The organism is Streptomyces sp. NBC_01176, from assembly GCF_045039825.1.
Lineage (GTDB): Bacteria > Actinomycetota > Actinomycetes > Streptomycetales > Streptomycetaceae > Streptomyces.
In genome coordinates this window covers 6,892,649-7,352,033 of the sequence record NZ_CP108600.1, presented here as the reverse complement: position 1 = coordinate 7,352,033, position 459,385 = coordinate 6,892,649, and the positions used below count along the sequence as shown (strand labels likewise).

General features: G+C 71.4%; 410 protein-coding genes, 1 tRNA gene, 3 pseudogenes and 3 riboswitches (2 of these 417 cut by a window edge). Of the genes and pseudogenes, 165 read left to right on the top strand and 249 right to left on the bottom strand.

The genetic code is table 11. The annotated features are described in order from the left end of the window. On the top strand, positions 1–218 hold the 3' portion of the coding sequence (locus tag OG199_RS31860) for a transglycosylase SLT domain-containing protein (protein WP_356805259.1). It extends 520 nt beyond the left edge of the window; 218 of the gene's 738 nt are visible here — the last part of the coding sequence; its start codon lies off the left edge, out of view; the stop codon is at positions 216–218. A gap of 80 nt (positions 219–298) precedes the next feature. On the opposite strand, the gene OG199_RS31855 is transcribed toward OG199_RS31860, so the two are convergent. Continuing rightward, the gene (locus OG199_RS31855) at positions 299–2,803 is read right to left on the bottom strand and encodes an FHA domain-containing protein (RefSeq protein WP_356805261.1); all 2,505 of its coding nucleotides are present in this window, start codon (positions 2,801–2,803) and stop codon (positions 299–301) included. 242 nt (positions 2,804–3,045) lie between these two features. Here OG199_RS31855 and OG199_RS31850 point away from each other — a divergent pair, with 242 nt between their 5' ends. Together OG199_RS31850 and serB are read left to right on the top strand one after the other, a co-directional pair. Beyond that, positions 3,046–4,851: a streptophobe family protein gene (locus tag OG199_RS31850; RefSeq protein ID WP_405832373.1), complete on the top strand. Its 1,806-nt coding sequence runs from the start codon at positions 3,046–3,048 to the stop codon at positions 4,849–4,851. Between the two features lie 173 nt (positions 4,852–5,024). Then, positions 5,025–6,236 (top strand): phosphoserine phosphatase SerB, encoded by a 1,212-nt coding sequence (gene serB, locus OG199_RS31845; RefSeq protein ID WP_356805264.1) that lies wholly within the window; start codon positions 5,025–5,027, stop codon positions 6,234–6,236. Positions 6,237–6,383: 147 nt separating this feature from the next. Here serB and OG199_RS31840 read toward each other — a convergent pair whose 3' ends face one another. The 4 genes from OG199_RS31840 to OG199_RS31825 form a co-directional block, all read right to left on the bottom strand. Next, a complete protein-coding gene (locus OG199_RS31840) occupies positions 6,384–6,902 on the bottom strand; it encodes a SixA phosphatase family protein (protein WP_405832370.1) in 519 nt (172 codons plus the stop codon). A 120-nt stretch (positions 6,903–7,022) separates the two neighbouring features. Next, the gene (locus OG199_RS31835; RefSeq protein ID WP_402182879.1) at positions 7,023–7,238 is read right to left on the bottom strand and encodes a hypothetical protein; all 216 of its coding nucleotides are present in this window, start codon (positions 7,236–7,238) and stop codon (positions 7,023–7,025) included. 179 nt (positions 7,239–7,417) lie between these two features. Then, positions 7,418–7,534: an SGM_5486 family transporter-associated protein gene (locus OG199_RS31830; protein WP_266698130.1), complete on the bottom strand. Its 117-nt coding sequence runs from the start codon at positions 7,532–7,534 to the stop codon at positions 7,418–7,420. A 428-nt stretch (positions 7,535–7,962) separates the two neighbouring features. Beyond that, positions 7,963–9,282: a CynX/NimT family MFS transporter gene (locus tag OG199_RS31825; RefSeq protein ID WP_356808146.1), complete on the bottom strand. Its 1,320-nt coding sequence runs from the start codon at positions 9,280–9,282 to the stop codon at positions 7,963–7,965. Positions 9,283–9,393: 111 nt separating this feature from the next. Here OG199_RS31825 and OG199_RS31820 point away from each other — a divergent pair, with 111 nt between their 5' ends. Next, positions 9,394–10,086: a FadR/GntR family transcriptional regulator gene (locus tag OG199_RS31820; protein ID WP_351721130.1), complete on the top strand. Its 693-nt coding sequence runs from the start codon at positions 9,394–9,396 to the stop codon at positions 10,084–10,086. Here the strand turns inward: OG199_RS31820 and OG199_RS31815 are convergent. The 3 genes from OG199_RS31815 to fabG form a co-directional block, all read right to left on the bottom strand. Beyond that, entirely contained in the window at positions 10,061–10,414 is a 354-nt protein-coding gene (locus tag OG199_RS31815) for a hypothetical protein (RefSeq protein WP_356808144.1), read from the bottom strand. The genes OG199_RS31820 and OG199_RS31815 overlap by 26 nt on opposite strands. 157 nt (positions 10,415–10,571) lie before the next feature. Beyond that, positions 10,572–11,339: an enoyl-ACP reductase FabI gene (gene fabI, locus OG199_RS31810; RefSeq protein ID WP_266698134.1), complete on the bottom strand. Its 768-nt coding sequence runs from the start codon at positions 11,337–11,339 to the stop codon at positions 10,572–10,574. 5 nt (positions 11,340–11,344) lie between these two features. Then, on the bottom strand, positions 11,345–12,064 hold the full coding sequence (fabG, locus tag OG199_RS31805) for a 3-oxoacyl-[acyl-carrier-protein] reductase (RefSeq protein ID WP_356808140.1): 720 nt from the start codon (positions 12,062–12,064) through the stop codon (positions 11,345–11,347). Between the two features lie 251 nt (positions 12,065–12,315). On the opposite strand from fabG, the gene OG199_RS31800 reads away from it, so the two are divergent. The 3 genes from OG199_RS31800 to tyrS are packed head-to-tail and all read left to right on the top strand — an operon-like array spanning position 12,316 to position 16,552. After that, entirely contained in the window at positions 12,316–13,839 is a 1,524-nt protein-coding gene (locus tag OG199_RS31800) for a TldD/PmbA family protein (protein WP_356808138.1), read from the top strand. Then, a complete protein-coding gene (locus OG199_RS31795; RefSeq protein ID WP_401809725.1) occupies positions 13,836–15,239 on the top strand; it encodes a metallopeptidase TldD-related protein in 1,404 nt (467 codons plus the stop codon). The genes OG199_RS31800 and OG199_RS31795 overlap by 4 nt, the downstream gene beginning before the upstream one ends. A 44-nt stretch (positions 15,240–15,283) precedes the next feature. Further along, positions 15,284–16,552 carry a tyrosine--tRNA ligase gene (gene tyrS, locus OG199_RS31790; RefSeq protein WP_266698137.1) on the top strand — a complete coding sequence of 423 codons (1,269 nt, stop codon included), beginning with the start codon at positions 15,284–15,286 and terminating at the stop codon, positions 16,550–16,552. A gap of 78 nt (positions 16,553–16,630) precedes the next feature. Here the strand turns inward: tyrS and OG199_RS31785 are convergent, their stop codons facing one another. Continuing rightward, positions 16,631–16,906 (bottom strand): GlsB/YeaQ/YmgE family stress response membrane protein, encoded by a 276-nt coding sequence (locus OG199_RS31785; RefSeq protein ID WP_356801263.1) that lies wholly within the window; start codon positions 16,904–16,906, stop codon positions 16,631–16,633. A 240-nt stretch (positions 16,907–17,146) separates the two neighbouring features. On the opposite strand from OG199_RS31785, the gene OG199_RS31780 reads away from it, so the two are divergent. Continuing rightward, the gene (locus OG199_RS31780; RefSeq protein ID WP_356801265.1) at positions 17,147–17,557 is read left to right on the top strand and encodes a DUF3099 domain-containing protein; all 411 of its coding nucleotides are present in this window, start codon (positions 17,147–17,149) and stop codon (positions 17,555–17,557) included. Between the two features lie 313 nt (positions 17,558–17,870). Next, positions 17,871–18,113, top strand: a complete 243-nt coding sequence (locus OG199_RS31775; RefSeq protein ID WP_356801267.1) for a hypothetical protein — start codon at positions 17,871–17,873, stop codon at positions 18,111–18,113. Positions 18,114–18,133: 20 nt separating this feature from the next. Here OG199_RS31775 and moaA read toward each other — a convergent pair whose 3' ends face one another. The 3 genes from moaA to OG199_RS31760 all read right to left on the bottom strand — a co-directional run bounded on the left by moaA (position 18,134) and on the right by OG199_RS31760 (position 21,245). Then, positions 18,134–19,123 carry a GTP 3',8-cyclase MoaA gene (gene moaA / locus OG199_RS31770; protein WP_356801269.1) on the bottom strand — a complete coding sequence of 330 codons (990 nt, stop codon included), beginning with the start codon at positions 19,121–19,123 and terminating at the stop codon, positions 18,134–18,136. 146 nt (positions 19,124–19,269) lie between these two features. Further along, the gene (locus OG199_RS31765) at positions 19,270–20,892 is read right to left on the bottom strand and encodes a cation acetate symporter (RefSeq protein WP_356801271.1); all 1,623 of its coding nucleotides are present in this window, start codon (positions 20,890–20,892) and stop codon (positions 19,270–19,272) included. Further along, positions 20,889–21,245 carry a DUF485 domain-containing protein gene (locus OG199_RS31760; protein ID WP_356801273.1) on the bottom strand — a complete coding sequence of 119 codons (357 nt, stop codon included), beginning with the start codon at positions 21,243–21,245 and terminating at the stop codon, positions 20,889–20,891. The genes OG199_RS31765 and OG199_RS31760 overlap by 4 nt, the downstream gene beginning before the upstream one ends. Before the next feature lie 391 nt (positions 21,246–21,636). Between OG199_RS31760 and OG199_RS31755 the strand changes: the two genes are divergently transcribed. Both OG199_RS31755 and OG199_RS31750 read left to right on the top strand, forming a co-directional pair. Next, positions 21,637–23,163: a S8 family serine peptidase gene (locus OG199_RS31755; protein WP_356801274.1), complete on the top strand. Its 1,527-nt coding sequence runs from the start codon at positions 21,637–21,639 to the stop codon at positions 23,161–23,163. A 242-nt stretch (positions 23,164–23,405) separates the two neighbouring features. Beyond that, the gene (locus OG199_RS31750; RefSeq protein ID WP_405832365.1) at positions 23,406–24,803 is read left to right on the top strand and encodes a CoA transferase; all 1,398 of its coding nucleotides are present in this window, start codon (positions 23,406–23,408) and stop codon (positions 24,801–24,803) included. Positions 24,804–25,157: 354 nt separating this feature from the next. Here OG199_RS31750 and OG199_RS31745 read toward each other — a convergent pair whose 3' ends face one another. The 8 genes and pseudogenes from OG199_RS31745 to OG199_RS31710 form a co-directional block, all read right to left on the bottom strand. After that, entirely contained in the window at positions 25,158–26,207 is a 1,050-nt protein-coding gene (locus tag OG199_RS31745) for a zinc-dependent alcohol dehydrogenase family protein (protein WP_266698145.1), read from the bottom strand. A 42-nt stretch (positions 26,208–26,249) separates the two neighbouring features. Further along, complete coding sequence (locus OG199_RS31740) at positions 26,250–26,936, bottom strand: lysoplasmalogenase (protein ID WP_405832363.1); 687 nt, start codon at positions 26,934–26,936, stop codon at positions 26,250–26,252. Continuing rightward, positions 26,933–27,805, bottom strand: coding sequence for a sterol desaturase family protein (locus OG199_RS31735; RefSeq protein ID WP_356801279.1), 873 nt, complete (start codon positions 27,803–27,805; stop codon positions 26,933–26,935). The genes OG199_RS31740 and OG199_RS31735 overlap by 4 nt, the downstream gene beginning before the upstream one ends. 169 nt (positions 27,806–27,974) lie before the next feature. Next, entirely contained in the window at positions 27,975–28,685 is a 711-nt protein-coding gene (locus OG199_RS31730; RefSeq protein WP_356801281.1) for a VIT family protein, read from the bottom strand. Positions 28,686–28,709: 24 nt separating this feature from the next. After that, on the bottom strand, positions 28,710–29,975 hold the full coding sequence (locus OG199_RS31725; RefSeq protein WP_405832361.1) for an amidohydrolase family protein: 1,266 nt from the start codon (positions 29,973–29,975) through the stop codon (positions 28,710–28,712). Next, a pseudogene (locus OG199_RS31720) lies at positions 29,972–31,253 on the bottom strand (amidohydrolase family protein). The gene OG199_RS31725 and the pseudogene OG199_RS31720 overlap by 4 nt, the downstream one beginning before the upstream one ends. 11 nt (positions 31,254–31,264) lie before the next feature. Then, entirely contained in the window at positions 31,265–32,149 is an 885-nt protein-coding gene (locus OG199_RS31715; RefSeq protein WP_405832359.1) for an SDR family NAD(P)-dependent oxidoreductase, read from the bottom strand. Then, positions 32,149–32,946: an acetoacetate decarboxylase family protein gene (locus tag OG199_RS31710; protein WP_405832357.1), complete on the bottom strand. Its 798-nt coding sequence runs from the start codon at positions 32,944–32,946 to the stop codon at positions 32,149–32,151. Before OG199_RS31710 ends, OG199_RS31715 begins: the two co-directional genes overlap by 1 nt. 99 nt (positions 32,947–33,045) lie before the next feature. Between OG199_RS31710 and OG199_RS31705 the strand changes: the two genes are divergently transcribed. The 6 genes from OG199_RS31705 to OG199_RS31680 all read left to right on the top strand — a co-directional run bounded on the left by OG199_RS31705 (position 33,046) and on the right by OG199_RS31680 (position 38,991). Further along, on the top strand, positions 33,046–33,663 hold the full coding sequence (locus OG199_RS31705) for a TetR family transcriptional regulator (RefSeq protein WP_356801288.1): 618 nt from the start codon (positions 33,046–33,048) through the stop codon (positions 33,661–33,663). Positions 33,664–33,738: 75 nt separating this feature from the next. Next, on the top strand, positions 33,739–34,779 hold the full coding sequence (locus OG199_RS31700; protein ID WP_356801289.1) for a DEDDh family exonuclease: 1,041 nt from the start codon (positions 33,739–33,741) through the stop codon (positions 34,777–34,779). Positions 34,780–35,070: 291 nt separating this feature from the next. Continuing rightward, complete coding sequence (locus OG199_RS31695; protein WP_266698156.1) at positions 35,071–35,304, top strand: hypothetical protein; 234 nt, start codon at positions 35,071–35,073, stop codon at positions 35,302–35,304. 67 nt (positions 35,305–35,371) lie between these two features. Beyond that, entirely contained in the window at positions 35,372–36,163 is a 792-nt protein-coding gene (locus OG199_RS31690) for an SURF1 family protein (protein ID WP_405832354.1), read from the top strand. 234 nt (positions 36,164–36,397) lie between these two features. Continuing rightward, positions 36,398–38,212, top strand: a complete 1,815-nt coding sequence (locus OG199_RS31685; RefSeq protein WP_405832352.1) for a glycoside hydrolase family 15 protein — start codon at positions 36,398–36,400, stop codon at positions 38,210–38,212. 23 nt (positions 38,213–38,235) lie between these two features. Further along, on the top strand, positions 38,236–38,991 hold the full coding sequence (locus tag OG199_RS31680) for an SDR family oxidoreductase (RefSeq protein WP_356801293.1): 756 nt from the start codon (positions 38,236–38,238) through the stop codon (positions 38,989–38,991). Between the two features lie 278 nt (positions 38,992–39,269). Here the strand turns inward: OG199_RS31680 and amaP are convergent, their stop codons facing one another. The 5 genes from amaP to OG199_RS31655 are packed head-to-tail and all read right to left on the bottom strand — an operon-like array spanning position 39,270 to position 41,603. Further along, entirely contained in the window at positions 39,270–39,848 is a 579-nt protein-coding gene (gene amaP, locus OG199_RS31675) for an alkaline shock response membrane anchor protein AmaP (protein ID WP_356801295.1), read from the bottom strand. Between the two features lie 5 nt (positions 39,849–39,853). After that, a complete protein-coding gene (locus tag OG199_RS31670; RefSeq protein ID WP_356801297.1) occupies positions 39,854–40,531 on the bottom strand; it encodes a DUF6286 domain-containing protein in 678 nt (225 codons plus the stop codon). Continuing rightward, positions 40,528–40,911: a hypothetical protein gene (locus tag OG199_RS31665; protein WP_356801298.1), complete on the bottom strand. Its 384-nt coding sequence runs from the start codon at positions 40,909–40,911 to the stop codon at positions 40,528–40,530. Before OG199_RS31665 ends, OG199_RS31670 begins: the two co-directional genes overlap by 4 nt. Next, a complete protein-coding gene (locus OG199_RS31660) occupies positions 40,908–41,093 on the bottom strand; it encodes a hypothetical protein (protein WP_266698166.1) in 186 nt (61 codons plus the stop codon). Before OG199_RS31660 ends, OG199_RS31665 begins: the two co-directional genes overlap by 4 nt. Before the next feature lie 33 nt (positions 41,094–41,126). Continuing rightward, the gene (locus OG199_RS31655; protein ID WP_405832349.1) at positions 41,127–41,603 is read right to left on the bottom strand and encodes an Asp23/Gls24 family envelope stress response protein; all 477 of its coding nucleotides are present in this window, start codon (positions 41,601–41,603) and stop codon (positions 41,127–41,129) included. A gap of 87 nt (positions 41,604–41,690) precedes the next feature. On the opposite strand from OG199_RS31655, the gene OG199_RS31650 reads away from it, so the two are divergent. Further along, positions 41,691–42,680: a hypothetical protein gene (locus OG199_RS31650; RefSeq protein WP_405832347.1), complete on the top strand. Its 990-nt coding sequence runs from the start codon at positions 41,691–41,693 to the stop codon at positions 42,678–42,680. Between the two features lie 72 nt (positions 42,681–42,752). On the opposite strand, the gene OG199_RS31645 is transcribed toward OG199_RS31650, so the two are convergent. From OG199_RS31645 to OG199_RS31630, 4 genes are all read right to left on the bottom strand, one after another. Further along, positions 42,753–43,556 carry an enoyl-CoA hydratase/isomerase family protein gene (locus OG199_RS31645; protein ID WP_401809693.1) on the bottom strand — a complete coding sequence of 268 codons (804 nt, stop codon included), beginning with the start codon at positions 43,554–43,556 and terminating at the stop codon, positions 42,753–42,755. 137 nt (positions 43,557–43,693) lie between these two features. After that, positions 43,694–43,915, bottom strand: a complete 222-nt coding sequence (locus tag OG199_RS31640; RefSeq protein ID WP_006123601.1) for a helix-turn-helix domain-containing protein — start codon at positions 43,913–43,915, stop codon at positions 43,694–43,696. 397 nt (positions 43,916–44,312) lie between these two features. Beyond that, positions 44,313–45,911 (bottom strand): ABC-F family ATP-binding cassette domain-containing protein, encoded by a 1,599-nt coding sequence (locus tag OG199_RS31635; protein WP_356801304.1) that lies wholly within the window; start codon positions 45,909–45,911, stop codon positions 44,313–44,315. A 91-nt stretch (positions 45,912–46,002) separates the two neighbouring features. After that, complete coding sequence (locus OG199_RS31630; RefSeq protein ID WP_405832344.1) at positions 46,003–46,503, bottom strand: hypothetical protein; 501 nt, start codon at positions 46,501–46,503, stop codon at positions 46,003–46,005. A 253-nt stretch (positions 46,504–46,756) separates the two neighbouring features. Between OG199_RS31630 and OG199_RS31625 the strand changes: the two genes are divergently transcribed. Then, complete coding sequence (locus tag OG199_RS31625; RefSeq protein ID WP_356801309.1) at positions 46,757–47,647, top strand: neutral zinc metallopeptidase; 891 nt, start codon at positions 46,757–46,759, stop codon at positions 47,645–47,647. 94 nt (positions 47,648–47,741) lie between these two features. After that, positions 47,742–48,155 (top strand): VOC family protein, encoded by a 414-nt coding sequence (locus tag OG199_RS31620; RefSeq protein WP_356801311.1) that lies wholly within the window; start codon positions 47,742–47,744, stop codon positions 48,153–48,155. Between the two features lie 59 nt (positions 48,156–48,214). Here the strand turns inward: OG199_RS31620 and OG199_RS31615 are convergent, their stop codons facing one another. From OG199_RS31615 to OG199_RS31605, 3 genes are all read right to left on the bottom strand, one after another. Continuing rightward, positions 48,215–49,624: a hypothetical protein gene (locus OG199_RS31615; protein ID WP_356801313.1), complete on the bottom strand. Its 1,410-nt coding sequence runs from the start codon at positions 49,622–49,624 to the stop codon at positions 48,215–48,217. A gap of 268 nt (positions 49,625–49,892) precedes the next feature. Next, the gene (locus OG199_RS31610; protein WP_356801315.1) at positions 49,893–51,020 is read right to left on the bottom strand and encodes an alpha/beta fold hydrolase; all 1,128 of its coding nucleotides are present in this window, start codon (positions 51,018–51,020) and stop codon (positions 49,893–49,895) included. 214 nt (positions 51,021–51,234) lie between these two features. After that, positions 51,235–51,972 (bottom strand): class II aldolase/adducin family protein, encoded by a 738-nt coding sequence (locus OG199_RS31605; RefSeq protein WP_405832342.1) that lies wholly within the window; start codon positions 51,970–51,972, stop codon positions 51,235–51,237. A 196-nt stretch (positions 51,973–52,168) separates the two neighbouring features. On the opposite strand from OG199_RS31605, the gene OG199_RS31600 reads away from it, so the two are divergent. From OG199_RS31600 to cobI, 10 genes are all read left to right on the top strand, one after another. Then, entirely contained in the window at positions 52,169–52,912 is a 744-nt protein-coding gene (locus tag OG199_RS31600) for a lysozyme (RefSeq protein ID WP_405832340.1), read from the top strand. Between the two features lie 179 nt (positions 52,913–53,091). Next, positions 53,092–54,336, top strand: coding sequence for an inorganic phosphate transporter (locus OG199_RS31595; RefSeq protein ID WP_356801319.1), 1,245 nt, complete (start codon positions 53,092–53,094; stop codon positions 54,334–54,336). 12 nt (positions 54,337–54,348) lie between these two features. Beyond that, positions 54,349–54,573: a hypothetical protein gene (locus tag OG199_RS31590; RefSeq protein ID WP_356801321.1), complete on the top strand. Its 225-nt coding sequence runs from the start codon at positions 54,349–54,351 to the stop codon at positions 54,571–54,573. A gap of 187 nt (positions 54,574–54,760) precedes the next feature. Then, a riboswitch (cobalamin riboswitch) is annotated at positions 54,761–54,904 on the top strand. Between the two features lie 105 nt (positions 54,905–55,009). After that, positions 55,010–55,981: a cobalamin biosynthesis protein gene (locus OG199_RS31585; protein WP_405832338.1), complete on the top strand. Its 972-nt coding sequence runs from the start codon at positions 55,010–55,012 to the stop codon at positions 55,979–55,981. After that, the gene (locus OG199_RS31580; RefSeq protein WP_405832336.1) at positions 55,978–57,486 is read left to right on the top strand and encodes a cobyric acid synthase; all 1,509 of its coding nucleotides are present in this window, start codon (positions 55,978–55,980) and stop codon (positions 57,484–57,486) included. Before OG199_RS31585 ends, OG199_RS31580 begins: the two co-directional genes overlap by 4 nt. Continuing rightward, positions 57,483–61,136, top strand: a complete 3,654-nt coding sequence (cobN, locus tag OG199_RS31575; RefSeq protein WP_405832334.1) for a cobaltochelatase subunit CobN — start codon at positions 57,483–57,485, stop codon at positions 61,134–61,136. The genes OG199_RS31580 and cobN overlap by 4 nt, the downstream gene beginning before the upstream one ends. After that, positions 61,133–63,160, top strand: a complete 2,028-nt coding sequence (locus OG199_RS31570) for a putative cobaltochelatase (RefSeq protein ID WP_405832332.1) — start codon at positions 61,133–61,135, stop codon at positions 63,158–63,160. The genes cobN and OG199_RS31570 overlap by 4 nt, the downstream gene beginning before the upstream one ends. Further along, positions 63,160–63,759 (top strand): cob(I)yrinic acid a,c-diamide adenosyltransferase, encoded by a 600-nt coding sequence (gene cobO / locus OG199_RS31565; RefSeq protein ID WP_266698192.1) that lies wholly within the window; start codon positions 63,160–63,162, stop codon positions 63,757–63,759. Before OG199_RS31570 ends, cobO begins: the two co-directional genes overlap by 1 nt. After that, positions 63,753–65,177, top strand: coding sequence for a cobyrinate a,c-diamide synthase (locus tag OG199_RS31560; protein ID WP_405832330.1), 1,425 nt, complete (start codon positions 63,753–63,755; stop codon positions 65,175–65,177). The genes cobO and OG199_RS31560 overlap by 7 nt, the downstream gene beginning before the upstream one ends. After that, the gene (gene cobI, locus OG199_RS31555) at positions 65,174–65,905 is read left to right on the top strand and encodes a precorrin-2 C(20)-methyltransferase (protein ID WP_356803726.1); all 732 of its coding nucleotides are present in this window, start codon (positions 65,174–65,176) and stop codon (positions 65,903–65,905) included. Before OG199_RS31560 ends, cobI begins: the two co-directional genes overlap by 4 nt. An 11-nt stretch (positions 65,906–65,916) precedes the next feature. Here the strand turns inward: cobI and OG199_RS31550 are convergent, their stop codons facing one another. Continuing rightward, positions 65,917–66,651 (bottom strand): ZIP family metal transporter, encoded by a 735-nt coding sequence (locus OG199_RS31550; protein WP_356803727.1) that lies wholly within the window; start codon positions 66,649–66,651, stop codon positions 65,917–65,919. Positions 66,652–66,769: 118 nt separating this feature from the next. Between OG199_RS31550 and cobM the strand changes: the two genes are divergently transcribed. From cobM to cobC, 6 genes are read left to right on the top strand one after another with little or no spacing between them, the layout of a single operon-like run. Then, complete coding sequence (gene cobM / locus OG199_RS31545; protein ID WP_356803728.1) at positions 66,770–67,594, top strand: precorrin-4 C(11)-methyltransferase; 825 nt, start codon at positions 66,770–66,772, stop codon at positions 67,592–67,594. Next, entirely contained in the window at positions 67,591–68,892 is a 1,302-nt protein-coding gene (gene cbiE / locus OG199_RS31540; protein ID WP_405832327.1) for a precorrin-6y C5,15-methyltransferase (decarboxylating) subunit CbiE, read from the top strand. The genes cobM and cbiE overlap by 4 nt, the downstream gene beginning before the upstream one ends. Beyond that, positions 68,889–70,598 carry a precorrin-3B C(17)-methyltransferase gene (gene cobJ, locus OG199_RS31535; protein ID WP_405832326.1) on the top strand — a complete coding sequence of 570 codons (1,710 nt, stop codon included), beginning with the start codon at positions 68,889–68,891 and terminating at the stop codon, positions 70,596–70,598. Before cbiE ends, cobJ begins: the two co-directional genes overlap by 4 nt. Continuing rightward, positions 70,595–71,197: a precorrin-8X methylmutase gene (locus OG199_RS31530; RefSeq protein WP_405832324.1), complete on the top strand. Its 603-nt coding sequence runs from the start codon at positions 70,595–70,597 to the stop codon at positions 71,195–71,197. The genes cobJ and OG199_RS31530 overlap by 4 nt, the downstream gene beginning before the upstream one ends. Beyond that, positions 71,194–72,138, top strand: coding sequence for a sirohydrochlorin chelatase (locus OG199_RS31525; protein ID WP_401809664.1), 945 nt, complete (start codon positions 71,194–71,196; stop codon positions 72,136–72,138). The genes OG199_RS31530 and OG199_RS31525 overlap by 4 nt, the downstream gene beginning before the upstream one ends. Beyond that, positions 72,128–73,234, top strand: a complete 1,107-nt coding sequence (cobC, locus tag OG199_RS31520; protein ID WP_405832322.1) for an Rv2231c family pyridoxal phosphate-dependent protein CobC — start codon at positions 72,128–72,130, stop codon at positions 73,232–73,234. Before OG199_RS31525 ends, cobC begins: the two co-directional genes overlap by 11 nt. 234 nt (positions 73,235–73,468) lie before the next feature. Here the strand turns inward: cobC and OG199_RS31515 are convergent, their stop codons facing one another. The 5 genes from OG199_RS31515 to OG199_RS31495 all read right to left on the bottom strand — a co-directional run bounded on the left by OG199_RS31515 (position 73,469) and on the right by OG199_RS31495 (position 78,180). Continuing rightward, complete coding sequence (locus OG199_RS31515) at positions 73,469–74,413, bottom strand: SCO1860 family LAETG-anchored protein (protein WP_356803738.1); 945 nt, start codon at positions 74,411–74,413, stop codon at positions 73,469–73,471. A gap of 189 nt (positions 74,414–74,602) precedes the next feature. After that, a complete protein-coding gene (locus OG199_RS31510; RefSeq protein WP_356803740.1) occupies positions 74,603–75,694 on the bottom strand; it encodes an amidohydrolase family protein in 1,092 nt (363 codons plus the stop codon). Between the two features lie 10 nt (positions 75,695–75,704). Further along, positions 75,705–76,508, bottom strand: a complete 804-nt coding sequence (locus OG199_RS31505; protein ID WP_356803742.1) for an amino acid ABC transporter ATP-binding protein — start codon at positions 76,506–76,508, stop codon at positions 75,705–75,707. Beyond that, positions 76,505–77,338 (bottom strand): amino acid ABC transporter permease, encoded by an 834-nt coding sequence (locus tag OG199_RS31500; RefSeq protein ID WP_405832319.1) that lies wholly within the window; start codon positions 77,336–77,338, stop codon positions 76,505–76,507. The genes OG199_RS31505 and OG199_RS31500 overlap by 4 nt, the downstream gene beginning before the upstream one ends. Beyond that, positions 77,335–78,180 (bottom strand): transporter substrate-binding domain-containing protein, encoded by an 846-nt coding sequence (locus OG199_RS31495; RefSeq protein ID WP_405832317.1) that lies wholly within the window; start codon positions 78,178–78,180, stop codon positions 77,335–77,337. The genes OG199_RS31500 and OG199_RS31495 overlap by 4 nt, the downstream gene beginning before the upstream one ends. Positions 78,181–78,474: 294 nt before the next feature. On the opposite strand from OG199_RS31495, the gene OG199_RS31490 reads away from it, so the two are divergent. Then, on the top strand, positions 78,475–79,596 hold the full coding sequence (locus OG199_RS31490; RefSeq protein WP_401809657.1) for a pyridoxal-phosphate-dependent aminotransferase family protein: 1,122 nt from the start codon (positions 78,475–78,477) through the stop codon (positions 79,594–79,596). A gap of 58 nt (positions 79,597–79,654) precedes the next feature. On the opposite strand, the gene OG199_RS31485 is transcribed toward OG199_RS31490, so the two are convergent. Further along, a complete protein-coding gene (locus tag OG199_RS31485) occupies positions 79,655–80,470 on the bottom strand; it encodes a helix-turn-helix domain-containing protein (RefSeq protein ID WP_356803746.1) in 816 nt (271 codons plus the stop codon). Positions 80,471–80,715: 245 nt separating this feature from the next. Here OG199_RS31485 and OG199_RS31480 point away from each other — a divergent pair, with 245 nt between their 5' ends. The 5 genes from OG199_RS31480 (at position 80,716) to thpD (ending at position 85,003) form a co-directional block, all read left to right on the top strand. Then, positions 80,716–81,387: a hypothetical protein gene (locus OG199_RS31480; RefSeq protein ID WP_405832316.1), complete on the top strand. Its 672-nt coding sequence runs from the start codon at positions 80,716–80,718 to the stop codon at positions 81,385–81,387. Between the two features lie 411 nt (positions 81,388–81,798). Then, positions 81,799–82,356, top strand: coding sequence for a diaminobutyrate acetyltransferase (gene ectA / locus OG199_RS31475; RefSeq protein ID WP_401809962.1), 558 nt, complete (start codon positions 81,799–81,801; stop codon positions 82,354–82,356). A gap of 29 nt (positions 82,357–82,385) precedes the next feature. Continuing rightward, the gene (gene ectB / locus OG199_RS31470) at positions 82,386–83,657 is read left to right on the top strand and encodes a diaminobutyrate--2-oxoglutarate transaminase (protein WP_356805978.1); all 1,272 of its coding nucleotides are present in this window, start codon (positions 82,386–82,388) and stop codon (positions 83,655–83,657) included. A gap of 52 nt (positions 83,658–83,709) precedes the next feature. Beyond that, a complete protein-coding gene (locus OG199_RS31465) occupies positions 83,710–84,108 on the top strand; it encodes an ectoine synthase (protein WP_356805976.1) in 399 nt (132 codons plus the stop codon). Positions 84,109–84,115: 7 nt separating this feature from the next. Then, positions 84,116–85,003: an ectoine hydroxylase gene (thpD, locus tag OG199_RS31460; RefSeq protein ID WP_356805974.1), complete on the top strand. Its 888-nt coding sequence runs from the start codon at positions 84,116–84,118 to the stop codon at positions 85,001–85,003. Between the two features lie 82 nt (positions 85,004–85,085). On the opposite strand, the gene OG199_RS31455 is transcribed toward thpD, so the two are convergent. From OG199_RS31455 to OG199_RS31435, 5 genes are all read right to left on the bottom strand, one after another. Continuing rightward, the gene (locus OG199_RS31455) at positions 85,086–86,135 is read right to left on the bottom strand and encodes an aminotransferase class V-fold PLP-dependent enzyme (RefSeq protein ID WP_356805973.1); all 1,050 of its coding nucleotides are present in this window, start codon (positions 86,133–86,135) and stop codon (positions 85,086–85,088) included. Between the two features lie 97 nt (positions 86,136–86,232). Further along, positions 86,233–86,952, bottom strand: coding sequence for a DsbA family oxidoreductase (locus OG199_RS31450; RefSeq protein ID WP_356805971.1), 720 nt, complete (start codon positions 86,950–86,952; stop codon positions 86,233–86,235). Between the two features lie 87 nt (positions 86,953–87,039). Then, positions 87,040–87,543: a GNAT family N-acetyltransferase gene (locus OG199_RS31445; RefSeq protein ID WP_356805982.1), complete on the bottom strand. Its 504-nt coding sequence runs from the start codon at positions 87,541–87,543 to the stop codon at positions 87,040–87,042. A gap of 59 nt (positions 87,544–87,602) precedes the next feature. Further along, positions 87,603–88,211 carry a DUF1349 domain-containing protein gene (locus OG199_RS31440; RefSeq protein WP_356805969.1) on the bottom strand — a complete coding sequence of 203 codons (609 nt, stop codon included), beginning with the start codon at positions 88,209–88,211 and terminating at the stop codon, positions 87,603–87,605. Positions 88,212–88,324: 113 nt separating this feature from the next. Next, complete coding sequence (locus OG199_RS31435) at positions 88,325–89,854, bottom strand: aldehyde dehydrogenase (NADP(+)) (protein WP_356805967.1); 1,530 nt, start codon at positions 89,852–89,854, stop codon at positions 88,325–88,327. A gap of 131 nt (positions 89,855–89,985) precedes the next feature. Between OG199_RS31435 and OG199_RS31430 the strand changes: the two genes are divergently transcribed. From OG199_RS31430 to OG199_RS31420, 3 genes are all read left to right on the top strand, one after another. Next, positions 89,986–90,759: an IclR family transcriptional regulator gene (locus tag OG199_RS31430; RefSeq protein ID WP_266698236.1), complete on the top strand. Its 774-nt coding sequence runs from the start codon at positions 89,986–89,988 to the stop codon at positions 90,757–90,759. Between the two features lie 3 nt (positions 90,760–90,762). Next, a complete protein-coding gene (locus OG199_RS31425) occupies positions 90,763–91,236 on the top strand; it encodes a GNAT family N-acetyltransferase (protein ID WP_356805965.1) in 474 nt (157 codons plus the stop codon). Positions 91,237–91,316: 80 nt separating this feature from the next. After that, entirely contained in the window at positions 91,317–92,768 is a 1,452-nt protein-coding gene (locus OG199_RS31420) for a peptidoglycan D,D-transpeptidase FtsI family protein (protein ID WP_405832314.1), read from the top strand. Positions 92,769–92,830: 62 nt separating this feature from the next. On the opposite strand, the gene OG199_RS31415 is transcribed toward OG199_RS31420, so the two are convergent. From OG199_RS31415 to OG199_RS31350, 14 genes are all read right to left on the bottom strand, one after another. Then, the gene (locus OG199_RS31415) at positions 92,831–94,282 is read right to left on the bottom strand and encodes an NCS2 family permease (protein WP_356805961.1); all 1,452 of its coding nucleotides are present in this window, start codon (positions 94,280–94,282) and stop codon (positions 92,831–92,833) included. A 521-nt stretch (positions 94,283–94,803) separates the two neighbouring features. Next, positions 94,804–95,598 carry an HAD family acid phosphatase gene (locus tag OG199_RS31410; RefSeq protein ID WP_356805959.1) on the bottom strand — a complete coding sequence of 265 codons (795 nt, stop codon included), beginning with the start codon at positions 95,596–95,598 and terminating at the stop codon, positions 94,804–94,806. A gap of 347 nt (positions 95,599–95,945) precedes the next feature. Then, on the bottom strand, positions 95,946–97,043 hold the full coding sequence (locus OG199_RS31405) for a pectinesterase family protein (RefSeq protein WP_401809950.1): 1,098 nt from the start codon (positions 97,041–97,043) through the stop codon (positions 95,946–95,948). Between the two features lie 2 nt (positions 97,044–97,045). Continuing rightward, complete coding sequence (locus OG199_RS31400; protein ID WP_356805955.1) at positions 97,046–98,362, bottom strand: pectate lyase; 1,317 nt, start codon at positions 98,360–98,362, stop codon at positions 97,046–97,048. 321 nt (positions 98,363–98,683) lie between these two features. Further along, the gene (locus OG199_RS31395; protein ID WP_356807872.1) at positions 98,684–100,021 is read right to left on the bottom strand and encodes a sugar ABC transporter substrate-binding protein; all 1,338 of its coding nucleotides are present in this window, start codon (positions 100,019–100,021) and stop codon (positions 98,684–98,686) included. Between the two features lie 172 nt (positions 100,022–100,193). Next, positions 100,194–101,801 (bottom strand): family 43 glycosylhydrolase, encoded by a 1,608-nt coding sequence (locus OG199_RS31390; protein ID WP_405832311.1) that lies wholly within the window; start codon positions 101,799–101,801, stop codon positions 100,194–100,196. Then, the gene (locus OG199_RS31385; RefSeq protein WP_405832309.1) at positions 101,801–102,655 is read right to left on the bottom strand and encodes a PmoA family protein; all 855 of its coding nucleotides are present in this window, start codon (positions 102,653–102,655) and stop codon (positions 101,801–101,803) included. The genes OG199_RS31390 and OG199_RS31385 overlap by 1 nt, the downstream gene beginning before the upstream one ends. Beyond that, positions 102,652–103,839 carry a Gfo/Idh/MocA family protein gene (locus OG199_RS31380; protein ID WP_405832307.1) on the bottom strand — a complete coding sequence of 396 codons (1,188 nt, stop codon included), beginning with the start codon at positions 103,837–103,839 and terminating at the stop codon, positions 102,652–102,654. Before OG199_RS31380 ends, OG199_RS31385 begins: the two co-directional genes overlap by 4 nt. Positions 103,840–103,844: 5 nt before the next feature. Continuing rightward, positions 103,845–104,747: a carbohydrate ABC transporter permease gene (locus tag OG199_RS31375; protein ID WP_356807865.1), complete on the bottom strand. Its 903-nt coding sequence runs from the start codon at positions 104,745–104,747 to the stop codon at positions 103,845–103,847. Continuing rightward, positions 104,744–105,679 (bottom strand): sugar ABC transporter permease, encoded by a 936-nt coding sequence (locus OG199_RS31370; protein ID WP_356807863.1) that lies wholly within the window; start codon positions 105,677–105,679, stop codon positions 104,744–104,746. Before OG199_RS31370 ends, OG199_RS31375 begins: the two co-directional genes overlap by 4 nt. Positions 105,680–105,822: 143 nt before the next feature. Next, entirely contained in the window at positions 105,823–107,571 is a 1,749-nt protein-coding gene (gene araD, locus OG199_RS31365) for an L-arabinonate dehydratase (RefSeq protein WP_356807861.1), read from the bottom strand. Then, a complete protein-coding gene (locus OG199_RS31360) occupies positions 107,559–108,467 on the bottom strand; it encodes a dihydrodipicolinate synthase family protein (RefSeq protein WP_405832304.1) in 909 nt (302 codons plus the stop codon). Before OG199_RS31360 ends, araD begins: the two co-directional genes overlap by 13 nt. Next, entirely contained in the window at positions 108,464–109,120 is a 657-nt protein-coding gene (locus tag OG199_RS31355) for a GntR family transcriptional regulator (protein ID WP_356807859.1), read from the bottom strand. The genes OG199_RS31360 and OG199_RS31355 overlap by 4 nt, the downstream gene beginning before the upstream one ends. Positions 109,121–109,355: 235 nt before the next feature. Continuing rightward, entirely contained in the window at positions 109,356–109,943 is a 588-nt protein-coding gene (locus tag OG199_RS31350) for a TIGR03086 family metal-binding protein (RefSeq protein WP_356808990.1), read from the bottom strand. Between the two features lie 162 nt (positions 109,944–110,105). On the opposite strand from OG199_RS31350, the gene OG199_RS31345 reads away from it, so the two are divergent. Continuing rightward, positions 110,106–111,281, top strand: coding sequence for an MFS transporter (locus OG199_RS31345; RefSeq protein WP_356808163.1), 1,176 nt, complete (start codon positions 110,106–110,108; stop codon positions 111,279–111,281). A 253-nt stretch (positions 111,282–111,534) separates the two neighbouring features. Here the strand turns inward: OG199_RS31345 and OG199_RS31340 are convergent, their stop codons facing one another. Both OG199_RS31340 and OG199_RS31335 read right to left on the bottom strand, forming a co-directional pair. Continuing rightward, positions 111,535–112,707 (bottom strand): hypothetical protein, encoded by a 1,173-nt coding sequence (locus OG199_RS31340; protein WP_405832302.1) that lies wholly within the window; start codon positions 112,705–112,707, stop codon positions 111,535–111,537. After that, entirely contained in the window at positions 112,704–113,657 is a 954-nt protein-coding gene (locus tag OG199_RS31335) for a 5-dehydro-4-deoxyglucarate dehydratase (RefSeq protein ID WP_356808159.1), read from the bottom strand. Before OG199_RS31335 ends, OG199_RS31340 begins: the two co-directional genes overlap by 4 nt. A 253-nt stretch (positions 113,658–113,910) precedes the next feature. On the opposite strand from OG199_RS31335, the gene OG199_RS31330 reads away from it, so the two are divergent. The 7 genes from OG199_RS31330 to OG199_RS31300 all read left to right on the top strand — a co-directional run bounded on the left by OG199_RS31330 (position 113,911) and on the right by OG199_RS31300 (position 121,610). After that, on the top strand, positions 113,911–114,735 hold the full coding sequence (locus OG199_RS31330; RefSeq protein WP_266698268.1) for an NAD(P)-dependent oxidoreductase: 825 nt from the start codon (positions 113,911–113,913) through the stop codon (positions 114,733–114,735). Positions 114,736–115,004: 269 nt separating this feature from the next. Continuing rightward, a complete protein-coding gene (locus tag OG199_RS31325) occupies positions 115,005–115,766 on the top strand; it encodes a DeoR/GlpR family DNA-binding transcription regulator (RefSeq protein WP_401809927.1) in 762 nt (253 codons plus the stop codon). A gap of 167 nt (positions 115,767–115,933) precedes the next feature. Beyond that, positions 115,934–117,304, top strand: coding sequence for a sugar ABC transporter substrate-binding protein (locus OG199_RS31320; RefSeq protein ID WP_356808155.1), 1,371 nt, complete (start codon positions 115,934–115,936; stop codon positions 117,302–117,304). Continuing rightward, complete coding sequence (locus OG199_RS31315) at positions 117,301–118,239, top strand: carbohydrate ABC transporter permease (protein ID WP_266698272.1); 939 nt, start codon at positions 117,301–117,303, stop codon at positions 118,237–118,239. The genes OG199_RS31320 and OG199_RS31315 overlap by 4 nt, the downstream gene beginning before the upstream one ends. After that, on the top strand, positions 118,236–119,087 hold the full coding sequence (locus OG199_RS31310; protein ID WP_266698274.1) for a carbohydrate ABC transporter permease: 852 nt from the start codon (positions 118,236–118,238) through the stop codon (positions 119,085–119,087). The genes OG199_RS31315 and OG199_RS31310 overlap by 4 nt, the downstream gene beginning before the upstream one ends. Beyond that, complete coding sequence (locus OG199_RS31305) at positions 119,084–120,073, top strand: zinc-dependent alcohol dehydrogenase family protein (protein WP_356808152.1); 990 nt, start codon at positions 119,084–119,086, stop codon at positions 120,071–120,073. Before OG199_RS31310 ends, OG199_RS31305 begins: the two co-directional genes overlap by 4 nt. 343 nt (positions 120,074–120,416) lie before the next feature. Beyond that, positions 120,417–121,610 (top strand): TerD family protein, encoded by a 1,194-nt coding sequence (locus OG199_RS31300; RefSeq protein ID WP_405832299.1) that lies wholly within the window; start codon positions 120,417–120,419, stop codon positions 121,608–121,610. A 238-nt stretch (positions 121,611–121,848) separates the two neighbouring features. Here OG199_RS31300 and OG199_RS31295 read toward each other — a convergent pair whose 3' ends face one another. Beyond that, positions 121,849–122,415, bottom strand: a complete 567-nt coding sequence (locus OG199_RS31295) for a TetR/AcrR family transcriptional regulator (RefSeq protein WP_405832297.1) — start codon at positions 122,413–122,415, stop codon at positions 121,849–121,851. 136 nt (positions 122,416–122,551) lie between these two features. Between OG199_RS31295 and OG199_RS31290 the strand changes: the two genes are divergently transcribed. Continuing rightward, positions 122,552–124,087: an MFS transporter gene (locus OG199_RS31290; RefSeq protein WP_405832295.1), complete on the top strand. Its 1,536-nt coding sequence runs from the start codon at positions 122,552–122,554 to the stop codon at positions 124,085–124,087. Here OG199_RS31290 and OG199_RS31285 read toward each other — a convergent pair. The 4 genes and pseudogenes from OG199_RS31285 to OG199_RS31270 form a co-directional block, all read right to left on the bottom strand. Beyond that, a pseudogene (locus OG199_RS31285) lies at positions 124,069–124,759 on the bottom strand (pyridoxal-phosphate dependent enzyme). The gene OG199_RS31290 and the pseudogene OG199_RS31285 overlap by 19 nt on opposite strands. 90 nt (positions 124,760–124,849) lie before the next feature. Beyond that, positions 124,850–126,436, bottom strand: a complete 1,587-nt coding sequence (locus tag OG199_RS31280; RefSeq protein ID WP_405832293.1) for a TROVE domain-containing protein — start codon at positions 126,434–126,436, stop codon at positions 124,850–124,852. 561 nt (positions 126,437–126,997) lie between these two features. After that, the gene (locus OG199_RS31275; protein WP_405832291.1) at positions 126,998–128,443 is read right to left on the bottom strand and encodes an alkaline phosphatase PhoX; all 1,446 of its coding nucleotides are present in this window, start codon (positions 128,441–128,443) and stop codon (positions 126,998–127,000) included. A 231-nt stretch (positions 128,444–128,674) separates the two neighbouring features. Next, complete coding sequence (locus OG199_RS31270) at positions 128,675–130,120, bottom strand: hypothetical protein (RefSeq protein ID WP_405832289.1); 1,446 nt, start codon at positions 130,118–130,120, stop codon at positions 128,675–128,677. 437 nt (positions 130,121–130,557) lie between these two features. Here OG199_RS31270 and OG199_RS31265 point away from each other — a divergent pair, with 437 nt between their 5' ends. After that, a complete protein-coding gene (locus OG199_RS31265; RefSeq protein WP_405832287.1) occupies positions 130,558–132,384 on the top strand; it encodes an endonuclease/exonuclease/phosphatase family protein in 1,827 nt (608 codons plus the stop codon). A gap of 61 nt (positions 132,385–132,445) precedes the next feature. Here the strand turns inward: OG199_RS31265 and OG199_RS31260 are convergent, their stop codons facing one another. The 4 genes from OG199_RS31260 to OG199_RS31245 all read right to left on the bottom strand — a co-directional run bounded on the left by OG199_RS31260 (position 132,446) and on the right by OG199_RS31245 (position 135,102). Then, complete coding sequence (locus OG199_RS31260) at positions 132,446–133,180, bottom strand: SRPBCC domain-containing protein (protein WP_356800834.1); 735 nt, start codon at positions 133,178–133,180, stop codon at positions 132,446–132,448. Positions 133,181–133,199: 19 nt separating this feature from the next. Next, on the bottom strand, positions 133,200–133,886 hold the full coding sequence (locus OG199_RS31255) for an ArsR/SmtB family transcription factor (protein WP_405832285.1): 687 nt from the start codon (positions 133,884–133,886) through the stop codon (positions 133,200–133,202). Between the two features lie 407 nt (positions 133,887–134,293). Next, positions 134,294–134,962 (bottom strand): hypothetical protein, encoded by a 669-nt coding sequence (locus tag OG199_RS31250; protein ID WP_405832284.1) that lies wholly within the window; start codon positions 134,960–134,962, stop codon positions 134,294–134,296. After that, complete coding sequence (locus tag OG199_RS31245; protein ID WP_356800831.1) at positions 134,959–135,102, bottom strand: hypothetical protein; 144 nt, start codon at positions 135,100–135,102, stop codon at positions 134,959–134,961. Before OG199_RS31245 ends, OG199_RS31250 begins: the two co-directional genes overlap by 4 nt. 176 nt (positions 135,103–135,278) lie before the next feature. On the opposite strand from OG199_RS31245, the gene dapA reads away from it, so the two are divergent. Beyond that, positions 135,279–136,199 (top strand): 4-hydroxy-tetrahydrodipicolinate synthase, encoded by a 921-nt coding sequence (dapA, locus tag OG199_RS31240; RefSeq protein WP_405832281.1) that lies wholly within the window; start codon positions 135,279–135,281, stop codon positions 136,197–136,199. Here dapA and OG199_RS31235 read toward each other — a convergent pair whose 3' ends face one another. Then, on the bottom strand, positions 136,200–137,414 hold the full coding sequence (locus OG199_RS31235) for a WD40 repeat domain-containing protein (protein WP_405832280.1): 1,215 nt from the start codon (positions 137,412–137,414) through the stop codon (positions 136,200–136,202). It lies immediately after the preceding gene. Further along, on the bottom strand, positions 137,411–137,971 hold the full coding sequence (locus OG199_RS31230) for a SigE family RNA polymerase sigma factor (RefSeq protein ID WP_356800844.1): 561 nt from the start codon (positions 137,969–137,971) through the stop codon (positions 137,411–137,413). Before OG199_RS31230 ends, OG199_RS31235 begins: the two co-directional genes overlap by 4 nt. A 150-nt stretch (positions 137,972–138,121) precedes the next feature. On the opposite strand from OG199_RS31230, the gene OG199_RS31225 reads away from it, so the two are divergent. Beyond that, the gene (locus OG199_RS31225) at positions 138,122–138,625 is read left to right on the top strand and encodes a hypothetical protein (RefSeq protein ID WP_356800828.1); all 504 of its coding nucleotides are present in this window, start codon (positions 138,122–138,124) and stop codon (positions 138,623–138,625) included. Between the two features lie 96 nt (positions 138,626–138,721). Here the strand turns inward: OG199_RS31225 and OG199_RS31220 are convergent, their stop codons facing one another. The 12 genes from OG199_RS31220 to OG199_RS31165 all read right to left on the bottom strand — a co-directional run bounded on the left by OG199_RS31220 (position 138,722) and on the right by OG199_RS31165 (position 148,545). Further along, positions 138,722–139,339, bottom strand: coding sequence for a hypothetical protein (locus tag OG199_RS31220; protein ID WP_405832279.1), 618 nt, complete (start codon positions 139,337–139,339; stop codon positions 138,722–138,724). Positions 139,340–139,574: 235 nt separating this feature from the next. Further along, positions 139,575–140,564 carry a 2,3,4,5-tetrahydropyridine-2,6-dicarboxylate N-succinyltransferase gene (gene dapD / locus OG199_RS31215; RefSeq protein WP_356800826.1) on the bottom strand — a complete coding sequence of 330 codons (990 nt, stop codon included), beginning with the start codon at positions 140,562–140,564 and terminating at the stop codon, positions 139,575–139,577. Between the two features lie 261 nt (positions 140,565–140,825). Next, positions 140,826–141,389: a TetR/AcrR family transcriptional regulator gene (locus OG199_RS31210; protein WP_401809898.1), complete on the bottom strand. Its 564-nt coding sequence runs from the start codon at positions 141,387–141,389 to the stop codon at positions 140,826–140,828. Continuing rightward, positions 141,389–141,709 carry a multidrug efflux SMR transporter gene (locus OG199_RS31205; protein WP_356800824.1) on the bottom strand — a complete coding sequence of 107 codons (321 nt, stop codon included), beginning with the start codon at positions 141,707–141,709 and terminating at the stop codon, positions 141,389–141,391. Before OG199_RS31205 ends, OG199_RS31210 begins: the two co-directional genes overlap by 1 nt. A 184-nt stretch (positions 141,710–141,893) precedes the next feature. Then, positions 141,894–142,232, bottom strand: coding sequence for a metal-sulfur cluster assembly factor (locus OG199_RS31200; protein WP_168527540.1), 339 nt, complete (start codon positions 142,230–142,232; stop codon positions 141,894–141,896). Further along, positions 142,229–142,693, bottom strand: a complete 465-nt coding sequence (gene sufU, locus OG199_RS31195; RefSeq protein ID WP_266698300.1) for a Fe-S cluster assembly sulfur transfer protein SufU — start codon at positions 142,691–142,693, stop codon at positions 142,229–142,231. The genes OG199_RS31200 and sufU overlap by 4 nt, the downstream gene beginning before the upstream one ends. Positions 142,694–142,708: 15 nt before the next feature. Next, positions 142,709–143,965, bottom strand: coding sequence for a cysteine desulfurase (locus OG199_RS31190; RefSeq protein ID WP_266698301.1), 1,257 nt, complete (start codon positions 143,963–143,965; stop codon positions 142,709–142,711). Then, positions 143,962–144,726, bottom strand: a complete 765-nt coding sequence (gene sufC / locus OG199_RS31185) for a Fe-S cluster assembly ATPase SufC (protein ID WP_356800823.1) — start codon at positions 144,724–144,726, stop codon at positions 143,962–143,964. Before sufC ends, OG199_RS31190 begins: the two co-directional genes overlap by 4 nt. A 7-nt stretch (positions 144,727–144,733) precedes the next feature. Continuing rightward, entirely contained in the window at positions 144,734–145,063 is a 330-nt protein-coding gene (locus tag OG199_RS31180; RefSeq protein ID WP_168527544.1) for a bifunctional 3-phenylpropionate/cinnamic acid dioxygenase ferredoxin subunit, read from the bottom strand. After that, positions 145,063–146,280, bottom strand: a complete 1,218-nt coding sequence (sufD, locus tag OG199_RS31175) for a Fe-S cluster assembly protein SufD (protein WP_356800822.1) — start codon at positions 146,278–146,280, stop codon at positions 145,063–145,065. The genes OG199_RS31180 and sufD overlap by 1 nt, the downstream gene beginning before the upstream one ends. Positions 146,281–146,371: 91 nt before the next feature. Then, positions 146,372–147,796, bottom strand: a complete 1,425-nt coding sequence (gene sufB, locus OG199_RS31170) for a Fe-S cluster assembly protein SufB (RefSeq protein WP_266698303.1) — start codon at positions 147,794–147,796, stop codon at positions 146,372–146,374. Further along, positions 147,793–148,545, bottom strand: coding sequence for a metalloregulator ArsR/SmtB family transcription factor (locus OG199_RS31165; RefSeq protein ID WP_168527547.1), 753 nt, complete (start codon positions 148,543–148,545; stop codon positions 147,793–147,795). Before OG199_RS31165 ends, sufB begins: the two co-directional genes overlap by 4 nt. Before the next feature lie 161 nt (positions 148,546–148,706). On the opposite strand from OG199_RS31165, the gene OG199_RS31160 reads away from it, so the two are divergent. From OG199_RS31160 to OG199_RS31145, 4 genes are all read left to right on the top strand, one after another. After that, a complete protein-coding gene (locus OG199_RS31160; protein WP_356800821.1) occupies positions 148,707–149,558 on the top strand; it encodes an AAC(3) family N-acetyltransferase in 852 nt (283 codons plus the stop codon). A gap of 11 nt (positions 149,559–149,569) precedes the next feature. Beyond that, the gene (locus tag OG199_RS31155; RefSeq protein ID WP_405832274.1) at positions 149,570–150,493 is read left to right on the top strand and encodes an ABC transporter ATP-binding protein; all 924 of its coding nucleotides are present in this window, start codon (positions 149,570–149,572) and stop codon (positions 150,491–150,493) included. A 50-nt stretch (positions 150,494–150,543) separates the two neighbouring features. After that, positions 150,544–151,260, top strand: a complete 717-nt coding sequence (locus tag OG199_RS31150; protein ID WP_266705845.1) for an ABC transporter permease — start codon at positions 150,544–150,546, stop codon at positions 151,258–151,260. Between the two features lie 114 nt (positions 151,261–151,374). Continuing rightward, a complete protein-coding gene (locus OG199_RS31145) occupies positions 151,375–152,382 on the top strand; it encodes a COX15/CtaA family protein (protein WP_405832273.1) in 1,008 nt (335 codons plus the stop codon). Positions 152,383–152,599: 217 nt separating this feature from the next. Here the strand turns inward: OG199_RS31145 and OG199_RS31140 are convergent, their stop codons facing one another. The 3 genes from OG199_RS31140 to OG199_RS31130 all read right to left on the bottom strand — a co-directional run bounded on the left by OG199_RS31140 (position 152,600) and on the right by OG199_RS31130 (position 155,430). Then, the gene (locus OG199_RS31140; protein ID WP_356800818.1) at positions 152,600–153,706 is read right to left on the bottom strand and encodes an amidohydrolase family protein; all 1,107 of its coding nucleotides are present in this window, start codon (positions 153,704–153,706) and stop codon (positions 152,600–152,602) included. A 267-nt stretch (positions 153,707–153,973) separates the two neighbouring features. Beyond that, positions 153,974–154,330 (bottom strand): hypothetical protein, encoded by a 357-nt coding sequence (locus OG199_RS31135; protein ID WP_401809888.1) that lies wholly within the window; start codon positions 154,328–154,330, stop codon positions 153,974–153,976. Between the two features lie 146 nt (positions 154,331–154,476). After that, the gene (locus tag OG199_RS31130; RefSeq protein WP_356800842.1) at positions 154,477–155,430 is read right to left on the bottom strand and encodes a heme o synthase; all 954 of its coding nucleotides are present in this window, start codon (positions 155,428–155,430) and stop codon (positions 154,477–154,479) included. Positions 155,431–155,809: 379 nt separating this feature from the next. Between OG199_RS31130 and tkt the strand changes: the two genes are divergently transcribed. From tkt to pgl, 5 genes are read left to right on the top strand one after another with little or no spacing between them, the layout of a single operon-like run. After that, positions 155,810–157,897, top strand: coding sequence for a transketolase (gene tkt, locus OG199_RS31125; RefSeq protein ID WP_356800816.1), 2,088 nt, complete (start codon positions 155,810–155,812; stop codon positions 157,895–157,897). A 34-nt stretch (positions 157,898–157,931) separates the two neighbouring features. Next, the gene (gene tal, locus OG199_RS31120; RefSeq protein ID WP_405832270.1) at positions 157,932–159,050 is read left to right on the top strand and encodes a transaldolase; all 1,119 of its coding nucleotides are present in this window, start codon (positions 157,932–157,934) and stop codon (positions 159,048–159,050) included. A 4-nt stretch (positions 159,051–159,054) separates the two neighbouring features. After that, complete coding sequence (zwf, locus tag OG199_RS31115; RefSeq protein WP_356800814.1) at positions 159,055–160,578, top strand: glucose-6-phosphate dehydrogenase; 1,524 nt, start codon at positions 159,055–159,057, stop codon at positions 160,576–160,578. Continuing rightward, entirely contained in the window at positions 160,575–161,645 is a 1,071-nt protein-coding gene (opcA, locus tag OG199_RS31110; RefSeq protein ID WP_356800813.1) for a glucose-6-phosphate dehydrogenase assembly protein OpcA, read from the top strand. The genes zwf and opcA overlap by 4 nt, the downstream gene beginning before the upstream one ends. After that, positions 161,642–162,424, top strand: a complete 783-nt coding sequence (gene pgl, locus OG199_RS31105) for a 6-phosphogluconolactonase (protein WP_356800812.1) — start codon at positions 161,642–161,644, stop codon at positions 162,422–162,424. Before opcA ends, pgl begins: the two co-directional genes overlap by 4 nt. Positions 162,425–162,627: 203 nt before the next feature. Here pgl and pgi read toward each other — a convergent pair whose 3' ends face one another. The 12 genes from pgi to uvrC all read right to left on the bottom strand — a co-directional run bounded on the left by pgi (position 162,628) and on the right by uvrC (position 178,814). Beyond that, positions 162,628–164,280: a glucose-6-phosphate isomerase gene (pgi, locus tag OG199_RS31100; protein ID WP_405832267.1), complete on the bottom strand. Its 1,653-nt coding sequence runs from the start codon at positions 164,278–164,280 to the stop codon at positions 162,628–162,630. 72 nt (positions 164,281–164,352) lie between these two features. Beyond that, positions 164,353–165,624 (bottom strand): MFS transporter, encoded by a 1,272-nt coding sequence (locus OG199_RS31095; RefSeq protein ID WP_405832265.1) that lies wholly within the window; start codon positions 165,622–165,624, stop codon positions 164,353–164,355. A gap of 760 nt (positions 165,625–166,384) precedes the next feature. Continuing rightward, entirely contained in the window at positions 166,385–166,720 is a 336-nt protein-coding gene (locus tag OG199_RS31090) for an RNA polymerase-binding protein RbpA (RefSeq protein ID WP_003957010.1), read from the bottom strand. A gap of 239 nt (positions 166,721–166,959) precedes the next feature. After that, on the bottom strand, positions 166,960–167,196 hold the full coding sequence (gene secG / locus OG199_RS31085; RefSeq protein WP_094052663.1) for a preprotein translocase subunit SecG: 237 nt from the start codon (positions 167,194–167,196) through the stop codon (positions 166,960–166,962). A 97-nt stretch (positions 167,197–167,293) separates the two neighbouring features. Next, positions 167,294–168,070, bottom strand: coding sequence for a triose-phosphate isomerase (gene tpiA, locus OG199_RS31080; RefSeq protein ID WP_405832263.1), 777 nt, complete (start codon positions 168,068–168,070; stop codon positions 167,294–167,296). 6 nt (positions 168,071–168,076) lie between these two features. After that, positions 168,077–169,288: a phosphoglycerate kinase gene (locus OG199_RS31075; protein WP_405832262.1), complete on the bottom strand. Its 1,212-nt coding sequence runs from the start codon at positions 169,286–169,288 to the stop codon at positions 168,077–168,079. A 129-nt stretch (positions 169,289–169,417) separates the two neighbouring features. Further along, complete coding sequence (gap, locus tag OG199_RS31070; protein ID WP_148013434.1) at positions 169,418–170,428, bottom strand: type I glyceraldehyde-3-phosphate dehydrogenase; 1,011 nt, start codon at positions 170,426–170,428, stop codon at positions 169,418–169,420. 190 nt (positions 170,429–170,618) lie between these two features. Further along, complete coding sequence (locus tag OG199_RS31065; protein ID WP_356800149.1) at positions 170,619–173,576, bottom strand: M14 family zinc carboxypeptidase; 2,958 nt, start codon at positions 173,574–173,576, stop codon at positions 170,619–170,621. Positions 173,577–173,738: 162 nt separating this feature from the next. Further along, complete coding sequence (gene whiA / locus OG199_RS31060) at positions 173,739–174,728, bottom strand: DNA-binding protein WhiA (protein ID WP_010987695.1); 990 nt, start codon at positions 174,726–174,728, stop codon at positions 173,739–173,741. Continuing rightward, a complete protein-coding gene (yvcK, locus tag OG199_RS31055) occupies positions 174,719–175,789 on the bottom strand; it encodes a uridine diphosphate-N-acetylglucosamine-binding protein YvcK (RefSeq protein WP_266698321.1) in 1,071 nt (356 codons plus the stop codon). Before yvcK ends, whiA begins: the two co-directional genes overlap by 10 nt. After that, a complete protein-coding gene (gene rapZ / locus OG199_RS31050; RefSeq protein ID WP_356800148.1) occupies positions 175,786–176,757 on the bottom strand; it encodes an RNase adapter RapZ in 972 nt (323 codons plus the stop codon). Before rapZ ends, yvcK begins: the two co-directional genes overlap by 4 nt. After that, positions 176,754–178,814 carry an excinuclease ABC subunit UvrC gene (uvrC, locus tag OG199_RS31045; protein ID WP_356800146.1) on the bottom strand — a complete coding sequence of 687 codons (2,061 nt, stop codon included), beginning with the start codon at positions 178,812–178,814 and terminating at the stop codon, positions 176,754–176,756. Before uvrC ends, rapZ begins: the two co-directional genes overlap by 4 nt. A 582-nt stretch (positions 178,815–179,396) precedes the next feature. Here uvrC and OG199_RS31040 point away from each other — a divergent pair. Further along, positions 179,397–180,344: a hypothetical protein gene (locus OG199_RS31040; RefSeq protein ID WP_356800144.1), complete on the top strand. Its 948-nt coding sequence runs from the start codon at positions 179,397–179,399 to the stop codon at positions 180,342–180,344. Between the two features lie 23 nt (positions 180,345–180,367). Here the strand turns inward: OG199_RS31040 and OG199_RS31035 are convergent, their stop codons facing one another. Then, on the bottom strand, positions 180,368–180,775 hold the full coding sequence (locus tag OG199_RS31035; protein WP_356800142.1) for a Rieske (2Fe-2S) protein: 408 nt from the start codon (positions 180,773–180,775) through the stop codon (positions 180,368–180,370). Positions 180,776–180,971: 196 nt separating this feature from the next. Here OG199_RS31035 and OG199_RS31030 point away from each other — a divergent pair, with 196 nt between their 5' ends. Together OG199_RS31030 and OG199_RS31025 are read left to right on the top strand one after the other, a co-directional pair. Then, complete coding sequence (locus tag OG199_RS31030) at positions 180,972–182,036, top strand: LacI family DNA-binding transcriptional regulator (RefSeq protein ID WP_405832258.1); 1,065 nt, start codon at positions 180,972–180,974, stop codon at positions 182,034–182,036. Further along, on the top strand, positions 182,033–182,944 hold the full coding sequence (locus tag OG199_RS31025; protein ID WP_356800138.1) for a carbohydrate kinase: 912 nt from the start codon (positions 182,033–182,035) through the stop codon (positions 182,942–182,944). The genes OG199_RS31030 and OG199_RS31025 overlap by 4 nt, the downstream gene beginning before the upstream one ends. Before the next feature lie 162 nt (positions 182,945–183,106). On the opposite strand, the gene uvrA is transcribed toward OG199_RS31025, so the two are convergent. Further along, positions 183,107–186,163, bottom strand: coding sequence for an excinuclease ABC subunit UvrA (gene uvrA / locus OG199_RS31020; protein ID WP_356800136.1), 3,057 nt, complete (start codon positions 186,161–186,163; stop codon positions 183,107–183,109). A gap of 222 nt (positions 186,164–186,385) precedes the next feature. Between uvrA and OG199_RS31015 the strand changes: the two genes are divergently transcribed. From OG199_RS31015 to OG199_RS30995, 5 genes are all read left to right on the top strand, one after another. Continuing rightward, entirely contained in the window at positions 186,386–187,075 is a 690-nt protein-coding gene (locus OG199_RS31015) for a maleylpyruvate isomerase family mycothiol-dependent enzyme (protein ID WP_401798486.1), read from the top strand. A 46-nt stretch (positions 187,076–187,121) separates the two neighbouring features. Beyond that, positions 187,122–187,778: an MBL fold metallo-hydrolase gene (locus tag OG199_RS31010; protein WP_405832255.1), complete on the top strand. Its 657-nt coding sequence runs from the start codon at positions 187,122–187,124 to the stop codon at positions 187,776–187,778. A gap of 340 nt (positions 187,779–188,118) precedes the next feature. Continuing rightward, positions 188,119–189,012 carry an ABC transporter substrate-binding protein gene (locus OG199_RS31005; RefSeq protein ID WP_356800155.1) on the top strand — a complete coding sequence of 298 codons (894 nt, stop codon included), beginning with the start codon at positions 188,119–188,121 and terminating at the stop codon, positions 189,010–189,012. Further along, positions 189,009–189,923 carry an amino acid ABC transporter permease gene (locus tag OG199_RS31000; RefSeq protein WP_401798489.1) on the top strand — a complete coding sequence of 305 codons (915 nt, stop codon included), beginning with the start codon at positions 189,009–189,011 and terminating at the stop codon, positions 189,921–189,923. The genes OG199_RS31005 and OG199_RS31000 overlap by 4 nt, the downstream gene beginning before the upstream one ends. Then, positions 189,920–190,690 carry an amino acid ABC transporter ATP-binding protein gene (locus tag OG199_RS30995; RefSeq protein WP_405832253.1) on the top strand — a complete coding sequence of 257 codons (771 nt, stop codon included), beginning with the start codon at positions 189,920–189,922 and terminating at the stop codon, positions 190,688–190,690. The genes OG199_RS31000 and OG199_RS30995 overlap by 4 nt, the downstream gene beginning before the upstream one ends. Before the next feature lie 16 nt (positions 190,691–190,706). Here OG199_RS30995 and aroQ read toward each other — a convergent pair whose 3' ends face one another. Beyond that, positions 190,707–191,180: a type II 3-dehydroquinate dehydratase gene (gene aroQ, locus OG199_RS30990; RefSeq protein ID WP_405832251.1), complete on the bottom strand. Its 474-nt coding sequence runs from the start codon at positions 191,178–191,180 to the stop codon at positions 190,707–190,709. Between the two features lie 348 nt (positions 191,181–191,528). Here aroQ and OG199_RS30985 point away from each other — a divergent pair, with 348 nt between their 5' ends. Further along, entirely contained in the window at positions 191,529–192,797 is a 1,269-nt protein-coding gene (locus OG199_RS30985; protein ID WP_401798491.1) for an MFS transporter, read from the top strand. 75 nt (positions 192,798–192,872) lie between these two features. On the opposite strand, the gene OG199_RS30980 is transcribed toward OG199_RS30985, so the two are convergent. The 6 genes from OG199_RS30980 to OG199_RS30955 form a co-directional block, all read right to left on the bottom strand. Then, complete coding sequence (locus tag OG199_RS30980) at positions 192,873–193,973, bottom strand: calcium:proton antiporter (RefSeq protein WP_405832248.1); 1,101 nt, start codon at positions 193,971–193,973, stop codon at positions 192,873–192,875. 136 nt (positions 193,974–194,109) lie between these two features. After that, the gene (locus OG199_RS30975) at positions 194,110–195,099 is read right to left on the bottom strand and encodes a TerC/Alx family metal homeostasis membrane protein (protein WP_356800120.1); all 990 of its coding nucleotides are present in this window, start codon (positions 195,097–195,099) and stop codon (positions 194,110–194,112) included. A gap of 285 nt (positions 195,100–195,384) precedes the next feature. Then, the gene (locus OG199_RS30970; protein ID WP_405832246.1) at positions 195,385–197,415 is read right to left on the bottom strand and encodes a TerD family protein; all 2,031 of its coding nucleotides are present in this window, start codon (positions 197,413–197,415) and stop codon (positions 195,385–195,387) included. A gap of 43 nt (positions 197,416–197,458) precedes the next feature. Further along, the gene (locus OG199_RS30965) at positions 197,459–198,037 is read right to left on the bottom strand and encodes a TerD family protein (protein WP_351718665.1); all 579 of its coding nucleotides are present in this window, start codon (positions 198,035–198,037) and stop codon (positions 197,459–197,461) included. A gap of 159 nt (positions 198,038–198,196) precedes the next feature. Next, complete coding sequence (gene uvrB, locus OG199_RS30960) at positions 198,197–200,320, bottom strand: excinuclease ABC subunit UvrB (RefSeq protein ID WP_401798495.1); 2,124 nt, start codon at positions 200,318–200,320, stop codon at positions 198,197–198,199. A gap of 40 nt (positions 200,321–200,360) precedes the next feature. After that, positions 200,361–201,227, bottom strand: a complete 867-nt coding sequence (locus tag OG199_RS30955) for an MHYT domain-containing protein (protein WP_405832243.1) — start codon at positions 201,225–201,227, stop codon at positions 200,361–200,363. A 276-nt stretch (positions 201,228–201,503) separates the two neighbouring features. Between OG199_RS30955 and OG199_RS30950 the strand changes: the two genes are divergently transcribed. The 3 genes from OG199_RS30950 (at position 201,504) to OG199_RS30940 (ending at position 204,707) form a co-directional block, all read left to right on the top strand. Continuing rightward, a complete protein-coding gene (locus tag OG199_RS30950; RefSeq protein ID WP_356803336.1) occupies positions 201,504–202,397 on the top strand; it encodes a glycerophosphodiester phosphodiesterase family protein in 894 nt (297 codons plus the stop codon). A gap of 113 nt (positions 202,398–202,510) precedes the next feature. Further along, complete coding sequence (locus tag OG199_RS30945; protein WP_405832241.1) at positions 202,511–203,065, top strand: methylated-DNA--[protein]-cysteine S-methyltransferase; 555 nt, start codon at positions 202,511–202,513, stop codon at positions 203,063–203,065. 307 nt (positions 203,066–203,372) lie between these two features. Beyond that, entirely contained in the window at positions 203,373–204,707 is a 1,335-nt protein-coding gene (locus OG199_RS30940; protein WP_405832239.1) for an MFS transporter, read from the top strand. Positions 204,708–204,765: 58 nt separating this feature from the next. On the opposite strand, the gene OG199_RS30935 is transcribed toward OG199_RS30940, so the two are convergent. Next, positions 204,766–205,128: a cupin domain-containing protein gene (locus tag OG199_RS30935; RefSeq protein WP_356803339.1), complete on the bottom strand. Its 363-nt coding sequence runs from the start codon at positions 205,126–205,128 to the stop codon at positions 204,766–204,768. Between the two features lie 135 nt (positions 205,129–205,263). Between OG199_RS30935 and fdhA the strand changes: the two genes are divergently transcribed. Continuing rightward, entirely contained in the window at positions 205,264–206,496 is a 1,233-nt protein-coding gene (gene fdhA, locus OG199_RS30930; RefSeq protein WP_401798501.1) for a formaldehyde dehydrogenase, glutathione-independent, read from the top strand. A gap of 97 nt (positions 206,497–206,593) precedes the next feature. Here the strand turns inward: fdhA and OG199_RS30925 are convergent, their stop codons facing one another. Next, positions 206,594–207,022: a VOC family protein gene (locus tag OG199_RS30925; RefSeq protein ID WP_405832236.1), complete on the bottom strand. Its 429-nt coding sequence runs from the start codon at positions 207,020–207,022 to the stop codon at positions 206,594–206,596. 97 nt (positions 207,023–207,119) lie between these two features. Between OG199_RS30925 and OG199_RS30920 the strand changes: the two genes are divergently transcribed. Together OG199_RS30920 and OG199_RS30915 are read left to right on the top strand one after the other, a co-directional pair. Further along, a complete protein-coding gene (locus tag OG199_RS30920; RefSeq protein WP_356803343.1) occupies positions 207,120–208,025 on the top strand; it encodes a pseudouridine-5'-phosphate glycosidase in 906 nt (301 codons plus the stop codon). Positions 208,026–208,189: 164 nt separating this feature from the next. Further along, entirely contained in the window at positions 208,190–209,119 is a 930-nt protein-coding gene (locus tag OG199_RS30915) for a PfkB family carbohydrate kinase (RefSeq protein WP_356803371.1), read from the top strand. A 17-nt stretch (positions 209,120–209,136) separates the two neighbouring features. Here the strand turns inward: OG199_RS30915 and OG199_RS30910 are convergent, their stop codons facing one another. After that, the gene (locus OG199_RS30910) at positions 209,137–209,928 is read right to left on the bottom strand and encodes a methyltransferase domain-containing protein (RefSeq protein WP_356803345.1); all 792 of its coding nucleotides are present in this window, start codon (positions 209,926–209,928) and stop codon (positions 209,137–209,139) included. A gap of 175 nt (positions 209,929–210,103) precedes the next feature. On the opposite strand from OG199_RS30910, the gene corA reads away from it, so the two are divergent. After that, on the top strand, positions 210,104–211,231 hold the full coding sequence (corA, locus tag OG199_RS30905) for a magnesium/cobalt transporter CorA (RefSeq protein WP_356803347.1): 1,128 nt from the start codon (positions 210,104–210,106) through the stop codon (positions 211,229–211,231). Between the two features lie 60 nt (positions 211,232–211,291). Here corA and OG199_RS30900 read toward each other — a convergent pair whose 3' ends face one another. Then, positions 211,292–211,720 (bottom strand): CBS domain-containing protein, encoded by a 429-nt coding sequence (locus OG199_RS30900; RefSeq protein WP_405832234.1) that lies wholly within the window; start codon positions 211,718–211,720, stop codon positions 211,292–211,294. 182 nt (positions 211,721–211,902) lie between these two features. Next, entirely contained in the window at positions 211,903–212,535 is a 633-nt protein-coding gene (locus tag OG199_RS30895) for a uridine kinase (protein ID WP_356803350.1), read from the bottom strand. Positions 212,536–212,766: 231 nt separating this feature from the next. Between OG199_RS30895 and OG199_RS30890 the strand changes: the two genes are divergently transcribed. From OG199_RS30890 to OG199_RS30880, 3 genes are all read left to right on the top strand, one after another. Continuing rightward, entirely contained in the window at positions 212,767–213,462 is a 696-nt protein-coding gene (locus OG199_RS30890) for a DUF2293 domain-containing protein (protein ID WP_405832232.1), read from the top strand. A 346-nt stretch (positions 213,463–213,808) separates the two neighbouring features. Then, positions 213,809–214,288 (top strand): anthrone oxygenase family protein, encoded by a 480-nt coding sequence (locus tag OG199_RS30885; RefSeq protein WP_356803353.1) that lies wholly within the window; start codon positions 213,809–213,811, stop codon positions 214,286–214,288. Positions 214,289–214,478: 190 nt separating this feature from the next. Continuing rightward, positions 214,479–215,966 (top strand): glutamate synthase subunit beta, encoded by a 1,488-nt coding sequence (locus tag OG199_RS30880; protein WP_356803355.1) that lies wholly within the window; start codon positions 214,479–214,481, stop codon positions 215,964–215,966. A gap of 317 nt (positions 215,967–216,283) precedes the next feature. Here OG199_RS30880 and OG199_RS30875 read toward each other — a convergent pair whose 3' ends face one another. Continuing rightward, positions 216,284–216,865 carry a carboxymuconolactone decarboxylase family protein gene (locus OG199_RS30875; RefSeq protein ID WP_405832229.1) on the bottom strand — a complete coding sequence of 194 codons (582 nt, stop codon included), beginning with the start codon at positions 216,863–216,865 and terminating at the stop codon, positions 216,284–216,286. 41 nt (positions 216,866–216,906) lie between these two features. On the opposite strand from OG199_RS30875, the gene OG199_RS30870 reads away from it, so the two are divergent. Further along, complete coding sequence (locus OG199_RS30870; RefSeq protein WP_405832228.1) at positions 216,907–218,334, top strand: PLP-dependent aminotransferase family protein; 1,428 nt, start codon at positions 216,907–216,909, stop codon at positions 218,332–218,334. A gap of 229 nt (positions 218,335–218,563) precedes the next feature. Here OG199_RS30870 and OG199_RS30865 read toward each other — a convergent pair whose 3' ends face one another. Both OG199_RS30865 and OG199_RS30860 read right to left on the bottom strand, forming a co-directional pair. Next, positions 218,564–218,827, bottom strand: coding sequence for a DUF397 domain-containing protein (locus tag OG199_RS30865; RefSeq protein ID WP_148013473.1), 264 nt, complete (start codon positions 218,825–218,827; stop codon positions 218,564–218,566). After that, a complete protein-coding gene (locus tag OG199_RS30860; protein WP_401798517.1) occupies positions 218,828–219,688 on the bottom strand; it encodes a helix-turn-helix transcriptional regulator in 861 nt (286 codons plus the stop codon). Positions 219,689–219,937: 249 nt separating this feature from the next. On the opposite strand from OG199_RS30860, the gene OG199_RS30855 reads away from it, so the two are divergent. The 3 genes from OG199_RS30855 to OG199_RS30845 all read left to right on the top strand — a co-directional run bounded on the left by OG199_RS30855 (position 219,938) and on the right by OG199_RS30845 (position 223,404). After that, the gene (locus OG199_RS30855; protein ID WP_405832226.1) at positions 219,938–220,597 is read left to right on the top strand and encodes an ATP-binding protein; all 660 of its coding nucleotides are present in this window, start codon (positions 219,938–219,940) and stop codon (positions 220,595–220,597) included. Next, entirely contained in the window at positions 220,588–221,040 is a 453-nt protein-coding gene (locus OG199_RS30850; protein WP_401798520.1) for a hypothetical protein, read from the top strand. Before OG199_RS30855 ends, OG199_RS30850 begins: the two co-directional genes overlap by 10 nt. Positions 221,041–221,541: 501 nt before the next feature. Next, positions 221,542–223,404: an ABC transporter ATP-binding protein gene (locus tag OG199_RS30845; RefSeq protein WP_356803373.1), complete on the top strand. Its 1,863-nt coding sequence runs from the start codon at positions 221,542–221,544 to the stop codon at positions 223,402–223,404. Positions 223,405–223,418: 14 nt separating this feature from the next. On the opposite strand, the gene OG199_RS30840 is transcribed toward OG199_RS30845, so the two are convergent. The 6 genes from OG199_RS30840 to OG199_RS30815 all read right to left on the bottom strand — a co-directional run bounded on the left by OG199_RS30840 (position 223,419) and on the right by OG199_RS30815 (position 229,055). After that, entirely contained in the window at positions 223,419–223,592 is a 174-nt protein-coding gene (locus tag OG199_RS30840; protein WP_405832224.1) for a hypothetical protein, read from the bottom strand. A gap of 286 nt (positions 223,593–223,878) precedes the next feature. Further along, a complete protein-coding gene (locus OG199_RS30835; RefSeq protein ID WP_356803365.1) occupies positions 223,879–224,565 on the bottom strand; it encodes a DUF899 domain-containing protein in 687 nt (228 codons plus the stop codon). 56 nt (positions 224,566–224,621) lie between these two features. Further along, a complete protein-coding gene (locus OG199_RS30830) occupies positions 224,622–226,544 on the bottom strand; it encodes an FUSC family protein (protein ID WP_405832222.1) in 1,923 nt (640 codons plus the stop codon). Between the two features lie 680 nt (positions 226,545–227,224). Beyond that, positions 227,225–227,956 (bottom strand): hypothetical protein, encoded by a 732-nt coding sequence (locus OG199_RS30825; RefSeq protein ID WP_153291175.1) that lies wholly within the window; start codon positions 227,954–227,956, stop codon positions 227,225–227,227. 41 nt (positions 227,957–227,997) lie between these two features. Next, positions 227,998–228,222 carry a DUF397 domain-containing protein gene (locus tag OG199_RS30820; RefSeq protein WP_405832220.1) on the bottom strand — a complete coding sequence of 75 codons (225 nt, stop codon included), beginning with the start codon at positions 228,220–228,222 and terminating at the stop codon, positions 227,998–228,000. Continuing rightward, positions 228,219–229,055, bottom strand: a complete 837-nt coding sequence (locus tag OG199_RS30815; RefSeq protein ID WP_405832219.1) for a helix-turn-helix domain-containing protein — start codon at positions 229,053–229,055, stop codon at positions 228,219–228,221. Before OG199_RS30815 ends, OG199_RS30820 begins: the two co-directional genes overlap by 4 nt. A gap of 237 nt (positions 229,056–229,292) precedes the next feature. On the opposite strand from OG199_RS30815, the gene OG199_RS30810 reads away from it, so the two are divergent. Then, positions 229,293–229,694: an ATP-binding protein gene (locus OG199_RS30810; RefSeq protein ID WP_405832217.1), complete on the top strand. Its 402-nt coding sequence runs from the start codon at positions 229,293–229,295 to the stop codon at positions 229,692–229,694. 30 nt (positions 229,695–229,724) lie between these two features. Here OG199_RS30810 and OG199_RS30805 read toward each other — a convergent pair whose 3' ends face one another. The 5 genes from OG199_RS30805 to OG199_RS30785 all read right to left on the bottom strand — a co-directional run bounded on the left by OG199_RS30805 (position 229,725) and on the right by OG199_RS30785 (position 234,835). Then, positions 229,725–229,898, bottom strand: a complete 174-nt coding sequence (locus tag OG199_RS30805; RefSeq protein WP_356808108.1) for a hypothetical protein — start codon at positions 229,896–229,898, stop codon at positions 229,725–229,727. A 189-nt stretch (positions 229,899–230,087) separates the two neighbouring features. Continuing rightward, the gene (locus OG199_RS30800; protein WP_356808106.1) at positions 230,088–230,543 is read right to left on the bottom strand and encodes a hypothetical protein; all 456 of its coding nucleotides are present in this window, start codon (positions 230,541–230,543) and stop codon (positions 230,088–230,090) included. 14 nt (positions 230,544–230,557) lie between these two features. Beyond that, complete coding sequence (locus OG199_RS30795; protein ID WP_405832215.1) at positions 230,558–232,198, bottom strand: restriction endonuclease fold toxin-2 domain-containing protein; 1,641 nt, start codon at positions 232,196–232,198, stop codon at positions 230,558–230,560. A gap of 421 nt (positions 232,199–232,619) precedes the next feature. Further along, complete coding sequence (locus OG199_RS30790; protein ID WP_405832213.1) at positions 232,620–233,354, bottom strand: aspartate/glutamate racemase family protein; 735 nt, start codon at positions 233,352–233,354, stop codon at positions 232,620–232,622. Positions 233,355–233,359: 5 nt separating this feature from the next. After that, positions 233,360–234,835 (bottom strand): NCS1 family nucleobase:cation symporter-1, encoded by a 1,476-nt coding sequence (locus tag OG199_RS30785; protein WP_405832212.1) that lies wholly within the window; start codon positions 234,833–234,835, stop codon positions 233,360–233,362. A gap of 207 nt (positions 234,836–235,042) precedes the next feature. Between OG199_RS30785 and OG199_RS30780 the strand changes: the two genes are divergently transcribed. Beyond that, complete coding sequence (locus OG199_RS30780) at positions 235,043–235,720, top strand: GntR family transcriptional regulator (RefSeq protein WP_356808098.1); 678 nt, start codon at positions 235,043–235,045, stop codon at positions 235,718–235,720. 67 nt (positions 235,721–235,787) lie between these two features. On the opposite strand, the gene pip is transcribed toward OG199_RS30780, so the two are convergent. Beyond that, positions 235,788–236,750 (bottom strand): prolyl aminopeptidase, encoded by a 963-nt coding sequence (gene pip, locus OG199_RS30775; RefSeq protein ID WP_405832210.1) that lies wholly within the window; start codon positions 236,748–236,750, stop codon positions 235,788–235,790. 18 nt (positions 236,751–236,768) lie between these two features. Then, complete coding sequence (locus OG199_RS30770; RefSeq protein ID WP_405832208.1) at positions 236,769–237,593, bottom strand: uracil-DNA glycosylase; 825 nt, start codon at positions 237,591–237,593, stop codon at positions 236,769–236,771. A 100-nt stretch (positions 237,594–237,693) separates the two neighbouring features. Between OG199_RS30770 and OG199_RS30765 the strand changes: the two genes are divergently transcribed. Next, on the top strand, positions 237,694–238,188 hold the full coding sequence (locus OG199_RS30765) for an RNA-binding S4 domain-containing protein (protein ID WP_401798541.1): 495 nt from the start codon (positions 237,694–237,696) through the stop codon (positions 238,186–238,188). A gap of 213 nt (positions 238,189–238,401) precedes the next feature. Here the strand turns inward: OG199_RS30765 and OG199_RS30760 are convergent, their stop codons facing one another. Both OG199_RS30760 and OG199_RS30755 read right to left on the bottom strand, forming a co-directional pair. Further along, the gene (locus OG199_RS30760) at positions 238,402–238,863 is read right to left on the bottom strand and encodes a DoxX family protein (RefSeq protein ID WP_401798543.1); all 462 of its coding nucleotides are present in this window, start codon (positions 238,861–238,863) and stop codon (positions 238,402–238,404) included. A gap of 213 nt (positions 238,864–239,076) precedes the next feature. Then, positions 239,077–240,081 carry an acyltransferase domain-containing protein gene (locus tag OG199_RS30755; protein ID WP_405832205.1) on the bottom strand — a complete coding sequence of 335 codons (1,005 nt, stop codon included), beginning with the start codon at positions 240,079–240,081 and terminating at the stop codon, positions 239,077–239,079. Positions 240,082–240,181: 100 nt separating this feature from the next. Between OG199_RS30755 and OG199_RS30750 the strand changes: the two genes are divergently transcribed. Then, complete coding sequence (locus tag OG199_RS30750; protein WP_356808972.1) at positions 240,182–240,448, top strand: DUF6343 family protein; 267 nt, start codon at positions 240,182–240,184, stop codon at positions 240,446–240,448. A gap of 113 nt (positions 240,449–240,561) precedes the next feature. On the opposite strand, the gene OG199_RS30745 is transcribed toward OG199_RS30750, so the two are convergent. The 4 genes from OG199_RS30745 to OG199_RS30730 all read right to left on the bottom strand — a co-directional run bounded on the left by OG199_RS30745 (position 240,562) and on the right by OG199_RS30730 (position 244,360). After that, positions 240,562–240,942 (bottom strand): tetratricopeptide repeat protein, encoded by a 381-nt coding sequence (locus tag OG199_RS30745; RefSeq protein ID WP_405832203.1) that lies wholly within the window; start codon positions 240,940–240,942, stop codon positions 240,562–240,564. 50 nt (positions 240,943–240,992) lie between these two features. Next, positions 240,993–241,601: a dephospho-CoA kinase gene (gene coaE / locus OG199_RS30740; RefSeq protein WP_356808973.1), complete on the bottom strand. Its 609-nt coding sequence runs from the start codon at positions 241,599–241,601 to the stop codon at positions 240,993–240,995. 97 nt (positions 241,602–241,698) lie between these two features. After that, positions 241,699–242,637, bottom strand: coding sequence for a PAC2 family protein (locus OG199_RS30735; RefSeq protein WP_405832201.1), 939 nt, complete (start codon positions 242,635–242,637; stop codon positions 241,699–241,701). Between the two features lie 196 nt (positions 242,638–242,833). Then, complete coding sequence (locus OG199_RS30730; RefSeq protein WP_405834725.1) at positions 242,834–244,360, bottom strand: flavin monoamine oxidase family protein; 1,527 nt, start codon at positions 244,358–244,360, stop codon at positions 242,834–242,836. A 313-nt stretch (positions 244,361–244,673) separates the two neighbouring features. Between OG199_RS30730 and OG199_RS30725 the strand changes: the two genes are divergently transcribed. Next, positions 244,674–245,636 (top strand): right-handed parallel beta-helix repeat-containing protein, encoded by a 963-nt coding sequence (locus OG199_RS30725; RefSeq protein WP_405832200.1) that lies wholly within the window; start codon positions 244,674–244,676, stop codon positions 245,634–245,636. A gap of 92 nt (positions 245,637–245,728) precedes the next feature. Here the strand turns inward: OG199_RS30725 and rpsA are convergent, their stop codons facing one another. Continuing rightward, a complete protein-coding gene (gene rpsA / locus OG199_RS30720; protein WP_168527616.1) occupies positions 245,729–247,228 on the bottom strand; it encodes a 30S ribosomal protein S1 in 1,500 nt (499 codons plus the stop codon). 303 nt (positions 247,229–247,531) lie between these two features. Here rpsA and OG199_RS30715 point away from each other — a divergent pair, with 303 nt between their 5' ends. Both OG199_RS30715 and hrpB read left to right on the top strand, forming a co-directional pair. Then, the gene (locus tag OG199_RS30715) at positions 247,532–248,434 is read left to right on the top strand and encodes a class I SAM-dependent methyltransferase (RefSeq protein ID WP_401798549.1); all 903 of its coding nucleotides are present in this window, start codon (positions 247,532–247,534) and stop codon (positions 248,432–248,434) included. 133 nt (positions 248,435–248,567) lie between these two features. Then, positions 248,568–251,108: an ATP-dependent helicase HrpB gene (gene hrpB, locus OG199_RS30710; protein ID WP_405832198.1), complete on the top strand. Its 2,541-nt coding sequence runs from the start codon at positions 248,568–248,570 to the stop codon at positions 251,106–251,108. Here hrpB and OG199_RS30705 read toward each other — a convergent pair. The 3 genes from OG199_RS30705 to OG199_RS30695 all read right to left on the bottom strand — a co-directional run bounded on the left by OG199_RS30705 (position 251,098) and on the right by OG199_RS30695 (position 254,232). Continuing rightward, positions 251,098–252,090: a DUF3068 domain-containing protein gene (locus OG199_RS30705; RefSeq protein ID WP_405832196.1), complete on the bottom strand. Its 993-nt coding sequence runs from the start codon at positions 252,088–252,090 to the stop codon at positions 251,098–251,100. The genes hrpB and OG199_RS30705 overlap by 11 nt on opposite strands. 21 nt (positions 252,091–252,111) lie before the next feature. Then, positions 252,112–252,246, bottom strand: coding sequence for an SPW_0924 family protein (locus tag OG199_RS30700; protein ID WP_402170656.1), 135 nt, complete (start codon positions 252,244–252,246; stop codon positions 252,112–252,114). 219 nt (positions 252,247–252,465) lie between these two features. After that, on the bottom strand, positions 252,466–254,232 hold the full coding sequence (locus OG199_RS30695; protein WP_405832194.1) for a lytic transglycosylase domain-containing protein: 1,767 nt from the start codon (positions 254,230–254,232) through the stop codon (positions 252,466–252,468). 255 nt (positions 254,233–254,487) lie between these two features. Here OG199_RS30695 and OG199_RS30690 point away from each other — a divergent pair, with 255 nt between their 5' ends. Beyond that, positions 254,488–255,342, top strand: a complete 855-nt coding sequence (locus OG199_RS30690; RefSeq protein WP_405832192.1) for a DUF4184 family protein — start codon at positions 254,488–254,490, stop codon at positions 255,340–255,342. Here the strand turns inward: OG199_RS30690 and OG199_RS30685 are convergent. Both OG199_RS30685 and polA read right to left on the bottom strand, forming a co-directional pair. Continuing rightward, complete coding sequence (locus OG199_RS30685) at positions 255,263–256,096, bottom strand: hypothetical protein (protein ID WP_405832191.1); 834 nt, start codon at positions 256,094–256,096, stop codon at positions 255,263–255,265. The genes OG199_RS30690 and OG199_RS30685 overlap by 80 nt on opposite strands. Before the next feature lie 584 nt (positions 256,097–256,680). Beyond that, positions 256,681–259,407, bottom strand: a complete 2,727-nt coding sequence (polA, locus tag OG199_RS30680; RefSeq protein ID WP_356809432.1) for a DNA polymerase I — start codon at positions 259,405–259,407, stop codon at positions 256,681–256,683. Positions 259,408–259,530: 123 nt separating this feature from the next. Between polA and OG199_RS30675 the strand changes: the two genes are divergently transcribed. From OG199_RS30675 to OG199_RS30645, 7 genes are all read left to right on the top strand, one after another. Next, positions 259,531–261,810 carry an FdhF/YdeP family oxidoreductase gene (locus tag OG199_RS30675; RefSeq protein ID WP_405832189.1) on the top strand — a complete coding sequence of 760 codons (2,280 nt, stop codon included), beginning with the start codon at positions 259,531–259,533 and terminating at the stop codon, positions 261,808–261,810. Between the two features lie 54 nt (positions 261,811–261,864). Beyond that, complete coding sequence (locus tag OG199_RS30670; RefSeq protein WP_356807218.1) at positions 261,865–262,353, top strand: hotdog fold thioesterase; 489 nt, start codon at positions 261,865–261,867, stop codon at positions 262,351–262,353. Positions 262,354–263,368: 1,015 nt separating this feature from the next. Next, the gene (locus tag OG199_RS30665) at positions 263,369–264,589 is read left to right on the top strand and encodes a branched-chain amino acid ABC transporter substrate-binding protein (RefSeq protein WP_401798565.1); all 1,221 of its coding nucleotides are present in this window, start codon (positions 263,369–263,371) and stop codon (positions 264,587–264,589) included. 130 nt (positions 264,590–264,719) lie between these two features. Then, positions 264,720–265,652 carry a branched-chain amino acid ABC transporter permease gene (locus OG199_RS30660; RefSeq protein ID WP_153291151.1) on the top strand — a complete coding sequence of 311 codons (933 nt, stop codon included), beginning with the start codon at positions 264,720–264,722 and terminating at the stop codon, positions 265,650–265,652. 5 nt (positions 265,653–265,657) lie between these two features. Beyond that, positions 265,658–267,454 carry a branched-chain amino acid ABC transporter permease gene (locus tag OG199_RS30655; protein ID WP_405834723.1) on the top strand — a complete coding sequence of 599 codons (1,797 nt, stop codon included), beginning with the start codon at positions 265,658–265,660 and terminating at the stop codon, positions 267,452–267,454. A gap of 5 nt (positions 267,455–267,459) precedes the next feature. After that, positions 267,460–268,572 carry an ABC transporter ATP-binding protein gene (locus OG199_RS30650; protein ID WP_401798567.1) on the top strand — a complete coding sequence of 371 codons (1,113 nt, stop codon included), beginning with the start codon at positions 267,460–267,462 and terminating at the stop codon, positions 268,570–268,572. Beyond that, positions 268,569–269,285, top strand: coding sequence for an ABC transporter ATP-binding protein (locus OG199_RS30645; protein ID WP_356807212.1), 717 nt, complete (start codon positions 268,569–268,571; stop codon positions 269,283–269,285). The genes OG199_RS30650 and OG199_RS30645 overlap by 4 nt, the downstream gene beginning before the upstream one ends. A gap of 77 nt (positions 269,286–269,362) precedes the next feature. Here the strand turns inward: OG199_RS30645 and OG199_RS30640 are convergent, their stop codons facing one another. Next, positions 269,363–270,013, bottom strand: a complete 651-nt coding sequence (locus OG199_RS30640; RefSeq protein ID WP_356807210.1) for a response regulator — start codon at positions 270,011–270,013, stop codon at positions 269,363–269,365. Positions 270,014–270,112: 99 nt separating this feature from the next. Here OG199_RS30640 and OG199_RS30635 point away from each other — a divergent pair. Both OG199_RS30635 and OG199_RS30630 read left to right on the top strand, forming a co-directional pair. Then, a tRNA-Leu gene (locus tag OG199_RS30635) sits at positions 270,113–270,187 on the top strand. A 106-nt stretch (positions 270,188–270,293) separates the two neighbouring features. Beyond that, on the top strand, positions 270,294–271,070 hold the full coding sequence (locus tag OG199_RS30630) for a helix-turn-helix domain-containing protein (RefSeq protein WP_405832186.1): 777 nt from the start codon (positions 270,294–270,296) through the stop codon (positions 271,068–271,070). Between the two features lie 10 nt (positions 271,071–271,080). On the opposite strand, the gene pyk is transcribed toward OG199_RS30630, so the two are convergent. Both pyk and OG199_RS30620 read right to left on the bottom strand, forming a co-directional pair. Next, on the bottom strand, positions 271,081–272,517 hold the full coding sequence (gene pyk, locus OG199_RS30625; protein ID WP_356807207.1) for a pyruvate kinase: 1,437 nt from the start codon (positions 272,515–272,517) through the stop codon (positions 271,081–271,083). Positions 272,518–272,745: 228 nt separating this feature from the next. Then, positions 272,746–273,459, bottom strand: a complete 714-nt coding sequence (locus OG199_RS30620; RefSeq protein WP_356807205.1) for an SIMPL domain-containing protein — start codon at positions 273,457–273,459, stop codon at positions 272,746–272,748. Positions 273,460–273,608: 149 nt separating this feature from the next. On the opposite strand from OG199_RS30620, the gene OG199_RS30615 reads away from it, so the two are divergent. Further along, positions 273,609–275,423: a bifunctional metallophosphatase/5'-nucleotidase gene (locus OG199_RS30615; RefSeq protein ID WP_401798572.1), complete on the top strand. Its 1,815-nt coding sequence runs from the start codon at positions 273,609–273,611 to the stop codon at positions 275,421–275,423. 149 nt (positions 275,424–275,572) lie between these two features. Here the strand turns inward: OG199_RS30615 and OG199_RS30610 are convergent, their stop codons facing one another. From OG199_RS30610 to OG199_RS30585, 6 genes are all read right to left on the bottom strand, one after another. Next, the gene (locus tag OG199_RS30610) at positions 275,573–276,991 is read right to left on the bottom strand and encodes a SidA/IucD/PvdA family monooxygenase (RefSeq protein WP_356808925.1); all 1,419 of its coding nucleotides are present in this window, start codon (positions 276,989–276,991) and stop codon (positions 275,573–275,575) included. Further along, positions 276,988–278,373 (bottom strand): pyridoxal phosphate-dependent decarboxylase family protein, encoded by a 1,386-nt coding sequence (locus OG199_RS30605; protein ID WP_401798574.1) that lies wholly within the window; start codon positions 278,371–278,373, stop codon positions 276,988–276,990. Before OG199_RS30605 ends, OG199_RS30610 begins: the two co-directional genes overlap by 4 nt. 704 nt (positions 278,374–279,077) lie before the next feature. Continuing rightward, a complete protein-coding gene (gene pepN / locus OG199_RS30600) occupies positions 279,078–281,579 on the bottom strand; it encodes an aminopeptidase N (protein WP_405832183.1) in 2,502 nt (833 codons plus the stop codon). Positions 281,580–281,660: 81 nt separating this feature from the next. Beyond that, positions 281,661–282,131 carry a two-component system response regulator gene (locus OG199_RS30595; protein WP_401798578.1) on the bottom strand — a complete coding sequence of 157 codons (471 nt, stop codon included), beginning with the start codon at positions 282,129–282,131 and terminating at the stop codon, positions 281,661–281,663. Positions 282,132–282,256: 125 nt separating this feature from the next. Next, positions 282,257–282,688 (bottom strand): chorismate mutase, encoded by a 432-nt coding sequence (locus OG199_RS30590; protein ID WP_356803265.1) that lies wholly within the window; start codon positions 282,686–282,688, stop codon positions 282,257–282,259. An 11-nt stretch (positions 282,689–282,699) separates the two neighbouring features. Next, positions 282,700–283,584 (bottom strand): AraC family transcriptional regulator, encoded by an 885-nt coding sequence (locus OG199_RS30585; RefSeq protein ID WP_405832180.1) that lies wholly within the window; start codon positions 283,582–283,584, stop codon positions 282,700–282,702. Between the two features lie 145 nt (positions 283,585–283,729). Here OG199_RS30585 and OG199_RS30580 point away from each other — a divergent pair, with 145 nt between their 5' ends. After that, positions 283,730–285,547, top strand: a complete 1,818-nt coding sequence (locus OG199_RS30580; protein ID WP_405832179.1) for a glycoside hydrolase family 35 protein — start codon at positions 283,730–283,732, stop codon at positions 285,545–285,547. A 184-nt stretch (positions 285,548–285,731) separates the two neighbouring features. Here the strand turns inward: OG199_RS30580 and OG199_RS30575 are convergent, their stop codons facing one another. Then, complete coding sequence (locus OG199_RS30575) at positions 285,732–286,514, bottom strand: trypsin-like serine protease (protein WP_266698448.1); 783 nt, start codon at positions 286,512–286,514, stop codon at positions 285,732–285,734. 312 nt (positions 286,515–286,826) lie between these two features. Between OG199_RS30575 and OG199_RS30570 the strand changes: the two genes are divergently transcribed. Next, positions 286,827–287,723 (top strand): hypothetical protein, encoded by an 897-nt coding sequence (locus OG199_RS30570; protein ID WP_356803304.1) that lies wholly within the window; start codon positions 286,827–286,829, stop codon positions 287,721–287,723. A gap of 100 nt (positions 287,724–287,823) precedes the next feature. Then, positions 287,824–289,053 (top strand): ankyrin repeat domain-containing protein, encoded by a 1,230-nt coding sequence (locus tag OG199_RS30565; protein ID WP_405832177.1) that lies wholly within the window; start codon positions 287,824–287,826, stop codon positions 289,051–289,053. Between the two features lie 194 nt (positions 289,054–289,247). Here OG199_RS30565 and OG199_RS30560 read toward each other — a convergent pair whose 3' ends face one another. From OG199_RS30560 to OG199_RS30550, 3 genes are all read right to left on the bottom strand, one after another. After that, positions 289,248–289,763 carry a hypothetical protein gene (locus tag OG199_RS30560; protein WP_405832176.1) on the bottom strand — a complete coding sequence of 172 codons (516 nt, stop codon included), beginning with the start codon at positions 289,761–289,763 and terminating at the stop codon, positions 289,248–289,250. A gap of 161 nt (positions 289,764–289,924) precedes the next feature. Beyond that, entirely contained in the window at positions 289,925–290,872 is a 948-nt protein-coding gene (locus OG199_RS30555; protein ID WP_405832174.1) for an SDR family oxidoreductase, read from the bottom strand. A 1-nt stretch (position 290,873) separates the two neighbouring features. Beyond that, positions 290,874–291,632 carry an SDR family oxidoreductase gene (locus OG199_RS30550; RefSeq protein WP_405834721.1) on the bottom strand — a complete coding sequence of 253 codons (759 nt, stop codon included), beginning with the start codon at positions 291,630–291,632 and terminating at the stop codon, positions 290,874–290,876. Between the two features lie 161 nt (positions 291,633–291,793). Here OG199_RS30550 and OG199_RS30545 point away from each other — a divergent pair, with 161 nt between their 5' ends. From OG199_RS30545 to OG199_RS30520, 6 genes are all read left to right on the top strand, one after another. Further along, positions 291,794–292,693, top strand: coding sequence for an enoyl-CoA hydratase family protein (locus OG199_RS30545; RefSeq protein ID WP_405832172.1), 900 nt, complete (start codon positions 291,794–291,796; stop codon positions 292,691–292,693). Next, on the top strand, positions 292,690–293,547 hold the full coding sequence (locus OG199_RS30540) for a CoA transferase subunit A (protein WP_405832170.1): 858 nt from the start codon (positions 292,690–292,692) through the stop codon (positions 293,545–293,547). Before OG199_RS30545 ends, OG199_RS30540 begins: the two co-directional genes overlap by 4 nt. Beyond that, entirely contained in the window at positions 293,544–294,317 is a 774-nt protein-coding gene (locus OG199_RS30535; RefSeq protein WP_401798594.1) for a CoA-transferase subunit beta, read from the top strand. Before OG199_RS30540 ends, OG199_RS30535 begins: the two co-directional genes overlap by 4 nt. Continuing rightward, positions 294,317–295,396, top strand: coding sequence for an NAD(P)H-dependent flavin oxidoreductase (locus tag OG199_RS30530; protein ID WP_405832168.1), 1,080 nt, complete (start codon positions 294,317–294,319; stop codon positions 295,394–295,396). Before OG199_RS30535 ends, OG199_RS30530 begins: the two co-directional genes overlap by 1 nt. A gap of 144 nt (positions 295,397–295,540) precedes the next feature. Then, positions 295,541–295,675: a hypothetical protein gene (locus OG199_RS30525; RefSeq protein ID WP_405832166.1), complete on the top strand. Its 135-nt coding sequence runs from the start codon at positions 295,541–295,543 to the stop codon at positions 295,673–295,675. Beyond that, positions 295,672–296,073 (top strand): hypothetical protein, encoded by a 402-nt coding sequence (locus OG199_RS30520; protein WP_405832165.1) that lies wholly within the window; start codon positions 295,672–295,674, stop codon positions 296,071–296,073. Before OG199_RS30525 ends, OG199_RS30520 begins: the two co-directional genes overlap by 4 nt. Before the next feature lie 64 nt (positions 296,074–296,137). Here OG199_RS30520 and OG199_RS30515 read toward each other — a convergent pair whose 3' ends face one another. The 3 genes from OG199_RS30515 to OG199_RS30505 all read right to left on the bottom strand — a co-directional run bounded on the left by OG199_RS30515 (position 296,138) and on the right by OG199_RS30505 (position 298,811). Beyond that, positions 296,138–297,295: an acetyl-CoA C-acetyltransferase gene (locus OG199_RS30515; RefSeq protein ID WP_401798600.1), complete on the bottom strand. Its 1,158-nt coding sequence runs from the start codon at positions 297,293–297,295 to the stop codon at positions 296,138–296,140. 22 nt (positions 297,296–297,317) lie between these two features. Further along, positions 297,318–297,929: a TetR/AcrR family transcriptional regulator gene (locus OG199_RS30510; protein ID WP_405832163.1), complete on the bottom strand. Its 612-nt coding sequence runs from the start codon at positions 297,927–297,929 to the stop codon at positions 297,318–297,320. A gap of 90 nt (positions 297,930–298,019) precedes the next feature. Beyond that, entirely contained in the window at positions 298,020–298,811 is a 792-nt protein-coding gene (locus OG199_RS30505; protein WP_356803289.1) for an SDR family oxidoreductase, read from the bottom strand. A 60-nt stretch (positions 298,812–298,871) separates the two neighbouring features. On the opposite strand from OG199_RS30505, the gene OG199_RS30500 reads away from it, so the two are divergent. Together OG199_RS30500 and OG199_RS30495 are read left to right on the top strand one after the other, a co-directional pair. Further along, positions 298,872–300,011 (top strand): acyl-CoA dehydrogenase family protein, encoded by a 1,140-nt coding sequence (locus OG199_RS30500; RefSeq protein ID WP_356803291.1) that lies wholly within the window; start codon positions 298,872–298,874, stop codon positions 300,009–300,011. Further along, on the top strand, positions 300,011–300,979 hold the full coding sequence (locus tag OG199_RS30495) for an acyl-CoA dehydrogenase family protein (protein WP_405832160.1): 969 nt from the start codon (positions 300,011–300,013) through the stop codon (positions 300,977–300,979). Before OG199_RS30500 ends, OG199_RS30495 begins: the two co-directional genes overlap by 1 nt. Here OG199_RS30495 and OG199_RS30490 read toward each other — a convergent pair. The 3 genes from OG199_RS30490 to OG199_RS30480 are packed head-to-tail and all read right to left on the bottom strand — an operon-like array spanning position 300,954 to position 303,992. Next, positions 300,954–302,633, bottom strand: coding sequence for a cytochrome bc complex cytochrome b subunit (locus OG199_RS30490; protein ID WP_405832158.1), 1,680 nt, complete (start codon positions 302,631–302,633; stop codon positions 300,954–300,956). The two genes, OG199_RS30495 and OG199_RS30490, sit on opposite strands and share 26 nt — an antisense overlap. 58 nt (positions 302,634–302,691) lie before the next feature. Then, on the bottom strand, positions 302,692–303,276 hold the full coding sequence (locus tag OG199_RS30485; protein WP_405832156.1) for a HutD family protein: 585 nt from the start codon (positions 303,274–303,276) through the stop codon (positions 302,692–302,694). Then, positions 303,273–303,992, bottom strand: coding sequence for a vWA domain-containing protein (locus OG199_RS30480; protein WP_405832154.1), 720 nt, complete (start codon positions 303,990–303,992; stop codon positions 303,273–303,275). Before OG199_RS30480 ends, OG199_RS30485 begins: the two co-directional genes overlap by 4 nt. 243 nt (positions 303,993–304,235) lie before the next feature. Here OG199_RS30480 and OG199_RS30475 point away from each other — a divergent pair, with 243 nt between their 5' ends. Together OG199_RS30475 and OG199_RS30470 are read left to right on the top strand one after the other, a co-directional pair. Beyond that, entirely contained in the window at positions 304,236–305,192 is a 957-nt protein-coding gene (locus OG199_RS30475) for a rhomboid family intramembrane serine protease (RefSeq protein WP_405832153.1), read from the top strand. Between the two features lie 32 nt (positions 305,193–305,224). Further along, positions 305,225–306,073, top strand: a complete 849-nt coding sequence (locus OG199_RS30470) for a chitosanase (RefSeq protein ID WP_405832151.1) — start codon at positions 305,225–305,227, stop codon at positions 306,071–306,073. Between the two features lie 111 nt (positions 306,074–306,184). Here the strand turns inward: OG199_RS30470 and OG199_RS30465 are convergent, their stop codons facing one another. The 3 genes from OG199_RS30465 to OG199_RS30455 form a co-directional block, all read right to left on the bottom strand. Further along, complete coding sequence (locus OG199_RS30465) at positions 306,185–307,645, bottom strand: glutamate synthase subunit beta (RefSeq protein ID WP_405832150.1); 1,461 nt, start codon at positions 307,643–307,645, stop codon at positions 306,185–306,187. Further along, on the bottom strand, positions 307,638–312,146 hold the full coding sequence (gene gltB, locus OG199_RS30460; RefSeq protein ID WP_401798615.1) for a glutamate synthase large subunit: 4,509 nt from the start codon (positions 312,144–312,146) through the stop codon (positions 307,638–307,640). The genes OG199_RS30465 and gltB overlap by 8 nt, the downstream gene beginning before the upstream one ends. A gap of 487 nt (positions 312,147–312,633) precedes the next feature. After that, on the bottom strand, positions 312,634–313,365 hold the full coding sequence (locus OG199_RS30455; RefSeq protein ID WP_356805584.1) for a VIT1/CCC1 transporter family protein: 732 nt from the start codon (positions 313,363–313,365) through the stop codon (positions 312,634–312,636). A gap of 248 nt (positions 313,366–313,613) precedes the next feature. On the opposite strand from OG199_RS30455, the pseudogene OG199_RS30450 reads away from it, so the two are divergent. From OG199_RS30450 to OG199_RS30420, 7 genes and pseudogenes are all read left to right on the top strand, one after another. After that, positions 313,614–314,648, top strand: a pseudogene (locus OG199_RS30450) (ADP-ribosylglycohydrolase family protein); the annotation flags it as partial. 683 nt (positions 314,649–315,331) lie between these two features. After that, positions 315,332–316,435, top strand: coding sequence for an ADP-ribosylglycohydrolase family protein (locus tag OG199_RS30445; protein ID WP_323138451.1), 1,104 nt, complete (start codon positions 315,332–315,334; stop codon positions 316,433–316,435). 7 nt (positions 316,436–316,442) lie between these two features. Next, positions 316,443–317,612, top strand: a complete 1,170-nt coding sequence (locus OG199_RS30440) for an ADP-ribosylglycohydrolase family protein (protein WP_405832149.1) — start codon at positions 316,443–316,445, stop codon at positions 317,610–317,612. Continuing rightward, positions 317,600–319,018 (top strand): ADP-ribosylglycohydrolase family protein, encoded by a 1,419-nt coding sequence (locus tag OG199_RS30435; protein ID WP_405832147.1) that lies wholly within the window; start codon positions 317,600–317,602, stop codon positions 319,016–319,018. The genes OG199_RS30440 and OG199_RS30435 overlap by 13 nt, the downstream gene beginning before the upstream one ends. Beyond that, positions 319,015–319,935 carry a ribokinase gene (gene rbsK, locus OG199_RS30430; RefSeq protein ID WP_356805590.1) on the top strand — a complete coding sequence of 307 codons (921 nt, stop codon included), beginning with the start codon at positions 319,015–319,017 and terminating at the stop codon, positions 319,933–319,935. Before OG199_RS30435 ends, rbsK begins: the two co-directional genes overlap by 4 nt. Next, complete coding sequence (locus tag OG199_RS30425; protein ID WP_356805592.1) at positions 319,932–321,134, top strand: CoA transferase; 1,203 nt, start codon at positions 319,932–319,934, stop codon at positions 321,132–321,134. Before rbsK ends, OG199_RS30425 begins: the two co-directional genes overlap by 4 nt. Further along, complete coding sequence (locus tag OG199_RS30420; protein WP_356805594.1) at positions 321,131–321,982, top strand: CoA ester lyase; 852 nt, start codon at positions 321,131–321,133, stop codon at positions 321,980–321,982. The genes OG199_RS30425 and OG199_RS30420 overlap by 4 nt, the downstream gene beginning before the upstream one ends. A gap of 52 nt (positions 321,983–322,034) precedes the next feature. Here OG199_RS30420 and lgt read toward each other — a convergent pair whose 3' ends face one another. The 11 genes from lgt to hisI form a co-directional block, all read right to left on the bottom strand. Next, a complete protein-coding gene (gene lgt / locus OG199_RS30415) occupies positions 322,035–323,240 on the bottom strand; it encodes a prolipoprotein diacylglyceryl transferase (protein ID WP_405832144.1) in 1,206 nt (401 codons plus the stop codon). 133 nt (positions 323,241–323,373) lie between these two features. Next, the gene (locus OG199_RS30410) at positions 323,374–324,150 is read right to left on the bottom strand and encodes a thioredoxin domain-containing protein (protein ID WP_356805598.1); all 777 of its coding nucleotides are present in this window, start codon (positions 324,148–324,150) and stop codon (positions 323,374–323,376) included. Positions 324,151–324,265: 115 nt separating this feature from the next. Further along, the gene (trpA, locus tag OG199_RS30405; RefSeq protein WP_356805599.1) at positions 324,266–325,081 is read right to left on the bottom strand and encodes a tryptophan synthase subunit alpha; all 816 of its coding nucleotides are present in this window, start codon (positions 325,079–325,081) and stop codon (positions 324,266–324,268) included. Beyond that, positions 325,078–326,370, bottom strand: coding sequence for a tryptophan synthase subunit beta (gene trpB / locus OG199_RS30400; protein ID WP_356805600.1), 1,293 nt, complete (start codon positions 326,368–326,370; stop codon positions 325,078–325,080). Before trpB ends, trpA begins: the two co-directional genes overlap by 4 nt. A gap of 403 nt (positions 326,371–326,773) precedes the next feature. After that, a complete protein-coding gene (trpM, locus tag OG199_RS30395; protein WP_323138452.1) occupies positions 326,774–326,992 on the bottom strand; it encodes a tryptophan biosynthesis modulator TrpM in 219 nt (72 codons plus the stop codon). Between the two features lie 142 nt (positions 326,993–327,134). Then, the gene (gene trpC / locus OG199_RS30390) at positions 327,135–327,944 is read right to left on the bottom strand and encodes an indole-3-glycerol phosphate synthase TrpC (protein ID WP_401798627.1); all 810 of its coding nucleotides are present in this window, start codon (positions 327,942–327,944) and stop codon (positions 327,135–327,137) included. A 167-nt stretch (positions 327,945–328,111) separates the two neighbouring features. Further along, complete coding sequence (locus OG199_RS30385; RefSeq protein WP_405832143.1) at positions 328,112–328,558, bottom strand: DUF2752 domain-containing protein; 447 nt, start codon at positions 328,556–328,558, stop codon at positions 328,112–328,114. 89 nt (positions 328,559–328,647) lie between these two features. Continuing rightward, entirely contained in the window at positions 328,648–328,899 is a 252-nt protein-coding gene (locus tag OG199_RS30380) for an HGxxPAAW family protein (RefSeq protein ID WP_356806817.1), read from the bottom strand. Positions 328,900–329,080: 181 nt separating this feature from the next. Then, complete coding sequence (locus tag OG199_RS30375; RefSeq protein WP_356806815.1) at positions 329,081–329,734, bottom strand: TIGR02234 family membrane protein; 654 nt, start codon at positions 329,732–329,734, stop codon at positions 329,081–329,083. A gap of 52 nt (positions 329,735–329,786) precedes the next feature. Next, positions 329,787–331,274 (bottom strand): anthranilate synthase component I, encoded by a 1,488-nt coding sequence (locus OG199_RS30370; RefSeq protein ID WP_356806813.1) that lies wholly within the window; start codon positions 331,272–331,274, stop codon positions 329,787–329,789. Positions 331,275–331,285: 11 nt separating this feature from the next. Further along, the gene (gene hisI / locus OG199_RS30365; RefSeq protein ID WP_356806811.1) at positions 331,286–331,687 is read right to left on the bottom strand and encodes a phosphoribosyl-AMP cyclohydrolase; all 402 of its coding nucleotides are present in this window, start codon (positions 331,685–331,687) and stop codon (positions 331,286–331,288) included. Positions 331,688–331,817: 130 nt separating this feature from the next. Here hisI and OG199_RS30360 point away from each other — a divergent pair, with 130 nt between their 5' ends. Beyond that, the gene (locus OG199_RS30360; protein ID WP_356806809.1) at positions 331,818–332,453 is read left to right on the top strand and encodes a TIGR03085 family metal-binding protein; all 636 of its coding nucleotides are present in this window, start codon (positions 331,818–331,820) and stop codon (positions 332,451–332,453) included. A 76-nt stretch (positions 332,454–332,529) separates the two neighbouring features. Here the strand turns inward: OG199_RS30360 and hisF are convergent, their stop codons facing one another. The 8 genes from hisF to hisD all read right to left on the bottom strand — a co-directional run bounded on the left by hisF (position 332,530) and on the right by hisD (position 338,356). Next, positions 332,530–333,285 (bottom strand): imidazole glycerol phosphate synthase subunit HisF, encoded by a 756-nt coding sequence (gene hisF / locus OG199_RS30355; protein WP_356806808.1) that lies wholly within the window; start codon positions 333,283–333,285, stop codon positions 332,530–332,532. Continuing rightward, positions 333,282–333,680, bottom strand: a complete 399-nt coding sequence (locus OG199_RS30350) for a RidA family protein (protein WP_356806806.1) — start codon at positions 333,678–333,680, stop codon at positions 333,282–333,284. Before OG199_RS30350 ends, hisF begins: the two co-directional genes overlap by 4 nt. Then, positions 333,677–334,402 (bottom strand): bifunctional 1-(5-phosphoribosyl)-5-((5-phosphoribosylamino)methylideneamino)imidazole-4-carboxamide isomerase/phosphoribosylanthranilate isomerase PriA, encoded by a 726-nt coding sequence (priA, locus tag OG199_RS30345; protein ID WP_356806804.1) that lies wholly within the window; start codon positions 334,400–334,402, stop codon positions 333,677–333,679. Before priA ends, OG199_RS30350 begins: the two co-directional genes overlap by 4 nt. Further along, positions 334,399–335,046, bottom strand: coding sequence for an imidazole glycerol phosphate synthase subunit HisH (hisH, locus tag OG199_RS30340; RefSeq protein WP_356806802.1), 648 nt, complete (start codon positions 335,044–335,046; stop codon positions 334,399–334,401). Before hisH ends, priA begins: the two co-directional genes overlap by 4 nt. Then, positions 335,037–335,201, bottom strand: coding sequence for a hypothetical protein (locus OG199_RS30335; protein WP_194280715.1), 165 nt, complete (start codon positions 335,199–335,201; stop codon positions 335,037–335,039). Before OG199_RS30335 ends, hisH begins: the two co-directional genes overlap by 10 nt. Positions 335,202–335,313: 112 nt before the next feature. Continuing rightward, complete coding sequence (gene hisB / locus OG199_RS30330) at positions 335,314–335,907, bottom strand: imidazoleglycerol-phosphate dehydratase HisB (protein WP_266698512.1); 594 nt, start codon at positions 335,905–335,907, stop codon at positions 335,314–335,316. Further along, positions 335,904–337,010 carry a histidinol-phosphate transaminase gene (locus OG199_RS30325; RefSeq protein ID WP_356806799.1) on the bottom strand — a complete coding sequence of 369 codons (1,107 nt, stop codon included), beginning with the start codon at positions 337,008–337,010 and terminating at the stop codon, positions 335,904–335,906. The genes hisB and OG199_RS30325 overlap by 4 nt, the downstream gene beginning before the upstream one ends. Further along, positions 337,007–338,356: a histidinol dehydrogenase gene (hisD, locus tag OG199_RS30320; RefSeq protein ID WP_405832140.1), complete on the bottom strand. Its 1,350-nt coding sequence runs from the start codon at positions 338,354–338,356 to the stop codon at positions 337,007–337,009. The genes OG199_RS30325 and hisD overlap by 4 nt, the downstream gene beginning before the upstream one ends. A 173-nt stretch (positions 338,357–338,529) precedes the next feature. Between hisD and OG199_RS30315 the strand changes: the two genes are divergently transcribed. From OG199_RS30315 to ybaK, 4 genes are all read left to right on the top strand, one after another. Then, positions 338,530–340,110, top strand: coding sequence for an oxidoreductase (locus OG199_RS30315; protein ID WP_405832138.1), 1,581 nt, complete (start codon positions 338,530–338,532; stop codon positions 340,108–340,110). A 234-nt stretch (positions 340,111–340,344) separates the two neighbouring features. Next, on the top strand, positions 340,345–341,364 hold the full coding sequence (locus tag OG199_RS30310; RefSeq protein ID WP_401798637.1) for a hypothetical protein: 1,020 nt from the start codon (positions 340,345–340,347) through the stop codon (positions 341,362–341,364). A gap of 11 nt (positions 341,365–341,375) precedes the next feature. Beyond that, positions 341,376–342,116 carry an LON peptidase substrate-binding domain-containing protein gene (locus OG199_RS30305; RefSeq protein ID WP_393084376.1) on the top strand — a complete coding sequence of 247 codons (741 nt, stop codon included), beginning with the start codon at positions 341,376–341,378 and terminating at the stop codon, positions 342,114–342,116. A 26-nt stretch (positions 342,117–342,142) separates the two neighbouring features. Next, positions 342,143–342,646: a Cys-tRNA(Pro) deacylase gene (gene ybaK / locus OG199_RS30300; RefSeq protein ID WP_401798639.1), complete on the top strand. Its 504-nt coding sequence runs from the start codon at positions 342,143–342,145 to the stop codon at positions 342,644–342,646. Between the two features lie 394 nt (positions 342,647–343,040). Here the strand turns inward: ybaK and OG199_RS30295 are convergent, their stop codons facing one another. The 4 genes from OG199_RS30295 to OG199_RS30280 all read right to left on the bottom strand — a co-directional run bounded on the left by OG199_RS30295 (position 343,041) and on the right by OG199_RS30280 (position 347,164). Continuing rightward, positions 343,041–343,703 carry an AAA family ATPase gene (locus OG199_RS30295; RefSeq protein WP_401798641.1) on the bottom strand — a complete coding sequence of 221 codons (663 nt, stop codon included), beginning with the start codon at positions 343,701–343,703 and terminating at the stop codon, positions 343,041–343,043. Between the two features lie 34 nt (positions 343,704–343,737). Next, complete coding sequence (locus OG199_RS30290; protein WP_266698523.1) at positions 343,738–344,559, bottom strand: ABC transporter permease; 822 nt, start codon at positions 344,557–344,559, stop codon at positions 343,738–343,740. Between the two features lie 109 nt (positions 344,560–344,668). Further along, positions 344,669–345,640 (bottom strand): ABC transporter ATP-binding protein, encoded by a 972-nt coding sequence (locus OG199_RS30285; RefSeq protein WP_356809347.1) that lies wholly within the window; start codon positions 345,638–345,640, stop codon positions 344,669–344,671. 306 nt (positions 345,641–345,946) lie between these two features. After that, on the bottom strand, positions 345,947–347,164 hold the full coding sequence (locus tag OG199_RS30280; RefSeq protein WP_356809344.1) for an NYN domain-containing protein: 1,218 nt from the start codon (positions 347,162–347,164) through the stop codon (positions 345,947–345,949). A gap of 229 nt (positions 347,165–347,393) precedes the next feature. On the opposite strand from OG199_RS30280, the gene OG199_RS30275 reads away from it, so the two are divergent. Beyond that, positions 347,394–347,570 (top strand): hypothetical protein, encoded by a 177-nt coding sequence (locus OG199_RS30275; RefSeq protein ID WP_187285986.1) that lies wholly within the window; start codon positions 347,394–347,396, stop codon positions 347,568–347,570. Between the two features lie 95 nt (positions 347,571–347,665). Here OG199_RS30275 and dnaE read toward each other — a convergent pair whose 3' ends face one another. After that, on the bottom strand, positions 347,666–351,205 hold the full coding sequence (gene dnaE / locus OG199_RS30270) for a DNA polymerase III subunit alpha (protein WP_266698528.1): 3,540 nt from the start codon (positions 351,203–351,205) through the stop codon (positions 347,666–347,668). Between the two features lie 290 nt (positions 351,206–351,495). On the opposite strand from dnaE, the gene OG199_RS30265 reads away from it, so the two are divergent. From OG199_RS30265 to OG199_RS30250, 4 genes are all read left to right on the top strand, one after another. Further along, positions 351,496–352,824: a DUF2252 domain-containing protein gene (locus OG199_RS30265; RefSeq protein WP_356800472.1), complete on the top strand. Its 1,329-nt coding sequence runs from the start codon at positions 351,496–351,498 to the stop codon at positions 352,822–352,824. Between the two features lie 92 nt (positions 352,825–352,916). Further along, positions 352,917–353,597, top strand: coding sequence for a hypothetical protein (locus tag OG199_RS30260; RefSeq protein WP_356800471.1), 681 nt, complete (start codon positions 352,917–352,919; stop codon positions 353,595–353,597). A gap of 79 nt (positions 353,598–353,676) precedes the next feature. Beyond that, positions 353,677–354,489, top strand: a complete 813-nt coding sequence (locus OG199_RS30255) for a DsbA family protein (RefSeq protein WP_356800470.1) — start codon at positions 353,677–353,679, stop codon at positions 354,487–354,489. Positions 354,490–354,619: 130 nt separating this feature from the next. Next, on the top strand, positions 354,620–356,287 hold the full coding sequence (locus OG199_RS30250) for an alkaline phosphatase D family protein (RefSeq protein WP_405832135.1): 1,668 nt from the start codon (positions 354,620–354,622) through the stop codon (positions 356,285–356,287). 86 nt (positions 356,288–356,373) lie between these two features. Here OG199_RS30250 and OG199_RS30245 read toward each other — a convergent pair whose 3' ends face one another. After that, complete coding sequence (locus OG199_RS30245; RefSeq protein ID WP_401798650.1) at positions 356,374–356,949, bottom strand: dienelactone hydrolase family protein; 576 nt, start codon at positions 356,947–356,949, stop codon at positions 356,374–356,376. Between the two features lie 108 nt (positions 356,950–357,057). Here OG199_RS30245 and OG199_RS30240 point away from each other — a divergent pair, with 108 nt between their 5' ends. Next, positions 357,058–358,200, top strand: coding sequence for a mechanosensitive ion channel domain-containing protein (locus tag OG199_RS30240; RefSeq protein WP_356800468.1), 1,143 nt, complete (start codon positions 357,058–357,060; stop codon positions 358,198–358,200). A gap of 179 nt (positions 358,201–358,379) precedes the next feature. Here OG199_RS30240 and OG199_RS30235 read toward each other — a convergent pair whose 3' ends face one another. The 5 genes from OG199_RS30235 to OG199_RS30215 all read right to left on the bottom strand — a co-directional run bounded on the left by OG199_RS30235 (position 358,380) and on the right by OG199_RS30215 (position 363,311). Then, positions 358,380–359,966 (bottom strand): Na+/H+ antiporter, encoded by a 1,587-nt coding sequence (locus OG199_RS30235; RefSeq protein WP_266698539.1) that lies wholly within the window; start codon positions 359,964–359,966, stop codon positions 358,380–358,382. 109 nt (positions 359,967–360,075) lie between these two features. Beyond that, entirely contained in the window at positions 360,076–360,543 is a 468-nt protein-coding gene (locus tag OG199_RS30230; RefSeq protein ID WP_401798654.1) for a GNAT family N-acetyltransferase, read from the bottom strand. Then, a complete protein-coding gene (locus OG199_RS30225; protein ID WP_351718441.1) occupies positions 360,540–361,484 on the bottom strand; it encodes an RluA family pseudouridine synthase in 945 nt (314 codons plus the stop codon). Before OG199_RS30225 ends, OG199_RS30230 begins: the two co-directional genes overlap by 4 nt. Before the next feature lie 148 nt (positions 361,485–361,632). Next, positions 361,633–362,295 (bottom strand): signal peptidase II, encoded by a 663-nt coding sequence (lspA, locus tag OG199_RS30220; protein WP_356800465.1) that lies wholly within the window; start codon positions 362,293–362,295, stop codon positions 361,633–361,635. A gap of 95 nt (positions 362,296–362,390) precedes the next feature. Continuing rightward, complete coding sequence (locus OG199_RS30215) at positions 362,391–363,311, bottom strand: TraR/DksA family transcriptional regulator (protein WP_405832131.1); 921 nt, start codon at positions 363,309–363,311, stop codon at positions 362,391–362,393. Between the two features lie 628 nt (positions 363,312–363,939). Here OG199_RS30215 and ileS point away from each other — a divergent pair. Continuing rightward, positions 363,940–367,077: an isoleucine--tRNA ligase gene (gene ileS / locus OG199_RS30210; protein WP_405832130.1), complete on the top strand. Its 3,138-nt coding sequence runs from the start codon at positions 363,940–363,942 to the stop codon at positions 367,075–367,077. 255 nt (positions 367,078–367,332) lie between these two features. On the opposite strand, the gene OG199_RS30205 is transcribed toward ileS, so the two are convergent. The 16 genes from OG199_RS30205 to rsmH all read right to left on the bottom strand — a co-directional run bounded on the left by OG199_RS30205 (position 367,333) and on the right by rsmH (position 385,417). Continuing rightward, positions 367,333–368,550, bottom strand: coding sequence for a DivIVA domain-containing protein (locus tag OG199_RS30205; protein WP_266698550.1), 1,218 nt, complete (start codon positions 368,548–368,550; stop codon positions 367,333–367,335). Positions 368,551–368,596: 46 nt separating this feature from the next. Continuing rightward, positions 368,597–368,881, bottom strand: a complete 285-nt coding sequence (locus OG199_RS30200; protein WP_028803186.1) for a YggT family protein — start codon at positions 368,879–368,881, stop codon at positions 368,597–368,599. Between the two features lie 51 nt (positions 368,882–368,932). Beyond that, on the bottom strand, positions 368,933–369,574 hold the full coding sequence (locus OG199_RS30195) for a cell division protein SepF (protein WP_148014095.1): 642 nt from the start codon (positions 369,572–369,574) through the stop codon (positions 368,933–368,935). A gap of 129 nt (positions 369,575–369,703) precedes the next feature. After that, the gene (locus OG199_RS30190; RefSeq protein ID WP_405832129.1) at positions 369,704–370,423 is read right to left on the bottom strand and encodes a YggS family pyridoxal phosphate-dependent enzyme; all 720 of its coding nucleotides are present in this window, start codon (positions 370,421–370,423) and stop codon (positions 369,704–369,706) included. A gap of 6 nt (positions 370,424–370,429) precedes the next feature. Then, complete coding sequence (pgeF, locus tag OG199_RS30185) at positions 370,430–371,167, bottom strand: peptidoglycan editing factor PgeF (RefSeq protein WP_405832127.1); 738 nt, start codon at positions 371,165–371,167, stop codon at positions 370,430–370,432. Then, positions 371,164–372,357 (bottom strand): cell division protein FtsZ, encoded by a 1,194-nt coding sequence (gene ftsZ / locus OG199_RS30180; RefSeq protein ID WP_356800460.1) that lies wholly within the window; start codon positions 372,355–372,357, stop codon positions 371,164–371,166. The genes pgeF and ftsZ overlap by 4 nt, the downstream gene beginning before the upstream one ends. A 275-nt stretch (positions 372,358–372,632) precedes the next feature. Continuing rightward, positions 372,633–373,427, bottom strand: a complete 795-nt coding sequence (locus OG199_RS30175) for a cell division protein FtsQ/DivIB (protein WP_401798663.1) — start codon at positions 373,425–373,427, stop codon at positions 372,633–372,635. Between the two features lie 25 nt (positions 373,428–373,452). Continuing rightward, on the bottom strand, positions 373,453–374,544 hold the full coding sequence (gene murG / locus OG199_RS30170) for an undecaprenyldiphospho-muramoylpentapeptide beta-N-acetylglucosaminyltransferase (protein ID WP_266698556.1): 1,092 nt from the start codon (positions 374,542–374,544) through the stop codon (positions 373,453–373,455). A gap of 6 nt (positions 374,545–374,550) precedes the next feature. Next, positions 374,551–375,912, bottom strand: coding sequence for a putative lipid II flippase FtsW (ftsW, locus tag OG199_RS30165; protein ID WP_356800458.1), 1,362 nt, complete (start codon positions 375,910–375,912; stop codon positions 374,551–374,553). A 185-nt stretch (positions 375,913–376,097) separates the two neighbouring features. Beyond that, positions 376,098–377,540 carry a UDP-N-acetylmuramoyl-L-alanine--D-glutamate ligase gene (murD, locus tag OG199_RS30160; RefSeq protein ID WP_405832124.1) on the bottom strand — a complete coding sequence of 481 codons (1,443 nt, stop codon included), beginning with the start codon at positions 377,538–377,540 and terminating at the stop codon, positions 376,098–376,100. Then, complete coding sequence (mraY, locus tag OG199_RS30155; RefSeq protein WP_266698560.1) at positions 377,522–378,595, bottom strand: phospho-N-acetylmuramoyl-pentapeptide-transferase; 1,074 nt, start codon at positions 378,593–378,595, stop codon at positions 377,522–377,524. The genes murD and mraY overlap by 19 nt, the downstream gene beginning before the upstream one ends. Further along, positions 378,592–379,998 carry a UDP-N-acetylmuramoyl-tripeptide--D-alanyl-D-alanine ligase gene (gene murF / locus OG199_RS30150; protein ID WP_356800456.1) on the bottom strand — a complete coding sequence of 469 codons (1,407 nt, stop codon included), beginning with the start codon at positions 379,996–379,998 and terminating at the stop codon, positions 378,592–378,594. The genes mraY and murF overlap by 4 nt, the downstream gene beginning before the upstream one ends. Before the next feature lie 4 nt (positions 379,999–380,002). Beyond that, entirely contained in the window at positions 380,003–381,523 is a 1,521-nt protein-coding gene (locus OG199_RS30145) for a UDP-N-acetylmuramoyl-L-alanyl-D-glutamate--2,6-diaminopimelate ligase (RefSeq protein ID WP_405832122.1), read from the bottom strand. A 205-nt stretch (positions 381,524–381,728) separates the two neighbouring features. Then, the gene (locus OG199_RS30140) at positions 381,729–383,696 is read right to left on the bottom strand and encodes a penicillin-binding transpeptidase domain-containing protein (RefSeq protein WP_405832121.1); all 1,968 of its coding nucleotides are present in this window, start codon (positions 383,694–383,696) and stop codon (positions 381,729–381,731) included. 5 nt (positions 383,697–383,701) lie between these two features. Then, the gene (locus OG199_RS30135; protein ID WP_405832120.1) at positions 383,702–384,343 is read right to left on the bottom strand and encodes a hypothetical protein; all 642 of its coding nucleotides are present in this window, start codon (positions 384,341–384,343) and stop codon (positions 383,702–383,704) included. Between the two features lie 117 nt (positions 384,344–384,460). Beyond that, positions 384,461–385,417: a 16S rRNA (cytosine(1402)-N(4))-methyltransferase RsmH gene (gene rsmH / locus OG199_RS30130; protein ID WP_405832118.1), complete on the bottom strand. Its 957-nt coding sequence runs from the start codon at positions 385,415–385,417 to the stop codon at positions 384,461–384,463. Positions 385,418–385,850: 433 nt separating this feature from the next. Between rsmH and OG199_RS30125 the strand changes: the two genes are divergently transcribed. From OG199_RS30125 to OG199_RS30110, 4 genes are all read left to right on the top strand, one after another. Next, positions 385,851–386,414, top strand: a complete 564-nt coding sequence (locus tag OG199_RS30125) for a carbonic anhydrase (protein WP_356800451.1) — start codon at positions 385,851–385,853, stop codon at positions 386,412–386,414. A gap of 264 nt (positions 386,415–386,678) precedes the next feature. Beyond that, the gene (locus OG199_RS30120) at positions 386,679–387,722 is read left to right on the top strand and encodes a MoxR family ATPase (protein WP_266698568.1); all 1,044 of its coding nucleotides are present in this window, start codon (positions 386,679–386,681) and stop codon (positions 387,720–387,722) included. Beyond that, complete coding sequence (locus OG199_RS30115; protein ID WP_405832116.1) at positions 387,722–389,080, top strand: DUF58 domain-containing protein; 1,359 nt, start codon at positions 387,722–387,724, stop codon at positions 389,078–389,080. Before OG199_RS30120 ends, OG199_RS30115 begins: the two co-directional genes overlap by 1 nt. Continuing rightward, a complete protein-coding gene (locus tag OG199_RS30110) occupies positions 389,077–391,467 on the top strand; it encodes a DUF3488 and DUF4129 domain-containing transglutaminase family protein (protein ID WP_405832114.1) in 2,391 nt (796 codons plus the stop codon). The genes OG199_RS30115 and OG199_RS30110 overlap by 4 nt, the downstream gene beginning before the upstream one ends. A 374-nt stretch (positions 391,468–391,841) precedes the next feature. On the opposite strand, the gene OG199_RS30105 is transcribed toward OG199_RS30110, so the two are convergent. The 3 genes from OG199_RS30105 to OG199_RS30095 form a co-directional block, all read right to left on the bottom strand. After that, positions 391,842–392,237 carry a DUF3040 domain-containing protein gene (locus OG199_RS30105; RefSeq protein WP_153291062.1) on the bottom strand — a complete coding sequence of 132 codons (396 nt, stop codon included), beginning with the start codon at positions 392,235–392,237 and terminating at the stop codon, positions 391,842–391,844. Positions 392,238–392,512: 275 nt separating this feature from the next. Beyond that, the gene (locus OG199_RS30100; RefSeq protein ID WP_356800448.1) at positions 392,513–393,283 is read right to left on the bottom strand and encodes a methyltransferase; all 771 of its coding nucleotides are present in this window, start codon (positions 393,281–393,283) and stop codon (positions 392,513–392,515) included. Between the two features lie 325 nt (positions 393,284–393,608). Beyond that, positions 393,609–394,148, bottom strand: a complete 540-nt coding sequence (locus OG199_RS30095; protein WP_356800447.1) for an SAV_6107 family HEPN domain-containing protein — start codon at positions 394,146–394,148, stop codon at positions 393,609–393,611. 167 nt (positions 394,149–394,315) lie between these two features. On the opposite strand from OG199_RS30095, the gene OG199_RS30090 reads away from it, so the two are divergent. The 5 genes from OG199_RS30090 (at position 394,316) to OG199_RS30070 (ending at position 400,479) form a co-directional block, all read left to right on the top strand. Beyond that, positions 394,316–395,188, top strand: a complete 873-nt coding sequence (locus tag OG199_RS30090; RefSeq protein ID WP_405832112.1) for an ATP-binding cassette domain-containing protein — start codon at positions 394,316–394,318, stop codon at positions 395,186–395,188. After that, positions 395,160–397,244 (top strand): YhgE/Pip family protein, encoded by a 2,085-nt coding sequence (locus OG199_RS30085; protein WP_405832110.1) that lies wholly within the window; start codon positions 395,160–395,162, stop codon positions 397,242–397,244. The genes OG199_RS30090 and OG199_RS30085 overlap by 29 nt, the downstream gene beginning before the upstream one ends. Positions 397,245–397,255: 11 nt before the next feature. Then, a complete protein-coding gene (locus OG199_RS30080; RefSeq protein ID WP_351724453.1) occupies positions 397,256–397,882 on the top strand; it encodes a helix-turn-helix domain-containing protein in 627 nt (208 codons plus the stop codon). 402 nt (positions 397,883–398,284) lie between these two features. Further along, the gene (locus tag OG199_RS30075) at positions 398,285–398,899 is read left to right on the top strand and encodes a DUF4126 domain-containing protein (RefSeq protein WP_401798678.1); all 615 of its coding nucleotides are present in this window, start codon (positions 398,285–398,287) and stop codon (positions 398,897–398,899) included. Positions 398,900–398,955: 56 nt separating this feature from the next. Further along, the gene (locus tag OG199_RS30070) at positions 398,956–400,479 is read left to right on the top strand and encodes a phytoene desaturase family protein (RefSeq protein ID WP_405832108.1); all 1,524 of its coding nucleotides are present in this window, start codon (positions 398,956–398,958) and stop codon (positions 400,477–400,479) included. Between the two features lie 85 nt (positions 400,480–400,564). Here OG199_RS30070 and OG199_RS30065 read toward each other — a convergent pair whose 3' ends face one another. From OG199_RS30065 to OG199_RS30040, 6 genes are all read right to left on the bottom strand, one after another. Continuing rightward, positions 400,565–401,572 carry a hypothetical protein gene (locus OG199_RS30065; protein ID WP_405832106.1) on the bottom strand — a complete coding sequence of 336 codons (1,008 nt, stop codon included), beginning with the start codon at positions 401,570–401,572 and terminating at the stop codon, positions 400,565–400,567. 56 nt (positions 401,573–401,628) lie between these two features. Beyond that, a complete protein-coding gene (gene metF, locus OG199_RS30060; RefSeq protein WP_405832104.1) occupies positions 401,629–402,552 on the bottom strand; it encodes a methylenetetrahydrofolate reductase [NAD(P)H] in 924 nt (307 codons plus the stop codon). Positions 402,553–402,750: 198 nt separating this feature from the next. Further along, a complete protein-coding gene (gene thiE, locus OG199_RS30055) occupies positions 402,751–403,395 on the bottom strand; it encodes a thiamine phosphate synthase (RefSeq protein ID WP_405832102.1) in 645 nt (214 codons plus the stop codon). 94 nt (positions 403,396–403,489) lie between these two features. After that, on the bottom strand, positions 403,490–403,855 hold the full coding sequence (locus OG199_RS30050) for an Rv2175c family DNA-binding protein (RefSeq protein ID WP_266698587.1): 366 nt from the start codon (positions 403,853–403,855) through the stop codon (positions 403,490–403,492). Between the two features lie 604 nt (positions 403,856–404,459). Continuing rightward, the gene (locus OG199_RS30045; RefSeq protein WP_356804387.1) at positions 404,460–405,692 is read right to left on the bottom strand and encodes an FAD-dependent oxidoreductase; all 1,233 of its coding nucleotides are present in this window, start codon (positions 405,690–405,692) and stop codon (positions 404,460–404,462) included. 76 nt (positions 405,693–405,768) lie between these two features. After that, positions 405,769–406,152, bottom strand: a complete 384-nt coding sequence (locus tag OG199_RS30040; RefSeq protein WP_405832099.1) for a hypothetical protein — start codon at positions 406,150–406,152, stop codon at positions 405,769–405,771. Between the two features lie 52 nt (positions 406,153–406,204). After that, positions 406,205–406,316, top strand: a riboswitch (TPP riboswitch). On the opposite strand from OG199_RS30040, the gene thiO reads away from it, so the two are divergent. The 5 genes from thiO (at position 406,314) to OG199_RS30015 (ending at position 411,676) form a co-directional block, all read left to right on the top strand. After that, positions 406,314–407,492, top strand: a complete 1,179-nt coding sequence (gene thiO / locus OG199_RS30035) for a glycine oxidase ThiO (RefSeq protein ID WP_356804384.1) — start codon at positions 406,314–406,316, stop codon at positions 407,490–407,492. Its footprint overlaps the riboswitch before it by 3 nt. After that, positions 407,489–407,689: a sulfur carrier protein ThiS gene (thiS, locus tag OG199_RS30030; RefSeq protein ID WP_356804382.1), complete on the top strand. Its 201-nt coding sequence runs from the start codon at positions 407,489–407,491 to the stop codon at positions 407,687–407,689. The genes thiO and thiS overlap by 4 nt, the downstream gene beginning before the upstream one ends. Before the next feature lie 3 nt (positions 407,690–407,692). Continuing rightward, positions 407,693–408,487, top strand: a complete 795-nt coding sequence (locus OG199_RS30025) for a thiazole synthase (protein ID WP_405832097.1) — start codon at positions 407,693–407,695, stop codon at positions 408,485–408,487. Between the two features lie 263 nt (positions 408,488–408,750). Further along, positions 408,751–410,706: a Stk1 family PASTA domain-containing Ser/Thr kinase gene (pknB, locus tag OG199_RS30020; protein ID WP_405832096.1), complete on the top strand. Its 1,956-nt coding sequence runs from the start codon at positions 408,751–408,753 to the stop codon at positions 410,704–410,706. Between the two features lie 100 nt (positions 410,707–410,806). Continuing rightward, complete coding sequence (locus OG199_RS30015; protein WP_405832094.1) at positions 410,807–411,676, top strand: deoxyribonuclease IV; 870 nt, start codon at positions 410,807–410,809, stop codon at positions 411,674–411,676. A gap of 192 nt (positions 411,677–411,868) precedes the next feature. Here OG199_RS30015 and OG199_RS30010 read toward each other — a convergent pair whose 3' ends face one another. Then, positions 411,869–412,501, bottom strand: a complete 633-nt coding sequence (locus OG199_RS30010; RefSeq protein WP_266698601.1) for a sulfite oxidase-like oxidoreductase — start codon at positions 412,499–412,501, stop codon at positions 411,869–411,871. A 156-nt stretch (positions 412,502–412,657) separates the two neighbouring features. On the opposite strand from OG199_RS30010, the gene bfr reads away from it, so the two are divergent. Continuing rightward, positions 412,658–413,137, top strand: a complete 480-nt coding sequence (gene bfr / locus OG199_RS30005; protein WP_356804376.1) for a bacterioferritin — start codon at positions 412,658–412,660, stop codon at positions 413,135–413,137. A gap of 46 nt (positions 413,138–413,183) precedes the next feature. Here the strand turns inward: bfr and OG199_RS30000 are convergent, their stop codons facing one another. Next, on the bottom strand, positions 413,184–413,444 hold the full coding sequence (locus OG199_RS30000; RefSeq protein ID WP_405832092.1) for a bacterioferritin-associated ferredoxin: 261 nt from the start codon (positions 413,442–413,444) through the stop codon (positions 413,184–413,186). 172 nt (positions 413,445–413,616) lie between these two features. Then, positions 413,617–414,969 (bottom strand): class II 3-deoxy-7-phosphoheptulonate synthase, encoded by a 1,353-nt coding sequence (locus tag OG199_RS29995; protein WP_266698605.1) that lies wholly within the window; start codon positions 414,967–414,969, stop codon positions 413,617–413,619. A 303-nt stretch (positions 414,970–415,272) separates the two neighbouring features. Here OG199_RS29995 and OG199_RS29990 point away from each other — a divergent pair, with 303 nt between their 5' ends. Further along, entirely contained in the window at positions 415,273–415,329 is a 57-nt protein-coding gene (locus OG199_RS29990) for a trp operon leader peptide (RefSeq protein ID WP_148014101.1), read from the top strand. A 95-nt stretch (positions 415,330–415,424) separates the two neighbouring features. After that, entirely contained in the window at positions 415,425–417,332 is a 1,908-nt protein-coding gene (locus OG199_RS29985) for an anthranilate synthase family protein (protein WP_405832091.1), read from the top strand. 159 nt (positions 417,333–417,491) lie between these two features. On the opposite strand, the gene OG199_RS29980 is transcribed toward OG199_RS29985, so the two are convergent. The 4 genes from OG199_RS29980 to OG199_RS29965 form a co-directional block, all read right to left on the bottom strand. Further along, positions 417,492–418,520, bottom strand: coding sequence for a 6-phosphofructokinase (locus tag OG199_RS29980; RefSeq protein WP_356804369.1), 1,029 nt, complete (start codon positions 418,518–418,520; stop codon positions 417,492–417,494). 145 nt (positions 418,521–418,665) lie between these two features. After that, the gene (locus OG199_RS29975) at positions 418,666–419,313 is read right to left on the bottom strand and encodes a response regulator transcription factor (RefSeq protein WP_329294796.1); all 648 of its coding nucleotides are present in this window, start codon (positions 419,311–419,313) and stop codon (positions 418,666–418,668) included. Positions 419,314–419,405: 92 nt separating this feature from the next. Next, entirely contained in the window at positions 419,406–420,611 is a 1,206-nt protein-coding gene (gene macS, locus OG199_RS29970) for a MacS family sensor histidine kinase (RefSeq protein ID WP_405832089.1), read from the bottom strand. A 34-nt stretch (positions 420,612–420,645) separates the two neighbouring features. Beyond that, complete coding sequence (locus OG199_RS29965; RefSeq protein WP_356804365.1) at positions 420,646–421,413, bottom strand: lysophospholipid acyltransferase family protein; 768 nt, start codon at positions 421,411–421,413, stop codon at positions 420,646–420,648. 227 nt (positions 421,414–421,640) lie between these two features. Between OG199_RS29965 and OG199_RS29960 the strand changes: the two genes are divergently transcribed. Further along, entirely contained in the window at positions 421,641–422,450 is an 810-nt protein-coding gene (locus OG199_RS29960; RefSeq protein ID WP_405832087.1) for an alpha/beta hydrolase, read from the top strand. Beyond that, on the top strand, positions 422,443–423,111 hold the full coding sequence (locus OG199_RS29955; protein ID WP_405832085.1) for a hypothetical protein: 669 nt from the start codon (positions 422,443–422,445) through the stop codon (positions 423,109–423,111). Before OG199_RS29960 ends, OG199_RS29955 begins: the two co-directional genes overlap by 8 nt. Positions 423,112–423,199: 88 nt before the next feature. On the opposite strand, the gene OG199_RS29950 is transcribed toward OG199_RS29955, so the two are convergent. From OG199_RS29950 to OG199_RS29925, 6 genes are all read right to left on the bottom strand, one after another. Further along, positions 423,200–423,952, bottom strand: coding sequence for an endonuclease/exonuclease/phosphatase family protein (locus OG199_RS29950; protein ID WP_405832083.1), 753 nt, complete (start codon positions 423,950–423,952; stop codon positions 423,200–423,202). A 481-nt stretch (positions 423,953–424,433) separates the two neighbouring features. After that, positions 424,434–425,387 (bottom strand): ROK family glucokinase, encoded by a 954-nt coding sequence (locus tag OG199_RS29945; RefSeq protein ID WP_266698616.1) that lies wholly within the window; start codon positions 425,385–425,387, stop codon positions 424,434–424,436. 54 nt (positions 425,388–425,441) lie between these two features. Then, positions 425,442–425,912, bottom strand: coding sequence for a DUF5304 domain-containing protein (locus OG199_RS29940; RefSeq protein ID WP_405832080.1), 471 nt, complete (start codon positions 425,910–425,912; stop codon positions 425,442–425,444). Positions 425,913–425,969: 57 nt separating this feature from the next. Next, positions 425,970–427,139, bottom strand: coding sequence for an ArsA family ATPase (locus OG199_RS29935; RefSeq protein WP_405832079.1), 1,170 nt, complete (start codon positions 427,137–427,139; stop codon positions 425,970–425,972). A 129-nt stretch (positions 427,140–427,268) separates the two neighbouring features. Beyond that, positions 427,269–427,715: an SRPBCC family protein gene (locus tag OG199_RS29930; protein WP_351725067.1), complete on the bottom strand. Its 447-nt coding sequence runs from the start codon at positions 427,713–427,715 to the stop codon at positions 427,269–427,271. 107 nt (positions 427,716–427,822) lie between these two features. Beyond that, positions 427,823–428,620, bottom strand: a complete 798-nt coding sequence (locus tag OG199_RS29925; protein ID WP_356808713.1) for a metallophosphoesterase — start codon at positions 428,618–428,620, stop codon at positions 427,823–427,825. Between the two features lie 296 nt (positions 428,621–428,916). On the opposite strand from OG199_RS29925, the gene OG199_RS29920 reads away from it, so the two are divergent. Beyond that, positions 428,917–430,713, top strand: a complete 1,797-nt coding sequence (locus OG199_RS29920; RefSeq protein ID WP_356808711.1) for an AMP-binding protein — start codon at positions 428,917–428,919, stop codon at positions 430,711–430,713. Positions 430,714–430,760: 47 nt separating this feature from the next. Here the strand turns inward: OG199_RS29920 and OG199_RS29915 are convergent, their stop codons facing one another. Together OG199_RS29915 and OG199_RS29910 are read right to left on the bottom strand one after the other, a co-directional pair. Continuing rightward, positions 430,761–432,344, bottom strand: coding sequence for a GMC oxidoreductase (locus OG199_RS29915; protein WP_405832077.1), 1,584 nt, complete (start codon positions 432,342–432,344; stop codon positions 430,761–430,763). A gap of 497 nt (positions 432,345–432,841) precedes the next feature. Next, a complete protein-coding gene (locus OG199_RS29910) occupies positions 432,842–433,984 on the bottom strand; it encodes a glycosyltransferase family 4 protein (RefSeq protein ID WP_405832076.1) in 1,143 nt (380 codons plus the stop codon). Positions 433,985–434,135: 151 nt separating this feature from the next. Between OG199_RS29910 and OG199_RS29905 the strand changes: the two genes are divergently transcribed. Beyond that, on the top strand, positions 434,136–435,368 hold the full coding sequence (locus OG199_RS29905; RefSeq protein ID WP_405832074.1) for a glycosyltransferase family 87 protein: 1,233 nt from the start codon (positions 434,136–434,138) through the stop codon (positions 435,366–435,368). Here the strand turns inward: OG199_RS29905 and OG199_RS29900 are convergent. After that, positions 435,329–436,648 (bottom strand): MATE family efflux transporter, encoded by a 1,320-nt coding sequence (locus OG199_RS29900; protein ID WP_405832072.1) that lies wholly within the window; start codon positions 436,646–436,648, stop codon positions 435,329–435,331. The two genes, OG199_RS29905 and OG199_RS29900, sit on opposite strands and share 40 nt — an antisense overlap. A 94-nt stretch (positions 436,649–436,742) precedes the next feature. On the opposite strand from OG199_RS29900, the gene OG199_RS29895 reads away from it, so the two are divergent. Beyond that, on the top strand, positions 436,743–437,267 hold the full coding sequence (locus OG199_RS29895) for a PadR family transcriptional regulator (protein WP_405832071.1): 525 nt from the start codon (positions 436,743–436,745) through the stop codon (positions 437,265–437,267). Positions 437,268–437,356: 89 nt separating this feature from the next. On the opposite strand, the gene OG199_RS29890 is transcribed toward OG199_RS29895, so the two are convergent. From OG199_RS29890 to OG199_RS29870, 5 genes are all read right to left on the bottom strand, one after another. After that, positions 437,357–438,553 (bottom strand): hypothetical protein, encoded by a 1,197-nt coding sequence (locus OG199_RS29890; RefSeq protein WP_405832070.1) that lies wholly within the window; start codon positions 438,551–438,553, stop codon positions 437,357–437,359. A gap of 32 nt (positions 438,554–438,585) precedes the next feature. Next, entirely contained in the window at positions 438,586–439,617 is a 1,032-nt protein-coding gene (locus tag OG199_RS29885; RefSeq protein ID WP_356808842.1) for an NlpC/P60 family protein, read from the bottom strand. Positions 439,618–439,840: 223 nt separating this feature from the next. Then, on the bottom strand, positions 439,841–440,881 hold the full coding sequence (locus tag OG199_RS29880; RefSeq protein WP_401798717.1) for an NlpC/P60 family protein: 1,041 nt from the start codon (positions 440,879–440,881) through the stop codon (positions 439,841–439,843). Positions 440,882–441,324: 443 nt separating this feature from the next. Further along, on the bottom strand, positions 441,325–442,674 hold the full coding sequence (locus OG199_RS29875; RefSeq protein WP_356807154.1) for an NYN domain-containing protein: 1,350 nt from the start codon (positions 442,672–442,674) through the stop codon (positions 441,325–441,327). A 34-nt stretch (positions 442,675–442,708) separates the two neighbouring features. Next, complete coding sequence (locus OG199_RS29870; RefSeq protein ID WP_266698631.1) at positions 442,709–442,948, bottom strand: hypothetical protein; 240 nt, start codon at positions 442,946–442,948, stop codon at positions 442,709–442,711. Between the two features lie 130 nt (positions 442,949–443,078). Between OG199_RS29870 and OG199_RS29865 the strand changes: the two genes are divergently transcribed. Beyond that, the gene (locus OG199_RS29865; RefSeq protein WP_356807156.1) at positions 443,079–443,810 is read left to right on the top strand and encodes a rhomboid family intramembrane serine protease; all 732 of its coding nucleotides are present in this window, start codon (positions 443,079–443,081) and stop codon (positions 443,808–443,810) included. Next, positions 443,807–444,088: an Lrp/AsnC family transcriptional regulator gene (locus OG199_RS29860; protein WP_148013620.1), complete on the top strand. Its 282-nt coding sequence runs from the start codon at positions 443,807–443,809 to the stop codon at positions 444,086–444,088. Before OG199_RS29865 ends, OG199_RS29860 begins: the two co-directional genes overlap by 4 nt. A gap of 180 nt (positions 444,089–444,268) precedes the next feature. Here OG199_RS29860 and OG199_RS29855 read toward each other — a convergent pair whose 3' ends face one another. The 6 genes from OG199_RS29855 to OG199_RS29830 all read right to left on the bottom strand — a co-directional run bounded on the left by OG199_RS29855 (position 444,269) and on the right by OG199_RS29830 (position 451,584). Further along, positions 444,269–445,630 carry an aminotransferase class V-fold PLP-dependent enzyme gene (locus tag OG199_RS29855; RefSeq protein WP_405832067.1) on the bottom strand — a complete coding sequence of 454 codons (1,362 nt, stop codon included), beginning with the start codon at positions 445,628–445,630 and terminating at the stop codon, positions 444,269–444,271. Between the two features lie 184 nt (positions 445,631–445,814). Then, positions 445,815–445,931, bottom strand: a riboswitch (SAM riboswitch). A gap of 261 nt (positions 445,932–446,192) precedes the next feature. Then, positions 446,193–447,257 carry an anthranilate phosphoribosyltransferase gene (gene trpD, locus OG199_RS29850; protein WP_356807160.1) on the bottom strand — a complete coding sequence of 355 codons (1,065 nt, stop codon included), beginning with the start codon at positions 447,255–447,257 and terminating at the stop codon, positions 446,193–446,195. Positions 447,258–447,394: 137 nt separating this feature from the next. After that, entirely contained in the window at positions 447,395–449,032 is a 1,638-nt protein-coding gene (locus OG199_RS29845; protein ID WP_351726278.1) for a cytochrome bc complex cytochrome b subunit, read from the bottom strand. Next, positions 449,029–450,093: a ubiquinol-cytochrome c reductase iron-sulfur subunit gene (locus OG199_RS29840; RefSeq protein ID WP_266698636.1), complete on the bottom strand. Its 1,065-nt coding sequence runs from the start codon at positions 450,091–450,093 to the stop codon at positions 449,029–449,031. The genes OG199_RS29845 and OG199_RS29840 overlap by 4 nt, the downstream gene beginning before the upstream one ends. Then, complete coding sequence (locus OG199_RS29835) at positions 450,090–450,899, bottom strand: c-type cytochrome (RefSeq protein WP_405832065.1); 810 nt, start codon at positions 450,897–450,899, stop codon at positions 450,090–450,092. Before OG199_RS29835 ends, OG199_RS29840 begins: the two co-directional genes overlap by 4 nt. Positions 450,900–450,963: 64 nt before the next feature. Further along, positions 450,964–451,584 carry a heme-copper oxidase subunit III gene (locus tag OG199_RS29830; protein ID WP_168527748.1) on the bottom strand — a complete coding sequence of 207 codons (621 nt, stop codon included), beginning with the start codon at positions 451,582–451,584 and terminating at the stop codon, positions 450,964–450,966. A 193-nt stretch (positions 451,585–451,777) separates the two neighbouring features. Here OG199_RS29830 and OG199_RS29825 point away from each other — a divergent pair, with 193 nt between their 5' ends. Next, on the top strand, positions 451,778–452,179 hold the full coding sequence (locus OG199_RS29825; RefSeq protein WP_266698638.1) for a hypothetical protein: 402 nt from the start codon (positions 451,778–451,780) through the stop codon (positions 452,177–452,179). 104 nt (positions 452,180–452,283) lie between these two features. Here the strand turns inward: OG199_RS29825 and OG199_RS29820 are convergent, their stop codons facing one another. From OG199_RS29820 to coxB, 4 genes are all read right to left on the bottom strand, one after another. Continuing rightward, a complete protein-coding gene (locus tag OG199_RS29820; RefSeq protein WP_356807165.1) occupies positions 452,284–453,549 on the bottom strand; it encodes an Ig-like domain-containing protein in 1,266 nt (421 codons plus the stop codon). A 157-nt stretch (positions 453,550–453,706) separates the two neighbouring features. Beyond that, complete coding sequence (locus tag OG199_RS29815) at positions 453,707–454,105, bottom strand: cytochrome c oxidase subunit 4 (RefSeq protein ID WP_356807167.1); 399 nt, start codon at positions 454,103–454,105, stop codon at positions 453,707–453,709. Further along, positions 454,102–455,838, bottom strand: a complete 1,737-nt coding sequence (gene ctaD / locus OG199_RS29810) for a cytochrome c oxidase subunit I (RefSeq protein WP_266698641.1) — start codon at positions 455,836–455,838, stop codon at positions 454,102–454,104. Before ctaD ends, OG199_RS29815 begins: the two co-directional genes overlap by 4 nt. Then, the gene (gene coxB / locus OG199_RS29805) at positions 455,835–456,794 is read right to left on the bottom strand and encodes a cytochrome c oxidase subunit II (RefSeq protein ID WP_266698642.1); all 960 of its coding nucleotides are present in this window, start codon (positions 456,792–456,794) and stop codon (positions 455,835–455,837) included. The genes ctaD and coxB overlap by 4 nt, the downstream gene beginning before the upstream one ends. Positions 456,795–457,131: 337 nt before the next feature. Between coxB and OG199_RS29800 the strand changes: the two genes are divergently transcribed. After that, positions 457,132–458,514, top strand: a complete 1,383-nt coding sequence (locus OG199_RS29800; RefSeq protein ID WP_401798726.1) for a cysteine desulfurase/sulfurtransferase TusA family protein — start codon at positions 457,132–457,134, stop codon at positions 458,512–458,514. 19 nt (positions 458,515–458,533) lie between these two features. Here OG199_RS29800 and OG199_RS29795 read toward each other — a convergent pair whose 3' ends face one another. Further along, positions 458,534–459,385, bottom strand: the 3' portion of a protein-coding gene (locus OG199_RS29795) for a carbohydrate kinase family protein (RefSeq protein WP_148013632.1). 123 nt of this gene lie beyond the right edge of the window; 852 of the gene's 975 nt are visible here — the last part of the coding sequence; its start codon lies off the right edge, out of view; the stop codon is at positions 458,534–458,536.

The following is a 459,385-nucleotide window of genomic DNA, read 5'->3' as shown; positions in this document are numbered from 1 at the left end:
CGTCCGGCAACCCCCGTGCCATCAACGGCTGGGACATCAACGCCATCAACGGCATACCCTCGAAGGGCCTGCTGCAGGTCATCCCGCCGACCTTCAAGGCCTACCACGTGCCCGGTACCTCGTGGAACATCTACGACCCGGTCGCCAACATCACCGCCGCCTGCAACTACGCGGCAGACAAGTACGGCTCGATGGACAACGTGAACAGCGCGTACTGAGGCAGGGCGCGGACCTCTCCGCCGTACGCCGAAGGGCGGCACCCCGACCGGGGTGCCGCCCTTCGCGCACATCCGCGTGACTACTTGCGCATGACCTCGGGCTCGTGGCGGCGCAGGAAGCGGGCCACGAAGAACCCGCAGAGCACACCGAGGGCGATCAGGGCGACCATGTCCATGGCCCAGACCCCGGCCGTGTGGTTCCACAGCGGGTCCGTGCTCGTCGGATCGTCCTGGTTCGGGAAGATGTTGTTGAAGTCCAGCGTGGCCCCGGACGCGGCGACGGCCCAGCGGGCCGGCATCAGGTACGAGAACTGGTTGACGCCGATCGTGCCGTTCAGGATGAACAGGCAGCCGGTGAACACCACCTGGACGATCGCGAACATGACCAGCAGCGGCATCGTCTTCTCGGCGGTCTTCACCAGCGAGGAGATGACCAGGCCGAACATCATCGACGCGAAGCCCAGCGCCATGATCGGCAGGGTGAGCTCGACCTTGGGCAGGCTGGTCAGGATCAGGCCCTTGTCCGGGACCGTGCGGCTGCCGAAGCCGATGGCACCGACCAGGGCCCCCTGGAGCAGCGTCACCACGCCGAGGACGATCACCTTGGACATCAGATACGCGGACCGCGACAGACCCGTCGCGCGCTCCCGCTCGTAGATCACCCGTTCCTTGATCAGCTCACGGACGGAGTTGGCCGCGCCCGCGAAGCACGCGCCGACCGCGAGGATCAGGAGCACCGTCGTCGCCGTGCCGTTCGCGACGTGCACGCCGGACTTGGTGACGATCGGGTTGACCAGCAGGGTCTTGTCCGAGTCGATGAGCAGGCTCACCGAGCCGAGCACCGCCGGCAGGATCACCGTCAGCGCCAGGAAGCCCTTGTCGGACGCGATCACCGAGACGTACCGGCGGACCAGGGTCGTCAGCTGGGAGCCCCAGCTCTGCGGCTTCGGCGGCTTCATCGCCTGCTGCGGCGCCACGTTCACCGACTGCGGGGCGACCGCGTCGATGTCCGCGGCGTACATCTGGTAGTGCTGCGAGCCCTTCCAGCGGCCCGCCCAGTCGTAGTCGCGGTAGTTCTCGAACGCGGAGAAGACGTCGGCCCAGGTCTCGTAGCCGAAGAAGTTCAGCGCCTCCTCGGGCGGCCCGAAGTACGCCACCGAGCCGCCGGGGGCCATCACGAGCAGCTTGTCGCAGATGGCCAGTTCGGCCACGGAGTGCGTGACCACGAGGACCGTACGGCCGTCGTCGGCGAGGCCGCGCAGCAGCTGCATGACGTCGCGGTCCATACCCGGGTCGAGGCCGGAGGTCGGCTCGTCCAGGAAGATCAGCGACGGCTTGGTCAGCAGCTCGAGGGCCACCGAGACGCGCTTGCGCTGGCCACCGGAGAGGGAGGTGACCTTCTTCTCCTTGTGGATGTCCAGCTTCAGTTCGCGCAGCACCTCGTTTATCCGCGCCTCGCGCTCCTCGCCCGTGGTGTCGGCCGGGAAGCGCAGCTTGGCCGCGTACTTGAGGGCCTTCTTGACGGTCAGCTCCTTGTGCAGGATGTCGTCCTGCGGGACCAGACCGATGCGCTGACGCAACTCGGCGAACTGCTTGTACAGGTTGCGGTTGTCGTAGAGGACGTCACCCTGGTTGGCGGGGCGGTAGCCCGTGAGCGCCTTCAGGAGCGTCGACTTGCCGGAGCCCGACGGGCCGATGACGGCGATCAGCGACTTCTCGGGCACGCCGAAGGAGACGTCCTTGAGGATCTGCTTGCCGCCGTCGACCGTGACGGTCAGGTGACGGGCGGAGAAGGACACCTCGCCGGTGTCGACGAACTCCTCCAGCCGGTCGCCGACGATGCGGAACGTCGAGTGGCCGACGCCGACGATGTCGTTCGGGCCGAGCAGCGCCGAGCCGCCCTTGGCGATCGGCATACCGTTGACGTACGTGCCGTTGTGCGAGCCCAGGTCACGGATCTCGAAGCGGCCGTCGGGCGTCGCGTGGAACTCGGCGTGGTGGCGCGAGACCTGGAGGTCGGAAACGACCAGCTCGTTCTCCAGCGCACGGCCGATGCGCATCACCCGGCCGAGGGCCAGCTGGTGGAAGGTCGTCGGGCTGCGGTCTCCGTAGACCGGCGGCGCCCCCGCGGCACCGCCGGATCCCTGCTGCTGCGGTACATGCGCCGCGGGCTGCCGCGGCGGCTGGTGGCCCTGCTCGGGCGCCTGCTGCTGCGGCGGTGCCTGCTGGGCCCAGCCGGGCCCCGCGCCCTGCGCGGCGTACGGCTGTTGCTGGGGCTGCGCGGCCGGGGCCGCGGCGCCGGACAGCGTCAGGCGCGGACCGTCGGTCGCGTTGCCGAGGTGCACGGCCGAACCGGGCCCGATCTCCATCTGATGGATCCGCTGCCCCTGCACGAACGTGCCGTTGGTGCTGCCGTGATCCTCGATGACCCAACTGCGGCCGCTCCAGCTGATCGTGGCGTGACGCCAGGACACCCTGGCGTCGTCGAGCACGACGTCCCCCTGCGGATCACGTCCGAGGGTGTATGGCCTGGACGCATCGAGCGTCCAGGTCCGTCCGTTCAATTCCAGTACGAGTTCCGGCACTCCATGCCCCACTGAGTTGTCCCCCGAGTTACCCCCATCACAGGGAGTCTAGGGATGTCGAACATCGGGGGGAACTATTTCAGGAGCAGCCCCCCGACCGAAAGCCGGGCCCGGCGAAGACCGGGTACGGGTGGGTTGCCCGTTTCCGTTGACGGGGTTGATACCGGACCGGAGAGTGGTAATCCCACGCGAGGGGGACATCCATGGTGGTGGTACCGCGGCGCGGATCGGGGGGTCTGACGATGAGCATCGACACCGTGGGGCGCGGCAGGCGCGTGCCGTGGGGGGATGTGCTGCTGTCCGCGATCGCCTCGGTGAGCTGGGCGTTGATCGCGATGGCGGGGACGGCCGCGCTCGGCCTCCATCTGGTGGGCGCGGACCGGGCCGGCTCGCTCGGGCCGATGACCGCGGCCGTGGTGGCACTGGGGGCGAACGGGGCGGTCGAACCGTCCGGCAACGTGTCGGCCTTCGGGTTGAAGGGCGCCGAGGCACACACCGCCATCCAGATCACGCCACTGGGTGTGGGCCTGGTCGGCGCGCTCCTGCTCTCCTACTTCTTCCTACGCTCCTTACGTGGAGCGGGAGTTGTGATCGCGCCGTCCGAACTCCTGGCGCGCGCGGGCGCGGTGGTCGTCCTGTTCGTGGCGACCCTGGGCGGGCTCGCCTGGGCCGGTCACGACGTCGTCACCATCGACGGGAGCGGGCTCGGGCTCGACCGGGTGACGGGCGGCGGGCTCGGGAAGATCACCGACAAGCTCCCGGGCGGGCTCGGTGACCTCGGCGGGCTGCTGCCGGGCAGGATCGACGACCTCGTGGACGCGAAGGCTGCCGTGGGGTTCACCGTGGACACGGTGCCCACACTGCTCGGCGGTGCCGCCTGGGCCGCCGGAATCCTGGTGATCTCCCTGCTGGCCTCCCGGCGCACCCCGCTGCCGCGCGGCTGGGAGGGTGTGCACCGGACGGTGCGGCCGGCCGCGTCCGCGCTGGTCACGGTGGCGCTGGTGGCGATCGTCGCGGGGCTCGCGGCGGCGGCGTACGCGGCGATCGGTGACCCCCACCCCAAGCTGATCGCGGGCGCGGCGCTGCTCGGCGCACCCAACGGGGTGTGGCTCGGTGTGCCGGTCGGTCTGCTCGTCCCCTGGGACGGCAGGGCCTCCGGCGAACTCGCCAAGGTGCTGCCCGACCCCCTGGACAAGCTGCTGAGTGTCGACTCCGACCGGCCCGTGACCCTGGGCCGTCTCGCCGAACTCGACGGTCGGGTGTGGCTGTTGGGGGTCGCGGCCGCGCTCGTGATGCTCTTCGCGGGCGTCCTCGCGGCCACGCGTACGCCTTTTGCACGGCGGCGGGACGCCGCTTCCGGGGGGATCCCGGATGCCCCCGATGTACGAGGCACGGGCGCCCTCGGGTTCGCGGGTCGCTGCGCTCTTCGGCTGGGGGTCGCGACGGCGCTGGCACTGCCGCTGCTGGCCTGGCTGACGGACGTGTCCGTGGACGCCTCGCTGTCCGTGTTCGGCATCGACGCGTTCGGCGCCGGGATCCAGCTGCACGGCCGCCTGGGTGTCGCACTGCTGTTCGGCGCCGGGTGGGGCGCGGGCGCGGGGGCGGCGGGCGCGCTGCTGGCGTACGCGAGCGGGGCCGCGGGACGGCGGACGGCGCCCCTGGCACTGGGTGACGCCGGCGCTCCGGCCGCCCCGGCCCACCCGGACGCGCCGGCCCACCCGGACGCCCCCGCCCACCCGGACGCGCCGGCCCACCCCGGTCGCCCGCCGCGGTCGGGACCGTACGAGCCGAGCGCGCCGTACCGGCCCGCGAACCCCGACACCAATCCGTATCTACGGCTGCCGGACGAGCTGCGGGAACCGCGCGGCGGACACCCGCCCGAGCGGAAGCGGGCTCCCGACGACGTGTACGGCGCGCCGACGGTCGCCCGGCCGCTTCCGGGGCCGCCCGGACCGCGCGGGCGGCCACCGGGGCGGAGCGTGCCTCCTCCCCCGCCGCCCCCGCCCGACCAGGGGCAGCCTCCGCCCGGCCCCCGGCGGAGGGACTGAGCCCCGCCCGGCTGCCCCGACGGCGTGCCCGAACCCCGCCTCCCACCGCGCGGCGGGGCTGGGCGTCGGCTCGGGGAAACGCGCGCGACACCACCCCGACACCCAGAGTTCCCTGTCCGCTGGACGGACCGCGGGGGCGGAAGGCACTGGGTGCCGGATACGGTGGAAGCACCATGAGCGCTACGCAGACCCCCGATATCCCCACCCTCCTTGTCAAGATCTTCGGCAAGGACCGGCCGGGCATCACGGCCGGACTCTTCGACACCCTCGCCGCCTTCTCCGTCGACGTGGTCGACATCGAGCAGGTCGTCACCCGTGGCCGGATCGTGCTGTGCGCGCTCGTGACCGAGCCGCCCTCCGGTCTGGAGGGCGATCTGCGGGCCACCGTGCACAGCTGGGCGGACTCGATGAAGATGCAGGCGGAAATCATCTCCGGCCTCGGTGACAACCGCCCGCGCGGAATGGGGCGTTCGCATGTCACCGTGCTCGGGCATCCGCTCACCGCGGAGTCGACGGCCTCCATCGCCGCGCGGATCACCAAGACCGGCGGGAACATCGACCGTATCTTCCGGCTCGCCAAGTACCCGGTGACGGCGGTGGAGTTCGCGGTGTCCGGTGCGGAGACCGAGGCGCTGCGCACCGCGCTGGTGACGGAGGCCTCGGCGCTCGGGGTCGACATCGCCGTGGTCGCGTCGGGGCTGCACCGGCGGGCCCAGCGGCTCGTCGTGATGGACGTGGACTCGACGCTGATCCAGGACGAGGTGATCGAGCTCTTCGCCGCGCACGCCGGGTGCGAGGACGAGGTCGCCGAGGTGACGGCGGCCGCGATGCGCGGGGAGCTGGACTTCGAACAGTCGCTGCACGCGCGCGTGGCGCTGCTGAAGGGGCTGGACGCCTCGGTGGTGAACAAGGTGCGCGAGGAGGTACGGCTGACGCCCGGCGCGCGCACGCTGATCCGTACGCTGAAGCGGCTCGGCTTCCAAGTCGGTGTCGTGTCCGGCGGGTTCACCCAGGTCACGGACGACCTGAAGGAGCGGCTCGGGCTCGACTTCGCGCAGGCCAACACGCTGGAGATCGCGGACGGGAAGCTGACCGGCCGGGTCACCGGGGAGATCGTGGACCGCGCGGGCAAGGCGCGGCTGCTGCGCCGGTTCGCCGCGGAGGCGGGGGTGCCGCTCATCCAGACCGTGGCGATCGGTGACGGTGCCAACGACCTCGACATGCTCAACGCGGCGGGTCTCGGGGTCGCGTTCAACGCCAAGCCCGTCGTACGGGAGGCCGCGCACACCGCGGTGAACTTCCCCTTCCTGGACACCGTGCTGTATCTGCTGGGGGTCACCCGCGAAGAGGTCGAGGCGGCGGACATGCACCTGGACGACCACTGACCGTGCGTTCCCGCCGCGCGACCATGAGCGCGCACTCCTGACGCCCGCCTGACGCGCACCGGTCACCCACCGGGGTCCTTGCCGGTATGACGGGGGCCCGGCACCGTCGCGACGGTGCCGGGCCCCCGTGTCGTCCGCACGGGTGGGTTACTCGGTCGGCGCCCAGTAGTCGATCAGCGTGGTCACGCCGGGCTCCAGGGATTTCCAGGAACCGTCGAAGGACAGCACGGCAAAGGCGGCGGTGGGGAAGCCGCGCTCGGTCATCCGGGCGCGGGCTTCGCCCTCCGCCTGGCCGTCCAGCACCTCACAGAGACCCTGGATGCCGGGATTGTGCCCGATCAGGAGCACGTCCTGCGCGTCGTCCGGGGTTTCGTTGAGTACGGCGATCAGCTCGCCCGGCGAGGCCTCGTAGAGCCGCTCCTCATAGACCGTTTTCGGCCGGTGCGGGAACTCGTGGACGGCGAGCTTCCAGGTTTCACGGGTCCGGACGGCCGTGGAGCAGAGGGCCAGATCGAAGGGGATGCCGGTGTCGGCCAGCCTGCGTCCGGCGACGGCGGCGTCCGTACGGCCCCGGTCAGCGAGCGGCCGCTCATGGTCGGACACCTGCGGCCAGTCGGCTTTCGCATGCCGGAAGAGGACAATCCTGCGGGGTTCTGCGACGCTCATGAGTCCCAGCTTCGCACGAAACACGCCATGTGGCTCAAGGAGTTGACGGGCTCCCTCACCACGGGACAGCGGCCCTACGGCACGGTGCGCGAGGGGCACTGCACCGTGTGTGAAGGCGGCTCAGGAGGCCTGGTGCTGCACGGTCTGCTGGAGGCGCTCGAAGAGGTGGGTGAGCGCGGGGTCGCCGGCCGCGGCATGCGCGTCCGCGGGGTTCAGCAGCAGGAGCAGCAGGGTGGCGAAGGCGAGGGCCGGCAGGGCGAGGGCCCACCAGGGCAGACGGATCTCGACGCGGCCCGAGGTCGCCGGGTGGGGCCGGGTGTGCGTACGGGCCGACATGCCGCCTCCGTGGGTCTTCGCGTGGTCCGTGTTCCGCGTCCTCGCGGCCACATCTCGAAGTTACGGAATCCGGGTGCGTCAACCCATCCGGTGATCCACCCACTTGACCCTGACACTCACCCCCTAGGGGACAGGGGGGCTAGCCCCACCATCGCCGTCCCCGGGGGGCGTATCCGGGGTCACGGCGAGGCGATGGTCGCGATGACGGCGATGATCACGGTGATGGCGAGGAACGTGCCGAAGACGAGCAGCATCTTCTTCTGGCCGTTCGGGGGGTTCGGATCGAGCACTGGCATACGCCCAGTCTCGCACCCTGCGGCCGGTCTCCGGTGGGTGGGGTCGGCCGTCCGGCCCCGTGTCGCCCCGCCGTCCGGGGTCCGGTCGACGGCTCCCGGGGTTCCGGTGGGCGGCGCGGCCCGGGGTCCGGCCGGGGACGCGCCCCGGCGTCCGGGCCTCGGCACGACCCGGGGTCCGGTCAGGGGCGCCTGGGAGATCCCTGGCCGACGGACGTACCGGGGTCCGGCCCGCGGGCGCCCCGAGAGTGCGGGTCGCCCGCATCCTCGGTGCCTCGCGTCCGCCGACGCCCCGGGGCACCCGCTCCCCAAGGCTCGCGACCGACCATGTCCCTGGACCGCCCGCGTCCCAAGCCTCGCGGCCGCCGTCGTCCCGGGACCGCCCGCATCCTCAGGGCCTCGCGTCCGCCGACGCCCCGGGGCCCGTGTCCTCAGGGGCTGGGTACGGGGGTGGCCTCGTCCTCGACCGTGCGGTCGCGGCCCGCCAGGACGCCCACCGCGATCTGCGGGATCATCAGCGCGGCCATGAGCGCGATCGGCAGCCCCCAGCCGCCACTGTGCTGGTAGAGCACGCCCACGAGCAGGGGTCCCGGAATCGAGAGCAGATAGCCGGTGCTCTGCGCGAAGGCCGAGAGCTGTGCGACGCCCGCCCCGGTCCGGGCCCGCATGCCGACCATGGTGAGGGCGAGCGGGAAGGCGCAGTTGGAGACGCCGAGCAGCAGGGCCCAGGCCCAGGCGCCGCCTGCCGGGGCGGCGTAGAGACCCGCGTATCCGGCGAGTCCGCAGGCGCCGAGCGCGACCACGATGGGGCCCTGGTGGGGCAGCCGGGTGGCCAGACGCGGGATGACGAAGGCCAGCGGCACGCCCATCACCATCGTGACGGCGAGGAGCAGTCCCGCGGTGCCCGCGGAGACGCCCGCGTCGCGGAAGATCTGCGGCATCCAGCCCATCGTGATGTAGGCGGCGGTGGCCTGGAGCCCGAAGAAGACGGCGAGGGCCCAGGCGGTACGGCTGCGGGTGATGCGCAGCCCGTCGGGCTCGTGCGGGGCGGCGTCCGCGGCGGGCGCGCGCTCACCGCCCGGGGAAGCGGCGTCCCGGGTGCGGACGAGCGCGATCCACGGCAGCACGGCGACCCCGGCGAGTCCCGCCCACACGGCGAGCCCCGAGCGCCAACTGCCGCCCAGGGCGTCGGTCATGGGCACGGTCAGGGCGGCGGCCGCCGAGGTGCCCAGGGCGAGCGCCATCGAGTAGAGGCCGGTCATCGAGCCGACCCGGTCCGGGAACCAGCGCTTGACGATCACCGGCATGAGCACGTTGCTGACGGCGATGCCCATGAGCGCGAGGGCACTGGCGGCCAGGAAGCCGGCCGCGCTCCCGGTGTACGGGCGGATCGCGAGCCCCGCCGTGATGGCGACCATCCCGGCGCAGACGACCGCGCCGGGCCCGAAGCGGCGGGCGAGCCGCGGTGCCATGACGCCGAAGACGGCGAAGCAGAGCGGTGGCACGGAGGTGAGCAGTCCGGCGACGCTGCCGCTCATGCCGAGTCCGTCGCGCACCTCTTCGAGGAGGGCGCCGAAGCTGGTGATGGCGGGACGCAGGTTGAGGGCCGCGAGGACGATGCCCACGATCACCAGTCGCGTCGTCCACGCGCGCGGGGAAGCCTGCGGGGATGCCGTCCCGCTCCTGGGCTCCTGACCCGCGGAGCCGCGTATCGGTGGGGACATGGTGGTCCGGGTTTCCTCGATGGCCATGACGCCATCATAGAATCATGGGATGATTGGGTGTCCAATCTCGCTGCGTTAATCTCCGGAACCTCCGGCCCCGCGCGAACGACCACACCCGGGCCCGTACGAAGGACCGCCATGCCGCTGAGCCACCCCCGCCGTTCGGCGCTTTCCGAGCAGGTCATCGCCGAGCTGCGGAACCAGATCACCTCCGGCGAGTGGCCGGTCGGCTCCCGCATCCCGACCGAACCGGAGCTCGTCGAACAGCTGGGCGTCGCCCGCAACACGGTCCGGGAGGCCGTCCGCGCGCTCGCCCACAACGGCCTGCTGGACATCCGCCAGGGCTCGGGCACCTATGTCGTCGCGACCAGCGAACTCGCGGGCGTGATGCACCGGCGCTTCGCCGACGCCGACCCCCGGCACATCGCCGAGCTGCGCTCCACACTGGAGTCGAGCGCCGCGAAGCTGGCCGCCGAACGGCGCACCGAGCGCGATCTCAAGCAGCTCGACGCGCTGCTGGGCCGGCGCGAGGACGCCTGGGAGTCGGGCGACACGGAGGCCTTCGTGACAGCCGACGCGACCTTCCATCTGGCGGTGGTGGCAGCGTCCCACAACGACGTCATGACGGCGATGTACGCGGACCTGGGCGAGGTGCTGCGCGACTGGCTGCGCGACGACGTCGGCGAGGCGCTGACGCCGGAGACGTACATGGACCACACGCGGCTCGTCGACGCGATCCGCGGGGGTGACACGGAGGCGGCGGCCGCGGAGGCCGCGGGCTACCCGTTCCAGTGCCGCCCGTGGCTCAGGCGTCCGCCTTCCGGTGGCTGACCCACACCGAGCGGATCTCCTTCCAGCACCGGCCCTCCATCCGCACCGTCATCGCGGGTCCCGCCTCGACCGCGGTGCTGTCGGTGTCGATGTCCCACCAGCGGTCGCACTCGATGTGCAGACTGACCAGGTCCGGCCCCGGATAGGGGTTGTGGCAGTAGGCGACCGCGTGGGAGCCGGCGACCGTGGTGCGGCACGCGGCGCCGAACGGCTGCGGCACGGCGGTGCTCTCGTGGCGCCCGCTCGCGTTGGGCATCGCGTCGTACGGCAGAGCGATCATCAGCGTGACGGCGGCGAACACCGGGGCAAAACGGCGGGACAGGCGCACAAGGGGACCTCCTCGGCCGTACGGCTGCGGGGCGGTGCGTACTCCAATCGTGCGTGGTGCGGTGCCCCTGCCGCCCGGCCGGCTGGGCCGAACGGGCGACGCCCCGCTCCCCGCGCGAGGCGGGAAACGGGGCGTTCGAGAACCGTGGTCCGCGCGCCTACGCGCCGATCGCGTGCAGACCGCCGTCGACGTGGATGATCTCGCCGGTGGTCTTCGGGAACCAGTCGCTCAGCAGGGCGACGACACCCTTGCCGGCCGGCTCCGGGTCCTTCAGGTCCCACTCCAGCGGGGAGCGGTTGTCCCATACGGCGGCCAGGTCGCTGAAGCCCGGGATGGACTTGGCGGCCATGGAGGCGAGGGGGCCCGCCGAGATGAGGTTGCAGCGGATGTTCTGCTTGCCCAGGTCGCGTGCCATGTAGCGGCTGGTGGCCTCCAGCGCGGCCTTGGCCGGGCCCATCCAGTCGTACTGCGGCCACGCGTACTGCGCGTCGAAGGTGAGGCCGACGACCGAGCCGCCGTTCTGCATCAGCGGCAGGCAGGCCATGGTCAGCGACTTCAGGGAGAACGCCGAGACGTGCATGGCGGTGGCGACCGACTCGAAGGGCGTGTTCAGGAAGTTGCCGCCGAGGGCGTCCTGCGGGGCGAAGCCGATGGAGTGCACGACGCCGTCCAGGCTGCCCAGCTCCTCGCCGACGATGTCGGCCAGCCGCCCGAGGTGCTCGTCGTTGGTGACGTCGAGCTCGATGACCTTGGTCGGCTTCGGGAGCTTCTTGGCGATGCGCTCGGTCAGCGTGGGCCGCGGGAACGCGGTCAGGATGATCTCGGCACCCTGCTCCTGGGCCAGCTTGGCGGTGTGGAACGCGATGGAGGACTCCATCAGCACACCGGTGATCAGGACGCGCTTGCCCTCGAGGATTCCACTCATGGTGATCAGTGACCCATTCCCAGTCCGCCGTCAACCGGAATGACGGCTCCAGTGATGTACGAGGCGTCGTCCGAGGCGAGGAACCGCACCGTCGCGGCGATCTCCTCGGGCTGCGCGTACCGGCCGAGCGGCACCTGGGCGACGATGCCCGCACGCTGCTCGTCGGTGAGCACCTTGGTCATGTCGGTGTCGACGAAACCGGGCGCGACGACGTTGAAGGTGATGTTCCGCGAGCCGAGCTCCCGCGCGAGCGACCGCGCGAAGCCGACCAGGGCGGCCTTGGAGGCGGCGTAGTTCGACTGCCCCGCGGAGCCCAGCAGCCCCACGACCGACGAGATGAGGACGACGCGCCCCTTCTTGGCACGGAGCATGCCGCGGTTGGCGCGCTTGACGACCCTGAAGGTGCCGGTGAGGTTCGTGTCGAGGACGGTGGTGAAGTCCTCCTCGGACATGCGCATCAGGAGCTGGTCCTTGGTGACGCCGGCGTTGGCGACCAGGATCTCGACGGGGCCGTGCTCGGCCTCGATCTCCTTGTAGGCCTGCTCCACCTGCTCGGTGTCGGTGATGTCGCACTTGACGGCGAGGCACCCCAGGGCGGTGAGGGCGGCCGGCGGCTCCCCCGAGCGGTATGTGATCGCGACTTTGTCGCCGGCGTCGGCGAACGCGCGGGCGATGGCGAGGCCGATGCCCCGGTTGCCTCCGGTGACGAGAACCGAGCGGCTCAACGGATCACCCTTTCGATAGCAGTCTGAAACCCCTGCAGGACAGGCGCCTTCCCCGAAAACCTATCGGTCCGGTCCGTCTCCCGGAGAATCGGTCCCCGACAGTGGCGCGGGGGGCTCGCTGTCGGATCCCTACAGAAAGGCGCCTTCGGCCGACGGAAAGATCCGGCCTCGGCCGAGGCAAAGCCGTGGCCCCCGGCCCCGCCCGCGCGACATGATCGGACCCGACAGGCCACGACAGCAGGGAGACCTCCGTGCCTCATTCCATCGACGAAGCCTTCACGGCACTGCCGCTGCGGGCCCTGGCCGACGCCGCGCTAGCGCGCGCCCGTGCCCTGGGCGCCGAGCACGCGGACTTCCGGTTCGAACGGGTGCGCAGCGCGTCCTGGCGGCTGCGCGACGCCAAACCCGCCGGATCGTCGGACACCACCGACCTGGGGTACGCGGTGCGGGTGGTGCACGGCGGGACCTGGGGGTTCGCCTCCGGCGTGGATCTGACGATGGACGCGGCCGCGAAGGTCGCCTCCCAGGCCGTCGCGATGGCGAAGCTGTCGGCCCAGGTGATCAAGGCGGCGGGTTCCGACGAGCGCGTGGAGCTGGCCGGCGAACCGGTGCACGCCGAGAAGACGTGGATCTCGTCGTACGACATCGACCCGTTCTCCGTGCCCGCCGAGGAGAAGGCCGGGTTGCTCTCGGACTGGAGTGCCCGGCTGCTGGCGGCCGACGGCGTCAACCACGTCGACGCCTCGCTGCTGACCGTGCACGAGAACAAGTTCTACGCCGACACGGCGGGGACCGTCACCACCCAGCAGCGCGTCCGGCTGCACCCGCAGCTGACCGCCGTCGCCGTCGACGAGTCGAGCGGCGAGTTCGACTCGATGCGCACCATCGCGCCACCGGCCGGGCGCGGCTGGGAGTACCTGATGGGCACCGGCTGGGACTGGGACTCCGAGCTGGAGCGGATCCCCGAGCTGCTCGCCGAGAAAATGCGGGCACCGAGCGTCGAGTCGGGGCTCTACGACCTCGTGGTCGACCCCTCCAACCTGTGGCTGACCATCCACGAGTCCATCGGCCACGCCACCGAACTGGATCGCGCGCTGGGCTACGAGGCCGCGTACGCGGGCACCTCCTTCGCCACCTTCGACCAGCTCGGCAAGTTGAGGTACGGCTCCGAGCGGATGAACGTCACCGGTGACCGCACCGCCGAGCACGGCCTCGCGACCATCGGGTACGACGACGAGGGCGTCGAGGGCCAGTCCTGGGACCTGGTGAAGGACGGCACGCTCGTCGGCTATCAGCTCGACCGCCGTATCGCCCGGCTGACCGGCTTCGAGCGCTCGAACGGATGCGCCTACGCCGACTCCCCCGGGCACGTGCCCGTGCAGCGGATGGCCAACGTGTCCCTGCAGCCGGACCCCGCGGGCCTCTCCACCGAGGACCTGATCGGGGGTGTGGACCGCGGCATCTACGTCGTCGGCGACCGGTCCTGGTCGATCGACATGCAGCGCTACAACTTCCAGTTCACCGGGCAGCGGTTCTTCAGGATCGAGAACGGCCGGATCACCGGTCAGCTGCGGGATGTCGCGTACCAGGCGACGACGACCGACTTCTGGGGGTCCATGGCCGCGGTGGGCGGTCCGCAGACGTACGTCCTGGGCGGTGCCTTCAACTGCGGCAAGGCCCAGCCGGGCCAGGTCGCGGCGGTCTCGCACGGCTGCCCGTCCGCCCTCTTCAAGGGCGTCAACATTCTGAACACGACGCAGGAGGCCGGTCGATGAGCGCTCGCCCCAACCAGCAGAACAAGCCGCACGAGATCGTCGAGCGTGCCCTCGAACTCTCCCGCGCGGACGGCTGTGTGGTGATCGCCGACGAGCACTCGACCGCGAACCTGCGCTGGGCGGGCAACGCGCTGACCACGAACGGGGTGACGCGCGGGCGCACGCTCACCGTCGTCGCGACCGTCGACGGCCGCGAGGGCACGGCGTCCGGGGTCGTCTCGCGCGCGGCGGTGACCGCGGACGAACTGGAGCCGCTGGTGCGGGCCGCGGAGGCGGCGGCCCGCGGCGCCGGCCCCGCCGAGGACGCCCAGCCGCTGGTCACGGGCGTACCCGAGTCCCCGGACTTCACGGACGCGCCCGCCGAGACCTCCTCCACCGTCTTCGCGGACTTCGCCCCCGCGCTCGGCGAGTCGTTCGCACGCGCGCGTGCGGGCGGCCGTGAGCTGTACGGCTTCGCCAACCACGAGCTGGTCTCCAGCTATCTCGGTACGTCGACGGGGCTGCGTCTGCGGCACGACCAGCCCAACGGGACGCTGGAGCTCAACGCCAAGTCGCCCGACCGTACGCGCTCGGCGTGGGCGGGACGCTCCACCCGTGACTTCAAGGACGTGGATCCGGCGGCGCTGGACGCCGAGCTGGCCGTCCGGCTGGGCTGGGCCGAGCGGCGCGTCGACCTGCCGGCGGGGCGCTACGAGACGCTGCTGCCGCCGACCGCCGTCGCGGACCTGCTGATCTACCAGATGTGGTCGGCGGCGGCCCGGGACGCGGCCGAGGGCCGGACGGTCTTCAGCAAGCCGGGCGGCGGCACCCGCGTCGGCGAGAAGCTCACCGAGCTGCCGCTGACGCTGCGCAGCGACCCGAACGAGCCGGGACTGGAGTCCGCGCCCTTCGTGCTCACGCACTCCTCCGGCGACGACGCGTCCGTGTTCGACAACGGGCTCCCGCTGTCCGCGACGGACTGGGTGAGCCAGGGCACGCTGGCCCGTCTCTCCACCACCCGGCACAGCGCCGGCCTGACCGGGCTGCCCGTCGCGCCGACGATCGGGAACCTGATCCTGGACGGCGGCGACGACCGCTCCCTGGAGGAGATGGTCGCCGCCACCGAGCGCGGGCTGCTGCTGACCTGCCTCTGGTACATCCGCGAGGTCGACCCGGCGACGCTCCTGCTGACGGGCCTGACCCGGGACGGCGTCTACCTCGTGGAGAACGGCCAGGTCGTCGGCGAGGTCAACAACTTCCGGTTCAACGAGTCACCGGTGGATCTGCTGGGGCGCGCGACGGAGGCCGGGCGTACGGAGAAGACCCTGCCGCGCGAATGGAGCGACTGGTTCACACGTGCCGCGATGCCCGCGCTGCGGGTGCCCGACTTCAACATGAGCTCTGTCAGCCGGGGCGTATAACCTCGTACCTGATTCACGAGACCACTCAAGGAGATACGAGAACCGTGACGGACATCGTCGACGAACTGAAGTGGCGGGGGCTGATCGCCCTCTCCACGGACGAGGACGCATTGCGCAAGGCGTTCGCGGACGGTCCCGTCACGTTCTATTGCGGCTTCGACCCGACCGCGCCCAGCCTGCACCTCGGCAACCTCGTGCAGATCCTCACGATGCGCCGGATCCAGCGGGCGGGGCACCGTCCGCTGGGCCTGGTGGGCGGTGCCACCGGTCTGATCGGTGACCCGAAGCCGAACTCCGAGCGCACGCTGAACTCGCCCGAGGTCGTCGCCGAGTGGGTGGAGCGACTGCGCGCGCAGATCGCCCCGCTGCTGGACTTCGAGGGCCCGAACGCCGCGGTGATGGTCAACAACCTGGACTGGACCCAGGGCATGTCGGCCATCGAGTTCCTGCGTGACATGGGCAAGCACTTCCGGGTCAACAAGATGATCGCCAAGGAGGCCGTCTCGCGGCGGCTCAACTCCGACGCGGGCATCAGCTACACGGAGTTCAGCTACCAGATCCTGCAGGGCATGGACTTCCTGGAGCTGTACCGCAGGTTCGGCTGCACCCTGCAGACCGGCGGCAGCGACCAGTGGGGCAATCTCACCTCGGGCACGGACCTGATCCACCGGGTCGAGCCGGAGGCCGTGGTGCACGCGCTCGGCACTCCGCTGATCACCAAGGCGGACGGCACCAAGTTCGGCAAGACGGAGTCCGGCACTGTCTGGCTGGATCCCGAGATGACCACGCCGTACGCGTTCTACCAGTTCTGGCTGAACGCGGACGACCGGGACGTCTCCAAGTTCCTGCGCATCTTCAGCTTCCGGTCCCACGAGGAGATCGAGGAGCTGGAGCGGCAGACCGAGGAGCGCCCGCAGGCCCGCGCGGCGCAGCGCGCGCTCGCCGAGGAGCTGACCACGCTGGTGCACGGCGCCGACCAGACGGCCGCCGTGATCGCCGCGTCCCGGGCCCTGTTCGGCCAGGGCGAGCTGGCGGAGCTCGACGCGAAGACGCTGGCCGCGGCCCTCTCCGAGGTGCCGCACATCCAGGTCGCCGAGCTCGGCCCCGCGGTGGACCTCTTCGCGGAGGTCGGCCTGGTGGCCAGCAAGTCCGCCGCGCGCCGCACGGTCAAGGAGGGCGGCGCCTACGTGAACAACGCGAAGGTCACCGCCGAGGACGCGGTCCCCGCCCAGGAGGACCTGCTGCACGGGCGCTGGCTGGTACTGCGCCGCGGCAAGAAGAACCTGGCCGCGGTGGAGGTCACGGGCGCCTGAGCACGCGCGCGTACGCACGACCGAGGGGGCGGCTCCGTCAGGGCCGCCCCCTCGGTCGTACGCTCAGGACGCCGTACCTCAGGCCCGCTGTCTGTCGCCCCGCAGCGACATGTAGACCATGTCGCCCAGGAAGACGATGACGATGGCGGCCACCAGTTGCAGCGCGTGCCGGCCCCAGTCGATGCCCCTGGTCTCGGCGATGCCGAGCCAGCCCGCGATGGCGTTGCCGACGATCGCGCCGATGATGCCGAAGATCGTGGTCAACCAGAGGGGGCTGTGCTGCTTGCCCGGAAGGATCGCCTTGGCCAGCAGGCCGAGCACGAAGCCCACGATGATCGCCCACAACCAGCCCATGTCTGCCTCCTAGTACGGCTCCGCGTGAGCAGTACGCCCAGTCTCGGTCCGGCCGTCGTACGCCGCATGTCGGGCTCGGCCATACGCGCGACGGCGCATCAGGTCCCCTCGGACCGGACCCGCCCCGGTCTCGAAGGCGACGCAGTCGCGGCGTAACGTAGAACCTGTTCGGGCCCGCTCCCTGACCGGGTCCGCGCGGGTACGGGCCGGGGAGAGTCCGACACAGGCAGGTGGTGGCACATGCTGCGGAAGCAGAGCGGCGGTCAGGTCTTCCGGATCACCGGGGCCAGGCAGGGGCTCGACGAGGATGTCCGCGGCAGACAGCGCCGTTACATCATCTCGATGTCCGTCCGCACCCTCTCCGTGATCCTCGCCGCCACCCTCTGGAACGTCGAGCGGCACGTCGCGCTCGTCGCGCTGGTGCTCGGGATCCTGCTCCCCTACGTCGCCGTGGTGATCGCCAACGCGGGCCGCGAGAACGCTCCGTCGCTCCCCTCCACCTTCGTCACCCTCCCCGGCCCGGCGATGATCTCCCCGCCCCGGCCGGACGCCTTCGCGAAGCCGGTCCCGGAGGATGTCGCCGCCGACGCCGGGGCGGGACCGGGGGCCGCCCGCACGAGCGCGCAGGACTCCGAATCGCCCCACGCCTGACCACGGACGATCCGCCGGAAACGGAATCCGGCCGCGCGCCAAGCTCAAGAAAAGCTCAGATCAATCATGTTGTTCCGGTGCCGGGCAGCGGGTTACCCGTGACATACTTCGTACGCGCTCCGCATCCCCCGTCGGAGCGACAGACCGACGCCGGGCAGCTCCCCCCGTGGCTGCTCGGCGTCGCCTTTTGGGAGCCGTTCCGGGACCGGATCAGGGTCCGCTCGAAGGCCGGACGAAGTCCGGTCGAGAACCGGTTTCCGGCCCTCCCCGGGGCTCGTTCGGAGCGGGTCTCGAAGCCGCCTAGGGTTGAGGCGTGAACTTCCCGCTCTTCGACCCGTCGCCCGCTCCCACCACTCCGCAGTGCTCCGCCAAGGCCTGTCGCGCCGACGCGGTGTGGGTGCTCGCCTGGAACAACCCGAAGCTGCACACCCCGGAGCGCCGCAAGACATGGCTCGCGTGCGACGAGCACCGCGAGCATCTGTCCCAGTTCCTCGGCGTGCGGGGGTTCCTGAAGGACGTGGTCCCGCTGGCCGACTGGGTGGCCCCCGGCGCCTGAACGCTCCCCCGGCGTCTGTCTCAGCCGCCGATCGCCGACATCGGGCGCTCCGGCTGGAGGAACGACGGGTCGTCCAGGCCCGAGCCCGCCTTCTTGCCCCACATCGCCAGCCGCCAGACGCGGGCGATCTCCTCGTCGGGAGCCTCCGAACGCAGCGCGGCGCGCAGGTCGGTCTCCTCGGTGGCGAACAGACACGTGCGTATCTGACCGTCGGCCGTCAGACGCGTACGGTCGCAGGCGGCGCAGAACGGGCGGGTGACGGAGGCGATCACACCCACGCGGTGCGGGCCGCCGTCGACGAGCCAGCGCTCGGCCGGGGCGGAACCGCGCTCGCCGGCCCCCTCCTCGGCGAGCTCGAAGCGCGTACGCAGCGAGTCGAGGATGTCGCCGGCGGTGACCATGCCCTCGCGTTTCCAGCCGTGCTGGGCGTCGAGGGGCATCTGCTCGATGAAACGCAGCTCGTAGTCGTGCGCGACGGCCCAGGCGAGCAGGTCCGGGGCCTCGTCCTCGTTCAGGCCCGGCATCAGGACGGTGTTGACCTTGACCGGGGTCAGGCCCGCGTCGCGGGCGGCTTCGAGGCCCGCGACGACGTCGTGGTGGCGGTCCCGGCGGGTGAGGGTCTTGAAGACCTCGGGGCGCAGCGTGTCCAGTGACACGTTCACCCGGTCCAGTCCCGCCGCCTTCAGGGCGGCGGCGGTTCGCTTGAGGCCGATGCCGTTGGTGGTCAGGGACATCCGCGGGCGGGGCGTCAGGGCGGCGACCCGCTCCACGATGCCGACCAGGCCGGGGCGCAGCAGGGGCTCACCGCCGGTGAAGCGGACCTCGGTGATGCCCAGCCGGGTGACGGCGATCCCGATGAGGCGGACGATCTCGTCGTCCGTGAGCAGGTCCGGCTTGGACAGCCACTGCAGGCCCTCTTCGGGCATGCAGTACGTGCATCTCAGATTGCACTTGTCCGTCAGGGAGACGCGCAGGTCGGTGGCTACCCGGCCGTAGGTGTCGATGAGCATGTGGGCCCCCTCCCTCGATGCGGATGATCCTTACCCGACACGATCGAGCCTACGGGACGGGACGGACATCCAGAGCGGCCGGATCCCACGAGGTACGACGCGGCCGCGTCGTAGGGATCTACGACGCGGCCGTCGGCCAGGGGGCGTCAGTGCGCTCCGGTGCCCGTCAGGGAGCGGACCTCCAGCTCGGCGTACTTGCCGGTGTCGGGCTCCTCCTTGGACAGCAGGGTGCCCAGCCAGCCCAGCAGGAAGCCGACCGGGATCGAGATGATGCCGGGGTTCTCCAGCGGGAACCAGTGGAAGTCGACGTCCGGGAACATCGAGGTGGGCTTGCCGGAGACGACGGGCGAGAACAGCACCAGGCCGACCGCCGTGACCAGACCGCCGTAGATCGACCAGAGGGCGCCCGGGGTGGTGAACCGCTTCCAGAAGAGGCTGAAGAGGATCGTCGGCAGGTTGGCGGACGCGGCGACCGCGAAGGCGAGGGCGACCAGGCCGGCCACGTTGAGGTCGCGGGCGAGGGCGCCCAGGAGGATGGACACGGCGCCGATGCCGACCGTCGCGTACCGGGCCGCCCTGATCTCGTCCTTCTCGTCGGCCTTCCCCTTCTTGATGACGTTCGCGTAGATGTCGTGCGCGAACGACGAGGAGGAGGCCAGCGTCAGGCCCGCGACGACCGCGAGGATCGTGGCGAAGGCGACGGCGGAGATGGAGGCGAGCAGGATGGCGCCCCAGTCGGAGTCGACGCCTCCCAGGTGCAGCGCCAGCAGGGGCGCGGCCGTGTTGCCCGCCTTGTTGGAGGCGATGATCTCGTCGGGTTTGATCAGCGCGGCGGCGCCGAAGCCTAGGGCGAGGGTCATCAGGTAGAAGGCGCCGATGAGGCCGATCGCCCAGTTCACGGACTTCCGCGCAGTCTTGGCCGTGGGCACGGTGTAGAAGCGGATCAGGATGTGCGGAAGGCCGGCGGTGCCCAGGACCAGGGCCAGGCCGAGGGAGAGGAAGTCCAGCTTGGTCGTGGAGGTGGCGCCGTACTTCAGGCCGGGCTCCAGGAAGGGCGCGCCCTTGCCGCTGTTGTCGGCCGCCTTGCCGAGCAGGTCGGAGATGTTGAAGTTGAACTTCAGCAGGACCAGGAAGGTGAGCAGCAGCGCGCCGATGATCAGCAGGACGGCCTTGACCATCTGCACCCAGGTGGTGCCCTTCATGCCGCCGATGGTCACGTACACGATCATCAGGACGCCGACGAGGGCGACGATGGCGACCTTGCCGCCGTCGCTGGTGATCCCGAGGAGCAGGGAGACCAGGACTCCCGCGCCCGCCATCTGGGCCAGCAGGTAGAAGATCGACACGACGATCGTGGAGGTGCCGGCCGCTGTCCGTACCGGGCGCTGGCGCATGCGGTACGCCAGGACGTCGCCCATGGTGTAGCGGCCGGAGTTGCGCAGCGGTTCGGCGACCAGGAGCAGGGCCACCAGCCAGGCGACGAGGAAGCCGATGGAGTAGAGGAAGCCGTCGTAGCCGAAGAGGGCGATCGCGCCGGCGATGCCGAGGAACGAGGCCGCGGACATGTAGTCGCCGGAGACGGCCAGTCCGTTCTGGAATCCGGTGAACTGGCGGCCGCCCGCGTAGAAGTCGGCGGCGTCCTTGGTCTGGCGGCCCGCCCAGACGGTGATGACGAGGGTCGCGGCGACGAACACCGAGAACAGGGTGATGATCAGCGGCCGGTGCTGACTTGCTTCACCGGCTGCGAGCAGGGTCGGTACGGAGCTCATGCGCCGCCCTCCATCCGGGACTTGATCGCCTCTGCCTTGGGGTCGAGCTGCGCGGCGGCGTGCCGCGAGTACCACCAGGCGATGAGGAACGTGGTGAGGAACTGGGCGAGCCCGAGGATCAGGGCGACGTTGATGTTGCCGGCCACCTTGGTGCCCATGAAGTCGCCCGCGTAGTTCGAGAGCAGGACGTACAGCAGGTACCAGGCGATGAAGCCGACGGTCAGGGGGAAGGCGAAGGAGCGGTGCGAGCGGCGGAGTTCGGCGAACTCGGCGCTCTGCTGCACCTCCGCGAACTCCTCGGTCGAGGGCAGCCCGGGATCGGCCTTCGAGGGGGGCGGTGCGTCGGTAGCCACGGAGTCTCCTCGCGTTGCGGGTGCGGATGTGACGGTGGACGGGGGCGAGTTGGGGCTCGCGGACCGGGACGGGACGGGCACGGACGTTGTGCGAACCTCACAGTGGCACGGGTCACGTTGACCGGGTGGAGACGGTGTGCATCGGGCGTGATCCGCCGGGAGCCCGAGCGGGCTCACGCTCCCGTTCAAGGTCACGGCGCCGCGCGGAGCCCGGTTCAACTCCCCCGGGTTCTTTCGGAAGTCGACTCCCGCTTGTTTCGTAAGTCATCTCCGGAAATCGTTGCTGGCCAGCTCGGACCGGGGATAACTTCGGCCTGCACCACTCGTCATGTACCTGCCCGAGCGCCCCGTGTGTTCGGGCGGCTTTCGTCCCGGATGATGTGGAGATCCCATGGCTCATCTGCGATCCAGACGCCGGCTCGCCCTCGCGGTACCGGTCGTCCTGTCGCTCACCGCCTCACTCGGCTTCCTGCCGGGCGCCGCGTCGGCCGCACCACTCACCGCGTCCGCCGCCACCCGCGCGGACGGCCCCAATCTGGCGTACGTGGTCAACACCCGGACGGACCACCGCACGATCGCGTCGGTGAAGAAGGCGATCGCCGCGGCCGGCGGCAGTGTCGTCATCGCCTACGAGCAGATCGGCGTGATCGTCGTCCACTCCGCCGACCCGGACTTCGGCCCACGGATCCGCGCCGTACGCGGGGTGCAGTCGGCCGGCGCGACACGGACGGCGCCGCTGGCGGCCGCGGGGACGACGGACGAGGGCGCGGCGAAGGTGCTGTCGGCCGCGGAGGCCGCCAAGGTCTCCCGGAGCGCCGCGGCGGGCCAGGAGCCCCTGGAGGCCGACCAGTGGGACCTGCGCGCGATAGGCGCCGACAAGGCGGCGAGGACCGACCCGGGCAGCAGGAAGGTGACGGTCGCGGTGATCGACGTGGGTGTCGACGACACCCACCCGGACATCGCCCCGAACTTCTCCGCCTCCCAGTCCGCGAACTGCGTGGGCGGCAAACCGGACACCACGTACGGCGCCTGGCGCCCGGTGGACGCCGACCACTACCACGGCACGCATGTCGCGGGTGAGATCGCCGCGGCCCGCAACGGCGTCGGGGTCGCGGGCGTCGCGCCGGGTGTGAAGGTCTCGGGCATCACGGTGGCCGAGCCGGACTCCACCCAGTTGTTCTACCCGGAGAGCGTCGTCTGCGCCTTCGTGTTCGCCGCCGATCACGGCGTGGAGATCACCAACAACAGCTACTACGTGGACCCGTGGCTCTACAACTGCCTGGACGACCCCGACCAGCGGGCGATCGTCGACGCGGTCAACCGGGCCCAGCTGTACGCCCAGCGGAAGGGCACGCTCAACGTCGCCGCGGCGGGCAACTCCAACGACGACCTCGACGCGGACGCGCTCGCCGACGCGTCCAGCCCAGACGACTCGACGCCCGTCCCCCGCACCGTCGACCCGCACACCTGCTTCGACGTGCCGACCCAGCTGCCGGGTGTCGTCACGGTGAGTTCGACCGGTGTCACCGGAGCCAAGTCGTACTTCTCCAGCTACGGCAAGGGCGTCATCGACGTCGCGGCGCCCGGCGGTGACAGGTTCCAGATCCCGGACACGCCGTCGAAGGACGGCCGCATCCTGTCCACCCTGCCGAACAACCAGTACGGCTTCCTGCAGGGCACCTCGATGGCGACACCGCACGTCGCGGGCGTGGCCGCGCTGCTGAAGTCCAAGTACCCCTGGGCCGGCCCGGCCACCCTCCAGAAGCTCCTGAAGGCCGAGGCGGACAACCCCGGTTGCCCGACCGGCCCGTACGACGGGAACGGCGACGGCGTCGTCGACGCCACCTGCGTCGGCAACAAGCACCTGAACGGTTTCTACGGAGCCGGGATCGTCAACGCGCTGCGAGCGGTCAGGTAGCCCGGATCCGGGACCCGAGGCCTCCGGCACACCCGTCGAGATGACGAACGTGCCGGTGCCACAGGCGTGATGACGACGCCTCACCCGCGCCGCCGGTGCCATGGCCCTCCGCCGAGGACGGCCGTGGCACCGGGTCGGAAGCGGTCGGTGAAAAGGTACTCACCGGAGTCGACGGCGACGGTGACGGTGACGGCGAGGACAGCGGCGCCGGCCGTGCGGAACCCGTCTGGCACAGTGCCCGTATGACGCGACCGGCTGGTGGTACGGAGTTCGTGTGGGCGGCACTGGGCGGGGACCCGGCGCTGTTGTCCCGGCTGTCGACGGTCGTCCGGGCGGGGACGCTCGACGCCCGGTTGCTCGTACGGGAGTTGGCGCGGGCGTGCGTGGGGGCGTGCGCGCTCGCGGGTGCCGAGCTGACCGCGGTCCGCACCGGAGGGAACGTTCCCGGGGTACGGGTCGACGACGGTGCCGTCGCCACCGCGTTCGTCAGCGAGCGGCATCTGCTCGTCGACGGACGGGCGCCCGTGAACTTCGCGCCGCTGTCCCGGTTCTGGCGGACCGCCGACGGCTGGGTGCGCACACACGCCAACTATCCCCACCACCGGGCGCGGCTCCTCGATGCCTTGGGGCTGCGCAGCGACGCGTCCGTGGACACGGTCGCCGCCTGCCTGGCCGAGCGTTCCGCCCCGGAGGTGGAGGACACCGTGTACGCGGCCGGGGGCCTGGCCGTCGCCCTGCGCACGGCCGCGGAGTGGGCGGCGCACGAACAGGGGGCGGCCGTCGCGCGCCACCCCCTGCTGAGCCGGGAGTCCGTCGCCGAGGCGGACCGGTCCGCGCCGCGCACGCCGACCCGGCTCTCCGGTGGTCCGCTGCGGCCCGCGGCCGGCGTGCGCGTGCTGGACCTCACCCGGGTCATCGCGGGCCCGGTCGCCACCCGCACCCTCGCCCTGCTGGGCGCCGACGTCCTGCGCGTGGACACACCACGGCTGCCCGAGGACCCCGACGCGCACGCCGACACGGGCTTCGGGAAACGTTCCACGAAGCTCGACCTGAGCGTGCGCGCGGACCGCCGCACCTTCGAGGACCTGCTCGCCGAGGCCGATGTCGTGGTCACCGGGTACCGGCCCGGCGCCCTCGACCGCTTCGCGCTCACGCCGGAGGCACTGGCCGTGCGGCGGCCCGGACTGGTGGTGGCGCAGTTGTCGGCCTGGGGCGGGTACGGGCCGTGGTCCGGACGGCGGGGCTTCGACAGTCTGGTGCAGGTCGCCACCGGGATCGCGGCGATCGAGGGGTCCGTCGAGCGGCCGGGTGCGCTGCCCGCGCAGGCCCTCGACCACGGCACGGGGTATCTGCTGGCCGCCGCGGTGCTCCGGTCGCTCACCGAGCGGTCCCGGGAGGGCGGGACGCGACTCGTCCGGCTGTCACTCGCCCGGACCGCCGCGTGGCTGGTCGGTGGGCTCGCGCGCCCGGCCGAGGAGCACCCGAAGGCCCCGTACGACCCGGGCCCCTGGCTCGCCGAGACCGACAGCGACCTGGGCCGGCTCAAGTACGCCAGGACGCCGGTGTCCTTCACCGGCGGGCCGGCCGACTGGGAGCGGCCACCGGGGCGTTGGGGGACGGACGCGGCCCGGTGGGCCTGAGCCGCCGGGCCGGTCGGAGCGCCGGCCGCGCCGGGAGAGCGTGAGAGAGGGCCCGTCCAGGCACGTATCCGGCGGCGGAATGCCGAACCACCGCTCGTTTCCTCGCACTTGCCCGGGTCTGTGCCGGCTGGCGAAGATCTCGGGGTGACCTCGACACGACCGACGGCCGAGGCGGCGGGCGCGAGTGGTCCGGCACGGCGCCCCGCAGCCGGACGGGCCGTGACCCTGCTCTCCCTGGTGGCCCTCGCCGCCCTGATCCCCCTGCTCGGCCCGCGCCCCGCGCTGGACGGCACCGGCGAGGCCGCGTTCCCCGGGGTCGGCGGCATCGCCCCGCTGCCGGCAGCCTTCGGACCGTCAGCAGCCGTTGGTGACAAGCACCTTGAGGGCGGTGCGCTCGTCCATCGCCTTGTAGCCCTCGGGCACGCCCTCCAGGTCGACGGTCCGGTCGAAGACCGGCGACGGGTCGATGGTGCCGTCCAGGACGTCGGGCAGCAGCTCCGGGATGTACGCGCGCACCGGTGCGACACCGCCGCGCAGCGCGATGTTCCGGTCGAACATGACGCCCAGGTCCAGGCCCGTGCCACTGCCGTGCGGCACTCCGACGAAGCCGATGGCGCCGCCGTCGCGGGTGATGTTCACGGCCGTCCGCATGGACTGCTCGGTGCCGACCGCCTCCACGACGGCGTGCGCGCCCTGTCCCCGGGTCAGCTCGCGCACGGCCTCGACGGCCGCCTCGCCACGCTCGGCGACGACGTCCGTGGCACCGAAGCGGCGCGCGATGTCCGTACGCACCTCGTGGCGTCCGAGTGCGATGATCCGCTCGGCGCCGAGCCGCTTGGCGGCCAGGACGGCGCACAGGCCCACGGCGCCGTCCCCGACGACCGCGACGGTGGCGCCCTTGCGGGCCCCCGCGCCGAGGGCAGCGTGGTGGCCGGTGCCCATGACGTCGGACAGCGTCAGCAGTGCCGACAGCAGACGGTCGTCGGAGGCCGCCTCCTTGGGCAGCTGGACGAGGGTGCCGTCGGCGAAGGGGACCCGCACGGCCTCGCCCTGCCCGCCGTCGTAGCCCACGGCGCCCCAGAATCCGCCGTGCTCGCACGAGGTGGTGAGCCCCTCGCGGCAGTAGTCGCAGACGCCGTCGGACCACATGAAGGGCGCGACGACCAGGTCACCGCGCCGCACACCGGTCACGTCGGAGCCGGCCTCCTCGACGATGCCGAGGAACTCGTGCCCGATCCGCTGCCCCGGCTTGCGCGCCGCCTCACCGCGGTAGGCCCACAGGTCACTGCCGCAGATGCAGGACCGCAGCACCCGGACGACCGCGTCGGTCGGCAACTGCACCACGGGCTCGGGCACGTCCTCCACGCGCATGTCGTAAGGGGCGTGGATGGTGGTGGCGCGCATGACGAGGATCCTTCTCGGCTGATCGGCTGGGGTGAGATGCGCTCAGGGGGTGGTTGAGCGCATCTCACCGTACGCCGCCCTCGGCGCGGGCCGCGCGCCGAGGGTGTTCGGTACTCCGCTGACCAGCAGGAACTGGGCGGCGGCATAGGTCGACATGATCCAGAAATCCGGTCTCGGCAGCTGCGGCCAGTCGGCGACGCCGGTGGCGATGAGCGTGTCCGAGAGCATGAAGAGCGCCCCGCCGGCGGCCGCGAGGCGTCCGAGTCCGGTGGCGCCGTACGCCATCGCGGTCAGCAGCAGGCTGTAGCCCGCGACGGGGATCCGGAGACCGGCGGGCAGGCCTGCCCAGAGCAGGGCGACCGTGGCGGTCAGGGCGAGGGCGTAGCCGGCGAGCAGCGCTCCCCGCGCGCGCGTGGCCGGGCGGAGCGCGGCGGCTCTGCGGAAGAGGACGAGGTAGCAGACGTGTCCGGCGGCGAAGGAGGCCATCCCCACCAGGAAGGCCTGGTCGGCGTCGGACAGCAGCAGGACGTCGCCGCCCCAGCCGCAGAGCAGGGCGGCGACCAGGAGCCGCGGTCCGCCGCGGGCGACCGTGTGGGCGGCGAGCAGCGGCATCAGGAGGGGCTTGGCGACGAGGTGCCCCGGTGTGAACCCGGCGGCCAGCGAGACCAGGTCCACGAGGGCCGCCACGCCGAAGGAACCGAGCAGCACGCGCGCGTGCCGTGGGCTCACGCGACGGACTCCGTGACCGGCTCGCGCTCGGCGCGGGCCGGGGCCGGCTGCCAGCCGGGGCCGCGGAACACCCGTCCCGCGCGCTCGCGCCAGCTCGCCGCCGCCCTCAGGTCCCTGGCGATGGCGGCGTACTCGTGGGTGGCGACGCGCAGCGGGTTGTAAGTGGCGATGTTCTTGGTGAGCCCGTAGACGGGCCGCTCGGTCTCGGCGACGAAGGACCCGAAGAGCCGGTCCCACACGATGAGGATCCCGCCGAAGTTCCGGTCGAGGTAGCCGCCCTGCGAGGCGTGGTGCACCCGGTGGTGCGACGGCGTGTTGAAGACGAACTCGAACCAGCGGGGCATCCGGTCGATCCGCTCGGTGTGGATCCAGAACTGGTAGACGAGGTTCGCGGACGAGCAGAACGCGAGCGCCGCCGGGTGCACGCCGAGGGCGATCAGCGGCACGTAGAAGGGCCAGACGGTCCAGGTGGTCCAGGGCTGGCGCAGCGCCGTGGTGAGGTTGAACTTCCGGCTGGAGTGGTGGACGACGTGACAGGCCCACAGGATGCGGATGACGTGGTGCCCGCGGTGCGACCAGTAGTAGAAGAAGTCCTGCCCGAGCAGCATCAGCGGGACGGTCCACCACAGTACGGGCACCCGCAGCGGTGTCAGTTCGTAGATCGCCGTGTAGAGCGCGACGATCGGGATCTTCCACAGGAAGTCGAAGACGAGGCTGCCGAGGCCCATGCCGACGCTGGTGGCGGCGTCCTTCGCCTCGTATCCCGCGTCCTCCTCGTCCGGATGGATCCTGACGCTCACGATCTCGATCACGGTGAGCAGCACGAAGGCGGGTATCGACCACAGCACGACATCGGGCAGGTTCGGCATGGATGCACCGTAGGACGGCGGATCGGCCACGGCTAGACGTTGTTACCGACAAGTATTACCGGCGGTACGCGCTTGCTTCTTGGTGATCTCCGCCAATGGACGGACGGCGTCGGCAGTTGTGGGCCGGACGCGGAGGTCGCCTTCACCGGCCGTCCACCGCCACGGCCCCTCATGTCCCGGCCGCCCCCAGCAGCACCCCCGCCAGGTACGTGACCCCCATCGCCAGCGCTCCGCCCGCCACGTTCCGCAGAACGGCGTGGCGCGGCTCCGCGGCGCCCAGGCGGGCGCTCACCCAGCCGGTGACGAACAGGGAGGCGAGGACGGAGACCACGGTGACGGGCAGGCGCCAGCCGCTCGGCGGGAGGACGATCGCCAGCAGCGGCAGCAGGGCGCCCACCGTGAAGGACAGGAAGCTCGCCCAGGCCGCGTGCCACGGGTTGGTGAGATCGTCGGGGTCGATGCCGAGCTCCACGTGCGCGTGGGCCCTGAGCGCGTCCCGTTCGGTGAGCTGCTGTGCCGCCTCGCGGGCCACCTCACGCGACAGGCCGCGCTGCTCCAGGAGGTCGGTCAGCTCCTCGAGTTCGGCCTCGGGCTGTTCCCGGAGTTCGCGTCGCTCCGTCGCCAGCGCGGCCTTCTCGGAGTCCAGCTGGGTGGAGACCGAGACGTACTCGCCCGCCGCCATCGACATCGAGCCGGCCAGCAGGCCCGCGAGTCCCGCCGTCAGCAGTGCGTTGCGGTCGTCCGTGGCGCCCGCGACACCGACGACGAGACCCGCGGTGGAGACGATCCCGTCGTTGGCGCCCAGGACCCCGGCCCGCAGCCAGTTCAGCCGCGATCCGAGGGCTCCTTGGTGGGCCTCGTCGTGCGTCGCTTCGGTCACACGGCGAGGATCGCACCCCGCGCGTCACCACACGCGCACCGACCCTCCCTTCGCGAACGCCGGGCTCGTCGCGTCGGCGGGCGGTTCGCCGAGCGGCTCGGCGAGTTCCGCCACCGTCGGCCCCGCCTTGGCCGCGAGCGGGGCGAGACGCTCCAGGTCGAAGCCGTACACCCGGGCCGCGTTGCCGCCGACCATGGCCGCGACCTCCTCCCGCTCCAGGCCCGCGTAGGCGACCCGCAGCCCCTCGCGCGAGTAGGGGTGGGTGCCCTCGTCGTGCGGGTAGTCGCTGCCCCACATGATCTTGTCGAGGCCGATGCGGTCGCGCAGCGGCACCTCGTGCGGGCGCATGAAGCTCGCGCCGACCCAGCAGTTCTCGCGCCAGACCTGGGAGGGCCGCTTGCCCATCGAGTCCCCGAGGCCCGCCCCGAACTTGGCCTCGGCGGTGGACGCCTTCGTGCCGGCGGCGACCAGTCGCCCGTGGTAGTAGTCCAGCATGTCGAGCACTCCGGGGATCCAGCCCGAACCCTGCTCGGTCAGCACCAGTTTCAGACCGGGGTGCCTGCGGAACGCGCCGCCGAACACCAGGTGCCACAGCGCCCGGTGCGAGAACCATGTCGTCTCCACCATGAAGACCGCCCGTGCGGCCGGCTCGTCGCCCAGTGGCGGCGACGCGGAACCCGCGTGGTGGTTCACGGGGACGCCCAGCTCGGCGCAGGCCGCCCAGATCGGGTCGTACGCCGTCGAGTGCAGCTCGGGCAGGCCCGACCCCGGGGGCGTGCCGGGCAGCAGGACACCGCCCGTGAGCCCCGCGCCGGCCGCGCGGCGGATCTCCCGCACCGCCTCGTCGACGTCGTTCAGGAGGATCTGGAACACACCCGCCCGGCGACCCGGCGCGGCCGCGCAGAAGTCCGCCAGCCAGCGGTTGTGGGCGCGCAGCCCGGCCCACCGCTGGGCGAACTCCCGTGCCGTGGGCGCCGGTGCCGTCAGGGACGCCGACGGGAAGAAGGGCGGGATGGTGTTCGGGAAGACGACCTCCGCGACGATCCCGTCCCGCTCGAGTTCCGCGAGGCGCCGCTCGGAGTTCCAGTTCCTGTCCGCGGTGTCGGCGAGCAGGTCCTGGTAGGGGTTGACGTAGGCGGCCGCCCACGCGTCGAACGCCTCGTGGTGCTCCTTCTCCAGGTAGGGCCTGTAGTCGAGGAGATCCGCGCCCGCGTGGCAGTCGGCCGAGATCACCGTGTACCGGTCGTCGTCCGGGGACGGCGCGGGGGTGCCGGGGGCCGGTGGGGTCACGGGGTGGCCCCCAGTACGGGGAAGTCGTGGTCCGTGAGCCAGTGGCGGCCCACTTCGCGGGAGCGTGCCCAGGACGCCGTCACGGCCGCCTGGTCCTCCGACTGGCCGAGGTCGGCCGGGGTCGGGCCGATGCGCCGGGCGAGCGGGGCCAGTTTCGCGGTGTCGAAGCCGAAGACCTCGGCGGCCGCGAGACCGAGCATGCGGCGGGTCTCCGCCACCGGGATGTCGTGGAACGTTCTCGACAGCCACGCGCGCGTGTCGGGCCAGGTGCCCTCGGGATGCGGGAAGTCGCTGCCCCAGAGGATGTTGTCGACGCCGATCTCGTAGCGCTGGGCGAGTTCGCGCCGCTTGGTGTTGGTGGCGCAGACGAACACCTGGCGGTCCAGGTACTCGTGCGGGGCGCGCTTCAGCTCCGCGAAGGGCGACAGCTTCTTGCCGCCGTGCGCGCCGAGGTAGAGGCGGTCCATGAACCAGAGGAGGTTCGGCAGCCACCAGCAGCCCGACTCCGCGACGCCGAACCTGAGGCCCGGGTGCCGCTCGAAGACTCCCGACCACAGCAGGAACCACAGCGGACGCGCCGGCCACCAGGTCACCTCGCTCACGTAGATGCCGAGGTGGTCGCCGTACTCGTGGCGCGGCGCCGCCCCGGAGTGGGTGACCACCGGGAGCCCGCACTCGGCGGCCGCGGCCCACACGGGGTCGTAACGGCGGTCGTGGTAGGGCTCCTTGTCGACCCACATGGCGGGGATCATCAGGGCGCCGAGCCCCCTCCTTGGCGCGGTACACCTCCGCGACGACCCGCTCGGTCTCCGCCGTGACGGGCAGCAGGGCGACCCCGCGGTGCCGTTCGGGGTTCTCGCCCACGAACTCGGCGAGCCAGCGGTTGTGCGCCTGGGCGCCCGCCATGCCGAGTGCCGGGTCCTGGTCGCCGGAGAGACCGAGGCCCACCCCGAAGGGGGCGGCCGTCCGGCTGTCCACGGCGTCGGCGTCCGGGAAGACCACCTCCCCGGCCACCCCGTCGCCGTCCAGCTCCTTCAGGCGCTGCCCGGTGTCCCAACCACCGCGCAGACCCTCCTCGTTGTCCTGGAACCACTTGTCCGCGAACGCCTCGTTGCGGACGCCGAGCCGTGTCATCTCCTCGCGGCGCCGGTCCCGGCCCGCGAGGAACTCGTCGAAATCCCGGTGGAAACGGGAGTCGAGATAGGGCCGGTACTCCTCGGTGGGGAGCCCCGCATGGCAGTCGGAGGAGATGATCAGATAGGGATCCAGGTCGGGCATCGCCCGCCTCCTCAGTCCAGGATGAAGTGTTCGAGGTACGACGGGTCCGCGCGGTCGAGCATCGACTGCGAGCGCGCGCGGATCTGCCGGTCGCTGTGCTCGCTCTCCGGCAGCAGCCAGAAGCGGTCCGCCCCGATGCCGTCCGCCACCAGGTCGGCGACCTCCTCGACCGGTGTGAACCGCACCTCCCGACCCGCCTCCCTCATCGCGGCCTCCCACTGGTCGAGGCCGCGGTACGGGGTCCTGCGCGGCCGTTGCTTCGCGTACCGCGAGGGCCGGTTGCGGTGCGACTCCCACAGCCCGGTACGGAGCATGTACGGCCCGGGGAAGAGCACGGACGCCCCCACGCGCGCCTGCTCCGCCTTCAGATGCGCGTAGAGGGACTCGGTCATCGTCACGACGGCGGCCTTGGTGACGGCGTAGACGGAGGCCGTGGGCAGCGGGGCGATCCCGCCGTCACCGGACGAGGTGTTGACGACGTGACCCGGCTCTCCCCCGGCGATCATCCTCGGCACGAACGCCTGGATGCCGTGGAAGACACCCCAGACGTTGACGGCGAAGGCCCACTTCCAGTCGTTCGGGTCGTGCTCCCACATCCGGCCCTCGGCGCCGGAGCCGACCCCGGCGTTGTTGCACAGGACGTGTACGGCGCCGTACCTCCCGTAGACGTCCTCGGCGAGCGCGACGACCTCCGCGCGCTCCCCGACGTCGACCACGCGCGCGTGCACGTCGGCCCCGTCCTGGCGCAGCCCGCTCGCGGCCTTCTCCAGGGCGCTCTCCTCGATGTCCGCGAGGACCACCTTCAGACCGTCGGCCGCGAACCGCCGCGCCATGGCCAGCCCGATGCCGCTCGCCGCGCCGGTGACGACCGCGACCTGTCCCGCCCGCAGCCGCATCAGACGCTCCCCTCGGGAGGCCCGTCGAGCAGCTGCCGCGGATCGTCGTAGCGCTGGTGGGCGTAGGGCAGCAGGGCCCGCGCGTCGACGCGCTCGACGACCCTGCCCCGCTGGTCGGTGGTCTTCTCACCGAGGGTGATCCCGACGAGCTCACGGACGGGCAGGTCGGCCACCGGGTCGTACATCGACTCGCGCAGGACGACGTCCCCGGTGACGCGCTCCAGCCGGCGCACTCTCTCCTCACGCACGCAGTGCACCAGGACGGGGTCGGCGTCGAAACCCGAACCATCCACCGCGGGCAGGAACTTGAAGTAGAAGTCGGTCTTCCGGGAGGGCTCGGGCAGCGGCAGGTCCCCGCTCACCGCGCCGCGCACCTCGACGAACGCGATGCCGTGCCGGGCGAGCGCGGCGCGCACCACGAGACCGTCCCGCTCGACCGTCACCTCACCGAGCTTCTTGGGCTCGCCGAAGACCTCGCGGCCGCCGGTCAGGGCGCGTTCGTGGGTCATCGGCATCACGAGCGGATACCAGCCCTCGATCCCGTCGTGCGCCGCGGCGACGGCGAACGAGCCGGCGCCCAACGGGTATCCGGGCAGGTCGACCTTGCTGATGTTCACCCGCACCAGGGGCCGCGCGGTGGGTTTGAGCGGGGGCGGCAGAACGGCCGCGACCGCGTCCGGATCGCTCTCCCAGAGGGCCACCACACCGGTGGACCAGATGTCGGGGAGCCTGGCGCTCGCGGCGCGCGCGGCGGCGATCTCCGCCTCGCTCCGCGCGCCGTACCTCACTCGTGCCATGTCGTACCGCCCTTTCCTGATGGGCCGTCAGCTGTAACACAGTTACAGCAGACCTCGCGAAGGGTAAAGAGACGTGCACGAAACGGACTTGGGGGCGCCATGGCGAGACCGGCAGTCAGCCGCGAGGCGGTTCTCGACGCCGCCGGGGCCCTGGTGAAGCTGCACGGCCCGGACGCCCTGACGATGCGCAGGCTCGCGGCCGAACTGGGCACGGCGGTCACCTCGATCTACTGGCACGTCGGCAACCGCGAATCGCTGCTGGACGCACTGGTCGAGCGGACCATGGCCGACCTCGGCGAGATCCGGCCCACCGGGCGCACCCCGGCGGCACGTGTCGTGTCGGTGGCCCGCGCCCTGCGCCGCCAGCTGCGTGCGCATCCGCACCTCATCGCGATGGTGCACGAACGCGGGCTGACGGAACGGATGTTCCTGCCCGCGCAGCAGGCGCTGGTGCGCGAGGTGCACGCGGCGGGGCTGCGGGGCGCGCGCGCCGCCCGGGTCGTCCGGGCCGTGCAGTTCCAGGTCGTCGGTCACGTCCTGGTCGAGCGCAACCGCGAGCGCGCTCCGGCGCAGCGTCCCGGCGAGGAGGAGCTGTGGGGGGCGCGCACCGCCGAGTGCGACCCGGCGCTCGCGCGGGCGCTGGCGGGACCGGTCGACACCGAGCGGCTGTTCACGGCGTCCGTCAAGGCGCTGGTGGCCGGGCTGTTGACGCCGTAGGAGGCGGGCCGGCCACGGCGGGCGCGCGGAGTCCGGGGGCGAGGCTGTCGGTCGTGGCCCGTATCCTCAATGACCATGCTCGAAGACCTGACGACCGCAGCGTCCCCAGCCTCCTGGCCGGCCGCGTATCCGCAGGGGTACGCGGTCGTCGACGTGGAGACCACCGGCCTGGCCCGGGACGACCGGATCATCTCGGCCGCCGTCTACCGGCTGGACGCGCGCGGCGAGGTCGAGGACCACTGGTACACGACGGTCAACCCGGAGCGGGACCCGGGCCCGGTGTGGATCCACGGTCTGACGAGCGACGTACTCGAAGGAGCCCCGCTCTTCCAGGACATCGCCGAGGAGTTCGCCGCCCGGCTCGACGGCCGCGTCCTCGTCGCGCACAACGCCGTCTTCGACTGGTCGATGATCGCGCGGGAGTACGCGCGCGCCGAGCGCGAGGCGCCGGTGCGTCAGCGGCTGTGCACCATCGCGCTCTCCAAGGAGCTGGGCCTTCCGCTGCCCAACCACAAGCTGGAGTCGCTGGCCGCGCACTTCGGCGTCGTGCAGCAGCGCGCGCACCACGCGCTGGACGACGCGCGGGTGCTGGCCGAGGCGTTCCGGCCGAGCCTGCGGGCGGCCGCACGCGAGGGGATCCGGCTGCCGCTGCTGGAGTGCCGACCGCTCAAGGAGTGGTCGGAAAGTCCCGCGGCGCCCCGCATCGGGCGGCAGTCCGGCGGGTACGGGGGCGGGTCCTCCGCAGGCGGGTACGGGGGCGGCTACGGGTCCGCGGGAGGCTATCCGTCGGGGAGTTGGCGCCCCTCGCGCAAACGCCCCGCATGCCCCTATCCCAACCCAGGACGTTACGAACCGGGTGAACCGCTCAAGCAGGGCATGCGGGTGGCGTTCTCCGGGGACACGTCCGTCGACCGCGAGCTGCTGGAGGACCGTGCCGTCGAGGCCGGTCTGCATGTGGCGACGAGCCTGTCCCGGCTGACCAGCCTGCTCGTCACGAACGATCCGGACTCCGGCACGTCCAAGGTGGTCAAGGCCCGGCAGTTCGGCACACCGGTGATCGACGAGGCGGCGTTCGGCCAGCTGCTGCGGGACGTGGCAGCGGCGCCGGCCAGGTGACCGGGCACCGCCGGCGCACCCTCGGGCGACCGGCGCACACGGTGGTGACCGGGCGCACGCCGCGGTGGCCGGCGCACGCGCGGGTGACCGGCGACGCACCGGCGACCGATCGACCTGCGGGCGGCCGACCGGCGTACGGGCTGCGGGCGGCCGACCGGCGTACGGGTGACAGACCGACGTACGGGTGACGGACCCGACGCAGGGGTGACAGACCCGACGTACGGGTGATTGGCGCGCGACTCGCCCCGCGCCCGCTCGCCGGTGCCGCGTCGGCCCCGCACCCTGTGGCGCATGGCGAGATGCGAAGTATGCGGCAATGACTACGGCATGACGTTCGAGGTGCACGCGCAGGGCGCGGTGCACGTCTTCGACTGCTTCTCCTGCGCGATCCACCGGATGGCCCCGATCTGCGAGCACTGTCGTGTCCAGATCATCGGCCAGGGGGTCGAGGTCGAGGGCCACTGGTTCTGCGGAGCCCACTGCGCCCGCGCGGAGGGGAGGGTGGGGATCATCGACAAGGTGTGAGCCGGAGCCCGGCCCTCGGCGGGACCCTCCCGTCGAGGGCCGAATCGTGCCGAGTACCGTGAATGGGGTGTACCGCTTCCTGTTGTCCCGGCAGTGGGTGATTCTCACCCTCGTGGCCCTCGCCCTCATCCCGACGATGATCAAGCTGGGCTTCTGGCAGCTGCACCGGCATGAGCACAAGGTCGCGCTGAACGCGGTGATCTCCGCCTCGCTGTCCGCGAAGCCGGTACCCGCCGAGTCGCTCACCGCGCCGGGACGCCTCGTCCCGCACGACGACCTGTACCGCCGGGTGACCGCCAAGGGGACCTACGACACCGCGCACGAGGTCGTCGTACGGCGCCGCACCAACGCGGACGGCGAGGTCGGCTTCCACGTCCTGACCCCCTTCGACCTGGACGACGGCCGGGTGCTGATGGTCAACCGGGGCTGGATCCCGGCGAACGGCGCGCAGACCGCGTTCCCGAGGATCCCGGCGCCCGCGCACGGCGAGGTCACCGTCACCGGCCGGCTGATGCCGGACGAGACGACCGGTGCCAGCGGTATCAAGAACGTCGCGGGGCTGCCCGACCGTCAGGTCATGCTGATCAGCAGCGGGCAGCAGGCGAAGAGCCTCGGCAAGCAGGTCCTGGGCGGCTACATCGAGCAGACCGCGCCCGCCCCCAAGGGTGACTCGCCGGAGCTGCTCCCCGACCCCGAGCACAACGACATCGGCCCGCACATGGCGTACGCGATCCAGTGGTGGCTCTTCTCCGCGGGCGTTCCCGTGGGCTGGGTGGTCCTGGTCCGCCGCGAACGCCGTGAGCGCGCGACGGCCGCCTCCGCCGAGACAGCGCCGGAACCGGCCCCGGCCGCCGTCTAGACCCCGCCGGGAACGGCCCCGGCCGCCGTTCGGACCCTGTTCGGACCCCGCCGAGAACGGCCCCGGCCGCCGTTCGGACCCCGCCGGGAACGGCCCCCGTCCGAGCGGCCGACCGCCCGCGGGACCGTTTCTGCCCGCCCTGCCCCGCGGACGGTCCGCGGCGGAACGTCCCCCGTGTCACCCGGTCGGCCCCCGACCCGATTGGCCCCGGCCCCTGCCGGGAACCCGCCCCACGTGCACCCACGTATCGAGGACTACGCGCTCATCGGGGACGAACAGACGGCCGCACTGGTGGGCCGGGACGGATCGATCGACTGGCTATGCGTGCCACGGTTCGACTCGGCCGCCTGTTTCGCCGCGATGCTCGGCGACGAGAACAACGGCAACTGGCGGATCGCACCCAAGGGGGAGGGCCCCTGTACCCGGCGCGAGTACCGGCGGGACTCCCTGGTGCTCGACTCGGAATGGGAGACGGACGACGGCGCGGTCCGGGTGACCGACTTCATGCCGCAGCGCGACAAGGCCCCCGACCTCATCCGCATCGTGGAAGGCCTCAGCGGCCGCGTCACGGTGCAGAGCACCCTGCGGCTGCGCTTCGACTACGGCTCGGTCGTGCCGTGGATGCGCAAGTCGGACGGTCACCGGGTGGCGGTCGCGGGCCCGGACTCGGTGTGGCTGCGCAGCGAGCCCGAGGTGCGGACCTGGGGCAAGGACTTCCGTACGCTCTCGGAATTCACCGTGGAGGCGGGCGAGAAAGTCGCCTTCGTACTGACCTGGCATCCCTCGCACTGGCCGCGCCCCCCGCTGATCGACCCCTTCGAGGCGCTGCGGTCCAGCGTCTCCGACTGGCAGGAGTGGGCGGCGCGCTGCCGCTACCAGGGCCCCTACCGGGACATCGTGGTCCGCTCCCTGATCACCCTCAAGGCCCTCACCTACGCGCCGACGGGCGGCATCGTGGCGGCCCCCACCACCTCGCTCCCGGAGGAGCTGGGCGGCGTCCGCAACTGGGACTACCGCTACTGCTGGCTGCGCGACTCCACACTCACCCTCGGCGCGCTGCTGGCGGCCGGGTACCACGAGGAGGCCGAGGCCTGGCGCGACTGGCTGCTGCGCGCGGTCGCGGGCGACCCGGCCGACCTGCAGATCATGTACGGGCTCTCCGGCGAGCGCCGGCTGCCCGAGTTCGAACTGCCGTGGCTGCGCGGATTCGCCGGTTCGTACCCGGTGCGGATCGGCAACGAGGCGGTGAAGCAGCTGCAGTTGGACGTGTACGGCGAGGTCATCGACTCGCTCGAACTGGCCCGGCGTTCCGGCCTGCCGTCCAAACCGCACATGTGGCGGCTGCAGTGCGCGCTGATGGACTTCCTGCGGACCGCCTGGCGGCAGCCCGACGAGGGGATCTGGGAAGTGCGCGGTCCCCGTCGGCACTTCGTGTACTCGAAGGTGATGGCCTGGGTGGCCGCCGACCGCGCCGTGCGCTCCCTGGAGGCGGACCCGGGGCTCGCCGGCGACCTGGACGGCTGGCGCGAGATGCGCGACGAGGTGCACAAGGAGGTGTGCGAGCGCGGGTTCGACGCCGAGCGGAACACCTTCACGCAGTCCTACGGTTCACGTGAGCTGGACGCGTCGCTGCTGCTCATCCCGCGCACCGGTTTCCTGCCGCCGGACGACCCGAGGGTCGTCGGCACCATCGACGCGGTCCGCGCGGAACTCGAACGCGACGGCTTCCTGCTGCGCCGCTACAGCGAGGAGGGCACGGACGTCGACGGCCTGCCGGGCGGCGAGGGCGCCTTCCTCGTCTGCTCGTTCTGGCTCGCCGACGCGCTGCAGATGACGGGCCGCACGCAGGAGGCCCACGACCTGTTCGAGCGGCTGATCGGGCTCGCCAACGACGTGGGGCTGCTCGCCGAGGAGTACGACCCCGTGGGACGCCGCCAGCTCGGCAACTTCCCACAGGCCTTCAGCCATCTCGGCCTGGTGGGCACCGCGTTCAACCTGTTCGGGGGCGAGAGCACGGAGACGATGGGAGGGGCCGAACAGACGGACTGACGGGATGGGGGAGGATGGATGCCATGGATCTTGGACTGAAGGACCGTGTGTACGTCGTCACGGGAGCCACCCGTGGTCTGGGCAACGCCGCCGCGCGCGAGCTCACCGCCGACGGCGCGAAGGTGATCGTCTCGGGGCGCGACGAGAAGAGCGCCGCCGACGCCGCGTCCGCGCTCGGCCCGAACGCGATCGGGGTGGCCGCGGACAACGCCGACCCACGGACCCCGGCCCGGCTGATCGCGGCGGCGCGCGAGCGCTTCGGCGGATTCGACGGCATCCTCATCAGCGTCGGCGGGCCGCCGCCCGGGTTCGTCGCGGACACCACGGACGAGCAGTGGACGGCCGCGTACGAGTCCGTATTCCTGGGCGCGGTCCGGCTGGCCCGCGCGGCCGCCGCGGAACTGGGTGACGGCGGTGTCGTCGGCTTCGTCCTGTCGGGTTCGGTGCACGAGCCGATCCCGGGCCTGACCATCTCCAACGGTCTGCGTCCGGGGCTCGCCGGCTTCGCCAAGTCCCTGGCCGACGAGCTGGGTCCGCGGGGCATCCGCGTGGTCGGTCTGCTCCCGGCCCGCATCGACACGGACCGCGTCCGCGAGCTCGACGCCCTCTCCGCCGACCCGGAGGCCACCCGGGCGGCCAACGAGGCCCGCATCCCGCTGCGCCGGTACGGCGCCCCGGAGGAGTTCGGCCGCACGGCGGCCTTCCTGCTCTCCCCCGCGGCGTCCTACCTGACGGGCATCATGCTGCCGGTGGACGGCGGCATGCGGCACGGGTTCTAGCGGCGGGGGCGCCGGTTCCGGCGGTACGGATGCCTGCGGCGCCGGCTCTGCCTCTGGCGGTACGGGTGCTGACGCGGCCGGGTTTCACGGTACGGCTACCGGCCGGGCCGGTTCTCGCGGACCGGGTTCCGGCCGTACCGGTGCCGGCGGCTTCCGTCGGTACCTGCGGCACCCGCCGGGATCCCCCTCGGCTCCAGCGGTCGGCGGGGGGCTGTGCCTGCCACCGTCTTCCTTCCGGAGGCAGGGGACCGGGGGTACCCCGGTCCCCTGCCTCCGGCTCAACTCACGCGTTCCGCACGGTGCTTGACCGCGCGGAGGCGCACCTCCGCGGGGAACGCGGCGAGGCCCGCCGAGTCACGGGCGTGCGCGAGCGCTTCCGTCGTGAGCAGGTGCAGCGTGTGTCCGGGGTCCACATGAGGTTCCATCAGGAGCCGCACCCGTGCGCCCGGAGCGCCCCGCCGCCCGGTCAACTGCACCTGGGCGTGCGTGACACCGTCCAGGCGCCCGGCGTCCTCGGCGAGTACGCCCTCCAGGGCCCGGCCGCGCAGCAGCGCGCCCTCACCGTCGCCGACGTCGACCAGCACCTCCGCGAGCCTGCGCCGGCGCAGCACGGCCGCCAGCCACCACAGGGCGAGCAGGACCAGCACCGCGAGCCCGGCGATGACGGCCGGCCACCACCAGCCCTGGTCCCGCCAGCGGGTCCGTCCGGCGTCGCTCAGCAGCACGTCGTGCCGCCCGTCGTGGATCCACCAGGAGGGCGGACGCACGCCCAGTCCGATGGCGAGCACGGAGCCGCCGAGGACGACCAGCGCGAGCCCGACGACTCCCAGTACCACCCGGTTGACGATCCTGAGCACCGTACTCACCCCTTCCGTCCGGGACGCCGCACGTGCACCGAGAGCGCGGGTGGCCGGGAGAGCCCCAGACCCCTGATGCCGTCGGCGAGTGTGGCGTCCAGGTCGGCACGTACCTCGTCGAGTTCGCGGAAGTGCGAGACCGCGTGCACGTCCACCGTGCGCCGCCCCGTACGGACCCTGGCCGACTGCACCCCGGAGACCTCCATGGCCCGGTCGCGCAGGGCCGTGGCGGCGGCGTCCCGGTGCAGCCCGGCCCGTACGTCGTGGTGGGTGCGACGCATCGGCAGGACGCCGCGCAGTCCCGGGGTCACCGCGAGGACGATCAGCCACAGCCCGACGGCGGCGGCGATCCCGGCGCCGACGAGAACCCACGTGTCGTCGAGGGGGCGTTCGGCCAGTTGCCGGGCGAGAGACCTGCGCCAGTGCAGAGCGGGTCGGTGCGCGCGGACGGCCGCGACGTCGTACAGGAAGACGCCCGCGCCGATCAGGAGGACCAGTGCGACGATCCCCGCGGGGACGCGGCGCGGCGACCAGAACCGTCCCTGGGCGCTGTCCTCCTCGCCGAGGGTGCGCGACGGGTCGTGGGCGTCCGCCGCCGCGGACCGGTCGAGTTCGTCCGTGGGCGGCTTCTCCATCACGGGCAAGCGTCGGGTCGTGCTGTCGGAGCCCTGGGGCTCGCTCATTGCGTCCTCCCCTGTGCCACGCCGGGTACCGGTACCAGGTGCAGCCGTTCCACCTGGACGGTCACCTCCGGCACTTCCATCCCCGTCAACGCGCTTACCCGCTCAACGACATGACAACGCACCGCTTTGCAGCGGGCGCCGATGTCGGTGGGGTAGGCGAGTTCGAGGTGGACGTGGACGCGGGCGCTGTCGTGGCGCACGAGGACCGTCGCGTGCGGAGGCGCGGCGTCCGGGGGCAGCGGCCCGACGGCCTCGCGGGCCGCCTGCGCGGCGGTCTTGGCCACGACGCGGTCGGCGATCCGGGTCGCGCCGCGCTCGCCCGCCGCGACGACGGTCACCGTCCGCCGGGTGTCACCGGCCGCGCCGGTCACGGGTGTCACCGCCGCCGGTCGTCACGCGGACGGAAGAGGGCGCCCAGGTCCAGGTCCCCTTCGAGGAACCGTCCGACGACGAAGCCGACCGCTCCCAGGGCGGCCACGAGCAGGAAGGCCCCGAATCCCCCGAAGTATCCGGCGAAGCCCAGCGCCATTCCGGCGATCATGCCGATCACGGCCATGCTCATGTGCGCTCCTCAGCAGTTCGGTGGCCGGCCCGCTCACTGGAGGCGTGACTCCGGCTCCTCGTCCTCTTCATCGGGAAGCTTCACGTCACTCACGGCGATGTTGACCTCGACGACCTCGAGACCCGTCATGCGCTCCACGGCCGTGATGACGTTCTCCCGGACCGCGCGGGCCACGTCCGCGATCGACACCCGGTACTCGACGACGATCTCCAGGTCGAGCGCGGTCTGCACCTCGCCGACCTCGGCCTTGACGCCCCTGGCGACGGACTTCGAGCCGCCCGGCACCCGGTCGCGCACCGCCCCGAAGGTACGGCTCAGCCCGCTGCCCATCGCGTGCACGCCGAGCACGTCCCTCGCCGCGAGTCCGGCGATCTTCTCCACGACGCCGTCCGCGATCGTGGTCCGCCCCCGGGTGGCGGGATCACCGCCGCCGCGCCGGCTGGGTTTACGGGTCTGGGGCGTCTCGCCCTCGGGGTTCTCCGTCCGGTTCCGCTCCGTCATGTCGGTCATCGCCGCACGTCCCTTTCGGTCGTCCTCCTCCGCCCACACTAAGTGCGCCCCCGCGATTGCGCGCCGGGGATACGGCAGGCTGGTGGAATGACGGCGGACCGATGGACGCGGGCGGTAGGACAGCGGCTCGGGCTGGGGCGACTCCTCCCCCTCGGCCACCGCCGCGACGGCGCGTGGATCACCGAGGAGGCGGCCGGCACGGTGCTGCGGCGTGCGGCGGCCGGGGTCCCCGGTGTCCGCCTCGGCGCGCTGCGGGTCTCCCTCGCGGATCCGGAGCGGACGTACGAGCCGGCCGTGCCGCCTCCGCCCGGCGCGCTGCCGCCCGGTCCGCTCCGCGTCACCGGGGAGTTCACCGCCTCGGCGGACCCTTCGGCACCGGGCGGCGGCGTACCTCTCCCGACGGCTGCGGCCCGGCTGCGTTCGGCCCTGGCCACGGCGGCGACGGAACGTCTGGGGCTCATGGTGACGGAGGTGGACCTACGGGTGACGGGACTGCTGGACACCGACGCGCCGCCCACCGCGGTGGACCCCGGCGCCCGGGGCCCGGCCGCCGGCCCGACTCCGATCGCCGGACCGGCTTCGGTCGACGGGCCGGGTTCGGTCGACGGACTGGCTTCGGTCGAGGGGCCGGGTCCGCTCGGGGAGCCGGGTCCGCTCGGGGAGACAACTCCGGGCGGGGAGACGACTCCGGGCGGTGGGGCACGTCCGGTCGACGGTCCGGCTCCCCTCGATGGGCCGGGCCCGCACGACGAGACGGCTCCGGACGGCGGGCCGACCGCGGCCGGTGGTGGGCCGGGTCCGGCCGGCGGGTCGGCTGCGGGCGAGGAGGCGCGTGTGGTGGCCGCCGTCCTGTCCGTCCCGGGTGTGGACCGGCTGAGCGGCGCGCTGGGCCGTCCGGTCCACATCAGCGAGGTCCGCGGTACGGAGCCGGCCCTGCCGCGCCGTCATGTGCGGGTCGAACTGGCGGTCTCGGCCGCCGAACGGACGGCCGACGTGGCTCGGGCGGTCAGGGCCGGCGTCGCCGAGGTCCTGCCGGACGTCCCGTCCGTGGCCGTACTGGTGACCGCCGTGCGTTAGGGCGTGGTGTTCGGTTCAGGGGCGCGAGGGACCGCACGAGCGGCCCCTCGTATGTCCGTCGTCGGAGGCCGGTCAGTCCCCCACGCCGGCGAGGTCCCGCAGTCGCCGGGCCTGGGCGGCGCGCTCGGCTCGGCGCTGCTCCTCGTACGTGCGCTCCCGCGCCCCCCGCAGCAGCGCCTTCGTCTCGACGACGGCGTCGCGCGGCGCCGCGAGCAGGGCAGCGGCGAGGTCCTGTACCGCTTCGTCGAGCTGTCCGGCCGCGACCGCGAGGTTGGCGAGCCCGGTGCGCTCGGCCTCCTCGGCCGCCACGAAGCGACCCGTCGCGCAGATCTCGAGCGCGCGGGCATAGCCCACCAGACCGACCAGCGGGTGCGTCCCCGTGAGGTCGGGCACGAGCCCGAGGCTGGTCTCGCGCATGGCGAACTGCACGTCGTCGGCGACGACGCGCAGGTCACAGGCGAGGGCGAGCTGGAACCCGGCTCCGATGGCATGCCCCTGCACGGCGGCGATGGACACGACGTCGCTGCGCCGCCACCAGGTGAACGCCTCCTGGTACTCGGCGATGGTCGCGTCGAGGTCGGCATCCGTGCCGCGCGCGAGGTCGATGAACGACGGTTCGCCGTCGAAGCCCTCGGGCGTGAACGCCTGGCGGTCGAGCCCTGCCGAGAACGACTTGCCCTCGGCACGCAGCACGACCACCCGGACGGTGCCCGGCAGTGACCGTCCGGCCTCCGTCAACGCCCGCCACAGAGCGGGACTCTGGGCGTTGCGCTTGGCCGCGTTGGTCAGCGTCACCGTGGCGATCGCGTCGTCGACGGTGAGCCGTACGCCGTCCTTGTCGAGTACGGGGTCGAGATCCTTCTCGAGCGAAGCCATGGGCTGCCTCCGATGGGTGCGGTCGGATCAGGCGCGCACCCGCGGGGGGACACACCTAAGTGACTGCACAGTAACCACCCGGTCGATCACCCGACCGACCGGGTGGCCACCACCGAAGCCGATGGGGACGCCCGGCCTCAGGCCGAGGCGGCCTTCTTGCCCCTCGTCGCTCCGCCACGCCCACGGAGCGTGACGCCCGACTCGCTGAGCATCCGGTGCACGAAGCCATACGAACGGCCGGTCTCTTCGGCCAGCGCTCGGATGCTCGCACCGGAGTCGTACTTCTTCTTCAGGTCTGCCGCGAGCTTGTCGCGCGCGGCGCCGGTTACCCGGCTGCCCTTCTTCAGAGTCTCGGCCACCCGTGCCTCCTCATGGGAAGTGCGCTCTGGACTTCTCATGATCACCCCTCAAGGGCTTCATGGCCAGCCATTCGGCAAGGTCCGTGAGACAAGGTTTTGACGACAGGAGCCCGTCCCCACGAGTGGAATTACAGGTTCCGCGCTGGTCCGTCCGTACGGCCGAACGGGTTCTTCGGCAAAGTGCCAGGTCAGCGACGCACAACGGCCGAGCCCTTGTGAACAAAGGACTCGGCCGTGAATTCGATGTAGGACACACTTCGGTACGAGGAGATCTCACACAGATGATGGATCACGGATCGGCCGAATGATCCATACGCAGTGGATCAGCCATTCGATCACGTTGTGCTGACGGCGGCCCCGGGGCTGTCCAAGCGGTCCCCGGGGGCCGTACGACGGCTCAGGCGAGGGCGACGAGGTCCGCGTAGTCGGCGCCCCACAGGTCCTCGACGCCGTCCGGTAGCAGGATGATCCGCTCCGGCTGGAGCGCCTCGACGGCACCCTCGTCGTGGGTGACGAGGACGACGGCGCCCTTGTACGTGCGCAGCGCGCCGAGGATCTCCTCGCGGCTGGCCGGGTCGAGGTTGTTCGTCGGCTCGTCGAGGAGGAGGACGTTCGCGGAGGAGACGACCAGGGTCGCGAGCGCGAGACGGGTCTTCTCGCCGCCGGAGAGGACCCCGGCCGGCTTGTCGACGTCGTCGCCGGAGAACAGGAACGAACCGAGCGTCTTGCGGACCTCGACCAGGTCCAGGTCGGGGGCGGCGGAGCGCATGTTCTCGAGCACCGTGCGCTCGGGGTCGAGGGTCTCGTGCTCCTGCGCGTAGTAGCCGAGCTTGAGGCCGTGGCCCTCGATGACGTCTCCGGTGTCGGGCTTCTCGGCGCCGCCGAGCAGGCGCAGCAGGGTCGTCTTGCCGGCGCCGTTCAGGCCGAGGATGACGACGCGGGAGCCCTTGTCGATGGCCAGGTCGACGTCGGTGAAGATCTCCAGGGAGCCGTACGACTTCGACAGTCCCTCGGCCATGAGCGGGGTCCTGCCGCAGGGCGCGGGCTCCGGGAAGCGCAGCTTGGCGACCTTGTCGGAGACACGGACGGCGTCCAGGCCGGCGAGCAGCCGGTCGGCGCGCTTGGCCATGTTCTGGGCGGCGACGGTCTTGGTGGCCTTGGCGCGCATCTTGTCGGCCTGCGCGTTCAGCGCCGCGGCCTTCTTCTCGGCGTTCTGCCGCTCGCGCTTGCGGCGCTTCTCGTCGGCCTCGCGCTGCTGCTGGTAGAGCTTCCAGCCCATGTTGTAGACGTCGATCTGGGCGCGGTTGGCGTCCAGGTAGAAGACCTTGTTGACGACCGTCTCGACGAGGTCGACGTCGTGGGAGATCACGATGAACCCGCCGCGGTACGTCTTCAGGTAGTCGCGCAGCCAGACGATCGAGTCGGCGTCCAGGTGGTTGGTGGGCTCGTCGAGCAGCAGCGTGTCGGCGTCGGAGAACAGGATCCGGGCCAGTTCGATACGGCGCCGCTGGCCGCCGGAGAGCGTGTGCAGGGGCTGGCCGAGCACACGGTCGGGCAGGTTGAGCGCGGCGGCGATGGTGGCGGCCTCGGCCTCGGCGGAGTACCCGCCCTTGGTGAGGAACTCCGTCTCCTGGCGCTCGTACTGCCGCATGGCCTTGTCGCGGGTGGCCCCCGAGCCGTTGGCGATCCGCTGTTCGTTCTCCCGCATCTTGCGCAGCAGGGTGTCCAGGCCGCGCGCGGAGAGGATGCGGTCGCGGGCGAGCACGTCGAGGTCGCCGGTGCGCGGGTCCTGCGGCAGGTAGCCGACCTCGCCCGAGCGGGCGACGTTGCCGGCGGCGGGCATGCCCTCCCCCGCGAGGACCTTGGTGAGGGTCGTCTTGCCGGCGCCGTTGCGTCCGACCAGGCCGATGCGGTCGCCCTTGGTGATGCGGAAGGTGGCGGACTCGATGAGAATGCGGGCGCCGGCGCGCAGCTCGATACCGGAGGCGGAGATCACGGACAGACTCCTGGGCAGGGTCGTTGGCGGGGTGGGCGGCTGAGGACGTTCCCGCCGTCTAATGCGCGAGGAGAATGGCCATGGGCCAAGTCTAACGGGGCGGTGCAACCACTTTTCCTGGGCGCGGGGGTTCGGCACTGTGACGCTCGCCCCGCCGTCCGTTGCCCAGCGGCGTGCGGTGCGGGGCGACGACGCCCAGGTCGTCCACCGCGACGAGCCCGGCCGTCCAGCGGTCCTCGGCGGGGCAGGGCCGGGCGATCAGGAGCACCGTGCCGTGACGAACGGCACGTGCGGGCGCGAAGCGGCAGCCGGGCCGGGCGGCCAGGATCCAGCGCAGATCGCCGTCGGCGACGCGGTACGCGGCGACGCGCTCGGGGGTGATCACGGCGAGCATGCCCTCGCCCAGGAGTCGCAGCACGCCGGTCGCCTCGTGGTCCGCGAGCCGGCGGGCGGTTCCGGGCAGCGCCCGGTGCCGGCGGGCGGTTCCGGGCAGCGCCCGGTGCCGGCGGACGACGCTCCCGTCGCGCCGCGTGGTGCCGGTGACCAGCCCGTCGTCCCAGAGCGCGATCGCGTCCCCGCGCGCGGGGAGCACGGCGAGCGGGCGGTGGGGCCCTGGCGCGCGTAGGTCCAGCGGGCGCGGCCGGTCGCCGCGTCGTAGGCCTCGACGGTGGCGCCGGCCGTCCGCAGCGGGGGCCTCGACGGCAGCGACGTGCCCTGGGCGTGCTCCCCGCTGCGGTCGGCGGAGGTCGCCCGTTCGGCCCTCCGCCCGGAGCCGGGGGGCCGGGCACGTACGAGGATGGCGGCACCGAGCGACATACGCGGCCGTACGCGGAGGATGGTGCGCCATGCAGTTCGACGACGACGCCGACCTGGACACCTCCGAGGTCCAGGACGAGCGCGGCAGCCGGATCCCCGGCGGCCGGGCTACCGTCGGCGGCGGTATCGCCGGCCTTGTCGCGCTGCTGCTCGGGCTGTTCTTCGGAGTGGGACCCGACCAGCTCGGGCTCTCCTCCGGCGACGACCAGCCCGCGACGACCTCCTCCTCGCTCGACCAGATCAAGGAGACGTGCCGGACGGGGCGGGACGCGAACGCCAAGGAGGACTGCCGCGTCGTGGCGGTGGTCAACAGCGTGCAGGACTTCTGGACACAGGAGTTCGCGCGGCGCGACGGCGTGTACACACGTTCGCCGACCGTCTTCTTCAGCAACCGGGTGGCCACCGCCTGCGGCACCGCGACCTCGGCCGTCGGGCCGTTCTACTGCCCCGCCGACCGCAAGGTCTACGTGGACCTGGGCTTCTTCGACGACCTGCGGACCAAGTTCGGCTCCAGTGGCGGTCCGTTCGCGCAGGCCTACGTGGTGGCGCACGAGTACGGGCACCACGTGCAGGACCTGATGGGGACGCTGGGCCGGGCCCAGGACGGTGTCTCGGGCGCGACCAGCAACTCGGTGAAGGTGGAACTGCAGGCCGACTGTTATGCCGGGGTGTGGGCGCACCACGCGACGACGACGAAGGACCCGTCGACGGGCAGGCCGCTGCTCAGCAGTCTCACCGCGGCCGACATCCGCGACGGGCTGGACGCGGCGGCGGCCGTCGGCGACGACCGGATCCAGCAGAGGTTCCAGGGGCGGGTGACGCCGGAGACGTGGACGCACGGCTCGGCCGCGCAGCGGCAGCAGTGGTTCTACCAGGGCTACCGCACCGGCGACATGGCGCAGTGCAACACCTTCCGCTGACGGCCCCGTCCCGCTCGTGGGGCGTTGTCAGTGGCCGGTGCGAGACTGTGGGGCAGGTCACATTCCGACGGCGGGACGAGAAGGAGTGGTCGGTATGGCGGGGATGGACGGCGGACGTCCGAGCATCTACCCGACACTGCTGTACGCGGACGCGAAGGCGGCGATCAGGCAGCTCACGGAGGCCTTCGGCTTCACCGAGCTGTCGGTGTACGAGAGCGAGGACGGCACGGTGATGCACGCCGAGCTGGTCCAGGGCGGCGGAGCGGTCATGCTCGGCTCCAAGGGCCGCGGCGGCGTCTTCGACACCGCGATGAAGGACGCCGGCCCCACGGGGGTGTACGTGGTGGTGGACGACGTCGACGCACACCACCAGCGCGCCGTGGACCACGGCGCGGAGATCCTGATGCCCCCGACCGACCAGGACTACGGCTCGCGGGACTATCTGGCCCGCGACGCCGAGGGCAACGTCTGGAGCTTCGGCACGTACGCGCCGGAGACGGGCGGCTAGGGCGGGCCTGCCCCCTCCCGGCGGGCGGGCGCCGGGGCGGCCACGGCCCGAGCCGCCGTTCAGCTCCCCCCGGTGTGCACCTGGAAGGCGGCCCGGCGGACGGCCTTGGCGAGCGCCGGGTCCGGGTGCGCGGCCGCGAGCGCGACCAGGACCTGGACGGTGCGGGGGTGCCCTACGGCCCGCACCTCGTCGAGGAGCGCGGGCACGGTCGGCTGCACGGCGGACTCCAGGTGGCGCACCAGGAGCGGCGCCTCGCCGTGGTCGGCGACCGCGGCGGCGGTGTCGACCCACAACCAGGTGGACTCCTCGCGGGTGAGGACCTCGTGGGCGTCCTCGGGGTCGTGGCCGTCGTGCTCGGCGAGCCACAGCAGGGCGTAGGGGCGCAGCCAGCTCTCCTCGGCCACGGAGCGCACGTCGGGCTCGGCCGGGGCGCCGACCACCCGCAGTGCCTCGAAGGCGAGACCGCGGGTGAGGGCGTCCTCGCCGCGGGCGGCCTCCAGGAGTTCGGTGACGGCGCTGCCGACGGGGCGGGCGGCGAGCCAGGCGCGGTACTCGGCGCGGGCCGCGTTGGGGCGCAGTTGGGCACAGCCGCGGAGCATGTCCGCGGCGGGCTGCTCGATGTTCCCGGCGGGGCTCTGGGCGGCGACGCAGATCTGCTCCAGCTTGACCCAGACCGCCCAGCTGCCGAGCGGGGTGAGGGTGGCCTGTCCGTCGGCGCAGGTGAGCGCTCCCACGGCGGCGAGGGCGTGCAGGGCCCAGTCGAGGAGAGGGGCGAGCGGGGCGTCCGGGTCCGGGAGCGCGGCGGTCTCCGGGGCGGGATCCGGCTGGGGGCCGTAGGGGATCTCGCAGCGCTCGGTGCGCAGCTCCGTGACCCGCTGTTCGAGGAGGTCGAGGAGCTGTTCCACGGGGACGGGTCCGGCGGAGAGCTGGAGGAAGGAGAGCACCTGGGGCATCGCGGAGACGACCTCGGCGACGGCGGACGCCTCACGGTCCGCGGGCTCCGGATGGGCGAGCGACCAGGCGTCGAAGAGGGCGACCCAGCCGCGCAGGACCGCGCTGTCGTCGCGGTTCCAGGCGCGCAGACGCCAGCCGGGGCGGGCGATGTCGCCGTGCACCTCGACGAGGCCCGCGAGGCGTGCGGTGTCCCAGTCCGCGCGGACCTGAGCCGGGGTCAGGCCCAACTCCTCGGCGGCCCGTTCGGCGGTTGCCGCGGAGAGGGTGCCCTTGCCGTCGGGGGTCGCGCCGTCGCGCCCCGGGCCGAGCATGGAGTCGGCCCAGCGGGCGACACGGGCCGCGCCGGCGAGGCCGGCACGTGCCATACGGGCGAGTTCCGCCGGCGGCGGGGTGCCCTCGGGGGGCCGGGGTGCGGGTCGGCGCGAGCTGCGCTGGGTCACCGCTCGGGGGGCGGCAGCCAGGGGCCGCGGGCGGACGAGTCGGAGCCTGGAGTCGCGCGGGTTACGGGACGTCACAGGTGCAGTCTTCCGGTTGGCGGTCCGAAAACCCAAACGGAATGTCACAGCAGGCGACAGGGGTGGCCAATGCACGGGGTTTTGCGGGGGCTCGACATGTGTGCGCGGGGCCCCGCTCGAGTTGACCCGATCCGAACCGGAAGCGTGCCGGTGCTTCGCCGGAGCGCCCTGCGAAAGGGGCGGCACGGCGCTCCCGGCCGCCGTGCGGGAGGAGCGGCGCTGTGCGCCGGTGCGGCGGTCGCCGGGCCTCGTGCGTAGGGCCGGTCCCCTACATCAGGGGGGTCAGGAAGCGGCGCAGGACTTCTTCGTACTCGGTGGGGTCGGCGTTCCACAGGGCGCCGTGCGGGGCCTGCGCGACCGTGTGCAGGGTGACCAGGTCCGGGCGGCGCCGGGCGAGACGGCGCGAGGGTCCCCAGGGGGCGAGGACGTCGTCCGGGCCGTGCAGCACCAGCGTCGGCACCTTGAGCCGGTCGGGGTCGGCGGCCTGCCAGGTGCGGTCGCCGTGCAGTCCGGTGCGGCCCTGGGCGGCCCGGACCGCGAGCGGCAGCAGGGCTCTCGGGGTGTGGCGGGCGGTGGCGAGGGCGCGCAGCGTGGCTTCCCAGTCGAGGACGGGGGAGTCCAGGACCAGCCCGGCGATCCGGTCCCGCAGGGCGGAGTGGGTGGCGGTGCGCAGGGCCATGGTGGCGCCGGTGGACCAGCCGTACAGGACGACCTGCGCGGCGCCGTAGCGGATCGCGTAACGCAGCGCGGCGTCCAGGTCGCGCCACTCGGTCTCGCCGAGGTGGCCGAGGCCGTCCGGGGGACGGGGCGCGCCGACGTCTCCCCGGTAGGCGAGGTCGAGGACGGGGAGCCGGCTGCGGTGCAGGAACTCCATCACGTTCATCGGGAGTTCCCGGGTGGCACCCAGGCCGTGCACGGTGATCACCCAGGTGTCGCGGACGCCGGGCACGAACCAGGCGGGCAGCGGGCCGAGCTCTCCGGGCACGTCCACGTCGGCGTGCTCGAGGCCGAGTGCGGTGCTCGGGTTGCCGACGTACAGGTTCGGGGTGAGCCAGACCCGGTCGCCGGGCCGCAGGGTGCCGTGGGTGACGCGTTCGAGGCGGCGTACGACCGTGTCGGCGCTGTGGGGCGCGTTCTCCAGGACCGGGCCGACGACCGCGTGCGAGCCGTCGCCGGCCAGTCCGTACGTTCCCGGTCGCCGGGAGGCCAGGGCGCGGGTGAGCGTGATCCGGCCCGGGGCCGTGGCGTGCACGGTGAGCCGCGGCTCGGTGGGCAGGGGCCTGCCGGGCGGCGCCTTGAGCGCGGCGTCGCTGGCGAACCGTCCCACCGCCACGGAGGCCGCGCTCGCGGCCAGGGCTACGGTGACGGCCGCGGCCGTCGCTTTGGCAGTACGCACGGATTCAGTCTCACGGCGCATCCCGTTGTCGGCCAGTGGGCGCGCGGACCGGCGGCTCCGCCCTCCGGGGGCGGCGAGGGGGGTCTCGCGGGTCGCGGGGCAGGGGATCGGCCGCACGGCGACCGTCGCTGGGACGGACCTGCCGTCCCCGACCGTCGCTGGGACGGACCTGCCGTCCCGGACCGTCACGGGACGGACCTGCCGTCCCGGACCGTCACGGGACCGACACACCGTTCGCGCCGGGGCCGGGCTGGCCGTACCCGCGCAGCCGCTCGCCCGCCTCCTCCAACTGTTCCCGCGACAGCAGCGCGGGCGACAGTCCCGGCACGGACGACGCCAGGAGCCACACGCGGGACATCCACTCCAACTGCGCGGTGCGGTCGTACGCCCGGTCCAGGGAGTCGCCGTGGGCGAGGGTGCCGTGGTTCTGGAGGAGGCAGGCCGTGCGCCGGGTCAGCGCCTGAAGCATGTTCTCGGCCAACTCGGGGGTTCCATATGCGGCATAAGGTGCAACACGGACAGGCCCGCCGAGAGCGCCCGCCATGTAGTGGATCAGGGGGAGTTCGGTCACGAGCGTCGACACCGCCGTCGCGTGCGCGGCGTGGGTGTGGACGACGGCGCGCGCCTCGGTGGCGCGGTAGACCGCCAGATGCATCGGCAGTTCGCTGGTCGGACGGAGAACACCGAGGGTCTGCCGGCCGTCGAGGTCGACCCCGACGGCGTCGTCGGGCGTGAGCCGGTCGTAGGGCACTCCGGTCGGTGTGACCAGGACCGTGTCACCGACCCGCACCGAGACGTTGCCCGAGGTTCCGACGACCAGCCCGTCGGCCACCGTCCGGCGGGCCGTCGCGACGAGTTCGCCCCACGCCTCGGCCACCTCCCGCGTCCGCGCACCGCGTGCGCCCTCCCCCACGTCCCGCCCGACCCGCGCGTCCCGCCGCTGCTCCGCCATGCCCGCGATCCTGTCAGCACGGACGTCAACCGGGTGGCGGCGAGGGCACTTTAGGGCGGAAGACCTACGTCCGTAAGGGTGCATATGAGGACACATCACCCTTTTAAAGCTATTGGCTGGTGATCGACGTGTATTGAATGATCTTCCACTAACCTCTGGGGGATTTACCGTGCACGACGCCATTCCGGGGGGAAACATGGCCCGTGGTCACCAACCGTTCCGCGCCCGCGCCCTCGTGGCCGCGGCCGCCCTGGCGGCGCTCGCCGCCACCGGAAGCGCGCTCGCCGGTACACCGGCCGCCGCGGCCGGTGCGCCCAGAGGCCATGACGTCTCCTCGCACCAGAAGAACGTCGACTGGCAGGGCGCGAAGGCGAAGGGCGCCCGGTTCGTGTACGTGAAGGCCACCGAGTCCCACACCTACCGCAACCCCTATTTCGACCAGCAGTACAACGGGGCGTACGACGCGGGGATCCTCCGCGGCGCCTACCACTTCGCGCGGCCGGACAAGTCGTCCGGCGCCACCCAGGCCGAGTACTTCGTCCACAACGGGGGCGACTGGCAGGCCGACGGCCGGACCCTGCCGCCCGCGCTCGACATCGAGTACAACCCGTACAGCAAGCACAAGTGTTACGGCATGAGCAAGGCCGGACTCGTCGGCTGGATCCAGGACTTCAGCGACGAGCTGGAACGGGAGACGGGCCGCCGTCCGGTGATCTACACGACCGCCCACTGGTGGGACACCTGCACCGGGGACAGCCGCGCCTTCGCCGCGGACCACCCCCTCTGGCTGGCCCGCTACGACACCCCGGACGCGGGCGCCCTGCCGGGCGGCTGGTCGTCCTGGACGTTCTGGCAGTACGACAACAACGGGACCCTGCCGGGTGACCAGAATCTCTTCCACGGATCCATGGCCCGGCTGAAAAGGCTCGCGAAGGGCTAGCGGAGCCCGATATTCCGCCTTCGTTCGAACCACGGGCCACCCCTCCGCCAACCACACCGGCGCAAGCGGAGGGGCGATCCGTGGTTCGATACACCCCTAAGCCCGCCTCAGTTCATCTTCCGTTCACTCAGGTTGCCTACGGTCCACCTGCCACTGACGTCAAACAGAAGCCTGGGTAAATGGAACACATCACGCTCCTCCTCGGAATCGTGATCGTCACCGCTCTCGTGTTCGATTTCACGAACGGTTTCCACGACACTGCCAACGCGATGGCGACGACCATCTCGACCGGCGCTCTGAAGCCCAAGACGGCGGTGGCCATGTCCGCCGTGCTGAATCTCGTCGGTGCGTTCCTCTCCGTGGAGGTCGCCAAGACGATCTCCGGCGGTCTCATCAACGAAGAGGGCATACGCACCGAAGTGATCTTCGCGGCGCTCGTCGGCGCCATCCTCTGGAATCTGCTGACCTGGCTCCTGGGTCTGCCCTCCAGCTCCTCCCACGCACTGTTCGGCGGCCTGATCGGCGCCGCGGTCATGTCGGCCGGCTGGTCGTCGGTGAACGGCTCGACCGTCGTCACCAAGGTGCTGCTCCCCGCGGTCGCCGCGCCCATCGTGGCCGGACTCGCCGCGATGCTCGCCACCCGGCTGACGTACCGGATCGGCGACCGCGCCGACCAGAAGGCGACCGCCAAGGGCTACCGCGCCGGCCAGATCGCCTCGGCCGGCCTGGTCTCGCTGGCGCACGGCACGAACGACGCGCAGAAGACGATGGGCATCATCACCCTCGCCCTGGTCACCGGTGGTGTGATCGCCCCCGGCTCGAACCCTCCCACCTGGGTCATCGTCTCGGCCGGTACCGCCATCGCGCTCGGCACCTACCTGGGCGGCTGGCGCATCATCCGCACGATGGGCAAGGGTCTGACCGACCTCGCGCCGCAGCAGGGCTTCGCCGCCCAGACCAGCGCCGCGACGGCCATCCTGGCCTCCTCGCACATCGGCTTCTCCCTCTCCACCACCCAGGTCTGCTCGGGTGCCGTGATGGGCTCGGGCCTCGGCCGCAAGGGCGGTGTCGTCCGCTGGTCGACCGCGACCCGGATGTTCGTCGCCTGGGGCCTGACCCTGCCGGCCGCCGGTCTGGCCGGTGCCGCCGCCGAGTTCCTGACCAAGCAGGGCACCTGGGGCATCGTGCTCACCGGCGCGCTGCTGGTCGTCGGCGCCGGCGTCATCTGGAGGCTGTCCCGCCGTCAGCCGGTCACCGTCGACAACGTCAACGAGGCCGCCGCCGAGCCGGCCGGCATCGTCACCACCGCGATGGCCGCGGTCACCCCGCCCCCCGCGGGCCCCGTCACCGGAGACCTGTCCGGTGAACTGAAGACCACCATCCCGTCCCCGGACGCGGAGCCCACCCGCCCGGCCACGGTGTAAGGACAGAACAGCATGAACATCGACTGGGCAGCCCTCGGCTCCGTCTTCGGAGTCAGCCTCGTGGTCACCGTGGCCCTCGTCGGCCTCTTCACCCTCGGCATCGTCGGTCTCACCAAGCGCGAGTCCGCGTCCGCCCAGGGCGGTTCGGCCGCTCTCGCGGTCACCGGCGCGTACATCTGCTTCGCCGCGTGCGCGGCGGCGGTGGCGTACGGGATCTTCCTCATCGTCGGCAAGTGACCGCGCACGGGTGACCGTGCCCCGGCAAACAGCCTGAAACGGGCATCACTTCACGTGGGGTGCGGGACGGATCGCCGTCCCGCACCCCACGCGTATGCCGTCCCGCACCCCACGCGCACGTCCACCCCCGCCCCGCGCCATGTGGGCCTTCGCACACTCTCCCCTCGCAGGTCAACGGCAAGTTGACGGGTCCTGCAACCCGTGGTGGACTGCCGGAGCCAAGTACGGCGACAGAAGAGGAAGCCGGTGTGAATCCGGCGCGGTCCCGCCACTGTGACCGGGGAAGGAACTCCCCGGGAGCCAGGAACTCTCACCGCCGGTCTCGTCGAACCAGGGCGCGGACACCCTGAGTGAGGACATATCGCCATGCGCGGCTGCCCGTTGCGGGTCTTGATGAGTACGAGGGTTCCACTTCACCCCACGGCGGGCTGACCCCGTGCGTGCCGATCGCGTCTTCGCGTACGGCGCCGCCACCGGCCTTCTCGGCGACCTGCTGCTCGGCGATCCCCACCGGGGTCATCCGGTCGCCGCGTTCGGGCGGACCGCGGCAGCCGTGGAGCGGATGCTGTGGCGGGACCACCGCGGATGGGGAGCGCTGCACACAGCCGTCTGCGTCGGGGGCGCCGGCGCGCTCGCCGCGCTCGCGAGCCGTTGCGTACGTCGTTCCCGTCCCGCCTCCATCGCCCTGACCGCCGCGGCCACTTGGGCCGTCCTCGGGGGCACCTCCCTCGGGCGCGAGGCGCGGGCCATCGGGGCCGCGCTCGACGCCGGTGACGTCGGGGCCGCCCGCGCGCGGCTGCCGCACCTGTGCGGACGCGACCCCCAGGCACTGGACCGCGACGGCATCGCGCGCGCCGTCGTCGAGTCCGTCGCCGAGAACACCTCCGACGCCGTGGTGGGCGCCCTGGTGTGGGGAGCGGTCGGCGGTGTGCCCGCACTGGTCGCGTTCCGCGCCGTGAACACGCTCGACGCCATGGTCGGGCACAGATCCGCCAGGTACCTGCGCTACGGCTGGGCCTCCGCCCGCCTCGACGACGTCGCGGGCTGGCCGGGAGCACGGCTGACCGCGGCGCTCGCCACCGTCGCCGGCGACGACCCGCGCGGGGCGGCGCGCGCCTGGCGCACCGACGCCCGCCGGCACCCGAGCCCCAACGCCGGGCCCGTGGAGGCCTCGTTCGCCGGATCGCTCGGGGTGCGGCTCGGCGGGACCCTCTCGTACGCCGGCCGCGTCGAGCACCGGCCCGTCCTCAACGACGGTGGGCGTGCCGTGCGCGTCGGCGACATCGAACGGGCCGTACGGCTGTCGCGGCGCGTCGGCTGGCTCGCCCTCGGCGTGAGCGCCGCGGGACGACTGCTGGCCGGACGGCTGCTCACCAAGGGACCTCTCACGAAGGGGCGTACGACATGAGTGGCGGTCTCCTCGTCGCCGGGACCACCTCCGACGCCGGCAAGAGCGTCGTGACCGCCGGGATCTGCCGGTGGCTGGTGCGGCAGGGCGTCAAGGTCGCGCCCTTCAAGGCGCAGAACATGTCCCTGAACTCCTTCGTGACCCGCGAGGGCGCGGAGATCGGGCGCGCGCAGGCCATGCAGGCGCAGGCCGCCCAGGTGGAACCGACCGCGCTCATGAACCCCGTCCTGCTCAAGCCGGGCAGCGACCGGAGCAGTCAGGTCGTGCTCATGGGCAGGCCGGTGGGCGAGATGAGCGCCCGCGGCTACCACGGCGGCCGGCAGCAACAGCTCCTGGGCACCGTGCTGGACTGCCTCGCCGAGTTGCGGGGCACGTATGACGCGGTGATCTGTGAGGGGGCCGGCAGTCCTGCCGAGATCAATCTGCGGCGCACCGACATCGTGAACATGGGGATCGCGCGCAACGCGCGGCTGCCCGTGCTCGTCGTCGGCGACATCGACCGCGGAGGCGTGTTCGCCTCGTTCTTCGGGACGGTCGCGCTGCTGTCCCGCGAGGACCAGGAGTTCGTCGCCGGGTTCCTGGTCAACAAGTTCCGTGGCGACGTGTCCCTGCTGGAACCCGGGCTCGACATGTTGAAGGACCTCACCGGACGCCGTACGTACGGAGTCCTGCCCTTCCGGCACGGCCTCGGGATCGACGAGGAGGACGGCCTGCGTGTGTCGCTGCGCGGTGCCGTGCGGGAGTCGGCGGTCGCCGAACCCGCCGGCGAGGACGTCCTGCGCGTCGCCGTCTGCGCGGTCCCGCTGATGTCCAACTTCACGGACGTGGACGCGCTGGCCGCCGAACCCGGCGTCGTCGTGCGGTTCGTGGACCGGGCCGCGGAACTGGCCGACGCCGACCTGGTCGTCGTGCCCGGGACCCGGGGCACCGTGAAGGCGCTGGCGTGGCTGCGCGAGCGGGGCCTCGCGGACGCGCTCGCCCGGCGGGCCGCCGAGGGCCGCCCGGTGCTGGGGATCTGCGGCGGCTTCCAGCTCCTCGGGGACCACATCGAGGACGAGGTCGAGTCGCGGGCCGGCCAGGTCGACGGGCTCGGACTCCTCCCCGTCCGCGTGCGGTTCGCGCGCGAGAAGACCCTCGGCCGCCCGGCCGGCGAGGCGCTCGGCGAACACGTCGAGGGGTACGAGATCCATCACGGCGTCGCCGAAGTGACCGGTGGCGAGCCCTTCTTGGACGGGTGCCGCGTGGGTGCCGTCTGGGGCACCCACTGGCACGGCTCGCTGGAGTCGGACGGCTTCCGGCGTGCCTTTCTGCGCGAGGTGGCGGCCGCCGCGGGCCGCCGCTTCGTACCGGCCGCCGACACGTCGTTCGGGGCGCTGCGCGAGGAGCAGCTCGACCGGCTCGGCGATCTGATCGAGGAACACGCGGACACGGACGCGCTGTGGCGGCTCATCGAGTCGGGCGCGCCGCAAGGACTGCCTTTCATTCCACCGGGAGCGCCCGCATGAGCACAGTGTTGTTGTTGTCGACCGCCGACACCGATCTGCTGGCGGCCCGGGCCTCCGGCGCCTCGTACCGGATCGGCAACCCGACCCGGGTGGAGGTGGGCGAGGAGCTCCCCCGGCTCGTCGAGGGCGCGGACGTCGCCGTCGTCCGGCTGCTGGGCGGCAAGCGTGCCTGGGAGGACGGGCTCGCCGTCCTCAAGGCGTCCGCTGTCCCGACCGTCCTCCTCGGCGGCGAGACCGTCCCCGACGCCGAGCTGATGGCCGAGTCGTCGGTGCCGGCCGGTGTGGTGGCCGAGGCGCTGCGCTATCTGGTCGAGGGCGGTCCCGAGAACCTCACCGAGCTGGCCCGGTTCCTCTCCGACACCGTGCTGCTCACCGGCGAGGGCTTCGAGGAGCCGCGCAGGATGCCCGAGTACGGCGTCCACGGCGAGCGCCCCTTCGTCGAGGGCCGCCCGACCGTCGGTGTGCTCTTCTACCGCGCCCACCAACTGGCCGGCAACACGGCCTTCGTCGACACGCTGTGCGACGCGGTCGAGGCACGCGGCGCCAACGCCCTTGCCGTGTACTGCGGTTCACTGCGCGGCGCCGACAGCGGCCTGTACGAGATCCTCGGCAGAGCCGACACGCTGGTCGCCACCGTGCTCGCGGCGGGCGGCACGCACGCCTCGGAGGCGTCCGCGGGCGGCGACGACGAGGCCTGGGACATCGGCGCGCTCGCCGACCTCGACGTCCCCGTGCTGCAAGGGCTCTGCCTGACCTCGTCGAAGCGGGCCTGGGAGGAGTCGGACGCCGCCCTCTCCCCCATGGACGCGGCGATGCAGGTCGCCATCCCTGAGTTCGACGGGCGGCTCATCACCGTGCCGTTCTCCTTCAAGGAACAGGGCCCCGACGAGGTCCCGGTGTACGTGGCCGATCCCGAGCGGTCCGCGCGCGTCGCCGGAATCGCCGTACGGCACGCGCGGTTGAGGCACAAGCCGAACGCGGAGAAGAAGCTCGCGCTCGTCTTCACCGCGTACCCGACCAAGCACTCACGGGTCGGCAACGCGGTGGGCCTCGACACACCCGCCTCGGCCGTACGGGTGCTGGACGCGCTGCGGGACGCCGGGTACACCCTCACCGACTACCCCGACAACGGCGACGAGTTGATCCACCGTCTCATCGCCGCCGGTGGCCATGACGTCGAATGGCTCACGGAGGAGCAGCTGGCCGCCGCACCGGCGCGGGTGCCGCTCGCCGACTACCGCGCGTGGTTCGACCGGCTCGACCCCGGGCTTCGGGGCGGCATGCTGGAGGCGTGGGGCGAGCCGCCGGGCAACCTGTACGTGGACGGCGACGACATCGTGCTGGCGTCCCTGCGGTTCGGGAACGTCGTCGTGATGATCCAGCCGCCCCGCGGCTTCGGCGAGAACCCGATCGCGATCTACCACGACCCGGACATGCCGCCGTCGCACCACTACATGGCGGCCTACCGCTGGCTGGAGAACAGTTTCGGCGCGGACGCCGTCGTGCACATGGGCAAGCACGGCACGATGGAGTGGCTGCCCGGCAAGGGACTCGGGCTCAGCGGCGGCTGCGCGCCCGACGCGGTGCTCGGTGAACTCCCGCTCGTCTACCCCTTCATCGTCAACGACCCGGGCGAGGGCACCCAGGCCAAGCGGCGCGGGCACGCCACCGTCGTCGACCACCTGGTGCCGCCGATGGCGCGCGCCGACACCTACGGCGACCTCGCGAAGCTGGAGCAGCTCCTCGACGAGTACGCCCTCGTCTCCGACCTGGACCCGACGAAGGCCCCGGCGGTCCGCGCGCAGATCTGGACCCTCGTCAAGGCGGCCGAGCTCCACCACGACCTGCACGTCGACGACCAGCCGGACGACGGCGACTTCGACGCGTTCGTGATGCACATCGACGGCTATCTCTGCGAGATCAAGGACGTGCAGATCAGGGACGGTCTGCACATCCTGGGCGGCGGCCCGGAGGCCGAGCCGCGCGTCAACCTGGTCCTGGCCGTGCTGCGCGCCTCCCAGGTGTGGGGCGGCGCCGCCAACGCGCTGCCGGGTCTGCGGGCCGCTCTCGCCGAACACTTCGGCCTGTCCGAGAAGGAGTTGCTGGGCGAGCCCGGGGCGCCGGTGAAGGTTCCGGCGGAACTGACGGACCTCGTCGGGGGCCCGGCACGGACGGGCGCCGACGCGATCGACCTGCTGGAGCAGCTGTGCCGCCGCGCGGCCGAGGGCATGGAGGAACGCGGCTGGGACGGCGCGGCCGTGCCCGCCCTGGTGCGCGAGGTGCTGGGCACCGAACTCCCGGACGCCGTCGCGGTGCTGAAGTTCGCCTGTCGCGAGGTCGTGCCGCGTCTGGCCCGGACGACGGACGAGATCACCCACATCCTGCGGGCCCTGGACGGCGGTTACGTCCCGGCCGGTCCGTCGGGCTCGCCGACCCGCGGGCTGGTGAACGTCCTGCCGACCGGCCGCAACTTCTACTCGGTCGACCCCAAGGCGATTCCTTCCAGGCTCAGTTGGGAGGTCGGGCAGTCGCTCGCCGACTCGCTGGTGCAGCGGTATCTGCAGGACACCGGCGCGTACCCGAAGTCCGTCGGTCTGACGGTCTGGGGCACGTCCGCGATGCGCACCCAGGGCGACGACATCGCGGAGATCCTGGCGCTGCTGGGCTGCCGCCCGGTCTGGGACGACGCCTCGCGCCGGGTGACCGGTTTCGAGATCGTCTCCGCCGAGGAGCTGGGCCGCCCGCGGATCGACGTCACGGTGCGCATCTCCGGCTTCTTCCGGGACGCGTTCCCGCACGTGGTCGGCCTCATCGACGACGCGGTGCGGGCGGTGGCGGACCTGGACGAGCCGGCCGACCTCAACTACGTCCGCGCGCACGCCGACGAGGACACCGCCGAGCACGGCGACCGGCGGCGCGCCACCTCGCGCATCTTCGGCTCCAAGCCTGGTGCCTACGGGGCCGGTCTGCTGCCGCTGATCGACGCCCGCAACTGGCGCTCCGACGCGGACCTCGCCGAGGTGTACGCGGTGTGGGGCGGCTACGCCTACGGGCGCGGCCTGGACGGCCGGGCGGCGCGCGGCGACATGGAGACCGCGTTCCGGCGCATCGCCGTGGCGGCGAAGAACGTCGACACCCGCGAGCACGACCTCGTCGACGCCGACGACTACTTCCAGTACCACGGCGGCATGGTGGCCATGGTGCGCCATCTGACGGGCGCGAGCCCGGAGGCGTACGTCGGCGACTCGGCCGTGCCCGACCAGGTGAGGACCCGCACCCTCGGGGAGGAGACGCACCGTGTCTTCCGCGCCCGGGTGGTCAACCCGCGCTGGATGGCGGCGATGCGCCGGCACGGCTACAAGGGGGCCTTCGAGATGGCGGCGACCGTCGACTACCTCTTCGGCTACGACGCCACGGCCGGGGTCGTGGACGACTGGATGTACGAGAAGCTCAGCGCGGAGTACGTCTTCGACGCGGAGAACCAGGACTTCATGAAGAAGTCCAACCCATGGGCGCTGCGCGGGATCACCGAACGGCTCCTGGAGGCCGCCGACCGGGGGCTGTGGGCCGAGCCGGACGCGGACACCCTGGAGCGGCTGCGCGCCACCTATCTGGAGCTCGAAGGCGACTTGGAGGGCGACGACCAGTGAGTACCCCGTTCCCGTTCACGGCCGTGGTCGGCCAGGACGACCTGCGGCTCGCGCTGCTGCTGAACGCCGTCTCACCGGCGGTGGGCGGTGTGCTGGTCCGCGGTGAGAAGGGCACCGCCAAGTCCACGGCCGTGCGCGCGCTCTCCGTGCTCATGCCGGAGGTGGACGTCGTCGCCGGGTGCCGTTTCTCGTGCGATCCGGACGCGCCGGACCCCGCGTGCCCGGACGGGCCGCACGACGGCGGCCCGTACGTGTCGCGTGCGGCCCGTACGGTCGAGCTGCCCGTCGGTGCCTCCGAGGACCGGCTCGTCGGCGCGCTCGACATCGAGCGGGCGCTCGCGGAGGGCGTGAAGGCCTTCGAGCCGGGCCTGCTGGCCGACGCGCACCGCGGGATCCTGTACGTGGACGAGGTCAACCTCCTCCACGACCACCTGGTCGACCTGCTGCTGGACGCGGCGGCGATGGGTGCCTCGTACGTCGAGCGGGAGGGCGTCTCCGTACGGCACGCGGCCCGCTTCCTGCTCGTCGGCACCATGAACCCCGAAGAGGGCGAGCTGCGGCCGCAGTTGCTCGACCGGTTCGGGCTGACCGTCGAGGTCGCGGCCTCCCGGGAGCCCGACCAGCGGGTCGAGGTCGTCCGGCGCAGGCTCGCCTACGACGACGACCCGGACGGTTTCGCCGCGCGGTGGGCCGACGAGGAGTCCGCGGTACGGGCCCGGATCGCGGCGGCGCGCGGGCTGTTGCCGTCGGTGCGGCTCGGCGACGCGGCGCTGCGGCAGATCGCGGCGACCTGTGCCGCGTTCGAGGTGGACGGCATGCGGGCCGACATCGTGATGGCCCGGACCGCGACCGCGCTGGCCGCCTGGGCGGGGCGCACCGAGGTGCTGCCCGAGGACGTGCGGCAGGCGGCGCTGCTCGCGCTGCCGCACCGGCGCCGGCGCAACCCCTTCGACGCTCCGGGGCTCGACGAGGACAAACTCGACGAGACGCTGGAGGAGTTCGGCGGTTCCGACGACGATCCGCGACCCGACCCGGACACGGACCCCGACCCCGACCCGGACGGTCCCGGCGGGGGCGGGCAGCCGCCGCAGGACGGGCCGGAGGGCGACGCGCCCACCGGTGACGTCCCGGCGCAGGGCGAGCCCTCGCAGGACGGACGGGCGCCGGGCGCGCAGGGCGCCGGCGAGCAGTCCCCGGTGCGGGCCGCCGAACCCTTTCGCACGAAGGTGCTGAGCGTGCCCGGTCTCGGCGAGGGCGCCGCGGGCCGGCGTTCCCGGGCGCGGACCGAGCACGGCCGGACGACCGGCTCGCGGCGGCCCCGCGGCACGCTCACCAAGCTGCATCTGGCGGCGACCGTGCGGGCGGCGGCGCCGCACCAGCGGGCGCGCGGACGCTCGGGTCCCGGTCTGGTCGTACGCCGGGACGATCTGCGCCAGGCCACCCGTGAGGGGCGGGAGGGCAACCTCGTGCTGTTCGTGGTGGACGCCTCCGGGTCGATGGCGGCGCGGCAGCGGATGGGCGCCGTGAAGGGTGCGGTGCTGTCGCTGCTGCTCGACGCCTACCAGCGGCGGGACAAGGTGGGCCTGGTGACCTTCCGCGGCTCCGCCGCCGAGGTCGCGCTGCCGCCCACCTCCTCGGTGGACGCGGCCGCCGCGCGGCTGGAGTCACTGCCCACGGGCGGCCGGACGCCGCTCGCGGCCGGGCTGCTGCGCGCGCACGAGGTGCTGCGGATCGAGCGGCTGCGGGACGCGGCGCGCCGGCCCCTGGTCGTCGTGGTGACCGACGGACGGGCCACGGGCGGCCCCGAACCGGTCGCGCTCGCGGGGCGCGCGGCGCGGCTGTTCGCGGCCGGGCAGCTCGCCTCCGTGGTCGTCGACTGCGAGGCGGGGCCGGTACGGCTCGGGCTCGCGGGGCGGCTCGCGGACGAACTGGGCGGGACGGCGGTGACGCTGGACGAGCTGCGCGCCGATTCCATCGCCGGGCTCGTGCGGGACGTGCAGGGAACTTCGAGGAGGGCCGCGTAATGCCGCAGGGGCAGCCGAGTGTCGTACCGGACGACGGACTGACGACTCGTCAGCGGCGCAACCGGCCGCTGCTCGTGGTGCACACGGGCGTGGGCAAGGGGAAGTCCACCGCCGCCTTCGGGCTCGCGCTGCGCGCCTGGAACCAGGGGTGGCCCATCGGGGTGTTCCAGTTCGTCAAGTCGGCGAAGTGGAAGGTCGGCGAGGAGAACGCGCTGCGGGTGCTGGGCGCCAGCGGTGAGGGCGGGTCCGTCGACTGGCACAAGATGGGCGAGGGCTGGTCCTGGGTGCAGCGCGACTCTCAGATGGACAACGAGGAGAAGGCCCGCGAGGGCTGGGAGCAGGTCAAGCGGGACCTCGCGGCCGAGACGTACCGGCTGTACGTCCTCGACGAGTTCGCCTACCCCATGCACTGGGGGTGGGTGGACGTGGACGAGGTGGTCGCCGTGCTGCGCGAGCGGCCCGGGACCCAGCATGTCGTGATCACCGGACGCAACGCCCCCGAGAAGCTGGTCGGGGCCGCCGATCTCGTCACCGACATGTCGAAGGTCAAGCATCCGATGGACGCCGGCCAGAAGGGCCAGAGGGGCATCGAGTGGTGACGTCCGTCCCCCGGCTGGTCATCGCCGCGCCCTCCTCGGGCAGCGGCAAGACCACCGTCGCCACGGGGTTGATGGCGGCCTTCGCCGCGCGGGGGCTCGCCGTGTCCCCGCACAAGGTGGGGCCCGACTACATCGACCCCGGGTACCACGCGCTCGCGACCGGGCGTGCGGGGCGGAACCTCGACGCGTACCTGTGCGGCACCGAGTTGATCGCGCCGCTGTTCGCGCACGGGGCGCGGGGGTGCGATCTCGCCGTCGTCGAGGGCGTGATGGGGCTCTACGACGGGGCGGCCGGCCAGGGGGACCTGGCGTCCACGGCGCAGGTGGCGAAGCTGCTGCGGGCGCCGGTGGTGCTGGTGGTCGACGCCTCGTCGCAGTCGCGGTCCGTGGCGGCGCTGGTGCACGGGTTCGCCTCCTGGGATCCCGAGGTGCGGGTCGCGGGGGTGATCCTCAACAAGGTGGGGTCCGACCGGCACGAGGAGATGCTGCGGGAGGCGCTGGACGCGTCGGGGGTGCCGGTGCTCGGCGCCCTGCGGCGTGCACCGCAGGTGGACACGCCTTCCCGGCACCTGGGGCTGGTGCCCGTCGCGGAGCGGCGCGCGGACGCCGTGGACGCCGTGGCGGCGATGGCCGCGCAGGTGCGGCGCGGGTGCGATCTGGACGCGTTGTTCGCGTTGGCGCGTGGTGCGGGTGAGTCGTCCGGTGCGGCGTGGGACGCGGCCGAGGCCGTCGTGTCCGTGTCCCCTCGGACGCCGGACGGGCCGCAGGAGCGGACGCCGGCCGGGACGGGAGAGCGTGGGACAGGCCCGCGTCCGGCACCGCGCGTCGCTGTCGCCGGAGGACCCGCCTTCACCTTCTCCTACGCCGAGCATGCCGAGCTGCTCGTCGCCGCGGGGGCCGAGGTCGTCGTCTTCGACCCCTTGCGGGACGAGCAACTGCCCGAAGGGACCGGCGGGTTGGTCATCGGCGGCGGGTTTCCGGAGGTGTACGCGCCCGAGTTGTCCGCCAACGAGCCGTTGCGCAAGGCCGTGGCCGAGCTGGCGTTCGGCGGGGCGCCCGTCGCCGCCGAGTGTGCCGGACTGCTGTATCTCTCGCGCGAGCTCGACGGACAGCCGATGTGCGGGGTGCTCGACACCACCGCCCGGATGGACGAACGGCTCACCCTGGGCTACCGGGACGCGGTCGCCGTCTCCGACAGCGCCCTCGCCGCGGCCGGTACCCGGATGCGCGGGCACGAGTTCCACCGGACGGTGGTGGAGCCCGGCGCCGGGGCGGCTCCCGCCTGGGGGGTGCGCGCCCCCCGACCGCGCGTCGAGGGTTTCGTACAACAAGGTGTGCACGCGAGTTATCTGCACACGCACTGGGCGTCCGGACCCGGTGTCGCCCGTCGGTTCGTGGAGAGGTGCCTGACGTCATGAGCAGCAAGCTGATCGGGGTCGGCGTCGGCCCCGGAGACCCGGAGCTGGTGACCGTCAAGGGCGTCAACGCGCTGCGTGCCGCCGAGGTCGTCGTGGTGCCCGTCATGGACACCGGGGAACGCGGCCGCGCCGAGGCGACCGTGCTGCACTACGTGCCCGCGGAGAAGGTCCTGCGGATCGTGTTCGCGCTCAACGAGCGGACCGACCGGACGCGCCGCGAGGCCGCCTGGGACGCCGCGGGCACGCGGGTCGCGGAGCTGCTGGCGCGGCACACGACCGTCGCCTTCGCGACCATCGGCGACCCCAACGTGTACTCGACCTTCACCTACCTCGCGCACACCATCGGCGCGCTCGTACCCGGGACGGAGATCGAGACCGTGCCCGGCATCACCGCCATGCAGGACCTCGCCGCCCGCTCGGGGGCCGTGCTCACGGAGGGGACCGAGCCGCTCACCCTGGTACCGGTGACGGCCGGGGCCGCCGTGCTCAAGGACGCCCTGAGCGGTCCCGGCACGGTCGTCGCCTACAAGTTCGGACGGCAGGCGCACGAGGTCGCCCGGGCGCTGCGGGAGACCGGGCGGATCGACGACGCCGTGTGGGGTTCGGCGCTCGGCCTGGAGGACGAGTCCATCCGGCCCGCGGCCGACCTCGACGGCGAGCCGCTGCCGTACCTCTCCACGCTCATCGCGCCCGCCCGGCGGGACGGCGGACGCGGCGGGAAGCTGTGAGCCACGAGAGATCATCCGGTTCCGGCGAGGCCCACCACCAGCCAGATGAACGCCGCGCCGCCGACCGTGAACAGCAGGGTCGAGCGGGCCGGGTGCTCGTGGTGCGCCTCGGGCAGGATCTCGGCGGCGGCGAGGTACAGCAGCACGCCGCCGAAGAGGCCGAGATAGCCGCCGAGCAGGTCCACCGGGATGGTGAAGAAGAGCGTGGAGGCGGCGCCGACGACCGGGGCCGCCGCATCGGCGACCAGCATCGTGATCGCCTTGCGGCGCGCGTTCCCGTACAGGCTGGTGATCGTGTAGGTGTTGAAGCCGTCCGCGAAGTCGTGCGCGACCACCGCGAGGGCGACCGCCAGGCCCATGCCGCCGCCCACCTGGAAGGCGGCGCCGATCGCGACGCCGTCCATGGCGCTGTGGCCGACCATCGCGGCGGCGGCCGTCAGGCCCACCTCCGGCGCCCGGCCGGTGCACTCCTCGCCGCCGTGCGCGGCCTGCCGGGCCGCCAGCAGCCGTTCCACCAGATGGGCGAGGAGGAACCCGGCGACGAACAGCAGCAGCGCGGCCGGTACGCCGAAGACCTCGTCGCCCGCCGTGCGCAGCGCCTCCGGCAGCAGGTCCAGGCCGACCACGCCCAGCATCAGCCCACCGGCCAGACCGAGCACCAGATGACGGCGGTCGGTCACCCGCTGCGCCGTCCAGCCGCCGGCCAGCGTCATCAGGAACGCGCCGAGCGCGACGAGGACCGCCATAGGCCCTTGCTATCCGATCAGGCCCCGGTCTCGCATGTCCAACGGCCGGGAAGCCACCGATCCGGCTACCGAAATCTTTTCGCAGCACCCGAGTTTTCGTAGGAGAGGACCGATTCCCATGGCCGATGCCCCCACCGGCAAGGTGACCTTCGTCGGGGCCGGGCCCGGCGCCGCCGACCTGCTGACCTTCCGCGCCGCGCGCGCGATCGCCGAGGCCGACGTCGTGATCTGGGCGGCCAGCCTGGTGCAGGCCGAGGTCCTCGAACACGCCCGAGAGGGCGCGGAGATCCTGGACTCGGCGACGATGTCCCTGGAGGACGTCGTCGCCGTGTACGAGCGCGCCGCCCGCGAGGGCCTGAAGGTCGCCCGGATCCACTCCGGCGACCCGGCCCTGTGGGGCGGCACGCAGGAGCAGCTCGACCGGTGCGCGGACCTGGACGTCGAGACCGAGATCGTGCCCGGTGTCTCCTCCTTCTCCGCGGTGGCCGCCCTCGCCCGGCGCGAGCTGACCATTCCCGAGATCGCGCAGTCCGTGATCCTCACCCGGCTCGGCGGCGGCAAGACGCCGATGCCGCCCGGCGAGGAGGTGCGGGAGTTCGCCCGGCACGGGACGACCATGGCGCTGTTCCTGTCGGCGGCCCGCAGCGGACAGTTGGTCCGGGAACTGCTGGAGGGCGGATATCCGACCTCGACGCCGGTCGTGGTCGCGTACCAGGCGACCTGGCCCGAGGAGCTGATCGTCCGGTGCACGATCGGGACCCTGGAGGAGACGGTCAAGGAGCACAAGCTCTGGAAGCACACGCTGTTCCTGGTCGGTCCGGCGCTCGACGCGAGCGGCACCCGCTCGCACCTCTACCACCCCGGTCACTTCCACGGCTTCCGCAGGGCCGACCCGCGGGCCCGCGCGGAGCTGCGTGCGGCGCGGCGCGGCAGTACGTCGTGATCACCGTCGTCGGTACGGGCACGGGGGCGCCGCTGCCACCGGACGCCGAGGCCGCCGTGGCGGGGGCCGACCTGGTCGTGGGGGCCCGGCGCCATCTGGCGGCCGCGCGGCTGCCGGCGGGCGCCGAACAGGTCGTCCTCGGACCGCTCGCCCCCGCCCTCGACGCCGTCGAGCGGTACGTGGCGAAGACGGAGCACGACGACCAGGAAGAAGGCGCGGAGGGCACGGAGGGGGCGCGGGGCGGCCGGGTCGTCGTGCTCGCCTCCGGCGATCCCGGGTTCTTCGGGATCGTGCGGGCACTGGCCGAACGGTTCGGGCCGGAGCGGCTGGACGTCCGGCCCGGTGTCTCGTCGGTCGCGACCGCCTTCGCGCGGCTCGGGCTGCCCTGGGACGACGCGGTGGTGGTGAGCGCCCACGGGCGTGACCTGCGCACCGCCGTACACGTCTGCCGGTCCCACCCGAAGGTGGCCGTGCTGACCGGACCCGGTTCCGGTCCCGCCGAACTCGGCGCCGCCCTCGCCCACCGTTCCGACGGGCGCGTCCTCGTCGTGGCGAGCGCCCTCGGCGATCCCGCGCGCGAACGCGTGGAGCGGGTCACGCCCGCCGAGGCCGCGGCCCGCGACTGGGGTACGGCGGTCAGCGTCGTCCTGTGCCTGGACGGGTCGCGTGTCCTCGCTCCCGTGCGGACGGTCGCCGGGCCGGTCGCCGGGCCCGACCGGTGGGCCCTGGACGAGAGCGAGTTCGCCCACCGCGACTCGATGATCAGCAAGTTCGAGGTACGGGCGCTCGCGCTGGCCCGGATCGGGCCACGCCTCGGTGATCTGGTCTGGGACGTCGGCTCGGGCTCCGGGTCCGTCGCCGTCGAGTGCGCGCGGTTCGGTGCCGCCGTCACCGCGATCGAGAAGACGCGGGACGGCTGCGACCGGATCCGCGCCAACGCCGGGGCGCACGGGGTCGAGGTGCGGGTCGTGCACGGGGCGGCGCCCACCGTGCTGTCCCATCTGGACGATCCGGACGCCGTCTTCATCGGCGGTGGAGGGCGGGAGCTGCCCGCCATCGTGACGGCCTGCGCGCGGCGCGCCCGGCGGGCCGTCGTCGTCGCCATGGCCGCGCTGGACCGGGTGCCGGCGGCCCGGGACGCGCTCGACGCCGCCGGGTTCGCCTGCGACGGCGTGCTCCTGCAGTCCTCCCGGCTCGCGCCGCTGCCGGGGAACGTCACCCGGCTCGCGGCCACCAATCCCGTCTTCCTGCTGTGGGGCGTCCGGCCCCCGGCCCGTACCGAAGGAGTCCCCCAGTGATCGGCCTGATTTCCGCCACGGCGGCGGGCGCGGCTGCCCGTGACCGGCTGGCCGCCGCCTGGCCCGCTCGTACCCGCGTGTACGACGGGTCGGGCGGGGACGCCGGGTCCGTCGGGGACGCCGTGCGGCGCGCCTTCGGGGAGTGCGACCAGTTGGTGTGCTTCCTCGCCACGGGCGCGGTGGTGCGGCTGATCGCACCGCTGCTGGGCGACAAGACGACCGACCCCGGGGTCGTGTGTGTCGACGAGGCCGGGCGGTTCGCCGTGTCCCTCGTCGGCGGGCACGGCGGTGGGGCGAACGACCTGGCGCGCGAGGTCGGCGAGTTGCTCGGCGCCGAGCCCGTGGTGACGACGGCGACGGACGCGGTGGGGGTGCCCGGCCTGGACACGCTGGGCCTCCCCGTGGAGGGAGACGTCGCCGGGGTGACCCGGGCCCTGCTGGACGGCGAACCCGTCGGCCTGGACGCCGCGACGGTCTGGCCGCTGCCCGCGCTTCCGTTCGCGGCGGACGGCGCCTACACGGTCCGGGTCACCGACCGGGTCGTCGCGGCCGCCGAGCGTCTGGTGATCCTCCGCCCGCCGTCCCTCGTCGTCGGCGTGGGGGCCTCGAAGGGCGCCCCCGTGGACGAGGTGCTCGGGCTCGTCGAGGACGCCCTGCGGGACGCCGGGCTGTCCGCGCGGTCCGTCGCCGAGCTCGCCACCGTCGACGCCAAGGCCGAGGAGCCCGGCATCGTCGGGGCCGCCGCGCGGCTCGGGGTGCCCTTGGTCACCTACACCGCCGGGGAGTTGGCGACGGTCGACGTGCCGAACCCGTCCGGCGCGCCGCTCGCCGCCGTGGGCACCCCCTCCGTGGCCGAGGCCGCGGCCCTGGTGCGCGGCGGTGAACTCCTGGTCCCCAAGCGGAAGTCGGCGCGGGCCGACGGGCAGCCCGCCATGGCCACCTGTGCGGTCGTACGCCGGTCGGCGCGCGGCCGGCTGGCGGTGGTCGGGCTCGGCCCCGGCGCCCGTGACCTGCTCACCCCCCGGGCCAGGGAGGAGCTGCGGCGGGCCTCGGTGCTCGTCGGGCTCGACCAGTACGTCGACCAGATCCGCGATCTGCTGCGACCCGGCACCCGGATCCTGGAGTCGGGGCTCGGCGCCGAGGAGGAGCGGGCGCGCACGGCGGTGTCCGAGGCCCGGCGCGGGCAGGCCGTCGCGCTGATCGGCAGCGGGGACGCGGGCGTGTACGCGATGGCCTCCCCCGCGCTGGCCGAGGCGTCCGACGACATCGACGTGGTCGGGGTGCCCGGGGTGACCGCCGCGCTCGCGGCGGCGGCGATCCTCGGCGCACCCCTGGGCCACGACCACGTCTCGATCAGCCTCTCCGACCTCCACACCCCGTGGGAGGTCATCGAGCGGCGGGTACGGGCGGCGGCCGAGGCCGATATCGTCGTGACGTTCTACAACCCCCGCAGCCGGGGCCGCGACTGGCAGCTCCCGAAGGCGCTCGCGATCCTCTCCGGGCACCGGGAGCCGACGACGCCGGTGGGCGTCGTCCGCAACGCCTCGCGCCCCGACGAGAGCAGTCGCCTCACCACCCTCGCGGGACTCGATCCCGCGACGGTGGACATGATGACCGTCGTGACCGTGGGCAACACGGCGACCCGCGAGATCGCCGGGCGCATGGTGACGCCCCGCGGCTACCGCTGGCAGGAGGAGCCCAAGTGAGCCAGACCTTCCCGGAGTCCCGGGTCGTCCACCCCATCGAACAGGAGTCCTTCCGGCGACTGCGCGCCCGTCTGGGCACCTCGCACTTCCCGCCGCTGACACGTGCCGTCGTGGAGCGGGTCGTCCACTCCGCGGCGGACCTCGACTACGCGAGCGACCTCGTCACCGACGAGAGCGCCCTGTCCAAGGCTCACATCGCGCTGCACGCCGGGGCACCGGTCGTGGTGGACGTGGAGATGGTCGCGGCGGGCATCACCCGTCGCGACACCGTCTGCCGCCTCAGGGACGCCAAGTCCGGGCCGGGGCTGACCCGTTCGGCCCACGCGATCCGGCTCGCGTACGAGGACGTCGGGCCCGGCGCGCTCTGGGTGATCGGCTGCGCGCCGACCGCCCTGGAGGAACTCCTCACCCTGCACGCCGATCCGGCGCTCGTCATCGGTCTGCCCGTCGGCTTCGTCGGCGCGGCCGAGTCCAAGGCCGCGCTGCGCGAGAGCGGACTGCCCGCTGTCAGCAACGTGTCCGAGAAGGGCGGTTCGGCGGTCGCCGCCGCCGCGCTCAACGCCCTGCTGTACCACCCCGTACCGAAGGAGAATCCGTGACCACCCCGCCCCCCGCCCTGCTCATCGCCGGACACGGCACCCGGGACGAGGCCGGAGCCGAGGCCTTCCGCTCCTTCGTACGGGAGTTGGGCCGCCGCCACCCCGAACTTCCCGTCGCCGGCGGCTTCATCGAACTGTCGCCGCCCCCGCTCGCCGAAGCGGTGGGCGAGCTGGTGGACCAGGGTGTACGCCGGTTCGCCGCCGTCCCGCTGATGCTGGTGTCCGCCGGACACGCCAAGGGCGACATCCCGGCCGCGCTGGCCCGCGAGAAGGAGCGGCACCCCGGGATCTCCTACACGTACGGGCGCCCGCTGGGTCCGCACCCGTCGCTGCTCGCGGTCCTGGAGCGGCGGCTCGACGAGGTCCTCGGCGGCACCGCCCGTACCCCCGCGGACCGGGCCGACGTCACCGTACTGCTCGTCGGGCGGGGCTCCACGGACCCGGACGCCAACGCCGAGGTGCACAAGGCGGCGCGGCTGCTGTGGGAGGGACGCGGGTACGCCGGGGTGGAGACGGCGTTCGTGTCGCTGGCCGCGCCGGACGTGCCGTCGGGCCTGGACCGCTGTGTGCGGCTGGGTGCCCGCCGGATCGTCGTCCTGCCCTACTTCCTCTTCACGGGCATCCTGCCGGAACGGGTGCGGCAGCAGACCGAGGGCTGGGCGGCGGCGCACCCCGATGTCGAGGTGCGCTCGGCCGACGTCATCGGTCCGGAGCCGGAGCTGCTCGACCTGGTCATGGAGCGGTACCGGGAGGCCGTGCGGGGGGACCTGCGGATGAACTGCGACTCCTGCGTCTACCGCGTCGCGCTGCCCGGCTTCGAGGACAAGGTGGGGCTCCCCCAGCAGCCGCACTTCCATCCGGACGACGACGGCCACCACCACGACGGTCACCACGGGCACCACCACGGTGGTCCCGCGCACTCCCCCTCCCATGCGCACTGACGACGCCGGGAACCCCGGGCGCGACGCGAACGCCACCGGGGCGGACGGGCACGATCTGCGGCACCACGGCGACGCCGAGGTGCGGGACGGCGGTCCGGCGCTCACCGACCTCGCGGTGAACGTCCGCGCCGACACGCCTCCGGTGTGGCTGCGGGAGCGGATCGCCGCCTCACTGGGCGGCCTCGCCGCGTATCCGGACGGACGGGCCGCACGGGCCGCGGTGGCGGCGCGGCACGGGCTGCCGGTGGAGCGGGTGCTGCTGACCGCGGGCGCCGCCGAGGCCTTCGTGCTGATCGCCCGTGGCCTGAAGGTCCGTCAGCCTGTCGTGGTGCACCCGCAGTTCACGGAACCGGAGGCGGCTCTGCGGGACGCGGGGCACGCGGTCGACCGGGTGCTGCTGCGCGAGGAGGACGGCTTCCGGCTGGACCCGCGGACGGTACCGGAGGACGCGGACCTCGTCGTGGTCGGGAACCCGACCAACCCGACGTCGGTACTGCACCCCGCCGCGTCGCTGACGGAACTCGCCCGGCCCGGAAGGACGTTGGTCGTCGACGAGGCGTTCATGGACGCGGTGCCGGGGGAACGCGACTCGCTGGCCGGCCGGACGGACGTGCCCGGACTGGTCGTGCTGCGCAGCCTCACGAAGACGTGGGGGCTGGCCGGGCTGCGGATCGGCTACGTCCTCGCCGATCCCGGGACGATCGCGGAGCTGTATCGGGCGCAGCCGCTGTGGCCGGTGTCCACGCCCGCGCTCGCCGCGGCCGAGGCCTGTGTGTCGCCCAGGGCGCTGGCGGAGGCCGGCCACGCCGCCCGGCGGGTCGCCGCGGACCGGGCCCATCTGGTGGCGGGCCTCCGGGAGTTCGAACCCGACGGGTTGCGGGTCGTGGAGCCCGCGGACGGTCCGTTCGTCCTGGTGCGGCTGCCCCGGGCGGGGGCGGTACGGGACCGGTTGCGCGGGCTGGGGTTCGCGGTGCGACGCGGGGACACGTTCCCGGGGCTCGGGGAGGAGTGGCTCCGCCTGGCCGTACGCGACCGGACCACCGTCAACGGGTTCTTGCAGGCGCTGGACCGGGCGATGGCGGCGGCGGGGAGCTGAGACGGGGGGCGGCAAGGGGTTTCCGCCCCCGCCGCCCCTACCCGTCCCATCCCTGGGGGCTCCGTCCCGAGACCCCATTTCGGCCTGAACGGCCTCGTCCTCAAACGCCGGACGGGCTGGAGATGCGCGCCCGAACACACCGCTGGGGGACAGGGGCGCAGCCCCGTCCCCCAGGGGCGCGGGGAACTGCGCGACCGGCCCCCACTCACCCGCACCCGGCGAGCGAACCCCGCGTCAGGGGCGGGTGCGGCGTCGGCCCAGGGCGACCGCCCCCGCACCCGCGGCCAGCAGCACCACCCCACTCCCCACGATGTACGGCGTGGACGACGACCCCCCGGTCTCGGCCAGCCCCGCCTCCGTCTTCGCGGGCGCCTTCGCCGGCGCCGCCTCCTTCGCGGGCGCCCCCTGCGGCGTCACCTCGGACACGGGCGCGGCACCGCCGCCCGGCCGCGCCGGCGCGGCCGGAGCCTCGCACGAGACGCCCGCGAGGGTCAGCGTCCCCTCCACCTCGGCCACGTTCAGCTTCAACGGGTTGATGGACACCTTGAGGACGAGCGCGGACGCGGCCGCCGTACGCGACGAGGTCTGCGCCTTGGAGAAGTCGATACGGACCTCGCCGACGCCCGGCACCTTCACCTCCGTCGGACCGCCCGCCGTGACGGTGACCTTCTTGCCGAGGACCCTCACCGCGCCCAGCACGTTCGTCGAGGCGGCCGGCTTCCGGCCCGCCTCACAGGTCGCCGTGGAGGTGACCTGGGAGATCTCGACCAGGGAGAGCAGCGGAAGTCCGGGGACATGGATCCTGGCGTGCGCGAGGTTCGTGGACGCCTCCGCCTTCGTCGGTGAGACCGTCGCCTTCGCGGTGGCGGCGTCCGCGCGCAGCACACTGAAAGGCCGGCCGCCGGCGACACCGTCCAACCGGGCTGTCAGCGCGGTGCGTTCGGCGCTCCGCGGCGCCTGCACCTCGTTGAGGGAGACGGCGAGCGGGACGTTCACCGTCTTGTTGAGCAGGGACACGTCGAGCCCGGTACGCAGGACGACGGCGCTCGCCCGGCCCTGCGCGCCGGTGGCGTGCGCGGAGCCCGCACCGGCCAGCACCACCGGACCGGCGGCGAGGACGGTGGCCGCCGCGGTGGCGGTGAACCGGCGTGCGGGCATGCGGAAGTAGTGGGTGTTCAAGGGTGGGACCCCCAGGAGAGAAAGCTTGGGACCCGGAAAGAATTACGTACTAAGAGTGAACGGTCAGCAACCTGACGTGACTTCACTCCAACGTGGCGCATCCGTGCATCCATTCGAATCCCACGGCACGGGAGTTGCCCGGCGTCCCACCACCGAGCGCGCCGCCCCGAACGCCCAGGTCACCGCCCGCTACCCGACGGGTCGCCCGTTCAGCACCACCAGGCGCGGAGCGCCCAGTACCCGCACGTCCGCGCGCGGATCCCCCTCGTACACCACCAGGTCCGCCGGCGCCCCCTCGTCGAGCCCCGGCCTGCCGAGCCACCGCCGGGCACCCCAGGTCGTCGCGGAGAGCGCCTCGACCCGTGGGATGCCCGCGGTCACCAGCTCGGCGACCTCGCCCGCGACCAGTCCGTGCGGGAGCGTGCCGCCCGCGTCCGTACCCACGTAGACCGCGATTCCGGCGTCGTACGCGGCGCGCACGGTGTCGTACCGCCGCTCGTACAGGCGGCGCATGTGCGCGGACCAGCGCGGGAACTTGGCGTCACCCCCGTCGGCGAGCCGCGGGAAGGTGGCGATGTTCACGAGGGTGGGGACGATCGCGACCCCGCGTGAGGCGAACAGCGGGATGGTGTCCTCGGTCAGCCCCGTCGCGTGCTCGATACAGTCGATGCCGGCCTCGACCAGGTCGCGCAGGGAGTCCTCGGCGAAGCAGTGCGCGGTGACCCGGGCGCCCAGCCGGTGGGCCTCGGTGATCGCGGCCTCGACGGCGTCCCGGGGCCAGCAGGCGCTCAGGTCGCCCGTGCCGCGGTCGATCCAGTCGCCGACCAGTTTCACCCAGCCGTCGCCGCGCGCGGCCTCCCGGGCGACGTACGCGACCAGGTCCTCCGGCTCGATCTCGTGCGCGTAGTTGCGGATGTAGCGGCGGGTGCGGGCGATGTGGCGGCCCGCGCGGATGATCTTCGGGAGGTCGGCGCGGTCGTCGATCCAGCGGGTGTCGGAGGGTGAGCCGGCGTCCCGGACGAGCAGGGTGCCCGCGTCCCGGTCGGTCAGCGCCTGCTTCTCCGAGACCTCGTCGGGAACGGGCCCGTGCTGGTCGAGTCCGACATGGCAGTGGGCGTCGACGAGGCCGGGCAGCACCCAGCCCTCGACGGTGCGGACGTCACGGGCGCCGGCGGGGCGCTCGTAGGAGATTCTCCCGCCCACGACCCAGAGTTCGTCCCGGACCTCGTCGGGCCCGACGAGCACCCGCCCCTTCACGTGCAGCACCGCGCGATCACTCATGGGCTGCACCCTAGTTCGGGCCCTGGCCGTCCCGGTCCACCTGGTCGGGGGTCCCCTCCTCCACGTCCGCCATCGCGGGGTCCAGCAGCCGGGAGAGGAAGTGGCGGGTGCGCTCGTTGGCCGGGTTGCCGATGACCTGCTCGGGGGTGCCGTCCTCGACGATCACCCCGCCGTCCATGAAGACGACCCGGTCGGCGACCTCGCGCGCGAACGTCATCTCGTGGGTGACGACCATCATCGTCATGCCCTCGTTCGCCAGCCTGCGCATCACGGCGAGCACGTCGCCGACGAGTTCGGGGTCCAGGGCCGAGGTGGGCTCGTCGAAGAGCATCACCTCGGGGCCCATGGCGAGCGCGCGGGCGATCGCCACCCGCTGCTGCTGGCCGCCGGAGAGCGAGGCGGGGTAGGCCTCGGCCTTCTCCGACAGGCCCACGCGCCTGAGGTTCTCGGCGGCCACCTTCGCCGCCTGTTCCTTGTCCCGCCCGAGCACCCGGCGCTGCGGCAGCGTGAGGTTCTCGGTCACCGACAGGTGCGGGAAGAGGTTGAACTGCTGGAAGACCATGCCGATGCGGCGGCGCACGGCGTCGATGTCGACATCGGGGTCCGTGACCTCCGTCCCGCCGACGAGGACCTGGCCCCTGGTGGGTTCCTCCAGGAGGTTCACGCAGCGCAGCAGCGTCGACTTGCCGGAGCCGGACGGCCCGATGACGCAGACGACCTCGCCCGAGCCGATCTCCAGGTCGATGCCGCGCAGCACCTCGTTGTCACCGAAGGACTTGTGCAGGTCCTTCACTTGGATCTCCGGCCTGCTCACTTGGTGGCCTCCCCGGCCTTCGCCTCAAGACGGCGGACGACGAATCCGAGCGGGATCGTGACCAGCAGATAGCACAGGCCCGCGACCAGGATCGGCGTGGAGTTGGCGGTCTGGCTGGCCAGGTCGCGCCCGAACTTGGTGAGTTCGCGCTCCTCCAGCGTGACGCCGAGGAACAGCACCAGCGAGGAGTCCTTGAAGAGGAGCACCAGTTCGTTGGTGAGCGGCGGGATCACGATGCGGAACGCCTGCGGGATGATGATCGAGACCATGGCCCTCGCGTGCGAGAAGCCCAGCGAACGGGCCGCCTCCATCTGGCCCTTGGGGACCGCCTGGATGCCCGCCCGGATCGTCTCGGCCATGTACGCGGCCGAGACCAGGCCGAGCGCGAGCGCCACCTTGCCGTACGTACCGCCGGGGATCTCCGTCCCCGGGAAGGCCAGCGGGACGGCGACACCCACGAAGACGAAGATCAGCAGGGCGGGCAGGCCCCGGAAGATCTCGATGTAGATGCCGGCGACCCAGCGGTAGGGGCCCACCGGGGACAGCCGCATCAGGGCGATGACCATGCCGAGCACGAGACCGACGACGAATCCGGACATCGTGTAGAGCACGGTGTTCTTCAGCGCCAGCGTGATGACGTCCGGGAACATCTGCCGGACCAGGTCCCACTGGGCGAACTGGTTCTTCAGACGTCCCCAGTCGGCCGTGACGGCGAAGGCGATCACGGCCGCGACGAAGAGGACGTACTGGGCGCCGCGCGAGAGCGTGCGCTTCTGCCGCCGGGTCAGGCCGGACCTGCGGGGCTGTACCTGTGCGTCGCCGCCGCTCATGAGGCGGACGGTGAGGCCGTGGCGGCGCTCTCGTCGTACGGGCCGATCCACTTCTCGTACAGCTTCTTGTACGTGCCGTCCGCCTTCGCGTCCTTGATCGCCGCGTTGATGGCGTCGACGAGCTTGGTGTTGCCCTTCTTCACCGTGAAGCCGTACTGCTCACCGGTGTTGAGGTTGTCCACCACCTTGAAGGCGTCGGCGTTGGCCTTGTCCTTCAGCCAGCCCTGGACGACGGGGTAGTCGATGATGACGGCCTGCACCTGGCCGGTGCGCAGCCCGTTGAGCACCGCGTCGGAGGACTCGAAGGAGACCGGGTCGAAGCCCTGCTTCCGCGCGTAGTCCTCACCGGTGGTCTGCGCCTGGGCGCCGAGCTTCTTCCCCTTGGCCTTGAGGCTCGCGAGGGAGTCGACGCCGCTCTTCTTGTCGACCAGGACGGCCTGGGTGGCTTCGAAGTACGGGTCCGAGAAGTCGACGTTCTTCTTGCGCTCCGGGGTGATCGTCATGCCGGCCGCGGCGAGGTCGCACTGGCCGGAGTTGAGGAACGCGCCCGTCTTGAAGTTCTCGAAGGGTGTGTCCACGATGGCCTGCTTCACGCCGAGGTCCTTGGCGACCAGGTCGATCAGCGAGACGTCGAAGCCCTGCACCTTGCCGCCGATCTCCGACTGGAAGGGCGGGTACGGGAGGTGGGTGCACGTCGTGAGCTGCCCCGCCTTCACCAGGGGAACGCCGTGGGCGGTGGTCTTGCCCCCGCCGCCCGAGGAACACCCGGCCACGAGCAGCAGCCCGGCCGTCGCGGTGGTGGCGGCCAGCATGCGCGTCCGGCGTCCGGGGACCGAGTTCACGGAGACCTCCTGTGGGGGGAATCAAGGCTTCCGATTATAAGGAAAAGTTTGACTTACTCAAACCAATCCGATGGCTGTTGCGCCGTTCGGCCTCGGAAGTCATGCCTCCCGAGGCTTCCTGACCCCTGACTTACGGCCGGTCCGGCCGTGGGTCCGACGGTCGCCGCGGAGTCGGTCCGCACCGTCCCCATCTGCCCCGCCACCGCCCGGCGCACACACGCGTCACCGGCGCCACCGCCCGCGCTCCGGCCGCCCGGGGGTGCCGGATACGCTCGGAGCTGCGCATTGGAACCCGTGAGCGAAGAGAGCTACGCCGTGACCCACCCCTTCCTGGACCTCGCCCCGCTGAGCGCCGCGCACTTCGCGTCGATCGAGGACCGTGTGGCGCGGCTGCTCTCCACCGAGCAGGACGTCCTGATCACCCAGGGCGAGGCGCTGCTGCCGCTGGAGGGCGCGATCCGCGGCACCGCCGGACCCGGCACCACCGCGCTCAACGTGATCACCGGGCCGTACGGACAGACCTTCGGGGACTGGCTGCGGGACTGCGGGGCCACGGTCATCGATCTCGCGGTGCCGTTCCACACCGCGGTGACGGCCGCGCAGGTGCGCGACGCCTTCGCCGAGCACCCGGAGATCGACTTCGTCTCGCTGGTGCACGCGGAGGCCGCGACCGGAAACACGAACCCCGTCGCGGAGATCGGCGAGGTGGTGCGCGAGCACGGCGCGCTGTTCTACCTGGACGCCGTCGCGTCGATCGGCGCCGAACCGGTGCTGCCGGACGCGTGGGGGGTCGACCTGTGCGTGATCGGGGCGCAGAAGGCGATGGGCGGCCCTGCCGGTGTGTCGGCCGTGTCCGTGAGCGAACGGGCGTGGGCGCGGATGGCGGCCAACCCCGGGGCGCCCCGGCACTCCTACCTGTCCTTGCTGGACTGGAAGGAGCGGTGGGTCGACGGCGGGCGAAAGGCGTTGCTGCACGCGCCGGCGCAGCTGGAGATGCTGGCGCTGGAGGCGTGTGTCGAGCGCATCGAGAGCGAGGGGCTCGACGCGGTGATGGACCGGCACGCCTCGGCCGCGGCGGCGACGCGGGCGGGGGCGGTGGCTCTCGGCGGGGGGCTGGAGCCGTACGTGCACCGGGCCGGGGACGCGGCGCCGGTCGCGACGACCCTGCGGGTGCCGGCCGGGGCCGACGCGACGGTGCTCGTCGCCAGGGCGCTGGCGGCGGACCCGGTGCTGCCCTTGGTCGCGGGCGGGGGTGCGCTGGCGAAGGAGATGATCCGCGTCAACCACTACGGCCCCGACGCGACGCGGGGCGTCGTGCACTCCTGTCTCGCCGCCGTCGGCGCCGCGCTGGCCGAGTCCGGACACGCGGTGGACCTGGAGGGGGCCCGGCGTGCGGTGACGGAGGTGTGGGGGTAGGCCGGGGGCGGGGCCCGACCGCCCCGCCGCGCCGGGCTCCTGACTCCGCCGTACCTACCTACCCTTCCCCGTCACCCTCCGAGGGCTCGCCCCCGGACCTCCGTGCCGTCGTCTCGACGGCCTCGCCCTCGGACACCGGACGCGCCGGCTGCTCGGCGGCCGGCTCGGGTTTCGCGTGGAGGATGTCGCGGGCCTGCTCGGCGGCGCGGGCGATGCTCTCGGAGACGAAGTCGAGGAAGCGCGCGATGTTCTCCAGGCGGGTGGCGGCCGGGGTGCCCGGACCGAGGACGAGGACGCCCTGCCGGGTGGTCTCGACGAGCTGGGCGGTGGACCGGGCGCTGGCCATCATCGACTGGTACCAGATGTCGTCGTCGACGATGTAGCGCTCGCGGCGGCGTTCGTCGCGCTCCCGGCGGACGAGACCCTGGCTCTCGAGGAACGCGATCGCTTTGGAGACGGACGCCGGGCTGACCTGGAGGCGCTGGACGAGTTCGGACGCGGTGAGGCTGCCCGCGTCGCTGATGCAGAGACAGGCCAGCACCCGGGACATCATCCTGGACATGCCCGACTGCATGATCACCGTCGTGAACGTCTCCTCGTACTCGCGCACCGCCTCGGCGTCCCGGCCGTGGGGCTGCGGTGGCGCCTCCGCCTCCTGGGGCGTGGTCTGCCTGCGGCGATGGGCGCGGCGTTCGGTGGCGCGATGGGCGAGGTCGGCGCGGTACGCGGCCGGACCGCCGTTGCGCATGACCTCGCGGGTGATGGTCGAGGTCGGACGGTCGAGACGTCTGGCGATCTCCGCGTAGGCGAGGCCGTCGGCCAGTCCCAGCGCGACCTGCTGACGTTCCTGCTGGGTGAGTCTGCCTCCCGGCATCGCGGTCTCCTTCGTCGTCCGTGGTGCCTCCAGCATAGCGTTCACCTCCAGTTCATTGCAACGTCCCGGCAACGCCTGTTGCATTTGACTCAGGGCCATTGCAACGAAATCCCGTCATCTACCTGCACTGTTCGCCTTCTTGCGCAACGATCCTGTTGTCAGATCATTGAACGCAACGTAGCGTTTCTAATGTCAGAAACAACGCCGGGCGACAGGAGCCCGCGTCGCAGAAGAAGGAGAGCACGATGCAGAGGTTCGACACCCCCGCCCCCGTCTCGGCCGTCCTCGACATCCCCGCGGGACGCGTCCGGTTCGTCGCCGCCGACCGGGCCGACACCACGGTCGAGATCCTGCCCGCGGACGCCTCCAGGAGCCGCGACGTCGAGGCGGCGGAGCAGACCGAGGTCACCTACGACGACGGCGTCCTGCGGATAGGGACCGCGGCGGCGACGCACCGGATCCTCGGCGCCTCCGGAGCCATCGAGGTGACGGTCCGGCTGCCCGCCGGCTCCCGCGTCGACGCGAAGGCGGCCGACGCCGGACTCCGGGGCGTCGGGCGGCTCGGCGACGTCGCCTTCGAGGGCGGCAGGGCCACGGTCGAGCTCGACGAGGCCGAGAGCGCCCGCCTCACCCTCCTCGCCGGCGACATCTCGGTCGGCCGCCTGGGCGGCCCCGCGGAGATGAGCACCCGGAAGGGCGACATCCGCGTCTCCGAGGCCGTGCGCGGTACGGTCGCGCTGCGCACCGAGCACGGCGAGATCTCGGTCGGCGCCGCCCACGGAGTCTCCGCGTCCCTGGACGCCGGCACCGGCCACGGCCGGATCCACAACGCGCTCAAGAACACCGACGGCGCCGGAGCCGGCCTGAACATCCGGGCGACCACCGCCTACGGCGACATCAGCGCCCGCGGCCTGTGAGGCGCGGAGCACCCCTCGGGCGGTGCGCACCGACAGCCGTCGGTGCGCACCGCCCCTTTCGTGCGCGAGGTCCGGCCGCATATCCACGGACTCGACACAACGTGCATTCACTCCGCTTATTCGGGTATTAATTCAGCGTAGGTTCCCATATTCTTCTGCCCGCTTTCTTTGCCGCTAAACGCAAAGATTTCGCGAACGCCAATCGACATGATTCGGGCAGATCTCAGGGCCATTACATCGCTGTGACACACTCCACAGGGTGTCCGCTTCCTCCCCCAATATACGGACAGGGCCATACCTTTCGACAGTCGTTGGGCAGGCGCTTACAAGCGTGGGATAACACAGGATCGCTCCGCACGTAACCCCCCTCGGCGATGCATTTTCGAATTTCCATCGGTAAATTCAATCCGCATGACCGCCGCACAGACAGACCTGCCAGCGGAATTCCTGGAAATGCCAGAGGGCCTTCGGATCGACCGTCCGGAGGTGGCCGACGGGGCCGCCCTCTGGCGCATCGCCAAGGACTCCGGAACCCTCGACCTGAACTCCTCGTACAGCTATCTGCTGTGGTGCCGCGACTTCGCCGGCACCTCGGTGGTCGCACGCGACACGGCGGACCCCGACGGGCTCCCCGTCGGTTTCGTCACCGGGTACGTCCGGCCCGAGCGCCCGGACACCCTGCTCGTCTGGCAGGTCGCCGTCGACGCCTCGCACCGCGGACGCGGACTGGCCGCGGCCCTGCTCGACGGACTGACCGCGCAGGTCTCCCGGGAGCGGACGATCAGCGGAGTCGAGACCACCATCACCCCCGGCAACATCGCCTCCGAACGCCTCTTCACCTCGTACGCCGCCCGCCACGGCGCGAGTGTCGAGCGCGAGGTGCTGTTCGGGGCGGGGCACTTCCCGAACAGCCCGGACGGGCCCCACGACCCCGAAGTCCTGTACCGCATCGGTCCCCTCTCCCTCTGACCCCCCACGCACCGAGGAGCGTTTTCGCCGTGACCATCACCCCGCCCGACCTGAGCGTCTTCGAGACCCTGGAGTCGGAGGTGCGCAGCTACTGCCGCAGCTGGCCCACCGTCTTCGACCGGGCCCAGGGCAGCCGGATGTACGACGAGGACGGGCACGCGTACCTCGACTTCTTCGCCGGCGCCGGTTCCCTCAACTACGGGCACAACAACCCGGTACTCAAACGCGCCCTGATCGACTACCTGGAACGCGACGGCGTCACCCACGGCCTCGACATGTCGACGACCGCCAAACGCGCGTTCCTGGAGGCCTTCCAGAACATCGTGCTGCGACCGCGTGACCTGCCGTACAAGGTGATGTTCCCGGGCCCCACCGGCACCAACGCCGTGGAGTCCGCACTGAAGCTGGCACGGAAGGTGAAGGGGCGCGAGGCGATCGTGTCCTTCACCAACGCCTTCCACGGGATGTCCCTCGGGTCGCTCGCCGTCACCGGCAACGCCTTCAAGCGCGCCGGCGCCGGAGTGCCGCTCGTGCACGGCACCCCGATGCCGTTCGACAACTACTTCGACGGACAGGTACCGGACTTCCTCTGGTTCGAACGCCTGCTGGAGGACCAGGGGTCCGGCCTCAACCAGCCCGCCGCGGTCATCGTGGAGACCGTCCAGGGTGAGGGCGGCATCAACGTCGCCCGGCCCGAGTGGCTGCGCGCCCTCGCCGACCTGTGCCGGCGGCGGGACATGCTGCTGATCGTCGACGACATCCAGATGGGGTGCGGGCGGACGGGAGCGTTCTTCTCCTTCGAGGAGGCGGGGATCGTGCCCGACATCGTGACCGTGTCCAAGTCCATCAGCGGCTACGGACTGCCCATGTCGCTGTGCCTGTTCAAGCCCGAACTGGACGTGTGGGAGCCCGGCGAGCACAACGGCACCTTCCGCGGCAACAACCCCGCGTTCGTCACGGCGGCCGCGGCCCTGGAGACGTACTGGTCGGACGGCTCCGCCATGGAGAAGCAGACCCGCACCCGCGGCGAGCAGATCGAGCAGGGCCTGATCTCCATCACCGAGGAGAACCTCGCCGACGTCCGGGAGTACCGGGGGCGCGGGCTCGTCTGGGGGCTGGAGTTCCACGAGAAGGAGCGCGCGGGACGGGTCGCGCAGCGCGCCTTCGAACTCGGGCTGCTCATCGAGACGTCGGGGCCGGAGAGCGAGGTCGTGAAACTCCTCCCGGCGCTCACCATCACCCCCGACGAACTCGACGAAGGCCTGCGCACCCTCGCCCGCGCCGTGCGCGAGACCCTCTGAGACCCACCCCGAACCCCGCACCCGAGCCACGAGAGAGAGGCATCGCAGCATCGTGATAGTCCGTTCGTTCAAGGACATCGAAGGCACCGACCGGCACGTGAAGTCGGCCTCGGGCACCTGGGAGAGCAAGCGCGTCGTCCTCGCCAAGGAGAAGGTCGGCTTCTCCGTGCACGAGACGATCCTGTACGCGGGCACGGAGACGTCGATGTGGTACGCGAACCACATCGAGGCCGTCGTGTGCGTCGAGGGTGAGGCCGAACTCACCGACGACGAGACCGGGTTGACGTACACGATCACACCCGGCACCACGTACCTCCTCGACGGACACGAGAGGCACACGATGCGGATCAAGGAGGACTTCCGCTGCATCTGTGTCTTCAACCCGCCCGTCACCGGGCGCGAGGACCACGACGAGAACGGCGTCTACCCGCTGCTCACCGAGGAGGTGTGACCCGCCGATGACCACCCTCACCGATCTCTATCCCAGCCGCGGCGCCACCGAGGTGTCCGTACCCCGCCAGGACCCGGTCGTGTGGAGCGCGCCGGGCGAACCCGGTCCGATCACCAGCTCCGAGCTGCACACGTACGAGCGCGACGGCTTCCTCCCCGTGGAGGAGCTCCTCAGCGAGGACGAGGTCGCCGTGTACCGGCAGGAGTTGGAGCGGATCGTCACCGATCCCGCGATCCGGGCGGACGAGCGCTCGATCGTCGAGCCGAAGTCGCTCGAGATCCGGTCGGTCTTCGAGGTGCACCGGATCAGCGAGATCTTCGCCCGTCTCGTCCGCGACGAGCGCGTGGTCGGGCGGGCCCGGCAGATCCTCGGCTCGGACGTCTACGTCCACCAGTCACGGATCAACGTCAAGCCGGGTTTCGGGGCCAGCGGGTTCTACTGGCACTCGGACTTCGAGACCTGGCACGCCGAGGACGGGCTGCCGAACATGCGGACCGTGTCCGTGTCGATCGCGCTGACCGAGAACTACGACACCAACGGCGGCCTCATGATCATGCCGGGGTCGCACCGGACGTTCCTCGGCTGTGCGGGGTCCACCCCGAAGGACAACTACAAGCAGTCGCTGCAGATGCAGGACGCCGGCACGCCGTCCGACGAGGCGCTCACCGACTTCGCCACCCGGCACGGCATCAAGCTCTTCACGGGCCGGGCCGGTTCGGCGACCTGGTTCGACTGCAACTGCATGCACGGCTCGGGCGACAACATCACGCCGTTCCCGCGCAGCAACGTCTTCATCGTCTTCAACAGCGTGGAGAACGCGGCGGTGGAGCCCTTCGCGGCGCCGGTGCGCAGGCCCGACTTCATCGGGTCCCGCGACTTCACCCCGGTGCGCTGACCCCGGACCGCTCCGGACCGCCCCGGACCGCCGATCGTGGCGGCCCGGGGCGTCGCTCTTCCGCGCGGGGGGTCGCCGGGTTTCAGGGGCGCAGAGCGTCCAGCAGCCGGTCGACGTCGGCGGACGTGTTGTACAGATGGAAGGCGGCGCGCAGGTTGCCCGCCCGGTCGGAGACCTCGATCCCGGCCTCGCTCAACTCCGGCTGGAGCCGGCCCAGTCCGGGTACGGAGACGATCGGTGAGCCGGGCGCGGGCACCGGTTCGTGGCCGAGTTCCCGCAGCCCGGCGCGGAACCGGTCGGCGAGACCGAGGTCGTGGGTGCGTACGCGCTCCACGCCCAGCTCCTCTAGGAGCTCCAGCGAATGCCGGGCGCCCGCGTACGAGAAGAGGCTGGGGCTCTCGTCGAACCGCCGTGCCGAGTGGGCGAGTTCCTCGACCGGGCCGTAGCAGCTGTCCCAGGGCGCCTGCCCCGCGACCCAGCCCGCGAACAGCGGTGTGAGCCCGCCGAAGTCCTCCGGGACGACCAGGAAGGCCACGCCCCGGGGACAGACGAGCCACTTGAAGGCGACGGAGGAGACGTAGTCGTGGGCGTCCGCCGTCAGCGGCAGCCAGCCGGCGGCCTGGGACGCGTCGACGTACGTCCGCGCGCCATGCGTCCGCGCGGCCTCGCGGATGGCGGGCAGGTCGGCGACCCGGCCGTCCGCGGACTGCGCGGCGCTGACCGCGACGAGTGCGGTGCCGGGGCGTACGGACTCGGCGAGCCGCTCCAGCGGTACGGCGCGCACCTTGAGGTCGCCGCGGACGTGGAAGGGGTTCACCACGGAGCTGAAGTCGGCCTCGGCGGTGAGCACTTCGGCGCCGGGCGGCAGCGCGGCGGCGATCAGTCCGCTGTAGACGGCGACCGAGGCCCCGGCCGCCACCCGGGCCGCCGGGACTCCGGCCAGCCGCGCGAAGGAGGCACGGGCGGCCTCGACGTCCGCGAACATGTCGGCGGGGCGTCCGGCGGCGACGGACGCGACGGCGGTGCGCAGGGCGTCCACCGCGCGGGCCGGCAGCAGTCCGGTGCTCGCGGTGTTCAGATAGGTGTTCTTCGGGGCGAACTCGGCGCGTACGAGGCTCTCGAAGGTCTCCATGGGACCTACTCTGCGGCCCCGGGCACCCCCCGTCCATTGCGGATTTTTGCCCGGTTCCCCTAAAGAACGCTTATACAACCGCCCCGACCAGCGCTTTTCACTGCTGCGGCACGGCGCATCCGTCCGGGCCACAGGCCTCCGCGTCGGCCGAGCCCTGCTGGATCAGCCGCAGCGGCGGGCGCTCGCCCCAGGCCTGGGTCAGCGCCTGCGCGAAGACCTCGGCGGGCTGGGCGCCGGAGACGCCGTACTTGCGGTCCAGGACGAAGAACGGCACGCCGTTCGCGCCCAGCTCGGCCGCCTCGCGCTCGTCGGCGCGCACGTCGTCGGCGTACGCCTGCGGGTCGGCGAGGACCGTGCGGGCCGCGTCCGCGTCGAGTCCGGCGGCGACGGCCAGCTCCACGAGCCGCTCGTCGTCGCCGAAGACGGTCCGCTCCTCGGCGAAGTTCGCCCGGTACAACAGGCCGATCAGCTCGTCCTGACGGCCCTGCTCCTTGGCGAAGTGCAGGAGACGGTGCATGTCGAAGGTGTTGCCGTGGTCGCGGTCCCGGGTGCGGTAGGCGAGGCCCTCGGCGGCGGCCTGCGTACCCAGGTTCTCCTCGCCGGCCTGCGCCTGCGCCTCGCTCATGCCGTACTTCTTGGTGAGCATCGCGAGGACGGGCTGGACGTCACCCTTGGCGCGGCCCGGGTCGAGTTCGAAGGAGCGGTGCACCACTTCGACCTCGTCGCGGTGCGGGAAGGCGTCGAGCGCCTTCTCGAAGCGCGCCTTTCCCACGTAGCACCAGGGGCAGGCGATGTCGCTCCAGATCTCGACGCGCATGTCTCGGCTCTCTCCAGGTCGTACGGGTACGGGGGTACGGCGGCACCCTCCACGGGTCCTGGTGCGCAAACGTTCAACCGCCTGGGTTCATTCCCCGGGGACGGTGTACCGCAGGAAGAGGTGGTGATCGCCCTCGGCCGGCGGGTTCTCCGGGTCCGGCACCCAGCCCTGGCGGGCGTAGAAGGCCTGCGCGCGTTCGTTGCCGACGTGCACGTCGAGCGTGGCCGTCCGCTTCCCGTCGGCCTGCCACTCCTCCACGCAGGCCGCGTGCAGGGAGGTGCCGATGCCGTCGCGCCAGCGGTCGGGGGCGACGTGGAACTGGAAGAGCTTCACGGAGTCGGCGGGCGCGCCCTCGTCCGTACGGAAGGAGGCGATGCCCACGAGTCGGCCGTCGCGCACCGCGCACAGCACATGGGTGTCCGGGCGCTCGATGGCGCCGCGCCAGCGCGCCGGCCAGTCGGCCCCGTCGTCGGGCAGGCCGTCCGGGTAGTAGGTGGCACGGGCGCGGACATGCAGGTCGGCGATGGTGGCCGCCTCGCCGGCCAGCGCGGTCCTGATCACGAGGGAGCCGACGGAGCGGTGCGTTCTGATCACGTAGCGGAGGACGTGGCGACGGGGGTTGCGGTTCCGGTCCGGCCGCACCGGTGCGGTCAGCTGCCGTCCCTCAGGTCCTGGGGCCAGTTCGGGCGGAACTCGATGCCGTCGTACGTGACCACGCACCCCTCCCCCATCGGGGACTGCGTCATGAAGCCGACCAGCGCGTCCGACGTCTCCTTCTCGTCGCCCAGGGTGAAGAGCCGGATGAAGGTCCAGTTCGTTCCGTTGCGGGAGGCGTGGAAGGCGAAGGCGCGGCCGGTCCTGCTGATCCGCAGCCAGACGGAACTTCCCTCCACGGTGAAGGAGTTGGCGTCATCGGAATGACCCCGGGTGACCACCGTGCAGACGGTGGGCACGTCCGGGGAGTACTCCAGGCAGAGCTTCGCCCAGGCCCGCTCCCCGACGTGGACGTAGAGCACGCCCGCGTCGAAGGAGGCCCCGAAGCCGACCGTGACCCGAGCGATCAGCTGGAAGTCCCCCTCGGGGGCGCCGAGCAGCCGGGGCGCGTCCGAGGCGGGGTCCAGGGCCTCGCCGGTGGGCGGCACGAAACGGTCCTGGCGGCCGCCGGCCCAGCCCGCGAGCACTCCGTCCTCGTAGGACCAGTGCCCGTCCGGGCCGTACGTGCGCAGCGAGAAGGGAAGTTCAGGAAGTTCCACGTCCATCCGCCAAGTCTCCCAGGTCCACCACGGTGCACTCGAACGGGGCGCGGACGACCGCGTGGCCGGCCCCCGGCCCCCCTGCGGCCGGGGGCCCAAGGGCGCCTCCCGCCGGGCCGTCAGCGCTCCAGCCGCCTGTTGAACCGACGCGGCAGGCCCAACGGGTTGTCGTCCCGCAGTTCGGCCGGCAACAGCGCCTCGGGCGCGCCCTGATAGGCCACCGGCCGCAGCCACCGCTCGATCGCCGTACCGCCGACCGAGGTCGACGTGGACGTCGTCGCGGGGTACGGACCACCGTGGTGCTGGGCCGGGGCGACGGCGACGCCCGTCGGCCAGCCGTTGACCACCACGCGCCCGGCGAGCGGCGTCACCTCGGCGAGGATCTCGGCGCCACGCCCCTGGCCGGCCGCCTCCTCGGCGGAGAGCTGCACGGTGGCGGTGAGGTTGCCGGGCAGACGGGCGAGGACCGCGCCGGCCTCGGACTCGTCCTCGTAGCGGGCGATCACGGTGAGCGGGCCGAAGCACTCCTCCAGGAGCAGGTCGTGCTCGCCGGCGGTCGCGAGGTGCTGCGCGGGCACGGTCAGGAAGCCGGGGCTCACCGTGTGCTCGCCGCCCGCGCCGGGCGTCACCGGGGCCTCCACGCCGGGGAGTCCGGCGCGCTCGGCGACCCCGGCGACGAAGTTGTCGCGCATACGGTGGTCGAGGAGGACGCCGGAGTCGGTGTTGCTGACGGCGTCCGTGAGCGACTTGACCAGACGGTCGCCGGCCGCGCTCGCCGGGGCCAGCACCAGGCCGGGCTTCACACAGAACTGGCCGACGCCCAGCGTCATCGAGCCCGCGAGTCCGGCACCGATCGCCTCGGCGCGCTCGGCCGCCGCGGCCTCGGTGACGACGACGGGGTTCAGGGAGCCGAGCTCGCCGTGGAAGGGGATCGGCACGGGGCGCGCGGCCGCCGCGTCGAAGAGCGCCCGGCCGCCACGGACGGATCCGGTGAACCCGGCGGCCGCGACCAGCGGGTGCCTGACGAGTTCGACGCCCGCCTCGAAGCCGTGCACCAGGCCGACGACGCCCGCCGGGATGCCGTGCCGGCCGGCGGCCCGGCGCAGGACGGCCGCGACCAGCTCCGAGAGCGCCGGGTGGTCGGGGTGCGCCTTGACCACGACCGGGCAGCCGGCCGCCAGCGCGCTCGCGGTGTCGCCGCCCGCGACCGAGAAGGCGAAGGGGAAGTTCGAGGCCGAATAGACGGCGACGACACCCAGCGGCACCTTGTAGCGGCGCAGGTCCGGGATCGGCGGGGTCGCCGTGTCGTCGGGGTGGTCGATCACGACGTCGAGGAACGCGCCCTCGTCGACGATGTCCCCGAAGGCCCGCAACTGGTAGCAGGTGCGGGTGAGTTCGCCGGTGAGCCGGACCGGTCCGAGCGCGGTCTCCGCGTCGGCGGCCTCGACGAGGTGGTCCTTGGCCCCTTCGAGCAGGTCCGCGGCGGTCCGCAGGAAGGCCGCGCGCACGGTGCGGTCCACGAGGGCTCCCCGGGCGGCGTGTGCGGCGCGGACGGTCTCGTCGACCTCCTGGGCTGTGGCCTCCACCGCAACCTGCTCGCGCTGCTTCCCGGTACGGGGGTCGACACTCCAGACTGGTGCTGCTGCCACCGGGGGTCCCTCCAGATGTGATGCCGCGGTTCTTGTCTCACCTACCAGCGGCGTTCGATATACTGAACGCTGTCTCTGATGGTGAATATGATGCGGAGACTATTTCCCGTCGAACGAGGGGGTCAAGGGCGATGTCGGCAGGCGAGACAGGCGGCGGAGCGCAGGTCAAGTCCGCGGTACGGACCGTGGAATTGCTCGAGTACTTCGCGGGCCGGCCCGGTATGCACTCCCTGGCCGCGGTCCAGGAGGCCGTCGGTTATCCGAAGTCCAGCCTGTACATGCTGCTGCGCACCCTCGTGGAGCTCGGCTGGGTGGAGACGGACGCGACGGGCACGCGGTACGGCATCGGCGTGCGCGCCCTGCTGGTCGGTACCTCGTACATCGACGGCGACGAGGTGGTGGCCGCGGCCCGGCCCACCCTGGACCGGCTGTCGGACGACACGACCGAGACCATCCACCTGGCGCGCCTGGACGGCACGAACGTCGTCTATCTGGCCACCCGCCAGTCCCAGCACTACCTGCGCCCCTTCACCAGGGTGGGCCGCCGCCTCCCGGCGCACTCGACCTCGCTCGGCAAGGCGCTGCTCGCCACCCACACCGACGAGCAGGTCCGCAAGATGCTCCCGGAGACGCTCCCCGCCCTCACCGAGCACACGATCACCGACCGGGAGAAGCTCATCGAGGAGCTGCGCCAGGTGCGGGAACAGGGCTTCGCCGTGGACCGCGAGGAGAACACGCTGGGGCTGCGCTGCTTCGGTGTCGCGATCCCGTACCGCACCCCGGCCCGTGACGCGATCAGCTGCTCGGTGCCGGTCGCCCGGCTCACCCCCGCGCACGAGCAGACGGTGAAGGACGCGCTGTTCGACGCGCGCGACCGGCTGACGCTCGCCACCCGGAGGCTCTGACCCATGGAGGTCGCGCTCCGCCCGGTCCACGACAGCGACCTGCCGGTCTTCTACCGCCAGCTGAACGACCCCGAGTCCCTCCGGACGGCCGCGTTCACCCCCAGGGACCCGGCCGACCGGGAGGCCTTCGACGCCCACTGGAAGCGTGTCCGCGCCTCGTCCGACGTGCTGACGCGCACGGTCCTCGCGGACGGCGACGTGGTGGGCAGCGCCGCGGTGTACGGGGAGCCCGGCGAGCGGGAGGTCACGTACTGGATCGACCGCGCCTACTGGGGCCGGGGCATCGCGACGGCCGCGCTGCGGGACCTGCTGGCCGAGGTGCCCGAGCGCCCGCTGTACGCGCGGGCGGCGGCCGACAACGCGGGGTCGCGGCGGGTCCTGGAGAAGTGCGGGTTCCAGGTCACCGCTCGGGCCCGGGGGTACGCGCACGCGCGCGGCGAGGAGACGGACGAGGTCGTCCTCACCCTGGCGCGCTGACTCGGTCATCATGAACGGCGGATGAGAAATGCCGCCGGAAGGGAACGCTTCGCCCCCGCCCGCTCGTCCTTCTGAGCGGGATGAACAAGACGATCAGGCGTGCCGCCGTCTTCACCCTGCTGCTCGTGATCTCCCTGCTGGTCAGGGCGACCTGGGTGCAGTTCTACGACGGCAAGGCACTCGCGGACGACAAGAACAACCGGCGGAACGCGATCGAGCAGTACGCGAACCCGCTCGGGAACATCATCGTGGCCGGCGACGCGATCACCGGTTCCGCGCAGACGAAGGGCAGCGACCTCAGGTACAAGCGCACCTACACCGACGGCAGCCTGTACGCGGCCGTCACGGGCTACAGCTCGCAGGTGTTCGGGGCGACCCAGCTGGAGGGCATCTACCGGAACCTGCTGGACGGCACGGACATCCAGCTCAGGAACCCGCTCGACACGGTCACCGGCAAGCGCGCCGATCCCGGTGACGTGGTCACGACGATCGACCCGGACGTGCAGAAGGCGGCGTACAGGGCGCTCGGCGACAAGAAGGGCGGGGCCGTCGCCATCGACCCCACGACCGGCAGGATCCTCGCCGCCGTCTCCACGCCGTCCTACGACCCCTCGCTGCTGAGCACCGGCGACTCCGCCGCCTGGAAGAGGCTGACGAAGGACCCGGACAAGCCGATGACCAACCGGGCGATGCGCCAGCCGCTGCCCCCGGGGTCCACGTTCAAGCTGGTCGTCGCCGCGGCGGCGCTGGAGGACGGGCTGTACGCGGACGTGGATGCCAAGACGGACAGCCCGAACCCGTACACGCTGCCGAACACGACGACCGTCCTGAAGAACGAGAGCGCCTCCGCGCCCTGTGCGGACGCCCCGATCCGTGTCGCGCTGCAGTACTCCTGCAACAACGTCTTCGCGAAGATGGCCGTCGACCTCGGCCAGGACAAGCTGAGGGCGATGGCCGAGAAGTTCGGCTTCAACGACACCTCGCAGGACGTGCCGGTGCGGGCGTACCCGAGTGTCTATCCCTCGGACATGGACAAGTCGTCCACGGCGCTGACGGGCATCGGCCAGTTCGACGTGACCGCGACCCCGCTCCAGATGGCCATGGTGTCGGCGGCCATTGCCAACGGCGGGAAGCTGGTCTCGCCGCACATGGTGACGCAGACCAGTGACGCCGACGGCAATGTGGTGGAGAACTACGACGACCGTACGGAGACCAAGGAGATCGTCAGTCCGTCGACCGCCGAACAGCTCCAGTCCGCGATGCGCACGGTCGTCGAGGACGGCACGGGCACGAACGCGCGGATCCCGGGCGCGACGGTGGGCGGCAAGACGGGAACGGCCCAGCACGGCGAGAACAACAGCAAGACGCCGTACGCCTGGTTCACGTCGTACGCGAAGTCCGACTCGAACGGCAAGGAGATCGCCGTCGCGGTCATGGTCGAGCAGTCCGACGCGGCCCGCTCCGAGGTCAGCGGCAACGGCCTGGCGGCCCCGGTGGCCAGGGCGATGATGCAGGCGGCCCTGAAGAACTGAGGCGCCTCGCCCGACGCGAGAGGGGCCGCCCGCATCCCCGGGGCGGCCCTTCTCGCGTGCCGTCACTTGACGCCGAACAGCTGCCTCACCGGGTCGATCGCGAAGTACACGAGGAACAGCGCCGACACGGCCCACAGCAGCCAGTGGACCTCACGGAGCTTGCCGAGCACCGCCTTGATCACGACGTAGGCGACGAAACCCGCACCGATGCCGTTGGTGATCGAGTAGGAGAACGGCATCGCCGCGATGGTGAGGAACGCGGGGATCGCGATCTCGAAGTCGTCCCATTCGATGTGCTTGACCTGGGTCATCATCAGGAAGCCGACCGCGACGAGGGCGGGGGCCGCCGCCTGGAGCGGGACGATGGTGAGCAGCGGGGTCAGGAACAGGGCGAGAGCGAACATGCCGCCGGTGATCAGGTTCGAGAAGCCGGTCCGCGAGCCCTCGCCGACCCCTGCCGCGGACTCGATGTACGCGGTGTTGGACGAGGCGGAGGCCGCGCCGCCCGCGACCGCCGCGGCGCCGTCGATGAACAGCACGCGGCCGATGCCGGGCACCTTGCCCTCGTCGTCGAGCAGCCCGGCCTCGGCGCTGATGCCGACGATCGTGCCCATGGCGTCGAAGAAGTCCGAGAGGATGAGGGTGAAGATCAGCAGGACGACCGTCAGGGCGCCGGTCTCGCCGAAGCCGCCGAACAGACTGAAGTGACCGACGAGGCCGAAGTCCGGGGCGGCCACCACGTCGGAGGGGATCTTCGGCGTGGTCAGGCCCCAGCTCTTGATGTCGGCGGCCGAGTTGATGATCACGGCGAGCACGGTCATCGTCACGATGCTGATCAGGATGGCGCCCTTCACCTTGCGCGCCATCAGTCCGATGGTGAGCAGGACGCCGAGACAGAAGACCAGGACGGGCCAGCCGGTCAGCGAGCCCGTCGCGCCCAGCTGCACCGGCACGGTGGTGTTCGCGATGTCCGGGATGCGGCTGACGAAGCCGGCGTCCACGAAGCCGATGAAGGCGATGAACAGCCCGATGCCGACGCCGATGGCGTGCTTCAGCTGTTGCGGGATGGCGTTCATGACCGCCTCGCGCAGTCCGGTGAGCACCAGTACGCAGATGATGACGCCTTCGATGACCACCAGGCCCATGGCGTCGGGCCAGCTCATCAGCGGGGCGATCTGGAAGGCGACGACGGCGTTCAGTCCGAGGCCCGCCGCGATCGCGAGCGGCAGGTTGCCGCCCACCCCCATGATGACGGTCATCACCGCGGCCACCAGGGCGGTGGCCGTGACGAGTTGGCCGCTGTCGAGGTGGTGGCCGAACTTGTCCTTGGCGCTGCCGAGAATGATCGGATTCAGGACAAGGATGTAGGCCATCGTGAAGAACGTGGCGAAACCGCCGCGTATCTCCCGCCCGAACGTGGAACCCCGTTCGGAGATCTTGAAAAACCGGTCGACGCTGTTCGTCGCCGGTGGCACGGCACTTGGCCGCTCTGCCACCTTCTGCGCTTCGGACATGGTGATACTCCTCGTAACCTGCGTGGCGGGTGTGCGGATGCTGGCTGGATTGTTCCCACGTCGAACCGCATTCAGGTTTTCCCCGTGTTACGGATTCCGGTGCGGCCCGCCACACGCCGTCCGAGCCCCTGGACGAACGCCGCTGCCCTCGCGCGTCGCGCCCCACGGGGGCACCGGTTCCCCGCGGGCGGCGCACGAGGACCGTATACGCGGCCAGGCCTTCCGGCGTGGGCGCGCCACGGACCGACACCCCTGCGCGGGCGGGCGGGCGGCCGGCGGCGCCTCCCGCACGGATTCGCGTCACGGGACAACCACCTGCTCGATTTCTCCGTCCTTTCCAGTGCGTGGAGGAAGAACACCGGTCGGCGGCTCCACGGGCTCGGCCACGAAGAGCCCGGTGCGCCGTTCGACTCCATGGATCTGCTGGCCTGAGCCCCCCTCGGAGCCAGTCAGAGAAACGCCCCCGCCGGTGACGACCGGCGGGGGCGTTCCCCTCGCCGCACAGGGCGGCTGAGGACGCGTCAGCTGACGAAGTACGTCGGGTTCGGCAGCTTGTAGGTCTTGTCGGCGTAGCCGCCGTCGAGGTCCGAGTACTGGTCGCCGAAGTTGGCGACGATGTCGTAGCCGAGGGACTCGATGTGCTTACGGGTGCCGGCCTTGTACTGCACGGTGGTGCAGTTCCAGGCGGCGGCCGTGGCACAGGCGCTCAGGTACGCGGGCGGGTTGGCGGCGTCCTTGAGGAACATGTGGGCGGCGTCGAGGTTGACGTCGGCGCCGACCTTCTTCAGGTTCGTGACCGCGTCGACGCGCTGCGACTCCTTCAGGCCCGAGTTGTAGAAGACCTCGACGCCCTTGGCCTTGGCGTACGCGACGAGCTCGGGGGTGCCGAAGACGGCCGGGCGGTCGGCCTGGGCCACGTACGACGTCCACGTGGCGCCGTTGTACGTGTAGTTGGTCTTCTTCTCGTAGTCCAGGGAGAGCAGCAGCGTGTCGTCGATGTCGAAGACGACCGCCGGCTTCTCGCCCCGGTGCCGCGCCTTGTGCGCCGCCTTGTCGATGTGGCGCTTGGCGTCCGACTCCAGGCGCGCCAGGTCCTTGGCGTACTGGCTGGTGCTGGAGGCCTGGTACACGCCGTTGCTGTCGAGCGTGGTGCCGTAGTAGGTGTCGATGTCCTTGACCAACACCCCGATGTTGTAGGGCTCGTGGGTCGAGTTCGCCGTCGACTGCCCGGCGGTGGCGACACCGGTGCCGTAGAGGGCGGCGCCGGCGACGGCGCAGGCGGCACCGACGGCCGCCGCTCTGAGGGACTTCCGCATGGGTTCTCCGGATCTGGGTGAGTTGGATTAACCGGCCGTTCCGCACCAGGTCACCGACTGTCTACGCGCATCACCCACGACACGCGAGAGCCTTTATCCGATCGATATCTCACCCACAGGGAGCACTTCCGTCGATGCATTGCCCGCCAATGACAGGTCCTTGACCTTTCCTTGAAGCGGTCCTCCTGGGGTCGGAACGCACATGCGAACGATGCGTCGGACGGGGAGATCCGCATGGGTGAGGGCAACGGCGACGGCATGCTGGGCGGACGCCCTGGCGGCATTTCGTCCGTTCGTGTCACGGCACGGTCCTGGCGGCGCTCGTTGACGCGGGGAGGGACGAACCGTCACGGGCACCAGTCCCCGAGGTACACCTCGCGGGTCGCCGATTCGGCCTCCACGGAGCTCAGTTGGGGCCGGTTCGGCGGGATGCTGATCAACGCTCCCGGTCCCGTGTTGCGGTACTCGGCGAACCGCTGACTCTGCCACGGGTAGGTGTCCGACATGTTGGCGTAGGGCGCGACCGCGTCGATCCCGACGGTGAGCCGGGTGTCGCGGACGGTGAGCATGGGCCGGGCGGTGGTGTCCGAGCTGGGCACCCAGGGGCGGGCCAGCTTGTAGTACGCGTCCGGGGCCTCGCTGCTGACCCGGCCACGGATGACCAGGTAGCCGCGCGGGTCGGCGCGCGCGGTGGAGGGGGCGAAGACGAAGCCGTACGGGGCCCCGGCCAGGTCCGTACGGTTCAGGGCACGGAAGTGGCAGTGCTCGAAGACGGCGGTCGCCCGGCCGAAGACGAAGTCCACGTCACCCTCGACATAGCAGTCGCGGTAGTACTGCCGGGCGAAGGTGCCGAGCGCCATGGAGTCGGCGTACAGCGTGTCCTGGTGGCCCAGGAACCGGCACCCCACGAAGGCCGAGCGGTCGCCCTGCACCTTGATGGCGACCGCCTGGGTGCCGGTGATCCCGGGGTGGTCGGCGCGCAGCCAGTCGTTGGCGAAGGTGATCCGGCGGGCGGTGAACCCGTCGGCCTGCACGGTCGTGGTGGCCGACCCGGTCGTGCCGTAGGTGCCGCCGCCGGGCTTCGGCGTGCCGGCCGCGTTGTCGTACACGACGACGACGTCCCGCGGGTCCCCGGAGGCGCCGATCCAGGTCATCTCCGTACGGTCGGCGCCGACGGCCACCGTCTCGCGGTAGGTGCCCGGGGCGAGGACCAGCGTGTATCCGCTTCCGCTCGCCGCGTTCACGGCGGCCTGGACGGTGGTGTGGTCGCCGCGCCCGCCCGGATGCACGTACAGAGTGCGGGTGGTGAGGCGGGCGGAGGGCGAACCGTAGCGTCCGAACGGTGACCGGGTCGCCGCGCGGGCGGGTGCCGCGAGCGCCGGAGCCAGGACGGCTCCGATGCCCGCGGCGACGAACGCCCTTCTGTTGAACGGGACTTCGGCCATGGTCAGCAGACCTTGCCGGCGCCCGCGCGGTGGTCCACGATCCCCGGCACCGCCCTCGGCGGATCGACCCGGGTCCGCAGGGTCGGTGTCCAGCCGGCGCCGGACTGCAGTGTCTCGGACGGGATCTCCGCGTTGTGCACGGCGATCAGGTCCGTCGCCACCCCGTTGACGTAGTTGTCCGCGGCGGTGAGCGGCGCCTCCTTCCACTTCTTCAGGACCGTCGCCGCGCTGATTCCGCTCGGCAGGGTGAACGCGTTGTGCTCGGCGACGAGTTGGGACTCCATGCCGATGCCGTAGCTGTACGAGAAGCCGTCGCCCGCGACGAAGTGGTTGTTGTACGAGTCGACCTGGCCGAAGCGGACGCGCGGCGCGCGCTCGACCAGGTTCGAGAACAGGTTGTGGTGGAAGGTCACCTTGAGGTGGCCCCGGTCGACCGCCGCCGTGGACGCGCTGTCGCTGTTGCCGACCAGGATCGTCTTGTCGTGGTCGGTGAACACGTTCCAGGAGGCGGTCACGTAGTCCGCGCCCTTGACGATGTCCAGCTCGCCGTCGTGCTGCTCGTAGATCCGGCCGTAGTACGAGGGCAGCGAGCTGTCGGGGTGGTCCCCGTCGGTGAAGGTGTTGTGGTCCAGCCAGACGTGGGTGGATCCGTAGACCACCGCGCTGTCGTACTCGGAGTTCCAGTTGCCGACGGCCGTGTCGGTCGGGTCCCACTGCGGGAAACAGTCGAGCGGGCTCTCGAAGGTGAGGTTGCGGACGATGACGTTGTCCACGGCCTCGATCTGGAGGCTGGCGCCCTTGAAGCCCGCGTTCCTGCCGACGCCGATGAGGGTGGTGTTGGCGGGGATGTCCACCTTGATGGCGGTGGCCTGGCGGGCGGCGGAGGCGCGGCGCAGGCCTTCGGGGCTGTCGTCGGGCTCGGCTTCCAGGTTGGTGCCGTAACCCCAGTTCTCCGGCGCGTACTTCTGCAGATAGGCGTCGAAGTCGTAGCCCGGCACGGCGAAGGAGTCGCAGCCCTCGGCGACCGCGTCGATCGTGCCCTTCACCTTGATGATCCTCGGAGCGGTCGAGCCGTTCTTCAGCGCGGCCTTGAACTCGGTCCAGTTGGTGACGGTGTAGACGTGCGCGGCGTCGGCCGCCGCTCCTCCGGTGGTGCCGGTGGTGGCGGAGCCCCAGCCGTCGCCGGCGGAGAGGGTCTGGCGGCCGGGGTCGCGGGGCCGCGTCTGGGCCTGGGCGGTGGTGCCGGTGGCGGCCAGGACCAGAGCGGTGCATCCGACCAGGGAAGCTATGGCACGTGCATGACATCTGGGGGTGTTCATGGTGCGGCTCTCTCTTTCCGGTGGGTCGGTGGATCGACGGGTCGGTGGGTCGGTGGATCGGTGGCCAGTAGGACGAGGGGATCGGGGGGACGGGTGCGGTGGGGCGTGAGGTGGCACGGGGGAAGGGCCCCGCGCGGGCCGGCCGCGGCCGGCCCGCGGGTCAGGAGGCGCCCGTGCAGGGCGGTCCCGCGCCCTCGGACCGGCCGTCCTCGGACGGCCGCGCACGGACCTGCCCCGCACGGACCGGCCGGCGCAGCGAGCCGGCCCGGCGGACCGGCACGACGGACCGGCGGAGCGGACCGGCGGAGCGGACCGGCGGAGCTAGTGATTCGCCTTCCAGTCCGCCTGCGCCTTGTTGAGCTGGTCGGCCAGCGTGTCCAGGAAGTCCTTCGCGGTCATCTTCCCGAGCAGCAGCTTCTGGAAGTTGGGCTCGTTGTCCGCCTTGGAGATGGTGTTCCAGTCGGGCAGGTAGTACGGCAGCTGCACGATCTTGGTGTCGGCGCCGTTGAGTGCCTCCGCGGCGAGCCTGGTCGGCTCGGCCCGCTGGATCCAGGCGTCCTTGGCGGCGTCGGTGTTCGCCGGGACCTGGCCCGCGGACTCGTTGAACTTGGAGTTCTCCGCGGCCGAGACGGCGAACTCGATGAACTTCCAGGCCGCCGACTTGTTCTTGCTGGACTTGAACAGGCTCAGCCCGTCGACCGGGTTGGACACCTGCACCCGGGTGCCGTTGTCCTGCGTGGGGTTCGGTATGCCCTTGAACTTCTCCGCGCCCAGCGCCTTCAGATGATCCTGGTAGGAGCCGAGGTTGTGGCTGAGCATGCCGATGCTGCCGCTGTCCCACTGGGCGACCATCTTGGCGAAGTCGTTGTTGACGTCGGCGGACGGGGTGTCCTTCTTGTACAGGGCGATGTACTTCTCCAGGGCCGCCACGTTCTTCGGGTCGTTGACCGTGGTCTTGTCGCCGTTCCAGAACGAGGTGAGGCCCGTCTGGCCGTACACCGCGTCCAGGGCCGGCGCGATGGCACCCTCGCCGCCGCGGATGGTGAAGCCGAACCGGTTCCTGCCCCTGTCGGTGAGCTTGTCGGCGGCCTCGTAGAACTTCGACCAGGTGGTCGGCGCGTCCAGGCCCGCCGCCTTGAAGAGGTCGGTGCGGTACCACAGCGTGCCGTTGTTCGCGGAGGTCGGCACCTGGTAGAGCTTGCCCGCGCCGCCGGCGGCCCGGCTGACGTCGAGCAGGTTCTGGCTCAGCTTGCCGTTCAGCGGGCTCTTCTCCACGCGGCTGTCCAACGGGTCCAGCGCTCCCTGGACCGCGACCTCGGCGAGCATCGCGGTGCCCACACCGCCGACGTCGGGCAGGCCGCCGCCCTGGATGGCGGTGTCGTACTTGGACTGGGCGCTCGCGGCGGGGATGCCGACGTAGTTGACCTTGATGTCCGGGTACTTCTTCTCGAAGTCCGCGATGATCTGCTTCCAGATGTCGGTGCGGACACCGCCGTTGTTGTCCCAGAAGGTGATCTCGCCCTTGCCCGAGCCCTCGTCGCCCTTGTCCCCGGCCGCCCCGCTGCCGTTGTCGCCGCAGGCGGTGGCGGTGAGCGCGAGCACGGAACCCAGGGCGACGGCCAGCGCGGAACGCCTGGTTCTGTGGATGCTGATCTTCATTGGTCGGCTCTCTTCTTCTGGTTCCAACAGGGTTGCGGGGTGTGGTCGGTCATGGTCGGCCGGTGCCGGCGGCACCGGCCCCGGACGTCCGGCAGGCGGTTTCGGAAAGCGCTTGCTCGGGAGATACGGCACTGCGGCTCCCCTCGGGCTCACGGATGACGGTCGATGACCCTCAGGGGGTCGCGGTGATGCGGAACTGCGTGAACGAGGCCGCGCCGGCGTGTCCCGCGCCGGCGGGGGCGAGCGCGAACAGCCCGAGCAGGGCGCCGACCCAGCGCCAGGGGGTGGCGGCGAAGACCTGGCCGGAGGACACCCGGCCGTCGCCGACGTCGTACGAGAAACGGCAGCGCGCCCCCGCGCCGGTCTCGATCCACAGTCGGGCCCGCCCCTCGGGCGCCTCCCGGGGGACGGCGGCGTCCCGCTCCCTGCCCCACGGCCCCGAAGGCGCGACGGGCGCCCCCGTCCCGAGGGACTCGGCGAACCGGTGCACGAGCCGTACCGACCCGTCGGGGTGGCGCTGGAGCCCGATCCAGCTGAACGCGTCCCCGAGCACGGCGAGTCCCGCCCGCGCGCCGGGCTCCTCGCTGTCGAGCCGCAGCTCCACCTCGGCGGTGGCGGCGATCCCGGGCAGCCGCTGGGTGAGGACGTGCGGCAGCTTGCGCAGGTCGTGCGCGTCCGCCGTCCGTACACAGGTCAGCCGCAGCCCGTCCGAGGAGTGCTGGGTGGCCCAGCCGTCGTAAGGGTCCCCCCCGTTCGAGCGGAGCCGAGAACTTGATGGAGGGTTCGCGGTCCACTGCCACTGCCGCCCGAACCGGCCGCCCGGGAAGTCGTCGTCGGTGGCGGGCGCCGAGGGCGGCTGCCGCGGCAGATCGGGCTTCCGGTGCACGGCGACGGGGGTGCCCTCGTCGCCGATCACCGGCCAGCCGTCCGGCCCGTCCCAGCGCATCGGCTGGAGGTGCACGACCCTCCCGTACGGACCACGGTGCTGGAAGTGCGCGAACCAGTCCTCGCCGGCCGCCGTGCGCACCCAGCCGCCCTGGTGCGGGCCGTTGACCCCGGTCTTCCCCTGTTCCAGCACCACCCGCTCCTCGTACGGGCCGAAGAAACCGCGCGAGCGGAAGGCGCCCTGCCAGCCGGTCTCCACTCCCCCGGCGGGCGCGAAGATCCAGAACCAGCCGTCGTGCCGGTAGGCCTTGGGCCCTTCGAGGGTGAACCAGCCGGGGATACGGTCCGCGTCGATGATCACCTCGCCCTCGTCGAGCAGGCCGGTGCCGTCGGGACGCATCCGGTGTCCGGTGAGCCGGTTCTTCACGCCCGAACGGGATGCGGCCCAGGCGTGCACGAGATAGGCCTCGCCGGTCTCCTCGTCCCACAACGGACAGGCGTCGATCAGCCCCTTGCCCTCCTTCACCAGGTGCGGTCGGGTCCAAGGGCCGCGGAACTCGGGGGCGTTGACCTGGAAGATGCCGTGATCGGGGTCGCCCCAGAAGATCCAGAAGCGTTCGTCGTGATGACGCAGGGACGGCGCCCACACCCCGCGGTCGTGCCTGGGCCTGCTGAACTCCTGCACCGGTTCGAGGCGTTGCAGGGCGTGGCCGACGAGCGTCCAGTTGACCAGGTCCCGGGAGTGCAGCAGCGGCAGGCCCGGCACCCGGCCGAAGCTGGAGGCGGTGAGGTGGAAGTCGTCCCCGACACGCAGCAGATCGGGGTCGGACCAGTCGGCGTCGAGAACGGGGTTGCGGTAGGTGCCGTCGCCCAGGTCGGCGGAGGGAAGGGCCATCAGGGGTTCACCGCCCTGCGGACGAGCGCGGCGGCCTCGCTCCGGTCGAGGGTGCCGTCCGCGACGACGGTCACGACCCGGCGTTCGACGGTGTCCCCCGCCCCGATGGGCAGCCGCTCGGTGTGCGCGAGCGAGGAACCGACGCCCGGATACTCGGCGGTGCGCACGAACCACGGGTCGCGGCGGGTCCGTTCGGTGGCCCCGGCGAAGACCAGGGTCCAGCCGGCGCCCGCGAGCGCCAGCCAGTCGGCGGGGGCGCCGTGCACCGCCTCCTCGCCCTCGGTGGCGGCGGTGAAGACATGCGGCGCCCCGGACTCCTTGCGGGCCCGCCAGAAGAAGCCGCCGTAGGCCGCGCCCGGCCGCCCGTTCGTGGCCGGGCTGCCGATGGAGAGGGGTCTCCGGGCCGTGTTCGTGAGCGCGAAGGTGAAGTCCAGCGCCCAGGCGGAGTCGGTGAGTCCGGTCGCGGTGACGGTACGGCGCTCACGCAGCAGCTCGCCGCCCGCGGCCACCCAGCGCAGCTCCTCCACGAAGCCGTCCGGGTCGCTCAGCCGGAAGCCGGAGTGCCGCTGGGCGCCGTGGTTGGACAGCTCGGTCGGCCCCTGGTCGCGTACGTAGGTGCGCCCGCCCCAGAAGTTGTGCCCCTCGACGTCGGGAACGGCGACACCGACGCCGAGGTGGTGGAGGTGGTCGGCGGGGCTGAACTCGGTGACCGCCGTGCCCGCCAGGGTGGTGACCGGGTGGAGGTACGGGCGCGGGGACAGCCGGGCGGACAGCTCGGGGCGGGTGTGGTACCGGCCGACCGGGCGGCCCGCGACGCGCAGGACCGGCGACTCGTGGTGGGGCGCGGTGTTCATCCGGTGCTCACCTCGTTCGGGGGCGCCCAGGAGGCGCCCAGCTCGGAGTAGAGGGCGAGGGTGTCGGCCGCCGCGGCGACGAGGCCGTCGATGCCGCGCACGATCCGGCGGTTCTCCGCGGGGACCGTCTCCCAGGCGTCCGTCGGCAGCGCGACCGGGTCGGGCGCCCGTCGGATCGCCTCGACGACCTTCATGAAGGCGCCTGTCGACTCGGGAGTCACCAGCAGCTCGTCGCCGTCGGTCAGATGTGCGACCAGGTTCTCCAGCAGGTCCGTGCGGCCGTACTCGATCTCCTCCGGGCCGTGCCCGGAGCGCTGCACGAGGACGCGGTCGAGCTTGTACCAGAAGGCGATCCGGCCCCCGCTGCCGTGCACCAGGACGTACGGTTCGCCCGGCCGTTCGGCGCAGAGGGTGGCGGCGACGGCGACCCTGCCCCGGGGGGTGGTGACGCGTACGCAGGAGGTGTCGTCGGACTCGATGTCGTTGGCGCGCAGCAGTTCGGTCTCGATCGTGCCGACGTCCTCGGCGCGGGTGGCCCCGTGCAGCGCGAGGGCGGTGACGACGGCGTGCGCGAGGGGGTTGGTGAGGGCCCCGTCGATCACGTCCACGCCGTTCAGACGGCGCTTGCCCGCCCACGCCGCCCTGCGGTAGTAGGCCTCGTCGCGTGCCCAGGCGCCCGCTCCGCCGATCCCGGTGACCGTGCCGAGTACCCCCGACGCAATCATCTCCCGGATCGCCGGCAGGGCGTGCGAGCCCAGCGACTGGAAGCCGATCTGGCAGGCGACCCCGGCCGCCGCGACCCCGTCGGCCATCCGGCGGAACTCGGCGTACGAGGGCGCGGGGGGCTTCTCCAGCAGCAGGTGCACACCCTTGCCCGCGGCGATGAGCGCCAGGTCGGTGTGGGTCGGGATGGGGGTGCAGATCACCGCGATCGCGGCGCCGGTGGAGTCGAGCAGGGCCCCGAAGTCGGCGGACTGCTCGGGAGGCCGCCCCCCGAAGTCCTCGAAGTCCTCGAAGGCCTCCGCGAGTTCGTCGGTCGTGAGGGGGTTCAGCTCGCAGATGCCCGCCAGCCGTACGAGTCCCTTGTCCTGGAGCCGGCGGATGTTCCGCAGGTGCCAGCGGCCGTGGCCGCGCGCCCCCGCGAGGACGATCGGCAGCGGAAGGTCCCGGCCGGGCGTGTCCATCCCGCTCATCCCTTCACCGCCCCCGCGCTGAAGCCGGTGATCAGCCATTTCTGGATGAAGGCGAACACGATGACGACGGGGACGGCCGCGATGATGCCGCCCGCGGCGAGCGCCCCGAGGTCGACGCTGTCGGCGCTCATCAGCGTGTTGAGGCCGACCGGGATCGTCTGCTTGCTCTGGTCGCTGAGGAACATCAGGGCGAACAGGAAGTGGTTCCAGGCGTGCACGAAGGCGAAGGAGCCGACCGCGATCAACCCCGGTCGCAGCAGCGGGAGTACGACGATCCGGAAGGAGGCGAGGCGGCCGCAGCCGTCGACCCAGGCGGCCTCTTCCAGGGAGTACGGCACGTTCCTGATGAATCCGCTGATGAGGATCATCGACAGCGGCAGCTGGAAGACCGTCTCGGCGATGACGACGCTGCCCAGCGAGTTGATCATCTGGAGCTTGGCGAAGATCTGGAAGAGCGGTACCAGCAGCAGCGCGCCCGGCACGAACTGCGAGCACAGCAGCGCCAGCATGAAGCCGCGTTTGATCCTGAAGTCGAAGCGGGCCAGGGCGTATCCGCCGGCCAGGGCGACCACCGTCGTCATGACGAGCGTGGCGACCGCGATGAGCACGCTGTTCTGGAAGTAGGTACCGAAACTGCGCTCGGTCCACACCTTGTCGAAGTGCTCGAAGGTCATGGGCCACGGCACCAGCGAGGTGGAGCCGGCCGGGCGGAGCGCGAAGAGCAGGATCCAGTAGAAGGGGATCAGGGTGAAGAGGAGGTAGACGCCGAGCGGGAGGTAGATGTGCCAGCGCGGGACCTCGTCCCAGGCACGGCGCTTCGTGCCCGGGCGCCGCCGGGGTTCCTCGGCCGCCGGGGCCGGTGCCGCGGGGGCGCTGACGGTGACGTCCTCGGTGATCACTTGTCCCCGCCTCCGAACTTGCTCAGCCGCAGATAGACGATCGAGCAGAACAGCAGAATCACGAACGCGACCGTGGTGAGGGCGGACGCGTAGCCGAAGTTGTGTGCGTCGACACTGGTGTTGGCGATGTAGAGCGGAAGGGTGGTCGTCTCGCCCGCGGGTCCGCCGCCGGTCAGGGTGTAGAGCAGGTCGACGTTGTTGAACTCCCAGACCGCGCGCAGCAGCGTGGACAGGACGATGGCGTCCTTCAGGTGCGGCAGGGTGATGTGCACGAACTGCCGGAAGCGGCTCGCGCCGTCCACCTCGGCGGCCTCGTACAGGTCCTTGGAGACGGACTGGAGGTCGGCGAGGATGAGGATCGCGAAGAAGGGCACGCCGCGCCACAGGTCGGCGACGACGGCGGCCGGGAAGACGGTGGCGGTGTCCGACAGCCAGCTGGTGCCGTACTGGCCGATGCCGGCGTCCGCGAGGTAACGGGTGATGCCCGTCTGGGAGTTGTAGAGCAGTACCCAGATCGCGGAGGTCAGCACCCCGGAAACCGCCCACGGCGAGAAGACCAGCGCCCGGCCGACGGCGCGGCCCACGAAGGTCTGGTTGACGATCAGGGCCAGCGCCAGACCGAACAGCAGCTGCAGACCGACCTCGACGACGACCCACTGGGCGCTGAAGGTCAGCGTGTCCCAGAACTGGGGGTCGGCGGTGAAGGCGTGCACGAAGTTGTCGAAGCCCGCGAACCCGTTGCGCCACGGCTTGGTGGGGTTGTAGTTCTGCAGGCTGTAGTAGAAGACGCTGATGACCGGGTAGGCGATGAAGCCCAGCATCAGCAGCCCGGCGGGGGCGATCAGCAGATACGGGAGCCTGCGGGGCGTCGCCGAGCCGCGGCGCCGCCGGAGCGGCGCGGGCTGTTTCGCCACGGCTGCGGCTTGGGCCATGACTGTTCTCCGTTCTTGCGGGTGCCGTGGAGCGCTTGCTGTCGGTGACACAGGAAGCGCTTGCTACATGCGCATGGGGGACAGCGCTTCGGACGTGTCGATCGGGTGGTCGGCCGGGAGGCGCGGTCCTCGCAGGACCGCCCTCACCCGGCGTACGGATCCGGCACTTTGCCCGGCCGGGCCAGGAACGCGAAGTCGCAGCCGGTGTCGGCCTGGGTGATCTGCTCGTTGTAGAGCGCCCCGTAACCGCGCTCGTACCGCTCGGGCGGCGCCGTCCACAGCGCCCTGCGCCGCTCCAGCTCCGCGTCGTCCACGTCGAGCCGGAGCGATCGCGCCTCGACGTCCAGGGTGATCGTGTCGCCGGTCCGCACCAGGGCGAGCGGGCCGCCGATGTGCGACTCGGGCGCCACGTGCAGCACACAGGTGCCGTAACTCGTGCCGCTCATCCGGGCGTCGGAGATCCGGACCATGTCCCGCACGCCCTGCTTCAGCAGGTGGTCGGGGATGGGCAGCATGCCGTACTCGGGCATGCCCGGACCGCCCTTGGGCCCGGAGCCGCGCAGCACCAGCACGCTGTCCGCCGTGATGCCGAGGGACGGGTCGTCGATGGTCCGCTGCATCGTCCGGTAGTCGTCGAAGACGACCGCGGGCCCGGTGTGCTTGAGCAGCCGCGGATCGGCGGCGATGTGCTTGATGACCGCGCCGTCGGGACAGAGGTTGCCGCGCAGGACGGCGACACCCCCCTCGGCGGCGACGGGGTTCTCCCGCGGGCGGATGACGTCGTCGTTGTGCACCCGGGCGGTGGCCAGCTGCTCGCGCAGGGTGTCGTACGACACCGTCGGCCGGTCCAGGTGCAGCAGGTCCGTGATCCGCGACAGGAACCCGGGCAGACCGCCGGCGAAGTGGAAGTCCTCCATCAGGTACGTCCGGCCGCCGGGCCGTACGTTGGCGAGCACCGGCACGGTCCGCGCGATCCGGTCGAAGTCGTCGAGCGTGAGGGTGACGCCCGCCCGTCCGGCCATGGCGATCAGGTGGATGACGGCGTTGGTGGAGCCGCCGAGTCCGAGGACGGTCGTCACGGCGTCGGCGAAGGCCTCCTCGGTGAGGATGTCGGACAGCTTCCGGTCCCGGTGCACGAGGTCGACGATCCGCAGGCCCGCGGCGGCCGCCATCCGGTCGTGGCCGGAGTCGACGGCGGGGATGCTGGACGCGCCCGGGACCGTCACCCCGAGCGCCTCGGCGGCGGCGGTGAGCGTGGACGCCGTCCCCATGGTCATGCAGTGCCCGGGGGACCGCGCGAGCCCGCTCTCCAGTTCGGTCATCTCGCAGTCGCCGATGAGTCCGGCGCGCCTGTCGTCCCAGTACTTCCACATGTCGGTTCCGGAGCCGAGGACCTCGTCGCGCCAGTGCCCGGGCAGCATCGGCCCGGCGGGCACGAAGACGGCCGGCAGGTCGGCGGAGGCCGCGCCCATCAGCAGCGCGGGGGTGGACTTGTCGCAGCCGCCCATCAGCACCGCGCCGTCCACGGGGTAGGAGCGCAGCAGCTCCTCCGTCTCCAGGGCGAGCAGGTTGCGGTAGAGCATCGGGGTCGGCTTCTGGAAGGTCTCGCTGAGGGTGGAGACCGGGAACTCCAGCGGGAAGCCGCCGGCCTGCCACACGCCCCGCTTCACGGCCTGCGCCCGGTCCCGGAGGTGGACGTGGCACGGGTTGATGTCGGACCAGGTGTTCAGGATCGCGATGACCGGCTTGCCGAGGTGCTCCTCGGGCAGATAGCCGAGCTGACGGGTCCTGGCCCGGTGGCTGAAGGAGCGCAGCCCGTCGGTGCCGTACCACTGGTGGCTCCTGAGGTCCTCCGGGCGCCTCGTCTCCCGTCCCGTGTTCACAGGGGCCATCCCGCGGCGATGGCGGCGACTTCCGACCGCTCGGACTCGGACAGCTCCCTGCTCGGCGGCCGCACCTCGCGCCGGCACAGACCGAGCGAGGCGAGCGCCTCCTTGACCACGGTCACGTTGTTGGCGGAGGCGTCGGCGGCGCGCAGTTCCTCGAAGCGGCGGATCTGCTCCCAGACCTTCATGGCGGCCGGGTAGTCGCCGGAGCGGAGCGCCTCGATCATGTTGAGCGAGAGGGACGGGGCGACGTTCACCAGGCCGGAGGTGAAGCCGGTGGCGCCCGCCGAGAAGTAGGAGGGCGCGTAGGGCTCGGCGAGCCCCGCCACCCAGACGAACCGTTCGAGTCCCGCGTCCCGGGCGAAGGCGGCGAAGCGGGCGGCGTCCGGGACGGCGTACTTCACGCCGATCACGTTCGGGCAGACGTCGGCGAGTTCGGCGAGGCGGGCCCCCGGGAGCCGGGGGTTGCGGATGTAGGGCACGACCCCGAGCTCCGGCACGGACTCGGCGACGGCCCGGTGGTAGTCGAGCCAACCGCCCTCCGAGACGTAGGGGTGGACGGGCTGATGGACCATCACCATCCGCGCCCCGAGTTCTCGGGCGTGCCGGGCGGAGGCGACGGCGGTCGGTACGTCGTGCCCGACCCCGACCAGGACGGCGGCCCGGTCACCCGCCTCCTCGACGGTCAACTCCGTGACGAGCTGCCGCTCTTCGGGGGTCAGGGCGTAGAACTCGCCGGTGTTGCCGTTGGGCGTGAGGGTGCGGACCCCGCCGTCGAGCAGCCGGCGCAGCAGGGCCCGGTGGGTGTCGCGGTCGATCGTCCCGTCCTCCGAGAAGGGAGTCACGGGGATCGCCACGACCTCCGCGAGTGCCGCCCGCTGGGTCTCGTACGTCGCTGTCATTCCTGTCCGTCCTCTTCCCGGGCCGGGGGGAAGGCCCGTTGCACGAACGACGTGATGTGGGCGTGCAGCGCGCGGGCCGCGCCGTCGGCGTCGTCGTCGAGGGCCAGGCGCAGGATCTCCCGGTGCTCACCGGCCTCGCGCTCCCAGGACGGGTCGGCGGCCCAGGCGACCGCGGAGACCAGGGCGGCCTGGTCGCGGACCTCGTCGAGCATGCGGCCCAGCAGCGGGTTGCCGCAGGACACGTACAGGGCGCGGTGGAACTCCCGGTTGGCCAGGGAGCGTTCGGCGGTGTCGGAGGCGTCGTCGGCGCGGGTGAGCGCGTCCCGCGCGGCGGCGAGCGAGGCTCCGCGCAGGACGGACCGGCGCAGCGCCTCCGGCTCCAGCAGCAGCCGGACGTCGTACACCTCGCGCGCCATGTCCGCGTCCACCATGCGCACCGTGACGCCCTTGTACTGGTTCATGACGACGAGTCCGGTACCGGCCAGGGTCTTGAGCGCCTCGCGCACGGGCGTCTTCGACACCCCGAACTGCGCGGCGAGCTCGCTCTCGACCAGGGCCTGACCCGGCGTCAACTGCCCGGTGAGGATGCGGTGTTTGATCCCCTCCAGCACGAACTGCGTGCGGGACGGTATCGGTGTGGGCACAGAGGTCATGCGCGCCTCTCGGATCTCACGTATCGGATCTCACGTATCGCGTCTCATATATGACGTACGAAGTACGACGCGATGAACGTAGGAGCGCGCTCGTGTTTCGTCAACGCTTCGGACAGAAGAAAGGGCGACGAATCGCGGAAGGGCCCCGTCCGAAGCCGCAACGGGGCTTCGGACGGGGCCCTTCCGGGGTGTACTAGGGCGTGTCGCGAGGCAGGCGGGACTTCCGCCCCACGCCCTAGGACTTCCAGCCCGGGTCGCGGCCGCTGAGCGCGATCACACGGTCCAGCAACGGCGCGTCGTCCGGCACCGGCACCACGGGGCCGAACAGGCCTCCGCCCCGGCCGGGATCCTGGGCCGCCGCGGTGAGGAAGCCGTAGGAGACGTGCAGCGCGGCCGGGTCGGGCTCGTACTCCTGGCCGGTGGCGCGGGCCAGATCCCAGCCGTGCACGACCAGTTCGTCGGCGACCACGGCACCGGCGACGGGGCCCGGCAGGGACACCCCGCCCGCTCGGGTCTCCCCCGCCCAGGCCGCCGGGTCGCGCCAGACCTCCGCGAGTTCGTCGAGTGCCTTCGGCAGGGTCTCGCGCCAGTCCGGGGCGATGTCCGGCACGGCCGTGTCCGGGCTGGTGTCGGTCCTGGCGCCCAGGTTCTTGCGCCCGGCGTCACAGAAGGCGACGGCCAGTCCGCCCACATGCCCGAGCAGGTGGCGCACCGCGTACACCGGGCAGGGGGTGATGTCCTCGAGCTGCCGCTCCGTCACCCCCGCCGTGAGTCGCGCCACGATCAGGGCCTGTGGCCCGAGGTCGAGAGTCGGGTCGGTCATCGGCTGCTCCTCAGTTCCGAATCCTCACAGTGTCCGCTCACGGGGTAGACCGGGGACGCGCCGAGAACTCATCGGCGCGGCGCCCGGGGAGGGCCGGAGTGCGCCGGTCTAGGGCACCTGCCCGATCCCCGCCGGCCCTCCTTAGGACCACGATCACCTGCCATGACATGGACAGTGACGCGTGTGCTGCGGGACCGCGACGCGGGCCTCTATCTGACCGCGGTGGTGGTCTCCGGCTTCGGCTCGTCGGCGATGTGGCTGGTGTCGGGCATCTGGGTCAAGGACCTGACGGGCTCGAACGGTCTGGCGGCCCTGTGCGTGTTCGCGCTCTGGGCCCCCGTGCTCGCCGGCCCCCTCCTGGGCACGCTCGCGGACCGCACCCGCCGCCGGCCCCTGCTGATCGGCACGAACCTGGCGCTGGCGGTGCTCCTGCCGACCCTCCTCGCCGTGGACGCCCCGGACCGGCTGTGGATCCTGTTCGCGGTGCTCCTGGTCTACGGCACGGCGGGCGTCGTCCACGACGCCGCCGAGTCCGCGCTGGTGGCCGCGGCGGTCGACCGGAGCCTCCTCGGGGACTTCAACGGGCTGCGCATGACGGCCAACGAGGGCATGAAGCTGCTGGCGCCGCTGGCCGGGGCGGCCCTGTACGCGGCGTACGGCGGCGCGCGGGTCGCGCTCCTCGACGCGGTGACGTTCGCGCTGGCGGCCGGGGTGTGCGCGCTGCTGCGGGTCCGGGAGAAGCCGCCCGCCCCGGACACCGCGACCTGGCGGTCCCGGACGGCCGCGGGCGCACGGTACGTCCTCGGGCACCCGGAACTGCGGCCGCTGGTCCTGGCCGGCGGTACGACGATGCTCTTCGCGGGTCTCAACGGCGCCCTGATCTACGCCGTCGTCGAGGGACTGGGCCACTCCCCCGCGTACGCCGGGCTCCTCTACGCCGTCCAGGGCGCCGGGTCGGTGCTGATCGGCCTGGTCTCGGGGCCGCTGCTGCGGCGGTTGGGGGAGCGTCGCTTCGCCGCGTACGGGATCGCGCTGACCGCGGTGGGGGCCGGGGCGCGTGCGGTGACGTCCGACGGGGTGGCCCTGGTGTGCAGTGCCGCGATCGGGGCCGGCCTTCCCTGTGTGCTGATCGCCGCGTACACCGCCGTGCAGCGTGAGACGCCGGGGCCGCTGCTCGGGCGTACCGCCGCCACCGCGAACACCCTGATGTTCGTGCCGAACGCGCTCGGACTGGCGGTCGGGGCGGGGGTGGTCGAGCTGGTCGACTACCGCCTGCTGCTCCCGGTGCTGGCGCTCGCCCGCCTGTTGACGCTCCGGCCTCTGCTGACCCGGCGCTGAACCTGCCGTCGCCCCGGGGGCCGCGCCCCCGACCGCATCGGCCTGAACGGCCTCGTCCTCGAACGCCGGACGGCCCGAAGATCCCGACCCGCGCCGAATACGCCGGGCACGGGTCACGCGCCCAAGGGTCGCGAGGAACCGCGCGACCAGCCCCCACGCACCCGCACCCGAACACCCGCGCGCGAGCCACGCCCTCAACGGGCGCGAGGACCCGCGCGACCGGCCCCCGCTCGGCCGCACCCGGAGAACCGCCTCAGGACGCGCCCCTCAGCGCCCCCCTCACCGCCTCCAGATCCCCCTCCGAAGCCAACCCCGCGTGATACAGCCGCAGCTCCCCCGCTCCCAGCGAAGCCGCCCGCGCCGCGTCGTCCGCGAGCGTGCCCGGACTGCCTCCCATGCCCGACACGACCGTGAAGTTGGCGGCCAGTACCGCCGTCTCCCGCCCCTGCCGCGCGAACGGTGTCAGCAGTTCCGTCCCGCCGGTGCAGGGCACCACCACCCCGTCCGCCACGGAGAGGATGTGCGCGGGGTCGACCCCGGCGTTCGCCCCGCAGTGGAACGACTCGGGATCGGCGTGCAGGAGCACCTGGAACCCGTCGGGCGCGGCCGCCCGTACCGCCGCGACCGTGGTCTCCTGAAGCGAGCGGGCCACCCCGTCGCGCCACGCACGCGTGGCGCCCGCCACCTCGCCGCCGAGCAGCTTCTCGATCGCCGGCCAGCCCCCGTCCGACGGCACGGCCCCCCGCCACACGGGCTCCAGGGCCTCCCGTACGGTGGCCGCCACCTCGCCGGCGTCGAGCCCGTGCCCCGCGTACCCGTCCCGGCACGCCGGGCAGAAGCACAGTGACATCAGGTACTGCCCGGCGTCCCCGAGTCCCACCCCGCCGATCTTGTCGTGCGCGTGCAGATGCGCCATCCCGTACCACCCGAGGGACTCCAGCTCGGTGCCCCGCGCCCCGGGCCGCACCGCCGCCTCCACCGCGAGGTCGACGAGGTACTCCCGCGTGCCGGCCTGGGCGACGCACGGCGCCCACCCGTACCGGTCGCCGTACGCGTTGACGACGGAGGTGGCCGGATGTTCGGCCCCCAGGCGGGAGTTGTGCGCGAGGACCACCCATGTGTGGACGTCGAGACCGGCCTCGGCGAGCGCGGCGGCGGCCGTCCCGTACGCGTCCCCGGGCGCCCAGTCCCCGGCCTCGTACGGCCGCAGCGCACGCCCGGCCCATCGCGCGCCGTCCACCGGGTACAGGACGGCCGCGTGCGACGCCGTCACGATGCGGTGCCGGGGGTGACGAGGGGTCAGCGCACGGGTGGAGTGGTACGCGGAGGCGAGTGTCGCCTGCCGCACCCCGAGCCCCGCGATCCGTCCGGCCGCCGCCGGGTCCCCGACGACGTCCCACGGATAGACGAAGGCCGACGCCTTCACAGGCCCTCTCCCTCGACCGGCTCCAGCAGCGCGTACCCGCGCTCGACCAGCTCGGCGAGCTGCTTCACATGGTCCTCGGTCGGCTCGTGCAGCGGCGGCCGCACCTCCCCCACGTCCAGGCCGCGCAGCCGTACTCCCGCCTTGACCAGCGACACGGCGTAGCCGCGCCCCTGGGCGCGCAGATCGACGAACGGCCGGTAGAACCCGTCCAGCAGCCGGTTCACCATGTCGTCGGCCCCTGCGTTCAGCGCGGCGTGGAAGGCCAGCGCGATCTCGGGCGCGAAGCAGAAGACCGCGGACGAGTACAGCGTGATGCCGATGCCGCGGTACGCGAGGCCCGTCAGTTCGGCGGTGGGCAGCCCGTTGAAGTACAGGAAGTCCCCGGGGACCTCGCTGCGCACCGCGCTGACGACGCGCTGCATCAGGTCCAGGTCGCCCAGCCCGTCCTTGAAGCCGATGATCCCCTCGGTCCGGGCCAGTTCGACCACGGTCGCGGGCGTGAACACGGCGTTGTCGCGCTGGTACACCACGACGTCCAGCGAGGTGGCGGCGGCCAGCTCCCGGTAGTGGCGCAGCAGCCCCTCCTGTCCCGCGACCACGAGGTACGGCGGCATCGCGAGCAGCCCGTCGGCCCCGGCCTCCTCGGCGAGCCGCGCGAACCGTACGGCGAGCGCGGTCCCGTACCCCGCGCCCGCGACGACCGGCACCCGTCCCGCCGTCTCCTCCACGGCCGCCCGCACGCACTCCTGGAACTCCTCGGGCGCGAGCGCGTGGAACTCGCCGGTGCCGCAGCAGGCGAAGACCGCGGCGGCGCCGGCCTCGACGCCGCGCCGTACGTGCTCGCGGTACACGTCGAGATCGAGGGCGCCGTCGGGGCCGTACGCCGTGACGGGGAAGAACAGCGGCCCGCTGGGGATGCTGAGCCGAGCGGCAAGGGGGACTGACGTCACGGACTCTCCCTGAGGCAGATGCTCACGCACGCGACAGCGGGTGCATGTTTCTGATCCACGTCCATATTTCTGAACGCGACCACGCTAAAGCGCGACCTTGGGGCCGGTCAAGCGCACAAACCCGCAACACGGCGGCGGATTGACCGCCTCCGCGCGACACTTGACTCGACAGGCGGGCGATCCTTAGCGTGTCCATGGATGTGAATGCCGTACAAGCATACGGCCGCTCGCGTGGCCCTGAGGAGACACCCGCATGCCCGCTCCCCGCACCGTTCTGCTCACCGGCGCCGCCGGCGGACTCGGCACCCTGATGCGGGGGCTGCTGCCCGGGCACGGCCACCGACTGCGCCTGCTCGACCTGCTCCCGGTCGAGGGCGAGCCGGACGCGATCACCGCGGACCTCGCCGACCGGGCGGCGCTGCGCGAGGCGGTACGCGGAGTCGACGCGATCATCCACCTCGCCGGCATCTCCCTGGAAGCCTCCTTCGACAAGATCCTCAAGGCGAACATCGAGGGGACGTACAACCTGTACGAGGCGGCGCGCGAGGAAGGGGTACGGCGTGTCGTCTTCGCCTCCTCCAACCACGCGGTCGGCTTCACCCCGCGTCCCCGGGGGGACGCCCCGTTCGGTGCGGACTCCCTCATCCCCGTCGACACCCCCCGCCGGCCGGACACCTTCTACGGCCTGTCGAAGTCCTTCGGCGAGGACCTGGCCCAGTTCTACTGGGACAAGCACGGCCTGGAGACGGTCTCGGTCCGCATCGGCTCCTGTTTCGCGGAGCCCACCAGCGTGCGCATGCTCTCCGTGTGGATGAGCCCCGAGGACGGTGCCCGCCTCTTCCACGCGGCGCTCACCGCCGAGAACGTGGGCCACACGGTCGTCTACGGCTCGTCCGCCAACACCCGTCTGTGGTGGGACCTGTCGACGGCACGGGCGCTGGGCTACGAGCCGCAGGACGACTCCGAGCCGTACGCCGAGAAGCTCATCGCCGAGCAGGGCGAGCTCGACCCGGACAATCCGGACCACGCCCATCTGGGCGGCCACTTCACCACGCACCCGCCGATCTGGCCGTACTGACGGCGCGGCACGGGCACGACGGAGCGGGCGGGCACCGAACGGGCCCGCCCGCCGACGTGTTCGGGCACGAACCCTGCCCGATCCCACCCCCGCACCGGCTCCGCCCCAGGTCCGGAGCGCTCCCCCACGCCGCCGAACGGGCACAGCCGGGCATCATCGGGCGTGCAACAGGCCTGGTCAGTGCCGCGCGCCCGCTGTAGAACTTCCTCCAAGGCCCGACCGGGCCCGAACGGGCAGCGAGGACAGGACGCGGGAAGCGGGTGCCGACCATGAGCGCGGAAGAACGTCAGCGGGAGATCGTCCGAGTTGCCCGCCGTACGGGTTCGGTCGACGTCACCGCGCTCGCCGCCGAACTGGGCGTCGCCAAGGAGACCGTACGACGCGACCTGCGCGCCCTGGAGGACCACGGTCTGGTACGCCGCACCCACGGCGGCGCCTATCCCGTCGAGAGCGCCGGGTTCGAGACGACGCTCGCCTTCCGCGCCACCAGCCACGTACCCGAGAAACGGCGGATCGCGGCCGCCGCGGCCGAACTGCTCGGGGACGCCGAGACGGTCTTCGTCGACGAGGGCTTCACCCCCCAGCTCATCGCCGAGGCCCTGCCCCACGACCGGCCGCTGACCGTGGTCACCGCGTCCCTCGCCACCGCGGGCGCGCTCGCCGAGGCCGACAACACCAGCGTCCTGCTGCTCGGCGGCCGGGTGCGCCCCGGCACTCTCGCCACCGTGGACCACTGGACGACGAAGATGCTCGCCGGCTTCGTCATCGACCTGGCCTACATCGGCGCCAACGGCATCTCCCGCGAACACGGCCTCACCACCCCCGACCCGGCGGTCAGCGAGGTCAAGGCCCAGGCGATCCGGGCCTCGCGGCGCACCGTCTTCGCCGGCGTGCACACCAAGTTCGGGGCGGTCAGCTTCTGCCGCTTCGCGGAGGTCACCGCCCTGGAGACGATCGTCACGAGCACGCTGCTCCCGACAGCCGAGGCCCACCGCTACTCCTTGCAGGGACCTCAGGTCATACGCGTCTGAACAACCGAACCGCACGCTCGCACCGCGTCCGACATCCCCGCCCAGCGTTCCCGTCCCCCCTCACCCCTCCCACCCACCCACCCCCATCTCCACCCCAGTCACCCTCCCCAGGGGCACGCCCACACCCGGTGGCGCCCCAAATCTCCCTATACGTCCAGGAGTGATCCATGCGAACCCCGAGCCGACGGAGGCCGCGCGCGCTGTTCGCCGCGGTCGCCGCAGGGACGCTGCTCACCCCGCTGCTCTCCGGGTGTTGGACCGGAGCGGGCGGGGCGGGCTCCGGCGGCGACTCCATCAACGTCCTGATGGTCAACAACCCCCAGATGGTGGAACTGCAGAAACTCACCAAGGCCCACTTCACCAAGGAGACCGGCATCAAGGTGAACTTCACCGTGCTGCCGGAGAACGACGTCCGTGACAAGATCAGCCAGGACTTCGCCAACCAGGCGGGCCAGTACGACGTGGCCACGCTCTCCAACTACGAGATACCGATCTACGCCAGGAACGGCTGGCTGCACGAGATGGACTCCTACGTCCGCCAGGACAGCGGCTACGACGAGCAGGACATCCTCGCGCCCATGCGGCAGTCCCTGACGGCCGACGACGGCAAGCTCTACGGGCAGCCCTTCTACGGCGAGTCGTCCTTCCTGATGTACCGCAAGGACGTGTTCGCCGCGAAGGGCCTGACCATGCCCGCGCATCCCACCTGGGACCAGGTGGCACGACTGGCCGCCGAGGCCGACGGCGCCCAGTCCGGCATGAAGGGCATCTGCCTGCGCGGCCTGCCCGGCTGGGGCGAACTGATGGCCCCCCTGACGACCGTCGTGAACACCTTCGGCGGCACCTGGTTCGACAAGGACTGGAAGGCGCGCCTCGACTCCCCCGAGTTCGAGAAGGCGACGAAGTTCTACGTGGACCTGGTCCGCAAGCACGGCGAGTCCGGCGCCGCCCAGTCCGGCTTCGCCGAGTGCCTCAACAACATCACCCAGGGCAAGGTCGCCATGTGGTACGACGCCACCTCTGCGGCCGGTTCCCTGGAGGCGTCCGACTCCCCCGTCAAGGGCAAGATGGGCTACGTACCGGCGCCCGTGGAGAAGACCGAGTCCTCCGGCTGGCTGTACACCTGGGCCTGGGGCCTCCAGAAGGCCTCGCACAACTCCGACAAGGCCTGGAAGTTCATCTCCTGGGCCTCCAGCAAGCAGTACGAACAGCTGGTCGGCGACACCATCGGCTGGTCCAACGTGCCGGCCGGCAAACGCGCCTCGACCTACACCAACGCCGCGTACACCAAGGAGGCCTCGGCCTTCCAGGAGATGACCCGGGCGGCCATCGAGGGCGCCCGTCCCCGCGACCCGGGAGTGCAGCCGCGCCCCGCGCCCGGCATCCAGTTCGTCGGCATCCCCGAGTTCACCGATCTCGGCACCAAGGTCTCGCAGGAGATCAGCGCGGCCATCGCCGGGCGCCAGTCCGTCGACTCGGCCCTGGAGAAGTCCCAGAAACTCGCCGAGAAGATCTCCAAGGAGTACGAGGGACGATGACCGCCACGACGACAGCCCCCCTGGCCACCGCTCCCGCCCGCGCGGCCCGGCCGCCCTCCGGCCGCCTGCGCGCCTGGGCCACCCGCGCCCCGCTGCTCCCCGCCCTGATCTTCATGATCGCTGTGACCCAGCTCCCGTTCGTGGCCACGCTGGTGATCTCCTTCTTCGACTGGAACTCGCTCTATCCGAAGGCCCGCCACTTCACCGGTCTGTCCAACTACTCGGACGTGCTCACCGATCCGGACCTGCGCCACTCGGTCTGGACGACGATCCTCCTGACCGCGGCCGTGGTCCTGGTCAGCCTGGTCCTCGGCCTCGCCCTCGCGCTGCTCCTGGACCGCAGGTTCCGGGGGCGTGGGGTGGTGCGTACGCTCCTGATCGCGCCGTTCCTGGTGGTCCCGGTCGCCGCGGCCCTGCTCTGGAAGCACGTGCTCTACAACCCCGAGTACGGCCTTCTCAATGGTCTCCTGCACTATGTGGGCGGACCTCAGCCGGACTGGATCTCCAACACCCCGCTGCTGGCGGTCGAGGCCTCCCTCGTCTGGCAGTGGACGCCCTTCATGATGCTGATCCTGCTGGCGGGCCTGCAGAGCCGCGACCAGCAGCAGATCGAGGCCGCCCGGGTGGACGGCGCGAGCGACTGGCAGGTCTTCCGCCACCTCACGCTCCCGCACCTGCGCCGCTACCTCGAACTCGGCGCCCTGCTGGGCTCGATCTACATCGTCCAGAACTTCGACGCCGTCTTCACGATCACCTCCGGCGGCCTGGGCACCGCCAACCTGCCCTACACCGTCTACCAGAGCTTCTACCAGGCCCACGAGAACGGCCTGGCCTCGGCCGCCGGGGTCCTGGTCGTCATCGGTTCGATCATCATCGCGACCTTCGCGCTGCGCGTGGTCTCGTCCCTGTTCCGCGAGGAGGTGTCCCGCGCATGAGCACCACCACGATCCGCGTACGTCCCCGGCGCACCCGGGGAACGGGCCTCGGCCTGCTGGCCTGGGTACTCGGTGTGCTGTTCTTCCTGCCCATCGCCTGGATGGCCCTGACGTCGTTCCACTCGGAGGCGGACGCGGCGACCAACCCGCCGTCCTTCGGCGCCGCCCTCACCCTCGACGGCTACCGCGACTTCTTCGGCACGGGCGGCGGCGCGAGCCCCTGGCCGGCACTGGTCAACTCGCTGGTGGCGTCCGTGGCCTCCACCCTCTTCGTGCTCCTCCTCGCCCTGCCCGCGGCGTACGCGCTCTCGGTCCGGCCGGTGAAGAAGTGGACGGACGTCCTGTTCTTCTTCCTGTCGACCAAGATGCTGCCGGTGGTCGCGGGCCTGCTGCCCATCTACCTGTTCGCGAAGAACGCCGGGATGCTCGACAACATCTGGCTCCTGGTCATCCTGTACACCTCGATGAACCTGCCGATCGCGGTGTGGATGATGCAGTCGTTCCTCGCCGAGGTGCCGGTGGCGGTGATCGAGGCGGCGCAGATCGACGGCGCGCGGCTGCCCACGATCCTGGCGCGGGTCGTGGCCCCCATCGCCCTGCCGGGGATCGCCGCCACGGCCCTCATCTGCTTCATCTTCAGCTGGAACGAACTGCTGTTCGCCCGAGTCCTGACGGGCGTGGTCGCGGAGACCGCCCCCGTCTTCCTGACCGGATTCATCACCAGCCAGGGCCTCTTCCTGGCCAAGGTGTGCGCCGCGTCGCTCGTCATCTCCCTGCCGGTGCTCGCCGCGGGGTTCGCCGCCCAGGACAAACTGGTCCAGGGCCTGTCACTGGGAGCCGTGAAATGAAGGCCGCCGTCATCGAGTCCGTGGGCCGCGCCGTCGTCACCGAGGTCCCGGACCCGACGCCCGGCCCGCGCGAGGTCGTCGTCGAGGTCGCGGCGTGCGGGCTGTGCGGCACGGACCTGCACATCCTCCAGGGCGAGTTCGCGCCGAAGCTGCCGATCGTGCCGGGCCACGAGTTCGCCGGCACGGTGGTCGGCGTCGGCACCCAGGTCACGGAGGTCTCGGTGGGCGACCGGGTGGCGGTGGACCCGTCCCTCTACTGCCACGAGTGCCGGTACTGCCGTACGGGCCACAACAACCTCTGCGAGCGCTGGGCCGCGATCGGCGTCACGACGGCTGGCGGGGCCGCGCAGTACGCGACCGCACCCGTGGCCAACTGCGTCAAGCTGCCCGATCACGTCCGCACCCAGGACGCGGCACTCGTCGAACCGCTCTCCTGCGCGGTGCGCGGCTACGACGTGCTGAACTCCCGGCTGGGGGCCCATGTCCTGATCTACGGCTCCGGGACGATGGGCCTGATGATGCTGGAACTGGCGAAGCGGACGGGGGCGGCGAGCGTGGACGTGGTGGACGTGAACGCCCAGCGGCTCGCCACGGCCCAGTTGCTCGGGGCGTCCGCCTCGGCGGCGAACGCGGACGAGCTGGACCGGCCGCGGGGGTGGGACGTGGTGATCGACGCGACCGGGAACGCGGCGGCGATCCAGGACGGCCTGGACCGGGTCGCCAAGGCCGGCACCTTCCTCCAGTTCGGTGTCGCCGACTACGCGACGCGGGTCTCGATCGACCCCTATCGCATCTACAACCAGGAGATCACCATCACCGGTTCCATGGCCGTCCTGCACAGCTTCGAACGCGCGGCCGAGCTCTTTGCCGGGGGTGTCCTCGATCCGGACGTCTTCATCAGTGACCGCATCCCGCTGGCGGACTATCCCCGGGCGCTGGAACAGTTCGCCGCGGGCGTGGGCCGGAAGATCGTCGTGATCCCGTAGGGGTTCCTCGCCCCCGCCGCCCCTACCCAACCCCGTCCTGTCCCTGGGGGCTGCGCCCTCAGACCCCCGTTCGGCCTTGAGGGCCTTGTCCTCAAGCGCCGGACGGGCTGGGTATGTCAGCCCGTCCGGCGCTTGAGGACGAGCCCTTCGGGCGAAGCGGGGGTCCAGGGGGCGCAGCCCCTTGGCGGGGTCTGGGGCGGAGCCCCAGGGACAGGACGGGTCGGGTAGGGGCGGCGGGGGCGAAAGAAGCCCCTTTTCTCCGGCCCGCACCCGACCCCGGCAACTCACCCTTGGGTAAGGGAACGGTAAAGCGCCTCCGGTCGTTACCCCAGTCATGACAGCTATGACCCCTGGCTCGAACATCCCTCTCCCCGTCACCCGCGTGACGGTGGACGTCGCCGCTCCGGTGCGGCTAGACGTGTCGGGCCTGCTGCTCACCGCCGACGGCAAGGTGCGCTCCGACGACGACTTCATCTTCTACAACCAGCCCACCGGCCCCGGCGTGACCTACCGCTCGGGCGGCGGCACCTCCCCGGACGCGATCACGGTCGACACGACCGCGATCCCCCCGGGCATCGAGAAGATCGTCGTCACCGCGAGCCCCGACGCGGCCGGCCAGACCTTCCAGGGCATCGAGCCCACGGCCACCATCCGCAACGCCGACGACAACGCGGTACTGGCCAGTTTCACCCCGCCCCGACTCGGCACCGAAACGGCCCTGGTGATCGTCGAGGTCTACCTCCGCAACGGCGCCTGGAAGGCCCGCGCGGTCGGCCAGGGGTACGCGAACGGCCTGGCGGGCATCGCCACGGACTTCGGCGTCACGGTGGAGGAGCCGGCCCCCGCCGCCCCGCAGGCCGCGCAGACGCGAACCCCCGTGCCCCCGGCCCCCGTGGTCCCGACCTCCGTGACCCCGCCGGCCCCGGCGGCTCCCCCCGCGCCCGCCGCCCCGCCGTCCGGAAAGATCAATCTAGACAAGGGCCGGGTCAGCCTCCAGAAGAACCAGACCGTCTCCCTGGTCAAGGGCGGCCGCCCGCTGCTCTCCCAGGTCAAGATGGGCCTCGGCTGGGAGCCGGCGTACCGCGGCAAGGACATCGACCTGGACGCCTCGGTCATCGCCTACGGCCCGCAGCGCAACCACATCGACAGCTGCTACTTCGGCAAGCTCTCCATCGTGAACGGCGCGATCAAGCACTCCGGCGACAATCTCACGGGCGAGGGCGGCGGAGACGACGAGGTGATCGTCGTCGACCTCGGCCGGCTGCCGCAGGAGGTCACCGGCCTGGTCTTCACCGTCAACTCCTTCTCCGGCCAGAAGTTCACCGAGGTCGCCAAGGCGTACTGCCGCCTGATCGACGCGGCCAGCGGCGAGGAACTGGTCCGCTTCGACCTCACCAACGCCGAAGCCCAGACCGGCGTGATGATGGCCAAGCTGATCAAGCAGTTCTCCGGCGAGTGGGAGATGACGGCCATGGGCGACTTCGTGAAGTCCCGCACGGTCCGCGGCATGGTGAAGCCCGCAGCCCAGGCTCTCTGAGCCACCGGCCCCCCACCACCCCGCGGCGCCCCCCGAACGGAAGGGGCCGTGCCGGTACATCGCAAGCCCGTCGCTCACGCCCGGATCCGGAAACGGCCCCCTGTGGGGCAACGTCCGACCCAGCGGCGACGGGCTCGATGTACCGGCACGGCCCCGCCCCCCACCCCCCCCACCACGCCGCGCCCGCGCACACGCCGCACCCCCGCAGCGCCCCCCGCCCCCCGCAACACCCCCGACGCTAGGGCCGAAGCCCCTCCGTCAGCAGCGACAGATACCGCCGGATGTACTTCCCCTGGCCGTTCGCCAGCTCCGACGCCGTGGCGACCCCGTGCGCCAGCCTCAGCACCTCGATCGGCTCCACGTCCGCCCGCAGCGTGCCCTCCCGCTGAGCCGCCTCGACCAGCCGTTCGGCCGCACCCTTGACGGACGTCCCGCACGCGCTCAGCACCGCGCTGCTCCCGTCCGCGACGGCCGATCCGAGCAGCGCCTTCAGGCCGCGGACCCGGATCATCATCCCGCTCAGCTCGTTGAGCCACTCGACCAGCGCCTCGCCGGGCGCGAGGTCCGCGGCGATCTCGTCCGCGCGGGCGGCGATCGCCTCGATGCTGTCGACGTAGACGGCCTCCAGGAGCGCCTGCCGGGTGGGGAAGTGCCGGTACAGCGTCCCGGAACCCACTCCGGCCCGCTTGGCGATGTCGTCGAGGGACGCGCCCTCCCCGTGCTCGGCGAACGCCACGGCGGCCTCCTCGATCAGCCGCTCATAGTTCCGCCGCGCATCCGCCCGCATCGGCTTGACCTGCGTCATTCAGTTACTCCTTGCCAACCGGGGACCCTCTCCGTATCTTGGCGAGCATTAAACGGAGACAGTCCCCGCTTTCCTTCGCGGGCGGTCCGCGCTGCCCGCACGCCACTCACCGGGGACACCAGACAGGGAGCATCCCATGTCCACCCCGTCACTGCCTTCCATGCCGTCGGCACCTTCCACCCCGTCGGCACATCCCACGCCGCCGGCCTCCTCCACCACGTCCACGCCCGGTCCGCCCGGTCCGCCCGAGGCCCCGGAACAGGCCCCCGACCAGCACCCGGCCCGGCTCGGCACCGCCCTCTTGGTCATCGTCACCGCCTACCTCATGGTCGGCGTCGACTCCACCGTGGTCAATGTCGCGCTGCCCGACATCCAGCGGGACCTCCGCTTCAGCCCCACCGGCCTGTCCTGGGTGCTCAACGCGTACACCCTCGCCTTCGGTGGCCTGCTGCTGCTCGGCGGCCGCGTCGGCGACATCGCGGGCCGCCGCCGCACCCTCGCCTCCGGCGTCCTGCTCTTCGCGTTCTCCTCGCTCCTCGGCGGCCTGGCCACCGACAGCGGCTGGCTGCTCGCGGCCCGCGCGCTGCAGGGCGTGGGCGCCGCGCTCACCGCGCCGAGCACCCTCGCCCTGATCACCACCAACTTCCCGGAGGGCCCCCGCCGCCACCACGCGCTCGGCGTCTACACCTCGATGGCGAGCATCGGCGCCTCCATCGGGCTGGTCCTCGGCGGCATGCTCACCGCCTGGGCGTCCTGGCGCTGGGCCCTGCTGATCAACGTGCCGATCGGCGTCTCGGTGGCCCTCGCGCTGCCCCGTGCCGTGACCGAGACCCCCCGGCACGCGGGGCGGTTCGACGCGGCGGGCGCGCTCACCGGGACGGCCGGGACGACCTCACTGGTCTACGCGTTCATCCGGGTCTCGGAGGAGGGCTGGACCGACACCGGGTCCCTGCTCGGCTTCACGACCGCGGCGGCGCTCCTCGCGGGCTTCGTGCTGATCGAGTCCCGGGCCCAGCAGCCGGTCATGCCACCGCACCTGTTCCGCGACCGCAACCGCGCGGGCGGCTACGCGGGCGTGCTCCTGCTGCCCGCGGGCATGTTCGGCGCCTTCTATTTCCTCACTCTGATCACCCAACAGGCGCTCGGATACAGCCCGTTGCGTGCCGGCTTCGCCTTCCTGCCGATGACCGCGGCGGTCTTCCTGCCGCTGCGCTTCGTGCCGCGGCTCGTGCAGCGCGTCGGCGCCAAGCCGCTGCTGCTGACCGGCATGTCACTGATCGTCGTCGCGGGCGCCTGGCTCTCACGGATCGAGCCCGGTGACGGCTACGCCGCGGGCCTGCTGGGACCGATGATCCTCATGGGCCTCGGCGTCGGCCTCAGTTTCATGCCGCTCAACGCGACCATCCTGGCGGCCGTCGCCCCGCGCGAGGCGGGCGCCGCGTCCGGTCTGCTGCAGACCCTGCAGTGGCTCGGCGGGACGCTCGGCCTCTCGGTCCTGGTCACGGTGTACGGAACGGCGACCCGGCACGCGACCGGTTCACCGGCCGCGGTGCTCACCGAGGGCGCGGCCCGCGCGTTCGGTGTCGGCACACTGATCGCGGTGGCGGCGCTCCTCGTGGCCGCCCTGGCCATCACCGGGCGCCGCCGACAGGATCAGAAGAGCGCGCTGTAGGCGTTCAGGGCGGGCTGGCCACCGAGATGGGCGTACAGGACGGTGGAGTCGCGCCCGGTCTCGCCGCGCGCCACCAGGTCGATCATCCCGGCCATCGACTTCCCCGCGTAGACGGGGTCGGTGACCATGCCCTCGGTGCGCGCCGCGAGGCGCATCGTCTCCAGGGTGGCCTCGTCCGGAATCCCGTACGTGCCCGCGTGGTACCGCTCGTGCAGTTCGACGTCCGAGTCCGTCAGCTCCTTCTCGACGCCGCTGAGCCGTCCCGTGCCCTGGGCGATCCGTGCGATCTGCTCATGGGTGCGGGCGGGAGCCGCCGACGCGTCGGTCCCGAGGACGCGCCGCGGTCTGCCGCCCGCCTCCTCCAGGGCGGCGAACCCGGCGACCGTGCCCGCCTGCGTCGAGCCGGTGACCGAGCACACCACGACGGTGTCGAAGTGGCCCCCCAGATCCCTTTCCTGGGGGGCCACTTCATGAGCCCGCCCGGCGAATCCGCGACCGCCGAGCGGATGCCAGCTTGCGGGTCTTGTTCCCGCCGTACGTCACACCGGAGTTGCAGTCCTCCCGCTCGGCCCGGAGCGCGGCGCCCCCGAGATGCCGGGTCAGCCGCTCCAGCGGAGGCGCCGGCGAGGGTCCGAACAGCGGCGGGTAACGCTCGTACGAGGAAAGGAACATGGGGCCGGCCCGCCTCTCCACTCCACCGCGTCCGCGCCCGGGCCGGGCAAGTCACCGCGTCGCACGATGACTTCCCCGGCGGCCGCACGCTCATTCGGTCATCCACGGCCAGAGCCCTTCCCTGCCGGACTCGAGCAGGGAGACCATTCGGAACGCCGTGTCCGACAGACCCCCGAACGTGTGCCGGTTGTCCTTGCCGGACGGCCCGTGACCGGCCCGGTGGCCGGCGAGGTTCCAGGTGTAGACCGGCACGTGCGCCGGGACCTGCTCGGTCGGGTCGCCGTGGTGGCTGTACGCGGCCTGCTCGTCCGTGACGATGAGCACCCGGTCGTGCCCCCGGTAGTGCGCCCGTACCGCCTCACTGGTGTTCGTGCCACCGAGGTCACCGAACCGCTCCAGTACCTTCAGCACCGACTCGCCCCCGCGGTAGCGCACCCGGTCGCTGCCGGTGCCGAACTGGACGAGGTCCGCGTCCGCGGCGCGCAGTGCGAGCGCCGTGCCGAAGACCGCGGCCGCGTCGGCCCGGTTGAGCTCCGAGCGGTCCGACAGCCGCGAGAAGAACATCGAGCCGGACCGGTCGACGAGCACGAGCGTCCGTCCGGGCAGCGCCGGCACGTTGGCCAGCGAGTGCCCGAGCGCCTGCTCCAGCGGGTACGACCAGCGCAGCGAGGGCGCGTGCCGGTAGGCGGCCAGGTACCGGAAGGGGAACTGGCGCGAACGCGCCACCTCCGCCGGGTCGCTGATCCGCGTGGCGACCCGCGCCGCCACGTCGTCGCCGACACCCGCCTCGTCGAAGTTCCGCAGGTTCCGTACGAGCGCCATCGTGCCCATGGACGGGATCACGGCCTCCCAGGCCGCCTTGTCCATCGGACCCTGCAGCCAGCCCGCCAGCGCCTCCCAGGTGAGGCCCGCCGCCGCGAGCCGCTCGGCACCGTCCGGAGCCGTCACGACCGCGCGCCGCTCGGCGACGGGCACCGCCATCAGCTCACGGTGCGCGACGAGCACACGGTTCGAGGCGGGCGGCTGCGCCGTGTCGGGGTTGTGGCGCCGGTCCAGGGCGTACTGGAACAGCTCGCCCTGCCACGGCTTGTCGGGGTCGGGCGCCGCGTGCACCAGGTTGAGGATGTCGCCGAAGCGGTAGCCCCTGGACGCGGTGTCGTACTTCAGCAGCGACCTGCCGTGGTAGAGACGGCGTACCGCGTCGGCGACGCCGCGCTTGACGGGCTTGGGCACGTTGCGGCCGTACCGGGAGGTCCAGTAGGCGAGCAGTTCGCCGGGCTCGTCGGGTCGGCGCAGCACGGAGGCGACGACCTGACGGTTGGCGGGACCGTCGGTGACGCCGGCGTCGAGGCGTGCCTTCACGTACTCGGCGGCGCCCACGACCGAGGCGGAGCGCAGGTTGCCGTCGCCGCGCAGCCAGCCGAGCAGGGCGGCCGTCCACGAGGGGTCGTGGACGGCGAGCTCGCGCACCAGCGCGGCGAACCGGTCGTCGCGGTCGGTGCCGGTCTCGTAGAAGGTCTGCTGGGAGACGAAGTGGGAGACGGCGAGGAGAAAGAGCTCGGAGCGCGCGTCGCGCTCCCGTCCGCGGCCGCCCTGATGGGTCCGCAGGACGCGGCCGGTCGAGGTGACCCGCGAAGTGGGCTGCGCCCTGGCGGCCTTGGTGTTGAACAGCGCCATGATGAATTCCCCCGAATTCTCGGTACGACGGTGACGTCGTGTTTCGGAGGGAGGCACAGCAAAGGGAGGGTGCCCGAGTTCGGAGGGCGGCGACGGACTCAGCCAGATGCTCTTCCCGATTGAGCTACACCGGCCGAAGCCGGCGGCGGGACTCGAACCCGCAACCGTCCGATCCAATGAAGTAACCGTCGCCTGCGCACCGGGCACCCACCATGTGCTGCGCCTCCCGAGATCAGAATCGGCGGCGGCACGGATTCTTTTACAGAGAAGAAGTAGCCGCAGCCCGCGCACCGGGAGGTGCATGAAATTGTGGTGTCCAGAGTTCAGGATCGACGGAACCGACAAGGTGCTCTGGCCCCTGAGCTACACCGGCCTGTCGTGCCGGTGACGGGATTCGAACCCGCGGCCGCCCCATGATGAGTGGAAGTAGGTCCTGCCTTCGCACCTGGACGTGCATCACTCTAGGAGGCGTACCGCGGGACGGGCGAGCGAATTAACCGCCGGGTGAAAGCGCGGAGTTCAGCCGCGCCTCCGCCGAGTTCAGCCGCGCTTCTCGCGAGTTCAGCCGCGCTTCTGGCGCTTCCAGGGACCCGTGATCGCGAGCATGATTCCGGGCTCCTGGATGTTCGCGAACAGCGTCCGGCCGTCTGGCGAGAACGTGACGCCGGTGAACTCGCTGTAGGCCGGCTCCTCCTCGGTGCCGATGTTGAGCTCGTTGCGGGCGATCGGGTACGTGCGGCCGCTGTCGGTGGCGCCGAACAGGTGCTGGACGCCTTCGCCGTCCTCGGCGATGACCAGACCCCCGTACGGGGAGACCGTGATGTTATCGGGGCCGTCGAAGGAGCCGTCGGCCGAGGGGTCGGGGTTCACACCGATCAGGACCTTCAGCGTCAGGGTGCGGCGCTTGGGGTCGTAGAACCAGACCTGGCCGTCGTGCTGGACGGGGCTCTCCTCGCGGGCGTACGAGGAGACGATGTAGACCCCGCCGTCGCCCCACCACATGCCTTCGAGCTTGCGGGCGCGGGTGACCTCGCCGGCGGCGAACTGCTTGCGTACGGAGACCGTCCTGGCGTCGCGGTCGGGGACGTCCACCCAGTCGACGCCGTACACGGTGCCGGTCTTCGTGGCGCGGGAGAGGTCGTCGACGAAACGGCCGCCGGAGTCGAAGCACTTGAAGGCCTGCAGGGCGCCCGCGTCGTCGGCGAGGGTGCGCAGTTGTCCGTGGCCGTGCTCGAAGCCCTGCGGCGGGGTCCAGCGGTACAGCAGGCCGTTGGGTGTCGCGGCGTCCTCGGTGAGGTAGAGGCGGCCGCGCTTGGCGTCGACGACGACGGCCTCGTGGGCGTACCGTCCGAGCGCCTTGATCGGCTTGGGATTCCGGTTGCGGCGGCGGTCGGCGGGGTCGACCTCGAAGACGTAGCCGTGGTCCTTGGTCATGCCGCTCTGGCCGGCCTTGTCCTCGGTCTCCTCGCACGTGAGCCAGGTGCCCCAAGGAGTGTTGCCGCCCGCGCAGTTGGTGGAGGTGCCGGCGATGCCGACCCACTCGGCGACCGTGTCGTGGCGTACCTCGACGACCGTGCAGCCACCGGACGCGGCGGGGTCGTAGACCAGGCCCTCGGTGAGCGGCACGGGGTACTTCCAGGTGTCGCGGGTGCCCTTGAGCTCGTGGTTGTTGACGAGGAGGGTGGCGCCGCGGGGGCCGTCGAAGGTGGACGTGCCGTCGTGGTTGGACGGCGTGAACTCACCGGATTCCAGCTTGGTCCGGCCGCTGTAGGTGATGACGCGGTAGGAGAATCCGGCGGGCAGCGCGAGTACGCCCTCGGGGTCGGGGACCAGCGGTCCGTAGCCCACACCGCCGTGCCGGTCCGCGGACTCCTCCCCGACACTCTCGGTGTCGGTGGAGGCGAGGGCGTTCGGGGCGGTGGCGAGGGCGCCCACGCTGCCGGCCAGGGCCACTCCGGCACCGGTGATCGCGGATCGTCTGGCGAAGTCCCTGCGGGTGAGCGACATGGGTGTCTCCTGTGACGGTGAGGATGACCATGGAAGGCTGCGGAGGGCCACGGACGGCGTTGCGGGCACACCGTCCCGCCCTGGCCTGAACGGGAGTTGAACGCCCGGCGACTTCACCGGACTCCCTTCCATGAATCCGTAAGGACTCGGCCACAGGAGCCCAAAACCCCCTCGCCCGCCCTCGCGCACCCCGCCCCACCCCCCGACCCGGCGCGCGGAGGTCGGCCGGCCTCAGCCCCCCTGTTGCGAACGTGCCTTGAAGGCGGCCTTGCGGGCCTCCTTGGCGACCTTCTTGTCGGGGTGCAGCCGCCCCATCGCCTCCAGGACGTCCGGGGTGGCGGGGTGGTCGACCCGCCAGGCCGCCGCGAAGAAGCCGCCGTGCTGCTGCGCCAGGCCCTCCACGAGACCCTGGAGCTCCGCGGAGTTGCCCTCGGCCGCGAGTTGCGCGGCGACCGTGTCGATGGTGAGCCAGAAGATCATCGCCTCGGACGGCGGGGGCACGTCGACGGCGCCGTGCTCGGAGAGCCAGACCCGGGCGAGGCCGCCCAGCTCGGCGTCGTCGAGGACGTCACGCAGCGCGGGCTCTGCCTCCATGCCGACGAGCGAGAGCGCCTGCTGACAGCGCAGCCGCCGCAGCGGCGCGCCGGCGTCGCCACCCCGTGCCGCGGCGAGCAACTCCCGGGCGGCGGCGAGGGGTTCACGCCGGGCGAGCCACTGTTCGGTCTCGGCCCTGGCCGCGGCCGGCGGGAAGGCGCCGGTGCCGTCCAGCAGCGCGTCCGCGCCCTTGTCCGCCAGGTCGCCCACCGCGGGGACGGAGAATCCCGCCTCCAGCAGCCGGGCCCGCAGGCCGTACAGCCCGAGCGGTGTCAGCTGCACCATCCCGTACCGCGAGACGTCCGTCTCGTCGAGGGGGCCGGCCGGCTCCTCGTCGGTGTCCGCCATCAGCGCCTCGTCGGTGTCCGCCATCAGCGCCTCGTCGACCGGCTGGAAGTCGACGATTCCGACGGGTTCCAGCAGCCGGAACTGGTCGTCGAGCCGCATCATCGCGTCCGACACCTGTTCCAGCACGTCGTTGCTGGGTTCTCCCATGTCGTCGGGCACGATCATCGACGCGGCGAGGGCGGGCAGCGGCACCGGCCCCGCCCCGTCGTCGCTCACGGTCAGCAGGTACAGGTTGCCGAGCACGCCGTCCAGGAACTCGGCCTCGGCCTCGGGGTCCCAGTCCAGCGAGGAGAGGTCGAGCTCCCCGCCTTCCTCCACCGCCCCGGCCAGTTCGTCGAGGTCGGGCACGCTCGCGTCGGCGAGCACCGCCTCCAGGGCGACGAGCCACACCCCCAGGACGTCCTGCGGGCCGCCGGAGGTGAGCAGGGCGAGGTCCGCGCCCGCGGCGACGGTGCCCTCGTCCTCGTCCACGATCTCCACGAGCCCGGCGTCGACGGCGATCCGCCAGGCCTCACTGGCGAGGGCCGCGGCGTCGTCACCGCTCAGCCCGAGCGCGTCGGCCGCCCCCGCGAGCTGCTCCTCGACGAGTTCACCGCCCGCGCCGACCCGCGTGTCCGGCCCGGCCCAGCGGGCCAGCCGCGCGGCGCGGGAGAGCAGCGGCGTGGCGAGCGCGTCCCGCGCCAGCTCCGCTTCGGAAGTCAGCCGCACCGGCGGCAAGGGGGAGCTGTCTGACATCGGCTGGGTTCTCCTCCGAACGATCAGGACCCGACGAGCGGGACCGGACAGGACCCGACGAACAGGACCGGTACAAGCATGACGGACAGGGGTGGGTGTGACGGACGAGGACAGGCGGGGCACGTCGGGGAGTCCGTCGAGGCCAGGAGCCCGCCCGGGACACGCACACCCGGACGCCGCCCCGGAAACCACGTGGACGACTCAGCCTAGACGGATTTCCACCGATGCCGCCCGGTTCATGTCCCTGCCAAATGCTGGACGCCGCCGAAACCTTGACAACTCCCCCGCTCACACACGAGATTGACGCGCGTAGAAGTTCAACGGGGGTTGGGCTCGCCGATTTTTTCTACGCGCGTCACCGATCCGCACACGGGTCGTGTTCCCCCCACCGCTTCGCCCTCGTCCCGGCGCTCATGTAAGTCCCCGGAGGGATTCCCTTGCCGAGCAAGAGAACCGCGCGCATCGGCGCGCTGACCGTAGCCGCGGTCTGTTCCACCGTCTCCGCCGTCGTGCTCACCGCACCGGCCCACGCGGACACCGTCCGCATCCACGACATCCAGGGCACCACCCGGGTGTCCCCGTACGCGGGCCGGCAGGTCACGGACGTGGCGGGCGTGGTGACGGGGGTACGGACCTACGGCTCGTCCAAGGGCTTCTGGATCCAGGACCCCACCCCGGACGCCGACCCCGCCACCAGTGAGGGCGTCTTCGTCTTCACCAGCTCCACCCCGAAGGTGACGGCCGGCGACTCGGTCACGGTCTCGGGCACCGTCTCGGAGTTCGTGCCGGGCGGAGCCTCCACCGGCAACCAGTCGGTGACGGAGATCACCAAGCCGGTGGTCACGGTGCTGTCGTCCGGCAACGCGGTCCCCGCCGCCACGGTGATCAACAGCCGTTCCGTGCCGGACGCCTACACCCCCGCCGGTGACACGGCGGCGAGCGGCTCGGTCAACGCGCTCACCCTGGAGCCGAAGAAGTACGCCCTGGACTACTACGAGTCCCTGGAGGGCATGAACGTCCAGGTCTCCGACACCCGGGTGGTCACCGCGACCGACCTGTACAGCGAGCTGTGGGTCACGGTGAAGCCGCACGAGCACGCCAACCGGCGCGGCGGCACGGTCTACGGCGCCTACACCTCGCAGAACACCGGGCGTCTCCAGATCCAGTCCCTGGGTTCGACCGCCGACTTCCCCGCCGCGAACGTCGGCGACGAGCTCGCGGGCACCACCGCGGGCCCGCTCGACTTCAATCAGTTCGGTGGCTACACGCTCGTCGCGAGCCGGCTGGGCACCCTGGACAAGGGCGGCCTGCAGCGCGAGACGACCCGCAAGCAGTCGCGCGGCGAGCTGGCGGTGGCGACGTACAACGTGGAGAACCTGGACCCGGGTGACGGCACCTTCGCCGCCCACGCGGCCGCGATCGTGAACAACCTGCGGTCGCCCGACATCGTGTCCCTGGAGGAGATCCAGGACAACAACGGCCCGACGGACGACGGCACGGTCGCCGCCGACCAGACGGTGAACAAGCTGATCGACGCGATCGTCGCGGCGGGCGGCCCGAAGTACGAGTGGCGTTCCATCGACCCGGTCAACGACCAGGACGGCGGCGAGCCGGGCGGCAACATCCGTCAGGTGTTCCTGTTCAACCCGCAGCGGGTCTCCTTCACGGACCGCGCGGGCGGCGACTCGACGACCGCCGTCGGTGTCACCAAGGTGCACGGCGAGGCGCGGCTGACCGCGTCCCCGGGGCGGATCGACCCGGGCAACACGGCCTGGACGACCAGCCGCAAGCCGCTGGCCGGCGAGTTCGTCTTCCGCGGCCGGACGGTCTTCGTGATCGCCAACCACTTCGCCTCCAAGGGCGGCGACCAGGGTCTGACCGCGCAGTACCAGCCTCCGGTGCGCAGTTCGGAGACCCAGCGCCACCTCCAGGCGACCGCGGAGAACACCTTCGTCGACCAGATCCTGAAGGCGCAGAAGGACGCGGACGTGATCGCGCTCGGCGACCTGAACGACTTCGAGTTCTCGGACACGGCGAAGATCCTGGAGGGTCACGGCGAGCTCTGGTCGGCGATCAAGTCGCTGCCGAAGAGCGAGCGTTACACGTACGACTACCAGGGCAACGAGCAGGTTCTCGACCAGATCCTGGTCAGCCCGTCGATCCGCCGGGACTGCGACTTCGACTACGACAGCGTGCACATCAACTCGGAGTTCTCCGACCAGATCAGCGACCACGACCCGCAGGTGCTGAGGTTCAGGCCGTGACCCCGTGAGCGGAAGAGCCCGGCCCCGTCGTCCGGGGGGCCGGGCTCTTTCCTGTACACGCTCAGGCCGCGAACACGCCGTTCAGCCAGCCCCGCCAGGCGATCTCGTCGCGCTTGGCGTCGGCGTCCGCCGCGAAGTCGTGGACGCTGATGCCGACCGGGGCACCCCAGCGGTTGCGGCCGAAGAAGCGCACCAACTGGTCCTCGGTGCGCAGGCCGATGAAGTACGGGTTGCGGAAGTCGAGGACGGCGTCGAGGAGTTGTCCCTCGGGTCCTCGTGCCCGTACGCGCGCCCCGGCCTCGGCGTCGTCGGCGAGACCGAGCGCCCGCCCCACCGCGGTGAAGGCGTCGGACGCCATGGACGCCTCGGGTCCGTCGAAGGTGGCGAAGGCGACCGGGCGGCCCGCGAAGTGCGTCACGTACTCGCGCAGGGTGTGCAGGTAGAAGTCCGTGTGCCAACTCGCCCCGTCGTACTGGTTGTCCCAGTCCTCGACGAAGATGCCGCTGTGCACATAGCGCACCCAGGAGCGGCGGCCGTCGTCGCGCGGCTCGATGGTCTCGTCGATCTGGTTGAGGGTCTGCTGGGAGATGCCCTCGACGTCCTCGACCCGGCTGGTCAGGCGGTGCGGCGGGTCCCAGTTGGTGAGCGTGGAGCCGAAGGGTCCGGTGCCTCCCTGACGCGGCTCGAACTCCATCGGCCACAGCCAGCCACCGGTGCCACTGGTGAGGGCGTCCCACACCTGCTCCGGGGAGGCGTCGACCTCGAACTCGCGGGCGATCTCGAATTCCTTGGACATGGCGGTGATTCTCCTGGGGTCAGCCCTGTGCGGGCGGGATCGGGGCGGGGGCCGCGGCGACGGCGGCGGGGGGCGCCGAGGAAGCTGCCGCGACAGGAGCGGCGTCGGAGGCCGCGGCCGACTCCGGCTTGAGCGTGGGGTGGACGGCGACGACGATCCGGTGGTCCCGGCCGCCCTCCGCGTTCCCGTCGTGGTACTTGCGGATGAGCGCGCCGACCCCCTGCGTCAGCTCCTCGATGAACGCGGCACGGTCGGCGGCGGTCGCGAAGGTCACCTCGCCGTCGAGCGCGAACGTGGCGAGCCGCTTGCGGGCCTTGGCCGCGCCGGTGATCAGCGAGCCGACGTCCCGGACCAGCCGGGCGCCGAGCGCGAGCAGCCAGCGGGCCGAGAGCTGGTCGCGGAACCGGTCCGGATCGGGCTGCACGGCGGCGAGCGCGAGCGGCGAGATGACGTACGACGCCGCGGTCGCCCGCATCAGCCGCTCGGTGACGTTGCCCTTGCGGCGCTCGCCCGCCAGCTCGACCAGGCCGTGCCGCTCCAGCGTCTTCAGGTGGTAGTTCACCTTCTGCCGCGGCAGCCCGACCTTTCCGGCCAGCATGGCGGCCGACGCGGGTCCGGCGGCCAGCTCGGCCAGCAACCGGGCCCGTATCGGGTCCAGCGAGACGGCGGCGGCCTCTGCGTCCTCGATCACGGTCACATCCAACATGTCTCCACCGTCTCACCGAAAACTTTTTTTGTCCAGGCGGGTGGAGTTGTCGGTTCGGGGGGCGGGTGAGGGGAGCTGTGCGGGGGTGAGGGGGCGGAGCGAGGGCTGCGCACGGCAGCAGAGGCGTGCAGGGGTACGACGGGAAGACGTCGCGCGTGCACGTTACGCGGGTGTGCGCGAGGTCGGCGTCGGTGTGGGCGTGTGCGAGGTCGGCGACGGCGTGGGCGTGTGCGAGGTCGGCGACGCCGGCATGCTGCGCGGGAGGTCGATGGCGGCGCGGGCGTGCGCGAGGTCGGCGTCGGCGGCATGCTGCGCGGGCGCACGGGAGGTCGATGGCGGCGCGCCGCGGACACACCGTGCGCGTGCCCGCCGGTGCCCGGCCTCGCCCCCCCGCCCCCGCTCCCGCTCTAACCCCGCTCCCCGCTCTCGTCCAGACGCGCCAGCTGGGTCTGGAACCAGTCGAGCCGGGCCTGCAACAGGGCTGCCTCGGCGACGAGTTCGGACACCCCGAGCCCGGCGGACGGGTCCACCGCCGCGGTCCCGCTCCCGGCACGGACCCGCAGCCCCTCCCCGGCCAGCCGGGCGAACCCGGCGAGCGACACGGACCTACGGCCGCGTACGCAAGCCGCGCAGGCCGCCGTCAGGCCGCACCAGCCGGGCCGCCCCCAGCCCGCGTCCGCGAGCGCGGCGGCCACCGCACCGCACGCGCACGGGCCGACCGTCGCGGTCCGCACCCGCTGGCGGGCGTAGCGGAAACCCCGCTCGAAGCGGATGTACGCGCCGAGGACGGAGACCTCCAGAAGGGCGGCCGCCCGGTGCTCGGTGGTGCACAGCAGCGCCTCGGCCGTGGCGCGGTCGTGCACACAGTGGAAGCCGCAGTCACAGCGGCGGTGCGGCGCACGGTGCCGCAGTCCGTAGACGCAGCGCGCCTCGTCCAGCACTCCGTACGGCAGCGCGCCGCCCAGTGAGACGCCGGTGAACCCGGCCCGGGTGCCGTCCTGGGACAGCACCGGGTGGGCGATCTTGTATCCGGTCGGCGGCTCCGTCGGGCGTTCCTCGGGGAGCCGCAGCCTCATCGGGCGGCCGGGACCTCTTCGCGCGTGGACGCCTCCGGCTCCGCGGCCTCCGCGGTCTCCACGGCCTGCCGGAGATCCTCTTCGTCCACGCGGACCTGCTCCTCCGCGACTCCGGTGGCGAGTGCCCTGCCCAGCCTCATGACGCCTCCCGCGATCTGCCGTCGACTTCCGTCCTCGCCATGGTGACCCATGGGGGGCCGAGTTGGCACCAGTGCCGCCGGGAAGCCCCCGAAAGAGGGACCTCGTAGCAGTCCTTCGCCTCATGTCGTAGAAGAATTAAGTGGAGCTTCACCGTCAGGGTGCCGAGACTGCTCGCATGACGCGGACACCTCGCACCACGACCCCGACCGCACCGGCACCTCCCTTCGGCCGTGCGCTCTGCGCGATGGTCACGCCCTTCACCGAAGGGGGCGCGCTCGACCTCGACGGGGCGGGACTGCTCGCCGACCGGCTGGTCCGCGGGGGCTGCGACGGTCTGGTCCTGTCCGGCACCACGGGCGAGTCCCCGACCACGACGGACGCCGAGAAGTCCGCGCTGGTACGGGCCGTGCGGGATGCGGTCGGAAACCGTGCGTCGATCCTCGCGGGCGTCGGCACCGCCGACACACGGCACACCGTGGAGCTGGCCCGGGAGGCCGAGAAGGCGGGCGCGGACGGCCTGTTGGTCGTCACCCCGTACTACAGCAGGCCGCCGCAGGACGCCGTCGAGGCCCACTTCCGCGAGATCGCCGACGCCACCGGGCTGCCGCTCGCCCTCTACGACATCCCGGGCCGCACGGGCACGCGCATCGAGCCCGACACCCTGATCCGGCTCGCCGGGCACCCCCGGATCGTGGCCGTCAAGGACTGCGCGTACGACCTGCTCGGTACCCAGAAGGTGCTGGCCCGGACGGAGTTGGCGTACTACACCGGGTGCGACGAGTACGTGCTCGCGCTGCGGGCGGTCGGCGGGACCGGGTATGTCAGCACGGTGGCGAACGCGGCGCCGGGCGCCTTCCGCGCGATCCTCGACGCGTTCGACTCCGGCGACACCGCCGAGGCGGCCCGACGCCAGCGGCGGGTGATCCCGCTGGTCGAGGCGATGATGTCGGCCGGTCTGCCCGGCGCGGTCACGGCGAAGGCCCTGCTCGGCCGGCTCGGCCTGCCCGCGGGCCCGGTCCGCGCGCCCCTGCGGTCCGCCGGCCGGGAGGTGGCCGACGGTCTGCTGGCCGTCCACGAAGAGCTGGTCGCCGGCTGATCAGCGCTCGACGAAGACGGGTTCCCACAGCTGTCGCATCGGGTCGCTGTCCAGCGCTGGGCCACCGCTCAGCGGTACGACCCGGTCGCTGCCGATCGTCACCAGCACGAGCCGGGGCCGGTACAGGGTCCCGCCCGGGAGCCTCTCCCAGGCGATGAGCCTCTTGTCGTCGACCCAGGCGAGCAACTCCGCTCCACGCACCAGGGTGACCCGTTTGCCGGTGCGCGGATCGAGGAGCGCGGAGTACGACTTGTCGGGCTTCTCGCGCGTCAGGCCGCTCGCGGCGACGGAGCCGTCCGGGGACAGCCGCGCGCCGACGTCCGCCCGCAGGTACCGCTCGTTCTCGGGCGCGGGCACCTTCGCGCCCTTCAGGTCGTAGAACTGCTGCATGCCGTCCCGGCCCCCCGACACGACGACCCGGGAGTACACCAGCCTGCCGTCGCGGCTGAAGGCGAAGTCCTCACGGGTTCCGGTGTCGCGGCCGGATGCGACACCGCTCCAGGTCCCCTTGCCGGAGGCGACGTCGACGACGAGGAACCCGGACCTGCTCGACCCGCCCAAGGGCGCCATCCAGTCGGTCCCGGAGGGGCCGCGCACCTTGACGCGCAGGTCCGGGTTCTCGTCGTAGGTCGTGGCGACGAGCCTGCTCCCGTCGCGGGAGAACGCGAGTCCCCCCACCCCGTGGTCGACCGGGATCCACCGCTCGATCCTGCCGGTGGTGAGGTCGAGCAGACCGATCCGGCGGGTGGGCAGGTCCTGTTCCAGGACGGCCGCGGTGCGCAGCCCGGGGGCGAGGGCGACGAAGGACCACTTGGTGCTCTTCTCGTACCGTCCGGACCCCGGGTCGAGCAGCCAGTAGGTACGGGTGTAGACGGCGCGGTCCTTCGTCCGTGGCACGGCGTGCGCGGTGCAGTACGCACCCAGTGCCACGTTGCCGGCCGCGATGAGGTCGCGCGGCGGCGACTGGTCCGGGTGGGCGCTCAGACCGGTTCCGTCCAGAACCTTCGCGGGGCGCACGTCGTCCCTGCCGGAGACGAGCGGCACCGCCACGGCGACGGTGACCACCGCGGCCACGGCCGCGGCGACGGAGCCGAGCCTACGGGTGCGACGGCGCCGGCGGACGGTCATCACACGGTCGGCGAAACCCGGGCCCACGGAGGGCTGTTCGGCGGCCTGCTCCCGCAGGGAGTCGCGCACCAGGTCGTCGACGTTCACGATCGCACCTCCACGGGCGAGAAGTCACGGGACGGCTGCTGCCCGGCGTTCCCGGTTCCCAGCGCGGCCAGTTCAGGGGCGAGGGCGCGGAGCCGGGCGAGCGAGCGGTGTGTCGTGGACCGCACGGTCCCGACGGAGCAGCCGAGGAGCCGGGCCACGTCCGCCTCGGGCAGATCCTCGAAGTAGCGCAGCACGAGCACGCTGCGCTGGCGTGCGGTGAGCCGGGCCAGCGCTCCGCGCATCACGACGCGCAGCTCGGCCGCGGCCGAGGAGTCCGTGCCGTGGCGCGCGCCGTCCGGCGGCTCGGCGACGCTCACCTCCCGCCGCGGCCACTTCAGCCGCCAGCGGCTCACCTGCTGCCGGTACAGGATCTGCCGTACGTACGCCTCGGGTTCGTCGATGCGGTGCCAGCGCCCGGCGGCCTTGACCAGGGCGTTCTGCAGCAGGTCCTCGGCGGCGTGCCGGTCCCCGCCGCTGAGCAGGACGGCCGTCCTCAGCAGCGCGGACGACCGGTTCGCCACGAACTCCCGGAAGTTCTCCTGCGCTTCGGCATCCATCGTCACCTTCGTCATTCCCGACGGTCTTCTCCGACGGCCCGTGCCGTACTCCCCTGTGCCCCGTGTGACGCGCGGAGCCGCCCTCCGCTATGCCTCCGGCCCGAGGGAAATTATCCGGCCTCTCCGCCCCGCGTCCCCTACGGTGGCCCAGTGAGCCGACCGCTGCTGTTCCTCGACGTCGACGGTCCGCTGAACCCGTACGCGGCCCAGCCGGAGCGCCGGCCCGAGGGGTACACGACGATCCGGGTGACGCTGACCCCCCGCAGGCCCCTGCGTGTCTGGCTCCACCCCGGGCACGGCCGCGCCCTCCTGGACCTCGGCTACGACCTGTGCTGGGCGACCACCTGGATGGACGCCGCCAACCGCCACATCGGGCCGGTCATCGGTCTGCCCGCGCTCCCGTACGTCGACTTCACCGGCGCCCTGTTCGCCGCACGGCCGGACGGCGTGCACTGGAAGACGGAGCGGATCGTGACGTACGCGGCCGGCCGGCCCTTCGCATGGGTGGACGACGAACAGTCCCCGGCCGACGACACGTATGTGGCCGCCCACCACCCCTCCCCCGCGCTCCTGCACCACGTCGACCCCCGACGGGGCCTGCTCGCACCGGACTTCACGGCCCTGCGGGAGTTCGCGGCGACGCTGCCCGCGTAGCGGGGTCGCCGGTCCTTCGTCTGGTCCGACCTGATGTACCCGGGCCCCGACGGGCGGGTCGTCGAGGGGGTCCGCTTCCGTCTGGAGCAGGGCGGCTCAGCCGATGTCGAAGGAGGCGATGACGCGGGCCGGTGCGCGGAGGGTGGTTCCGGTGGGGGCGCGTTCGATCAGGATGCTGACGCCCGGGCCGGGGCCCGTGCCCTGGTAGCTCCAGGCAGGTCCCTTGAGAGCGGGGCCGCACAGTCCGTCGGGCAGCTCGCTGTCGCCCTCACGTAGCGCGTACGCGCTGCCGTCGTTCTCGTCGAACAGGGAGTCCCCCTCCGGGACGAGTCCCGCGCGGTGCAGATAGTCCGGCATCCGGTCGCTCAGGAAGGAGACCTCGGCGGAACCGTGCTTCGTGAAGTAGTGGACGTCCGTGGCGTCGGCGGGGATCGGCACGCCCCCGAACGCGATCCTCCCCGTCAGCGCGGCGTCGCTGCCGTCACAGGCCCGGGCGTCCCCGAACGGATGGAACAACTCGTCCTGGAACAGCCAGAACACGCCTCCCGCCACTACGGCGACGAAGGCGAGGCCGACGACCACGACCGCCGGGCTCAGCAGTCTCCGTCGCCGTAGGGAGCCCTCACGATCCGCGTCGTCCACGCCGCCGAGGTACGACGTCTCGTGCGTCTCCTCCGGTGCGACGCCCCCGCCGCCCGCTTTCGCCTCGCCCATGAAAGCCCCCTCAGACTGCCCGCGCGTGATCACGGGCAGCATAGGTGACCCCAACGGCGCGAACCCCGAGCGCAGTTCACTTCAGCGATGTCACCCGACGCACGAGCGCCCTCCCGGGCCGTCCTGGGGCCGTGGAAGGGCGCTCGATGGTGACCGGCGTCGACGACTGCCGGCGACTCGGCGGCGACTCGGGGCGGTGATCGACGAGGCGGCCGCACGTCACGGCCGCCGGTCGTCAGTTGTGGCTGTGCAGGATCTCGTTCAGCCCGCCCCACACCGCGTTGTTCGGCCGCGCCTCGACGGTTCCGGTGACCGAGTTGCGGCGGAAGAGGATGTTCGAGGCGCCGGAGAGTTCGCGGGCCTTGACGATCTGCCCGTCGGGCATGGTCACGCGGGTGCCCGCGGTGACGTACAGGCCCGCCTCGACCACGCACTCGTCGCCGAGGGCGATGCCGACACCGGCCTCGGCGCCGACCAGGCAGCGCTCGCCGATGGTGATGCGGACGTTGCCGCCGCCGGACAGGGTGCCCATCGTGGAGGCGCCCCCTCCGATGTCCGAGCCGTCACCGACCACGACGCCCGCCGAGATACGGCCCTCGACCATCGAGGTGCCGAGGGTGCCCGCGTTGAAGTTCACGAAGCCCTCGTGCATCACGGTGGTGCCCTCGGCGAGGTGCGCGCCGAGCCGGACGCGGTCGGCGTCGGCGATGCGGACGCCCTTGGGCGCGACGTAGTCCGTCATGCGCGGGAACTTGTCGATGGACGTCACCTGGAGGTGGAGTCCCTCGGCGCGGGCGTTGAGCCGTACCTTCTCGACGTCGTCGACGGCGACCGGGCCGAGCGAGGTCCAGGCGACGTTGGCGAGGTGGCCGAAGATGCCGTCCAGGCTCTGGCCGTGCGGGCGTACGAGACGGTGCGACAGCAGGTGCAGCCGCAGATAGGCGTCGTGCGCGTCGATCGGCTTCTCGTCCAGCGAGGCGATGACCGTGCGGACCGCGACCACTTCGACGCCTCGGCGGGCGTCGGGCCCGACGGCTTTGGCGGCGCCTTCACCGAGCAGTTCGACGGCACGCTCGGCGGACAGCCGCTCGGTGCCGGCCGGGCCGGGTTCGGTGGACAGTTCGGGCGCGGGGAACCAGGTGTCGAGGACGGTGCCGTCGGCGGTGAGGGTGGCGAGGCCCGCGGCGACGGCGCCGGTGGTGCGCGTAGCAGTCGTGTCGGTCATGGGTGAAACCTAACGCGGCGCGGGCCGCGCGGGCCAACCGGTGCCCCCGCCGTCTCATGTCCCGGGCGAACCGCGCCCCCACGCCCGCCGTCCCCCGTGACGGGGCGACCCGGGCGCCCGGCCGTCGCGTGCGCCGGACCGACCGGCCCGCCCGGCGACCCGCCCGGGGACCCGCCCGGCGGCCCGCCCCACCGGCGCACGGTACGCGGTGGCCCCTGACCGGCGCACGGACACCTCACGGACACCCGCGCCCACCCGTTCTCAGGCGCCGGCTCCGCTCCCGTCTCCGTCGATCAGCCGGCTCAGCACCTCTCGCGCGTACGTCTCGTCGTAGGTCCCCCCGGTCAGCAGCACCTGGAGACAGATCCCGTCCACCAGAGCCACGAGCGCCCGCGCCGTGACGGGGTCGGTGCGGCGGGCGAGGGGGTCGACGAGGCCCTGGACCCAGGCGGCGGCGACGGGACGCAGGGCGGGGCGGCGCAGAGCGGCGAGGTACAGCTCGTACTCCAGCTCGACCCCCGTACGCTCCCCGGCGAGCCAGGCGCCCATGAGTCCGGCGAGCTCGCCCGCGAGGTCGACGCGGGGGTCCTCCAGCGCGCCGCGCGCGGCGACCATCTCGGCGAAGCCCTCGTTCGCCTGGCGCAGGGCGGCGACCATGAGTTCGTCGAGGGTCTTGAAGTGGTAGGTGGTGGAGCCGAGCGGCACATCGGCCTCGGCGGCGACGGAGCGGTGGCTCAGCCCGGCGAGCCCCTTGCTGCCCACGACCCGGATCGCCGCGTCGATGATGCGCTGGCGTCGCTCGGGGTCGTAGCGGCGCGGGGCCATCAGTGGGCTCCGTCCAGGTTCAGCACCACGACGCCGCCGATGATCAGCAGTATCCCGGCCACCTTGGTGACGGTGAGCGCCTCCCCGAGGAAGAGCGTGCCGATCGCCGCGATGACCGCGGTCCCGGCGCCGGCCCAGATCGCGTAGGCCGTGCCGACCTGGACGGTCTTGAGGCACTGCGCGAGCAGGAGGAAGGCGACGACGTATCCGAGGGCGGTCACCAGCGACGGCCAGAGCCTGCTGAAACCCTCGCTGTACTTCATGGCGGTCGTGGCGGCCACCTCGGAGACGATGGCTCCGGCGAGCAGCAGGTATCCCATGTGTACAAGGGTACACATCGATGCGTACGACCGTACACAAGTCGGGCGGGCGGGCAGCACGGGGCGGAAACACGCGTGACCCCCGGCAGTGCGCCGGGGGTCACGCGTGGACGAGCGGGGTGGGCGTCCGATCGGACGCCGCTACGGAGGACCGAGCCGATCGGACGTCGGAGCGGTCGACCGGTCAGACGTTGAAGCCGAGCGCCCGAAGCTGCTCGCGTCCGTCGTCCGTGATCTTGTCCGGGCCCCACGGCGGCATCCACACCCAGTTGATGCGCAGTTCGTTGACGATGCCGTCCGTGGCGGACTTGGCCTGGTCCTCGATGACGTCGGTGAGCGGGCAGGCCGCGGACGTCAGCGTCATGTCGATCGTCGCGATGTTCGCGTCGTCGATGTGGATGCCGTAGATCAGGCCGAGGTTGACGACGTCGATGCCCAGCTCGGGGTCGACGACGTCGTACAGCGCCTCACGGAGTTCGTCCTCCGAGGCCGGCTTCGTCGTCAGGGTCTCGTTCTCGCTCATGCCGTCTTCCTCTCGGCGCTCTCGCCCAGAGCCTGGGCGGTCGCGTCCTTCCACGCCATCCAGCTGAGGAGGGCGCACTTGACCCGGGCCGGGTACTTGGAGACACCGGCGAACGCGACCGCGTCCTCCAGCACCTCCTCCATCGCGTCGTCCGGCTCGGTCCGGCCCTTGGACTGCATCAGCTCCAGGAACGTCTCCTGGATCTTCTGCGCCTCGGACACGTCCTTGCCGACGAGCAGGTCGTTGAGCACGGACGCCGAGGCCTGGCTGATGGAGCAGCCCTGCCCCTCGTACGAGATGTCCGCGATCTGCTCACCGTCGTACTTCACGCGCAGCGTGATCTCGTCGCCGCACGTCGGGTTGACGTGGTGCACCTCGGCGTCGCCATCCCGCAAGCCCCGCCCGTGCGGGTGCTTGTAGTGGTCCAGGATGACTTCCTGGTACATCGAATCCAGCTTCACGATCCAGCCAGCCCCTCAGCCGAAGAAGTTCCGGACGTGCTCCAGGCCGTCGACCAGAGCGTCGATCTCGGCCGGCGTGGAGTACAGGTAGAACGACGCTCGCGTGGTCGCAGGAATTCCGTACCGCAGGCAGACCGGGCGCGCGCAGTGGTGTCCGACCCGGACGGCGATGCCCTGCTCGTCCAGGACCTGGCCCACGTCGTGCGGGTGGATGTCACCCAGCGTGAACGAGATCGCCGCGCCGCGGTCCTCGGCCGTGGTCGGGCCGATGATCCGCAGGTCGGGAACCTCGGTGAGCCGCTTCACCGCGTACTCGGTGAGCGCGTGCTCGTGGGCGAGGATCTTGTCCATGCCGATCGAGTTCAGGTAGTCGATCGCCGCACCGAGACCGACCGCCTGGGCGATCGGCGGGGTGCCCGCCTCGAACTTGTGGGGCGCCGGGGCGTACGTCGACGAGTGCATCGACACCGTCTCGATCATCTCGCCGCCGCCCAGGAACGGGGGCAGGTCCTCCAGCAGCTCCTGGCGGCCCCAGAGGACGCCGATGCCCGTCGGGCCGCACATCTTGTGGCCGGTGAAGGCGACGAAGTCGGCCTGGAGGGCCTGCACGTCCAGCGGCATGTGCGGAGCGGCCTGGGAGGCGTCGATGCAGACCAGCGCGCCGACCTCCTGGGCGCGGCGCACTATCGCCTCGACCGGGTTCACGGTGCCCAGGATGTTCGACACCAGCACGAAGGAGACGATCTTCGTCTTCTCGGTGATGATCTCGTCGATGTTCGAGAGGTCGAGACGGCCGTCGTCGGTCAGGCCGAACCACTTCAGCTTCGCGCCCGTGCGCTGCGCCAGCAGCTGCCACGGGACGATGTTGGAGTGGTGCTCCATCTCCGTGATGACGATCTCGGTCTCGTGGTCGACCCGGTAGGGCTCGTCGGCCCAGCCGAGCATGTTGGCCACGAGGTTGAGCGACTCGGAGGCGTTCTTGGTGAAGATCACCTCGTCGCGGCTCGGCGCGTTGATGAACGCGGCGACCTTGTCGCGCGCGCCCTCGTACAGCGCCGTGGCCTCCTCGGCGAGCACATGCACACCGCGGTGGACGTTGGCGTTGTACTGCTCGTAGTAACCACTGAGGGCGTCCAGCACCTGGCGCGGCTTCTGCGAAGTCGCCGCGTTGTCCAGGTACACGAGCTTCCGGCCGTCGTGGACCTGTCGGTCCAGGATGGGGAAGTCCTTGCGGATCGCCTCGGTGTCGAGGAGGCCCGGCAGCTGCGTCACGCTGATACGCCACCCTTCGTGTAGGCCTCGTAGCCCTCGTTCTCCAGCTTGTCGGCGAGCTCGGCACCGCCGGACTCGACGATCCGACCGGCGGAGAAGACGTGGACGAAGTCAGGCTTGATGTAGCGCAGGATGCGCGTGTAGTGCGTGATGAGCAGGGTGCCCACCTCGCCGGTCTCGCGGACGCGGTTCACGCCCTCGGAGACGACGCGCAGGGCGTCGACGTCCAGGCCGGAGTCGGTCTCGTCGAGAATCGCGATCTTCGGCTTGAGAAGCTCCAGCTGAAGGATCTCGTGGCGCTTCTTCTCACCGCCGGAGAAGCCCTCGTTCACGTTGCGCTCGGCGAAGGCGGGGTCCATGGAGAGGCGCTCCATGGTCTCCTTGACCTCCTTCACCCACGTACGCAGCTTGGGGGCCTCGCCGCGGACGGCGGTGGCGGAGGTGCGCAGGAAGTTCGAGACGGAGACACCGGGGATCTCGACCGGGTACTGCATCGCCAGGAACAGGCCCGCGCGGGCGCGCTCGTCGACGGACATCTCCAGGACGTCCTCGCCGTCGAGGGTCACGGTGCCACCGGTGATCGTGTACTTCGGGTGGCCCGCGAGCGAGTAGGCGAGGGTCGACTTGCCCGAGCCGTTGGGGCCCATGATGGCGTGCGTCTCGCCCTGCCGGACGGTGAGGTCGACGCCCTTGAGGATCTCCTTCGTGGCGTTGTCGGCCTCGACGGTGACGTGCAGGTCGTGGATTTCAAGCGTAGCCATGGGTTCCTCAGGACTCCTGGGAGAGGGAGACGAGCACATCGTCCCCTTCGATCTTTACGGGGTAAACGGGGACGGGGCGCGTCGCGGGAAGGCCGGACGGTTTGCCGGTGCGGAGGTCGAACGCGGAGCCGTGCAGCCAGCACTCGATCTGACAGTCCTCCACCTCGCCCTCGGAGAGCGAGACGTTCGCGTGCGAGCAGATGTCGTTGATCGCGAACACCTCCCCCTCGGTCTTCACGACCGAGACCGGCGTGCCGTCGAGTTCCACCCGCTTCGGGGTGTCCTCCTCCAGCTCGCTCAGCCCACAGGCGCGTACGAACGTCGTCGAGGCGGTCATCAGAGCGACGCCTCCAGCTCCTCGTCGATCTTCACGAGAAGCCGCTCTTCGATGTCGTCGACGCCGATCTGCTGGACCAGTCCGGCGAAGAAGCCGCGGACGACGAGGCGGCGGGCCTCGTCGGCCGGGATGCCGCGGGCCATCAGGTAGAAGAGCTGCTCGTCGTCGAAGCGGCCGGTGGCGGAGGCGTGACCGGCGCCGACGATCTCGCCCGTCTCGATCTCCAGGTTCGGCACGGAGTCGACCCGGGCGCCGTCGGTCAGAACCAGGTTGCGGTTCATCTCGTAGGTGTCCGTGCCCTCGGCCTTGGCCTCGATGAGGACGTCACCGATCCACACCGCGTGGGCGCCGTCGCCCTGGAGCGCGCCCTTGTACATGACGTTGGACTTGCAGTGCGGGGTGTTGTGGTCCACCAGGAGGCGGTGCTCCTGGTGCTGGCCGGCGTCCGTGAAGTACAGGCCGAACAGCTCGGCCTCGCCGCCGGTGCCGGCGTAGGCGACCCGCGGGTGCAGGCGTACGACGTCGCCGCCGAAGGTGACCACGAACGACTTGAAGGTGGCGTCCCGGCCGATCAGGGCGTTGTGCTGGCCCACGTGCACGGCGCTGTCGTCCCAGTCCTGGACGGAGACGACGGTGAGCTTGGCTCCGTCGCCCAGCACGAAGTCGACGTTGGCGGCGAGCACCGCGTCGCCCGTGTGGTCGATGACGACGACGGCCTCGGCGAAGGCTCCGAGCTCGACGACCTGGTGGCCGTAGGCGACCCCGCCCTCGCCGTGCACGGCGATGCGGATCGGCTCGGTGAGCACCGTCTCCTTGGGGACGGTGACGACACCGGCCTTCTCGAACGCCGAGTACGCCTGGGCGGCGACGCGGTCGACGGGGGTGCCCGCCGCGCCCAGCCGGGCGTCGTCGCGGCCGACGGTCTCCACGATGACGCCCTCGGGCGCGTCGATGTCGACCTTCACGCCGTCACCGGTGGCGACCGCGGTGCCGTCGTGCAGCCCGCGCAGGCGCTCCAGCGGCGTGAACCGCCACTCCTCCTCGCGGCCGTTGGGGACCGGGAAGTCCGCCACGTCGAAGGACGGGGGCGCGCTCATGCGTGTGGCGACGGTCGACTCGGCGGCCACCGCGATCTGCCCGGCGGTGGTGGAACCCAGCGGTGGGGGTCCCCCCGCCCGAACGGAGTTGAGGGTGGGGGAGTTCTGAGCCTCGGCCATGGCTGTCGGTCTGCTCTCTTTCCTGCGTCGGTTGAGATCCTCGGGCCCGCCGGGAGAGGCGGGCCACCAGCTGTTCTCCGGAAGGCGGCGTTTAACCGACCGAGCCTTCCATCTGCAGCTCGATCAGCCGGTTGAGTTCGAGGGCGTACTCCATCGGCAGTTCCTTGGCGATCGGCTCGACGAAGCCGCGCACGATCATCGCCATCGCCTCGAACTCGGTCATGCCCCGGCTCATCAGGTAGAAGAGCTGGTCCTCGGAGACCTTGGAGACCGTCGCCTCGTGGCCCATGGACACGTCGTCCTCGCGGACGTCGACGTACGGGTACGTGTCCGAGCGGGAGATCGTGTCGACGAGCAGCGCGTCGCACAGCACGTTGGACTTCGAGCCGTGGGCGCCCTCGCCGATCTCGACCAGACCGCGGTACGAGGTACGGCCACCGCCGCGTGCCACCGACTTGGAGACGATGTTCGACGAGGTGTTCGGCGCCATGTGGACCATCTTGGAGCCGGCGTCCTGGTGCTGGCCCTCGCCCGCGAAGGCGATGGACAGCGTCTCGCCCTTGGCGTGCTCGCCCATCAGGTAGACGGCCGGGTACTTCATGGTGACCTTGGAGCCGATGTTGCCGTCGATCCACTCCATGGTCGCGCCCTCGTACGCCACGGCACGCTTGGTGACCAGGTTGTAGACGTTGTTCGACCAGTTCTGGATGGTCGTGTAACGGCAGCGGGCGCCCTTCTTCACGATGATCTCGACGACCGCGGAGTGCAGGGAGTCCGACTTGTAGATCGGCGCCGTACAGCCCTCGACGTAGTGGACGTAGGCGTCCTCGTCGACGATGATCAGCGTCCGCTCGAACTGGCCCATGTTCTCCGTGTTGATACGGAAGTAGGCCTGGAGCGGGATCTCGACGTGCACACCCTTCGGCACGTAGATGAAGGAGCCGCCGGACCACACCGCGGTGTTCAGCGACGCGAACTTGTTGTCGCCGACCGGGATGACCGTGCCGAAGTACTCCTTGAAGAGCTCCGGGTGCTCCTTGAGGGCGGTGTCGGTGTCCAGGAAGATGACGCCCTGCTCCTCCAGGTCCTCACGGATCTGGTGGTAGACGACCTCGGACTCGTACTGGGCCGCGACACCCGCGACGAGGCGCTGCTTCTCCGCCTCCGGGATGCCGAGCTTGTCGTACGTGTTCTTGATGTCCTCGGGCAGGTCCTCCCAGGACTCCGCCTGCTTCTCCGTGGAGCGCACGAAGTACTTGATGTTGTCGAAGTCGATGCCCGACAGGTCCGAGCCCCAGTTGGGCATGGGCTTCTTCTCGAAGAGGCGCAGGCCCTTGAGGCGGAGCTTGGTCATCCACTCCGGCTCGTTCTTCTTCGCGGAGATGTCGCGGACGACGTCCTCGTTGATGCCGCGCTTGGCAGAGGCACCGGCCACGTCGGAGTCGGCCCAACCGTATTCGTACGTACCCAGACCCTCGAGCTCGGGGTGGGCAGTCTCCTCGATGGGGAGCGTCATGCGGGGTTCCTCCCGGCGGTGCTTGCAGATGCGTTGGGATCGCGCTGATCGGACTTGGAAATCTTGGGGATGAACGTCGTGCACACACCGTCGCCGTGGGCGATGGTGGCCAGTCGCTGGACATGTGTGCCGAGCAGCTGGGAGAAGAACTCCGTCTCCGCCTCGCACAGCTGCGGGAACTGCTCGGCGACATGCGCGACCGGGCAGTGGTGCTGGCAGAGCTGCTCGCCGACCGGTGCGCTACGCGCCGTAGCAGCGTACCCGTCCGCACTCAGGGCCTTGGCCAGGGCTTCGGTCCGCCCTTCGGGTGCCGCGGACTCGATGACCTCGCGGTACGCGTCCGCCTGGGCGGCGATCCTGGCGCGGGCGAAGGCGACGATCGCCTCGTCCCCGCCCTCGCGCTCCGCGATCCAGCGCAGGGCGTCCGCGGCGAGCGTGTCGTAGGACTGGTCGAAGGCGTCCCGGCCGCAGTCGGTCAGGGCGAACACCTTGGCGGGACGGCCGCGCGTCCGCGCGCCGTAGACCCGCTGCTCACGTGCTTCCACGACGTCGTCGGCGACGAGCGCGTCGAGGTGGCGGCGCACGGCGGCCTGGGTCAGTCCCAGCCGTCCCGCGAGGTCGGCCACCGTCGACGGGCCGTGGTCCAGGATGGACCGCGCGACCCGGTTGCGGGTGGACCGCTCACCGGTCGCGAGTTCCTCCTGCGGGGCCCCCGTGGGGGTCTCCCGAGCCTCGCCAACGTTTTTCACAACGCCATTGTTGCGTAATTCCTCAGGGCCTGACAAGCCGCGTCCCAGGGGGCGGACGGTGCGCTGCATCACTTAGGCTTGCCTAAGCTGACCTGCGGAAACGATCATTGATCGATCAATTCGGTGGCATCGGGACGAGGTCTCGGGGACACTCGCGAAGCATGTCGACACCCCCTCCCACCGGCCCACTCGTCACCCGGGGCACCCTCGCGGCGGAGCTTCGCGCGCTCGGTGTCCGGCCCGGCGAGGCGCTCCTCGTGCACTCCTCGCTCCGTTCCCTCGGCTGGGTGAACGGCGGCCCGGTCGCGGTCGTCCAGGGCCTGCTCGACGCGCTCGGTCCCGACGGCACGCTGGTGGTCCCCACGCAGTCCGGCGACCTGTCCGACCCCGCCCTGTGGAGCCGCCCGCCGGTACCCGAGGAGTGGTGGTCGGCCATTCGGGCGACGATGCCCGCCTACGACCCCCTCGTCACCCCCACCCGCGGGCTCGGCGTGATCCCGGAGACCGTCCGCACCTGGCCCGGCGCCCTGCGCAGCGCGCACCCGCAGACCTCCTTCGCGGCCGTCGGCCCGCGCGCGGCGGGGATCGTCGACGGCCACGCCCCGGACTGCCGGCTGGGTGAGCGCAGCCCGCTGGCCCGGCTGGAGGCCCTCGGCGCCCGGGTGCTCCTGCTCGGCACGGGCTACGACACCTGCACCAGCTTCCACCTCGCCGAGTACCGCATACCGGCGCCGCTCGTCGAGGTCGGACGCCCGGTGCGGACGGCCCGGGGAGCGACCCGGTGGGAGGTGGTCACGGAGGTCGCGATCGACTCCGACCGCTTCGACCAGCTGGGCTCGGACTTCGAGCGGGACCGCCCCGTCGTACGCGGCCGGGTGGGCGCGGCCGACGTACGCCTGTTCCCGGTCGCCGACGCGGTGGCGTACGCGGAGCGCTGGCTCGCGCTGCACCGCCCCGGTGCGCCCTTCCCGGATGCGGCCCCCGGCGCCCGCGGGCCCCGACGACGTCCCTAGACTTGCGCCTCATGCGAAGCGAGCCCGTGCTCCAGGTCCAGGCCCTGGTGAAGCGGTACGGCACGAAGACCGCGGTGGACGGCCTCGACCTGGTGGCCAGGGCGGGCATCACCGCCGTACTCGGTCCCAACGGTGCGGGCAAGACGACCACGGTCGAGACCTGCGAGGGGTACCGGAGGCCGGATTCCGGCACGGTGCGCGTCCTGGGCCTCGACCCGGTGAGACAGTCCGGCGAGCTGCACACCCGTATCGGCGTGATGCTCCAGTCGGGCGGGGTCTACTCCGGCGCGCGGGCCGACGAGATGCTCCGGCACGTGGCGAAGCTCCACGCCCGTCCCCTGGACGTGGACGCGCTCATAGCGCGCCTGGGCCTCGAAAGCTGTGGCCGTACGACCTACCGGCGGCTGTCCGGCGGCCAGCAGCAGCGCCTCGCGCTCGCGATGGCCGTGGTCGGCCGCCCCGAGCTGGTCTTCCTCGACGAGCCGACCGCCGGCCTCGACCCGCAGGCCCGCCGGGCCACCTGGGACCTGGTCCGCGACCTGCGGACCGACGGGGTCTCGGTCGTCCTCACCACGCACCACATGGACGAGGCCGAGCAGCTCGCCGACGACGTCGCGATCATCGACGCCGGCCGGGTCATCGCACAGGGCTCCCCGGAGGAGCTGTGCCGCGGCGGCGCCGAGAACACCCTGCGGTTCACCGGCCGCCCCGGTCTCGACGTCGGCTCCCTGCTGAAGGCCCTCCCGGCGGACTGCACGGCGGCCGAACTGACTCCCGGCTCCTACCGGGTGGGCGGGAAGGTCGATCCGCAGCTGCTGGCCACCGTCACCTCCTGGTGCGCGCAGCACGGGGTGATGCCGGAGAAGATCTCCGTCGAGCGGCACACCCTCGAAGACGTGTTTCTGGAACTGACCGGCAAGGAGCTGCGTTCGTGACCACCGCCGGCACCTACACCCCGAGCCCGGGGGCGGCCCCGCTGCCCCGCATGATCGGCGCACAGGCCGCACTCGAGACGAGGATGCTGCTGCGCAACGGCGAGCAGCTCCTCCTCACGGTCGTCATCCCGACCCTCCTGCTGGTCCTGTTCGGGTCGGTGGACATCGTCGACACCGGCAAGGGCGCGGCGGTCGACTTCCTCACCCCCGGCATCCTGGCGCTCGCGGTGATGTCGACGGCCTTCACCGGCCAGGCCATCGCCACCGGCTTCGAGCGGCGCTACGGCGTGCTGAAGCGGCTCGCCGCCTCCCCGCTCCCCCGCTGGGGTCTGATGACCGCGAAGACGGTGTCCGTGCTGGTCACGGAGGTCCTCCAGGTCGTCCTGCTGACAGTGATCGCCTTCGCGCTCGGCTGGTCACCGCACGGCAACCCGGCGGCCGTCCTGCTCCTGCTGCTCCTCGGCACGGCCGCGTTCTCGGGCCTCGGCCTGCTGATGGCCGGCACGCTGAAGGCGGAGGCGACCCTGGCCGCCGCGAACCTCGTCTTCCTGCTGCTGCTGGTGGGCGGCGGGGTCATCGTCCCGATGGACAAGTTCCCCTCCGGTGTCCAGGACGTGCTGGGGCTGCTGCCGATCTCGGCGCTCTCGGACGGCCTGCGGGACGTGCTCCAGCACGGTGCGGGCATGCCGTGGGGGGACCTGGGGATCCTGGCGGTCTGGGCGGTCGTGGGTCTGGCGGCCGCGGGACGCTTCTTCCGCTGGGAGTAGGCCGGGAGCGGGGGCGCGGGAGAGCTCTCGCGCGGCGCGCGGCGGGGTCCGTGAGCAGCGACGCGCGCGGGTGCCCGGGGCCCTCGTGAAGGCGTGCACAAGCGGCCGCCTACGATGGGGCGCGTGCCAAACGTGACCCGAGCCGACGCCGTAGCCCTCGTGAGCAACCCGCTCGCCTTCATCGCCGAACGCTGGACTCCGACCGCACGGACGGTCCGCCGGGCGGCCCTCGCCGCACTGGTCATGTCCGTGGTCATCGTGGTCACCGGCGGCGCGGTACGGCTGACCGGTTCGGGGCTCGGCTGCCCGACCTGGCCCAAGTGCACCGACGACTCGCTCACCACGACGAGCGCGATGGGCTTCCACGGGGTCATCGAGTTCACCAACCGCATGCTGACCTACGTGCTGTGTGCCGCGGTGGGCTGGGCGATCATCGCCGCGCGCTCCGAGAAGCCGTGGCGGCGCGACCTCACCCGGCTCGGCTGGGCGCAGTTCTGGATCGTCATGAGCAACGCGATCCTCGGCGGCGTCGTCGTCCTGGTCGGCCTCAACCCGTACACGGTCGCCGCGCACTTCCTGCTCTCGACCGCCCTGATCACCGTCGCGACGGTGATGTGGCAGCGCACCCGGGAGGGCTCCGCCGCGCCGCGCCCGCTGGTCGGCAAGGCGGTGCAGCAGCTCGTGTGGTGTCTGGTCGCCGCGACCGTGGTGCTGATCGCCGTCGGAACGGTCGTCACCGGGGCGGGTCCGCACGCGGGCGACTCGAGCGAGGTCGACCGTATGCACGTCAGCTGGGAGAACGTCGCCAAGCTGCACGCCGTGCTGGCCTGGATCGTGGTCACGCTGACCTTCGCCCTGTGGTTCGTCCTCAAGGCGGTCGACGCCCCCCGGGGCCCGCTGGACCGCACCCGCGACCTGTTCCTGATCCTGCTCGGGCAGGGCGTCATCGGCTACGTCCAGTACTTCACGGATCTTCCCGAGGCTCTGGTGGGCCTGCACATGTTCGGCTCCTGCCTGGTGTGGATCGGCGTGCTGCGCGTCCTGCTGTCACTGCGCGAGCGGCCCGCCCTCTTGGCGGACGTGACGGGGCCGGCCGCGGAATCGGCGCTCACGCGCGCGTGAGCGGTTCGTACGTGGCCACCGCGGCGTCGATCGTGGGGCGCGGGTAGGTCCAGGCCAGTCCGCCGGAGCGCGCCGGAAGGCCCTCCTTGCCCTCCGCCGCACCGTGTACAGCGCCTTCACCGCACCCCGTACAGCGCCTTCGCCGCCTCACCGCCTCCTGTGCGGAGCGCCTCACCGCACCTCGTGCGGCCCGCTCACTGCCCCTCGTGCGCCCCGTTCACCGCACCCCGTAGACCCGGCGTGCGTTCCCCGCGGCGATCAGCCCCGCCACCCGCTGCGCGTCCGACGGCGACCAGGCTCCCTCCGCGACCCAGGTGCCGAGCACCCGGGTGAGCGCCTCGCGGAAGAGGCGTGCGCCGACCACATGAAGTTCGGGCAGGCCATGTGCTCCGCTGGAGAAGAGGAGCTTGCCGAAGGGGGCCAGCTCCAGGATCTCGGCGAGGACGGCCGCGGCCCGGGCTCCGGTGCGCACCAGTGCGGCTCCCAGGTCGGCGTACACGTGCGGGAAGACCCCGGCGAGGTGCGCCGCGTGCCGGTGGTACGGGTAGCCGTGCAGCAGCACGAGATCGGTGCCGAGACCGGCCGTGGCGCGCGCGAAGTCCGTGAGCAGGACGGGGTCGGTGCGGTCGATCCGCAGGCCCGGTTCGCCGAGACCCGCGTGGAGCTGGAGGGGCAGCCCCGAGGCGACCGCGATCCACAGCAGATGGCGCAGCAGGACGGGGTCGCTGAGCGCCCCGCCGACCCGGCGGTCCGCGAGCCACCGGCCCGCCGCCCCCCGTACCTCACCCGGCCCGGGGGGTTCGGGAGCGAGCGCCAGGCCGTGCCGTCCGCCCGCCACGGAGGTGAAGGCGACGGCGTTCGCGGCGGCTCCGTGGACCGACTCGGCGAGGTTGGCGAGGAAGGACTCGACCGTGCCGGAGGTGTCCGCCACCTGTTCGGCCAGCAGCTCCAGACGGACGATCTCGTGGGCGTCGGCGGCGCCGGTGGAGGCCATCTCGCCCGGCCCGGTCAGGTCGCCGGGCAGCCCGGTGTCGACGAGAAAGGTGGTGACGCCACTGCCGCGCAGCAGTCTGCGGCCCGCTTCGAGGACGCCGAGTTCGCGCCGCCGGGCGAGATAGCGGGCGGGCGGGCAGTGCGGCTCCAGGCCGAGCAGGGGCGGACACCAGCGGCGTACCGCGAAGCCGGTCTGGGTGTCGAAGAGGGTGGTGCCGGGGGCCGGCGGCCCCTCGGTTCTGGCGAGGTGGGCCTCGAAGGTGCCGAGGCCCAGCTCGGTCCTCAGCACCCCGTGACAGTACTGGTCCACCAGGGACGGCGTTTCGATCATCCGGACTCCCCCGCGCGACTGGACCGTTCTTCCTCAGGTCCTAACGGGTGAGCCGGGCGTCAGGTGTTGGTCGCCCGCGTTCCAGGCGCGTCGCTCGGCCGTTCGTGGGGTCCGGCGACCGCCGGCGACACGGACCGGTGGCCGGGCCGACGGCCGGACCGGTGCCCTGTCGGTACGGCTCCCGGGGCCGGCCGGGGGCGCGGACATCACGGGCCCGCACGCGGCCGATCGGGTGAGGTCCCGCCCGGGGTGAGCCACCCGAACGGGTCAGTCGTTGCGCGGGCCGCCCAGCTGGATCCCCGCCATCCGCTTCCACTCGTACGGTCCGGTCCGCACCTTCGCGGCGAACTCCCCGTCGAACTCCTCGTGAACGGTGATCCCCGCCTGCTTCACGGCGTCCTCGGCGATCGCGTAGCTGGGCGCCACCAGATCGCCCCAGCCGCCGTCCCCGCCGACGAGCACGACGCGCGCGCCGCGCTCCCCGATGTACGCCACCTGGCCCTCGGCCCCGCCGTGCTCGTCGGCGAAGGCGCGGATCTGCCGGGCGAGCCTGGCCGCCTTGCGCTCGGCGCCGGTGTCCCGGACGGTGCCGGTGGTCTCGTCAGTCTGCTCGGTGTCTGCCATGGCCAGGATGCTACCGACGGGTAGGTCGAACGGCGACGGGCGGGGTGCGTGGCCTTGACCACGCACCCTCAGGCTCTCGGCTTCGTGCGAGCGGGGGTTCGAGCGGGGGGTCACCCCGTCCGCCGCGATGACGGGCACAGGGGCCGCTAGTGGAGGAAGGGGTCCACCGCGACGGCCACGAAGAGGATCGACACATAGGTGATCGACCAGTGGAACAGCCGCATCTCCTTGAGCTTCCCGCCCGTCACCTCGGCCTTGGCGCGGTTCTGCAGCCCGTGCGCCTCCCACAGCCAGAACCCGCCGGCGGCCAGCGCGACCACCGTGTAGAACCACCCCGTGTAGCCCAGCGGGGTGAGGAGCAGCGAGACCCCGACCATCACCCAGCTGTAGATGACGATCTGGCGGGCGACCACCTTGTTGGAGGCGACGACCGGCAGCATGGGCACGCCCACGCGCGCGTAGTCGTCCTTCACCTTCATGGACAGCGGCCAGTAGTGCGGCGGCGTCCAGAAGAACATGACGAGGAAGAGGATGACCGGCGCCCACGACAGGGAGTTCGTGACGGACGACCAGCCGATGAGGACCGGGAGGCAGCCCGCGATGCCGCCCCAGACGATGTTCTGGGACGTACGGCGCTTGAGGAGCATCGTGTAGACGACGACGTAGAAGAGGAGCGCTCCGAGTGACAGCCACGCGGACAGCCAGTTGACGGTCAGTCCGAACAGCAGCGTCGAGACGACCGCCAGCGCCATGCCGAAGGCCAGGCACTCACGGGGACTGACCATGCCGGTGACCAGTGGACGCTGCGACGTCCGCTCCATCAGGGCGTCGATGTCACGGTCGATGTACATGTTGAGCGCGTTGGCTCCGCCCGCGGACAGATAGCCGCCGAGGCAGGTGAGCAGGACCAGCTTGAGGTCCGGTACACCCTGCTGGGCCAGGAACATCACCGGAACGGTGGTGATCAGGAGCAGTTCGATGATTCGTGGCTTGGTGAGCGCCACGAATGCCTTCACACGGGCCCCGAACGGCCGGTGGCTCGGGCTGCTGCTCGTCCCGAGCACCCCCGCTGGACGGGATTCGACGGCCGTCACGCACACCCCTGACAGAGACATCCCAGCAAGCCCCCGGGTGTGAACTCCCCGTAAAGGCTCGCGCGTACCACGCCACTGTAGACGTTGCCCAGACCCCGGCCTTCGCGGGGGTGGGGTCGTGTTGGGGGCGCCCGGACCAGCGCCTCGGCGGGGCCCGCACAACGGGCGTCGGGGAGCTCGATTGAGCACTCTTACGAGCGGCTCCGTATTCAGTTGCCGAAGACGGAACGGACCAGTCGGGAGGCGGATTCCGCCGAGTCCCGGCAGTCTGGAATGACTCGAAAAAACGCAGGTACCTACGGGGGTAGGCTCGACAACGGCCGGTGGGCGCCCAGTGCACCGGCATTCGACATGCGTGACATGTGGAGAGGAGCCCTGACCCAGGGTGAGCACCAAGCCGACCACCACAGACCTCGAGTGGACCGAGTTGGACCAGCGGGCCGTCGACACCGCCCGCGTCCTGGCCGCCGATGCCGTACAGAAGGTCGGCAACGGCCATCCCGGTACGGCGATGAGTCTGGCGCCTGCCGCCTACACCCTCTTCCAGAAGGTGATGCGGCACGACCCGGCGGATCCCGACTGGACCGGACGCGACCGCTTCGTGCTGTCCGCGGGCCATTCGTCCCTGACGCTCTACACGCAGCTCTACCTGGCCGGGTTCGGCCTGGAGCTGGACGACCTGGAGTCCTTCCGCACCTGGGGCTCGCGCACTCCGGGCCACCCCGAGTACGGACACACCCCCGGTGTGGAGACCACGACGGGTCCGCTGGGACAGGGCGTCGCCAACGCGGTGGGCTTCGCGATGGCCTCCCGCTACGAGCGCGGTCTGTTCGACCCGGACGCACCGCAGGGCGAGTCCCCGTTCGACCACTTCATCTACTGCATCGCCGGTGACGGCTGCCTGCAGGAGGGCATCTCCGCGGAGGCGTCCTCCATGGCCGGGCACCAGGAGCTCGGCAACCTGATCCTGCTGTGGGACGACAACCACATCTCGATCGAGGGTGACACGGAGACGGCGGTCTCCGAGGACACCGTCAAGCGGTACGAGGCCTACGGCTGGCATGTGCAGCGGGTGGCCCCGAAGCCGGACGGCGACCTCGACCCGCACGCCATCTACAACGCGATCCAGGCCGCCAAGCTGGTGACCGACAAGCCGTCGTTCATCGCGATGCGGTCGATCATCGCCTGGCCGGCCCCGAACGCGCAGAACACCGAGGCCGCGCACGGCTCGGCGCTGGGCGACGACGAGGTGGCCGCGACCAAGCGGGTGCTGGGCTTCGACCCGGAGCAGTCGTTCGCCGTGGCCGACGAGGTCCTCGCCCACACCCGTCAGGCACTCGACCGGGGTCGTGAGCAGCGGGCCGAGTGGGAGAAGGGCTACCAGGAGTGGCGCACCGCCCAGCCCGCGCGTGCCGCCGAGTTCGACCGCATCGCCGCGTGCGAGCTGCCGGCGGGCTGGGAGGAGAAGCTCCCGGCGTTCGAGACCGGCAAGAGCATCGCGACCCGTGCCGCGTCCGGCAAGGTGCTCCAGGCGCTCGGCGCGGTCATCCCCGAGCTGTGGGGCGGCTCCGCCGACCTCGCGGGCTCGAACAACACGACGATCGACAAGAACTCCTCGTTCCTGCCGGCCGACAACCCGCTGCCGGGCGCGAACCCGTACGGGCGGACGATCCACTTCGGTATCCGCGAGCACTCCATGGCCGCGGAGATGAACGGCATCACGCTGCACGGCAACACCCGCGTCTACGGCGGCACGTTCCTGACGTTCTCCGACTACATGCGCAACTCGGTGCGGCTGTCCGCGCTGATGCACCTGCCGGTCACCTACGTCTGGACGCACGACTCGATCGGCCTCGGTGAGGACGGCCCGACGCACCAGCCGGTCGAGCACATCGCCTCACTGCGCGCCATCCCCGGCCTCAACGTGGTCCGTCCCGCGGACGCCAACGAGACCGCGATCGCCTGGCGCGAGATCCTGAAGCGCTACACCAAGGTGTTCGGCGAGGGCGCCCCGCACGGGCTGACGCTGACCCGGCAGGGCGTGCCCACGTACGACCGCAACGAGGACGCCGCGAAGGGCGGCTACGTCCTGTTCGAGGCGGAGGGCGGCGAGCCCGAGGTCATCCTCATCGCCACCGGTTCCGAGGTGCACGTGGCCGTGGAGGCGCGCGAGCAGCTCCAGGCCGGGGGTGTGCCGACGCGGGTCGTCTCCATGCCGTGCGTGGAGTGGTTCGACGAGCAGGACCAGGCCTACCGCGAGAGTGTGCTGCCGCCGTCCGTGCGCGCGCGGGTCTCGGTCGAGGCCGGTATCGGTCTGACCTGGTACCGGTTCGTCGGGGACGCGGGACGCATTGTTTCGCTGGAGCACTTCGGTGCTTCGGCCGACGGCAAGGTGCTCTTCCGCGAGTACGGCTTCACTGCCGAGAACGTCGCCGCCGCCGCCCGGGAATCGATCGCCGCAGCCCAGCTCTGACGCTGACATACGACACGTAGGAGATGCATTTTCCATGACAGACGCACTCAAGCGCCTCTCCGAGGAAGGCGTCGCGATCTGGCTGGACGACCTGTCGCGCAAGCGGATCACGTCCGGCAATCTCGCCGAACTGATCGACCAGCAGCACGTCGTGGGCGTCACCACCAACCCGTCGATCTTCCAGAAGGCGATCAGCAGCGGCGACGGCTACGAGCAGCAGCTCGCCGAGCTCGCCGCCCGCAAGGTCACGGTCGAAGAGGCCATCCGCATGATCACGACGGCGGACGTCCGTGACGCCGCCGACATCCTGCGTCCGGTCTTCGACGCGACGCAGGGCCAGGACGGCCGGGTCTCCATCGAGGTCGACCCGCGCCTGGCCCACAACACCACCGCGACCGTCGCCGAGGCCAAGCAGCTGGCCTGGCTGGTGGACCGCCCGAACACGCTCATCAAGATCCCGGCGACCAAGGCGGGCCTGCCCGCGATCACCGAGGTCATCGGCAAGGGCATCAGCGTCAACGTCACGCTGATCTTCTCGCTGGAGCGTTACCGCGAGGTCATGGACGCCTACCTGGCGGGGCTGGAGAAGGCTAAGGCCGCGGGCCTGGACCTCTCCAAGATCCACTCGGTGGCGTCCTTCTTCGTGTCCCGCGTGGACACCGAGATCGACAAGCGGCTCGACGCCCTCGGCACCCCCGAGGCCAAGGCCGCACGCGGCAAGGCCGCCCTGGCCAACGCCCGGCTCGCCTACCAGGCGTACGAGGAGGTCTTCTCCTCGGAGCGCTGGGCCGCCCTCGACAAGGCGCAGGCGAACAAGCAGCGCCCGCTGTGGGCGTCGACCGGTGTGAAGGACCCGGCGTACAAGGACACCCTGTACGTCGAAGACCTGGTGGCGCCGAACACGGTGAACACCATGCCGGAGGCCACCCTGCAGGCCACCGAGGACCACGGCCGGATCACCGGCAACACGATCGCCGGTACGTACGAGCAGTCCCAGGCCGAACTCGACGCGGTCGAGAAGCTCGGGATCTCGTACGACGACGTGGTCCAGCTCCTGGAGGACGAGGGCGTCGAGAAGTTCGCGGCGTCCTGGAACGACCTGCTCAAGTCCACAGAGGCGGAGCTCCAGCGCCTCGCCCCTTCGGAGGGCTGAAACCTTGTCAAGCAGCAACCCGCTGCGTGACCCCGCAGACCGACGGCTCCCGCGTATCGCGGGGCCGTCGGGCCTGGTCATCTTCGGCGTCACGGGCGATTTGTCACGTAAAAAGCTGATGCCCGCCGTGTACGACCTCGCCAATCGCGGACTGTTGCCGCCGGGCTTCTCGCTCGTCGGTTTCGCCCGTCGCGAGTGGAAGAACGAGGACTTCGCCCAGGAGGTCCACGACGCCGTCAAGGAACACGCCCGTACGGAGTTCCGCGAGGAGGTCTGGCAGCAGCTCATCCAGGGGATGCGCTTCGTCCAGGGCACCTTCGACGACGACGACGCGTTCGAGCGGCTGCGCGCCACGATCGAGGAGCTGGACAAGGCACAGGGCACGGGCGGCAACTTCGCCTTCTACCTCTCCGTGCCGCCGTCCGCCTTCCCGGTGGTCATCAAGCAGCTGAAGAAGCACCACCTGGCCGACCAGCCGAAGGGCTCCTGGCGGCGCGCGGTCATCGAGAAGCCCTTCGGGCACGACCTGAAGTCGGCCGAGGAACTCAACGCGATCGTGCACGAGGTCTTCGCCTCGGACCAGGTCTTCCGTATCGACCACTACCTCGGCAAGGAGACCGTCCAGAACATTCTGGCGCTCCGCTTCGCCAACACGATGTTCGAGCCGATCTGGAACCGGTCCTTCGTCGACCATGTGCAGATCACCATGGCCGAGGACATCGGCATCGGCGGCCGGGCGGGCTACTACGACGGCATCGGCGCGGCCCGTGACGTCATCCAGAACCACCTGCTCCAGCTGATGGCCCTGACGGCCATGGAGGAGCCCTCGTCCTTCGACGCGGACGCGCTCGCCGCGGAGAAGACCAAGGTGCTCGGCGCGGTGCGGATCCCGAAGGACCTGGGGCGCGACACCGTCCGCGGGCAGTACGCGGCCGGCTGGCAGGGCGGCGAGAAGGCCGTCGGCTATCTCCAGGAAGACGGTATCGACCCCAAGTCGAAGACCGACACCTTCGCCGCGATCAAGGTGGAGGTGGACAACCGCCGCTGGGCGGGCGTCCCGTTCTATCTGAGGACCGGCAAGCGGCTGGGCCGTCGTGTCACCGAGATCGCGGTCGTCTTCCAGCGTGCCCCGCACTCCCCCTTCGACCACACGGCGACGGAGGAGCTGGGCCAGAACGCGATCGTCTTCCGCGTGCAGCCCGACGAGGGCGTCACGGTCCGCTTCGGCTCCAAGGTGCCCGGCACCTCCATGGAGATCCGGGACGTCTCGATGGACTTCGCCTACGGCGAGTCGTTCACCGAGTCCAGCCCGGAGGCGTACGAGCGACTGATCCTCGACGTGCTGCTCGGCGACTCGAACCTCTTCCCGCGCACGGAGGAGGTCGAGCTGTCCTGGAAGATCCTCGACCCGATCGAGCAGTACTGGGACAAGCACGGCAAGCCCGCGCAGTACCCCTCGGGCACCTGGGGCCCCGTCGAGGCGGACGAAATGCTCGAACGAGACGGACGGAGCTGGCGTCGCCCATGAAGATAGACCTCACCGACTCCACTGCCAGCAAGATCAACAAGGCGCTCGTGCAGGGCCGCCGGGCCATCGGCACCCCCGCGGTCGGCATGGTCCTGACCCTCGTCATCGTCACCGACGAGGAGAACGCCTACGACGCCCTGAAGGCCGCCAACGAGGCCTCGCGCGAGCACCCCTCGCGCACCCTCGTGGTCATCAGGCGTGTCTCGCGCTCGCCCCGTGACCGCACCAAGTCGCGCCTCGACGCCGAGGTGCGGGTCGGCGCGGAGGCGGGCACCGGCGAGACCGTCGTGCTGCGGCTGTACGGCGAGGTGGTCGACCACGCGGACTCGGTCGTCCTGCCCCTGCTGCTGCCGGACGCGCCGGTCGTCGTCTGGTGGCCGGTGAACTCGCCGCTGGACCCGGCGAAGGACCCGCTGGGCGCGCTGGCCCAGCGCCGGGTCACGGACACCTACGCGGCCGAGGCGCCGGTACGGGAGCTCAACGCCCGCGCCGACGCCTACGCCCCCGGGGACACCGACCTCTCCTGGACCCGCATCACACCGTGGCGTTCGATGCTGGCCGCGGCCCTGGACCAGGTCGTCTGCGACGTGAGCGCGGTCGAGGTGGAGGGCGAGGAGTTCAACCCGAGCTGCGAGCTGCTCGCCATGTGGCTCGCGGACCGGCTGAACGTCCCGGTCAGGCGTTCGCAGTCGTCGGGCCCCGGCCTCACGGCCGTCCGGATGGAGACCACCTGCGGCCCGATCGTCCTGGACCGTGCCGACGGCTCCCTCGCGACGCTGTCCATCGAAGGCCAGCCCGACCGTGCCGTGGCGCTCAAGCGCCGCGACACGTCCGAGCTGATCGCCGAGGAGCTGCGCCGGCTCGACCCGGACGACACGTACGCCTCGGCGCTGCGGTACGGGGTGGACCGGCTGAACACCTCGTCGGACGAGTCCTCGGACGAGACCTCTGCTCCGGCCAGGACGGCGGTCAAGGTCGCCGCCAAGGCGCCGGCCAAGGCACCGGCCAAGAAGGCCGCCGCCAAGACCGGCACCTCGGCCCCGGCCAAGAAGGCGGCCTCCAAGTGATCACTCCACAGCTTGTCGTGCACCGCGACAAGGAGCTGATGGCCCAGGCCGCGGCTGCTCGGCTGATCACCAAGGTCGTGGACGCGCAGGCCTCGCGCGGCTACGCCTCGGTGGTCCTCACCGGCGGCCGCAACGGCAACGGGCTCCTCGCGGCGCTCGCGGCCGAGCCCGCCCGGGACGCCATCGACTGGGGCCGGCTCGACCTGTGGTGGGGCGACGAGCGGTTCCTGCCCGCGGGCGACCCGGAACGCAACGACACCCAGGCCCGGGCGGCACTGCTGGACTCGGTGCCGCTGGACCCGGCACGGGTGCATCCGATGCCGGCGTCCGACGGCCCGCACGGCGCGGACGCGGACGCGGCGGCCGAGGCCTACGCCGCCGAGCTCGCGAAGGACGCGGGGCCGGAGAACCACGGTTCGGTCCCGACCTTCGACGTCCTGATGCTGGGTGTCGGTCCGGACACGCACGTGGCCTCGCTCTTCCCCGAGCTGCCCGCGGTGCGCGAGACGGAGCGGATGGTGGTGGGTGTGCACGGCGCGCCGAAGCCCCCGCCGACCCGGATCTCGCTCACGCTGCCCGCGATCCGCTCGGCCCGCGAGGTGTGGCTGCTCGCGGCCGGCGAGGACAAGGCGCAGGCCGCGGCGATCGCCCTGTCGGGCGCGGGTGAGGTACAGGCTCCGGCGGCGGGTGCCCACGGGCGCTCGCGGACGCTGTGGCTGCTGGACGCGGCGGCCGCTTCCCAGCTGCCGCGCTCGCTGTATCCGCCGGCCTCGGCGTGACATGACCGGGTAGGGGCGAGCGAGGGGTCGTACGCCCCCGCCGTCCCTGCCCGGCGTCCGTTCCGGACGGGCTGGAGGTGCCGGGCGCGGACATTGCTTTCAAGGGGCGCGGGGAACTGCGCGACCAGCCCCCACCCACTCGCACCCGAGAAACACCAACAGACGGGCGGCCCCCACCGCCCGTCTGTTCGCACGCACAGGGCCTAACGGCTGCGCAGCTCGCGGTACTTGCCGACCAGCGCCGTGGTGGAGGGGTCGAGGCCGGGTACCTCGATGCCGTCGGTCAGTGCGGGTTCGATGCGTTTGGCGAGGACCTTGCCGAGTTCGACGCCCCACTGGTCGAAGGAGTCGATGTTCCAGACGGCGCCCTGGACGAACACCTTGTGTTCGTAGAGGGCGATGAGCTGGCCCAGGACGGAGGGGGTCAGTTCGCGGGCGAGGATCGTGGTGGTGGGGTGGTTGCCCTGGAACGTCTTGTGGGCCACCAGGTCCTCGGGCACGCCCTCGGCGCGGACCTCGTCGGGTGTCTTGCCGAAGGCCAGGGCCTGGGTCTGGGCGAAGAAGTTGGCCATCAGCAGGTCGTGCTGGGCGGCCAGGCCCGTCTCCAGCTCGTCGACCGGGTTGGCGAAGCCGATGAAGTCGGCCGGGATGAGCTTGGTGCCCTGGTGGATGAGCTGGTAGTAGGCGTGCTGCCCGTTGGTGCCGGGAGTGCCCCACACCACCGGTCCGGTCTGCCAGTCCACCGGCTCGCCCTGCCGGTCGACGGACTTGCCGTTGGACTCCATGTCCAGCTGCTGGAGGTAGGCGGTGAAACGGCTGAGGTAGTGGGAGTAGGGCAGCACGGCGTGGGACTGCGCGTCGTGGAAGTTGCCGTACCAGATGCCCAGCAGGCCCAGCAGCAAAGGCGCGTTGGACTCGGGCGGCGCGGTGCGGAAGTGCTCGTCGACGAGGTGGAAACCCTCCAGCATCTCCCGGAACCGGTCCGGGCCGATCGCGATCATCAGCGACAGGCCGATCGCCGAGTCGAAGGAGTAGCGTCCGCCGACCCAGTCCCAGAACTCGAACATGTTGTTCGTGTCGATACCGAAGTCGGCGACCTTCCCGGCGTTGGTCGACAGTGCCACGAAGTGCCGGGCGACCGCCTCCGGACCGGCCTTCAGCCCCGACAGCAGCCAGGACCGCGCCGACGTCGCGTTCGTGATCGTCTCGATCGTGGTGAACGTCTTCGACGCGATGATGAACAGCGTCTCGGCCGGATCCAGGTCACGCACCGCCTCATGCAGGTCGGCGCCGTCCACGTTCGACACGAACCGCACCACCAGACCGCGGTCGGTGAAGGACCGCAGCGCGTCATGAGCCATCGCCGGACCCAAATCGGAGCCGCCGATCCCGATGTTCACGACGTTCTTGATCCGCTGGCCGGTATGACCGGTCCACTCACCCGAACGCACCCGCTCGGAGAAGGCCGCCATCCTGTCGAGGACCGCGTGGACCCCCGGGACCACGTTCTCCCCGTCCACCTCGATCACCGCGTCCCGCGGCGCACGCAACGCGGTGTGCAGGACCGCCCGCCCCTCGGTCACATTGATCTTCTCACCACGGAACATCGCATCCCGCAGCCCGAACACATCAGTGGCCACGGCCAGCTCACGCAGCAACCGCAGTGTCTCGTCCGTGACGAGGTGCTTGGAGTAGTCCACGTGCAGGTCGCCGACCTGGAGGGTGTACCCGGACCCACGCCCGGGGTCGGCTGCGAACAGGTCCCGCAGATGGGTCTCCGCGAGCTCCTCGCGGTGCTCACCCAGCGCGGTCCACTCGGGCGTCCGGTCGAGCCTGGTACGGGTGTCTGCGTTCATCTCTGACTTCCGCCTTCTCTCCTGCGTGTGCTGCTGCGTACCTCGCCCCGCTGCCGGTCCCAACCTAATTGATCAGGGCTTGACGTGAGCTGTCGTCACGCCGTCGTCCGGCTCAACAACAGATACGTCCGGCTTGAGCGCGGGTATCAGCGAAGCGACGGCGAGTGCGAAGAGCGCGGCCGCGAACAGGGCGGGCCCGTTCAGCCCGTACGTCGCGGCGACGGTGCCGCCGAGCAGGGCGCCGACCGGGGCTCCGGAGGTGGAGGCGGTGCGGAAGGCGGCGCTGATGCGGCCGACCATGGCCTTGGGGCTGCGCTGCTGCATCAGCGTGACCTGGTTGACGTTCCACACCATGCCCATCACTCCGAGCAGCACCATGCCCAGCAGGAGGGCACCCAGCTGGCGGACGGTGCCGATGAGCAGGAGGGACGCCGTCTGGACGCTTCCGCCCAGGAGCAGACCGCGGACGCGCCCGAACCGGCGTGCGACACGCTGTGCCAGTAGTGCTCCACCGGCCAGGCTTCCGGCCGAGTAGGCCGTCATCGCGGCGGCGAAGCCCGCGTTTCCCGCGTGCAGCCAGCCGGTCACGTGCAGTACCAGCGTGGCGATCAGGGCACCCATGCCGATGTTGCACAGCAGCGTGGCCGTGCAGACGGCACGCAGCACCCGGTCGCGCCACAGGGCGCGCAGCCCCTCGGCGACCTCCGCCCGCAGGGTGCTTCCGGCCGCCCGGGGCGCCCGCTCGGGTGCCGCGATCCGCAGGGACGCCACGAGCGCGGCGGCCAGCAGATAGGTGGCGGCGTCGGCGACGAACGGCACGGCGGCGCCGGCGGCGAGCAACAGCGGTACGAACGGGCCTGCCAGGAAGCCCCCGGCGAGCTGCTGACCGGTCATCAGCCGGGCGTTGGCGCTGCCCAGGGCCTCTTTGTCGACCAGGGACGGCAGCAGGGCCGTGGACGCGTTGTCGAAGAGGGTCTGGAGGCTGGTCAAGGCGAAGGCGAGCGCGATCAGCAGCCCGATCGAGGCGTGGCCGAGGCCGACGGCGAGGCCGAAACAGGCGACGAGGGTGCCCCGCAGGGTGTCCACGGCCCACATCGCCCGGCGCTGGTCCACCCGGTCCGCGACCGCGCCGCCGAGCAGCCCGAAGAGCAGCCACGGGAGGTATCCACAGGCGGTGACGGACGCGATGACGAACGGGTCGTCCGTGAGGCGCACGGCGATCAGCGGCAGTGCGGCGGTGCGCAGCGCGTCCCCGAAGCGCGACACCACCGCCGCGCTCCACAGGCGCCCGAATCCCCCGCGCCACGCGGGCACCCGCACGCCCGTCGCCTCGCTCACCGTCACAACGCCCCCTCCTCCGCCACCACTTCGACAACCGTAGAGGGCACCACTGACAGTCGGGCGGGAGCGGGAGAGGGCCGGCGGGCAGGCACCACCGGACCGCGAGACACGGGGACGCCCGTCTCGGACGCGACGGGCGGACGCCACGGGAAGCGATCTGGACGAGGCCGGGCCGGGACGACAAGCCGCGCGGCCGAGGCTGGACCGGAACCGGATGTCACCCGGACGAGGTGGCACCTGACCGGAACGCCACCCGCACGAGGTGGGACCGGCCCGGAAGGGAAGTCACCCGGACGAGGCGAGACCGGGCCGGGCGGGGACGGAGAGCCGCAGGGACGATCGCGACAGGCTCGGCCAGGACGGCGCACGGCCTTACGGACGAGATCGATCGCACGCGAGCGACCGTGCAAGGTCAGCCGCACGGGGTCGGCCGTACGAGGTCCCCGGCCGTACGAGGACCCCCTACGAGATCGACGACCGCCCGTCGCCGGGGGGCCGGGCGCGCGGCCACCGCTCATGGGCCCCAGGGCCCCGGGGCCCCACGCGCACCGCGCGCTCACGAACGGCACCGCGACGGCCACGCACTGTTCGCACGCGGCCCCGCGTGGCGGCGTACGGACCAGGCGTGACCGGAGGCACGGGCGCGCGCTCGGGCGCGCGCCATCGGAGGGCGCGCGGTCTCGGGCACGCCGATTCCGTTCGCGGGCGTCGTGCGAAACAGCTCCGGCCAGACACCTCTCGATGCCCGGCCGGTTCGCAACTCCTAGATCTCGCCCCGCAGTTTGGCGAGCGCCTCGGCGAGGATCGCCTCGCCGTCCGCGTCGCTGCGCCGCTCCCGTACGTACGCCAGGTGCGTCTTGTACGGCTCGGTGCGCGGCGGGTCCGGCGGGTTGTCCCGGTCCTGTCCGGCGGGAAAGCCGCAGCGCGGGCAGTCCCAGGTGTCGGGAACCTGCGCGTCGCTGGCGAAGCTGGGCTGCGTCTCGTGCCCGTTGGAGCACCAGAAGGAGATGCGCAGCCGGGGCGCGGACTCGCCACGCTCGGCCTCACCCATCGGCCCCGCCCCGACCCGGCTTCCTCGGATCGCGTTGCCACTTGCCACGGTCGTAACTCCCTGCGTGATGGTGCCGCGAAGCGAGTCGGCGTGACGCTTCGCTGCGAGCGCCTCAGTCTACGTAAGGCCCAACGCGCGTCCAGTGTTAGGAGTTACACCCCACCCCTAGACGCAAGCCCCATGATAGGCCGCGCCCGCGGGCGCGTACCGGACATGGGGCCTTACGTGTGGATCGTGCTTGCGTACTGTGCGGTTGTGCGTGCGCCCGTACCGATGTCAGCCGGTGATCAGTTGTTGACCTTCATCAGGATGCCGAGCACGACGATGCACGCGAACCACAGCAGACCGATCACCACGGTGATGCGGTCGAGGTTGCGCTCGGCGACCGAGGAGCCGCCGACGGACGACTGCATGCCGCCACCGAACATGTCGGAGAGGCCGCCGCCCTTCCCCTTGTGCATCAGCACCAGCAGCATCAGCAGCAGGCTGAAGACGATCAGGGCGATCGAGAACCCCAAAACCACGGCTGGACCAACTTCCTCGGAACTGGATGGACGACGGGGGTCCGGTGACACTCACCAGACCCCCGCAAGGGTACGACGGATCGTCGCTACCGCATACTCACTGGTCGCGGAAGCGGACGATCTTGACGAACTCGTCGGCGTCCAGGGACGCGCCACCGACCAGGGCGCCGTCGATGTCCGGCTTCGCCATGATCTCGGCGACGTTGCCGGACTTCACCGAGCCGCCGTACTGGATGCGGACCTTGTCGGCCACCTCCTGGGTGTACAGCTCGGTCAGCCGGCCGCGGATCGCCGCGCAGACCTCCTGGGCGTCGTCGGCGCCGCAGACCTTGCCGGTTCCGATGGCCCAGACCGGCTCGTACGCGATCACGATCGACTCGGCCTGCTCGGCCGGGACGTCCTTGAGACCGCCGTCGACCTGCGAGAGCGTGTGGGAGACGTGGTCCCCCGCCTCGCGGACCGCCAGCTCCTCGCCGACGCAGAGGATCGGGGTCAGGCCGTGCTTGAACGCGGACTTGACCTTGGCGTTGACGATCTCGTCGGTCTCCGCGTGGTACTGGCGTCGCTCGGAGTGACCGACCGCCACGTACGTGCACTTCAGTTTGGCCAGCATGGGACCCGAGATCTCGCCGGTGAAGGCACCGGAGTCGTGCGCCGAGACGTCCTGGGCGCCGTACTTGATCTTGAGTTTGTCGCCGTCGACCAGGGTCTGCACGGAGCGCAGGTCGGTGAAGGGCGGAAGGACGGCGACCTCACAGGCGTCGTAGTCCTTGTCGGCCAGGGCGAAGGCAAGCTTCTGGACGTGCGCGATGGCCTCGAGGTGGTTGAGGTTCATCTTCCAGTTGCCCGCCATCAGCGGCGTGCGCGTGCTCATAAAAGGTCAGTCCTCCAGTGCGGCGAGGCCGGGGAGCGTCTTGCCCTCGAGGTATTCGAGGGAGGCGCCGCCACCGGTCGAGATGTGGCCGAATGCCGTCTCGTCGAAGCCCAGGGTGCGGACGGCCGCGGCGGAGTCGCCACCGCCGACCACGGTGAAGGCCGGGGAGTCGAGGAGGGCCTGGGCGACCGCCTTGGTGCCCTCGGCGTAGTCGGGGTGCTCGAAGACGCCCATCGGACCGTTCCAGAAGACGGTGGCCGCGTCGGCGAGCTTCGAGGCGTAGAGGGCACCGGTCTCGGGACCGATGTCGAGGCCCATCGCGTCGGCCGGGATGGCGTCCGCGGCGACGATGGTGGGGTTGGAAGGGGCCTTGGTCTTCAGGTCGGGGAACTGCGTCGCGGTCACGACGTCGACCGGGACGACCAGTTCGACACCGTTCTTCTCGGCGCGCTCGACGTACTCCTTGACGGCGGACAGCTGGTCGTCCTGGACGAGGGAGGCGCCGATCTCGTAGCCCTTCGCCTTGAGGAAGGTGAAGGCCATGCCGCCGCCGATGAGCAGCCGGTCGGCCTTGCCGAGCAGTTCGTCGATGACGGCGAGCTTGTCGGAGACCTTGGAGCCGCCGAGGGCGACGACGTAGGGGCGCTTGACGTCCTCGGTGAGCCTCTTCAGGACGCCGACCTCGGTGGCGATGAGGTAGCCGGCGTAGTGCGGCAGGCGCGCCGGGAGGTCGTACACGGAGGCGTGCTTGCGGTGCACGGCGCCGAAACCGTCGCCCACGTAGACATCGGCCAGAGCCGCGAGCTGGTCGGCGAACTCACCGCGCTCGGTGTCGTCCTTGGACGTCTCGCCCGCGTTGAAGCGCAGGTTCTCGATGACCGCGACCTGGCCGGGCTCCAGGCCGTTCACGGCGTCGTGGGCGGCGGGGCCCACGGTGTCCTGGGCGAACGCGATCGGGGCGCCGAGGAGTTCGCCGAGGCGCTCGGCGGGCTGCAGCAGGGAGAAGGCGGGGTCCGGGGCGCCCTTGGGACGGCCCAGGTGGGAGGCGACGATCACCTTGGCGCCCGCTTCGGCCAGCGCCTTGACGGTGGGCAGGACGGCGCGGATGCGGCCGTCGTCCGTGATGAGGCCGTCGGCCAGTGGCACGTTCAGGTCGGCGCGGACGAAGACCCGCTTGCCGTCCACGCCTTCGGCGATGAGTTCGTCGATCGTCTTCATGAAGGGACTCCTAGGAAGGCTCTTGAGATCCGAGAGAGCTGGTCGATCCGTACGCGAGACAGGGCTCGGGCAGCGCGGCCTTGCGCTGCCCGAGCCCTGTGCTCACATCGAGGTGCCTGGCTCCGGGACTTAGAGCTGGCCGCCGACGAAGACCGTGAGGTCGACGAGGCGGTTGGAGTAGCCCCACTCGTTGTCGTACCAGCCGAGGATCTTCACCGAGTTGCCCTCCTGGACCATGGTCAGGGAGGAGTCGAAGGTGCAGGAGGCCGGGTCGCCGACGATGTCCGAGGAGACGATCGGGTCCTCGGTGTAGGCCAGGTAGCCCTTGAGGTCGCCGTCGTCGGACGCCTTCTTGAACGCGGCGTTGACCTCGTCCTTGGTGACCTCGCGCTGCAGCGTCACGACCAGGTCGGTGGCCGAGCCGGTCGGGACCGGGACGCGCATCGCGATGCCGTCGAGCTTGCCCTTGAGCTGCGGGAGGACCAGGGCGGTGGCCTTGGCGGCACCGGTCGTGGTCGGGATGATGTTCTCGGCGGCGGCGCGGGCGCGGCGCAGGTCCGAGTGCGGGAAGTCCAGGATGCGCTGGTCGTTCGTGTACGCGTGGACCGTCGTCATCAGGCCCTTGACGATGCCGAAGTTCTCGTCGAGCACCTTGGCCATCGGCGCCACACAGTTGGTGGTGCAGGAGGCGTTGGAGATGATGTTGTGCTGCGCCGGGTCGTACTTGTCCTGGTTGACGCCCATCACGATGGTGATGTCCTCGTCCTTGGCCGGAGCCGAGATCAGGACCTTCTTGGCGCCGCCGGCGATGTGCTTCTCGGCGTCGGCCTTCTTGGTGAAGATGCCCGTCGACTCGATGACGATGTCGACGCCGAGCTCGCCCCACGGGATGTCGGCGGGGTTGCGCTCGGAGAGCACCTTGATGGTGTGGCCGTCGACGGTGATCGTGTCGGCGGTGTGCGACACCTCGGCCTTGAGACGGCCCAGGATGGTGTCGTACTTGAGCAGGTGAGCGGTGGTCGCGGTGTCACCCAGGTCGTTGACAGCCACGATCTCGATGTCAGCACCCTGCTCCAGCAGCGCGCGGAAGTAGTTACGACCGATGCGGCCAAAGCCGTTGATGCCTACGCGGATCGTCACGAACCGATCTCCTCGTTGGTACGCCGGCTCACGTGCCGGCGAGTTGTATGGGATGTCCCCGACCGCCTAGAACCCTACCTCCCTGAGACGTCTGGAGTGACATTGAGATGCCCCATACACGGCAGGGTGTTCCGTACCCACCAGTAGGGGTACGGAACACCCTCGACGTTGACGAGGCGGTCGTCTGAAATCAGCTCTTCAGAGCGGTGAGCGCCTTCCCTATCAGGGCCGCGCGGTCGGCCGCCGCGGTGACGTGCTCCAGGCCGAAGCCCAGCAGCACGGTGTCACCGGTGGTGATTCCTCCATAGGTCTTGAACAGCTCTCCGTAGCGTGCCCAGTCCTTGAGGACGGCCGGGCTGCCCGGGGGCGGTCCGGGGACGCTCCAGGGGCCGAGGGAGGTCTCGAAGCCCTCCGTCCCGGTGGCCGTCCCGGCGACGACGAGAGAGGTGTCGTCCGCGAGGACGCCGTGGCCGCCGGTGCTCGGGTCGGTGATGTAGCTCAGGGACACCTCCACCGACTTCCCGGCGTACGCGCTGAGGTCGAAGGCGACCTGCTGCCAGCCGCTGGAGGCGCCGGTGAAGCTGTTCCAGGCCCCGCTGGTGCCGGTGTTGGCACAGCCGGACGCGTTGACGGTCAGGTAGTGCTTGAGCCAGGGGTGCTCGTGGACCAGGAATCCGGCCTCGCACTCCGCGGGTACCTCGCTGCTGGTCGCGCCGCCCGCCTCGGGCAGCGTCGTCCAGTCGTCGGCCCCGGTGGTGTGGATCTCGAGGACGGCGTGGTCGTAGCCGGGCTCGGTGTCCCACAGGAGCTGGGTGCGCAGCGCCGGCTTGTCGGCGGCGCTGACGCCGGTGAGGTCGATGGTGCGGGTGAGTCGTTTGTAGGCGTCGTCGGTGTGCACCGCGGCGGCCATGGACGAACCGGCGTAGGGCCCGTAGGGGTTGACGGTGCCCGCGAACTGGCCGGCGCCCGCGCTGGACGCGAACTGCGGGTACTGGGCGGCGGGCAGGCTGTCCGAGGTGACTCCGTAGGTGCCCGCGGTGTTCAGCGGGTTGCCGGGCGCGTCCCCGAGCGCTCCCGTGAAGCCGGCGAGCCTGCCGGAGCCGGTGAAGCCGTTGGCCCCCGGGGTGGACGTACGGGAGTAGGCGCCGAGGTAGTACTGGCTGAAGTCGTTGGAGAGGTTGCCTCCGCCGAGGTCGACGTTGCCGCCGGCCTGCTCGCCCGCCTCGACCAGCTTCCCGCCCTGGTTGAGGAAGGCGCGCAGCTGGAGCTGGGTGGCGTTCGCCGGCCGTGCGGCTCCCGTGTAGTGGACGACCGTCTTGAAGTGGTCGAGCACGCCGAGCGCGTCGGGCGCGCCGAGGGTGGCGACGTCCCACACGAGAGGCTTCTTGCCGTTGGCCTTCAGGGCGTCGACGTACGCCTGGGACTGCGTGGCGGCCGCGCCCTCCTCGGCGACGACGAGGGTGTCGGCCACCGGCCGTTCGGCCACGGTGTAGGTGAAGTGGGTGCTGGAGGTCTTCTTGCCGCTCCTGGTCTCACCGGTGAACCAGACCTCGACCTTGTCGCCCCGGTCGCCGTCCTTGACCTTGGCGCGGTACTCGTCGAAGTAGAGGTTGTCCGCGCCGCCGTAGGTCTCGCCGCCGCGCCAGGGCTTGAGGGCCATGTCCAGCGTTCGGCCGCCGTTGACGCGGTACTTGAGCTCCTTGTCGCGTACGGACTTGCGGACGACGACGGAGACCTCCTGGTCCGCTCCGCGGGAGTACGACGTGGTGAAGGCGGCCGGGGTGAAGTCGGGCGCGTCGAGGCCGACGGAGGACGAGGGCCGGTCGGGGTGGGCGGCGGTCTCGGCGACGGAGAGCGCGAACGGGACGTTCTTCTCGAACTCCTGCTCGATCAGCTTCTCGTCGTCCGGGAAGGTGAAGACGGAGGCGCAGTCCGCCGCGTTCCAGGCGTCGTTCGGGTCGACGTTCGACGCGGTCTGACAGGTCGACATCTCGGGGGTGAACATCGCCATGCCGTTGACGTTGCCGGCGTGGCCGTCCGCCTCACCATTGGTGGTGTAGAGCTCCGAGGAGACCTGCGGGTGGTAGCCGGGGATCGCCGAGTTCTCCGGGGTTCCCGCGAGTGACTTGTAGAGCACGTCGTCCGGGGTCGGCGTCGCCACCTGCCAGCCCACTCCGTAGAGGAGCAGTTCGGCGGCGGAGTGGTAGTTGATGCCGTACGTGAAGTCGACGCGCTTCTCGAAGGCGTCGAGGGCCTGGGTCTCGGGCTCGGAGCCGGGGCTCGCGCCGCGGTAGGTCTCGTTGGTGGGGTTGGGGGACGAACCCTCGTCGTCGTAGCCCCACTTGTAGGCGAAGTTGCGGTTGAGGTCGACGCCGTCGCCGGTGGAGATGACGCCGTCGCCGTTCACGTCCCGCAGGTTCTTGCGCCACTGGCGCTCGTCCTCGCCCTGGAACGTGTAGTCGTAGCCGTCCGGGTTGGCCGACAGCACGAACCACAGTTCGGTCGAGTCCACGATCTTCTTGATGCGCTTGTCCGTGGAGTAGTTGTCCAGGTAGTAGTGCATCAGGCGCCGGGTCATCTCGGGCGTGATCCACTCGCGAGCGTGCTGGTTGGACATGTACAGCACGGACGGCTTGGAGCCGTCCTTCGTCTTCTTCGCGCCCTTGGTCAGCTTCAGCGCGAGGATGTCCTGGCCCTTGAGGGTCTTGCCGATGGAGACGACCTTGGTGAGGTCGGGATGGGCCGCGCCGGTCCTGACGATCTCCTCCTGGAGATTGCCCTTTCCGCTGTACGGCCGGAACACGCCCTGGGCCGCGTCCTCGACGCGCGCCTCGGTCCTGGCCGAAAGCGTGTGCTCGGTGAGCTCGACGCCCTGCTTCTCCAGCTTCCGGGCCTGCTTGTCGGTCAGGTAGACCTCGACCGCGCTCTTGCCGTTCTTCGCGGTCTGGTCGCCGAGTTCGTGGCCGTCCTGCCCGGCCGCGAGCAGCAGGGGTATCTGCTGCTTCGTGACCTCCGCGTGGAACACCTTCACGGCGTTCGCGTCGGATTCGGGCGAACTCCCGCTCTGCGCCTGGGCGATGGGCGCCATTCCGGCACCGCCCAGCAGGAGTGCGCCCGCAGCGAGGATCGCTCTCGCTCTTCGTCTCATGAGCCCCCCTTGCATGTGTCCGCCACAGTGGCGAACAGATGCCAGGCTCATGACACTTCATGGTCAAGTCAAGGGCGCCTCACAGACAGGCAAACGCCGGTGCCGATGTCCCAAGTGGGCATCGGCACCGGCCGGTTGGACTTCTGGCGACCCATCGGGCCGTCAGCCCGCGAGGTTGTCCGCCATCTCCTCGGTGAGATTGGACTCCGTACCCGGGATCCCCAGGTCCTGGGCCCGCTTGTCGGCCATGGCCAGCAGCCGCCGGATACGGCCGGCGACGGCGTCCTTGGTCAGCGGCGGGTCGGCGAGCGCGCCGAGCTCCTCCAGGGAGGCCTGCTTGTGCTCCATGCGCAGCCGTCCGGCCGCGGCGAGGTGTTCCGGCACCTCGTCGGCGAGGATCTCCAGGGCGCGCTGCACGCGCGCCCCGGCGGCGACGGCCGCGCGGGCGGAGCGGCGCAGGTTGGCGTCGTCGAAGTTGGCGAGCCGGTTGGCCGTGGCCCGGACCTCGCGGCGCATCCGCCGCTCCTCCCAGGCGAGCACGGACTCATGGGCGCCGAGGCGGGTCAGCAGCGCGCCGATCGCGTCCCCGTCCCGTACGACCACCCGGTCCACGCCGCGTACCTCGCGGGCCTTCGCCGCGATCGACAGCCGGCGGGCGGCGCCGACCAGCGCGAGCGCGGCCTCCGGGCCCGGGCAGGTCACCTCCAGTGAGGAGGAGCGGCCGGGCTCCGTCAGCGAGCCGTGCGCGAGGAAGGCTCCCCGCCAGGCAGCCTCGGCGTCGCAGGTGGCCCCCGAGACCACCTGCGGCGGAAGGCCCCTGATCGGGCGTCCACGGCCGTCCACGAGTCCTGTCTGGCGGGCCAGCTGATCGCCGCCCGCCACGACGCGTACGACATAGCGGGAGCCGCGGCGCAGTCCGCCGGGCGCCATCACGATCAGTTCCGAACTGTGGCCGAAGATCTCCAGGATGTCCCGCTTCAGCCGACGTGCCGCCATCGCGGTGTCGAGCTCCGCCTCGATCACGATCCGGCCGCTCACCAGGTGAAGGCCGCCCGCGAACCGCAGAATGGCGGAGACCTCCGCCTTTCTGCAGCAGGTCCGGGTGACGGGAAGCCGGGAGATCTCATCCTTCACCGCTGCCGTCATCGCCATGGGCCGATCCTTCCATGCATCCGAAAAATACGGTCGTACGCGGCGGCCAACAGCTCCGGGTCGTGCCGCGGAGATCCGTCGGTCCGGGCCACCGGCGCCAGCTCGACCGCGGCGCCGAACCGCTTGGCAGCGTCGGTCAGTGAGTCGCGGTCGGGCACGGCGGCCTCGTCGGCCAGCACCACGTCCAGGGCGAGTTTAGGGGCGTGTCGTCCCAAAACCTCCAAATGACGCTGCGGAGAGAAGCCCTCGGTTTCTCCGGGCTGCGGGGCGAGGTTCAGGGAGAGTACCCGGCGGGCCTTCGTCTGTGTGAGGGCGTCCAGCAGCTCGGGGACGAGAAGGTGCGGAATCACCGAGGAGAACCAGGAGCCGGGACCCAGCACCACCCAGTCCGCGTCGAGGACGGCCGCCACGGCCTCGGGGACGGCGGGCGGGTCGTGCGGCACGACGTGCACGGACTGCACCTCGCCGGGCGTGAGGGCCACGGTGGCCTGCCCGCGGACCGTCTCCACCTCGTCGGGCCGCTCCGGCCGGTGCCCCCTGACCAGGGCCTGCAGCTCCAGGGGCACGGCGGACATGGGCAGCACCCGGCCGTGCGCGCCCAGCAGCCTGCCGACCAGGTCCAGAGCCTGGACGTGGTCGCCGAGCTGCTCCCACAGGGCGACGATCAGCAGATTGCCGACCGCGTGCTCGTGCAGATCGCCCTTGGACTGGAAACGGTGCTGGATGACGCGGGCCCAGGTCTGGCCCCAGTCGTCGTCGCCGCACAGCGCCGCCAGGGCTTTGCGCAGGTCGCCGGGGGGCAGCACGCCCAGCTCGTCCCGCAGGCGGCCGCTGGAGCCGCCGTCGTCGGCCACCGTGACGACGGCGGTGAGGTCGCCGGTGATCCGGCGCAGTGCGGCGAGCGAGGCGGACAGGCCCATGCCGCCGCCCAGGGCGACGACCTTGGGCTGGGCTCCGCGGCGGCGCGGCTTCGCGCCGCGTGCCTCGGCGGGTCTGCCGCCCTGTCCCTCCGCGGTGATCCTCCGCAGCCTGCTGAGCCGCAGTGCGGCACGTCCCGTCATTCGCGGCCCATGTCCCGGTGGACGACCACGGTCTCCACGCCCTGAGAGGCGAGGCGGGCGGCGAGCTTCTCGGAGGTGGCGACGGAGCGGTGCTTGCCGCCGGTGCAGCCGACCGCGATGGTCACGTAACGCTTGCCCTCGCGGCGGTAGCCGGTGGCGATCAGCTGGAGCAGCTCGGCGTAGCGGTCGAGGAACTCCTTGGCGCCGGGCTGGTTGAAGACGTAGGCCGCCACCTCCTCGTTGAGGCCGGTGTAGGGGCGCAGCTCCGGGACCCAGTGGGGGTTCGGCAGGAACCGCATGTCCACGACCAGGTCGGCGTCCACGGGAAGGCCGTACTTGAAGCCGAAGGACATGACGGTGGCCCGCAGCTCGGGCTCCTCCTCGCCCGCGAACTGGGCGTCCATCTTGGCGCGCAGCTCGTGCACGTTCAGGCTGGAGGTGTCGATGACCAGGTCGGCGTCGCCGCGCAGCTCGCGCAGGAGCTCGCGTTCGGCGTCGATGCCGTCGACGATGCGGCCGTCGCCCTGGAGGGGGTGCGGGCGGCGCACGGACTCAAAGCGGCGCACCAGGACCTCGTCGGAGGACTCCAGGAAGACGATCCGCCGGGTGACGTTCTTCGACTCCAGGTCGGCGAGGGACTCACGGAGGTTGTCGAAGAAGCGGCGGCCGCGTACGTCGACGACGACAGCGATCCGGGCCACGTTGCCCTGGGAGCGGGCGCCGAGCTCCACCATGGTGGGGATCAGCGCGGGCGGCAGGTTGTCCACGACGAACCAGCCGAGGTCCTCCAGGCATTTGGCGGCCGTCGACCGGCCCGCTCCGGACATCCCGGAGATGATCACCAGTTCGGGGATGGCGGCGTCGGATGCCGCGGCGGTCTCGGCGGTCGTGTCTTCCTGTGTTCCCTCGGTCGCGTCGACGCCCTGCGGGGCGTCCTCTTGTCGGTCCTGTCGTTCGTTGTCGCTCATGTCTCCTGCCCCCGTCGTTCGTACGAGGCGCCCGCGGACACGGGCTCCTCCGGGGAGTCCGGCGTCGTCCCGGGCTCCTCGTCTTCCATGATCTCTCCAGTCGCCGTGTTCACGGCGGGTGCGGCCGGAGCCGCCTGGGCGAGGGCCACGGCGATCGCCTCGGCCGTCTTGCGGCCTATGCCGGGAACTTCGCAGATCTGGTCGATTGTCGCGGATCGCAGCTTTTTCACAGAACCGAAGTGCTTGATCAGCGCCTGTTTGCGTGTCTCGCCGAGGCCCGGCACCTCGTCCAGCGGGCTTGCCTTGAAGCGCTTGGCCCGTTTGGCGCGCTGGTAGGTGATGGCGAAGCGGTGGGCTTCGTCACGGACGCGCTGGAGGAGGTAGAGGCCCTCGCTGGTGCGCGGCAGGACCACCGGGTCGTCCTCGCCCGGCAGCCAGACCTCCTCCAGCCGCTTGGCCAGTCCGCAGACGGCGATGTCGTCGATGCCCAGCTCGTCGAGGGCCTTCTGGGCGGCCGCGACCTGGGGCCGGCCGCCGTCGACGACGACCAGCTGCGGGGGGTAGGCGAAGCGCTTGGGGCGGCCGTCGTCCTCGGTGAAGGTGTTCTCCCCGTCGCTCGTCCCCTCGCCCTCGCCGTCCGTCCATTCGCCGGTCCGCTCCTTCTCGGCGAGATAGCGCCGGAAGCGGCGGGTGATCACCTCGTGCATGGACCGGACGTCGTCCTGGCCCGCGAAGCCCTTGATCTGGAAGCGGCGGTACTCGCCCTTGCGCTGCAGGCCGTCCTCGAAGACCACCATCGACGCCACCACGTCGTCGCCCTGGAGGTGCGAGATGTCGTAGCACTCGATGCGGAGCGGGGCGCTGTCCAGGGCGAGGGCCTCGGCGATCTCCTCGAGGGCCCGGGAGCGGGTGGTGAGGTCGGAGGCGCGCTTGGTCTTGTGCAGGGCGAGCGCCTGGAGCGCGTTGCGCTGCACCGTCTCCATGAGCGCCTTCTTGTCGCCGCGCTGCGGGATGCGCAGGGACACGTTGGACCCTCGGCGCGCGGCCAGCCACTCCTGGACGGGCTCCACCAGGTCGGGCAGAGCCGGGACGAGCACCTCCTTGGGGACGGAGTCGCCCGTCTCCTCCCCGTAGAGCTGCTGGAGCGCGTGTTCGACCAGGTCACCCGTGGTGACGGCCTCCACCTTGTCGGTGACCCAGCCGCGCTGTCCGCGTACCCGGCCGCCGCGTACGTGGAAGATCTGCACGGCCGCTTCCAGCTCGTCCTCGGCGACGGCCATCAGGTCGGCGTCGGTCGCGTCGGCGAGGACGACCGCGTTCTTCTCCATGGCCTTCTTCAGGGCCTCGATGTCGTCGCGCAGGCGGGCCGCCCGCTCGTACTCCATGTCCTCGGCCGCGTCCGTCATCCGCTTCTCCAGGCGGCGGATGTACGTCCCCGTGCGGCCGGCCATGAAGTCGCTGAACTCCTCGGCAAGTTCGCGGTGCTCCTCCGCGGTGACGCGCCCGACGCAGGGGGCGGAGCACTTGCCGATGTACCCGAGGAGGCAGGGGCGGCCGGTGCGGGCGGCGTTCTTGAACACGCCCGCGGAGCAGGTGCGGACGGGAAAGACGCGCAGCAGCAGGTCCACGGTGTCGCGGATCGCCCACGCGTGCCCGTACGGACCGAAGTAGCGCACGCCCTTGCGCTTGTGGCCGCGCATCACCTGGACGCGCGGGAACTCCTCGTTCATGGTCACCGCGAGGTAGGGGTAGCTCTTGTCGTCGCGGTACTTCACGTTGAACCGGGGGTCGAACTCCTTGATCCAGGAGTACTCCAGCTGGAGCGCCTCGACCTCCGTGGACACCACCGTCCACTCCACGGACGCTGCCGTGGTGACCATGGTGCGGGTGCGGGGGTGGAGGTTCGTCAGGTCCTGGAAGTAACTGGCCAGGCGCTGGCGCAGGCTCTTCGCCTTCCCGACGTAGATCACCCGGCGGTGCTCGTCGCGGAACTTGTACACCCCTGGAGAGTCCGGGATCTGTCCCGGCTTGGGGCGGTAGCTGGAGGGGTCGGCCATGCCACACACCCTACTGGCGCGGGCTGACACCGTGACGGCCTCCCGGCCCGCCTGTGGACGAGTCCGGCGCCGTCCGGGGCCCCGGCGGGACTCCGGGAGCGCAGGGGGCGGTACGGCGAGGCCGGGGACGCCAGGGACGCGACAGCGTGGCCGGGGCGGTCCGGTGCCCAGGGCCGGTCCGGGGAGCCGGACAGGTGCCCCGGACCCGATGTCCCGGGGGCACTCGACCACCGAACGTCACGCGCTCGCGACCCTCTGGTACCGATCGCCACCGGTCCAGCCCGCGCGTTCCCGCCGAAGTCGGCTCCGACCCGGCGTGCGCCCGGGGTGCCTCTCGGCCTCTCCGGCCCTGTCGGCGGGACGGGCGGGCGCGGCGGACGAACGGATCCGCGCCACGGGGCCGACCGTGTTGGGCATCAGGTGTTGTCGGGACTTGGTCAACACGCTTCAATGCGGGGGAACTCGGGGGCGAGGACGGCGACAGGCGCGTGTGAACCGGACCCATGCGCCGGCCGGGTGTCCCCGGGAACCCTCGCGCGACGGTCTGACCAGCCGTTGTGAACTCCACAGAAAGGCCCCTGCATGCGGCACGGCACACAGCACGCGGACGTCGCCACGGCGGAACTGGAGACGGCCCTCGCGGGCGGCCCCTTCCATATCGCGCTGCGCGCCGCGATCACCGCACGCGGCCTGCCCCTGCAGCGCGTCCAGCACCATCTGTCGCGGTACGGGGTGAAGGTCGGGGTGACCAGCCTGAGCTACTGGCAGCAGGGGGCGCGGCGCCCGCAGCGCCCCGAGTCGCTGCGGGCCGTTCGTGCCCTGGAGGAGATCCTCCAGCTCCCCGACGAGTCCCTGATCCGGCTTCTCACCAAGGCCGACGAACGCTCCGAGCCCCAGCGCCCCGGGGGCCGCTCGTACCGCTCCCTGGTGGAGGCCTCCGGCGTTCTGGAGGAACTGCTGGCCGAGCTGGAGTCGACGCTCGACGGCGGACTGCACACGATCGGCCACCACGAGCGCGTACGGATCGGCGCACATCGCGAGCTCCTCGCACGCGAGTCGCAGCACATAGTCCGCGCCCACAGAGACGGGGTGGACCGCTATGTGGCCATCCACCATGGGGATCCGGGTTGCGCTCCTGACCGTACGAGGGTCCGCGCTCTGGAGAACTGCCGTACGGGCCGCGTGCGATGGCACCGCGACACGGGGGTGCTGGTGGCCGAGCTGCTCTTCGACACACGGCTGCGCGCGGGCGACACGTTCCTCTTCCGCTACGCCTTCGAGGACGGCACGGCGGGCGCGTCCAGCGAGTACGTGCGCGGGTTCAGCTTCGCGGGCGGGCAGTACGCCCTCCAGGTGGGGTTCGCCGAGGAGGCGCTGCCGGTGCGCTGCCACCGCTTCACCCAGCACTCGGCCGCGGCACCGCGCAGTGGCCGCCAGGAGCTGCCGCTGAGCGGGCACCACCGCTCGGTGCACCTCGTCGAGCCGCGGGTGCGGTCGGGCATCGTGGGGATCGGCTGGGACTGGGAGTGATCCGGTCCCCGCGTCCGCATTGATCAGGCGCCGGGACCCGCGACGATCTTCCCGCCCTTCGCCTCCACGGGCAGTTCCTTCAGCGGTTCGGTGGCCGGCTCCCGCAGCACCTTGCCCGTCGCCGCGTCGAACTCGCTGCCGTGGCACGGGCAGACGAGCGTCGTTCCCTGGAGCTTGTCGATGGCGCAGCCGGCGTGCGTGCAGATCGTGCTGAAGGCCCTGAGGGAGCCGTTCCCGGCGCGGCTGACCACGACGTTCCGGTCCCGGTACAGCTTGGCGCCGCCCTCGGCGATCTCGCTCTCGGCGCCCAGGTCGACGGGCGCGGTCGGCGTCGCCGGTGTTCCGCCGCCGCTGCCGGAGCAGGCGGTGAGGGCGATCCCGGCGACGGGCGCGAGCGCCGCTCCTCGCAGGACGGTACGGCGGCCGGGCATGGCGTCTCCACTGGTCGGGGCTGGCTGCGCCTCGACGATACCGGCACGCCCCGGTCACTCCCGAGCGGGGCGGGAGACGGGCGCTCTCGGGGACGTAAACGTTTGCGCAATCGTTTACGCCGACCGTCGCGTGCGATAGGTTCCGGCCCGGGAAGGGCCACGGCGGGGAAGGGCCACGGCGGGGAAGGGCTGGGCGATGGCGACGATGGTCGACGTGGCGGCGCACGCGGGAGTGTCCGTGGCGACCGTCTCCCACGTCCTCAACGACACGCGCCCGGTGCTGCCCCACACACGTCAGGCCGTCCTGGACGCCATCGACGCGCTCGGCTACACCCCCAACGCCCTGGCGCGTTCACTGGTCACCTCGCGCACCCGGTCCATCGGCCTCGCGGTGTCGGCGATCAGCAACCCGTACTTCACGGACATCCTCCAAGGCGTCGAAGCGGGCGCCCTGGAACAGGGCTACGGCCTGCTCCTCGCCGACCCGCACGACGACCCCCGGCACGAGCGGAAGGTCGTCCAGCTGCTGCACGAGCGACGGGTCGACGGGCTGATCGTCGCACCCTCGGCGGACCCCGACGCGCTGCTGCGCTACCTCGGCCGGCACCAGGTCCCCACCGTCTTCCTGGACCGCCTCGTCGAGGCCCCGGCCGGCCACTCCTTCGCCTTCGACCAGGTCTGCACCGAGAACGCCGCCCCCATGGCGCAACTGGTCGCCCATCTCGCCGAGCGGGGCCACCGGCGCATCGGGCTCGTCGCCGGACTGCCCGGCCTGAGCACCACCACCGAGCGGATCTCCGGCTACCGCCACGGCCTCGCGGGGGCCGGGCTCCCGTACGACGAACGGCTCGTGGCACACGGCGACTCCGTGACGCAGGCGGCCGAGCGCGCCACCGGAGCCCTGCTCTCCCTCGGCGCACCGCCCACCGCTCTCGTCACCGCGAACAACGCGATGACCATCGGCGCGCTGCGCGCCCTGCGCGAGCGCGGTCTGTCCGTACCGGACGACCTGGCGCTGTGCTGCTTCGACGACTTCGCCTGGGCGGACCTGTTCGCGCCCCGGCTGACGGCGATCTCCCAGCCCAGCAAGGAGATCGGGGCGCAGGCCGTCCGGCTGCTCCTGGAACGGCTGGCCGCGCCGGAGCTGCCCGGCCGGACGGTCCGGCTCCCGTGCGCCTTCGTGCACCGCGGCTCGTGCGGCTGCGCCGAGACCCTCCGCCCCGAGATTCCCGAGAGCCACGCGAAAGGATCCCTGTCGTGATCGTCGTCGCCGGTGAGGCCCTGATCGACCTGGTGCCGCAGGGCGCGGGCGCGCTCGTGCACCTGCGGCCCGCGCGAGGGGGCGGTCCCTACAACACCGCGGTGGCACTGGGCCGCCTCGGCTCCCCCACCGTCTTCTGCTCCCGGGTCTCGAACGACGCCTTCGGCGAGGCCCTGCTGGGCGGACTGCGCGAGGCGGGCGTCGACGTGTCCTCCGTACAGCGCGGCGCGGAGCCGACGACGCTGGCGGTCGCCACCGTCGACGCCGACGGGTCGGCCGCCTACTCCTTCTACGTCGAGGGCACGGCGGACCGTCTGTTCACCGCACCGGACCGGCTTCCCGACGCCGTGCGGGCGGTGTCCTTCGGCACCGTCTCCCTCGTCCTGGAGCCCGGCGCGAGTGCCTACGAGGAACTGCTGCGGACCGCGGCAGCGCGGGGTGTGTTCACCGCGCTCGACCCGAACGTCCGGGCGGGGCTGATCCCCGACGCGGACGCCTACCGCGCCCGCTTCAAGAGCTGGCTGCCTTCCGTGGCGCTCCTCAAGCTCTCCGAGGAGGACGCACGGTGGCTGGGCGGCACCCCGCACGAGTGGCTGGCGTCCGGTCCCGCGGCCGTCGTGATCACCCGGGGCGGCGAGGGTCTGACGGTGTTCACCCGGGACGGCGCGATCCACTCCGTGCCTGGTGAACCGGTAGAGGTCGTGGACACCATCGGCGCCGGCGACACGGTGAACGCGGCCCTGTTGCACGGCCTGGCCGCACGGGACGCGCTCACTCCCGCCGCCCTGGCGGACCTGAACGCCGAGGACTGGACCGAGCTGCTGCGGTTCGCGGCCCGCGCGGCGGCGATCACCTGCTCACGCGCGGGCGCGGAACCGCCGTACGCCGCCGAACTCGACGCCCCCTGAGCTCTCCGGGTCCCTCTGCTCTCCAAGTCCCTTTTCGGAACCGGACGGGCAGCGGACCGGCAGCGGACCGGCAGCGGACCGGCAGCGGACCGGCGCCAAATGCGCGGGCCCCGCGGGGAGTTCCCGCGGGGCACCGTTTTCTGCCGTCCTGCTGCCGTCGTGTCAGGCCTTGCGCGCCCGCGTGGTCTTCTTCGCGGGTGCCGCCTTCTTGGCCGCCGTGCTCTTCGTGGCCGTGTTCTTCGTGGCCGCGGCCGCCTTCTTCGTGGCCGTGTTGTTGACGGCCTTGGTGGTCGTCTTCCTGGTCGTCGACTTGGCCGCCACCGCCTTCTTGGCCGCCGTCCTACGGGGGGCCTTCACGGCGGCGCCGTCACTGATCCGGTCGGCGCCCAGGATCTCGCGGAGGAACTTGCCCGTGTGGCTGGTCGGAACCCCGGCGACCTCCTCGGGTGTGCCCTCGGCGACGACGAGACCGCCGCCGTTGCCACCTTCGGGGCCCATGTCGACGACCCAGTCGGCGGTCTTGATGACATCGAGGTTGTGCTCGATCACGATGACGGTGTTGCCCTTGTCGACCAGGCCGGACAGCACCGTGATGAGCTTGCTGATGTCCTCGAAGTGCAGACCGGTGGTCGGCTCGTCCAGCACGTACACCGTGCGTCCCGTGGAGCGCTTCTGCAGCTCGCTCGCGAGCTTGACGCGCTGGGCCTCGCCGCCGGACAGCGTCGGCGCGGACTGGCCGAGCCGGACGTAGCCGAGACCGACGTCGTTGAGCGTCCTGAGGTGGCGGTTGATGGCGGGGACGGCCTCGAAGAAGTCGAGGGCCTCCTCGATCGGCATGTCCAGGACCTCGGAGATGGACTTGCCCTTGTAGTGGACCTCCAGGGTCTCCCGGTTGTACCGCGCCCCGTGGCAGACCTCGCAGGGGACGTACACGTCCGGCAGGAAGTTCATCTCGATCTTGATCGTGCCGTCGCCCGAGCAGTTCTCGCAGCGGCCGCCCTTGACGTTGAAGGAGAAGCGGCCGGGCAGATAGCCCCGTACCTTCGCCTCGGTCGTCTCGGCGAAGAGCCTGCGGACGTGGTCGAAGACCCCGGTGTAGGTCGCCGGGTTCGAGCGGGGGGTGCGGCCGATCGGCGACTGGTCGACGTGCACGACCTTGTCGACGAGGTCGTCGCCCTCCACGCGGGTGTGCCGCCCGGGAACGCTCCTGGCGCCGTTGAGCTCGCGCGCCAGATGCGTGTACAGGATGTCGTTCACCAGCGTGGACTTGCCGGAACCCGAGACACCCGTGACGGCCGTGAGCACCCCCAGGGGGAAGGACACGTCGATGTCCTGCAGGTTGTTCTCCCGGGCGCCATGCACTGTGAGGCTGCGGCCCGGGTCGGCGGGGCGGCGGATGTCGGGAAGCGGGATCTGCCTCTTGCCCGCCAGGTACTGGCCGGTCATCGACTCGGTGTTGGCGAGCAGCTCCTTCAAGGGGCCGCTGTGCACGACCTTGCCGCCGTGCTCGCCCGCGCCGGGGCCGATGTCGACGACCCAGTCGGCGACCTTGATGGTGTCCTCGTCGTGCTCGACGACGATGAGTGTGTTGCCCATGTCCCGCAGTCGGACGAGGGTCTCGATCAGGCGGTGGTTGTCGCGCTGGTGCAGGCCGATGGAGGGCTCGTCGAGGACGTACAGGACACCGACGAGTCCGGAGCCGATCTGGGTGGCCAGGCGGATGCGCTGGGCCTCGCCACCGGAGAGGGTGCCGGCCGCGCGGTTGAGCGAGAGGTAGTCGAGGCCCACGTCGACCAGGAAGCGCAGCCGTTCGTTGACCTCCTTCAGGACCCGCTCGGCGATCTTCTTGTCGCGGGCGTCCAGCCTCAGCTCGCCCAGGAAGTCCGCGCAGTCGCTGATCGACATCGCGGAGACCTCGGCGATCGACTTCTCCATGACGGTGACCGCGAGGATGAGGGGCTTGAGGCGCGTGCCCTCACAGGTGGGACAGGGCACCTCGCGCATGTAGCCCTCGAAGCGCTCACGGCTGGCGTCGCTCTCGGCCTCGCTGTGCCGCCGCTTGACGAAGGGGACGGCTCCTTCGAAGGGCGTGGTGTAGACGCGCTCGCGGCCGTACCTGTTGCGGTACCGCACTTCGATCTGCGTCTTGTGGCCGTACAGCAGGGCCTTCCTGGCGCGCTGCGGGAGACCGGCGAAGGGGATGTCGGTCCGGAATCCCAACGCGTCCGCGAGGGCTCCGACGAGCCGTCCGAAGTAGTCCTTCGTGTGTCCGTGCGACCAGGGGTGGATGGCTCCCTCGTCGAGCGACTTGTCCTCGTCGGGGACGATCAGCTCGGGGTCGACCTCCATGCGCGTGCCGATGCCGGTGCACTCGGGGCAGGCGCCGAAGGGCGAGTTGAAGGAGAAGGAGCGGGGCTCCAGCTCCTCGAAGGAGAGGTCGTCGTAGGGGCAGTACAGGTGCTCCGAGTACATGCGCTCGCGCTCGGGGTCGTCCTGCGGGAGGTCGACGAAGTCGAGCACGACCATGCCACCGGAGAGCCCGAGCGCGGTCTCCACGGAGTCGGTGAGGCGGCGCTTGGCGGTGTCCTTGACCGTGAGGCGGTCGATGACCACCTCGATGGTGTGCTTCTCCTGCTTCTTCAGCGTGGGCGGCTCGGTGAGCTGGATCGTCTCACCGTCGACCCTGGCCCTGCTGTACCCCTTGGTCTGGAGGTCGGCGAAGAGGTCGACGAACTCGCCCTTGCGCTCACGCACCAGCGGCGAGAGCACCTGGAAGCGGCTCCCCTCGGGCAGCTCCAGGACCCTGTCGACGATGGCCTGCGGCGACTGCCGCGTGATCGGGCGGCCGCACTCGGGGCAGTGCGGCTTGCCGATGCGCGCGAAGAGCAGGCGCAGGTAGTCGTAGACCTCGGTGATGGTGCCGACCGTCGAGCGCGGGTTGCGCGAGGTCGACTTCTGGTCGATGGATACCGCCGGCGAGAGGCCCTCGATGAAGTCGACGTCCGGCTTGTCCATCTGGCCGAGGAACTGCCGGGCGTACGACGAGAGCGACTCGACGTAGCGCCGCTGACCCTCGGCGAAGATCGTGTCGAAGGCCAGCGAGGACTTGCCCGACCCCGACAGGCCCGTGAAGACGATGAGCGAGTCGCGCGGGAGGTCGAGCGAGACATTCTTCAGATTGTGCTCGCGCGCTCCACGGACGATGAGACGGTCGGCCACGCCGGTCCGCACCTTTCTTGAGAGAAGTGACAGGGGCGGGGCCCCCGTCGTTTTCAGACTAGGGGGAGCCACTGACAGCGCCGGTTGCTTTCTCTGGTTCACAACAATCCCGGACTCTCAAGCATGCCCGACGCCGCGCCCGAGCTTATAGCACGTGCATTCGATTTGCGGGGGCGGGCGACCACCTTCACCCGAACGTGTGGCGGGGCTAGGGTCGGCGTCATGATTGATCATGTGCGCGACCTGGCGTCTGTACGTGACGCGACCGAACGGCTGCTCAACGCAGCCACCGAACTGGACAACGCCTCCGTGACCGAGCCGTCACGGCTGCCCGGCTGGAACCGTGGCCATGTGCTCGCCCACCTCGCCCGCAACGCGGACGCACTGGTGAACGTCCTCGTCGGCCGCCCCATGTACGTCTCCGGGGACGCCCGGGACGCCGACATCGAGCGGGACGCCCCGCGCCCCCTGGACGTACAGCTCGCGGACCTCCGCGAGAGCGCGGCCCGTTTCCAGGAGACCGGGGCCGTACCCGCGGACTGGTCGCGCACGGTGGAACTGCGCAACGGGGTCACCGACACCGCGGCCCGGGTGCCGTTCCGGCGATGGGTCGAGGTCGCGCTGCACCACGTCGACCTCGGGATCGGGTACGAGCTGGAGGATCTGCCCGCGGAGTTCGTGACGCGGGAGATCGACTTCCTCGCGGAGCGGTTCGGCGGCCACAAGGACGTGCCCTCGACCGGGCTGGCCGCCGACGAGGGGCAGGTCTGGACGACCGGCGGCGGCGCGGTGGGCGGCCCGGTCGCCCTGCGCGGTCCGGCCGCCGACCTGCTCGGCTGGCTCTCCGGCCGCCGTGACGGGTCCGCGCTGCGCATCGAGGGCGGAACGCTGCCGACGCTCCCGGCCCTGTAGGCCAGGACGGACCTCGGGCCCGCTCCCCCGCTATAGGCTGGCCGCCATGACGTACAGCGGAGCGGTGAAGGTCGGCGGACCCGCCGAAGTGCACGAGCTGCAGAACCTGATGATCTCCAAGGTCGCGGTCGGCCCGATGGACAACAACGCTTATCTGCTGCGCTGCCGGGCCACCGACGAGCAGTTGCTGATCGACGCCGCCAACGACGCCGCGGCACTTCTCACGCTGATCGGTGACGACGGCATCGCGTCCGTCGTCACCACCCACCGGCACGGCGACCACTGGCAGGCGCTCGACGCGGTCGTGGCGGCCACCGGCGCCCGCACCTACGCGGGCCGGGACGACGCGGAGGGAATCCCGGTGCCCACCGACGTCCTCGTGGACGACGGCGACACGATCCGGGTGGGGCGTGTGGAGCTCACCGCGCGTCACCTGGTGGGACACACACCGGGTTCGATCGCCCTCGTCTACGACGACCCGCACGGGCACCCACATGTCTTCACGGGGGACTGCCTGTTCCCGGGTGGTGTGGGCAACACCCACAAGGACCCGAAGGCGTTCGCCAGCCTCCTCCATGACGTGGAGACGAAGATCTTCGGCCCTCTGCCGGACGAGACCTGGGTCTACCCGGGGCACGGCAACGACACGACCCTGGGCGCCGAGCGCCCGCACCTGCCGGAGTGGCACGCGCGCGGCTGGTGATCGCGGGCCGTCCGGCGGAACCCGGCCGGGGGCGTGAAACAGCCGAGCGCGCGCCCCGTGTGAATCGGATGCACGCGTCGGCGCCCCGCGCGCGCTCCCGGCGTGCGCAGTGGTGCAGTCCACTGGAAGCAGCCCCGCACAGGATGACGGCTCCTGTGGTGGAACGGGCCGCCGGCCGTCGATCCCCACGCTCGGCCGGCGGCCCCGGCGAAGCCCCCGCCGAGGCCGATCGGCCAGGCTTCTCGCGAGCGTTCACGGGACTGCAACACACGTTCCCACTATGCGGACAATTACCGCTGTGACCTCGACAGACGGCATGGTGCACTGCCACTCTCCCGCCATGCCTCTCGCCCAACGCGCTCTGCGCCGCGCCGCGTCCACCGCCACCGTCGCCCTGCTCGCCGTCGCCGTGGGCTGTGCCCCGCAGCCGGAGAACCCGGCCTCCGACAAGGCTTCCGGGAAGACCGGGAAAGCCGGAGAGACCTGCGCGAAGGGCGCGTTGGGCACCCGGACGTCCGGCGAACTGACGGTCGCGACCGACGAACCCGCGTACGAGCCGTGGTTCAAGGACGACAAGCCCGCCAACGGCAAGGGCTTCGAGTCGGCGGTCGCGTACGCCGTGGCGAAGCAGCTCGGCTACGACAGGTCCAAGGTCGTCTGGCAGACCGTCCCCTTCAACAAGGCCTTCGCGCCCGGTGAGAAGACCTTCGACTTCGACATCAACCAGGTGTCGATCAGTGCCGAGCGCAAGAAGGCCGTGGACTTCTCGTCCGGCTACTACGACGTCCGCCAGGCCGTCATCGCGCTCAAGGGCTCCAAGGCGGCCGGGGCGAAGAGCCTCGCGGACCTCAAGGGCGTGAAACTCGGCGCCCAGGTCGGCACCACCAGCCTGAACTACATCGACGACGTGGTGAAGCCGGACCGGCAGCCCGCCGCCTACGCCAAGAACGACCAGGCCAAGTCCGCGCTGAAGAACGGTCAGGTCGACGCCATCGTGGTCGATCTGCCGACCGCCTTCTACATCACCGCCGCCGAGGTGACGGACGCGAAGATCGTCGGGCAGTTCGAGAACACCGGTGGCACGCCCGAGCAGTTCGGGCTCGTCCTCGACAAGGGCAGCGCGCTCACCCCGTGCGTGACGAAGGCCGTGGACGCGCTGCGCGAGGACGGCACGCTCGCCTCGATCGAGAAGCAGTGGCTGTCCGAGGCCGTCGACGCTCCGGTGCTCAAGTGACCGTCACGAAGGAGGAGTCGGGAGAAAGCCCGGGAGAGGACCCAGGCCAGGAAGACCTGTCCGGGGCGTACGTTCCGTCACGGCGACGCATCGAACGGGAGCGCTACAAGCGGGCCCGGGCCCGCCGCGCGACGGCGATCGCCGCGCTCTCCACCCTCGTGACCGGCGCCGCCCTCTCTCTCGTCGTCGTCAGCGCGCCCGGCTGGCAGCGCACCCAGGAGACGTTCTTCAACGGCCGGTACGCGCGCGAGGCGTTCCCCAAGGTCCTGGAGGGCCTCTGGCTCAACGTCCGGCTGCTCCTGGTCTGCGGAGTCGCCGTGCTCGTCCTGGGGATGCTGATCGCCGTCGCCCGCACCCTGCGCGGCCCGGTGTTCTTCCCGGTGCGCGCGCTCGCCGCCGCGTACACGGACTTCTTCCGCGGACTCCCGCTGATCATCAACCTGATGATCGTGGTCCTGGGCGTCCCCGCGCTGCGGTTGCAGGGAGTCACCGTGGACCCGGTGCTGCTCGGCGGCACGGCGCTCACCCTGACCTACTCGGCCTACGTCGCCGAGGTGTTCCGGGCCGGCATCGAGTCCGTCCATCCCTCGCAGCGCGCGGCGGCCCGCTCGCTCGGTCTCACCAACCGGCAGGCCCTGCGGTACGTCGTCCTCCCCCAGGCCGTACGCCGCCAGGTGCCGCCGCTCCTCAACGACCTGGTCTCCCTCCAGAAGGACACCGGGCTCGTGTCGATCGGCGGCGCGGTCGACGCGGTGCGCGCCGCGGACATCATCGTGGGCCGCAGTCTCAACTACACGCCGTACATCGTCGCGGGACTGGTCTTCGTCGCACTGACCATCCCGATGACCCGCTTCACGGACTGGGTCACGGCCCGGATGGACCGTCGGCGGGCGCAAGGAGGGGCCATATGAGCGACACTCCGGTGACGACCGGCACTCCGGTGCTGCGGATGGAGTCCGTCCGCAAGACCTTCGGCGAGACGGTGGTGCTGCGCGACGTCGACCTGGACGTCGCCCCGCACACGGTGACCGCGCTGATCGGCGCCTCCGGCTCGGGCAAGTCGACCCTGCTGCGCTGCGCGAACCTCCTGGAGGAGATCGACGACGGCGCGATCTGGCTCGACGACGAGGAGATCACCCACCCGCGGGCCGACCAGGACGCCGTACGCCGCCGTATCGGTGTGGTCTTCCAGGCGTACAACCTCTTTCCGCACATGACGGTCCTGGAGAACATCACGCTCGCACCGCGCCGTGTGCACGGCGCGAGCCGCGCCGAGGCGGAGGCGCACGCCCGGGAACTGCTCGACCGGCTCGGCCTAGGCGCCAAGGCCGGCGAGTACCCCGACCGGCTCAGCGGCGGCCAGCAGCAACGGGCCGCGATCGTCCGCGCGTTGGCCGTGCGTCCCCGGCTGCTGCTGCTCGACGAGATCACCGCCGCCCTCGACCCGGAGCTCGTCGGCGAGGTCCTGGCCGTCGTCCGGGACCTGAAGGACGAGGGCATGACCATGGTGCTGGCCACCCACGAGATGGGTTTCGCCCGCGAGGTGGCCGACCAGGTGTGCTTCCTGGACGGCGGTGTGGTCCTCGAACACGGCACGGCCGAGGCGGTCTTCGGGAACCCGCGCGAGGAACGCACCCGGCGGTTCCTGCGCCGGATCGTGGAGGCGGGACGGCTCTGAACCGCGCCTCCGCCGGTCAGGCCTCCGTCTTCCCCGTTCCCGCGAGCGCCGCGACCCGCTCCACCGCGAACGCGTACCCCTGCACACCGCATCCGGCGATGACCCCGTCGGCTCGCAGGGACACGTACGAGTGGTGCCGGAACTCCTCGCGCTGGTGGATGTTGGAGATGTGGACCTCCACCACCGGCAGACCGTCACAGGTGTTGAGCGCGTCCAGGATCGCGACGGACGTGTGCGAGTAGGCGGCCGGGTTGATCACGATCCCGGCGTGGTTCAGCCGCGCCTCGTGGATCCAGTCGACCAGTTCGCCCTCGTGGTTGGACTGGCGGAAGTCCACCGTGCCGCCGTGCGCGGCCGCCGCCTCGGCGCACAGGGCCTCGACATCGGCGAGCGTGTCGGAACCGTAGATCTCCGGCTGCCGCTGCCCCAGAAGATTCAGATTCGGCCCGTTGAGAATCATGATCGGGGCGGTGGCGAGGGTGCGGGGCACGGTTCCTCCGGTCCTTCCAGGTCTGCCGGCCCTTCAAGGACCGCTGCTCGGACCCGGTCTATCACGGTGCGACGCGTCCGTGACCGTCCGTACGCCTCCTTGGTGACTACGCTCCCGGCCTCACGATCGACTGCGGAGTGGACCCGGGGCAGACGATCCCCGACCGGTCATCCCCCTGGCCCGACGGTCATCCCCCTGGAGGGAGCGATCCGTGTCGGCGGACCCGCGCCCGGCGCATCACCGGCACCTGCCGGCACACCCCGCACTCCCGCACGCCCCCCGTAACCGTTGGTCACCGTGGGTAGTTGACGCGGCATGCACGACGTACGCACCGTAAGGGCGCCCTCCATGCTCAGGCTCGCGGCCGCCTCGCTCGTCGGGACGGCCATCGAGTTCTACGACTTCTTCGTCTACGGGACCGCTGCCGCGCTCGTCCTCGGGCCACTGTTCTTCCCCACCTTCTCGCCGCTGGCCGGGACGCTCGCGGCCTTCGCGACGTTCGGCGTCGGATTCGTCGCGCGCCCTCTCGGCTCGGTGCTGTTCGGGCACATCGGGGACCGGCGCGGGCGGCGGCCGGTGCTCGTCGCCTCGCTGCTGCTGACCGGCGCGGCGACGGTCGCGGTCGGCTGCGTACCGACGTACGACACCCTCGGCGCGGCCGCTCCCGCGCTCCTTCTCGTGCTGCGGTTCCTGCAGGGGCTCGGGCTCGGCGGGGAGTGGGGCGGGGCGGTCCTGCTGACCGCAGAGCACGCGCCCGCCGAGCGCCGCGGGCTGTGGTCCAGCTTCCCGCAGATGGGTCCCTCACTGGGGTTCGTGCTGGCCAACGGTGTGATGCTGGTGCTCTCGGCGGCACTGTCCGACGCGCAGTTCGCCGAGTGGGGGTGGCGGGTGCCGTTCTGGGCCTCGGGTGTGCTCGCGGCGGCGGGGCTGTGGCTGCGCGGCTCGCTGCCGGAGAGTCCGCGGTTCCTTGAGGTGCGGGACCACGCGCGCGCGCCGATCGTCGAGGTGGTGCGCGACCACTGGCGTCTGGTGCTGCTGACGGCCGGCGGGCTCGCGGTCGGCTACGCGGTCTTCTACGCGGTGACGACCTGGGCGCTCGCCTACGGTGTCGAGCGGCTCGGTGTGAGCCGTACCGTCATGCTGGCCTGCATCATGGCCGCCGTGGTGGTGAAGGGCTCCCTGACCCCCGTGGTCGCGCTGCTCGGCGACCGGTACGGACGGCGGCCGCTGTGTCTGGCCGGGTGCACGGGGGCCGCGCTGTGGATGTTCCCGATGATCGCGCTGCTGTCGACCGGCGAACCGCTGCTGATGTTCCTCGGGTTCCTGGTCGCGCTGCTCACCTTCATCACGATGTTCGCCGTGATCGCCGCTTATCTTCCCGAGTTGTACGAGCCTCGGGTGCGCTGCACGGGCGCGGCGGTGGGCTACAACCTGGGCGGGGTCCTCGGGGGCGCGCTCACGCCGATCGTGGCGACGGCGGTGGCCGACGGAGAGCGGGTCCCCTGGGGCGTGGCCGCGTATCTGACGGGGGTCGCGCTGCTCAGTCTGGGGTGCTTCGCGCTGCTGCCGGAGACCCGGCCGGTGCCCCGCCTGGCCGTCTCGGCCGTCACCGAATGACCACCGGTCACCGCGCGCCGGCCCAGGGCCGGCCGCCGGTCGCGACGTGGGCGTCGATCACCGAGCGGGCGCCGTCTAGGGGTTGACCGCCAGTTCCAGGTAGGCCGCGAACAGCACCAGATGGACGCCTCCCTGGAGAGGCGTGGCGCGCCCCGGGACGACCGTCAGGGAGCTCACGACCACGGTCAGCACGAGCAGCACCATATGGGTGGCGCCGAGGCCGAGGACCAGCGGCCCGGAGAGCCAGACGGACGCCAGCGCGACCGCGGGGATCGTCAGGCCGATGCTCGCCATCGCGGAGCCGAGGGCCAGGTTGAGACTGGTCTGCACGCGGTCGCGACGGGCCGACCGGAGCGCGGCGATGGTCTCGGGGAGCAGCACGAGCAGTGCGATGATCACGCCGACCACGGACTGCGGCATGCCGGCCGCCTCCACACCTGACTCGATGGTGGGCGAGACGCCCTTGGCCAGACCGACCACGCCCACGAGCGCGAGGGCGAGCAGCCCCAGACTGATCCTCGCGGCGCGGGCGGACGGGGCGTCCGCGTGCTCGTCCACGTCGATCACCTGGCCCTGGCGGGTGATCGGCAGGAAGTAGTCGCGGTGCCGCACGGTCTGGGTCGCCACGAACAAGCCGTACAGGACGAGTGAGGCGAGCGCGGCGAAGGTGAGCTGGGCCGTGGAGAACTCGGGGCCCGGCTTGCTGGTGGTGAAGGTCGGGAAGACCAGGCTCAGTGTCGCGAGCGTCGCGACAGTCGCCAGGGCGGCGCCGGTGCCCTCGGCGTTGAAGACGGCGAGCCCGTGGCGCAGGGAGGCGACGAGCAGACACACCCCCACGATGCCGTTACAGGTGATCATCACGGCCGCGAACACCGTGTCGCGGGCGAGGGTCGAGCTCTTGGCGCCGCCGTCCGCCATCAGGGTGACGATCAGGGCCACCTCGATGATCGTGACCGCGACGGCGAGCACGAGGGAGCCGAAGGGCTCACCGACCCGGTGCGCCACCACCTCCGCGTGGTGGACGGCTGCCAGCACCGCCCCGGCGAGGACCAGGGTCACCAGCGCGACCATCGCGCCGGGCAGGCTGCGCCCCCAGGTGAGGACGAGCAGGACCACCGCGACGACGGGCACGACGGCCGTCCACCGTGTCAGGAGTGACCGGAGCGGAACGATCATGCAGCGATCGTCGCAGGCGCGGGCGGCCCCCGCATTCCGATGGCGCGCCGCCCCCGACGACCGGAAGCCCCGGGAGGGCTGCGCGGCAGTTCACCGCGCAACCGTCCCGGGATGCCTGTTCGTGCGCCCGGGGCGGTCAGACGTCGATGCTGTCCTTCTGAGTGCCTTCGGCGTTCTCCCGCGCCGTCCGCTTCCTCGTGGCCGTCAGGCTGGTGATCGTCGTGACGACCAGGACCGCGCAGATGACGCCGAGCGAGACCGGGATGGATATCTCGGGGACGTGGACGCCGGACTCGTGGAGCGCGTGCAGCACGAGCTTGACGCCGATGAAGCCGAGGATAACCGACAGACCGTAGGAGAGGTGGACCAGCTTCTTCAGCAGACCGCCGATCAGGAAGTACAGCTGACGCAGACCCATCAGCGCGAACGCGTTGGCGGTGAAGACGATGTACGGGTCCTGGGTCAGGCCGAAGATCGCGGGGATGGAGTCCAGCGCGAAGAGCACGTCCGTGGTGCCGATCGCGAGCATCACGACCAGCATCGGCGTCATGACGCGCTTGCCGTTCTGCTGGATCCACAGCTTGGTGCCGTGGTAGCGGTCGGCCACACCGAAGCGCTTCTCCGCGGCCTTGAGCAGGCGGTTCTCCTCGAACTCCTCCTCGTCCTCGTCGGCCCGGGCCTCCTGGATCAGCTTCCAGGCCGTGTAGATGAGGAACGCGCCGAAGATGTAGAAGACCCACGCGAAGTTCGCGATGATCGCGGCGCCCGCGGCGATGAAGATCGCGCGCAGGACGAGTGCTATGAGCACACCGACGAGGAGCACGCGCTGCTGGTACTGCGAGGGCACCGCGAACTTCGCCATGATCAGGACGAAGACGAAGAGGTTGTCCACGCTCAGCGACTTCTCGGTGATGAAGCCCGCGAAGAACTCGCCGGCCGGCTGGCCGCCGGAGAAGACGAGCAGTCCCAGCCCGAACAGTCCGGCCAGAGCGATCCAGACGAGCGTCCAGATTCCGGCTTCCTTGATCGAGACGTCGTGCGGTTTGCGGCCGATGAAGAAGTCGACCGCGACGAGGGCGGCAAGGCCCAAGATCGTGAGGACCCAGAGGGTCAAGGAAACATTCACTGCGCCTCCGGCAGTACGTAACGGCAGATTTCAGCGTCGTCGCTACCGGAGGTCTCTTCCACCCGTGTCCGGTGGGGCGCGTGGTGCGCCTTCCGGTCACGGGCCGGCGCCCCGGGATCTGGCCAGATCCGTATTGACGGGTACGCCGCAGCAGGTAGGGAGTACTCCCCTCCGTGAGAACGAGAGTACCCGAATTACCAAGTGAAGGTAAAGGGATTAGTAAAAGAAGTACCAAGTCCGCTGGTCAGGGCACTTTACTGATGCTTGGTGAAGCGCTTCGAAGGGTCAGCGGTTCCACGGGCGGCGGGCCTCCGCGACCTGGGACAGCACCTGCTGGAGCACCTGGCTGCCCGGCGGGACGAGCGCGGGCTCGTACGTCCAGGCGTGACCGACCCACGGGTCGGCGAGATGGTCGTCGGGCACCGGCGTGAGCCGCAGCAGCCCGCGCCACAAAGGGTCCAACAGGGGCCCGTAGCCGGCGGCGTCCTCCCGGTCGGCCACCAGCATCAGATGCACGCCGACGGCCGGCCCCTCGTCCGCGAGATAGCGCAGTTGGGTCACGGCGCGGTCGTCGAAGCCGTGCGGGAAGTCGTTGACGATCAGCAACTGCTCCGCGGTGTCGAGGCCGGGCGGCAACGAGTCGGCGACTCCGCCGCGGACCGCCATCTGCACCAGGTCCACACGCTGGGTGAGCCGGGTCAGGACGTCGGCCACACCCGTGGCGCCCGCGGCGGGCGGTCCGTCCAGCACCCCGGAACGCACCAGCGGTGCGAGGGACGAGGCCGCGGAACCGGCCGGGTCGATGACGTGCACCGTGAACTCGCCCGCGGGATAGACGGCGAGCAGCCGCGCGGCGTTCGCCACCGCCGTGTCCATCGCGAGCCGGCGCAGCTCGTCGGAGTCAGCGAGCGAGTCCTCCAGAGTGGCTCGTCCGCTGTCGATCCACAGACCGCGCTCCAGCGGCAGCCGGACCAGCATCGGGATGCTCAGCTCCTCGCTCTCGGGCAGATGGAGGTCGCCGAGGCGCACGGCCATGGGGATCTCCATGGGCACCCGGTAGCCGTGCCAGACCGGGTTGTCCCAGCGTGCGTACGCCGCGGGCAGCGCGGGCTCGACGACGTCGGCCTCGGCGGCGAGCTGGGCGAGGTCCCGGTCGAGCGCCGCGCGGGCCTGGTCGACGAGGTCGGCGTGCTTGGCCTGGGCGGCCTCGCGGGCGGCGTCGCTCTGGCCGCCGATCCGGCTGCGCGGGTCGGACAGGGCCTTGTCGAGTTCCTGCTCCATGCGCGAGTCGGCGAAGTCGACGGCACTGCGATAGGCGGCCGTGGTGCGGGCCAGGTCCTCGAACATCCCCCACACCTGGTTGTAGAGGCGTTCCTCCATGGACCAGCCGGTCGCGTCGCCCGCGACGGGCCGCGCCGGCTGTCCGGGCGGGGCCGGCGGTGCGGTTGGCGGGGGCGTGGGCGGCGCCGAGGTCCGCCTGCCGGGGTGGCTGTAGTCGACCGGGCCGGTGGCGGGTCCGGAGGGGATGCCGACCGCGGAGGGATCGGGCTGTGCGGTGCCGCCCTGGTACCCCGGCTGCGGCACGGCGGCTCCCTGACCACCGGGCGTGTCGTACGGGGACGAGGACGGGGTCTGGAGCGGCGGCACGGTCCCGGAGGCGCCCTGCGGTCCGGCGTACGGCTGATCCGGTCCCGGCGCCGAGGCGGCCGCGTGTCGTGAGCGGTCCGTGTCCGGAGTACGGGGCGAGGGCGCCGGCACCGAGCGGGCCAGCCCCTGTGCCACCGCCTCGTTGATGCTGTCCGCGAGCCGGCGGGCCTCGGGCAGCCCCTGGTCGGTGAGAAGTTCGGCGAGGCCGCCCGCGTATCCCTGGCCGACCGCGCGCACCTTCCAGGCGCCTTGTCTGCGGTAGAGCTCGAGCGCGACGACGGCCGACTCCGTGTCCAGGCCGGTGATGGTGTAGCTGGCGACCTCGGAGCCGTCGAGTCCGGTCACGGCGACGAACGGGGCGGCCACGGCACCGAACCGGACCGGACCGGCGCCGGCCGGCAGCGCGAGCAGCACGCTGACCCGGTGCACGGTCCCTGGCAGGGCGTCGAGATCGAACGCGAGACGGTGGTCCGCCGCCGCCTGCTTGGAGACCTCCAGCCCGGGAAGGGTGGGCGCGCCCGGGTGCGCCACCCATTCGGCGCCCCGGACCGTGCCCTGCTCGTCACTGAGCGTGGCACCGGCCACGACCGGGCGGCCGGCCGATACACGGACTTCAAGACGGACCTGGGAGAGCGGGTGGTTCTGCCCCCGGACCAGCTCGGCCGTCATCGCCTTGTCCCCCTGTGTCGCTTCGTGCCTACGGTCGGGCTGCCTACAGGTGCGGCAGGATCGCGGGCATCAGGTCCTGGAAGGTACGGCCGTTGGCCGGGGTGCCGAGGGCCGTCATCTGCCAGCCCGGGCCGGAGCGGTGCACCTTCGCCATGATCTGGGCGGTGTACTGGCCGCCGCCCGCGAGCGTGTAGCGGGCGAGCTCCTGGCCGTTGGTCTCGTCGACCAGACGGCAGAACGCGTTCTGCACCTCCTGGAACGTCTGACCCGTGAAGGAGTTCACGGTGAAGACGATCTGGTCGATGTGGACCGGGAGGCGCTGCAGGTCGACGAGGATCGCTTCGTCGTCCCCGCCCTGGCCCACTCCGCCGACCACATTGTCACCGGTGTGCCGCACGGAGCCGTCGTCGCTGACGAGGTGACGGAAGAACACCACGTCGACGGGCTGCTTGTCCGCGAACAGCACGGCGGAGGCGTCGAGGTCGATCTCCCTGGTGCGCGAGCCGAACAGGCCGCGCCGGGGTGCCGCCTGCCAGCCGAGCCCCATGCGCACCGCGGTCAGGGTGCCCCCGTCGTTCTTCTGCAGACTGATGGCCTGACCCTTGGTCATGTTGACCGTCACGCGCTGATCCCCTCTCGGACTGTCCCCTGTTGCCGCGGAATCCGCGGATGACCAGAACCCTACGCAGCGCCACCGACAGTGCCGAACCCCGCGGCGCGCTTTGTGTCGGTCTTGCAACACAGCGCGTATCCGCCGAGGTCCGACGCGGTCGAAGGGGCGTCAGGCCAGGCCCGCCTCCCTCATCTGACGCAGTTCCTTCTTCATCTCCGACACCTCGTCGCGCAGTCGGGCCGCGATCTCGAACTGGAGGTCCGCCGCGGCGGCCCGCATGCGCTCCGTCATCTCCTCGATCTGCCCGGCGAGCTCGGCCGCGGGGCGGTCGGTCGGGGTCTTCGCGGCACTCTTGGCGGACTTGGCCGCCTTGCCACCGAGCGAGGGCACCGGGGCCTTGGCTCCCTTGCCGTCCTTCGCCTTGCGGTAGCCCGAGCCGAGCAGCTGCTCCGTGTCGACGTCCTCGCGGGCGATCTGCGCCACGATGTCGTTGATCTTCTTGCGGAGGGGCTGCGGGTCGAGGCCCCTCTCCTCGTTGTACGCGACCTGCTTCTCGCGCCGCCTGTTGGTCTCCTCGATGGCCTTCTCCATCGCCGGGGTGATCCGGTCGGCGTACATGTGGACCTGGCCGGAGACATTGCGCGCCGCGCGGCCGATGGTCTGGATCAGGGAGGTGCCCGAGCGCAGGAAGCCCTCCTTGTCGGCGTCGAGGATCGACACCAGGGACACCTCGGGCAGGTCGAGGCCCTCTCGCAGCAGGTTGATGCCGACCAGGACGTCGAACTCGCCCGCGCGCAGCTCGCGCAGCAGCTCGACGCGGCGCAGGGTGTCGACGTCGCTGTGCAGATAGCGCACCTGGATGCCGAGTTCCAGGAAGTAGTCGGTGAGGTCCTCGGCCATCTTCTTGGTGAGTGTGGTGACCAGGACGCGTTCGTCCTTCTCGGTGCGCTTGCGGATCTCGTGCACCAGGTCGTCGATCTGGCCCTCGGTGGGCTTGACGACGACCTCGGGGTCGATCAGACCCGTGGGCCGGATGATCTGTTCCACGTACCCGTCCGCGCGGGAGAGTTCGTACTTGCCCGGGGTCGCCGACAGATAGACGGTCTGTCCGATGCGCTCCTGGAACTCCTCCCACTTCAGCGGGCGGTTGTCCAGGGCGGAGGGCAGCCGGAAGCCGTGGTCGACGAGCGTGCGCTTGCGGGAGGCGTCGCCTTCGTACATGGCACCGATCTGCGGCACCGTGTTGTGCGACTCGTCGATGACGAGCAGGAAGTCGTCCGGGAAGTAGTCGATGAGCGTGTTCGGCGGGGATCCGGGCTCGCGTCCGTCGAAGTGCATCGAGTAGTTCTCCACGCCGGAGCACGAGCCGATCTGGCGCAGCATCTCGAGGTCGTACGTGGTGCGCATGCGCAGCCGCTGGGCCTCCAGGAGCTTGCCCTGCTTCTCCAGCTCGGCGAGACGCTCCCCGAGCTCCTTCTCGATGTCGTTGACGGCGCGCTCCATGCGCTCGGGACCCGCCACGTAGTGGGTCGCCGGGAACACGTAGATCTGTTCGTCGTCGCTGATGACCTCGCCGGTGAGCGGGTGCAGCGTGGAGAGCGCCTCGATCTCGTCGCCGAACATCTCGATGCGGACGGCGAGCTCCTCGTAGACCGGGAAGATCTCGATGGTGTCGCCGCGGACCCGGAAGGTACCGCGGGCGAACGCCACGTCGTTACGGGTGTACTGGATGTCGACGAAGCGGCGCAGCAGGTCGTCGCGGTCGATCTCGTCGCCGACCTTGAGGCTGACCATCCGGTCGACGTATTCCTGCGGCGTTCCGAGGCCGTAGATGCAGGAGACCGAGGCGACGACCACGACATCGCGTCGGGTGAGCAGCGAGTTGGTCGCGGAGTGGCGCAGTCGCTCGACCTCCTCGTTGATCGAGGAGTCCTTCTCGATGTAGGTGTCCGACTGGGGGACGTAGGCCTCGGGCTGGTAGTAGTCGTAGTACGAGACGAAGTACTCGACCGCGTTGTTCGGGAGCAGCTCGCGGAACTCGTTGGCCAGCTGCGCGGCCAGCGTCTTGTTCGGGGCCATGACGAGCGTGGGGCGCTGGAGCTTCTCGATCATCCACGCGGTGGTGGCGGACTTGCCGGTGCCGGTCGCGCCCAGCAGGACGACGTCCTTCTCACCAGCGCGGACGCGCTTTTCCAGCTCCGCGATGGCCGCCGGCTGGTCACCGCTCGGCTGGTAGGGGCTGACGACCTCGAAGGGCGCCACCGAACGTTCGATCTTTGATACGGGCCGCATGGGTTCCACCGTACGACCCCGCACTGACAACGGGACCCGGTCACCGGCTCTGCGGGGTCCGTACGCTCCGGTGCGCACGGTCGTGACCGGGATGCCGCGGCGGCCGGTGGCCGGGACGGGGACCGCTCGAGTGGGCCGGAATGCCGGGCCTGCGCTCCACGGGGGCCCGGTCCGGCTTTCCCATCACCATCAGCGGGTCGAACAGCACGACGGCACCGGCCAGACAGAGGAAGACCAGCGGGCCGATCATCATCGGCGCGAGCAAGGTGGTGGCCGAGTCACCCGCGGGGGTGCCGGAGGTGTGGTGGAGATGGACGCTGAGGGCGGCCATACCCGTGTAGTGCATGCCGCTGACAGCCAGCCCCATGACGAGACTGGCGCCCACGCTCCAGAGGAATCCCCGGACCTGGCCCGCCGCCCACAGGGCGGTGATGGCGGCGACGACGGCTATGACGACCGAGGCGGCGACGGTGAGCGTGTTGTACTCCAACTTGCCGTTCAGGCGCATGCCGGCCATGCCCAGGTAGTGCATGGAGGCGACGCCCAGACCGGTGAGGGTGCCCCCGGTGAACAGTGCCGTCCCGGTGGCGCCGCGGTAGCCCACGATGAAGATCCCGACGCCGACCATCACGATGGCCACGCCCAGGCTCGCGAACGTCGTGGGCCTGTCGTAGTGGATCGGGGTCTCCTCGACGGAGAACCCCATCATCGCGATGAAGTGCATGGTCCAGATGCCCGACCCGATCGCGGCCGAGCCGAGCGCGAGCCAGCCGGCCCGCCAGGAACGGGTGATGAGCATCGATCTGGTGGTGCACCGCAGGCCGAGCGCTCCACCCAGGCAGGCCATGAGGAACGCCGCCACCGGTGTGACGAGTCCGTAGCTGAAGCCGTCGATCGTGCCCTGCATGTACGGCTGTCCTTCCCGCCCTTTTGCACCAGAAATCCCAGAAACGCCCCCACTCTCCAGGCGCGTCAACGGCCGGGGGTGAGGCAGAGAGTATGACCCCCACCGGAATGGTCGAACGATTTTCCGGCAAAGAATCACGATCTCACCGCACTTGTGCGTTGCCGGTGCGCGGACTTGGTGAACTCCATTCGATGCGCGCGCGGCGCATCTCCCCCATGTGTCACCCTCTGCTGTCACTCTTGAGCTGTACGTGATCGATCGACGCGAGGAGTACGTATGCACGCGCGCGTTGCCGCCGCCACGACCACAGCGCTCATCGGGGGCACCGTGCTTCTCGGGGGGACCGCCTCGATACTGCCCGCTCCGCACGGGCGGGCCGGCTCCCCGGACGGCGGGGTCGTGATCGTCGCGCACCGCGGCGCCTCCGCCCACGCGCCCGAGAACACCCTGGCCTCCATCGACAAGGCCGCCGCGATGGGTTTCGACTGGGTCGAGAACGACGTCCAGCGCACCAAGGACGGCCAACTCGTCGTCCTCCACGACGCCACACTGACGCGCACGACCAATGTCAAGAAGGTCTATCCCCGCCGCGCTCCCTGGAAGGTCAAGGACTTCACCGCCGCGGAGATCGCACGGCTCGACGCGGGCAGCTGGTTCGGCCGCCGGTACGTCGGTACGCGCGTGCCGACGCTGAGGCAGTACATGGAGCGGGTCTCGCACAATCACCAGAAGCTCGTCCTGGAGATCAAGAACCCCGACCTCTATCCGGGCATCGAGCGGGAGACCCTCAAGCTGCTGAGCAACGAGGGCTGGCTCGACCAGGAGCACCTCCGGCACCGGCTGGTCGTCCAGAGCTTCAGCGCGGAGAGCGTGCGGACGGTCCACGATCTGCGTCCCGGGATCACGACGGCTTTCCTGGGCAAGCCGTCGTACGCGCAGTTGCGCGAGTACGCGCGGTTCGCCGACCTGATCAACCCGGACACCACCTCCCTCACCTCCGGATACGTCGCCACGGTCCATGCCTTCAAGGGACCGCACGGCAAGCCGATGGGGGTCTTCGTCTGGACCGTCGACGACGCGGACACCGCCCAGCGCCTGTCCGGCTACGGCGTGGACGGCGTCATCACGAACAAGCCCGACGTGGTCCGCAGCGCGCTGCAGGAGAGCTGAACCGCTCCCGGGGGCCCGCGTCGGACGCGGCACGCACGCCGGCTGGTGCGTGCCGCGTCCGGACCGCGTCCGGACCCCGGGCGTTGTCAGTGGCGCGCCGTACGGTGGATCTCATGAACAGCCATGGGCAGGACGAGCATCGGGTCGTGTGGAGCGTCGTCGGCACGGACATCGGTCCGCTGCTGCTGGCCGCGACGGACGACGGCCTGGTGAACGTGGTGTTCCACGCCACGGACACGGTCCGCGACCGGGCGCTCGAGCGGCTCGCCGCGCGCCTGGGCACCCAGCCGGTCGAGGCACCCGCCTCCCCGCTCCTGGCCGAGGCGATACGCCAGGTCGGGGCGTACTTCGCGGGTGAGCGACGTGACTTCGAGCTGCCGCTGGACTGGTCGCTCATCTCCGGGTTCAACCGCCAGGTGCTGCGGGAGCTGGAGTCCGGCGTCGCGTACGGCGCGGTCGTGGGCTACGGAGACCTCGCCCGGCGGGTGGGCCAGCCGGGCGCGGCGCAGGCGGTAGGCGTGGCGATGGGCTCGAACCCGTTGCCGGTCGTCGTGCCGTGCCACCGGGTCGTGGAGAGCGACGGCGGCATCGGAGGCTTCGGGGGCGGACTGGAGACGAAGCGGAAGCTGCTGGCGCTGGAAGGGGTGCTGCCGGAACCGCTGTTCTGAAGCGGGGACGAGGAGCGGGGACCAGGAGCGGAGGTCCTGAGCGGCCGCCCTGAAGCCGTCGCCCGCACGGCGGGGTGCGCCGACGCCGGCAGAGGCAGCCTGCGCGCCACCCCCGCGTGCTCCCCCTTGTTCGCACGCGGCGCGGATTGGAGACTGCGCCGGTGACCCGAGCCCGTTCCACCGCATCCGCACGCCCCGTGGCCGCATACCCCTCCGTCGCGTGCCCCGCAGACGCCGGCTCCGCCTCCGCGTACTCCGCTTCCGCCTGCTCCGCTTCCGCCTGCTCCGCTCGTTCCACTTGTTTGACATGCGGGTGTTCGCGGTGACCGCCGTCGGGCGGCAGGCTGCCGTGCCCGTGGACATCGAGGGGATACCGGCGCTGCGGCGCCGTATCACCGGCGTACTGATCGCGGGCCAGATCCTCGGCGGGCTCGGTGTCGCCACCGGCATCGCGCTCGCCACCGTCCTGGCCAAACAGGTCAGCGGAACCGAGTCGCTGTCCGGTCTCGCGCCCACCGCGACGGTCACCGGCACAGCGGTGCTCTCCGTGCCGCTGGCCGCGCTGATGACCGCACGCGGGCGTCGGCCCGGGCTCGTACTGGCGTATCTCATCGGCGCGTCGGGGGCCTGCCTCGTCGTGATCGCCGCGTGCGTCGGGAGCTTCCCTCTGCTGCTGCTCGGCATGGCGGGGTTCGGCGCGGCCTCGTCGGCGAACCTCCAGGCGCGGTTCGCGGCCGCCGACCTGGCCGAACCCCAGCGGCGTGCCCGCGCCATCTCGAACGTGGTGTGGGCCACCACGATCGGTGCGGTGCTCGGGCCCAACATCGCCGCGCCCGCGGGACGCAGCGTGGCCGGGCTCGGGATACCGCAGGCGGCCGGGCCGTTCCTCTGGGCGGCCGGGGTCTTCCTGCTCTCGGCGCTGCTGGTGGCCGTCCTGCTGCGGCCCGATCCGCTGCTGACCGCCCGGGCGCTCGCGCCGGCCGAGGAGCGGTCCGCCGACGCTCGGTCGATCCGAGCCGGTTTCGCCGCCGTCGCCGCCTCGCCACGGGCCCGGCTGGCCCTCGTGACCGTGGCCGTGTCGCACACCGCGATGGTCTCGATCATGTCGATGACCCCCGTCGACCTCGGGCACCACGGGGCGAGCATCGATCTGATCGGGCTGGTGATCAGCGCGCACATCGCGGGCATGTACGCGTTCTCGCCCCTCATGGGACGGCTCTCCGACCGCTACGGGCGTCTCTCCGGAATAGCGCTCGCCGGGGGTCTGCTCGCCTGCGCGGCACTGCTCGCGGGCACGGCGGGCGGCAGCCACGGACAGACCGCCGCGGGGCTCTTCGTCCTGGGCCTGGGCTGGTCGTCCGGGCTGGTGTCCGGGTCGGCGCTCCTCACGGACTCCGTGCCCCAGGCCGCGCGGGCCGCCGCGCAGGGGGTCTCCGACCTGACCATGAACGCGGCGGCCGGTGTGGGTGGGGCGACCGCCGGTCTCATCGTCGCGGAGGCGAGTTACGGCTGGTTGAACCTCGTCGCCGCGTGCCTGCTGCTCCCCCTGGGCGGGCTGGCGCTCTTCACCCGTGGAAGGCACGACCGACCCTCCGAAGGCCTCCAGGACACCGCGGGCCAGGGGCCCACGGCGCTGGGCTAGGGACAGGAACTCCGGGGCAGCCGGCGGGGAGAAGGCGCCGGGCTGAAGCAACCGGAGGCTACAGGCTGATGTGGTAGGCCTTGCGGAGCGTCTCGTGCACGGTCCACGTCGTACGGTCGCCCTCGCGCAGGATCGCCGCGTCGCCCGGGCCCACCTCGATGAGACCGCCACCCTCGATCTCGATCGTGGCGCGGCCGCTGACGACGACGAAGAGCTCGTTCGCCTCGGTGTCGGTCACCACGCCGGGGGTGATCTGCCAGATGCCGCGCAGCTGCTTGCCGTCGGCCGACTCCCACAGCACCTTGCCGGTCACGACCGGGGTGCCGGAGACGATCTGCTCCGGGTCGAGCGGCTCCGGTTCGAGCTCGGCGTCGGGGATGTGGACGGCGAAGGACGGGGTGGCCTGGCTGTTCTCGGTCATGAGCGGTCACCTTAGGGGCATTCGAGAAAGGCGTCGCGCGGAGGGTGGTCGGAACGCGTGACCGGTAGCAGACTCCGCCCTGCGCACAGCCGCTGGCATCCGAAGACACGGGGGCCGAAGGGACGGCGATCACGCATGAGCGAGAGCGGAAACAGGGCAGTCGCTTATCTCAAGCCGGGTGCGGTGGAGGTCAGGACCATCGACCATCCGACGCTTGAACTGCAGGACGGGCCGGGAGTGGCCTCCGAGAACGTCGGTCGCAAGTGCCGGCACGGGGTCATTCTCAAGGTGCTCGCCAGCAACATCTGTGGCAGTGACCAGCACATGGTGCGGGGCCGTACGACCGCGCCCGAGGGGCTGGTCCTCGGACACGAAATCACCGGAGAGGTGCTGGAACGCGGTCCGGACGTCGAGTTCATCGAGGTCGGGGACATCGTCTCGGTACCGTTCAACATCGCCTGCGGCCGGTGCCGCAACTGCAAGGAGCGCAGGACCGGCATCTGTCTGAACGTCAATCCGGCCCGGCCGGGGGCCGCCTACGGTTATGTCGACATGGGCGGCTGGGTCGGAGGCCAGGCCCAGTACGCCATGGTCCCGTACGCGGACTTCAACCTGCTGAAGTTCCCCGACCGCGACCAGGCGCGCGAGAAGCTCCTCGACCTGACCATGCTGTCGGACATCTTCCCGACCGGCTTCCACGGCGCGGTCACCGCGGGCGCCGGGGTCGGTTCGACGGTGTACGTCGCCGGGGCGGGGCCGGTCGGTCTGGCAGCGGCCGCGTCGGCGCAGCTCCTGGGCGCCGCCGTCGTCATCGTCGGAGACCTCAACGCGGAACGCCTCGCCCAGGCCCGGAGTTTCGGCTGCGAGACGGTGGACGTCTCCGAGGGCCGGGTGGAGGACCAGATCGCGCAGATCCTCGGCGAACCCGAGGTCGACGCGGCCGTCGACGCGGTCGGCTTCGAGGCACGCGGGCACGGCCCGGACGCCGAGGAGGCGCCCGCGACCGTCCTCAACTCGCTGATGGGCATCACGCGCGCGGGTGGGGCGCTCGGCATCCCCGGGCTGTACGTCACGGACGACCCCGGCGGGATCGACCAGGACGCGCGGACCGGGACGCTGAAGGTGCGGCTCGGTCTGGGGTGGGCGAAGAGCCATCGCCTCAGCACGGGACAGTGCCCGGTGATGCGGTACCACCGGGGGCTGATGCAGGCGATCCTGCACGAACGGGTGCACATCGCCAAGGCGGTCAACGCGACCGTGATCGGCCTGGAGGACGCCCCGCGCGGCTACGCCGAGTTCGACCAGGGCGCCAGCCGCAAGTACGTGCTCGATCCGCACGGGGCACTCGCCGGCGTACGGCCTGTCTGACCCGACACGCGTGTCTGACGCGAAGCGCACGAGAGGGGTGCTTCCCCGAGTCCGGGAAGCACCCCTCCCGTTCTACTCGTGGTGCCGCTCTCCCGTTCTACTCGTAGTGCCGCGCCTCGAAGACGTTCCCGTCCGGGTCACGGAAGTAGAAGCTGCGCTTGGCCAGGCCGCGGGCGCCGAACGAGTCGTAGGAGAAGCCCGAGACGGGGACGGACCGCTCCTCCAGACGCGCCCGCAGAGCGTCGAAATCGTCTCCGCCCAAGGACAGGCATACGTGGTTGACGGGGTGGCCCGCACTGGCCGCGCCTCCGGGGACCATGTTCATGTACGCCGCCAGAGGCAGCGGCGCGAGATCGAAAATGGTCTCCTCGTTGAGGCGTACGGAGGGGAACGGTTCCTTCCCCGCGGCGTATTCGGTGACCCTCAGGGGCTCCAGGCCGACCGACCTCTCGTAGAAGTCGGCGGACGCGACCGGATCGCGTACCCAGAGAACGACATGGTCGAGACGTGGCGAGTTGTCCGTCATGCCCCCAGGCTGGTGCCGTGGGCCTCGGCTCGCAAGGGTTTGACCGGGCGCGCCGCCCGCCAGAGATGAGGTAGGCCGACAGACAGGAGGCAGGCGCGTGATCGTGGTGTCCGAAGAGGTGCGGGAGGCGCTCGACGCGCGCCGGCCGGTGGTGGCCCTGGAGTCGACGATCATCGCGCACGGGCTGCCGCGTCCGCGCAATCTGCAGGTCGCGCTGGAACTGGAGGACGTCGTACGGCGGGAGGGTGCCGTACCCGCGACGATCGCCGTGCTGGACGGGCGTCCTCAGGTCGGACTGGACAAGGAGCAGTTGGAGCGGGTCGCGAACGAGGACGGCATCCGCAAGCTCGGGCACCGCGATCTGCCGCTTGCGGTGGCGACGGGCGCGAGCGGGGCGACGACCGTGTCCGCGACGGCGCTGCTGGCCGCCCTCGCGGGCGTACGGGTGTTCGCGACGGGCGGGCTCGGCGGTGTGCACCGGGAGTGGACGACGACGCAGGACGAGTCGGCCGACCTGGGCCTGCTGGCGCGTACCCGGATCACGGTCGTGTGCGCGGGCGTGAAGTCGATCCTCGACGTGCCCGCGACGTTGCAGCGCCTGGAGACGCTGGGTGTCGCGGTGGCCGGGTACGGCACCGACCACTTCCCCGGCTTCTATCTGTCCGACTCCGGTCATCCCGTGGACTGGACGCTGGACTCTCCCGGTCAGGTGGCGGATGTCATGCGCGCGCAGGACGCGCTGGACGGACCGGAATCGGCGCTGATCGTCGCGAACCCCGTCCCCGAGGAGGAGCAGCTCGATCCGGGGCTCCACGCGCGCGTGCTCGCCGACGCGCTGCGCGCGTGCGCGGCCGAGGGCGTGACCGGGCAGGCCGTGACGCCGTTCCTGCTCGACCACCTGGTGCGGCACACCGACGGCGCGTCGCTCAGCGCCAATCTGGCGGCGGTACGGGGCAACGTACGACTCGCGGGACGGATCGCGGCGGCCTGGGCCGGGGCGTGAGCGGAACGGAACGCGGCGGCCTGGACCCGGACGTGAGCGGAACGGAACGCGGCGCCCCGGGCCCGGACGTCGGCCGCCGCCCCCGGGTCGACCGGGTCGACCGGGCCGACGAGTCCGGCACGGCCGGTACGGGTAGAGGTACGCGGAGTGGGGCGCGGCAGGGCGTGGGGCCCCGCCCGGATGTCCCCGGGGCGCTGCTCGTCGTCGGTGACGTGATCACGGACGTGGTCGCCCGGCATCGAGGGCCGCTCGCGGCAGGCACCGACACGGCCGCCGCGGTCCGCACCCTGCCGGGTGGAGCCGGCGCCAACGTCGCCTGCTGGGCGGCTCACCGGGGCTGCCCGGACGTACGGCTGCTGGGCCGGGTGGGCGCGGACGCCGCCGCCTGGCACGAACGCGAGCTGTCGGCCTGCGGTGTACGTCCCCTGCTCGTCGTCGATCCCGAGGCGCCGACCGGGACGGTGATCTGTCTGGTGGACCAGGGCGCCTCGGCCGAGCGGACGTTCCTCACGGACAGCGGGGCCTCGCTGCGGCTCGATCCCGGCGACTGGTCGTCCACGCTGCTCGACGGTGTCGCGCGGCTGCATCTGTCGGGTTATCTGTTCTTCTCCGAACCGAGCCGGGCCCTGGCCTCGGCGGCCCTGGAGTCGGCACGCGCCCGGGGCGTACCGGTCAGTCTGGACCCGGCGTCGGCGGGCTTCCTCGCGAAGCTGGGCGTGGACCGTTTCCTCGCGCTCGCCGAGGACGTCGACCTGCTGCTGCCCAGCCGCGACGAGGCGTGCCTGCTGACCGGTCTGCCCGATCCGGCGGACGCGGCGGCTGAGTTGAGCCGCCGTATTCCGCTGGTCGTCGCGAAACTGGGCGGCGACGGCGCCCTCGTGGCCCGCTCGGGCACCGTACGGGCACACGTTCCGGCGGCGCCCGCGACGGCCCGGGACACCACGGGCGCCGGGGACGCGTTCACCGGCGCGTTCCTCGCCGCCCTGCTCGCGGGCGCCGAACCCGAGGTGGCGGCGGTGCACGGGTGCGGGGCGGGAGCGATGGCGGTGGAGCGGGTCGGAGGAAGGCCGGAAGCGGCGCCCCCGGCCCGGTAGTCCCTCACCCGCGCTGCCTACTTGCGCCCCCACGCCGAGATCATGGGCGCCGTCGCCAGATCCATCGAGCCGGTGGCCACGTTGGCCAGGTGAGCCTCGATGTCCTCCGGGGTGGCGAGGCCCGCGGTGACGAGCTGCTCGCCGATCTGGCGGACCGTCGCGGTCTCGAGGGCGGCGCAGGCGGGCGAGGTGACGGGGAAGTACGCGTCGGCCTCCACCTCGCGCAGCCCCGCCTCACGCAGCAGGCGCGGGAGTTTGCGGCCGTAGGCGAGGTCGGCGCCGCGCTCGGCGAGCAGCTTGCGGAAGCCCTGGCGCAGCCGGTTGGCGAGTTGTTGCTCGGGGCCGTGCTCGTCGGGGCAGAGCAGGGGCTGCAGCGCCGGGTCGGCGTCCTCGAGGAGAAGCCGGCCGCCGGGCCGCAGCGCCTTGATCATCGACCGCAACGCCCGCTCCCTGTCCGGCACATGGACCAGGACGAGCCGTGCGTGCACGAGGTCGAAGCCCTCCCCCGGCGGTTCCTCCGCGGCCACGTCGTGCACCCGGACCTCGACCGACGTTCGGGCCGCCGGGGCCGCCCAGGACGTGTCGATGTCGGTCGCGACGACCTTTCCGGTCGGGCCGACCTTCTTGGCGAGCCAGGACACCACTGACGTGCCGCCCGCGCCGACCTCCCAGCAGCGCCAGCCGGGCCCGATGCCGAGGCGCTCGATGTGCCGGAACGTCGTGGGGTCGAAGAGGGTGGCGAAGGCCTCGAAGCGCTGTCCCGCCTCGGTCTGCTGGTTGTCGAGGAGATACTCGTCGGTTCGCGTCATGCAGGGATCATCCCAGTTGCCCCCCTTGTCCGGAATCGGCGACGCTTCCCGATCTCTCGGAAGCGAAGTGGAGTATTCCGTTCCCACAGGCTTTCCCGGAGATCGAACGTGCCTGGCAGACTGGCGGGCGAAGGCGCGGAGTGCGGCGCGGGAAGATCCACGCAAGGGGGTCCTGATGTCCATGGCAGGGAATCTGCGGAAGGTCACGAGCCTCGGCAGGGCCGGTGGCCTGCGCAAGGTGGCGGGACTGGCCAGGCGACGCGTCCGCGTGGACCTGAGTCACCCCGCCCGGTCGCCGCTGGGCTCCGCCGTGGTCAACTGCGTGGCCTACCGCGACGGCGTCAGGGTTCCGGGCGGCCGCGATCTGGTCGATACCGTGGAGCGCATCCGCAAGAGCGACGAGGGCTTCGTCTGGCTCGGACTGCACGAGCCGACCGACCGGGAGTTCGCCGGCCTCGCCGACCTCTTCGACCTGCACCCGCTGGCCGTCGAGGACGCGGTGGAGGCACATCAGCGCCCGAAGCTGGAGCGGTACGGCGAGACGCTGTTCGCGGTGTTCAAGACCGTCTGTTACGTCGAGCACAAAGAACTGACGGCGACGAGTGAGGTGGTGCACACCGGCGAGATCATGGTCTTCGTCGGTTCCGACTTCGTGATCACCGTGCGGCACGGACGACACGGCTCGCTGGGGCCGCTGCGCGAGGAGCTGGAGGCCGACCATCGCCAGCTCGCCAAGGGGCCGGCCGCGGTCCTGCACGCGATCGCGGACCACGTGGTCGACGACTACGTCCATGTCACGGACTCGGTCCAGGAGGACATCGACGCGGTCGAGGCCGATGTGTTCGCCGAGAACGGCGCACGGGCCGACGCGGGCCGCATCTACCAGCTCAAGCGTGAACTCCTGGAGCTGAAGCGTGCCGTGGTCCCGCTCGCCCGCCCCGTCCAGGAGCTCGCCACCCGGCCGATCCGGGTGGTCGATCCCGAGATACAGGCGTACTTCCGGGACGTCTCCGACCATCTGATCAGGGTCACCGAGCAGATAGCCGCGTTCGACGAACTGCTCAACTCGATCCTGCAGGCGCATCTGGCACAGGTCACCGTGGCGCAGAACGAGGACATGCGGAAGATCACGGCGTGGGCGGCGGTCATCGCCGTTCCGACGATGGTCTGCGGGGTGTACGGCATGAACTTCGACAACATGCCGGAGCTGCACTGGCGGTTCGGCTACCCCATCGTCATAAGCCTGATCACCGTGGGTTGCCTGGTCCTGTACCGGGGGTTCCGGCGCAACGGCTGGCTCTGACGCGCTTCTCGCCCGGTACGGCCGACCGGACGAGAAGCGTGACGGGAAGACTCCGTACGGTCAGCGGGTCATGCTCGACGCGTAGACGCTCTCGACCCAGCCGGCCAACTGATCGTCCGTCAGGTGCTGGGCCAGATCGGCTTCGCTGATCATGCCGACCAGGCGCTTGTTCTCGATCACGGGAAGCCGGCGGATCTGGTGTCCCTTCATCTCCTGGAGCACCTCGCCGACGTCAGCCTGCGACTCGATCCAGCGCGGGGTGCCCCGGGCCATCTCGCCCGCGGTGATCTGGGCCGGATCGTGGCCCATGGCCACACAGCCGACGACGATGTCGCGGTCCGTGAGGATGCCGCAGAGCCGTTCGTTCTCGTCACTGATGGGCAACGCGCCCACGTTCAGTTCGCGCATCAGCTGAGAGGCGCGGTCAAGGGTTTCGTGGGCGGGGATCCACTGGGCACCACGGTGCATGATGTCTCCGGCAGTGGTCATGAAGTACCTCCCGGTGCCGGACGGCCGGCGCGGCGCGGAACACACCGCTAGTCCCGGCGCCCTCATTCTTGCCGCGTCCCGGGGGATGTGCACCCGGAAGTCCTTGCCAGGAGGGTCGGCACACACGATCGGCAGGGGCGGGTGAACGAACCGGCACCGTCAGGGCGCTGCCGGCCGTGCCGTCAGCCGTTCCAGGCCGGGTGGCGCGGATCGTCCGCGCGGACCAGCACGTCGGCCACGGTGCCCGGAGCCACTTCCGTCTCGTAACGCCGGAAGGCGGGGAGGGTCCAGTGCTCGGGCTCCGGCGTACGGCGGCTCAGGGCGCCCGGGGAGAGGAGGACATGGACGCTCAGGTCGAACGGGAACCAGTGCCGCAGCAGGAAGGGGCCATGGAACAGGAGCAGCCCGCCGGGCGGGAGTTGGACGTAGGAGCTGCGGGTGGCGCGGTCGGTGACCGGGTCCCACAGGTCGGGCAGGACGCGGCCGTTCCCGCCGGGGTCGAGGGGACCGAAGACCTCGCGCCACAGCGCGCCGGTGTCGAACCAGCCGTCGTAGTAGGCGTCGACGTCCTCGTGGCCGTATTCGAAGCGGAGCGACGCGGGCCGCAGGAAGTCCTGGGCGCCGACGACGAGCGAGGACCGGCCGCGTATCCGCAGCGCCTCGGAGACACGGTGCGCGAGCTCGCCGGGGCGGGCGGCCGGGGCTCCGTCGAAGGCGATCCGCGGCCAGGGACTGCCGTCCTCGGGCTTCAGGTCGAGCAGACGCTCGGCGAGGAGGTCGCCGAGCCGTTCCCAGGTGATCGCTTCGAGTCGCACAGGCCCATGATGCCGCGCCCGGGGATCGCACTCGCGGGCCCGGGAGGCGGACGGGAAGGCGGGAGCGAGCCGGGGAGGCGGACGGAAGGCAGGAGCGGGCCGGGGAGGGGGACGGGAATGCGGGCGCGAGCCGGGAAGGCGGGAGCGGGCCGGGCCCCGTGGTCGAGGGCCCGCGGGAGAGACGGCCTGCCGTGGCGTGGGTCCCGGGCGCGGCAGGGGAATGAACTGTATATGGCACCGATCGCGACTCCTCCGTCCCGCGGCGGACTTCTCGTCATCCAGCCGCTCAGGAAACGGCACTGTGCCGAGTGCCGGACCGGACCGCTGACCCTACTGGTGCTGGAGGAGGGATTGCCGCGCTGTGTGGACTGCGCGGACCTGGGTCATCTGGTGTTCCTGCCGCGCGGCGACACGGCTCTGACGCGGAGATCACGGGAAGGCAGTGCCCTGTGGGCGGTGGTGGTCCGGTTCAACCGGCGGCAGAGTCGGTACGAGCGGCAGGGTGTCCTCGTCGAGGAGGCGGCGCTCGCCCGGGCCGAGGAGTGGTGTCTGGAGGACGCCGAGGCGCGGCGCCGGCGCCGTGCGCGGGACGCGCGACGCCGAGAGGCCGAGGACCAGCGGTTCACGGACGCGTTCGGGTGGGAGATACGCCGGCTGTTCCCCGGCTGTCCGGCCGAACGGGCGCGGGAGATCGCCACGCACGCCTCGGTGCGCGGGAGCGGACGGGTGGGGCGCAGTGCGGCAGGTCGCGCGCTGTCCGAGGGCGCGGTGGCCTCGGCGGTCCGTGCGTCCGTACGGCACGTGGACACGCCGTACGACCAGCTGCTGATGAGCGGCGTGCCGCGGCACGAGGCGCGTCGGCGGATCGCGCCCGCCGTGGAGGCGCGGCTCCAGGGGTGGCGCGACGAGGTCACGGCGGGCGCGTGACGGTGGCCTTCCCCGCGTGCGGCCTTCCCCGCGTGCCGTGCCCTGTGCACGGGACAGTGCCGTGTGTGCGGGACGGTGCCGTGTAGGCGGGACGGTGCCGTGTGCGCGGGACGGTGCCGTGTAGCGGGACGGTGCCGTGTAGCGGGACGGTGCCGTGTAGCGGGACGGTGCCGTGTAGCGGGACGGTGCCGTGTGCGCGGGACGGTGGTGACTCGCTCGTGGACGCTCACGCATGCGTCCGGGCACCTCGGCCATGGTCGAGGTCACCGGTACGGATTTCACTTGTGGGGATGGGAGCCGCCATGCAGGATCTTTGGCTTCGGGGAACGACGACGCGGGGGTTGTCATGATCGATGGGCCGTATCTCGTGCTGACGGTGCTGGGGGTGCTCGGCTGCGGACTGGTGGCAGGGGTGTTCTGCGGGTTCTCGGCCTTCGTGATGCGGGGGCTGGCCGAGCTGCCGCCCGCCCAGGGGGTGGCGGCGATGAACGCGATCAACACGGCCGCGGTCCGCCCGGCGTTCATGCTGCTGTTCGTCGGGGCGGCCGGGCTGTGCGCCGTGCTCGGTGTGGTCACCTTCGTGCTGCTGCCCGAGGACGGGACGGTGGAGCTGCTGATCGGCAGCGCTCTGTATCTGTTCGGGTCGTTCGGGGTGACGGTGGTCGCGAACGTCCCGCGCAACGACGCGCTCCTGAAGATGGACCCGGGCAGCCCGGAGACCGCCGTGCACTGGCGCTCGTACGTGCGCGGGTGGACGAGATGGAACCACGTCCGCACGGTCGCGTCGGCCGCCGCGGCGATCTCGTACACGCTGGCTCTCACCTGAACACGCGGGGCGCCCTCGGCCGAGCCGCGCGCCGGCTCCCGACCGGGCGCTCGCAAGGCCGTCACCTGAGCGGCAGGGCCCGGGAAGGCGTCGTATCGTGGCGGGAGAGGGGTGCCGCCCGAACGGCGTGGCCAAGGCGTCCGACGCCCGTGCGGCTCCGTGACGGTATGCGCACGCAAGGGGGACGGCCATGGCCGATCCCAAGGGATTCATGACCACGCCGCGCGAGGAGTATCCGCGCCGGCCCGTCGAGGAGCGGGTGCGGGACTGGAACGAGGTGTACGTCCCCGGTGCGCTGTTGCCGATCATCAGACGCCAGGCCGACCGCTGCATGGACTGCGGAGTCCCCTTCTGCCACGAAGCCTGTCCGCTCGGCAACCTGATCCCCGAGTGGAACGACCTCGTCGCCCGCGACGACTGGCGTGCGGCGAGCGACCGGCTGCACGCGACGAACAACTTCCCCGAGTTCACCGGCCGGTTGTGCCCCGCGCCGTGCGAGGCGGGCTGTGTCCTCGCGATCAACCAGCCCGCGGTCACCATCAAGAACGTCGAGGTGGCCATCGCCGACCGTGCCTGGGCGGAGGGCTTCACGCCTCCGAGGCCACCGGAGCGACTCTCCGGGCGGACGGTCGCGGTGGTCGGATCGGGGCCCACCGGGCTGGCGGCGGCCCAGCAGTTGACCCGGGCCGGTCACACCGTCGCCGTCTATGAGCGGGCCGACCGGATCGGCGGCCTGCTGCGGTACGGCATCCCCGCGTTCAAGATGGAGAAGCGCCACCTGGAGAGACGGCTCGAGCAGATGCGGGCGGAGGGAACCAAGTTCCGTACCTCGACGACGATCGGCCAGGACCTCACGGCATCGGAGCTGCGGATGCGCTACGACGCCGTCGTGCTCGCCACGGGCGCCACGGCCTGGCGCGAACTGGACGTGGAGGGAAGGGAGTTGAGCGGAATCCATCAGGCGATGGAGTATCTGCCGTTCGCCGACCGGGTGTGCGAGGGCGATCTGGAGGTCTCGCCGCTGTCCGCGGCCGGCAAGCACGTCGTCATCGTCGGCGGCGGCGACACGGGAGCGGACTGTCTGGGGACGGCGGTGCGTGAGGGCGCGGCGTCCGTGACCCAGCTCGACATCTATCCGCAGCCGGAGGAGGAGCGCGACCACGACGTCGAACCGTGGCCCACCTATCCGAAGATCTACCGTCTCTCGGCCGCGCACGAGGAGGCCCGGGACCTGGAGACGGCACCGGCGGCACACGCGGACGCGCGGCTCTTCGCCGCGTCCACGCTCCACTTCACCGGGGACGCCAGGGGACGGGTGCGCTCGCTGCACCTGGTCGAGGTGGACGCGGGGCGCCGCCCCGTCCCGGGTTCCGGCCGGACCCTCCCGGCCGACCTCGTGCTGCTCGCCCTCGGTTTCTCGGGTCCGGACCGGCACGACGGTCTGATCGATCAGCTCGGGCTGGCCCTCGACGCGCGCGGCACGATCACCCGCGACGCGCGCTTCGCGACCAATGTTCCGCGGGTGTACGCCGCCGGGGACGCGGCCCGTGGCCAGTCCCTCATCGTGTGGGCGATCGCCGAGGGCCGCGCGGTGGCGGCGGCGGTGGACCGCGCACTGACCGGAATCTCCAGTCTGCCGGCGCCGATCGGCCCGTACGACCGCCCCATGACGGCGTAGGCGGGCCCGTACGACCGCCCCGCGACGGCCCGGGCACGTCCCTACGACCGCCCCGCAACGGCCTGGGCACGTCCCTACGACCGCCCCGCAACGGCCTGGGCACGTCCCTACGACCGCCCCGCAACGGCCCGGGCGCGTCCCAACGGCCGCCCCGCGACGGCCCGAGCGCGTCCCAACGGCCGCCCCGCGACGGCCCGAGCGCGTCCCTACGACCGCCCCGCGACGGCCCGGGCGCGTCGCAACGGCCGCCCCGCGACCGGCACATGGCGCTCTCCCAGTCGCACCCCGATGTCCCGCCACGGCCCCTGGGGCTCCCCTCAGCGGGTGTCCGTCCCCGCGACCTTCGCCGTCGACAGGGCGACCCGGTTCCAGGTGTTGATCGTGAGGATCAGGGCGAGGACGTGGGCCAGTTCCTGGTCGTCGAAGACTGCGGCGGCCCGCGCGTAGACGTCGTCCGGGACCCCGCCGTCGGCGACCAGGGTGACCGCCTCGGTGAGGGCGAGGGCGGCGCGCTCCCGCTCGGTGAAGAAGTGGCCGGCCTCGCGCCACACCGCGACCATGTGCAGCCGGTCCTCGCTCTCACCGGCCTTGCGGGCGTCGTTGGTGTGCATGTGAAGGCAGTACGCGCAGTGGTTGAGGTGCGAGGAGCGGATCTGGATCAGTTCGACGAGGGCCGGGTCGAGCCCCTCCCGGGCCGCCGCGTCGAAGCCGATCAGGGCCCGGAAGACCCTCGGGGCGGACTTCGCGAGGTCGAGGCGGGGACGCCCGGCCACGGCGGGCGCGGGCGCCGTTCCCCCGGGGACGCCCGCCGCACGCTCCGTGCCGGCACCGGCACCGGTGCTCGCGCTCATGTTCGTGCTCGTGCTCGCGCTCATGCTCGTGTTCGTCGTCATGACCATGAATCTATGGGCCGGAAAGACCAGTTGTAGGGTTCATTCCCATGGCGGAATCATGGGTCAATTCTGCGGAACGGATCGGCGCCGACCTGCACTTGGAGCTGTCCGGGCCGGGCGGACGCCGGGCCGCCCTGATCCGGGCGCTGCGCGACGCCGTGCGCGGCGGAAGGCTGGCGCCGGGCACGCGACTGCCGCCGTACCGCTCGCTCGCCGCCGACCTGGGCATGGCGCGCAACACCGTCGCCGACGCGTACGCCGAGCTCGTCGCCGAGGGCTGGCTGACCGCCCGCCAGGGCTCCGGCACCCGGGTCGCCACGCCCTTGGGACAGTGGGGGAACACCGCGGCGCCGGGCGCCGCCGGGCGCGTACCGAAGAAGGCACCCGTACCCGCCCGGGGCCCCCGGCATGATCTGCGGCAGGGCACTCCGGACGCGTCGTCGTTCCCGCGTTCGGCCTGGCTCGCCTCGTACCGCCGGGCCCTCCAGCAGGCGCCCAACGAGGCCTTCGGGCCGGGCGATCCTGCGGGTCGGCGCGAGCTGCGCGAGGCCCTCGCCGCATACCTGACACGGACGCGCGGCGTGCGCGCCGAGCCGGATCGGATCGTGGTCTGCTCCGGCTTCGCGCACGCTCTGCGGCTGCTGTTCCCGCAGGTCCTGCGCGGGCCGCTGGCCGTCGAGTCGTACGGTCTCGCCTTCCACCGCGAGGTGCTGACCGCCGCGTCCGTACGGACCGTGCCGCTGGCCCTGGACGAGGACGGCGCCCAGGTGGGCGAACTGGACCGGGAGCGGGCCGTACTGCTCACGCCGGCCCACCAGTTCCCGACCGGCGGCCCGCTGCATCCGGCGCGGCGGGCCGCGGTGGTCGACTGGGCACGCGCGCGCGGCGGACTGATCCTCGAGGACGACTACGACGGTGAGTTCCGCTATGACCGCAGGCCAGTCGGCGCCCTGCAGGGAATGGACCCGGAGCGGGTCGTCCACATCGGCTCGGTCAGCAAGAGCCTGTCGCCCGCCCTGCGGCTCGGCTGGATGGTCCTTCCGGAGCGGTACGTCGACGCCGTCCTCGCGGCCAAGGGCGAGCGGGAGGCGTGGGCGAGTGCCCTGGACCAGTTGACGCTCGCGGACTTCCTCGCCTCCGGGTCGTACGACCGTCATGTGCGCCGTATGCGGCAGCGGTACCGGACCCGGCGCGACCGGCTCGTCGCGGCGCTCGCCGAGCGGGCCCCGCACGTCGAGGTCACCGGGATCGCGGCCGGCCTGCACGCGGTGCTGAGACTGCCGCCCGGGACCGAGCGGTCGGCGGTCAAGGCCGCGACGTGGCAGGGCGTCGCGCTGGACGGTCTCGCCGAGTTCCGCCACCCACGGGCGACGATGCCCGCGGCGGACGGATTGGTGGTGGGGTACGCGACGCCTTCGGAACACGCGTACGGGGCTGCCTTGGAGGCGTTGTGCGAGGCGCTGCCACCCGGGTGACCGCGTCCGCCGTCACCGGGACGACCACGCCCCGCACTGTCGTGCTTCCGAGTTCTGCGGCGCACCTCCGGATTCTTCCCGTATCGACGATGGGTGTTCATTCAGCACTGTTTTAGGGGAGTTCAACAGCATTCAACGGAGCTCAAGAGGAGGGCAAGGGGACCAGACGAGATGAAAAGGACCGGCGGAGCGGAAGGGTCGGGGGAGAACAGAGCCGGGAAGAAAAGGTTCAGGAAAGAAGGAAGTCCGCCACCCCTTCCTTGGCTCCCTGGATGAACGCGGTCATCTCACCGGGCGTGTAGATCAGAGCGGGTCCGTCCGGGTCCGCCGACTGGCGCACCGCGATCCGTCCGTCGGCGAGTTTCATCGCTTCCAGGCAGTTGCCGCCGTTGCCTCCGCTCCAGGGCTTGTGCCAGCCCTCGCTGCCTAGTTCACGGGCCGGCATTCCGTTGTAGATCCGCTCGTTGCGCATCCGCTGCTTGATGTTGTCCATTCACAACTCCTTGCGGAGATCCAGGAGGATCTCCTTCGTGCGATGTGCCGTCGCGGCCTGAGCCGCCATGCGGTCCATGACCTCGAGGTGGGTCGCCACCTCGGAACGCTCGTCCAGATAGACGGCGCCGGTCAGGTACTCGCTGTAGACCATGTCCGGGAGCTCCGGCATGGCAAAGCGAAACAGCACGAAGGGCCCGTACGTGCCGGCGTGCGGCCCCGTGGAGAACGGGACGACCTGGAGCGTGACGTTGGGCAGCTTCGTGGACTCGATCAGTTTGTCGACCTGGGCGCGCATCACCTCGGGGCCGCCGACGGGGCGGCGCAGGGCCGTCTCGTCCATCACGGCCCAGATCCGGGGTGCGCCCTCACGGACGAGCAGATCCTGGCGTTGCATACGCAGCGCCACATGGCGCTCGATGTCCTCGGGTCTGGTCTGGCCCACGGCGCCCGCCTTCAGGACGCCACGGGCGTACTCCTCGGTCTGCAGAATGCCGGGGACGAAGTGGGGTTCGTACGACCGGATGAGGGTGGCCGCGCCCTCCAGGCTGACGTACATCGAGAACCAGCCCGGCAGGATGTCGTGGAAGCGCTGCCACCAGCCGGGCCGGTTGGCCTCCTCCGCCAGTTGGACGAAGGCCTCGGCCTCCTCGTCGGAGACCCCGTACGACTTCAGCAGCAGCTGGAGGTACGGGATCTTGAGGGAGACCTCGGCCATCTCCATCCGGCGGACCGTGGCGGGCGCGACGCGCAGGATGCGCGCGGCCTCCTCACGCTTGAGGCCCGCGCGTTCGCGCAGGTCCAGCAGGCGTCGGCCGAGGACGACCTGACCGACCGTCGGCGCGGACCGCGGTTCGCTCACGTCCCACCTCCACTGAAGTCCTGTGAGTCCTGAACGACCCTGAGCCCCGAACGACTCCGCTCGCGGGCCGGACACCAAGTCCTGACAGAACGGGCGGCGCCGTCCGGGTTCCGTCCGTCTGCTTCGACGATCCCAACTGGCGCCGCTCGGCGTGCTGTTGCCTGCAGTGTGCCACGGCCCTTCTCGGAGTCACACGGCACTCTGCATTTTTCAGAGTGACACTTGCCAAGTGTGCACGGCGGGGCGATAGTGGCAAGCGTGACTCCGTCCGCGCCTTTAGGAACAGACACCGCCGAAGACCGTTCCGGTCTCCGTGCCATCGCAGGGCTGCGCTCGCGCGCGGCCCGCGGGCGCCGGTTCCGCTTCGAGCTGGCCGCACACCCGGCTTCCGTCGCTCAGGCGCGGCAGCTGACGCGTGCCCGGCTCGCCGGTTGGGCCCTGTCCGACGACACCTGTGACACGGCTGTCCTCGTCGTGTCCGAGCTGGTCACCAACGCCATCCTGCACAGCGCGAGCCGGCGGGTGGTGTGCGAACTGCACGACAACGACGACCTGGTGCGGATAGCCGTACGGGACGAGGGCTGCGCTCCGGGCGAGCCGCGCCCCTCGGCACAGCGCCCCGACGAGGAGCGCGGCCGGGGCCTGCCGCTCGTCGCGGCCATGTGCCGGGCCTGGGGCGCCCAGGACACCGGGCCGGGGCTGCTGGTCTGGGCCGACCTGCCGCGCTGCCCCTCGGCGGCCGCCGAACCGGCCCGGTCCGACCTCGGCTGGACCGCGAAGAAGCCGCCGTCCGAAGGGCGGGGCACCGGAACGGAAGCCTCGCGGGGCACGGGGACGGGGACGGGGACGGAAGCGTCGTGGACCACCGGGACGGAAACGTCGTGGGGCACGGGGACCGAATGGCTGTGAGGGGTACGTCAGCCGCAGGACCCGCCACTCAGGTCCTGGGCCTGGACACGCTGGTCCGCCTGAAGCGCGCGCGGGCAGCGTCCGGAGCCGTCAGACGTCTCCCCGTACCCGAGGGAATGGCCGTGCCGCTGGGGTGCGACGCGGTGGCCGTACCCGCCCCCTTCGGCCCCCTGCTGCTGTCGCGGCTGCCCCGCGTGGGTTGTGTGTACGCCGACAGCGCGCAGTGGTGGTGGCTCGTGCCTTCCGAGTCCGATGTGGCCCTGGACTGGCCCGCGCCCGCCCACTACGCCACCGGCGCGGTCGTACCGGACGCGCCGCTCGCCCCCGGACTCATCCACCGACCGCACGGCACCCTGCCGTACACCCCGCCGATCCCCCTCTATCTGGCCCTGTGCCGGATCACGGGGACGACGCCTGTCTGGTCGCGCCCGATCAGCGCGTAGACCGCCGCGACCAGGGCTCCCGGGCGGGTCCGAAGTGCGCCGGTCGCCGCCCATGCCCCGTTGCCGCCGTGCGTGAAGGACCGCGTTCCTGGGGAGGGCACCGTTCGTCCGTACCCGGGGAGGCCCATGGTGGGGAGTTCGGCAGGAGAGCCGGTGCAGAGGACGACGCACGCATCGGCCCCCGAAGCAGCAGAAGAAGCAGATCGGGAAGCCGCACGGGAAGCACCGCCCGTATCGGCACAGGCCGTACCGCCCGTCGCCGCACGGGAGGCTCCACCCGGATCGGTACGGGAAGCACCGCCCGAATCCGCAGGGAAGGCACCGCGGGAAGCCGCGCCGGACACCGAACAGGGGTCGGCGCGCGAGGGGGCACCGGACGCCACGCCGGACACCGAACAGGGGTCGGCGCGGGAAGCGGCTCCGAGGAAGAGGCGTGACGACGGCAAGACGGCGCCCTCCGCATCCGAACGCCTGCTCTTCGGCGGCCCCCTGCGCTACGACATGGGGTGGTCCCAGCACTCGGACGCGTTCCTGGAGTTGAACTTCCGCGCGATGGTGACGCGGCTGCCGGCGTTGCTCGCCTCCAGCTTCCGGCTCGCCTGGACCGCGGACCGCCGCGCCGCCCGTATCGTGCTCGTCGCCGAGCTGGCCCGGGGTGCGGCGCAGGCGGTGAGCCTGCTGGCCGTCAACAACGTGCTGGGCAGACTGGTGACGAGCGGCCCGGTCCAGGACCGGCTGCGCGGAGCCCTGCCGGCGCTGGTCACGGTCGCCGTCGTGATGCTGCTCTCCGCGCTGCTGCGGGCGGCCTCCACCTACGCCACCGGACGTCTGGAACCCAAGGTGGAGCGGGTGGCGACCGAGCTCTATCTGGAACGCGCCGCGGCCGTGGAGTTGTCCGCGATCGAGGACGACGCCTTCCACAAGCTGCTGGACACCGCGCAGTACGGTGCCTCGTCGGCCCGGCGCATGATCGCGATCGCCACCCGCGTCGTGAACGCGATGATCTCCCTGATCGCGGCCGCGGGCGTGCTGACCGTGCTGCACCCCGCCCTGTTGCCGCTGCTCGTGACGATGACCCTGCCGAGCGCCTGGAGCTCCCTGACCATCGCCCGGCGCCGCTACGAGTCCTTCCACACCTGGGTGCAGCACGCCCGTGCCGGCCATCTGATCAGCAACCTGCTGACCGAGCCCGAGGCGGCTCCGGAGATCCGCGTGCACGGTGTCGGCCCGTTCCTGCTGCGCCACTTCCGCTCGATGTCGGAGACCGCCGAGGCGGAACAGGCCCGGCTGGCACGCCTCTCCGCCCGTACCGGCCTGATCGCGGCGGCCTGGACGGGGCTGGCCACGGTGGCGACGTACGCGACCCTCGGCGCACTGCTGGTCAGCGGTGCGATGGCGCTCTCGGTGGCGGGGACGGCCGTGCTCGCGATCCGCACCGGCTCCGCGAGCCTCGACACCCTCGTCCTCGAGGTCAACTCCCTGCACGAGGAGGCCCTGTTCGTGGGCGATTTGCAGCGGCTGTACGTCGAGGCTGCCGAGCGTGCGATACCGGTGGGCGGCGATCCGCTCCCCGAGGATCCGAGCGAAATCCGCTTCGAGAACGTCACGTTCACCTATCCGGGCGCGTCGACCCGGCCCGCGCTCGCGGATGTCACCCTCCGGCTGCCGCTGGGCCGGATCGTGGCGCTGGTCGGCGAGAACGGTTCCGGCAAGACGACCCTGGTGAAGCTGCTCGCGGGCCTCTACGCGCCCGAGCGGGGCCGGATCCTGTGGGACGACGTCGACGTGGCGACCGTCGACCGGCAGCAACTGGCCGGGCGCATCGCGATGGTGGCGCAGGACTTCAAGCGGTGGCCGTTCACGGCCCGCGTCAACGTCGCGGTCGGACGGGCCTCGGCCCCGCTGACCGACGAGCGTGTCGCCTCGTCGGTCGCGGAGGCCGGTGCCGAGGACGTGGTCGCCGATCTGCCCCGCGGCCTGGACACGCTCCTCGCCCGGGGCTTCAGCGGCGGACACGAGCTGTCGGGCGGGCAGTGGCAGCGTCTGGGCATCGCGCGGGCCGCGTACCGCCGCGGCCGCATCCTGATCGTCGACGAGCCCACCGCGGCCCTCGACGCCCGGGCCGAGCTGGAGGTGTTCGAGAAGATCCGGGCGCTGGCGGGCAGCGGGCAGACGGTCATCCTCATCACGCACCGGCTGGCCTCGGTCCGCCACGCCGATCTTGTGCACGTACTCGAACAGGGCCGTCTCGTGGAGTCCGGCAGCCCCGACGAACTGCTCGCCTCGGGCGGCGTCTACGCCGAGCTGTACTCGCTGCAGGCGGAGCAGTTCACCTCGAAGGTGCCCGCACCGAAGGCGGGTTGATCCGGCGCGGAACGCTACTCGACGAGTTCCCCGCCGCGCACGATCACCAGGAACGCGTCCGAGGTGAGGTCCATGACGACCTCCGCGGCCTGCCCCTCCAGGCGGCACGCGTGCGCGAACTCCTCGGCGGGCCACGAACCGCGTGGTCCGCCGGCGGGAAAGCGCTCCAGCACCATTCGCCCGTTCACCCTGTACCTCCATGCAGCGCTGTACTTCAAAAGTTGAGCGACTCATAGAGTTAAACGCCACAGGCAGGGTGAAGGGCTCGCCCAGTGACGGTACTGAGACGTAGCCGACACCTGTTCACCGCATGGTGTGAGAGAGCTCTCCTTCCGCGCACGTTTCCTGTCAGTTCTTGTACTCGGCTCGGTCCTCGTCCTCGGTCCGGTCCTCGTCCTCGGTCCGGCCCTCGTCCTCGGTCCGGCCCTCGTCCTCGGTCCGGCCCTCGATCTCGGTCCGGCTCACGTACCCGGCTCAGTCCTCGTACTCGTCGTGGTACCGGATCCGTTCGCTGCCCGCCGGCGCCCCGAGCGCGGACGCCCGTCCTGCGGGCACCTCCCACTCCTCCTGCCGTCCGAGCGCGGTGAGGTCCAGCAGCGTGGTCGTGGAGCCGAGCCCGTCGAGGCCGCGCTCGTACGTCGAGTACGTGTGGAACACCCGCTCGCGCTCCCGCAGGAAACAGCTCACCCCCGGCCGCTCGTAGGGCTCGTCGCCCCCGAAGGACGCCTGGAAGTCGTAGTTGAAATCGCTCTCGCGGGACGAGTACCAGGGCAGCGTCCAGCCCATACGGGCCTTGAACGGCAGGATCTTCGTGTACGGCGCCCGGGAGACGGCGGCGAACTCGGTGCCGCGGGCGCGCAGATGGGCGAGATGTCCGATCTGGTCGAGGAAGGCCGAGCAGCTGCGGCAGCCCGCATCCCACTCCGGCGCGAACATGAAGTGGTAGACCACGAGTTGGTGGCGCCCCGCGAAGAGGTCGAGCAGCGTCGCCTTCCCGTCGCCGCTCTCGAACACGTACTCCTTGTCGATCTCGACCATGGGCAGCCCGCGCCGCTCCGCGGCCAGCGCGTCCCGCGCGCGCGTGGCGGCCTTCTCCCTGACCAGCAGTTCCTCGCGCGCGGTGCGCCACTCCTCGCGCGAGACGATCCGCGGAAGCGTCATGTGTCCCTCCTACCGAACGGTGCCTTCGGTGTGGTGACCGGACGCGGGGACGGAACTCATCGGCGAACCAGCAAGATTTTTCTGTCCGCCCGTCCTTCGGCGAGTCCGTCGAGTTCGTCGAGGAGTTCGGCGACCCGTCCGGTGTGTCGGGGGGTGAGCCGTCCCGTGTCGTCGAGCTGTACGGCGCAGGCGGTGGTGGTGTCGACCAGCCGTTCGAGGGTGGCCGCGACCTCGTCCGTGCCCTCGGCGTGCCGGGCCAGGGCGGGGAGCTCCGCGGCGGCGACGTCGATCACGGCGCGGGCCTCCGCGAGCGAGCGGTAGGCCTCGCGGCGCAGCGCCCAGCGGCCCGTCCGGTCGTCCGTCGTGCCGTCGTCCAGGACATGGGTGAGGTAGGCGTGCGCGGCCTCGGCGGCGCGTGCGAGCCGAGCCCGTACGCCTCCCCCGCGCTGCCCGAGCGCCGGGAGATGCCCGACGAGCAGCACGATCGCGCAGGCCAGCAGTGTCTCGCCGATCCGGTTCCAGGAGGCCTGCGGCTCTCCTCCCACCATGACGAGGCTGAGCACCAGGACGGTGACGACGGCGGTCTGCGCGGCGAAGTGCCGGGTGGCGACGGGGATCAGGGCGCCGCACACGGCCACCAGGGCGACCAGCCCGGCCGGCCTCGGCAGCAGCGCGGCGAAGCCGGCGAAGGCGACAGCGCCCAGCACGGTCCCCGCGGCCCGGCAGATCACCCGCGAGGCGAGCGGCCCGAGATCGGGCTTGACGAGGAAGACGGCGGTGGCGGGAAGCCAGTACCAGTGGGGATGACTGCCGTACCAGCGGGTGTGGTGGAGGGCCTGGGCGACGGCCACGCCGGCGCCGAAGCAGAGGCCGACGCGCAGGCCGTACTCGCGTCCGCCGGAACCGAAGGCGGTGCGCACGAGGGACATGGTGGTTCGGCGCCGGAGGTGCGGGCGCTGTCCGGCGCCGCGCGGGTCTTCCCGGCCGCAGCGGCCTCCCCACGCTCCCCGCACTCCCGGGTCTCCCTGGTCTCCTCGGTCGAAGGCGTCGGCGGCGTGCAGCAGCGCGTCGTCGAGGGCGCGCAGGGCGGGTGCGGAGCGGGCGGGAGCTGGCAGCGCGCCGGTGTGCGTGCCGGTGCGCACGGCGACGGCGAGACGACGTGGCCCCTGCACGGCGCGCGCGGGTACCGGGTCGCCCGCCCAGGCGAGGGCGGTCGCGGCCTCGGCGAGCGGAAGTGCGGCGGCGTACTGGTCGTGCAGCCGCCGCTCGGCCGCGGGACCGGCGCGGCGTCGCAGCCGGGGTCCGTCGAGGGCGTCCTGGGCGTGATCGAGTGCGGCGGTGAGCGCGACTCTGCGGCGGGGCGCGTCCGGTCCCCCGGCCGCTTCGAGCAGCGCGGCGACCGCCTCGTACACGGCGCCGACGGCGTCCCGCTCTCCGTCGAACCGGTAGTCGCCTGCGGTGGCTCCGGGCGTGGGCAGGGCGAGCCGCAGCGCGAGCAGCCAGCCTGCCCCGCCGAGGAAGAGGATCGCCCGCTGCCATCCGGGCTCGGGCAGCGGCATGCCGGCCCCGATGGCGGAGGCGACCAGCAGTTGCGTCCCCGCTCCGCTCGCGACGGGGCCGACAGCACTGACGGCTCCGGCGGTCAGCCCGAGCCCTGTGAGAAGAAGGGTGAGCGTCACCGCCCCGACGTGCTGTCCCGCGTACGACCCCACGAGCAGCCCACCGGCTCCCGCGAGCGCCGGCGCACCGAGCCGCCCGACCGCGGCCCGACGGCTGCCCGGCCGGTCGTTGATCCCGGCGAGCATCGCGCCGAGGGCCGCGACGACGCCCGCGGAGGTACGGCCGCTCAGGACGGCCACGAGCAGGAGGGGGCCGGCGGCCAGGGCACCTCGTACGACCGCGCTCCAGGGCACGGGTCCCCGCTGCGTGCGCAGGGCGTGGGCGAGCCAGGGCGGTACGGCGGCGCTGAGGCGGGACACGGGGCTCCAGTCGGGCGAGGGCGGGGTGCCTTCGGGCGACATCGGCCGGGCTCTGTACGGACCAGGGTAGATCGCCTGCCCGGACGGAAAGGGGCGCGGGCGTTTCGACGATGTGACGCTTTGCGGGAGAACGGCGTTCTTTATGAACGCAACTCCCGGTGCCGTGACGGGAAAGCATCCGGGGGCGGGAAGCGGTCCGGGGACGGGAAGTGGTCCGGGGACGGGATTCGGCTCAGGAAGGGGCAACGGTTCCGGGAACGGGAAGCGGGTCCGAGGGCGTAGCCGGCCCCCGGACCCTGTGATGCCACCCATGTCACACGCCGGCACACTTGAGGACCCAGGTCAGTCGTTATGTCGCCGCGTCCTGCCTTTGGACCACCACGCATCGAGCTGCGCGGACCGGACTTGAACCGGCATTTCGGCGTCCCGGGGCCTGGGCCCGGTCGATCCGGCGATCGGCGGCGAATGCTGAGTCTGGAGCAAGAGTCTGAGATTGATCACGGTCTGCCTCTGCCGATTTGGGCTACCGCGGCGCGTGGGCACTGTGGGGAGTGCCGTTGGGTGCCGCGGGGAGGACTCGAACCTCCACTGGAACCGTGCATTCACGACAAGCTTCAGGTTCAGCTTGCGCTCCTCGCGCACCCCGGCCGTGGTGCGTGGTGGCCGGGGAGATTCAGAGGCTACCCGAACAGGTAGCCGAAAACGGAGTCCCCGACGCGCTGGTCGACGACGTCCACGCCGTTCGCCTCCTCGCGGGCGAACTTGACGGCCTGCTGCAACTTCTCGACGCGGTCGAGGAGTTCGTTCACGCGTCGGGCGGGCAGGGCGCCGGAGAACTTCACGGTCGTCCAGTACCCGACGGGGATGTCCTCGTAGTACACCTCGACCTGCGCGGGGTGCTTCTCGGTGGCCTCGGCCTTCACGTGGTTGCGCGGGACCTTCTTCGTCCGCAGCGTGCGGACGGGCTCGGTCTTCCACGCGTCGGTGGAGGGGTCCTGCACCCAGGACTCGGAGGCGTCGAGAACCGGCAGCTTCCTGACGAAGGTGTTGATGTCGGTGAGCTGCTTCTCGAGGAACAGCAGGTAGGAGACGGGCACGTCGGCGACGAGCACCCGGCCGTCCACCTTCACGTCCGCCCGGGCCGCGCAGTTGGCCCAGTCCTTGGTGGCGGTCACATCGAACAGCCGCGTGAGCGTCCCCGCGGTGTCCCGGAGCACGTCCTCGGCCTGCACCTGCACCCGCGTGGACTCGGGCGGCAGCTGCTCGCCCTCCTCGTCCTTCGGCTGGTAGGTCCGCGAGATACCGGCCAGCAACGCGGGCTTCTGCAGCCCGTGATGGGCTGCCGTCAGGTCCTGATGGGACTTGGACTTGACGCCCTTCTCCACTGCGATGATCTGATTGAGTTTCGCCACGTCGGTGACGGTAGCAGTGACAACGGGACCTTTTCGAAGGGTTATTCGGCGCCCGCGTCCCGGTCCCCGGCCGCGAAGCCTATGAACTCGGTCCAGGCGGTGGGGGTGACGCTCAGCGCGGGGCTGGTCCTGTTTTTTGAGTCTCGGACGTACGTGACGCCGGACCAGGACGCGACCTCGACGCATTCTCCGCCTTCGCCGCTGCTGTAGCTGCTCTTGCTCCATGCCGACTCGGGTACGTTCCCGGCAGGGTTCACGACGCTCATCTCTCCCCTAGCAACTTCTCGATGAAGGCCAGCGACTCGCGCGGAGAAAGTGCCTCGGCGCGCAGAATCCCGTACTGCTCTTCGAGCTCCCGGACCGATTGCCGCTCCGTGTAGAGGCGACTGTCCTTGTGCACCTCCGCATAGGCGATCCTCCGCCCTTCCCCTGTCTCGATCAAGGTGAACGGGCCCGCCAGTCCGGCGTGGTCTTCTCGTTCCGTGGGCATCACCTGGATCTCGACGTTACGTCGATGACCGTGCAGCAACATCTGCTCCAACTGGCCCCGCATCACGGCCCTGCCGCCCAGCGGACGCCGCAGGACGGACTCCTCGATGACGAAGCTGATGGTGGGCAACGGCACCCGGGAGAAGGTCTCTTGCCTGACCAGGCGCGCTCCGACACGCTGTTCGACGATCTCCTCGTCAAGCAGAGGGCGCCGCATCGTGAACACAGCTCGCGCGTACTCCTCCGTCTGCAAGAGGCCGGGGACCGCCTGGTTCGCGTACACGTGAAGCTCGACCGCGTGCTCCTCCAACCGGGCCGCGTCCCTGAAGAACGCCGGATACTGCGCCCGAGCCACCTCTCCCTTCCCCGCCTTCAACACTCCGCCCGCGTCCAGTACTTCGTCAGCCGTGTCGATGAATCTCGGCGGAGGAATGCGCCTCCCCTGCTCGAAGGAGGCGATCGTCGACGCCGAGTACCCCGTCCGCGTCCCCAACTCGGCCCGGTCCAGCTCCGCGCGCTCCCGGCACAGCTTCAGCTGACGTCCGAACACGTGCAGAATCCCGGCCCCGAACTCGTGCTCGCCCGCGGCCTCGGCCTGCTGTTCCTCCACGCCCGGCACCCTCCGTACGTACCACCGCAATCGTTCCCGCGACCAACGCGCCGTACGGGAGGCCGGTCACGCCCCACTCCGCGTACAACCGCGCAGCCCTCGCGTACAAGCGGCGGCTGTCAGCGCGTCATGCCTGTTCAAAGCTACGCACGCGCCACGACCGTTGACGTCATGAAGCCCACAACTCCCCCACAAGGGCCTATGCCACAACGCGTGGCGTGCGTACACGAGTTCGCCATGCGGTTCACTTCCACCCCACGCGGCGCACGACTTGCCCGGCGTCTCGTCTCCCACCGTCTGCACGCGTGGGGCCACCCCTACGCCTCACCCGCCAACGAGACGGTCACTCTCATCGCGGCGGAGCTCACCGCGAACGCCGTCCGCCATGGCCACGTGACCGGCCGCGACTTCGGTCTCCGCCTCATGGAGAGCGGGGGCGTGCTCCGGGTCGAAGTCGCCGACACCCGTGCCGAGAAGCTCCCGATCCGGGGAACGCCCGGCCCGTACGGCGAGTCGGGCCGCGGTCTCCTCCTCGTCGACGCCCTCGCCGACGACTGGGGCGTCGCCCCACGCCCCACCGCACCCGGCAAGACGGTGTGGGCCGAACTGCGCCTCCCCGTTTCGGGGGCCACGGCCTGAACACGGCACGGGGAGGCTGCTCCGCCGGTGTCAGGAGGCGGGCTTGTCGGTCGAGGAGGACTCCTTGCCCTTCCCCTGCGGCTGATGCGTGAAGAAGGCCCGGTGCCACACCCCCTCCTCCCGGGTCACGGTGAAGGTGTCGCGCAGGGACCTGCCCGCATCGCCCACGGCGAGAAGGCGGGCCGATCCGGTGTCAGGACCCATGTCCTCCCGCTCGTGAACCGCCACGGCCTGGAAGCGAGATACGCATCCAAGAGTGGGTACCGCTCTGGCGCGCCTCATCAAGCAGAATCGCATCGGACTCAGGCGCCTGGCAGAGGACGGATCACGCCATGCCCGATGAGCGGTCACCCCGTGCTCGTACGGACGAGTCGGCGTGACCGTCGAGGTCGGTTACACGGCCCCCGCCGCCACCAAGTGGCCGCGCAGTACGGCCTCCACCTCGGCCGCACTCCCGACAGCGGGCAGCTGCTCCGGGGTCTCGTCGCCGTTCTCCATCGCCGCGCTGCTGATGAAGCGCACGCTGGCCGGCGAGGGGACGTAGGAGTCGCGCAGCCACACGGCGAAGAGTGCCGCCTCCTCGGCGGTTACGCTGCCGAGGGTGATGTAGGCGTAGTCGGGGGAAGGCATCGCCGCGCTGCCCGTGACCCAGACCTCCGGTGCCACCTCGATGTCGAAGTCCACCACGCTCATTCCGCGCAGGGGCTCCACACGAGTCTCCAGGACCGCGTCGGGGAAGCCACGCTCAAGCGCTCCCATGAAGGTGTCCAGGTTGGATTGCCAGGCGGCCTCGTTGTTCTCCGGCGGGTAGAAGCCGAAGGTGGTCCTGACGTTGCGCTGCGCTGTCACTGGAATCCTCGATCTCAAGGTACGTACCGTGCGGAGCCGGTGACGCCGTTCATGGCGATCATCGACTCCCAGTAGACCGCGTTGTCCTGGCCGTTGGTCACGATCTCAAGCCCGCGTATCTCGGAGTTCGCCGGGTTGGCCATGGCCTTTTGATAGCGGGTGAGCTCGCGGCTGTCGTCGCCGTACATGGAATCGATGACCGGGTCCCACTTGGGGTTGCCCGTGGCGTCGACCTTCACCGGCTTGGCAAGTGTCTCGTTGACCCGTTCGATGCTGCGGAAGCTCCGCTTCTTGCAATCCGGGTCGCGTACGTGCTTGGCCTCGACCAGATAGCCGTCCGCAGGGCGTATGCCGTCGACCATCAAACCTCGATTGCGTCCTTCGAGGGGAACTTCCCGCTCCGGATAGCCCGCCACGCGCAGCTGGTAGGCGTTGTCCGGGTTGGTGGGGCCGCCGCCGCCCGCGAAGCCGCCGGTGTTGAGGGAGTTGAGCCAGGTCCGGAACTGCGGCTGTTCGGACGGGCCGAGGATGCGGGTGGTGCCCGGCTGGGGCGGGATGGGGTCCTGGGCGGGGATCGACGGGTCGACCTTGTTGCCCATCGGCAGAATGCCGGGGGCCTGGCCGCGATACGAGGCGAGCACGATCGGTACAGGTATGGGAGCCGGTATCGGGAGCAGTGGCAGCCCGGGAATGCCTGGCGGACTGTCCGACCCGTTCGGAAGCCTGACACGTTTTTCGGACTCGTCCAGGGCGTGGGCAACGTCCCCGAGGTGGTGTATCCAGGGATCGTTCAGCACCGCGTCCTTGAGCCCGCCGTCGTCGCCGTTTCCACCGAACATGGGCGAGTTCCACGGCGCGTCGATATGGAACGGATCCATGTCATTTTGCTGGATGCGTTTCTTCGCCGACTCGACGTGGTCGGCGTACTGATCGCATGCCTTGGCCAGCTGGCTGCAGGCCGCCGCGAGGTTCGCCACGAGGGTCTCGTCCTGCTGGGCCTGGTCCGGCGGGGCGGCGAAGCCGACGAACCCGGCGAAGTAACGGCGGAACGCGTCGGCGGCCTCACCGGAGTGGGCTTTGTCGGCTGTGTGCGCGTAAGCCTGGGCGTCCTCCAGGAAACGCACCATCATCTTCCCGCCGGCACGCCAGGAGCCGGCGACATCTCGCAGCTTCTCGGGGGATCCTCGGAAGCGGTCACTCATGCCGCCGGGCGCGTACTGGTCGTACCAGGCAGTGTCGCCGACGACCTCGGGAAGCTCCTGTCCCAGGCCGAGGAAGCTCTCCGTACAGTCCGCCCCCGGGTCGCCCATTCCCGGCGTGAGATCGACCTGCTTCTTGAGGATCTCGGAGGCGATGTGGCTCTCGCGCGCCATGAACTCACGGGCGTTGCGCATCAGCCCTTTGCCGGTCTCGCCCATGACGTAAGAGCTGAAGCCCATCTTGTCGAGGGTCGTGGCGGCGGCCGACTTGTACACCTTCGCAAACGCGTGACCCGCGTCGTCGTCCCCGGCCATGCCGTGCTGCCGGTCCAGTTCGTGAAAGAGCGCGATGGCGGTGTCCCGGGCGCCGGGCATCACCGTGGTGACCATTCCCATGGACGCCTTGACCATGCCCTCGGCTATGACCTTGAGGTCCGGCGCCCACACCACACGCATCCACTCCCCGTGAACAGGCCCTGCGACGCAGGGCGTTGAACGTCCGTTCTATCGCATCGGGGATCACCGCCACAGCAAGCCTTGCGTCACTCCGCCGCCTCGGAATCCCGGGTCGCCCGGGCAATGGTCTTCAAATGATCTTGGGTGCGCGGAATTCTTCGCGGATCGCGACAACCTCGGATGGGGCCGCACGTCTGGTGGGGTGAAAGGCGGTTACCGGGACGGGATTTCCAGCCCCGGCGCTGCCCGACCTTCAGTGTTGTCTCTGAACTCTTTGGAGTCGTTTCCCACTGCGGCATATCCGCGCCAAGAAGTCGAACCGTCCCCTGCGCACCTGGGTGCCAGGGCCTGCGCCTGTTTCACGACAGGGCTCCCCACCTGGCTGCGCGGGCCCTTGGCTTCGCTCTTCCGTGAGAGGCCGTCAGCCTGCCGCCGGACCCTCTTTCCCCCGCCGCCCCCACTCCCGCCGCTTCGGCAGCGGCCGCGCGTAACCCCCCGCCCGGCTCGTCGTCAGCCCCAAGGACACCAGGGACTCCGCCAGTTTGACCGCCGCGGCGACCCCGTCGACGACCGGCAGGCCCAGCTTCTCGCCCACCGCCCGTTGCAGTCCGGTCATGCCCGCGCAGCCGAGGACCAGGACCTCGGCCCCGGCCTCGCGGGCGCGCTCGGCGGCGCGTACGAAGGCCGCCTCCGTGCGCTGGGCGTCGCCGAGGTCGAGGACGCCGAGGCCCGTGCCGACGACGGCGGCGCAGTGCTGGGCGACACCGGCCGCGTACAGGCTGTCCTCGATCTGGCCGCGCGAGCGTTCCAGCGTGGTGACGACGCCGTAGCGGCGGCCTAGCAGACAGGCGAGATGGGCGGCGGCCTCGGTGATGTCCACGACGGGAACGTTCACCAGTTCGCGCGCGCCCTCACGACCGTGCTCCCCGAAACCGGCCATGACCACGGCGTCGTACGGGCCCTCGTACGTGCGCAGGGTGTCGAGGACGGCGGCAGCCGAGAGATAGCTGTCGAGCCAGCCCTCCGCGGACTCGGGTCCCCACGCGGGGGTGAGACCGAGCACGGTGGTGCCCGGGCCTGCGGCGGCCCGGGCACCTCGCACGATCTCCTCGGTCATCCCCTGCGTCGTGTTGCAGTTGGTGACGACGATGCGCACGCCGCTCAGACCTCCACGGGCTCGGTGACGGTGTGGTCGACGGCACGGCGCTCGGTCCGGCACAGGGCCATGTACAGGCCCGCGGCCAGCGCGGTCCCGATGAACCAGGAGTACGGGGCCACGTCGCTGAACGTCTTCACCAGGGCCAGGACCGCGGCGACCGCCGCCGCCGGGAGGAACGCCCACAGGGCCTTGGGGTTGACACCCTTGCGGTAGTAGTACGGCGATCCGGGCCGCGCGTCGAAGAGCTGGTCCACGTCGACTCGACCGCGCCTGAGCCAGTAGTAGTCCAGCATGATCACGCCGAACAGCGGGCCCAGGAAGGCGCCGAGGCCGCCGAGGAAGTAGTTGACGACGGTGGGGTTGGAGAAGAGGTTCCAGGGGGTCACGACCAGCGCGGCGACCGTGCTGATCATGCCGCCGACCCTGAACGTGATCTTCTGCGGCCAGACGTTCGCCAGGTCGTACGCCGGCGACACGAAGTTGGCGACGATGTTGACGCCCATGGTGGCGACGGCGAAGGTCAGCGCGCCCAGCACCATGACCCAGGTGTTGCCGACCTTGGCGACGAGTTCCGCGGGGTCGGTGATGGCCTCGCCGAACGCCTCGATGGAGCCGGCCGTGACGATGACCGAGACGATCACGAAGGCCGTGGAGTTGATCGGCAGACCCCAGAAGTTGCCGCGCCTGACCGTCCTGTAGCTGGGCGCGAACCGTGAGAAGTCGCAGAAGTTGAGCATCAGCGTGCCGTACGTGGCCAGGATCAGACCGACCGCGCCGAACCACTGCCGCCACTGCTCCCCCACCGGGACCGGGTGCGGGGTCGAGGTGAGCGAGATGCTCCAGCCGGCCTTGGCGAGGACCCAGACGGCCAGCGCGATCATGACGACCCAGATGGCGGGGCCGCAGAAGTCCTGGAACCTGCGGACCGACTCCATGCCCCGGCTGATGATGAGCGCCTGGATCACCCACAGCGAGAGGAAGGACGTCCAGCCGAGCGCGTCCAGACCGAGGAAGGAGTGATGGGTCCACGACACCAGGCCCGGCCAGGCCGCGAGGAGCATGACGTTGACGGCGACCGACGCCAGATAGGTCTGGATGCCGTACCACATGATGGCGATGACGGCCCTGATCAGCGCGGGGATGTTGGCGCCCCACACACCGAAGCTGATGCGGCTGACGACGGGGAAGGGCACGCCGGTGCGCTGGCCGACGCGGCCCATCAGGTTCATGCCGGCATAGATGATCACGAAACCGACCAGCAGAGACGTGAAGATCTGCCAGACGTTCATGCCGAGGACGAGCAGGCCCGCCGCGAAGGTGTAGTTGCCGAGGTTGTGGACGTCGGACATCCACATGGCGAAGAGGTCGAAGACCTTCCAGTTGCGCTTCTCTGCGGGCGCGAGGTCTTCGTTGACCAGCCGGGGGTCGGGCACGAACGCGGGCGTGCCGGTGGCTTCGGCACGGTCGGCGAGGGACACGGGGCCTCCATGGGCAAGGGGACGGAGGGCAGATGGCGCCTTGCGGTCGGATTCACCGTCAGAAGACGCGTTCGGGGGTGCGGGCAGCCTTACCGGTCACGTTTGGTATACCAAACTGCTGACATGGTCCCGCCGTCAAGCGTTCTGACCGATGTCCGTGCCGTTACAGCTCCGTAAAACACCCACCGAGTCGGCGAAGATGAGCCCATGACGAAGATCGAACCCCTGGGCGCGGTCCGTGAACGCGTCCTGGCCGAGCTGCGGCAGGAGATCATCGCGGGGCGGCTGCGCCCCGGCGACCGCCTGGTCGAGCGCGAACTCGCCGAGCGCTTCGGGGTCTCCCGGGTTCCCGTGCGCGAGGCGATCCGCGCACTCGTCGCCGAGGGCTTCGTGCACTTCGAGACTCCGCGCCGCGCGGTGGTGCGCCGGCTCACCCCGACGGACGTCGCCGAACTCTTCGAGCTGCGTGAGGCGTTGGAGGTCTACGCGGCCGGGCTCGCCGCGGCACGGGCGACGCCGCGGGATCTGGCGGAGGTCGAGGAACTCCTCGACCGCGCGGCCGTGGCCACCGAGGCCGGGGACGCCGAGGTCATCACCGACATCAACAGCCGCCTCCACGAACGGATTCTGGCGATGGCGGACAACAGTCTGCTGGTCTCCGTCCTGGAACCGGTCGCCGGCCGACTGCGCTGGCTCACCCGGCAGAACGAGGAGTGGACGCAACTCCTGCTCGAACACCGCGAGTTGTACGAGGCCATCGCCTCCGGCGACCCGGAGCGCGCCCGCGCCCACGCCCTGACCCACGTACGGACCAACTACCGCTCGACGGTGCGGCAGCTCTTCGGCGGCGAGGAGGAACCCCGGCCGGCGGAGGAACGGGGGTGAGCGACGATGTCACGGCCGGCACAGGTGCCGGGGTGGGCGAGGGACGCGCAGTGGGCGCGCAACCCGCTCAGCGCGGGGCGTACTTGTCCGTCGCCGCCACCAGCGCGTCGACCACCCCGGTCGCTCCCATGGTGTGCCCCACGTCGTCAACGACGATCAACTCGCCGTCGGGCCAGGCCTGGTGGAGCCGCCAGACGACGCCCAGCAGGTTCCCGAAGTCGAGGCTGCCCTGCACGAGGGTGCCGGGGATCCCCTTCAGCAGCGGAGCGTCCCGGAGCACCACGCCCTCGTCGTTCCCCTCGCCCAGGAAGTGGTCGTTGCCGAAGTAGTGCGTGACGGTCCGGGCGAACCCCATACGGAACCTGGCGTCCTCGTACCGCTGCACGGAGCGCGGCGGCGCCGGCACGATCGCCGTCTCCCAGTCCGTCCAGGCCCGCGCCGCCCGTGCCCGTACCTCGGCGTCCGGCGATTCGAGCAGCCGGTTGTAGGCGGCCGCGAGATTGCCCGCCCGCTCGCCTTCGGGCAGTTGGGCGAGGAACCGCTCGAAGGCCTCGGGAAAGATCTTCCCGAGGCCCCGGGTCAGGAGGGCCGCCTCGGGGTTCGAGCCGGTGGCCACCGCGGTCAGCACCAGCTCGGAGACGACGTCCGGACACGTCTGCGCGTAGCGCAGCCCGAGCACCGAGCCCCACGACACCCCCCACACCAGCCACCGCTCGACGCCCAGGTGGCGTCGCAGCAGTTCCAGGTCCCCGATCACGTGTGCGGTCGTGTTGACGCTCATGTCGGTGCCGTGGGCGCTCGCGTGCGGGGTGGAGCGTCCGCTGCCACGCTGGTCGAGCAGCACGATCCGGTACTTGGCCGGGTCGCAGTAGCGCCGGAACCAGGGTCCGCAGCCGGATCCCGGACCGCCGTGCAGCATCAGCGCGGGCTTCCCGTCCGGGTTCCCGCAGACCTCCCAGTGGACGCGGTTGCCGTCCCCGACGTCGAGCATTCCCTGGTCGTACGGTTCGATCTCCGGATACAGGCCCATCGCGGGAGACTAACCGTCCTACGGCCGTGTGGTCAGCCCCGCCGCCGAGGCCGCCGTGCGCAGCACCTCCCGCAGCATGGCGGGGGTCAGCCGTCCGGTGAACGTGTTCCGCTGGCTGACGTGGAAGCATCCGAAGAGGTCGAGCCGCGCCGGTGACGTGAGGGTGACCCGGGTGCCGTGCGCGAACGCCGGGCGGGGGCGCGGCACCTCCCAGCCCGCCCGGGCGAAGGCGGGCAGCGCGGCCTGCCAGCCGAAGGCGCCGAGGACGACGACCGCGCGGAGGGACGGCCGCAGCAGTTCCAGCTCGCGCACCAGCCAGGGCCGGCAGGTGTCCCGCTCCTCGGGGGTGGGCTTGTTGGCGGGCGGGGCGCAGCGCACGGGCGAGGTGATCCGTACGCCGTGCAGGGACAGCCCGTCGTCCGCGCTCACGGCCGTCCCCCGGGAGGCCAGTCCCACCTCGTGCAGCGCCGCGTAGAGCACGTCTCCCGAGCGGTCCCCCGTGAACATGCGGCCGGTGCGGTTGGCGCCGTGCGCGGCGGGCGCCAGACCGATGATCAGCAGGGAGGCGTCGGGCGGACCGAAGCCCGGGACAGGGCGGCCCCAGTACGTCTGGTCGGCGAAGGCGGCACGTCTGGTGCGGGCCACCTCCTCGCGCCAGTCCACCAGCCTCGGACAGGCGCGGCACCCGGTGATCCGTTCGTCCAGGTCCGCCAGGTCCGCCAGGTCCGCCAGGTCCGCGGACGCGGCGGGATCGGCCGGGCCGGCGGGACCTGCCGGGGCCCTGAGGCCTCCGCCACCTGTGAGATCCGTGTGATCGCCGCTGTCCGTCCGGCCTCTGTCCATGCCCCCACCGTACGACCGGGCGGCAGCGTTCCCGGCGTCGAGGGTGGGCCCCTGTGACGGAAATGCGGCCCGGCCGGGCGACGTCTTCTAGAGTCGGGGCATGGCTTCTGAGGGTGCGGACGTCGAACGGGACGACGAGAAGAAGAGCGCGGACGACGGCGCGACGGGCTCCGGTGACGCGGTGGCCGCCGCCGTGGCCGCGCGTCCGGCGGGTGGCGAGAGCGTGCGCGTCGACAGCTGGATCTGGTCCGTACGTCTGGTCAAGACCCGCTCGATGGGCGCGACCGCGTGCCGGGGCGGTCATGTCCGGGTGAACGGCGAGCGCGTCAAGCCCGCGTACGCGGTGCGCGTGGGCGACGAGGTCCGCCTGCGGCACGGGGGCCGGGAGCGGATCGTGGTGGTGAAGCGCGTGATCCGCAAGCGGGTCGGGCCGCCTGTCGCGGCCGAGTGCTACGTGGACAACAGTCCGCCGCCCCCGCCGCGCGAGTCCGTCGCCCCGGCGGGTGTCCGCGACCGGGGCGCGGGGCGCCCGACCAAGCGCGACCGCCGCGAGCTGGAGCGCCTCCGGGGTCTCGGCGGTCCCGAGGCCCCCTGACACCCGGCCGGCGCCACCGGTCCCGGGGCCCTGGGGACCGGCACCCGGCCCCTCGCCAGGCGCCGGCCACCCGTGACCGGACGCCGGACGCCGGACGCCGGACGCCGGACGCCGGACGCCGGACGCCGGACGCGCCAGTGTCCGGTCCTCCGTCCGCCGACGTCGTCGCGGGCTCCCCGTCACTGCCGGGGAGCCCGCGACGGCGTACAGCGGTCACGCCCGTCGTCGGACCAGCCGGACCAGCTCGGCGTTGTGACTCCTGCGGGCCCACGCGATCAGCGCGAGCGGCACGATCAGGATGAGCGGGGTCGCCACGTACGGTCCGTGCACCGCCGTGACGTTCACGATGAAGGCGCCGACCATCAGCGCGCTGAGCGCCACCGCCGCCACCGAGGACAGCAGCGGGATCAACAGGGCCACGCCACCGGCGAGTTCGAGCGTGCCGATGATGTACATGCCCGTGCTGCCCCAGCCGAGCTTGTCGAAGGCCTCGGCCGCCGACGGGTTCGCGAGGAGCTTGGGCAGGGCGCTCGCGAACACGTAGAAGAGACCGAGCAGGATCTGCAGGGCGCCCAGCGGAATCCGTGCGCCCCGGCCACGGAGGAGGCGGGAGCGCGACGGGGCGGCGGAGGCGGGGACGGTGGCCGGGGTGGCGGGGACGGTGGTCTCGGACATGGGGTCTCCTGTGCGAAGCGGTGCGAGGTGCTGTCGCAGGGGTAGACCGGACGCGCGTGCGGAACTCATCGCCGTGGGCCGGGTCCGACCGGACCGCCGGCTCCGCCGCCCCGGGCCGGGCGCCGCCTGGGGCCCGCACGCATGTCCTTCACGCGTTTCCGTGCTCATACCCGTCCAACGGGCAGCCCGCGTCGCCTCGTTCCTGCGCCCCCCTCACTCGTTCGAGGGGGGTTGCAGCGCGAACCAGCCGTGCCCGACGTACCAGTGCCCGCCGCCGCGGAGATGGTCCCCCACCGCCCGCTCCACGGCGCTGCGCCGCGGCAGGTCCCGGGTCGGCAGTTCGGGATCGCCGAAGACGAACCCGACGGGCACCCCGTCGTCCGGGGTCGTCTCCTGGTACGCGACGCGGAAACGTTCCTGGAAGCGCATGATGTTCGAGTCCGGCGGCAGGTACCGCCCGAGCTGCGGATCCAGCAGCCAGGAGTGGCACTCCGCCACCTCGTAGCGCTCGTCGGGGTAGTGCCGGGCGAAGAACTCCCGTGCCAGGGCGAGCGAGCGGTCGCAGGCGGCGGGCGTCAGCGGTCCGCGGAAGTCGGCTATGTGCACGCTCAGACAGGGATCGCCCGGTCCGGAGCCGAGGCCCGCCGCCGCGACGGCGCGGCCGGTGCGCTGACCGAGCCGGGCCCGCTGGAACTGCAGCCGGCCCAGCTGGAACAGCTCACCGTGGAAGTGCAGGGCGATCCACCAGGGGAACAGCAGACCCGGCGTGCCGAGCCGTCGGCGGTGCACCGCCACCTGCCGCCCGAGGTCGGCGAGGGTGCGCCGGGACACGTCGTCGGGGATGCCGCGACCGCGGTGGTACGCGCGGACGTACGGGAGTGCCGCGACGAAGACGTACAGGTGGAAGCAGCGCCCGAGCGACCCGGTCGAGGCGGGGAACGCGGGCGGTTCCCATCCCTTTCCGATCTCCCCCATGTCCCGTACGAAGCGGGCGACGCACCGCGTGAGCAGCGTCATCGCCTCCGGGTCCGCGGCGAGCCGGGAGCGCAGGGCGACGAGCTCGTTGACGTGTTCATGGGCCACGGACAGGTCGAGCAGGATGTCCGCCAGCTCGTCCGCGTCCGGAAGCACCGCCACCGTCCGGGGCGCGGCCTCGCTCTCCAGGTCTCTCAGCCACTCGGCGAGCCTCGCGTCCGCCCGCAGCGCGTCCAGCAGCACTGTCGCCTCCCCCGTCGGTCCGGCCGCCGTCCCTTTGGTGAACGTGCACGACGAGAGTACGTTTTCCAGTAGGAACGGTGGTCCGGGAACGGTGATCCCGATGCGTACAGGCAGTGAACCCACGACAGCGCGCAGTGCGCTGCGGATGCGCTTCTGGCTGAGTGCCTGGGGCCTGGTCTGGGCGATCTTCGGAACGGCCGCGTTCGCGCTGGCCGGACGGCCCGGGTGGGCCGCCGCCTGCGGTGTGCTGTGGATCGTCGCCACCGTGGACATGACCGTGATCCTGTGGCACATCCATCAGGGCCCGCACTACCAGCCGAGCCGCGACATCCCGCCGTACCGGCCGCCGGAGCACCACCACCTGTAGGCCCCGCCCGCCCACCGGTGGATCTCGTACGCCACCCGCTGGGTCTCGTCCGGGTCCGGGGACCCGCGGATTCCAGGGCCCCGCGGCCCGGCCCCGGAACCCTGCGACTCGCCCTAGGAGTCGAAGCGCGCGGCTTCCAGGTACTGCGGTTTCGGATCGAGCGCCGCCGCCAGTCTGAAGTGCCGCTTGGCCTGCTCGGGGCGGAGCTGGCGCTCATAGGTGCGGGCGAGCGCGAAGTGCGCGAACGCGTTGTCCGGTTCGCGCTCCAGCACCATCGTGAACTCCAGCTCGGCGGGCCGCAGTTGCGCGGCGGCGAAGAAGGCACGCGCGCGCAGCAGGCGGGCCGCGGTGTTCTCGGGATGCGCGGCGATCACCGGGTCGAGCAGCTTCACCGCGCCCCGCGGGTCGCGCGCGGCGAGCAGCTGCTCGGCGGCACGGAAGTCGATGACATGCGTCTCCGGAGTACGTCCGGTCGGTCCGCTGGTCTCGGGCACGGCTCAGTCCTTCCCTCACTTCACGGGTTCAACGCCCCCGACGAGGGCCGCTATTCCTCGCGAGCGCGCGCTCGGCGCACGAGATCCGCCCATACCTCCCCCACGCGCCGCCTCAGCTGCTCCAGGGGGACGTCGTTGTCGATGACGACGTCGGCGATCGCGAGGCGCTGTTCGCGGGTGGCCTGGGCGGCCATGCGGGCGCGGGCGTCCGCCTCGGTCATGCCGCGCAGCCGCACCAGCCGGTCGAGCTGGGTCTCCGGGGCGGCGTCCACGACGATCACGAGGTCGTAGAGACCTTCCAGGGAGTTCTCGGCGAGGAGGGGGACGTCGTGGACGACCACGGCGTCGGGCGCGGCGGCGCTCTCCAGGGCGCGGGAGCGAGCCCCCACCAGGGGGTGCACGATCGAGTTCAGGACCGCGAGTCTCCCGGGGTCGGCGAAGACGATCGAGCCCAGTCCGGGGCGGTCCAGGCTGCCGTCCGGTGCGAGCACCTCCGTGCCGAAGGCCTCGACGACGGCCGCGAGCCCGGGAGTTCCGGGTTCGACGACCTCCCGCGCGATGCGGTCCGCGTCGACCAGTACCGCGCCGTGCTCGACGAGGAGCCGCGACACCTCGCTCTTGCCGGCGCCGATACCGCCGGTCAGGCCCACCTTCAACATGCCGGAAAGCCTAGGGCCTGCCCCCGACGGGCACCGGCGCGGCCCCCACGCGCAGCGGCCGTTCCCGCCCGGACGCGGTGCGGGCGGGCGGCACGGCCTACGAGTCGCCTTCGCGCTCCGCGAGGAAGCGCTCGAACTCCAGCCCGATCTCGTCCGCCGATGGGATCTCCACGGGCTCCGCGAGCATGTTGCCCCGCGTCTCCGAGCCCGCCGCGGCGTCGTACTGGTGCTCAAGGCCCTGGACGAGGGAGACGAGTTCCTCGTCGCCCTCCTGGATATGCCGGTCGATCTCCGTCTGGGTGCGGTGCGCCTCGTTGCGCAGCGAGTGCGCGATGCCGGGGAGCACCAGGCCCGTGGCGCCCGTGATGGCCTCCAGGACGGTCAGTGCGGCGTCCGGGTACGGGGAGCGGGCGATGTAGTGCGGAACGTGCGCGGCGACGCCCAGCACGTCGTGCCCTGCCTCCATGAGGCGGTACTCGACGAGCGCCTCCGCGCTGCCGGGGACCTGTGCCTCGTCGAAGGGGCTGCGGTGGCCGGGGACCAGGTCGGTGCGGTTGCCGTGCGGTGTGAGGCCCACGGGGCGGGTGTGCGGCACGCCCATGGGGATGCCGTGGAAGTTCACCGCGAGCCGGACGCCGAGCCGCTCCACGATCTGCTCGACGGCGGCGGCGAAGCGCTCCCACTCGACGTCCGGCTCGGGGCCGGACAGCAGCAGGAAGGGCGCGCCCGTGGCGTCCTGGACGAGCCGCACGTCGAGCGTGGGCTCCTCGTAGTCGGTCCACCGGTCGCGCTTGAACGTCAGCAGCGGGCGGCGTGCCCGGTAGTCCACCAGCCGGTCGTGGTCGAATCGGGCCACGACCTGGTGGGGCAGCGAGTCGAGCAGCCGGTCGACGATCTGGTCGCCCGTTTCACCCGCGTCGATGTATCCGTCGAAGTGGTAGAGCATGACCAGTCCGGCCGACTCCTGGGCGAGCGCCATGTCCACCACGGCCAGGCCCTTCGGCTCCCATGCGTACAAACCCTGCGGATCAAGCACTGTGACCGCTCCTCCTCGTGTTCCTAGGGCACAACGTGGTGCGGAGCACGGACATTCCCGTCCCGTGCTCCGCACCGCTGCTCGTCGCTTCCTCCCGTCCGTCACGAGCGGCCGTGGCCGCCCGCGGTGCCGGCACCGCGGGCGGCCACGGGCACAGCGCACGCGTGTTGCGAGGACTCCACGCGCGCGGGGAGCGTTACGACGACAGCACGCGCGCGTGGATCGAGGTGACGGCGTTGCGGGCGGAGGTGAAGGCGCCGTGCTGCCAGGCGTCGGTGTAGCTGAGCCAGTCTCCCGCGAAGTGGACGCGTCCGGTGGGCCGGTTCAGGGGCGCGTAGCGGGGGTCGTCGGGGCCGCCGGGGGTGTCGTGCCAGGCGGCTTCCAGGTGGGGTGTCTGACGCCAGTGGTGGGAGAAGGACGAGTCGAGTTCGGTGCGGTACTTCTCGCCGTAGATCTTCACGCCCGCGGCCACCGCGCGCTTCTCCCGGTCCCTGGGGCTGAGCTTGGCGTAAGAGTCCGCGTCGGAGCCGTAGTTGTAGTAGCCGATCATGACGCCGCGCCGGCCGTTGTAGCCGTAGGAGGGGTGCCAGATGTGGGTGACGTCCTGGTCGGTCTCGGTGATGCCGCCGTAGATGCGGTGGTCGAGCTCCCACCAGCGTGAGCGGTATTCGAGGCCGATCTTGCCCGCGGACTGCGGGGTGATCGCCTCCAGGGCGCTCTGGACGCCGGAGCCGAGGTTGTGCGGGATTCCGGCGAGGATGTTGGGCGGCAGGGCGGCGACGCAGAAGTCGGCGTCGAGGGACTTCGTGCGCCCGCCCTGGGTGTAGGTGACGGTGACGCCGTTCCCCTTGTCGGTGATCCGGGAGACCGCCGCTCCGGTGCGTATGCGGTGGGAGCCGATCGCCCTGGTGAGCGCCTTCGGTATCTGGTCCATGCCGCCCACGGGCTGGAACATCAGCATGGCCTGGTCGAATTCGAACTCGAAGGAGAAGTAGCGGCCGACGCCGCTGGCGAAGACCTCGGAGGCGGTCGGTACGTCGCCGAGGATCACCCCCGGAGTTCCGGCGGCGGCGGGGACGGTGGTGTAGCCGCGGCGCGGTCCGCCCTCGTAGGCGAGTCCGTCGCCGAGTTCACCGAAGTCCTTGAGGAACTCGACGAGCCGGTCCTGGTCGGTGGCGGTCAACTCCTTGTCGAGGGCGCCCTTGTCGGTGGCCTTGGCGAGCAGTTCGGAGACGTAGCCGTACACGTCGGCCTTGGCGGTGCGGTGGCGTACGGGCTTGGTCATGCCGGACGACTCGTTGTACATGTACGCATCCGCGTTCGTGTTCGTGAACACCTCGACGGGGACGCCGAGTTCGCGGCAGTAGTCGAGGGTAACCATCCACTGCGGGATGCGGGCCGGTCCGGCGTTCATGTACTGGCCGTCGCCGAACCGTGCCGTCTGGGTGTTGCCGTACAGGTCGGTGGTCGTGTCCCCGCCGCGCACGGTGAAGTTACGGCCGCCGGTCCGGTCCCTGGCCTCCAGGACCGTACAGTCGTAGCCCGCCTTGCCGAGCTCGTACGCGCAGGCGAGTCCGGCGATGCCCCCGCCGACGACCACGACCTTCGCGGCACCTCTCCCGGTGAGTGTGAAATCGCCCGACTTCGGTGCGCGGTAAGGCTGTTCACGCTGGGCGGCCTGCGCGGTGGGCGCGAGGCCGAGGGCCCCCATGGTGGCGAACATCGCGCCCGCACCGCCGGTCAGACCGACGGTGCGCAAGAACGCGCGCCGGCTCGACGCACTCGATCGCTCCTGAGCTGCCATGCTTCGGCTCCCCTCTCGATCTTGGATGACCCGGGGATCCTGGCAACGGCCGGTTACAGCCCTGCAGTTACTCGTGTATCCGCCACGTTTCCCTCCCCGCACACCGGCCCGGTACGGACCTTGACACGGATCCGAGGCGCCCTTACGTTCATATGGGCACCCAGCGTTCACGTACAAGAACCGTCACGTACAAGACAGACTTCTTGCGAACCGACGGGAAGGTCACCCCCACATGCGTATCCGAAGCGCGCTCCTCCTCCCCTCGCTCGGCGCGGCGCTGGCCACGCGCGGGATGCTGGCGTCAGCGCCCACCGCCGCCGCGGCCCAGACGATCGAGGTCGCCACGGCCGCCCAGCTGAAGTCGGCGCTCACCTCCGCCGCACCCGGCGACACCATCCACCTCGCGGACGGCACGTACACCGGCAACTTCAAGACGACGACGGTCGCGACCTCCGGCTCCCGCATCACCCTCACCGGCTCCTCGAAGGCCGTCCTCACAGCGGGCGGCGGTTATGGGCTGCATCTCAACGGCGCCTCGTACTGGACGGTCCGGGGCGTCACCGTCACCGGTGGCCAGAAGGGCATCATGATCGACTCGGCGAAGGGCGTCGTCGTCGACTCGGTGACCGTCCACGGGCTCGACATGGAGGGCGTCCACTTCCGCAACTCCAGCACGGACGGCGTGATCAGGAACTCGAGGATCTACGACACCGGGAACGACGGACGCGGCATGGGCGAGGGCGTCTACGTCGGCACGGCCGGCGGGACCTCGGACAAGAGCGACCGCATCGAGATCACCGGGAACACGATCGGCCCGGACGTGGGCGGCGAGAACGTCGACATCAAGGAGGGCACCACGGGTGCGCGCATCACCGGCAACACCTTCGACGGCAGCGGTCTGACCGGCGCCAACTTCGACGACTCCTGGGTCGACGTGAAGGGCAACGGCGTCCTCGTCGAGAACAACAGGGGCACCGCCACCACGAACGACGGCTACGAGACCCACACCCAGCAGTCCGGCTGGGGCTGCGGCACGGTGTTCCGCGGCAACACCTCGGACCTGCGGGGCGCGTCGGGTGACAAGCAGCTGGCGGTCAACGTCACGAACTACGGCACCTCGTGCGGGACCACCGTGTACGCGTCGAACACGGTGACGGGCGGCAAGGGGCTCACCAACATCACGGTGACGCCCTGACCCGTCCCGGGAAAACGGCCCCCCATGGAAGTGGGCCCGCACCGAATCGGTGCGGGCCCACTTCTTTCAGCTACTGCCTAGCGGGGAGCCTTTCAGCTCTGGCCGCCGGCGAGCTTCTCACGCAGGGCAGCCAGGGCCTCGTCCGACGCCAGGGCGCCGGAGGTGTCGTCCGACTCCGAGGAGTACGAACCGCCACCGGACGCGGCCGGAGCCGCGCTGGAGGTGCTGGCACCCTCGGCCTCGGCCTGAGCGTCCGCCTCGCGGGACTTGATGACCTGAGCCTGGTGCTGCTCGAAGCGCGTCTGCGCCTCGGCGTACTGCGTCTCCCACACCTCACGCTGGGATTCGAAGCCCTCGAGCCAGTCGTTGGTCTCGGGGTCGAAGCCCTCGGGGTAGATGTAGTTGCCCTGGTCGTCGTACGACGCGGCCATGCCGTACAGGGTCGGGTCGAACTCGACCGACGCCGGGTCGGCACCGAAGGCCTCGTTGGCCTGCTTCAGCGAGAGGCTGATGCGGCGGCGCTCGAGGTCGATGTCGATGACCTTGACGAAGATCTCGTCGTTGACCTGGACGACCTGCTCCGGGATCTCCACGTGGCGCTCGGCCAGCTCGGAGATGTGGACCAGACCCTCGATGCCCTCGTCCACGCGGACGAACGCACCGAACGGAACGAGCTTGGTGACCTTACCCGGGACGACCTGACCGATCTGGTGCGTACGGGCGAACTGCTGCCACGGGTCTTCCTGCGTCGCCTTGAGCGACAGGGAGACGCGCTCGCGGTCCATGTCGACGTCGAGAACCTCGACGGTGACTTCCTGGCCGACCTCGACAACCTCGGAGGGGTGGTCGATGTGCTTCCAGGAGAGCTCGGAGACGTGCACCAGACCGTCGACGCCACCCAGGTCCACGAAGGCACCGAAGTTGACGATCGAGGAGACGACGCCGGAGCGGACCTGACCCTTCTGGAGGGTGGTGAGGAACGTCTGGCGGACCTCGGACTGGGTCTGCTCCAGCCAGGCACGGCGGGACAGGACCACGTTGTTGCGGTTCTTGTCCAGCTCGATGATCTTGGCCTCGAGCTCCTTGCCCACGTAGGGCTGGAGGTCGCGGACACGGCGCATCTCGACGAGGGAGGCCGGCAGGAAGCCACGGAGGCCGATGTCGAGGATGAGACCACCCTTGACGACCTCGATGACGGTACCGGTGACGATGCCGTCCTCTTCCTTGATCTTCTCGATGGTGCCCCAGGCGCGCTCGTACTGGGCGCGCTTCTTCGAGAGGATCAGGCGGCCTTCCTTGTCCTCCTTCTGGAGAACAAGGGCTTCGATCTCGTCACCGACGGCGACGACCTCATTGGGGTCGACGTCGTGCTTGATCGAGAGCTCGCGGCTCGGGATGACACCTTCGGTCTTGTAACCGATGTCGAGCAGGACCTCGTCCCGGTCGACCTTCACGATGACGCCGTCGACGATGTCGCCGTCGTTGAAGTACTTGATCGTCTCGTCGATCGCGGCGAGGAAGGCTTCCTCGTTACCGATGTCGTTGACCGCTACCTGCGGCGTGGTAGAGGTGGTCTCGGTGCTGCTCGTCATGTGGGAAAGGGCTCCGGTACGGACAGTGAGTCGTAGGTACTGCTTACGCCGGGAGCCCGTTTCGCTCTGCAGACGGCCGGACAGCCAAGGAAGCGCCCGTCCGGGACCGTGTCCTTACGAACACCACCGGTGGCGCCTCGAAAACCGAGGGGACATACATACAGATGCGAGCGCAGCCTGCTACGTCTGAGGTGCGCAGGCCCGCAGCGCAACTTGTAGCATACGGGGGCAGCCGGGCAGGGTCAATGCGCGAAGGCGCACACCCGGGGCAGATCGCCGCATTCCCGGCACAAGACCTGTCTCATGAGGCCACGCGGGCCCTGGTCGACCCCTGCCGTGACACCCCCGAGGCGGGTCGAAGGGCCGAGCCCGCAGATTAATACGAGGGAGCCGATCATCCAAGAGCCCGAGCAGTCCGAACCCGAAGCCACCCGACGCGACGCGGACGTCACCGAGAGTTCCCGCGCCAACCGCAGCTGGTGGGACCGGAACGCGGACGACTATCAGATCGAGCACGGCACGTTCCTCGGGGACGACCGCTTCGTGTGGGGCCCCGAGGGCCTCGACGAGGTGGAGGCCGAGCTGCTCGGCCCGCCGGAGGACCTCAAGGGGAAGGACGTCCTGGAGATCGGCGCCGGCGCGGCCCAGTGCTCGCGCTGGCTGGCGGCCCAGGGCGCCCGCCCGGTCGCCCTGGACCTCTCCCACCGCCAGCTCCAGCACGCGCTGCGCATAGGCGGCCGGGTGCCGCTGGTGGAGGCCGACGCGGGCGCGCTGCCCTTCGCGGACGGCTCCTTCGACCTCGCGTGTTCCGCGTACGGGGCGCTGCCGTTCGTCGCCGACCCCGTCCGGGTGCTGCGCGAGGTGCACCGCGTCCTGCGTCCCGGCGGCCGCTTCGTCTTCTCCGTGACGCATCCGGTCCGCTGGGCGTTCCCGGACGAGCCGGGTCCGGAAGGACTGTCGGTCTCCGCCTCGTACTTCGACCGCACCCCCTATGTCGAGCAGGACGACGAGGGTCGCGCGGTGTACGTCGAACACCACAGGACGGTGGGCGACCGGGTGCGTGACGTGGTGGCCGGGGGCTTCCGGCTCCTGGACGTCGTCGAGCCGGAGTGGCCCGCCTGGAACACCCAGGAGTGGGGCGGCTGGTCCCCGCTGCGCGGGAACCTGATCCCGGGCACCGCGATCTTCGTGTGCCTGCGGGACTGAGGCCGTTCCCCACCGTTCGCCCCCGGCTCGCCCCCACAGGGGTGTCCGTGTGCCCCGCACGCGCGCGTGCGGGGCACACCCGCGTGCGGGGCGTGTTTGACGCCCCTGCGCGACCTCGTACGAGACTGGGGGCGTGATCCGTACCGACGCCCTCGACCGGCTGCCCGTCCGTTCCGCCGTGCCCGCGCTGCGCGACGCCCTGGAGGAGCACGGTGCGGCGGTGTTGTGCGCCCCGCCGGGCACCGGCAAGACGACCCTCGTGCCGTTGGTTCTCGCCGGGCTCGTCGGCGGGGGCCCGGCGCGCCGGGTGCTGGTCGCCGAACCGCGGCGGATCGCGGCGCGGGCCGCGGCCCGGCGGATGGCGTGGCTGCTCGGCGAGCAGGTCGGCGGGAACGTGGGCTACACCGTGCGCGGGGAGCGGGTCGTGGGGCCACGCGCGCGCGTGGAGGTCGTCACGACGGGAGTGCTCCTTCAGCGGCTGCAGAGGGACCAGGAGCTCGCGGGCGTCGACGTGGTGGTCCTCGACGAGTGCCACGAACGGCATCTGGACGCCGACACGGTGGCCGCCTTCCTCCTGGACGTCCGGGCCGCGCTCCGTCCCGAACTGCGGCTCGTGGCCGCTTCCGCCACGACCGACGCCGAGGGCTGGGCCCGGCTGTTGGGCGGGGCGCCGGTCGTCGAGGCGCAGGGGGTCTCGTATCCGGTGGAGGTGGTCTGGGCGCCCCCGGCGCGGCCCGTCCGTCCCCCGCACGGCATGCGGGTCGACCCCGCGCTGCTCGCCCACGTGGTGTCGGTGGTGCGGCGGGCGCTGGCCGAGCGCGACGGGGACGTGCTGTGTTTCCTGCCCGGCGTGGGGGAGATCGCGCGGGTCGCCGGTCAGTTGGGGGACCTCGGCGGGACCGACGTGCTCCAGGTGCACGGGCGGGCGTCCGCGGCGGTGCAGGACGCGGTGCTGGCCCCGGGCGCGGGGCGCCGGGTGGTCCTGGCCACCTCCGTCGCGGAGTCGTCGCTGACGGTCCCCGGAGTGCGGGTGGTCGTGGACTCGGGGCTCGCACGCGAGCCCCGGGTGGACCACGCGCGGGGGCTGAGCGCGCTGACGACGGTGCGGGCCGCGCAGGCGGCCGGACGGCAGCGGGCGGGGCGGGCCGGCCGTGAGGCGCCGGGACGGGTGTACCGCTGCTGGTCCGAGGCGGAGGACGCCCGTCTCCCCCGCTTTCCCGCGCCCGAGATCAAGGTGGCCGACCTGACGGCGTTCGCCCTGCAGGCGGCCTGTTGGGGCGACCCGGAGGTGACGGGACTTGCCCTGCTGGACCCGCCGCCGGCCGGCGCGATGGCGGCGGCGCGCTCCGTCCTGTCGGCGGTGGGCGCGGTCGACCCGGCGGGCCGGGCCACGCAACGCGGTGTCCGCATGTCCCGGCTGGGCCTGCACCCACGGCTGGCGCGGGCGCTGCTGGACGCGGCGCCCGAGGTCGGTGCGGACCGGGCGGCCGACGTGGTCGCGCTGCTGAGCGAGGAGCCGCCACGGGAGTACGGGGACGATCTGGCGGCGGCCTGGCGGACGGCCCGGCGGGGCGGTGACGCCTACGCGGCACGCTGGCGCACCGAGGCCCGCCGACTGCGCTCGGCCACCGAGGACGCCGCGAAGAAGAGGCCGAAGGACCTGCCGCCGGACAGGGACACGGGTGGCCGGGCCGGCCCCGGGGACGACCGCGTCGCCGGGCTGGTCGCCGCCCTCGCGTTCCCCGAGCGCCTCGCGCGGGCGCAGGGCGGCTCGTACCTGATGGTGAACGGGACCCGCGCCGACATCGGTGACGGCTCCGCCCTGCGCGACGCGCCCTGGCTGGCGGTCGCCGTGGCCGACCGTCCTGTCGGCGCCGGGCACGCGCGCGTGCGGCTCGGGGCGGTGGTGGACGAGGGGACGGCCCGGCGCGCCGCCGCGAGCTTCGCGGCCGAGGGCGAGGAGGTCCACTGGTCCGAGGGCGATGTCGTCGCGCGGCGGGTCGAGCGGCTCGGGGCGGTGGAGCTGGCGGTGCGCCCGCTCCAGAACGCCGACCCCGGGCTCGTACGCGAGGCGCTGCTGGAGGGACTGCGGGCGGACGGACTCGGGTTGCTGCGGTGGTCCCCGGACGCCGAGGCGTTGCGCCGGCGGCTCGCCTTTCTGCGACTGCATCTCGGCGCGCCCTGGCCCGACGTCGGCGACGACGCGCTCCACGCGCGCGTGGCGGAGTGGTTGGAGCCGGAGCTGAGCCGTGCGCGGCGGCGGGCCGATCTGGCGCGGATCGACGCCGGGCAGGCCCTGGCCCGGCTGCTGCCCTGGGCCACCGGTGAGGCCGCCCGGCTGGAGGAGCTCGCGCCCGAGCGGATCGAGGTGCCCAGCGGGTCCAGGATCCGGGTCGACTACGGCAATCCCGAACAGCCCGTCCTCGCCGTCAAGTTGCAGGAGATGTTCGGTCTCCACGCGTCACCGGCCGTGGCCGGGGTGCCCGTACTCGTCCATCTGCTGTCGCCCGCGGGGCGGCCCGCCGCGGTCACCGCCGACCTCGCCTCCTTCTGGAAGGACGGCTACCGGGCGGTCCGGGCCGAACTGCGCGGCCGTTACCCCAAGCATCCGTGGCCCGAGGATCCGGCGGCCGCGGAGCCGACCCGCCATACCAACGCGCGGCTCAGGCGCTGACCGGCTCGGGCCGTGCGGCCCGGGGGGTGGGGGGATCGTCCGGGCGGCGGCCGCGCGCCTCCAGGTAGAGGGAGAGGGACAGCAGGACGGCGCCCAGGAGCAGCAGGCCCCAGGGAAGGTAGGAGGTCATCAGCAGGACCAGGGTGCGGTTGGACTTGACCAGGGCGACGGTGTGCTCGATGTAGTCCTCGCGCATCTTCACGTGCCCGGAGAAGGCGGTCACCTTGGCGCGCCCGCCGAGCAGGGTGCCGCCGCGCAGTTCCTCTTTGTGGATCTCCTCGCCGTAGACCGGTGCGCCGGTGACCGGTTCGACCCAGAATCTGCGGACGGTCGTGTACCAGCGTGTCGTACCGGTCCTGGCGACCGACTGCGCGGTGATGCCCTGGACGGGCATGACCTTGGGGAACGCGACCTTCGTCCAGGGGATCGTCTGCTCGAAGTAGTAGACCTCGACGCCGCGGAAGGTCCGGGTGCCCTCGTAGTGGATGGGGGCAGAGGTGCGGGTCTGCGCGTCGAAGTACTCGTAGTCCCGCTTCTCCGTCCGGAAGGGCCACTTGAACTCGATGCCGTCGCGCCGGACGGGGTCGCCGTCGACCGACTCACCGGTCGCGTGGACGGGTTCCTGGGTGTGGGCGTCGAAGATGTAGCGCTCGGGGAGCTTGGAGACCATCTTCCCGTCGGGGCCCTGCACATAGGAGAGGGAGTCCCAGACGACGACGTCGCGGCCCGGCGTCCGCTCGATCCGGTCGGAGGCCTCGACGTTGCCCTTGAGGGTCTGCACGACGGTGACCTCGGGGACCTTCTTCGCCTTCATGGTGCCGTAGTCGAGCAGGGTCGCGTCCTTCGCCTCCAGGACCATGTCCTGGTACTGGCCGGCGGGGATCTTGGCCACCCGCGGGAAGACGTACCAGCGCGTCAGTGGGGACAGCGCCGCGCAGAACACGGCGAGGGCGAGCAGGATCAGGCTGGCCTTGCGGCGCATCTGGACGGCCCTCCCGGCTGGTTACGGATGCTTGGGCACGGTGGTGAGCAGCGGCTTCGGCGACGTCCTGCCGGCCGGTGAGCCGACGGCGGTGATGGTGAACACCAGGGCGAGCGCCACGGCGAGACCGGTCGCGGCGGCGATGAGGGCACGCATGCGGGCCTCCCGAGAGCCTGGAGCTGATGCATCGTCAGGTCGGGCACCGTAGCAACGACGGCCCGAGATGAGAACACGTCGCGCACACGGCGAAGGCGCCCCTCCGCCGGAAGCGGAGGGGCGCCCTGGTGACGCGGGGGCCGCGAGCGGCCGTGTCCCGGTCCTGGCGTGGCCCCGGCGGGACCGGCCGGGCCGGGAGTACGGCGTGGCCGTGCCGGACTACGGCGTGGCCGTGCCGGACGGCGCGGGGGTGCCGGACGGCGCAGGGGTGCCGGACGGAGTGTCCGTGGCGGCCGGGGCCACCTTCAGCTCGACCGTCAGTGTCGCGCCGCCCGTGGTGGTGACGCGGAGCAGGAACGTGCCGGTCGTGTCGTCCGCGTACAGCTTGGGGAGCTTGAGCGCGCCGTCGGCGTCGGTCGTGAGGTCCGTGAGGGTGCGGACCGTCTTGCCGTCGGCGTCCTTGAAGTACGGGCCCTTGTCGTTCTCGGTCGCGTCGTCCGCCGACTTGACCAGCGTGGCGGTGGCCGCGACCTTCCCCGCGGGGGCGCCCTTGTAGGTGGCCTTCAGCTGGACCTGGTCGGCGAACTCGCCGCCCGGCACGCAGGTCAGCTCGGTGTCGCCGGTGCGGGTCAGGGTGTCGGCCTGGCGCGCGGTGACGGTCGCGGCGTAGTCGAGGCCGCTCAGGGTGCGGCCCACGACGGTGGCGCGGACCGTGAAGCCGCCGGTCTTCTCGCCCGCCACGAGCGCGGGCGCGGTCGCCGTGCCCTTGCTGTCGGTGACGAGCGTGGCGGCGCTCTCACCGCCCGTGAAGGTGGCGTCCGTGTCTCCGACGATCATGAACCGGACGCGGACCTTCGCGACCGCCTTGCCCGCCTTGGTCTCGGTGCGCACCGAGACCTTGGTGGCGAAGGTCTGGCCCGCCGTCGCGGTGAGCTTCCCGGTGTCCGCGTCCTCCAGGTGGTCCACCGTCTCGGTGGGCGTGGGCGGCGTGGCCGGCGGGGTCGAGGGCGAAGCGGGCGCGGACGGGCTCGTGCCGGGGCCCGTCGAACCGCCGCCGCCCGGCTTGGGAGTGCTCGGCTTCGACTCGGGTGTCGAGGGCGCGGACGGCGACGGTCCCGGGCCGGCCGTGGAGTTGTCGCCGCCGCTGCTGTGCGACGGCAGGCTGCCCGTGCCGTCCGGCACCTCGTGGGTGCCCTTGCGGTAGTACTCCAGCCACGACAGCACCGTGTTGAGGTAGGCCGTCGAGTTGTTGTAGCTCAGGATCGCCGCGTTCATCTGCGCCTGCACGGACAGGTCACGGCCGGCCCGGCACAGGTAGTGACCGGCCGCGAGTGCCGCGTCGTAGACGTTGTTGGGGTCCTTCTTGCCGTCGCCGTTGCCGTCGCGGCCCGCCCACTCCCAGGTGGAGGGGATGAACTGCATGGGGCCCACCGCGCGGTCGTACGCGCTGTCGCCGTCGTACGCTCCGTTGTCGGTGTCGCCGATCAGCGCGAAGCCGTTGCCGTCGAGCTTGGGACCGAGGATCGGCGAGTACGTCGTGCCGTTCGCGTCGACACGGCCGCCGCGCGCCTGCCCGGACTCGACCTTGCCGATGGCCGCGAGGAGTTGCCAGGGCAGATTGCAGCCCGGCTTGGACGCGCGCAGCGAGGTCTCGGCCCTCTTGTAGGCGTCGAGCACGGTCGCCGGTATGCCGGCCTCGGCCTCGCCGACCGAGACGGGCGTCCCGATGGTCGACGAGGGGCTCGGGTTCGGACTCTTCAGCGGCGGCAGGTCGGTGTAGTAGGGCGAGTTGCCGGTCGCCGCGCCGGCGCCGCCGTCCTGGCCGCCGGCGCTCGCGTCGGCCGAGGGCTGGGCGCCCGAGGCCTGTCTGCCGAGGCTGTCGGTGGCCACTCCGGGTGCCTGGGAAGCGGACAGGGCCGCGACCGCAGCGGCGGCCACGGCGGTGGACGCCGCTCCCTTGCGCAGTCTGCCGAAATGCGCCGCCATTGAGTGAACCCCTCCCGTGGTCGACCGCCCGCGCTCCGCGCGTTCGCTGGCACAGTGACGCAGGTGACCCTACGACAACTTCCGCCGCCCGGGCACCCGTTCGTGCCCGGTTTTCACCGGTTGGCCATGTTCGATTGTCCGGTGGGACACGTACCCCGAGCGGCCCGCCCGGAGCTTCTCATCCGTCTCTCATAATGGCCTTCGGTGATCACCGAAGGCGACGCCTTCGACCGACGTCGGCCACAGGGGGACGTTTTGCCCTTCACTCTCAGTCATGCGGCGGCCGTACTGCCCGCCGTGCGAGGCGACGGAAGCGGCCGGAGCCGACTGGTGCCGGCGGTCCTGGTGGCCGGCTCCTTCGCTCCCGACATGACCTACTACGCGGCGAGTGCGGTACCCGGAGCGATGGAATTCGGTGCCTTCACGCACTCGTTCGCCGGTGTCCTCACCTTCGACGTGCTCGTCGCCTGGGCCCTCGTGGGCGTCTGGCTGGTCCTGCGCGAGCCGTTGGTGGCCCTGCTGCCACGGACCCGTCAGGGGCGCCTCGCGGGACTGCTGCGCTGCGGGACGGCCCGCCGGGAGCCCGGTGCGTCCCTGGCGCTGTGGTGGTACGCGTCGGCGGTGCTCGGCGCGCTGACGCACGTCGTGTGGGACGCGTTCACGCACCACGACCGGTGGGGGGTGCGGCTGCTGCCCGCGCTGGGACGGGACGTCGGGGGCACCCCCCTGTTCACGTACGCGCAGTACGGCACTTCGATGGCGGCGGCCGTGGTGATCACGGTCTTCGTGGTCGTCGCGCTGCGGCGGACACCACCGGGCGAGCCGGTCGGGGTGCCGCGGTTGTCGCGTGCCGACCGGTGGCTCGCGGCCGCCGTGATCGGCGGCTGCGCGGTCGTCGCCGCCGCGCAGCGGGCTGCCCGGTGGTGGGCCTACTGGGGCTCGGGCGCGAAGCCGTGGGAACTGATCCCGACGCTGTGCTTCGGCGCGGGCGCGGGTCTCGTCCTCGGCCTCGCGCTGTACGCCGTCGGCGTCAGGGTGTGGCGCCCCGCTCCGGTTCGTCCCGGCCCGGTGGCCACGCGTACGGAGCCGAACCGTCCGACGCGCCGCTGACCCCGCTCCACGGGGCCGGCCCCCGGACGAGGCCGCGTGACTGGCCCAGACCGCGGTGGACGGCCCGCGCGAAGCGCCCGAGGGTGCGGGTTCCGTACGCCGTCGTCGGGTTGTCGTGCGACAGGACGACGATGCGGCACGTCCTGCCGGTACCCGTGAACGCGCCGACGCTGTGCACCCGCCAGCCGTGCGCCGGCCGGGGCAGCGAGCCGTTCTCCCGGTGCGCCCGCAGGCCGCCCGGCATCCCGGCGGGCCTGCCCCGGAGCGCCGCGCCGCGGACGCGGCCGAGCAGGCTCAGGCCGTGGAGGCGGGTCCTCAGGAGGGAACGGGAGCCGGCGACCACGTCCGGCAGGCGCAGGGCCGCGATGCCGTCCGAGACGGTGACCAGGGGGCGGAGGGCGGCGAGCTCCCACCGGTCGAGGGTGTGCCGGAGCCGCTCCGTCCGCCGCGGCACGGCCTCCGTGGCCGCGCCCTCGGCGAAGCTCCCCGCGTCGTACTGACACTCGCTCGCGAGATCGCAGGTCGGGCCGCCGCCCTCGGCGTGCACCGGCAGGGCGACGGTGCCCCGGCGTGAGGCTGTCGCCTCCAGGTCACGGGACGTACGCGCGGCGGGCTCGGGGGTGCGGCCGGAACGGCGGGCCGTGGGCGTCTGAGCGGTGCTCGCGCTCGCGGCCACCGCGGGCACCGGCGCGAACAGCGCCGGGACGACGCCCGCGGGGAGGGCCGTGCGGCGGTGGAGTATGCGTATACCCATGCCCGCATCCTCGCGGTCCCCCTGCGCGGGGGGCGTCTTTGCGAGGGCCACGCGAGTGACGGTCTCTGCGAGGGCCGACCAGGAGACGGCGGCAGCCCGCCTCCGGATCCCCTGAGCCACCGGGACCCCGGCCCCGGGCACCGTACGAGCCTCCGGGTTCCCGAGCCACCGGTGCCGGAGGCTTGCGGGCCCCAAAGCCTCGCGGCTCCGGGCACCCGGGCCCTGGACTTTCGGGCCCCCCGCCCCCAGGCTCCGGGACCCTGGGCCTGCGGGTAGCTGTGACTACGGATCCCCGGGCTGTGGGTCTCCGGGCCCCGGCCGTCGGACGCCAGCCCCGGCCAGGGAGGCGCGGCGCCGTCGTCCATGGGCTGAGGCGGTGACTTTTTTGCCCTGCACAGGTCGGATTCATCTGCGTGACGGCGGAACCAGACGGTTTCCACCGCCAGGGGCCGGTCCGGCGCCGGAGGGCCCGCCGTACGGGGCCGGTGTCGCGACGGACCGGGGCCCGGCACCAGATGGTGCCGGGCCCCGGTCCGGTGACGGCGCAGGCTCCGCGGTCACCCGGAACCCGGTCGCCGAAGCGGCTAGTGCGCCGCCGATTCCCAGTCGGCTCCCGAGCCGACGGAGACGTCGAGCGGGGCCCGGAGATCGACGGCGGACGCCATCTCGCGACGCAGGAGCTCCTCGGTCTTCGCGCGCTCCCCCGGGGCGATCTCCAGGACGATTTCGTCGTGGACCTGGAGGAGCATGCGGGACTTCAGACCGGCCTCGCGCAGCGCCCGGTCCACGTTCAGCATCGCGATCTTGACGATGTCCGCGGCCGTGCCCTGGATCGGCGCGTTCAGTGCCATGCGCTCGGCCGTCTCGCGACGCTGACGGTTGTCGCTGTTCAGGTCGGGCAGATAACGACGCCGGCCGAAGAGGGTCTCCGTGTAGCCCGTGGCACGCGCCTCGTCCACGACCCGGCGCAGATAGTCCCGGACACCGCCGAAACGCTCGAAGTACGTCTCCATCAGGGCACGCGCCTCCCCCGCGTCGATGTTCAGCTGCTGGGACAGGCCGAACGCCGACAGCCCGTACGCCAGGCCGTACGACATGGCCTTGATCTTGCGTCGCATCTCCGCGTCGACCGCCGAACGCTCGACCGAGAACACCTGGGACGCCACCGTCGTGTGCAGGTCCTCGCCCGACGTGAACGCCTCGAGCAGTCCCTCGTCCTCGGACAGATGAGCCATCACCCGCAGCTCGATCTGGCTGTAGTCCGCCGTCATCAGCGACTCGAAGCCCTCGCCGACCACGAAGCCCCGGCGGATCGCGCGGCCCTCCTCCGTACGCACCGGGATGTTCTGCAGGTTCGGGTCCACCGACGACAGACGGCCCGTCGCCGCCACCGTCTGGTTGAAGGTGGTGTGGATCCGGCCGTCCGCGGCGATCGTCTTGATCAGACCCTCGACCGTCACGCGCAGCTTCGCCTGCTCACGGTGGCGGAGCATGATGACGGGCAACTCGTGGTCGGTCTGCGTGGCCAGCCAGGCCAGCGCGTCCGCGTCCGTCGTGTAACCCGTCTTCGTCTTCTTCGTCTTGGGCAGATCGAGTTCCCCGAAGAAGACCTCCTGGAGCTGCTTGGGCGAACCGAGGTTGAACTCGTGGCCCACGGAGGCGTGCGCCTCCTTCACCGCCTGCTGCACGGCGGCACCGAACATCTGCTCCATGGCCTCCAGGTGCGCCCGGTCGGCCGCGATGCCGTACCGCTCCAAGCGCGCCAGCAGCGCCGACGTGGGCAGCTCCATGTCCCGCAGCAGATCGGCCGCGCCGACCTCCCGCAGCTTCTCGCCGAACGCCTCACCGAGGTCGAGGATCGTGCGGGCCTGCGCCATCAGCGCCTCGGCCTCGGCTCCGTCGTCCGCTCCGAAGGCCAGCTGCCCGTCGGCCGCGGCGGCCGGACCCAGCTCCCGCCCGAGGTACTCCAGCGACAGCGCGTCCAGCGCGAACGAACGGCGGCCCGGCTTGACCAGATAGGCGGCGAGCGCGGTGTCCATGGACACGCCCTCGACGCTCCAGCCGTGCTCGGCGAAGACCCGCATCACACCCTTGGCGTTGTGCAGCACCTTGGGCTTCGCGGGGTCGGCGAGCCACTTCGCGAACGCGTTCTCGTCGCCCTCGTCCAGCTCCGAGGGGTCGAACCAGGCGGCCGCCCCCTCCGCCGCGGCGAGCGCGATCTCCGCCACCGAGCCGGCGCCCAGCGCCCACGCGTCGACCGTGGCCAGACCGAGCACCGCGTCGCCGTGCTCGGCGAGCCACGGCTTCAGCTCGCCCGCGCCCAGCACCGCGCCGTCCAGCTCGACACCGGCGACGACCGGCGCCGCCTCCTCGGCCTCCTGCGCCCCGGGATCGACCGCGAACAGGCGCTCACGCAGCGAGGGGTTACGGATCTCCAGGGTGTCCAGGACCATCGCCACCGCCGTACGGTCGTACGCCGCGCGCTCCAGGTCGGTGACCGCCCTCGGCAGCTCCACGTCCTTCACCATCTCCGTGAGACGGCGGTTGAGCCGCACCGCCTCCAGATGGTCACGGAGATTCTGGCCGGCCTTCCCCTTCACCTCGTCGACGCGCTCGACCAGCTCCGCGAACGAACCGAACTGGTTGATCCACTTCGCGGCCGTCTTCTCACCGACACCGGGAATGCCCGGCAGGTTGTCCGACGGGTCACCGCGCAGCGCCGCGAAGTCCGGGTACTGCGCCGGCGTCAACCCGTACTTCTCGACGACCTTCTCCGGAGTGAACCGGGTCAGCTCGGAGACACCCTTCGTCGGGTAGAGGACCGTCGTGTGCTCCGACACCAACTGGAAGGAGTCACGGTCGCCGGTGACGATCAGGACCTCGAAGCCCTCCGCCTCGGCCTGCGTCGCCAGCGTGGCGATGACGTCGTCGGCCTCGAAGCCGTCGACCGCGAACCGCTGCGCGTGCATCGCGTCCAGCAGCTCGCCGATCAGCTCGACCTGGCCCTTGAACTCGTCCGGGGTCTTCGACCTGTTCGCCTTGTACTCCGTGAACTCCTCGGAGCGCCAGGTCTTGCGCGAGACGTCGAACGCCACCGCGAAATGCGTGGGCGCCTCGTCGCGCAGCGTGTTCGCCAGCATCGACGCGAAACCGTAGATCGCGTTCGTCGGCTGGCCGCTCGCGGTCGTGAAGTTCTCCGCGGGCAGCGCGAAGAACGCGCGGTACGCCAGCGAGTGCCCATCCATGAGCATCAGTCGCGGACGGCTCGTACCTGCGGTCTTCTCGGTCTTCTTCGATGCTGTTTCTGCCACGCCCCCGATCCTGCCACGCCCCACTGACAACGCGGACCGTCCGGGACCGGCCGCAGGCATTGCCACCACCGCGTGCGAGGATCGAAGCGGTAGCGCACACAGGCACGCGAAAGGGGTTCAGCGATGGCCGGCAAGCCGCCCAAGAGCGATCCGGTTCAGGACGCGCCACAGGTCGTCGAACCGAAGCACGCGGCGGCCGGGCTGCCCGCGATCGGCCACACCCTGCGGATCGCCCAGCAGCAGATGGGCGTGCGCCGCACCGCGCTCACCCTGCTCAGGGTCAACCAGAAGAACGGATTCGACTGCCCCGGCTGCGCCTGGCCCGAGCCGGAGCACCGGCACACGGCGGAATTCTGCGAGAACGGCGCGAAGGCGGTCGCCGAGGAGGCGACCCTGCGCCGGGTCACCCCCGAATTCTTCGCCGAGCACCCCGTCGCCGACCTCGCGGGCCGCAGCGGCTACTGGCTCGGACAGCAGGGCCGCCTCACCCACCCCATGTACCTGCCCGCGGGCGCCGACCACTACGAGCCGGTGACCTGGGAGCGCGCCTTCGACATAGTCGCCGAGGAACTCACCGCGCTCGACTCCCCCGACGAGGCCCTCTTCTACACCTCCGGACGCACGAGCAACGAGGCCGCCTTCCTCTACCAGCTCTTCGCCCGCGAACTCGGCACGAACAACCTCCCCGACTGCTCGAACATGTGCCACGAGTCCTCGGGATCCGCCCTCTCCGAGACCATCGGCATCGGCAAGGGCAGCGTCCTGCTCGACGACCTCCACAAGGCGGACCTGATCATCGTCGCCGGGCAGAACCCCGGCACGAACCACCCCCGGATGCTCTCCGCCCTGGAGAAGGCCAAGGCCAACGGCGCGAAGATCATCAGCGTGAACCCGCTGCCCGAGGCGGGCCTGGAGCGGTTCAAGAACCCGCAGACCCCGCAGGGCATGATCAAGGGCGCCGCCCTCACCGACCTGTTCCTGCAGATCCGCCTCGGCGGCGACCAGGCCCTCTTCCGCCTCCTGAACAAGCTCGTCCTGGACACGGAGGGCGCCGTCGACAACGAGTTCGTCGCCGAGCACACCCACGGGTACGAGGAGTTCGCGGCCGCCGCCCGCGCCGCCGACTGGGACGAGACGCTCACCGCGACCGGCCTCACCCGCGCGAAGATCGACGAAGCCCTCGCCATGGTCCTCGCCTCGCGGCGCACCATCGTCTGCTGGGCCATGGGCCTCACCCAGCACAAGCACTCCGTGCCGACGATCCGCGAAGTCGTCAACTTCCTGCTGCTGCGCGGCAACATCGGCCGCCCCGGCGCCGGCGTCTGCCCGGTCCGCGGCCACTCGAACGTGCAGGGCGACCGCACCATGGGCATCTTCGAGCGCCCCGCCCCGGCCTTCCTGGACGCCCTGGAGAAGGAGTTCGGCTTCACCCCGCCCCGTGAACACGGCTACGACGTCGTCCGGGCCATCCGCGCCCTGCGCGACGGAGACGCCAAGGTCTTCTTCGCCATGGGCGGCAACTTCGTGTCCGCGTCCCCCGACACCGAGGTCACCGAGGCCGCCATGCGCCGCGCCCGCCTCACCGTGCACGTGTCGACGAAGCTCAACCGTTCGCACGTGGTCACCGGCGCCCGAGCCCTGATCCTGCCCACCCTCGGCCGCACCGAGCGCGACCTCCAGGGCAGTGGCGAGCAGTTCGTCACCGTCGAGGACTCCATGGGCATGGTGCACGCCTCACGCGGCCGCCTGGAGCCCGCGAGCACGCACCTGCTGTCCGAACCGGCCATCGTGTGCCGCCTCGCCCGACGCGTGCTCGGCGACGACTCCCGCACCCCCTGGGAGGAGTTCGAGAAGGACTACGCGACCGTCCGCGACCGCATCGCGCGCGTGATCCCCGGCTTCGAGGACTTCAACGCGCGCGTGGCCCACCCCGCGGGATTCGCCCTCCCGCACGCCCCGCGCGACGAACGCCGCTTCCCGACCGCCACGGGCAAGGCCAACTTCACCGCCGCGCCCGTCGAGTACCCGAAGCTCCCCGAAGGCCGGCTGCTGCTGCAGACCCTGCGCTCGCACGACCAGTACAACACCACGATCTACGGCCTCGACGACCGCTACCGGGGCATCAAGAACGGCCGCCGGGTCGTCCTGGTCAACCCCGAGGACGCGCGCTCGCTCGGCGTCGCCGACGGCTCGTACGTCGACCTGGTCAGCGAGTGGCAGGACGGCGTGGAGCGGCGCGCCCCCGGCTTCCGGGTCGTGCACTACCCGACCGCCCTCGGCTGCGCGGCCTCCTACTACCCGGAGACCAACGTCCTCGTCCCGCTCGACGCCACCGCCGACACCAGCAACACCCCGGCCAGCAAGTCCGTCGTGGTCCGTCTGGAACAATCGGCCACCGACTGAGCGTTTGCTCAGGAAGTCAGCCAGAGAGATCCACGACGATCGGAGCCGGCCCCCATGGGCGAGCAGAGTCACGTGAAGTTCCCGCAAGAGGTCCTCGACGAGTACGCCGCGCTCGGCGTCGACCTGCCCGCCCTCTTCTCGGCGGGCCACCTCGGCACCCGCATGGGCGTGCAGATCGTCGAGGCCTCCGCGGACCGGGTCGTCGGCACCATGCCCGTGGAGGGCAACACCCAGCCGTACGGACTCCTGCACGGCGGCGCCTCCGCCGTCCTCGCCGAGACCCTCGGCTCCGTCGGCTCCATGCTGCACGGCGGCAGCTCCAAGATCGCCGTCGGCGTCGACCTGAACTGCACCCACCACCGCGGGGCACGCTCCGGCCTCGTCACGGGCGTGGCCACACCCGTCCACCGGGGGCGCTCCACGGCCACGTACGAGATCGTCATCACGGACGAGGACGACAAGCGCGTGTGCACCGCACGGCTGACCTGTCTGCTCCGGGACGTGAAGCCCGGCGACGAACAGCACGTACGTCCCCAGGGCTGATGCCCGACAACACCCGAACGCCGAACCCGCCCGCCCGCCCGCCACACCGGTGGACGGCGGACGGGCGGACGCGGACGGGCGGGCGGCGGGGCCCGTCGAACGGAGGGGGCACGGGCGCGGTCGATCGGTACGGACGTAGCTGACAGGCACGGACGCGGCCGGCCGACACGACCACGCCCGAGTGGGCGCGGCACGGCAGGAGTTGAGCCCCACCCCGCCGCCCCGGCCTGCCCGCTCGGCCCGCTCTCCCCCGTGACCGGCCGGACGCGAACAGGCCACGCACCCGCCCGCGGCCCCTGCCGCGACCATCACCTCCCCGCCTGACGGCCCCTCATGAGGCCATGATCATGCGGGACATGGCGCGCCTCGCCGCCAACTCCCGCCGTACCGCGCCGAGTCACGTGCCGTTCACCCCGACTCCGCCCGCCCGGAACCCAGTTGCGACGTCTCCACCGCTTACGGGATCACCACGCCTTCGCCGGACTTCACGCCCGGACCCCACCGCATGCGCCCTTTCCCGTGCGCGCCGGGACAACCCACCGGATCACGGTCCACATCTCCGTGACCCAGCGTTCCGGACTCCCCCTCGACACCGGACTCCCCGCTCCCGACGTAACGCTGCGTAACACGCACGCAATACAGCACCGGAGTTCCCCCTTCGAAGTCCCGTGCTCCAGGGGATCTTTCCGCGCCCCGCCACGCGACCTGCGGCGCCGTCCGACCCCGACGCTCACCCACGCACAACCGGAAGTGCGGATTCTCAACATGTGGACTTCGCAGAATTTCCGCCAAACCGGCCGAGAGCACCCTTCCTCGAAGCTCACCAACCAGCACGTCATAACAAGAAAGTCACAAGCCAGCCCACCACGATGCCGGGGCCCACAGACAGGCTTAGAGTCACGGCCAGTCACCGCGCCGCCGGGCGCGTCTGCAGCACGGCATCGGTACCACCAGTACGGCCCGGCGAGACTCACAGCGGCTCAGCCGAGCTGCTGCGCCAGGGAGAGGAATCATCGTGCGACAGCGTTCTTTGGTCATACTCACCTCCGTGCTCACCACGGGAGCACTCACGCTGACCGCCTGCGGTTCGCGCGACGACGGTGGGAACAAGGACAGCGGCAAGAAGACCGAGATCATCATCGGTGTCGACGCCCCGCTGACCGGTCAGAACTCCGCCACCGGCCTCGGCATCCAGGGCGGCGTCCAGATCGCCGTCGACGACGCCAACAAGAACAACACCGTTCCCGGCGTGACCTTCAAGGTCCAGGCGCTCGACGACAAGGCGATCCCGGCCAGCGGCCAGCAGAACGCCACCGCCCTCGTCGGCAACGACAAGGTCCTCGGCGTCGTGGGCCCGCTCAACTCCGGTGTCGCCACCCAGATGCAGCAGGTCTTCGCGACCGCCAACCTGGTCGAGATCTCGCCCTCCAACACGGCGCCCGAACTCACCCAGGGCAAGAACTGGCAGACCTCGAAGTCCCGCCCGTTCAAGACGTACTTCCGCACCGCCACCACCGACGCCCTCCAGGGCGGCTTCGCGGCCGAGTACGCGAGCACCACGCTCAAGAAGAAGAACGTCTTCGTCGTCGACGACAAGCAGACCTACGGCGCCGGCCTGGCCAAGCTGTTCAAGGCCGGCTTCACCAAGAGCGGCGGCAAGGTCGCGGGCGAGGACCACGTCAACACCGGCGACACCGACTTCTCCGCCCTCGTCACCAAGATCAAGAACTCCAAGGCCGACCTCGTCTACTACGGCGGCCAGTACGACGAGTCGGAGAAGCTCACCAAGCAGCTCAAGGACGGTGGCGCCAAGATCCCGCTGTTCGGCGGTGACGGCATGTTCAGCGACACCTACATCCAGACCGCCGGCAAGACCTCCGAGGGCGACCTCGCCACCTCGGTCGGCCAGCCCGTCGACTCCCTGCCCTCCGCCGCGGACTTCATCAAGAAGTACAAGGCCTCCGGCCTCAAGGGCGACTACGGCACCTACGGCGGCTACTCCTACGACGCCGCCACCGCCATCATCAAGGCGATCGGCAACGTCGTGAAGGACGGCAAGGTCCCGGACGACGCCCGCGCCAAGATCGTCGACGAGGTCCAGAAGACGAAGTTCGACGGCATCGCCGGCCCCGTCTCCTTCGACGAGTTCGGTGACACCACCAACAAGCAGCTCACCGTCTACCAGGTCGTCGCCGGCAAGTGGAAGGCCGTGAAGAGCGGCACGTTCAACGGCTGATCCGATCTGATCCCGTCGGATCCGATCCGCCGCTAGCACTACCCCAGGGCCGCGCGGCCTCGACCACACGTCACCGCGCGGCCCGCTCCATACTCCCGTTCACTCTCCCCACCCACATGGAGGCCATGCGGTGAACACTCTGCCGCAGCAGCTGGCCAACGGGCTGTTCCTCGGCTCGATGTACGGGCTGATCGCCATCGGCTACACGATGGTGTACGGCATCGTCCAGCTCATCAACTTCGCCCACGGCGAGATCTTCATGACCGGAGGCTTCGGCGCACTCACGGTCTACCTCTACGTCCTGCCCGACGGCACATCCATGTGGATAGCCCTTCCGGCGATGCTCATCGGCGGTGGCCTCGTCGCCGTCCTGATCGCCGTCGGGGCGGAACGGTTCGCCTACCGTCCGCTACGCGGCGCACCACGCCTCGCACCACTCATCACCGCCATCGGCCTCTCCCTCGCCCTCCAGCAGGCCGTCTTCAACTGGTACCCGGACGCCAAGACCGACCGCAAGTTCCCCCAACTCGACTTCGGCCCCTGGCACCTCGGCTCCATCAGCGTCCAGAGCGGCTCCGTCTTCGTCATCATCGCCGCCCCCCTCTGCATGGCGGCCCTCGCGATCTTCGTCCGCATGTCCCGCACCGGCCGCGCCATGCAGGCCACCGCCCAGGACCCGGACACCGCCCAGCTCATGGGCATCGACACCAACAAGATCATCGTGATCGCCTTCGCCATCGGCGGCTTCTTCGCCGCCGTGGCCGCCATCGCCTACGGCCTGCGCTACGGCACGATCCAGTACAACATGGGCTTCCAGATGGGCCTCAAGGCCTTCACCGCGGCCGTCCTCGGCGGCATCGGCAACATCTACGGCGCCATGATCGGCGGCCTCGTCCTCGGCCTCGCCGAAACCATGGCCACCTCCTACATCGACGGCATCCCCGGCATGCAGCAGCTCGGCGGCGGCGGCTGGTCCTCCGTCTGGGCCTTCGTCCTCCTCATCCTCGTACTGCTGTTCAGACCCCAGGGTCTGGTCGGCGAACGCGTCGCGGACAGGGCGTGAGCACCATGGCAACCACCGAGAACACCGCAGAGAACACCACCGGGGCCACCGCACCCACGGCCGGCCTGATCGGGCTCCCGCAGACGGTCGCCCGCGTCCTCATCGCCGTCGGCGCCATCGGCACCATCGCCAGCACCTTCATGTCGTGGACCTACACGGCCGACTTCCCCGGCGACCTCACCTACTACGGCTCCCCCGCCGGCCTCCAGGTCCTCGACCTCGTCGCGGGCGCCCTCACCCTCCTCTTCGCGCTCACCCAGTACGGCATCCGCGGACTGCGCTGGCTCAACCCGACCGTCGCCACCGCACCGGTCGTCCTCGCCACCGCCTCCGCGTTCGCCATCAGCTGGTTCAGCGCCATCGCCATCGCCGTCGACCTCAAGGGCCTCGTCGCCCTCGACCCCGGCGCCTACGTCGCCGCCGTCGCCTCCCTCATCGCCCTCCTCGGCGCCCTGGCACTCCCCAAGCCCGGTGACACCTTCAAGGACTACGTCACCAAACCCGAACACCTCCCCACCGCCACAGCACTCCCCGCCTGGGGCGAACGCCTCGTCATCACCGGCGCCACCGCCGTCGCACTGATCGTCTTCACCTACGGCATCGGCGTCGACCCAGACGCCAGCGAGACCTTCATCGGCTACCTGCTGCTCGTCGTCCTCGGCGTCTGGGCCCTCCAGTCCGCCGGACTCTTCGACCGCTTCGCCCAACTCAACGCCCAGCACAAGGGATTCGCCACCTCCATGGCGTTCCTCGCCGCGGCGATCTTCCCCTTCGTGGAGAACGACGAACACAACGCCAACCTCGGCGTGAACATCCTCGTCGTCGCCACCGTCGCCCTCGGCCTCAACATCGTCGTCGGCCTCACCGGCCTCCTCGACCTCGGATACGTCGCCTTCCTCGGCGTCGGCGCCTACGCCGCCGCCCTCGTCTCCGGCTCCGAGTTCTCCCGCTTCTCCGGCGTCCAGTTCCCCTTCTGGGCCGCCATGCTCACCGGCATGGCAGCGTCGCTCGTCTTCGGCGTCCTCATCGGCGCCCCCACCCTGCGACTGCGCGGCGACTACCTCGCCATCGTCACCCTCGGCTTCGGAGAGATCTTCCGCATCACCGTCAACAACCTCGACGGCTCCTCCGGACCCAACCTCACCAACGGCCCCAACGGCATCTCGATGATCCCGGACCTCAACATCTTCGGGTTCAACTTCGGCAACGCCCACGAGATCGGCTCGCTCACCCTCGGCCGCTTCGCGAACTACTTCCTGCTGATGCTGATCATCACCGGCATCGTCGTGATCGTCTTCAACCGCGCCGCCGACTCCCGCATCGGCCGCTCCTGGATCGCCATCCGCGAGGACGAGACCGCCGCCACCGCCATGGGCATCAACGGCTTCCGCGTCAAGCTCATCGCCTTCGCACTCGGCGCATCCCTCGCCGGCCTCGCCGGCACGGTCAGCGCCCACGTCGGCTACAGCGTCAACCCGGCCCCGTACCAGTTCGCCGGCTCCGTACCCCCGAACTCCGCGTTCCTGCTCGCCGCGGTCGTCCTCGGCGGCATGGGCACCGTCAACGGCCCCATCCTCGGCGCCACCCTGCTCTACCTCCTCCCCGAGAAGCTCGGCTTCCTGAAGGAGTACCAGCTCTTCGCCTTCGGCCTCGCGCTCGTCATCCTCATGCGCTTCCGCCCCGAAGGAATCATCGCCAACCGTCGCCGCCAACTCGAGTTCCACGAGGCCGACGAGACCATCGACATCCCCGAACAGGGCCTGCCCGACTCCACCGTCGGCGTCACCAAGGCAGGGGCGTGACCCACATGACCACCACCACAGCCCCCAGCCCCGTCCTCGAGGCCAGCGGCGTCACCATGCGCTTCGGCGGCCTCACCGCCGTACGCAGCGTCGACCTCACCGTCAACAGCGGCGAGATCGTCGGCCTCATCGGCCCCAACGGCGCCGGCAAGACCACCTTCTTCAACTGCCTCACCGGCCTCTACGTCCCCACCGAGGGCAAGGTCTCCTACAAGGGCACGGTCCTGCCGCCCAAGCCCCACCTCGTCACCAGCGCCGGCATCGCCCGCACCTTCCAGAACATCCGGCTCTTCGCCAACATGACCGTCCTGGAGAACGTGCTCGTCGGCCGCCACACCCGCACCAAGGAAGGCCTCTGGTCCGCCCTCCTGCGCGGCCCCGGATTCCGCAAGGCCGAAGCCACCTCCCGCGAACGCGCCATGGAACTGCTGGAGTTCATCGGCCTCGCCCACAAGGCCGACCACCTCTCCCGCAACCTCCCCTACGGCGAACAGCGCAAGCTCGAGATCGCCCGCGCCATGGCCAGCGAACCCGGCCTCCTCCTCCTGGACGAGCCCACCGCCGGCATGAACCCCCAGGAGACCCGCGCGACCGAGGACCTCGTCTTCGCCATCCGCGACCGCGGCATCGCCGTCCTCGTCATCGAGCACGACATGCGCTTCATCTTCAACCTCTCCGACCGCGTCGCCTGCCTCGTCCAGGGCGAGAAGCTCGTCGAAGGCACCTCGGACGTCGTCCAGGGCGACGAACGCGTCATCGCCGCCTACCTCGGCACCCCCTTCGAAGGCGCCCCCGGCGCCGACGAACTCGCCGAGGTCGAGGCGGCCGAAGCCGGCGGCACCACCACAGCGGCAGCCGCACCGGCCGAGGCCACCGTGCCCGCCCAGGCCACCGAACCGGCCGCGGAGACGGACACGCCGGAGACCACGGAAACGGCACCGGCCACGGACACCGCGGAACCGGCAACGGCCACGGAGACACCGGAGACCACGGAACCCGGCGACACCCCGGACACCCCCGACGCCCCGGCAGCCCCCGCCACCACCGAGACCCCGGAAGCCGCCCAGGACGACGCCTCCGCGGACAGCACCACCAGCAAGGAAGGAAACGCCCAGTGACCGCACTGCTCGAGGTCGAAGACCTCAAGGTCGCCTACGGCAAGATCGAAGCCGTCAAGGGCATCTCCTTCTCCGTCGAAGCCGGCCAGATCGTCACCCTCATCGGCACCAACGGCGCCGGCAAGACCACCACCCTGCGCACCCTCTCCGGCCTCCTCAAGCCGACCTCGGGCCGCATCACCTTCGACGGCCAACCCCTCGACGGCATCCCCGCCCACAAGATCGTCTCCCTGGGCCTCGCCCACTCCCCCGAGGGACGCCACATCTTCCCCCGGCTGACGATCACCGAGAACCTCCAGCTCGGAGCCTTCCTCCGCACCGACAAGGCAGGCATCGAGAAGGACATCCAGCGCGCCTACGACCTCTTCCCCATCCTCGGGGAACGCCGCAAGCAGGCCGCCGGAACCCTCTCCGGCGGCGAACAGCAGATGCTCGCCATGGGCCGCGCCCTCATGTCCCAGCCCAAACTGCTCATGCTCGACGAACCCTCCATGGGCCTCTCACCGATCATGATGCAGAAGATCATGGCCACCATCGCCGAACTCAAGGCCGACGGCACGACCATCCTCCTCGTCGAACAGAACGCCCAGGCGGCGCTCTCCCTCGCCGACCAGGGACACGTCATGGAAGTCGGCAACATCGTGCTCTCCGGAACCGGACAGGACCTCCTGCACGACGAGTCCGTACGCAAGGCCTACCTCGGCGAGGACTAGAACCCCGCCCACAGCCGAAGAGGCCCGCGCCCCTCGTGGGGACGCGGGCCTCTTCGCGCGCTCGCACGCGACGGGCACTAACCCTTCGACGACTTCTTCTCCGCGGCGTCCGCGATGACCGCCTCCGCCACCTGCTGCATCGACATCCGGCGGTCCATCGACGTCTTCTGGATCCACCGGAACGCCGCCGGCTCCGTCAGGCCGTACTCCGTCTGCAGCACCGACTTCGCCCGGTCCACCAGCTTCCGCGTCTCCAGCCGCAGACTGAGGTCCGCGACCTCCTGCTCCAACTGCTTCAGCTCCGCGAACCGCGACACGGCCATCTCGATCGCCGGCACGACGTCACTCTTGCTGAACGGCTTCACCAGATACGCCATCGCACCCGCGTCCCGCGCCCGCTCCACCAGATCGCGCTGCGAGAACGCCGTCAGCATCAGAACCGGCGCGATGCCCTCCTCCGCGATCTTCTCGGCCGCCGAGATCCCGTCCAGCTTCGGCATCTTCACGTCGAGGATCACGAGGTCCGGCTTGTGCTCACGGGCCAGCTCGATGGCCTGCTCACCGTCCCCCGCCTCACCCACGACGGAGTAGCCCTCTTCCTCGAGCATCTCTTTCAGGTCGAGACGGATCAGCGCCTCGTCCTCGGCGATGACGACACGGGTCGTCAGCGGAGGCACGTGCGACTTGTCGTCGTCGGCGACGGGCTGGGGCGACTCGGGGGCGGTCACGGGGGCTCCTCGTTCAGGGGCGGGTACTGCTCCCAAGAGCCTACCTAGCTGCGGTATGGTGGACTGGCAGCGGGTCGGGGTGAACCTTCGATTCAGCGGGCCCCGGTAGCCCAATTGGCAGCAGGCAATGGATTCAAAACCCATACAGTGTCGGTTCGAGTCCGACTCGGGGCACTTTTCCTTGGATTCCAAGGTCGTCAATCAAAAGCGGATGTTCTCATTCTCGTGAACATCCGCTTTTCGCTGCGTGTCGTCACGATCATGAGCACAAAGTGGCCGCATGTACGACGTGGGCACACGCAGACGAGCTCTGGCGCTGGTCGCTCAGGGGCGCAGCCTGAACTCCGTGAGCAAGGAGACCAGGGCCTCCCGGTCGGCGATCCGGTCGTGGCGATCACGCCTCGACCCGCTGCCGCGGATGCGGAACCCGCCGTGCGCCAGGTGCGGCCCGACGACCATGGCGCCTCCCGACACGGCGGCCTACAGCTACCTCTTGGGGCTCTACCTCGGTGACGGCTGCATCAGCCCCGACCGGCGAGCGGGTTACTTTCTCCGCATCGCCTGCGCGGACGCCTGGCCAGGTCTGATCGAGGCATGCGCCGCCGCTGTCGAGGCTGCCAACCCCAGCGGGAGGTCGAGCCGTGTCCAGGAGGCCGGGTACGTATCGGTCGTCGGCTACAGCCGGCACTGGCCCTGCCTCTTCCCTCAACACGGCCCCGGCAAGAAGCACGAGCGCCCCATCGTCCTCGAACCCTGGCAGCAGGAGATCGTCGGCGCTCATCCCTGGGAATTCGTCCGGGGACTCGTCCACTCCGACGGTTGTCGGATCACCAACTGGACGACCCGCCTCGTCGGCGGTGAACGCAAGCGCTACGAATATCCCCGGTACTTCTTCACCAACGTGTCGGACGACATCCGGCGGCTCTACACCGACACCCTCGACGCGCTCGGCGTCCGGTGGACGCACTGCACCCGCGGCGGAAACCCGTACAACATCTCCGTCGCCCAGAAGGCCTCCGTCGCCCTCATGGACGCCCACGTGGGCCCCAAGTACTGACGGGGTCCCTCTACTTGGGGCTGTCGTCCTCTCCGACGTGGTGGACGCGGACCAGGTTCGTCGTGCCGGAGACACCGGGCGGGGAGCCGGCCGTGATGACGACGATGTCGCCCTTCCGGCAGCGGCCGTACTTCAGCAGCAGTTCGTCCACCTGGTCGACCATCGCGTCCGTGGAGCCGACGTGCGGGCCGAGGAAGGTCTCCACCCCCCACGTCAGGCTGAGCTGGGAGCGGGTCGCCGGGTCGGAAGTGAAGGCGAGCAGCGGGATCGGGGAGCGGTAGCGGGAGAGGCGGCGGACGGTGTCGCCGGACTGGGTGAACGCGACGAGGAACTTGGCGCCGAGGAAGTCGCCCATCTCGGCCGCGGCGCGGGCGACGGCGCCGCCCTGGGTGCGGGGCTTGTTGCGTTCGGTGAGGGGCGGCAGGCCGGTGGCGAGGATGTCCTCCTCGGCGGCGGTGACGATGCGGGCCATGGTGCGGACGGTCGCGATGGGGTATTTGCCGACGCTGGTCTCGCCGGAGAGCATCACGGCGTCGGTGCCGTCGATGACGGCGTTGGCGACGTCGGAGGCCTCGGCGCGGGTGGGGCGGGAGTGGTCGATCATCGAGTCGAGCATCTGGGTGGCGACGATGACCGGTTTGGCGTTGCGCTTGGCGAGCTTGATGGCGCGCTTCTGGACGATGGGCACCTGTTCGAGGGGCATTTCGACGCCGAGGTCGCCGCGGGCGACCATGATGCCGTCGAAGGCGGCGACGATGCCGTCGATGTTGTCGACGGCCTGGGGCTTCTCGACCTTGGCGATGACGGGGAGGCGGCGGCCTTCCTCGTCCATGATGCGGTGGACGTCGTGGATGTCGTCGCCGGTGCGGACGAAGGAGAGGGCGATGACGTCGAAGCCCGTGCGCAGGGCCCAGCGGAGGTCTGCTTCGTCCTTGTCGGAGAGGGCGGGGACGGAGACGGCGACGCCGGGGAGGTTGAGGCCCTTGTGGTCGGAGACCATGCCGCCTTCGACGACGGTGGTGTGGACGCGGGGGCCGTCGACGGTGGTGACTTCCAGGCAGACCTTGCCGTCGTCGACGAGGATGCGCTCACCGGGGGTGACGTCGGTGGCGAGTCCGGTGTAGGTGGTGCCGCAGGTGTGGCGGTCGCCTTCGGCGCCTTCTTCGACGGTGATGGTGAAGGTGTCGCCGCGTTCAAGGAGTACGGGACCTTCGGTGAAGCGGCCGAGTCGGATCTTCGGGCCTTGAAGGTCGGCGAGGAGTCCGATGCTGCGGCCGGTTTCGTCGGCGGCCTTTCGCACCCGCTGGTAGCGGTCCTCGTGTTCGGCGTGGGTGCCGTGGCTGAGGTTGAAGCGGGCTACGTCCATTCCGGCGTCGACCAGGGCTTTGATCTGGTCGTAGGAGTCGGTGGCGGGGCCCAGGGTGCAGACGATTTTTGCTCGGCGCATGGTTTGAGCCTAGGCCTTACCCGTGGGTAGAGAATTGGCCGTGCATGACTACTCAACAACCTTTGCGTGAAGGATTATTGACAACTGTTGAATTGTGCGTGGGGCCGCTCCTATGAGCAGATTAAGCACTGGGGGTGTGCGTCGCGCCCGGTGGTGCCGTGCGGAAGGGCCGTCCTACGGACCGCGCGGAGGGATCGTTCCGTCACCGAGTGTGACGGTTTTCGGTGGTCACAGCCGGGGTGGGGTCATCGTGAATCGGGCGTTGACCTGGGCGTGGACGTGTTGGCGTTGGGGTTCGAGGTCCAGGGCCGGGGCTTCTTCGGGGGCGGCTCCGGCGAAGGACATGGAGCGCATGGCGCGGCCGGGGGCGGCGGGGTAGGGCGGGGTGTTCTCGGCGCCGATGTCGGCGAGTTCGACGAGGGCGGCGAGGGTGGTGCCGAGGGCTTCGGCGTATTCGCGGGCGCGTTGGACGGCTTCGTGGACGGCTTGTTGGCGGGCTTGTCGGTGGGCGGGTGAGTCGGGGCGCAGGTCCCACCAGGGGCCGTCGACGCGGGTGAGGTCGAGGTCGGCCAGTCGGGTGGTGAGTTCGCCGAGGGCGGTGAAGTCGGTGAGTTCGGCGGTGATGTGGACGCGGCCGTGGTAGGCGCGGATGCGTTCGCCGCGGCCGTGTTTGGTGAGTTCGGGGCTGATGGAGTAGGTGCCGGTCTCGATGTGTTCGACGGCGTCGCCGTAGGACTTGATGAGGTCGAGGGCGGTGGTGTTGCGGCGGGTGAGGTCGGTGAGGGCTTCTCGGCGGTCGGTGCCGCGGGCGGCGACGGTGATGCCGATGCGGGCGATTTCGGGGTCGACTTCGAGGTGGGATTCGCCGCGGACGGCGATGCGGGGTGCTTCGGGGGTGCCGTAGGGGAGGGAGGGTTGGGGTTCTTCCGGGGTGGGGGTCATGCGTTCCACTCTGTCATCGTGCGGGTGGGTGTGGGGGTGGTCGTGGGGTGGCTGGTCATCAGATGGATACCTTCGGGCCCTGGTCGGGAGTGTCATGCGTAGGTCAGAATCTACGCGCGTCGTTGACCGATTCCCGAGGAGTCTGTGACATGTCTTTGAACCGCCGGAAGTTCCTGGAGAAGTCCGCCGTGACGGGTGCGGGGGTGGCGCTCGCGGGTGCGGTGGCGGCTCCGTCCGCGCAGGCCGCGACGGAGTCGGTGGCGGGGGGTAGGAAGAAGCGTGTGAAGCGGTACTCCCTGACGGTGATGGGCACGACGGATCTGCACGGGCATGTCTTCAACTGGGACTACTTCAAGGACGCGGAGTACCAGGACGGTGCGGGCAACGCGCAGGGTCTGTCGCGGATCTCGACGCTGGTGAACGCGGTCCGCAAGGAGAAGGGGCGTTGCAACACGCTGCTGTTGGACGCGGGTGACACGATCCAGGGCACTCCGCTGACGTACTACTTCGCGAAGGTCGATCCGATCACGGCCAAGCACGGTCCGGTGCACCCGATGGCGCAGGCGATGAACGCGATCGGGTACGACGCGGTGGCGCTCGGGAACCACGAGTTCAACTACGGGATCGAGACGCTGCGGAAGTTCGAGTCGCAGTGCGATTTCCCGTTGTTGGGTGCGAACGCGCTGGACGCGAAGACGCTGAAGCCGGCGTTCCCTCCGTATCTGATGAAGACGTTCCGGGTTCCGGGTGCGCCGGCGGTGAAGGTGGCGGTGCTGGGGCTGACGAACCCGGGTATCGCGATCTGGGACAAGGCGTACGTGCAGGGCAAGTTGGTGTTCCCGGGGCTCGAGGAGCAGGCGGCGAAGTGGGTGCCGAAGCTGCGTTCGATGGGGGCGGACGTGGTCGTGGTGTCGGCGCACTCGGGTGCGTCGGGCACGTCGTCGTACGGTGACCAGTTGCCGTATGTCGAGAACTCGGCGGCGTTGGTGGCGCAGCAGGTGCCGGGGATCGACGCGATTCTGGTCGGGCACGCGCATGTGGAGATTCCGGAGTTGAAGGTCACCAACGTGAAGTCGGGGCGGACGGTGGTTCTTTCGGAGCCGTTGGCGTTCGCGGAGCGTTTGTCGGTGTTCGACTTCGAGTTGGTTTTCGAGAAGGGGCGGTGGCAGGTCGAGTCGGTGGCGGCGTCGGTCCGCAACTCGAACTCGGTGGCCGACGACCCGAGGATCACCCGGCTGCTGAAGGACGAGCACGCGTTGGTGGTGGAGTACGTCAATCAGGTGGTCGGTACGGCGACGGAGACGTTGACGACGGTCGAGGCGCGGTACAAGGACGCTCCGATCATCGACCTGATCACGAAGGTCCAGGAGGACGTGGTCAGGGCGGCGCTGGTCGGGACGGAGTATGCGTCGCTGCCGGTGATCGCGCAGGCGTCGCCGTTCTCGCGGACGTCGGAGATTCCGGCGGGTGAGGTGACGATCCGGGATCTGTCGAGCCTGTACGTGTACGACAACACGTTGGTGGCGAAGGTGCTGACGGGTGCGCAGGTGCGGGCGTACCTGGAGTACTCGGCGAACTACTTCGTGCGGACCGCGGTGGGTGCGGTGGTGGACGTCGAGAAGTTGACCAACGCGAACGACCGTCCGGACTACAACTACGACTATGTGTCGGGGCTGGCGTACGACATCGACATCTCTCAGGCGGAGGGTTCGCGGATCAGGAATCTGACGTACGGGGGTGTGGCGCTGGATGACGCGCAGCAGTTCGTGTTCGCGGTGAACAACTACCGGGCGAACGGTGGTGGCGCGTTCCCGCATGTGGCGTCGGCCAAGGAGGTGTGGTCGGAGTCGACGGAGATCCGTACGCGGATCGCCGAGTGGGTGACGGCGAAGGGCACGCTGGACCCGAAGGAGTTCGCGTCGGTGGACTGGAGGCTGACGCGGGAGGGCACGCCGGTCTTCTAGGACTGCGCGGTGACGTGAACGGCGTCGGCGTTCCCTTTCGGGGGGGGGCCGGCGCCGTTTGGCGTGCGGGCCCCGTGTGGTGCGGGGCGCTCCGCGGGGCCGGGGTCGAGTGCCGTGGGTCCGGGTCGCGGGTCGCGGGTCGGCCGGTTCTATCGTCCGTCGACGAGGGGGGTGAGGGTCGGGGTGTGCCGGGTGGCCGGGACCTGTGGGTGGGGTTCGAGTCCGAAGGTGGTGAAGGCCGTCCGGCGTGGGAGCGGGTAGGGGTCCTTGCCGGTGAGGGAGTTGAGGATGGTGGCGCTGCGCCAGGCGGCGAGTCCGAGGTCGGGGGCGCCGACGCCGTGGGTGTGGAGTTCGGCGTTCTGGACGTAGACGCGGCCGGTGACGGCGGGGTCGAGGTGGAGGCGGAACTGGTCGTCGATGCGGGGACGTTCGGAGCTGTCGCGGCGTAGGTAGGGGTCGAGTCCGGCGAGGATGCGGTCGAGGGGGCGTTCGCGGTAGCCGGTGGCGAGGACGACGGCGTCGGTGGTGAGGCGGGTGCGGGTGGCCTGTTGGCCGTGTTCGAGGTGGAGTTCGACCTTGGTGGTGGCGACGCGTCCCGCGGTGCGGACGGTGACGGCGGGGGTGAGGACGGCGTCGGGCCAGTCGCCGTGCAGGGTGCGGCGGTAGAGCTCGTCGTGGATGGCGGCGATGGTGTCGGCGTCGATGCCTTTGTGGAGTTGCCATTGGGCGGCGACGAGGCGGTCGCGTACGGGTTCGGTGAGGGCGTGGAAGTAGCGGGTGTAGTCGGGGGTGAAGTGTTCGAGGCCGAGTTTGGAGTACTCCATGGGGGCGAAGGCCTCGGTGCGGGCGAGCCAGTGGATCTTCTCGCGTCCTGGGGGGCGGTTTCTGAGAAGGTCGAGGAAGACCTCGGCGCCCGACTGTCCGGCGCCGATGACGGTGATGTGTTCGGCGGTGAGGAAGCGGTCTCGGTGGGCGAGGTAGTCGGCGGCGTGGATGACGGGCACGCCGGGGGCTTCCACGAGGGGTTGGAGGGCGTCGGGGATGTGGGGGGCGGTGCCGACGCCGAGGACGATGTTGCGGGTGTGGGTGCGGCCGAGGACTTCGGCTTCTCCGCCGGGGTCGAGTCGGGTGAAGTCGACTTCGAAGAGCGCACGTTCGGGGTCCCAGCGGACGGCGTCGACCTGGTGTCCGAAGTGGAGTCCGGGGAGGCGGTCGGCGACCCAGCGGCAGTAGGCGTCGTATTCGGCGCGTTGGATGTGGAAGCGCTCGGCGAAGTAGAAGGGGAAGAGGCGGTCGCGGTCCTTGAGGTGGTTGAGGAAGGACCAGGGGCTGGTGGGGTCGGCGAGGGTGACCAGGTCGGCGAGGAAGGGGACTTGGAGGGTGGCGCCGTCGATGAGGAGGCCGGGGTGCCAGTCGAAGCCGGGGCGTTGTTCGTAGAAGACGGTGTCGAGTTCGGACAGGGGCTGGGCGAGGGCGGCGAGGGAGAGGTTGAACGGGCCGATGCCGATGCCCACGAGGTCGCGGGGTGCTTCGGGTTCGTGGCGTGGGGGGAGGGGCGTCGGGCTCATCGGGGGGTGTGTCCTTCCACCAGTTTCAGGAGCGCGGCCAGGTCGTCCGGCCGGGTGTGGGGGTTGAGGAGGGTGGCTTTGAGCCAGAGGCGGTCGTCGAGCCGGGCGCGGCCGAGGACGGCGCGGCCGTCGTGGAGGAGGGTGCGGCGTACGGCGGCGACGGCTTCGTCGGAGGCCCCGGCGGGCCGGAACAGGACGGTGCTGAGGGTGGGTGGGGCGTGGAGTTCCAGGCCGGGGCGGGAGGCGATGAGGTCGGCGAGGTCGGTGGCTCGGGCGCAGACGTGGTCGACGAGTGCGCCGAGGCCGGTGCGGCCGAGGGTTTTGAGGGTGACGGCGATCTTGAGGATGTCGGGTCGTCGGGTGGTGCGCAGGGAGCGGCCGAGGAGGTCGGGGAATCCGGCTTCGGTGTCGTCGTCGGCGTTGAGGTAGTCGGCCTGGTGTCGCAGTGCGGTGAGGTCGTGGGGGTCCCGTACGGCGAGAAGGCCCGCGGCGATGGGCTGCCAGCCGAGTTTGTGCAGGTCAAGGGTGACGGTGTGGGCGCGGTCGAGTCCGTCGAGTGCGGCTCGGTGGCGGTCGCTGAAGAGGAGGCCTCCGCCGTACGCGGCGTCGATGTGGAGGCGGGCGCCGTGGGTGGCGCAGACGTCGGCCAGGTCGGGCAGGGGGTCGATGAGTCCGGCGTCGGTGGTGCCGGCGGTGGCGGCGACGAGGAGGGAGCCGCGGGGGCCTCGGAGCGTGGTGAGGGCTTCGTCGAGGGCTACGGGGTCCATGGTGCCGGCGGGGGCGGGGACGACGACGGGGTCGGGCAGGCCGAGCAGCCAGGCGGCGCGGGGCAGGGAGTGGTGGGCGTTGGCGCCGTGGACGAGTTGGACGCCGTTGTGTGCTTCTCGGGCGAGGAGCACGGCGAGTTGGTTGGATTCGGTGCCGCCGGTGGTGACGAGGGCGGTGGCGGTGTGCGGCTCGTCCGCCGTGCCGTAGACCTCCGCGGCGAGGGCGGTGGTCACGAGGGCTTCGAGTTCCGAGGCGGCCGGTGCCTGGTCCCAGGAGTCCAGGGACGGGTTGAGGGCGGAGGCGGCGAGGTCGGCGGCGGTGGCGACGGCGAGGGGCGGGCAGTGCAGGTGGGCGGCGCACAGGGGGTCGGCGGGATCGGCGGAGCCTTCGGCGAGGGCGTGGACGAGGGTGCGCAGGGCGTCGTCGGTTCCGTGCCGGGGCAGGATGTCGCCGGCCGCGTCCCGTAGGCGTCGGGCCACGTTCTCGGGTCCTCCGGCGGGCAGGGGTCCGCCGCGTGCGGTGCCGCCGGTGCGCAGCGCGTCGAGCACGGTGTCGAGCAGTGGCCGCAGTGCGCCGGGGCCTTCGGGACCTGAGGCGAGGGGCGGCGTGCTCATGGGTGTCCTCCGGTGGGCGCGCGGCAGGGGGGTTCCAAGCCTGTACGGGATGGGGGCGGCGCGCCCACAGAGCACAACGATCTGACCCGAATGGGGGTACTGCCGGGGGGAGGAAAGGTGAGCGGAGGGGTGGGGGTGACGGGGGGTGCGCGGGGGCCTGGTGGGGTGTGGGGCCTTGCCGGGCGGGGCGGGGCCCTGCCGGGCGGTGCCGGGCCTTGCCGGGGGTGCCGCGCCGTGGAGTGTCGGGGGGGCCGCGCCTTGCCGTGCCGTGCCTTGCCGGGTGGTACCGGGCCGTGGAGTGTCGGGGGGGCCGCGCCGGGCGGTGCCGCGCCGTGAGTGTCGGGCCGATGCCGTCGCCGGGAAGTCGCCGCGGTCGGCGAGCGCGTGCCGGGAGTGCCGGGGCGGGGAGTGCGGTGCCGGGGGCGGCGAGGTGAGGTCGATCGTCCCTGCCGTGTTTCGCGAGGGACGATCGACCTGCCGTGTGGCCTGAGGGGACGAGCGGGTCCTCCCCGGCTGGAGCCGGCCCTGCGGGACCTGGCCCTGCTGGGCGGCCAGCTGGATCCGGCTCTGCTGGTTCCACGGCCGGTGCCTCCAGGGCCGGTGGAACCCTGGGCCGGTGAGACCCCGGGCCAGTGGGACCTGGGGTCAGTGGAACCCGGGCTCCGATGGAACCCGGGCCCCGGTGGATCCCCGCCCCGTTGGATCTAGTCCCGGCTCGCCTCCCGTACCTTCAGTGCCCTTGCCAGGTCGTCGAGTTGGTCCACGAGCTTGCGGCGCAGCGCGGGGATGGGGGCGGCGTCGCGCAGGCAGGCCTCGCCGAGGGTGAGGGTCTCGGGGGTGACGGCGTGGGCGGGGAAGGCGTAGCGGCCGGCGGCTTCGGCGATGGCGGGGCCGCGGCGGGCGGCGAGGGCCACGGCGTCGGGCCAGTAGCGCTCGACGTACTCCCGTACGAGGTCGGTCTGTTCGGGCTGCCAGAAGCCCTGGGCGGTCGCGGTGAACAGGTAGTTGGAGAGATGGTCGGAGGCGAACATCTCCTCCCAGGCGCGTCGTTTGGCCTCTGGGTCGGGCAGTGCGGCGCGGCAGCGGGCGGCGCCTTCCTGGCCGGTGGCGCTGGGGTCCTGGACGAGTTCGGCCTCGATGACGGCGTCGTCGATGGCGCCGAGGACGGCGAGGCGGCCGAGGACGCGCCAGCGCAGTTCGGGGTCGAGTTCGGGGCCGCCGGGGACGGTGCCCTCGGAGAACCAGGCGCTGATGGTGTCGGGGTGCGCGGCGACGGCGATGAAGTGGCGTACGGCGGTGAGGCGCAGCCCCGGGTTGTCGCCGTCCTCGGTACGGCGCAGGAGGTCGCGGCAGAGGTCGGTGAGGGTGGCGAGGGCGGTCGGGCGGTCCTCGGCGGGCAGCAGGCGGTCGGCGACGTGGGTGGCGGCGAACGTCAGGACGCCCTGGACGAGGGCGAGGTCGGTCTCGTGCGGGAGGTGGGTGCGGGCGGCGTCCACGTAGGCCATGGCGGGCAGTTCCCCGTCGCGGACGGCGTCGCGCAGGGCGTTCCAGACGACGGCGCGGGTGAGGGGTTCGGGGAGGCCGGACAGGGCGGCGCTGACGGTCTGGAAGGAGTCGGTGTCGAAGCGGATCTTGGCGTAGGTGAGGTCGCCGTCGTTGAGGAGGATCAGGGCGGGGCGGCGGCCGGGGCCGAGTTCGACGGGGGCGTCCTGGGGTACGTCGGTCTCGAAGCGGTCCCGGGGGAGGAGTCGCCTGTCCTCGCCGGGGACGGTGTCGTAGGCGCCGACGGCGATGCGGTGCGGGCGGCTGCCGTGGTGTTCGACGGTGAGGTGCCAGGTGCCCTCGGTCTCGGTGAGCGCGGGGCGCAGGAGGTCGACGCCGGTGGTGCGCAGCCAGGCGGCGGCCCAGGCGTGGACGTCGCGTTCGGTGGCGGCGGCGAGGGAGTCGATGAAGTCGGCGAGGGTGGCGTTGGCGAACTTGTGGCGGGTGAAGTGGGTGTTGATGCCGGCCAGGAAGTCCTTCTCGCCGAGCCAGGTGACGAGTTGGCGCAGGGCGGAGGCGCCCTTGGCGTAGGAGATGCCGTCGAAGTTGAGCATGGCGGACGCGGTGTCGGGGACGGCGTCCGGGTCGGGGGCTACGGGGTGGGTGGAGGGGCGCTGGTCGGCGTCGTAGCCCCAGGGTTTGCGGGTGACGCCGAAGTCGGTCCAGGTGTCGGTGAAGCGGGTGGCTTCGGTGAGGGTCTGGTAGCCCATGTACTCGGCGAAGGACTCGTTGAGCCAGATGTCGTCCCACCAGCGCAGGGTGACGAGGTCGCCGAACCACATGTGGGCCATTTCGTGGGCGATGACCATGGCGCGGGTCTGGCGTTCGGTGTCGGTGACGGCGGAGCGGTAGACGAACTCGTCGCGGAAGGTGACGAGGCCGGGGTTCTCCATGGCGCCGGCGTTGAATTCGGGGACGAACGCCTGGTCGTAGGAGTCGAAGGGGTAGGGCTCGTCGAACTTCTCGTGGTAGCGGTCGAAGCAGGCGCGGGTGACGTCGAGGATCTCGTCGGCGTCGGTGTCGAGGTAGGGGGCGAGCGAGCGGCGGCAGTGGATGCCGAAGGGGAGGCCGCGGTGCTCGGTGCGGACGGAGTGCCAGGGGCCTGCGGCGACGGCGACGAGGTAGGTGGAGATCGGTGGGGTGGGGGCGGCCTTCCAGTGGCCCTCTCCGAGGTGTTCGGTGATGCCGTTGGCGAGGACGGTCCAGCCGTCGGGTGCGGTGACGGAGAGGTCGAAGACGGCCTTCAGGTCGGGTTGGTCGAAGGCGGCGAAGACGCGCTGGACGTCTTCCATGAAGAGCTGGGTGTAGAGGTAGGTCTCGCCGTCGGTGGGGTCGGTGAAGCGGTGCATGCCTTCGCCGGTGCGGGAGTAGTGCATGACGGTGTCGAGGCGCAGTTCGTGTTCGCCCTCGGTCAGGCCTTTGAGGGGCAGCCTGTTCCCGTCGAGGGTTGCGGGGTCGAGGGGCTGCCCGTCGAGGGTGACGGAGCGCAGCTCGGCGGGCTTCAGCTCGACGAAGGTGTCCGCGTCGGCGCGGGCGGTGAACCGGATGACGGTCCGGGAGTCGAAGGTCTCGTCCCCGCGGGTCAGGTCGAGTTCGATCCCGTAGTGGTGGACGTCGAGGAGCTTGGCACGGGTCTGCGCTTCGTCGCGCGTCAGTACGGACATGGGGACATGCTGCCTGATGGCTCCGACAGGGCACAGGGGTGACCCGTCATGTGGCGTATGTCCGGTCGGTCTCCGGTCCGGTCAGGGGGTGCGGCCCTGTTCCGGTGCGTGGTGGGCGGCGTCGACCTCGGCGCGCAGTTCGCGCAGTTCGTGTTCCAGGGCCTGGTGGCGGCGGTGGGTGTCGTAGAGGTAGCGGACCTTGGTGCGCAGGGTCCAGGGGTCGACGGGTTTCATGACGAGGTCGGCGACGCCGAGTGCGTAGGCGGTGGCGGACAGTTCGGTGTCCGGGCCGAAGCCGGTGAGGAGGATGACGGGGATGTGCTGGGTCTGCTCCAGGCGCCGCATGTAGCGCACGACGTCGAGGCCGCTGACGCCGGGCATGCGTACGTCGAGGAGGAGCAGTCCGATCCGGCCGCGCAGGAGTTCCTTGAGGGCGTTGTCGCCGCTGGTCGCGCGTGTCACGGGGTGGCCCAGGGGGGCCAGGGCGTTCTCCAGCGCGTACAGCGTGTCCTCGTGGTCGTCGACGATGAGGATCCTGGCATCCGACGGCATGGCCCGATACGTCCCCTCGCTCGGGCACCGGCCGGCCCGGGCGTGCATGGACGGGCGGCATGTGCCCTTGGCCTGACACCTGACAGGAGTGCTTCGCGCAGGATGCCCGCTGGGGGCACCCGGTGTCACTCCCCCGTGGTCCCGGTGGCCTGTCCCGCGCCGTCCGCGATGCTCTCGTGGTGGCGGATGACCTCGGCGATGATGAAATTCAGCAACTTTTCCGCGAAGGCCGGATCCAGCTTGGCGTTCTCGGCGAGCCGGCGCAGCCGGGCGATCTGCTGGGCCTCGCGGGAGGGGTCGGCGGGCGGCAGCTGGTGGGCTGCTTTGAGGTGGCCGACCTGCTGGGTGCATTTGAAGCGCTCGGCGAGCATGTGGACGACGGCGGCGTCGATGTTGTCGATGCTGTCGCGCAGCCGGGCGAGTTCGGCGCGTACCGTCGCGTCGGCGTCCGTGCCGGGGGTGCCGGTCGCCTTGCCGGGGTTGTCGGTCGCGTCGGCGCTGTCGTCGGTCGCGTTGCCGGTGGGGTCGGTCGCGTCGCCGGTGTTGCTGGTGGTCATGGTCGACCAGCCTACGTGGGACGCGGATGCTCGGTCGTGGGCGGATCGTGGGGGTCGGGGGCGCGGTCGTCGCGGACGCCGGGCGGGGTGCGGCTCTGTTGTGCGCGGAAGCGGACGGGAGTCATGCCGACACGACGGGTGAACAGGCGGGAGAAGTAGGCGGGGTCGTCGTAACCGACGCGTCTGGCCACGGCGGCGACGGGGAGTTCGGTGGCGGCGAGGAGTTCCTTGGCGCGGCCCAGGCGGATGGCGAGGAGGTGGTCCTTGGGGCCGCGGCCGCCGGCGCGGCGGACTGCGCCGCGCAGTTCGGCGGGGGTCATGCCGTGTCGGGCCGCGTGTTCGGCGACGGTCAGTGGCTGGAAGGCGTCCCGGGCGAGGGCGTGCAGTACGGGGTCGTCGTCGGGGGCGAGGTCGGCGCGGGCGCGGCGCAGCGTGACGAGGAGTTCGTGGACGGCGGCGCCGGTCTCGACCTCCAGGAGGGGGTTGCCGCTGCGGGCGGCGCGGGCGATGCGGGCGACGGTGGCGCGGGCTCCGGCCGTGTCGGAGAGGGGGACGACGGGGCGGTCCGGTTCGATGTAGCCGAGTTCGGTGTAGGCGGTGGTCGCGGGGCCGGTGAAGTCGACGAAGCACTCGTCCCAGCTGGGGTCGGGACCGTAGTGGTGGGGTACGCCGGGGGTGAGCCAGAGAAGGGCGGGCGCGGTGACGGTGTGGCGGTGTCCGTCGGGGTCCTGGAGCCAGCCGTCGCCCGCGCTGACGACGACGGCGACGTGGTGGTCGAGGGTGCGTGGCCCGACGGCGGGCAGTTCGCCGTGCTGGAGGCCGACGCCGAGGCAGGTGAGGCCGAGTCGGTGGTGGACGGGGGCGGGGGTGAAATACCGCATCCAGGTGTGGTGCATCCGCTGTCCTCCCGCCGGTGCGGCCGGTGTCGTTGTTCGGTCCGACTTCGGTCCGACTTCGGTCCGGCTTCGGTCCGACTTCGGTCCAACCAGAGGTGATCTTTGTCCATGGACGGGGTCGCCGCCAGGGGGTGAGGGTGGGCCCATGAGCGAGTTCACGGTGGGGGACACGGATTTTCTGCTGGACGGGCGGCCGGTGCGGCTGCTGTCCGGCGCGCTGCACTACTTCCGGGTGCGTGAGGAGCAGTGGGGGCACCGGCTCGGGATGCTGCGGGCGATGGGGCTCAACTGCGTCGAGACGTACGTCCCGTGGAATCTGCACGAGCCGCGGCCGGGCGTGTACCGCGATGTGCGGGCGCTGGGCCGGTTCCTGGACGCGGCGCGGGAGGCGGGCCTGTGGGCGATCGTGCGGCCCGGACCCTACATCTGTGCGGAGTGGGAGAACGGCGGGCTTCCGCACTGGCTGACGGGACGGCAGCGCACCAGGGACGAGGAGTACCTGCGGGACGTGGAGCGCTGGTTCCACCTGCTGCTGCGCGAGATCGTGCCCCGGCAGATCGACCGGGGTGGCCCCGTGCTGATGGTGCAGGTCGAGAACGAGTACGGCAGTTACGGATCCGACCAGGTGTATCTGCGGCGGCTGGCCGACGTGCTGCGGGCCGAGGGGGTGAGCGTCCCGCTGTTCACCTCGGACGGTCCCGAGGACCACATGCTCAGTGGCGGCTCGGTTCCCGGTGTCCTCGCGACGGTCAATTTCGGTTCCCGCGCGCGTGAGGCGTTCGAGGTGCTGCGCCGGCACCGGCCCGGGGGCCCGCTGATGTGCATGGAGTTCTGGTGCGGCTGGTTCGACCACTGGGGCGGTGAACACGTCGTACGGGATCCGGGGGACGCGGCGGACGCGCTGCGCGAGATCCTGGAGTGCGGGGCGTCGGTCAATCTGTACATGGCGCACGGGGGGACGAACTTCGCGGGCTGGGCGGGTGCGAACCGGGCCGGTGGAGCGCTCCACGAGGGCCCGCTGGAGCCGGATGTCACGTCGTACGACTACGACGCTCCCCTCGACGAACTGGGGCGGCCCACGGAGAAGTTCTGGCGCTTCCGGGAGATCCTGGCCGGGTACGCGCAGGGTCCGCTGCCGGATGTGCCGCCCGCCCCGGCGGCGCTGGGCGCGTCCGCGGTCGTCGACCTGCGGGAGTGGGCTCCGCCGGACGGCGTGCTGGAGGCGCTGGGCGGTCCGGAGGGCGAGTACGCCGTGCCTCCGGCCTTCGAGGAACTGGACGTGGACCGGGGCCTGGTCAGGTACGAGCTGACCGTGCCGGGGCCGCGGGGGCCGTATCCGCTGCTGCTGCGCGGGCTGCGGGACCTGGCGGTGGTGTACGTCGACGGAGCGGTGGCCGGGGTGCTGACCGAGGAAGACTCGCGGCTCGAGGAGCCCGTCGCGGGGCACGCGCGGGTGGAGATCTGGGTGGAGTCGCTGGGCCGGGTCAACTACGGGCCGCGTTCGGGCGAACCGAAGGGCATCACCGGGGGTGTGCTGCACGAGCGGCAGTATCTGCACGGGGTGCGGGCTCGGGGACTGCGTCTCGACGCGTTCGACGACGGCGTCGGCGCGGTGCCGTTCGCGGGGCTGCCCGCGGAGGGTACCCGTGGTCTGTACCGCGGCACGGTGGAGGTGCGTGGCGCCGGGGACGCCTTTCTCGATCTTCCGGGCTGGACGCGGGGGTTCGTGTGGATCAACGGGTTCAATCTCGGCCGCTACTGGTCGGCGGGCCCGCAGCGGTCGCTGTACGTGCCCGGGCCGGTGCTGCGCGAGGGGGCCAACGAGGTGTGGGTCCTGGAGTTGCAGGAGTCGGGCGGGGAGTCCGCCGGGCCGGTGCCGCCGGTTCTGCGCGGTCCGGCTCCGGCCGGGGCACATGACGCTTCTCCCGCGAGCGGGGTGCGGGCGTCCCGGGAGTCGGCATGAACGTCTGTGCGTGAGTGGTGGGGTCGGCGTCCGGGGGGCGCCGGGGAGGTCTGCGATGCGGTGCCGGCGTCCGGGAGCACGGCGCGGGTATCCGTGAGCACGGCGCGGGTATCCGTGAGCACGGCGCGGGTATCCGTGAGCGGGTCGCGGACGCCCGCGCCGTGTCAGGACGGCGACCGGTCCCCTACAGGGTGGACGCCGCTCTGGCTATGGCAGCCGCGAAGGTCGAGACCTCGCTGTAGACGCCGGGGTATCCGGGCTCGGCGCAGCCCTGGCCCCAGCTGACGATCCCGACCTGGACGAACGCGCCGGAGTCGTCCTTGCGGAACATCGGTCCGCCGGAGTCGCCCTGGCAGGTGTCGACCCCGCCCTGCTGGACGAACCCGGCGCAGATCTCGTCACCGGGCACCAGGTCGCTGCCGTAGGCCTGCTGGCAGGCGGCGTCGCTGACGAAGGGGACGGTGGCCTTGAGGAGGTAGCGCTGCTGGGCGCCGCCCTCGCGGGTGGCACCCCAGCCGGCGATGGTGAAGTTCCCGTTGTTGTAGGCGGTGGTGGTGGCGATCTTCAGGGTGGGCTGCTCGATGGGCGTGGCGAGCTTGATGAGGGCCCAGTCCTTGCCCTTGCCGTTGTAGCCGGGCGCCTGGAGCACCTTCGTCGACTTGACCTTGACGGCGCTGGTGCTCTGCAGGTCGACGACGCCGGCGGTGGCGGTGATGGAGGTGTTGGTGCCGGAGCCGTTCACACAGTGCGCGGCGGTCAGCACGATCTGCTTGGTGTAGAGCGCGCCGCCGCAGCCCATGGAGAGCCGGACCATGAAGGGGAACTCGCCCTGCGCGGCGCGGGTTCCGCCGACGACGGGCGCGGGGGCGGCCTGCGCGGAGACGGGCTGGAGCGAGACGGCGGCGAGGGCGACCGCGCCGAGGGCGAGGAGTCTTCTGAGGCCGGTGAACTTCTTCGGAGACTTCAACGTGCTTCCTCTCGTGGGGGGTCGAGGACTGGCGGCGGCACGAACATCGCGTCCTGCGGTCTGCCGAGGCAGCGGGAGCCGTGCGGTGAACGGCACGACGCGCAGCACGACAAGCCGACGAAATGGCATGTACTCGCCAATCCTTTGCGCATTATTGAGACGCCGGCGCGCCCCCGGCAAGGACCGCGTTTCGGCCAGCCGCTCCCCGGCGCACGCCGTCGCACCCCCGCGACCGCACGCACTCGTCCGGCCGCTCGGTGGAACCCGGCTTAGAGTGGAGTGCGGATGGCGGCGCCTTCAGGGGGTGCGGACGTGGCGAACGGCGGACCGGTCGAACACGGCTACCCGCACCTGGACACGGTGCGGGCCTCGATCACCGCGCTCTACAGACGGCTCTCGTACGACACCGTCCACACCTTCGCGACCAGCGTGGCCCCCGTCGACGTGGCCTTCGGCGACACCGACGACCTGTACCTGGGGGCGCAGCGGGTGGCCCGCGAGATGGTGCGCCACTACCACCTGCCGGACGCCCGGATGATCATCGGCTTCCGTGAGATGACCCACGCGGCGAACGTAGAACTCACGGCGGGACCCGAGTACTTCGTCGAACTCAACGACCGCTTCCGCACCCATCGCAGGGACATCGGCGCCGCGCTCGCCCATGAGGTGATGCATGTCTATCTCCACCGCCTCGACCTCTCCTTCCCCGGCACCCGCGACAACGAGATCTTGACGGACACCGCCGCGACGTACCTCGGCGCGGGCTGGCTGCTGCTGGACGCCTACCGCGAGGACGCGGCCTCCTCGCAGAAGCTCGGCTATCTCACCCCCGAGGAGTTCGGCTACGTCCTCGCCAAGCGCGCCCTGGTCTTCGGCGAGGACCCCTCCATCTGGTTCACCAGTCCGCAGGCCTACACCGCGTACACGAAGGGCATGGCGAAGGCCCGCGGCGACGAGCAGCAGCCCCCGCTGACCGCGGCCGGCTGGGCGGGCCGCCGCCGCTACGCGAAGGACCGGCGCCACGCCCAGGACCACCCCGCCCCCGGCCCGCACCCCGGCGTCCCCTACGTGTTCACCCCGGACGGCCGCGGCCCGCTGCGCGTCTCCTTCCCCTGTCCGACCTGTCACCAGCGGATCAGGGTGCCCGTACAAGGCCGGGTGCGGGCGCGCTGCACGCTGTGCGGGACGGTGCTGGAGTGCGACACGTAGGGGGGTGCCGCGGCGCAAGGGGTCGGCCGGATCCGCGAGGTGAGTCAGAACACCCCAAAAGGCTTTGCCTCGCGCGTCCTTCACGAGCGAGGGTCGAAGGATGAGCACGAACGACCCCGCGGCGCGCCTCCTCACCGCTGTGTACGAGGGTGACAAGGACGCGGTGGTGCGGCTGCTGCGCTCCGGCGCGAGCCCGGAGTCGGCGGACGCGGAGGGCGGGACGGCCCTGTATCTGGCCGCGGTCAGCGACCGGCCGGACGTCGTACGGCTGTTGCTGGCCGCGGGCGCCGACCCGGACCGGCTCAGCCAGGGCACGGACGCACCGCTGTGCGGGGCGGCCTGCGGCGGCCACACGGAGGTCGTACGGGCCCTGTTGGCGGCCGGCGCGAGTCCCGACCGCGTGGAGGGGTTCGGATTCACGGCGCTGACCTGGGCGGTGCGGCAGGGCCGGGCCGCGGTGGTGACGGAACTGCTCGCGGCCGGCGCGGACCCCGACCGCCCGGGACCGACGGGTGAGCCCCCGATCGTGACGGCGGCCCGCCGCGGCTCTCCCGGCTGTGTCCGCGCCCTTCTCCGGCAGGGAGCGCGGGAGCGCTCCGCGGCGCTCGCCGAGGCGCACCGCTGGCTGACCGTCGACGTGGAGGCCGCGCTGCGCGCGGGCCTGGAGCAGACCTACGGTCCCGGCCATCCGTCGGCCGTCCACCGCTACCCGGAGGACGGTGGCGTCACCGTCGAGGTCCAACTCCTCGACCCCGCCGGGCGCCCGGTGTCCGGCAACGACCAGCAGACCGGTCACGCCGCCATCGCCACCCTCCTGGAGTCGTCCCTCGGTATCGCCGCCCCTGCCCCCGAACTCGCCGCCCGCGCCCTGCGCCGCGCCGACCCCGCCGACGACGACTGGACCGAGGCGGCGACGGCTCTCGGCCTGCGCGGTGACGAGGACACCTTCCGTGCGGCGGTGCTGTGGTGCCGCGGCGCCGAACCGCTCCGGCAGGCCTTCGGGGCGGACGTGCTGGGCCGCTCACGCACCCCTCGGGGCCGGCAGGTGCTGCGCGAACTCGCCCGCGAGACCGCGCATCCCGTGGTCGCGCGAGCCGCTGTCGTCGCCCTGGGCCGCCGCGCGGACCCGGCCGCGCTCCCCGAAGTCCTGCGCCACGCGGAGCACCCGGAGGCCGCGGTGCGCGCGGCGGTCGCCGACGCACTGGCCGGACTGCTGCCGGCCGGCCATCCCGAGGGCATCGAACGACTGCGCGCCCTGGCCGAGGACCACGACGCCGAGGTCCGCGCACGGGCGGCACACGCGCTGACGGTGCTGCCCGGGGAGAGCTGACCGACCGACAGGCAGAACGCATGGGCGGGCAGGACGGCCGGCGGGGAGATCCGGCCGGGGAAACCCGACCAGGGTTCCGCGCGCCTTGCGGCAGCCGGGCACGACCGGGCTCCGCGCACGAACAGCCCGTCCCCGCGCACGAACTGACCCTGGGGCACGAACCGCCGGTCCTCGCGCGTGGCGGGACGGCGGGCTCAGGCCCCGACCGGTATCGCTCCGGTGGCGGTGATCCGACGCGCTCTGACGCGCACCACGGCGAGCCGGCACACGACCTGGGCCAGGGCCATCAGCAGCAGTGCGGCGGTCCAGGCGTCGGCCCCGGTGATCAGGTTGTCGCGGCTGAACCGCGCGAGGCTGCCCGCACCGCCGTGGGTCGCCCAGAACTCGAATCCGGCGCGGGCGGCCATGCCGGCGATCCACAGGACCGCGGCGACCGCCCCGGCCCTGGCGATCGCGACCCCGTCGGCCGCCCGGCCGAGCCGGGTGGCCGCACCACAGCCCACGCCCAGAGCCGCGCCCGCGGCGACGGTGACGGCGTCGAGGCGGATGTCGTGCCCCTGGGTCGGGAAGGACTTGAGGTAGTACGCGGCCGCGGAGGCGACGGCGGCCAGCGGCAACAGCGTGTGGAGCAGGGTCTGGCGGGTGCCGCGGATCTGCGGGATCACGAGAAGGATGAGAGCCGCGGAGATGATGTAGTCGGTCGTCGTCATGTCTTCGAGACTGCCGTTCGCGGCGCCGCGCGTCCTCAACCACCGGGTTGAGGACGGGTTGGTTTCCGGCCTCCACCCAGGGGTTGAGACCGGCGTACGCGCAGGCCGGCGTACGCGCAGGCCGGCGAACGCGGCCCGCGCGAAACGGCGTGACGGGTCCGTCAGCGGCCTCCCGCCCGCTCCCCCGCCGCGCCGCCCGCTCCGTACACCGCGCCGGGTTCCTCCGCGCGCGCCAGGAGTTTCATGGCCGTGTCACCGGCCTCGGAGGGGCTCCGGCGGGCTCCGCTGTCCGCGCCCGGTCCCGGCCGCCAGCCCTCCATGACGGTGATGCGGCCCCCCTCGGTCTCGAAGACGCGTCCGGTGACGCCGGCGCTCGCGTCCGCCCCCAGCCACACGACCAGCGGCGACACGTTCTCGGGCGCCATCGCGTCGAAGGAGCCGGCGTTTGGTGCCGCCATCTCCTGGGCGAAGGCACGTTCGGTCATCCGGGTGCGGGCCGCGGGCGCGATCGCGTTGACCTGGACGCCGTAGCGCCCCAACTCGGCGGCGGCGACCAGGGTCAGCCCGATGATCCCGGCCTTGGCGGCGCTGTAGTTGCCCTGCCCGAGCGAGCCCAGCAGCCCGGCCCCGCTGCTCGTGTTGACGATCCGGGCCCGCGGCGTCCGCCCCGCCTTCGCCTCCGCCCGCCAGTGCGCCGCCGCGTGCTTCAGCGGCAGGAAGTGGCCCTTGAGGTGGACGCGCAGGACGGCGTCCCAGTCCTCCTCGTCGAGGTTGACGAGCATCCGGTCGCGCAGGAAACCCGCGTTGTTGACGAGGGTGTCGAGGCGTCCGTACGTGTCCAGGGCGGTGCGCACCAGGGACGCGGCACCCTCGGTGGTGGCGACGTCGCCCCCGTGGGCAACCGCTTCGCCGCCCGCCGCGCGGATCTCCGCCACGACCCGTGCGGCCGGGCCGTCTCCACCCGGGGAGCCGTCCAGCCCGACCCCGAGGTCGTTCACGACGATCCGCGCGCCCTCGGCGGCGTACGCGAGCGCGTGCGCCCGGCCGAGGCCGCGCCCCGCGCCGGTGACGATCACGACCCGTTCCCGGCACAACAGCGGTCCGCTCATCTCAGTCCTCCTGGCAGGTCGGATCGGCCCTGTTGACGGTCGCGGAGTCGAGGAAAACGGGCCGCTCCCCTCCCCCGTGGACGAGGAGCGAGGCCCCGCTGATGTAGGCCGCGGCGTCCGAGGCGAGGAAGACGGCGGCCTCGCCGACGTCGGACGGGTCGGCGAGACGGCCGAGCGGGACGGTCCGGGAGACGGCGGCGACGCCGTGCCGGCCGCCGTAGTGGAGGTGGGACAGCTCGGTGCGGACCATACCGACGACGAGGGTGTTGACCCTGATGTCGGGGGCCCACTCGACGGCCATCGAACGGGCCAGGTTCTCCAGGCCCGCCTTGGCCGCCCCGTACGCCGCCGAACCGGGCGACGGGCGTGTCCCGCTCACACTGCCGATCATCACGATCGAGCCCCCGGCCCGCCTGAGGTGCGCGTACGCGGCGAGCGACGCGGTCAGCGGCGCGACGAGGTTGAGCTCGATCACGCGCGCGTGCCGCTCGGCTCCGGCCTCGGCCAGGGGGCGGTACGGGGCGCCGCCCGCGTTGTTGACCAGGACGTCGAGCCGGGGCAGCGCGTCGAAGAAGGTGTGCACGGCGGGCGGGTCGCGCAGGTCGACCGGAGTGAACTCCGTCCCCTCGACGGGCACTTCGGGGGGTCTGCGGGCGCAGACCAGCACTTTCGCGCCCGCCTCGACGAACGCCCGCGCGATCCCGGCCCCGACCCCGCGGGTCCCGCCGGTGACGACGACGGTCCGCCCGCCGAGATCCATGCCGCTGCCCGCGCCGGCGCCCATGCCGCCCTCCCTCCCGCCGTCCGTGCCACCGTCCGTGCCGTCCACGTTGTCCACAGGGCCTCCCGCGCGGATGCATTCGCTGCTAGCTTCGAGACTGCACCTAACAAACGTTTGGTGGGAAGGTAGCTGATGCGTCCATGGGTGTCTCCACCTCGTCCCCGGAAAAACGGATCTCCGTCGTCACGGTCGACTTCCCGCCGGTGAACGCGCTGCCGGTGCGCGGCTGGTTCGACCTCGCCGACGCCGTGCGCGCCGCGGGCCGCGACCCCGGAATCCGGTGTGTCGTGCTGACGGCCGCCGGGCGCGGTTTCAACGCGGGCGTGGACATCAAGGAGATGCAGCGGGAGGCCCGGGAGACCGCGGGCCACCAAGCGCTCGTCGGGGCGAACCGCGGCTGCTTCGAGGCCTTCGCCGCGGTCTACGAGTGCGAGGTGCCGGTCGTCGCGGCGGTCCACGGATTCTGCCTGGGCGGCGGGATCGGACTGGTGGGGAACGCGGACGTGATCGTGGCGAGCGAGGACGCCACCTTCGGCCTGCCCGAGCTGGACCGCGGCGCCCTCGGCGCGGCCACCCACCTGGCCCGTCTGGTCCCGGGGCACCTGATGCGCGCGCTGTACTACACCGCGCGCACGGCGACCGCGGCCGAGCTGCACGCGCACGGCTCGGTGTGGAAGGTCGTACGGCGGGCGGAGCTCCAGGACGCCGCCCTGGAGCTGGCCCGCGAGATAGCCGCCAAGGACGGCGAGTTGATCAGGCTCGCCAAGGCCGCTCTCAACGGCATCGACCCCGTGGACGTCCGCCGCAGCTACCGCTTCGAGCAGGGCTTCACCTTCGAGGCGAACCTCAGCGGGGTGGCCGACCGCGTCCGCGACACGTTCGGCCGACAGGCCCCGGCGGCGGAGGCGGAGGCGGAGGTGGCGGCCACGCGGGCCGCGGGCACCCCGCGGCCCACGGCACACGAGGCACACGAGGCACACCACGCACCCGAGGAGCACGGGAAACACGGAGAGCACGGGAAGCGGGAGGCCGGCCAGTGAGCGACAAGACCATGTCGGCGGACGAGGCCGTCGCCCGTCTCGAGAGCGGGATGACGCTGGGCATCGGCGGCTGGGGTTCGCGCCGCAAGCCGATGGCCCTGGTCAGAGCGCTGCTCCGGACGGGGATCACCGATCTCACGGTCGTGTCGTACGGCGGCCCGGACGTCGGCCTGCTCGCCGCCGCCGGACGGATCCGCAAGCTGGTCACCGCCTTCACGACCCTCGACTCCATCCCGCTCGAACCGCACTACCGCACCGCGCGCGAGAGCGGCGCCTTCGAGCTGGCGGAGGTCGACGAGGCGATGTTCATGTGGGGCCTGCACGCCGCCGCGAACCGGCTCCCCTTTATGCCGGTGCGCGCCGGTCTCGGCTCGGACGTGATGCGGGTCAACCCCGGCCTGCGGACCGTGACCTCCCCGTACGAGGACGGGGAGACGTTCGTCGCCATGCCCGCCCTCCGCCTGGACGCGGCCCTGGTCCACATGAACCGCGCGGACCGCGCGGGCAACGGCCAGTATCTGGGCCCGGACCCGTACTTCGACGACCTGTTCTGCGAGGCGGCCGACACGGCGTACGTCTCCTGCGAGCAGCTCGTCGACCGTCTCGGCACCACCGCGCTCGACAAGGAGGCCGCGCCGCAGACGCTGCTGCTGAGCAGGTCGAGCGTGACGGGTGTCGTCGAGACGCCGAACGGCGCGCACTTCACCTCCTGCGACCCCGACCACCCGCGCGACGAACCCTTCCAGAAGCTGTACGCGACCACCCCGTACGACCGGTTCGCCGAGCGTTTCCTCGCCGGTGACGAAGAGGCGTACCAGTCCGCCGTGCAGACCTGGCACAAGGAGCGGCGATGAGCCCGGTCCCCGCGGTCACCCGCGCCGAGTACTGCGTGATCGCCTGCGCCGAGGCCTGGCGTGGCGACGGCGAGGTGCTCGCCAGTCCCATGGGCACGATCCCTTCCCTCGGCGCCCGTCTCGCCAGGCGCACCTTCTCCCCCGACCTGCTGATGACCGACGGCGAGGCCCTGCTGGTCGGCCTCGACGGCACCCCCGAGGGCTGGCTGCCGTACCGCCGGCACCTCACCGCGGTGACCGGCGGACGCCGGCACGTGATGATGGGCGCGAGTCAGATCGACCGCTTCGGCAACCAGAACATCTCCTGCGTCGGGGACTGGGCCCGGCCGCGCCGCCAGCTGCTCGGCGTGCGCGGAGCACCGGTCAACACACTGAACAACCCGACCAGTTACTGGATCCCGAAGCACTCCCGGCGGGTGTTCGTCGAGCGGGTCGACATGGTGTGCGGGGTGGGGTACGACCGGGCCGCCGCCGCGGGCCCGAGCGCCACCCGTTTCCACCGCATCCCGCGCGTGGTGAGCGACCTCGGCGTGCTCGACTTCGCCACACCCGACCACTCCATGCGCCTGGCCGCACTGCATCCGGGTGTCACCGTGGAGGAGGTGCGGGAGGCCACGGGCTTCGAGCTGTGCGTGCCCGCCGATGTGCCGTACACCCGCGAACCGACCCCGCTGGAGCTGGAGTTGATCCGCACGGTGATCGATCCGGGCGGTGCCCGGGACCGCGAGGTCGCGGGGCCGGCCCCGCGCGCCGGGGAGGCCGGGCCCTGATGGAGACCGCGTTCACCCGTCTCGTCGGCGTCCGTCACCCGGTCGTGCAGACCGGCATGGGGTGGGTCGCGGGGCCCCGGCTGGTCTCCGCCACGGCGAACGCCGGAGCGCTGGGCATCCTGGCCTCCGCGACGATGAGCCTCGACCACCTGCGGGACGCGGTGCGGGAGGTCAGGTCCCGTACGGACGCGCCGTTCGGGGTGAATCTGCGGGCCGACGCGGGGGACGCGGGCGAGCGGGTGCGGATCATCGTCGAGGAGGGCGTGCGGGTCGCGTCGTTCGCGCTCGTGCCCTCCCGTGAGCTGATCGCCGAACTGAAGGAGGCGGGGGTGGTCGTCGTGCCCTCCGTCGGGGCGCGGCGGCACGCGGAGAAGGTGGCCGCGTGGGGCGCGGACGCGGTGATCGTGCAGGGCGGCGAGGGCGGCGGACACACCGGCGAGGTGGCGACGACGGTGCTGCTGCCGCAGGTGGTGGACGCCGTGGACATCCCGGTGGTGGCGGCGGGCGGTTTCCACGACGGGCGGGGGCTGGTCGCGGCGCTGGCCTACGGGGCGGCGGGCATCGCGATGGGGACGCGTTTTCTGCTCACCTCCGACTCCACCGTCCCGGCCGCGGTGAAGGCGGCGTATCTGGCCGCCGCCGTCGGGGACGTCACGGTCACGAGAGCCGTCGACGGACTGCCGCACCGCATGCTGCGCACGGAGTTCGTCGGCTCCCTGGAGCGGGCCGGCCGTGCGCGGGCGCTCGTCCGGGCGGTGCACCGGGCGGCGGCCTTCCGGCGGGTGTCCGGCCTCTCCTGGCCCCGGATGGTCCGTGACGGCCTCGCCATGCGACACGGCAGGGACCTGACCTGGAGCCAGGTGCTGCTGGCCGCGAACACGCCGATGCTGCTCAAGGCGGCGATGGTGGACGGGCGTACGGATCTGGGGGTGATGGCGTCGGGGCAGGTCGCGGGGGTGATCGAGGATCTGCCGTCCTGCGCGGAGCTGGTCGAGGCGCTGATGTCGCAAGCGGGGGCGGTTCTCCAGGGTCTTTCCGCGCACCCCGGGTGTGCACACCCGGGTATACGCCCGGCGTAGGACCGAGACACCGAGCGTCCGCGCGGCCCGTGCCCGGCCGGCCGGGATCCTGAACAGCGCCGAGGCCGGGGAAATCACGGTGGTCACCCCGCCGAGGCGGACGCTCCCTCTCCGCCGTGGCCGGGCCGACGGGTCGGGCGGGCCATGACCCGGCTCGCCGAGGCGGGGGGCATCGCCGATCTCTCCCTCGGCCGGCCCAGCCTGGACGAGGCCTTCCTCGCGCTGACCGGGCGTCGGGCCGGTCCGGCCACCTTCGACCACGAGGACCTGAACGCATGAGCACCTCTGACCTCTCCGCGCGCCCTGCCGCGGCGCAGGACCCGATCGACGCGCTGCTCGCCGCGGGACGCGGACGCCGTCGCGCCGGGCCACTCGTCGCTTCCGCCGCCTTCGGCAGGCGCGGCCCGGCTCAGATCAGGCACGATCCCAAGCAGCTCGTGGACTCGGCCGTCGTCCCGATCCTGTTCACCCTGCTGTTCACCCACCTGTTCGGCGGCGCCGTCAGCGGCGGCTGGCTCCGGGCCTTCGTCGACGTCAACCCGCTCAGTCATGTCGCGAGCGCGGCCCGGGACTTGACGAACGACGCGGGCGCGGGCGGCGCGGTCGTCCGGTCCCTCGCCGCGACCGCCGCCCGCACCCCGGTGTGCGCCCCGATCACGCTCCGCCTCTACGGCTAGCGGGGCTGAGGAGCGCCGGTTCCCGGCCGGACGGTGCCGCGAGCGGTGTCCGGCGCGAGCGTGGTCAGAGCCGTTCGATGATCGTCACGTTCGCCTGGCCGCCGCCCTCGCACATGGTCTGCAGCCCGAACCGGCCGCCCGTGCGCTCCAGTTCGTGCAGGAGTGTCGTCATCAGCTTCACGCCGGTGGCGCCGAGCGGGTGACCGAGGGCGATCGCGCCGCCGTTGACGTTGACCTTCTCGGGGTCGGCGCCGGTCTCCTTCAGCCAGGCGAGGACGACCGGGGCGAAGGCCTCGTTGATCTCCACGAGGTCGATGTCCCCGAGGGACATGCCGGTCTTCTTCAGGGCGTACGTGGTGGCGGGGATGGGCGCCGACAGCATGCGGATCGGGTCCTCGCCCCGCGCGGAGAGGTGGTGGACGCGGGCCCGTGGGGTCAGACCGTGTGCGCGTACCGCCCGCTCGGAGGCGAGCAGCATGGCGGCGGCGCCGTCGGAGACCTGGGAGGAGCAGGCGGCGGTGATGGTGCCGCCCTCGACGACCGGCGCGAGTTCGGCCATCTTCTCCAGCGAGGTGTCCCGGCGGGGGCCCTCGTCGGCCGTGACCTCGCCGAGGGCGACGGTCTCGCGGGCGAAGCGGCCCTCGTCGAGGGCGCGCAGCGCCCGTTGGTGGGAACGGAGCGCGAACTCCTCCTGGTCGCGGCGGCTGATGCCCCACTTGGCGGCGATCAGTTCGGCACCGTGGAACTGGTTGACGGGCCGGTCGCCGTACCGGGCCCGCCAGCCCTCGCTGCCGGCGAAGGGTCCGTCGGTGAGGCCGAGGGGCTCGGCGGCGCGGCGGGAGGCGAAGGCGATGGGGATCAGGCTCATGTTCTGGACGCCGCCCGCGACCACCAGGTCCTGGGTGCCGGACAGGACCGCCTGGGCCGCGAAGTGCACGGCCTGCTGGGAGGAGCCGCACTGCCGGTCGACGGTGACGCCCGGTACCTCCTCGGGGAGTCCGGCCGCCAGCCAGCAGGTGCGGGCGATGTCCCCGGCCTGGGGTCCCACGGTGTCCAGGCAGCCGAGGACGACGTCCTCGACGGCGGCCGGGTCCACGCCCGTGCGCTCGACCAGCGCCCTCAGGACGTGTGCGCCGAGGTCGGCCGGGTGGACGGCGCTCAGGCCTCCCCCGCGCCGCCCGACGGGCGTGCGGACCGCTTCGACGATGTAGGCCTCGGCCATGACGACTCCTCCGCGGACGGGGTCAGGGGCGTACGGAGATCCCGTCCAGCACCATCGACAGGTACTGCCGGGCGATCTCCTCCGGGCTGTGCTGTCCGCCGGGCCGGTACCAGGACGCGGCGACCCAGACGGTGTCGCGCACGAACCGGTAGGTGAGCCGGATGTCGAGGTCGGACCGGAAGGCCTCGGCGGTGACGCCGCGCTCCAGCGTGCTCAGCCACGCCTTCTCGAAGTTGCGCTGCGATTCGGCGAGGAACGCGAAGCGCGGCTGGGCGGCGAGGTGCCGGGACTCCTTCTGGTAGATCGCGACGGCGGCGCGGTGCCGGTCGATCTCCCGGAAGGACTCGGTGACCAGTGCCTCCAGGGTTTCCCGGGGGCCGAGTCCGGCGGCCAGGACGGTGTCGTAGCCGTCCCAGAGCTCGTCGAGGAAGGTCCGCAGGATCTCTTCCAGCATCGATTCCTTGGAGTCGAAGTGGTAGTAGAGACTGCCCGCGAGCATCCCGGCCTGGTCCGCGATCCTGCGTACGGTGGTGGCGTTGTAGCCCTGCTCGGCGAAGACCTCGGCGGCGAGGCCGAGGAGTTCACGGCGGCGCTGGGGGGTGGCGGTCACCTGGGGCTTCTTCTTGGTAGGCACCGGTCCATTGTGATGCCGGTGCCGCGGCGGGCGGCGTCTGCCCGTGAAGGAGCGGCGTCCGGGCGGACGACGGGAGTTCCGCGACACGCCCTAGGCATGCTGGCTGCTGACGGCGACGACCTCACCGGTCATGTACGAGGAGTAGCCGGACGCCAGGAACACGATCACGTTGGCCACCTCCCAGGGTTGCGCGTACCGGCCGAAGGCCTCACGGCCCGTCAGTTCCGCCAGCAGTTCGGGGGTGGTCACCTTCGCCAGGTGCGGGTGCATGGCGAGGCTGGGGGACACCGCGTTGACCCGGACCCCGTAGGCGGCGGCCTCGATCGCGGCGCAGCGGGTGAGCGCCATGACCCCGGCCTTGGCGGCGGCGTAGTGCGCCTGGCCCGCCTGGGCGCGCCAGCCGACGACGGAGGCGTTGTTCACGATCACGCCGCCGCCGGCCTGTTCCTTGAAGCGCCGCAGTGCGGCGCGGGTGCACCGGAAGGTGCCGCCCAGGGTCACGTCGAGGACCTTCGACCACTGTGCGTCGGTCATGTCGACCAGGGCCGAGGTGCCGCCGAGACCCGCGTTGTTGACGACGACGTCCAGTCCGCCGTGGAGGTCGTCCGCCCGCGCGAACAGGGCCTCCACCTGTCCTTCGTCCGTCACGTCGCAGGGCAGCGCGGAGACGTTCCCGGTGCCGAACTCGGCGGCCAGGGCTTCCTCGCTCTCCTTGAGGCGGCGCGGGTGCGCGTCGCTGATGACCACCCGCGCGCCCTCCTCCAGGAGCCTGCGCGCCGTGGCCCCGCCGATGCCCGCGCCCGCGGCGGCCGTGACGACGGCCGTGCGTCCCCTCAGCAGTCCGTGCCCCGGTTCGTAGGCGGGAGTCTCGACGTCGCTCATACCGCCAAGCTAACCTACCAAACACTTGTTAGGGAAGCTCGCCGTCGAGAGGTCACGTCGATGGATCTCACGCACTCCCCCGCCGACGAGGCGTTCCGCGCCGAGGTCCGGGCCTGGCTCGGCGCCCATGTGCCGAGCGCCCCGCTCCCCTCCCTGGAGACCGAGGAGGGTTTCGCCGCCCACCGCGCGTGGGAGGCCGAACTGGCCGCGGACCGCTGGTCGGTGGTGTCCTGGCCGGCGGCGTACGGCGGCCGGGACGCGGACATCGTGCGCTGGCTGGTGTTCGAGGAGGAGTACTACGCGGCGGGCGCGCCGGGCCGTGTCACCCAGAACGGCATCAACCTGCTGGCGCCCTCCCTCTTCGAGCACGGCACACCGCGGCAGCGGGCCCGGGTGCTGCCCTCCATGGCCACCGGTGAGGTCGTCTGGGCGCAGGCCTGGTCCGAGCCGGAGGCCGGGTCCGACCTGGCGTCCCTCACCTCCCGCGCGGTGCGCGCCGAAGGGGGCTGGCTGCTGAGCGGCCAGAAGACCTGGTCGTCGCGTGCCGCCTTCGCCGATCGCGCGTTCGGACTGTTCCGCAGCGACCCCGACACGCCGAAACCCCACCAGGGGCTGACCTATCTGATGTTCGGCCTGCGGGCCCCCGGCGTCACGGTCCGGCCGATCGGCCGCCTCGACGGGAAGCCGGCCTTCGCCGAGATCTTCCTGGACGAGGTCTTCGTCCCCGACGAGGACGTGATCGGCGAGCCCGGCCAGGGCTGGCGGATCGCCATGTCGACGGCGGGCGACGAACGCGGGCTGCGGCTCCGCTCCCCCGGCCGCTTCCTGGCCGCCGCGGACCGGCTGTTCGCCCTGTGGCGGAGCCGGGACAGCCCGGCGTGGGCCGCGGACCGGGTGGCGGACGCGCTGATCGGCGCCCGCGCGTACCAGTTGTTCGCCTACGCCCACGCCTCCCGCCTCCTCGACGGCGGGAGCATCGGCCCGGAGGCCAGTCTGAACAAGGTCTTCTGGTCCGAGTACGACATCGCGCTGCACGAGACCGCGCTCGATCTCCTGGGCCAGGAGGGCGAGGCGGCGGACACGGACTGGTCCGAGGGGTATGTGTTCTCCCTCGCCGGCCCGATCTACGCCGGCACGAACGAGATCCAGCGCGACATCGTCGCCGAGCGCCTGCTCGGCCTCCCGAAGGGCCGCCGCTGATGCGCTTCCTCCTCGATGCCGAACAGCGCGCGTTCGCCGGCTCCCTCGACGCCATGCTGACGGCCGCGGACACACCGTCGGTCGTACGGGACTGGAGCCGGGGCGAGCACGGCAGCGGGCGCGCGCTGTGGTCCCGGGTCGCCGCGGCGGGCGTGTTCGCGCTGGCGGTGCCGGCCGCCTACGGGGGACTGGGCCCGCTCCCGGTGGAACTGGCGGTGGGCTTCGTCGAGTTGGGGCGGCACGCGGTGCCGGGACCGTTGGCGGAGACGGTCGCGGTGGCAGCCCTGCTGGCGGAGCTGGCGGACCCCGGCCCCGCGGAGCGGCTGCTTCCGGCACTGGTCTCGGGCGAGGCGCAGGCGACCCTGGCCCTCGACGGTTCGTACGCGCTGGACGGCGACGCGGCGGCCGTCCGCCTCGCCCTGACCGCAGGCGAACTGCGTCTGGCCCCCGGCCGCGGTCCGGTCCGCGGCTGTCTGGACCCCGCCCGCCACCTCACCCCGCTGACCGCGGGCGGTGAACTCCTGTCCGCCGCGCCCCCCGTGGAACACGCCCTCACCTGGGCCCGGTTCGCCACCGCCGCCCAGGCCCTGGGTGTCGGTCTCACGCTCCTCGACCGGACGGTCGCCCACGTCCGGCGCCGCACCCAGTTCGGTGTCCCCGTCGGCTCGTTCCAGGCCGTCAAGCACCGGCTCGCCGACGCGCGGACGGCCCTGGACTTCGCGCGCCCGCTGCTCTTCGGAGCGGCCCTGACCATGGCACCCGCCGACGTCGCCGCCGCCAAGGTCAGCGCCTGCGAGGCGGCGTACGCCACCGCGCGCGCCGCACTTCAGCTGCACGGCGCGATCGGCTACACCGCCGAGCACGACCTGTCGCTGTGGCTGGCCAGGGCCCGCTCCCTGCGCACCGCCTGGGGCGGCCCGGCCGAGTGCCGGGCGGCCGTCCTCAGTGGTCGTGCCGCTCGCTCGTGATCTCCCGGTACTCCTCGGCCGTCGGCTTCGGGATCTGTGTACCGGGCCCGTACATGGCCCGCGCCAGCCGGGCGCGCAGTCTGCGGCCGGGGCCGACGCGGCGGGCGACGCCGTTCGCGTCGACGAGCGGGCCGAGTTCGTACGGCGGCGGCTGCTCGTGCTGGGTGAGCGTGAACCGCTGCGCGGGCGAGAGCGGTTCGTGGACCTCGACGTACTCGCCGTGCGGCAGCCGCCGGATCATCCCCGACTCCCTTCCGTGCAGCACCTTTTCGTGGTCCCTTCGCTGAAGTCCCAGGCAGATCCGCCGGGTGAGGACGAAGGCGAGCGCGGGCGCGACGAAGACGGCGACGCGGACGAACCAGGTGATCGCGTTGATGGAGAGGTGGAAGTGGGTGGCCCAGAGGTCGTTGCCGCCGCCGACCAGCAGCACTCCGTACAGCGTCAGCCAGGCGACGCCGAGCCCGGTGCGGGTGGGGACGTTGCGCGGCCTGTCCAGGATGTGGTGCTCGCGCCGGTCCCCGGTGATCCACGCCTCGACGAACGGATAGACGGCGATGGCGGTCATGATGAGCGGGAAGAGCGAGAACGGGATGAAGACGCCCAGTTGCAGGGTGTGGCCCCAGGCGTTGATCTCCCATCCCGGCATCACCCGGATCAGGCCCTCGGAGAACCCGAGATACCAGTCGGGCTGCGCGCCGGTCGTCACCAGGTCCGGCCGGTAGGGCCCGAAGGCCCAGACCGGGTTGATGGTCGCGACCGCCCCCATGATCGACAGCACCCCGAAGACCAGGAAGAAGAACCCGCCCGCCTTCGCCATGTAGACCGGCATGAACGGCATGCCGACGACCGACTTCTGGTCCCGGCCGGGGCCGGGGTACTGCGTGTGCTTGTGGTAGAAGACCAGGATCAGATGGGCGACCACCAGTCCCAGCATGATCCCCGGCAGCAGCAGGACGTGGATCGGGAAGAAGCGCGGGATGATGTCGTGGCCGGGGAACTCCCCTCCGAAGAGGAAGAAGGAGAGGTACGTCCCCACGACCGGGACCGACAGGATCGCGCCCTGGGCGAAGCGGACGCCGGTGCCGGAGAGCAGGTCGTCGGGGAGCGAGTAGCCGGTCAGCCCGGTGATGAGGCCGAGCATCAACAGGGTCCAGCCGAAGAGCCAGTTGACTTCGCGCGGCTTGCGGAAGGCGCCGGTGAAGAAGACCCGCATCATGTGCACGAGCATCCCGGCGAGGAAGACGAGCGCCGCCCAGTGGTGGATCTGCCGGATCAGCAGACCGCCGCGCACCTCGAAGCTGATGTCCAGCGTGGACTCGTACGCCCGGGTCATGGTGATGCCGTCGAGCGGTGTGTAGGAGCCGTGGTAGACGACCTCGGCCGCGCTCGGTTCGAAGAAGAGCGTGAGGTAGACGCCGGTCAGGATCAGGGCGAGGAAGCTGTAGAGGCAGACCTCTCCGAGCATGAAGGACCAGTGGTCCGGAAACACCTTGCGCAGATTGGTCCTGGCCAGCGCGTACAGCCCGAGCCGCCCGTCGGCCCAGTCCGCCAGCCGCTCGCCCCGGCCGGCCGCGTCGGGCCGGCCGGCCGCCGTCTCCCGGGCGCCCCCCGAAGTGTCCTCGCCCTGACCGGAGTTGCTCTCTCGCACGTCCATGCGTCGCCCCCCTCGGCCCACCAGGGTGGCATGGCGCCTCCCCGAAGCCAACGGGGCGTCACGGGTCGGTCGGTGCGGCGGGCGGGGCCGGTGCCGCGAGCCGGACGACGGCGGTGCGGCCGGTCGCCCGCAGCACGGCGTCCTCACCGGTCAGCAGCGCGGCGTCGTACCGGGCGAGGGTCAGGCCGGCCAGCACGGCGGTGCCGTCGAGCGCGACGACCAGCACGGCCGGGGCCGCCGGCACGGCGACGGCCGCGCCGCCCCGCGCGACCGTGACGGCAGGGACCGCCCCGTCGCCCCTGCGCCACATGACGTTGAGGTTCACGACCGGGCCCCCGAGCAGTCGGCAGCCGGTGGGCAGGTCTCCGGGGAAGGACCGCGGCACGAAGGGCGTGTCGACCCGGTGGTGTTCGCCGCCGACGGTCAGGTCCATCCCCGCGCCCTCGACCATCGTGAGGGTGCGGTCCACTCCGGCGAACGACGAAAACGGGCCGTCGGCGCCGACGTCGGCGAGGCTCACCCGCCACCGGAAGTCGTCCATGCCGGCACCCTCCGGCCACGCGGCGATCTCCCGCGTCACCCCGCCACCGTTCTTCCAGGGCACCGCCGTACGCCCGGCGGCGGCCAGCAGCCGTACGGTCACCGTACGATCCCCCGGGCCCGCGCCGCCGCCAGCCACTGCGGGAACTCGCCGACCATCCGGTCGTACAGCTCCTCGTCGCTCACCTCGAGGGGATCCGAACCGGCGTGGAAGAAACCGGCGTTGTCGACCGCCCGCTTCTGCGGGACGGCCAACTCGTCGAGCTTGCGCAGGAAGTCGAACTGCTTGCTGTCCGGGTCACCGAACCCTATGAACTGCCAGAACAGCGGGAGCTTCGCCGCCTTGCACAAGTACCGCTCGGCGGCGAGCTTGTTGACCGGTCCGCCGTCGGTCTGGAAGACCACGAGGGCGGGGTCCTTGGAGCCGCTGTCGAGGTAGTGGTCGATGACCGCGTCCATGGCCAGGTGGTAACTGGTCCTGCCCATGTGCCCGAGCCCCGCCACGATCCGCTCCACCCGCCCCTGGTGGTCGTAGAGCGCGATGTCGGTGACCGCGTCGATGTCCGTGGAGAAGAAGACCACCGGAACCGTGCCGTCGTCGTCGAGATGTGCCGACAGGCCGAGCACCCGGTCGGCGAGCGCCTGCACACTGCCGTCGAGGTAGTACGGCTTCATCGAACCGGAGTAGTCGACCACCAGGTACACCGCGGCCCGCTGCCCGCCCAGCCCGTGCCGGGCGAGGGAGACACCGGCGGTCTTGTACAGACTGACCAGCGCGGGCGCGGTCTCCTCCACCTTGCTGAGACTGATGCCGGGCATACGGGCTCCCTTCGGTACGGCTCCGGTGCGGCTCGGACGCTGTTCCGGGGCGGCTCGGATCCCGCCCCGGTGCGGCTCGGGTCGGGCTTCGGTGCGGTGAGCTGGGCGGGAGTGCCGAGATTACGTCACCACGGCGGCCCCCTGCCGTCCCGCCCGTACACCCGTGTTCGCTATTTTGTTCGCCGCCGACCCCACCGGCTCACCCTTCCTCTCCCGCATGTCCGTACCGCCAAGGAGCCGGCCGTGGAATCCGAGTCCGCCGAACCCGCCGCGTCAGCCAACCCCGTCGAGCCCGCCGTCACCACCTGCTACCGGCACCCCAAGGTGGAGTCGTACGTGCGCTGCACCCGGTGCGACCGCTACATCTGCCCGGCCTGCATGCGCGAGGCGGCCGTCGGCCACCACTGCGTGGAGTGCGTGAAGGAGGGCGCCCGGTCCGTCCGGCAGGCCCGCACGGCGTTCGGCGGCCGGATCTCCGCGGTGCCCGTGCTGACGTACGCCCTGATCGCGCTGAACGTGCTGGCCTACCTGGGCGAGGTGGTGCGCCCGGCGATCGTGGACCGGTTCGAGATGCTGGGCGCGAGGCTGACGGGGCCGGACGGCGGACATTACCTCTGGCAGGCACACCACCCGGCGGACTTCCGTCCGGAAGGCGTGGTCGACGGTGAGTGGTATCGGACGCTGACCGGCGCGTTCCTCCATCTGCCGCCCACCGAAGGCACGTTCGGGATCGTGCACATCGTGATGAACATGGTCGCCCTGTGGAACCTGGGACGGGTGGTGGAGGCCCAGCTCGGCAGGGTCCGGTACCTCGCCCTGTACCTGCTGTCCGCGCTCGGCGGTTCCGTCCTGGTGCTGCTGCTCGCGCCGGACGCGCCCACGCTCGGCGCGTCGGGCGCGATCTTCGGACTGGGCGCCGCGTACTACGTCATGGCCCGCCGCCTGGGCGCGGACATGAACGCCGTCAACCGCATCATGGCGGGCCTGCTGCTGTGGCTGCTGATCTCCGCGGGATACACCTCCTGGCAGGCCCACCTCGGCGGTCTGCTGGCGGGCGGCGTGGTCACCTTCGCGTACGCGTACGCACCCCGGGACGGCCGGCGTGCCCTCGTCCAAGGCGCCGTGTGCGCGGGGCTGTTGGTCCTGCTGGTGGTGCTCGCCGTCGGAAAGGTCTCCGCGCTGAGGAACGGAGCGGTCTGAGGGCTGTCCCGGCCGGTCCCTACGCTGGGGGCATGAAACGCGCACGTCTCCTTCTGCTCGCGGTCCTCCCCCTGGCCGCGGCGGCGCTCTACTTCTTCGTCCCCGGGTTCCAGGGCTCGGGCGAGGCGGCCGGGTCCCCGGGCCGGCAGGGCGCCGGACGGCCGGCAGGCGCCGGCCTCGCCGCGCCGGACAAGAAGGAGCTGGCCCAGGAGATCGTGGCGAGCGCCGAGAACTCCACACTGGACTGGCGCAGCGCGTACGGCTACATCGAGGACATCGGCGACGGCCAGGGCTACACGGCGGGCCTCATCGGCTTCTGCACCGGCACCCACGACCTGCTCGTCCTGGTCGAGCGCTACACGAAGGACCACCCGGGCAACGGCCTCGCCCGCTATCTGCCCGCGCTGCGCAGGGTCGACGGCACCGACTCCCACGAGGGTCTCGACCCGGGCTTCCCGGCGGCCTGGCGCAAGGAGGCCGCGGTGGCCGCCTTCCGGAAGGCCCAGGACGCCGAGCGCGACCGCGTCTACTTCGACCCCGCGGTCCGCCGTGCCAAGCTCGACGGGCTGGGCACGCTGGGGCAGTTCGTCTACTACGACGCCATGGTCATGCACGGCCCCGGCACCGGCCCCGACGGTTTCTACGGGCTGCGCCGGCGCGCCATGGCCCAGGCCGACACCCCGGCCGAGGGCGGTTCCGAGAAGTCCTACCTCGACATCTTCCTGGACATCCGCCGCACCGCCATGAAGTCCGAGAGCGCCCACCACGACACGACCCGGATCGACACGGCCCAGCGGAAGTTCCTGTACGACGGCAACCTCGACCTGGACACACCGCTGGAGTGGAAGGTGTACGGGGAGACGTACAGGGTGCCGCGGTAACCGGCCGGGCCGGGACGCACCACGGCGCCCACCACCGTCCGGTCGGGGACAAGGCAGGCGCCGCGTTCAGTTCCGTACGCCTTTGTACGGGACGTCTGTTGGGGTGGAGCGTCAGACCATCAGGGAACGGTCCGTGGGGCGGATCGGGGCCGGCAGGTCGCTGGCGCCCGTCAGGAAGCGGTCGACCCCGCGGGCGGCCGAACGGCCCTCCGCGATGGCCCACACGATCAGGGACTGGCCGCGGCCCGCGTCACCGGCAACGTACACGCCGGGCACGTTGGTCGCGAAGTCGGCGTCGCGGGCGATGTTGCCGCGTGCGTCCAGCTCCAGGCCGAACTGGGCGACCACGCCGTTCTCGACGTCGGTGCCGGTGAAGCCCATCGCCAGGGTGACCAGCTGGGCGGGGATCCTGCGCTCCGTGCCCGGCTTCTGGTTCAGCCTGCCGTCGACGAACTCGACCTCGGAGAGGTGCAGCCACTGGACGTTGCCGTCCTCGTCGCCCTCGAAATGGGTGGTGGAGACCGAGTAGACGCGGTCGCCGCCCTCCTCGTGCGCCGAGGTGACCTTGTAGAGCATGGGGAACGTCGGCCAGGGCTGGCCGGGGTTCCGCTCCTCGCCCGGCCGGGGCATGATCTCCAGCTGCGTGACCGAGGCCGCGCCCTGGCGGTGGGCGGTGCCCACGCAGTCCGCTCCCGTGTCGCCGCCGCCGATGACCACGACGTGCTTGCCCTCGGCCGTGATCGGGGGCGCCACGTAGTCGCCCTCCTGGACCTTGTTGGCCAGCGGCAGGTACTCCATGGCCTGGTGGATGCCCTTGAGTTCGCGGCCGGGCACCGGCAGGTCCCGCGCGGTCGTGGCACCGGCGGCGATGACCACCGCGTCGTACCGCTTGCGCAGGTCGGTCGCCTTGAGGTCGCGGCCGATCTCGATGCCCGTGCGGAAGCGGGTGCCCTCCGCGCGCATCTGCTCGATACGGCGGTTGATGTGCCGCTTCTCCATCTTGAACTCGGGGATGCCGTACCGCAGCAGGCCGCCGATGCGGTCGGCGCGCTCGTAGACGGCGACCGTGTGGCCGGCCCGGGTCAGCTGCTGGGCGGCGGCCAGACCCGACGGGCCCGAACCGATGACCGCGACGGTCTTGCCCGACAGGCGCTGGGGGATCTGCGGGGCGACGTCCCCGCTGTCCCACGCCTTGTCGATGATCGAGACCTCGACGTTCTTGATGGTCACGGCGGGCTGGTTGATGCCGAGCACACACGCCGACTCGCACGGAGCGGGGCACAGCCGGCCCGTGAACTCCGGGAAGTTGTTCGTGGCGTGCAGACGCTCGGACGCGGCCTGCCAGTCCTCGCGGTAGGCGTAGTCGTTCCACTCGGGGATCAGGTTCCCCAGCGGACAGCCGTTGTGGCAGAAGGGGATGCCGCAGTCCATGCAGCGGCCGGCCTGCTTGGAGATGATCGGGAGCAGCGCACCCGGAACGTAGACCTCGTTCCAGTCCTTGACGCGTTCCTCGACGGGGCGGGTCCTGGCGACCTCGCGACCGTGGTTGAGGAAGCCCTTGGGATCAGCCATTGGTCGCCGCCTCCATCATCTTCTCGGTGATCTCGGACTCCGTGAGTCCGGCTCGCTCGGCGGCGTCCTTGGCGGCGAGCACTGCCTTGTACGTGCTGGGGATGATCTTGCTGAAGCGGTCGACCGCGGTGTCCCACTCGGCGAGCAGCTTCCCGGCGACCGTCGAACCGGTCTCCTCCTGGTGGCGGCGCACCACGGCGCGCAGCCACTGCTTGTCGGTGTCGTCGAGCTCCTCGACGGCGCCGACGTTGCCGGCGTTGACGTTGTCGCGGTCGAGGTCGACGACGTACGCGATGCCGCCGGACATGCCGGCCGCGAAGTTGCGTCCCGTCTCGCCGAGGACGACGGCGTGGCCGCCGGTCATGTACTCGCAGCCGTGGTCGCCCACGCCCTCGGAGACCACCGTCGCGCCGGAGTTGCGGACGCAGAAGCGCTCGCCGGTGCGGCCGCGCAGGAAGAGTTCGCCGCCCGTCGCGCCGTACGCGATGGTGTTGCCCGCGATCGTCGAGTACTCGGCGAGGTGGTCGGCGCCCCGGTCGGGACGGACGACGACCCGGCCGCCGGAGAGGCCCTTGCCGACGTAGTCGTTGGCGTCGCCCTCCAGACGCAGGGTGACACCGCGCGGCAGGAAGGCACCGAAGGACTGGCCCGCCGAGCCGGTGAAGGTGATGTCGATGGTGTCGTCGGGCAGGCCCGCGCCGCCGAACTTCTTCGTCACCTCGTGGCCGAGCATGGTGCCGACCGTGCGGTTGATGTTGCGGATCGGGACCTGGGCGCGGACCGGCTGGGCGTCGGTCTGGGAGTTCGCGGCCAGCGCGTCGGCGGCGAGCTTGATCAGCTCGTTGTCGAGGGCCTTCTCCAGTCCGTGGTCCTGTGCGATGACCCGGTGGCGCACCGCGCCCTCGGGCAGTTCGGGCACGTGGAAGAGCGGGGACAGGTCCAGGCCCTGCGCCTTCCAGTGGTCGACGGCCCGGGTGACGTCGAGGTGCTCGGCGTGGCCGACGGCCTCCTCGATGGTGCGGAAGCCCAGTTCGGCGAGGATCTCGCGGACCTCTTCGGCGATGAACTTGAAGAAGTTCACGATGTACTCGGCCTTGCCGGCGAAGCGGTCGCGCAGCACCGGGTTCTGGGTGGCGATGCCGACCGGGCAGGTGTCCAGGTGGCAGACGCGCATCATGACGCAGCCGGAGACGACGAGCGGCGCGGTCGCGAAACCGAACTCCTCGGCGCCGAGCAGCGCGGCGATGACGACGTCGCGGCCGGTCTTCAGCTGGCCGTCGGTCTGGACGACGATCCGGTCGCGCAGGCCGTTGAGCAGCAGGGTCTGCTGGGTCTCGGCGAGCCCGAGCTCCCAGGGTCCGCCCGCGTGCTTGAGCGAGGTGAGCGGGGAGGCGCCGGTGCCGCCGTCGTGGCCGGAGATGAGGACCACGTCTGCGTGTGCCTTGGAGACGCCCGCGGCGACCGTGCCGACGCCGACCTCGGAGACCAGCTTCACGTGGATGCGGGCCTGCGGGTTGGCGTTCTTGAGGTCGTGGATCAGCTGAGCCAGGTCCTCGATGGAGTAGATGTCGTGGTGCGGCGGCGGGGAGATCAGGCCGACGCCGGGGGTGCTGTGCCGGGTCTTGGCGACCCAGGGGTACACCTTGTGGCCGGGCAGCTGGCCGCCCTCGCCGGGCTTGGCGCCCTGTGCCATCTTGATCTGGATGTCGTCGGCGTTGACCAGGTACTCCGAGGTCACACCGAAGCGGCCGGAGGCGACCTGCTTGATGGACGAGCGGCGCGCCGGGTCGTACAGCCGGTCCGCGTCCTCGCCGCCCTCACCGGTGTTGGACTTGCCGCCCAGCTGGTTCATGGCGATGGCGAGGGTCTCGTGCGCCTCCTTGGAGATGGAGCCGTACGACATGGCGCCGGTGGAGAAGCGCTTGACGATCTCGCTGACCGGCTCGACCTCGTCGACCGGGATCGACGGGCGGTCGGAGGCGAAGCCGAACAGGCCGCGGAGCGTCATCAGGCGCTCGGACTGCTCGTTCACCCGGTCCGTGTACTTCTTGAAGATGTCGTAGTTGCCGGAGCGCGTCGAGTGCTGGAGGCGGAAGACCGTCTCCGGGTCGAACAGGTGCGGTTCGCCCTCGCGGCGCCACTGGTACTCGCCGCCTATGTCGAGGGCGCGGTGCGCGGGCGCGATGCCGGAGGCCGGGTAGGCCTTGGCGTGCCGGGCGGCGACCTCCTTGGCGATGACGTCGAGACCGGCTCCGCCGATCTTCGTGGCGGTGCCGCTGAAGTACCGGCCGACGAACTCCGCGTCCAGGCCGACGGCCTCGAAGACCTGCGCGCCGCGGTAGGAGGCGACGGTGGAGATGCCCATCTTGGACATGACCTTGAGGACGCCCTTGCCGAGCGCGTAGATCAGGTTGCGGATGGCCTGCTCGGCCTCGATGCCCTGGAGGAAGGTGCCGGCGCGGACCAGGTCCTCGACCGACTCCATGGCCAGGTACGGGTTGACCGCCGCGGCGCCGAAGCCGATGAGGAGGGCCACGTGGTGGACCTCGCGGACGTCGCCCGCCTCGACCAGCAGGCCCACCTGGGTGCGCTGCTTGGTGCGGATGAGGTGGTGGTGGACGGCCGCGGTCAGCAGCAGGGAGGGGATCGGGGCGTGCTCGGCGTCCGAGTGCCGGTCGGAGAGCACGATCAGGCGGGCGCCGTTGTCTATGGCGGCGTCGGCCTCGGAGCAGATCTCCTCGATCCGCGCGGCCAGCGAGTCACCGCCGCCGGAGACGCGGTAGAGACCGGAGAGCGTGGCGGCCTTCATACCGGGCATGTCGCCGTCGGCGTTGATGTGGATGAGCTTGGCCAGCTCGTCGTTGTCGATCACCGGGAAGGGCAGGGTGACGCTGCGACAGGAGGCCGCGGTCGGCTCCAGGAGGTTGCCCTGCGGGCCCAGCGAGGAGCGCAGCGAGGTGACGAGCTCCTCGCGGATCGCGTCCAGCGGCGGGTTGGTGACCTGGGCGAACAGCTGGGTGAAGTAGTCGAAGAGCAGACGCGGGCGCTGCGACAGGGCGGCGATCGGCGTGTCCGTGCCCATCGAGCCGATCGGCTCGGCGCCGGCGTTGGCCATCGGCGCGAGGATGATCCGCAGCTCCTCCTCGGTGTAGCCGAAGGTCTGCTGGCGGCGGGTGACCGAGGCGTGGGTGTGCACGATGTGCTCGCGCTCGGGGAGGTCGGAGAGCTCGATCTCGCCGGCTTCCAGCCACTCCGCGTAGGGCAGGTCGGCGGCGAGGCCGGCCTTGATCTCGTCGTCCTCGATGATGCGGTGCTCGGCGGTGTCGACGAGGAACATGCGGCCCGGCTGGAGGCGGCCCTTGCGGACGACCTTCGCGGGGTCGATGTCGAGGACGCCGACCTCGGAGCCGAGGACGACGAGGCCGTCGTCGGTGACCCAGTAGCGGCCGGGGCGCAGACCGTTGCGGTCGAGGACCGCGCCGACCTGGGTGCCGTCGGTGAAGGTGACGCACGCCGGGCCGTCCCAGGGCTCCATCATCGTGGAGTGGAACTGGTAGAAGGCGCGACGGGCCGGGTCCATGGAGCCGTGGTTCTCCCACGCCTCCGGGATCATCATCAGCACGGAGTGCGGGAGCGAGCGGCCGCCGAGGTGGAGGAGTTCGAGCACCTCGTCGAAGGAGGCCGAGTCGGAGGCGTCCGGTGTGCAGACGGGGAAGACCCGCTCCAGGCCCTTGTCGCCGAACAGGTCGGAGGCCAGCTGGGACTCGCGGGCCTTCATCCAGTTGCGGTTGCCCTTGACCGTGTTGATCTCGCCGTTGTGCGCGACGAAGCGGTACGGGTGGGCGAGCGGCCAGCTCGGGAAGGTGTTGGTGGAGAACCGGGAGTGCACGAGCGCGATCGCGGAGGCGAAGCGGCGGTCGGACAGGTCCGGGAAGAAGGGTTCGAGCTGGCCGGTGGTCAGCATGCCCTTGTAGACGATGGTGCGCGCGGAGAGCGACGGGAAGTACACGCCGGCCTCGCGTTCGGCGCGCTTGCGCAGCACGAACGCCTTGCGGTCGAGGTCGATGCCCTTGCTGGCGCCGTCGGTCACGAAGATCTGGCGGAAGACGGGCATCGTGGAGCGGGCGGTGGCGCCGAGGAGGTCGGGGGCGACGGGCACCTGGCGCCAGCCGAGGACGGTCAGGTCCTCGTCGGCGGCGATCGTCTCGATCCGTGAGACGGCGTCCTCGGTGCCGTCGCCGGGCAGGAAGGCGATGCCCACCGCGTAGGCGCCGGCCTCGGGCAGCTCGAATCCGGCCACCTCGCGGAGGAACGCGTCCGGGACCTGGGACAGGATGCCCGCGCCGTCGCCCGAGTCGGGCTCGGCGCCGGTGGCACCTCGGTGTTCCAGGTTGCGCAGCACGGTGAGCGCCTGCTCGACCAGCGCGTAGCTCGCCTCGCCGGTGAGGGTGGCCACGAAGCCGACGCCGCAGGCGTCGTGCTCGTTGCGGGGGTCGTACATACCCTGAGCAGCAGGGCGAGCATCCATGAAGGACCAGTTCTGGCCATTCGTGGAGTGCTGGGACGGCTGGCGCGGCGAACGCATCGGCTCTCCCGTCGTCGTCGTGGCTGGGGGCACCTCCCAGCGCTTCGAAGGCGTCTGGGGGAGCATGTGCCGAGGGACGACTCTGGCCCTCTGCTGGGGGGATGCAAAATTTCGTGCAGGTTACATGATGGAGCGGTTCTCGGGAACCGGATACTCCGTTCCAACATGCGGACACTGGGGGTCGCGGCGGGGGTACCGCGCACGGCACTGGAGCGAGATGGGGACCCAGTCGGACAGATCGGTGTCCGCGGGGCCGGGGGCCCGGCAGGCAACGTCGCCCGCCGCGGTGGTGCGGAGCAGGCCTCATTGCCCGCAGCGCTTACGGCTCATGCCCAGTGGTTAAGTATTCGAAACCAGCGAGTAACGGCTACTTATGCAGTCCCTTGCATAGCCCCGCTATACATCATCCTACGGCGGTACCGAACAGACTGCCCAGGACGTACGTCACACCCGCCGCGGCGCCGCCGAGCGCGAGCTGCCGGATTCCGCTGTACCACCAGGACCGCGCCGTCACCCGGGCCACCACGGCGCCGCACGCGAAGAGTCCGATCAGCGCGAGCAGCAGCGCGGGCCACAGGACGGTCGCGCCGAGCAGGTACGGGAGCAGCGGAAGCAGAGCGCCCAGGGCGAAGGAGCCGAAGCTCGACACGGCGGCGACCGCGGGCGAGGGCAGGTCGCCGGGGTCTATGCCCAGCTCCTCGCGCGCGTGGATCTCGAGGGCCTGCTCGGGGTCGCGGGACAGCTGCCTGGCGACCTCGCGGGCCAGTTCGGGCTCGACGCCACGGGTCTCGTAGAGCGCGGCGAGCTCACGCTCCTCGTCCTTGGGGTGCTTTCGCAGCTCCCTGCGCTCCACGTCGAGCTCGGCCTCGACGAGTTCGCGCTGCGAGGCGACGGAGGTGTACTCGCCGGCGGCCATGGAGAAGGCTCCGGCGGCCAGGCCCGCGAGGCCGGTGATGACGATCGTCTGGTGGGAGACGGACCCGCCGGCGACACCGGTCATCAGGGCGAGGTTGGAGACGAGCCCGTCCATCGCGCCGAACACCGCCGGGCGCAGCCAGCCACCGTTCACATCGCGGTGGGTGTGGTTGTCCCGGTGCGCCTCGTGCAGTGCGGCTTCGGTCTCGATGATGGACATACCGGTCCCCCAGAACGTGCGATTGGACTGCTTCTACTTTTCGACAACCCTAAAAGTACGCCTGGAATTTCCTGCCCGCCAGCAAGGAAAGGCTGGGCTAACCTGCACCTTTACCCTTTCCCGCTCATCCGTGAGGGGCCCTGCACGGATGTCGACCGGGTGAATACGGGGCCGCGCGAGGCTCTGCGCGCCTCCTCCCGTGGGACACATCCCCAAAGGGCTCTGGGCCCTGAGAGGAGTGGCACCGAATGGCTTCCATCGCCTGCATCCCCTCCGTCCCGGCGCCCGGGGACGCCACCGGTCTGCGCGAACGGGCACGCGGCGCGCTGCTCGGACTCGCCGTCGGGGACGCGCTGGGCGCGCCCGCCGAGAACATGCGGCCGTCGGAGATCCGCGCGAAGTGGGGCCGGATCACGGGCTACGTCGCCGAGCATCCGGCCGGCACGGACGACACGGAGTACGCGATCTTCTCCGGACTGCTGCTGGCCCGGCACGGCTCGGCGCTCACCGTGGCGCACGTGGAGTCGGCCTGGCACCAGTGGATCGCGGACCGTGACGAGGGGCCGTTCCGCGGCGCCGGCTTCAGCGAGCGCGGCACCCTGGAGAACCTCCGCCGGGGGCTGGCGGCCCCCATCTCGGCCCAGCACCGGCACGCGTGGAGCGACGGCCTGGCGATGCGCGCGGCCCCCTTCGGCGTCTTCGCGGCGGGGCGTCCCGCGGAGGCCGCGCGACTGGTGGCGATCGACGGTTCGGTGAGCCACGACGGTGAGGGCATCTACGGCGGCCAGGCGGTCGCGGCGGGGGTCGCGGCGGCGATGGCGGGCGCCTCGACGATCGCCGTGGCCGCCTCCGCGCTCGCGGTGATCCCGGACGACTCCTGGACGGCCCGTTCGCTGCGCCGCGCGATCGCGGTCGCGCACCGCGGCGAACGCGCGGTGCGCTCGGCGGTCGTCATCGGCGGCTACCCCTGGACGGACCTGGCCCCCGAAGCCGTCGCCCTGGCCTTCGGCGCGTACGCCGCCGCCGACGGCGACTTCACCGAGTCCGTCCTCACCGCCGTCAACATGGGCCGCGACGCCGACACCACGGCGGCGGTGGCGGGTGCGCTGGCCGGCGCGACCCGGGGCGCCGGCGCGATCCCGGCCGCCTGGGCGGCGGCCATCGGCCCGGCGCGCGGCAGCTGCCTCCCCTCGATGGAGGGCCACCACGTGCTGGACGTGGCGGAGCTGCTGACCCCCGGGGACGACAAGAAGTGGCGTTCGGGTGCCGCCCGGGCGCCGGGCCCGGACGACGGTGTCGCCCGACGGGAGCGGAGACGGCCCGCACGCGATCCGGACCGCACGAGAGCGGCCCCGCGTCCGGAACCGGGCGTCGCCCTCGGCCCCGGCCCCCGCACGCTCACCACCGACTCCGTCAGCACCGCGGATCACCTCCTCACCGCGGACCACACCCTCACCAGCGACTCCGTCAGCCCCGCGGACCCGACCCTCACCACCGGCCCCGTATTCACCGCGGCCCACCCCGTCACCGCGGCCCAGCCCGTCATCGCGGCCCACACCTCCCCCGCGGCCCAGCCCGTCATCGCGGCCCACACCTCCCCCGCGGCCCAGACCCTCACCACCCACCCCGTCCTCACTGCGGACCAGATCGTCACCAGCGACTCCGTCAGCCCCGCGGACCCGACCCTCACCACGGGCCCCGTATTCACCGCGGCCCACCCCGTCACCGCGGCCCAGCCCGTCACCGCGACCCACACCTCCCCCGCGGCCCAGACCCTCACCACCCACCCCGTCCTCACCGCGGACCAGACCCTCACCATCCACCCCGCCCTTGCCACCGCCGACGAGGAGGTACGCCCGTGAGTCCCGGTCTCGTGGGAGACGACACCGGCGCGGGAGCGGCCTCGGCGCCGGACGTCCTCGTCACGGAGGTCGCCGACCCGACGCCCGGCCCGCGCCCCCGCCGTATCGAGGGCCTCCTGCTCGGCCTCGCCGCGGGCGACGCCGCAGGCTGGCCCGCCGCCCGGCACCGCGCCGCCCGCATGCCCGAGTGGACACGGCGGCTGACCAGGGAACTGGACACGTTCGCCGAACAGAACGCGACGACGACCCTGCCGGTGCCCATCGCCCTGAACCAGCCGCCGGAGCCCCTGCGGCTCGGCCCCTCGGACGACGCCGAGTGGGCGGCGTTCGCCGCCGAGGCCGTGCTGCGCGCCGGGGACGCCGGCGCGCTCGGCGATCTCAGCCGGGCGCGGCGGATGCGGGCGTCCATCGACCTGTCCTGGAACGCCGTCGCCAGCGAGGTCGCCGCGGCCGCCGAGCGCGCCCCCGAGGTCGAGTCCGCGCTGCAGCCGCTGCGCGCCCGGATCTCCGTGCGGGCCGGGCTCGGCAACCTCGCCACCGGCCTGCGCCCGCCCGCCACCGGCCACGACAATCCGCACTACTTCGACGACGCGGCCTGCGTCCGCGCCTGCGTGCTCGCCATCGCCCACCCGGGCGACGCCCGGCTCGCCGCGGAACTGGCCGAGTTCGACGCCCGCTACACCCAGGACGGCGACGGCGTGCACGGCGCCCGCGCCATGGCCGCCGCCCTCGCGCTCGCCCTCGCCGGGGCCGACGTCGAGGCCTGCGCGGACGCCGCCCTCGCCGAACTGCCCAAGGAGACGGAGATCGGCCGCAACGCGCGCCACGCGCTGCGGCTCGCCCGCGACAGCGAGGGCACCTTCGCCCTGGTGCCCCTCCTGGAGCACCAGATCGTCGACCACGTATACAGCTACGGCGTCGCGGCGGCGGAAACCGTTCCGGTCGCCCTGGCCCTCGCCACCGCGGCGCGCGGCCGGATCGCGGAGGCGGTGCCCGCCGCCGCCTGTCTCTCCCGCGTCGCCGACTCCGCCCCGGCCCTGGCGGGGGCGCTGACCGGCGCGCTCGGCGGCGGCGCCGCGATCCCGGCCACCTGGCGCGACGCCTGCCGGATCCTCTCGGGCTGCGCGCTTCCCCGCCTCACCGGTACGGACCTCATCGGACTCGCCGATCTGCTCGAAGCGACGGAACTGGCCCTCCCAGAGGGATGATTCGGGCATGACGCCCAAAAAAGTAGAAATGGGAACCCTCGACGAACGGATCACGGGAGCCCTCGTCGGAGCCGCCGTCGGCGACGCGCTCGGCGGCCCCGTCGAGGGCTACACCCCCGAGCAGATCACCGAACGGCACGGCGGCCGCGTGCACGGCGTCGTCGGCCCCTGGAACGGCGACGCCTGGCGCACCGCCCGCCCCATCGCCCCGTACCACAAGGGCGACGGGCACGTCACCGACGACACCCTCATGACCCACGCGCTGATCCGCGTGTACACCACGGTCCGCGACCACCTCGACGCCTACGCCGTCGCCGGACATCTGGTCCCCGACCTGATGACCACCCCCCGGTGGATCCCGGAACTGGAAGCGGAGGCGCTCCCGCTCCAGCGGATCTTCCTCGCCGAGAAGTGGCTGGTCACCCGGCTCCACTACGGCCATGTGGACCCCCGGGAGGCGGGCGCTGGCAACATCGTCAACTGCGGCGCCGCGATGTACATGGCACCGGTCGGACTCGTGAACGCGGCCAACCCGGCGGGCGCGTACACCGAGGCACTGGACGTCGCGGGCGCGCACCAGTCCTCCTACGGCAGGGAGGCGGCGGGCGTGCTGGCGGCGGGGGTGGCCGCGGCGTGCGCGCCCGGGGCGACCCCGGACTCGGTCGTCACGGCCTGTCTGGCCCTGGCGAAGGACGGCACCCGGGACGCGATCGAGGCGGTCTGCGAAGTCGCCGCCCGCCACTCGGACTTCGAGTCGGCGCTGCGCCCGCTGCGGGAGGCGGTGGCCCCTTACGACACGGTGGGCCCTGACTACCGCACCCCGTCGCTCGGCGCCCGCCGCCCCTCCCGTCTGCACTCCATCGAGGAGCTCCCCGTCGCGCTCGGCATGCTGCTGGTCTCCGGCGGCGACTTCCGGCACGCGGTCCTCGGTTCGGTGAACTACGGCCGCGACTGCGACTCCATCGCCACGATGGCCGGGGCCCTCTCCGGCGCGCTCGGTTCCGAGGTCCCGCGCGACTGGGCCAAGACGGTCGAGGAAGCAAGCCGTCTCGACCTGCACGCCCCGGCGACGGCCCTCGCGGAGGTGACCCGCGAGATCTTCGACCGGGACGTACGCCGCCGGCGCGCGCACGAGGCGGCGTACGCCGCGCTTGCGGGGCTTCCATGCTCCGACTGACCTGGGTCCAGCCCGAGGACCTCCTCGGGCACGAACTCCACCAGGCCGCCCAGGACGGCCGCGAGGCCGATGTCATCGCGGCGCGCTGGCACGCGGCCGGCGGCCCGCGGGCCCCCCTGCGGGCCGGCGCCTCCGCCACTCCCGCCTCACCGTACCTGCGGGCCCTGGCGACCGATCTGCTGGACGAACTCGCGGACCTGCCGAGCGAGTCGGCGGATCACGAGCCGACGGAACTGGCCTCCGTCATGGCCCGCTGCCCGGACTGGCCCACGCGGCAGCCGGACCCGGCCGCCGACCGTGACGGCGGCACACCCACCGCCGCGCCCGGAGTCCCTGGCGTCTCCCCGGCCGTCGCCGTGCCCCGCCTGGAAGCCGCCTGGCTGGGCCGGGCCGCGGGCTGCCTGCTGGGCAAACCCGTCGAGAAACTCCCCCTCCGGGGCATCCGCGCACTGGCCAAGGCCACCGGGAACTGGCCCCTCCACACCTGGTTCACCGCCCGCGGCCTGCCCACGGAGCTGACCGACGCGTACCCCTGGAACAGGCGCTCGGCGTCCACCTCGCTCGCCGAGAACATCGACGGCATGCCCGAGGACGACGACCTCAACTACCCCCTGCTCAACCTCCTGTTGCTCCAGCGCCACGGGAAACGGTTCACCACCGCGGACGTGGCACGCCTCTGGCTGGACGAACTCCCCGCCGGCCGCACCTTCACCGCGGAACGCGTCGCCTACCGCAACCTCCTCGCCGGCGTCGAGCCCCCGCGCACGGCCCACCACCGCAACCCCTTCCGCGAATGGATCGGCGCCCTCATCCGCGCGGACGTCCACGGCTGGACGAACCCCGGCGACCCGGCCGCCGCCGCGGCACAGGCCCACCGCGACGCCACCCTCACGCACACCGCGAACGGCGTGTACGCGGCCATGTTCACCGCGGCCACCATCGCCGAGGCCGCCACCGGCCGCAGCGACATCCACGCCTGCCTGCGTACCGGCCTGACCGTCGTGCCGCCCGCCTCCCGGCTGGCGAAGGCGGTCCACCACGCCGTCCGGCTCGCCCACTCGACCGTCGACTTCGAGAAGGTCGTCGACGTCCTGCACACCACCTACGGCGACTACCACTGGGTGCACGCCCTCCCCAACACCGCCCTGATCGCGGCCGCCCTCACCCACGCGGACGGCGACTTCACCGGGTCCGTCTGCCGCGCGGTGTCCGGCGGCTGGGACACCGACTCCAACGGCGCCACGGCGGGCAGCGTCGCGGGCCTGCTCGCCGGCGCCCCCGCCGCCCTGCCGGAGCGCTGGACCACCCCGCTCAAGAACCGCCTGGCCACCTCCCTCGCCGACTTCAACGGCATCGGCTTCGACACCCTCGCCCAGCTCACGCACCGGGAGACCCGTCACCCATGACCCATATCGCCGTGCTCGGCAGCACGAACATGGACCTCGTCACGTACGTCGCCAAGGCCCCGCAGCGCGGAGAGACCGTGACGGGACGGGAGTTCCGTACGATCCCCGGCGGCAAGGGCGCCAACCAGGCGGTCGCCGCGGCCCACGCGGGCGCCGACGTCACGTTGGTCGGCGCGGTCGGCGTCGACTCCTTCGGCCCCCAGCTCCGCTCCGCCCTGGAGCACTCCGGCGTGGACACCGACCATCTGCGCACCACCGAGGGACCGTCCGGCACCGCGCACATCGTGGTGGACGACGAGGGCGGCAACGCGATCGTCGTCATCCCCGGCGCCAACGGCACCGTCGACCACCTCGCCCCCGGCGACGAGGGCATGATCACCACCGCCGACGCGCTCCTGCTCCAGCTGGAGATCCCGCTCGCCGCCGTCGTCGCGGGCGCCGAGGCGGCCCGTCGGCACGGCGTCCGCACCATCCTGACCCCGTCCCCCGTACAACCCCTGCCGGCTCAACTCCTCGCATCCATCGACCTGTTGGTGCCGAACGAGTACGAGGCCGCCGCACTGACCGGCACCCCCGACCCGCGCGAGGCGGCCACCGCGCTGCTCGACCTCGTGCCGCAGGTCGTCGTCACCCTGGGTGCCGCGGGCAGCCTGTACGCGGCCCGGGGCGCCGCCCCCCTCACGGTCCCCGCGCCCCGCGTCAGCGCCGTGGACTCGACCGGCGCGGGCGACACCTTCGTCGGCACCCTCGCGGTCGCGCTCGCGGAGGGCCGGCCGATGCCCGAGGCCCTCGCCTGGGCGTCCGCGGCCGCGGCGCTGTCGGTACAGCGGATCGGGGCGACGTCCTCGATGCCGTACCGCTCCGAGATCGACGCCCAGGCCTCGCTGCCCGCGCACCACGCGCAGTCCACGTCATGAGCGCGCACCCCGGGCCCGGCCCGCTCACCGGCCTGCGCGTCCTCGACCTCGCCACCCTCTTCGCCGGGCCGCTCGCCGCCACCCTGCTCGGGGACTTCGGCGCCGAGGTCGTCAAGGTCGAGCACCCGGCCAAGCCCGACCCGTCCCGGGGCCACGGCCCGTCGAAGGACGGCATCGGCCTGTGGTGGAAACTCCTCGGCCGCAACAAGCGCACGATCACCCTCGACCTGTCGAGACCCGGTGGCCGCGCGACCCTTCTGCGGCTCGCCGCACAGGCCGACGTGATCGTCGAGAACTTCCGCCCCGGCACCCTGGAGAAGTGGGACCTGGGCTGGGAGGAGCTGTCGGCCGCCAACCCCCGGCTCGTCCTCGCCCGCGTCACCGCCTTCGGCCAGTTCGGCCCCTATGCGCACCGCCCCGGCTTCGGCACGCTCGCGGAGGCCATGAGCGGCTTCGCGGCGATCACCGGTGAACCGGACACGCCCCCGGTCCTGCCCCCGTTCGGCCTGGCCGACTCGATCGCGGGCCTGACGACGGCGTACGCCGTGATGACGGCCCTGCGCGCCCGTGAGACCTCGGGCCTCGGCCAGGTGGTCGACATGGCGATCATCGAGCCGATCCTCACCGTGCTGGGCCCGCAGCCGCTCTGGTACGACCAGCTCGGCCACGTCCAGCCCCGTACCGGCAACCGCTCCGCGAACAACGCGCCCCGCAACACCTACCGCACGGCGGACGGCTCGTGGGTCGCCGTCTCGACCTCGGCGCAGTCGATCGCCGAGCGGGTGATGCGGCTGGTCGGACGCCCGGACCTGATCGACGAGCCGTGGTTCGCGACCGGGGCGGACCGGGCACTCCACGCGGACGTCCTGGACGAGGCGGTGGGCGCCTGGATCGCCCGCCGCGACCGCGCCGAGGTGCTGGAGGCCTTCGAGAAGGCGGAGGCGGCGGTGGCCCCGATCCAGGACATCACCGATGTGATGGAGGACGCGCAGTACGAGGCGCTGGACACGATCACCACCGTCGCCGACCCGGAGCTCGGCCCCCTGCGCATGCAGAACGTGCTCTTCCGGCTCTCCTCCACCCCCGGCGCGATCCGCTGGGCGGGCCGCCCGCACGGCGCCGACACGGACGCGGTCCTCACCGAGCTCGGACTGTCCGACGCCGAGATCACGGCCCTCAGATCGGAAGGCGCCCTGTGACGGTCCCGGCCTTCCCGCTCACCTGGCTGTACGCCCCCGGAGACCGCCCGGACGTGGTCGTCAAGGCCCTCGCCTCGGGCGCGGACATCGTCCTGATCGACCTGGAGGACGCGGTCGCACCGGACCGCAAGGAGTACGCCCGCGACGCCACCGCGGAGCTGCTCTCGGGCCCTCCCCCGGTCCCGGTCCACGTACGGGTGAACGCGCTGGACGGCCCCCTGGCCGAGGCCGACCTCAAGACCCTCTCCCCGCTCCCGGGCCTGTCCGGCCTGCGGCTGCCCAAGGTGGCCTCGCCCACGGACGTCGTCCACGTCGCGGAGCACGCGGCACCCGCCGTCGAGGGCAGCGGGATCCCGTTGTACGCCCTGCTGGAAACGGCCCTCGGCGTCGAACACGCCTTCGCCATCGCCTCGGCCCACCCGACCGTGCGCGGCATCGGGCTCGGCGAGGCGGATCTCCGGGCCGACCTGGGTGTACGTGACGACGCGGGCCTGGACTGGTCCCGTGCCCGGATCGTGCTCGCGGCCCGGGCCGCCGGACTCTCACCCCCCGCGCAGTCCATCCACCCCGACATCCGGGACCTGGAAGGACTGGCCGCCTCCTGCGCCCACGGGCGCACCCTCGGCTTCCTCGGCCGCGCGGCCATCCACCCCCGCCAGCTCCCGGTGATCGAACGCGCCTACCTTCCGACACCGGCCGAGGTGGAGAGCGCCGAGGCCGTCGTCGAGGCGGCCGGCATCGAGCCGGGTGCCCAGGCCCTGCCCGACGGCCGCTTCGTGGACGCCGCGGTCGTGGCGTGCGCCCGCCGCACCCTGGCACTGGCCCGGCGCGACGCCCTGACGGCATGAACGAGGGGGCGCCGCGTCGTCGGACGCGGCGCCCCCTCGGCGTACCCGGTCGTCAGCCCTTCTTGGCCGACTCCGCCTCGCTCTTCGCGGCACCGGCGGAATCCGCGGACACCTCGGCGCCGGGTTCGGCGTCGGCCGCCGCCCCGGATGTCGCACCCGTACCGTGCTCCGCGTCCGCGTCACCGGCCGTCTTGCCCGGGGCCTTCGCTCCGGGCTTCCCGCTGCCGGAGGACTCCCCGGTCCTCTCGTCGGTCTTCTCGCCCGCCTTGCCGGCAGCCTTCTCGCCGACGCCGATCTTCTCGTCCGACTCGCCGTCGGCCTGGTCGCCCGGCTTCCTGTCGGCCTTCTCGTCGGACTTCTCGTCGGCCTTCTTGTCGAGGCCGACCGAAGCGCCGGACCCGGCGTCACCGTCGCCCTCGCCCTCGCCCTCGCCGGAGGCGTCCGCACCCGGCTCGACGATCTCCTCACGTCCGGGCCGCAGCCGCGCCGAGACCACGATGTAGGTCACCGCGAGCACGAAGACCACCATCGCGGTCCAGTCGTTGAGACGCAGGCCCAGGAAGTGGTGAGCGTCGTCGACGCGCATGTACTCGATCCAGCCGCGGCCGACGCAGTACGCGGCGACGTACAGCGCGAACGCCCGTCCGTGACCCAGCGTGAAGCGGCGGTCCGCCCAGATGACCAGGAAGCCGACGCCGACGCACCACAGCGACTCGTACAGGAAGGTCGGGTGGTAGTACCCCGGCACCCGCCCGTCCGTGGCGGACGTGATGTGCAGCGCCCAGGGCACGTCCGTGGCCTTGCCGTACAGCTCCTGGTTGAACCAGTTGCCCCAGCGCCCGATGGCCTGCGCGAAGACGATGCCGGGCGCGAGGGCGTCGGCCCACGCGGGCAGCGGGATGCCGCGCCGACGACAGCCGATCCATGCGCCCACCGCACCGAGCGCGATGGCGCCCCAGATGCCGAGGCCGCCCTGCCACACCTTGAAGGCGTCCACCCAGTCGCGGCCCTCGCTGAAGTACAGCTCGTAGTCCGTGATCACGTGGTAGAGACGGCCGCCGACGAGACCGAACGGCACGGCCCACACCGCGATGTCGGCCACCGTGCCGGCCCGCCCTCCCCGGGCGATCCAGCGCTTGTTGCCGAGCCAGACGGCTACGAAGACGCCGATGATGATGCAGAACGCGTAGCCGCGCAGCGGAATGGGGCCGAGGTGCAGCACACCGTGCGACGGGCTGGGAATGTAGGCAATTTCCATGGCAGGGTCGACGCTACCGTGCCGGACGGGACCCGCGGCGGGCGCCCCGGCAACGGGTCCATAACGGGCGGCGCCCCCGGACCCTTGGCAGGCCGGGGGCGTCGCGGGTTCGGAGGCGTCGCGGGTCGGGGGCTCAGCGCTTGTTCTCCGCCTGCACCAATTGCTTGAGCTTCGCGGGCGTCATGGTCTGGTCCGCGTAGATGTTCTTGCCGCCCAGCAGCACCGTCGGGGTGCCGGTGAAGCCGCTGTTCTGGAACGCCGCGTTCGACTTCGTCACCCAGCTGTCGTGCCTGCCGTCGTTGACGCAGGCGCGGAAGCCCGGGGTGTCGAGACCGCCGACCTTGCCCGCCAGCTCGAGGAGCTTGGCGTTGTCCGCGAAGGCGTCGTCGGTCTCCTGGGGCTGGTTCGCGTACAGCACGTCGTGGTAGGCGACGAACTTGCCCGCGTCCTGGGCACAGGCCGCCGCGTTGGCCGCGTGCCGGGAGCCACTGCCTCCCGTGTTGCCGTCGATCAGCGTGACCAGGTGGTATTCGACCTTCAGCTGACCGGCGTCCACCAACTGGTGGATCGTCGGGCGGTACCGCGTCTCGAAGGACTGACAGGCCGGGCAGCGGAAGTCCTCCCAGACCGTGAGCGTCGACTTGGCGCCGTCCTTGCCCACGGGGATCGCGAGGCCGTCCTTGCCGGTCGCCCCCGAGGGCGACACGACCGGTCCCGCCGCGGTGTTCTTCTTGTCCTTGCCCGCGCCGGCGGCCAGCACGCCCACCACCGCGGCCAGGGCGAGAACGCACACCACCGACGCGCCCACGATCAGCGCCCGGCGGCGCTTCTCCGCACCCTTCTGCCTCTGTCGCTCTGCCGCCAGCCGCTCACGGGCGGTGCTCTTTCCCTCACGGTTCTTCTCGCTCACATCCGGCAGAACGAACCGGGGAGGCGCAGCGCGCCTCCCCGGTCCCAGGTCCACCCGTTCGAGTGAGCGGATTGTCCCTTACGTGCCTGAACCTATGCGTCTGAACCGCTGCCCGTCACGGTGTTCCGCGCACACCCTTCGCCAGGTCGCCCGCGAGCGCCCGTACGCCTTCCAGGGCCGCCGCCTCGTCCGGCGCGTCCAGCATCCGCTTCACGAAGGCCGAGCCGACGATCACTCCGTCGGCGAAGCCGGCCACCTCGGAGGCCTGGGCGGCGTTGGAGACGCCGAGTCCGACACAGACCGGCAGACCGGTGGTGGCCTTGGTGCGCCGCACCAGGTCCTGCGCCTGGGCCCCCACCGACTCCCGGGTACCCGTGACACCCATCAGCGAGGCCGCGTAGACGAAACCGGAACCCGCCGCCGTGATCTCGGCGAGCCGGGCGTCCTTGCTGCTGGGCGCGACGACGAAGACGGTCGCGAGCCCGTGCTTCTCGGCGTGCTCCCGCCACAGCGCCGACTCCTGCACGGGCAGGTCGGGCAGGATGCAGCCCGCGCCGCCCGCCTCCGCCAGTTCGGCGGTGAAGCGCTCGACGCCGTAGCGGTCGATCGGATTCCAGTACGTCATCACGAGCACGGGCTTGCCGGTGGCCTCGAAGGCCTCCCGGACGGTCCGCATGACGTCGGCGATCTTGACCCCGCCGCGCAGGGCGATGTCGTCGGCGGTCTGGATGACGGGACCGTCGAGGACCGGGTCGCTGTGCGGCAGACCGACCTCGACGACGTCGGCGCCGCCCTCGAAGGCGGCCTTGACCGCCGCGATGCCGCCGTCGACGGTCGGGAAGCCGGCCGGCAGGTACGCGATGAGGGCGGACCGCCCCTCCGCCCGTGCGCCGGCGAGGGTGTCGCTCAACAGCTGGATGTTGCCGCTCACTTCGCGTCCCCCTCGATCTCGGCGTGCTCGTTGTCCGCGTCCGCGGGGACGGCCGCGTCGGCGCCCTCGTCGTACAGGCCGAAGTAGCGGGCGGCCGTGTCCATGTCCTTGTCGCCGCGACCGGACAGGTTGACGATGATCAGCCCGTCCTCGCCCAGCTCCCTGCCGACCTCCAGGGCCCCGGCGAGCGCGTGGGCGCTCTCGATCGCCGGGATGATGCCCTCGGTACGGGAGAGCAGGCGCAGTGCCTGCATGGCCGCGTCGTCGGTGACCGCGCGGTACTCGCCGCGGCCGCTGTCCTTGAGGTAGGCGTGCTCGGGGCCGATGCCGGGGTAGTCGAGGCCGGCCGAGATGGAGTACGGCTCGGTGATCTGCCCCTCCTCGTCCTGGAGGACGTAGGACCGCGAGCCGTGCAGGATGCCGGGCTCGCCCGCGGTCAGGGTCGCGGCGTGCTCACCGGTCTCGATGCCGTGGCCCGCGGGCTCGCAGCCGATGAGACGCACACCGGCGTCCGGGATGAAGGCGTGGAAGAGCCCGATGGCGTTGGAGCCGCCGCCGACGCACGCGATGGCGGCGTCGGGAAGGCGGCCGGCGCGCTCCAGGATCTGCCGTCTGGCCTCGACCCCGATCACCCGGTGGAAGTCGCGGACCATGGCCGGGAAGGGGTGCGGACCCGCGACGGTCCCGAAGAGGTAGTGGGTGTGGTCGACGTTGGCGACCCAGTCCCGGAACGCCTCGTTGATGGCGTCCTTGAGGGTGCGGCTGCCCGACTTCACGGCGATGACCTCGGCGCCGAGCATCCGCATACGGGCGACGTTGAGTGCCTGCCGCCGGGTGTCGATCTCACCCATGTAGATGGTGCACTCGAGGCCGAACAGCGCGCAGGCGGTGGCCGTGGCCACCCCGTGCTGCCCCGCCCCGGTCTCGGCGATGACGCGCGTCTTGCCCATCCGCCTGGTGAGCAGGGCCTGGCCGAGAACGTTGTTGATCTTGTGGGAGCCGGTGTGGTTGAGGTCCTCGCGCTTGAGGAACACCCGGGCGCCACCGGCGTGTTCCGCGAAGCGCGACACCTCGGTCAGTGCGCTCGGGCGTCCCGTGTAGTGGACGAGCAGATCGTCGAGTTCACGCGCGAACTCGGGATCCGCCTTCGCCTTGTCGTACTCGACGGCGACCTCGTCCACGGCGGCGACGAGCGCCTCCGGGATGAACTTGCCGCCGAACGCGCCGAAGTACCCCTCGGCGCTGGGGACCTGACCCTCGGGGTCGGGAATGAAGAACTCGCTGGGCATGCGGTTACCTCGCAGGGGCGAAAGCCCCGGTTGAAGGTCGGACATGGGATCACATCAGCCATGCACGCACGCACACGCACCGCGTCGTCCTCGGGCCCGCCGGGCCTGAACCGGCACGCCCGGCGAACCGTCGCGGCCGGTCACTGACCGTCCGGACCGGTCGGCTGACCGTCAGGACCCGCCGGCGACCTCCCCGCGGCGGCCACGAAAGGGCCTGTGGAGACGCCGGGGAAACCCACGAGGCGGGTGTAGCCCGGGATGTCTCACAGGTGCCAGGACGGTCCCTGGGCGGTCCTCACGGTGCCGGGACGGTTCGCAGCCGCCGACGGGAATCGGCGGACCGGAGCGGGTCCCCGCCCGAGGGCGGGCAGCCGACGGACGGACCGGTGGTCCTGGCCCCCGTTCAACCCGTCCGCGGAGCGGAGCCGGCCGGAGACGACGCGAGTGCGTGTGCGCCGGGGCGCCATCGCATGCCGTTCACCTGGCCCGGTTCGTCGCCGATGACATAGCGGACCCGGCGTCCGTGGACGCGGCGGGCCGGAGCCCGGCAGCCGCGCGGACGGCAGCCGCGGGCGAGCCGGGCATACGGGTCCCGGGCCGCCGAGGCGGGCGGGAGCGTCACGGCGGACCGTGCGCAGAGCCGGCCCGCGTTCAGGTCGTGGGCCGAGCCGGGAGCGGCCGACCGCACGCGCACCGGACCACCGTCCGGGCGCGGGCCCGGGCGGTGAACGGCGAGGGCGTGGGTCGGGGTGGCCACCGGTCCGTCAGCCCCGTCCGTGCCGCAGCGCGGGGTGGGCCCCGGCCGCGACGAGGTCGGAGACCGCCGTCCTCGGGTCACGCCCGGTGACGAGGGACTCGCCGACCAGGACCGCGTCGGCGCCCGCGTTGGCGTACGCGATGAGGTCGTGCGGCCCGCGGACGCCGGACTCGGCGACCTTGACGACACCGGCCGGGATCTCGGGAGCGACCCGCTCGAAGGTGGAGCGGTCCACCTTGAGGGTCTTCAGATTGCGCGCGTTGACGCCGATGACCTTGGCGCCTGCGTCCACCGCCCGCTCGGCCTCGTCCTCGTCGTGCACCTCGACGATCGGCGTGAGCCCGATGGACTCGGCACGCTCGATGAGGGACTCCAGGGCCGGCTGGTCGAGGGCGGCCACGATCAGCAGAGCGAGGTCGGCGCCGTACGCGCGGGCCTCCCACAGCTGGTACGACGTGACGATGAAGTCCTTGCGCAGCACGGGGATGTCGACCTTGGCGCGGACGGCCTCCAGGTCGGCCAGCGAGCCGCCGAAGCGGCGCTGCTCGGTCAGGACCGAGATGACGGACGCGCCGCCCGCCTCGTAGTCCGCGGCCAGTCCGGCCGGGTCGGCGATCGCGGCGAGCGCGCCCTTGGACGGGCTGGAGCGCTTGACTTCGCAGATGACCTTGACGCCGTCACCCCGCAGGGCTGCCACGCCGTCCTTGGCCGCAGGAGCCTTCGCCGCGCGCTCCTTGAGCTCGTCGAGGCTGACGCGCGCCTGCCGCTCCGCGAGGTCGGCACGGACTCCGTCGATGATCTCGTCGAGCACACTCACGCGAGCGGCCCCCTTCCCTGACGGTGAACGGTTGAAGCGGTTGAGCCTGTCGACCCGGCACCGCCGTCCCGGCGGTCCTGACGGGTCACTCCGATGGTATCCGGAGGAAGAGCCATGCCTCACATCCGGTTGACGCCGGTCCCACTACCTGGACATTTGTCATTTGATCAAGGGTGCAGCCAGCCACCGAAGGGCAGGTTCCGGACAACCGTGAAAACCAGCACCACGGCGCCGGCGCTCCACAGATGCACGGGTCCGAGGTCGGCCCGTAGGGGCCGGCCGCGCACCGAACGGATCACCCAGACGGTCCACACCGCCGCGAAGGCCACATAGCCCACGACGGCGAGCGCGTTGTCCGTGAGCGCCGTCGCGAGGTCCCCGTGCACGAAGGCGTGCGCACTGCGCAGACCGCCGCAGCCGGGGCAGTACACGCCCGTGAAGCGCAGCAGCGGGCAGACGGGGTAGTGCCCCGGCTGATTGGGGTCCACCGCCCCGACGTACGCGAAGGCGGCCACGACGGCCCCGAGCACGCCTGCCGGGACGCCGAGCCGTCGCAGTGCGGGCGGGGCGCTCGTGCGCGGTGCCCTCTGGGTTTCGGCGGTCACGTGACGCATTCTGCCCCTCTCGCGCGCGGGGCGCGCGTCGCGGACACGCGAGAGGCGGTCCCGGGCGCCGGGACCGCCTCTGGAGAAGCTTCGCGGGGTCAGCTCTCGGCGCCGACGGCCTCACGGACGGGCGGGGTGGAGACGGACGCGGCCTTGGTCCTCGGCTGGCCCAGACCCGCCGCGCGCATCGCCATGCCGACGACACCGCCGAGCAGAACGATGACCATGCCGGCCCAGAAGCCCAGCGGGTCGGCCATCACCATGAAGGCACCGGAGACGCAGAAACCGATGAAGGCGATGATGACACCGGTCCAGGCGGCCGGGGTGTGACCGTGGCTGCTGCCCGCCATGACTTGCTCCTCGTTGCTGTGTGCGTGTGTGAGTCGGACGCTCACCGTCCATTGTCCCGTACTCGGACGTCCATCGTGAGCGCGGGGGTCGCTCCTCGCACGTCTGATGCGTCACGTCGCGACGGAGGTCCGGGTCCCGGGGCCCGCGGAGGACCCTGGGAGGGGCCCGTGGACCCAGGGGCTAGGTCCCGGCCGGATCCGGCCCCGTGGGGTCCTCGCCGCGGTCGAGGGCCTTCCAGAGGTCCTCGGGCCGGTCGGGGTCGACAGGTTTGGCCTTGCGCGGCCGGGGCGTCCCGTCGCGCTCGTAGCGCCCCGACATCGCGGGCCACAGCCGTCCGTAGCGCAGGGCGAGCAGCCCGGCGAGGAGGATGAGGGCACCGCCCGCCGCGGCGACGTACGGCCAGGCGGTGTGGCTGAGGGCGTCCGCGGTCGCGGCGGTGTCGCCGGAGGCTGCCGCGGCCTTCTCGTCGAGCGCGGAGTCGTCGCCCGCGCCGAGCACCGCCGCGACGACCGTGCCCGCGCCGGAGAGCGCGAGCAGCGCGGAGACCAGCAGGCGTCCGGAACGGCGGACGGCGAAGACGGCGACGAGCGCGGCGAGGCCCACCACGGCGAGCGCCGCGGGCACGCCCGTGACGTCGCTGCCCCTGGCGGTCAGCGGGAAGGCGCCGCCGGCGACCGTCGCCGTGCCCTGAGACCAGTTCTGCCGGGTGGCGAGCAGGGCCACTGCCGCGCCGAGGGCGCCGCAGAGCAGGGCGATGCCAAGGCTGCGGCGGCCGGCCCGGGCGGGGCCGGCGGCTTCGGATCGGGGGGAAGGTACGGCAGTCACGTACCCCACTATCGCCTGAACCCCGGGCGAACCGTCACCCGGGGTTCACGTGAGCCTTGTCCTACTGCCCGAGCCGGTTGGCCGTGTGCACCGCGCGCAGGACGGCGGCCGCCTTGTTGCGGCACTCGTCGTCCTCGGCGACGGGGTCCGAGTCCGCGACGATTCCGGCGCCCGCCTGCACGTATGCGGTGCCGTCGCGCAGCAGGGCCGTACGGATGGCGATGGCCGTGTCGGAGTCGCCCGCGAAGTCGAGGTAGCCGACGCAGCCGCCGTACACGCCGCGCCGGGAGGGCTCCAGCTCGTCGATGATCTGCATCGCGCGCGGCTTGGGGGCGCCGGAGAGGGTGCCCGCGGGGAAGCAGGCGGTGAGGACGTCGAAGGCCGTGCGGCCCGCCGCGACGCGGCCGGTGACGGTGGAGACGATGTGCATCACGTGCGAGTACCGCTCGATGGACATGAAGTCGACGACCTCGACCGAGCCGGGCTCGCAGACCCGTCCGAGGTCGTTGCGTCCGAGGTCGACGAGCATCAGGTGCTCGGCGCGCTCCTTGGGGTCGGCGATCAGCTCGTCGGCGAGGGCCTGGTCCTCCTGGACGGTGCCGCCGCGCGGCCGGGTGCCCGCGATGGGGTGCACCATCGCCTGCCCGTCCTCGACCTTGACGAGGGCCTCCGGGGACGATCCGACGACGTCGAACCCGTCGAAGCGGAAGAGGTACATGTACGGGGACGGGTTGGTCGCCCGCAGCACCCGGTACACGTCCAGCGCACTGGCCGTGCACGGTGTCTCGAAGCGCTGGGACGGCACGACCTGGAAGGCCTCGCCCGCCCGGATGCGTTCCTTGACGTCCTCGACGGCGCGCTGGAAGTCGGGGCCGCCCCACAGCGCGGTGTACTCGGGCAGCTCGGAGGGCGGCAGCGCGGCGGGGGGCTGCGAGACGGCGCGCGAGAGGTCGGCCTCCATGGCGTCGAGGCGGGCGATCGCGTCGGCGTAGGCCTCGTCGACGCCCGTATCGAGGTCGTTGTGGTTGATCGCGTTGGCGATCAGCTGGACCGAGCCGTCCCAGTGGTCCATGACCGCGAGGTCGCTGGTGAGCAGCATGGTCAGCTCGGGGAGTTTCAGGTCGTCGCGCTCGCCGGGGCCGATCCTCTCCAGGCGGCGGACGATGTCGTAGCCCAGATAGCCGACCATGCCGCCGGTGAACGGGGGCAGGCCCTCGCCGCGCGGGGTGTGGAGCGCCTCGATGGTGGCGCGCAGGGCGGCGAGCGGATCGCCCTCGACGGGGACGCCGACGGGCGGGGTGCCCAGCCAGTGGGCCTGGCCGTCGCGCTCCGTGAGGGTGGCGTGGCTGCGGACGCCGACGAAGGAGTAGCGGGACCAGGCGAAGGAGGCGCGGCCGTTCTCCGCGGACTCCAGGAGGAAGGTGCCGGGACGCTCCGCGGCCAGCTTGCGGTAGAGCGCGACCGGCGTGTCGCCGTCCGCGAGGAGCTTGCGGCTGACGGGGATGACACGGCGGTCGGTGGCCAGCTTGCGGAAGGTCTCGAGGTCCATGGCGGATGACCTTACTGACCTCGTGACGCCGCGTCGGTGACGGCGTCCTCGAGCAGCACGTCGGCGTCGAAGCAGGTGCGCTCCCCGGTGTGACAGGCGGCGCCGACCTGGTCGACCCTGACGAGAACGGTGTCGGCGTCGCAGTCGAGCGCGACGGACTTCACCCACTGGAAGTGGCCGGAGGTGTCGCCCTTCACCCAGTACTCCCCGCGGCTGCGCGACCAGTAGGTGCAGCGGCCCGTGGTGAGCGTGCGATGCAGTGCCTCGTCATCCATCCAGCCGAGCATCAGCACCTCACCGGTGTCGTACTGCTGGGCGATGGCGGGGACGAGTCCGTCGGCGCTGCGCTTGAGGCGCGCGGCGATCTCGGGGTCGAGGCTGCTGGGCCCGCTGGGCGGGGGCGTGCTGGTCATGGAGACCATTGTGCCGCGCCGCCGGGGCGTGTCCGGCGGTTGTCCACAGGCCGGACCCGGTGTCCTCCGGTGTCCCCGGTTCGCCTGCTTCCACTGGGCGGAGTGGCGGGGCGGCCGTAGGCTTGCCGGCATGTCGACCCATGCCAAGCGTGAACGACTTCTGCTCGCCGACCTGTTGGAGACCGCGGGCCCGAACGCCCCCACCCTGTGCGAGGGCTGGAACACCCGTGATCTCGCCGCGCACGTGGTGGTGCGCGAGCGCCGCGCCGACGCCGCGGGCGGGCTGCTGATCAAGCAGCTCGCGCCGCGCCTGGAGCGGGTGCAGGCGGAGTTCGCGGAGAAGCCGTACGAGGAGCTGATCCAGCTGATCCGTACGGGGCCGCCGCGCCTGTCGCCCTTCTCCCTGAAGCAGATCGACGAGGCCTCGAACACGGTGGAGTTCTACGTCCACACCGAGGACGTACGGCGGGCGCAGCCCGACTGGACGCCGCGCGAGCTGGACCCGGTCTTCCAGGACGCCCTGTGGTCCCGGCTGGAGCGCACGGCGCGGCTGGCCGGCCGGGGCGCCCCGACCGGACTGGTGCTGCGCCGCCCGGACGGCCAGACGGCGGTCGCGCACAAGGGCACGCCGGTCGTGACCGTGACCGGTGAGCCCTCGGAGCTGCTGATGTTCGCGTTCGGGCGGCAGAAGGCGGCCGACGTGGAGCTGGACGGCGACAAGGACGCGATCGCGCGGCTGAACGAGACGAAGCAGCTCGGGATCTGACCACGGGGGGTCGCCCGGGGCGTCACGCCCCGGGCGATCTCGTCCCCCGCGGTCCCGGCTCGTTCAGCGGGCTGGTTCAGCGGACGGGATGCCCCGCCCCCCGCAGCGTCTCCTTCACCTCGCCGATCCGCAGGTCCCCGAAGTGGAAGACGGACGCGGCGAGCACCGCGTCGGCGCCCGCGGCGACGGCGGGCGGGAAGTCGGCGAGCCGGCCCGCGCCGCCGCTGGCGATCAGCGGCACCGTGACGTGCTCGCGGACGGCCTCGATCATCTCGATGTCGTAGCCGTCCTTCGTACCGTCCGCGTCCATCGAGTTGAGCAGGATCTCGCCCGCGCCCAGCTCGGCGGCCCGGTGGGCCCATTCGACGGCGTCGATGCCGGTGCCCTTGCGGCCCCCGTGGGTGGTGACCTCGAAGGAGCCGCTCTCGGTGCGCCGGGCGTCCACCGACAGCACGAGGACCTGACGGCCGAAACGCTCGGCGATCTCACGGATGAGGTCGGGCCGGGCGATCGCGGCCGTGTTGACCCCGACCTTGTCCGCGCCCGCCCGCAGCAGCTTGTCCACGTCCTCGGCGGTGCGCACCCCGCCGCCCACGGTCAGCGGGATGAAGACCTGCTCGGCCGTGCGCCGCACCACGTCGTACGTGGTCTCGCGGTTGCCGGAGGACGCGGTGATGTCCAGGAACGTCAGTTCGTCGGCGCCCTCGGCGTCGTACACCTTGGCCATCTCGACCGGGTCGCCCGCGTCGCGCAGGTTCTGGAAGTTGACGCCCTTGACGACCCGGCCGTTGTCCACGTCCAGGCAGGGGATCACTCGTACGGCCAGGGTCATGACTGCGTCGCCTCCCGGTACGCCTCCACCTCGACCTCGACGACCAGCCGCGGGTCCACCAGGCCGGAGACGATGATCATGGATGCCGCGGGACGCACCGAGTCGAAGAGCTCCTTGTGGGCGCGTCCGACCTCCTCCACGTCCCGGGCATGGGTGAGGTGCATACGGGTCCGTACGACATCGTCGCGGCCGAGGCCGAGCTCCTGCAGCGCGGCGAGCGCGACACCGAAGGAGTTGACCGCCTGCTCGTACGGGCCGCCGTCGACGATCGCGCCGTCGATCACGGAGGTGCAGCCGGAGACCAGCACCAGACCATTGGGAAGTTCCACCGCGCGGGAGTAGCCGAAGCTCTCCTCCCAGGGCGCGCTGCTCGCGAGGCGTCGGACGCCGCTCACCGGGCCACCGCCTCCAGGGCCTCTTCCAGCGTGAACGCCTTCGCGTACAGGGCCTTCCCGACGATCGAGCCCTCGACGCCGAGGGGCACGAGCGCGGCGATGGCGCGCAGGTCGTCCAGGGAGGAGACCCCGCCGGAGGCGACCACGGGGCGGTCCGTCGCGGCGCAGACGTTCCTGAGCAGTTCCAGGTTGGGGCCCTGCAGCGTGCCGTCCTTGGCGATGTCCGTGACCACGTAGCGCGCGCAGCCCTCGGAGTCGAGGCGCTCCAGCGTCTCGTAGAGGTCGCCGCCGTCGCGGGTCCAGCCGCGTCCGCGCAGGGTCGTGCCGCGTACGTCGAGGCCGACCGCGATCCTGTCGCCGTGCTCGGAGATGACCTTGGCGACCCACTCGGGGGTCTCCAGGGCGGCGGTGCCGAGGTTGACGCGGGTGCAGCCGGTGGCGAGGGCGGCGGCGAGCGTCTCGTCGTCGCGGATGCCGCCGGACAGCTCGACCTTGATGTCCATGGCGCCGGCGACCTCGGCGATCAGCTTGCGGTTGTCACCGGTCCCGAAGGCGGCGTCCAGATCGACCAGGTGCAGCCACTCGGCGCCCGAACGCTGCCAGGCGAGCGCGGCCTCCAGGGGGGAGCCGTAAGAAGTTTCCGTCCCCGACTCGCCGTGCACGAGGCGGACGGCCTGGCCGTCGCGGACGTCGACGGCGGGGAGGAGTTCGAGCTTGCTCACAGTGTTCCGATCCAGTTGGTGAGGAGCTGGGCTCCGGCGTCGCCGGACTTCTCGGGGTGGAACTGGGTGGCCCACAGGGCGCCGTTCTCGACGGCCGCCACGAAGGGCTTGCCGTGCGTGGCCCAGGTGACGAGGGGTGCCCGGATCGCCGGGTTCGTGACGTCAAGGGACCAGTCGTGGACGGCGTACGAGTGGACGAAGTAGAAGCGCGCGTCGGCGTCGAGGCCCGCGAAGAGGCGCGAGCCCGCCGGTGTCTCGACCGTGTTCCAGCCCATGTGGGGCACGATGCCGGCCTGCAGCGGCTCGACCGCGCCCGGCCACTCGTCCAGGCCCTCGGTCTCCACGCCGTGCTCGATGCCGCGCGCGAAGAGGATCTGCATGCCGACGCAGATGCCCATCACCGGGCGCCCGCCCGCCAGACGGCGGCCGATGATCCAGTCACCGCGGGCGTCCCTGAGGCCCTTCATGCAGGCGGCGAAGGCGCCGACGCCCGGCACCAGCAGCCCGTCCGCGTTCATGGCCGTGTCGTAGTCACGGGTGATCTCGACCTCGGCGCCGGCGCGTGCCAGGGCGCGCTCGGCGGAGCGCACGTTCCCGAAGCCGTAGTCGAAGACGACGACCTTCCTGGAGCCGCTCAATTCCACACCTCCAGCCTCATGACCCCCGCGACCAGGCACATCGCGGCACCGATGGAGAGCAGCACGATGAGGCTCCTGGGCATCTCCTGCTTGACGAAGGAGTAGATGCCGCCGAGGAGGAAGAGTCCGACGACGATCAGGATGCTCGACAGGCCGGTCACAGTGTCTTTCCGTTCGCTTCTGCGCCCGCGTGGCTGGGCGCGGCGGGCATCGTCGTCGTCTGCGGCGCGGTGGCCGTGCGGGCGGCGCACACAGTGCGCCCTTCGTGCGGGGTCACAGCGCGCCCTTCGTGGAGGGGAGGATCCCGGCGGCGCGCGGGTCGCGTTCGGAGGCGTAGCGCAGCGCCCGGGCCAGGGCCTTGAACTGGCACTCCACGATGTGGTGCGCGTTGCGCCCGTAGGGCACGTGCACGTGCAGCGCGATCTGGGCCTGGGCGACGAAGGACTCCAGGATGTGCCGGGTCATCGTCGTGTCGTACTCGCCGATCATCGGCGCCATGTTCTCGGGCTCGGTGTGCACTAGGTAGGGGCGCCCGGACAGGTCGACGGTCACCTGGGCGAGCGACTCGTCCAGCGGGACCGTGCAGTTGCCGAAGCGGTAGATGCCCACCTTGTCGCCGAGCGCCTGCTTGAAGGCGGCGCCCAGTGCGAGGGCGGTGTCCTCGATCGTGTGGTGGGAGTCGATGTGCAGGTCGCCCTCGGTCTTCACGGTCAGGTCGAACAGACCGTGCCGCCCGAGCTGGTCGAGCATGTGGTCGTAGAAGCCGACGCCCGTCGACACCTCGACCCGGCCGGTCCCGTCGAGGTCGATCTCGACGAGGACCGACGTCTCCTTGGTCGTCCGCTCCACTCTTCCGACGCGGCTCATGCGCTCTGCTCCTTCTTCAACTCACGGACGGCGTCCAGGAACGCGTCGTTTTCGGCCGGGGTACCCGCGGAGACCCGCAGCCGGCCCGGTACGCCGTTGTCTCTGACCAGGACGCCCCGGTCGAGGATCTTCTGCCAGGCCTCGTGGGAGTCCGCGAATCGCCCGAACTGCACGAAGTTGGCGTCCGACTCGGTCACCTCGTACCCGATCGCGCGCAGTTCGGTGACCAGCCGGTCCCGCTCGGCCTTCAGGCGCTCCACGTACGCCAGCAGTGTGTCGGTGTGCTCCAGGGCGGCCAGGGCCGTGGCCTGGGTGACGGCCGACAGGTGGTACGGCAGCCGTACGAGCTGCACGGCGTCGACGACCGCCGGGTGCGCGGCGAGATAGCCCAGGCGCAGGCCGGCCGCGCCGAACGCCTTCGACATCGTCCGCGAGACGACGAGATTCGGCCGTCCTTCGAGCAGCGGCAGCAGCGAGTCCCCGTGGCTGAACTCGACGTAGGCCTCGTCCACGATCACCATCGACGGCCGGGCCGCCTGCGCGGCCTCGTACAACGCGAGGACCGTCTCGCGCGGCATCGCGTTGCCGGTGGGGTTGTTGGGGGTGGTGAGGAACACGACGTCGGGGCGGTGCTCGGTGAGGGCCCGCTCGGCGGCGGCCGGGTCGACGGTGAAGTCCTCGTCACGCGGCCCGGCGATCCAGCCGGTGCCGGTGCCGCGCGCGATCAGCGCGTGCATCGAGTACGAGGGCTCGAAGCCGATCGCCGTACGGCCGGGTCCGCCGAAGGTCTGCAGCAGTTGCTGGATGACCTCGTTCGAGCCGTTGGCCGCCCAGACGTTCTCGACGCCGACCCGGTGTCCGCCGGTCCTGGTCAGATACCGGGCCAGCTCGGTGCGCAGCTGCACGGCGTCCCGGTCGGGGTAGCGGTTGAGGTCGCGGGCCGCCTCACGCACCCGCTCGGCGATCCGCTCGACGAGGGGTTCGGGCAGCGGGTAGGGGTTCTCGTTCGTGTTCAGCCGTACGGCGACGTCGAGTTGGGGCGCGCCGTAGGGGGACTTGCCGCGCAGCTCGTCCCGTACGGGGAGATCGTCGATGCCAGTCACTTGCCTTCGGGTACCTTCCAGCCACGCGACACTTGTTCGTCTCCGACAAAACGGGCCTTGATCGCCGCGCCGTGTGCGGGCAGGTCCTCCGCCTCCGCGAGCGTCACCACGTGATGCGCGACGTCGGCCAGCGCGTCCCGCGTGTAGTCGACGATGTGGATGCCGCGCAGGAAGGACTGGACGGACAGGCCCGAGGAGTGGCAGGCGCAGCCGCCGGTGGGCAGGACGTGGTTGGAGCCCGCCGCGTAGTCGCCGAGCGAGACGGGGGCCCAGGGACCGACGAAGATCGCTCCGGCGTTCCTGACCCGGTCGGCGACCGCCGCCGCGTCGGCCGTCTGGATCTCCAGGTGCTCGGCGCCGTACGCGTCGACGACCCGCAGGCCCTCGTCGATGCCGTCGACGAGCACGATCGCGGACTGCCGGCCCGTCAGGGCGGGGACGATCCGGTCCTCGACGTGCTTGGTCGCCGCGACCTGCGGTCGCAGTTCCTTCTCCACGGCGTCCGCGAGGGCCGGCGAGTCGGTCACCAGGACGGCCGCGGCGAGCGGGTCGTGCTCGGCCTGGCTGATCAGGTCGGCGGCGACGTGCACCGGGTCGGCGGTCTCGTCGGCGAGGACGGCGATCTCGGTGGGACCTGCCTCGGTGTCGATGCCGATCTTGCCGGTGAAGTACCGCTTGGCGGCGGCGACCCAGATGTTGCCGGGGCCGGTGACCATGGTGGCCGGGGCGCAGGACTCGGTGCCGTGCGCGAACATCGCGACGGCCTGGGCGCCGCCGACCGCGTACACCTCGTCGATGCCGAGGAGGGCGCAGGCGGCGAGGATCGTCGGGTGCGGAAGTCCGCCGAACTCACGCTGCGGCGGCGAGGCGAGGGCCATGGAGGGCACGCCGGCCTCCTGGGCCGGGACCGCGTTCATGATCACGGACGAGGGGTAGACGGACCGGCCGCCGGGCGCGTAGAGACCCACCCGCTCGACGGGCACCCACTTCTCGGTGACCGAGCCGCCCTGCACGACCTGGGTGGTGTGCGAGGTGCGGCGCTGCGCGCGGTGGACCACGCGGGCCCGGCGGATGGACTCCTCCAGGGCCGCGCGCACGGCCGGGTCGAGCCGCTCCAGGGCCTCCGCGAGGGCCTGGGCCGGGACCCGCACGGCTTCCAGCCGAACGCCGTCGAACTTCTCCGCGTAGTCGATCAGCGCCGCGTCCCCGCGATGATGCACGGCCTCGCAGATCGGACGCACCTTCTCCAGGGCGGCCGATACGTCGAAGTCGGCTCGGGGCAGCAGGTCGCGCAGGGCGGTGCCCTCGGGGAGGGCGTCGCCGCGCAGATCGATTCGGGAGATCACGTAGGCAATTCTCTCAGACCGAGATAAGGCGCCGGTCGCCTGTATCAATGGCTGATACAAGCCACCCGCGTCCCCTCCGGGACATCCTCGTCACCAGGAGCGTTCGACCTGTCACCCAGCGGGCATGAACGATTGTACGAACCCGCGAGTAGCTGGGGAGGAAGGGAAGCACCGTGACCGAGGGTGCCGGCATCCGCGCCGGGGACCTGCCCGACGAACTGACCGCCGCCGAGGCCGGGATGTGGCAGGCCTTCCGCAACGGCAGCGTGTACGACCTGCGCGACGGGGACACCGCCGTGGACGATCCGCACGGCGGCCACCCCTGGGGGCCCGAGCGCAGCGTGCGGGCCCGGATCGTGGCGTGGCTGCTGCTCGACGGGCCGCCCGCCCTGCAGGGCCGGGTCGCCTCCCTGAAGCTGACCGGCGTGCAGATCTCCGACGTCCTGGACCTGGCGGGCGGCACCGTCGTGCCGTACGTCGAGCTGAAGGGCTGCCGGTTCGAGAAGGAGATCCTGCTGCCGGAGGCCCGCTTCACGACCGCACGCCTGGTCGACTGCTCGGTGCCGCGCCTGGAGGCCGCCCGGGTGCACACGGAGGGTGACCTGCATCTGCCGCGCTGCCGCTTCCACAACGGCGTACGGCTGACCGACGCGCACATCGGCACCGACCTGATGCTCAACCAGGCCGTGGTCTACCGGGACCGGCGCGGCCGCTCGATCACCGGCGACGGCATGACCGTGGGACAGGACCTGCAGGCGGAGATGCTGGAGTCGCACGGCGAGCTGAGCCTGCGCGGCGCGACCGTCGGCGTCTCGCTCAGCCTGCGCGGCAGCAACCTGAGCAATCCGTACACCCGCCTCGCCCTGAACGCTCCCCAGCTCACCGTCAACCGCACGCTGTACATGACACCCGCGGCCGTGGGCACGCCCTGGCTGACGAGCGGCACCACCCCGGCGCGCGGCACGCTGGTGCGGCGGTTCGAGTGCCGGGGCGGGATACGGCTGGACGACGGGCGGTTCGGGGACGCGGTCGACTTCGAGGGGGCCCGTTTCACCTTCGACGACGACCAGGAGCTGTCGTTGCTGCGGGTGCAGACGCCGGAACTGCGCTTTCTCGGGGAGCGGCCCGAGCGGGGCAAGGTCGTGCTGTCCGGCGCGCGGATCGTCAATCTGGTCGACCGCGCGGACAGTTGGCCCCAGCCGGGCAATCTGCACATGGGCGGCTTCAGCTACGAGAACCTCGTGCCCCAGGGCGCGTTCCCGCTGACGCGGCGCCTGGAGTGGGTGGCGGCGGCGACCGCCGAGTACAGCCCGGAGCCGTACGAGCGGCTGGCCACCGTGCTGCGCGACTCCGGCGAGGACGAGGACGCGCGCGAGGTGCTGCTCGCCAAGCAGCGCCGCCGCCGCGAGACGCTGCCGCTCGCGGCCAAACTGTGGGGGTACGCGCAGGACTGGACGGTCGCCTACGGGTACCGGCCGGGCCGTGCCGCCCTGTGGATGGCGGTGCTCTGGGCGGCGACGTCGATCGCCTTCTCGCACGCCAGCCATCCGCCGGTCGACGACGGAGGACATCCGCCGTGGAACGCGGCGCTGTTCGCCCTGGACCTGCTGCTGCCCGTGGTCGACCTCGGACAGGTGGGCGTCTGGCAGCTGCGCGGCGGCTGGCAGTGGCTGGCCGCCGTGGTGATCCTGCTCGGCTGGATCCTGGCGACGACGGTGGCGGCGGGAGCGACCCGACTGCTGCGCCGCAGCTGATGACCACTACGACGCGGCCGACGAGGCCTGCACGCAGTTGGCAGCGGGTACGGCCGCCGCGGTCCGGGGGCCCGGGGCCCGGCGCTATCGTTGTTGACGAGGGTTCAATAGCTGAGAAACGGTCATCATTTACCCATTCTTGACTGTTTGGCGTACAACCAATCGACGGTTACGAAAGCGTCACCGCACCCCCTCTGGCACAGCCCCGACCTGCGGCTTTCAATGGTCGACACCATGGCACTGCTGCGCGCGCTCATCCGCACGGCCCGGATGGCCCGGAACTCCTCGACTCTCGCCGCCGGGCTGCCCGCCGACGACGAGGTGCTGCTGGACGTCCCCGACGACCGGCTCGGCCCGGCCCTGGTCACCGCGGGCCGCGGCGACTACGGCCCCACGGCCAAACTGCTCGCCACCACCCGCGAGGCCGCCGAGTGGGAGAACCGCGACCGCTACACGATGCGTCTCGCCGCCTTCGCGCGCTCCCGCGGCGAATGGCTCGACACCTGGCAGAGCGACTCCCCGCACGACCCGGACGCGCTGCTCGTCAAGGCCGAACTCGCGGTGCGCCGCTGGTGGGACTCGCCCGCCCGCGCCGAGCTGTTGCGCCAGGTCGGCCCGCTGATCGCGGCCGCCGCCGAGGGCGACCCGCACGACCCGGTGCCGTGGCGGATCGCGCTCGACCACGCCAGGGGGACCAACGCCGGGCACACCGAGTTCGAGAAGCTGTGGGGCGAGGCCGTACGCCGCTCGCCGCACCACTACGGATGCCACGTCGCCGCCCTGAAGTACCTCTCGGCCGCCTGGTACGGCTCGCACCGCGAGTGCTTCGACTTCGCCGAGCGGGCCGCCCAGGACGCGCTGCCCGGCTCCCTGGTGCAGGCCCTCCCGGTCCGGGCGGCCTTCGCGTTCCTGACCGAGGGCGGCGGGGCCGTGGTGCGGCGCGAGCGGCTCGACGCGGCGGCCGACCTCGCCATCGCGGTCTCGGCGACCTACGGCCCCGCCGATCCGTGGCCCGCCGAGGTCCGCAACCTGCTCACCTACGTCCTGATCAGGCTGGAGCGCTGGACGGACGCCCTGGAACAGCTCCGTCTGATCGGTCCCTACGCCACGTCGTTCCCCTGGGACCGGGTCTCGGACGACCCCCTCGGCCAGTTCCTGGAACTGCGCGACGGGGTACGTCTGGAGGTCGCGTCCCGCATGCCCGTACATCCACGGAGTGAGCACGGCGGACGCGCTCCCTCCGGCGACCATTAGGCTTGCCCGTCGTGACCACCGTCCGGCTCCCCCTCTTCCCGCTGAACTCGGTACTGTTCCCCGGGCTCGTGCTGCCTCTGAACATCTTCGAGGAGCGCTACCGCGCCATGATGCGCGACCTGCTGAAGACTCCCGAGGACGAACCGCGCCGGTTCGCCGTCGTCGCCATCCGCGACGGCCACGAGGTCGCGACGAGCGGCCCCGGCATGCCCGACCAGACCGCCGTACCCGCCCGCGGGCCCGCCGCCGGCTTCGGCGACAACCCCTTCCTGGCCTTCCACGAGGTGGGCTGCATCGCGGACGCGGCGACCATCAGGGAGCGTGCGGACGGCAGCTTCGAGGTACTGGCCACCGGAACCACGCGGGTACGGCTGCTGTCCGTGGAGGCCTCCGGCGCGTTCCTCACCGCCGAGCTGGAGGAGCTGCCGGAGGAGCCGGGCGAGGAGGCGGGCGCGCTCGCCGAAGGTGTCCTGCGCGCCTTCCGCCAGTACCAGAAGCGGCTCGCCGGCGCCCGCGAGCGCTCCCTGTCCACCGGCGCCGACCTCCCGGACGAGCCGGCGGTGGTCTCCTACCTGGTGGCGGCCGCCGCGATGCTGGACATCCCGGCGAAGCAGAAGCTGCTCCAGGCCTCCGACACGGCCTCCCGCCTCCGTGAGGAGCTGAAACTCCTGCGCGCCGAGACCGCGATCATCCGTAATCTGCCGTCGTTGCCGGCGTCGGACCTGACGCGCGGCCCGACGAGCCTGAACTGACATCCCTCGCGCATCCGGGAAGGCCGATGGCGAAGAAGCCGAAGAAACAGCAGCAGGCCGGGGGCACCCCCGCGACCGTCGCCCTGACGGCGGCGGGCGTCGCGTACACGGTGCACGCCTACGAGCACGACCCCGCGCACCCCTCGTACGGCGAGGAGGCGGCCGAGGCGATGGGCGTCTCCCCCGACCGGGTCTTCAAGACCCTGGTCGCGGACGTGGACGGCGCCCTCGTCGTCGCGGTGGTCCCCGTCGCGGGCTCCCTGGACCTGAAGGCCCTGGCCACGGCCGTGGGCGGCAAGCGGGCGGCGATGGCGGACCCGGCGGCCGCCGAACGCACGACGGGCTATGTCCGCGGCGGCATCTCACCCCTGGGCCAGCGCAGAAAACTCCGTACGGTGCTGGACGCGTCCGCGGGACTGCACGAGACGATCTGTGTCTCGGCGGGGCGGCGCGGCCTGGAGGTCGAGCTCGCCCCAGACGACCTCGCCACCCTCACCGACGCCGTGCGCGCGCCTGTCGCACGGGGGTGAACCGGCCCCACCCGCACCCGGGGACTGCCGCCCCCGGACCCCCGCTTTCGGCCTGAACGGCCTCGTCCTCAAACGCCGGACGGGCTGAAGATGCGGGCCCACGCTGGAGATGTCGGCGAGGGCCGGTGCCGGAGAGTGCGGCATGCGCTGAAGATTTCGACGTGCGCTGGATGTTTCCGGACGGGCTGAAGATGCGGGCCCACGCTGACGGGTTGCCCTCGACGGCCGACGCCGGGGTCATGTCTTTCAGCCCGTCCGGCGTTTGAGGACGAGCCCTTCGGGCGATGGCGGGGGTCCAGGGGGCGCAGCGCCCCTGGCGGGGGTCCGGGGGCGGAGCCCCAGGAACGGGACGCCGGGGCGCCGGGGCGAAACACCCCGAGGCCGGTGGACCCCCTCAGCCCGCCGGAGGCACCGGCGGGAACGACGGATAAGGGCTCGCGTAGGGATCCGGATCCCGCGGCCCGAACAACGCGGTCAACCCCAGATGCACCACCAACGCACCCAGCGACCACGCCAACAACGCCCCCCTCGCCCCCAGCTTCAACGGCGCGGAGAAGGTCACCCCCTTGCCCACGGCCTTGGCATGGGCCACCACGTTCTGCGTGGGCCCCAGATAGACGCCGAGCCGCCAGGCCAGCACCGAACCGAGCAGACCGCCCACCGCGAGGCCGACGACCAGCGGCACACCCCCGCGCCGCCGCACCAGGAACACCACGGCCGCGCTGAGCACCCCGAACCCGAGCGCCAGCAGCGTGAACGTTCCGTCCACCCCGATGGCCTGCTCCCCCTCGGTGTCCTTCAGATACACGGCGGTGTCGTCCGCGACCAGCGGCACATGCGGCGCCAGCCACGACCACAGCACGCCGAGCAGCACCCCCGCCAGCGCCACCGCCACCGTGATGACGGCGGCCTCCAGGACTTCCCTCTTCATCCCGGGCCCGTCCTTCTCGTACCCGGCGTGCCCGTCGGCGCCACCGGCAGGCGGAGCCTGCCAGCCGTGGGCGTTGTCCGAGGGCTGGTGGTGCGGCGGCGGAGGCGGAGTCAGCGGTGCGGTCACCCTGACATCGTGCCAGGCCCGGCTGTCGACCGCGTCACCGGACGGCCGCCCGGCGGTACGCCCAGGTCGCCACGGCCAGCGAGGCGACCCCGACGCCCGCGCAGACGGCGAGGTCGCCGAGGACGAAGGTCCAGTCCGGATGCGCCCCGAACGTCCGCGCGAAGGCCTCGACGCCGTACGTCGAGGGCAGCAGATCACGCCCGTACTGCACGACCGTCGGCAGCCGGTCGGCCGGCAGCACCCCCAGCAGCAGCGCCGCGGACATGCCCAGCTGTCCCAGCAGCGTCGCGAGTTCGGGCCGCGGCGCGAGCAGCCCGAGCGCCGCCCCCAGCCCGGCGAGCGCCGCGCCCGCGAGCGGGATCACCGCCACGAGCACCCACAGGTGGGCCATGGGCAGCCCGAAGAGCACACAGCCGAAGACGGCTGTGGCGACGGTCCCGGGCACGGTGAAGGACGCGTACGCGCCCGCGGCACCGAGCACGACGGCCGCCGGCGGCACCGGCAGGGTCGCGTAGTGGTCGAGGCCGCCGCTGGCCCGCAGGTGCCCGAAGTACTGCGCGAGGAGGTTGAGCGCGACGAAGGCGACCACCAGGACCGACGCCCCGGCCACCACGGCCCGCGCCTCGCCCCCGCCGTCCACCACGCCCCGCATCAGGATCATGATCCCGACGGACTGGAAGGTGGCCACGAACAGCAGCGGGATCCGCGCCACGCGTGCCCGGGAGAGCTGCGCCCGGTACACGGCGGCGAGGGAGGGCCACAGCCGCGCCCGCGGCCCGAGTTCCACGGCGTCGCCGATCTCCTCGGCCACGGACAGCGCGCTGCCCGGCAGCACCTCGGCGGGTACGACACTCACGTCGAGCTGCTCCTCTTCGCTCCGGCAGCCGTCCTGTCCCTGTTGCGCACGCCCATGACACCCCTCCCCGTCCGTACAGACTCCCCTACGGATTCCAGGCCCCTCCCGCTCACGCCTTCACCAGCCCCTGCGTGTCGCCGCCGAGCGCCAGGTACACGTCCTCCAGGCTCGGCGTGGCCAGTGTGAAGTCGTCGAGCGCGGCGAAGGCGGCGCCACCGGTGACCGTGGCGACCGCCGCGCGGGCCTCCTCGGGCGCGAGCCGGAGGGTCCAGCGACGGCCCGACTCGACGGCCCTGGAGCGCAGCGCGGCGACCTCGGGCACGTCCAGCGGGGCGTTCTCGCGCCAGACGAGTTCGACCCGGACCTCGCCCGCGACCCGCTCCTTCAGACCGGCCGGGGTGTCGCAGGCGATGACGCGGCCGCGGTCGAGGACGGCGACCCGGTCGAGGACGGTCTCGGCCTCGATGACGTTGTGGGTGACCAGCAGCACGGTCGTCCCGCGCTCGGCCCGGCGCCGGTCGACGGCGGCCCAGACGGCCCGCCGGGCGACGGGGTCCATTCCGGTGGTCGGCTCGTCGAGGACCAGCAGCGGTCGCTCCCCGACGAGTGCGGCGGCGACGCACGCGAGGCGCCGCTGTCCGCCCGACAGCTTCTTCAGGGGGCGGGAGGCCAGTGCCGTCAGGCCCAGCTCGTCGAGTACGGCGTCCCGCTCGGCCCGTGCCTCACGGAGCTCGAGCCCGCGCAGCCGTCCGGTCGTCTCCGCCGCCAGCGAGACGGTCAGCTCGTCGAGGGCGGTGGACTCCTGTCCGAGGTAGGCGAGGATCCGCGCCGCCCGCTCGGGGTGGCGCACGATGTCGTGCCCGAGGATCTCGACGCTGCCGCTGTCGGGTCGCATGAGTCCGGTGAGCTGGCGGACCAGGGTCGACTTGCCGGCGCCGTTCGGTCCGAGCAGTCCGAAGATCTCGCCGCGCCGGATGTCCAGCCGCACCCCGTCGGTGGCCCGCACCTCGGGTGTGCCGGGGGCGCCCCGGCGTCCGCGGACGGCCGGATAGGTCTTGGTCAGCGCGCGCACCGCGCACACGAGACCGCCCCCGTGTCCGTTCCGGACTGCCTGTGCCGTGCGCGTACTCACGAGGGACGAGCCTACGGGGTCCGATGCCCCGTTATGCTCCCGGGGCCCTCGCCTCAGCCCGGTCCCGAGCGGCGCCGGACCGACTCTCCAGCCCGGCATGCGCCCGGCACGGTCTTCCACGGAGCCGGGCCCGGCGGGTCCCCCAGGAGGGCCCGTGGCCAGGTGACCAGCTCCCACCCTCCCGCGGCGGAAGAGCGGACGCAGGCTCGACGGGGGGTTCAACGGGGACACGACGGGGCTACGACGGCTCCCCCGTCACTCCCCGGCGGGGGCGTGCTCCGCGGCCGTACGCACGTCGATCTCGCGCCAGAAGCCCGCCCGGATGGCATACCGGTCGTGCTCGTCGATCTGGTCGTCCTTGTGCGCGAGCAGTCCGAACCGCGCGGCGTAGCGCAGCAGCTCGCCGTCGACGCGGTGCGGGACGCGCGGGTACATCGCGGACAGCTTCTGCAGATGGCTCTGGTCCGTCAGCCGCCCCATCCAGCGGCGCGCGAAGACCTGTCCGACCTCGTAGGGGTCGCCGCCGACCGTGGTGATGTCCTCCTCCCGGTCGGCCCAGCGCTGCTCGGCGGAGGTGAGCTGGGCGAGCGTGGGCAGTGCGGCGGCCTCGGCGGACTCCGTGGTGCCCCCCGGCCGCTCGATCCACCCCTTGTCGGAGGACCAGCGCAGGGTGGCGCTGGTGGGGGGCTGGGCGGCCTGGACGCCGGGCGCGCGCAGTGCGGCGAGGTCCTTGGGGGTGGGGACGCCCTTGGGGGCGGGTACACGCTCCTCGGCGCCGTTCTGCGACTCGGCTGCCGGGTCGTGCTCCGCGTCCTGGGCGGGGCGCTCCGCGGAGCCGGCGAGCGAGGAGTCGGGCAGTGGAGCGGAGAGGATCGCGGCGATCTCGGGACGCGGCGCGGGCGGTGGCGCGCAGATCCCGCCGATCTCCTTGGCCCGTACGGCCTTGGTGATCCAGGCCCGGTCCAGCACCCGCCGCTCGTCGGCCTCGGCGACCAGGTCCTCGGACTGGTTGTAGTCCCCGTCGGCGGCCTGCACGGCCCACAGGTGCACGGCGACACCGTGCTCCTTGGCGGCCATCATGCCCGGCAGCAGATCCCCGTCGCCGGTCACCAGGACCACGTCGGAGCAGGCGCGGTTGCGGGCGAGTTCGGTGAGCTCGGCGTGCATGGCGGCGTCGACGCCCTTCTGCGCCCACCGTCCGTCGCTGCGGGTCAGCGCGCCGAGGCGCACCGTCACCCGCGGCATCACCCTGAGCCTGCGGTGCTCCGGCTGCGGTACGCGGTCGGGGGCGCCGTCGAACCAGTAGATACGCAGCAGGGGCCGCTCCGTGTCGGATTCGGCACGGTCGCGCAGCCCCTGGATGAGGGCGCCGTGGTCGACGGTGATCCGGGATCTCGAGGGCTCTCCGGCCAGGAGACTGGCGGCAGCACCGAGCAGATACCCGGCGTCCACCAGGACGATGCAGCGGTCCACGCGGTCCACCCTCTTTCCGGTTTCCGGGAGGTTTGCTTCGGGCTTCCTTCGAGTCTGCCCGACGCCGTGGAGGTTAACGGCCCGAACTCGATCTTCGGCGTGGCGTATCAGGAGATAACGCTCCGACAGGGCTTATTACGCACGGTAATTCTCCGAAATGCACTGCTTGTCAGGCTATGTGAATCTGGATCCGGCCCTGACCCCTCGGGCCCCACAGGAGGCAATCACCATGGCCAAGAACAAGAACCGCAAGCAGGGCAGCCAGCAGGACCGCTCCTCTCAGGCCGAACGCGCGCAGGAGCAGGCGCAGCGGTCCTCGACGGAGGCGCACACCCCGATGTCACAGGGACAGGGCAGCCCCGCGGACGTAGCCCGCAAGCACCAGAAGCGCTTCGGCCACAACTGAGCCGCGCGTAAGGGCTGTTGAAGCCCATGCACACACCGAGGGGCGCATCCGGTCTTGGATGCGCCCCTCGTCGTGCACCTCTCTCCCCGCCGGTCTCAGCCCGCCAGGCAGGACGGGCCCAACAGGACCTTCAGGTCGCCGAAGAGGGCCGGATCCGGCTTCACCCGGTGCCGGTCGAGGCGCAGGACGGTGGTCTTGCGCGGACCCTGGAGCCTGATGCGCACCTCGCTCTCGCCCCGGTGGTGGCTGAGGATCTCACCGAGCCTGCTGACCATGGGCGGAGTGACCTTCAGCGCCGGGATGGTGAGGATCACGGGGGCGTTGGTGCCCGCGTTGGACAGGTCCGGGACCTGGAGTTCCATCGCGACGAGGCGCGGCACGTCCTCGCGCTTGTCGAGGCGTCCCTTGACGAAGACGACGGCGTCCTCGACGAGTTGGGTGGACACCAGCTGGTAGGTCGCGGGGAAGAACATGCACTCGATGGAGCCCGCGAGGTCCTCCACGGTGGCGATCGCCCAGGCGTTGCCCTGCTTGGTCATCTTGCGCTGCAGGCCGGAGATGATGCCGCCGATGGTGACGACGGCGCCGTCCGCGTGCTCACCGCCGGTGAGCTGGGAGATGCCCGCGTCCGCCTTGTCGGACAGCACGTGCTCCAGGCCGAAGAGCGGGTGGTCGGAGACGTAGAGACCGAGCATCTCCCGTTCCTGGGCGAGCAGATAGGCCTTGTCCCACTCGTCGGCGGTGAACTCGACGTCGAGTCCGAAGCCGGGCTCGCTGGTGTCCTCCTCGCCCATGCCGCCGAAGAGGTCGAACTGGCCCTCGGCCTCCTTGCGCTTGACCTGCACCACGTTGTCGATCATCGGCTCGAACTGCGCGGTGAGGCCCTTGCGGGTGTGCCCCATGGTGTCGAACGCGCCGGCCTTGATCAGCGATTCCGTGGTGCGCTTGTTGCAGGCGACGGCCTCGACCTTGTCGAGGTAGTCGGGGAAGGAGGCGTACTTCCCCTTGGCCTTGCGGCTCTTGATGATCGACTCGACGACGTTCGTGCCGACGTTGCGGACGGCGGAGAGGCCGAAGAGGATCACGTCGTCGCCCTGGGCGGCGAAGTTCTGCTCCGACTCGTTGACGTTCGGCGGCAGCACCTTGATGCCCATGCGCCGGCACTCGTTGAGGTAGATCGCGGACTTGTCCTTGTCGTCCTTGACCGAGGTGAGCAGACCGGCCATGTACTCGGCCGGGTAGTTCGCCTTCAGGTAGGCGGTCCAGTACGAGACCAGGCCGTACGCGGCCGAGTGCGCCTTGTTGAACGCGTAGCCGGCGAAGGGGACCAGCACGTCCCACAGGGCCTGGATCGCCTCGTCGCTGTAGCCCTTGTCCCGGGCGCCCTTCTGGAAGAGGACGAAGTTCTTGGCCAGTTCGTCGGGCTTCTTCTTGCCCATCACGCGGCGCAGGATGTCGGCCTCGCCGAGCGAGTAACCGGCGATGATCTGGGCGGCCTTCTGCACCTGCTCCTGGTAGACGATCAGGCCGTAGGTGACGGCCAGGACCTCTTCGAGGGGCTCCTCCAGCTCCTTGTGGATCGGGGTGATCTCCTGGAGCTTGTTCTTGCGGAGCGCGTAGTTCGTGTGCGAGTCCATGCCCATCGGGCCGGGACGGTAGAGCGCCGAGACGGCGGAGATGTCCTCGAAGTTGTCGGGCTTCATCAGGCGCAGCAGGGAGCGCATGGGGCCGCCGTCGAACTGGAAGACGCCGAGGGTGTCGCCGCGCTGGAGCAGTTCGAAGGTCGTCGGATCGTCGAGCGGGAGGGCCAGCAGGTCGAGGTCGATGCCCTTGTTGGACTTCACCATCTTGACGGCGTCGTCCATGATCGTCAGGTTGCGCAGGCCGAGGAAGTCCATCTTCAGCAGGCCGAGCGACTCGCACTGCGGGTAGTCCCACTGCGTGATGGTCACGCCGTCGGTGTGCCGGACCCAGACCGGGGCGTGGTCGACGATGGGCTCGCTGGACATGATGACGCCGGCGGCGTGCACGCCCATCTGTCGGACCAGGCCCTCGACGCCCTTGGCGGTGTCGATGACCTTCTTCACGTCCGGCTCGTTCTCGTACATCGCCCGGATCTCGCCGGCCTCGCTGTAGCGGGGGTGCGAGGAGTCGGTGATGCCGTTCAGGTCGATGCCCTTGCCGAGGACGTCCGCGGGCATCGCCTTGGTGAGGCGGTCGCCCATCGCGTACGGGTAGCCCAGCACGCGTGCGGAGTCCTTGATGGCGTTCTTCGCCTTGATCTTGCCGTAGGTGCCGATCATGGCGACCTTGTCGGCGCCGTACTTCTCGGTCACGTACCTGATCACCTCGACGCGCCTGCGCTCGTCGAAGTCGATGTCGACGTCGGGCATGGAGACGCGCTCGGGGTTGAGGAACCGCTCGAAGATCAGTCCGTGCGGGATGGGGTCGAGGTCGGTGATGCCCATGGCGTACGCCACGATCGAACCGGCCGCGGAACCACGGCCCGGGCCCACCGCGATGCCCTGCTTCTTGGCCCACATGATGAAGTCCGCGACGACGAGGAAGTACCCCGGGAACCCCATCTGGATGATGACGTCCATCTCGTACTCGGCCTGCTTCTGGCGGTCGTCGGGGACGCCGCCGGGGAAGCGGCGCTCCATGCCGAGGCGGACCTCCTCCTGGAACCAGGTGACCTCGGTGAAGCCCTCGGGGATGTCGAACTTCGGCATGAGGTTCTTCGCCTCGAACATGCCGGTCGTGTCGATCTGCTCGGCGACCAGGAGGGTGTTGGCGCAGCCCTGCTGCCAGGCGTCCGAGGAGTCGACCGCGTACATCTCGTCCGTCGACTTCAGGTAGTAACCGGTGCCGTCGAAGCGGAAGCGGTCCGGGTCGGAGAGGTTCTTGCCGGTCTGGATGCAGAGCAGGGCGTCGTGCGCGGTCGCCTCGTGCGCGTACGTGTAGTGCGAGTCGTTCGTCACCAGGGGCGGGATGCCGAGCTTCTTGCCGATCTCCAGGAGGCCGTCGCGGACCCGGCGCTCGATCTCGATGCCGTGGTCCATCAGCTCGAGGAAGTAGCGGTCCTTGCCGAAGATGTCCTGGTACTCGGCGGCCGACTTCAGGGCCTCGTCGAACTGGCCGAGGCGCAGCCGGGTCTGGAGCTCGCCGGAGGGGCAGCCGGTGGAGGCGATGAGCCCCTCGGACCACTGGGAGATGGTCTCCTTGTCCATCCGGGGCCACTTCTGGAGCCAGCCCTCGGCGTAGGCGTCCGAGGAGAGCTTGAAGAGGTTGTGCAGTCCCGTCCGGTTGGCCGCCCAGATCGTCTTGTGGGTGTAACCGCCCGAACCGGACACGTCGTCGCGCTTCTGGTGCGGCTGGCCCCACTGGATCTTGCGCTTGTTGCGCCGGGACTCCGGGGCGACGTACGCCTCGATGCCGATGATCGGCGTGACGCCCGCCTTCTTGGCCGTGTGGAAGAAGTCGTACGCCCCGTGGAGGTTGCCGTGGTCGCTCATGGCGATGTGTGTCATGCCCATCTCATTGCAGGCATCGAACATGTCCTTGAGCCGCGCGGCACCGTCCAGCAGCGAGTACTGGGTGTGGACGTGCAGGTGCGTGAACGGCGGCTTCGACACGGCTTCGGCCTCCAAGAAGAACGATCGGCGACAGTCTGGGGGACAGCGTCGAAGTCTATGACGCCCGACTGACAGCTGAGATGAACACTGCGACGCGAGGTGCCCCGGGACGCCCCGCGGCCGCGGTGGCCGGGTGACGGGCGGCCGGATCGGCCGTACCTTCGTGCGGGGAACGCGGGCACTCCCGCGTACCTTCGTCCGTTGGGAGGACGAAGGCGTCCGTCCCGGGTGGACGGCTCTGTCGTCCTTCCCTCATGTCACGCACCACCTGCACCAGGAGGCACCCAGCGATGTCGGTCCCGCAGCTCAGCGCCGAGCAACGCGGCGAGCAGATCCTCGCCGTCTTCGACACCGCCTTCGGCGAGCTCCTGGCCGCCGACCCGGCCGCGTTCCGCGTGAAGTTCCGCAAGATGGCGGCCTCCGCCTTCGCGTTCTACCGGGGCACGGCGGGGCTCTTCTACCACGACCTCGAGGCCGACCGGCGGGGCGGCCCGTACCTGGACGAGCGGACCTCCCGGGTGTGGATCCACGGCGACCTGCACGCCGAGAACTTCGGCACGTACATGGACGCCCAGGGTCGCCTGATCTTCAACGTGAACGACTTCGACGAGGCGTACGTCGGCCCCTTCACCTGGGACCTCAAGCGCTTCGCCGCCTCCGTGGCCCTCATCGGCTACGCCAAGGCGCTCAGTGACGAGCAGATCACCGAGCTGGTCACGGTGTACGCGACCGCCTACCGCGAGCGCATCCACTCCCTCGCCACCGGCGCCAAGAGCGACGAGGTGCCGCCCTTCACGCTGGACACCGCCGAGGGCCCGCTGCTGGACGCGCTGCGCGACGCCCGCTCGCTGACCCGCTTCGGGCTGCTCGACTCGATGACCGAGATCCGTGACTTCGAGCGCCGCTTCGCCCCCGGCGGCGGCTCCATCGAGCTGGACGCGGCCACCCGCTACAAGGTGCTCGCCGCCTTCGACGGCTATCTGGAGACGCTCCCCGAGTCCTCGCTCGCCCGCCCGGACTCGTACCGCGTGAAGGACGTCGTCGGCCGCCGCGGCATCGGCATCGGCTCGGCCGGTCTGCCCTCGTACAACATCCTGCTGGAGGGCAACAGCGACGCGCTGGAGAACGACGTCGTGATCTACATCAAGCAGGCCCAGACCCCGGCCGTCTCCCGGCACATCACGGACTCCTCGATCCGTGACTACTTCCAGCACGAGGGCCACCGCACGGTGATCTCCCAGCGCGCGCTGCAGGCGCACGCCGACCCGTGGCTGGGCTGGACCGAACTGGACGGCGCGGGCCAGCTCGTCGCCGAGGTCTCGCCGTACGCGGTGGACCTGGACTGGAGCGACATCGACGACCCGGAGGAGATCGCCTCGGTCGTCGCGGACCTCGGCCGGGCCACGGCGGCGATGCACGCGGCGGCCGACGACGACAGCGGCCACTCGGAGCTGGTGCCGTTCTCCACGGAGCGTGCCATCGACGCGGCGATCGCGGCCGACGAGGAGGGCTTCGCCGCCCTCCTGGTCGACTTCGCGCACAGCTACGGCGCACGCGCGCGCGGCGACCACCAGATCTTCGTGGACCTGTTCCGCAACGGCCGGATCCCCGGCCTGTAGGCACGCCGGACGACGGACTCACAACGCTCCCGTAACACATAGGAACCCTTTAGGGAGCTCTTACGGGAGCCCGTGGGACACTCGGCTCCGCTATGGACATATCCGGGACCCAGCTCAGAGCCGTGCGCGCGGCACTGTTCACGGCTGTCGTCGTGACGCTCTCCGCCGCGTCGCACGTGCTGCTGTCCCGGGTCGCGCTGCCGCTGGGCACCGTGGCCGCGATCACCGCCGCCGTCTTCGTCATCGCGTACGCGCTGGCGGGCCGCGAACGCGGCTTCGGGCGGATCGCGGCCCTGCTCATCCCGCTGGAGCTGGCCGCCGACACGGTCTTCACCACGGGCCAGCACGTCTGTTACGGCAGGGCGGGCGGCCCCGTCGCGGGCCCGCTGCGCGCCGTCGGCCTCGACGTGCTGTGCGGCGGCAGCGTGGGCGCGCCGCTGGCCCGCGTGACCGGCGGCGACGACCGCGCCGCCACCCTGCTCGTGCACACCGACCCGGCCGCCGCCTGGCTGCTGCTCGCCGCGCACGTCGGCGTCGGGCTCCTCGCCGCCGCCTGGCTGCGCCGCGGCGAGCGGGCCCTGGACCAACTGCTGCGCGCCGTCGCCGCGTCCACCTTCCGGCCGCTGCTGATCGCGGCCGCCGCGGTGACCGTACGACTGACCCCGGTACGCCGGCTCCCGCGCCCCGCGCGCCGGAGCACCCCCGCCCGTACGCGCCTGTTCGTGCACTCACTGGGACGGCGTGGCCCGCCCCGCTCGGCCGCTCTCGCCTGAGCGACAGCACCTGAGCACCAGCGGTCCCCCTTACGTATCCCGCGTACGACGAGTACGCGCCCCCATGGAGATCACCAACATGAGCAAGCGGAACAGCCAGGCGGCCAAGTCGGCGGCGCGCGAGAAGCTGCGTATCGAGCGCGAGCGCCAGGCCAGGCGCGACCGGATCAAGCGCCAGGCCATCGTGGCCGGCGGCATCGTCGCCGTCCTCGCGATAGCGGGCGGCGTCGGCTACGCGGTCGTGCAGAACAACAAGCCCGGATACTGGGAAGCCGCCAAGGACGACAAGCTCGTCAAGCCGGCCAACACCACCGGCGCCGACGGCACCACCGTCGTGCTCGGCAAGAGCACCGCCAAGAAGACCCTGGTGATGTACGAGGACCCGCGCTGCCCGATCTGCGCCCAGTTCGAGCAGACCGTCGGCACGACCCTCAAGAAGGACTACGACGACGGCAAGTTCAAGATCGAGTACGTCGGCGCCACGTTCATCGACAACGGCAGCCCCGGCGTGGGCTCGAAGAACGCCCTCAGCGCCATGGGTGCCGCGCTGAACGTGAGCCCCGAGGCCTTCCTGGAGTACAAGACCGCGCTGTACTCCGCGAAGTACCACCCGGAGGAGACGGACGACAAGTTCAAGAGCGACGACTACCTGATCAAGGTCGCCGACACGGTCTCCGCCCTCAAGGGCAACGCGGCCTTCGAGAAGGCCGTGAAGGACGGCACCTACGACAAGTGGGCGCTCGACATGTCCGAGAAGTTCAACAAGAGCGGCGTGCAGGGCACTCCGACCCTGAAGATGGACGGCAAGACGCTGACGGGCTCCGACGGCAAGAACGCGCCGATGACCGTCGCCGACTTCACGACGGCGATCGACAAGGCTCTCGCCGCCTGATCCGTCGGGCGGTACCGAAGCGCCGTCCGCAGCGGTGGCGCCGGGCCGAAATTGTCCAGCAGTCGAAGAGCGGGCGAACTTTCCCGGTTCGCCCGCTCATTGCGTGTACCGGTCGGTAACCTGACCGCTCGTGACCAGTCGCTTCAGCTCATCCAACCCCTCGGGCGCCGTCAACTCCCGCGCCCCGCGCCGCCGTACGGTCGTCAAGGCCGCGGCCGCCACCGCCGTCCTCGCCGCCCCGCTCGCGGCCGCCCTGCCGGCCCGCGCCGCCGAGGCGCCCGCCTTCCTGCACGGCGTCGCCTCCGGCGACCCGCTGCCGGACGGCATCCTGCTGTGGACCCGGGTGACCCCCACCTCCGCGGCGATACCCGGCTCCGGCATCGGCCCGGACACCGAGGTCAGCTGGACCGTCGCCAAGGACAAGGCGTTCACCACGATCGTCGCCAAGGGCTCCCTCACCGCGACGGCCGCCTCCGACCACACCGTCAAGGCCGACATCCGCGGCCTGGAACCGGCCACCGACTACTGGTTCCGCTTCTCCGCCGGCGGCACCGACTCGCCCGTCGCCCACACCCGCACCACGCCGGCCGCCGACGCCTCCGTGGCCGGTCTGCGCTTCGGCGTGGTCTCCTGCGCCAACTGGGAGGCCGGCTACTTCTCGGCGTACCGCCACCTCGCGGCCCGGGGCGACCTGGACGCCTGGCTGCACCTCGGCGACTACATCTACGAGTACAAGTCCGGCGAGTACGGCACCCGCGGCACGGTGGTACGGCCGCACGCCCCCGCCAACGAGATCCTCACCCTCGCCGACTACCGCACCCGGCACGGCCGTTACAAGACCGACCCGGACCTCCAGGCCCTGCACCACAAGGCGCCGGTCGTGGCCATCTGGGACGACCACGAGTTCGCCGACAACGCCTGGTCGGGCGGCGCGGTCAACCACACCGAGGGCGCCGAGGGCACCTGGACCGCCCGTCAGGCCGCCGCGAAGCAGGCCTACTTCGAGTGGATGCCGGTCCGCCCGGCGATCGAGGGCACCACCTACCGCCGGCTGCGCTTCGGCAAACTGGCCGACCTCTCCCTGCTCGACCTGCGCTCCTTCCGCTCCCAGCAGGCGTCCACGGCCAGCGGCTCGGTCGACGACCCGGACCGTACGATCACCGGCCGCGCGCAGCTCGACTGGCTGAAGTCCGGACTCAAGGCCTCGGACACCACCTGGCGGCTGGTCGGCAACTCGGTGATGATCTCGCCGTTCGCGGTGGGTTCCCTCTCGGCCGACCTGCTCAAGCCGCTCGCCAAGCTGCTCGGCCTGCCGCAGGAGGGCATCGCCCTCAACACCGACCAGTGGGACGGCTACACCGACGACCGCCGCGAACTCCTCGCGCACCTGCGCTCCAACGCCATCCGCAACACGGTCTTCCTGACCGGTGACATCCACATGGCGTGGGCCAACGACGTGCCGGTGGACGCCGGTACGTACCCGCTCTCCGCCTCCGCCGCCACGGAGTTCGTCGTCACCTCGATGACCTCCGACAACCTCGACGACATCGTCAAGGTCCCCGAGGGCGTCGTGTCGGCGATCGCCTCCCCCGTCATCCGCGCGGCGAACCGGCACGTCCACTGGGTCGACACCGACCGCCACGGGTACGGCGTCCTGGACGTCACCGCCGCCCGGGCGCAGATGGACTACTACGTGATCTCCGACCGCGCGAACCCGAACGCCACCTCGTCCTGGACCCGTTCGTACCGCACGCCGAGCGGATCGCAGACGGTGGAGCGGACCTACGACCCGGTGTAGACACGGCTCACGGTCTCCTGACCGCGGTCACCGCCACTGGCCACTAGCCACTGGCCACGCGCCTACGGCTACGGCTACGGCTACGGCTACGGCTGGAGGCTGTCGAGGAAGCCGAGCGCCACCTTCCAGGTGGCCTCGGCCGCCTCGGCGTCGTAGTCGGGCAGATCGGGGTCGGTGTAGAGATGACCGGCTCCCGCGTACCGATAGATCTCCACGTCGGCGCCCGCTCTCTGCATCTGCAGATACCAGGCGCCCAGCCAGTCGTCCGTCTCGAACTGGTCGGGCTCGGCGACATGGAGCTGGACCGGCAGCTCGTCCACCGACGCGTTCTCCGCGATGTCCGACGTGCCGTGCAGCAGGAGCAGCCCGCGGGCCTTCTCGTCGCCGAGGGCCAGGGTCTGCGCGAGGGAGGCGCCGAGGGAGAACCCGGCGTAGACCAGACCCCGGTCCGAATAGGGCGCGGCGGCCAGGACCGCGCGCTTGAGCAGCTCGACCTTGCCGATGCCTTCGTTGAAGGCCATGCCCTCCTCCACGGTCCCGAAGGTGCGCCCCTCGAAGAGGTCGGGCGTCCACACCTCGTGTCCCGCGGCCCGCAGCCGGTCCGCCGCCGCGTGCACCGCAGGCCGCAGACCGTACGTCGAGTGAAAGAGCATGATGTTCATGAGTCCCATGGTGCCAGCCGGCACCGACAGTGACGGGCGCAGGGCCTACCCCGTTCCCCCGCGACAACACATGTTCATGACCGCCCGCGGCCGGTTACGTTCTCAGGCATGGAGAACGTACTGCGCCCGGTGATCGTCGTCGGCGGCTCGGTCGTGCTCGCACTGCTCATCGGGTGGTCCGTGGACCGCCTGCTGCGCCGGGTGGACGACCGTCACAGCGAGACCTCCCTGTGGGGCCTGCTCCGCCGGGGCCGCATCCCCTTCCAGCTGGTCCTGTTCGCGGCCCTGCTCAGAGGCTCGTACGACGAGGCCAAGCTGCTGGTGGAGCACCGGATCGGCATCGGCAGGACCCTGACCCTGATCCTGATCGGCGCCGCCGCCTGGCTGGTGGTGAGCATCGCGACGGCGGTCGTCGACACCTCGTACTCCCGCTACGCGAACGCGCACCGCGACCCGGCGCGGGTGCGCCGGGTGCGCACCCAGGTCGCGCTGATACAGCGGGTGGTCACCGCGGTCGTCGGCGTCGTCGCGATCGCCGCGATGCTGCTCACCTTCCCGGCGATGCGCGCGGCCGGCGCCTCACTGCTCGCCTCGGCCGGCATCCTCGGCATCGTCGCCGGTGTCGCCGCCCAGTCCACACTGGCGAATCTCTTCGCCGGACTGCAGATCGCCTTCGGCGACATGGTGCGTCTCGGTGACACGGTGGTCGTGGACGGCGAATGGGGCACGGTCGAGGAGATCACTCTGACGTTCCTGACGGTCCGGACCTGGGACGAGCGCCGGATCACCATGCCGGTCTCGTACTTCACCTCGAAGCCCTTCGAGAACTGGTCGCGCGGCACCCCTCAGATGACCGGCATCGTCTTCTTCCACCTCGACCACAGCGCACCGGTCGAGGCCATGCGGGAGAGGTTGCGGGACATCCTGCGCGAGTGCCCGGCCTGGGACGGCCGTGACTACGGACTGGCGGTCACCGACTCGACGCCCAACACCATCCAGGTGCGCGCCCTGGTCACGGCCAAGGACGCGGACGACATCTGGACGGTACGGGTCACGGTGCGCGAGCGGATGATCCGCTGGCTCACCGAGAAGCATCCCTACGCCCTCCCCCGCGTCAACACGGCGGAGGCGGTACTGCCGCCGGGGCAGCACCCCGGCCCGAACCGCACCGAGCCCGACGGCGCGGCGACCACCCGCCACAACCACGCCCACACCCCCGGCCCCTCACGCACGGGCCCGGGCCGCGGCTGACCCCACCGACCGCCCGCGACCGCCCCGATCCCGATCCCGCGGTCGCGGTCGCGGTCGGGGTCGGGTCGCGGTCGCAGGCGTCGGCAGCGGGAACCCCCTCCGGCACCCCCTACCACCCGGGCGAACCGAAAGCGGACGGCGCGCGGGCGGGAGAACGCCCTCCCGGGGCCCGCGCACCGTCAGCGCAGACTGCGCACGTCCAGATGCCGCAGTACCCGGTCCACGATCTCCGGATCCGCCCCCGGCTCACTGCGCGCGGACAGCACCTCGTGCCGGGCCGCGCTCATCATCTCCCCCTGGATGCGCCGGATCCGCTTGATCCGCCGCGCCCGCTGCTCGTACGCCTCGCGCCGTTCCTCGTCCCCCAGGTCCGGACTGATCCGCGTCCCGATGTCGAAGGCCCGCCGCAGCAACTGTTCGGACACCTCCTCCGACAGCTCCTCGACCTCCTCGATCTCCTTCAGCCTCCGCTTCGCGGCCTTGGCCGCCCGGATCGCCAGCTCCTTCTCGAAGGCCTTCTCGACGTCCTCGTCGGCCCGCACCCCGAGCCGCCTGACGAGCCACGGCAGGGTGAGCCCCTGCAGCACGAGCGTCGCCATGATCACGCCGAACGCGATGAACACGATCTCGTCCCGGTCGGGGAACGGCGACCCGTCGTCCATCTTCAGCGGAATCGCCAGCGCGAGGGCCACGGAGGCGACCCCCCGCATCCCCGACCACCACATCACCACGGTCTCCCGCCACGACGTGGGGATCTCCTCGTCGTAGTCCCGTTTCGCGTGCAGCCGTTTCGTCAGCGCCGTCGCCGGCAGCAGCCACGCCAGCCGTACGAGCACGACGACGGCGACGATCGCGGCCGCCCACCCGAGCATCTCGCCCCACCGTCCGGCCGCCGTCCGGATCGCGTTGTGCAGCTCCAGTCCGATCAGTCCGAACGCGACGCCGGTGACGAGCGTGTCCACCACGTCCCAGAACGTGTGCCCGGCGAGCCGGGTCATGACGTCGTCGGCGTCGGTGGCGTACTCCGCCAGGAACAGCGCGGTGGTGAGCACGGCGAGCACCCCGGAGCCGTGCAGCTCCTCCGCCAGGACGTACGCGGCGTAGGGCACCAGCAGCGTCAGCCCGATCTGCAGCGTGGCGTCGCCGAGCAGGTCCATCAGCTTGTTCGCGGCCCACCCCAGGCCCACCCCGGCGGCGATCGCGACGACCGCGGAGAGCACCAGGTCGAGCCCGGCCCGCCAGGGAGAGAAGGAGCCGCTCACGGCCGCGGCGATCGCGACGTGGTAGAGCACGATGGCCGTCACGTCGTTGAAGAGCCCCTCACCCTCCAGGATCGACACCAGCCGGCGGGGCAGCCCGAGCTGCCCCGCGACGGCGGTCGCGGCGACCGGGTCGGGCGGCGCCACGAGCGCGCCCAGCGCCACGGCGGCGGCGATCGGCAGCCCCGGCACGATCGTGTTGGCGACCACCGCCACCGCCGCGGTGGTGAGGAACACCAGCGCCACGGCCAGCAGGAAGATCGGCCGCTTGTTGGCGGTGAACTGTCTCCACGAGGTCCGCCGCACCGACGCGTACAGCAGCGGCGGCAACAGCAGGGGCAGGATCAGGTCCGGCCGGATGTCCACGTTGGGCACGAAGTCCAGCACGGCCAGCACGATCCCGAGGAGCGTCATCAGCACCGGCGCCGGCAGCCCGAAGCGGTCCCCCACCGGGACGCTCACCACGGCCCCGAGCAAGAGCACGAACAACAGGGCCAACTGATCCACGGTCAGCGCTCCCGCGAGGTCTAGGCGATCAAGGAGGGGCCGGACCCCAAGCCTGCCACGCCGCTACGACAATGCCCTCCCGGCAGGCCCCGCCCGGCGCACGCACCTCTCACAAGGTCTTGCGCATCGCCCGGTGGTCGATCCCCGCGTCGAGGAACTCCTCGCCGTACGCCACGTATCCGAGCCGCTCGTAGAAGCCCAGCGCATGCGTCTGCGCGTGCAGATCCACCGACGTGAGACCACGCGCGCGTGCCGCGTCCTCGATGGCGCCGACGAGCGCGACCCCGACGCCGAGCCCGCGTGCCTCCTTGGTCACGGCGAGCCGTCCCAGCGAACCGACGCGCGGGTCGCCGCCCGTCTTCGCGGCGGCGTCCTCGCCGTACAGGAGCCGCCCGGTGCCCAGCGGCGCCCCGTCGTCGCGGACGGCCAGCACATGCAGTGCCCCGGCGTCGTAGGCGTCGTACTCGATGTCCTCGCTGACGCCCTGTTCGCCGACGAAGACCTCCTTGCGCACCGCGAAGCACGCCTCACGGTCAGCGGCGTCCTCGGCCACCCGCAGCGCGTACGGGACGGTCATGCGTTGCTCTCCTCACGCACCTTGTCGAGGGCCTTCTGCAGGTCCTCGGGATAGTCGCTCCCGAACTCGACCCACTGGCCGTCCCCCGGGTGCTCGAAGCCGAGACGCTTCGCGTGCAGCCACTGCCGGGTGAGGCCGAGACGCTTCGCGAGCGTGGGGTCGGCGCCGTAGGTCAGGTCACCGACGCACGGGTGGCGGTGGGCCGACATGTGGACGCGGATCTGGTGGGTGCGCCCGGTCTCCAGCTTGATGTCGAGCAGGGAGGCGGCGCGGAACGCCTCCATCAGGTCGTAGTGCGTGACCGACGGCTTGCCCTCGGCCGTGACCGCCCACTTGTAGTCGTGGTTCGGATGCCGGCCGATGGGGGCGTCGATGGTGCCGCTCGTCGGGTCCGGGTGGCCCTGCACGAGCGCGTGGTAGCGCTTGTCGACCGTGCGCTCCTTGAACTGGCGCTTGAGCGACGTGTACGCGTACTCGGACTTGGCGACCACCATCAGGCCGGACGTGCCCACGTCGAGCCGGTGCACGATGCCCTGGCGCTCGGAGGCGCCCGAGGTGGAGATGCGGTACCCGGCGGCCGCGAGACCGCCGATCACGGTCGGTCCCGACCAGCCGGGGCTGGGGTGCGCGGCGACACCCACGGGCTTGACGATCACGACCACGTCATCGTCGTCGTGCACGATCTCCATGCCCTCGACGGGCTCGGCGACGATCTGGACGGGGGCGGGCGCCTGCGGCATCTCCACTTCCAGCCAGGCGCCGCCGTGCAGTCGCTCGGACTTGCCGACCACCGAACCGTCGACCGTGACCTTCCCCGCCGCGGCGAGCTCGGCGGCCTTCGTGCGGGAGAAGCCGAACATCCGGGAGATGACGGCGTCGACGCGCTCGCCCTCCAGTCCGTCGGGCACGGGCAGGGTACGGATCTCGGGAATGGTGCTCACCCGTCGAGTATGCCGGACCGGCCGGACACCCCAGGACCAGTGGCCGAACGCCAGTGCCCATGGGAGGGTCCCGGAGGCCGGTCGAGCACCGGCCCTCGCCGGTGCTCGTCGGTGCTCGTCGGTCCTTGCCGGCCCCTGCCAGACCTTGTCAGTCCTTGTGGACGGTCCCGTCGGGGTCCAGTCCGCGGAAGGACAGCAGCACGATGAGGATGCCGCCGCACACGATCGCCGAGTCGGCCAGGTTGAAGACGGCGAAGTGCTTGGGCGCGATGAAGTCGACGACCGCGCCCTCGAAGATGCCGGGCGAGCGGAAGATCCGGTCGGTGAGATTGCCCAGCGCACCGCCCAGCAGCAGGCCGAGCGCGATCGCCCAGGGCAGGCTGTAGAGCTTGCGCGCGAGCCGGGCGATCACGATGATCACCGCCGCGGCGATCATGGTGAAGATGATCGTGAACGCCTCACCGAAGCCGAAGGCGGCGCCCGCGTTGCGGATGGCCTCGAACTGCAGCCAGTCGCCGACGATCTCGATCGGCGCGTGGTGCTCCAGCTTGGCGACCACGAGCAGCTTGCTGACGAGGTCGAGGGCGTACGCCAGCACCGCGACCGTGAACAGGACGGCGATCCTCCGCTTGCCCTTCGGCCGCTGGGCCGGGGCCGCCGTGCCGTCGTCCGTCCCGGACCGCTCGGCCGGGGACGACTCGCCGGAGCCGGTGCGGTCGCCCGGCGTCGTGTTCCCGTCGGACTGCTCCGGCTCGGACCCCGCCGCTCCTGGGGAATCCGGCGTACCGATGATGCGCTCCGCCTCTGCCACGTGAGTGAGTCCCTCGACCTAGGTGCCTGACTGAGGACGAGGGTACGTCACACCCCCTGGCATTCACGTGCGCAGGAGCCCTCCCACGCCGTTCATTACCGGCGTTCCTGCTTCTGCTTGCATTCGACGCACAGAGTGGCGCGCGGGAAGGCCTGCATCCGGGCCTTGCCGATGGGGTCGCCGCAGTTCTCGCAGAGCCCGTACGTGCCCGCGTCGAGCTTCTCCAGAGCCCGCTCGGTCTGGACGAGCATCTCGCGCGCGTTGGCCGCCAGCGCCATCTCCGACTCGCGGGTGATGTTCTTCGTGCCGGTGTCCGCCTGGTCGTCGCCCGCGCCGTCCCCGGAGTCGCGCATCAGGCCCGCGAGCGACTCCTCCGAGGACGTGATCTCGGTGCTCAGCCGCAGCGCCTCGGACTGGAGCTCCGCGCGTGCGTCCGCGACCTCCTGCGGGGTCCACGGGTCCTCACCGGGGCGCACCGCGAGCTCGCCGGGCTCCACCGCGGAGATCCGCGCCTTGGGGAGCGCGGTGGGCTTCCCGGCCGCCGTGGCCGTGCCAGGGGTCTTCTTCGCAACCACCGTCGGGGCTCCCGTCGTCTTCGCGGCCCGGGCCGCGTCCTCGGCCGCGGAAGCGGCCGTCTTCTTCGTCCTGCTCGCGTTCTTCCTCGCCGTGCCGGTGCTTTTCTTCGCCGTGCCGGTGGCCTTCTTGGCCGTACCGCCGCTCTTCCCTTCCGCGCTGCTGGCGGGCCGCTTCGGGGCGGCGTCCTTCGCGGTGGCGTCCGCCGCCCGTCCCGGTTCCTCCGGCACCGACTTCTCGGCCACCGCCCTCTTGGTGGCCGTCTTCTCGGCGACGGTCTTCTTGGTGCCCGTCCTCCCGGCGGCCGTGCTCACCGGCGCGCTACCGCTCCCATGCTCCGCCGGTGCCCCCTGTGCGCTCTTCTTGCCGCTCACGTCCTTGGCCGCCGGACCCGTGGATCTTCCGGACGCCGACTGCTGTACGGCGGTCTTTTTCGCCACCATGGCCGCGGCCCCTTCACATATTGTGATCTTGCACGCAAATCGCTCTGGGACGATAAATCGACTTCCGGCCCGCGGCAACGGGGCACGCCCACCTTCCGGGTGTCCCGCAGGTCCCGCCTGACGAGCCTGCATGCGTTGTGCCCAGCTCCCCGCCGGGTAATCCGCCGGGCCCGGCGTCCCGGAACACGGACCACGTTGCCTGCCCATTCGGGTCAGCCCGCCCGCCACCGAGACACCCGACCCGCACCGGCCGCGGACTCCGGAAAACCGGTCGGCCGCCGTGCGCGCGGCCCCGTACACTGGGCGCAGCGAGAAGCGTGGATGGGGACGAGTAGCGGCGTACGCGGCCAGGAGCGACCCGGGGACGGTGGAAGCCCGGGGGCGAGCGCGACGCGAAGATCACCCCGGAGCCGCCGGAAGAAAGCCGTGGCCGACAGGCGGCGGCCGGTAGACCCGGCATCGCGACCCCAATGAGGGGGCTCACCGGCGCACGCACGCACCGGGGAGCCAAGGAGGGTGGTACCGCGGGAGCACGCCGCACACGGCGTCCGCAGCAGCTACTGGGCAGCGGCACGGGCTCTCGTCCCTCCGGACGGAAGGCAGAAAGTCCGCCGGAGGAAGCTCGCTGATGACAACGCCGACGTACCGCCAGGTGCCCGCCCAGGTCGACCTGCCCGCCCTCGAGCACGCCGTGCTCGATTTCTGGCGCGAGCAGAAGATCTTCGCCAGGAGCCTCGAGCAGTCCGAGGGACGCCCCGAATGGGTGTTCTACGAGGGCCCGCCCACCGCGAACGGCATGCCGGGAGCGCACCACATCGAGGCGCGCGTCTTCAAGGACGTCTTCCCGCGCTTCCGCACCATGCGCGGCTATCACGTGGCCCGCAAGGCCGGCTGGGACTGCCACGGCCTGCCGGTGGAGCTCGCCGTGGAGAAGGAGCTCGGTTTCACGGGCAAGCAGGACATCGAGGCGTACGGCATCGCCGAGTTCAACGCCAGGTGCCGCGAGTCCGTGACCCGTCACACCGACGCCTTCACCGATCTCACGAACCGCATGGGCTACTGGGTCGACCTGGACGACGCGTACCGCACGATGGACCCCGAGTACGTGGAGTCCGTGTGGTGGTCGCTGAAGGAGATCTTCAACAAGGGGCTGCTGGTCCAGGACTACCGCGTCGCCCCGTGGTGCCCCCGCGACGAGACCGGCCTGTCTGACCACGAGCTGGCGCAGGGCTACGAGACGATCGTCGACCCGTCCGTGTACGTCCGTTTCCCGCTCACCTCCGGTCCACTGGCCGGCGAGGCCGCGCTCCTGGTGTGGACGACGACCCCGTGGACGCTGGTCTCGAACACCGCGGTCGCCGCGCACCCCACGGTCACCTACGTGGTCGCGACGAACGGCGAGGAGAAGCTCGTCGTCGCCGAGCCGCTCGTCGAGAAGGCGCTCGGCGAGGGCTGGGAGACCACCGGTGAGACCTTCACCGGTGCCGAGATGGAGCGCTGGACCTATCAGCGTCCCTTCGAGCTGGTGGAGTTCACCGAGCCCGCCCACTACGTGGTGAACGCGGAGTACGTGACGACCGAGGACGGTACGGGCCTGGTCCACCAGTCCCCCGCCTTCGGTGAGGACGACCTCAAGGTCTGCCGCGCGTACGGACTGCCGGTGGTGAACCCGGTCCGCCCGAACGGCACCTTCGAGGAGGACGTTCCGCTCGTCGGCGGCGTCTTCTTCAAGAAGGCGGACGAAAAGCTCACCGAGGACCTCCAGGACCGCGGGCTGCTCTTCAAGCACGTCCCGTACGAGCACAGCTACCCGCACTGCTGGCGCTGCCACACCGCGCTCCTCTACTACGCGCAGCCGTCCTGGTACATCCGCACCACCGCCGTCAAGGACCGTCTCCTCGAGGAGAACGAGAAGACCAACTGGTTCCCGGAGTCGGTCAAGCACGGCCGCTTCGGCGACTGGCTGAACAACAACATCGACTGGGCGCTGTCCCGCAGCCGCTACTGGGGCACCCCGCTCCCGCTGTGGCGCTGCGAGAACGACCACCTCACCTGCGTCGGCTCCCGCGCGGAACTGACCGAGCTGACCGGCACCGACCAGTCGGAGCTGGACCCGCACCGCCCGTACATCGACGCGGTCACCTTCACCTGCCCGCAGTGCGAGGCGACGGCGACCCGCGTCCCCGAGGTCATCGACGCCTGGTACGACTCGGGCTCGATGCCATTCGCGCAGTGGGGCTACCCGTACAAGAACAAGGAGATCTTCGAGAGCCGCTACCCGGCGCAGTTCATCTCGGAGGCCATCGACCAGACGCGCGGCTGGTTCTACACGATGATGGCGGTCGGCACGCTCGTCTTCGACAAGTCGTCCTACGAGAACGTGGTGTGCCTGGGCCACATCCTCGCCGAGGACGGCCGCAAGATGTCCAAGCACCTGGGCAACATCCTGCAGCCGATCCCGCTGATGGACCAGCACGGCGCGGACGCGGTGCGCTGGTTCATGGCGGCCGGCGGCTCCCCCTGGGCGGCCCGCCGTGTCGGGCACGGCACCATCCAGGAGGTCGTCCGCAAGACCCTCCTGACCTACTGGAACACGGTCGCCTTCCAGGCCCTGTACGCCCGCACCTCCGGCTGGTCGCCCAGCGAGGCGGACCCGGCCCCGGCCGACCGCCCGGTCCTCGACCGCTGGCTCCTCTCCGAACTGCACGCCCTCACCGACCAGGTGACCCAGGCACTGGAGAGCTACGACACCCAGCGCGCCGGGAAGCTCCTCTCGGCGTTCGTCGACGACCTGTCGAACTGGTACGTGCGCCGCTCGCGCCGTCGCTTCTGGCAGGGCGACAAGGCCGCGCTGCGCACCCTGCACGAGGTCGTCGAGACCGTGACCCGCCTGATGGCCCCGCTGACCCCGTTCATCACCGAGCGGGTCTGGCAGGACCTGATCGCGCCGGTCACGCCGGACGCCCCCGAGTCCGTGCACCTGTCGTCGTGGCCGGAGCCGGACCTGTCCGCCATCGACCCCGGTCTGTCGCGGCAGATGGTGCTGGTCCGCCGCCTCGTCGAGCTCGGCCGCGCCACCCGCGCGGAGTCGGGCGTCAAGACCCGCCAGCCGCTGTCCCGTGCGCTGATCGCGGCGACCGGCTTCGACTCGCTCGACCCCGAACTGCACGCGCAGATCACGGAGGAGCTGAACGTCAGCGGCCTCGCCTCGCTCTCCGAGGTGGGCGGCTCGCTGGTCGACACCACGGCCAAGGCGAACTTCCGCGCGCTCGGCAAGCGCTTCGGCAAGGGCGTCCAGGCCGTCGCGAAGGCCATCGCCGAGACGGACGCGGCGGCCCTCTCCCTCGCCCTGCGCGAGGGCACGGCCGCGGTGCTGGTCGACGGTGAGACGGTCACCCTGGCTCCGGACGAGGTCATCATCACGGAAACCCCGCGCGAGGGCTGGTCGGTGGCCTCCGACTCCGGCGCCACGGTCGCCCTCGATCTGGAGATCACCGAGGAACTCCGGCAGGCGGGCCTCGCCCGCGACGCGATCCGCCTCATCCAGGAGGCCCGCAAGAACAGCGGCCTCGACGTGGCCGACCGGATCGCGCTGCGCTGGACGTCCACCGACCCGGCCGTCATCGCGGCCCTGTCCGAGCACTCCGACCTCATCGCCGACGAGGTCCTCGCCACGGACTTCGCCCAGGGCCAGGCCGACGACACCTACGGCGCCCCGTTCACCGACGAGTCCCTGTCGCTGACCTTCCGCCTGCACAAGGCGTAGCACCGGGCGGACAGCGCCTCTCGGAGGCGTGGGGACCTACGCGTCCAGCGCCCGCCGCCCCGCAGCCGAGGAACGACCCGGCCGGGGCCCACCAAAGATCTTGGTGGGCCCCGGCCTTCGGCGTTGTGTATCCCGTACAGATGCCCCAGCGGAACCGCACGCCCATCCGAAACGGCACGGCAAAAGGGCGGAGCCCCGGAAAGATCCGGGGCTCCGCCCTGAACGCTGCCGACGCCTAAGGCGTACAGGAGGCCGTCAGTTGTCGTCCTCGTCGATGAGGAACCCGCGCATCGGCGAGGGCGCCTGCTGCATCGGCGACGGGCCCTGGGGCCGCACCGGAGCCATCGGCTGGGTCATCGCCGGAGACATCTGCTGCTGCCCACCGTAGGAGGGCGCCGCCGGTGCCGGAGCACCGCCCATGCCCTGGCCACCGCCGTACGACGGGGCGCTCGCGCCGGCCGGAGCCATCGAGGGCGCCGAGGGCGAAGGCAGGGAGGGAGCGGCCGGGGAACGCGGCGGGGCGAGCGAGTCGTCCGCCTGCGTCTCCAACTGGCGCAGCTGCGACTCCAGGTAGGACTTCAGACGCGTGCGGTACTCGCGCTCGAAGCCGCGCAGGTCCTCGACCTTGCGCTCCAGCGTGGCGCGGGCGGACTCCAGGGAGCCCATCGCGACGCGGTGCTTCTCCTGCGCGTCCCGCTCCAGCGCGTCGGCCTTGGCACGGGCGTCGCGCTCCAGACCCTCGGCGCGGCTGCGGGCCTCGCCGACGATCTTGTTGGCCTCGGAACGGGCCTCGGCGATCGCCTGGTCGGCGGTCTGCTGGGCCAGCGAGAGCACCCGGGCGGCGCTGTCGCCACCGGGACCCTGGCCGGGCTGTCCCATCTGCGGTCCGTGACCACCCATGGGGCCACCCATGGGTCCGCCCATCGGGCCACCCATCTGCTGCTGCATCTGCTGCTGCATCTGGCCGGGCATCTGCTGCTGCATCTGCTGACCGGGGCCCTGGCCCATGGGGCCCTGACCCATCGGACCCTGACCCATGGGGCCCTGGCCCATCGGACCCTGGCCCATGGGGCCCTGGCCCTGCTGGCCGCCCTGGGCACTGGGGCCCGCGGGCAGCTGCGGCGCACCGCTCGGCAGCTGGGGCGGACCACCCATGGGGCCACCCATCTGCTGCTGCGGCGGACCCGATATGCCGGCGGGCACGGGAGCGCCCGGACCGCGCATGCCCTGCGGCGGCCCCTGCTGCTGGTCCTGCTGCTCGGGCGGCTTGCGCATGCCCTGCTGCTGGTTCTGCGCGGCCGCGCGCGTGGCAGCGGCCAGCTTGGCGCGCAGGTCCTCGTTCTCGCGGAGCAGTCGCGTCAGTTCGGCTTCGACCTCGTCGAGGAAGGCATCGACCTCGTCCTCGTCATAGCCTTCTCGGAGGCGGACGGTCGTGAACTGCTTGTTCCGCACGTCCTCGGGGGTCAACGGCATCTCTTCACCTCAACGTAGTCGTCGGCATTCGGCAAGACCGTATCGTTCACAGCCGGCTCACGACGGAGATCAGGATGTAGACGATGATCATCAGTACGAAGAAGGACAGGTCGAGCGCCACGCCCCCGAGACGCAGCGGCGGAATGAACCGCCGCAGAAGCTTGAGCGGTGGATCGGTGACAGTGTAAGTGGCCTCGAGAACGACCACCATCGCCTTGCCGGGTTGCCATGAGCGGGCGAACTGGAAGACGTAGTCCATGACCAACCGGAAGATCAGCACGATGAGGAAACACATCAGCGCGATGTAGAGAACCTGCCCAACCACGCTCATGATCCGTGCTTCCCTCTCCCCTGTTTCCCTGCGTTGTTCCGGTCCAGCGTCTCAGCTCTGGTTGAAGAACCCGCCCTCTGCGATGCGGGCCTTGTCCTCCGCCGTGACATCGACGTTAGCAGGCGACAACAGGAACACCTTCTGCGTCACCCGCTCGATGCTGCCGTGGAGACCAAACACCAAACCGGCCGCAAAGTCGACAAGTCGCTTCGCATCTGTGTCATCCATCTCAGTCAGATTCATGATCACCGGGGTGCCCTCACGGAAGTGTTCCCCGATGGTACGGGCCTCGTTGTACGTCCGCGGGTGGAGTGTGGTGATCCGGTACGGCTCTCGTTCCGACACGACCTTGGGCATGATCACCGGTGCGTTCTTCTCCAGGCTCGCGCGTTCTTGTGTGATGGATGCCACGGGCGCGATACGCGCCGGACGGCCTGATTCCGCAGAGAGCGAAGCGGAATGGGGCACCGGCTCGCGCTGGGCGGGAGGCTGCACCACTCGTACCGATTCGTCCCGTTGGGACTGGTGCGCCTGATGTGACTGGTGCGGCGGCTCGTGCCGCCGGCGGTCCCGCTCCGGCTCCGGATCAAGCTCGGGCTCGAACTCGTCATCGGGGTCGAATCCCCTGCCGTCGTACCCATCGTCCTCCACGAGGCCGAGGTAGACCGCCATCTTGCGCATCGCGCCGGCCATGCTCTGAGTCCTCCGCTCTGTGGTGGATCGGCTGACGAATAGCCAAGTGCCCGCGATCCACGAGGTCGTTATGCCCGCCTGTGGCGGTAATGACCATATTTTCTGCTGTGGTCCGACTTCTTGGCGACGTTACCCGAGCCCGGGTCGGACTCCGAGTACCGCCGTACCGACGCGCACATGTGTCGCTCCGGCCGCCACGGCCTGCTCGAGGTCCGCACTCATCCCTGCGGACACCATGTTCGCAGCCGGATGCGTGCGGCGCATAGCAGTCGACAAATCCATCAGTCGCGCGAACGCGTCCCGCTGACGCCCCGCGTACGGCCCGGTGAGGGGCGCGACGGTCATCAGACCGTCGAGCCGGAGCCCCGGAGCCTCCTCGACGAGGTCGGCCAACTCCTCGACACCGCCCACCCCCACGCCGCCCCGCTCGCCCCGGCCGCTCTCCTCCGCGTCCAGTGCGACCTGCAGGAGACAGCCCACCTCGCGCTCCACCCGCACCGCCTCCTTCGACAGGGCGGTGACGAGCCGGGAACGGTCGACGGACTGCACCACGTCCGCGTAACCGACCACCGAACGCACCTTGTTGGTCTGCAACTGGCCGACGAAGTGCCAGGAGAGGGGCAGATCGGAACAGGCGGCGGCCTTGGGGGCCGCGTCCTGGTCCCGGTTCTCGGCGACGTGGCGTACGCCGAGCTCCGACAGGATCCGCACATCGCTCGCGGGGTAGGTCTTGGTGACCACGATCAGGGTCACCTCTTCGCGCTTGCGCCCGGCGGCCGTGCACGCCGCTGTGATGCGCTCTTCCACTTTCGCCAGGTTTCCGGCGAGTTGAGCCTTACGGTCCGTCATGCCCCATCAGTCCAGCCAGACATAGCCCGCGAGCCGCCCGGTGGTGCGGTCCCGTCGGTACGAGAAGTGGTCCTTCGACTCCAGCGTGCACGCCGGCGACTGCTGCCGGTCGCGCACCCCGAGCCGTTCCAGTTGCGCGTGCACTCCGGCGGTCACGTCGACCGCGGGAGTGCCCCAACTGGTCTCGGCGTACGCCGCCGGCTCGACGGCGGCGACCTCGGCGCGCATCCCGTCCGGCACTTCGTAGCACCGTCCGCAGACCGCGGGTCCGGTGCGGGCGACGATCCGCGCGGGCTCGGCGCCGAGTTCCACCATGGCCCGTACGGCGGCGGAAACGACCCCCGCGACCATGCCGGGCCGCCCCGCGTGGGCGGCCGCCGCGATCCCGGCGACGGGATCGGCGAGCAGGACCGGCGTGCAGTCGGCGGTGAGGACCGCGAGAGCGAGTCCCCGCCGCGCGGTGACGACCGCGTCGACGGCCGGGATCTCCGAGGAGCCCCACGGTGCGTCGACGACCGCCACGTCCGGCCCGTGCACCTGTTTCATCCAGACGACCCGGGCCGGGTCCAGCCCGAGGGACCTCGCGGCCAGTTCACGATTGGTCCGTACGGCGTCGGGGTCGTCGCCGACCGCTCCGCCGAGGTTGAGCTCCTCGTACGGAACGGCGCTCACCCCGCCCCACCGGTCGGTGAAGGCGAAGTGCGCGCCGCTCACGGTGCTCGTCTCGGAGCGCTGTCCTATCACTTGAGGAAGTCCGGCACGTCCAGCTCTTCGGCCGCGCTGTCCGAGTAGGTGCGGGACGGCGGGACCGGCGGCGCCACCTGGATGTCGGGGACCGGCTCCGGAGCGGGCTCCGGTGCCTCCTTCGGCGTGACGCTGCCGAGCGAGCCGAAGGACGGACGGCTCTCGGGGGCCCGCACCGGCGCGGGCTCCTCGCGCTGCTTGGCCGCGGTGGAGCCGAGGACGGTGTCCCGCTTGGCCGGCGGCTGGCCGCCGTCGAAGCCGGCGGCGATGACGGTGACCCGCACCTCGTCGCCGAGCGCGTCGTCGATGACCGCGCCGAAGATGATGTTGGCCTCGGGGTGCGCGGCCTCGCTGACCAGCTGGGCGGCTTCGTTGATCTCGAACAGGCCGAGGTCGGAGCCACCGGAGATGGAGAGCAGGACGCCGCGGGCGCCGTCGATGGAGGCCTCCAGGAGCGGCGAGGAGATCGCCATCTCCGCGGCCGCCACGGCGCGGTCGTCGCCGCGGGCCGAGCCGATGCCCATGAGCGCGGAACCCGCCTCGGACATCACGGACTTGACGTCGGCGAAGTCGAGGTTGATCAGACCGGGCGTGGTGATGAGGTCGGTGATGCCCTGGACACCGGAGAGCAGGACCTGGTCCGCCGACTTGAACGCGTCGAGGACCGAGACCTGGCGGTCCGAGATGGACAGCAGCCGGTCGTTCGGGATGACGATGAGGGTGTCGACCTCTTCGCGGAGCTCGGCGATGCCGTCCTCCGCCTGGTTGGCGCGGCGCCGTCCCTCGAAGGTGAACGGGCGGGTGACCACGCCGATGGTCAGGGCGCCCAGCGAGCGGGCGATGTTGGCCACGACGGGGGCGCCGCCGGTGCCGGTGCCGCCGCCTTCGCCTGCCGTCACGAAGACCATGTCGGCCCCCTTGAGGACCTCCTCGATCTCCTCGCGGTGATCCTCGGCCGCCTTCCGGCCGACGGCCGGGTTGGCTCCGGCGCCGAGTCCGCGGGTGAGTTCGCGGCCGACGTCGAGTTTGACGTCGGCGTCGCTCATCAACAGAGCTTGCGCGTCCGTGTTGATGGCGATGAACTCGACGCCCTTGAGACCGACCTCGATCATCCGGTTGATGGCATTGACACCACCGCCGCCGACACCGATGACTTTGATGACTGCGAGGTAGTTCTGCGGTGCTGCCACGTCGAAGGCCTCTCGCCTCGAGTTACGTGTCGTCGCCTCGCACGCTCGCGATCCGACGACTGATGCCGAATGGGACGGTCCGAACGCCGACCCGAACCCTAACGCTGAAGTTTAGGGTTACCAGTGTGTCTGTTCCTTGGACTCTTCCGAACAGGACACTAAGTCGACAAGTGGCGCACGTTCAACGAACACGCCGAACCTCCCGTTTTTCTTTTCACCCTATGTGATCAGCCGTAGCGCTGCCCAACCAGGGTGCTGGCCTGCGCGGATGTGCGTCAACTACCGGCTGACGAGGGGGCGGTGGGGACGCTCACGTCGAAGTGCCGGGCCTTCGGAGCTGCTTTCATGAGAGCGGTGAGTGTCCGCGCCTTCGCGCGGCCCTTCTCGCCGCTCCCCCACTCGACGTCACGGCCGTCGCTCAGTTCCAGCGAGATGGAGTCGTACGAGCGGACCTTGACGGTCCGGGTGGCACGGGCCACGGCGGCCGGAATGTCCCCGGCGACCCGAACCGCCTCGCGCACCAGCCGGTCGGCGGGGAAGCGACGCAGGGCTGCCGAGCGGGACGGCGTCAATTCGAGCAGGGCCACGTTCTTCGGGGCCCGCGAAACCGTCGCGAAACGCACGCCCTTGGCGTCGACTTCGACGTACTTGCCCCCCTTTCCCGGTTGCTTCATCACCAGGACAGGGGTGCGTTCGGTCACTTTCAGACCGATTCCGTGCGGCCAGGAACGGACGACGTCGACCGAGTCGATCCGGGGCAGTCTCCGCAGCAGCCGCGCTTCCACGGCGTCGGTGTCGACGGAGACCAGCGGCGTTCCGTCCGGCACCTCGGCCGCCTCCCGCACCTGCCGCGCCGTCAGCACCCGGGTCCCGGAGACCGAGAGCCTCTCGACCCGCAGCCACTGCGAGCCGTACAGCAGCCAGACCACACCGCCGCCGACCAACACCATCGCGACCAAAAGGACGATGAGCACACGAAGGCGGCGAAGCCGCACCGGACGGGGCGGCCGGGGCGGGCCGGACTTCAGCTTCTGCCGTTCACCGCGCTCGGCGGTCGTCGGTCCGGCCACGCTCCCTGCCTTCCCTCACCTGTGCCTAGTGGTGGCGTGAGGCGATCGCCTCGTACACCATGCCGACGAGCAGGTCGTCGGCGTCCCGGCGCCCGAACTCGCTGGCGGCGCGGGACATCTCGTACAGCCGGTGCGGGTCGGCGAGCACGGGCAGCACGTTCTGCTGCACCCACTGGGGCGTCAGTTCCGCGTCGTCGACCAGCAGTCCGCCGCCGGCCTTGACCACCGGCTGGGCGTTGAGCCGCTGTTCGCCGTTGCCGATGGGCAGCGGGACGTAGGCGGCCGGGAGCCCGACGGCGGAGAGTTCGGCGACGGTCATCGCGCCCGCGCGGCAGAGCATCATGTCGGCCGCGGCGTACGCGAGGTCCATCCGGTCCACGTACGGTACCGGGATGTACGGGGGCATCCCGGGCATCTGGTGCACCTGCGGCAGTTCGTTCTTCGGTCCGACCGCGTGCAGGATCTGGATGCCGGCCTGCTGGAGGTACGGAGCGGCCTGCTGGACGACCTCGTTGAGGCGCCGGGCACCCTGCGAGCCGCCGGAGACCAGCAGCGTCGGCAGGTTCGGGTCGAGACCGAACGCGGCGCGGGCCTCGGGGCGCACGGCGGCCCGGTCGAGGGTGGCGATGGAGCGGCGCAGCGGGATGCCGATGTAGCGGGCGCCGCGCAGCTTGTTGTCGGGGGTCGAGACGGCGACCTGCGCCGCGTACCGGGAGCCGATCTTGTTGGCGAGGCCCGGCCGGGCGTTCGCCTCGTGGATGACGATCGGTACGCCGAGGCGCTTGGCCGCGAGGTAGGCGGGCAGCGCGACATAGCCGCCGAACCCGACGACCGCGTCCGCCTTGGTGCGCTCCAGGATCTGCTCGGCCGCCTTGATCGTGCCGCGCAGCCGTCCGGGGACGGTGATCAGCTCGGGGGTGGGCTTGCGCGGCAGCGGAACGGCGGGGATCAGCGCGAGTTCGTATCCCCGCTCGGGTACGAGCCGGGTCTCGAGTCCGCGTTCCGTGCCCAGGGCCGTGATCCCCACGGTCGGGTCCTGCCTGCGCAGGGCGTCCGCGAGGGCGAGCGCGGGCTCGATGTGGCCGGCGGTCCCCCCGCCGGCGAGTACGACATGCACCGAAATTCACCGCTCTCCGGACGAACGCGCCGCGGCGCGCCGTCGCATCGTGTTCCATCTCCGAGGCCCCGCGGCCCCCGCGGAGCCTCTCACCGCAGCACGCTTTCTGCCAAAGCGGGGCTGCCGCATGGCGAGCGCCGCCCGCGCAGCGGGCTCGTCGCGTGCGAAGGCGATCAGCAGCCCGATGGCGAACATGGTCGGCAGCAGGGCGGAACCCCCGTAGGAGAACAGCGGGAGCGGGACTCCGGCGATCGGCAGCAGACCGAGCACCGCACCGATGTTGATCACGGCCTGGGCCGTGATCCAGGTGGTCACGCCTCCCGCGGCATACCTCACGAAGGGGTCCTCCGTGCGTCCGGCCACGCGGATACCCGCATAGCCTAGAGCCGCGAAGAGGGCGAGCACCGACAGTGTCCCCGCGAGGCCGAGTTCCTCCCCGGTGATGGCGAAGATGAAGTCGGTGTGCGCTTCGGGCAGTTGGCCCCATTTTTCCACGCTGGCGCCGAGGCCGGATCCGAACAGGCCGCCGGAGGCGAGGGCGTAGATGCCGTGCACGGCCTGCCAGCAGGTGTCGTTCGGTCCTGGCTCGGTGGCGCCGATGCAGGCGAGCCTGGACATGCGGTTGGGGCTGGTCTTGATGAGGACGAACCCGATCGTCAGCGCGACGGCCAGGACGCCCGCGAACAGCCGCGTGGGCGCTCCGGCCAGCCACAGCAGACCGAAGAGGATGGCGGTGAGGATGATCGCCGTGCCCATGTCGCCGCCGAGCATGATCAGCCCGAGCAGCAGGAAGGTGATCGGGACGAGCGGCACCAGCATGTGCTTCCACTGCGCCAGCATCGCCTTGTCCTGTTTGCGCGCGAGCAGGTCGGCGCCCCACAGCACGAGCGCGAGCTTGCCGAACTCGCTGGGCTGGATCTGGAACGAACCGCCCAGGGAGATCCAGTTCTGGTTGCCGTTGACCGACATCCCTATCCCCGGCACCTGCACGAGAACCATCAGGAAGACCGAGCCGGCCAGGATCGGATAGGCCAGCGCGCGGTGCAGTTTCACCGGCACCCGCATGGCCACCAGGAGCAGCACGGCGCCGATCGAGGCGGCGAGGAACTGTTTGCGGAAGAAGAACGATCCGGGCAGCGACAGCTGCAGTGCCGTGATCATCGACGCCGAGTAGACCATCACGAGGCCCAGCACGGTGATCAGCAGGCTGCTGCCGAGGATCAGGTAGTAGGCGGTCAGCGGCCGGTCCCAGGCCTTGCGCGCACGCGTGACGAGACGGCCCACGGGGTTGTCGCGCGCGGGGCGCGCGGAGGCGGGGCGCCGGGGGGCGCGCTGGACGGGGGGTCGGCCCGTACGGCTATCGGCCATCGCCGGCTCCGTCCGCCGGGGCGCGGAGACGCCCCTCCGCGGTGGTTCTCCCGGGCCGTGCGGGCACTGCGGCGAGGACGGGCCGGCACAGCGCCGTTCCGCCTGCCGAAAGCCGCCTGCGAAGCCCCGACCGCAATGGCGTCACGCGTCCCTCCCAAGGGTCCCGGGGCGCCTGGGTCCCGCCGTCAGGCGCTCGCGGTGCCGAGTTCGCGAACCGCCTCCGCGAAAGCGTCACCGCGCTTGTTGTAGTTGGCGAACATGTCCATGGACGCACAGGCCGGCGCCAGCAGGACGGTGTCTCCCGCTCCGGAGAGCCGTGCGGCCTCCTGAACCGCCGCGAGCATCGCCCCAGTGTCGGTGCGGGCGACGTCGACGACGGGTACTTCCGGGGCGTGTCGCGCGAGGGCTTCACGGATCAGCGCGCGATCGGCGCCGATCAGCACGACCCCTCGAAGTCGCGGTGCCGACTTGGTGACCAGTTCGTCGAAGGTCGCGCCCTTGGCGAGGCCGCCGGCGATCCACACGATCGACTCGTAGGCCGCCAAGGAGGCTTCCGCCGCGTGGGTGTTGGTCGCCTTGGAGTCGTCGACGTACGCGACCCCGTCCACGTCGGCCACGTGCGCGATGCGGTGGGCGTCCGGGGTGAAGGCCCGCAGGCCGTCCCGTACGGCGCCGGCGGGGACGCCGAAGGCGCGCGCGAGGGCCGCCGCAGCAAGGGCGTTGGCGATGTTGTGCGGGGCCGACGGGCGCACGTCGGAGACCTCGGCGAGCTCCTGGGCGTTCTTCTGCCGGTTCTCGACGAAGGCGCGGTCGACCAGAATGCCGTCCACCACGCCGAGTTGGGACGGCCCGGGTGTGCCGAGGGTGAAGCCGACGGCCCGGCAGCCCTCCTCGACGTCCGCCTCGCGCACCAGGTCCTCGGTGGCCTTGTCGCCGACGTTGTAGACGCAGGCGACCCGATTGCCCTCGTACACACGGCCCTTGTCGGCGACGTACGCCTCCATGGAGCCGTGCCAGTCGAGATGGTCGGGTGCCAGGTTCAGCACGGCCGCGGAGTCGGCGCGCAGCGAGGGCGCCCAGTGCAGTTGGTAGCTGGACAGCTCCACCGCCAGGACGTCGTACGTCTCCTCGCCCAGCACCGCGTCCAGCAGCGAGACCCCGATGTTGCCGACGGCGGCCGTACGCAGTCCCGCCGCCTTCAGGATCGAGGCGAGCATCTGCACGGTCGTGGTCTTGCCGTTGGTGCCCGTGACGGCGAGCCAGGGGGCGGCCTTCCTGCCGTCCAGCTCCCGCAGGCGCCAGGCCAGCTCGACGTCGCCCCAGACCGGGACGCCCGCCTCGGCGGCCGCGGCGAACAGCGGCTTGTCCGGCTTCCAGCCGGGCGCGGTGACGATGAGTTCGGTGCCCCCGGGCAGGGTGTCGCCGTCGCCGAGGCGCACGGTGACGCCGAGCGCCTCCAGTTCCGCGGCCTGCGCGCGCGAGCGCTCGTCGTCGCCGTCGTTGACGACCGCGACGACCGCGCCGAGTCCGTGCAGGACCCGCGCCGCCGGGATGCCGGAGACCCCGAGCCCGGCGACGGTGACGCGCTTGCCCTGGAACTCCGGGGAGGTCACTTCTCGGCCGCCCATCCCGCGTAGAAGATGCCGAGACCGACGATGACGCAGATGCCCTGGATGATCCAGAAACGGACCACGACCAGGACTTCCGACCAGCCCTTGAGTTCGAAGTGGTGCTGGAGCGGTGCCATGCGGAAGACACGTTTGCCGGTGAGCCGGAACGAACCGACCTGGATGACCACGGACATGGTGATCAGGACGAAGAGGCCGCCGAGCAGCGCGAGCAGGAGCTCGGTGCGGGAGCAGATCGCCAGACCGGCCAGCGCGCCGCCCAGGGCCAGCGAACCGGTGTCACCCATGAAGATCTTGGCGGGCGAGGTGTTCCACCACAGGAAGCCGAGGCAGGCGCCCATCAGCGCGGAGGCGACGATCGCGAGGTCCAGTGGATCTCGTACCTCGTAGCAGGCGGCCGGGTTGGTCAGGGTCTGTGTGTTGGCGCAGGACTCCTGGAACTGCCAGACGCCGATGAACGTGTAGGCGCCGAAGACCAGGACGGAGGCGCCGGTGGCGAGGCCGTCCAGACCGTCCGTCAGGTTCACGCCGTTCGACATCGCCAGGATCATGAACAGCGCCCAGACCACGAACAGCACCGGGCCGATGGTCCAGCCGAAGTCCTGGACGAAGGAGAGCTTGGTGGAGGCCGGGGTGTTCCCGCGGTTGTCGGAGAACTGGAGCGCGAGCACCGCGAAGGAGATGCCGACGATCAGCTGTCCGGCCATCTTCGCCTTGGCCCGCAGACCGAGCGAACGCCGCTTGACGATCTTGATGTAGTCGTCCAGGAAGCCGACCAGGCCCATGCCCGCCATCAGGCCGAGCACCAGCAGACCCGAGAAGGTCGGCGCGTACCCCGTGATGATCTTGGACAGGAAGTACGCCGCGATCGTCGCCAGGATGAAGGCGATACCACCCATGGTCGGCGTACCGCGCTTGCTGTGGTGCTCCTTCGGCCCGTCGTCACGGATGTACTGCCCGTAGCCCTTGCGGGCCAGCAGCTTGATCAGCAACGGCGTGCCGACCAGGGTGAGGAAGAGACCAATGACTCCTGCGAACAGGATCTGCTTCATCATCGGGCAGCAACCTCACCCTCGGCACCGCCTGCGAGCAGCGCCTGCGCCACCCGTTCGAGCCCGACCGACCGGGACGCCTTCACGAGGACGACGTCCCCCGGGCGCAACTCGCTGCGCAGCAGGTCGACAGCCGCCTGTGCGTCGGACACGTGCACCGACTCCTCACCCCACGAACCCTCGTTATATGCGCCCAGTTGGAGCCAGGACGCTTCCCTGCCCCCGACCGCGACGAGCTTGCTGACGTTGAGTCGGACGGCGAGCCGCCCGATCGCGTCGTGCTCGGCGAGAGCCTCGTCCCCGAGCTCGGCCATCTGACCGAGCACCGCCCACGTACGACGCCCTCGTCCCATCGCCACGAGCGCGCGCAGGGCGGCTCGCATGGACTCGGGGTTCGCGTTGTAGGCGTCGTTGACGACCGTCACGCCGTCCGGGCGCTCGGTGACCTCCATCCGCCAGCGGGAGAGGGAGCCCGCCTCGGAGAGCGCGCGGGCGATCTCGTCTGCGGACATGCCCAGCTCATGGGCGACGGCGGCCGCGGCGAGCGCGTTCGACACGTGGTGCTCACCGTACAGGCGCATGGTCACATCACTGCACCCGGAGGGTGTGTGAAGCCTGAACGCAGGCTGTCCAAGGTCCGTGAGACGGACGTTCTCGGCGCGTACGTCCGCTTCGCCGGACTCTCCGAAAAGCACCACCCGCGCCTTCGTCCGGGAGGCCATGGCGCGGACGAGCGGGTCGTCGGCGTTGAGGACCGCGGCGCCGTCCTCGGGGAGGCCCTCGACGAGCTCCCCCTTCGCCTGTGCAATCTGTTCGCGGCCGCCGAACTCGCCGATGTGGGCGGTGCCGACGTTGAGGACGAGACCGATCTTCGGCGGGGTGAGATCCGCGAGGTAACGGATGTGGCCGATGCCGCGGGCGCCCATCTCCAGCACGAGGTACTTCGTCTCCTCGGTGGCGGTCAGCGCGGTCAGCGGCAGTCCGATCTCGTTGTTGAGCGAACCGGGCGTGAAGACGGTCGGCGCCTTGCTCCGCAGGACCTGGGCGATCAGGTCCTTGGTGCTGGTCTTGCCCGCGGAGCCGGTGAGGGCCACGAGGGTCGCGCCGAGCCGTTCGACGACGTGGCGGGCGAGGGCGCCGAGGGCCGTCTGCACGTCCTCGACGACGATCGCGGGCACGCCGACGGGCCGGGAGGCCAGGACGGCGACCGCGCCCGCGTCGACGACCGCCCGGGCGAAGTCGTGGCCGTCCACGCGCTCGCCGGCGAAGGCGACGAAGAGGCTGCCTGGCTCCACTTCACGGGAGTCTCTGACGACCGGTCCGGTGACCTGCAGGGCCGGATCCGGTATGTCGTGCGTCTGCCCGCCGACGACTGCTGCGATCTCGGCGAGAGAGAGGGCGATCACAAGTTCATCCCTGGGTCTTCTGGATAGCTTCGCGAAGCACCTGGCGGTCGTCGAAGGGACGCACCACCCCGGCGATGTCCTGGCCCTGCTCGTGGCCCTTGCCCGCGACCAGCACGGTGTCGCCGGGCCGGGCCCGGGCGACGGCGGCGGCGATGGCGGCGGCCCGGTCCTCGAAGACCTGGACCTCGCCGCGCTCGTGGGCCGGTACCTCGGCGGCGCCCGCGAGCATCGTCGCGAGGATCGCGAGGGGGTCCTCCGAGCGGGGGTTGTCCGATGTCAGTACGGCGGTGTCGGCGAGCCGCGCCACGGCGGCGCCCATCGGCATCCGCTTGGTCATGTCCCGGTCGCCGCCGCAGCCGAGCACGACGTGCAGCCGGCCCTCGGTGACCTTGCGCAGCGCGCGCAGCACCGACTCGACGGCGTCCGTCTTGTGGGCGTAGTCGACCACCGCCAGGTAGGGCTGGCCGGCGTCCACGCGCTCCAGCCGGCCCGGGACGCCCGGGACGGCGGCGACGCCGTCCGCCGCGGTCTGCGGGTCGAGTCCGGCGGCGGCGAGGGCGACGATCGCGGCGAGGGTGTTCGCCACGTTGAAGGGGCCCGCGAGCGGCGACCTTGCGGTGATCCGCTCGCCCTTGGGTCCGACCGCGACGAAGACCGAGTCCATCGGACCGACCTCGACCTCCTCGGCCCGCCAGTCGGCGTCCGGGTGGCCCTCCGCGGAGAAGGTGACGAAGGGGACGGTGGTCTCCTCGGCCAGCCGGCGCCCGTAGGCGTCGTCGAGGTTGATCACGCCGAATTTGCTGCGTTCCGGAGTGAACAGCTGCGCCTTGGCCCGGAAGTAGTCCTCCATGTCGGAGTGGAACTCCATGTGTTCCGGGCTGAGGTTGTTGAAGACGGCGATGTCGAAGACGCAGCCGTCGACCCGGCCGAGCACCAGCGCGTGGCTGGAAACCTCCATCGCGACCGCGTCGACGCCGCGCTCGCGCATGACCGCGAACAGCGCCTGGAGATCGGTTGCTTCGGGGGTGGTGCGCTCCGACTTGATGCGCTCGTCGCCGATGCGCATCTCCACCGTGCCGATGAGGCCGGTGCTGCGGACCGTCTTCAGACCGCCCTCGACGAGGTACGCCGTGGTGGTCTTGCCGGAGGTTCCGGTGATGCCGATCTGGAGCAGGTCGCGCCCGGGGTGGCCGTAGATCGTGGCCGCGAGCTCGCCCATGCGTCCACGCGGGTCGTCGACCACGAGGACCGGCAGGCCGGTGGCGGCGGCCCGCTCGGCCCCGGTCGGGTCGGTCAGCACGGCGACCGCGCCGAGACCGGCCGCCTGGGTCACGTAGTCGGCGCCGTGCAGGCGGGCGCCGGGCAGCGCGGCGTAGAGGTCGCCGGGGCGCACGGCGCGGGAGTCGTGGGTGATGCCCGTGACCTCCGCGGTCGACGCCGGGGCGTTGGCACCCAGCTGATCGGCGAGCTCCGCGAGGGGTGTTGCGGAGTTCTGGACCGGTCGCGGCGGCCCCGGATATGTCACAGGAACGCCCTTCTGGGTGGTTTGGGACTGATCAGCGTGTGGCACGGCGGTGAGCGTACCGGGCTCACCCCCGCCGGAGCGAAGCGAGGGGCGCGCGGAGCCCAGGTTGCGGGGATCCGGGGTGATCGTTGTCACGAGGTGGTTCCTGGTCCGTTGTACGTACGGGCTGATCAGGGTGTGCGGTCGGGGGCGGGCTCGGGGCGGGTCACGGGGTGAAGGAGACGGGGAGGTTGGCGGCCCGCGCTCCGGTGGGCGGGATCTGGAGGGTCTTCAGCGCGAACTCCATGACCTGCTTGTAGATGGGGCCGCAGATCTGGCCGCCGAAGTAGCTGCCCTTGGTGGCGTTCTGGATCGCGCAGTAGACGGTGATCCTGGGCTTGTCGGCGGGGGCGAACCCGGCGAACGACGAGGTGTAGCCGTGGTACCTGCCGGTGGCCGGATCCACGCGGTTGGCCGTACCCGTCTTGCCCGCGACCCGGTAGCCGGGGATGCGCGCCTTGGCGCCGGTGCCCTCCTCGTCGTCCACGACGGACTCCAGCATCTGGGCGAGGGTCTTCGCCGTCTTCGCGCTCACGACCCTGGTCTTCTTCGGCTGGACGACGGGAGCGAAGCGGCCGTCGGGCCCTTTCGTGCCGCGTACCAGCGTCGGCTGCACGCGTACGCCGCCGTTGGCGATCGTCGAGTAGACGGACGCAGCCTGCATCGCGTTGATGGAGACACCCTGGCCGAAAGGAATCGTGTACTGCTGCGACGTCGACCACTTGTCGGCGGGCGCGAGGATGCCCCTCGTCTCGCCGGGGAAGTCGAGCCCGGTGTAGCCGCCGATGCCGAACTTGCGCAGATACGAGTAGAGGACCTCGTTGGCCGCCTTCTGCGTCTTGCCGAGCTGGCCGGCGGCCAGGATGGTGCCGATGTTGCTGGACTTGGCGAGCACCCCGTTGAGCGTCAGGTTCCACGTCGCGTGGTCGACGTCGTCCTGGAAGAGCCGGTCGCCGCGGTGCAGCCGGTTCGGCACGACCACGTGCGTCCCGGGCGTGGCGACGTTCTCCTCCAGCACGGCGGCCATCGACATGACCTTGGCGGTGGAGCCGGGCTCGTACGCGTCCTGGAGGGCCGCGTTGCCCAGGGCCGCCGCGCTGGCCTGGGAGAGGTCGTTCGGGTCGAAGCCGGGCGAGTCGGCCATCGCGAGCACCTCGCCGGTGCGGGTGTCCTGCACGATCACGTATCCGCGGTCCGCCCCGGACTTCTTCACCTGCTCGGTGATGGCGTTCTGCGCGGCCCACTGGATGTCACGGTCGATGGTCAGTTCGACGTCGGAGCCGGCCACGGCGGGCGTCTCGGTGGAGCCGACGGTCGGCACCTGACGGCCGCCGGACTGCGCGTAGCGGAGCTTGCCGTCCTTGCCGGAGAGCTCCTTGTTCAACTGCTGCTCGACACCGCCGCCGCCCTTGCCGTCGGCGTTGACCCAGCCCAGTATCCCGGCGGCCAGATCGCCGTTCGGGTACACGCGCTTGCTCGCCGGGACCGCGAGGACGCCGGCGAGGAAGTTGACCGCGGTCTTGTCGGTCTCCGCCTTGGCCGCGAGCGTGGTCTTCAGGTCCTTGATCTGCTTCCAGACCTGCGGGGTCCGGCGGTGCGCGAGCAGCGTGTAGCGGGTGTTCTTCGTCCGCAGCTTCCTCGCGACCGTGTCCGGGCTCTGGTCGAGGATCGGCGCGAGCAGTGCCGCGGCCTGCTCGGGCGCGTCGGACACCTTCGTCGCCGTCCGGGTGAACATCGTGGGGTCGGCCGTGATGTCGTACGCGTCCACGCTCGTGGCCAGCTCGACGCCGTTGCGGTCCGTGATCCCGCCGCGGGTGGCGGCCAGCGTGCGGCCGACGTAGCGGTTCTGCTCGGCCTTCGCGGCGTACGCGCTCGCGTCCACGGCCTGTACCTGGAGCAGCCGGACGACGAAGGCGGCCATCACCAGCGTCAGGGCCAGGCTGACCATGCGGAGCCGGGGCCGGGGGCTGCCGAGCCGCAACGGCGTCGAGCCGCCGGGCCTGGGGGCGCCGGGCCTGGGTGCGCCGGGACGGCGTGCGGGGCGGGCGCCGGGGCCCGGGCGGCGCTGGCCGCCGGGGCGTGCGGGCCGGGCGGGGCCGGGTACACGGCGGCGCGGCGGTTCCCTGTCGGACACTTCCGTCACCTGCCGGGGGTCGAGGAGCGCTGTGTGGACGGGGTGGGGGTGGAGGTGGGGACGGAAGCCAGGGACCGTGCGCGGGACGTGCTGGGGGTGCTTGGGATGCTGGGGGTGGCGACGGCCCGGGGAGTGGCGGCCGGGACGCCGGGGGCCGGGGTGGCGGGAGCCTGGGTGGCGGGGGTGCCGGCGGCCGGAGTGCCGGTGGGCGGGGCCTGGCTCGCGGTCGGCGAGGAGAGGACCTCGGGCGGGCGCGGCGCCGGGTTCTGCAGGGCGGAGTCCCGGGCGGCCGTTTCGGGGACACCCTTGACGGTGCCGTCCGGGTTCAGGAAGGCGGGGTCGCCCCCCGGGACCATGCCCAGCTCACGGGCGCGGCGCTGGAGGGCGTCGGGCGCGGAGTAGGCGTCCACGTCCCGCTGCAGCGCCTGCTCCTCGTCGGTGAGGGTCTTGGTGCCCTTCTGCAGGTCGTCGAGGTGGAAGGAACCCTCGCTCAGCGCGGAGTTCAGTACGAGCAGGCCGATGAGTCCACCGCCGAGCAGGAGCACGACGAGCAGGACGAAGGGGGTGCGGGCGGCGTTCGCCGCGCCGGCGGGGAGAAGCCGGGCGAGCCGGGCGGCTCTGCCCGTGAGTTCGGGTTTCCTGCTCACAGGCCCTCCCGGCGGGTTCGCTCTCCCGACCCGCGGTCGCGTCGCGGGGAGGCGCCGCCGGTCGGCCGCGCCGTGCGTTCGGGTTTCCCACTCACTCGCTCTCCCCCTCCCGGCGCCTCACTCGGCGTCCTCGCGGATGCGCTGTGCCCCGCGCAGCCGCGCCGGAGCCGCTCGCCGGTTCTCGGCGACCTCTTCCTCGGTGGGAAGTTCGGCACCACGGGTGAGCAGCTTGAGCCGGGGCTGGTAGCGCTCGGGCACCACCGGCAGACCGGGCGGCGCGGTGGTGGCGGCGCCTGCCGCGAAGACCTGCTTGACCAGCCGGTCCTCCAGCGAGTGGTACGACAGCACGGCGATCCGGCCGCCGACGGCGACCGCCTTCACGGCGGCGGGGATCGCCCTCTCCAGGACGCTCAGTTCGCCGTTGACCTCGATGCGCAGGGCCTGGAAGGTGCGCTTGGCCGGGTTGCCGCCGGTGCGCTTGGCGGCCTGCGGCAGGGAGTCGCGGATCAGCTCGACGAGCCGCGCGCTGTTGTCGAACGGCGCCTTGTCGCGTTCGCGCACCACGGCGGAGACGATCCGCTTGGCCTGCTTCTCCTCGCCGTACGCGCGCAGGATCCGGACCAGTTCACCCGGCGCGTAGGTGTTGAGCACCTCGGCCGCGCTGATCCCGGTCGTCTGGTCCATGCGCATGTCGAGCGGAGCGTCCTGGGCGTACGCGAACCCGCGGTCGGCCTCGTCGAGTTGCATGGAGGAGACGCCGAGGTCGAACAGGACGCCCTGGACGCGCGGGACGTCCAGGCGGGCGAGCACGTCGGGCAGTTCGTCGTAGACGGCGTGCACGAGGGTGGCGCGTTCACCGAAGGGCGCGAGCCGCTCCGCGGAGAGGCGCAGCGCTTCCTTGTCGCGGTCGAGGGCCACCAGACGGGCCTCGGGGAAACGGGTGAGGAGCGCCTCGCTGTGGCCGCCGAGTCCGAGCGTGCAGTCGACGACGACGGCTCCCGGCTCGGCGAGGGCCGGGGCCAGCATGTCCAGGCACCGCTGGAGCATCACCGGGACGTGTCGACTCTGGCTCAAGGGGCCCTCTCAGATCCGGCACGGTCGCACGCACCGCCGGGTCCCCACCCGCTCGAGAAGGGGAGGCCTGCCGCCGCCGGGTGAGTGGCGTCAGCCGACCGGGAGCGGGAGGAGGCCGAGCCGTACGTACGCGCCGCGCACGCGGGGAAGACGCCGGAAAATCACCGGGTCTCCGGGGGAAATCAGTCCAGCAGGGAGTCTCGACTCCCGCTTCGCGTCACTTTAGTCCACGCCGTGTCGCGGTCAATCAACCGGCATGCGCGTCGCGGACCGCTCCTCGATCAAGCCCCGGACGAAGTCATGAATCGGCAAAGATCACCCATACGGCCGGTACCGAGTGCCCATGTGGGTTACCTCACAACAAGAGACGATGACGTTCTTTGTCCACCCTCACAGCAGGACTACTTCATACGTGACCAGTAACGTCATAGCTATGACGACTTCTGCATCCGTACCCACTGAGCCCGAAGACGCCATATCCGCCCGCGGCGTCTCCCCCGACGGCACCGTGACCGACCGCCTCGTGGAGGCGAACCATCGGTACGCCGCCGCGTTCGCCGACCCGGGGATGGACGCGCGGCCCGTGCTGCACGTGGCCGTGGTCGCGTGCATGGACGCCCGGCTCGACCTGCACGCGGCGCTCGGCCTGGAGCTCGGCGACTGCCACACCATCCGCAACGCGGGCGGTGTGGTCACCGACGACGTGATCCGTTCCCTCACGATCAGCCAGCGGGCGCTCGGTACCCGGAGTGTCGTGCTCATCCACCACACCGGCTGCGGCCTGGAGTCCCTCACCGAGGAGTTCCGGCACGACCTGGAGATGGAGGTCGGCCAGCGCCCCGCCTGGGCGGTCGAAGCCTTCCGGGACGTCGAACAGGACGTACGACAGTCGATGCAACGGGTGCGCACCTCCCCGTTCCTGCTCCACACGGAGGACGTGCGCGGCTTCGTCTTCGACGTGACGACGGGCCTGCTGCGCGAGATCGATCCCGCCTGAACGCTCCCACCGGCCCCCTCGTACAACCCCAGGGGGCCCTCGTGGGACTCTCACTTCACGAAATGACCCCGACCTTTCGGCGCCCCAAAAGCCCGTAAGACCCGACATATCGCAGCCAGTTATCCACAGGCGAGTGACACGAACCGGTAACGGCAACAAGAATGCGGGTGTGGCGTCACGCGGAACTTCGCGCGTGGTGTCCGTTTTTCGGGGTGGGCCGGTCCGCACTGGGCGTCGGCCCGGGAAAGGGCCGAGGAGGGCCGGGTGACGACCTATGACGATCGAGCGAGCCTTACTGATCTGACCGCCACTGTGGAGCGAGTCCGCAGTTCGGTGGAAGGAGTGATCGAGGGCAAGCCAGAGGTCGTACGGCTTTCGCTGACCGTGCTGCTCGCCGAGGGGCATCTTCTGATCGAGGATGTCCCGGGCGTCGGCAAGACCATGCTCGCCAAGGCGCTGGCACGGTCCATCGACTGCTCGGTGCGGCGTATCCAGTTCACGCCCGACCTGCTGCCCTCGGACATCACCGGTGTGTCCATCTGGGACCAGCAGCGCCGGGACTTCGAGTTCAAGCCGGGTGCGATCTTCGCGCAGATCGTGATCGGCGACGAGATCAACCGCGCCTCGCCCAAGACGCAGTCCGCGCTCCTGGAGTCGATGGAGGAGCGCCAGGTCACCATCGACGGACAGACCTACGAACTGCCCAGCCCCTTCATGGTCGTCGCCACGCAGAACCCCGTCGAGATGGAGGGCACCTACCCGCTGCCGGAGGCGCAGCGCGACCGTTTCATGGCCCGTGTCTCCATCGGCTACCCCAGCGCGGAGGCCGAACTGCAGATGCTGGACATCCACGGCGGTGTGAACCCGCTGGACGACCTCCAGCCGGTGGCGCACGCGCACGAGATCGTGAAGCTGATCGACGCCGTCCGCACGGTCCACGTCGCGGACAGCGTCCGCCGGTACGCGGTCGACCTGGTCGCCGCCACGCGCACCCACCCCGACCTGAGACTCGGCGCCTCGCCGCGTGCCACGCTGCACCTGCTGCGCGCGGCGAAGGCGTCCGCCGCACTGAGCGGCCGGGAGTACGCGCTGCCGGACGACATCCAGGCACTCGCCGTGGCGGTCCTGGCACACCGTCTGCTCCCCACCGCCCAGGCGCAGCTGAACCGTCGTACGGCCGAGCAGGTCGTCCAGGAGATCCTGCAGCACACCCCCGTTCCGGCAGCGCCCCAGCAGCAGGCCGGCTCCGGCTACCCGATGGGCCGCGGCGCGCCCGCGTTCGGCCAGCAGCCGCCCCGGAGGCTGTGATGTCCGCGGGGACGGGTGACGCCGAGGAGGAGAAGGGCGGGCTGCGCACCGCGCTCGCCGGTCTCACCACCCGCGGACGCTCCTTCCTGGCCGCCGGAGTCGCCGCCGTGATCTGCGCGTACGTCCTGGGGCAGAGCGATCTGCTCCGGGTCGGCCTGCTGCTCGCGGCGCTTCCGCTGGTCTGCGCGACCGTGCTGTACCGCACCCGGTACCGCGTCGCGGGCAGCCGCAGGCTCTCCCCCGGGCGTGTACCCGCGGGCTCCGAGGCCCGGGTCCATCTGCGGATGGACAACGTCTCCCGGCTGCCCACCGGACTGCTGATGCTCCAGGACCGGGTGCCGTACGTGCTCGGGCCGCGGCCCCGGTTCGTCCTGGACCGGGTGGAGGCGGGCGGCCGCCGCGAGGTGTCCTACCGGGTGCGCTCCGACCTGCGTGGCCGCTATCCGCTGGGACCGCTGCAACTGCGGCTCACGGACCCCTTCGGCATGTGCGAGCTGACGCGCTCCTTCTCCACGTACGACACCCTGACCGTCATCCCGCGCGTGGAGCCGCTGCCGTCGGTGCGGCTGACCGGCGAGGCGAAGGGGTACGGCGAGGGACGGCAGCGCTCGCTGGCGCTGGCCGGCGAGGACGACATCATCCCCCGCGGCTACCGCTACGGCGACGATCTGCGCCGGGTGCACTGGCGCCTGACCGCGCGCTACGGCGAACTGATGGTCCGTCGTGAGGAACAGCCGCAGCGCTCCCGCTGCACGGTGCTGCTCGACACCCGGGGCATCGCCTACCAGGGCGCGGGTCCCGACTCGGCCTTCGAGTGGGCGGTTTCGGGCACGGCCTCGTCGCTGGTGCACATGCTGGAGCGGGGCTTCTCCGTCAGGCTGCTGACGGACGACGGCAGTTCGGTACCCGGGGAGGGCGCCGACGGGTTCGCGGGCGCGAGCCAGCAGTCGGCGGACGCCGCCGGGCTGATGATGGACACGCTCGCGGTCATCGACCACTCGGACGGCACCGGGCTGTCCCGCGCCTACGACGTCCTGCGCAGCGGGAACGAAGGGCTGCTGATCGCCTTCCTCGGCGACCTGGACGAGGAGCAGGCGACGGTGCTCGGCAAGATGCGTCAGCGCAGCGGTGGAGCCGTCGCCTTCCTGCTGGACAGCGAGGCCTGGGTGCGGGAACCCGCGGACGTCCCCGGCCCGTTGGACAGAAGCGAGGACCGACTGCGCATGCTGCGCGAGGCGGGCTGGACCGCCGTGACCGTACCGCGTGGCGCGGATCTCGCGGACCTGTGGCGGCTGGCGGACCGGCAGCGCACGAGTGCCGCGTCCACGGGGAGTTCGGCAGGGGGTGGAGTCCGATGAGCGGGCGGGCACGACTGACGCTGTGCTCGGCGGCGGCCACGCTGATGGCGGCGTGTGCTCTGCTGCCGCTGGTCGAACCGGTGACCTGGCTGTTCCAGGCGGCGTTCCTGCTGGCACTGCAGGCCGGTGTGGGCGCGTTGACCCGGCGGGTTCCGCTGGCCCGGCCGCTGACCGTGGCCGCGCAGGCGCTGGTGACGCTGATGCTGCTGACCCTGGTCTTCGCCCGGCAGCAGGCAGTCCTCGGGTTCGTTCCCGGACCGGAGGCGTTCCAGCACCTCGGCGACCTGCTCCGCTCGGGCACGGACGACGTCGGCAGGTACGCGATACCGGCACCGCTGTCCGACGGCATCCGGCTGATGCTGGTCGGTGGTGTCCTGGTGATCGGGCTCGCGGTGGACGCGCTCGCGGTGACGTTCCGCAGCGCGGCCCCCGCCGGACTCCCGCTGCTCGCGCTGTACTCGGTCGCCGCGGGTCTTTCGGGCGGTGGGGCCACCTGGCTGTGGTTCCTGCTCGCGGCCGGGGGCTATCTGATGCTGCTTCTGGCGGAGGGCCGTGACCGGCTCTCGCAGTGGGGGCGTGTCTTCGGCGGCGCGCCCCGTACCCGGGGACCGGACGTCTCGACGGGCGCGACCGCACCGGTCCGTACGGGGCGGCGCATCGGCGCGGTCGCGCTGGGTGTCGCCCTGGTGGTGCCACTCGGCCTGCCCGCACTCGACGGCGGTCTGCTGGACGCCGCCGGTACGGGCGTGGGCCCGGGCTCCGGCGGCGGCGGCACGATCTCCGCGGTGAACCCGCTGGTCTCCCTCCGCGACAGCCTGAACGTGGACGAGGACCGCCAGGTCATGTCCTACCGCACCAACACGCAGGACACCCAGGACATGTATCTGCGGATCGTGTCCCTGGACGACTTCGACGGCACGGCGTGGAAGCCCGCCCAGCGGCACATCCAGGACGTGCCCGACACGTTCCCGACCCCGATCGGCCTCGGGGCGGACGTCCGGCGCAGCAAGATCCGCACCCGTATCGCGGCCGCGGACTGGTACGCGCAGGACTGGCTTCCGATGCCGTACCCCGCGAGTCAGGTGAGCATCAAGGGCAGTTGGCGCTACGAGCCGGTGGGCCGCACGCTCGTCGGCGACCACGGCCAGAACACGCGCGGTGTGGTGTACGACGTCACCAGCCTGGTCGTCCAGCCGACCGCGGCGCAGCTCGCGGACGCGCCGGAGCCGTCGGCGGCCCTGAAGCGCGAGTTCACCAAGGTGCCCGAGTCGCTGCCCGCGGTGGTGGCCCAGACCGCGCGCAAGGTCACCGAGGGCTCGACGAACCACTACGAGCAGGCGGTCAAGCTCCAGGACTACTTCGCGGTGACCGGCGGATTCACCTACGACACCCAGGTGCAGGTCGGCAGCGGTTCGGCCGCCATCGCGCGCTTTCTGAGGGACAAGCAGGGTTTCTGCGTCCACTTCTCCTTCGCGATGGCCTCGATGGCCCGCACGCTGGGGATCCCGGCCCGGGTGGCGGTGGGCTTCACGCCCGGTTCCCCGCAGGCCGACGGTTCGATGTCGGTGGGACTGCGGGACGCGCACGCCTGGCCCGAGCTGTATTTCGAGGGGGTGGGCTGGACCCGCTTCGAGCCGACCCCGAACCGGGGTTCGGTGCCGGACTACACCCAGACGGCCACTCCCGGCCTGGACACGCCGACGCTTCCGAATCCGGCGACCTCGGCGTCCGCCGCGCCGTCCACCGCGCCGTCGGCGGGCGCCACCTGCTCGGCGCAGCTGAAGCGGCTGGAGGGGTGCCCGAGCCAGTCCGCGTCGGCCGCGGTGGGCTCCAAGGACGACGGCACACCGTGGTTCCAGATCCTGGGGCTGACCCTGTTGGCGCTCCTGGTGCTGGCGTTGCCGTCGCTGCCGATGCTGTGGCGGCTGCGGGTCCGGGCCCAGCGGCTCGGTGCGCACGGCCGTGGTGAGGCGGACGCGGCGGCGTACACGCTGGCGGCCTGGCTGGAGGTGACCGACACGGCGTGGGACTACGGGATCGTGCCGGACGAGTCCCAGACGCCGCGCAACGCCGCGGCGCGGATCGTCCGGCTCGGGCTTCTCGACTGGGACGCGGCGGAGGCGGTGCACCGGGTGGCGGCGGCGGCGGAGCAGGTTCTCTACGCTCCGCGCCCCCGGATGACCTCGGGGCTCGCGGAGGACGCCCGCCGGGTTTCGGGTGCCCTGCGCGCTCCGGCGAGCCGGCTCACGCGGTTGCGGGCGCTCGTCGCACCCCGCTCAGCCATCAGAGTGGCCTGGGCGGCGTCGGCCCGCCGGGCGAGCGTGACGGCTCGGATGGCGGCCCGCAAGGAGACTCTGCTGCGGCGCCCCTCGGGGCAGAACGGCTGACGCCGGTCGCCAGTCGGACACCCCGTGTGGCCCGCACCTCCCGGCCGGGGAGGGCGGGCCACACGGGTTTCCGCGGGCGGTCCTCCTACGAGAGGGACAGCAACCGCAGCACGCCGGGGCGATCCGCGCAACCGGGCGGACTTGACCGCCGGTCGAGCCCGCGCCACCGGATGGGCCGGGCCGCCGGTCGAGCCGTGCCACCGGCGGACCGGGCCAGGTCGGGTATGGGCGGGTGGGCTCGGCCGAAGGCAGCGGCAGGGGTTGGTGGCAACAGGTGAGGGGGTGTCCACCCGGTCCGGGTGGACACCCCCTCACGATGTCCTACGGCTGCGGCCGGTCCGTCGTTGCCACGGCGGCCGCTGCTGATGATGCTGTTACTGGCCCTGCTCGTCGCGGCGTCGCTGCCAGCGTTGTTCGATGCGGTCCATCATGGAGCGGCGCTGTCGCGCCTGGCGACGCGCGGCGGGTGCGCCGGGCGTCGCCGGTTGTTCTCCCGGTTTGGGAGCCTTGCGCCAACCGGTGACGGCGAGCACCGCACAGCCCAGCATGACAAGAAAACCCACCACGCTCAGCCAGATCTGTACTGCGACCATTCCGGCCATGAGGAGCGCGATACCCACCAGGAAGCCCGCGACCGCCTGGTAGACCCGTCGCCGGGTGTACGTACGCAGCCCGCTTCCCTCAAGCGCTGTCGCGAACTTGGGATCTTCGGCGTACAGCGCTCGCTCCATCTGCTCGAGCATTCGCTGCTCGTGCTCCGAGAGCGGCACGGCGTCCTCCTCATCGTGCAGTCGCCGGGGCGACCGGGGGTCCCCTTCAGGATAGGCAGGGAATCGCCCCCGTGAAACCCGCCCCTCTGCGCCAATTCGCCAACCGGAACCCGCCATGGCACCCCGATCCACTGAGGCGTGCATTCCCCAGCGACCGGCCCGTCATGCCGGACGGTCTCCCTCGATCATACGGCGCCGAGGGCTCGATCGGGTGGCCTGTGGCGTACTCCATCTGCCGCCCCGCCCCTGATCAGGGGCGCACCACGGCGGACGACTCAGGCCTCGTCGGTCCCCTGCGGCTCACCGAGCACATGAAGCTGTGTGGCCACGGAGTGGAACGCGGCGAGTTCCGCGGCCGCCGCCTCCAGCTTCAGGAGTGCTTCGAGGGCTCCCGGTTCGGTGTCCACGAGGACTCCGGGGACCAGGTCCGCGAAGACACGTACGCCGTGCACGGCGCCGACGCGCAGGCCCGCGCCCTCGACGAGCGCGGTGAGCTGCTCGGCGGTGAAGCGGTGGGGCACGGGGTCACCCTCGCCCCAGCGCCCGTCCGGGTCGGCGAGGGCGTGCCTGGCCTCCTTGAAGTGCCCGGCGAGGGCGCGGGCGATCACCGCGCCGCCCAGGCCGGCGGCGAGCAGGCTGAGGACGCCCTCGGGGCGCAGCGCGTCCACCACGTTGCGCACGCCCTCGGCCGGGTTGTCCACGTACTCGAGGACCCCGTGGCACAGCACCGCGTCGTAGCCGCCTCGCTCGACGACGTCGAAGAGACCGTGGGCGTCGCCCTGCACGCCCTTGACGCGGTCGGCGACGCCGGCCTCGGCGGCCCGGCGCTCCAGCGCGAACAGCGCGTTCGGGCTCGGGTCGACGACGGTGACGCGGTGGCCGAGACGGGCCACGGGCACCGCGAAGTTGCCGCTGCCGCCTCCGGTGTCGAGAACGTCCAGGGACTCCCGTCCGGTCGCCTTGACCCGGCGGTCGAGGGCGTCCTTGAGGACCTCCCAGACCACGGCGGTACGGAGAGAAGCGCGGGGGCGCATCGGGTCCGACACGGCAGTTGACTCCTCGGCGCGGCACCGCCTCGGGGAGGGCGGAGCGATCGGGGGGCCTCCCGGCGGGAGGCATCAGGCGTCTCCACCCTATTGCCTCCGCCGCCGTACCCGATCCTCCGTCTCACGCGCCGGATCACGTGGTGGATCACGTGACGAGCGAGGTGACGGATCGGGCGATGGACCGGGGTGACGGACCCGAATCATGGATCAGGTGGTGGACCGCACGGCGGGCGTGCGGTCCACCGGTGCGACCGCCGGTGCGGCGGTCCACGGCTTCGACGGCGGCGCCGGACCGCGCGCGTCCTGCTCCCCCTCCCCCGCGCGGTCAGCCGGCGTCCGGGACCTCCCGGCTCCCGTCCTGCCGTGGCTGGGGCAGGACGGGTTGCAGCACGAGCATCCGCTCGACGATGCGCAGGAACATCGCCACGTCCCGTATGAGGTCGTCGGCGTCGCGGTTGCCCGCCGCGCCCTGGATGCCGGCCTCGGCCCGGGCGCGGCGGTCGGCGCCGGAAGCGAACAGGGCGCTCCACTCGGTCAGTTCGGGCGCGATCTCGGGGAGCACCTCCCAGGCGCTGCGGATGCGGGCCCGGCGTCGGGGGGTGGGTTCGGGTCGTCCCCGCGCGGCGAGGACAGCGGCGGCGGTGCGCAGGGCGGCCAAGTGGGCCGTCGCATAGCGCTCGTTGGGTGTTTCCAGGACCGCCGCCTCCTCGAGTCCGGCGCGGGCCTGGGCCAGCAGGTCGAGGGCGGCGGGCGGGGCCGTGGTCCGGCGGAGCACGGGGTGCACGTCGCTCGCGGGGCCGGTCAGTGAGGGGGCAGGGCCGGTGGCGCGGCGCCGGTGGGGGGCTGCTGCGGAAGAGGTGGCCATGACGAACCTCCTGTCGTCTGTGTGACGGCACTGTGGCCGTATGTGCCCATCGTGAGGTATGCCACTGACAATCCGTTCTGACCTGCGCCTTTGCTTCGATCGAAGGTTCGCGTTAGTTTTTGCACTGACCAGTCAGTTCAAAAATTGTTCAGGGGGGTGGGGACGCTGTGGACGGTCCGCACGGACTCGGCGTCACGGCCACGGACTTCGGACTCGAGGGGCCCCGCGGCTGGGCGTTCCGCGGGGTCGGGGTGAGCGCGGAGCCCGGTTCGCTGATCGCGGTCGAGGGCCCGTCCGGATCCGGCCGGACGTGCCTGTTGCTCGCCCTCACCGGCCGGATGCGGCCCACCGAGGGAAGGGCCGTCGTGGGCGGATCGACCCTGCCGAAGCAGATGGCCGCGGTGCGCCGCGCGAGCGCGCTCGCCCACGTCCCGGGTGTCACCGACCTGGACCCGGCCCTGACCGTCGGGGAGCACCTGCTCGAACGGGCGCTGCTGCGAAGGCGGTTCGGGGGGTCGCTGCGGGGGCTGTGGCGCCCCAGGGCCGAGCGGAACGCCGAGACGGAACGGCTGATCGACGACGCGCTGACCGCCGCGGGGCTGGACCGGGAAGCCCTGCCCAAGGGGTCCCGGACCGCCGTACGCGATCTGGAGCGGCTCGAAAGCCTGCGGCTGTCCGTCGCGCTGGCCCTCGTCGGCCGCCCGGGGCTGCTCGGCGTCGACGACACCGACCTCAAGCTGTCGGATGCCGAACGGGCCGATGCGTGGGCCCTGTTGGCGTCGATCGCCGCGTCCGGCACCACCGTCCTCGCGGTCTGCAGCGAGGCCCCCGAAGGGGCGGTCATCGTGTCCACCGGCCGGACCGGGAAGCCCACGGGAACAGGCGACGACCCCGACGAGACCGGCGCTGCCCGTACAGCCGACGCCCTCGGCGGCACCGCGGAGCCCCGTGCGGCCGACGACCTCCGCGAGACCGCGGAACCCCCCACGAAGGACGAGAAGGAGACGGCCGATGCGCTCACCGAAACTGGCCGCTCTTGAGCTCAGGCGGTTCGGCCGGGGCAGGTTGCCGCGCGCCGCACTCGCCGCGCTCCTCCTGCTGCCGCTGCTCTACGGCGCCCTCTACCTGTGGTCGTTCTGGGACCCGTACGGCCGTCTCGACCGCATCCCCGTGGCGCTCGTGAACGACGACCGGGGGGCGACGGCCGGGGGCGCCAAGGTCAGGGCGGGCGACGACATAACCAAGGGGCTGCGCGACAGCGACACCTTCGAGTGGCACGAGGTGAGCGCCGCCGAGGCCCGCAAGGGTGTCGAGAACGGCACGTACTACCTGTCGCTGACCATGCCGACCGACTTCAGCAGCAGGATCGCCTCCAGCTCCGGGGACGCACCGGAGACCGGCGCGCTCCAGGTGCGTACGAACGACGCGAACAACTACATCGTCGGGCAGATCTCGCGCACGGTCTTCAGCGAGGTGCGCACCGCGGCCTCCACGAAGGCGTCGCGATCGTTCCTCGACAAGATCTTCATCTCGTTCTCGGACATCCACGGCGAGACCGAGAAGGCCGCCAAGGGAGCCGACCGGCTCAAGGGCGGGATCGGCAAGGCCAAGAAGGGCTCCAAGGACCTCGCGGACGGCCTGAAGGAGGCCGAGAAGGGCAGCGGGAAGCTCTCCACGGGCCTGAAGAGGCTCGACAAGGGCGCGGGCGACCTGGAGGACGGTTCACGGCAGGTCGCGGACGGCACCCGGGCACTGGCCACCAGGGTCAACGGCGTCGCGGACAAGGTGGGCCCCTTCGTGAAGGCCAACGAGAAGTCGATCGGCGACACGGCCCGTCTCGTCGCCGACTCCGCCTCGGCGGTCCGCCACAACCTGGGCACCCTGGTGGAGGCGGCTCCGGCCGCCGCCAAGGGCGCCCACACGGCCTCCACCGTGCTGAACAACGTCTACAAGGCGCGCTGCGAGACCCTGCCGGTCCCCGACCCCGCGTGCCCCGATCTCAAGAGGGCCAGGCAGGCCGCCGCGGACGTGGCCGCGGTCGCCGACGACCTCGACACGCTCGTCGACGACCAGGGCGGCGACCTCGACACGCTCGACCGGAACCTGGGCACGCTCCAGAAGCAGGCCCGTGCGCTCGCGAACCGCTCACCGCACCTGTCCGAGGACCTCGACGACGCCGTCTCCAAGATCAATGACTTGGACGCGGGCGCCGCGAAGGTCGCCGCGGGTGCCGAGAAACTGCACACCGGACTCGGCACGGCCAGGACCGGCGCGGCGGACCTGGACACGGGTGTCGGCCGGCTGACGACCGGCGCGAGCGACCTCGACGGAGGCATCTACCAGCTCGTCGGCGGCTCCGGGAAGCTGGCCGGGGGCCTGCACGACGGCGCCGGCCGGATCCCCGACTACGACCGGCAGGACCGCGACCGGCGCACCCACGTCATGGCCGACCCGGTCCAGCTCGCCTCCAGGGACCTGCACAAGGCGCCCAACTACGGCACCGGTTTCGCCCCGTACTTCATCCCGCTGTCCCTGTGGGTGGGCGCGATGGTCGCCTACATGCTGATCCCGCCGCTCAACCGGCGCGCACTCGCGGTCGGCGCCTCGGCCTGGCGCATCGCCCTGGCGGGCTGGCTGCCGGTGGCCGCCCTGGGCGTGCTGCAGACGGCGGCCCTGATGTCCGTACTGCACTGGGCGATCGGCCTGGAGATGGTGCGGGCGGCCGGGACGGTCGGCTTCCTGTGCCTGGTGACGGCGTGTTTCGCGGCCGTCGTCCAGTGGCTGAACGCGCGCTTCGGAGCGGCCGGCCGGATCCTCGTACTGGCCCTTCTGATGCTCCAGCTGACGTCGGCGGGCGGCACCTACCCCGTCCAGACGAGTCCGCGCTTCTTCAACGCGATCCACCCCTTCCTGCCGATGAGCTACGTCGTCGAGGCACTCCGCAGGCTCATCACCGGCGGCGGTCTGGGACCCGTATGGCAGGCGTGCGCCGTCCTCACGGCGTTCACCGCGGGCGCCCTCGCGCTCACCGCGCTGTCGGCGCGCAACAGGCAGGTGTGGACCCTGGACCGCCTTCACCCGGAGCTGAGCCTGTGACAATCAGGGCCATGGAAAGCAGCAACACCACGGCAGGCGGCGGTCGCCGCGAGGCCACCCGGCAGAAGCTCTACGAAGCGGCCGTCACCCTCATCGCGGAACAGGGTTTCTCCGCCACCACCGTGGACGAGATCGCGGAGCGGGCCGGGGTCGCCAAGGGCACCGTCTACTACAACTTCGCCAGCAAGGCCGTCCTCTTCGAAGAGCTGCTGCGGCACGGCGTGGGGCTCCTCACCACGTCCCTGCGCGAGGCCGCGGAACGGACCGAGCGCGAGGGCGGGACGCGAGTCGACGCCCTGGACGCGATGATCCGCGCCGGGCTCGTCTTCATGGACCGTTACCCGGCCTTCACCCAGCTGTACGTGGCCGAGCTGTGGCGCACCAACCGGGCCTGGCAGTCCACGCTCATGGTGGTCAGACGGGAGGCGGTCGCGGTCGTCGAGGACGTGCTGCGCGAGGGGGTGGCGGGCGGTGAGCTCAGCGACGAGATCGACATCCCGCTGACCGCGGCCGCTCTGGTCGGCATGGTCCTGGTGGCGGCCCTGGACTGGCAGGCCTTCCAGCCCGAGCGTTCCCTGGACGACGTCCACGCCGCGCTCTCACGGCTGCTCCAGGGGCGCGTGAGCGGCAGCCGCTAGGGCACGCACCGCCGGAGCCGGGCGCGGCGGCCCGGCTCCGTACGAAAGCGCCGGTCCGAGGTGGCCGCGTCCCCCGCGGGCCACTTCGAACCGGCGCTTCGCCGTACTCCCCCGTGCTCCCCGCTCTCTCCGTCGGGCCCCGTCCGGTCGTTCCCCGGGGTCCCCCGTGCCTCACTCCCGCCGACCGGGCCGGCGGAAGGAGCGGCCGAAGGGCGCGGGAACCGTTCCGCCGCCCCGTGTCGGCGGTACCGGAGCCGCGCCCCCTTCCGTGCCTCCACTCTCCCGTTCGCACGGGTCGGACCCCATCCGTCCGGATACTCATCTCCCTCACTGGGTACGGATACCTAGCCCTGGGCGCTCATGCCCAGGACGGACCGTCGTCGACTGGTTACGATCGCTGCCGTGTCCGTACTCCCCCTGGTCTTCACCAGCGGCTGGGCCAGCGGCATCAACGCGTACGCGGTGGTGCTGCTGCTAGGCGTCTTCGGCGCGACCGGCCTGAGCGACGACGTCCCCGAGGCCCTGCAGCGCCCCGACGTGCTCATCGCGGCGGGCGTCCTCTTCCTGTGCGAGGCGGTCGCCGACAAGATCCCGTACGTGGACACGGTGTGGGACTCGGTGCACACCGTGGTCCGGCCGGTGGCGGGGGCGGTGGTCGGTGCGCTGCTCGCCGGGCACAGCGGTTCCCTCCCCGATCTGGCGGCGGGCGCGATCGGCGGTTCGACCGCGCTGGCGAGCCACGCGGTCAAGGCCGGCACCCGGATGGCGATCAACACCTCGCCGGAGCCGTTCAGCAACGTCGCCATGAGCATCGCCGAGGACCTCGGCGTCGCCGGGATCCTGACGTTCGCGATGTTCCATCCCGTGGCCGCGGCGGTCATCGCGGCCGTGCTGCTGCTCGTGGGGCTGCTGACGCTCTTCTTCCTGGTCTCCCGGATCCGGCGGTTCCTGCGCCGCAGGGCCCAGCGCCGGGAGGAGAGACGGCTCGCCGCACACGTCGGGCCACCACCCGGCTGACCCCCGCGCCAGGCCCGTGGCCCGGCCTGTCAGTGGTGGCCGATAAGGTCGCGGGCATGGGACGGATTGCGGTGATCGGCGCCGGGATGGGCGCGATGGCGGCCGCCGCCCGGCTGGCCGTCGCGGGCCATCGGGTGGTGGTGTATGAGCGCGCGTCGACGTACGGCGGAGCGCTGGGCCGCTTCGAGCGCGACGGCTTCACGTTCGACACGGGCCCCGGCCTGCTGCGGGTGCCCGCCGTCCTGCGCGATCTGTTCGTGAAGACGGGCAAGGAGCCGCTGGAGGCGTGTGTCGACCTGGTCCAGGTGGACCCGTCCGCACGCCATGTCTTCGCCGACGGCACCGAGGTCTCGCTGCCCAACGCCTCCCGCGCGGGTGTCGTCACCGCCCTCGACCAGGCGCTCGGGGCGGGCGCGGGCGAGCGGTGGGGCGACTTCCTGGTGCAGGCCCGCGAAGCCTGGGACCGGACACGGCGCCCGCTCCTGGAGGAGCCGCTGTGGCCGAACTGGCAGGTGCTCGCCGACCGCGAGCCCTACCCCGCGGTGTCGCACAGAAGAATGCTGCGCACCCGCCGGGCCGGCACGCTCACCGAGGTCGGCGCGTGGGAGCTGCGCGAGCCGCGGCTCGCCGCCCTCCTGGAGAGCCACGCCCTCGCGTACGGGCTCGACCCGCGCGTCGCACCGGCGAGCGCGGCCGTGCTTCCGTACATGGAGCACGCCTTCGGTACCTGGTACGTGCGCGGAGGCCTGCGGGAGCTGGCTCGTGCGGTGTACGAGCGGTGCCTGGCCCGCAGGGTGGAGTTCCGCTTCGGGACGCCGGTCGGGCGGATCGTGGAGAAGGACGGACGAGCGGTGGGCGTCGAGCTCGCCGAGGACCCCTCCCGGGCTGTCGGCTCCGCGGCGGCGACGGTCGAGGACGCCGACTTCGTGGTCGCCGGTGTCGCGCCCGAGGTGCTGGACCGTCTCGTCGCCGGGGCGGCCCTGCGCGGCGGTGACGAGGTCGCGCCGCAGCGGGGCGCGCCGAGCCGGCTGACCGTGCTGCTGGCGCTGCGCGGCGGACGGCCGGCGGGGGTGGCGCACCGGACGGTGGTGCACACGCCCGACCGTGAGGACGAGCTGGAGCGGCTCTTCGGCGCGCGTCCCGGACTCCCCGCCGCGCCCACGGTGACCGTCTCGCGCCCGGACGACCCCGGTCTCGCGCCCGACGCGGAGCACGAGGCAGTGACCGTGACGGTCACGGTGCCGTCGGGTCTGCGGGTGTCGGAGGCGGACGTGGAGCGGGTGCTCGACGCCACCCGGCGGGCCGTGCCGGACGTGCGTGAGCGTCTGCTGTGGCACGAGGTCCGCACCCCGTCCGACGTCGCGGAGGCGACGGGCGCGGAGGGCGGCGCGGTCCCCGCACCGGCGCTCGCGGCGGCGGCCGGCCGGCTGCTGCACCCGTCGAACGGCACCCGCATGCCGGGGCTGTTCACGGTCGGCGGCTGGACGCATCCCGGCGGCGGCCTTCCGCACGCGGGGATGTCGGGCGCCCTGGTGTCCGGGCTGATCGTGGAAGGGCCGGGCTTCCGGGGCTCGCAGTGAGCCCGGGGGTCCCCGGAGAGCACCCCTGGGGGCCGTCCGTACCGGCCCTGACCGACCGCCGAGGCGCTCCCGCCCCTGAGGACGGTCAGTACCGGTACTGCTCGTCGAACCCGGCGCCGTTCCCGTTCCCGTTCCCGTTGCCGTTCCCCTGGCCGTTGTCCTGGTACGGGTACTGCTGCTCGGGCGGAAGTTCGCCGCCGTACTGGTCGTCGGTGCTGCGCTGCTGCGGGACCCAGACGCCGCCGGCCGGGGTCTCGCCGCCGTAGCCGCCGGTGGCGTACTGGTCCTGGCCGTAGCCCTGCTGCTGCGTGTACTGCTGATCGCCGCCGTACGTCATGTCGTACGCCGCGCCGTTGTAGGTCTGCGTGCCGATGTACGGGTCGGAGTAGGCGGCGTACTGCTGCTGGCCGTTGTCGTAGCCGTACTGCTGCTGGTCGTAACCGGAGTAACCGTCGTACGCGTAGGCCTGCTGGTCCTGGGAGGGAGCGGCGGCGTAGGACTGACCGGACTGACCCGCGGCGGCCGCGTAGGCGGCGTCGCTGTAGACGCCGTAGGAGCCGGTGTCATCGGGCAGGGGCTGGGGCTCGTACACGGCCGTGCCCCCGGTCGCCGTGAGGTCGCCGGAGCCGGTCGGCATGAACCGGTCGGAGTGCGCGGGCGTGAAGACGTCGTCCTCGCGGGCGTAGTCGTCGTCACCCTGCGGATACCCTGCGTCCTCGGCCGCCTCCTGCTCCGGCTCGAGGTCGGAGACCTCCTGCATCGGATCCTGGCGGTCCGGCTCGCCGCGACGGCGCTTGCTCCTGCCCGAACCCTTGTCCGGAGCCTTCTCGGCTGCCTGACGGTTGCCCACCGCCCAGCCGGCCGCGAAGCCGCGCCGGAACGACAGCGTGACGTACGTCTGGCCGACCGCGAAGGCGGCCGCGCCCAGACCGACGACGATCACGGACGGGATCAGCACACCGAGAACCACACCGGCGAAGCCGACGAAGGCGAGCAGCCGGTAGCGCAGCCGCGCCTTGTACTGCAGCAGAACCTCGCCGAGGAGCCACAGTGCGACGATGCCGAAAGCGATATAGAGGACCGTCAAGCCCATGTACGCCCCTCTCCCAGTGGCCGCTACGCAGTGTGTCGTACGCGGGTGCGGCCGGTCTAGGCCTGCTGTGAGTGGTGCAGGCCCAGATTCTCGTAGATTTCCAGCGTCGCCGTGGAGTTGTTCAGCGTAATGAAGTGCAGTCCGGGGACGCCCTCGTCCAGCAGCTTCGCGCAGAACTCCGTCGCGAACTCGATGCCAATGGAGCGTACAGCCGCCGGATCGTCTTTGGCTGTGAGGATCCGCTCTTTCAGGACGTCCGGGAACGAAGCGTTACTCAGCTGTGGAAGCCGTTCCAGCATCTTCACACTCGTCACCGGCATGACCTCGGGGATCACCGGCGTCCCGCAGCCCGCCGCCGCGACCCGGTCGCGCAGCCGGAGGTACGACTCGGGCTGGAAGAACATCTGCGTGATCGCGTAGTCCGCGCCGGCCCGGCACTTGTCGACGAAGTGCGCGACGTCCGTGTCCCAGCCGGTGGAGCGCGGATGCATCTCCGGGAAGGCGGCGACGCCCACGCAGAAGTCGCCGGACTCCTTGATGAGACGGACGAGTTCGGCCGCGTAGGTCAGGCCCTGGGGATGCGGCACCCACTCGCCCATGGGGTCGCCCGGCGGGTCTCCGCGGACCGCGAGCATGTTCCGGATCCCCGCGTCCGCGTACTGGCCGATGATGTTGCGCAGCTCGGCCACGGAGTGGTTGACGGCGGTGAGGTGGGCCACCGGCGTGAGCGTGGTGTCGGCGACGATCTGCTCGGTCTCCCTGACCGTGCCGGCGCGGGTGGAGCCGCCCGCTCCGTAGGTCACGGAGACGAAGTCGGGGGCGACGGCCTCTACCCGGCGCAGCGCGTTCCACAGGTTCCGCTCGCCCTTGGGGGTCTTCGGCGCGGAGAACTCGAACGAGTACGTCTTCTTGCCGGACGCGAGCATGTCGCTCACGATGCGTGCGCGGTCAGTCCTGGTGGAGGCAGATCCGAGGGCCATACTCGCAGGTTAGCCAGGGGGCGGCGGTCCCCCAACCGAACGGCAGTGAATTGTCTGATTCGTCGGCTTCTTGTCCACCCCTCGGACAGAGCGGGCCCGCGCCGACGGGCGGCGGGACGACCCGGCGGGCCACGGGTTCCGGCCGACGGGCCGCAGGCGGTCCGGCAAGCGGGCCACGGGCCGTGCGGCTCGGGGCGGTCAGGCCTGCCGCAGCCGCTTCGCGAACTCCGCGGCCGCCGCCGCGGGGTCGTCCGCCTCGGTGATCGCTCGTACGACGACGACACGGCGGGCGCCCGCCTCCAGCACCTCGTCGAGGTTGCCCAGGTCGATGCCGCCGATGGCGAACCAGGGGCGGTCGGTGTCCAGCGCGGCGGTGTGGCGGACCAGGTCGAGGCCCGGTGCGTGGCGGCCGGGCTTGGTGGGAGTGGGCCAGCAGGGGCCGGTGCAGAAGTAGTCCACGCCCTCCTGGACGGCGGCGGCCGAGGCCTCTGCCGCCGCGTGCGTGGAGCGGCCGATCAGGATTTCGTCGCCGAGGATGGCGCGGGCCGCGGGGACCGGGAGGTCCCCCTGGCCCAGATGGAGTACGTCGGCGCCGGCCGCGTGCGCGACGTCCGCCCGGTCGTTGACCGCGAGGAGCTTGCCGTGGCGGGCGCAGGCGTCGGCGAAGACCTGGAGGTGTTCCAGTTCCTCGGCCGCCTCCATGCCCTTGTCGCGCAGCTGCACGATGTCGACGCCACTCGCCAGAACGGCGTCCAGGAACTCGGCGAGGTCGCCCTGGCGCGTGCGCGCGTCCGTGCAGAGATAGACGCGGGCGTCGGCGAGGCGGGCGGCGTTCTCGGGCATGCGTGGGTCCCCCGTGTGCGGCGGTGCGTACGGACCACGGCGGCCGGGGTGGTCCGGGGCCGGCCGTGGTCCGTACGCCGGACGTGTTGTCGGATCAGACGGCGAGCGCCTGGGCGCGACGCTTCACCTCCGTGCCGCGATTCTCGCTCAGCGCCTGCGCGGGGGTGCCGGGCAGGGTCGGGTCGGAGGTGAAGAGCCACTCGAGCATCTCTTCGTCGGTGAAGCCGTCGTCCCGCAGGAGCGTCAGGGTGCCGGTGAGGCCCTTGACGACCTTGTCCTCGTCGATGAAAGCGGCGGGGACGTGCAGCGCGCGGTTCTCACCACGGCGTACGGCGATCAGCTGGCCTTCCTTGACCAGCTGCCGGACGCGCGTCACCTCGACGCCGAACTGTTCGGCGATGTCGGGGAGGGTGAGCCAGGCGGGGACGAGAGCATCGATCTTTGCGTCAATCTCGGTCACGGGACAAGCCTGCCATCCCGGACTGACACTCGGTACCCGAGCGCCACCCGTCCCGCGTCAGAAGTGCGTGAATCTCGCGGAATTCCGCCGAATTCCGGCGCGGCGGCACCCGCGCGGGCCGGGCGGCGGCCGGGCCGCCGCCCGGAGAGGGAACCGGTCGGCCCGGGGTCCGCCGACCGAGGGAACCCCCGGCCCGGGGCCGACTCCTCGGCGTCGCCCGCCCCAGGGAAGACGTCGGAACCCGCTCAGACCATGGCGCCCGTCGGACGGGAGACCCCACCGGCCCAGGGCCGACCCGTCAGCGGCGCCCACCCGAAGGACGACCTCGGAACCCGCTCAGACCATGGCGCCCGTCGGGCGGGAGACCCCACCGGCCATGCGCCGACCCGTCAGCGTCGCCCACCCGAAGGAAAACCTCGGAACCCGCTCAGACCATGGCGCCCGTCGAGCGGGAGACGCCCTGGGCCGACCCCTCGGCATCGCCCGCCCCAGCGGAAGGCCTCGGAACCCGCTCAGACCATGGCGTCCCTCAGACATGGGACCCCACCGGCCCAGGGCCGACCCCTCGGCGTCGCCCGCCCCAGCGGAAGGCGTCGGAGCCCGCTCAGGCCATGGCGTCCTTCAGAGGGCGGGACGGATTCGACAGGATCTCCGGGTCCAGCGGCATGCCCGCCTCGATCAGACGGCGCCCCTGGGCCAGGTCGCGGGGGCGGCCCACCGCCAGGAGGGCGACGAGGCGGGAGTCGCGCAGCCAGCAGACCGTCCAGGCGGCGCCCGAGGAGTCGCCGCGCCAGACGGTCGTGTCGGCGGGCGCGTGGTGGCCGACGTACTGGACGAAACGGCCGAACTGCTCGGACCAGAAGTACGGAACCGGGTCGTACGCCGCCGGGGCCTCGCCGATGATGTTCGCCGCCACCGTGCGCGGTCCCTGCAGGGCGTTGTCCCAGTGGTGGACGAGAAGGCGCTCCTCGTACCGGCCCGAGGGGAAGGAGGCGCAGTCGCCGACCGCGTAGACGTCCGGCAGGGAGGTGCGCAGGTGGCTGTCGGCCACGACCTCGCGGTGGGCGCCGAGCTCGATGCCGGAGCCGGCCAGCCAGGCGGTGGCGGGCCGGGCGCCGATGCCGACGACCACGGCGCCCGCGGGCACCCGGGACCCGTCGTCGAGCACCACGGCGCCGGGCTCGACGCGCTCCACGCGCGCGTGGGTGCGCAGCGAGGCCCCGCTGTCCGCGTACCAGGCGGCCATCGGCGCGGCCACCTCCGCGGGCAGCGCCCCGGCCAGTGGCCGGTCGGCGGCCTCGACGACCGTCACCGCGCACCCGGCCTCGCGCGCCGCCGTCGCGAACTCCGCGCCGATCCAGCCCGCCCCGACCACCACGATGTCGTGCTGCCGGGCGAGCACCGGGCGCAGCCGTTCGGCGTCGTCCAGGGTGCGCAGGAGGTGGACGCCGGGCATGCCCTGCGCGCCGGGGAGCTGGATCGGTTCCGCGCCGGTCGCCAGGACCAGGACGTCGTAGGGCACCGGTCCCGTGCCGGTGTCCAGCTCGTGGTCCCCGGGGCGCAGGCCCAGCGCCTCGCAGCCGAGCTTCAGTTCGATGCCCAGTGCCTCGAAGTCGATGTCGAAGGCGGAGTGCTCGGCCTTGCCGAGCAGCACCGCCTTGGACAACGGCGGCCGGTCGTACGGCTGGTGCGGCTCGGCGCCGATCAGTGTCACTCCGCCGGTGAAGCCCTGTTCGCGCAGGGCGACCGCGGTCTGTACGCCGGCCATGCCCGCGCCCGCGATGACGACCCGGCGTGCCGTAGGCCCCTGCGCTTGCCCCTGCGTCTGCTCGCTCACCTGATCACCATAGACACCTGACAATCCGTCAGTCAGCGGACGTGCTCAGTGACCTGTTCCACAATGCGACTCGGTGTCAGCCGGACCGTTCGACGCGGGCGGCCTGTGCGGGGCCTACGAGGGGTTCGCCCTGTTCCACCACGCTCGTCCCGCTGCCCGTCCGCGACTCCCACTCCCAGGTCTCCTCCAGCCGCAGCCGGCCGTCGGAGAGCTCCACCACGTCCGACACGCAGTGCCCGCCGGACGTGGTGCCGTCGCGTCCCAGCTGTACGTACCGGAAGTCGAGGCGGTCGCCCTCCCGGGTCCCCAGGAGACGGCCGCGGACGATGTCGCCACCCGCGTACTCGGCCCAGATCTCGCCGTCCTTCTCGTGGTACGTGAACCGGGTGCCGGTCCCGACCTGGCCCGGCGCCTGGTCGGCTACCGGGGCGAGGACGAGGCCGTCGAGCGAACGGGCCATGGGCGGAGGCTCCCTTACTGAGGCCCGCGGCAGCGAGCTAGGGTGGTCAACGTAGAGCACTCGCGGGAGCCCGGACGCACCGGGCTGAGAGGGAGGCTGGCGGCCTCCGACCGTACGAACCTGATCCGGGTCATGCCGGCGAAGGGAGGGGCTGGACGCCCATGTCGCATACACCGGCGGAGAGGTCCGTCACGTCCGACGTCCTGGTGGTGGGCGGCGGGATCATCGGCCTGGTCACGGCGTGGCGGGCCGCCCAGCGCGGGTTCACCACGGCGGTCGTGGACCCGGAACCGGGCGGCGGGGCCGCACAGGTCGCCGCCGGAATGCTCGCGGCCGTCACCGAGCTGCACTACGGCGAGCAGACCCTGCTGGGCCTGAACCTCGCCTCCGCGCGCCGCTATCCGGACTTCGTCGCCGAGCTCACCGAGGCGGCGGGCCAGGACCTCGGTTATCGCCGGTGCGGCACGCTGGCCGTCGCCCTGGACTCCGACGACCGCGCCCATCTGCGTGAACTGCATGCCCTGCAGAACCGTTCGGGGCTCGACTCGGAGTGGCTCAGCGGCCGGGAGTGCCGCCGGCTGGAGCCGATGCTCGCGCCGGGTGTCCGTGGTGGTCTGCGCGTCGACGGCGACCACCAGATCGACCCGCGCCGCCTCGCGAAGGCCCTGGTCACTGCGTGTGAGCGAGCCGGAGTGGTGTTCCACAGGACCTGGGCGGAGCGGCTGACCGTGGTCCGGGAGCGGGCCACCGGGGTCGTCACCGCGGGCGGCGACCGGCTGGAGGCGACGCAGGTGGTGCTGGCCGCGGGCAGCCTCAGCGGGAGACTCGAGGGCGTGCCCGACGACGTGAGGCCGCCCGTCCGCCCGGTGAAGGGGCAGGTGCTGCGGCTGACCGTGCCGAAGCGGTACGCGCCCTTCCTGAGCCGCACCGTGCGGGCCGTGGTCCGCGGCAGCCAGGTCTATCTGGTGCCGCGCGAGAGCGGCGAGCTCGTCGTCGGCGCGACCAGCGAGGAGCTGGGCTGGGACACCACGGTGACCGCGGGCGGGGTGTACGAGCTGCTGCGCGACGCCCATGAGCTGGTGCCCGGGATCACCGAACTGCCGCTGACCGAGACCCGGGCCGGACTGCGCCCCGGCTCGCCCGACAACGCTCCGCTGCTCGGCCCGACCGGGCTCGACGGACTGCTGCTGGCCACCGGCCACCACCGCAACGGCGTCCTGCTCACTCCCGTCACCGGGGACGTCATGGCGCACGTCCTCGCCTCGGGGGAGCTCCCCGAGGAAGCGCGCCCCTTCACTCCCCACCGGTTCAGCCCGACACGCACGGAGCAGCCCGTATGAACATCCTCGTCAACGGCGAGCGCCGGCTCGTCGCCGCGGGCACCGCCCTCGACACGCTCGTCGCCACGCTCACGGCGGCGCCCTCCGGCGTCGCGGCCGCGCTCAACGAGACGGTCGTCCCGCGCACCCAGTGGTCGTCCACGTCCCTGCGCGAGGGAGACCGTGTCGAAGTCCTCACCGCTGTCCAAGGAGGCTGACCCATGGCCGACGATCCGTTCGTCCTCGGAGGTACGTCCTTCACGTCCCGGCTGATCATGGGTACGGGGGGTGCGCCCAGTCTCGACGTGCTGGAGCGGTCGCTCGTGGCGTCCGGGACGGAGCTGACGACGGTCGCGCTGCGCCGGGTGGATCCCGCGGCGCACGGCTCCGTCCTGTCCGTGCTCGACCGGCTCGGCATCCGCGTCCTGCCGAACACGGCGGGGTGCTTCACCGCGGGCGAGGCCGTGCTGACCGCGCGGCTCGCTCGGGAGGCGCTCGGCACCGATCTGGTCAAGCTGGAGGTCATCGCCGACGAGCGCACCCTGCTGCCCGACCCGATCGAGCTGCTCGACGCCGCGGAGACGCTGGTCGACGACGGCTTCACGGTGCTGCCGTACACGAACGACGACCCCGTGCTCGCGCGGAAGCTGGAGGATGTCGGGTGCGCGGCGGTCATGCCGCTCGGCTCACCCATCGGTTCGGGCCTGGGGATCCGCAACCCGCACAACTTCGAGCTGATCGTGGAGCACGCGCGCGTGCCGGTGATCCTGGACGCGGGGGCCGGTACGGCGTCGGACGCGGCGCTGGCGATGGAGCTGGGGTGTGCCGGTGTGATGCTCGCCTCGGCCGTGACACGGGCGCAGGAGCCGGTGCTGATGGCCGAGGGCATGAGGCACGCCGTGGAGGCGGGGCGTCTCGCGCGGCGTGCGGGGCGGATTCCCCGGCGGCACTTCGCCTCGGCGTCCTCTCCCGCCGAGGGTCTGGCGCGGCTGGATCCGGAGCGGCCGGCCTTCTAGCGCGGCGGCGCCGGGCATCGCGGCGGCGGGGGACCGGTGCCCGCCGTGGCACCGATTCGTGCCGTCACGGGCTCCTCCTGGCGGTCGCGTGACGGCGGTTTCCGGCCAGTGGGAGCGTGGGGCTCCGGGTGGTGGGGGTCGCCGCCGGCGGAGCGGGCCGCGTCACCTCTTCGGCGCGATGTGCGTCACAGGTCGGCTGCAGTCCCGCCCCGGTACGGGCCACAGCGAGAGCGCCAACGGCGACGGCTCGTAGACTCGCTTGCGTGGATACGACCCTTCAGGACCCGCTTGTCGGGCAGATGCTCGACGGCCGCTATCGCGTCGACGCCCGGATCGCGGTCGGCGGAATGGCCACGGTCTACAGGGCCCTGGACACCCGTCTGGACCGCGTGCTCGCGCTCAAGGTCATGCACCCGACGCTGGCCGCCGACGTCTCGTTCGTCGAGCGGTTCATACGCGAGGCCAAGTCGGTGGCCCGGCTCGCGCACCCCAATGTGGTGCAGGTCTTCGACCAGGGGACGGACGGGTCGTACGTCTATCTGGCCATGGAGTACGTCGCGGGGTGCACCCTGCGCGACGTGCTGCGCGAGCGCGGGGCGCTCCAGCCGCGGGCCGCACTGGACGTCCTGGAGCCGGTGCTCGCCGCGCTCGGCGCCGCGCACCGCGCCGGGTTCGTGCACCGCGACATGAAGCCCGAGAACGTCCTCATAGGGGACGACGGCCGGGTCAAGGTGGCGGATTTCGGCCTCGTACGGGCGGTGGACACCGTCACCCAGACGACGGGGTCCGTGCTCGGCACGGTCTCGTACCTCGCTCCCGAGCAGATCGAGCACGGCACCGCCGACACCCGCGTCGACGTGTACGCCTGCGGAGTCGTCCTCTACGAGATGCTCACCGGCGGCAAGCCGCACTCCGGTGACTCCCCCGCCCAGGTGATCTACCAGCATCTGAACGCGGACGTACCACCGCCGTCGGCCGCCGTGCCGGGCCTGCCCTTCGCGCTCGACCAGCTGGTCGCCGCGGCCACCGCCCGCGACCCCGGGATGCGCCCGCACGACGCGGTGACGCTGCTCGGCCACGTGCTCGAGGCTCGGGCCGGGCTCACCGCCGAGCAGCTGGACGCCGTTCCGCCGCAGGCCGTCACCGCGGGCCATGACAACGCGGAGGACCGTACGAGCGTGATCCCGCGGTCCCTGTCGGTGCCGCGTCTGCTGCCGGTGAACGAGGAGGACGCGGCCGGCGGGGGCGACGTGCTCAATCGGACGAGCCGGTTCGAACAGACCAGTGTGCTCGCCTCCGAGCCGGCCGCCCCCACGCGACGGCGCGGCTCACGCCCGCGGCGCGGAACGATCGTGATCGTGACCGCGATCCTGCTGGCGCTCGGCCTCGGCGCGGGCGTCTGGTACATCAACTCCGGCCAGTTCACGAAGGTCCCGCTGCTGCTGGCGAAGACCGAGACGCAGGCCAGGTCGCGGATCGAGGCGGCCGGGCTCGACGTCGGCCAGGTCAGGCACGCGTACAGCGACACCGTGAAGCGCGGCACCGTGATCAGCAGTGACCCGCAGCCCGGCGCACGCATCCGTGACCACGACTCCGTGTCGCTGACCGTCTCCGACGGCCCGAAGACGGTGCGGGTGGCCGACCTGTCGGGCTTCACGCTGTCCAAGGCGCGGGACGTGCTGGAGGGCGACGGACTCGCCGCGGGCATGATCACGCGGGAGTTCAGCGCGGACGTGCTCAAGGGCTCGGTGATCCGTACGGATCCGGAGGCGGGCACGCGACGGCACGCCGGTTCCGCCATCGCCCTCGTCGTCAGCAAGGGCAGTCCGGTGGAGGTCTCGGATGTCACCGGGACGTCCGTCGAGGACGCCACGGCGGAGCTCGAACAGGCGGGGCTGAAGGTGAAGATCTCCGCCCGGCAGGTCACCTCGGAGTTCGACAAGGGCCAGGTCGCCCGGCAGTCGCCGGACGCGGGCAGCGAGGCCGCCACGGGCGACACCGTCACGCTGACGGTGTCCAAGGGCCCCGAGATGGTCCGGGTGCCCGACGTGGTGGGCGACAGCGTGGACGACGCGACGAACACGCTCGAGGACGCCGGGTTCCAGGTCGACGAGGACCGTGGACTGCTCGGGCTCTTCGGGGACCACGTCAAGGGGCAGTCGGTGGACGGCGGCAAAACCGCGCCCAAGGGATCGACGATCACCATCGAGATCCGCTGAGCCGGGCCGGGAATCCGCGGAGTCGGGCCCGTGGGTCCACCGAGCGGAACCCGGAGGTCCGCCGACGGGGTGTACCGGAGCGCGTGACACCCTGAAGGGTGTGACCAGCAAGCAGCCTCGCAATCCCGTCGGTGGCCATGTCCCCGTGGCCGGCGGCCTCCACTCCGTCGGTCTGGCCTACGCGCGCGAGATGGGCGCGGAGACCGTCCAGGTCTTCGTCGCCAACCCGCGAGGCTGGGCGACGCCCCCCGGGAACCCGAAGCAGGACGAGGAGTTCCGCGCGGCCTGCGCGGCCGGGTCGATCCCCGCGTACGTGCACGCCCCGTATCTGATCAACTTCGGTTCGCACACGGCGGCGACGGCCGAGAGGTCGGTGGAGTCGCTGCGGCACTCGCTGCGCCGGGGCCGGGAGATCGGCGCGCTCGGCGTGGTCGTGCACACGGGGAGCGCCACCGGGGGCCGGGAGCGTGCGGTGGCCCTCGCGCAGGTACGCGACCACCTGCTGCCGCTCCTGGACGAGCTGACCCACGACGACGACCCGTACCTCCTCCTGGAGTCGACCGCGGGCCAGGGGGCCTCCCTGTGCTCGCGGACCTGGGACTTCGGGCCGTACTTCGAGGCGCTGGACGCCCATCCGAAGCTGGGGGTCTGTCTCGACACCTGCCACATCTACGCGGCGGGCCACGACCTGACCGGGCCGTCCGGGATGCACCGGACCCTGGATCTGCTGGTGGACACCGTCGGCGAGGGGCGGCTCAGGCTGATCCACGCCAACGACTCCAAGGATGTGGTCGGCGCCCACAAGGACCGTCACGAGAACATCGGCTCCGGTCACATCGGCGAGGACCCGTTCCGCGCGCTGATGACCCACCCCGCCACCGAGGGCGTACCGCTGATCATCGAGACGCCCGGCGGCAAGGAGGGGCACGCGGCGGACGTGGAACGGCTGAAGAAGCTGCGCGACGGCTGAACGCGACCGCCGGACACGGCGACCGGCATCCGTGAAGGAGTACCTCCCGGGGGTATGTGATCGACCCCAGGTACAGGAACCGTCACCTGACGCCGGGGCCACCGCGGTGAACCGGTGGACGATCGGCCGCGGCAAGGGACACTCGCCGTGGTGCACCGCTGCCACCTCTGACGCGCGCGGGCGCCCGCCGGGTCAGAGCTCGGGGCCGTCCCCCGGCTCCTCCTGGTACGAGTAGCGCTGCTCGCGCCACGGGTCGCCGATGTTGTGGTAGCCGCGTTCCTCCCAGAATCCACGGCGGTCGGCCGTCATGTACTCGACGCCACGGACCCACTTGGGCCCCTTCCAGGCGTACAGGTGCGGGACGACCAGGCGGAGCGGGAACCCGTGCTCGGCGGTCAGCAGTTCGCCGTCCTTGTGGGTGGCGAAGATCGCACGGTCGGAGGCGAAGTCGTCGAGGCGCAGATTCGAGCTGAATCCGTACTCGGCCCAGACCATCACGTGGGTGACGGCCGGCGAGGGCGGGGCGATCTCCAGGATCGTGCGTGCGGGGATGCCGCCCCATTCGGCCCCGAGCATGCTGAACTTCGTGACGCAGTGCAGATCGGCCATGACCGAGGTGTACGGAAGGGCCGTGAACTCCTCGTGGGTCCAGCAGTGCTTCTCGCCGTCCGCGGTGGCGCCGAAGACCCTGAACTCCCAGCGCTCGGGGCGGAACTTGGGCACGGGACCGTAGTGCGTGACGGGCCAGCCACGCTGCAGTCGCTGCCCCGGCGGAAGCTCCGACTGTGCCGCCGCTCCCGTTCCTCGCTCCACCGGCTGACCCATGACTCCATCCTGACAGACCCGGGACGGTGTCCATGACCAGCACAACCCTCATCAGGGCAAATCGACTAAGTATGCACTTACTGGACGACCCGGAACGCCGATGCGAGGATGCAGCGCAAACTGCCCAGTTCCCCCCGCCTGGAAGGAGCCTCTGCGATGCAGGGCGACCCCGAGGTCATCGAGTTCCTCAACGAGCAGCTCACCGGTGAGCTGACCGCGATCAACCAGTACTTCCTGCACGCGAAGATGCAGGAGAACTTCGGCTGGACGAAGCTCGCGAAGTACACGCGGCACGAGTCCTTCGACGAGATGAAGCACGCGGAGCTGCTGACCGACCGCATTCTCTTCCTGGAGGGTCTGCCCAACTACCAGCGGCTCTTCCACGTCCGGGTGGGACAGACCGTCACCGAGATGTTCCAGGCCGACCGCCAGGTGGAGATCGAGGCGATCGACCGCCTCAGGCGCGGGATCGAGGTGATGCGGGGCAAGGGCGACATCACGTCCGCGAAAATCTTCGAGTCGATCCTCAAGGACGAGGAACACCACATCGACTATCTGGACACCCAGCTGGAGCTGGTGGAGAAGCTCGGCGAGGCGCTCTACATCGCACAGCTGATCGAGCAGCCGGACAGCTGACCCGGCGGCGGAACCGTTACGGGAACCAGCGGGGCCGTTACGGGAACTAGGCGGCCTCGGCCGCGGCCGCGGGCACCGCGCGACCCGCGAGGCCGGGGAGCTCCGCCAGGGCGGGCCTGCCCTGCTCCGCGAGCTCCCGGCGCGGGCACGCACCGCGGCCCAGCAGGGACTGGATCTGGCGGACGCACGAACCACAGTCCGTGCCCGCCTTGCTCACGGACGCTATCTGGCGCGGGGTGCAGGCACCGTCCTCCGCGTGCTTCTTCACCTGTGCCTCGGTGACACCGAAGCAGCTGCAGACGTACACGCGGTTCACCTCCCGGACGGGGTCGACTGGCGATGCCTTCCCGATGAACGGTGAGGCTAACCTAACCTTACCTGGCGTCCGGAGTCCGCAAAAGTGCGAGAGGGCGCGGATCGTATGTGATCCGCGCCCCACCCACACTCCGCCGCGAGGGACGGAGACAGACCTCGATCCGCTACTGGTCGCGGTACATCTCGGCGACCAGGAAGGCCAGGTCGAGCGACTGGCTGCGGTTCAGACGCGGGTCGCACGCCGTCTCGTAACGCTGGTGCAGGTCGTCGACGAAGATCTCGTCGCCGCCGCCCACGCACTCGGTGACGTCGTCACCGGTGAGCTCGACGTGGATACCGCCGGGGTGCGTGCCCAGGCCCTTGTGGACCTCGAAGAAGCCCTTGACCTCGTCGAGCACGTCGTCGAAGCGGCGGGTCTTGTGGCCCGAGGCCGCCTCGAAGGTGTTGCCGTGCATCGGGTCGGTCACCCAGGCCACGGTCGCGCCGGAGGCACTGACCTTCTCCACCAGCTCGGGCAGCTTGTCACGGACCTTGTCCGCGCCCATCCGCACGATGAAGGTGAGCCGGCCCGGCTCGCGCTCCGGGTCGAGACGGTCGATGTACTGCAGAGCGTCCTGGGCCGTCGTCGTCGGGCCCAGCTTGATGCCGATCGGGTTACGGATCTTGGAGGCGAACTCGATGTGCGCGCCGTCCAGCTGCCGGGTGCGCTCACCGATCCACACCATGTGGCCCGAGACGTCGTACAGCTTGCCGGTGCGGGAGTCGACGCGGGTCAGCGCCGACTCGTAGTCGAGGAGCAGCGCCTCGTGGGAGGCGTAGAACTCGACGGTCTTGAACTCCTCCGGGTCCGTGCCGCAGGCCCGCATGAAGTTCATCGCGTTGTCGATCTCGCGCGCCAGCTGCTCGTAGCGCTGGCCGGACGGGGACGACCTCACGAAGTCCTGGTTCCAGGCGTGGACCTGGCGCAGGTCGGCGTACCCGCCGGTGGCGAAGGCGCGCACCAGGTTGAGCGTGGAGGCGGACGCGTTGTACATCCGCTTCAGCCGCTCGGGGTCCGGGACACGGGCCTTCTCGTTGAAGTCGAACCCGTTGACCGAGTCGCCCCGGTACGTCGGCAGGGTCACGCCGTCCCGGGTCTCGGTGCCCTTGGAACGCGGCTTGGAGTACTGGCCGGCGATCCGGCCGACCTTCACCACCGGCACCGAGGCGGCGTACGTGAGCACGGCACCCATCTGGAGCAGGGTCTTGAGCTTGTTGCGGATCTGGTCGGCCGACACCGCGTCGAAGGCCTCGGCGCAGTCGCCGCCCTGGAGGAGGAACGCCTCTCCCTTGGCGACGGATGCCATCCGGGCGCGCAGCTGGTCGCACTCGCCCGCGAAGACGAGCGGCGGATACGACTCGAGGTCCGCGATCACATCGCGCAGAGCCTCGGCATCGGGGTACTCGGGCTGCTGCGCCGCGGGCAGGTCTCGCCAGGTGTTGCCAGCGCTCGCGCTGGACTTAGCGTTCACGGTCACCTACACCACACTACGGGGTCCCGCGCGGCGTCCTCTCCCGGTGCCCAGCGATTGAGACGTGTCACGCTCGCGCCGAGACGGTCCGGCAGGGGGTGTGAGCTGCGGGTCGGCCGTCGGGGCAGGTGCTTTCCGGCGGTGAGCGGGCCGCGCCGTGGCGGACGCAGTCTAGGGGGATCACTGGACCGCCGTGGGGCCCCGGCCGCGTCGGCCGTGACGCCCTCGTCAAGGTGGCCGAGGCACGGACGCCGCGCGCGGACGCGTCGCGCTGTCGCCCGTCCCCCGGTGTCGGGTAATGTGCGGCGCATGTTCGCGCACTCGCACCAGACCTGGTGGTGGACCGCTCATCCGGCGGCCCACTGACTGCGCGTACGCAAGACTTCGCGAAGGCCGCCCGAGGGGCGGCCTTCGGTGTTTTCCGGGGTCGTTCCTCTCCGATGTGAGAAGGAACAGGACCGATGAACCTGCTCGACCTGCTGGACGATCCACGCCCGTTCGCCCTGCTGTGCCGCCGTACCCCCGGCCGCCCCACCGAGGAGGCCGGCACGGTGGAGGTGCTGCTCGGACCCGTGGCCGAGTACGACCGGCTCGCCGACCTGCCCGACGAGGCCCTCGCGCTCATCCCCTTCCGCCAGATCCGTGAGCGCGGCTTCGACGTCCGCGACGACGGCACACCGCTCGTGGCACTGACCCCCGAGGAGACGTACGAGCTGCCGCTGGAGCGGGCCCTGGCCCAGTTGCCGGCGCACGACGTGCGCGTCGAGGGCGGCGGCTTCGACGTCGGCGACGAGGAGTACGCCGGGATCGTCGGGCGCGTGCTGCGCGAGGAGATCGGACGCGGCGAAGGGGCGAACTTCGTCATCAGGCGCACGTACGAGGGGGAGATCCCGGGGTTCGGGAAGGCCGACGCGCTGGCCCTCTTCCGGCGGCTGCTGGTCGGCGAGCGGGGCGCGTACTGGACGTACGTCGTGCACACCGGGAACCGGACGCTGGTCGGGGCGAGCCCCGAGGTGCACGTGCGGATGTCCGGCGGGACCGTCGTGATGAACCCGATCAGCGGGACGTACCGCTACCCGGCCGGGGGACCCTCCGCCGAGGGGCTGCTCGGCTTCCTCGCCGACGGCAAGGAGATCGAGGAGCTCTCCATGGTCGTGGACGAGGAGCTCAAGATGATGTGCACGGTCGGCGACATGGGCGGGGTCGTGATCGGACCCCGACTGAAGGAGATGTCCCATCTCGCGCACACCGAGTACGAGTTGCGGGGCCGGTCCTCGCTGGACGCGCGCGAGGTCCTGAAGGAGACCATGTTCGCGGCGACGGTCACCGGGTCGCCGGTGCAGAACGCGTGCCGGGTGATCGAGCGGTACGAGCCCCTCGGCCGGGACGGTGTCGGACGCGCCTACTACGCGGGCGCGCTGGCCCTGCTCGGGCGGGACGCGGGCGGCGCCCAGACCCTCGACTCCCCCATCCTCATCCGGACCGCCGACATCGACGCGGGCGGGCGGCTGCGGGTGCCGGTGGGCGCCACCCTGGTCCGGGGCTCGGACCCGGCGGGCGAGGTCGCGGAGACGCACGCGAAGGCGGCGGGGGTGCTGGCGGCGCTGGGGGTCGTGGAGAGGAGCCGGCGCGCGCCGGGCGTACGGCCGACGAAGCTGGCCGACGATCCCCGGGTGCGGGCCGCGCTCGACGGCCGGCGGGCCTCGCTCGCGCCGTTCTGGCTGCGGATGCAGGAGCGGACCGACTCCCTGGAGGGCCATGCCCTCGTGGTGGACGGGGAGGACACCTTCACCGCGATGCTGGCGCACGTGCTGCGGTCGTCGGGGCTGGAGGTGACCGTGCGGCGGTACGACGAGCCGGGGCTGCGGGAGACGGTCCGTGCGCACGCGGGTCCGGTGGTGCTCGGTCCCGGTCCCGGGGACCCCTCCGACACGGACGACCCCAAGATGCGGTTCCTGCGCGGCCTCGCGTCCGAGGTGATCCGGGAGCACCGGCACGGGGTGCTCGGCGTGTGCCTGGGCCACGAGCTGATCGCGGCGGAGCTGGGCCTGGAGACGGTCCGCAAGGAGGTCCCGTACCAGGGCGCGCAGACCACGATCGACCTGTTCGGGCGGACGGAGACCGTCGGCTTCTACAACAGCTTCGTGGCGCACTGCGACGAGGAGGCGGCGGCGGAGCTGGCGGCGCACGGCGTCGAGGTCGCCCGCAGCGGTGCCGGGGAGGTGCACGCGCTGCGCGGGCCCGGGTTCGCGGGCGTCCAGTTCCACCCGGAGTCGGTGCTGACACTGAACGGGGCCGCCGTCGTGCGGGAGCTGATCGCTCAGCTGCGCGGCACCGGCACGCTGTCCGAGGGGCGGCCGGCGGTGTAGTCGAGGGCGTTGCGACCCGTGCTGCGGCGGACGTCGCGCATCGTGCGGTCGAGGACGTTGCCCACCGTGGTGTCGATGATCCGGCCGACGGCATCCGGGGCGCGGTACGCCGAACGCCGCCACGAAGGGGACGTGGCGGCGCGTCGGGGGCGGAGCGGGTCAGCCGAAGAAGACGCCGACCTCCTCGTACAGCTTCGGGTCGACCGTCTTCAGCTTGGCCGTGGCCTCGGCGATCGGGACCCGGACGATGTCCGTGCCGCGCAGGGCGACCATCTTGCCGAAGTCGCCGTCGCGGACGGCCTCGATGGCGTGCAGACCGAAGCGGGTGGCGAGCCAGCGGTCGAAGGCGCTGGGGGTGCCGCCGCGCTGGACGTGGCCGAGGACCGTGGTGCGGGCCTCCTTGCCGGTGCGCCTCTCGATCTCCTTGGCCAGCCACTCCCCGACGCCGGAGAGCCGGACATGGCCGAAGGAGTCGAGCGTGCCGTCCTTGAGCACCGCGTCGCCGTCCTTGGGCATGGCACCCTCGGCGACGACCACGATCGGGGCGTACGAGGCCTTGAAGCGTGACGTCACCCAGGCGCAGACCTGGTCGACGTCGAAGCGCTGTTCGGGGATGAGGATGACGTTCGCGCCGCCCGCGAGCCCGGAGTGGATGGCGATCCAGCCGGCGTGACGGCCCATCACCTCGACGACGAGGACGCGCATGTGCGACTCGGCGGTCGTGTGCAGGCGGTCGATCGCCTCCGTCGCGATGCCGACCGCCGTGTCGAAGCCGAAGGTGTAGTCGGTGGCGGACAGGTCGTTGTCGATGGTCTTGGGGACGCCGATGACCTGGATGCCGTACTCGTCGTGGAGGCGCGCGGCCACGCCCAGGGTGTCCTCGCCGCCGATCGCGATGAGCGCCTCGACCTCCTGCTTGGCGAGGTTCTCCTTGATGCGCCGGATGCCGTTCTCCTGCTTGAGCGGATTCGTCCGCGAGGAGCCGAGGATGGTGCCGCCACGGGGCAGGATGCCGCGTACGGCGGGGATGTCGAGCCGGACGGTGTCGTTCTCGAGCGGTCCGCGCCAGCCGTCGCGGAAGCCGACGAAGTCGTACTCGTACTCCTGCACGCCCTTGCGGACGATGCCCCGGATGACGGCGTTGAGCCCGGGGCAGTCGCCGCCTCCGGTCAGTACTCCGACCCGCATGGAAAAGTCCCTTCGACGCGATTGCCTGAGGGGACTCACGCTAATAGTGATCCAGGTCACTTCGTTATGGGGCGGAAGGGCAATTCCATTGAAATGTGCGGGTGTTGATCACTCATCATTCACTCGATGGTGGACAACACCGGGTTTACGCCTCGTCAAGACCACGTTCTATGGCATAGCGAACCAGCTCCACCCGGTTGTGGAGCTGGAGCTTGCCCAGGGTGTTCTGCACATGGTTCTGGACCGTGCGGTGGGAGATGACCAGCCGCTCGGCGATCTGCTTGTAGCTCAGGCCCTTCGCCACCAGGCGGAGCACCTCCGTCTCGCGGTCGGTCAGCTGCGGGGCCTTGGGCTCGCCCGCTCCCGCGGCCGGCACCGGCTCGGAGGCGAGCCTGCGGTACTCGCCGAGGACCAGGCCCGCGAGGCCCGGGGTGAACACCGGGTCGCCGACCGCCGTACGGCGCACCGCGTCGGTCAGCTCCTCCGTGGACGCCGACTTCAGCAGATAGCCGGTCGCCCCGGACTTCACCGCCTCCAGGACGTCGGCGTGCTCACCGCTGGCCGACAGCACGAGGACGCGCAGCGCGGGGTTGGCTCCGACCAGCTCCTTGCAGACCTGGACACCGGGCTTGGCCGGCAGGTTCAGGTCGAGCACGAGAACGTCCGGGCCGGCCGCCCGCGCACGCCGCACCGCCTGCTCGCCGTCGCCCGCCGTGGCCACCACGGCGAAACCGGCCGCGGCGAGATCACGGGCCACGGCGTCGCGCCACATGGGGTGGTCGTCCACCACCATGACCTTGATCGGGTCCTCGCCCACCTGCTGCTCCGCCTCCGTCGCGTCCGTCATGTCCTTCATGTCCGTCATCGCTGCTCCGCCTTCCCCCGTCAGACCCTCGGTCGGACCTTCGGTACCTTCAACTCGACCTCGGTGCCCTGGCCGGGGACCGAGATCAGTGCGGCCGCGCCGCCCAACTCGCGCAGCCGGCCGCGGATCGACAGGGCCACGCCGAGCCGCCCCTCTCCCTCGGCCTGGGCGAGCCGCCCCTCCGGAATGCCGGGGCCGTCGTCGCGCACGGTGACGATCACCGTGTCCGGCTCGTCCTCGACCAGGATCCACGCGCGGGCGCTCTCACCGACGTGCTTGCGCACATTGTCCAGGGCGGCACCCACGGCCGCGGCCAGCTCCCGGGCGGCCACCGGGGCCAGCGGTACCGGGGCGCCCGGCTCGGAGAGGGTCACGCGCGCGGTGGCGTACGGGGCGAGCAGCACGCGCAGGTCGACGGGGCTCCCGTCGTCGTCCGGCTCCTCGACGGCCCGTACGACCGCGCCGAGCGCGGCGTCCTCGGACACCCGCGAGACGGGCAGCAGGCCGCCGGAGACGAGCGTGCGCAGCGCCACCTCCTGCTCGCCCGCCATCCGGCCCAGCTCCGCGGCCTCGCCGCCGAGGGCGCTGCCGCGCCGCTGCACCATGGCGAGAACCTGGAGGACCCCGTCGTGGATGTCCCGGGCGAGGCGCTCGCGTTCGCGGGTGGCGGCCTCGATCTCCAGGGCGCGGGCGAGGGTGAGCTCGGAGGCGCGGGCGACCTCGACGACGTAGCCGATGGCGATGGAGGCGACCCAGACGAGGATCACGTTGTGGACGGTGTCGCGGGTGGGGGCGCCGCGCTCGACGAGATTGGCGAGCGCGACGAGCGTGGAGGCGAAGGCCGCCCAGCGCCAGCCGCCCTTGATGGCGAAAGCCAGGACGGAGCCCGCGGTCCATATCGACGGGAGCGTGGGCCCGCCGTCCACGATGCTGTGGTGGGTGACCGCGACCGGCGTGAGCAGGATGCCGGTGAGCGCCACGGCCAGGTCGACGGCGAGGAAGCGCTTGGTGCAGCTCGCCGCGTTCGCGACCCTGGGGACGGTCGCCAGGGTCCAGACGAACAGGACGGCGTAGTAGCCGACGGCCACCCAGGGGTGGGCGAACCTGGCGGTCGCGGTGACGAAGAGCCCGATCGCGTACAGCATCGTCAGCACGCGGTACGCGGTGAGCGCACGCCACAGCGGCTGCTCGACCGACATCCTCATGACTCTCTCGCGCTTGGCCATGCCCCCCCCCACCCCACCGCCCCGACGAACGCGTCTAGGAGCCGGCCGCCCGTCCCTCTTCAGTCCCGGCCGCCTTCGCGGCCTCCTTCTGCGCCTGTTCGACTTCCTTCTGCGCCTGCTTCTCGGCCTTCGCCGCGTCCGCGATCTGCCGCTTGGCGGCGGTCGCGTAGATGTCGACGTACTCCTGGCCGGAGAGCTTCATGATCTCGTACATGACCTCGTCGGTCACCGCGCGCAGCACGAAGCGGTCGTGTTCCATACCGGCGTACCGGCCGAAGTCGAGCGGCTTGCCGATGCGGATGCCCGGGCGCATCAGCTTGGGCATCACCTTGCCCGGCGGCTGGATCTTCTCGGTGTCGATCATGGCGACCGGGATGACCGGGGCGCCGGTGGCGAGGGCCACGCGCGCGAGGCCGCCCGGCTTGCCGCGGTACAGACGTCCGTCGGGCGAGCGCGTGCCCTCCGGATAGATGCCGAACAGCTCACCGCGCTCGACGACGTCGATACCGCTCTTGACCGCCGCCTCGCCCGCGCCGCGCGCGCCGGAGCGGTCCACCGGGAGCTGGCCCACGCCCTTGAAGAACGCGGCGGTCATCCTGCCCTTGATGCCGGGCGTCGTGAAGTACTCCGCCTTCGCGATGAAGGTCACCTTGCGGTCGAGGACCGCGGGCAGGAAGAACGAGTCCGAGAAGGACAGATGATTGCTTGCCAGGATGGCGGGGCCCTCGGCGGGAATGTTCTCGAGGCCTTCCACCCAGGGTCTGAAGGCAAGCTTCAGCGGCCCTCCGATGGAAAACTTCATGGCGCCGTAGATCAACCGAATGCCTCCTGTGTCGTCGCTCAGACCTTATCCCGGGGGACTGTCAAAGGAGCCGACGACCCTGGTCGGTGTCAGTGCGGTCGCGTACGGTGAAGTACGCCCGGATCTCCCGGGGTCGTGTTCCGCCTCCGTTCGGGTCGCCCGTCTTGTTCCGGTCCGCCCGCCTGCCTTGTCCCGTTCCGCCCGTCCTGACGAACAGGAGACCGAAGGTGCCGGTCCTTCCTGGAGCCGAGCCGTTCCGCCACGAGGGCGGAGAGGTCGGCGTCCTCCTCTGCCACGGTTTCACCGGGTCCCCCCAGTCACTGCGCCCCTGGGCCGAGTTCCTCGCCGAGCGCGGCCTGACCGTCGCGCTCCCGCTGCTGCCCGGACACGGCACGCGCTGGGAGGACATGCAGCTCACCGGCTGGCAGGACTGGTACGCGGAGGTGGACCGCGAACTGCGCGCCCTGCGGGAACGCTGCACCAAGGTGTTCGTCCTCGGCCTCTCCCTGGGCGGCGCGCTGGCCCTTCGGCTGGCGGCGAAGCACGGGGACGAGGTGAGCGGCATCGTCGTCGTCAACCCGGCGAACAAGGTGCACGGGGCCGCCGCGTACGTCCTCCCCGTGCTCCGTCACTTCGTACCGACCGTGGGCGGCATCGCGAGCGACATCGCCAAGGAGGGCGTCACGGAACTGGGCTACGACCGGGTGCCCCTGCGGGCCGCGCACTCCATGCGGAACTTCTACCGGATCGTCGACGGGGAGCTGCCCCAGGTCACCCAGCCGCTCCTGCTGCTGCGCAGCCCGCAGGACCATGTGGTGCCGCCGGTGGACTCGGCCCGCGTGCTGAGCCGGGTGTCGTCCACGGACGTGACGGAAATCCTCCTGGAACAGAGCTACCACGTGGCGACGTTGGACCATGACGCGGACCGGGTCTTCGAGGAGAGCTACGCGTTCATCGGCCGGCTCGCGCCCGGCGTCGGCGAGCGGTCCGGCGCGGTTCAGGCGGGTCAGCAGGAAGGGACGGCCACTGGTGGCTGAGCAGGACGCGGAGCGCGGCGAGCCCGACGAGAAGGGCGTACCCGTCGGCGGGCCCCCGGGGGACGAGCAGGGTGTGCCGTTCGACGAGGACGCCGCGTGGCAGGCGATCGTCGAGGGGTACGGCGAGGAGCCGAAGGATCCGCCCGGCGCGAAGCCGTTCAAGTCGGTCGAGGACCTGGCACTCCTCGATCCCGAGACGAACGGCACCGCCACGGGCCGTGGGGGCAGGCCCGAGCGGCGCGACAAGGGCGACAAGAACGAGACCGACAACGCCGACCGGAACGACGAGGACGGGGACCGGCCCTCCGCGGCCCAGGCTCTCGGCAGCTCCGTCTCCTTCGCGCCCGGCGTCGGCGGTCCGCGCGACTACGCCGCGGCGGAGCCCGCCGAGGAGGACTTCGACGAGGACGACGAGGGCCATTTCGTACCGCCCGAGCCGCCTCCGCTGCCGGCCGCCGACACCACGGCCAAGTTCGCGTGGCTCGCCGTCATCGGCGGTCCGATCGTGCTCCTGCTGGCCGTCCTGCTCGGCTGGGACATGACCTGGTGGCTCGCCACCGTGGGCATCGGCGGCTTCCTCGGCGGCTTCGCCACCCTCGTGATGCGCATGAACCCCGACGACGAGGACGAGGACGACCCTGGGCGGGGCGCGGTGGTCTGAGACCGTCCCGGCACGTACTCCCCGGGTAGGTCTCCGGGACCGACGCGTCAGGGCGGACGCCTCAGGACTGACGCTCGGGACCGAGGCCTCAGGACGCCGGCACTCTGAGGGCGGCCAGTACGGGCAGATGGTCCGTGGCCGCCCTCAGGTCCGTCTCCGTCACGCCGGGGTGGCCCAGCGGCACCCCGCATCCCAGGATCTCGACGCCCTTCGTCGCGAAGACCGCGTCGATACGGCGGTGGGGAGCGTCGCGGATCCAGGTGTGCTCGGCGCCCCAGGGGCGGGTCGCCCAGCCGTCCTGGAGGGAGGCCGCGAGGCGCTCGAAGGTGCGGCCGTCCGGGCGGTCGTTGAGGTCGCCGCCCGCCACGGCGTGCGGGGTGTCGAGGGCGGCGAGGCGGTCCAGGAGCATGCCGCCCTGCTCGTGACGCTCGTCCGCGTCGAGCGACAGGTGGCAGCTCAGCACGCCCAGGCGGGCGCCGCCGAACCGGACGACGGCCGTGGCGAAGCCCCGGCGGAACTGGCCGGGGGTGAGCGGGAGCAGGACGTCCTCGGTGCGTTCGACGGTGGCCCGCAGGGAGCACAGGAGTGCGGGGCCGGCCGCCGGGGCGCCACCGGACAGGATCATCTGGCCGGAGGCCGCCGCGAGACGGGCCAGCTTCTTGCGCCAGCGGAAGAAGCGGGGGGCTTCCTGGACCAGGACCAGGTCCGGCGCGCAGGCGCTGATCACGCGCGCGAGGGCATCGGTGTCGTCACGCATCGACCGGATGTTGTAGCTGAGCACCCGGATCACGGCGGAGCCGTCGGGTTCGGTGTGGGAGTGGGGCAGCGGGGTCGTCGCCATGCGGATCAAGATACGGGGGCGCTCCGCTGGGTGGGGAGGAAATCGCGGTCGGTTCGGATTTCGGCTGCGGGGGCCGTCGTGGCCGGTCGCGCAGTTCCCCGCGCCCCTACCGGGGCACGACAGCGCGCCCCACGCACCGGGAAGGGGCCGACCCGATGCCGTCGATGCCGTCCGCGCAGGAAAGATCCGCAGCACGACGGCAACCACCCGCAGGGGGAAAACGCCGTCCGTCCGGATCTCGGCTGCGGGAGCCGTCGTGGCCGGTCGCGCAGTTCCCCGCGCCCCTACCGGGGCACGACAGCACGCCCCACGCCCCGGGAAGGGGCCGACCCGGTGCCGTCGATGCCGTCCGCGCAGGAAAGATCCGCCACACCACGACAGCCACCCGCAGGGGAAAACGCCGTCAGGCCGGGGCACGGCAGCGCCCGCCGGCTTCGAGGGCGCGGCGGGCGATGTCCTGTGACTGTGTGTGGCGCGGGCGTCACATGATCGGGTCGGGCTCCCGGGCCAGGTCCGCCGCGCCCACGAGGCCTGCCTTGTTGCCGAGCTGGGCGGCGATCACGTCGGCCACGGGGCGCCAGTTGCCCCCGACGAGCCAACGCTTGTACGACTTGCGGATCGGGTCGAGGACCAGCTCGCCCTCGTCCGACAGACCGCCGCCGACGATGAAGGCCGACGGGTCGAAGAGCGAGGCGAGGTCGGCGAGACCGGCGCCGGCCCAGCGGGCCAGCTCCCGGTAGGAGTCCACCGCCACCGGGTCGCCCTGCCGCGCCGCCACCGAGATGTGCTTGCCCTCGATGCCGTCGGGGTTGCCGTCGCCCAGCGCGAGCAGGATCTCCGCGTTCTCGGGCGTCGCGTTGGCCCGCTGCTTGGCGTAGCGGACGAGGGCGCGGCCGGAAGCGTACTGCTCCCAGCAGCCCTGCGAGCCGCAGCCGCACAGCAGACCGTCCGGCACCATCCGGATGTGGCCGAACTCGGCGGCGACACCGAAGTGCCCGCGGCGCAGCTTGTTGCCGATGATGATGCCGCCGCCGAGGCCCGTGCCCAGCGTGATGCAGATGACGTTCCGGTGGCCCTTGCCCGCGCCGAACTTGTACTCGCCCCACGCGGCCGCGTTCGCGTCGTTCTCCACCACGACCGGCAGCCCCACGCGCGCCTCGACCTCGGCCTTGAGGGGCTCCTGCCGCCAGTCGATGTTGGGCGCGAAGTAGACCGTCGAGCGCTGGCGGTTCACGTATCCGGCCGCACCGATGCCCACGCCGACGATGTCGTGTCCCGCGCGCGCGCCCTCGACGGCGGCGGCGATGGCGTCCACGATGGCCTGCGGCGTGGTGGGGGTCGGCACCTTGTGGGTCGAGAGGATGTTGCCTTCCTCGTCGACCACACCGGCCGCGATCTTCGTGCCGCCGATATCGACGCCGATGGTGAGTCCCATGAATCCCTCAGTTTCGGTCGAGCCCCGCTACGGCCAACCGTACCCGAGCGGCCTTTAGTCCAAGTCAATCCGCTCCCCCGGACCGGTGCCCTCGTCGCGAGGGCCGGTCTCCGGGGTCGTCCAGCGCCGTTCCTGTGCCTCGACGGCCGAGCGGTAGGCGGCGAGCAGCTCGGAACCCGCGGCCGCGAGGTGGTCGAAGACGTCGGGGTTGCGTTCTATGACCGGTTCGACGGCCGCCTTGGCCTGCTGCACGACCTGGCTGACCATCTGCTGGGCGGTACCGGAGGCGATCGCTCCGAACAGCGGTGAGTTCAGACCGGACAGCTTGTCGGCGACCGCGTCGACGAGTTTGCGCAGTTCCTCGGAGGCGGAACCCGACGGAGGCCCGTACTGGGTGCGGCGGCGGGCCTTCTCCGCCGCGAGATCCTCGGCGCACGCCTTCGCCCAGGCGTCGGCGTCACTGACGCGCGCTTCGTCCACCGCCTCGTGCTGAGCGGAGTCGGACGTGGTGCGCTCTTCACTCATGGCGGACTCCTGCCTACGTTTCCTCCCTTCGACGTTACCCGAACAGGGGTACCGGGTTCACCGGATGCGCGGCCACAGATCCGGGTCCGGCGCGAAACGGATCCTCAGCTCTCCCCCGCGCAGCGCGGCGCCGTCCACGGTGCAGCGGCGCAGCGCGGACGGCAGCGGCACGATCCGGCGGAACTGCCCCACGGTGACGACCAGTTCGTCGCCCCTGCGGATCAGGTCCAGTTCCTCGCGTATCGCGCCGGGGAGCGGGATGTGCCACACGAGGACGCCGTCCTCGGCGAGGTGGTCGAGGACGGGCCACTCGACCGGGGGTGGCGTTTCGTTGACACCGGGCAGCGGGAGCGCGCCGAGGTCGTCGGTCCCGCGCGGGTCGCGGCCCAGGTGCGGGACCTCGTGGACGGCGTACGCCTCCCGCCACTCGTCGAGCGCCTTGCGCTGCTGGGCGGCGAGGGCCCCCAGCCAGGTGTCCGGGGTGGCGGCGGGCAGCACCCGGTTGGCGAGCAGCGTCTCGACGCGCAGGCCGCGCAGGGCGAGGCCGGTGACGGCGGTGCGGGCGGCGTCGGTGCCGGCCGGTCCGGGTTCGGCGACCACCCGTACGGTCGTGGCGCGGTCCTCGACGACCGACGCCACGGCGGCCAGCTCGACGTCCCAGCGTGCCGCCGTCTCGTACAGCCACTCGGCGGGCATCGGGACGCCGGCGAGGCGGCCGAGGACGGGCCGCAGGGCCCGGGCGGCCTGGCGCTCCGCGGGGAGCAGGCGGCGCAGGTAGCGGCGGAGCTCCTCGGGGAGCGCGAGCAGGGCGAGGGCCCGCTGGGTCGGGGGGAGGTCCACGACCAGGAGGTCGTAGGTGTCCGAGGTCGCCGCGTCACGCAGGGCGCGCAGCAGGGCCAGCTCCGCCGCGCCGGGCAGCGGGGTGAGCTCCTCGGCGTCCAGTCGGGCGGCGCCGAGCAGATCGAGGGCCGCCGTCGCGCGGTCCTGGAAGGCGGTGAGGTCCTCGCGGAAGCGTTCCGTCGGGTCGGGACGCCAGGTGGTGAGGCCGGGGGCGGCTTCGGCGGGCTCCGCGCCCGTGCCGGTGCCGAGCGCGGCTCCCAGGGTGTCGGCGCGGTCGGCGCTCAGCAGCAGGGTGCGGGTGCCCTCACCCGCGGCCTTCAGCGCGGTGGCCGCCGCGAGGGTCGTACGGCCGGTGCCGCCGGAGCCGGTGATCAGGATGGTGCGCATGGAAGGGAACGCTACCCGCGCCGGGCGTCCCCGCAGCCCCGCCCCGTCGCCCGTGCGCTCCCGGAGGCCCCGCGCCGGCCCGCGGGCGGCGCGTGTGCGGACCCGGGTCGGTCCGGGCGGGGACCGGGGTCAGCCCGCGTCGCCCGACTCCACCCGCTTCTTCAGGCCCGCCAGGGCGCGGTCGATGATGACCTTCTCGGCCTTGCGCTTGATCATGCCCAGCATGGGGATCTTGACGTCGACCGTCAGTCGGTAGGTGACCTCGGTGGCGCCGGTGCCCGCCGGCTTGAGGAGGTACGAGCCGTCCAGGGAGCGCAGCATCTGGGACTTGACCAGGGTCCAGGAGACCTCGTGGTCGCCGGTCCAGGTGTAGCCCAGGGTCTGGTCGTCCTTGATGGCGCCGGCGTCCATGACGAGGCGTACCTGCTCGGCGCGGCCCTGCCCGTCCGTGCCGAGTACCTCGGCCTCCTTCACCTCGCCGGTCCAGTCCGGGTAGCGGGCGAAGTCGGCGATGACCGCCATGACGTCAGCCGGTGCCGCCTCGATCGTGATGCTCGAGCTGGTGTGTTCCGCCATCGCCGTGGCTCCTCCAGGTGCGGTCCGGTGAGGGAGGGTGGTGCGCACGTGTGTGCAGCGTGAAGGCTACCGCGCGCCGACCGAACCATTGCCACCCCGCCTGGCGTTCACCATTCCAGCGACCAGGGCCTCCCCGAACCGGCGAAGTGCCCGACGTTCACGCACTCCGTCGCGCCGATCCGCATCCGCGGGACGAGTGGCTGGTGGACGTGGCCGAAGAGCGCGTAACGGGGGCGGGTGCGGCGGATCGCGTCGAGCAGCGCACGGGACCCGCGTTCGAAGCGGCGCGCCACCGTGTCGTACACCAGATCGGGCACCTCCGGCGGGATGTGCGTGCACAGCACGTCGACCTCGCCGACCGCCTCGACCTTCGCCGCGTACTCCTCGTCGCTGATCTCGTAGGGCGTCCGCATGGGGGTGCGCAGGCCGCCGCCGATGAAGCCGAAGACCCGGCCGCCGATCTCCACCCGCTCGCCGTCGAGGACGGTGGTGCCGGGTCCGGCGTACTCCGCCCACAACGGAGGCATGTCGACATTGCCGTAGGTGGCGTACGTCGGTGTCGGGAACGCGGCGAACAGCTCGGCGTACTGCTTGCGCACCGCCTTCTCGATGACCCCGAGGCGGTCCATCCCCACGCCGGCCCACAGGCGTGCCCCGAACTCCCGCGCCTCCGTGAAGCGGCGGGCGGTGCGCAGCTCGACCAGCCGGTCGGCGTTCTCCGTGCCGAAGAGGTCGGGGAAGATGCCCCGCGAGTGGTCGGCGTAGTCGAGGAAGAGCACCAGGTCACCGAGGCAGATCAGGGCGTCGGCGCCGTCGCCGGCCCGGGCGAGGTCACGTGCGTTGCCGTGCACGTCACTCACCACATGAATGCGCGTCCTGCGGTTACCGCCTGGTGTGGGTGCCATGGCGATCAAGCGTAGGCCTGTGCGGCAAACGTGAACAGAGGCGGTCGGACCTGCGGTTACTGGCACGCCGAGAAGGGCGTGGACTACTGTGCGCGAAGGAACGCCAACCTGTGTGACGCAGGGAACATCTCGCCGGGACCCCCTATCGAAACAGCCGTACCGGTGGGTAACGTCCGGGCCGTCCAGTCGTACTCAGGATTTCAACAACGATCTTCCCGGGTACCTGCCCGAGCCTTGGACCGCACCGTCGCATCACACAGAGTCGTGGCGCCGGCGCCCTATGAGGAGCAGCAGTCTTGCGCGAGTTCAGCCTTCCGGCTTTGTACGAGGTCCCTGCGGACGGAAATCTGACCGACATCGTCCGCAGAAACGCCGCGCAGCATCCCGACGTCGCCGTCATCGCCCGCAAGGTGGGCGGCACGTGGACGGACGTCACCGCCACGGTGTTCCTCGCCGAGGTGCGGGCCGCGGCCAAGGGCCTGATCGCCTCGGGTGTGCAGCCCGGCGACCGGGTCGCCCTGATGTCCCGCACACGCTACGAGTGGACGCTGCTCGACTTCGCCATCTGGAGCGCGGGCGCCGTCACCGTGCCGGTGTACGAGACCAGCTCGGCGGAGCAGGTGCAGTGGATACTCGGCGACTCGGGCGCGACCGCCTGCATCGTCGAGCTGCCCACGCACGCGGCCTCCGTGGAATCGGTGCGCGAGCGGCTGCCCGCCCTCAAGCACGTCTGGCAGATCGAGGCCGGCGGGGTCGAGGAGCTGGGCCGTGCCGGCAAGGACGTCAGCGACGCGGCCGTCGAGGAGCGCAGCTCGCTGGCCAAGGCCGACGACCCGGCCACCATCGTCTACACGAGCGGCACGACCGGCCGGCCGAAGGGCTGTGTGCTCACCCACCGCGCCTTCTTCGCGGAGTGCGGCAACATCGTGGAGCGGCTGCGTCCGCTGTTCCGCACGGGCGAGTGCTCCGTGCTGCTGTTCCTCCCCCTCGCCCATGTCTTCGGACGTCTCGTGCAGGTCGCGCCGATGATGGCGCCGATCAAGCTGGGCTGCGTCCCGGACATCAAGAACCTCACCGACGAGCTGGCCGCGTTCCGGCCGACGCTGATCCTCGGTGTGCCGCGCGTCTTCGAGAAGGTCTACAACTCCGCGCGCGCCAAGGCGCAGGCGGACGGCAAGGGCAAGATCTTCGACAAGGCCGCGGACACGGCGATCGCGTACAGCCGCGCGCTGGACACCCCGTCCGGCCCCTCGCTCGGCCTGAAGATCAAGTACAAGACCTTCGACAAGCTGGTCTACAGCAAGCTGCGTGCGGTGCTGGGCGGTCGCGGCGAGTACGCCATCTCCGGCGGCGCCCCGCTCGGCGAGCGGCTCGGGCACTTCTTCCGCGGCATCGGCTTCACGGTCCTGGAGGGCTACGGCCTGACCGAGTCCTGCGCGGCCACCGCCTTCAACCCCTGGGACCGGACGAAGATCGGCACGGTCGGGCAGCCGCTGCCGGGTTCCGTGATCCGCATCGCGGACGACGGCGAGGTGCTGCTGCACGGCGAGCACCTGTTCAAGGGGTACTGGAACAACGAGGCCGCCACCGCGGAGGCGCTGGCCGACGGCTGGTTCCACACGGGCGACATCGGCACCCTCGACGAGGACGGCTACCTCCGTATCACCGGCCGCAAGAAGGAGATCATCGTCACCGCGGGCGGCAAGAACGTCGCCCCGGCCGTGATCGAGGACCGCATCCGCGCGCACGCGCTGGTCGCGGAGTGCATGGTGGTCGGCGACGGGCGCCCGTTCGTCGGCGCGCTGGTCACCGTCGACGAGGAGTTCCTGGGCCGCTGGTGCGCGGAGCACGGCAAACCGGCGGGTTCCACCACGGCGTCGCTGCGCGACGACCCGGATCTCGTACGTGCGATCCAGGACGCGGTCGACGACGGCAACGCCGCGGTGTCGAAGGCGGAATCGGTGCGGAAGTTCCGCATTCTGTCCTCCCAGTTCAGCGAGGAGTCGGGCCACCTGACGCCGTCCCTGAAGCTCAAGCGCAACGTGGTGGCGAAGGACTACGCGGACGAGATCGAGGCGATCTACCGGGGCTGATCCCGGCGCGTCCGGCTCAGGTGTACGGCTCTACGGCTCTACGGCTCTCATGGCGCGGTGTCCTCGGCGAGGATCCGCGCCATGCCGCGTTCCGCGAGCGCGGTGATCGTCACGAACGGGTTGACCCCGATCGAGCCCGGCACCAGTGAGCCGTCGGTGATGTACAGGTGCGGATAGCCCTTCACCCGGCCGTAGTTGTCCGTCGCCCTGCCCAGCACACAGCCGCCGAGCGCGTGGTAGCAGAAGTCGTCGGCGAAGGTCTTGTTGTCGCCGAAGAGGTCGTAGCGGTAGATCGTCGCGTTGGCCGCGTTGATCCGGTCGAAGAGCTTCTTGGCCATGCTCACCGAGACCGCGCTCTGGGCCGCGGTCCAGCCGAGCTTGGCGGAGTCCGTGGTGGCGTCGTAGCTGAAGGACGCCCGCTCCGGGTTCTTGGTGATCGCCAGGTAGAGGCTGATCCAGTGTTCCAACCCCATGGGCAGCGGGGCGATTTCGGCGAAGACGGGGTTGGAGGTGTTCGCCCAGTCGTCGATCCCCATGACGGGCATCGTGGCCTGGTTGGCCCCGACCGTGTCCCAGATGTGGTTGGCGCGGCCGGTCATGACGTTGCCGTTGGTCCCCCAGCCCGTGCCCACGCTGGCGTCCAGGGCGGGCAGGGCGCCCGTCTCCCGGGCCCGGACGAGGAGTTCGGTGGTGCCGAGGCTGCCCCCGCCCAGGAAGAGGTACGTGCAGCTGTACTGCTTGGTCTCCACCACCGCGCCGGTGGTGTCGATCCGGTCGGCGGTCAGGGTGTACGTACCGTCGGCGGCGCGCTGGACGGCCCGGACCCGCTCCAGGGTGTGGATGGTGACGTTGCCGGTGCCGAGCGCGGCGGCGAGGTACGTCTTGTCGAGGCTCTTCTTGCCGTAGTTGTTGCCGTAGATGACCTCGCCCGCGAGCGCGGACTTGGTGGCGGTGCCGGCAGCCTCCCGCTGCATGTAATTGAAGTCGTAGACGTTCGGTACGAACGTGGTCTTCAGGCCGGCGTTCGCCGCGGCCTTGCGGGAGGTCCGGGTGAACTTGTACCACTCGGTGGACTCGAACCAGGTGGGGTCGACCGTGTTGACACCGAGCATGGTGCGGGCGCGCGGGAAGTAGGTGTTGTACATCTCGGTGGCGTCCACGCCGGGGAACTGCTCGGAGAAGTACGACTGCGGGGGTGTGACGGCCATGCCGCCGTTGACCAGCGAGCCGCCGCCGACGCCGCGGCCGACGTACACGGACATGTGGTCGTAGTGGACGCGGTCCAGGACTCCCGGGTACCGGCCGATGTCCTTGTTGACGAGGTCCAGCCACAGGAACGTGGCGAGCGGGGCCTCGGTGCGGGTGCGGAACCACATGGAGCGCTGGTCGGGGGCGCTGGTGGAACAGAAGACCTTGCCGTCGGAGTCGGCGGTGTTCCAGAGCCTGCCCATCTCGATGACGAGCGTGCGGATGCCGGCCTGGCCGAGGCGGAGGGCGGCCACGGCGGCGCCGTAGCCGGAACCGATCACGATCGCGGGGGCGTTGTCGACGGCGGCGGGTTCGGCGGCGTGGGCCGATTGGAGGCCGATGCGGGTGAGGCCGATGGTGGCGGCCGTCTGGAGGGCGGCCATGCCCAGGATCTGACGTCTTGTCAGGTGACGGTTAGTCATCTGATGATGAGTCAGATTTTCTGTCATGTGCGCAGCATCGGCGGATTATTGGCTTCCGCCTAGGGGCTTCGCCCGGATTTCGAGGAGGTGGGGGTCCGTGTGCGCGGGGATGTGCGGGTGCGTCGGGGTATTGCGCAGTTCCCCGCGCCCCTGAGGGGGGTGGGGGCCGCTGTGCGTGGGAATGTGCGGGTGCGCTGCGGCTGAGCGCGCCGTTCCCCGCGCCCCTGGGGAGTTGGTGGGGGCGACCGTGAAGGCGTGCGGGTCCGTGGGGGGCTTGCGCGGTTCTCCGCGCCCCTGAGGGGGGGGGGTGGGGGCCGCTGTGTGCGGGAATGTGCGGGAGCGCTGTGGCTGAGCGCGCCGTTCCCCGCGCCCCTGGGGAGTTGGTGGGGGCGGCCGTGAAGGCGTGCGGGTCCGTGGGGGGCTTGCGCGGTTCTCCGCGCCCATGGGACGGGGGTGGGCTACAGGAGGGTTTTGAGTTTTTCTGCCAGGAGGTCCCAGCGCCATTTCTCCTCGACCCACTCGCGGCCCCGTTCGCCCATGCGCCGGCGGAGTTCCGGGTCGGCGAGGAGGGTGATGATGCGGTCGGCCGAGTCGTCCGGGGAACCGCCGCGCACGACCCAGCCCGTCTCGCCGTCGAGGACCGCGTCGGGCGCGCCGCCCGAGTCGCCGGCGACGACCGGCAGGCCGGTCGCGGACGCCTCCAGGTAGACGATGCCGAGGCCCTCGACGTCGAGGCCGCCCCGGCGGGTGCGGCAGGGCATCGCGAAGACGTCCCCGGCGCCGTAGTGGGCCGGCAGCTCCGTCCAGGGCACCGCTCCGGTGAAGCGGACGGCGTCGGCGACACCGGTCTCCCGCGCGAGCCCGCGCAGCTCCTTCTCGTACGGTCCGCCTCCGACGATCAGCAGCACCGCGTCCGGCTCCGCGGCGAGGATGCGCGGCATGGCGAGGATGAGCGTGTCCTGCCCCTTGCGCGGGACCAGGCGGGAGACGCAGACCACCACCGGGCGATCCGTGAGCCCGAGCCGGGCACGGACCTCGGCGCCGCCCGAACCGGGGTGGAAGGTCTTCTCGTCGACGCCGGGCGGCAGCTGGACCATGCGCCCGGCCGCGTCCGGGCTCAGCGCGGCGGCGATCCGTGAGCGCGTGTACTCCCCCAGATACGTGATCGTGTCCGTGGAATCGCCGATCCGCCGCAACAGACCGCGCGCGGCGGGCAGTTGAGCCCAGCCGGCCTCGTGACCGTGCGTGGTGGCCACCAGCCGCCCGGCGCCCGCCCGGCGCAGCGCGGGCGCCATCAGGCCGAGCGGGGCCGCCGCCCCGAACCACACCGACGTACAACCGTGTTCGCGCAGCAGCCCGACGGCGCGGCGGGTGACGCCCGGCGTCGGCAGCAGCATCGTCGTGCGGTCGCGCACGACGGTGAAGGGCTGCTCGGCGTCGAAGGCCGCCGTCGCCTCGGCACCCTCCCGGCCGCGCTTCCAGGTGGAGGCGTAGACGACGATCCGCTCGGGGTCCAGCCGCAGCGCCATGTTGTGCAGGAACGCCTGGATGCCGCCGGGGCGGGGCGGGAAGTCGTTGGTCACGATCAGGGTCTTGTGCATCGCGCCCGACAGTACCGAAACCCCCGCGCCCGTACGCGTCCGGTACACACCCCCGCGCACGGCCCCGCTTCTTGGCTCTCGCACAGTGCGGCGCGCCATCATGTTTCCGCGCGGAACCGCGCGGGATCGGACGGACGAGGGCCAGGTGGGCATGACGGGCGCAAGGGGCGCGAGGTTCCCGTACGGACTGCTCGGGGCCTGGGGCCTGACCAGGCTGGTGCTGCTGCTCTTCGTGCTGAGGGTGTTCGTGCTGCCCGGCCCGGACGTCAGCGGCGACGTCTCGGTGATCTACCGGGGCTGGTACGAGATCCTGCGCACCGGCACCTTCCCGCTCGACGACGTGACCTGGCAGTACCCGCCGGCCGCGTCGCTCGCGATCCTCTCCCCCGGGCTGCTGCCCTTCCTGGACTACCCGTCCGCCTTCTTCGTGCTGGCCCTCCTCGCCGACCTGGTGGTGTTCGCGCTGCTGCGGTACGCCGGTGTGCGCCCGGGCAGGACGCTCCGCGGCGCCTGGGTGTGGGTGGCCGGCCTCCCGCTGCTCGGACCGACCGTCTACGCCCGCTACGACGTGATGGTGACGGCCGTGGCGGTCGCGGCCCTGCTCGCGGGGGTCCGTCACCCGCGTGTGATGGGGGCTCTCGCGGGCTTCGGGGCGCTGCTGAAGGTGTGGCCGGTCCTGCTGCTCGCCGGAGCCGTGAAGCGCCGTGCGTGGACCGCGGCGGCGGTGACCGGAGGCGGGATCGCACTGCTGTTCTGGGCGGCGATGCCGGGCGCCTTCTCCTTCCTCGCCTCCCAGCGGGGCCGCGGCACCGAGGTCGAGTCGCTGGGCTCCCTGGTCTTCCACGTGGCCCGGCACTTCGGCTGGAGCGGTCAGGTGCTGCTCAACTACGGCTCGGTGGAGTTCCTGGGCCCGTACGTCGACGTGGTGAGCGCGGCGGCCCTCACGCTCACCGCGGCCGCCCTGGGCTGGCTGCTGCTGTGGCGGCTGCGCAGCGGGCGTCTGCGGTCGCACACCCTCGCCGACGCCGCGTTCGTGGCGGTCCTGATGTTCACCGCCACCAGCCGGGTCATCAGCCCGCAGTACATGGTGTGGCTGGTCGGGATCGGCGCCGTCTGTCTGTGTTTCCGGGGCAGCCGGATGACGCCGCCGGTGGCGATGGTGCTGGGCGCGTGCGGTGCCACGGTGCTGGAGTTCCCGGTCTGGTTCTCGCACGTGGTGATCAGCGACTGGCTGGGCGTCACCCTGCTCTTCGCCCGCAACGGGCTGCTGGTGGCCGCCGCGCTGCTGGCCGCCCGTGAACTCTGGTGGGGCACGGTGACGCACCCGGCCCCGACCCTGCCCGCTCAGGCCGCCCGCACCAGGGAGACCCTGAGCCCCTCCTGACGGCGGGCGCGGGCCAGCAGCAGCCCCGCGGCCACGCACTGGACCGCCATGGACAGCGCCAGCGCCAGACAGATCCCGGGCAGCCCGAGCCCCGACAGCGCGGACGCGAGCGGCAGCTGGACCGCGGTGCCCAGCAGGGTCACCCGGAGCAGCAGCGGCGCTCCCCCGCTGCCCTCGAAGACCCCGCCGAGCGCGATGAAGCAGGCCATCAGCAGCAGGTACGGTCCCACGCAGCGCAGGAACAGCGCGCCCTGGTGGGCGACTTCCGGTCCGGCGCCGAAGGCCCGCATGATCCAGGGCGCGAGCGCCGCCAGCAGACCCGCGGCCACCAGCCCCGCCGTCGCGGAGACCGTGACGGCCTGCCGGCCGATGGCACCCCGCTCGTCCCCGCCGGTGCCCCGGATGTGCGCGGTGTGGATCGAGGCGGCCTGCCGCACCGAGTAGAACGCCATGGTCGCGACGTACATGACCTTGTACGCGAGGGAGTACGCGGCCACGGCCGTCACCCCGAGCCGCGCCACGATCGCGACCAGGACCAGCGTGCCGCCCTGCCGCACGGTGAAGTCGGCGGACATCGGCAGCCCGGTCCGCAGGGTCCGGCGCAGCGCGGCGGCGGTGGCCTCCGAGGGCGCGGCGGCGGCGGCCTCACGCAGCAGCGCGTTCCCGCGCAGGGCGCGCAGTCCCACCGCGAGGGCCGCGCAGCGGCACAGCACGGTGGAGGCGGCGGCGCCGCGCACGCCGTACACGTGGATGAGCAGCGGGTCGAGACCGAGGATCAGCCCGTTGGCCAGCAGGGCGAGGCGCATCGGGGTGCGGGTGTCGCCGGCGCCCTTCAGGATTCCGTCGACGAGGTTCTGCGCGAAGAAGACGGCGATGCCCGGCAGGGAGATCGCGAAGTAGCCGGCGGCCAGGGCCGGGGCGTGTCCGGCTCCGCCCAGCACCAGCCGGGCCAGCGGCTCACGCAGCAGATACCCGCCGACGGCGACCACCGGGGTGACCACCGCGCACAGGGCGCCTCCCCCGCGTACGGCGGCGCGGACCGCGCCCGGTTCCCCGGCCCCTCGGGCGTGGGCGACCAGGACGGTCGTACCGGAGGCGAAGACCAGGGCGACGCCGAGCAGCACGTTCTCGGCGGTGGTCGCGACGGCGACGGCGGCCACGGCGGGGCCGCCGAGCCGGGACACCCAGACGGTGTTGATGATCCCGGCGGCGACGGAGGCGAGCAGCGAGAAGTAGACGGGGCGGGCGAGCGAGATGAGCTGCTTCCGGTGGGTGTTCATCCAGGACCCCCTCTTATCGAGATACATCGTTTCGAGGTATCTCGATAAGAGGTACCATGGGTGCTCGGACGATCGCAAGAAGGGGCCGAACCGGATGCTGGAGCTGTCGATCCTGGGCTTCCTCGCCGAAGAACCGCTGCACGGCTACGAACTGAAGGAGCGCATCAAGGCGCTCAGCGGCCACGTGCGCCCCGTGAGCGACGGTGCGCTGTACCCGGCCATCACGCGCCTGGTGACGGCCGGCAAGATCGACCAGCACACGGAGCCGGGCACCGGCGCGGCCCCGCGCCGCACCCTCTCCCTCACCGAGAAGGGCCGTGCGGACCTGCTGGAGCGACTGCGCCACCCCAAGCAGGCCGAGATCACCGACCACGTGCGCTTCAACACGCTGCTGGCGTTCCTGCGCCATCTCCCGGACCCCCGGGAGCAGACCGCGGTCCTGCGGCGCCGGCAGGCGTTCCTGGAGACGCCCGCGAGCTTCTTCTACAGCGAGGGCAGACCCGTGCGCGCTGAGGAGACCGGCGACCTGTTCCGCGAGGGGATGCTGCGGGTGGCCCGGGCGACAGGCGAGGCGGAACGAGCATGGCTGGCGGAGGCGATCGCCCGCCTGGAGGGCTGAACGGGTCCGGGGGACGGCCGGTTCCGCAGGAGGGGCGGTTCAGGAGACGTCCGATCCGGACGGCGGCCCGTACCGGACGGGGACCCGGCTCAGCCGAGTTGGGCCCGCAGATAGGTCCGCCACTGCTCGGTGAACTTCTCCGGCGTCGTGTGCAGCACGCCCCGCAGCGCGTCCTCCACGGCCCCCGCCCGCTTCCCGTGGTCGCCCACCGCCCGGTAGAACTCGTTCAGCCGCACCTCGCCCCAGCGGTCGGCGATCAGCCGGCAGGCCGTCCAGCCGCCCTCGTACGCCCGCGCCAGCCGCGCCGCGTCCCCGGTGAAGCCGAAGTCCCCGTCGGCCGGCAGCGCGGCCGGCAGGTGGCCGTCGAGCACCGCCCGCTGCAGCTCCGGCGCGACCTGTGCCGTCGTACGCCCGCTGCCGCGGTAACCGACCCAGTCCGCGTACCCCTCGGACAGCCACAGGGGCGTGGCGGCGGTCGTGTGGGCCCGGGTGGCGACGTGCGTCGTCTCGTGGGTCAGCACGACCTGCTTGCCGAGGTCGCCGAGCACCCCGTACGCCTCGGGGTTGACGATGATCCGGTCCGCGGGCGCCTTCGCCGGGCCGCCCGCCTCGCCGGTGGTGACCGCGGCGATCCCCCGGTAGCCGGACGCCGACGCGCCGAGCAGCCCCGCCATGCCCTCCAGCGACTTCGGTACGAGGACGACGACGTGCCCCGCCCAGTCCGTTCCCCAGGCCTCGGACACGGCGGGCACCGCGCGGTCCGCGAGAGCCGCGTAGGCCCGCAGCCGCTCACCGGACTGCCCGACCCCCAGGACGAGGCTGTGCGCGCCCCGTACGGCCGTCACCGCGCCCTGCTCCCACAGTTGCCGGCCGGCCTTCTTCGCGGGCGCGTCGGAGGCGACCCGCCACCGCCCGCCGTCGTGGACCAGGCGCAGGGTGCGGGCCACCGTGACGGGAGCCCCGTCGTATCCCTCGACGCGATAGCGCAGCTCCGCGTCGGCGGTGGCCCGGTCCCCGGAACGGCGCAGATCGGTCAGGTGGTACGACCAGGCGGCCAGCGGGACGGCGCGCAGCCACCGGAACTCGGTGACCGATCCGGTCGGTTCCTCGGTGGCGCGGTACGCCGCCTCGTCCCGGTCGAGGACCGCGGACGCCCGCCGGTCGAGGACCTGCTGCACCTCGGCGGCCGCGGTGTCCGGCGCCGGATGTCCGCCGCAGCCCGCCAGCACGCCGAGCAGCAGCACCAGGGAACACCCCGCCCGCGACGCACGCCTTCGACCTGCCACGTTCCCGATCGTACGGCGGTCCGGCGGCGCGGTCAGACCCGCGTCACGGACGAGATCGGCATCATGCCCACCGGGTCGTAGCGCACCGCGGCCCCGGGATAGGGCGCGTGGATCACCTGCCCGTTGCCCGCGTACATCGCCACATGACTCGCGTCCGACCGGTAGGTGACCAGGTCGCCGGGGAGCGCCTGGGAGAGCGGCACCTGGCGTCCGGCGTACCGCTGCTCCTGCGAGGTGCGCGGCAGACCGACCCCGGCCCGCGCGTACGACCACTGCATGAGGCCCGAACAGTCGAAGCCGCTGGGCCCGTTGGCGCCCCACACGTACGGGCGGCCGAGCGCGGAGCGGGCCGCGGCGAGGGCCGCGGCGGCACGGCCCGAGGAGGGCACGGCGCTGCCGAGGTCGGGGATGCCGGGGCGTCCGGAGCGCGAGGCCCGGTCGTAGGCGTCGCGCAGGGCGTCGGGCAGCGAGTTGAGCAGCCGCCGCGCCTCGGTGAGTTTCTGCTCCACGGTCCGCTTGTGGTGGGCGACGGCCCTGCTGCTCCGCTCCAGCTCGGCGAGTTTCCCGGTCGCCTCCTTCCGCTCCTGGGCGAGATCGCGCATGGCGAGCTGGAGGTCCTTGAGTTCCTCCGCCTGGTGAGCGGTGATCCGGTCCAGCACGGCGGCCTTGTCGAGGTATTCGGCCGGGTTGTCGGAGAAGAGCAGCGCGAGGGAGGGGTCGAGGCCACCCGCGCGGTACTGGGCCACGGCGAGCGAACCGAGCGCGTCCCGCATCGTGTTGATGCGCTCCTGCTGCCGGGCGATCCGGTCCTGCGCCGTGCGCACCTCCTTGCGCAGCGAACCGGCGCGTTCGCCCGCCTTGTTGAACGCCTCGGTGGCCTTCTCCGCCTGCGTGTAGAGGCGGTCCACCTCGGCCCGGCTGTCGTCCTGCGGTGCCGCTGCGGCCGGTACGGCACCGAGGGCTGCGGCGGCCACGGACATCACGGTGACGGTGATGCCGGCGATGCCCGCGGCGCTGGCGCCCCGGTCGGACCCGGACGGTGCACGGCGGCGATGGGACCCCACGGTAGCCGCTCTCCCTTCCGCTGACGGTCCCCCGGAATCGGGGGAAACGCGGCAGACAGTAGCCGTGCGACTACGCAGCGACCAAAGACCTCCGGGGGCGCACATGGCTGCGCCCCGCCGGAGACGCAGGTCACCGACGGGGCGTGGGGTCAGCGGGAGTTACCGCGATTCGCCCGTTTGGGCGGCATACCGAGGAGATCCCCGGAGCGGTTCGGAGGCCGGATCAGACCCGGACGCCGAACTGGAACGCTCCACCGATGGTGCTCATCGACTCGTAGCGCACGACGGTGCCGGTGCGCGGGGCGTGCAGCACCTGGCCGTTGCCCGCGTAGAGCCCGACGTGGTGCAGGTCGCCGAAGAAGAAGACCAGGTCACCGACCTGCAGATCGCTCTGCGAGTAGATGCGGGTGCCTATGGTGGCCTGCGACTCGGAGGTGCGGGGGATGGAGACACCGGCCTGGGCGTAGGACCAGGAGGTGAAGCCGGAGCAGTCGAAGGAGCCGGGGCCGGTGGCGCCGTAGACGTACGGGGTGCCGATCTTGCTCTGTCCGGCGGCGAACGCGGCACCGGCGCGCCCGGAGGCGGCCTTGCCGGGGTTGCCGAGGACCGTGCGCTCGCTGGCACGGGTGGCACGCGACTGCTCCTCGTCGAGAGCCGCCTTCTCCTTGGCCGTCAGGGAGTTGAGGAGCTTCTGCGCGGAGGCGAGCTTGCCCTGGACTTCCTGCTTCTTCTTCTTGAGCTCGGCGCGGGTGTCGGAGAGGTCCTTGAGCTTCTCGGACGCTTCCTGGCGCTGCTGGGCGAGCTCGCGCTGCTTCTCCTGGACCTTCTTCAGCGCCTCGACCTGCTGACTGCTCAGCTGGTCCATCGCGGACGCCTTGTCCAGGTAGTCGTCCGGGTTCGAGGAGAGGAACAGCGCCACGGAGGGGTCGATGCCGCCGGTGCGGTACTGGGCGCTGGCCATCGAACCGAGGCCGGCGCGCAGCTCGTTGAGGTCGTCCTGGCCGCGGGCGACGTTGTCCTGCAGGGTGCTGATCTGCTTCTCCAGCTTGTCCTGCTTCTCCTTGGCCCCGTCGAGCTTCTCGGTGGCCTTCTCCGCCTGCTCGTAGAGGGCGTCGACCTTCGCCTTGACCTCGTCCTTGCTCGGCTTCTCGCTGGGCGCGGCGTTGGCGGCGTTGGCACTGAGGGCCACGGCGGCCGCCGCTGCGGTGGTGAGCACGGTCACACGGGTGCGGCTCGGCTGCTTGGGTCGACGGTGGGACGCCACGAAGGCGAGCTCCTTCTTCCTCCAGCCGCCTGCCGAAACGCCGACGGGCGGTGCCCCTCCGCCGTCACTCCCAATGAGTGATCACCCGAGCGGAGGTTCGAGCCAGACCCTAGTGACCTTCCTGTGATCAGTTCAAATCCAAACCTGAAAAATCTCGGCTACCGAGCGCATTCTTTGCACTCAACTCACCTGCAGTGATGCGCGATTGACGCTACGTTGCGTGAAGGCCTCGCCAAACGGGTCATCGCGCCCGGACGTTACACATGGGACGTACGGGCGCTTTGAGGCGTAGGCCACAGATCGCCGACCCGGCGAAAACCACTTGCCGAACCCGGAAAAGACGCTCGCCCGACTCCGCGGAAAGCACTCGCCGGACCCTGCGGAAAGACGCTCGCCCGACCCCGCGGAAAGAAGCTCGCCCCACCCTGCGGAGAGGCGCTCGGCTAACCCCGCGAAAAGCGCTTCAGGAGCACCGCGGAGGCCACCGGCCGGGCGCCCGCCTTGGCGATCCCGTCGGCCACCTCACGGTCGGTGGAGACCACGATGACCGGCCGCCCCGGCGGCTCGGCGCGCACCAGCTGGCGGATCAACTCGTCCGCGGTGACGCCGGCTTTGGAGAACAGCACCCGTACCCCGCGCGGCGGCGCGAGCAGCACCGGCGCGGCCAGCTCCGCCCCGTCGAAGACACAGGTGACCTCGGCGCCGGTCTGCGCGGCGAGCTGGGAGAGCTGCCCCAGCAGCCGCAGCCGCTGTTTCTCCAGCGGCATCTGCGGATAGCCGGTCTTGGTGACGTTGTAGCCGTCGACCACCAGGTGCGCCTGCGGCAGCGCGAGCAGCTGGTCGAGGATCGCGGGATCGTTCTCGGACAGCGCGCGAGCGGCGATGTCCTTGGGGGTCATCCGTCCCGGTTCGACCGCGTCCACGGTCTCGGCGGGCCGTACGGACACCGGCGGCAGCGCGAGTTCGCGGCGCAGCCCCTGCGCCGCGTCCAGCACGGTGTCCAGCAGCAGCCGGACGCGCATGTCCTCGACGCTGCGCCCCTCGCGGGCCGCCTTACGGGTGGCCTCCAGGGCCGCCTCGGCCTCGGAGAGCCGTGTCTTGAGCCGCCGGCTCTCGCTCTCCGCGGCGGACACCTGGGCCTGCCCCTCGGCCCGCCCGGTGTCCATCTCGCCCTGCAGCTTGCGCAGCGCGGCCTCGCCCCGTTTGACGTCGCTGAGGGCACCGCGCAGCTTGCGGTGCAGCGACTCCGACTCCTTCTTCGCCGACTCCAGCTCGGCGCGCAGCCGTTCGGTCTCGGTCCGGGTGTGCGCACGCGCCTCGGCGAGCTCCTCACGCAGCCGCTCCAGCTCCGCGCGGCTCTCCTCGTCGGCACGCTCGGCGTCCGCCCGCAGGGCCTCCTCGCCCGCGGCGGTCACCAGCTTCACCCAGCCCGTGGGGCGCAGCACGTAGGCCGCGGCCGCCACGTCCAGCGGGTCCGCGGCCGGGGGCGGCGCACCGGAGTCGAGGGCGCCGACGAGCTCCGGCTGCGCCTCTCTGAGCTTCTCGGCGATACGCTGCCGGAAGAGCGGGTCGGTCTCCAGTGCGGCGGCCATCGCGTTGCCGGCGAACTTCGCCCGCCGGTTCGGGGCGAACCGCGCGTACTGCCGTAGCTGAACCGGCAGTTCGGCGATGGTCAGACCGCCGAACCCGTCGGAGACGATCTGTACGACACGGCGGCGCACGCCGTCGGGCAGCGGACGGTCGAGCACCTCGGCGGCGCCGTCGTCCGGCTCCCCGCCTGTGGTCTCCGCCATCCGTCACTCCATCGTCCGTGCGGGGCCCGCTCCCTCAGGAGCCGGCGCCCGGCCTGTCCACCAGTTCCACCTGATCCACCGCGTTGCACCAGCGACAGCGCACCGACTCGATGGTCTCACTGACCACCTCGCGCTCCTCCACGCTCGGCTCACCGCCCAGGTCGAGGTGCACGTACTCGACGACCTTGGACGAGCGGGTCACGTCGAAGCGCGTCAGATTGCCGCACAGGGTGCAGCGCCAGCGAGTCTCGGCGGTCGGAAGGGGAACCGTCATGTGGCAGTCGCTTTCCTTCTGGTGTCCGTGTGGCTCGTAACCCTACGGCCTGGCGGGTACTCGACGCTCGGCCGTCCGGAGCGGCGAGGCACTCTGCGTGCATCGGTCCGGTTACGTCATGCTCTGCAACATGATCGGCAACTGGAGTACGAGGGTCGGCAGGACGGTGCGGGCCCAGTCCGCGCCCGTGGCGTACGGGCTGATCGTCCTGTGCTGCGTGATCTTCGTGATCGGCCCGGCGTCGGGGTTCAATCCGACGTACGGCACCGGGGACGAACTGCTCGTCGCGCAGCGGGCCTATTTCCGGCGCTGGGGCGTGGTGCCCGCCGACCTGCTCAGCGGGACTCCGGGCGCTCTGCTGACCCCCGCGACGGCCCTGTTCATCCACGGCAGCTGGCTCCACCTCCTGGGCAACATGCTCTTCTTCTACGTCTTCGGGGCCATGACCGAGGAACGCATGGGCCACTTCGAGTTCGCCCTCTTCTACGTCGGCTGCGGCTATCTCGCGCTGGTCGGTTACGCGATCGCCAACTCCACCTCCGAACAGACCCTGGTCGGTGCCTCGGGAGCGATCTCCGCGGTCCTCGGAGCGTTCCTCTACCTTTTCCCCAAGGCCAGGGTGACCAGTCTCTTCCCGTTCCTCTTCTTCCTGCCGCTGCGCTTCCCCGCCTGGATCGTGCTGCCGTTCTGGGCGGCGCTGCAGTGGCTGGCGGCGGGCCGCAGCCCCTCGGGCCCCGGGGTCGCCTATCTGGCGCACCTGGTGGGCTTCTCGCTGGGCTTCCTCTACGCGTGGGTGCGCTTCCGGCGGCCGACTAGAGTGAAAGTCCCAGCAGCGGCCCCCGAGGGAGAAAACCAGCCGTGATCACCGCGATCGTGCTCATCAAGACCAGCGTGGACCGGATCCCCGAGATCGCCGAGTCGATCGCCGCGCTGGACAGTGTCAGCGAGGTCTTCTCCGTCACCGGTACGTACGACCTGATCGCCATGGTCAGGGTCAAGGCCCACGACGACCTGGCCGACGTCATCCCCGGCAGCATCAGCAAGATCCCGGGGGTCGAGGGCACCGACACGCACGTCGCGTTCCGCACGTACTCGCAGCACGACCTGGAGGCGGCGTTCGCGATCGGCCTGGACTCCTGACCCACACCTCCTGCCCCACCGCGCGACCCGAGGGCCGCCAGGTGAGGGCGGCCGGCCGAGGGTCGCCACCCGAGGGGGCCCGGCCCGCCGCAGGGCCGGCCGCGCCGCTCGGTACCTCGCCCCGTCCCGGCCCGCGACGCCGCTCCTCGTCGCGTCGCGGAACCTCCGCGGCCGCCGGAGTCAGACCGCGGGCACGCAGCGACCGCCCTCGGTCCGGTAGCGCCACTGCGCACCGTCCCGCACGAGCTCCTTCACGGCGCGCACGAAGCGCTCCACGTGCTCGTCCGGGGTGCCCGCCCCGAAGCTGACGCGGATCGCGTTGAGGGACTTCTCGCCGGGCGCCGCCTCGGGGGCCCCGCACTCGCCCTGGGTCTGCGGGTCGCTGCCGAGCAGCGTGCGCAGCAGCGGGTGCGCGCAGAAGAGACCGTCGCGCACCCCGATGCCGTACTCGGCGGAGAGCGCCGCCGCGAAGTGCGAGCTGTTCCAGCCCTCGACGACGAACGAGATGACGCCGACCCGGGGCGCGTCCTCGCCGAACAGGGACAGCACGCGCACGGCGGGCACCTCGGCGAGACCCTCCCGGACCGTGCGGATCAGGTGCCGCTCGCGGGCGACGATCCGGTCGAAGCCCTCCTCGGTGAGCGCCTTGCAGGCGGAGGCGATGGAGTAGGCGCCGATGACGTTGGGGGACCCGGCCTCGTGCCGTGCCGCGCTCTCGTGCCACTCGACGTCGACGCCGCCGTCCGCGCGCCGGGCGACCTTGCGGCTGGCGCCGCCCCCGGCGAGGTAGGGCTCGGCCACCCGCAGCCAGTCGGAGCGGCCGGCGAGGACACCGGAGCCGAAGGGCGCGTACAGCTTGTGCCCGGAGAAGGCGACCCAGTCGACGTCGAGGTCACGGACCGACACGGGGTGGTGCGGGGCGAGCTGGGCGGCGTCCAGGACGATGCGGGCGCCGTGGGCGTGCGCCGCCGCGGCGAGCTCGCGCACCGGCCACAGCTCGCCGGTGACGTTGGAGGCGCCGGTGACGCAGACGAGGGCCGGTCCGTGGGGGTCGCGGTCGGCGAGGGCGCGTTCCAAGGCCGCGACGGCCTGCCGCGGGGTGCGGGGCGCGTCGAGGTACGTGACCCGCGCGTCCTGCCAGGGCAGCAGCGAGGCGTGGTGCTCGGTCTCGAAGACGAAGACCTGGCAGTCGGCCGGAAGGGTGGCGGCGAGCAGGTTGAGCGAGTCGGTCGTCGACCGGGTGAAGACGACCTGGTCGTCCTCGCGGCAGTCGAGGAACTCCGCGACGGTCCTGCGGGCGTTCTCGAAGAGGTCGGTGGACAGCTGGGAGAGGTAGCCGGCTCCGCGGTGCACGCTGCCGTAGTACGGGGCGTACGCGGCGACGTCGTCCCAGACGCGCTGGAGGGCCGGGGCGCTGGCGGCGTAGTCGAGGGCGGCGTAGGTGACCTCGCCGCCGGTGACGAGCGGGACGGTCACATCACGGCCCAGAACGGGCAACGGGGCACAAACGGTCTGGTCGGCGGCAGCGGTGGAGACAGACATGGCGCACTCCTGTGAGAGGCAGGCGGAAGCACCGCGCGAGCGGGGGCGTACGGAGGTACGCGCGCGCGGCTCGGCGCAGGTGAGGGTGAAAAGAGGTGTGCGGAGGCGGGGCTCTACGCCCTAGCGCATTCGCTTGCTCACAGAAGGCTCCCTCGAACGACCAGGACCCCTGGGATTCTCGAGGGGTCCGCGCTTGCCGTAGACCTCGCTGCCTACGGCCTGGTCTTCACCCGGGGCACCCCGCCACGGACGGAGGGTTGCCGGACAGCCGGCCGGGGCCTGATGGCTGTCGCTCATGACCTGATACCGCATCCTGCCACACGATCTTCCGGACGCAACCCCGGCGTCCATATGGCGGAACGACCTCGCCCTCGAAGTCCGTGACGCCCTCGACACTCTCAGGAGCGCGGGGAACTGCGCGACCAGCCCCCACCCGCCCGCACCCGGAAAACCACCACGAACGGGGTCCGGGGTGAAGCCCCGCGGACGGAACACACGGAGACGACGCGGGCGGGCGGGGCCCAGCCGAAAGGCCGCGCCCCCGCCGGCCCCCGCCCAGGAGTCAGGCGTTGGTGGCCGTCACCCAGCGGTCGAGTGCGGCGTGCGCCGCGCCGGAGTCGATGGCCCGAGCCGTCTTCACCATCGCGGCACGGAGCTGGTCCACCAGGGACGCGTCCGTCGGGGACAACGCCACCAGCGCCGCCGCCGCGTTCAGGACCACGGCGTCCCGTACGGGCCCCGTCTCGCCGTCCAGGACACGGCGGGCGACCTCCGCGTTGTAGGCGGCGTCGGCACCCCGCAGGGCCTCCACGGGCACCAGGTCGAGCCCGACGTCCCGCGGATCGAACCGCTCCTCGGTCACCTTGCCGTCCCGCACGACCCAGACCTTCGACGTCGCCGTGGTGGTCAGCTCGTCCAGCCCGTCGTCACCGCGGAAGACCAGAGAGGAGTTGCCGCGCTCGGCGAAGACGCCGGCCATGATCGGCGCCATCCGGGCGTCGGCGACACCGACCGCCTGTGCCCTCACCCGTGCCGGATTGGTCAGCGGACCGAGGAAGTTGAAGACCGTCCGGATCCCCAGCTGTCCGCGCGCCGCCGCCACATGACGCAGCGCCGGATGGAACTTCACCGCGAAGCAGAAGGTGATCCCGGCCTCCTCGGCCACCTCGGCCACCCGCTTCGGCGTCAGCTCCAGATTGACGCCGAGCTTTCCCAGCACGTCCGAGGCACCGGACGCCGAGGACGCGGCCCGGTTGCCGTGCTTGACGACCTTCGCGCCGGTACCGGCCACCACGATCGACGACATCGTGGAGATGTTCACCGTCTTCGCGCCGTCACCGCCCGTGCCGACGATGTCGACGGTCTCCCCCGGCACCTCGATCACCTTGGCGTGCTCGTACATCGTGCGGACCAGGCCGGTGATCTCCTCGACCGTCTCGCCCTTGGCCCGCAGCGCCACCACGAAGCCGGCGATCTGGGCGTCCGTCGCCTCGCCGCTCATGATCCGGTCCATCGCCCAGGCCGTGTCGTCCGCGCTCTGGTCCCGGCCGTCGAGCAGGCCGTTCAGCACCGCGGGCCAGGAACGGCCCGCCGCGATGTCGCCTCCAGCGGGGGTCACAGCACTCATCTGCCGCTCCTGGGTTCGTAGACAGGTACAAGCAGGGTCCACCCTATCCAGCCCCGGGCACGGCAAAGAGCCCCCGTCCATGGGACGGGGGCTCCTGCCGTGGCGATCAGTGGGACCGGTGAGGACCGGTCGGAGGATCAGTGGTGGCCGTGGCCGCTCGTGATCTCCTCGTACTCCTCGACCGTGGGCTTGGGGATCTGGCTGTGCTCCCCGTAGAAGCCCTTGCTGAGCTTGGCACGCAGCCGCTGCGCGCCGTTCACCTTGCGCTCGACACCGTTCTCGTCGACCACCGGGCCGATCTCGGCGGGCTGGTACTGCTCGTGCGCGGTGAGCGTGTGCAGGGCCTCCTGGCCGAGCGGCTCGTGCACCTCGATGAACTCACCGTGCGGCAGGCGCTTGATGATGCCCGACTCGCGGCCGTGCAGCACCTTCTCCTTGTCGCGGCGCTGGAGGCCGAGGCAGATCCGCTTGGTGGCGATGAAGACGAGCACCGGCACGACGAAGAACGCGATCCGGACGAACCAGGTGATCGAGTTGATCGACAGGTGGAAGTGCGTGGCCCAGATGTCGTTGCCGCCACCGACCAGCAGGACGAAGTACCAGCTGATCCAGGCCGCGCCGAAGGCGGTACGGGTCGGGACGTTGCGCGGGCGGTCCAGGATGTGGTGCTCGCGCTTGTCGCCGGTGACCCAGGACTCGATGAACGGGTAGACCGCGATCGCGACCAGGACCAGCGGGAAGATCACCAGCGGGATGAACACACCCAGGACGAGCGTGTGACCCCAGAAGTTGATCTCCCAGCCCGGCATGACACGGATCAGGCCCTCGGAGAAGCCCATGTACCAGTCCGGCTGGGCGCCCGTGGACACCATGTCCGGACGGTAGGGGCCCATGGACCAGATCGGGTTGATCGAGGCGATCGCCGCGATGGCCGCGATGACGCCGAAGACCAGGAAGAAGAAGCCTCCGGCCTTGGCCATGTAGACCGGCAGCAGCGGCATGCCGACGACGTTCCTGTTCGTCTTTCCGGGGCCCGCGAACTGCGTGTGCTTGTGGTAGAAGACCAGGATCAGGTGGCCGACGACCAGGCCGAGCATGATGCCCGGCAGCAGCAGCACGTGCACGGAGTAGAAGCGGGCCACGAAGTCGCCGCCCGGGAACTGACCGCCGAAGAGGAAGAACGAGAGGTACGTGCCGACGATCGGCACGGACAGGACCGCGCCCTCCATGAAGCGGACACCGGTGCCGGAGAGCAGGTCGTCCGGGAGCGAGTAACCGGTGAAGCCGGTGAACATGCCCAGGACGAACAGCAGGAAGCCGAAGAGCCAGTTGACCTCACGCGGCTTGCGGAACGCACCCGTGAAGAACACGCGCATCATGTGCACGAACATGCCGGCGAGGAAGATCAGCGCCGCCCAGTGGTGGATCTGCCGGATCAGCAGACCACCGCGCACCTCGAAGGAGATGTGCATGGTCGAGTTGAACGCCTCGGACATCAGCTGACCCTGCAGCGGGACGTAGCTGCCGTGGTACTCCACCTCGTTCATCGACGGGTGGAAGAACAGCGTCAGATACACACCCGTGAGGATGATGATGAGGAAGCTGTACAGGCAGATCTCACCCAGCATGAACGACCAGTGGTCGGGGAAGATCTTGCGCATGTTGGCCTTGGCCAGGGAGTAGATCCCCAAGCGGCCGTCGGCCCAGTCGGCCACCCGCTCACCGGCGGGCGCCTTCTCGCGCGAGCGCGAGTCGGAGGTGGTGGTAGTGCTCATCCGCGCTCCCAGAAGGCAGGACCGACGGGCTCGTCGAAGTCGCCGAGCGCCTCGAGGTAGCCCTCGTCGTTCACACCGATGCGCAGCTGCGGCAGGGCATGACCGGCCGGGCCGAAGATCACTCGGGCACCGTCGGAGAGGTCGAAGGTGGACTGGTGGCAGGGGCAGAGCACGTGGTGCGTCTGCTGCTCGTACAGGGAGATCGGGCAGCCGACGTGGGTGCAGATCTTCGAGTACGCCACGATGCCCTCGTGCGACCAGGCGAGCTCGCGCTTGTCCTTGATGTTGTCCGGCTGGAGCCGGACGATCATCACGGCGGCCTTCGCGATCTCCTGCTGGAAGTCCTCGTCCTTCTCCTCCAGGCCCTCGGGCTTGACGAAGGTGAGCGAGCCGACGGCGATGTCGGAGGGACGCAGCGGCTCGTTCGTGTTCATGTTGACGAGCAGCTTGCCCTTGGACCAGATCGTGTGGCGCAGCTTGGTGCCCGGCAGCGGACCGAGGTCGCGCAGCAGCATGACGCCGGAGAGCGGGAACAGGGCCAGCGCGCCGAACATCGTGGTGCGGATCAGCTTGCGGCGGCCGAGCGCGGACTCCTTGGCACCCTGCTTGAAGTCGGCCAGGACCTTGGCCTTGACCTCGGGCTCCGCCTCGATCGGGTGACGCTCGTCGGCGATCTCCACGTCGGACATCAGGGTGCGGGCCCAGTGGACCGCTCCCGCGCCGATCGAGAAGAGCGCCACACCGAGCGTCATACCCAGCGCGAAGTTCAGCGCGCTGATGTGCCCGAGCGGGAAGACGAAGATCGACTTGTCGTTCGGGATCGTCACGTACGAGGCGATGAAGGCCACCGTGGCCAGCATCGACAGCGTGAACAGCATCGCGACGACACGCTCGGACCGCTTGGCGGCCCGCTCGTCGATGTCCTGGATGCGGTGCTCGTGCGGCGGCAGTCCCGGGTCCGCGAACGGGTTGTCCTCGTTCGCGACGGCTACTGCGCCGTGACCGTGCTCGTCGGCCCGCTCAGCGGGCAGGTTCTCTTCTGGAATGTCTTGGCTACTCATGACTTCTTGGCCTTTGCGGTCCGAGCGGCGACCCAGACGGCGACGGCGACCAGCGCGCCAAGACCGAAGATCCAGCCGAAGAGGCCTTCACTGACCGGCCCGAGGCCGCCCAGCTCGAGACCGCCCGGGCTCTCGGTGTTGTCACCGTTGACCGCGTCGAGGTACGCGATGATGTCCTTCTTGTTCTTCTCCGACAGCGTGGTGTCGGGGAAGGAGGGCATGTTCTGCGGGCCGGTCTGCATGGCCTCGTAGATGTGCTTGGGGTCGACACCCTCGAGGCTCGGCGCGAACTTGCCGTGCGTCAGCGCGCCGCCCTTGCCGGTGAAGTTGTGGCACTGCGCGCAGTTGGTGCGGAACAGCTCGCCGCCCTTGGCGATGTCCGCGCCCTCCGGGCTGACCTGGCTCTTCGTCGGGATGGTGGGACCAGCGCCCAGCGAGGCGATGTACGCCGCGAGCTGGTCGATCTCGGCCTGCGAGTAGATGACCTTCTTGCGCGGGATCTGCGCGCCCGGCTGCTGGGCCGGCATACGGCCGGTACCGACCTGGAAGTCGACCGCCGCGGCGCCGACACCCACCAGGCTCGGCCCGTCGGAGGAGCCCTGACCGCCGGTTCCGTGGCAGCTTGCGCAGCCCACGGAGAAGAGCTTCTTGCCCTCGTCGATGGCAAGGGACTGGGCGGTGGTGTCGGCCTGCGCCTTGCTCGCGGGTGCGAACGCGGCGTACAGCCCCCCGGTGGCCGCCAGCGCGAGGAGTAGGACGACGACCGCCGCCAGCGGATGGCGTCGTCGTGCGGAGAGCTTTTTCACGGATTACCCCGGTGTCAGGATCTTCTGCGTCGATGCTTCTGGATGTTTCGGGCTGCGGGCCCGATTACTTGATCATGTAGATCGTGGCGAAGAGGCCGATCCAGACGACATCGACGAAGTGCCAGTAGTAGGACACGACGATGGCGGCGGTCGCCTGCTCGTGAGTGAACCTCTTGGCCGCGTAGGTGCGGCCGAGGACCAGCAGGAAGGCGATGAGGCCGCCCGTCACGTGCAGGCCGTGGAAGCCGGTGGTCAGGTAGAACACCGAGCCGTACGGGTCGGAGGAGAGCGAGAGCCCGTCCTTCTTGACCAGTTCGGTGTACTCGAAGATCTGACCACCGATGAAGATCGCACCCATCACGAACGTGACGGTGAACCACATCCGGAGCTTCTTCACGTCCCCGCGCTCGGCGGCGAACACGCCGAGCTGGCAGGTCAGGGAGGAGAGCACCAGGATCGTGGTGTTCGAGGCCGAGAACGGGAAGTTGAGATGGCCGGCCATCTCCTTCCAGTGATCCGGTCCGGTCACCGATCGCAGGGTGAAGTACATCGCGAAGAGGGCCGCGAAGAACATCAGCTCGGAACTCAGCCAGATGATGGTTCCGACGCTGGTGAGGTTCGGTCGATTGACCGACGGGTGCGCGTGCCCGGTTTCTACTGTCGTTGCTGTCGCCACGACCGACATTATGTCGGTCGCTTATCCCGCCCTCACCCCGGGGGGTGCCGTTCGGGGTGTCTGTGGGGTGTGTCCAGCCCGTATGGCCCATCGAAGCCCTGTCCGAACCGGTGTTGACGAGGTGTTTGAAGGAGTAGCATCCGCGCCATCGGTACCAGGAGTTCCCGATCAATGCGGTGCTTCTCAGATGCGTGGAGGAACAATGCAGCCGACCGCCACGGTGCTGGTCTACAGTGACGACTCCAACACCCGGGGGCAGGTGCGGCTGGCGACAGGCCGCAGACCGGCCTCCGATGTTCCCCAGGTCGAGTTCATCGAGTGCGCGACGCCCGCCGCCGTCCTGAAGGAGCTGGACAGGGGCGGCATCGACGTCTGTGTGCTGGACGGCGAGGCGGTCCCGATGGGTGGCATGGGAGTCTGCCGGCAGATCAAGGACGAGATCTTCAACTGCCCGCCCGTGCTCGTGCTCATCGGGCGCCCCCAGGACGCCTGGCTGGCCACCTGGAGCCGCGCGGACGCCGCGGTGACCCTGCCGGTCGACCCGGTGGAGTTCGCCGCCTCGCTGGCCTCGCTCCTGCGCCGCAAGGCCCTGCTCGGCGCCTGAGGTCCCGGCAGGCGGCCCACAGCCGCCGCGGCGGCTGTGGGCCGCCTGGGGCCCGGCACGCCGCTTCCCGCGCCCTCGACGGGGCGCGGGACCGCGGCGCTGTCTCACACGGACTCGGGACGCAGACGCGCCTTCTCGGCCACCGGCGGGCCGTCGGGGGTACCGCCCACCAGGGCGCTGCCGCTGCGCCAGTTCGCCCAGGAGACGTTCCAGTCGCCGAAACCGTTGTCGAACGCCGCCATCTGGGCCCCGTTGGAGTTGACGACCTTCACGATGTCGCCCACGCGCACGTGGTTGAAGAACCACGCCGCGTTGCTGGTGCTCATGCCGGTGCAGCCGTGGCTGACGTTGGCGTACCCCTGGGAGCCCACCGACCAGGGCGCCGCGTGCACGTACTCGCCGCTCCAGGTGACACGGGTCGCGTAGTACACGGGCAGGTCGTAGGAGTCGGAGGAACCCTCGGCGATACCGACGGTGGTACCGCGCATCCGTACGACGTACTCCTTGCTCAGCACCACCTTGACGCCGTTGCGCGTCTCGAAGCCGGGCTTGCCGGTGGTGATGGGGATCTTGTTGATCGGCTCGCCGTTCTTGTACACCGTCATGATGTGCGTGGCGGCGTCCGTGAGGGCGACGAGCTGGTCGCCGGTGGTGAGCGTCAGGGGCTTCGCGTCGCCGCCCCAGAGCCCCGCGCCGACCTTGACGCCCTTGAGGTTGCTGTGCGCCTGGATGGTGGCGTGGGCGGGCCAGTACTCCTTGGGGCGGTAGTGCAGGGTCTTGTCGTCCACCCAGTGCCAGGCGCCCTCCGTCGCGGGCGTCGAGTCCACCCGCAGGGCCCGCTCGACGATCGTGCGGGCGGCCTTGTCCTTGACGGGGGCGCTGAGTTGGGCGGTCACGGGCTGTCCGACGCCGTACTCGCCCGCGTCGGGCCCGAAGGTGACACCGAGTGTCTTCTTGGCCTTGGGCGTGATGGTGTCGAAGCCGATGGACTTGCGGCCCTGTGCGCCGTCCTCGTCCTCCGTGCTCACCTGCACCGTGTAGTGGGCGCCCGCGGCCAGGGCGGAGGTGCTGTGCCAACGGGTGCCGTCGGCGGCCAGCTCACCCGACACGTAGCGGCCCGTCGCGTCCGTGGCCGTCACATCGGTGATGCGCTCGTCGTCATCATTGACGGTGATTTCGAGCGGCTTGTCCGGGTCCACCTTGCTGCTGTCGCCTTCGACCGGACCGTTGAAGGAGATCAGGCCCGCCGCGTCGTACGGCTTGGCCGCCAGTGGATGACTGTCTGAGCCGCAGGCGGTGGTGGCCGCGCCGAAGGCAACCACCAGCGTGGCGCAGCTGACGACCGTGCGGATTCGCGGTGAGTGGTTCATGGGTTCCACGCTATGAACGGCCGGCCGCGACGGCACGGCGGGTGGGCCGACCGGGGGACATGAGGCGTGACACGCCGAGGAGCCCGGACCCTCCTGACGGAGTGTCCGGGCTCCCTGGTGTAAAGGCGTGTCCCGCGCGTGGCGCGGACCGCGTGTCCTACTGGGTGCGGTCCGGGCCGTGGTAGAACTCGAAGACCCAGCCCCACAGGCCGATCAGCAGGAGCGGGGCCGAGAAGTACAGCAGCCACCAGCCGAAGACGACGCCCATGAAGGCGAGCGCGCCACCGATACCGAGCGAGAGCGGCTGCCAGCTGTGCGGGGCGAAGAACCCCACCTCACCGGCCTCGTCCGCGACGTCGGCCTCCTTGTTGTCCTGCGCCAGCTGGTCGACCCGCCGGGCCGTGAAGGCCAGGTAGTAGCCGATCATGACGCTCAGGCCGAAGCCCAGGAAGAGCGCCGTGGTGCCGGCCGGCTCCTTCGACCACAGGCCGTACACGATGGCCATGATCAGGATGAAGAGGGCCAGCCAGAGGAACATCTTGCCTTGGACCTTCACTTGCCGGCCTCCTTGCCGCCAGCCAGGGCCGCCGAACCGTGACCGGCGTTCTCGAGCTGGTCGAGAGCGGCGATCTCCGGGTGGTGCAGGTCGAACGCCGGGGATTCACTGCGGATCCGCGGCAGGGTGAGGAAGTTGTGGCGCGGCGGCGGGCAGGACGTGGCCCACTCGAGCGAACGGCCGTAACCCCAGGGGTCGTCGACCTCGACCTTCTTGCCGTACTTGGCGGTCTTCCACACGTTGTAGAGGAACGGCAGGATCGACAGGCCGAGCAGGAACGAGGAGATCGTCGAGACCGTGTTGAGGGCGGTGAAGCCGTCGGCCGCGAGGTAGTCCGCGTAACGGCGCGGCATGCCCTCGGCACCGAGCCAGTGCTGCACCAGGAACGTGCCGTGGAAGCCCACGAACAGCGTCCAGAAGGTGATCTTGCCGAGCCGCTCGTCGAGCATCTTGCCCGTCATCTTCGGCCACCAGAAGTGGAAGCCGGAGAACATCGCGAACACCACGGTGCCGAAGACCACGTAGTGGAAGTGCGCCACCACGAAGTACGAGTCGGAGACGTGGAAGTCCATCGGCGGCGAGGCCAGGATGACGCCGGTCAGACCACCGAAGGTGAACGTGATGAGGAAGCCGGTGGCCCAGAGCATCGGTGTCTCGAAGGACAGGGAGCCCTTCCACATCGTTCCGATCCAGTTGAAGAACTTCACGCCGGTCGGTACGGCGATGAGGAACGTCATGAAGGAGAAGAACGGGAGCAGTACGCCGCCGGTGACGTACATGTGGTGCGCCCACACGGTCACGGACAGACCGGCGATCGCGATGGTCGCGCCGATCAGGCCCATGTAACCGAACATCGGCTTGCGCGAGAACACCGGGATGACTTCGGAGATGATGCCGAAGAACGGTAGCGCGATGATGTACACCTCTGGATGGCCGAAGAACCAGAAGAGGTGTTGCCAGAGCAGCGCTCCGCCGTTCGCCGCATCGAAGACATGTGCCCCGAATTTTCGATCCGCCTCCAGGGCGAACAGAGCCGCCGCCAGGACGGGGAAGGCCAGCAGCACCAGAACCGCGGTGAGCAGCACGTTCCACACGAAGATCGGCATCCGGAACATCGTCATGCCGGGAGCGCGCATGCAGATGATCGTGGTGATGAAGTTGACCGCACCGAGGATCGTGCCGAAGCCGGAGAAGGCCAGACCCATGATCCACATGTCGGCGCCTACGCCCGGCGAACGGACCGCGTCCGACAGCGGCGAGTACGCGAACCAGCCGAAGTCGGCCGCACCCTGCGGGGTGAGGAAGCCGCCGACGGCGATCGTCGAGCCGAAGAGGTAGAGCCAGTACGCGAACATGTTCAGCCGCGGGAACGCCACGTCGGGCGCGCCGATCTGCAGCGGCATGATCCAGTTCGTGAAACCGGCGAACAGCGGCGTCGCGAACATCAGCAGCATGATCGTGCCGTGCATCGTGAACGCCTGGTTGAACTGCTCGTTCGACATGATCTGCAGACCGGGACGCGCCAGCTCGGCGCGCATGAGCAGCGCCATGACGCCACCGATGCAGAAGAACGCGAACGACGTGACCAGATAGAGCGTGCCGATCGTCTTGTGGTCAGTGGTGGTGAGCCACTTGATCACGACGTTGCCCGGCTGCTTGCGCCGCACCGGCAGCTCGTTCTCGTACGAGTCGTCGGCTTCCGCGGCACCCTGGGGTTCGTTGAGGATGCTCACAGGTTGTTCGTCTCCCGGTTCTTCTCGTGACCCGTCTGCTCAATGCCGGCCGGGATGTAACCGGTCTGCCCCTCGGCCGCGAGCTGCTTGAGGTGGGCCTCGTAGCGCTCCGGCGAGACGACCTTCACGTTGAAGAGCATCCGGGAGTGGTCGACGCCGCACAGCTCGGCGCACTTGCCCAGGTAGGTGCCCTCCCGGTTGGGGGTCACCTGGAAGGAGTTGGTGTGGCCCGGGATGACGTCCTGCTTCATGAGGAACGGCACCACCCAGAAGGAGTGGATGACGTCACGCGAAGTGAGGACGAAGCGGACCGTCTTGCCCTTGGGGAGCCAGAGGGTCGGACCGGGGTTGTTCGTCTGCGGGTTCCGCTCACTCGGAGTGCCGGCCTCGTAGACACCGCCGGCGTTCACCGGGAAGTCCTTCTTGAACCGGTCCGGAATGGCGTCCAGGTTCTTGTCGGTCTTCGCGTCACCGGTGACACCGGGGACGTTCTCGATGTAGTTGAAGCCCCAGCTCCACTGGTAGCCGACCACGTTGACCGTGAGGTCGGGCTTCTTGTCGAGGCTGAGGAGCTTCGTCTCGTCGCGGGCGGTGAAGTAGAACAGCACCGAGACGATGATGAGCGGGACCACCGTGTACAACGCCTCGATCGGCATGTTGTACCGGGTCTGCGGGGGAACTTCGACCTTGGTGCGGCTGCGCCGATGGAAGACGACGCTCCACAGGATCAGACCCCAGACCAGCACGCCCGTGGCGAGCGCGGCCGCCCACGAGCCCTGCCAGAGGGAGAGGATCCGCGGAGCCTCCTCCGTGACCGGGGTGGGCATACCAAGGCGGGGAAAGTCCTTGTATGTGCAACCGGTGGCGGTCGCCAGGACCAGGCCCGCAGTCATTGCCTGCAGCAGCTTCCGCCGCATCGGGCGCCGCGGCGAGCGGTCGGAGCCGTTGGGACTCACGTAGCGCCTTCCCGAGAGTCTCGCCCGCGCTGGTTGGCTACGGCCCTTCTCGCTGGTCGCTCGCCGCCCTGGCACACGGGCAGGGGTTTGGATGTTTATGCGGACCAAACCCTACTGGACGCTATTTGAGGTCGCGCGGGGAGGGTGCCCAACGCGCCGCCGGGTCAGCCGAAGGGGGTGGGTTGCCCTGCTCCGGGCTACTTCTGACGGAGGTTTGGGGCGCTCAGGAGCCCGGGACACGGGACGTCACGGCGGCTGCGGGCCCGTCGTGGTTCGTGGCGCCGTTCCGCGCGACCCCCTCGGAGCGCTGCCGCGACCAGAGCTTTAGCGTTGGTGTGTGGCCTACTTCGATGCTGCTTCCGCCGCCCCTCTCCATCCCGTCGCCCGACAGGCCCTGCAGGCCTCGCTCGACGAGGGCTGGGCCGACCCGGCCCGCCTCTACCGGGAGGGGCGACGGGCCCGGCTCCTGCTCGACGCGGCCCGCGAGGCGGCCGCCGACGCGGTGGGCTGCCGCCCGGACGAACTGGTCTTCACCAGCTCGGGCACCCGGGCGGTGCACTCCGGCATCGAGGGCGCGCTGGCGGGCCGTCGACGCGTCGGAAGCCACCTGATCGTGTCAGCTGTCGAACATTCGTCGGTACTCCATTCGGCGGAGGTCCACGAGACGGCGGGCGGCACCGTGACCCGCGTCCCGGTCGACCGTACGGGCGCGGTCTCCCCCGCCGCGTACGCCGACGCCCTGCGCCCCGACACCGCGCTGGCCTGTCTTCAGTCCGCCAACCACGAGGTGGGGACGGAACAGCCGGTGGCGGCGGTCGCACGGGCGTGCCGGGCGGCGGGGGTGCCGCTGCTGGTCGACGCGGCGCAGTCGCTGGGCTGGGGGCGGATCGAGGGCGACTGGTCCCTGCTGACGGCAAGTGCCCACAAATGGGGCGGCCCTTCGGGGGTCGGGCTTCTCGTCGTGCGCAAGGGAGTGCGGTTCGCCCCTCAAGGACCCCTGGACGAACGGGAGTCGGGGCGGGCGGCCGGCTTCGAGAACATCCCGGCCGTGGTGGCCGCGGCGGCCGCGCTGCGTGCCGTGCGCGCGCAGGCGGCCGCGGAGGCGGCGCGGCTGCGGGAACTGACGGACCGGATCCGCACGCGGGTCCCGGACTTGGTCACGGACGTGGAGGTGGTCGGCGACCCGGTCGGCCGGCTGCCGGGGATCGTCACCTTCTCCTGTCTCTACGTCGACGGGGAGTCGCTCCTGCACGAACTGGACCGGGCGGGCTTCTCGGTCTCCTCCGGTTCGTCGTGCACGAGCAGCACGCTCACCCCCAGCCATGTCCTGAAGGCGATGGGCGTGCTGAGCGAGGGCAACGTCCGGGTGTCGCTGCCGCCGGGCACGCCGGCCGAGGACATCGACCGGTTCCTGTCGGTCCTTCCGGCGGCGGTCTCGGCGGTGCGCGAGAAGCTCGGCGCGCCGACGGCTCCCCGGACGGCGTCCGCCCCGTCCGGTTCGCTCGTCCTGGACGCGCTCGGCAAGCTCTGCCCGATCCCGGTCATCGAACTGGCCGGGGTCATCGGCGACGTGCCCCTCGGCGGCACCGTCCGCGTCCTCGCGGACGACGAGGCGGCCCGCCTGGACATCCCGGCGTGGTGCGAGATGCGGGGTCAGGAGTACGTCGGGGAGGAGCCGGCGGACCGGGGCTCGGTGTACGTGGTCCGCCGGGTGTCCTGACCCCGCTGCCGGGCCCGGCCTAGACCAGGTGGGCCCTGACCTCCTGGGCGGCGTCGTCGCCGTACGCCTTGGTGAAGCGGTCCATGAAGTGGGCGCGGCGCAGCTGGTACTCCTGGGTGCCGACCGTCTCGATCACCAGGGTGGCGAGCATGCAGCCGACCTGGGCGGCGCGCTCCAGGGAGACGCCCCAGGCGAGCCCGGACAGGAAGCCCGCGCGGAACGCGTCGCCGACGCCCGTCGGGTCGGCCTTGCGCTCCTCGTCCGGGCAGCCGACCTCCACCGGGTCCTCGCCGACGCGCTCGATGCGGACGCCCCGCGCGCCGAGGGTGGTCACCCGGTGGCCGACCTTGGAGAGGATCTCGGAGTCGCTCCAGCCGGTCTTGGACTCGATGAGCCCCTTCTCGTACTCGTTCGAGAAGAGGTAGGTCGCCCCGTCCAGCAGTATCCGGATCTCGTCGCCGTTCATCCGGGCGATCTGCTGCGAGAAGTCGGCCGCGAACGGGATCGAGCGGGACCGGCACTCCTCGGTGTGCCGCAGCATCGCCTCGGGGTCGTCCGCCCCGATGAGGACGAGGTCGAGTCCGTCGACCCGGTCCGCGACCGCCTTCAGCTCGATCAGCCGGGCCTCGCTCATCGCGCCCGTGTAGAAGGAGCCGATCTGGTTGTGGTCGGCGTCCGTGGTGCACACGAAGCGCGCGGTGTGCAGCACCTCGGAGATCCGCACGGAGCCGGTGTCGACGCCGTGGCGGTCCAGCCACGCGCGGTATTCGTCGAAGTCGGAGCCCGCGGCCCCGACCAGGATCGGCCTGGTGCCCAGCTGACCCATGCCGAAGGCGATGTTCGCTCCGACGCCGCCCCTGCGCACGTCGAG

Bases quoted from the DNA above. Each gene is read 5' to 3' on its own strand.
- OG199_RS31850 (WP_405832373.1), top strand. From the start codon at position 3,046: ATGAGCATCGACACCGTGGGGCGCGGCAGGCGCGTGCCGTGGGGGGAT.
- serB (WP_356805264.1), top strand. From the start codon at position 5,025: ATGAGCGCTACGCAGACCCCCGATATCCCCACCCTCCTTGTCAAGATC.
- OG199_RS31840 (WP_405832370.1), bottom strand. From the start codon at position 6,902: ATGAGCGTCGCAGAACCCCGCAGGATTGTCCTCTTCCGGCATGCGAAA.
- OG199_RS31835 (WP_402182879.1), bottom strand. From the start codon at position 7,238: ATGTCGGCCCGTACGCACACCCGGCCCCACCCGGCGACCTCGGGCCGC.
- OG199_RS31830 (WP_266698130.1), bottom strand. From the start codon at position 7,534: ATGCCAGTGCTCGATCCGAACCCCCCGAACGGCCAGAAGAAGATGCTG.
- OG199_RS31825 (WP_356808146.1), bottom strand. From the start codon at position 9,282: ATGGCCATCGAGGAAACCCGGACCACCATGTCCCCACCGATACGCGGC.
- OG199_RS31820 (WP_351721130.1), top strand. From the start codon at position 9,394: ATGCCGCTGAGCCACCCCCGCCGTTCGGCGCTTTCCGAGCAGGTCATC.
- fabI (WP_266698134.1), bottom strand. From the start codon at position 11,339: ATGAGTGGAATCCTCGAGGGCAAGCGCGTCCTGATCACCGGTGTGCTG.
- OG199_RS31795 (WP_401809725.1), top strand. From the start codon at position 13,836: ATGAGCGCTCGCCCCAACCAGCAGAACAAGCCGCACGAGATCGTCGAG.
- OG199_RS31785 (WP_356801263.1), bottom strand. From the start codon at position 16,906: ATGGGCTGGTTGTGGGCGATCATCGTGGGCTTCGTGCTCGGCCTGCTG.
- OG199_RS31780 (WP_356801265.1), top strand. From the start codon at position 17,147: ATGCTGCGGAAGCAGAGCGGCGGTCAGGTCTTCCGGATCACCGGGGCC.
- moaA (WP_356801269.1), bottom strand. From the start codon at position 19,123: ATGCTCATCGACACCTACGGCCGGGTAGCCACCGACCTGCGCGTCTCC.
- OG199_RS31765 (WP_356801271.1), bottom strand. From the start codon at position 20,892: ATGAGCTCCGTACCGACCCTGCTCGCAGCCGGTGAAGCAAGTCAGCAC.
- OG199_RS31755 (WP_356801274.1), top strand. From the start codon at position 21,637: ATGGCTCATCTGCGATCCAGACGCCGGCTCGCCCTCGCGGTACCGGTC.
- OG199_RS31750 (WP_405832365.1), top strand. From the start codon at position 23,406: ATGACGCGACCGGCTGGTGGTACGGAGTTCGTGTGGGCGGCACTGGGC.
- OG199_RS31745 (WP_266698145.1), bottom strand. From the start codon at position 26,207: ATGCGCGCCACCACCATCCACGCCCCTTACGACATGCGCGTGGAGGAC.
- OG199_RS31735 (WP_356801279.1), bottom strand. From the start codon at position 27,805: ATGCCGAACCTGCCCGATGTCGTGCTGTGGTCGATACCCGCCTTCGTG.
- OG199_RS31715 (WP_405832359.1), bottom strand. From the start codon at position 32,149: ATGCGGCTGCGGGCGGGACAGGTCGCGGTCGTCACCGGCGCGGCGAGC.
- OG199_RS31710 (WP_405832357.1), bottom strand. From the start codon at position 32,946: ATGGCACGAGTGAGGTACGGCGCGCGGAGCGAGGCGGAGATCGCCGCC.
- OG199_RS31705 (WP_356801288.1), top strand. From the start codon at position 33,046: ATGGCGAGACCGGCAGTCAGCCGCGAGGCGGTTCTCGACGCCGCCGGG.
- OG199_RS31700 (WP_356801289.1), top strand. From the start codon at position 33,739: ATGCTCGAAGACCTGACGACCGCAGCGTCCCCAGCCTCCTGGCCGGCC.
- OG199_RS31695 (WP_266698156.1), top strand. From the start codon at position 35,071: ATGGCGAGATGCGAAGTATGCGGCAATGACTACGGCATGACGTTCGAG.
- OG199_RS31680 (WP_356801293.1), top strand. From the start codon at position 38,236: ATGGATCTTGGACTGAAGGACCGTGTGTACGTCGTCACGGGAGCCACC.
- OG199_RS31670 (WP_356801297.1), bottom strand. From the start codon at position 40,531: ATGAGCGAGCCCCAGGGCTCCGACAGCACGACCCGACGCTTGCCCGTG.
- OG199_RS31660 (WP_266698166.1), bottom strand. From the start codon at position 41,093: ATGAGCATGGCCGTGATCGGCATGATCGCCGGAATGGCGCTGGGCTTC.
- OG199_RS31655 (WP_405832349.1), bottom strand. From the start codon at position 41,603: ATGACCGACATGACGGAGCGGAACCGGACGGAGAACCCCGAGGGCGAG.
- OG199_RS31650 (WP_405832347.1), top strand. From the start codon at position 41,691: ATGACGGCGGACCGATGGACGCGGGCGGTAGGACAGCGGCTCGGGCTG.
- OG199_RS31645 (WP_401809693.1), bottom strand. From the start codon at position 43,556: ATGGCTTCGCTCGAGAAGGATCTCGACCCCGTACTCGACAAGGACGGC.
- OG199_RS31625 (WP_356801309.1), top strand. From the start codon at position 46,757: ATGCAGTTCGACGACGACGCCGACCTGGACACCTCCGAGGTCCAGGAC.
- OG199_RS31620 (WP_356801311.1), top strand. From the start codon at position 47,742: ATGGCGGGGATGGACGGCGGACGTCCGAGCATCTACCCGACACTGCTG.
- OG199_RS31605 (WP_405832342.1), bottom strand. From the start codon at position 51,972: ATGGCGGAGCAGCGGCGGGACGCGCGGGTCGGGCGGGACGTGGGGGAG.
- OG199_RS31600 (WP_405832340.1), top strand. From the start codon at position 52,169: ATGGCCCGTGGTCACCAACCGTTCCGCGCCCGCGCCCTCGTGGCCGCG.
- OG199_RS31595 (WP_356801319.1), top strand. From the start codon at position 53,092: ATGGAACACATCACGCTCCTCCTCGGAATCGTGATCGTCACCGCTCTC.
- OG199_RS31590 (WP_356801321.1), top strand. From the start codon at position 54,349: ATGAACATCGACTGGGCAGCCCTCGGCTCCGTCTTCGGAGTCAGCCTC.
- OG199_RS31580 (WP_405832336.1), top strand. From the start codon at position 55,978: ATGAGTGGCGGTCTCCTCGTCGCCGGGACCACCTCCGACGCCGGCAAG.
- cobN (WP_405832334.1), top strand. From the start codon at position 57,483: ATGAGCACAGTGTTGTTGTTGTCGACCGCCGACACCGATCTGCTGGCG.
- cobO (WP_266698192.1), top strand. From the start codon at position 63,160: ATGCCGCAGGGGCAGCCGAGTGTCGTACCGGACGACGGACTGACGACT.
- cobI (WP_356803726.1), top strand. From the start codon at position 65,174: ATGAGCAGCAAGCTGATCGGGGTCGGCGTCGGCCCCGGAGACCCGGAG.
- OG199_RS31550 (WP_356803727.1), bottom strand. From the start codon at position 66,651: ATGGCGGTCCTCGTCGCGCTCGGCGCGTTCCTGATGACGCTGGCCGGC.
- cobM (WP_356803728.1), top strand. From the start codon at position 66,770: ATGGCCGATGCCCCCACCGGCAAGGTGACCTTCGTCGGGGCCGGGCCC.
- cobC (WP_405832322.1), top strand. From the start codon at position 72,128: ATGCGCACTGACGACGCCGGGAACCCCGGGCGCGACGCGAACGCCACC.
- OG199_RS31510 (WP_356803740.1), bottom strand. From the start codon at position 75,694: ATGAGTGATCGCGCGGTGCTGCACGTGAAGGGGCGGGTGCTCGTCGGG.
- OG199_RS31500 (WP_405832319.1), bottom strand. From the start codon at position 77,338: ATGAGCGGCGGCGACGCACAGGTACAGCCCCGCAGGTCCGGCCTGACC.
- OG199_RS31485 (WP_356803746.1), bottom strand. From the start codon at position 80,470: ATGCCGGGAGGCAGACTCACCCAGCAGGAACGTCAGCAGGTCGCGCTG.
- OG199_RS31480 (WP_405832316.1), top strand. From the start codon at position 80,716: ATGCAGAGGTTCGACACCCCCGCCCCCGTCTCGGCCGTCCTCGACATC.
- ectA (WP_401809962.1), top strand. From the start codon at position 81,799: ATGACCGCCGCACAGACAGACCTGCCAGCGGAATTCCTGGAAATGCCA.
- thpD (WP_356805974.1), top strand. From the start codon at position 84,116: ATGACCACCCTCACCGATCTCTATCCCAGCCGCGGCGCCACCGAGGTG.
- OG199_RS31455 (WP_356805973.1), bottom strand. From the start codon at position 86,135: ATGGAGACCTTCGAGAGCCTCGTACGCGCCGAGTTCGCCCCGAAGAAC.
- OG199_RS31450 (WP_356805971.1), bottom strand. From the start codon at position 86,952: ATGCGCGTCGAGATCTGGAGCGACATCGCCTGCCCCTGGTGCTACGTG.
- OG199_RS31440 (WP_356805969.1), bottom strand. From the start codon at position 88,211: ATGGACGTGGAACTTCCTGAACTTCCCTTCTCGCTGCGCACGTACGGC.
- OG199_RS31430 (WP_266698236.1), top strand. From the start codon at position 89,986: ATGTCGGCAGGCGAGACAGGCGGCGGAGCGCAGGTCAAGTCCGCGGTA.
- OG199_RS31425 (WP_356805965.1), top strand. From the start codon at position 90,763: ATGGAGGTCGCGCTCCGCCCGGTCCACGACAGCGACCTGCCGGTCTTC.
- OG199_RS31420 (WP_405832314.1), top strand. From the start codon at position 91,317: ATGAACAAGACGATCAGGCGTGCCGCCGTCTTCACCCTGCTGCTCGTG.
- OG199_RS31415 (WP_356805961.1), bottom strand. From the start codon at position 94,282: ATGTCCGAAGCGCAGAAGGTGGCAGAGCGGCCAAGTGCCGTGCCACCG.
- OG199_RS31410 (WP_356805959.1), bottom strand. From the start codon at position 95,598: ATGCGGAAGTCCCTCAGAGCGGCGGCCGTCGGTGCCGCCTGCGCCGTC.
- OG199_RS31405 (WP_401809950.1), bottom strand. From the start codon at position 97,043: ATGGCCGAAGTCCCGTTCAACAGAAGGGCGTTCGTCGCCGCGGGCATC.
- OG199_RS31400 (WP_356805955.1), bottom strand. From the start codon at position 98,362: ATGAACACCCCCAGATGTCATGCACGTGCCATAGCTTCCCTGGTCGGA.
- OG199_RS31395 (WP_356807872.1), bottom strand. From the start codon at position 100,021: ATGAAGATCAGCATCCACAGAACCAGGCGTTCCGCGCTGGCCGTCGCC.
- OG199_RS31390 (WP_405832311.1), bottom strand. From the start codon at position 101,801: ATGGCCCTTCCCTCCGCCGACCTGGGCGACGGCACCTACCGCAACCCC.
- OG199_RS31385 (WP_405832309.1), bottom strand. From the start codon at position 102,655: ATGAACACCGCGCCCCACCACGAGTCGCCGGTCCTGCGCGTCGCGGGC.
- OG199_RS31380 (WP_405832307.1), bottom strand. From the start codon at position 103,839: ATGGACACGCCCGGCCGGGACCTTCCGCTGCCGATCGTCCTCGCGGGG.
- OG199_RS31370 (WP_356807863.1), bottom strand. From the start codon at position 105,679: ATGGCCCAAGCCGCAGCCGTGGCGAAACAGCCCGCGCCGCTCCGGCGG.
- araD (WP_356807861.1), bottom strand. From the start codon at position 107,571: ATGGCCCCTGTGAACACGGGACGGGAGACGAGGCGCCCGGAGGACCTC.
- OG199_RS31360 (WP_405832304.1), bottom strand. From the start codon at position 108,467: ATGACAGCGACGTACGAGACCCAGCGGGCGGCACTCGCGGAGGTCGTG.
- OG199_RS31355 (WP_356807859.1), bottom strand. From the start codon at position 109,120: ATGACCTCTGTGCCCACACCGATACCGTCCCGCACGCAGTTCGTGCTG.
- OG199_RS31350 (WP_356808990.1), bottom strand. From the start codon at position 109,943: ATGACCGACCCGACTCTCGACCTCGGGCCACAGGCCCTGATCGTGGCG.
- OG199_RS31345 (WP_356808163.1), top strand. From the start codon at position 110,106: ATGACATGGACAGTGACGCGTGTGCTGCGGGACCGCGACGCGGGCCTC.
- OG199_RS31330 (WP_266698268.1), top strand. From the start codon at position 113,911: ATGCCCGCTCCCCGCACCGTTCTGCTCACCGGCGCCGCCGGCGGACTC.
- OG199_RS31325 (WP_401809927.1), top strand. From the start codon at position 115,005: ATGAGCGCGGAAGAACGTCAGCGGGAGATCGTCCGAGTTGCCCGCCGT.
- OG199_RS31320 (WP_356808155.1), top strand. From the start codon at position 115,934: ATGCGAACCCCGAGCCGACGGAGGCCGCGCGCGCTGTTCGCCGCGGTC.
- OG199_RS31315 (WP_266698272.1), top strand. From the start codon at position 117,301: ATGACCGCCACGACGACAGCCCCCCTGGCCACCGCTCCCGCCCGCGCG.
- OG199_RS31310 (WP_266698274.1), top strand. From the start codon at position 118,236: ATGAGCACCACCACGATCCGCGTACGTCCCCGGCGCACCCGGGGAACG.
- OG199_RS31305 (WP_356808152.1), top strand. From the start codon at position 119,084: ATGAAGGCCGCCGTCATCGAGTCCGTGGGCCGCGCCGTCGTCACCGAG.
- OG199_RS31300 (WP_405832299.1), top strand. From the start codon at position 120,417: ATGACCCCTGGCTCGAACATCCCTCTCCCCGTCACCCGCGTGACGGTG.
- OG199_RS31295 (WP_405832297.1), bottom strand. From the start codon at position 122,415: ATGACGCAGGTCAAGCCGATGCGGGCGGATGCGCGGCGGAACTATGAG.
- OG199_RS31290 (WP_405832295.1), top strand. From the start codon at position 122,552: ATGTCCACCCCGTCACTGCCTTCCATGCCGTCGGCACCTTCCACCCCG.
- OG199_RS31280 (WP_405832293.1), bottom strand. From the start codon at position 126,436: ATGGCGCTGTTCAACACCAAGGCCGCCAGGGCGCAGCCCACTTCGCGG.
- OG199_RS31275 (WP_405832291.1), bottom strand. From the start codon at position 128,443: ATGTCGCTCACCCGCAGGGACTTCGCCAGACGATCCGCGATCACCGGT.
- OG199_RS31270 (WP_405832289.1), bottom strand. From the start codon at position 130,120: ATGTCAGACAGCTCCCCCTTGCCGCCGGTGCGGCTGACTTCCGAAGCG.
- OG199_RS31260 (WP_356800834.1), bottom strand. From the start codon at position 133,180: ATGTCCAAGGAATTCGAGATCGCCCGCGAGTTCGAGGTCGACGCCTCC.
- OG199_RS31255 (WP_405832285.1), bottom strand. From the start codon at position 133,886: ATGTTGGATGTGACCGTGATCGAGGACGCAGAGGCCGCCGCCGTCTCG.
- OG199_RS31250 (WP_405832284.1), bottom strand. From the start codon at position 134,962: ATGAGGCTGCGGCTCCCCGAGGAACGCCCGACGGAGCCGCCGACCGGA.
- OG199_RS31245 (WP_356800831.1), bottom strand. From the start codon at position 135,102: ATGAGGCTGGGCAGGGCACTCGCCACCGGAGTCGCGGAGGAGCAGGTC.
- dapA (WP_405832281.1), top strand. From the start codon at position 135,279: ATGACGCGGACACCTCGCACCACGACCCCGACCGCACCGGCACCTCCC.
- OG199_RS31230 (WP_356800844.1), bottom strand. From the start codon at position 137,971: ATGGATGCCGAAGCGCAGGAGAACTTCCGGGAGTTCGTGGCGAACCGG.
- OG199_RS31220 (WP_405832279.1), bottom strand. From the start codon at position 139,339: ATGGGCGAGGCGAAAGCGGGCGGCGGGGGCGTCGCACCGGAGGAGACG.
- dapD (WP_356800826.1), bottom strand. From the start codon at position 140,564: ATGACCGACACGACTGCTACGCGCACCACCGGCGCCGTCGCCGCGGGC.
- OG199_RS31210 (WP_401809898.1), bottom strand. From the start codon at position 141,389: ATGGCCCCGCGCCGCTACGACCCCGAGCGACGCCAGCGCATCATCGAC.
- OG199_RS31205 (WP_356800824.1), bottom strand. From the start codon at position 141,709: ATGGGATACCTGCTGCTCGCCGGAGCCATCGTCTCCGAGGTGGCCGCC.
- OG199_RS31200 (WP_168527540.1), bottom strand. From the start codon at position 142,232: ATGAGCGAGAACGAGACCCTGACGACGAAGCCGGCCTCGGAGGACGAA.
- sufC (WP_356800823.1), bottom strand. From the start codon at position 144,726: ATGGCTACGCTTGAAATCCACGACCTGCACGTCACCGTCGAGGCCGAC.
- OG199_RS31180 (WP_168527544.1), bottom strand. From the start codon at position 145,063: ATGACCGCCTCGACGACGTTCGTACGCGCCTGTGGGCTGAGCGAGCTG.
- sufD (WP_356800822.1), bottom strand. From the start codon at position 146,280: ATGGCCGAGGCTCAGAACTCCCCCACCCTCAACTCCGTTCGGGCGGGG.
- sufB (WP_266698303.1), bottom strand. From the start codon at position 147,796: ATGACGCTCCCCATCGAGGAGACTGCCCACCCCGAGCTCGAGGGTCTG.
- OG199_RS31160 (WP_356800821.1), top strand. From the start codon at position 148,707: ATGTCGACACCCCCTCCCACCGGCCCACTCGTCACCCGGGGCACCCTC.
- OG199_RS31155 (WP_405832274.1), top strand. From the start codon at position 149,570: ATGCGAAGCGAGCCCGTGCTCCAGGTCCAGGCCCTGGTGAAGCGGTAC.
- OG199_RS31150 (WP_266705845.1), top strand. From the start codon at position 150,544: ATGATCGGCGCACAGGCCGCACTCGAGACGAGGATGCTGCTGCGCAAC.
- OG199_RS31145 (WP_405832273.1), top strand. From the start codon at position 151,375: ATGGGGCGCGTGCCAAACGTGACCCGAGCCGACGCCGTAGCCCTCGTG.
- OG199_RS31140 (WP_356800818.1), bottom strand. From the start codon at position 153,706: ATGATCGAAACGCCGTCCCTGGTGGACCAGTACTGTCACGGGGTGCTG.
- OG199_RS31135 (WP_401809888.1), bottom strand. From the start codon at position 154,330: ATGGCAGACACCGAGCAGACTGACGAGACCACCGGCACCGTCCGGGAC.
- tal (WP_405832270.1), top strand. From the start codon at position 157,932: ATGACAGACGCACTCAAGCGCCTCTCCGAGGAAGGCGTCGCGATCTGG.
- opcA (WP_356800813.1), top strand. From the start codon at position 160,575: ATGAAGATAGACCTCACCGACTCCACTGCCAGCAAGATCAACAAGGCG.
- pgi (WP_405832267.1), bottom strand. From the start codon at position 164,280: ATGAACGCAGACACCCGTACCAGGCTCGACCGGACGCCCGAGTGGACC.
- tpiA (WP_405832263.1), bottom strand. From the start codon at position 168,070: ATGAGCACGCGCACGCCGCTGATGGCGGGCAACTGGAAGATGAACCTC.
- OG199_RS31075 (WP_405832262.1), bottom strand. From the start codon at position 169,288: ATGAAGACGATCGACGAACTCATCGCCGAAGGCGTGGACGGCAAGCGG.
- OG199_RS31065 (WP_356800149.1), bottom strand. From the start codon at position 173,576: ATGAGACGAAGAGCGAGAGCGATCCTCGCTGCGGGCGCACTCCTGCTG.
- whiA (WP_010987695.1), bottom strand. From the start codon at position 174,728: ATGGCGATGACGGCAGCGGTGAAGGATGAGATCTCCCGGCTTCCCGTC.
- yvcK (WP_266698321.1), bottom strand. From the start codon at position 175,789: ATGACGGGACGTGCCGCACTGCGGCTCAGCAGGCTGCGGAGGATCACC.
- rapZ (WP_356800148.1), bottom strand. From the start codon at position 176,757: ATGAGCGACAACGAACGACAGGACCGACAAGAGGACGCCCCGCAGGGC.
- uvrC (WP_356800146.1), bottom strand. From the start codon at position 178,814: ATGGCCGACCCCTCCAGCTACCGCCCCAAGCCGGGACAGATCCCGGAC.
- OG199_RS31040 (WP_356800144.1), top strand. From the start codon at position 179,397: ATGCGGCACGGCACACAGCACGCGGACGTCGCCACGGCGGAACTGGAG.
- OG199_RS31035 (WP_356800142.1), bottom strand. From the start codon at position 180,775: ATGCCCGGCCGCCGTACCGTCCTGCGAGGAGCGGCGCTCGCGCCCGTC.
- OG199_RS31030 (WP_405832258.1), top strand. From the start codon at position 180,972: ATGGCGACGATGGTCGACGTGGCGGCGCACGCGGGAGTGTCCGTGGCG.
- OG199_RS31015 (WP_401798486.1), top strand. From the start codon at position 186,386: ATGATTGATCATGTGCGCGACCTGGCGTCTGTACGTGACGCGACCGAA.
- OG199_RS31010 (WP_405832255.1), top strand. From the start codon at position 187,122: ATGACGTACAGCGGAGCGGTGAAGGTCGGCGGACCCGCCGAAGTGCAC.
- OG199_RS31005 (WP_356800155.1), top strand. From the start codon at position 188,119: ATGCCTCTCGCCCAACGCGCTCTGCGCCGCGCCGCGTCCACCGCCACC.
- OG199_RS30995 (WP_405832253.1), top strand. From the start codon at position 189,920: ATGAGCGACACTCCGGTGACGACCGGCACTCCGGTGCTGCGGATGGAG.
- OG199_RS30985 (WP_401798491.1), top strand. From the start codon at position 191,529: ATGCTCAGGCTCGCGGCCGCCTCGCTCGTCGGGACGGCCATCGAGTTC.
- OG199_RS30980 (WP_405832248.1), bottom strand. From the start codon at position 193,973: ATGATCGTTCCGCTCCGGTCACTCCTGACACGGTGGACGGCCGTCGTG.
- OG199_RS30970 (WP_405832246.1), bottom strand. From the start codon at position 197,415: ATGACGGCCGAGCTGGTCCGGGGGCAGAACCACCCGCTCTCCCAGGTC.
- uvrB (WP_401798495.1), bottom strand. From the start codon at position 200,320: ATGCGGCCCGTATCAAAGATCGAACGTTCGGTGGCGCCCTTCGAGGTC.
- OG199_RS30955 (WP_405832243.1), bottom strand. From the start codon at position 201,227: ATGCAGGGCACGATCGACGGCTTCAGCTACGGACTCGTCACACCGGTG.
- OG199_RS30950 (WP_356803336.1), top strand. From the start codon at position 201,504: ATGCACGCGCGCGTTGCCGCCGCCACGACCACAGCGCTCATCGGGGGC.
- OG199_RS30945 (WP_405832241.1), top strand. From the start codon at position 202,511: ATGAACAGCCATGGGCAGGACGAGCATCGGGTCGTGTGGAGCGTCGTC.
- OG199_RS30940 (WP_405832239.1), top strand. From the start codon at position 203,373: ATGCGGGTGTTCGCGGTGACCGCCGTCGGGCGGCAGGCTGCCGTGCCC.
- OG199_RS30935 (WP_356803339.1), bottom strand. From the start codon at position 205,128: ATGACCGAGAACAGCCAGGCCACCCCGTCCTTCGCCGTCCACATCCCC.
- fdhA (WP_401798501.1), top strand. From the start codon at position 205,264: ATGAGCGAGAGCGGAAACAGGGCAGTCGCTTATCTCAAGCCGGGTGCG.
- OG199_RS30925 (WP_405832236.1), bottom strand. From the start codon at position 207,022: ATGACGGACAACTCGCCACGTCTCGACCATGTCGTTCTCTGGGTACGC.
- OG199_RS30910 (WP_356803345.1), bottom strand. From the start codon at position 209,928: ATGACGCGAACCGACGAGTATCTCCTCGACAACCAGCAGACCGAGGCG.
- corA (WP_356803347.1), top strand. From the start codon at position 210,104: ATGTCCATGGCAGGGAATCTGCGGAAGGTCACGAGCCTCGGCAGGGCC.
- OG199_RS30900 (WP_405832234.1), bottom strand. From the start codon at position 211,720: ATGACCACTGCCGGAGACATCATGCACCGTGGTGCCCAGTGGATCCCC.
- OG199_RS30890 (WP_405832232.1), top strand. From the start codon at position 212,767: ATGGCACCGATCGCGACTCCTCCGTCCCGCGGCGGACTTCTCGTCATC.
- OG199_RS30885 (WP_356803353.1), top strand. From the start codon at position 213,809: ATGATCGATGGGCCGTATCTCGTGCTGACGGTGCTGGGGGTGCTCGGC.
- OG199_RS30880 (WP_356803355.1), top strand. From the start codon at position 214,479: ATGGCCGATCCCAAGGGATTCATGACCACGCCGCGCGAGGAGTATCCG.
- OG199_RS30875 (WP_405832229.1), bottom strand. From the start codon at position 216,865: ATGGTCATGACGACGAACACGAGCATGAGCGCGAGCACGAGCACGAAC.
- OG199_RS30870 (WP_405832228.1), top strand. From the start codon at position 216,907: ATGGCGGAATCATGGGTCAATTCTGCGGAACGGATCGGCGCCGACCTG.
- OG199_RS30865 (WP_148013473.1), bottom strand. From the start codon at position 218,827: ATGGACAACATCAAGCAGCGGATGCGCAACGAGCGGATCTACAACGGA.
- OG199_RS30850 (WP_401798520.1), top strand. From the start codon at position 220,588: ATGGCTGTGAGGGGTACGTCAGCCGCAGGACCCGCCACTCAGGTCCTG.
- OG199_RS30845 (WP_356803373.1), top strand. From the start codon at position 221,542: ATGGGGTGGTCCCAGCACTCGGACGCGTTCCTGGAGTTGAACTTCCGC.
- OG199_RS30835 (WP_356803365.1), bottom strand. From the start codon at position 224,565: ATGACGCTTCCGCGGATCGTCTCGCGCGAGGAGTGGCGCACCGCGCGC.
- OG199_RS30820 (WP_405832220.1), bottom strand. From the start codon at position 228,222: ATGAGCGTCGTGAACCCTGCCGGGAACGTACCCGAGTCGGCATGGAGC.
- OG199_RS30810 (WP_405832217.1), top strand. From the start codon at position 229,293: ATGCGGTTCACTTCCACCCCACGCGGCGCACGACTTGCCCGGCGTCTC.
- OG199_RS30805 (WP_356808108.1), bottom strand. From the start codon at position 229,898: ATGGGTCCTGACACCGGATCGGCCCGCCTTCTCGCCGTGGGCGATGCG.
- OG199_RS30795 (WP_405832215.1), bottom strand. From the start codon at position 232,198: ATGCGTGTGGTGTGGGCGCCGGACCTCAAGGTCATAGCCGAGGGCATG.
- OG199_RS30780 (WP_356808098.1), top strand. From the start codon at position 235,043: ATGACGAAGATCGAACCCCTGGGCGCGGTCCGTGAACGCGTCCTGGCC.
- pip (WP_405832210.1), bottom strand. From the start codon at position 236,750: ATGGGCCTGTATCCGGAGATCGAACCGTACGACCAGGGAATGCTCGAC.
- OG199_RS30770 (WP_405832208.1), bottom strand. From the start codon at position 237,593: ATGGACAGAGGCCGGACGGACAGCGGCGATCACACGGATCTCACAGGT.
- OG199_RS30765 (WP_401798541.1), top strand. From the start codon at position 237,694: ATGGCTTCTGAGGGTGCGGACGTCGAACGGGACGACGAGAAGAAGAGC.
- OG199_RS30760 (WP_401798543.1), bottom strand. From the start codon at position 238,863: ATGTCCGAGACCACCGTCCCCGCCACCCCGGCCACCGTCCCCGCCTCC.
- OG199_RS30750 (WP_356808972.1), top strand. From the start codon at position 240,182: ATGCGTACAGGCAGTGAACCCACGACAGCGCGCAGTGCGCTGCGGATG.
- coaE (WP_356808973.1), bottom strand. From the start codon at position 241,601: ATGTTGAAGGTGGGCCTGACCGGCGGTATCGGCGCCGGCAAGAGCGAG.
- OG199_RS30730 (WP_405834725.1), bottom strand. From the start codon at position 244,360: ATGTTCGCCACCATGGGGGCCCTCGGCCTCGCGCCCACCGCGCAGGCC.
- OG199_RS30725 (WP_405832200.1), top strand. From the start codon at position 244,674: ATGCGTATCCGAAGCGCGCTCCTCCTCCCCTCGCTCGGCGCGGCGCTG.
- rpsA (WP_168527616.1), bottom strand. From the start codon at position 247,228: ATGACGAGCAGCACCGAGACCACCTCTACCACGCCGCAGGTAGCGGTC.
- OG199_RS30715 (WP_401798549.1), top strand. From the start codon at position 247,532: ATGAGGCCACGCGGGCCCTGGTCGACCCCTGCCGTGACACCCCCGAGG.
- OG199_RS30705 (WP_405832196.1), bottom strand. From the start codon at position 252,090: ATGCGCCGCAAGGCCAGCCTGATCCTGCTCGCCCTCGCCGTGTTCTGC.
- OG199_RS30700 (WP_402170656.1), bottom strand. From the start codon at position 252,246: ATGCGTGCCCTCATCGCCGCCGCGACCGGTCTCGCCGTGGCGCTCGCC.
- OG199_RS30695 (WP_405832194.1), bottom strand. From the start codon at position 254,232: ATGGCGGCGCATTTCGGCAGACTGCGCAAGGGAGCGGCGTCCACCGCC.
- OG199_RS30685 (WP_405832191.1), bottom strand. From the start codon at position 256,096: ATGGGTATACGCATACTCCACCGCCGCACGGCCCTCCCCGCGGGCGTC.
- OG199_RS30675 (WP_405832189.1), top strand. From the start codon at position 259,531: ATGGCCGGCAAGCCGCCCAAGAGCGATCCGGTTCAGGACGCGCCACAG.
- OG199_RS30670 (WP_356807218.1), top strand. From the start codon at position 261,865: ATGGGCGAGCAGAGTCACGTGAAGTTCCCGCAAGAGGTCCTCGACGAG.
- OG199_RS30655 (WP_405834723.1), top strand. From the start codon at position 265,658: ATGGCAACCACCGAGAACACCGCAGAGAACACCACCGGGGCCACCGCA.
- OG199_RS30650 (WP_401798567.1), top strand. From the start codon at position 267,460: ATGACCACCACCACAGCCCCCAGCCCCGTCCTCGAGGCCAGCGGCGTC.
- OG199_RS30630 (WP_405832186.1), top strand. From the start codon at position 270,294: ATGTACGACGTGGGCACACGCAGACGAGCTCTGGCGCTGGTCGCTCAG.
- pyk (WP_356807207.1), bottom strand. From the start codon at position 272,517: ATGCGCCGAGCAAAAATCGTCTGCACCCTGGGCCCCGCCACCGACTCC.
- OG199_RS30620 (WP_356807205.1), bottom strand. From the start codon at position 273,459: ATGACCCCCACCCCGGAAGAACCCCAACCCTCCCTCCCCTACGGCACC.
- OG199_RS30615 (WP_401798572.1), top strand. From the start codon at position 273,609: ATGTCTTTGAACCGCCGGAAGTTCCTGGAGAAGTCCGCCGTGACGGGT.
- OG199_RS30610 (WP_356808925.1), bottom strand. From the start codon at position 276,991: ATGAGCCCGACGCCCCTCCCCCCACGCCACGAACCCGAAGCACCCCGC.
- OG199_RS30605 (WP_401798574.1), bottom strand. From the start codon at position 278,373: ATGAGCACGCCGCCCCTCGCCTCAGGTCCCGAAGGCCCCGGCGCACTG.
- pepN (WP_405832183.1), bottom strand. From the start codon at position 281,579: ATGTCCGTACTGACGCGCGACGAAGCGCAGACCCGTGCCAAGCTCCTC.
- OG199_RS30595 (WP_401798578.1), bottom strand. From the start codon at position 282,131: ATGCCGTCGGATGCCAGGATCCTCATCGTCGACGACCACGAGGACACG.
- OG199_RS30590 (WP_356803265.1), bottom strand. From the start codon at position 282,688: ATGACCACCAGCAACACCGGCGACGCGACCGACCCCACCGGCAACGCG.
- OG199_RS30585 (WP_405832180.1), bottom strand. From the start codon at position 283,584: ATGCACCACACCTGGATGCGGTATTTCACCCCCGCCCCCGTCCACCAC.
- OG199_RS30580 (WP_405832179.1), top strand. From the start codon at position 283,730: ATGAGCGAGTTCACGGTGGGGGACACGGATTTTCTGCTGGACGGGCGG.
- OG199_RS30565 (WP_405832177.1), top strand. From the start codon at position 287,824: ATGAGCACGAACGACCCCGCGGCGCGCCTCCTCACCGCTGTGTACGAG.
- OG199_RS30560 (WP_405832176.1), bottom strand. From the start codon at position 289,763: ATGACGACGACCGACTACATCATCTCCGCGGCTCTCATCCTTCTCGTG.
- OG199_RS30555 (WP_405832174.1), bottom strand. From the start codon at position 290,872: ATGAGCGGACCGCTGTTGTGCCGGGAACGGGTCGTGATCGTCACCGGC.
- OG199_RS30550 (WP_405834721.1), bottom strand. From the start codon at position 291,632: ATGGATCTCGGCGGGCGGACCGTCGTCGTCACCGGCGGGACCCGCGGG.
- OG199_RS30545 (WP_405832172.1), top strand. From the start codon at position 291,794: ATGGGTGTCTCCACCTCGTCCCCGGAAAAACGGATCTCCGTCGTCACG.
- OG199_RS30535 (WP_401798594.1), top strand. From the start codon at position 293,544: ATGAGCCCGGTCCCCGCGGTCACCCGCGCCGAGTACTGCGTGATCGCC.
- OG199_RS30530 (WP_405832168.1), top strand. From the start codon at position 294,317: ATGGAGACCGCGTTCACCCGTCTCGTCGGCGTCCGTCACCCGGTCGTG.
- OG199_RS30525 (WP_405832166.1), top strand. From the start codon at position 295,541: ATGACCCGGCTCGCCGAGGCGGGGGGCATCGCCGATCTCTCCCTCGGC.
- OG199_RS30520 (WP_405832165.1), top strand. From the start codon at position 295,672: ATGAGCACCTCTGACCTCTCCGCGCGCCCTGCCGCGGCGCAGGACCCG.
- OG199_RS30515 (WP_401798600.1), bottom strand. From the start codon at position 297,295: ATGGCCGAGGCCTACATCGTCGAAGCGGTCCGCACGCCCGTCGGGCGG.
- OG199_RS30505 (WP_356803289.1), bottom strand. From the start codon at position 298,811: ATGAGCGACGTCGAGACTCCCGCCTACGAACCGGGGCACGGACTGCTG.
- OG199_RS30500 (WP_356803291.1), top strand. From the start codon at position 298,872: ATGGATCTCACGCACTCCCCCGCCGACGAGGCGTTCCGCGCCGAGGTC.
- OG199_RS30495 (WP_405832160.1), top strand. From the start codon at position 300,011: ATGCGCTTCCTCCTCGATGCCGAACAGCGCGCGTTCGCCGGCTCCCTC.
- OG199_RS30490 (WP_405832158.1), bottom strand. From the start codon at position 302,633: ATGGACGTGCGAGAGAGCAACTCCGGTCAGGGCGAGGACACTTCGGGG.
- OG199_RS30480 (WP_405832154.1), bottom strand. From the start codon at position 303,992: ATGCCCGGCATCAGTCTCAGCAAGGTGGAGGAGACCGCGCCCGCGCTG.
- OG199_RS30470 (WP_405832151.1), top strand. From the start codon at position 305,225: ATGAAACGCGCACGTCTCCTTCTGCTCGCGGTCCTCCCCCTGGCCGCG.
- OG199_RS30465 (WP_405832150.1), bottom strand. From the start codon at position 307,645: ATGGCTGATCCCAAGGGCTTCCTCAACCACGGTCGCGAGGTCGCCAGG.
- gltB (WP_401798615.1), bottom strand. From the start codon at position 312,146: ATGTACGACCCCCGCAACGAGCACGACGCCTGCGGCGTCGGCTTCGTG.
- OG199_RS30455 (WP_356805584.1), bottom strand. From the start codon at position 313,365: ATGTCCATCATCGAGACCGAAGCCGCACTGCACGAGGCGCACCGGGAC.
- OG199_RS30440 (WP_405832149.1), top strand. From the start codon at position 316,443: ATGACGCCCAAAAAAGTAGAAATGGGAACCCTCGACGAACGGATCACG.
- OG199_RS30435 (WP_405832147.1), top strand. From the start codon at position 317,600: ATGCTCCGACTGACCTGGGTCCAGCCCGAGGACCTCCTCGGGCACGAA.
- rbsK (WP_356805590.1), top strand. From the start codon at position 319,015: ATGACCCATATCGCCGTGCTCGGCAGCACGAACATGGACCTCGTCACG.
- OG199_RS30425 (WP_356805592.1), top strand. From the start codon at position 319,932: ATGAGCGCGCACCCCGGGCCCGGCCCGCTCACCGGCCTGCGCGTCCTC.
- lgt (WP_405832144.1), bottom strand. From the start codon at position 323,240: ATGGAAATTGCCTACATTCCCAGCCCGTCGCACGGTGTGCTGCACCTC.
- trpB (WP_356805600.1), bottom strand. From the start codon at position 326,370: ATGCCCAGCGAGTTCTTCATTCCCGACCCCGAGGGTCAGGTCCCCAGC.
- OG199_RS30385 (WP_405832143.1), bottom strand. From the start codon at position 328,558: ATGCGTCACGTGACCGCCGAAACCCAGAGGGCACCGCGCACGAGCGCC.
- OG199_RS30380 (WP_356806817.1), bottom strand. From the start codon at position 328,899: ATGGCGGGCAGCAGCCACGGTCACACCCCGGCCGCCTGGACCGGTGTC.
- OG199_RS30370 (WP_356806813.1), bottom strand. From the start codon at position 331,274: ATGGACCTCGAGACCTTCCGCAAGCTGGCCACCGACCGCCGTGTCATC.
- hisI (WP_356806811.1), bottom strand. From the start codon at position 331,687: ATGACCAGCACGCCCCCGCCCAGCGGGCCCAGCAGCCTCGACCCCGAG.
- OG199_RS30360 (WP_356806809.1), top strand. From the start codon at position 331,818: ATGTCGACCCATGCCAAGCGTGAACGACTTCTGCTCGCCGACCTGTTG.
- hisF (WP_356806808.1), bottom strand. From the start codon at position 333,285: ATGACCCTGGCCGTACGAGTGATCCCCTGCCTGGACGTGGACAACGGC.
- hisB (WP_266698512.1), bottom strand. From the start codon at position 335,907: ATGAGCCGCGTCGGAAGAGTGGAGCGGACGACCAAGGAGACGTCGGTC.
- OG199_RS30310 (WP_401798637.1), top strand. From the start codon at position 340,345: ATGGCACTGCTGCGCGCGCTCATCCGCACGGCCCGGATGGCCCGGAAC.
- ybaK (WP_401798639.1), top strand. From the start codon at position 342,143: ATGGCGAAGAAGCCGAAGAAACAGCAGCAGGCCGGGGGCACCCCCGCG.
- OG199_RS30275 (WP_187285986.1), top strand. From the start codon at position 347,394: ATGGCCAAGAACAAGAACCGCAAGCAGGGCAGCCAGCAGGACCGCTCC.
- OG199_RS30265 (WP_356800472.1), top strand. From the start codon at position 351,496: ATGTCGGTCCCGCAGCTCAGCGCCGAGCAACGCGGCGAGCAGATCCTC.
- OG199_RS30260 (WP_356800471.1), top strand. From the start codon at position 352,917: ATGGACATATCCGGGACCCAGCTCAGAGCCGTGCGCGCGGCACTGTTC.
- OG199_RS30255 (WP_356800470.1), top strand. From the start codon at position 353,677: ATGAGCAAGCGGAACAGCCAGGCGGCCAAGTCGGCGGCGCGCGAGAAG.
- OG199_RS30245 (WP_401798650.1), bottom strand. From the start codon at position 356,949: ATGAACATCATGCTCTTTCACTCGACGTACGGTCTGCGGCCTGCGGTG.
- OG199_RS30240 (WP_356800468.1), top strand. From the start codon at position 357,058: ATGGAGAACGTACTGCGCCCGGTGATCGTCGTCGGCGGCTCGGTCGTG.
- OG199_RS30230 (WP_401798654.1), bottom strand. From the start codon at position 360,543: ATGACCGTCCCGTACGCGCTGCGGGTGGCCGAGGACGCCGCTGACCGT.
- OG199_RS30215 (WP_405832131.1), bottom strand. From the start codon at position 363,311: ATGGTGGCGAAAAAGACCGCCGTACAGCAGTCGGCGTCCGGAAGATCC.
- ileS (WP_405832130.1), top strand. From the start codon at position 363,940: ATGACAACGCCGACGTACCGCCAGGTGCCCGCCCAGGTCGACCTGCCC.
- OG199_RS30205 (WP_266698550.1), bottom strand. From the start codon at position 368,550: ATGCCGTTGACCCCCGAGGACGTGCGGAACAAGCAGTTCACGACCGTC.
- OG199_RS30200 (WP_028803186.1), bottom strand. From the start codon at position 368,881: ATGAGCGTGGTTGGGCAGGTTCTCTACATCGCGCTGATGTGTTTCCTC.
- OG199_RS30195 (WP_148014095.1), bottom strand. From the start codon at position 369,574: ATGGCCGGCGCGATGCGCAAGATGGCGGTCTACCTCGGCCTCGTGGAG.
- OG199_RS30190 (WP_405832129.1), bottom strand. From the start codon at position 370,423: ATGACGGACCGTAAGGCTCAACTCGCCGGAAACCTGGCGAAAGTGGAA.
- ftsW (WP_356800458.1), bottom strand. From the start codon at position 375,912: ATGGCCGATAGCCGTACGGGCCGACCCCCCGTCCAGCGCGCCCCCCGG.
- murD (WP_405832124.1), bottom strand. From the start codon at position 377,540: ATGGGCGGCCGAGAAGTGACCTCCCCGGAGTTCCAGGGCAAGCGCGTC.
- mraY (WP_266698560.1), bottom strand. From the start codon at position 378,595: ATGATGAAGCAGATCCTGTTCGCAGGAGTCATTGGTCTCTTCCTCACC.
- OG199_RS30125 (WP_356800451.1), top strand. From the start codon at position 385,851: ATGACGACTTCTGCATCCGTACCCACTGAGCCCGAAGACGCCATATCC.
- OG199_RS30115 (WP_405832116.1), top strand. From the start codon at position 387,722: ATGTCCGCGGGGACGGGTGACGCCGAGGAGGAGAAGGGCGGGCTGCGC.
- OG199_RS30110 (WP_405832114.1), top strand. From the start codon at position 389,077: ATGAGCGGGCGGGCACGACTGACGCTGTGCTCGGCGGCGGCCACGCTG.
- OG199_RS30095 (WP_356800447.1), bottom strand. From the start codon at position 394,148: ATGGCCACCTCTTCCGCAGCAGCCCCCCACCGGCGCCGCGCCACCGGC.
- OG199_RS30085 (WP_405832110.1), top strand. From the start codon at position 395,160: ATGCGCTCACCGAAACTGGCCGCTCTTGAGCTCAGGCGGTTCGGCCGG.
- OG199_RS30080 (WP_351724453.1), top strand. From the start codon at position 397,256: ATGGAAAGCAGCAACACCACGGCAGGCGGCGGTCGCCGCGAGGCCACC.
- OG199_RS30070 (WP_405832108.1), top strand. From the start codon at position 398,956: ATGGGACGGATTGCGGTGATCGGCGCCGGGATGGGCGCGATGGCGGCC.
- OG199_RS30065 (WP_405832106.1), bottom strand. From the start codon at position 401,572: ATGGGCTTGACGGTCCTCTATATCGCTTTCGGCATCGTCGCACTGTGG.
- metF (WP_405832104.1), bottom strand. From the start codon at position 402,552: ATGGCCCTCGGATCTGCCTCCACCAGGACTGACCGCGCACGCATCGTG.
- thiE (WP_405832102.1), bottom strand. From the start codon at position 403,395: ATGCCCGAGAACGCCGCCCGCCTCGCCGACGCCCGCGTCTATCTCTGC.
- OG199_RS30040 (WP_405832099.1), bottom strand. From the start codon at position 406,152: ATGGCCCGTTCGCTCGACGGCCTCGTCCTCGCCCCGGTAGCCGACCAG.
- thiO (WP_356804384.1), top strand. From the start codon at position 406,314: ATGTCGCATACACCGGCGGAGAGGTCCGTCACGTCCGACGTCCTGGTG.
- thiS (WP_356804382.1), top strand. From the start codon at position 407,489: ATGAACATCCTCGTCAACGGCGAGCGCCGGCTCGTCGCCGCGGGCACC.
- OG199_RS30025 (WP_405832097.1), top strand. From the start codon at position 407,693: ATGGCCGACGATCCGTTCGTCCTCGGAGGTACGTCCTTCACGTCCCGG.
- OG199_RS30010 (WP_266698601.1), bottom strand. From the start codon at position 412,501: ATGGGTCAGCCGGTGGAGCGAGGAACGGGAGCGGCGGCACAGTCGGAG.
- bfr (WP_356804376.1), top strand. From the start codon at position 412,658: ATGCAGGGCGACCCCGAGGTCATCGAGTTCCTCAACGAGCAGCTCACC.
- OG199_RS29985 (WP_405832091.1), top strand. From the start codon at position 415,425: ATGAACCTGCTCGACCTGCTGGACGATCCACGCCCGTTCGCCCTGCTG.
- OG199_RS29980 (WP_356804369.1), bottom strand. From the start codon at position 418,520: ATGCGGGTCGGAGTACTGACCGGAGGCGGCGACTGCCCCGGGCTCAAC.
- OG199_RS29975 (WP_329294796.1), bottom strand. From the start codon at position 419,313: ATGGTGGTGGACGACCACCCCATGTGGCGCGACGCCGTGGCCCGTGAT.
- macS (WP_405832089.1), bottom strand. From the start codon at position 420,611: ATGGCCAAGCGCGAGAGAGTCATGAGGATGTCGGTCGAGCAGCCGCTG.
- OG199_RS29965 (WP_356804365.1), bottom strand. From the start codon at position 421,413: ATGAAGTTTTCCATCGGAGGGCCGCTGAAGCTTGCCTTCAGACCCTGG.
- OG199_RS29950 (WP_405832083.1), bottom strand. From the start codon at position 423,952: ATGGCGACGACCCCGCTGCCCCACTCCCACACCGAACCCGACGGCTCC.
- OG199_RS29945 (WP_266698616.1), bottom strand. From the start codon at position 425,387: ATGGGACTCACCATCGGCGTCGATATCGGCGGCACGAAGATCGCGGCC.
- OG199_RS29940 (WP_405832080.1), bottom strand. From the start codon at position 425,912: ATGAGTGAAGAGCGCACCACGTCCGACTCCGCTCAGCACGAGGCGGTG.
- OG199_RS29935 (WP_405832079.1), bottom strand. From the start codon at position 427,139: ATGCGCACCATCCTGATCACCGGCTCCGGCGGCACCGGCCGTACGACC.
- OG199_RS29930 (WP_351725067.1), bottom strand. From the start codon at position 427,715: ATGGCGGAACACACCAGCTCGAGCATCACGATCGAGGCGGCACCGGCT.
- OG199_RS29925 (WP_356808713.1), bottom strand. From the start codon at position 428,620: ATGGCACCCACACCAGGCGGTAACCGCAGGACGCGCATTCATGTGGTG.
- OG199_RS29915 (WP_405832077.1), bottom strand. From the start codon at position 432,344: ATGGCCGCCCTCCAGACGGCCGCCACCATCGGCCTCACCCGCATCGGC.
- OG199_RS29910 (WP_405832076.1), bottom strand. From the start codon at position 433,984: ATGCACAAGACCCTGATCGTGACCAACGACTTCCCGCCCCGCCCCGGC.
- OG199_RS29905 (WP_405832074.1), top strand. From the start codon at position 434,136: ATGACGGGCGCAAGGGGCGCGAGGTTCCCGTACGGACTGCTCGGGGCC.
- OG199_RS29900 (WP_405832072.1), bottom strand. From the start codon at position 436,648: ATGAACACCCACCGGAAGCAGCTCATCTCGCTCGCCCGCCCCGTCTAC.
- OG199_RS29895 (WP_405832071.1), top strand. From the start codon at position 436,743: ATGCTGGAGCTGTCGATCCTGGGCTTCCTCGCCGAAGAACCGCTGCAC.
- OG199_RS29875 (WP_356807154.1), bottom strand. From the start codon at position 442,674: ATGGCGGAGACCACAGGCGGGGAGCCGGACGACGGCGCCGCCGAGGTG.
- OG199_RS29870 (WP_266698631.1), bottom strand. From the start codon at position 442,948: ATGACGGTTCCCCTTCCGACCGCCGAGACTCGCTGGCGCTGCACCCTG.
- OG199_RS29865 (WP_356807156.1), top strand. From the start codon at position 443,079: ATGATCGGCAACTGGAGTACGAGGGTCGGCAGGACGGTGCGGGCCCAG.
- OG199_RS29855 (WP_405832067.1), bottom strand. From the start codon at position 445,630: ATGTCTGTCTCCACCGCTGCCGCCGACCAGACCGTTTGTGCCCCGTTG.
- trpD (WP_356807160.1), bottom strand. From the start codon at position 447,257: ATGAGTGCTGTGACCCCCGCTGGAGGCGACATCGCGGCGGGCCGTTCC.
- OG199_RS29845 (WP_351726278.1), bottom strand. From the start codon at position 449,032: ATGAGCACTACCACCACCTCCGACTCGCGCTCGCGCGAGAAGGCGCCC.
- OG199_RS29840 (WP_266698636.1), bottom strand. From the start codon at position 450,093: ATGAGTAGCCAAGACATTCCAGAAGAGAACCTGCCCGCTGAGCGGGCC.
- OG199_RS29830 (WP_168527748.1), bottom strand. From the start codon at position 451,584: ATGTCGGTCGTGGCGACAGCAACGACAGTAGAAACCGGGCACGCGCAC.
- OG199_RS29825 (WP_266698638.1), top strand. From the start codon at position 451,778: ATGCAGCCGACCGCCACGGTGCTGGTCTACAGTGACGACTCCAACACC.
- OG199_RS29820 (WP_356807165.1), bottom strand. From the start codon at position 453,549: ATGAACCACTCACCGCGAATCCGCACGGTCGTCAGCTGCGCCACGCTG.